The 461,373-nt window shown below is 47.3% G+C and carries 408 protein-coding genes, 4 tRNA genes, 1 other RNA gene, 1 pseudogene and 3 riboswitches (2 of these 417 running past the window's edge); of the genes and pseudogenes, 173 read left to right on the top strand and 241 right to left on the bottom strand.

Annotated elements, in window-relative coordinates:
• The 10 genes from GM173_RS16175 to GM173_RS04655 all read left to right on the top strand — a co-directional run.
• On the top strand, positions 1–1,183 hold the 3' portion of the coding sequence (locus GM173_RS16175) for a flagellin N-terminal helical domain-containing protein (RefSeq protein ID WP_203570149.1). Its footprint begins 296 nt before the window's first position; only the last 1,183 of its 1,479 coding nucleotides appear in the window; the start codon falls outside the window, past its left edge; the stop codon is at positions 1,181–1,183.
• Between the two features lie 74 nt (positions 1,184–1,257).
• Positions 1,258–1,641: a flagellar protein FlaG gene (locus tag GM173_RS04695; protein WP_203570148.1), complete on the top strand. Its 384-nt coding sequence runs from the start codon at positions 1,258–1,260 to the stop codon at positions 1,639–1,641.
• A 117-nt stretch (positions 1,642–1,758) separates the two neighbouring features.
• The gene (gene fliD, locus GM173_RS04690; RefSeq protein ID WP_203570147.1) at positions 1,759–3,741 is read left to right on the top strand and encodes a flagellar filament capping protein FliD; all 1,983 of its coding nucleotides are present in this window, start codon (positions 1,759–1,761) and stop codon (positions 3,739–3,741) included.
• A complete protein-coding gene (fliS, locus tag GM173_RS04685; RefSeq protein ID WP_239078246.1) occupies positions 3,741–4,193 on the top strand; it encodes a flagellar export chaperone FliS in 453 nt (150 codons plus the stop codon). Before fliD ends, fliS begins: the two co-directional genes overlap by 1 nt.
• The gene (locus tag GM173_RS04680; RefSeq protein WP_203570146.1) at positions 4,186–4,506 is read left to right on the top strand and encodes a flagellar protein FliT; all 321 of its coding nucleotides are present in this window, start codon (positions 4,186–4,188) and stop codon (positions 4,504–4,506) included. The genes fliS and GM173_RS04680 overlap by 8 nt, the downstream gene beginning before the upstream one ends.
• A gap of 29 nt (positions 4,507–4,535) precedes the next feature.
• A complete protein-coding gene (locus GM173_RS16285) occupies positions 4,536–4,982 on the top strand; it encodes a DUF2802 domain-containing protein (RefSeq protein ID WP_203570145.1) in 447 nt (148 codons plus the stop codon).
• A gap of 17 nt (positions 4,983–4,999) precedes the next feature.
• The gene (gene fliK / locus GM173_RS04670; RefSeq protein WP_203570144.1) at positions 5,000–6,055 is read left to right on the top strand and encodes a flagellar hook-length control protein FliK; all 1,056 of its coding nucleotides are present in this window, start codon (positions 5,000–5,002) and stop codon (positions 6,053–6,055) included.
• The gene (locus GM173_RS04665) at positions 6,039–6,392 is read left to right on the top strand and encodes an EscU/YscU/HrcU family type III secretion system export apparatus switch protein (protein WP_203570143.1); all 354 of its coding nucleotides are present in this window, start codon (positions 6,039–6,041) and stop codon (positions 6,390–6,392) included. Before fliK ends, GM173_RS04665 begins: the two co-directional genes overlap by 17 nt.
• Positions 6,389–7,528: an MFS transporter gene (locus tag GM173_RS04660; protein ID WP_203570142.1), complete on the top strand. Its 1,140-nt coding sequence runs from the start codon at positions 6,389–6,391 to the stop codon at positions 7,526–7,528. Before GM173_RS04665 ends, GM173_RS04660 begins: the two co-directional genes overlap by 4 nt.
• 159 nt (positions 7,529–7,687) lie before the next feature.
• The gene (locus tag GM173_RS04655) at positions 7,688–9,694 is read left to right on the top strand and encodes an NADPH-dependent 2,4-dienoyl-CoA reductase (RefSeq protein WP_203570141.1); all 2,007 of its coding nucleotides are present in this window, start codon (positions 7,688–7,690) and stop codon (positions 9,692–9,694) included.
• A gap of 129 nt (positions 9,695–9,823) precedes the next feature.
• Here the strand turns inward: GM173_RS04655 and GM173_RS04650 are convergent, their stop codons facing one another.
• Positions 9,824–10,729, bottom strand: a complete 906-nt coding sequence (locus GM173_RS04650; protein WP_203570140.1) for a recombination-associated protein RdgC — start codon at positions 10,727–10,729, stop codon at positions 9,824–9,826.
• A gap of 160 nt (positions 10,730–10,889) precedes the next feature.
• Between GM173_RS04650 and GM173_RS04645 the strand changes: the two genes are divergently transcribed.
• The 4 genes from GM173_RS04645 to GM173_RS04630 all read left to right on the top strand — a co-directional run bounded on the left by GM173_RS04645 (position 10,890) and on the right by GM173_RS04630 (position 16,768).
• On the top strand, positions 10,890–11,882 hold the full coding sequence (locus tag GM173_RS04645; protein WP_203570139.1) for an extracellular solute-binding protein: 993 nt from the start codon (positions 10,890–10,892) through the stop codon (positions 11,880–11,882).
• Positions 11,883–11,975: 93 nt separating this feature from the next.
• Positions 11,976–13,577: an ABC transporter permease gene (locus GM173_RS04640; protein ID WP_203570138.1), complete on the top strand. Its 1,602-nt coding sequence runs from the start codon at positions 11,976–11,978 to the stop codon at positions 13,575–13,577.
• Positions 13,577–14,605 carry an ABC transporter ATP-binding protein gene (locus GM173_RS04635; RefSeq protein ID WP_203570137.1) on the top strand — a complete coding sequence of 343 codons (1,029 nt, stop codon included), beginning with the start codon at positions 13,577–13,579 and terminating at the stop codon, positions 14,603–14,605. Before GM173_RS04640 ends, GM173_RS04635 begins: the two co-directional genes overlap by 1 nt.
• Positions 14,606–14,695: 90 nt before the next feature.
• Positions 14,696–16,768 carry a methyl-accepting chemotaxis protein gene (locus GM173_RS04630; protein WP_203570136.1) on the top strand — a complete coding sequence of 691 codons (2,073 nt, stop codon included), beginning with the start codon at positions 14,696–14,698 and terminating at the stop codon, positions 16,766–16,768.
• A gap of 53 nt (positions 16,769–16,821) precedes the next feature.
• Here GM173_RS04630 and GM173_RS04625 read toward each other — a convergent pair whose 3' ends face one another.
• Genes GM173_RS04625 through GM173_RS04610 form a run of 4 tightly spaced genes read right to left on the bottom strand, consistent with a single transcriptional unit; the run spans position 16,822 to position 19,720 of the window.
• Positions 16,822–18,537, bottom strand: coding sequence for a SulP family inorganic anion transporter (locus tag GM173_RS04625; protein WP_203570135.1), 1,716 nt, complete (start codon positions 18,535–18,537; stop codon positions 16,822–16,824).
• Entirely contained in the window at positions 18,534–18,950 is a 417-nt protein-coding gene (locus tag GM173_RS04620) for a DUF6691 family protein (RefSeq protein ID WP_239078244.1), read from the bottom strand. The genes GM173_RS04625 and GM173_RS04620 overlap by 4 nt, the downstream gene beginning before the upstream one ends.
• Positions 18,951–18,960: 10 nt before the next feature.
• Positions 18,961–19,386 (bottom strand): YeeE/YedE family protein, encoded by a 426-nt coding sequence (locus tag GM173_RS04615; RefSeq protein ID WP_203570134.1) that lies wholly within the window; start codon positions 19,384–19,386, stop codon positions 18,961–18,963.
• A complete protein-coding gene (locus GM173_RS04610) occupies positions 19,376–19,720 on the bottom strand; it encodes an ArsR/SmtB family transcription factor (protein ID WP_203570133.1) in 345 nt (114 codons plus the stop codon). The genes GM173_RS04615 and GM173_RS04610 overlap by 11 nt, the downstream gene beginning before the upstream one ends.
• Positions 19,721–19,801: 81 nt before the next feature.
• Between GM173_RS04610 and GM173_RS04605 the strand changes: the two genes are divergently transcribed.
• Genes GM173_RS04605 through GM173_RS04595 form a run of 3 tightly spaced genes read left to right on the top strand, consistent with a single transcriptional unit; the run spans position 19,802 to position 21,323 of the window.
• Entirely contained in the window at positions 19,802–20,674 is an 873-nt protein-coding gene (locus GM173_RS04605; protein WP_203570132.1) for an MBL fold metallo-hydrolase, read from the top strand.
• Between the two features lie 9 nt (positions 20,675–20,683).
• Positions 20,684–21,112 carry a thioredoxin TrxC gene (gene trxC / locus GM173_RS04600; RefSeq protein ID WP_203570131.1) on the top strand — a complete coding sequence of 143 codons (429 nt, stop codon included), beginning with the start codon at positions 20,684–20,686 and terminating at the stop codon, positions 21,110–21,112.
• 16 nt (positions 21,113–21,128) lie between these two features.
• Positions 21,129–21,323 (top strand): YgaP family membrane protein, encoded by a 195-nt coding sequence (locus tag GM173_RS04595; protein ID WP_203570130.1) that lies wholly within the window; start codon positions 21,129–21,131, stop codon positions 21,321–21,323.
• 90 nt (positions 21,324–21,413) lie between these two features.
• Here the strand turns inward: GM173_RS04595 and GM173_RS04590 are convergent, their stop codons facing one another.
• Together GM173_RS04590 and GM173_RS04585 are read right to left on the bottom strand one after the other, a co-directional pair.
• Positions 21,414–22,883, bottom strand: coding sequence for an inorganic phosphate transporter (locus GM173_RS04590; RefSeq protein ID WP_203570129.1), 1,470 nt, complete (start codon positions 22,881–22,883; stop codon positions 21,414–21,416).
• Between the two features lie 112 nt (positions 22,884–22,995).
• Complete coding sequence (locus tag GM173_RS04585) at positions 22,996–24,459, bottom strand: protein adenylyltransferase SelO (protein ID WP_239078243.1); 1,464 nt, start codon at positions 24,457–24,459, stop codon at positions 22,996–22,998.
• A gap of 63 nt (positions 24,460–24,522) precedes the next feature.
• On the opposite strand from GM173_RS04585, the gene ybaK reads away from it, so the two are divergent.
• Positions 24,523–25,014, top strand: a complete 492-nt coding sequence (ybaK, locus tag GM173_RS04580) for a Cys-tRNA(Pro) deacylase (protein ID WP_203570128.1) — start codon at positions 24,523–24,525, stop codon at positions 25,012–25,014.
• Between the two features lie 9 nt (positions 25,015–25,023).
• On the opposite strand, the gene GM173_RS04575 is transcribed toward ybaK, so the two are convergent.
• The 8 genes and pseudogenes from GM173_RS04575 to GM173_RS04545 form a co-directional block, all read right to left on the bottom strand.
• Positions 25,024–26,643 (bottom strand): response regulator, encoded by a 1,620-nt coding sequence (locus GM173_RS04575; protein ID WP_203570127.1) that lies wholly within the window; start codon positions 26,641–26,643, stop codon positions 25,024–25,026.
• A gap of 125 nt (positions 26,644–26,768) precedes the next feature.
• Positions 26,769–27,722: a DUF4434 domain-containing protein gene (locus GM173_RS04570; protein WP_203570126.1), complete on the bottom strand. Its 954-nt coding sequence runs from the start codon at positions 27,720–27,722 to the stop codon at positions 26,769–26,771.
• Entirely contained in the window at positions 27,719–29,941 is a 2,223-nt protein-coding gene (locus tag GM173_RS04565) for an NfrA family protein (RefSeq protein WP_239078241.1), read from the bottom strand. The genes GM173_RS04570 and GM173_RS04565 overlap by 4 nt, the downstream gene beginning before the upstream one ends.
• Before the next feature lie 75 nt (positions 29,942–30,016).
• Positions 30,017–30,298 (bottom strand): annotated as a pseudogene (locus tag GM173_RS16360) (tetratricopeptide repeat protein); the annotation flags it as partial.
• Positions 30,258–31,715: a glycosyl transferase family protein gene (locus GM173_RS04560; protein ID WP_203570124.1), complete on the bottom strand. Its 1,458-nt coding sequence runs from the start codon at positions 31,713–31,715 to the stop codon at positions 30,258–30,260. The pseudogene GM173_RS16360 and the gene GM173_RS04560, both read right to left, overlap by 41 nt.
• Entirely contained in the window at positions 31,712–32,854 is a 1,143-nt protein-coding gene (wecB, locus tag GM173_RS04555) for a non-hydrolyzing UDP-N-acetylglucosamine 2-epimerase (RefSeq protein WP_203570123.1), read from the bottom strand. The genes GM173_RS04560 and wecB overlap by 4 nt, the downstream gene beginning before the upstream one ends.
• 248 nt (positions 32,855–33,102) lie before the next feature.
• Positions 33,103–33,189, bottom strand: a tRNA-Leu gene (locus GM173_RS04550).
• A 31-nt stretch (positions 33,190–33,220) separates the two neighbouring features.
• A tRNA-Leu gene (locus GM173_RS04545) sits at positions 33,221–33,307 on the bottom strand.
• Positions 33,308–33,466: 159 nt separating this feature from the next.
• Here GM173_RS04545 and rnr point away from each other — a divergent pair.
• The gene (gene rnr / locus GM173_RS04540; protein WP_203570122.1) at positions 33,467–35,866 is read left to right on the top strand and encodes a ribonuclease R; all 2,400 of its coding nucleotides are present in this window, start codon (positions 33,467–33,469) and stop codon (positions 35,864–35,866) included.
• A 109-nt stretch (positions 35,867–35,975) separates the two neighbouring features.
• Here rnr and GM173_RS04535 read toward each other — a convergent pair whose 3' ends face one another.
• Positions 35,976–36,326, bottom strand: a complete 351-nt coding sequence (locus GM173_RS04535) for a hypothetical protein (RefSeq protein WP_203570121.1) — start codon at positions 36,324–36,326, stop codon at positions 35,976–35,978.
• 118 nt (positions 36,327–36,444) lie between these two features.
• Here GM173_RS04535 and GM173_RS04530 point away from each other — a divergent pair, with 118 nt between their 5' ends.
• The 3 genes from GM173_RS04530 to GM173_RS04520 all read left to right on the top strand — a co-directional run bounded on the left by GM173_RS04530 (position 36,445) and on the right by GM173_RS04520 (position 38,036).
• Positions 36,445–36,804: a hypothetical protein gene (locus tag GM173_RS04530; protein ID WP_203570120.1), complete on the top strand. Its 360-nt coding sequence runs from the start codon at positions 36,445–36,447 to the stop codon at positions 36,802–36,804.
• A gap of 111 nt (positions 36,805–36,915) precedes the next feature.
• Positions 36,916–37,614: an SIMPL domain-containing protein gene (locus GM173_RS04525; protein ID WP_203570119.1), complete on the top strand. Its 699-nt coding sequence runs from the start codon at positions 36,916–36,918 to the stop codon at positions 37,612–37,614.
• On the top strand, positions 37,614–38,036 hold the full coding sequence (locus tag GM173_RS04520; RefSeq protein WP_203570118.1) for a protein YgfX: 423 nt from the start codon (positions 37,614–37,616) through the stop codon (positions 38,034–38,036). The genes GM173_RS04525 and GM173_RS04520 overlap by 1 nt, the downstream gene beginning before the upstream one ends.
• Here GM173_RS04520 and GM173_RS04515 read toward each other — a convergent pair.
• Positions 38,033–38,521, bottom strand: coding sequence for a GNAT family N-acetyltransferase (locus GM173_RS04515; RefSeq protein ID WP_203570117.1), 489 nt, complete (start codon positions 38,519–38,521; stop codon positions 38,033–38,035). The genes GM173_RS04520 and GM173_RS04515 overlap by 4 nt on opposite strands.
• A gap of 17 nt (positions 38,522–38,538) precedes the next feature.
• Here GM173_RS04515 and GM173_RS04510 point away from each other — a divergent pair, with 17 nt between their 5' ends.
• The gene (locus GM173_RS04510) at positions 38,539–38,868 is read left to right on the top strand and encodes a YkgJ family cysteine cluster protein (protein ID WP_203570116.1); all 330 of its coding nucleotides are present in this window, start codon (positions 38,539–38,541) and stop codon (positions 38,866–38,868) included.
• Between the two features lie 119 nt (positions 38,869–38,987).
• Here GM173_RS04510 and GM173_RS04505 read toward each other — a convergent pair whose 3' ends face one another.
• The 4 genes from GM173_RS04505 to GM173_RS04490 form a co-directional block, all read right to left on the bottom strand.
• Complete coding sequence (locus tag GM173_RS04505; protein ID WP_203570115.1) at positions 38,988–40,733, bottom strand: DEAD/DEAH box helicase; 1,746 nt, start codon at positions 40,731–40,733, stop codon at positions 38,988–38,990.
• A 325-nt stretch (positions 40,734–41,058) separates the two neighbouring features.
• Positions 41,059–41,928 carry a mechanosensitive ion channel domain-containing protein gene (locus GM173_RS04500; RefSeq protein WP_203570114.1) on the bottom strand — a complete coding sequence of 290 codons (870 nt, stop codon included), beginning with the start codon at positions 41,926–41,928 and terminating at the stop codon, positions 41,059–41,061.
• Between the two features lie 124 nt (positions 41,929–42,052).
• Positions 42,053–42,397 (bottom strand): VanZ family protein, encoded by a 345-nt coding sequence (locus GM173_RS04495; RefSeq protein WP_203570113.1) that lies wholly within the window; start codon positions 42,395–42,397, stop codon positions 42,053–42,055.
• The gene (locus GM173_RS04490; RefSeq protein ID WP_203570112.1) at positions 42,394–43,023 is read right to left on the bottom strand and encodes a Smr/MutS family protein; all 630 of its coding nucleotides are present in this window, start codon (positions 43,021–43,023) and stop codon (positions 42,394–42,396) included. Before GM173_RS04490 ends, GM173_RS04495 begins: the two co-directional genes overlap by 4 nt.
• Before the next feature lie 57 nt (positions 43,024–43,080).
• Here GM173_RS04490 and GM173_RS04485 point away from each other — a divergent pair, with 57 nt between their 5' ends.
• Positions 43,081–43,479, top strand: coding sequence for an RNA-binding S4 domain-containing protein (locus tag GM173_RS04485; RefSeq protein ID WP_203570111.1), 399 nt, complete (start codon positions 43,081–43,083; stop codon positions 43,477–43,479).
• 96 nt (positions 43,480–43,575) lie between these two features.
• Here the strand turns inward: GM173_RS04485 and GM173_RS04480 are convergent, their stop codons facing one another.
• The 4 genes from GM173_RS04480 to GM173_RS04465 all read right to left on the bottom strand — a co-directional run bounded on the left by GM173_RS04480 (position 43,576) and on the right by GM173_RS04465 (position 46,964).
• Complete coding sequence (locus tag GM173_RS04480) at positions 43,576–44,418, bottom strand: HDOD domain-containing protein (RefSeq protein WP_203570110.1); 843 nt, start codon at positions 44,416–44,418, stop codon at positions 43,576–43,578.
• A gap of 83 nt (positions 44,419–44,501) precedes the next feature.
• Positions 44,502–45,242 carry a basic amino acid ABC transporter substrate-binding protein gene (locus tag GM173_RS04475; protein ID WP_203570109.1) on the bottom strand — a complete coding sequence of 247 codons (741 nt, stop codon included), beginning with the start codon at positions 45,240–45,242 and terminating at the stop codon, positions 44,502–44,504.
• 84 nt (positions 45,243–45,326) lie between these two features.
• Positions 45,327–45,755, bottom strand: coding sequence for a SufE family protein (locus tag GM173_RS04470; RefSeq protein WP_203570108.1), 429 nt, complete (start codon positions 45,753–45,755; stop codon positions 45,327–45,329).
• A gap of 3 nt (positions 45,756–45,758) precedes the next feature.
• Positions 45,759–46,964, bottom strand: a complete 1,206-nt coding sequence (locus GM173_RS04465; protein WP_203570107.1) for a cysteine desulfurase — start codon at positions 46,962–46,964, stop codon at positions 45,759–45,761.
• A 54-nt stretch (positions 46,965–47,018) separates the two neighbouring features.
• On the opposite strand from GM173_RS04465, the gene nudB reads away from it, so the two are divergent.
• Positions 47,019–47,462 (top strand): dihydroneopterin triphosphate diphosphatase, encoded by a 444-nt coding sequence (nudB, locus tag GM173_RS04460; RefSeq protein WP_203570106.1) that lies wholly within the window; start codon positions 47,019–47,021, stop codon positions 47,460–47,462.
• 162 nt (positions 47,463–47,624) lie between these two features.
• On the opposite strand, the gene GM173_RS04455 is transcribed toward nudB, so the two are convergent.
• The gene (locus tag GM173_RS04455; protein ID WP_203570105.1) at positions 47,625–49,316 is read right to left on the bottom strand and encodes an FAD-dependent oxidoreductase; all 1,692 of its coding nucleotides are present in this window, start codon (positions 49,314–49,316) and stop codon (positions 47,625–47,627) included.
• Positions 49,316–50,827 carry a polyamine aminopropyltransferase gene (locus GM173_RS04450; RefSeq protein ID WP_203570104.1) on the bottom strand — a complete coding sequence of 504 codons (1,512 nt, stop codon included), beginning with the start codon at positions 50,825–50,827 and terminating at the stop codon, positions 49,316–49,318. Before GM173_RS04450 ends, GM173_RS04455 begins: the two co-directional genes overlap by 1 nt.
• 64 nt (positions 50,828–50,891) lie before the next feature.
• Between GM173_RS04450 and GM173_RS04445 the strand changes: the two genes are divergently transcribed.
• From GM173_RS04445 to GM173_RS04385, 14 genes are all read left to right on the top strand, one after another.
• Complete coding sequence (locus tag GM173_RS04445; RefSeq protein ID WP_203570103.1) at positions 50,892–51,293, top strand: DUF350 domain-containing protein; 402 nt, start codon at positions 50,892–50,894, stop codon at positions 51,291–51,293.
• A 21-nt stretch (positions 51,294–51,314) separates the two neighbouring features.
• Complete coding sequence (locus GM173_RS16170; protein ID WP_275412321.1) at positions 51,315–51,437, top strand: hypothetical protein; 123 nt, start codon at positions 51,315–51,317, stop codon at positions 51,435–51,437.
• 37 nt (positions 51,438–51,474) lie between these two features.
• Positions 51,475–52,599 (top strand): SPFH domain-containing protein, encoded by a 1,125-nt coding sequence (locus GM173_RS04440; RefSeq protein WP_203570102.1) that lies wholly within the window; start codon positions 51,475–51,477, stop codon positions 52,597–52,599.
• Between the two features lie 13 nt (positions 52,600–52,612).
• Positions 52,613–53,017: a GFA family protein gene (locus GM173_RS04435; RefSeq protein ID WP_203570101.1), complete on the top strand. Its 405-nt coding sequence runs from the start codon at positions 52,613–52,615 to the stop codon at positions 53,015–53,017.
• Positions 53,017–53,379 (top strand): DUF6404 family protein, encoded by a 363-nt coding sequence (locus GM173_RS04430; protein WP_203570100.1) that lies wholly within the window; start codon positions 53,017–53,019, stop codon positions 53,377–53,379. Before GM173_RS04435 ends, GM173_RS04430 begins: the two co-directional genes overlap by 1 nt.
• Positions 53,379–54,863 carry a DUF4178 domain-containing protein gene (locus GM173_RS04425; RefSeq protein ID WP_203570099.1) on the top strand — a complete coding sequence of 495 codons (1,485 nt, stop codon included), beginning with the start codon at positions 53,379–53,381 and terminating at the stop codon, positions 54,861–54,863. Before GM173_RS04430 ends, GM173_RS04425 begins: the two co-directional genes overlap by 1 nt.
• Complete coding sequence (locus tag GM173_RS04420) at positions 54,860–55,021, top strand: hypothetical protein (RefSeq protein WP_203570098.1); 162 nt, start codon at positions 54,860–54,862, stop codon at positions 55,019–55,021. The genes GM173_RS04425 and GM173_RS04420 overlap by 4 nt, the downstream gene beginning before the upstream one ends.
• Positions 55,021–55,383 carry an adenosylmethionine decarboxylase gene (speD, locus tag GM173_RS04415; protein ID WP_203570097.1) on the top strand — a complete coding sequence of 121 codons (363 nt, stop codon included), beginning with the start codon at positions 55,021–55,023 and terminating at the stop codon, positions 55,381–55,383. The genes GM173_RS04420 and speD overlap by 1 nt, the downstream gene beginning before the upstream one ends.
• Positions 55,384–55,470: 87 nt before the next feature.
• Positions 55,471–56,241: an endonuclease/exonuclease/phosphatase family protein gene (locus GM173_RS04410; protein ID WP_203570096.1), complete on the top strand. Its 771-nt coding sequence runs from the start codon at positions 55,471–55,473 to the stop codon at positions 56,239–56,241.
• Positions 56,238–57,407: a cardiolipin synthase ClsB gene (gene clsB / locus GM173_RS04405; RefSeq protein WP_203570095.1), complete on the top strand. Its 1,170-nt coding sequence runs from the start codon at positions 56,238–56,240 to the stop codon at positions 57,405–57,407. The genes GM173_RS04410 and clsB overlap by 4 nt, the downstream gene beginning before the upstream one ends.
• A 155-nt stretch (positions 57,408–57,562) precedes the next feature.
• Complete coding sequence (cysS, locus tag GM173_RS04400) at positions 57,563–58,954, top strand: cysteine--tRNA ligase (protein WP_203570094.1); 1,392 nt, start codon at positions 57,563–57,565, stop codon at positions 58,952–58,954.
• A 142-nt stretch (positions 58,955–59,096) separates the two neighbouring features.
• Entirely contained in the window at positions 59,097–60,356 is a 1,260-nt protein-coding gene (locus GM173_RS04395) for a diguanylate cyclase (RefSeq protein WP_203570093.1), read from the top strand.
• Positions 60,289–62,160, top strand: a complete 1,872-nt coding sequence (locus tag GM173_RS04390; protein WP_239078239.1) for a M61 family metallopeptidase — start codon at positions 60,289–60,291, stop codon at positions 62,158–62,160. The genes GM173_RS04395 and GM173_RS04390 overlap by 68 nt, the downstream gene beginning before the upstream one ends.
• Before the next feature lie 238 nt (positions 62,161–62,398).
• On the top strand, positions 62,399–64,405 hold the full coding sequence (locus GM173_RS04385) for a putative bifunctional diguanylate cyclase/phosphodiesterase (RefSeq protein WP_203570092.1): 2,007 nt from the start codon (positions 62,399–62,401) through the stop codon (positions 64,403–64,405).
• Here GM173_RS04385 and GM173_RS04380 read toward each other — a convergent pair.
• The gene (locus GM173_RS04380) at positions 64,395–65,324 is read right to left on the bottom strand and encodes an NUDIX hydrolase (RefSeq protein ID WP_203570091.1); all 930 of its coding nucleotides are present in this window, start codon (positions 65,322–65,324) and stop codon (positions 64,395–64,397) included. The genes GM173_RS04385 and GM173_RS04380 overlap by 11 nt on opposite strands.
• Here GM173_RS04380 and GM173_RS04375 point away from each other — a divergent pair.
• The 12 genes from GM173_RS04375 (at position 65,317) to GM173_RS04320 (ending at position 77,079) form a co-directional block, all read left to right on the top strand.
• A complete protein-coding gene (locus tag GM173_RS04375) occupies positions 65,317–66,837 on the top strand; it encodes a fumarate hydratase (RefSeq protein WP_203570090.1) in 1,521 nt (506 codons plus the stop codon). The genes GM173_RS04380 and GM173_RS04375 overlap by 8 nt on opposite strands.
• Positions 66,838–66,927: 90 nt before the next feature.
• Positions 66,928–67,018: transfer RNA gene (locus GM173_RS04370), tRNA-Ser, on the top strand.
• A 393-nt stretch (positions 67,019–67,411) separates the two neighbouring features.
• The gene (aroC, locus tag GM173_RS04365) at positions 67,412–68,512 is read left to right on the top strand and encodes a chorismate synthase (protein ID WP_203570089.1); all 1,101 of its coding nucleotides are present in this window, start codon (positions 67,412–67,414) and stop codon (positions 68,510–68,512) included.
• Positions 68,512–69,216, top strand: coding sequence for a DUF4136 domain-containing protein (locus GM173_RS04360; protein ID WP_203570088.1), 705 nt, complete (start codon positions 68,512–68,514; stop codon positions 69,214–69,216). The genes aroC and GM173_RS04360 overlap by 1 nt, the downstream gene beginning before the upstream one ends.
• Positions 69,217–69,230: 14 nt before the next feature.
• Positions 69,231–70,067, top strand: coding sequence for a presqualene diphosphate synthase HpnD (hpnD, locus tag GM173_RS04355; protein ID WP_203570087.1), 837 nt, complete (start codon positions 69,231–69,233; stop codon positions 70,065–70,067).
• A gap of 62 nt (positions 70,068–70,129) precedes the next feature.
• Positions 70,130–70,202, top strand: a non-coding RNA gene (locus tag GM173_RS04350) — sX9 sRNA.
• Between the two features lie 34 nt (positions 70,203–70,236).
• Positions 70,237–71,574, top strand: coding sequence for a hydroxysqualene dehydroxylase HpnE (gene hpnE, locus GM173_RS04345; protein ID WP_203570086.1), 1,338 nt, complete (start codon positions 70,237–70,239; stop codon positions 71,572–71,574).
• Positions 71,575–71,628: 54 nt separating this feature from the next.
• Positions 71,629–72,384, top strand: a complete 756-nt coding sequence (locus GM173_RS04340; RefSeq protein ID WP_203570085.1) for an SDR family NAD(P)-dependent oxidoreductase — start codon at positions 71,629–71,631, stop codon at positions 72,382–72,384.
• 279 nt (positions 72,385–72,663) lie between these two features.
• Positions 72,664–74,652: a DNA repair helicase YoaA gene (gene yoaA / locus GM173_RS04335; protein WP_203570084.1), complete on the top strand. Its 1,989-nt coding sequence runs from the start codon at positions 72,664–72,666 to the stop codon at positions 74,650–74,652.
• On the top strand, positions 74,642–75,655 hold the full coding sequence (gene mltG / locus GM173_RS04330; RefSeq protein ID WP_239078238.1) for an endolytic transglycosylase MltG: 1,014 nt from the start codon (positions 74,642–74,644) through the stop codon (positions 75,653–75,655). The genes yoaA and mltG overlap by 11 nt, the downstream gene beginning before the upstream one ends.
• Positions 75,656–75,666: 11 nt before the next feature.
• A complete protein-coding gene (locus GM173_RS04325; RefSeq protein ID WP_203570083.1) occupies positions 75,667–76,563 on the top strand; it encodes a DMT family transporter in 897 nt (298 codons plus the stop codon).
• A gap of 6 nt (positions 76,564–76,569) precedes the next feature.
• Positions 76,570–77,079 (top strand): bifunctional adenosylcobinamide kinase/adenosylcobinamide-phosphate guanylyltransferase, encoded by a 510-nt coding sequence (locus GM173_RS04320; RefSeq protein ID WP_203570082.1) that lies wholly within the window; start codon positions 76,570–76,572, stop codon positions 77,077–77,079.
• Positions 77,080–77,101: 22 nt separating this feature from the next.
• Here the strand turns inward: GM173_RS04320 and GM173_RS04315 are convergent, their stop codons facing one another.
• From GM173_RS04315 to hisC, 3 genes are all read right to left on the bottom strand, one after another.
• Entirely contained in the window at positions 77,102–77,755 is a 654-nt protein-coding gene (locus GM173_RS04315) for a hypothetical protein (RefSeq protein WP_203570081.1), read from the bottom strand.
• A 92-nt stretch (positions 77,756–77,847) separates the two neighbouring features.
• Complete coding sequence (locus GM173_RS04310) at positions 77,848–78,426, bottom strand: TMEM175 family protein (RefSeq protein ID WP_203570080.1); 579 nt, start codon at positions 78,424–78,426, stop codon at positions 77,848–77,850.
• A gap of 94 nt (positions 78,427–78,520) precedes the next feature.
• Positions 78,521–79,585, bottom strand: a complete 1,065-nt coding sequence (gene hisC, locus GM173_RS04305) for a histidinol-phosphate transaminase (RefSeq protein WP_203570079.1) — start codon at positions 79,583–79,585, stop codon at positions 78,521–78,523.
• Between the two features lie 303 nt (positions 79,586–79,888).
• Between hisC and GM173_RS04300 the strand changes: the two genes are divergently transcribed.
• From GM173_RS04300 to GM173_RS04285, 4 genes are all read left to right on the top strand, one after another.
• Complete coding sequence (locus GM173_RS04300; RefSeq protein WP_239078236.1) at positions 79,889–80,851, top strand: TDT family transporter; 963 nt, start codon at positions 79,889–79,891, stop codon at positions 80,849–80,851.
• A gap of 12 nt (positions 80,852–80,863) precedes the next feature.
• Positions 80,864–81,565, top strand: coding sequence for a Crp/Fnr family transcriptional regulator (locus GM173_RS04295; protein ID WP_203570077.1), 702 nt, complete (start codon positions 80,864–80,866; stop codon positions 81,563–81,565).
• Positions 81,566–81,669: 104 nt separating this feature from the next.
• Positions 81,670–81,999: a hypothetical protein gene (locus tag GM173_RS04290; protein ID WP_203570076.1), complete on the top strand. Its 330-nt coding sequence runs from the start codon at positions 81,670–81,672 to the stop codon at positions 81,997–81,999.
• A gap of 24 nt (positions 82,000–82,023) precedes the next feature.
• Positions 82,024–82,362, top strand: a complete 339-nt coding sequence (locus GM173_RS04285) for a hypothetical protein (protein WP_203570075.1) — start codon at positions 82,024–82,026, stop codon at positions 82,360–82,362.
• 222 nt (positions 82,363–82,584) lie between these two features.
• On the opposite strand, the gene GM173_RS04280 is transcribed toward GM173_RS04285, so the two are convergent.
• The 5 genes from GM173_RS04280 to GM173_RS04260 form a co-directional block, all read right to left on the bottom strand.
• Entirely contained in the window at positions 82,585–83,316 is a 732-nt protein-coding gene (locus GM173_RS04280; protein ID WP_203570074.1) for a DNA-3-methyladenine glycosylase I, read from the bottom strand.
• Positions 83,317–83,627: 311 nt separating this feature from the next.
• Entirely contained in the window at positions 83,628–85,013 is a 1,386-nt protein-coding gene (locus tag GM173_RS04275; RefSeq protein WP_203570073.1) for an efflux transporter outer membrane subunit, read from the bottom strand.
• On the bottom strand, positions 85,006–88,143 hold the full coding sequence (locus GM173_RS04270) for an efflux RND transporter permease subunit (protein ID WP_203570072.1): 3,138 nt from the start codon (positions 88,141–88,143) through the stop codon (positions 85,006–85,008). The genes GM173_RS04275 and GM173_RS04270 overlap by 8 nt, the downstream gene beginning before the upstream one ends.
• A gap of 12 nt (positions 88,144–88,155) precedes the next feature.
• Entirely contained in the window at positions 88,156–89,310 is a 1,155-nt protein-coding gene (locus GM173_RS04265; protein ID WP_203570071.1) for an efflux RND transporter periplasmic adaptor subunit, read from the bottom strand.
• Between the two features lie 323 nt (positions 89,311–89,633).
• Positions 89,634–90,368 (bottom strand): beta-ketoacyl-ACP reductase, encoded by a 735-nt coding sequence (locus tag GM173_RS04260; RefSeq protein ID WP_203570070.1) that lies wholly within the window; start codon positions 90,366–90,368, stop codon positions 89,634–89,636.
• 126 nt (positions 90,369–90,494) lie between these two features.
• Between GM173_RS04260 and GM173_RS04255 the strand changes: the two genes are divergently transcribed.
• The 6 genes from GM173_RS04255 to GM173_RS04230 all read left to right on the top strand — a co-directional run bounded on the left by GM173_RS04255 (position 90,495) and on the right by GM173_RS04230 (position 97,504).
• Positions 90,495–91,397: an SDR family NAD(P)-dependent oxidoreductase gene (locus GM173_RS04255; RefSeq protein WP_203570069.1), complete on the top strand. Its 903-nt coding sequence runs from the start codon at positions 90,495–90,497 to the stop codon at positions 91,395–91,397.
• Positions 91,398–91,480: 83 nt separating this feature from the next.
• Positions 91,481–93,133 carry a CTP synthase gene (gene pyrG / locus GM173_RS04250; RefSeq protein WP_203570068.1) on the top strand — a complete coding sequence of 551 codons (1,653 nt, stop codon included), beginning with the start codon at positions 91,481–91,483 and terminating at the stop codon, positions 93,131–93,133.
• Between the two features lie 69 nt (positions 93,134–93,202).
• Positions 93,203–94,042 carry a 3-deoxy-8-phosphooctulonate synthase gene (gene kdsA / locus GM173_RS04245; protein ID WP_203570067.1) on the top strand — a complete coding sequence of 280 codons (840 nt, stop codon included), beginning with the start codon at positions 93,203–93,205 and terminating at the stop codon, positions 94,040–94,042.
• A gap of 129 nt (positions 94,043–94,171) precedes the next feature.
• Complete coding sequence (gene eno / locus GM173_RS04240; protein WP_203570066.1) at positions 94,172–95,467, top strand: phosphopyruvate hydratase; 1,296 nt, start codon at positions 94,172–94,174, stop codon at positions 95,465–95,467.
• A 108-nt stretch (positions 95,468–95,575) separates the two neighbouring features.
• Positions 95,576–95,911: a cell division protein FtsB gene (gene ftsB / locus GM173_RS04235; protein WP_203570065.1), complete on the top strand. Its 336-nt coding sequence runs from the start codon at positions 95,576–95,578 to the stop codon at positions 95,909–95,911.
• A 102-nt stretch (positions 95,912–96,013) separates the two neighbouring features.
• Positions 96,014–97,504 (top strand): aminotransferase-like domain-containing protein, encoded by a 1,491-nt coding sequence (locus GM173_RS04230; protein WP_203570064.1) that lies wholly within the window; start codon positions 96,014–96,016, stop codon positions 97,502–97,504.
• Here the strand turns inward: GM173_RS04230 and GM173_RS04225 are convergent.
• From GM173_RS04225 to GM173_RS04210, 4 genes are all read right to left on the bottom strand, one after another.
• Positions 97,497–97,796: a hypothetical protein gene (locus GM173_RS04225; RefSeq protein WP_203570063.1), complete on the bottom strand. Its 300-nt coding sequence runs from the start codon at positions 97,794–97,796 to the stop codon at positions 97,497–97,499. The two genes, GM173_RS04230 and GM173_RS04225, sit on opposite strands and share 8 nt — an antisense overlap.
• Positions 97,797–97,938: 142 nt before the next feature.
• On the bottom strand, positions 97,939–98,202 hold the full coding sequence (locus GM173_RS04220) for a DUF2917 domain-containing protein (protein ID WP_203570062.1): 264 nt from the start codon (positions 98,200–98,202) through the stop codon (positions 97,939–97,941).
• A 131-nt stretch (positions 98,203–98,333) separates the two neighbouring features.
• Complete coding sequence (mnmC1, locus tag GM173_RS04215) at positions 98,334–100,133, bottom strand: FAD-dependent 5-carboxymethylaminomethyl-2-thiouridine(34) oxidoreductase MnmC1 (protein WP_203570061.1); 1,800 nt, start codon at positions 100,131–100,133, stop codon at positions 98,334–98,336.
• 48 nt (positions 100,134–100,181) lie between these two features.
• Positions 100,182–101,408: an MFS transporter gene (locus GM173_RS04210; protein WP_203570060.1), complete on the bottom strand. Its 1,227-nt coding sequence runs from the start codon at positions 101,406–101,408 to the stop codon at positions 100,182–100,184.
• 170 nt (positions 101,409–101,578) lie between these two features.
• Between GM173_RS04210 and GM173_RS04205 the strand changes: the two genes are divergently transcribed.
• Positions 101,579–101,893, top strand: a complete 315-nt coding sequence (locus tag GM173_RS04205; RefSeq protein ID WP_203570059.1) for an HU family DNA-binding protein — start codon at positions 101,579–101,581, stop codon at positions 101,891–101,893.
• Between the two features lie 98 nt (positions 101,894–101,991).
• On the opposite strand, the gene lysS is transcribed toward GM173_RS04205, so the two are convergent.
• The 3 genes from lysS to GM173_RS04190 form a co-directional block, all read right to left on the bottom strand.
• Positions 101,992–103,506: a lysine--tRNA ligase gene (gene lysS, locus GM173_RS04200; RefSeq protein WP_203570058.1), complete on the bottom strand. Its 1,515-nt coding sequence runs from the start codon at positions 103,504–103,506 to the stop codon at positions 101,992–101,994.
• 61 nt (positions 103,507–103,567) lie between these two features.
• The gene (gene prfB, locus GM173_RS04195) at positions 103,568–104,671 is read right to left on the bottom strand and encodes a peptide chain release factor 2 (RefSeq protein WP_203570057.1); all 1,104 of its coding nucleotides are present in this window, start codon (positions 104,669–104,671) and stop codon (positions 103,568–103,570) included.
• A 187-nt stretch (positions 104,672–104,858) separates the two neighbouring features.
• Complete coding sequence (locus GM173_RS04190) at positions 104,859–105,791, bottom strand: cation diffusion facilitator family transporter (protein WP_203570056.1); 933 nt, start codon at positions 105,789–105,791, stop codon at positions 104,859–104,861.
• A 209-nt stretch (positions 105,792–106,000) separates the two neighbouring features.
• On the opposite strand from GM173_RS04190, the gene GM173_RS04185 reads away from it, so the two are divergent.
• Complete coding sequence (locus GM173_RS04185) at positions 106,001–107,221, top strand: DEAD/DEAH box helicase (RefSeq protein WP_203570055.1); 1,221 nt, start codon at positions 106,001–106,003, stop codon at positions 107,219–107,221.
• A gap of 33 nt (positions 107,222–107,254) precedes the next feature.
• On the top strand, positions 107,255–107,854 hold the full coding sequence (locus tag GM173_RS04180; protein ID WP_203570054.1) for a histidine phosphatase family protein: 600 nt from the start codon (positions 107,255–107,257) through the stop codon (positions 107,852–107,854).
• 143 nt (positions 107,855–107,997) lie between these two features.
• Here the strand turns inward: GM173_RS04180 and GM173_RS04175 are convergent, their stop codons facing one another.
• From GM173_RS04175 to GM173_RS04165, 3 genes are all read right to left on the bottom strand, one after another.
• Complete coding sequence (locus GM173_RS04175) at positions 107,998–108,735, bottom strand: alpha/beta fold hydrolase (RefSeq protein ID WP_203570053.1); 738 nt, start codon at positions 108,733–108,735, stop codon at positions 107,998–108,000.
• Positions 108,732–109,745: a DUF2817 domain-containing protein gene (locus GM173_RS04170; protein WP_239078234.1), complete on the bottom strand. Its 1,014-nt coding sequence runs from the start codon at positions 109,743–109,745 to the stop codon at positions 108,732–108,734. The genes GM173_RS04175 and GM173_RS04170 overlap by 4 nt, the downstream gene beginning before the upstream one ends.
• Before the next feature lie 399 nt (positions 109,746–110,144).
• Positions 110,145–114,842, bottom strand: coding sequence for an NAD-glutamate dehydrogenase (locus tag GM173_RS04165; protein WP_203570052.1), 4,698 nt, complete (start codon positions 114,840–114,842; stop codon positions 110,145–110,147).
• Between the two features lie 238 nt (positions 114,843–115,080).
• Between GM173_RS04165 and GM173_RS04160 the strand changes: the two genes are divergently transcribed.
• From GM173_RS04160 to GM173_RS04150, 3 genes are all read left to right on the top strand, one after another.
• Positions 115,081–117,258, top strand: coding sequence for a DUF1631 family protein (locus tag GM173_RS04160; RefSeq protein ID WP_203570051.1), 2,178 nt, complete (start codon positions 115,081–115,083; stop codon positions 117,256–117,258).
• A 143-nt stretch (positions 117,259–117,401) separates the two neighbouring features.
• Positions 117,402–119,324, top strand: a complete 1,923-nt coding sequence (locus GM173_RS04155) for an ATP-binding cassette domain-containing protein (protein WP_203570050.1) — start codon at positions 117,402–117,404, stop codon at positions 119,322–119,324.
• Positions 119,325–119,384: 60 nt separating this feature from the next.
• Positions 119,385–119,873, top strand: a complete 489-nt coding sequence (locus tag GM173_RS04150) for a retropepsin-like aspartic protease family protein (protein ID WP_203570049.1) — start codon at positions 119,385–119,387, stop codon at positions 119,871–119,873.
• Between the two features lie 37 nt (positions 119,874–119,910).
• Here GM173_RS04150 and GM173_RS04145 read toward each other — a convergent pair whose 3' ends face one another.
• The 11 genes from GM173_RS04145 to pnuC form a co-directional block, all read right to left on the bottom strand.
• A complete protein-coding gene (locus tag GM173_RS04145; protein WP_203570048.1) occupies positions 119,911–121,791 on the bottom strand; it encodes an MFS transporter in 1,881 nt (626 codons plus the stop codon).
• A gap of 98 nt (positions 121,792–121,889) precedes the next feature.
• Positions 121,890–122,651: a flagellar brake protein gene (locus tag GM173_RS04140; RefSeq protein ID WP_203570047.1), complete on the bottom strand. Its 762-nt coding sequence runs from the start codon at positions 122,649–122,651 to the stop codon at positions 121,890–121,892.
• 17 nt (positions 122,652–122,668) lie between these two features.
• The gene (locus GM173_RS04135) at positions 122,669–123,268 is read right to left on the bottom strand and encodes an SCO family protein (protein WP_203570046.1); all 600 of its coding nucleotides are present in this window, start codon (positions 123,266–123,268) and stop codon (positions 122,669–122,671) included.
• Positions 123,265–123,984, bottom strand: coding sequence for a dethiobiotin synthase (gene bioD / locus GM173_RS04130; RefSeq protein ID WP_203570045.1), 720 nt, complete (start codon positions 123,982–123,984; stop codon positions 123,265–123,267). Before bioD ends, GM173_RS04135 begins: the two co-directional genes overlap by 4 nt.
• On the bottom strand, positions 123,984–124,877 hold the full coding sequence (bioC, locus tag GM173_RS04125) for a malonyl-ACP O-methyltransferase BioC (RefSeq protein WP_203570044.1): 894 nt from the start codon (positions 124,875–124,877) through the stop codon (positions 123,984–123,986). The genes bioD and bioC overlap by 1 nt, the downstream gene beginning before the upstream one ends.
• Positions 124,874–125,515, bottom strand: a complete 642-nt coding sequence (locus GM173_RS04120) for a DedA family protein (protein WP_373309342.1) — start codon at positions 125,513–125,515, stop codon at positions 124,874–124,876. Before GM173_RS04120 ends, bioC begins: the two co-directional genes overlap by 4 nt.
• A gap of 71 nt (positions 125,516–125,586) precedes the next feature.
• Positions 125,587–126,522 carry a protein translocase subunit SecF gene (secF, locus tag GM173_RS04115; protein ID WP_203570372.1) on the bottom strand — a complete coding sequence of 312 codons (936 nt, stop codon included), beginning with the start codon at positions 126,520–126,522 and terminating at the stop codon, positions 125,587–125,589.
• A gap of 16 nt (positions 126,523–126,538) precedes the next feature.
• Positions 126,539–128,362: a protein translocase subunit SecD gene (gene secD / locus GM173_RS04110; RefSeq protein WP_203570042.1), complete on the bottom strand. Its 1,824-nt coding sequence runs from the start codon at positions 128,360–128,362 to the stop codon at positions 126,539–126,541.
• A gap of 46 nt (positions 128,363–128,408) precedes the next feature.
• The gene (gene yajC / locus GM173_RS04105) at positions 128,409–128,732 is read right to left on the bottom strand and encodes a preprotein translocase subunit YajC (protein ID WP_203570041.1); all 324 of its coding nucleotides are present in this window, start codon (positions 128,730–128,732) and stop codon (positions 128,409–128,411) included.
• Positions 128,733–129,003: 271 nt separating this feature from the next.
• Positions 129,004–129,537, bottom strand: coding sequence for an AAA family ATPase (locus tag GM173_RS04100; protein WP_203570040.1), 534 nt, complete (start codon positions 129,535–129,537; stop codon positions 129,004–129,006).
• A complete protein-coding gene (pnuC, locus tag GM173_RS04095) occupies positions 129,516–130,070 on the bottom strand; it encodes a nicotinamide riboside transporter PnuC (protein WP_203570039.1) in 555 nt (184 codons plus the stop codon). Before pnuC ends, GM173_RS04100 begins: the two co-directional genes overlap by 22 nt.
• Positions 130,071–130,134: 64 nt before the next feature.
• Here pnuC and GM173_RS04090 point away from each other — a divergent pair, with 64 nt between their 5' ends.
• Together GM173_RS04090 and GM173_RS04085 are read left to right on the top strand one after the other, a co-directional pair.
• A complete protein-coding gene (locus GM173_RS04090) occupies positions 130,135–132,480 on the top strand; it encodes a serine/threonine protein kinase (RefSeq protein ID WP_203570038.1) in 2,346 nt (781 codons plus the stop codon).
• 34 nt (positions 132,481–132,514) lie between these two features.
• A complete protein-coding gene (locus tag GM173_RS04085; RefSeq protein WP_203570037.1) occupies positions 132,515–133,114 on the top strand; it encodes a phasin family protein in 600 nt (199 codons plus the stop codon).
• A 104-nt stretch (positions 133,115–133,218) separates the two neighbouring features.
• Here GM173_RS04085 and bamC read toward each other — a convergent pair whose 3' ends face one another.
• The gene (bamC, locus tag GM173_RS04080) at positions 133,219–134,355 is read right to left on the bottom strand and encodes an NlpB/DapX family lipoprotein (protein ID WP_203570036.1); all 1,137 of its coding nucleotides are present in this window, start codon (positions 134,353–134,355) and stop codon (positions 133,219–133,221) included.
• A 38-nt stretch (positions 134,356–134,393) separates the two neighbouring features.
• Positions 134,394–135,269 (bottom strand): 4-hydroxy-tetrahydrodipicolinate synthase, encoded by an 876-nt coding sequence (gene dapA / locus GM173_RS04075; protein ID WP_203570035.1) that lies wholly within the window; start codon positions 135,267–135,269, stop codon positions 134,394–134,396.
• Between the two features lie 524 nt (positions 135,270–135,793).
• Between dapA and nagE the strand changes: the two genes are divergently transcribed.
• From nagE to GM173_RS04060, 3 genes are all read left to right on the top strand, one after another.
• Positions 135,794–137,281, top strand: a complete 1,488-nt coding sequence (gene nagE / locus GM173_RS04070) for an N-acetylglucosamine-specific PTS transporter subunit IIBC (RefSeq protein WP_203570034.1) — start codon at positions 135,794–135,796, stop codon at positions 137,279–137,281.
• Positions 137,282–137,346: 65 nt separating this feature from the next.
• A complete protein-coding gene (locus tag GM173_RS04065; protein ID WP_203570033.1) occupies positions 137,347–137,799 on the top strand; it encodes a PTS sugar transporter subunit IIA in 453 nt (150 codons plus the stop codon).
• Between the two features lie 107 nt (positions 137,800–137,906).
• Entirely contained in the window at positions 137,907–139,943 is a 2,037-nt protein-coding gene (locus tag GM173_RS04060; protein ID WP_203570032.1) for a prolyl oligopeptidase family serine peptidase, read from the top strand.
• Between the two features lie 62 nt (positions 139,944–140,005).
• Here GM173_RS04060 and GM173_RS04055 read toward each other — a convergent pair whose 3' ends face one another.
• From GM173_RS04055 to GM173_RS04045, 3 genes are read right to left on the bottom strand one after another with little or no spacing between them, the layout of a single operon-like run.
• Positions 140,006–140,263: a DUF2164 domain-containing protein gene (locus GM173_RS04055; protein ID WP_203570031.1), complete on the bottom strand. Its 258-nt coding sequence runs from the start codon at positions 140,261–140,263 to the stop codon at positions 140,006–140,008.
• Positions 140,264–140,272: 9 nt separating this feature from the next.
• Complete coding sequence (locus tag GM173_RS04050; protein WP_203570030.1) at positions 140,273–141,373, bottom strand: anhydro-N-acetylmuramic acid kinase; 1,101 nt, start codon at positions 141,371–141,373, stop codon at positions 140,273–140,275.
• 16 nt (positions 141,374–141,389) lie between these two features.
• Positions 141,390–142,724: a M23 family metallopeptidase gene (locus tag GM173_RS04045; protein ID WP_203570029.1), complete on the bottom strand. Its 1,335-nt coding sequence runs from the start codon at positions 142,722–142,724 to the stop codon at positions 141,390–141,392.
• Between the two features lie 347 nt (positions 142,725–143,071).
• Between GM173_RS04045 and GM173_RS04040 the strand changes: the two genes are divergently transcribed.
• Positions 143,072–143,896, top strand: a complete 825-nt coding sequence (locus GM173_RS04040) for a class I SAM-dependent methyltransferase (RefSeq protein ID WP_203570028.1) — start codon at positions 143,072–143,074, stop codon at positions 143,894–143,896.
• 95 nt (positions 143,897–143,991) lie between these two features.
• Here the strand turns inward: GM173_RS04040 and GM173_RS04035 are convergent, their stop codons facing one another.
• The 5 genes from GM173_RS04035 to adhE all read right to left on the bottom strand — a co-directional run bounded on the left by GM173_RS04035 (position 143,992) and on the right by adhE (position 150,484).
• Positions 143,992–144,321, bottom strand: a complete 330-nt coding sequence (locus GM173_RS04035; protein WP_203570027.1) for an SMI1/KNR4 family protein — start codon at positions 144,319–144,321, stop codon at positions 143,992–143,994.
• Positions 144,322–144,487: 166 nt separating this feature from the next.
• Positions 144,488–145,765, bottom strand: coding sequence for a tyrosine--tRNA ligase (gene tyrS / locus GM173_RS04030; RefSeq protein WP_203570371.1), 1,278 nt, complete (start codon positions 145,763–145,765; stop codon positions 144,488–144,490).
• A gap of 73 nt (positions 145,766–145,838) precedes the next feature.
• Positions 145,839–146,513, bottom strand: a complete 675-nt coding sequence (gene lolD / locus GM173_RS04025) for a lipoprotein-releasing ABC transporter ATP-binding protein LolD (protein ID WP_203570026.1) — start codon at positions 146,511–146,513, stop codon at positions 145,839–145,841.
• The gene (locus tag GM173_RS04020) at positions 146,506–147,741 is read right to left on the bottom strand and encodes a lipoprotein-releasing ABC transporter permease subunit (protein ID WP_203570025.1); all 1,236 of its coding nucleotides are present in this window, start codon (positions 147,739–147,741) and stop codon (positions 146,506–146,508) included. The genes lolD and GM173_RS04020 overlap by 8 nt, the downstream gene beginning before the upstream one ends.
• 109 nt (positions 147,742–147,850) lie before the next feature.
• Positions 147,851–150,484, bottom strand: coding sequence for a bifunctional acetaldehyde-CoA/alcohol dehydrogenase (gene adhE / locus GM173_RS04015; protein WP_203570024.1), 2,634 nt, complete (start codon positions 150,482–150,484; stop codon positions 147,851–147,853).
• Positions 150,485–150,861: 377 nt separating this feature from the next.
• On the opposite strand from adhE, the gene GM173_RS04010 reads away from it, so the two are divergent.
• From GM173_RS04010 to GM173_RS16355, 5 genes are read left to right on the top strand one after another with little or no spacing between them, the layout of a single operon-like run.
• On the top strand, positions 150,862–152,094 hold the full coding sequence (locus GM173_RS04010; protein ID WP_203570023.1) for a tyrosine-type recombinase/integrase: 1,233 nt from the start codon (positions 150,862–150,864) through the stop codon (positions 152,092–152,094).
• Positions 152,095–152,113: 19 nt separating this feature from the next.
• Complete coding sequence (locus tag GM173_RS04005) at positions 152,114–153,640, top strand: tyrosine-type recombinase/integrase (protein WP_203570022.1); 1,527 nt, start codon at positions 152,114–152,116, stop codon at positions 153,638–153,640.
• A complete protein-coding gene (locus GM173_RS04000; RefSeq protein ID WP_203570021.1) occupies positions 153,641–155,734 on the top strand; it encodes a hypothetical protein in 2,094 nt (697 codons plus the stop codon).
• On the top strand, positions 155,727–156,119 hold the full coding sequence (locus GM173_RS03995) for a hypothetical protein (protein ID WP_203570020.1): 393 nt from the start codon (positions 155,727–155,729) through the stop codon (positions 156,117–156,119). Before GM173_RS04000 ends, GM173_RS03995 begins: the two co-directional genes overlap by 8 nt.
• A gap of 60 nt (positions 156,120–156,179) precedes the next feature.
• Positions 156,180–156,581 (top strand): Xre family toxin-antitoxin system antitoxin, encoded by a 402-nt coding sequence (locus GM173_RS16355; protein ID WP_203570019.1) that lies wholly within the window; start codon positions 156,180–156,182, stop codon positions 156,579–156,581.
• Positions 156,582–156,670: 89 nt separating this feature from the next.
• Here GM173_RS16355 and GM173_RS03985 read toward each other — a convergent pair whose 3' ends face one another.
• Positions 156,671–157,015, bottom strand: a complete 345-nt coding sequence (locus GM173_RS03985; RefSeq protein ID WP_203570018.1) for a helix-turn-helix domain-containing protein — start codon at positions 157,013–157,015, stop codon at positions 156,671–156,673.
• A gap of 272 nt (positions 157,016–157,287) precedes the next feature.
• Here GM173_RS03985 and GM173_RS03980 point away from each other — a divergent pair, with 272 nt between their 5' ends.
• The 8 genes from GM173_RS03980 to GM173_RS03945 all read left to right on the top strand — a co-directional run bounded on the left by GM173_RS03980 (position 157,288) and on the right by GM173_RS03945 (position 168,641).
• Complete coding sequence (locus GM173_RS03980) at positions 157,288–158,184, top strand: thioredoxin domain-containing protein (protein WP_203570017.1); 897 nt, start codon at positions 157,288–157,290, stop codon at positions 158,182–158,184.
• 8 nt (positions 158,185–158,192) lie between these two features.
• Positions 158,193–158,627, top strand: a complete 435-nt coding sequence (locus GM173_RS03975; protein WP_203570016.1) for a hypothetical protein — start codon at positions 158,193–158,195, stop codon at positions 158,625–158,627.
• Between the two features lie 79 nt (positions 158,628–158,706).
• Positions 158,707–159,201 carry a 3'-5' exoribonuclease gene (locus tag GM173_RS03970; RefSeq protein WP_203570015.1) on the top strand — a complete coding sequence of 165 codons (495 nt, stop codon included), beginning with the start codon at positions 158,707–158,709 and terminating at the stop codon, positions 159,199–159,201.
• Positions 159,202–159,332: 131 nt separating this feature from the next.
• Positions 159,333–159,752: a hypothetical protein gene (locus GM173_RS03965; protein ID WP_203570014.1), complete on the top strand. Its 420-nt coding sequence runs from the start codon at positions 159,333–159,335 to the stop codon at positions 159,750–159,752.
• Positions 159,753–159,889: 137 nt separating this feature from the next.
• Positions 159,890–161,134: an exonuclease SbcCD subunit D C-terminal domain-containing protein gene (locus GM173_RS03960; RefSeq protein WP_203570013.1), complete on the top strand. Its 1,245-nt coding sequence runs from the start codon at positions 159,890–159,892 to the stop codon at positions 161,132–161,134.
• Entirely contained in the window at positions 161,131–164,952 is a 3,822-nt protein-coding gene (locus tag GM173_RS03955; protein ID WP_203570012.1) for an AAA family ATPase, read from the top strand. Before GM173_RS03960 ends, GM173_RS03955 begins: the two co-directional genes overlap by 4 nt.
• A gap of 42 nt (positions 164,953–164,994) precedes the next feature.
• Positions 164,995–167,649, top strand: a complete 2,655-nt coding sequence (locus GM173_RS03950; protein ID WP_203570011.1) for a TrlF family AAA-like ATPase — start codon at positions 164,995–164,997, stop codon at positions 167,647–167,649.
• A gap of 260 nt (positions 167,650–167,909) precedes the next feature.
• Positions 167,910–168,641: a DNA-3-methyladenine glycosylase I gene (locus GM173_RS03945; protein WP_203570010.1), complete on the top strand. Its 732-nt coding sequence runs from the start codon at positions 167,910–167,912 to the stop codon at positions 168,639–168,641.
• 202 nt (positions 168,642–168,843) lie between these two features.
• On the opposite strand, the gene GM173_RS03940 is transcribed toward GM173_RS03945, so the two are convergent.
• The 3 genes from GM173_RS03940 to GM173_RS03930 are packed head-to-tail and all read right to left on the bottom strand — an operon-like array spanning position 168,844 to position 175,696.
• Positions 168,844–170,136 (bottom strand): SH3 domain-containing protein, encoded by a 1,293-nt coding sequence (locus GM173_RS03940; protein WP_203570009.1) that lies wholly within the window; start codon positions 170,134–170,136, stop codon positions 168,844–168,846.
• A 19-nt stretch (positions 170,137–170,155) separates the two neighbouring features.
• Entirely contained in the window at positions 170,156–175,105 is a 4,950-nt protein-coding gene (locus GM173_RS03935; protein ID WP_203570008.1) for a DEAD/DEAH box helicase, read from the bottom strand.
• Between the two features lie 3 nt (positions 175,106–175,108).
• Positions 175,109–175,696, bottom strand: coding sequence for a recombinase family protein (locus GM173_RS03930; protein WP_203570007.1), 588 nt, complete (start codon positions 175,694–175,696; stop codon positions 175,109–175,111).
• A 287-nt stretch (positions 175,697–175,983) separates the two neighbouring features.
• Here GM173_RS03930 and GM173_RS03925 point away from each other — a divergent pair, with 287 nt between their 5' ends.
• From GM173_RS03925 to GM173_RS03915, 3 genes are all read left to right on the top strand, one after another.
• Complete coding sequence (locus GM173_RS03925; protein WP_203570006.1) at positions 175,984–176,589, top strand: P-loop NTPase family protein; 606 nt, start codon at positions 175,984–175,986, stop codon at positions 176,587–176,589.
• 447 nt (positions 176,590–177,036) lie between these two features.
• Positions 177,037–178,626, top strand: coding sequence for a hypothetical protein (locus tag GM173_RS03920; RefSeq protein WP_203570005.1), 1,590 nt, complete (start codon positions 177,037–177,039; stop codon positions 178,624–178,626).
• A gap of 259 nt (positions 178,627–178,885) precedes the next feature.
• On the top strand, positions 178,886–184,951 hold the full coding sequence (locus tag GM173_RS03915) for a P-loop NTPase family protein (protein WP_203570004.1): 6,066 nt from the start codon (positions 178,886–178,888) through the stop codon (positions 184,949–184,951).
• Between the two features lie 1,064 nt (positions 184,952–186,015).
• Here GM173_RS03915 and GM173_RS16350 read toward each other — a convergent pair.
• The 6 genes from GM173_RS16350 to GM173_RS03885 all read right to left on the bottom strand — a co-directional run bounded on the left by GM173_RS16350 (position 186,016) and on the right by GM173_RS03885 (position 192,380).
• The gene (locus GM173_RS16350) at positions 186,016–186,414 is read right to left on the bottom strand and encodes a hypothetical protein (protein WP_373309341.1); all 399 of its coding nucleotides are present in this window, start codon (positions 186,412–186,414) and stop codon (positions 186,016–186,018) included.
• 135 nt (positions 186,415–186,549) lie between these two features.
• Positions 186,550–187,197 (bottom strand): hypothetical protein, encoded by a 648-nt coding sequence (locus GM173_RS03905; protein ID WP_203570003.1) that lies wholly within the window; start codon positions 187,195–187,197, stop codon positions 186,550–186,552.
• A 10-nt stretch (positions 187,198–187,207) separates the two neighbouring features.
• Positions 187,208–188,161, bottom strand: a complete 954-nt coding sequence (locus GM173_RS03900) for a S8 family serine peptidase (RefSeq protein WP_203570002.1) — start codon at positions 188,159–188,161, stop codon at positions 187,208–187,210.
• A gap of 348 nt (positions 188,162–188,509) precedes the next feature.
• Positions 188,510–190,192 (bottom strand): sensor domain-containing diguanylate cyclase, encoded by a 1,683-nt coding sequence (locus GM173_RS03895; protein WP_203570001.1) that lies wholly within the window; start codon positions 190,190–190,192, stop codon positions 188,510–188,512.
• A 77-nt stretch (positions 190,193–190,269) separates the two neighbouring features.
• A complete protein-coding gene (locus GM173_RS03890) occupies positions 190,270–191,112 on the bottom strand; it encodes a transporter substrate-binding domain-containing protein (protein WP_203570000.1) in 843 nt (280 codons plus the stop codon).
• A 134-nt stretch (positions 191,113–191,246) separates the two neighbouring features.
• Positions 191,247–192,380, bottom strand: coding sequence for a MalY/PatB family protein (locus tag GM173_RS03885; RefSeq protein ID WP_203569999.1), 1,134 nt, complete (start codon positions 192,378–192,380; stop codon positions 191,247–191,249).
• A 237-nt stretch (positions 192,381–192,617) separates the two neighbouring features.
• On the opposite strand from GM173_RS03885, the gene GM173_RS03880 reads away from it, so the two are divergent.
• Both GM173_RS03880 and GM173_RS03875 read left to right on the top strand, forming a co-directional pair.
• A complete protein-coding gene (locus GM173_RS03880) occupies positions 192,618–193,682 on the top strand; it encodes a class I SAM-dependent methyltransferase (protein ID WP_203569998.1) in 1,065 nt (354 codons plus the stop codon).
• Positions 193,683–193,818: 136 nt separating this feature from the next.
• Entirely contained in the window at positions 193,819–194,067 is a 249-nt protein-coding gene (locus tag GM173_RS03875; protein WP_203569997.1) for a RepB family protein, read from the top strand.
• Here GM173_RS03875 and GM173_RS03870 read toward each other — a convergent pair.
• Positions 194,064–195,002 (bottom strand): tRNA dihydrouridine synthase, encoded by a 939-nt coding sequence (locus tag GM173_RS03870; protein WP_203569996.1) that lies wholly within the window; start codon positions 195,000–195,002, stop codon positions 194,064–194,066. The genes GM173_RS03875 and GM173_RS03870 overlap by 4 nt on opposite strands.
• A gap of 134 nt (positions 195,003–195,136) precedes the next feature.
• Between GM173_RS03870 and GM173_RS03865 the strand changes: the two genes are divergently transcribed.
• From GM173_RS03865 to dapD, 5 genes are all read left to right on the top strand, one after another.
• Positions 195,137–195,724, top strand: coding sequence for a LexA family protein (locus tag GM173_RS03865; RefSeq protein ID WP_203569995.1), 588 nt, complete (start codon positions 195,137–195,139; stop codon positions 195,722–195,724).
• A 15-nt stretch (positions 195,725–195,739) separates the two neighbouring features.
• Positions 195,740–196,567 carry an NADPH-dependent 7-cyano-7-deazaguanine reductase QueF gene (queF, locus tag GM173_RS03860; RefSeq protein WP_203569994.1) on the top strand — a complete coding sequence of 276 codons (828 nt, stop codon included), beginning with the start codon at positions 195,740–195,742 and terminating at the stop codon, positions 196,565–196,567.
• 8 nt (positions 196,568–196,575) lie between these two features.
• Entirely contained in the window at positions 196,576–197,100 is a 525-nt protein-coding gene (gene msrA, locus GM173_RS03855; RefSeq protein ID WP_203569993.1) for a peptide-methionine (S)-S-oxide reductase MsrA, read from the top strand.
• Positions 197,101–197,185: 85 nt separating this feature from the next.
• Positions 197,186–198,376 carry a succinyldiaminopimelate transaminase gene (gene dapC / locus GM173_RS03850; RefSeq protein WP_203569992.1) on the top strand — a complete coding sequence of 397 codons (1,191 nt, stop codon included), beginning with the start codon at positions 197,186–197,188 and terminating at the stop codon, positions 198,374–198,376.
• 40 nt (positions 198,377–198,416) lie between these two features.
• The gene (gene dapD / locus GM173_RS03845) at positions 198,417–199,238 is read left to right on the top strand and encodes a 2,3,4,5-tetrahydropyridine-2,6-dicarboxylate N-succinyltransferase (protein ID WP_203569991.1); all 822 of its coding nucleotides are present in this window, start codon (positions 198,417–198,419) and stop codon (positions 199,236–199,238) included.
• Between the two features lie 105 nt (positions 199,239–199,343).
• On the opposite strand, the gene rpoS is transcribed toward dapD, so the two are convergent.
• The 7 genes from rpoS to GM173_RS03810 form a co-directional block, all read right to left on the bottom strand.
• Positions 199,344–200,300, bottom strand: coding sequence for an RNA polymerase sigma factor RpoS (gene rpoS / locus GM173_RS03840; RefSeq protein ID WP_203569990.1), 957 nt, complete (start codon positions 200,298–200,300; stop codon positions 199,344–199,346).
• A gap of 9 nt (positions 200,301–200,309) precedes the next feature.
• On the bottom strand, positions 200,310–201,329 hold the full coding sequence (locus GM173_RS03835; protein ID WP_203569989.1) for a peptidoglycan DD-metalloendopeptidase family protein: 1,020 nt from the start codon (positions 201,327–201,329) through the stop codon (positions 200,310–200,312).
• A gap of 59 nt (positions 201,330–201,388) precedes the next feature.
• Complete coding sequence (locus GM173_RS03830) at positions 201,389–202,018, bottom strand: protein-L-isoaspartate(D-aspartate) O-methyltransferase (protein WP_203569988.1); 630 nt, start codon at positions 202,016–202,018, stop codon at positions 201,389–201,391.
• A 20-nt stretch (positions 202,019–202,038) separates the two neighbouring features.
• Positions 202,039–202,782 (bottom strand): 5'/3'-nucleotidase SurE, encoded by a 744-nt coding sequence (gene surE / locus GM173_RS03825; protein WP_203569987.1) that lies wholly within the window; start codon positions 202,780–202,782, stop codon positions 202,039–202,041.
• Positions 202,783–203,070: 288 nt separating this feature from the next.
• Positions 203,071–204,186 (bottom strand): aromatic ring-hydroxylating oxygenase subunit alpha, encoded by a 1,116-nt coding sequence (locus GM173_RS03820; RefSeq protein WP_203569986.1) that lies wholly within the window; start codon positions 204,184–204,186, stop codon positions 203,071–203,073.
• 245 nt (positions 204,187–204,431) lie between these two features.
• The gene (acnB, locus tag GM173_RS03815; protein ID WP_203569985.1) at positions 204,432–207,017 is read right to left on the bottom strand and encodes a bifunctional aconitate hydratase 2/2-methylisocitrate dehydratase; all 2,586 of its coding nucleotides are present in this window, start codon (positions 207,015–207,017) and stop codon (positions 204,432–204,434) included.
• A 302-nt stretch (positions 207,018–207,319) separates the two neighbouring features.
• A complete protein-coding gene (locus GM173_RS03810; RefSeq protein WP_203569984.1) occupies positions 207,320–208,801 on the bottom strand; it encodes a DNA recombination protein RmuC in 1,482 nt (493 codons plus the stop codon).
• A 143-nt stretch (positions 208,802–208,944) separates the two neighbouring features.
• Here GM173_RS03810 and flgA point away from each other — a divergent pair, with 143 nt between their 5' ends.
• From flgA to GM173_RS03780, 6 genes are all read left to right on the top strand, one after another.
• Positions 208,945–209,571 (top strand): flagellar basal body P-ring formation chaperone FlgA, encoded by a 627-nt coding sequence (gene flgA, locus GM173_RS03805; protein ID WP_275412320.1) that lies wholly within the window; start codon positions 208,945–208,947, stop codon positions 209,569–209,571.
• An 89-nt stretch (positions 209,572–209,660) separates the two neighbouring features.
• The gene (locus GM173_RS03800; RefSeq protein WP_203569982.1) at positions 209,661–210,578 is read left to right on the top strand and encodes a bifunctional riboflavin kinase/FAD synthetase; all 918 of its coding nucleotides are present in this window, start codon (positions 209,661–209,663) and stop codon (positions 210,576–210,578) included.
• 32 nt (positions 210,579–210,610) lie between these two features.
• Positions 210,611–213,490 (top strand): isoleucine--tRNA ligase, encoded by a 2,880-nt coding sequence (gene ileS, locus GM173_RS03795; protein WP_203569981.1) that lies wholly within the window; start codon positions 210,611–210,613, stop codon positions 213,488–213,490.
• The gene (gene lspA / locus GM173_RS03790) at positions 213,459–213,968 is read left to right on the top strand and encodes a signal peptidase II (protein WP_239078230.1); all 510 of its coding nucleotides are present in this window, start codon (positions 213,459–213,461) and stop codon (positions 213,966–213,968) included. Before ileS ends, lspA begins: the two co-directional genes overlap by 32 nt.
• Positions 213,965–214,900, top strand: a complete 936-nt coding sequence (gene ispH, locus GM173_RS03785; protein WP_203569980.1) for a 4-hydroxy-3-methylbut-2-enyl diphosphate reductase — start codon at positions 213,965–213,967, stop codon at positions 214,898–214,900. Before lspA ends, ispH begins: the two co-directional genes overlap by 4 nt.
• A 117-nt stretch (positions 214,901–215,017) precedes the next feature.
• Positions 215,018–216,796, top strand: coding sequence for a GGDEF domain-containing protein (locus tag GM173_RS03780; RefSeq protein WP_203569979.1), 1,779 nt, complete (start codon positions 215,018–215,020; stop codon positions 216,794–216,796).
• A gap of 53 nt (positions 216,797–216,849) precedes the next feature.
• On the opposite strand, the gene rfaE1 is transcribed toward GM173_RS03780, so the two are convergent.
• The 33 genes from rfaE1 to apaG all read right to left on the bottom strand — a co-directional run bounded on the left by rfaE1 (position 216,850) and on the right by apaG (position 247,973).
• Entirely contained in the window at positions 216,850–217,779 is a 930-nt protein-coding gene (gene rfaE1 / locus GM173_RS03775) for a D-glycero-beta-D-manno-heptose-7-phosphate kinase (RefSeq protein ID WP_203569978.1), read from the bottom strand.
• A gap of 2 nt (positions 217,780–217,781) precedes the next feature.
• Positions 217,782–218,477, bottom strand: coding sequence for an orotidine-5'-phosphate decarboxylase (gene pyrF, locus GM173_RS03770; RefSeq protein WP_203569977.1), 696 nt, complete (start codon positions 218,475–218,477; stop codon positions 217,782–217,784).
• Between the two features lie 53 nt (positions 218,478–218,530).
• A complete protein-coding gene (gene lapB / locus GM173_RS03765) occupies positions 218,531–219,703 on the bottom strand; it encodes a lipopolysaccharide assembly protein LapB (protein ID WP_203569976.1) in 1,173 nt (390 codons plus the stop codon).
• A 17-nt stretch (positions 219,704–219,720) separates the two neighbouring features.
• Positions 219,721–220,023, bottom strand: a complete 303-nt coding sequence (locus GM173_RS03760) for a LapA family protein (protein WP_203569975.1) — start codon at positions 220,021–220,023, stop codon at positions 219,721–219,723.
• A gap of 116 nt (positions 220,024–220,139) precedes the next feature.
• Complete coding sequence (locus GM173_RS03755; protein ID WP_203569974.1) at positions 220,140–220,424, bottom strand: integration host factor subunit beta; 285 nt, start codon at positions 220,422–220,424, stop codon at positions 220,140–220,142.
• Between the two features lie 13 nt (positions 220,425–220,437).
• Positions 220,438–222,129 (bottom strand): 30S ribosomal protein S1, encoded by a 1,692-nt coding sequence (rpsA, locus tag GM173_RS03750; RefSeq protein ID WP_239078228.1) that lies wholly within the window; start codon positions 222,127–222,129, stop codon positions 220,438–220,440.
• A gap of 156 nt (positions 222,130–222,285) precedes the next feature.
• Entirely contained in the window at positions 222,286–222,945 is a 660-nt protein-coding gene (gene cmk, locus GM173_RS03745; RefSeq protein WP_203569973.1) for a (d)CMP kinase, read from the bottom strand.
• Positions 222,946–223,012: 67 nt separating this feature from the next.
• Positions 223,013–224,002, bottom strand: a complete 990-nt coding sequence (gene mgrA, locus GM173_RS03740) for an L-glyceraldehyde 3-phosphate reductase (protein ID WP_203569972.1) — start codon at positions 224,000–224,002, stop codon at positions 223,013–223,015.
• 3 nt (positions 224,003–224,005) lie between these two features.
• The gene (locus GM173_RS03735; RefSeq protein ID WP_203569971.1) at positions 224,006–224,881 is read right to left on the bottom strand and encodes a prephenate dehydrogenase; all 876 of its coding nucleotides are present in this window, start codon (positions 224,879–224,881) and stop codon (positions 224,006–224,008) included.
• A gap of 17 nt (positions 224,882–224,898) precedes the next feature.
• Positions 224,899–225,894, bottom strand: coding sequence for an N-acetylneuraminate synthase family protein (locus GM173_RS03730; RefSeq protein WP_203569970.1), 996 nt, complete (start codon positions 225,892–225,894; stop codon positions 224,899–224,901).
• Between the two features lie 61 nt (positions 225,895–225,955).
• Entirely contained in the window at positions 225,956–227,098 is a 1,143-nt protein-coding gene (locus GM173_RS03725; protein WP_203569969.1) for an MFS transporter, read from the bottom strand.
• A gap of 78 nt (positions 227,099–227,176) precedes the next feature.
• Entirely contained in the window at positions 227,177–227,752 is a 576-nt protein-coding gene (gene pgsA / locus GM173_RS03720; protein WP_203569968.1) for a CDP-diacylglycerol--glycerol-3-phosphate 3-phosphatidyltransferase, read from the bottom strand.
• A 104-nt stretch (positions 227,753–227,856) separates the two neighbouring features.
• Entirely contained in the window at positions 227,857–229,740 is a 1,884-nt protein-coding gene (gene uvrC / locus GM173_RS03715) for an excinuclease ABC subunit UvrC (protein WP_203569967.1), read from the bottom strand.
• 7 nt (positions 229,741–229,747) lie between these two features.
• A complete protein-coding gene (locus GM173_RS03710) occupies positions 229,748–230,242 on the bottom strand; it encodes a phosphatidylglycerophosphatase A family protein (protein WP_203569966.1) in 495 nt (164 codons plus the stop codon).
• Positions 230,239–231,201, bottom strand: a complete 963-nt coding sequence (gene thiL / locus GM173_RS03705) for a thiamine-phosphate kinase (protein WP_203569965.1) — start codon at positions 231,199–231,201, stop codon at positions 230,239–230,241. The genes GM173_RS03710 and thiL overlap by 4 nt, the downstream gene beginning before the upstream one ends.
• Before the next feature lie 51 nt (positions 231,202–231,252).
• Positions 231,253–231,741 (bottom strand): transcription antitermination factor NusB, encoded by a 489-nt coding sequence (nusB, locus tag GM173_RS03700; protein WP_203569964.1) that lies wholly within the window; start codon positions 231,739–231,741, stop codon positions 231,253–231,255.
• Positions 231,738–232,205 (bottom strand): 6,7-dimethyl-8-ribityllumazine synthase, encoded by a 468-nt coding sequence (ribH, locus tag GM173_RS03695; protein ID WP_203569963.1) that lies wholly within the window; start codon positions 232,203–232,205, stop codon positions 231,738–231,740. The genes nusB and ribH overlap by 4 nt, the downstream gene beginning before the upstream one ends.
• A gap of 1 nt (position 232,206) precedes the next feature.
• Positions 232,207–233,310: a bifunctional 3,4-dihydroxy-2-butanone-4-phosphate synthase/GTP cyclohydrolase II gene (ribBA, locus tag GM173_RS03690; RefSeq protein WP_203569962.1), complete on the bottom strand. Its 1,104-nt coding sequence runs from the start codon at positions 233,308–233,310 to the stop codon at positions 232,207–232,209.
• A gap of 1 nt (position 233,311) precedes the next feature.
• Positions 233,312–234,016: a riboflavin synthase subunit alpha gene (locus GM173_RS03685; RefSeq protein ID WP_203569961.1), complete on the bottom strand. Its 705-nt coding sequence runs from the start codon at positions 234,014–234,016 to the stop codon at positions 233,312–233,314.
• A complete protein-coding gene (locus GM173_RS15900) occupies positions 234,016–234,177 on the bottom strand; it encodes a YfgJ family double zinc ribbon protein (protein WP_203569960.1) in 162 nt (53 codons plus the stop codon). The genes GM173_RS03685 and GM173_RS15900 overlap by 1 nt, the downstream gene beginning before the upstream one ends.
• The gene (ribD, locus tag GM173_RS03675; protein WP_373309330.1) at positions 234,177–235,286 is read right to left on the bottom strand and encodes a bifunctional diaminohydroxyphosphoribosylaminopyrimidine deaminase/5-amino-6-(5-phosphoribosylamino)uracil reductase RibD; all 1,110 of its coding nucleotides are present in this window, start codon (positions 235,284–235,286) and stop codon (positions 234,177–234,179) included. The genes GM173_RS15900 and ribD overlap by 1 nt, the downstream gene beginning before the upstream one ends.
• A 2-nt stretch (positions 235,287–235,288) precedes the next feature.
• Positions 235,289–235,741 (bottom strand): transcriptional regulator NrdR, encoded by a 453-nt coding sequence (gene nrdR / locus GM173_RS03670; RefSeq protein WP_203569959.1) that lies wholly within the window; start codon positions 235,739–235,741, stop codon positions 235,289–235,291.
• 191 nt (positions 235,742–235,932) lie between these two features.
• Entirely contained in the window at positions 235,933–237,180 is a 1,248-nt protein-coding gene (gene glyA, locus GM173_RS03665; protein ID WP_203569958.1) for a serine hydroxymethyltransferase, read from the bottom strand.
• Between the two features lie 97 nt (positions 237,181–237,277).
• On the bottom strand, positions 237,278–238,936 hold the full coding sequence (locus tag GM173_RS03660; RefSeq protein ID WP_203569957.1) for a CorA family divalent cation transporter: 1,659 nt from the start codon (positions 238,934–238,936) through the stop codon (positions 237,278–237,280).
• A gap of 37 nt (positions 238,937–238,973) precedes the next feature.
• Positions 238,974–239,522 (bottom strand): hypoxanthine-guanine phosphoribosyltransferase, encoded by a 549-nt coding sequence (locus tag GM173_RS03655; protein ID WP_203570366.1) that lies wholly within the window; start codon positions 239,520–239,522, stop codon positions 238,974–238,976.
• A 43-nt stretch (positions 239,523–239,565) separates the two neighbouring features.
• Positions 239,566–240,129 carry an adenine phosphoribosyltransferase gene (locus GM173_RS03650; RefSeq protein WP_203569956.1) on the bottom strand — a complete coding sequence of 188 codons (564 nt, stop codon included), beginning with the start codon at positions 240,127–240,129 and terminating at the stop codon, positions 239,566–239,568.
• A 12-nt stretch (positions 240,130–240,141) separates the two neighbouring features.
• Positions 240,142–241,434 carry an NCS2 family permease gene (locus tag GM173_RS03645; protein WP_203569955.1) on the bottom strand — a complete coding sequence of 431 codons (1,293 nt, stop codon included), beginning with the start codon at positions 241,432–241,434 and terminating at the stop codon, positions 240,142–240,144.
• 81 nt (positions 241,435–241,515) lie between these two features.
• Positions 241,516–242,085, bottom strand: a complete 570-nt coding sequence (locus GM173_RS03640; protein WP_203569954.1) for a TMEM165/GDT1 family protein — start codon at positions 242,083–242,085, stop codon at positions 241,516–241,518.
• An 80-nt stretch (positions 242,086–242,165) separates the two neighbouring features.
• Positions 242,166–242,280: riboswitch (yybP-ykoY riboswitch) on the bottom strand.
• Positions 242,281–242,329: 49 nt separating this feature from the next.
• A complete protein-coding gene (locus tag GM173_RS03635; protein ID WP_239078226.1) occupies positions 242,330–242,800 on the bottom strand; it encodes a low molecular weight protein-tyrosine-phosphatase in 471 nt (156 codons plus the stop codon).
• A gap of 33 nt (positions 242,801–242,833) precedes the next feature.
• A complete protein-coding gene (locus GM173_RS03630; RefSeq protein WP_203569953.1) occupies positions 242,834–244,195 on the bottom strand; it encodes an L-serine ammonia-lyase in 1,362 nt (453 codons plus the stop codon).
• A 75-nt stretch (positions 244,196–244,270) separates the two neighbouring features.
• Positions 244,271–245,506, bottom strand: a complete 1,236-nt coding sequence (locus GM173_RS03625; protein WP_203569952.1) for an amino acid permease — start codon at positions 245,504–245,506, stop codon at positions 244,271–244,273.
• 308 nt (positions 245,507–245,814) lie between these two features.
• A complete protein-coding gene (locus GM173_RS03620; protein ID WP_203569951.1) occupies positions 245,815–247,596 on the bottom strand; it encodes an ABCB family ABC transporter ATP-binding protein/permease in 1,782 nt (593 codons plus the stop codon).
• Complete coding sequence (apaG, locus tag GM173_RS03615; protein WP_203569950.1) at positions 247,596–247,973, bottom strand: Co2+/Mg2+ efflux facilitator ApaG/CorD; 378 nt, start codon at positions 247,971–247,973, stop codon at positions 247,596–247,598. The genes GM173_RS03620 and apaG overlap by 1 nt, the downstream gene beginning before the upstream one ends.
• Positions 247,974–248,106: 133 nt before the next feature.
• Here apaG and rpe point away from each other — a divergent pair, with 133 nt between their 5' ends.
• The 9 genes from rpe (at position 248,107) to trpC (ending at position 255,270) form a co-directional block, all read left to right on the top strand.
• Positions 248,107–248,796 carry a ribulose-phosphate 3-epimerase gene (gene rpe, locus GM173_RS03610; protein ID WP_203569949.1) on the top strand — a complete coding sequence of 230 codons (690 nt, stop codon included), beginning with the start codon at positions 248,107–248,109 and terminating at the stop codon, positions 248,794–248,796.
• Positions 248,793–249,134 carry an arsenate reductase (glutaredoxin) gene (gene arsC / locus GM173_RS03605; RefSeq protein WP_308439573.1) on the top strand — a complete coding sequence of 114 codons (342 nt, stop codon included), beginning with the start codon at positions 248,793–248,795 and terminating at the stop codon, positions 249,132–249,134. Before rpe ends, arsC begins: the two co-directional genes overlap by 4 nt.
• A gap of 66 nt (positions 249,135–249,200) precedes the next feature.
• On the top strand, positions 249,201–249,866 hold the full coding sequence (locus GM173_RS03600; protein WP_203569948.1) for a phosphoglycolate phosphatase: 666 nt from the start codon (positions 249,201–249,203) through the stop codon (positions 249,864–249,866).
• A gap of 352 nt (positions 249,867–250,218) precedes the next feature.
• The gene (gene trpE, locus GM173_RS03595; protein ID WP_203569947.1) at positions 250,219–251,688 is read left to right on the top strand and encodes an anthranilate synthase component I; all 1,470 of its coding nucleotides are present in this window, start codon (positions 250,219–250,221) and stop codon (positions 251,686–251,688) included.
• Between the two features lie 31 nt (positions 251,689–251,719).
• Positions 251,720–252,289, top strand: a complete 570-nt coding sequence (locus tag GM173_RS03590; protein WP_203569946.1) for an anthranilate synthase component II — start codon at positions 251,720–251,722, stop codon at positions 252,287–252,289.
• Positions 252,290–252,351: 62 nt separating this feature from the next.
• Positions 252,352–253,380, top strand: coding sequence for an anthranilate phosphoribosyltransferase (gene trpD, locus GM173_RS03585; RefSeq protein ID WP_203569945.1), 1,029 nt, complete (start codon positions 252,352–252,354; stop codon positions 253,378–253,380).
• Positions 253,380–253,742 carry a GFA family protein gene (locus tag GM173_RS03580; protein WP_275412319.1) on the top strand — a complete coding sequence of 121 codons (363 nt, stop codon included), beginning with the start codon at positions 253,380–253,382 and terminating at the stop codon, positions 253,740–253,742. The genes trpD and GM173_RS03580 overlap by 1 nt, the downstream gene beginning before the upstream one ends.
• Before the next feature lie 318 nt (positions 253,743–254,060).
• Entirely contained in the window at positions 254,061–254,351 is a 291-nt protein-coding gene (locus tag GM173_RS03575) for a hypothetical protein (RefSeq protein WP_203569943.1), read from the top strand.
• 109 nt (positions 254,352–254,460) lie between these two features.
• Positions 254,461–255,270, top strand: a complete 810-nt coding sequence (gene trpC / locus GM173_RS03570) for an indole-3-glycerol phosphate synthase TrpC (protein WP_203569942.1) — start codon at positions 254,461–254,463, stop codon at positions 255,268–255,270.
• Positions 255,271–255,328: 58 nt separating this feature from the next.
• Here trpC and GM173_RS03565 read toward each other — a convergent pair whose 3' ends face one another.
• The 5 genes from GM173_RS03565 to GM173_RS03545 all read right to left on the bottom strand — a co-directional run bounded on the left by GM173_RS03565 (position 255,329) and on the right by GM173_RS03545 (position 260,857).
• The gene (locus tag GM173_RS03565; protein WP_203569941.1) at positions 255,329–256,237 is read right to left on the bottom strand and encodes a hypothetical protein; all 909 of its coding nucleotides are present in this window, start codon (positions 256,235–256,237) and stop codon (positions 255,329–255,331) included.
• Positions 256,238–256,350: 113 nt separating this feature from the next.
• A complete protein-coding gene (tadA, locus tag GM173_RS03560; protein ID WP_203569940.1) occupies positions 256,351–257,625 on the bottom strand; it encodes a tRNA adenosine(34) deaminase TadA in 1,275 nt (424 codons plus the stop codon).
• Positions 257,622–258,080: a hypothetical protein gene (locus GM173_RS03555; protein ID WP_203569939.1), complete on the bottom strand. Its 459-nt coding sequence runs from the start codon at positions 258,078–258,080 to the stop codon at positions 257,622–257,624. The genes tadA and GM173_RS03555 overlap by 4 nt, the downstream gene beginning before the upstream one ends.
• 44 nt (positions 258,081–258,124) lie before the next feature.
• On the bottom strand, positions 258,125–259,777 hold the full coding sequence (gene recN / locus GM173_RS03550) for a DNA repair protein RecN (protein WP_203569938.1): 1,653 nt from the start codon (positions 259,775–259,777) through the stop codon (positions 258,125–258,127).
• A gap of 204 nt (positions 259,778–259,981) precedes the next feature.
• Positions 259,982–260,857: an NAD kinase gene (locus tag GM173_RS03545; RefSeq protein WP_203570363.1), complete on the bottom strand. Its 876-nt coding sequence runs from the start codon at positions 260,855–260,857 to the stop codon at positions 259,982–259,984.
• Positions 260,858–260,933: 76 nt separating this feature from the next.
• Here GM173_RS03545 and hrcA point away from each other — a divergent pair, with 76 nt between their 5' ends.
• Positions 260,934–261,947 (top strand): heat-inducible transcriptional repressor HrcA, encoded by a 1,014-nt coding sequence (hrcA, locus tag GM173_RS03540; protein WP_203569937.1) that lies wholly within the window; start codon positions 260,934–260,936, stop codon positions 261,945–261,947.
• An 8-nt stretch (positions 261,948–261,955) separates the two neighbouring features.
• Entirely contained in the window at positions 261,956–262,975 is a 1,020-nt protein-coding gene (gene mltB / locus GM173_RS03535; RefSeq protein WP_203569936.1) for a lytic murein transglycosylase B, read from the top strand.
• Between the two features lie 64 nt (positions 262,976–263,039).
• Here mltB and GM173_RS03530 read toward each other — a convergent pair whose 3' ends face one another.
• From GM173_RS03530 to GM173_RS03410, 25 genes are all read right to left on the bottom strand, one after another.
• The gene (locus GM173_RS03530) at positions 263,040–265,565 is read right to left on the bottom strand and encodes a bifunctional diguanylate cyclase/phosphodiesterase (RefSeq protein WP_203569935.1); all 2,526 of its coding nucleotides are present in this window, start codon (positions 265,563–265,565) and stop codon (positions 263,040–263,042) included.
• 147 nt (positions 265,566–265,712) lie between these two features.
• Positions 265,713–266,249 (bottom strand): SMC-Scp complex subunit ScpB, encoded by a 537-nt coding sequence (gene scpB / locus GM173_RS03525; protein WP_203569934.1) that lies wholly within the window; start codon positions 266,247–266,249, stop codon positions 265,713–265,715.
• A complete protein-coding gene (locus tag GM173_RS03520; protein ID WP_308439572.1) occupies positions 266,246–267,127 on the bottom strand; it encodes a segregation and condensation protein A in 882 nt (293 codons plus the stop codon). The genes scpB and GM173_RS03520 overlap by 4 nt, the downstream gene beginning before the upstream one ends.
• Positions 267,088–267,447, bottom strand: a complete 360-nt coding sequence (locus GM173_RS03515) for a hypothetical protein (protein WP_203569933.1) — start codon at positions 267,445–267,447, stop codon at positions 267,088–267,090. Before GM173_RS03515 ends, GM173_RS03520 begins: the two co-directional genes overlap by 40 nt.
• A gap of 9 nt (positions 267,448–267,456) precedes the next feature.
• Entirely contained in the window at positions 267,457–268,101 is a 645-nt protein-coding gene (locus GM173_RS03510; protein WP_203569932.1) for a site-2 protease family protein, read from the bottom strand.
• A gap of 19 nt (positions 268,102–268,120) precedes the next feature.
• Positions 268,121–268,747, bottom strand: coding sequence for an L-threonylcarbamoyladenylate synthase (locus GM173_RS03505; RefSeq protein WP_203569931.1), 627 nt, complete (start codon positions 268,745–268,747; stop codon positions 268,121–268,123).
• Positions 268,748–268,790: 43 nt separating this feature from the next.
• Positions 268,791–269,663 carry a 3',5'-nucleoside bisphosphate phosphatase gene (locus GM173_RS03500; protein WP_203569930.1) on the bottom strand — a complete coding sequence of 291 codons (873 nt, stop codon included), beginning with the start codon at positions 269,661–269,663 and terminating at the stop codon, positions 268,791–268,793.
• Positions 269,660–269,935 (bottom strand): SemiSWEET transporter, encoded by a 276-nt coding sequence (locus GM173_RS03495; protein ID WP_203569929.1) that lies wholly within the window; start codon positions 269,933–269,935, stop codon positions 269,660–269,662. The genes GM173_RS03500 and GM173_RS03495 overlap by 4 nt, the downstream gene beginning before the upstream one ends.
• Positions 269,932–270,810 carry a cysteine synthase CysM gene (gene cysM, locus GM173_RS03490; protein WP_203569928.1) on the bottom strand — a complete coding sequence of 293 codons (879 nt, stop codon included), beginning with the start codon at positions 270,808–270,810 and terminating at the stop codon, positions 269,932–269,934. Before cysM ends, GM173_RS03495 begins: the two co-directional genes overlap by 4 nt.
• Before the next feature lie 122 nt (positions 270,811–270,932).
• Positions 270,933–271,199, bottom strand: coding sequence for a hypothetical protein (locus tag GM173_RS03485; RefSeq protein ID WP_203569927.1), 267 nt, complete (start codon positions 271,197–271,199; stop codon positions 270,933–270,935).
• Positions 271,199–271,576, bottom strand: coding sequence for a phage holin family protein (locus tag GM173_RS03480; RefSeq protein WP_203569926.1), 378 nt, complete (start codon positions 271,574–271,576; stop codon positions 271,199–271,201). Before GM173_RS03480 ends, GM173_RS03485 begins: the two co-directional genes overlap by 1 nt.
• Positions 271,577–271,876, bottom strand: a complete 300-nt coding sequence (locus tag GM173_RS03475) for an ElaB/YgaM/YqjD family protein (RefSeq protein ID WP_203569925.1) — start codon at positions 271,874–271,876, stop codon at positions 271,577–271,579.
• Between the two features lie 108 nt (positions 271,877–271,984).
• The gene (locus tag GM173_RS03470) at positions 271,985–272,755 is read right to left on the bottom strand and encodes a substrate-binding periplasmic protein (protein ID WP_203569924.1); all 771 of its coding nucleotides are present in this window, start codon (positions 272,753–272,755) and stop codon (positions 271,985–271,987) included.
• A gap of 128 nt (positions 272,756–272,883) precedes the next feature.
• Positions 272,884–273,768, bottom strand: a complete 885-nt coding sequence (sucD, locus tag GM173_RS03465) for a succinate--CoA ligase subunit alpha (RefSeq protein ID WP_203569923.1) — start codon at positions 273,766–273,768, stop codon at positions 272,884–272,886.
• Between the two features lie 21 nt (positions 273,769–273,789).
• Positions 273,790–274,959, bottom strand: a complete 1,170-nt coding sequence (sucC, locus tag GM173_RS03460; protein WP_203569922.1) for an ADP-forming succinate--CoA ligase subunit beta — start codon at positions 274,957–274,959, stop codon at positions 273,790–273,792.
• 198 nt (positions 274,960–275,157) lie between these two features.
• Positions 275,158–276,591 (bottom strand): dihydrolipoyl dehydrogenase, encoded by a 1,434-nt coding sequence (gene lpdA / locus GM173_RS03455; protein WP_203569921.1) that lies wholly within the window; start codon positions 276,589–276,591, stop codon positions 275,158–275,160.
• Positions 276,592–276,674: 83 nt separating this feature from the next.
• Positions 276,675–277,868, bottom strand: a complete 1,194-nt coding sequence (odhB, locus tag GM173_RS03450; protein ID WP_203569920.1) for a 2-oxoglutarate dehydrogenase complex dihydrolipoyllysine-residue succinyltransferase — start codon at positions 277,866–277,868, stop codon at positions 276,675–276,677.
• Positions 277,869–277,955: 87 nt separating this feature from the next.
• Positions 277,956–280,763, bottom strand: a complete 2,808-nt coding sequence (locus GM173_RS03445; protein WP_203569919.1) for a 2-oxoglutarate dehydrogenase E1 component — start codon at positions 280,761–280,763, stop codon at positions 277,956–277,958.
• Between the two features lie 120 nt (positions 280,764–280,883).
• Positions 280,884–282,170, bottom strand: coding sequence for a citrate synthase (gene gltA / locus GM173_RS03440; protein ID WP_203569918.1), 1,287 nt, complete (start codon positions 282,168–282,170; stop codon positions 280,884–280,886).
• A gap of 36 nt (positions 282,171–282,206) precedes the next feature.
• Complete coding sequence (locus tag GM173_RS03435; RefSeq protein ID WP_203569917.1) at positions 282,207–282,455, bottom strand: FAD assembly factor SdhE; 249 nt, start codon at positions 282,453–282,455, stop codon at positions 282,207–282,209.
• Positions 282,456–282,519: 64 nt separating this feature from the next.
• Positions 282,520–283,233 carry a succinate dehydrogenase iron-sulfur subunit gene (locus tag GM173_RS03430; protein WP_203569916.1) on the bottom strand — a complete coding sequence of 238 codons (714 nt, stop codon included), beginning with the start codon at positions 283,231–283,233 and terminating at the stop codon, positions 282,520–282,522.
• 10 nt (positions 283,234–283,243) lie between these two features.
• Positions 283,244–285,037, bottom strand: a complete 1,794-nt coding sequence (gene sdhA / locus GM173_RS03425; protein WP_203569915.1) for a succinate dehydrogenase flavoprotein subunit — start codon at positions 285,035–285,037, stop codon at positions 283,244–283,246.
• The gene (gene sdhD, locus GM173_RS03420; protein WP_203569914.1) at positions 285,034–285,384 is read right to left on the bottom strand and encodes a succinate dehydrogenase, hydrophobic membrane anchor protein; all 351 of its coding nucleotides are present in this window, start codon (positions 285,382–285,384) and stop codon (positions 285,034–285,036) included. Before sdhD ends, sdhA begins: the two co-directional genes overlap by 4 nt.
• Entirely contained in the window at positions 285,378–285,752 is a 375-nt protein-coding gene (gene sdhC, locus GM173_RS03415; protein ID WP_203569913.1) for a succinate dehydrogenase, cytochrome b556 subunit, read from the bottom strand. The genes sdhD and sdhC overlap by 7 nt, the downstream gene beginning before the upstream one ends.
• Before the next feature lie 95 nt (positions 285,753–285,847).
• Positions 285,848–286,567, bottom strand: a complete 720-nt coding sequence (locus GM173_RS03410) for a GntR family transcriptional regulator (protein ID WP_203569912.1) — start codon at positions 286,565–286,567, stop codon at positions 285,848–285,850.
• A gap of 231 nt (positions 286,568–286,798) precedes the next feature.
• Here GM173_RS03410 and GM173_RS03405 point away from each other — a divergent pair, with 231 nt between their 5' ends.
• On the top strand, positions 286,799–287,779 hold the full coding sequence (locus tag GM173_RS03405) for a malate dehydrogenase (RefSeq protein ID WP_203569911.1): 981 nt from the start codon (positions 286,799–286,801) through the stop codon (positions 287,777–287,779).
• 91 nt (positions 287,780–287,870) lie between these two features.
• Here the strand turns inward: GM173_RS03405 and GM173_RS03400 are convergent, their stop codons facing one another.
• From GM173_RS03400 to GM173_RS03385, 4 genes are all read right to left on the bottom strand, one after another.
• Positions 287,871–288,296, bottom strand: a complete 426-nt coding sequence (locus GM173_RS03400) for a ProQ/FINO family protein (RefSeq protein ID WP_203569910.1) — start codon at positions 288,294–288,296, stop codon at positions 287,871–287,873.
• Positions 288,297–288,499: 203 nt separating this feature from the next.
• On the bottom strand, positions 288,500–290,170 hold the full coding sequence (locus GM173_RS03395) for an FAD-dependent oxidoreductase (protein WP_203569909.1): 1,671 nt from the start codon (positions 290,168–290,170) through the stop codon (positions 288,500–288,502).
• Positions 290,171–290,353: 183 nt separating this feature from the next.
• Positions 290,354–291,961, bottom strand: coding sequence for a dipeptide ABC transporter ATP-binding protein (locus GM173_RS03390; protein ID WP_203569908.1), 1,608 nt, complete (start codon positions 291,959–291,961; stop codon positions 290,354–290,356).
• Positions 291,958–293,151, bottom strand: coding sequence for a GGDEF domain-containing protein (locus tag GM173_RS03385; protein WP_203569907.1), 1,194 nt, complete (start codon positions 293,149–293,151; stop codon positions 291,958–291,960). The genes GM173_RS03390 and GM173_RS03385 overlap by 4 nt, the downstream gene beginning before the upstream one ends.
• Positions 293,152–293,263: 112 nt before the next feature.
• On the opposite strand from GM173_RS03385, the gene GM173_RS03380 reads away from it, so the two are divergent.
• The 3 genes from GM173_RS03380 (at position 293,264) to GM173_RS03370 (ending at position 295,922) form a co-directional block, all read left to right on the top strand.
• Complete coding sequence (locus GM173_RS03380; protein ID WP_203570361.1) at positions 293,264–294,301, top strand: serine/threonine protein kinase; 1,038 nt, start codon at positions 293,264–293,266, stop codon at positions 294,299–294,301.
• Between the two features lie 164 nt (positions 294,302–294,465).
• Positions 294,466–295,233 (top strand): exodeoxyribonuclease III, encoded by a 768-nt coding sequence (gene xth / locus GM173_RS03375; protein WP_203569906.1) that lies wholly within the window; start codon positions 294,466–294,468, stop codon positions 295,231–295,233.
• 17 nt (positions 295,234–295,250) lie between these two features.
• Complete coding sequence (locus GM173_RS03370) at positions 295,251–295,922, top strand: Crp/Fnr family transcriptional regulator (protein ID WP_203569905.1); 672 nt, start codon at positions 295,251–295,253, stop codon at positions 295,920–295,922.
• A gap of 82 nt (positions 295,923–296,004) precedes the next feature.
• Here the strand turns inward: GM173_RS03370 and gcvP are convergent, their stop codons facing one another.
• The 7 genes from gcvP to GM173_RS03335 all read right to left on the bottom strand — a co-directional run bounded on the left by gcvP (position 296,005) and on the right by GM173_RS03335 (position 305,380).
• Positions 296,005–298,872, bottom strand: coding sequence for an aminomethyl-transferring glycine dehydrogenase (gene gcvP / locus GM173_RS03365; RefSeq protein WP_203569904.1), 2,868 nt, complete (start codon positions 298,870–298,872; stop codon positions 296,005–296,007).
• Between the two features lie 95 nt (positions 298,873–298,967).
• Positions 298,968–299,357 carry a glycine cleavage system protein GcvH gene (gene gcvH / locus GM173_RS03360; RefSeq protein WP_203570360.1) on the bottom strand — a complete coding sequence of 130 codons (390 nt, stop codon included), beginning with the start codon at positions 299,355–299,357 and terminating at the stop codon, positions 298,968–298,970.
• A gap of 131 nt (positions 299,358–299,488) precedes the next feature.
• A complete protein-coding gene (gene gcvT / locus GM173_RS03355) occupies positions 299,489–300,592 on the bottom strand; it encodes a glycine cleavage system aminomethyltransferase GcvT (RefSeq protein ID WP_203569903.1) in 1,104 nt (367 codons plus the stop codon).
• A gap of 51 nt (positions 300,593–300,643) precedes the next feature.
• Positions 300,644–300,748, bottom strand: a riboswitch (glycine riboswitch).
• 41 nt (positions 300,749–300,789) lie between these two features.
• A riboswitch (glycine riboswitch) is annotated at positions 300,790–300,898 on the bottom strand.
• A gap of 109 nt (positions 300,899–301,007) precedes the next feature.
• On the bottom strand, positions 301,008–302,123 hold the full coding sequence (locus GM173_RS03350; RefSeq protein WP_239078222.1) for an alkene reductase: 1,116 nt from the start codon (positions 302,121–302,123) through the stop codon (positions 301,008–301,010).
• Positions 302,124–302,220: 97 nt separating this feature from the next.
• Positions 302,221–303,504 carry a DUF445 domain-containing protein gene (locus GM173_RS03345; protein WP_203569902.1) on the bottom strand — a complete coding sequence of 428 codons (1,284 nt, stop codon included), beginning with the start codon at positions 303,502–303,504 and terminating at the stop codon, positions 302,221–302,223.
• Between the two features lie 233 nt (positions 303,505–303,737).
• The gene (gene dbpA, locus GM173_RS03340) at positions 303,738–305,129 is read right to left on the bottom strand and encodes an ATP-dependent RNA helicase DbpA (RefSeq protein WP_203569901.1); all 1,392 of its coding nucleotides are present in this window, start codon (positions 305,127–305,129) and stop codon (positions 303,738–303,740) included.
• Between the two features lie 174 nt (positions 305,130–305,303).
• Positions 305,304–305,380: transfer RNA gene (locus GM173_RS03335), tRNA-Pro, on the bottom strand.
• Between the two features lie 324 nt (positions 305,381–305,704).
• Between GM173_RS03335 and argJ the strand changes: the two genes are divergently transcribed.
• From argJ to GM173_RS03300, 6 genes are all read left to right on the top strand, one after another.
• A complete protein-coding gene (argJ, locus tag GM173_RS03330; RefSeq protein WP_203569900.1) occupies positions 305,705–306,934 on the top strand; it encodes a bifunctional glutamate N-acetyltransferase/amino-acid acetyltransferase ArgJ in 1,230 nt (409 codons plus the stop codon).
• 192 nt (positions 306,935–307,126) lie between these two features.
• Entirely contained in the window at positions 307,127–308,455 is a 1,329-nt protein-coding gene (locus GM173_RS03325; protein WP_203569899.1) for a tyrosine-type recombinase/integrase, read from the top strand.
• A 470-nt stretch (positions 308,456–308,925) separates the two neighbouring features.
• A complete protein-coding gene (locus GM173_RS03315; RefSeq protein ID WP_203569897.1) occupies positions 308,926–309,477 on the top strand; it encodes a hypothetical protein in 552 nt (183 codons plus the stop codon).
• On the top strand, positions 309,464–311,392 hold the full coding sequence (locus GM173_RS03310; protein WP_203569896.1) for a phage/plasmid primase, P4 family: 1,929 nt from the start codon (positions 309,464–309,466) through the stop codon (positions 311,390–311,392). Before GM173_RS03315 ends, GM173_RS03310 begins: the two co-directional genes overlap by 14 nt.
• Before the next feature lie 195 nt (positions 311,393–311,587).
• Complete coding sequence (locus GM173_RS03305; protein WP_203569895.1) at positions 311,588–312,067, top strand: hypothetical protein; 480 nt, start codon at positions 311,588–311,590, stop codon at positions 312,065–312,067.
• A gap of 2 nt (positions 312,068–312,069) precedes the next feature.
• Complete coding sequence (locus GM173_RS03300; protein WP_203569894.1) at positions 312,070–312,624, top strand: hypothetical protein; 555 nt, start codon at positions 312,070–312,072, stop codon at positions 312,622–312,624.
• A 56-nt stretch (positions 312,625–312,680) separates the two neighbouring features.
• Here GM173_RS03300 and GM173_RS03295 read toward each other — a convergent pair whose 3' ends face one another.
• The 3 genes from GM173_RS03295 to GM173_RS03285 all read right to left on the bottom strand — a co-directional run bounded on the left by GM173_RS03295 (position 312,681) and on the right by GM173_RS03285 (position 315,522).
• Complete coding sequence (locus tag GM173_RS03295; protein WP_203569893.1) at positions 312,681–313,541, bottom strand: hypothetical protein; 861 nt, start codon at positions 313,539–313,541, stop codon at positions 312,681–312,683.
• Between the two features lie 675 nt (positions 313,542–314,216).
• Positions 314,217–315,101: an arginase family protein gene (locus GM173_RS03290; RefSeq protein ID WP_203569892.1), complete on the bottom strand. Its 885-nt coding sequence runs from the start codon at positions 315,099–315,101 to the stop codon at positions 314,217–314,219.
• A gap of 205 nt (positions 315,102–315,306) precedes the next feature.
• Positions 315,307–315,522, bottom strand: coding sequence for a hypothetical protein (locus tag GM173_RS03285; protein ID WP_203569891.1), 216 nt, complete (start codon positions 315,520–315,522; stop codon positions 315,307–315,309).
• A 274-nt stretch (positions 315,523–315,796) separates the two neighbouring features.
• On the opposite strand from GM173_RS03285, the gene GM173_RS03280 reads away from it, so the two are divergent.
• Positions 315,797–316,081, top strand: a complete 285-nt coding sequence (locus GM173_RS03280; protein WP_203569890.1) for a hypothetical protein — start codon at positions 315,797–315,799, stop codon at positions 316,079–316,081.
• Positions 316,082–316,202: 121 nt separating this feature from the next.
• On the top strand, positions 316,203–318,617 hold the full coding sequence (locus GM173_RS03275) for a GAF domain-containing sensor histidine kinase (RefSeq protein WP_203569889.1): 2,415 nt from the start codon (positions 316,203–316,205) through the stop codon (positions 318,615–318,617).
• Here GM173_RS03275 and GM173_RS03270 read toward each other — a convergent pair.
• Positions 318,614–319,048 (bottom strand): hypothetical protein, encoded by a 435-nt coding sequence (locus GM173_RS03270; protein ID WP_203569888.1) that lies wholly within the window; start codon positions 319,046–319,048, stop codon positions 318,614–318,616. The two genes, GM173_RS03275 and GM173_RS03270, sit on opposite strands and share 4 nt — an antisense overlap.
• 79 nt (positions 319,049–319,127) lie before the next feature.
• Between GM173_RS03270 and GM173_RS03265 the strand changes: the two genes are divergently transcribed.
• From GM173_RS03265 to GM173_RS03225, 9 genes are all read left to right on the top strand, one after another.
• Complete coding sequence (locus GM173_RS03265) at positions 319,128–320,096, top strand: Nudix family hydrolase (RefSeq protein WP_203569887.1); 969 nt, start codon at positions 319,128–319,130, stop codon at positions 320,094–320,096.
• Complete coding sequence (locus GM173_RS03260; RefSeq protein ID WP_203569886.1) at positions 320,093–320,545, top strand: hypothetical protein; 453 nt, start codon at positions 320,093–320,095, stop codon at positions 320,543–320,545. Before GM173_RS03265 ends, GM173_RS03260 begins: the two co-directional genes overlap by 4 nt.
• A gap of 61 nt (positions 320,546–320,606) precedes the next feature.
• A complete protein-coding gene (locus tag GM173_RS03255) occupies positions 320,607–321,089 on the top strand; it encodes a DUF4124 domain-containing protein (RefSeq protein WP_203569885.1) in 483 nt (160 codons plus the stop codon).
• Between the two features lie 121 nt (positions 321,090–321,210).
• Positions 321,211–322,533 (top strand): sodium-dependent transporter, encoded by a 1,323-nt coding sequence (locus tag GM173_RS03250; protein WP_203569884.1) that lies wholly within the window; start codon positions 321,211–321,213, stop codon positions 322,531–322,533.
• A 25-nt stretch (positions 322,534–322,558) separates the two neighbouring features.
• Positions 322,559–323,284, top strand: a complete 726-nt coding sequence (tsaA, locus tag GM173_RS03245; RefSeq protein ID WP_203569883.1) for a tRNA (N6-threonylcarbamoyladenosine(37)-N6)-methyltransferase TrmO — start codon at positions 322,559–322,561, stop codon at positions 323,282–323,284.
• A gap of 2 nt (positions 323,285–323,286) precedes the next feature.
• Positions 323,287–324,198, top strand: a complete 912-nt coding sequence (locus tag GM173_RS03240; protein WP_239078221.1) for a patatin-like phospholipase family protein — start codon at positions 323,287–323,289, stop codon at positions 324,196–324,198.
• Between the two features lie 33 nt (positions 324,199–324,231).
• Positions 324,232–324,711 (top strand): YaiI/YqxD family protein, encoded by a 480-nt coding sequence (locus tag GM173_RS03235; protein WP_239078219.1) that lies wholly within the window; start codon positions 324,232–324,234, stop codon positions 324,709–324,711.
• Positions 324,712–324,964: 253 nt separating this feature from the next.
• The gene (recG, locus tag GM173_RS03230; RefSeq protein ID WP_308439570.1) at positions 324,965–326,995 is read left to right on the top strand and encodes an ATP-dependent DNA helicase RecG; all 2,031 of its coding nucleotides are present in this window, start codon (positions 324,965–324,967) and stop codon (positions 326,993–326,995) included.
• Between the two features lie 114 nt (positions 326,996–327,109).
• The gene (locus tag GM173_RS03225; protein ID WP_203569881.1) at positions 327,110–329,257 is read left to right on the top strand and encodes a hybrid sensor histidine kinase/response regulator; all 2,148 of its coding nucleotides are present in this window, start codon (positions 327,110–327,112) and stop codon (positions 329,255–329,257) included.
• 40 nt (positions 329,258–329,297) lie between these two features.
• On the opposite strand, the gene msrQ is transcribed toward GM173_RS03225, so the two are convergent.
• The 3 genes from msrQ to GM173_RS03210 all read right to left on the bottom strand — a co-directional run bounded on the left by msrQ (position 329,298) and on the right by GM173_RS03210 (position 331,278).
• Positions 329,298–329,921 carry a protein-methionine-sulfoxide reductase heme-binding subunit MsrQ gene (msrQ, locus tag GM173_RS03220; protein ID WP_239078217.1) on the bottom strand — a complete coding sequence of 208 codons (624 nt, stop codon included), beginning with the start codon at positions 329,919–329,921 and terminating at the stop codon, positions 329,298–329,300.
• A 21-nt stretch (positions 329,922–329,942) separates the two neighbouring features.
• Positions 329,943–330,857 carry a protein-methionine-sulfoxide reductase catalytic subunit MsrP gene (msrP, locus tag GM173_RS03215; protein WP_203569880.1) on the bottom strand — a complete coding sequence of 305 codons (915 nt, stop codon included), beginning with the start codon at positions 330,855–330,857 and terminating at the stop codon, positions 329,943–329,945.
• Between the two features lie 112 nt (positions 330,858–330,969).
• A complete protein-coding gene (locus GM173_RS03210) occupies positions 330,970–331,278 on the bottom strand; it encodes a c-type cytochrome (protein WP_203569879.1) in 309 nt (102 codons plus the stop codon).
• Between the two features lie 157 nt (positions 331,279–331,435).
• On the opposite strand from GM173_RS03210, the gene cysG reads away from it, so the two are divergent.
• Positions 331,436–332,839: a siroheme synthase CysG gene (gene cysG, locus GM173_RS03205; RefSeq protein WP_275412318.1), complete on the top strand. Its 1,404-nt coding sequence runs from the start codon at positions 331,436–331,438 to the stop codon at positions 332,837–332,839.
• On the opposite strand, the gene GM173_RS03200 is transcribed toward cysG, so the two are convergent.
• From GM173_RS03200 to GM173_RS03185, 4 genes are all read right to left on the bottom strand, one after another.
• Positions 332,836–333,153: a PQ-loop domain-containing transporter gene (locus tag GM173_RS03200; protein ID WP_203569878.1), complete on the bottom strand. Its 318-nt coding sequence runs from the start codon at positions 333,151–333,153 to the stop codon at positions 332,836–332,838. The genes cysG and GM173_RS03200 overlap by 4 nt on opposite strands.
• A 38-nt stretch (positions 333,154–333,191) precedes the next feature.
• Positions 333,192–334,454, bottom strand: coding sequence for a voltage-gated chloride channel family protein (locus GM173_RS03195; protein WP_203569877.1), 1,263 nt, complete (start codon positions 334,452–334,454; stop codon positions 333,192–333,194).
• 71 nt (positions 334,455–334,525) lie between these two features.
• Entirely contained in the window at positions 334,526–335,245 is a 720-nt protein-coding gene (locus GM173_RS03190) for an LrgB family protein (protein ID WP_203569876.1), read from the bottom strand.
• Positions 335,242–335,607, bottom strand: coding sequence for a CidA/LrgA family protein (locus tag GM173_RS03185; RefSeq protein ID WP_203569875.1), 366 nt, complete (start codon positions 335,605–335,607; stop codon positions 335,242–335,244). Before GM173_RS03185 ends, GM173_RS03190 begins: the two co-directional genes overlap by 4 nt.
• A 219-nt stretch (positions 335,608–335,826) precedes the next feature.
• Between GM173_RS03185 and GM173_RS03180 the strand changes: the two genes are divergently transcribed.
• The 17 genes from GM173_RS03180 to GM173_RS03100 all read left to right on the top strand — a co-directional run bounded on the left by GM173_RS03180 (position 335,827) and on the right by GM173_RS03100 (position 356,824).
• A complete protein-coding gene (locus GM173_RS03180; RefSeq protein WP_203569874.1) occupies positions 335,827–338,271 on the top strand; it encodes a heavy metal translocating P-type ATPase in 2,445 nt (814 codons plus the stop codon).
• 1 nt (position 338,272) lies between these two features.
• Positions 338,273–338,467, top strand: coding sequence for a cbb3-type cytochrome oxidase assembly protein CcoS (gene ccoS, locus GM173_RS03175; RefSeq protein ID WP_203569873.1), 195 nt, complete (start codon positions 338,273–338,275; stop codon positions 338,465–338,467).
• A 236-nt stretch (positions 338,468–338,703) separates the two neighbouring features.
• Positions 338,704–340,128: a cytochrome-c oxidase, cbb3-type subunit I gene (gene ccoN / locus GM173_RS03170; RefSeq protein ID WP_203569872.1), complete on the top strand. Its 1,425-nt coding sequence runs from the start codon at positions 338,704–338,706 to the stop codon at positions 340,126–340,128.
• A 19-nt stretch (positions 340,129–340,147) separates the two neighbouring features.
• The gene (gene ccoO / locus GM173_RS03165) at positions 340,148–340,762 is read left to right on the top strand and encodes a cytochrome-c oxidase, cbb3-type subunit II (RefSeq protein WP_203569871.1); all 615 of its coding nucleotides are present in this window, start codon (positions 340,148–340,150) and stop codon (positions 340,760–340,762) included.
• A 5-nt stretch (positions 340,763–340,767) separates the two neighbouring features.
• Complete coding sequence (locus GM173_RS03160) at positions 340,768–340,935, top strand: cbb3-type cytochrome oxidase subunit 3 (protein ID WP_203569870.1); 168 nt, start codon at positions 340,768–340,770, stop codon at positions 340,933–340,935.
• An 18-nt stretch (positions 340,936–340,953) separates the two neighbouring features.
• The gene (gene ccoP / locus GM173_RS03155; protein WP_203569869.1) at positions 340,954–341,865 is read left to right on the top strand and encodes a cytochrome-c oxidase, cbb3-type subunit III; all 912 of its coding nucleotides are present in this window, start codon (positions 340,954–340,956) and stop codon (positions 341,863–341,865) included.
• 213 nt (positions 341,866–342,078) lie between these two features.
• Positions 342,079–343,515: a cytochrome c oxidase accessory protein CcoG gene (ccoG, locus tag GM173_RS03150; RefSeq protein WP_203569868.1), complete on the top strand. Its 1,437-nt coding sequence runs from the start codon at positions 342,079–342,081 to the stop codon at positions 343,513–343,515.
• Position 343,516: 1 nt separating this feature from the next.
• On the top strand, positions 343,517–344,008 hold the full coding sequence (locus GM173_RS03145; protein WP_203569867.1) for a FixH family protein: 492 nt from the start codon (positions 343,517–343,519) through the stop codon (positions 344,006–344,008).
• Between the two features lie 117 nt (positions 344,009–344,125).
• Complete coding sequence (gene mfd, locus GM173_RS03140) at positions 344,126–347,536, top strand: transcription-repair coupling factor (RefSeq protein WP_203569866.1); 3,411 nt, start codon at positions 344,126–344,128, stop codon at positions 347,534–347,536.
• 1 nt (position 347,537) lies between these two features.
• Positions 347,538–351,635, top strand: a complete 4,098-nt coding sequence (locus GM173_RS03135; RefSeq protein ID WP_203569865.1) for a DEAD/DEAH box helicase — start codon at positions 347,538–347,540, stop codon at positions 351,633–351,635.
• A gap of 10 nt (positions 351,636–351,645) precedes the next feature.
• On the top strand, positions 351,646–352,107 hold the full coding sequence (locus tag GM173_RS03130) for a GNAT family N-acetyltransferase (RefSeq protein WP_203569864.1): 462 nt from the start codon (positions 351,646–351,648) through the stop codon (positions 352,105–352,107).
• 15 nt (positions 352,108–352,122) lie between these two features.
• On the top strand, positions 352,123–352,860 hold the full coding sequence (locus tag GM173_RS03125; RefSeq protein WP_203569863.1) for a UPF0149 family protein: 738 nt from the start codon (positions 352,123–352,125) through the stop codon (positions 352,858–352,860).
• 3 nt (positions 352,861–352,863) lie between these two features.
• Positions 352,864–353,883, top strand: a complete 1,020-nt coding sequence (locus GM173_RS16280; protein WP_203569862.1) for an FUSC family protein — start codon at positions 352,864–352,866, stop codon at positions 353,881–353,883.
• Positions 353,884–353,888: 5 nt separating this feature from the next.
• The gene (gene serB, locus GM173_RS03115; RefSeq protein ID WP_203569861.1) at positions 353,889–354,728 is read left to right on the top strand and encodes a phosphoserine phosphatase SerB; all 840 of its coding nucleotides are present in this window, start codon (positions 353,889–353,891) and stop codon (positions 354,726–354,728) included.
• 241 nt (positions 354,729–354,969) lie between these two features.
• Positions 354,970–355,218 carry a BufA1 family periplasmic bufferin-type metallophore gene (locus GM173_RS03110; protein ID WP_203569860.1) on the top strand — a complete coding sequence of 83 codons (249 nt, stop codon included), beginning with the start codon at positions 354,970–354,972 and terminating at the stop codon, positions 355,216–355,218.
• Positions 355,218–356,102 (top strand): MNIO family bufferin maturase, encoded by an 885-nt coding sequence (gene bufB, locus GM173_RS03105; protein ID WP_203569859.1) that lies wholly within the window; start codon positions 355,218–355,220, stop codon positions 356,100–356,102. The genes GM173_RS03110 and bufB overlap by 1 nt, the downstream gene beginning before the upstream one ends.
• A complete protein-coding gene (locus GM173_RS03100) occupies positions 356,099–356,824 on the top strand; it encodes an HvfC/BufC N-terminal domain-containing protein (protein WP_203569858.1) in 726 nt (241 codons plus the stop codon). The genes bufB and GM173_RS03100 overlap by 4 nt, the downstream gene beginning before the upstream one ends.
• A 28-nt stretch (positions 356,825–356,852) precedes the next feature.
• Here the strand turns inward: GM173_RS03100 and GM173_RS03095 are convergent, their stop codons facing one another.
• The 3 genes from GM173_RS03095 to GM173_RS03085 are packed head-to-tail and all read right to left on the bottom strand — an operon-like array spanning position 356,853 to position 360,811.
• Positions 356,853–358,097 (bottom strand): chitinase N-terminal domain-containing protein, encoded by a 1,245-nt coding sequence (locus GM173_RS03095; protein WP_203569857.1) that lies wholly within the window; start codon positions 358,095–358,097, stop codon positions 356,853–356,855.
• Positions 358,098–358,119: 22 nt separating this feature from the next.
• The gene (gene recJ / locus GM173_RS03090; protein ID WP_203569856.1) at positions 358,120–359,811 is read right to left on the bottom strand and encodes a single-stranded-DNA-specific exonuclease RecJ; all 1,692 of its coding nucleotides are present in this window, start codon (positions 359,809–359,811) and stop codon (positions 358,120–358,122) included.
• A gap of 13 nt (positions 359,812–359,824) precedes the next feature.
• Positions 359,825–360,811: a hypothetical protein gene (locus GM173_RS03085; protein WP_203569855.1), complete on the bottom strand. Its 987-nt coding sequence runs from the start codon at positions 360,809–360,811 to the stop codon at positions 359,825–359,827.
• Between the two features lie 65 nt (positions 360,812–360,876).
• On the opposite strand from GM173_RS03085, the gene GM173_RS03080 reads away from it, so the two are divergent.
• Positions 360,877–361,290: a M48 family metallopeptidase gene (locus GM173_RS03080; RefSeq protein WP_203569854.1), complete on the top strand. Its 414-nt coding sequence runs from the start codon at positions 360,877–360,879 to the stop codon at positions 361,288–361,290.
• Between the two features lie 282 nt (positions 361,291–361,572).
• Here the strand turns inward: GM173_RS03080 and GM173_RS03075 are convergent, their stop codons facing one another.
• The 4 genes from GM173_RS03075 to GM173_RS03060 all read right to left on the bottom strand — a co-directional run bounded on the left by GM173_RS03075 (position 361,573) and on the right by GM173_RS03060 (position 365,600).
• Positions 361,573–362,235 (bottom strand): hypothetical protein, encoded by a 663-nt coding sequence (locus GM173_RS03075; protein WP_203569853.1) that lies wholly within the window; start codon positions 362,233–362,235, stop codon positions 361,573–361,575.
• A 43-nt stretch (positions 362,236–362,278) separates the two neighbouring features.
• The gene (locus tag GM173_RS03070; protein WP_203569852.1) at positions 362,279–363,172 is read right to left on the bottom strand and encodes an arginase family protein; all 894 of its coding nucleotides are present in this window, start codon (positions 363,170–363,172) and stop codon (positions 362,279–362,281) included.
• The gene (locus GM173_RS03065; RefSeq protein ID WP_203569851.1) at positions 363,169–363,624 is read right to left on the bottom strand and encodes a hypothetical protein; all 456 of its coding nucleotides are present in this window, start codon (positions 363,622–363,624) and stop codon (positions 363,169–363,171) included. Before GM173_RS03065 ends, GM173_RS03070 begins: the two co-directional genes overlap by 4 nt.
• Before the next feature lie 122 nt (positions 363,625–363,746).
• A complete protein-coding gene (locus GM173_RS03060) occupies positions 363,747–365,600 on the bottom strand; it encodes a Sir2 family NAD-dependent protein deacetylase (RefSeq protein WP_203569850.1) in 1,854 nt (617 codons plus the stop codon).
• A 620-nt stretch (positions 365,601–366,220) separates the two neighbouring features.
• Between GM173_RS03060 and GM173_RS03055 the strand changes: the two genes are divergently transcribed.
• Positions 366,221–367,396 (top strand): hypothetical protein, encoded by a 1,176-nt coding sequence (locus GM173_RS03055; RefSeq protein ID WP_203569849.1) that lies wholly within the window; start codon positions 366,221–366,223, stop codon positions 367,394–367,396.
• Between the two features lie 81 nt (positions 367,397–367,477).
• Here GM173_RS03055 and GM173_RS03050 read toward each other — a convergent pair whose 3' ends face one another.
• Genes GM173_RS03050 through GM173_RS03035 form a run of 4 tightly spaced genes read right to left on the bottom strand, consistent with a single transcriptional unit; the run spans position 367,478 to position 373,062 of the window.
• On the bottom strand, positions 367,478–367,879 hold the full coding sequence (locus GM173_RS03050) for a hypothetical protein (protein ID WP_203569848.1): 402 nt from the start codon (positions 367,877–367,879) through the stop codon (positions 367,478–367,480).
• An 11-nt stretch (positions 367,880–367,890) separates the two neighbouring features.
• On the bottom strand, positions 367,891–369,825 hold the full coding sequence (locus GM173_RS03045; RefSeq protein WP_203569847.1) for a hypothetical protein: 1,935 nt from the start codon (positions 369,823–369,825) through the stop codon (positions 367,891–367,893).
• Between the two features lies 1 nt (position 369,826).
• Entirely contained in the window at positions 369,827–371,665 is a 1,839-nt protein-coding gene (locus tag GM173_RS03040) for a hypothetical protein (RefSeq protein ID WP_203569846.1), read from the bottom strand.
• Complete coding sequence (locus GM173_RS03035; RefSeq protein ID WP_203569845.1) at positions 371,662–373,062, bottom strand: tyrosine-type recombinase/integrase; 1,401 nt, start codon at positions 373,060–373,062, stop codon at positions 371,662–371,664. The genes GM173_RS03040 and GM173_RS03035 overlap by 4 nt, the downstream gene beginning before the upstream one ends.
• A gap of 814 nt (positions 373,063–373,876) precedes the next feature.
• Here GM173_RS03035 and GM173_RS03030 point away from each other — a divergent pair.
• Positions 373,877–374,536 (top strand): hypothetical protein, encoded by a 660-nt coding sequence (locus GM173_RS03030; protein WP_203569844.1) that lies wholly within the window; start codon positions 373,877–373,879, stop codon positions 374,534–374,536.
• A 192-nt stretch (positions 374,537–374,728) separates the two neighbouring features.
• On the opposite strand, the gene GM173_RS03025 is transcribed toward GM173_RS03030, so the two are convergent.
• The 14 genes from GM173_RS03025 to GM173_RS02960 all read right to left on the bottom strand — a co-directional run bounded on the left by GM173_RS03025 (position 374,729) and on the right by GM173_RS02960 (position 396,159).
• Entirely contained in the window at positions 374,729–375,223 is a 495-nt protein-coding gene (locus GM173_RS03025; protein ID WP_203569843.1) for a M48 metallopeptidase family protein, read from the bottom strand.
• Between the two features lie 104 nt (positions 375,224–375,327).
• Positions 375,328–377,373, bottom strand: coding sequence for a BREX system Lon protease-like protein BrxL (gene brxL, locus GM173_RS03020; protein ID WP_203569842.1), 2,046 nt, complete (start codon positions 377,371–377,373; stop codon positions 375,328–375,330).
• A gap of 3 nt (positions 377,374–377,376) precedes the next feature.
• The gene (pglZ, locus tag GM173_RS03015; RefSeq protein WP_203569841.1) at positions 377,377–379,704 is read right to left on the bottom strand and encodes a BREX-1 system phosphatase PglZ type B; all 2,328 of its coding nucleotides are present in this window, start codon (positions 379,702–379,704) and stop codon (positions 377,377–377,379) included.
• Complete coding sequence (locus GM173_RS03010) at positions 379,704–381,479, bottom strand: Hsp70 family protein (protein ID WP_203569840.1); 1,776 nt, start codon at positions 381,477–381,479, stop codon at positions 379,704–379,706. Before GM173_RS03010 ends, pglZ begins: the two co-directional genes overlap by 1 nt.
• Before the next feature lie 4 nt (positions 381,480–381,483).
• Positions 381,484–382,803: a hypothetical protein gene (locus GM173_RS03005; protein WP_203569839.1), complete on the bottom strand. Its 1,320-nt coding sequence runs from the start codon at positions 382,801–382,803 to the stop codon at positions 381,484–381,486.
• On the bottom strand, positions 382,787–383,929 hold the full coding sequence (locus GM173_RS03000) for a hypothetical protein (RefSeq protein ID WP_203569838.1): 1,143 nt from the start codon (positions 383,927–383,929) through the stop codon (positions 382,787–382,789). Before GM173_RS03000 ends, GM173_RS03005 begins: the two co-directional genes overlap by 17 nt.
• 10 nt (positions 383,930–383,939) lie before the next feature.
• Positions 383,940–387,257: an N-6 DNA methylase gene (locus GM173_RS02995; RefSeq protein WP_203569837.1), complete on the bottom strand. Its 3,318-nt coding sequence runs from the start codon at positions 387,255–387,257 to the stop codon at positions 383,940–383,942.
• A gap of 15 nt (positions 387,258–387,272) precedes the next feature.
• The gene (locus GM173_RS02990; protein WP_203569836.1) at positions 387,273–388,199 is read right to left on the bottom strand and encodes an Abi family protein; all 927 of its coding nucleotides are present in this window, start codon (positions 388,197–388,199) and stop codon (positions 387,273–387,275) included.
• Between the two features lie 118 nt (positions 388,200–388,317).
• A complete protein-coding gene (gene brxC, locus GM173_RS02985) occupies positions 388,318–391,788 on the bottom strand; it encodes a BREX system P-loop protein BrxC (RefSeq protein ID WP_203569835.1) in 3,471 nt (1,156 codons plus the stop codon).
• A 10-nt stretch (positions 391,789–391,798) separates the two neighbouring features.
• A complete protein-coding gene (locus GM173_RS02980; RefSeq protein WP_203569834.1) occupies positions 391,799–392,359 on the bottom strand; it encodes a BREX protein BrxB domain-containing protein in 561 nt (186 codons plus the stop codon).
• Positions 392,352–393,128 carry a hypothetical protein gene (locus GM173_RS02975; protein WP_203569833.1) on the bottom strand — a complete coding sequence of 259 codons (777 nt, stop codon included), beginning with the start codon at positions 393,126–393,128 and terminating at the stop codon, positions 392,352–392,354. Before GM173_RS02975 ends, GM173_RS02980 begins: the two co-directional genes overlap by 8 nt.
• Positions 393,125–394,033: a WYL domain-containing transcriptional regulator gene (locus GM173_RS02970; protein WP_203569832.1), complete on the bottom strand. Its 909-nt coding sequence runs from the start codon at positions 394,031–394,033 to the stop codon at positions 393,125–393,127. The genes GM173_RS02975 and GM173_RS02970 overlap by 4 nt, the downstream gene beginning before the upstream one ends.
• Positions 394,034–394,286: 253 nt before the next feature.
• A protein-coding gene (locus GM173_RS02965) for an IS3 family transposase (RefSeq protein ID WP_373309326.1) occupies positions 394,287–395,461 on the bottom strand; the annotation gives its coding sequence in 2 pieces (ribosomal slippage) (positions 394,287–395,194 and positions 395,194–395,461; 1,176 coding nt in all).
• Between the two features lie 293 nt (positions 395,462–395,754).
• Complete coding sequence (locus GM173_RS02960) at positions 395,755–396,159, bottom strand: hypothetical protein (protein WP_203569830.1); 405 nt, start codon at positions 396,157–396,159, stop codon at positions 395,755–395,757.
• 135 nt (positions 396,160–396,294) lie between these two features.
• Between GM173_RS02960 and GM173_RS02955 the strand changes: the two genes are divergently transcribed.
• Positions 396,295–396,921, top strand: coding sequence for an HAD family hydrolase (locus tag GM173_RS02955; RefSeq protein WP_203569829.1), 627 nt, complete (start codon positions 396,295–396,297; stop codon positions 396,919–396,921).
• A gap of 485 nt (positions 396,922–397,406) precedes the next feature.
• Here the strand turns inward: GM173_RS02955 and GM173_RS02945 are convergent, their stop codons facing one another.
• The 8 genes from GM173_RS02945 to GM173_RS02910 form a co-directional block, all read right to left on the bottom strand.
• The gene (locus GM173_RS02945) at positions 397,407–397,598 is read right to left on the bottom strand and encodes a hypothetical protein (protein WP_203569827.1); all 192 of its coding nucleotides are present in this window, start codon (positions 397,596–397,598) and stop codon (positions 397,407–397,409) included.
• Between the two features lie 26 nt (positions 397,599–397,624).
• Entirely contained in the window at positions 397,625–397,780 is a 156-nt protein-coding gene (locus GM173_RS02940; protein WP_203569826.1) for a hypothetical protein, read from the bottom strand.
• Between the two features lie 45 nt (positions 397,781–397,825).
• Entirely contained in the window at positions 397,826–398,242 is a 417-nt protein-coding gene (locus tag GM173_RS02935) for a DUF4124 domain-containing protein (protein WP_203569825.1), read from the bottom strand.
• A gap of 75 nt (positions 398,243–398,317) precedes the next feature.
• Positions 398,318–399,319, bottom strand: a complete 1,002-nt coding sequence (gene rfaD / locus GM173_RS02930) for an ADP-glyceromanno-heptose 6-epimerase (protein WP_203569824.1) — start codon at positions 399,317–399,319, stop codon at positions 398,318–398,320.
• Between the two features lie 18 nt (positions 399,320–399,337).
• On the bottom strand, positions 399,338–401,029 hold the full coding sequence (locus GM173_RS02925; RefSeq protein WP_203569823.1) for a glycoside hydrolase family 9 protein: 1,692 nt from the start codon (positions 401,027–401,029) through the stop codon (positions 399,338–399,340).
• A gap of 32 nt (positions 401,030–401,061) precedes the next feature.
• Positions 401,062–401,940 carry an ROK family protein gene (locus GM173_RS02920; protein WP_203569822.1) on the bottom strand — a complete coding sequence of 293 codons (879 nt, stop codon included), beginning with the start codon at positions 401,938–401,940 and terminating at the stop codon, positions 401,062–401,064.
• Positions 401,937–402,614: a uracil-DNA glycosylase gene (locus GM173_RS02915; protein ID WP_203569821.1), complete on the bottom strand. Its 678-nt coding sequence runs from the start codon at positions 402,612–402,614 to the stop codon at positions 401,937–401,939. The genes GM173_RS02920 and GM173_RS02915 overlap by 4 nt, the downstream gene beginning before the upstream one ends.
• Positions 402,611–403,120, bottom strand: a complete 510-nt coding sequence (locus GM173_RS02910) for a PilZ domain-containing protein (RefSeq protein ID WP_203569820.1) — start codon at positions 403,118–403,120, stop codon at positions 402,611–402,613. Before GM173_RS02910 ends, GM173_RS02915 begins: the two co-directional genes overlap by 4 nt.
• 134 nt (positions 403,121–403,254) lie before the next feature.
• On the opposite strand from GM173_RS02910, the gene GM173_RS02905 reads away from it, so the two are divergent.
• Positions 403,255–404,040, top strand: coding sequence for a carbonic anhydrase (locus GM173_RS02905; protein WP_203569819.1), 786 nt, complete (start codon positions 403,255–403,257; stop codon positions 404,038–404,040).
• Between the two features lie 47 nt (positions 404,041–404,087).
• On the opposite strand, the gene GM173_RS02900 is transcribed toward GM173_RS02905, so the two are convergent.
• The 24 genes from GM173_RS02900 to GM173_RS02785 all read right to left on the bottom strand — a co-directional run bounded on the left by GM173_RS02900 (position 404,088) and on the right by GM173_RS02785 (position 426,254).
• Positions 404,088–404,861 carry a TrmH family RNA methyltransferase gene (locus tag GM173_RS02900; protein WP_203569818.1) on the bottom strand — a complete coding sequence of 258 codons (774 nt, stop codon included), beginning with the start codon at positions 404,859–404,861 and terminating at the stop codon, positions 404,088–404,090.
• 5 nt (positions 404,862–404,866) lie between these two features.
• On the bottom strand, positions 404,867–406,267 hold the full coding sequence (locus tag GM173_RS02895; RefSeq protein ID WP_203569817.1) for an HDOD domain-containing protein: 1,401 nt from the start codon (positions 406,265–406,267) through the stop codon (positions 404,867–404,869).
• Positions 406,255–406,983, bottom strand: a complete 729-nt coding sequence (locus tag GM173_RS02890) for a class I SAM-dependent methyltransferase (RefSeq protein ID WP_203569816.1) — start codon at positions 406,981–406,983, stop codon at positions 406,255–406,257. The genes GM173_RS02895 and GM173_RS02890 overlap by 13 nt, the downstream gene beginning before the upstream one ends.
• Entirely contained in the window at positions 406,983–407,900 is a 918-nt protein-coding gene (gene motB, locus GM173_RS02885; RefSeq protein WP_203569815.1) for a flagellar motor protein MotB, read from the bottom strand. Before motB ends, GM173_RS02890 begins: the two co-directional genes overlap by 1 nt.
• A 27-nt stretch (positions 407,901–407,927) precedes the next feature.
• Positions 407,928–408,788 (bottom strand): flagellar motor stator protein MotA, encoded by an 861-nt coding sequence (gene motA / locus GM173_RS02880; RefSeq protein WP_203569814.1) that lies wholly within the window; start codon positions 408,786–408,788, stop codon positions 407,928–407,930.
• 88 nt (positions 408,789–408,876) lie between these two features.
• A complete protein-coding gene (gene rnhB / locus GM173_RS02875) occupies positions 408,877–409,455 on the bottom strand; it encodes a ribonuclease HII (RefSeq protein ID WP_203569813.1) in 579 nt (192 codons plus the stop codon).
• Positions 409,449–410,636 (bottom strand): lipid-A-disaccharide synthase, encoded by a 1,188-nt coding sequence (lpxB, locus tag GM173_RS02870; protein ID WP_203569812.1) that lies wholly within the window; start codon positions 410,634–410,636, stop codon positions 409,449–409,451. The genes rnhB and lpxB overlap by 7 nt, the downstream gene beginning before the upstream one ends.
• Positions 410,637–410,641: 5 nt before the next feature.
• On the bottom strand, positions 410,642–411,418 hold the full coding sequence (gene lpxA, locus GM173_RS02865; RefSeq protein ID WP_203569811.1) for an acyl-ACP--UDP-N-acetylglucosamine O-acyltransferase: 777 nt from the start codon (positions 411,416–411,418) through the stop codon (positions 410,642–410,644).
• A gap of 17 nt (positions 411,419–411,435) precedes the next feature.
• The gene (gene fabZ, locus GM173_RS02860) at positions 411,436–411,882 is read right to left on the bottom strand and encodes a 3-hydroxyacyl-ACP dehydratase FabZ (RefSeq protein ID WP_203569810.1); all 447 of its coding nucleotides are present in this window, start codon (positions 411,880–411,882) and stop codon (positions 411,436–411,438) included.
• Positions 411,869–412,936 carry a UDP-3-O-(3-hydroxymyristoyl)glucosamine N-acyltransferase gene (gene lpxD / locus GM173_RS02855; protein WP_203569809.1) on the bottom strand — a complete coding sequence of 356 codons (1,068 nt, stop codon included), beginning with the start codon at positions 412,934–412,936 and terminating at the stop codon, positions 411,869–411,871. The genes fabZ and lpxD overlap by 14 nt, the downstream gene beginning before the upstream one ends.
• Positions 412,933–413,418 (bottom strand): OmpH/Skp family outer membrane protein, encoded by a 486-nt coding sequence (locus GM173_RS02850; RefSeq protein WP_203569808.1) that lies wholly within the window; start codon positions 413,416–413,418, stop codon positions 412,933–412,935. The genes lpxD and GM173_RS02850 overlap by 4 nt, the downstream gene beginning before the upstream one ends.
• Before the next feature lie 16 nt (positions 413,419–413,434).
• On the bottom strand, positions 413,435–415,729 hold the full coding sequence (bamA, locus tag GM173_RS02845) for an outer membrane protein assembly factor BamA (protein ID WP_203569807.1): 2,295 nt from the start codon (positions 415,727–415,729) through the stop codon (positions 413,435–413,437).
• 26 nt (positions 415,730–415,755) lie between these two features.
• Positions 415,756–417,102 (bottom strand): RIP metalloprotease RseP, encoded by a 1,347-nt coding sequence (rseP, locus tag GM173_RS02840; RefSeq protein WP_203569806.1) that lies wholly within the window; start codon positions 417,100–417,102, stop codon positions 415,756–415,758.
• On the bottom strand, positions 417,096–418,304 hold the full coding sequence (gene ispC / locus GM173_RS02835; protein ID WP_203569805.1) for a 1-deoxy-D-xylulose-5-phosphate reductoisomerase: 1,209 nt from the start codon (positions 418,302–418,304) through the stop codon (positions 417,096–417,098). Before ispC ends, rseP begins: the two co-directional genes overlap by 7 nt.
• 16 nt (positions 418,305–418,320) lie before the next feature.
• Positions 418,321–419,148: a phosphatidate cytidylyltransferase gene (locus tag GM173_RS02830; RefSeq protein WP_203569804.1), complete on the bottom strand. Its 828-nt coding sequence runs from the start codon at positions 419,146–419,148 to the stop codon at positions 418,321–418,323.
• A gap of 3 nt (positions 419,149–419,151) precedes the next feature.
• Positions 419,152–419,835: a polyprenyl diphosphate synthase gene (uppS, locus tag GM173_RS02825; protein ID WP_373309339.1), complete on the bottom strand. Its 684-nt coding sequence runs from the start codon at positions 419,833–419,835 to the stop codon at positions 419,152–419,154.
• 104 nt (positions 419,836–419,939) lie between these two features.
• Positions 419,940–420,497: a ribosome recycling factor gene (gene frr / locus GM173_RS02820; RefSeq protein ID WP_203570354.1), complete on the bottom strand. Its 558-nt coding sequence runs from the start codon at positions 420,495–420,497 to the stop codon at positions 419,940–419,942.
• A gap of 71 nt (positions 420,498–420,568) precedes the next feature.
• Positions 420,569–421,288 carry a UMP kinase gene (gene pyrH, locus GM173_RS02815; RefSeq protein ID WP_203569802.1) on the bottom strand — a complete coding sequence of 240 codons (720 nt, stop codon included), beginning with the start codon at positions 421,286–421,288 and terminating at the stop codon, positions 420,569–420,571.
• Positions 421,289–421,374: 86 nt separating this feature from the next.
• On the bottom strand, positions 421,375–422,253 hold the full coding sequence (gene tsf / locus GM173_RS02810) for a translation elongation factor Ts (RefSeq protein WP_203569801.1): 879 nt from the start codon (positions 422,251–422,253) through the stop codon (positions 421,375–421,377).
• 97 nt (positions 422,254–422,350) lie between these two features.
• Positions 422,351–423,076, bottom strand: coding sequence for a 30S ribosomal protein S2 (rpsB, locus tag GM173_RS02805; RefSeq protein ID WP_203569800.1), 726 nt, complete (start codon positions 423,074–423,076; stop codon positions 422,351–422,353).
• Positions 423,077–423,245: 169 nt separating this feature from the next.
• The gene (locus GM173_RS02800; protein WP_203569799.1) at positions 423,246–424,037 is read right to left on the bottom strand and encodes a tetratricopeptide repeat protein; all 792 of its coding nucleotides are present in this window, start codon (positions 424,035–424,037) and stop codon (positions 423,246–423,248) included.
• Positions 424,034–425,011, bottom strand: a complete 978-nt coding sequence (locus tag GM173_RS02795; protein ID WP_203569798.1) for an MlaD family protein — start codon at positions 425,009–425,011, stop codon at positions 424,034–424,036. Before GM173_RS02795 ends, GM173_RS02800 begins: the two co-directional genes overlap by 4 nt.
• The gene (locus GM173_RS02790) at positions 425,008–425,571 is read right to left on the bottom strand and encodes a hypothetical protein (RefSeq protein ID WP_203569797.1); all 564 of its coding nucleotides are present in this window, start codon (positions 425,569–425,571) and stop codon (positions 425,008–425,010) included. The genes GM173_RS02795 and GM173_RS02790 overlap by 4 nt, the downstream gene beginning before the upstream one ends.
• Positions 425,568–426,254, bottom strand: coding sequence for an ABC transporter permease (locus GM173_RS02785; RefSeq protein ID WP_239078328.1), 687 nt, complete (start codon positions 426,252–426,254; stop codon positions 425,568–425,570). The genes GM173_RS02790 and GM173_RS02785 overlap by 4 nt, the downstream gene beginning before the upstream one ends.
• A gap of 283 nt (positions 426,255–426,537) precedes the next feature.
• Here GM173_RS02785 and trxB point away from each other — a divergent pair, with 283 nt between their 5' ends.
• On the top strand, positions 426,538–427,491 hold the full coding sequence (gene trxB, locus GM173_RS02780) for a thioredoxin-disulfide reductase (protein WP_203569795.1): 954 nt from the start codon (positions 426,538–426,540) through the stop codon (positions 427,489–427,491).
• 207 nt (positions 427,492–427,698) lie between these two features.
• Here the strand turns inward: trxB and typA are convergent, their stop codons facing one another.
• The 4 genes from typA to GM173_RS02760 form a co-directional block, all read right to left on the bottom strand.
• Positions 427,699–429,507, bottom strand: coding sequence for a translational GTPase TypA (typA, locus tag GM173_RS02775; protein ID WP_203569794.1), 1,809 nt, complete (start codon positions 429,505–429,507; stop codon positions 427,699–427,701).
• A 214-nt stretch (positions 429,508–429,721) separates the two neighbouring features.
• Complete coding sequence (locus GM173_RS02770; RefSeq protein WP_203569793.1) at positions 429,722–430,339, bottom strand: CoA pyrophosphatase; 618 nt, start codon at positions 430,337–430,339, stop codon at positions 429,722–429,724.
• The gene (locus GM173_RS02765) at positions 430,339–430,959 is read right to left on the bottom strand and encodes a trimeric intracellular cation channel family protein (protein ID WP_308439569.1); all 621 of its coding nucleotides are present in this window, start codon (positions 430,957–430,959) and stop codon (positions 430,339–430,341) included. The genes GM173_RS02770 and GM173_RS02765 overlap by 1 nt, the downstream gene beginning before the upstream one ends.
• Before the next feature lie 48 nt (positions 430,960–431,007).
• Positions 431,008–435,294: a PAS domain-containing hybrid sensor histidine kinase/response regulator gene (locus tag GM173_RS02760; RefSeq protein WP_203569791.1), complete on the bottom strand. Its 4,287-nt coding sequence runs from the start codon at positions 435,292–435,294 to the stop codon at positions 431,008–431,010.
• Between the two features lie 140 nt (positions 435,295–435,434).
• Here GM173_RS02760 and metG point away from each other — a divergent pair, with 140 nt between their 5' ends.
• Together metG and yccX are read left to right on the top strand one after the other, a co-directional pair.
• Entirely contained in the window at positions 435,435–437,489 is a 2,055-nt protein-coding gene (gene metG, locus GM173_RS02755; protein WP_203569790.1) for a methionine--tRNA ligase, read from the top strand.
• 166 nt (positions 437,490–437,655) lie between these two features.
• The gene (yccX, locus tag GM173_RS02750) at positions 437,656–437,934 is read left to right on the top strand and encodes an acylphosphatase (RefSeq protein ID WP_203569789.1); all 279 of its coding nucleotides are present in this window, start codon (positions 437,656–437,658) and stop codon (positions 437,932–437,934) included.
• 49 nt (positions 437,935–437,983) lie between these two features.
• On the opposite strand, the gene GM173_RS02745 is transcribed toward yccX, so the two are convergent.
• Positions 437,984–438,457 carry a WbuC family cupin fold metalloprotein gene (locus tag GM173_RS02745; RefSeq protein ID WP_203569788.1) on the bottom strand — a complete coding sequence of 158 codons (474 nt, stop codon included), beginning with the start codon at positions 438,455–438,457 and terminating at the stop codon, positions 437,984–437,986.
• Positions 438,458–438,591: 134 nt separating this feature from the next.
• Here GM173_RS02745 and GM173_RS02740 point away from each other — a divergent pair, with 134 nt between their 5' ends.
• From GM173_RS02740 to mscL, 7 genes are all read left to right on the top strand, one after another.
• Positions 438,592–439,680, top strand: a complete 1,089-nt coding sequence (locus tag GM173_RS02740; RefSeq protein ID WP_203569787.1) for a hypothetical protein — start codon at positions 438,592–438,594, stop codon at positions 439,678–439,680.
• A gap of 9 nt (positions 439,681–439,689) precedes the next feature.
• Positions 439,690–440,022 carry a (2Fe-2S) ferredoxin domain-containing protein gene (locus GM173_RS02735; RefSeq protein WP_203569786.1) on the top strand — a complete coding sequence of 111 codons (333 nt, stop codon included), beginning with the start codon at positions 439,690–439,692 and terminating at the stop codon, positions 440,020–440,022.
• Between the two features lie 81 nt (positions 440,023–440,103).
• Complete coding sequence (locus GM173_RS02730) at positions 440,104–440,739, top strand: alpha/beta hydrolase (RefSeq protein ID WP_203569785.1); 636 nt, start codon at positions 440,104–440,106, stop codon at positions 440,737–440,739.
• A gap of 2 nt (positions 440,740–440,741) precedes the next feature.
• On the top strand, positions 440,742–441,404 hold the full coding sequence (locus GM173_RS02725; RefSeq protein ID WP_203569784.1) for an energy-coupling factor ABC transporter permease: 663 nt from the start codon (positions 440,742–440,744) through the stop codon (positions 441,402–441,404).
• A gap of 47 nt (positions 441,405–441,451) precedes the next feature.
• Positions 441,452–443,014, top strand: a complete 1,563-nt coding sequence (locus GM173_RS02720; RefSeq protein WP_203569783.1) for a sensor histidine kinase — start codon at positions 441,452–441,454, stop codon at positions 443,012–443,014.
• 87 nt (positions 443,015–443,101) lie between these two features.
• Positions 443,102–444,157 (top strand): 23S rRNA (cytidine(2498)-2'-O)-methyltransferase RlmM, encoded by a 1,056-nt coding sequence (gene rlmM, locus GM173_RS02715; RefSeq protein WP_203569782.1) that lies wholly within the window; start codon positions 443,102–443,104, stop codon positions 444,155–444,157.
• A gap of 34 nt (positions 444,158–444,191) precedes the next feature.
• Positions 444,192–444,623, top strand: a complete 432-nt coding sequence (gene mscL / locus GM173_RS02710; protein ID WP_203569781.1) for a large conductance mechanosensitive channel protein MscL — start codon at positions 444,192–444,194, stop codon at positions 444,621–444,623.
• Positions 444,624–444,753: 130 nt separating this feature from the next.
• On the opposite strand, the gene GM173_RS02705 is transcribed toward mscL, so the two are convergent.
• Together GM173_RS02705 and GM173_RS02700 are read right to left on the bottom strand one after the other, a co-directional pair.
• The gene (locus GM173_RS02705; RefSeq protein ID WP_203569780.1) at positions 444,754–445,932 is read right to left on the bottom strand and encodes an acetyl-CoA C-acetyltransferase; all 1,179 of its coding nucleotides are present in this window, start codon (positions 445,930–445,932) and stop codon (positions 444,754–444,756) included.
• A gap of 99 nt (positions 445,933–446,031) precedes the next feature.
• The gene (locus GM173_RS02700; RefSeq protein ID WP_203569779.1) at positions 446,032–447,732 is read right to left on the bottom strand and encodes a PHA/PHB synthase family protein; all 1,701 of its coding nucleotides are present in this window, start codon (positions 447,730–447,732) and stop codon (positions 446,032–446,034) included.
• Between the two features lie 240 nt (positions 447,733–447,972).
• Between GM173_RS02700 and pbpG the strand changes: the two genes are divergently transcribed.
• Positions 447,973–449,061 carry a D-alanyl-D-alanine endopeptidase gene (gene pbpG / locus GM173_RS02695; protein WP_239078216.1) on the top strand — a complete coding sequence of 363 codons (1,089 nt, stop codon included), beginning with the start codon at positions 447,973–447,975 and terminating at the stop codon, positions 449,059–449,061.
• Positions 449,062–449,176: 115 nt separating this feature from the next.
• Here the strand turns inward: pbpG and GM173_RS02690 are convergent, their stop codons facing one another.
• The 3 genes from GM173_RS02690 to GM173_RS02680 all read right to left on the bottom strand — a co-directional run bounded on the left by GM173_RS02690 (position 449,177) and on the right by GM173_RS02680 (position 452,060).
• Positions 449,177–449,794 carry a lytic transglycosylase domain-containing protein gene (locus GM173_RS02690; RefSeq protein WP_308439568.1) on the bottom strand — a complete coding sequence of 206 codons (618 nt, stop codon included), beginning with the start codon at positions 449,792–449,794 and terminating at the stop codon, positions 449,177–449,179.
• An 81-nt stretch (positions 449,795–449,875) separates the two neighbouring features.
• Positions 449,876–451,594: a proline--tRNA ligase gene (locus tag GM173_RS02685; protein WP_203569778.1), complete on the bottom strand. Its 1,719-nt coding sequence runs from the start codon at positions 451,592–451,594 to the stop codon at positions 449,876–449,878.
• A gap of 97 nt (positions 451,595–451,691) precedes the next feature.
• Positions 451,692–452,060: a hypothetical protein gene (locus GM173_RS02680; RefSeq protein ID WP_203569777.1), complete on the bottom strand. Its 369-nt coding sequence runs from the start codon at positions 452,058–452,060 to the stop codon at positions 451,692–451,694.
• A 134-nt stretch (positions 452,061–452,194) separates the two neighbouring features.
• Between GM173_RS02680 and GM173_RS02675 the strand changes: the two genes are divergently transcribed.
• A complete protein-coding gene (locus GM173_RS02675) occupies positions 452,195–453,223 on the top strand; it encodes an imelysin family protein (protein WP_203569776.1) in 1,029 nt (342 codons plus the stop codon).
• 57 nt (positions 453,224–453,280) lie between these two features.
• On the opposite strand, the gene GM173_RS02670 is transcribed toward GM173_RS02675, so the two are convergent.
• The 4 genes from GM173_RS02670 to dnaB all read right to left on the bottom strand — a co-directional run bounded on the left by GM173_RS02670 (position 453,281) and on the right by dnaB (position 458,238).
• Complete coding sequence (locus tag GM173_RS02670; RefSeq protein ID WP_203569775.1) at positions 453,281–453,607, bottom strand: DUF805 domain-containing protein; 327 nt, start codon at positions 453,605–453,607, stop codon at positions 453,281–453,283.
• A gap of 68 nt (positions 453,608–453,675) precedes the next feature.
• Complete coding sequence (locus GM173_RS02665) at positions 453,676–456,411, bottom strand: DNA translocase FtsK (protein WP_239078215.1); 2,736 nt, start codon at positions 456,409–456,411, stop codon at positions 453,676–453,678.
• Positions 456,408–456,779, bottom strand: a complete 372-nt coding sequence (locus GM173_RS02660; protein ID WP_203569774.1) for a cupin domain-containing protein — start codon at positions 456,777–456,779, stop codon at positions 456,408–456,410. Before GM173_RS02660 ends, GM173_RS02665 begins: the two co-directional genes overlap by 4 nt.
• Before the next feature lie 13 nt (positions 456,780–456,792).
• Complete coding sequence (dnaB, locus tag GM173_RS02655; RefSeq protein ID WP_373309324.1) at positions 456,793–458,238, bottom strand: replicative DNA helicase; 1,446 nt, start codon at positions 458,236–458,238, stop codon at positions 456,793–456,795.
• Between the two features lie 48 nt (positions 458,239–458,286).
• Here dnaB and GM173_RS02650 point away from each other — a divergent pair, with 48 nt between their 5' ends.
• From GM173_RS02650 to GM173_RS02635, 4 genes are all read left to right on the top strand, one after another.
• Entirely contained in the window at positions 458,287–458,715 is a 429-nt protein-coding gene (locus GM173_RS02650; RefSeq protein WP_203569773.1) for a type II toxin-antitoxin system RatA family toxin, read from the top strand.
• A gap of 84 nt (positions 458,716–458,799) precedes the next feature.
• Positions 458,800–459,111, top strand: coding sequence for an RnfH family protein (locus tag GM173_RS02645; RefSeq protein ID WP_203569772.1), 312 nt, complete (start codon positions 458,800–458,802; stop codon positions 459,109–459,111).
• Between the two features lie 460 nt (positions 459,112–459,571).
• Positions 459,572–460,348 (top strand): Tll0287-like domain-containing protein, encoded by a 777-nt coding sequence (locus GM173_RS02640; protein ID WP_203569771.1) that lies wholly within the window; start codon positions 459,572–459,574, stop codon positions 460,346–460,348.
• Positions 460,349–460,444: 96 nt separating this feature from the next.
• A protein-coding gene (locus tag GM173_RS02635) for a heavy metal translocating P-type ATPase (RefSeq protein WP_203569770.1) crosses the window boundary here: on the top strand, positions 460,445–461,373 show its 5' portion. The gene runs 1,429 nt beyond the window's last position; the window shows 929 of its 2,358 coding nt (coding positions 1–929); its start codon is at positions 460,445–460,447; the stop codon falls past the right edge of the window.

Below are 461,373 nucleotides of genomic sequence, written 5' to 3'. Positions count from 1 at the left end.
AGCTAATGCTACAAATTCATCGTCAGATCGTACTGCTTTGCAGCAAGAGGTTAGTCAGCTTGCATCGGAGCTAGATCGTATTGCTCAAACTACAGAGTTTAACGGTCAGCAACTGCTCAACGGAACAAATAGCTCTGTTTATCAAGTAGGGGCGAACGCTAACCAGACAATTACATCAACAACAGCAAACTTCCGTACATCTGCTTACGGAAATTACCGAATTGGCTCTCTGGTTGCCACTGCTACAGATTCAAGAGGTGACTTGACTGCAGGAAGTACAGCAGGGGCTTTAGGTTCAACTGCTACAGCTACTAGTTCGCGTGTTGCGGGTGGAACGTTATCGATTGCTGGTGGATCAGGTTCCGCATCGGTTACGATTGCTACTGGTGATTCAGCTAAGACCGCTGCGGGTTTAGTGAATGCACAAACAGGTAACACAGGTGTAACAGCGAGTGCTCGGACAGAGCTAGACTTAACACTGGTGGCTGGTAGTATTTCATTGGATATTACTTCTAATAATACTTCTGCTCAGCGTGTTTCATTTACGGTGTCTGCAGCAACAAGTGATGGATTATCTGGTGCGATTAATGCAATTAATGAACAGTCAGGGAAAACTGGTGTCACAGCTAAATTAGACTCAACAAATACTAAAATTACGCTTGTTAATGACTCAGGGCAAAATATTACAGTAGCTGGTGTTGCTGGTAATGCTGTATCTGCTACTTTGGGTACTGTAGCGGTTGCTTCTAATGGTTCGGCTGTAGCAACTGGACAACTGACATTTGATTCTGATCGATCTTTTAGTGTGACTGGCTCAAATGCAACGGATTTTATGGCTGCAACAGGTGGAACCGCGTCACAACTACAAAAAGTTGAGCAAGTGGATGTTTCAACTGTAGCCGGTGCAAATCGTACGATTGCAATTGTTGATGGTGCTCTGCAGGCCACCAATGGTCAACGTGCAAAATTTGGTGCCTTGCAAAGTCGTTTTGAAAACACGATTTCAAACTTGCAAACTGCGGGTGAGAATATGTCGGCATCGCGTAGCCGGATTCGTGATGCTGACTTTGCTTCAGAAACGTCGAATCTGACTAAGGCACAGGTATTGCAACAAGCTGGCACTGCGATGTTGGCTCAAGCAAATGCCTTGCCACAGCAAGTATTAAGTTTGCTGCGTGGTTAATAGGAAGTAGTGGTGTAAACTAGAATTGCCTCGGCACTTCGGTGTCGAGGCTTCTCCACAATAAGAGGTGCATCATGCAAATCTCATCTGTGAATGTTTCATCTGCAATTTCGCCTCAGTTGCGACAAGATGAGGCGAGTTCTACGGTTAATAAAAAGGCTGAATCTGCTGTTGTGGCAACGCCAACGTTGACTGAGGAAGCAGTAAGCGCATTGGATCCTAAAGAGCAAGCTAGCCAAGTAGAAGATGCTGTAAAGAAAATCAACGAAACGATTAAAATGTTAAATCAAGGAATTGGTTTAGAGTTTGGCGTCGATGAAGATACGAATATTCGCTTGGTTAAATTAATCGACACTCAATCAAAAGAAATTTTGCGGCAGTTTCCATCTGAGGAAGTGATTAATATTGCGAAGGCGTTAGATAAATTGCAAGGACTTTTAGTTCGCGACAAGGCTTAGTTCCATTTTTAACAAAATTGAATTAAATGAATTTTGGAGTTTTTGATCAAACTTTGGCTTGTTTATATTAAAACTAATTTGATATAGCAGCATGGTTTGAGTATAGAGGGGAAAATCATGGCTAGTATCGACGTTAATGCAATTGTTACTCAATTAATGGAGGTCGAGCGGCAGCCCCTGAAGAAATTTGATGTTAAAAATATTGGAATTCAGGCAAGAATTAGTGCCTATGGTTCTATAAAGAGTGCCTTGTCGTCTTTTCAAACTGCAGCGCAGAAGTTATCAAACGCAGATAATTTTAATGTGATTACTGCCTCGTCGTCATCTAGTGAATATGTAAGTATTAGCGCAGCTAAAACCGCTGCCGATAGTAAGTTTTCAATCGAAGTCTCTCAACTCGCGCAAAATCAAAAATTAGCATCGACTGCATTTACCTCAACAACTGCTGAGGTTGGTGTTGGTACAATTAAACTAGACTTTGGTAAATATACCACAGCAGCTGGAGTAACTAGTTTTACTTCAAATCCAGAAAAAACATCAAAAACGATTACTATTGATGCGAGTAACAATACATTAACTGGAGTGCGCGATGCCATTAATAATGCAAAAGCAGGTGTGACTGCCAGTATTATTAATGATGGTAGTGGTTACAAACTCACGATTGTGTCTAATGATACTGGTGAATCAAATGCTTTAAAAATCACCACAACAGACACCGGGGATGGCGTTGATACCGATGCCGCTGGGTTGTCTCGGCTTGCTTACAATGCCGCAACGGGTGGCGCGGCAAATTTAACTCAAAATCAAGCTGCACAAAATGCCAAATTCAAAATCGATGGGATCGATATTAGCAAAGGTGCGAATGTCGTTTCTGATGTAGTCGATGGTGTAACATTAACTTTAAATAAAATAACGACTACTGCGGTTAATTTAAGTGTAGGTAAAAATACCAGCGGAATTAGCAAGAGCGTCCAAGATTTTGTTAAAGCATATAACGATTTATCAAAGGCCTTGACTGACTCTACTGCCTACAATAAAGACACTAAGCAAGGTGCTATTTTGAATGGCGAAGGAACTATTCGTTCTATTCAAGTTTCATTGCGTAACGCAATTAATCAAACGATTTCTGGAACGGGTGGAGATTTTAAATCGTTAGCTCAGATTGGCGTTAAATTGGATCAAAATGGCGTAATGTCGTTAGATTCAACAAAATTTAATGCAGCAATGGACAAAGATGCGCAAGGCGTAATTAGCTTGTTTGCCAGTAATGGTCGAGCAAGTGATTCATTAATAAGAATTGATAGTTTTGATAAAAATACCAATACAGTTGCTGATTTAGGGGTTTCTGTGATTCGTAATGCGGCACAGGCAACGTATACAACCTCAGCTTTAACATTTGGCGGCCCTGGAGGTACATTTAATGTTGGCGCTGGTAATAAAACGTTTGGCATTACTGTTAATGGTACCGTAGCTTCTGTCACTTTGACTGAGGGTGATTACACGCCTGCGCAATTGGCGGCAGAGCTGCAAACACGGATTAATTCTAACTCTGCACTGCAAACAGCGGGTGCAAAAGTTGGAGTGGCTATCGGGGCTGATAATAAAATTGTTATTAATAATACAAAGTATGGCAGTGAGAGTACGCTCAGTGTGACGAGCGATCTTTTGGGCACAGGAACTTCCGGTTCAATTATCGGCACTGATGTTCAAGTCAAAGTTGGTAATGATCTAAAAACCGGAGTGGGACAGCAGGTTTCATTAGATAGTGGTTTGAAATTTTCAGTATTAGGGGGCGCTGCCAGCTCACCCGATGGTGCAAGTCGCGGGACGATTAGTTTTTCACGTGGCTTTGGTTATCAGTTTGATTCAATGCTGGAGAAGATGCTCTCGAGCAAAGGTGAAGTCGCTACTCGAGTGGATGGCATGAATCGTGAGGCAAAAAATATAGCAAAACGTACTGAAGAATTTAATCGAAGGTTGGTAGATATTGAGCAGCGCTATCGTGCACAATATACTGCTTTAGATTTGGCAGTGACAAAAATGCAAAGTACGAGCACTTGGTTGTCACAGCAATTGGCAAGTTTACCTGGGGTTGGATAATGTTAGCCAATAAAAGAGCTTTGAGCGCTTACGGAAGCGAAAGTCTTGATCATCAGGTTGAATCTGCATCGCCACATCGTTTAGTTGTGATGTTATTTGATGGTGTAATTAAGGCGATTAATTTAGCTAAATTTCATTTACAGCAGGGCAATATTGCTGAAAAAGGCAAAGCCATCACGAAAGCGATTGCAATTGTAGAAGAAGGTTTACGAATCTCATTAGATAAAAACGTTGGCGGTGAATTAGCCGAGAATTTAGATTCACTGTACGAGTACGCCGCGCATCAATTATTAATGGCCAATTTACGCAACGATGAAACACTGCTGGATCAGGTTTTACAATTACTGAATGAGCTTAAGTCGGCTTGGGCTAGTATTGATCCTGCCGCGCAAGCCAATACTGGCGATGCCGCTGATGTGGCAAAAAGTATCTTGAGTTATGGTCGTGTGTAGTTATTTTGAGTTAATGCAAAAGCTAGCTGATTTTTTTGCTCTAGTAAGGCAATTTAATCAGTTAGCCGAGCAAGAGCTGTGGGATGATTTGCTTGTGCTGTGGCCTAAATATGAGCTGTTGAGCCAAAATTTGCCGCAAATTGAATGGTCGCAGTATTCAAGCGCCGAGCAGCAGTTGATACAGCAACAGATGCTTAAAATTGATGCAGTTCATTCGAATTTAATGGCTTCGACAATCGCTTGGCGTAGTGAATTACAGGATATGCTGCAAACCTCGATGCAGTCTCGGAAGCTAAACGACCATTATCGTTAACACAAATACAGAATTCATTAGGGGGTATGGTGAGTAATTCAGCTATTTATATTACTTGGCCGCAATTACTCTATGTGGGTATTCTGGTGTTGTCATTTTATATTGCCGAGTTAATTTTTTTTTGGCTACGTCATGGCCGCAAGCAAAATTCGTCGATTGATGCCAATGCATTGCAGGCACAAATTGATGACATACGCCAAGAATTAGCTTCGTCCAAAGTCAAAATCGCTGCGTTGGCAGCACAGCTGCAAGATACCCATTCGATAGATAAGGCGGCTATGTCGCTGGATCAGTGGTCAAGCCAGACTGGCTCGATAGATGATCCAGTCCTATCTGTTAATACGCCTTATGCGATGGCAATTCGTTTGGCGCAAAAGGGGGCTGATGCGCCTGAACTTGCCGTGACTTGTGGCATTTCGCGTGGCGAAGCCGATTTGATTGTGGCTATCTATCGCACTAGCTCGGATCGAGGCTAATCATGCTGGCCGGCAATATGTCTTCGACCCTGCTTTCGCAGTATTTGCGAGGTCAGCAGGGTGTGGTGGAGGCGGTCAAGCTTTCTCCTGATGACATTCGCCTCACTGTCGGTGAGAAAGTCCAGGCGACGGTGACCAATCAATTGCCTAATGGGCGCTTTGCAGTATTAATCAAAGATCAATTATTGGATCTAAACTTACCGCGCAACACGCAGCCCGGTGAGAAACTTGATCTTACCGTTGTTGCTAAATCGCCAACCTTAACGTTTAGCCTAGCCACTCAACCGCCGGTTTTGCCGCAAGCACCTAATGTAGAGCTCAGCAAAGGTGCCGCCTTGCTCAACGAAGTATTAACTAAGTCAGCGGACGGCAAAGTCGCAGTATTACAGCAAACATTGCCACTGTTTTCTGGCAAGCCTGATACGACGCAGCTGGCTGGGCAATTAGCAGGGCGCTTAGCTGAAAGTGGCTTGTTTTATGAATCACATCAAGCAGAATGGGTGACCGGACAGCGCCCCTTGCAAACCTTACTCCGTGAACCACAAGCTAGTTTCAATCTGTCGAACGCGCATTTAGAAAGCAAAACTTCTACAGAGTCGCCGCCGACGGAGTTTAAAGACCTAGTTACGAATCTTGCCAGTAAAACTCAAGATATTGCGCTGCAAGCAGCACTCAAAAAAGCCGATGATTTACCCCCTGAGCAAGCAATGCGGCAATTAGTGCGGCAACAAGTTGATTTATTAGAGCAACGCCCCTTAGTTTGGCAGGGGAATGCTTGGCCTGGTCAGCCCTTGAAGTGGGAGCTGGAGTTGCAAAATGAACAAGAACATCAGGCTGAGTTCAATGCTGAGCAGCGCCAGTGGCAAACTAGTTTGGACTTGGCTTTGCCGAAATTAGGTGCAGTTGGGGTGGTCGCCACGATGGTGCAGGGGCAATTTTCCCTAAATTTTAAGGCTGCTGATGAGCAAACGGCAGCGTTAATTAAAACGCATCAAGCTGATTTAATGCAACGCTTTGAAGCCGCAGGGCTTAGCTTAATCAAGTCACAGGTGGATCATGAAGGCACGCAGTAATTCATCCCGTGCCGTAGCATTGGCGTATCGAGAAGGAAGCGCTGCGCCACGAGTGGTCGCCAAAGGGCAAGGATTGCTCGCTGAGCGAATTATTGAAAAAGCTAAAGAAGCTGGCGTTTTTGTGCACGATTCGCCAGAAATGGTTGCCTTGCTGATGCAAGTGGATTTAGATAGCCACATTCCTCCGCAACTGTATCGTGCTGTGGCAGAATTACTGGCGTTTATTTACATGCTTGAGCGCGGTGACGATGTATTTGCTCCTGACTTTAGCCATTTGCCACCACCCGACGAGCCGCAAACGTCGCCTCTTCAAAATCAATTAACGGACTCCAAGTGATCAATTCAGACGTTTCATTGCGCCGCAGCCAGCTTGCGGTGGCCTCGCTTTTTTTAGTTTTGGGCTTTAACTTCGGTACTTGGGCCTCACGCATTCCCGCTTTAAAAACTCAGTTGGGCTTGAGTGCGGCTGAGGTCGGGATTTTATTGCTGGCCAGCGGTTTGGGCGCTGTGTTTTCTTTCCCTGTAACGGCTACTTTGCTGCATAAACTCGGCTCACGAAAAATGTGCATTTTGGCGGGGCTGACATTGCCATGTGTGCTGATTGGGCTGGCGCTGGCACCGACGTTTCCGTTGGCGATTGTCGTGATGGCATTGGAAGGCGTAACTGTTGCGTGTTTAAATGTCGCGATGAATTCGCAAGGCGTAGAGGTCGAATTGGCAGGCAAGCAAGCGATTATGTCGCGTTTACATGCCGTGTTTAGCTTAGGCGGCTTATTGGCGGCATTGTTCGCCTCGGCATTAACGACATCGACTGACTCGGTATTGATTCATTTTGTCGCTGGTGCAGCGGTGCTGTGGGCGGGCGTGCTCTATGCGATTCCTGGTTTGTTGCATGAACAAATCAAAGAAGGTGGCGCTAGCAACGGCAAGCGTTTTGTGATTCCAACAGGGGTTGCCTTATGGTTGGGTATGATTGCGCTGTGCGGCACGATCGTAGAGGGCTCGATGTCGGACTGGTCGGCACTGTATTTGAAGGATGTCGTCGGTGCCTCAGCACAGCTCGCTCCACTGGGCATTGCTTGCGTATCGGGAACGATGCTGATTGCGCGTTGGTTTGGTGATGGTTGGCGGACGCGCTTTGGCGCAGAGCGAATGTTAACGGTCGGTGGTGTGTTAGCAGGTGGTGGTTTGGCTTTAGCCTTATTGCTCGGTGGTTTGGTGCCAGCTTTGTTGGGTTTTGCTTTGGTCGGTTTAGGTGTCGCAGCGGTTTCGCCTTGTGTGTATGCGGCAGCAGCCAAGCATGGCGCGGTGGCTTTAGCGGCGGTGACGACGATGGGGTCAATTGGCGCTTTGATGGGGCCGCCGGTGATTGGCTTTATTGCGCATGCAAGTAATTTGGCGTGGGGTATGGCGGTGATTGCCTTGGCGGCGGCTTTGATATCAGTGTGTACCAAAAAAGTGAATTGGGATTGATTGGGTATATTCGCCTAGCTTATTTTTAACAAGGTTTAGGTATGTATACCGTATGCAATATTTGTCGTGATATGTTTTTCTTTGCTTAGGTGATTAACCCTAATCGTCTTTTGCTGCGATATAGGCTAAGGTGATTCAAACGATCGTTTGGAGTGGCCCATGTCGCAGTATCCGCACTTATTTGCTCCTTTAGATTTAGGCTTTACCACACTGAAAAATCGCGCCTTGATGGGCTCGATGCATACCGGTTTGGAAGAACATGCCGACGCGCCCGAGCGCCTTGCTGCGTTTTATGCAGAACGCGCGGCGGGCGGCGTTGGATTGATTGTGACTGGCGGTATTGCGCCTAATGCAGCGGGCTGTACGTTTGCTGGCGCAGCGTTATTTAATGACGCTGCGCAAATTGCGCGGCATACCCCCGTTACGCAAGCCGTACACGCCGCAGGCGGAAAAATTGCACTGCAGATTTTGCACACGGGCCGTTATGCCTATCACACTGAATCGGTTGCCCCATCACCGATCACCGCACCGATTTCACCGTTTACACCACGCGAACTGACTTCGGCTGAGATTGAGCAAACGATTGCTGATTTTGCGCATACCGCAAGTCTGGCGCAACGTGCTGGTTACGATGGCGTTGAAATCATGGGGTCGGAAGGTTATTTGATCAATCAGTTCTTGGTTGAGCGTACCAATCAGCGGCAGGATCATTGGGGCGGTAGTGTGGTCAATCGTCAGCGTTTTGCGCTGGAAATCGCCAAAGCAGTGCGGGCGGCGCTTGGCCCCGATTCCATTATAATTTTTCGAATTTCTTTGCTTGATTTAGTCGAGCAAGGTGGCACTTTGGCTGAGGCGATTGAGCTGGCGCAAGCGCTTGAATTGGCCGGCGTAACACTACTTAATACCGGTATTGGTTGGCATGAGGCGCGAATTCCAACGATTGCTGCGACTGTGCCGCGCGGCGCATATAGCTGGGTGACACGTGCACTCAAACCGCATGTCGGTGTGCCGTTGATTGCAGTTAATCGAATCAGTACGCCCGAAATTGCCGAAGCCATTCTAGTGCGCGGCGATGCTGATATGGTGTCGTTGGCGCGACCACTATTAGCAGACCCTGAGTATTTGCTTAAAGCCAAAGAAGATCGAGCGCTAGAGATTAATACCTGTATTGCTTGCAATCAGGCTTGCCTTGATCATGTGTTTGAAGGCAAGCCCGCGACGTGCTTGGTGAATCCGCGTGCAGCGCGAGAAACTGAGCTGACTATTACTGCTGTGGCTAAACCCAAAACTGTCGCTGTCGTCGGTGCTGGTCCGGCGGGCTTGTCTGCTGCGCTTACCGCAGCCCAAGCGGGACATAGTGTGACTTTGTTTGAGGCCGACGCCAAAATTGGCGGCCAATTCGGTTTAGCACAAAACATCCCTGCCAAGGCGGAGTTTACTGAAACGCTGCGCTATTTTTCGGTGATGTTGGCCAAATTCAAGGTCGGTATCCAATTGAATCAGCGCGTTTCGGCGGCGAGCTTGGCAGGCCAGTTTGATGAGGTCATTGTTGCCACCGGTGTGAGGCCACGGATTGCTCAGATCGCTGGAGTTGATCACCCCAGCGTGGTGGCGTATCCCGATTTAATTGCTGGCAAAGTGCAACCCAAACACAAAATCGCGATTATTGGTGCGGGGGGTATTGGTGTCGATGTCGCAGACTATTTAGTCAATGGTCTTCATACTCACAGGGAGTATTTGGCTGAGTGGGGTGTGGATACCACCCTACAAAGTCATGGCGGTTTATGTGCGCCAGAAATTCATGCGCCAGAGCGTGAAGTGTGGCTGCTTAAACGCAGTAAAGGCAAACCCGGTGCCGGGCCAGGGCGAACGACAGGCTGGATTCACCGTATTGGTTTGCAACGTAGCGGGGTGCATTTATGGGGTTCAGTTGAATACTTGAAAATCGACGATGCGGGGCTGCATTTGCGCCACGAAGGGGTTGAGAAGTGCTTGCCTGTTGAGCAGATTATCCTTTGTGCGGGGCAGGAATCGGTGAATTCACTGTACGCCGAGTTGTTGGCACTGAAGCAGTCGGCGCATTTGATTGGTGGTGCTCTAGAAGCTGGCGAGTTGGATGCAAAGCGGGCGATTGAGCAGGGGTTTATGACGGCGCTGTCTATATAAAAATAAGGGCGGCTTATAAAACCGCCCTTGTTTTAGGGTATTTCGCTCTGGTCATTGAATTTTATTGGCTAGGCCGATATACCCATTATTGTATGTTTTGTCTTATTTAACCTTTTTCCGCGCCAGTTTTTAGGCGGTTTCCCCACCCAAAGCCTCGATCAAGGCTGGAATAAAGCCGCGCAATTCGCCAATCAGGAGTGCCATTTGCGATTCAAATAGCGCGTCTTGGGTTTCGGCATCCATGTCTTTGACCTCGTCTTTCAGTACATCCAGCATTGCTAGTGACTTGATTTCTAGCGCTTCAGTCAGCGTAAAGGTCAGTCGTTCACCAAAGGCGAGCGACAAGCGCGTTGCGATTTTACCTGCATCAAGATGCTGGCGTACTTCATCACAATCCATCACTTGACGCTTAAAGCGAGCGATTGAGCCTTCATCGCCTGGAACTTTGAGCTCGGCATCTTGGCCGATTGAGAACGCGTCAGGTGCTTCGGTGGTTAGCCAATCGGTCATCGCCATCGCAGGGCTAGTTTCGGTGTCGATGAGCTTGGTCGGCAGACTGCCCAGTGTTTCGCGCAAGGTGGATAGCAAATATTCTGCTTTCGCGGCAGAAGCGGCATCGACAATCACTAAGCGATTGGCAAGGTCGATTAAGGCGCGATTGGTACGGCGGCGCGTAAAGGCGCGCGGGAGCAATTCATCGGTGATGCGATCTTTGAGTTCTTTCTGTTCTTTGCGACCGACTTTACGGTTTTCTTCCGCTTCGATGTGTTGCACGCGAACGTCAAGCTCGTCTTTAATCACTGCGGCAGGTAATACTTTTTCTTCGGTTTTGAGGCTGACTAAGACGGCGTCTTGGCGGGTGAAGGCAAATTCCTCCGGGGCATGACGCGCGGGGGGGATCCAACCACAGCTTTCCATGTCCATCGCGCCACAAGGCACGAAGGGGCGTTTGGCTAATTCGCTGGCGATACTATCAGCGCTCAGCGCGTGATCTGGATTGAGGCGATAAATTTGTAGATTGCGAAACCAGAGCATGCTGCATTCCTTGTTGTGGGTGGACGATTGTAGCGTTGACTGCGGATGAAGCAAAATGATTGTGAAAAATTGCGTAGCAGACTTGTTTTATGATATTGAGAATGATTGCTATTGGTGCTAAAGTGCCGTAGTATACTTTTTTACTACGGAAATTTTGACAATGAAACGGTTCGGACTGACAGTAATTGCACTTTCTATGATGGCGGGTTTAGCGCAAGCAGAAACAGTGACGGTTTATAGCGCACGTAATGAGCAACTTATTAAGCCTCTGTTTGATGCCTACACCAAAGAAACAGGCGTTGAAGTTAAAGTTCTGACCGACAAAGAAGGTCCGTTGATGGCGCGCTTGCAAGCGGAGAGTAGTAATACCCCCGCCGACCTATTGATTACTGTCGATGCTGGTAATTTGTGGCAAGCGGCGAATTTGGGTTTGTTGAAAACCGTTAAGTCTGAAACATTAAATAAAAATGTACCAGCCCATCTGCGCGACGACAAAGGCCAGTGGTACGGTTTGTCAGTACGTGCGCGGACTATGTTCTTTAACCCAGACCTTGTCAAAGCAGAAGATTTATCAACGTATGAAGATTTGGCCGATCCAAAGTGGAAGGGCAAATTGTGCTTACGTACCAGCAAAAAAGTTTATAACCAGTCTTTGGTTGCGATGATGATTGCCCAGCACGGCGAAGCGAAAACTGAAAAAATCGTTCGTGGTTGGGTGGCCAATTTAGCGACTGATGTGTTTGCCGATGACACAAAATTGTTGCAAGCCATTGCGGCGGGTCAATGTGCGGTGGGGATTGCGAATACGTATTACTTTGGTCGCTTGATCGATAAAGATCCTAAGTTTAACGCGCGTATTTTCTGGGCGAATCAAAAAACGGATGGCGTACACGTGAATGTTTCTGGTGCAGGCGTGACTCGTTACGCGAAAAATGAAGCCGGTGCGGTTAAGCTGATGGAGTGGTTGTCGTCAAGCAAAGCACAAAACATCTATGCCGATAAAGATATGGAGTTTCCAGTGAATCCGGCAGTGAAGCCAGATCAGTTGGTTGCTTCATGGGGCCCATTCAAATCAAACGTAATCAATATGAGTAAGGCTGGCGAGTTGCAATCACAAGCGGTGAAATTGATGGATCGCGCAGGTTATAAATAATCGTGTAACAAGTGTGGCTTTGTAAGTCAGCTCCGTTACAATTGATGGGCAGCTCGAAACTCGAGACTGCCCATTTTAATTTTCTGGATGTGTATGCGTTTTCTTTCTCCGCGCGGTGCGATTCTGCTGGCGCCGATTGCTTTATTGACCATTATCCCATTGTTGGTGGTGATGGCTTCGTTCCTTCACCCGGAACCTGAGATTTGGCAGCATTTATTTGAATATGTGTTGCCGGATGTATTAAAAAATACGGTCATCTTAATTTTGGGGGTGTCTATTGGGGTATTGCTGCTAGGCGTACCGCTGGCATGGCTTACCGCCGTATGCCAGTTCCCGGGGCGTCGATTTTTTGCGTGGGCTTTGATGTTGCCATTGGCGATGCCGGCGTATGTATTGGCGTTTGTGATGGTTGGTTTTCTAGACTTTACTGGCCCAGTGCAAACTTTACTGCGTGAATGGACTGGCTCATCAGCGTGGTTTCCGCGTATTCGTAGTACGGGCGGCGTAGTCATGGTGATGTCGCTGGCGTTTTATCCTTATGTTTATTTGTTGGCGCGCAACGCCTTTTTAACGCAAGGCAAGCGGGCGCTAGAAGCGGCTCAGATGTTAGGCATGTCGCGCCCGCAAGCGTTCTGGAAAGTTGCGCTACCGATGGCGAGGCCTTGGTTGATTGGTGGTCTGATCTTGGCTCTGATGGAAACTTTGGCCGATTTTGGGACGGTATCAATTTTTAATTTTGATACTTTTACCACGGCCATTTATAAATCCTGGTTTTCGTTGTTTAATTTGACCGCTGCATCTCAATTGGCCTCGCTATTGGTGTTGTTGGTGGTGATAATTTTAGCTGTCGAGCGCTGGGCGCGTGGTGCGCGCCGTTATCATGGGCGAATTGTGGCAGCGGAACGAATTGTTTTGTCGCGAGGGCAAGGACTTTGGGCGACCGCTGTATGCAGTTTGGTATTGGCGATTGCCTTTGTGATTCCGATGCTGCAATTGATCTTCTGGACGCTGCAGATATGGCGCGTTGATTTTGACGCTCGGTATATTGGTTTTATTGTGCGCTCAGTGGGCATTTCTTTATTGGCTGGTTTGCTTGTGACCAGCTTGGTCTTATTGCTGGTTTATATTCAGCGCCGTTATCCGGCAAAAATTACATCTTTATTAGTACGCTTAGCGACTGTTGGCTATGCAGTGCCTGGCACGGTGCTGGCAGTGGGCGTGTTTATTCCGATTGCTTGGCTGGATAATCAACTGCTACCGATCGCGCATGCTTTGGGTGTGGATACATTTCAAATTCTCAAAGGTTCAGTCGCGGTGATGTTACTGGCTTTGGCGGCGCGCTTTATGGCGGTGGGATTTCAGCCAATTGATGGGGCGATGCAAAGGATTAGTCATAATCAAGAAGATGCCGCGCGCACGTTGGGGGTGAGTGAGCGTGGATTGTTGTGGCGTTTGCATATTCCGCTGTTGCGTGGCGGTGTATTTACTGCCGTGCTGATGGTGTTTGTCGATGTGATGAAGGAAATGCCGATTACCTTGATGACGCGCCCGTTTGGTTGGGATACTTTGGCGGTGCGGGTGTTTGAAATGACCTCAGAGGGCATGTGGGAAAGTGCTGCTTTACCGAGTTTATTGATTGTTTTGGCTGGTTTATTGCCAGTTATATTATTAGTTAGAAAATCTGAGGGTAAGTAATGGCTTTGCTTAAGGTCGAAGGATTAGCTGTTTCGTTTGCTGGTCGTAAAGTCGTTGAGAATTTATCGTTTGATTTGGCTGAGGGCGAAATCGGCTGCTTATTGGGCGCATCGGGTTGCGGTAAAACAACGGTTTTGCGCGCCATTGCTGGATTTGAGCCCTTAGCTGGCGGACGTATTGTGCTGGCAGATCGTGAGGTTAGCTCAACGCAAGGTCAAACGCCGGTGCAAGAGCGTGGCATTGGGATGGTTTTTCAGGATTATGCGCTATTTCCTCATTTGACGGTGGCAGCCAATATTGCTTTTGGCTTGATTGATAAAGACCCGAAAGTCGTGCGTGAGCTACTCGATTTAGTGGGGCTTAATCATGTGGAAGCGCGCTACCCACATGAGTTGTCGGGTGGGCAGCAACAGCGGGTGGCCTTAGCCCGCGCATTAGCACCTAAGCCACGGCTGTTATTGCTGGATGAGCCATTTTCAAATTTGGATGTGGAATTACGCGAACGATTAGGTCAGGAAGTTCGCTCCATTTTGAAGGCTAGCGGTACGACTGCGATTTTAGTGACGCATGATCAGCGTGAAGCGTTTGCAATGGCTGATCGCGTAGGCGTGATGACCGAAGGTGCGCTACGCCAATGGGCTGCACCGTATGAGTTGTATCATGAACCCAGTGATCGATTTGTCGCCAATTTTATTGGTGAAGGTGTGTTGTTGCCCGCAAAATTAACCGGTCCTAACTGCATTGAGTTCGAATTGGGTGAGGTGTGCCGAACTGTGGCGATTGATTGTTGCATAGGCTGCGATATGGAGGTGTTGATTCGTCCTGATGATATCGTCCATGTTGATAGCAGTCCGCTCAAAGCAGAGGTTATTGCCAAGGTATTTCGCGGCGCGCATTTTTTATACACCCTTGGTTTGCCATCAGGGCAACGCGTTTTGTCATTAGTGCCTAGTCACCATAACCATGCGATCGGTGAAGCAATTGGCATTGAAGTCGAATGTGATCATGTGATTGCATTTAAGGCATAATATTTTATGCAAGAAATAAAGCTTTCTTTTTCCATTCATTAAATCCATAAAGACTCATCTATCGCAAAAATGTATGAGTTCGGAGGTTCTATGCTGCGCTTGAGTCATTGGAGTTTACGAACCAAGATTTTACTGTTCACGACAGTTTCAATTGCGGCTGGTTTTGCTGTCATGATCAGTATTATTGCGAGTCATGCTTATCAGGCGGCAAAGCAGCAGGGATTACTGCGCTTACAGGAGCAGACTCAGGCTTACGCGAATCAGGTTGAAGGCCAATTTAATGCGGCCTATCAGGTGCCGCTGAATTTGTCATTGGCTGTGCAGGGGATGAAAGGTCAATCGCTACCTGAGCGCAAGGTGCTTGATGCTTTAATTATGCGAATGTTGGAGGCGCAGCCGTTGGCTTCTGGTTTGTGGATGATTTGGGAGCCTAATGCTTTGGATGGCAAAGATGATGCGTATCGGGCTGACTGGCCTAGGCACGATCCATCTGGGCGCTATACCCCTTATATTGTACGTAGCGAAGGTAAAATTATCCAAGACACGATGCTTGGCGCCACGCAGCAAAAAGAAGCGGAACCATTTCGCGTAAAGCCTAGTGAATATAAAGTGCCTTACGAGTCATCTGGATGGGGTGATTTTTATTTCGTACCAAAACAACGACAGCAAGATACGGTGACTGAACCATTTCCATATGATGTGGGTGGTGTGAAAACCTTAATGTCGACTTTAACTGTGGCGATTAAAGATGCCTCTGGAAAATTGCTTGGTTTTTCTGGTTTAGATTTGCCGCTAGCTTCTTTGCAGGCCAGCATCGGCAAAGAAAAGCCTTATGGCGTTGGTACGGTAACCTTGATTTCAAATGCTGGGATGTATGTGGTGACCCCTGATAGCAGCAAAGCCGGCAAGAATGTCAGCGATGCGGACTATCCCACTGGATTTATGGCTGATGTAAAGGCTGGTAAGGCAAATCGGTTTGAGCGTGATGGGATTTTGTATGAATTTCAGCCGATTAAAATGGGAAATAGTAATCAGCCGTGGTCGATTGGGGTTGCTGTGCCAGAATCAGTTATTCTGGCCGATGCGATCTCTGCAAGAAATTGGGCCATTGTGGTTGGTGTGATTGCCTTGCTGGTTATTGTGGCGATTTTGAGCATTATGCTGAACATCTTGATTGCGCCACTGCAGCGTCTTGCCGTAGCGATGGAAGAAGTTTCGACCGGTGAGGGGGATTTGACCCGTCAATTGCAAATTCATGGTCAAGATGAAATCGGTCGGACTGCACAAGCTTTCAATCAGTTTGTGGTTACGTTACGAAAAATGTTTATCGAGGTGCGTGCGCAAAGTGAGGCGGTTAGTCAAGCGAGCCAGCAATTGGCGGGGCCTGCGCAAACTGTTAGCTCGTCATCAATGCATCAGGCTGAGGCTGCGACTTCTACAGCTGCCAGCGTGGAAGAGGTAACCGTTAGTATCCAGCATATTGCCGACTCTGCGCGTGATTTTGAGCATACGGCCCGTGAAACGGGTAAAGAAACAATGGCGAGCCAAGTCAAGGTAGATGAAGTTGCGAAGGAGATTACGCAAATTCATGAAACGATGTCTCGGTTGGTGGCGTCAATGCAAAGCCTGAATTCGCAGTCTTTGCAAGTTAATCAAATCGTGCAGACAATCAAAGAAATTGCCGATCAAACTAATCTACTGGCGCTCAATGCTGCGATTGAAGCCGCGCGGGCAGGTGATATGGGGCGCGGTTTTGCGGTGGTTGCTGATGAGGTGAGGAAGCTGGCTGGGCGTTCTGGTGAGGCGACCATTGAAATTTCATCGATTGTCGGGGCGATTCAGCAAGAAATCCATAAAGCCGGCGAGCATATGCAGCTAACGCAAGACCAAGTTGGGGTTAGTGTGGAAATGTCGCAGCAGGCCGCCGAGTCAATGAATAGCGTCCGCCAAGGCACTGAGTTGTTGTTGGCCAGTATTGGTGATATTGCGAACGCAACCCGCGAGCAAGCCGCAGCAAGTACGGATATTGCACAAAATATTGAAACGATTAGCACGATGTCGCAGCGTAATAGTGACGCGATGGCAGGGGTTGGTGCTTCTGTAGACGATTTGGAAAAAATGGCCGCCAGATTAAGGGCTGTAGTTGGTGGCTTTAGACTGTAGTTAATGGGTATTGCTCTGTAGCCATTGCAATTAATTGACTATAGAGCAATACATTAAATACTAAAATCTTCGTTTTTTGTTGAAAGCGTCTGAACTGCGGCATGGGTTGATAAAAAGATTGGGCTGCTGAGTTCGCGAATGAAGTCGCTGTGCTGTAATGTTTCGTGCACCGGACCTTTTACTTCGGCTAAATGCAAGGTGATGCCGATTGTTTCGAGTCGCTGGCGAAATTCTTTCAGTGCTGCAATCGCACTGACATCGATAGAGTTGACGGCTGATAAAACCAAAATTAAGTGTTTAGCCTGTGAGTGGCTGAGTAAATGTTTTTGACATTGTTCGATCACTTGGGCGCAATTGCCGAAATATAAGCTTTCATCAATGCGAATGGCCAATATCTCACTGGGCATCTCCACTTTAAAATGCAGTGCATTTCGGAAGTGCTCCGATCCCGGTACGCGCCCAATGACTGCAATATGGGGCTTGCTGCTGCGTAGCATAAAAAGTAGTAAAGATACGCCAACGCCGACCGCAATGCCGTTAATTGGGCCAATCAGCAAAACGGCTACAAATGTAAGTAACCACGCAGCACCATCACGTTGATCAATGCGCCAAGCGATCCAAAATGACTGTGGGTTGAGCATGCGGGTGGTGGCTAAAATAATTGTTGCAGCCAGCAAAGGTAGCGGCAAAAGTCCAATTACATCAGCAAAAAACAGAACGCCAATGCACATCCAGCCTGCGGTCAACACGCCCGCGATCGGGGTTCTTGCGCCACTGCTCGCGTTGACTGCTGTCCGTGAAAATCCGCCGCTCACCGCAACGCCACCAACAAAAGCCGCAGCGATATTGCTGCCGCCAAGTGCAATTAATTCTTGGTTGGTATCGATGGTTTCTTTTCGCTCTGAGGCGATCGTTTGGGCTATCGTAATGCTTTGTAAAAATCCGGCTAAGCCAATTAATAGGGCAGGTAGCCAGAGTAGCGCTAAGTCCTTGATGTTTATATTTGGCGTCGTGAAGGCAAAGTTTGATGATGGGAGTGATCCAATGCTGTGAATGGTTGAATTATCGATCACGCCAGTTTTCAAAACCCAAGCGCCCAACAGTAATACTGTGATAGGTAGTATGCGGCTCACTAGCCGCGCATGTGTTAATGAAAGCTGGAGTTTGGTGAGTAGTTGAATGGCGGGGTTGCCAGTTAAGGCTAGGAGTGTGACTCCGATCAGGCCAAACCCAGCCGAGTTGAGTGTCAGTTGCTGAGCCGCATTAGGTATATTCAACAGCCAGTTTAATGCGGTGCTGCCTTGCCATTGAATGCTGAGTAAGGGGCCGGTCTGACTCAGTGCAATTAAAAGTGCGGTGCCTGCGCTGAAGCCTTGTATGACGGGTATGGATAAAATTCGAGTTAGCTTGCCGAGTTTAAGGGCGCCAAAACCCAGCATGAACACCCCGGATAATAAAGTGAGTGTGCTAGCGAGTGCGATGTAATGCGCGGTAGTGTTTGGCGACAGTGGCGCTAATGCGGCAGCCATCATCGCGGAAGTGATCGCCATCGGTCCTACGGATTGGGTCATACTGCTGCCTAGTAGCGCATAAATCAATACCGGCACTATGCTGGCATAGAGACCATGAAGGGCGGGTAGTCCGGCGAGTTGTGCGTAGGCCAAGCTTTGGGGGATCAGAAGGAGTGCAACAATAATACTGGCTCCTAAGTCGCCGGTAGCATGTTCTTGGCGATAGTTTGGGAGCCAGTTCAGAATGGGGAGTTTCATTTGCGTTGCAGTCGCTCAAAAATAAACATTCCTACTAGCATGGCCGCTACAAAGACTGCTGCACCCGTTGATCCCGTTCCTAGTGCGACTAAAGCGGGGCCCGGGCAGATGCCAGCGATTCCCCAGCCGATGCCAAAAGCAATGCTGCCTAGTATGAGTCGACGATCAATGATATTGCTAGTTGGCAATTTCATCGGTTCTTGCGTGAGTAGTGTCGTGCTGCGTTTTTTTGCGGCGCTAAAAAAAACCAGCGCGACGCCAATCCCGCCGCCCATTACAAAGGCAAGACTAGGATCCCAGACGCCTGCTAGATCTAAAAATCCTTGTACTTTACTGGGACTTGCCATCCCAGCAAGAAGTAAGCCTAGACCAAAAAGCAGACCCGTCAATAGGCCGATTAGATTCATTTTCATTGTGTGCCTTTTACAGTATGTGTTTAATCATCAAGACGGTCAGAAAACCTGCGCCCATAAATGCGACAACTGCTGCAAGTGAGCGAACTGATAGTCGTGATAGTCCGCAAATTCCGTGCCCGCTGGTGCAACCATTCGCGTAGCGGGTGCCGATGCCAACGAGTAAGCCGGCAATGATCAACCAAGGGGTGGAGGCAACCATGGTTAAGTCAGGTAGTGGTGCAAAATATTGCCAAGCCCAGGGCGCTGCGAGTAATCCGATTACAAATAAAACGCGCCATGTTCGGTCGTTGGCACTGTTTACGAGCCCACCCACAATCCCTGCAATCCCCGCGATTTTTCCGGCTAATAAAATAAGTAGTCCTGCTGAGAGTCCAATTAAAGCGCCGCCGGCAAAACTGGCTAGAGGCGTGAAGTGAGTGTAATCAATTTGCATTGAGGTGCTCCGTGTTGTCCGTTTTGAAGTCACGAGGGCAGTAAAGTGCGTACAAAAGCTGCAGTAGTTGTAAAACTTCATCGCTAGCCAAAGAATAATAGATGCGTTTACCGTCGCGCCGTGTGTTGACTAAACCTGCATTACGTAGCACGCCTAGTTGCTGTGATAGGGTGGGTTGGCGAATGTCGAGTAATTCTTCGAAATCGGACACGCATTTTTCACCATCGACCATTTGGCACAGCAATAATAGTCGATCTTCGTTGCTCATCATTTTTAAAGTGTGTGTCGCCGTGGTGGCGGCAACTCGCATTGCATTGATTGCTTCTGGGTTCATTTTTGCCTGCTGGATAATATTGTTTGACTTTATAATATATAAAATTATAGTATATGTAAATTGTTATTTAGAGGTCGCATCATGAGTCACTCAACTGCCAATGTTATGCCGTTTTTCGATGCCGCTACTTTTACGGTGAGCTATTTAGTGTATGACTGTGTCGGTGGGCGAGCGGCGATTATTGATCCTGTGTTGGATTACGATGCTAAATCAGGCCGCACTAGCACGAAAAATGCGCAAAAAATACTAGAAGCGGTGCGGGAGCTAAATTTGACGGTTGATTGGATTTTGGAAACCCATGCCCATGCCGATCATGTGTCTGCAGCAGCTTGGTTACAGATGCAAATCGGTGGAAAGATTGCGATCGGGCAGGGGATTGATCAGGTGCAACAGATATTCAAGCCGATGTTTGGCTTAGAGCCTGATTTTGCAACGGACGGCCGCCAATTTGATCACTTGTTTGTGGCGGGAGAGCGGTTTAGTATCGGGCTGTTAAGCGCAGAAATACTGTTTGTTCCGGGGCATACCCCTGCTGATGTGGCATATTTGATTGGCGATGCCCTATTTGTTGGTGATACGATTTTTATGCCGGACGTCGGAACTGCTCGTTGTGATTTTCCCGGAGGCGATGCCGGTACTTTATTCGATTCAGTTCAGCAGCTGTATGCTTTACCTGATCGAACTCGGGTATTTGTTTGTCATGACTACTTGCCTGAAAATCGAGTTCAGTATCAGTGGGAAACAACCATTGCCGCACAAAAGCAGCATAATGTTCACATTCGAATTGATACCCTGCGCGATGACTTTATTGCGCTTCGCCAAGCACGTGACAAAACACTGGCAGTGCCAGCATTAATTCTGCCATCAATTCAGATCAATATTCGTGCAGGACATTTGCCACCCGCAGATGTAAACGGAAAACAGTTTTTAAAAATACCCCTAAATGTATTGTAAGGAAAGTAAATGAGCCTCTTGATTGAATGCCCACATTGCCACGTAACAAATCGTTTAGAAGCGAATCGATTGGCAGAGTCACCAAATTGCGGGGGCTGTCATCGCCCCTTGTTTCTGGGGGCGCCAGTACCAGCAAACTCAGACAATCTTGCAGCAATTTTAAAATGGAGCAAATTGCCTGTTGTGGTTGATTTCTGGGCGCCTTGGTGCGGTCCTTGTCAGTCATTTGCTCCTACATTTACGGCTGCTGCCGAGTCAATGGCAGGAAAGGTGCTATTTATTAAGGCCGATACTGAGGCTCAGCCAGCCTTGGGGCAACAATATCGTGTTCGTAGTATTCCCACATTAGCGGTATTTGATGGTGGTGTTGAACTAGAGCGTGTTTCAGGTGCGTTATCAGCTGGGCAGTTTAAGGCGTGGTTGATGCAATTCTTATGACCCAAGGAGGTGTGAGATGAACAATGTGGGTGGTTTTGATCGTATTCTCAGAGTGGTTTTGGGGGTGTTGTTGATCCTTGCGACAGCCTTGGGCTTTATCGGGGCTTGGGGCTGGGTTGGCGTGGTGCCGTTGGTGACTGGTTTGTTGAGAAGTTGCCCGTTGTATAAGTTATTTGGCTTTAATACTTGTCCAGTTAAGAAGGTAGATTGAAAAAATACCCCTCAATTTCATGGATTAAAATTCAATCGATTGAGGGGGCTGTTTTCGCTACGTTAAGAATGGATTTGATCGGCAGTTAAATTAGACAAATAATTTGCTGGCTATCCAGAATAGCCCGCCTGACATTACGACAGTGACAGGTAGTGTGAGTACCCACGCAATCGCAATATTCTTAATGGTGCTGGCTTGAAGCCCGCTTTTGTTGGCAACCATCGTGCCGGCTACCGCGGATGATAAAATATGTGTCGTTGATACTGGCATTCCCGTCCAGCTCGCAATCCCAATGGCAGCCGCTGCAGTGATTTGTGCGGCATTACCTTGCGCATAAGTCATACCTTTATTGCCAATCTTTTCCCCTACTGTGTACACAATCCGACGCCAACCTACCATGGTGCCAAGGCCTAGCGCCAATGCAACAGCAATAATCACCCATTGCGGCGCGTATTCAGTCGTGGCCGTAAGATCTTTGCGGAACTTATCGAGGCTGTGTTTTTCGTGGGAGGCCCAAATAGGTAATTTGGATATTTTTTTAGCCGTATCGTCCACGCACAGTAAGATGCGGCGCGCTGCAATACGCTCATCGGTGCTTAATTGATTATAGCTACTGATATTGCCGAGCATCGTATCGAGTTTATTGATGGCCGCTAATGTAATTTCAGATTTACATTCAAATTGAGCCGGCAAGGTGTGATTAGCAGAGCCCAGTGGAATGTTAGGGTTGATTTTGTCAGCGTTTTGCGTGTAAAAATCTCTGATATGAATTGCGGCATCACGGGTGCGTTCGATGTCATAAATACTGCTGCTGCGATCGAGGACGAAATTGCCAGGTGCTAAGCCAACCAGAACTAGCATAACTAAGCCAATCCCTTTTTGGCCATCATTGGAGCCATGTGCAAAGCTCAACCCCATTGCCGAGGCGATGAGTGTTACACGGGTCCAGAATGGTGGGTGTTTTTTACCGTCAATGTTTTTACGTTCTTCTGGCGTAAGGTGCATATGTGATTGGCTGAAGTACTTTTTGAGGGCAATCAGTAAAATGCCCGCCAAGATCATCCCCATTGCCGGTGAAATGAGTAAAGAGAGTAGGATATCGATTGCTTTTTGCGTGTTGATGCCGTGCAACCAGTGATGACCAGTGAGGATCGCATGCATGATCCCTACGCCTAAAATCGAACCGATTAGAGTATGAGAGCTTGATGCTGGAATCCCCAGGTACCATGTGCCTAAATTCCATACAATCGCGGCTGTTAATAGCGAAAAGACCATGATAAGGCCGTGGCTACTATTGACATTCAGCAGTAAATCAACGGGAAGTAAATGAATGATGGCATACGCGACACCTAACCCCCCCAGAATCACGCCTAAAAAATTGAAGCAACCAGAGGCAAATACCGCGACATGTGCTGGCATTGCCTTGGTGTAGATGACGGTAGCAACTGCGTTGGCAGTATCATGAAAGCCATTAATAAATTCGTAAGCTAAAACAAAAAGGATGGCCAGTGCGAGGCTAATTGCGGCGAAGGTGTCTAAACCACTGAATATTTCAGGCATGTGTTATTTGTGTTACAAAACAAAGAAGGTGCCGATTATCGCAGAATAAACACTCCTTCGTAGCCTCGTTTATGGTTTTAAATCAGATTTCTGTTAAATAAATATCAAAGTGCTAGGATGAGCAACTTACAGAGAGTGTGCTAGCCCAGTCTGGTGGTAGTTGAGCGTATGACTCATATTCGTTTTGCTCACGGTATGGATTGCTCAGGCAGTGTCGTAGTCGCTCAATTTCCGAAAAATCGTGTTCATTTTCAGCTTTGCGAATGGCTATTTCTGCCAAATGATTGCGCAAAATGTACTTAGGATTGCTATTGAGCATCAAGCTACTGCGTTGCTTCGGTTCCTGAGCATCGATAGTCAAGCGTTTGCGATATTGTTGCAGCCAGTTTTGTAAACCTTCGCGATGCAGAATTAAGTCGCTGAGCCGAGTGTCGTTTTGCTCGGTAATCCAGTGCGACAAGGTACGCCAGAAGATGGTCCAGTCAGTCTGTGCGGCTTGCATTAATTCAAATAATTCAGTCGCTAAGCTCCAGTCTGATTCGTACCAATTTGAAAAACCTAGTTTCTTCCGCAGTTCTTCAGCAAATGCGCTTTCAAACAGATCTTGGTAATTGGCGAGTGCTGCGAGTAAGTCATCTTTGGAAACCAGCGGCATCAGTGCTTGTGCAAGACAATGCAAATTCCATAAGCCGATTTGTGGTTGCTGCTGATAAGCATAGCGACCCGTATCGTCAGAGTGATTACAAATGTGTGCTGGATTAAAGCCATCTAAAAAACCGAATGGTCCATAGTCTAGTGTTAATCCTAAAATAGACATATTGTCTGAATTCATCACCCCATGGCAAAAACCAACTGCCTGCCATTGCGCAATGAGCTTGGCGGTTCGGTAAATCACAGCGTTGAGCAGCGCTAGATAGGGGTTGGTATTGGATTGGCATTCTGGATAGTGGTGCGAAATTACCCAGTCAGCGAGTTTCTGTAGTGCTTGAGGTTGACCGTGGTAATAGAAATGCTCGAAATGGCCAAAACGGACGAACGTGGGCGCTAGCCGAGTCAGAACAGCAGCACGCTCACGTGTTTCTCGCCACACTGTATGTTGCGCACTGCCGATCGCTAAGGCGCGTGTAGTTGGTATACCTAACCCATGCATCGCTTCGGAGCATAAGTATTCACGGATGGTTGAGCGCAATACCGCTCTTCCATCGCCACGTCGCGAGTACGGGGTTGGTCCGGCCCCTTTAAGTTGAATTTCCCATCGAGTAGCTTCTGGATCGGTTAATTCTGCGATTAATAAAGCACGGCCATCACCTAGTTGACCTGCGTTGATACCAAATTGATGCCCTGAGTACACGGTTGCCAAAGGGGTCTGGCCTTGCGGGGTTTGATTGCCAATTAGATAATCTGCGATTTGGTGTTGCTGAGTCAGTTCGGCTAAACCGAGTGCTTGCGCGAATTCTGCATTCCATGCCACGGTGTGAGCCTGTGCCATTGGGGTGCTTGGGCAGGCTTGGTAAAATTCGGTGCCGAGTTCTTGCCAACGCAGTGCAGGTGGCAGTTGAGCAAATTGTAAAGGCATAGTTTTAATAATTCTTGAGTAATTTACTCGGATATTATGCCGTAAATGAACACAGTGGGGATGATGGTGAGTGAAAAAATTCCGGTGACCACCGCAATACGCATGCTGCGGGCTAATAAAATTCAGTACACGGAGCATCTATACGATTATGAAGAGCGCGGTGGTACTGCCGTATCGGCACGAGAACTGGGGGTACCAGAGCGAATCGTGATTAAAACGCTGATTATGGAAAATGAGAAAAAACAGCCGATGGTGGTTTTAATGCATGGCGATTGTGAAGTGTCCACGAAAAATTTGGCACGGATTATTGCTTGTAAAACGATTAACCCTTGTGCGCCGGAGATTGCAAATAAGCACAGTGGTTTCGTCGTCGGTGGAACATCACCGTTTGGGACGAAAAAAATCATGCCAGTATATATGCAGGCTTCGATTGCTGAGTTAGAGAAAATCTACATCAATGGTGGCCGAAGAGGTTTTTTGGTCGGAATGAGTCCTGCGGCCTGTATTCAAGTATTAAAGCCAATCTTGGTGGATGTGGCCATTTACCCCACTTGAATTGCTGCATCAACGCTGAAAGAGTTGTTGCAGGTCTTGGTTTAGGCTGTGATGGGTGCCCGCATCGATCATGCCGCTAAGTCGGTCGATAAAACCACTGGCAATCGTAATTAGGGCGTTTCGTTCTTTGGTTTCTAGTGTATCAACGTTTTTTATGTATTTAACTATGGCATGACTGGCCGATAGCATAAGCCGATTATTGCAAGTGCTTTGCGCGTTTGGCAGTAGCAGGTCAATCGCCTCGGTATATTCGGATCGCAGCATGTGCTGCACACCACTGTTATTTAAATCATTTATTTCTTGTCCAATTTGCTGGATGTAGTCTTTCCAAATTGGGCGCATCGTCGCCGCACTTTCTAATAAGCCTGAAACATGACGAGTGGTAATAAAGCGCTGCGCAATGTGCTTGAGCCATTTATAGGGGGGCGTTTCACCGCTAGGCTCTTCGCCTTCAATCGTGGCGGGGCAGATTAGATCGGCTGCCATAATAAAGCTGGTTGCCATTTCCTGGGTCATTTCTGCGTGACTAAAATAAACCTCGAGTTCGTTAAGTAATTGCGGTTTTCCTTCGTAAATGGCTGTAGCAATAATGTCGATGATTTTGTTTTTAACTGTATTGTCTTTGCGGGCAATTTCTTTTACTAGGCGAAGGTATTTTTCTGAGTCTGATGAGTTGTTTTCTCTGCGAGCTGCTAGCGCCAGCTGCAGTACGGTGTCTGCACTGAGTGCAGACGAATTGCCGCCACATTTTACGGCTTGTTCTAGTAACGATTTAGCTTTGGCTGAGTCGCCTAGCATATTCGCTAGATTGCCGGCTTTTTGTAAGCGGCTGACATTATTCGGGGTCATCGCGAGGCATTTTTCAAAAACCGCCATCGCTTGGTCAACGCGACCATCGGCCATATACATTGATGCTAATTCCTCATAGGCATCGACATATTGCGCATGTTCTACAATGGCTGCTTGCAGTGTGCTTTCGGCAAGATTTTTTTTACCTAGACGTATAAGCGCCTTGGCTAATCCAAGCTTGGCCCAGGGGATCATACGTTGCGAAAGAATTTCCTCAAATAGCAGTCGTGCTTGTTCAACTTGTCCTGCTTCGAGCAATAGGCTGCTGAGCAAACGCATTAAATCACCACGAAAACCTTCGGCTTTGGGAATTAATGACTTAGCTTCCGCGATTGCCCCACTGATGTCATCTTCGTTGATTTTGTCATAGATTGGTTTTAAGAAACGTTTGCGTCTCCAAGCGAGCGTGAGTCGTTGCGTCAGTAGGGCACTCGTAAAGGGTTTGATCAGATAATCATCGGGGCCAATTTCAGCGACGGCAACAACTTTTTCGTAGGCCGATTCGGCTGTAATCATGATCCAAATGGTGTAGAGTGGCAATTCACCACTTTGGCGAAGTTCTTCAAGTAGTTCTTGGCCATTCATGCCTTCACCAAAGTGATAGTCACATAAAACGGCGTCATACTGTGCGTTTCGCAACCGACGACGCGTCTCTCCGATGCTGCTGGCGGCATCGACTCGATTGATGCCACATTGCGCGAGCGTCATTCGCAGCGATTGTCTGACAGTTGGTGCATCATCCGCTATAAGCACATGTGCTTGTGATAATTCATCTGCCATGAACAGCCTTATTAATTAAACGTTTATGATTTAATATTGACTATTTATTGCCAAGCTCAAGTACGAATTGAATTTCTGTGTTGGGGTGTAGTTTTTGGTCTAAATATATGTCGTATAGAAATGCATTAATTGGGGGCGATATGACCTCTTCGCGTCGTACATTTGCTATTTTGATGACCTAGTAACTGATTGTTGAGTTGATTTAGCGAAAAATAGACGTCAGGCTCACGTCCTGTCGCCGCGCACCATAGTTTTTGTCTTTCTTTTATTTCAGTTGTGCTCGCAGGGCAAAACCTGTTTTCGCTGGTTTGATTTAATTCGGTAAAATTTTCTAACAGTCCTAGCCATGCGTTGGAAGGTAAGGTCTTATTAACGGCACTTAAATATCGTAGTGTATTGGGTCGAGGTGATCGGAAGACGCCTTGACCATCTTGGACCATCCAAATAATCCCAGTTTCTAAGTGGATTTTGTTGAGAAAGTTTGCGTAGTCTTGTGGCGTTGTGTGCCCACCAAAAAAAGTGGAGGCATAGACTGGGGTATCAGGGTGGAGCTTTCGTAAGGCACTGACCAAAATTTTGAAATGATTGCTTAGTATCCGTTGGCGGGTTTCACTACGCCAATTTAAATCATCGATTTCTTCGGGTAAGTACCATCCACGAATGCGGTGTGTAGTTCTGAGTGATAAATATTTAGCTTCATCAAAGCTCTTTTTTCGTAATTTTGATAAATACGAATCTAATTCGGCATCTGATAATTTTAATGCACTAAAAAACTGAGGGTCTGCATACAAACCCTCTATGATTTTGTTTTTTTTATTTGAGATATCATGAATCCAATAGCTTTGATGGTCACTAGTGTAGCTGTGTTCTCCATAACGATTCCATTGCAGCAGTAAGTGTGTATAGCCAGAATTGTTTAACGTTTTTCCGATTGAATTGAGTTGGGCGCTTGTTAAATTAGCATGTGAAGCCCAAGGTTGGTAAATGATGATTTTATCTTTTGCTGGCGTGCAAACGGGGTTGGCGAAGACCCAGTTTGAACTAAGCAATAAAATCAACAGCAAACCTTTTAATTTCAATGAAATAGCCCCCAACGCAAGAGTACCGCAAAGTCGTCATCTGTATTGCCACCAATAGCTTGTCTCACTTCAAGTGAAAGGCGTTGACGTAAGTCGGGGGCGCGCCAAGGATCTGCGCCATGCCAAGTTTGCAATGCCAGCCCTACGCCCACATCGACTCTGCTAACGATAGTATGCGTGGGGTTGTCGTTGTTGGCAGTGGCGATACTACTTATAAAAGGCATTAAAGTTGATTTGCCGTCGAGCCACGGTAAGCGGTATTGTTGACCAGCTTCAACTGAGGTAGTCAGGTAATAGCTTTCAGCACGGACGAGCCAGGCGGCATCACCGTACAGATTGAATGTGAGCCAATTGTTTCCAGTAGGTTGCCAGTCCGTGTTGATTGAATGCGAGCCAGATAAGCGTACCATCATGTCATTTTTGTAGGTTGCTTCGGTGCGGTATAGCCATTCTGCTGAGCCAATCACCATATAGTCTTTTAATAAGCGCTGTGTCACACCAAGGCCAAGTGTTTTATCGGGCGTAAAGCTGAGTGACTGATCGTTCAGGCCTTGATTGGCTCGTACAAAAATCCAAGTTGGGCGTGCGGCATCCCGAATTGGATCGAGTCGATAGGTGAGGGCCGTATTAATGTAGCCATTGTATTGCCCATATTGAACAGGGCTGGTTGCGCTACTCGTATCGGGGGCTGTGTTGAGTCGGATTTGAGTGTTAACTAGCCAATTCCAACGATCTTCAAGTGTTTGTACATTACGTTGCCAATTAAAGAGTTGTTGGGTGGCGGCATCGCCACTGATACCCATTTTTGCTTGTATTGCGGCGTGTTGATCAATGCTGGCGCGTAAATCGATGATTGCTGCTTCGCGATTACCTTGTTGCATGTGTAAAAAGGCAATTTGGGGTTGTAGTTCAATGCGTGTTGGCTCGAGACGGATGGCTTCTTGTAAATTTTCGAGTGCGGCGACGTTGTCTTGCGCATTGATGAGCCAGAAACCATATTCCGCGTGAAATAATGCGTTTTGGGGGGCGAGTTTGATCGCCATTGCCAGCGCTTCACCCTGCTTAGCGGACTGTTGATTTTTTTTGTGGAGTAGGGAGAGTTCATACCAGATGTCCGCATCTGGGTTTTCCGTTAGGGATCGGGAAAATAATTGCACGGCATTGTTGTAATCGCCATTATTAACCGCATGCCGAGCTTGTTGAAGTGCTAATGAGCCCGCAGGAAAATACTGAGGAAAGCGATTAGCGATCGAGTGGCTAATTGTAAATTGTGGATTATGTAGGGCGTAAGCAGCTAAAGTTTCCCCGAGCTGAGCTTGCGGTTCAATCTGCAGTAATTGGTACCAACGCTGCATGGCCTGCTCGGTTTGTCCATCTGCCATGAGTGCGTCGCCTTCCCCACGCAGAGCGATCAGATCGGGTGACTGATTATTTTGCGAGCGAAGTTGATTGACGGCGGCAAAATGCCCTGCCGCACGGCGCGGATTGTTTTTGCTGCAAAACGCAGCAGCCATTTGGCTGTATGGGGTTGTGAGTTTCGCGTTGGTTTCAATTGGCGTGATAGCCAAAAGCAGGTCACAGTGCTGTGTTTGTAGTCCTCTAGCTAGAGAGGCTTGTAACGCTGGATTGAATAAATGATCCGACTGTAAGCGCGATACCTTATTTAAAAAGACTGCGTTTTGCTGTTGCTCAGCCAACGCAATAAGGTGGACGGAAAGTTGATTGTTTCGCTCTGCTTGATTCAATTCTGCATAAGGAAACTGGGGTATTGGCTCTTTAGTTTTTGCTGGTAATGACTGTGGTGATATACCCTTGCTTTTTGTGTAAGTGCTTTGCGCTGGATTTCTATTTTGTCTTGCCGCTTGCGTTGCCACCTGTTTACTTAGTTCAGATGGTGCTGTACCGGTTTTGTCTTCGCCTTCCTGTTGAAATTGTTTCGTGATGGGTTGCTTGCCTTGGCTTGCCTGTTGCGCCGATTGACGATGTTGTTCCCATTGCACTAGCTTGTCGCCAGCGATACTAATTTTTTGGGTCTTGAGGAGTTGCTCTGCCTGTTTGATTGCCGTTGCATCATCACTGTTTATTAAAGCGGCAACCCAAGCTTCTGCTAAGGAGCTGCGAAAGGTTTCAGGCGCACCGGGGCGCTGCAGAGCAAGCGGGGCGTATTTAATGATTTGTGATTCATTCTTTGTTAAGTATCCAATGTAGCCTTTTAGCATGTACCCGGTTGCATCCTCGGGTTGGCGAGATATCCATTTTTGAGCTATCGCGTCAATGCAAGCAATATCCGCTTGACGAGCGCAAATTCTGGCTAGTTCGAAGCTAATGTCTTTGCGTTTGGGATTTATTTGATAAACTTGCTCAAAAAGATTGCGTGCGCCAGCTAAATCACCTTTTTTTAATAGTGCATAAGCTCGCTCTGTCCGGGGATAGGTGCGAAAATTTCGCCATTCCTCGCTTATTTTATAAGCATGAGCATGTGTGTTCACTGCGCACAAAACCAGTGCGAGTGGTAGTAATTGAGATTTGAGGCGTTTAGTTATGATCTTCTCCCGTGTGTAGGTCTGGGAAATCATGGCTGGTTTTGTCCCATTTTACGGCGCGACCGGTTTTATTACTGTTTCGAACCTGTGAGAATGCGCGAAAAAACGCAAAAATATTCACAATGTTGCCAATCAGCATGCGTGGAATTGATTGCACGCCTTGCCAAAAACCAAAATAGCGGCGGGTAAAAACAAAGCGCTGCAGCAAGCGATTGCACATAAAAAAGAAATTGCAAGCGACTAAAATCCATAGCCAACTATCAATCGGAATCAATACGGGGAACGTCCACCAATCGGGATTGAACTGGTGGTGAACCCACGCTTGTCCTACTGTAAGCACGATTAAATAGCCCATCAACACCGATGGAAACGCAATAATGCTTTTTCGATCGCGTATTAGCATGTATTTCATCAAGGGTTTGCCGCGCCAGCCTAGATTTTTCCAGCCCTGGAAGACGATACCCACAATCCAACGTGATTTTTGTCGGATGGCTTGCCATAGATGGTTGGGAAAGTACTCTTGCACGCAAATCATGTCATGGACGCCGCGTCGGCCAAACCATGCGGGCGGCGTATTTTTAAATTGCACATGATAATGCAGCATCATTTCACGAGCGCCGACCTCGTGCAGGCAAAAACCAATCTCATAATCTTCGGTTAACGTACCCGTATCAAATACGACGCCGCCATTCATTTCTGACAGTAAGCCGATGGCTTTCCGGCTAAATGCGGTACCAACGCCGGCGCTAGGTACTTGGCCGGTTAGAAGTTGTCGTACCAAAATATCTTTGCCGTGCCATTCAGCGAATTCATCAATATAGTGATTGCCAACAAAATTAGTCCAAGGTCGAGCCAGTGGCATTACTGGTAGTTGAACTAAATCAAACGTAGGTACTAAACGATTAAAGGCACGTAATTCAAGAGGGTGAATGATGTCTTCGGCGTCGTGGTAGGCGATGCAGCTAAAGTGGATACCATCTTGCTCTTCCATTGCGAAAATATAGGCAATGATGTTGTTGAGACAATCCGCTTTAGTCGTCGGGCCCGGATCACGCGTTACGACCTTGTGGACATTGGGGTATTTGGCTGCGACCTTATCAACTTCGGCTTGGGTTTCTGGGTCGTTTGGATAAGTGCCGACAAAGATATGGTAATTGTCGTAGTCAAAGGTCTTGGCAGCGTAGTCAGCCATACGCTGAATAACTGGCGCTTCATGCCATGCTGGAATCATGATGGCGATGGCTTGCTGCTCATCATGATAGAGTTCATCTGCATATTCAGGTAGGTATGTGCTTCTGCGCCATATTTTGTGGTTCTTAAGGCGCCATACCCAGTAGCGACAATCAATTAAAAAATCATCGAGTGAACTGATGAAAATAACAACAATCCCTAGCCGCAATAAGATGGCGATAAAAAACCAATATGCCGCAAGCAAGTCGAGCCAACTCATGATTTTGGCGTCCATTGGCGAATGATCTCAACGATCTGCTGCGCAGATTGACCGCTTCCATACGGATTGCTTGCTTGCGCCATGGTTTGATAAGCAGCATCGTTTTCTAATAAATGAGTTACTTCTTTGATGATGATGTTTGCATCTGTGCCGACGAGCTTGGCTGTGCCAGCGGCAACCGCTTCAGGGCGTTCTGTCGTTTCGCGCATTACTAAAACAGGTTTGCCTAAAGTAGGAGCTTCTTCTTGAATGCCGCCGCTGTCAGTCAAAACGAGGTATGCGCGTTTGAGTAGGTAGACAAATGGCAAGTAATCTTGCGGTGCAATTAAATGAACGTTGCGTAGGTCTTGTAATAGCGAATTGACTGGTTTTTGAACTTGCGGGTTAAGATGAACAGGGTAAATGATTTGCACATCAGGGCGAAGAGCTAGCTCAGCCAGTGCACGACATATTTGTAAGAAACCATCGCCAAAATTTTCACGACGATGCCCGGTGACTAAAATGATTTTTTTGTTGCTGTCAATAAACGGAAATTGAGCGGCTAAGTTTGTTGCGAGGGCTTTGTCCGCATCAATTTTTTCGCTCACTTCAAGTAGCGCATCGAGCACCGTATTTCCAGTAATAAAGACCTGCGATGAATCACGTCCAGCCCGAAGTAGGTTGTTGGCTGATTGGCTGGTGGGCGCAAAATTGAGTTCGGCAAATAAACCAACCACCGATCGGTTAAGCTCTTCTGGCCAAGGCGCTTGCAAATTCCCCGTGCGTAAACCTGCTTCAACGTGCCCAACAGGGGTACGTTGATAAAATGCAGCTAAGCCAGCCGCTAGTGTGGTCGAAGTGTCGCCATGAACCAGTACTAGGTCAGGTTGGCAATCCACAATCACATCACGAACACCTTGTAGGACGCGAGCAGTAAGATCAGTTAAGTTTTGACCGGGCTGCATTAAATCGAGGTCGTAGTCGGCGGTTAAACCAAATAGGCTCATGACTTGATCGAGCATTTCTCTGTGTTGTGCCGTTACGCAGACTTTGCAAATTAAATCGGGGTCTGATTGTAAGGCAAGTACCAAAGGCGCCATTTTAATCGCTTCTGGGCGAGTGCCAAATACACAAAGAATTATTTTTTTAGTCTGAGTCATGGATGGCTTTCCAAGCAAAGATGATTGAATGTGAAAATTTACGTGAGCGAATTTTAATCAATTTAATCATTGAATCAATTAATCTAATCGTATTTGTATTTATTTGAGATTGAATGAGGCAAGTCTTTAGAATAAGTGAATCAAATATGAATTTTCTATGAAATAATTGGCTTTGGGTATTTTTTGTGGACAACAAAAAACCCCAGCAACTTAACGTTGTATGGGGTTGTTGTCTGACTGAGTCAATTTGGTGCCCAAGAGAAGACTCGAACTTCCACACCCTTGCGGGCGCTAGGACCTGAACCTAGTGCGTCTACCAATTCCGCCACCTGGGCAATATCTGCTACAGTTCACAAGTTAAAGAGTTGGTGCCCAAGAGAAGACTCGAACTTCCACACCCTTGCGGGCGCTAGGACCTGAACCTAGTGCGTCTACCAATTCCGCCACCTGGGCTCTTTAACTGCGCTACAATGATGCAGCGCCTTTCATGCGAGGGCGCAATAATATTCAAACCTAGAAATGGTGTCAATAAAAAATATGAAAAAAACGGTTGCTAAGGATCAATTTCAAAACGAGAAATCCCCAGCGAAGAAACCAGCGCGAGCTAAAAAAATGAAGGGATTGCGTGCGCAAGATCCTTATTTAGCACGTGAACAACAACGATATGAAAATCCGCTACCATCACGCGAATTTATTTTGCAGGTATTAGAACAAAGCGGCGCGCCCATGACGGCGCATGATTTAGCAAAACAACTCGGAATTTTGCATGCAGAAGATGTTGCGTTTGAGCGTCGTCTGCAAGCAATGGGCCGTGAAGGTCAATTATTAATTAATCGAATTGGCGCTCTGTGTTTGCCAGAAAAAGTCGATTTGATAGCAGGTAAAGTACAGGGTCATCCAGATGGCTTTGGTTTTTTAGTGCCAGATGATGGTAGTGCAGATTTATTTCTTGGCCCCAAAGAGATGGATAAAGTATTGCACGGTGATCGGGTGTTGGGTCGAAAAATTGGTCTTGATCGCCGCGGTCGCCCAGAAGGAGCCATTGCAGAAGTATTACAACACGTTAATCAGCGTTTGGTTGGGCGTTTGCATGCAGAGCGGGGGGTGTTTTTTGTTACCGCCGAAGATAAACGAATTAGTCGTGACATTCAGGTTGCTGCTGGTGATTGTGGTAGTGCCAAGCCCGGCCAAGTGGTGATGGTGGAAATGCTGACACAGCCGTCGCGCTATTCTCCACCGGTGGCACGTGTAACCGAGGTGCTCGGTAATTACGACGATCCGGGCATGGAAATTGAGATTGCGCTGCGTAAGCACAATTTGCCGCATGAATTTTCTGCTGAAGCGCAAAAGCTAGCGGAAAAAATGCCGAAAAAAGTCCGCAAAATTGATTGGAAGCCAGAGAATGGCGTCGAGCGAATTGATTTACGCGAGATGCCCTTGGTGACCATTGATGGCGAAACGGCCAAAGACTTTGATGACGCGGTTTACGCCGAGCCAAGTGGCAAGGGCTGGCGTCTGGTCGTGGCAATTGCTGATGTAAGCCATTATGTTCGCCCTGATGATGCTTTGGATTTGACCGCGATTGAGCGAGGCAACTCGATTTACTTCCCGCGGCGCGTGATTCCAATGCTGCCAGAGCAAATTTCGAACGGCCTGTGTTCATTAAACCCAAATGTTGAACGGCTCTGCATGGTTTGCGACATGAAGGTAAGCGCTAAGGGTGCGATCAAGGGCTATAAATTCTACCCTGCGGTCATGTTGTCAAAGGCTCGTCTGACCTATACCAAGGTATGGGATATTCTGCAAAACCCTGCTGGTGAAGTCGCGCAGCCATATACCCCGCAAATTAAGCATTTACAGACTTTGTACGCGTTGTTTCAAGTCTTTGCTCAAGCACGTGCTGAGCGCGGCGCAATTGACTTTGAAACCACTGAAACTGAAATGCGTTTTGATGATAAAGGCAAAATTAGTGAAATCGTTCCGGTGGTGCGCAATGACGCGCATAAATTGATCGAAGAATGCATGCTGGCAGCCAATGTGTGTGCGGCAGATATTTTGCTGAAGAAAGGACATCCGGCTCTATATCGGGTGCATGAAGGTCCAAGTCCAGAAAAACTTAAGAATTTGCGTGAATACTTGCGAACGGTCGGTTTGAGTTTGGGGGGCGATGAAGATCCAACGGCGAGTGATTATGCTGCTTTGCTCAATTCATTCAAAGATCGTCTCGATGCGCCGCTTTTGCAAACAATGTTACTGCGTAGTTTATCGCAAGCGGTGTATAGCCCAGACAATGCAGGTCACTTTGGTTTGAGTTACGAGGCGTACGCGCATTTTACGTCGCCAATTCGTCGTTACCCTGATCTGCTGGTGCACCGTGCTATTAAGGCGATTTTGGCGGGTAAAAAGTACAAACCTGCAACTAAGTGGGAGGCATTGGGTGTGCAATGCTCAATGACTGAGCGCCGTGCGGATGAGGCGAGCCGTGATGTGCAAAACTGGCTGAAATGTTACTTTATGCAAGATAAAGTGGGTGAAGAATTTGAAGGCTCGATTTCAGCGGTTACCGGCTTTGGCATGTTTGTATTGTTGGACAAGGTTTTTGTCGAAGGCTTGGTGCATGTCTCTGAGTTGGGAACCGACTATTTCCATTACGATGAGAAACGAAAAGAATTGAAAGGGGAGCACAGCGGAAAAGTGTATCGCCTGACTGATCGCGTGAAGGTTAAAGTTGCTCGGGTGGATTTAGAAACGAGCAAGATTGACTTCGTATTGGTGTTGGATGCTAAAGAGGTGCGACTGACGAATAAGCCGATAGCGGCGCGAGGTGAGTCTAGCCGCGGTCAACGGGTGACTGCCAAGCCAGCTGGTCGTGGTGCGCTCGCTAGCGGTGAAAGAAAACCCCGCAGCACTCGGGTTAAAACGGCAGTTAAAACTGGGGCGGGGAGTGCACGAACGACGGCTGGCGAGGCTGGGGCTGCAGCTAAACCAACGGGGCGTCGCCGTCGGCGTTAAAAGTTTGAGGTAAAAGTGCTTGTGCTTGCTGGTCTTGCTTGGTGTGTTTTTTACTGCATTACTTTGATTGTTGAGGCCAATATCGCGCTGAGTGTGGTGCGATATTGGCTTATGCTGTTAGTTTTTTTAGCAGCTCTAATTGTGTGTAATTGGGTTTGTGTAATTGAATTTGATGGCGAAATAAACTGATATGGCCAATTAGGGCGTTATCAATTACTTTGCCATTTAAATCAAGGGTGTTTCGATTGCAAGTGGCGCCTTCGTATTCAAATACTTCTAACATAAAACGCGCTTCGCTACCGGGTTTTAGTGCGGTGGCAGAGAGCATGACAAGCACATCTGAATTGGCTTCAATGATTTTGCCTTCAATTGGGTTGTGCTGATGTTTTGGTATAATTGCAGCGCGCCAGCGAACGAATTTGCGTCTAGAATTGTCGTGGTTAAATGCATTTTGCGACATGGTCTTTTATAATGCCGATGGTATATCGACTCTGCTGATTTGATTGCTTTATTTTAAAGGCAATTTAAATATGATGTTGGTAAATAGTTTGGCTTGAATTTTATTTTTTGGGGTTTTTATGTTTATTGTTGATCGCTCTGCGGCAATTATTCGGCCAAAAGTCGAGTTTTTAAATTGGCTGAATCAATTGCCGGGTAATGATGTTGTCTTAACGCTGGAGGATATTCGTACTGATTGTACGGTACTGATGGTGCCAGAAGCAGCGGAGCCTGAAGATGCGATTGCCTATATTGATGAGATTTCTGAAAAGATATTCTCGATGGAGTTGGCTTCTTGGGTTGCGGATGATACTTTGTGGCCACAAAAACGTAATTTAAAAATGTTTTGGGATTGGTTTGATGTAGAAATTCATTTGGGTGTGATGGATTCGGTATCTGATGAAATTCACAATACGCCGACTGATCATGGTTATCATTGATTGAATTGGCTTGGCTAGGGTAAATAGTTGACTGCTTACTTGGCTGGCTTCATCGTACATTTGCGTCTTTAATGATGTTGTCCAACGACAAACTAGCATGAGGTTTTAGAAATGCGTCATTTTTTAGTATTAGCGACTCTGTTGACTGGCACGGCGATGGCGGCTGATGTCGCTCCACCGCGTAATATAGTGAACTTTGAATCGCAGGCGACTCGTGAGGTGCCGAATGATCTGGCGTTGGCGACTTTGTTTGTCGAATTTACAGATGCTGATCCTGCGCGCTTGGCTGAAAAGGTGAATTTAGCCTTGGCTGGCGGCTTAAAGTTGCTCAAGCAGTATCCGACGGTGCAATCAGGCGGAACCAGTTTTGCGACTTACCCGCTGTATTCAAGTAAAAATAATAAACAGGAGGGCTGGCGCAGTCGCGGTGAGTTGCGGGTGTCATCAAAAGACTTTGCTGCGCTGTCGAAATTGGTCGGTGAACTGCAAAAATCAACTGGTACTAGCCCAATGCAATTGGCCGAGGTGCGTTATGCCGTTTCTGATGAGGCGCGTAGCAAGGCAGAAGAAGGCTTGATCGAAGAAGGGATTGCCCAGTTTAAGCGCCGTGCTGGGGTGATTCAAAAAAGTATGTCGGCTAGCAACTGGAAAATGATGTCGATGAACGTGAATACTTCAGGTTTCCGGCCTGAAATGCGCCCGATGATGATGAAAAGCGCCGCGATGATGGATGCTGCGCCGGCGCCGATTGAGGGGGGTGAAAGCCGCCTGCAAGTGAATGTGAGTGGCAGTATTCAGTTGGCGGACTAATGCGTCCCGCGACCTTACTGATTAACCCCGTGCCGATATGGCGACGGGGTTTTTTATTGTTGGTATTTTCTGTGGCTATTGCGGGGTGTATAGCGCTCAATGGCTTGCTTAGCATTGTCTTGCTGGCAATACTGGTGAGTTCTCTGGTTTTTTATTGGCGCAAGCGAGAGCCTGTTACGCTGCTGCAACTGCATGAGTCCGGCGAGATTGAGGTCGGTAGAGCGCAAGGGCAGTTGGAATTAATGCGTTTGCTGCCTAGTAGCGTGGTGACGAGTGTCGGTATGGTGCTGCATTTGCAAGGTGCAGAGCGGCGCATTGCCGTGGTGCTGTGGCCTGATAGCGCGCCCGCTGAGGTTTTACGACAGTGGCGGGTGTATCTGCGGTGGATTTGGTCTGATCGTAACGGGCAAGCTGAGGATTAAAGAGGGCGTGACATGCAAACTGCCTTGTCGCCGTAGCCGCTAAATTCTACGGCAGCTTGAGTGGTAAATTGGTGTTTTCGCCAAAAACTGTCGGCTCCCAATACCGCCACGAGCATTGCTTGGCTAAATTGTGACTGCTTGGCCCATTCGAGCGCATGTTGAATTAATCGATCGGCGAGTTGCTGGCCGCGTGCGGTCGGTAAAATGGCGAGGTCGTGAATATAAAATCGATCTGCGTGGGCGGGTAATTCTGCCAGTTTTTGGCCGAGTGCAGGCGGCGTATTGCCGTGCCATGGGTGGCAAAATAGATAACCTAGTGTTTGGCCTTCAATTTCAATAAGCCATGAGCATTTAGGGGCGAGCGCTTGTTTGCGCTGCAACGTCGCGGCCGATTCGATAAAATCGGCAGGATAGCAAGCTGCTTGGATTTCAAGTATCGCCTGAATGTCATTCGCGGTTTGGGTGCGTATGCTGATTGATTGCATTTTAGGAATAAGTCGTGATGAAGAATGAGTGTTTAAGTTGTGGTGCTTGCTGTGCTGCGTTTCGAGTGTCATTTGATCGCTCGGAGTTAAGTAGCGAGGGTGGTCAAGTGCCTGACGGATTGGCTGACTACGAAACTCAGCAAACCATGCGTTTGCGCGGTACTGATTATGCTCAGCCTCGTTGTATTGCGCTGGTCGGCGTCATTGGTCAGCAAGTGTCGTGCGGTATTTATGCTGAACGACCGTCGCCGTGTCAAGAATTTGCACCGATGTCCTCAGTGGGTGTTTTTATCGAGGCCTGTAATCGGGCGCGAGCTCGACATGGATTGCCTGCGTTGCCGATATAAATAATGTGTAAGGGGTATTGTCTGCAAGTTAATATTAGGCAAAGAGTTTGGTTGCATACCTCAGCAACAAATAAAGGCAGCCAAGGCTGCCTTTATTGTTTAAATCTCACGCGTTGTGATTATTCGAAGCGGCCGCCACCGCGGTTACCGCTGGGCTTGCCTTGATAGCCGCCAGAGCTACGACGTTGACCATCGCCACCGCGACCTGCGTAGCCGCCGTCGCGATTGCCACCACCGAAGCCGCCAGTGCGTGGAGCAGCATCACGACCGCCGTAGCTGCCGCGGTTGCCTTGGTAGCCATTGTCACGACCGCCGCCATAGCCGCCGCGGTTACCTTCATAGCCACCATCACGATTGCCGTTACCGTAGCCGCCAGTACGGCCACCATCGCGATCACGGCTTTGACCTGTGCCAAAACTGCGGTCACGATTTTGACCTTGATAACCGTTGTCGCGAGAGCTACTTGGGCGATGATGGCTTTGGTAGCCTGCTTCGCCGCGTGGATGCGTGCCTTCGCTACGACCACCGTTATAGCTTTCGCTGCGACCTGCATCGCGGTCGCGATTGCCTTGGTAGCCGCCATCACGGTTGCCTTGATAGCCACGACCACCGCCATTGCCTGCAGGGCGGCCACGGCCACCACCCGGACGACCGCGATCATGGCCACCTGTGCCTGCACGACCTGGTTGGAAGCGAGCTTCCAAACCTTCAATGACTTGAACACTAAAGTTCAAATTGTATTGACGGCGAATGCGTGTCAATAAAGTGAAGTCGTTTTTAGTAACCAATGATACGGCTTCACCAGAGCGACCTGCGCGGCCGGTACGACCAATCCGGTGAATATAGTCTTCACTAAAACGTGGCAAGTCAAAGTTCAATACTAGTGTAATGCCCGCCACGTCGATGCCGCGGGCTGCAACATCAGTCGCAACCAACACATCGATATCGCCTCTGCGCAAGCGATCTAAGGTGCGGCGGCGATCACGTTGTGCCAAGTCGCCGTGCATTGCAGCAGAGCGGAAGCCTTCCATTTTGAGCCATTCAGACAATTCATCTGCGCTGATTTTAGTTGCGGTAAAAATAATCGTTTGCTGGCCTTCGTTTTTCTTTAGTAAAGCTGCGGTTAATTTTTGTTTGTGCTCGTAGCCGTCTGCGTAATGCACTGATTGCTCAATCTGTGCTTGCATGGTCGCTTGCGGTGCCATTTCCACGAGTTTTGGCGCTTTGAGCATTGGCACAGCAAAGCGTTGCACTGATTCAGTCAATGTTGCAGAGAAGAGGGCAGTTTGGCGCTCTTTTGGTAATGCATCCACAATGGCTTCGACTTCATCGATAAAACCCATGTCGAGCATGCGGTCTGCTTCGTCGAGTACCAGCATTTCCAAGCGTTTGAAGTCAATGCGGCCACTGCGCATCAAATCAGTGAGGCGGCCTGGGGTTGCAACCAAAACTTCGTAAGGTTGCGACAGTAGTTTATTTTGTACTGGGTAAGGTACGCCGCCGACTACGCTAACAACTTTGCAGCGGTGGATGTTGCGGCACAAATCGGTGGCTACTTTTGAAACTTGCTCAGCGAGTTCGCGAGTCGGAGTCAAAACCAGGATACGTGGGCCACGCGCGAAGTGTTTCGCTTCTTTGGTGAGGCGGTGTAACGCAGGTAGCAAGAACGCGGCTGTTTTGCCCGTTCCTGTTTGCGCCGAAGCCATGATGTCGTTGCCAGCTAGCAATTCAGGGATTGATGCTGCTTGAATTGGTGTTGGCGTATTGAAGCCTTGGGCGGCCAAAATGTCAGTCAGTTGTGGTGCTAAACCTAATTCTACAAAAGCGTTAGGCGTAGCTGATTCAGGCGCAGTAGTGTGCGGCATAGGTGTTGTCCTTGTAAGGTATCGGGCTGGAAAACCAGCGCAGCATCGACGCCAACCAGGAACAACCGCTTTATCAATTAGCACGCGGGAATAAGGTTAGAGGCGATGATGGGGGTGCGTATAAACGTGCGAAAAATAATGGGGCACGGATGAAGGAGGCGAATTATGCCGACCTATTGCCAATTATGCAACATATTTATTACGTTTGTTTGAAGAGTTACTGATTTGCTGTTAGGGCGGTTGTTGCGTGCTGGCGCGATTTAGCAGCGAGTTAGTGTATTTGCGGTAACGGATTCACCTATGACTAGACTGTTAAACACCGGTATTACTGGTCAATGTCGTGTTGATTGGCCTGGCGCTGCTTAAATTCACGCAAAAATTGTCGTAAGATACGTTGCTCTATTTTGGCGCGCAAGCCCAACGGCGCGGGCAGTTGCAGTTGCAAGGCGATGCTATCAATATCGTCCAGAATAATCCGCACGCGCGGTTCTTGCAGCGGCGTATCAATAATGTAGTCACTGGCAATTTCTTTGGCGTGGCTAACCAACTCCTTGCAGTACTCCGCAATCGTCTCGCGGCCACATTCAAGGAGAATTGTTTCGGCAAGCTCCCAATCGGCATCACGCTCAATGTGGATGTGGATGGTTTGAATTGCAAAATGCCCCATCATGGTTTCATTGTAAACTGGGTTGGTAAATAGCATTGAATTGGGGATTTTGATGCCTCGGCCAACCGTGCCTTTGTGGTGTTCAGCGCGACTGGATTCAATTAATGTGGTTGATATTAAATTCACATCAATGACTTGACCTTTAATGCCCGCGATTTCAATTCGATCTCCAAGCTCATACAGGCGAGTGCTGGTGCGGTAAATTGATCCGAGCATACACAGAATTACTTCTTTGGTGGCCAAAACGAAAGCGGCGGCCACTGCGACCAAAGAAACCGCAAAGGTTTGAATTTCTTGCCCCCAAATCAGTACCGCGCCCAGTACAGTTGTAATTAATATGCTGTTGCGCAGCGTTACTAACCAGCGTCGCTTGGTTTCTAGGCTGAAATCTTCGCGGAGCAAAATGGCTTTACGCATTCCCGCGCGTAAAGTCAGCATCGCGATAATGAGTAAAATGCTTAGTGCCAAATCTCGCAATAAGCCGCGATCAAGTAAAAAAGGAAATTGTTGGCTAAGGTTTTCTAGCATGGGTATATTCTTCTGTACTTTGTTTAATAAGGTCTATCTGGCTATACATACTTATAATTAATGCTCACTCAATCCATAGGCTGGTTGGCAAATCGGTTTTAAAATCTTGAGCGTGCATTTTGACTTATTGTCGCTTCAGCCATGCGCAGGCGAGTAATAAACCAAAGACTGCGCCAATACTATTGGCGAGCATATCGTGCGTATCGAAACTGCGATACGGCGTGAGTGCTTGAGCAAATTCAACGGCAACCCCCATCAGTGTTGCGCCTAACCAGATTTTGCGAGGTTGGTGCCAAATCAGTTGTGCAAGCAAGGCCAATACTCCGTAGCCAATAAAATGCTGAATTTTGTCGCCGTTTTCTATGCTGGGGCCGCTCATTGGCATTAAGGAGCCAATCCAGATGCCCAGTGTCCAAAGCCAAAACAGGGTAAGTAGGATGCGTTTAGATTGGGTAGGTAAAAGTTTCATGGTTTTGCTGACTTAAGAAGCACCAATACTGCGCCGCCGCAGCCTTGGAATGGATTGGCTTGGGCAAACGCAAGGACTTCGGGCATTTGCGCTAACCAGTTTTTTAATTTGAGTTTCAATACCGGGATACCCGATGCTGAGCTTAATCCTTTGCCATGGATAATCCGGACACAGCGAAATTGACGTTGTTGGCAATGGTATAAAAATTGCGCGACTTGTGCGCGGGCCGAATCAACGTTTTCACCGTGCAAATCAAGCTCAGCTTCAGCTTGCCAGTCACCACGTTTCAGTTTGCGTAGTGTATCGAGTTTCTGGCCGGGCTTCATATGCATTAATTGCTCACCCGCTTCTAGTTCATCCCAAGGCCAAAAATCGCTCATTGCGTGATTGATGATAGGGCTTTCGACCCGCATTCCTTTGGGCCAGGGGCTGGGTGAAGTAGGCGGATGGTTGAATTTTGCTGTAGTTTTGAGCGGTACAACATCTTTCATAGCTGCCAGAAATAGAGCATGTGGATCTGGCTCGGCCGGCTTTTCGGCAACAATGGCCTTAAAGCGCTGCTCCTGCTGTGCTTCACGTAGCTGCTTGCGTAGTTTTTTAAGTTGTTGTGTGGTGTTTTTATCCATACTCGGCAGGTCTGATCGTCGTAGAATGCCATTTTAACAGTGGAATGCGTCGCATATATGCAAGATAAAGTGCGCTTAGATAAATGGCTTTGGGCTGCGCGATTTTTTAAAACCCGTTCTTGTGCGGCCAAAGCCATCGATGCTGGGCATGTTCATCATCACGGGCAACGGGCAAAATGCGCTAGTGCACCTAAAGTGGGGGATGTGCTTAAAATTCAAACGCCCCATGGCTTATTTGAGGTGCAAGTCTTGCAGTTGGCGGGTCAGCGTGGCTCTGCCGAAGTAGCAAAAAATTTGTATCAGGAAACGGCAGAAAGTGTTATGCGCCGAGAGCGGGATTTATTTGCACAAAAAATGCAGCCCAAGTTTGATCATCCTGATATTAAAGGGCGGCCAACTAAAAAATGGCGCCGCCAATTAAATCAAGCGGTTGCAGATGGCTATGGTGACAATTGATATTAAGGAAAAATCTTGTGCTGCTTGGCTTGCTTACTATTGCTGTGTCGTAAGTGGTAGAAGGGTGTCTTGATCGCAAGCGCATGGCGGCAGAAATTAAAGCAATAGCCCGATGTGATCGACAATGTCTTCAAATTCTTCGAGTTTGAATGCGAGATGATTGAGTAAAACCGGTTCAATGCTGCGCCATTCAATGTGCTCAAACTGTTTGATATTCATTTTTAAAATGTGCTCGGCCAGGCTGGCAATCGCGATGAGCGTGCAGATGTGATGCCACTCTGCTTCTTCTCCATGCTCAAATAAGCTGTAATCATGGTGATTTAAAATTGCCAATTGAGCGTCTTCGGGCAGGTACCAGGTACGCGCCAGCAAATAGCCAACTACATTATGGCTCGTTTGATGGCGCCGATTTTCCAGCTCGATAAATTCTTGTCGCGACATCCGCTCGCCACGCTCTAAGGTTTCCATATAGTTTGGGAAACGCCCAGACATGAGTACTTGCCCACAATTATGAAATAAACCAAAGGTGTAGGCTTCGGCGCTGTCTATGCCATGCACGTTTTCGCTCAGTGCCGCGGCGATCATTGCCATGCGGTTAGCGCTATCCCAGAAATAATCCATTTGGCGGTTGTCGCCACTTAATACTTGTCGTAGTACCACGCCTTCAGTGATATTGCAGATATTGCGCAAGCCTAGCAATTTTAAGGCTTCGTCGACTGAGTTGACCCGCTTGTTGAGCTGATAGAACGGTGAGTTAACCGTTTTGAGCATGGTTGCAGATAAAGTGAGGTCGCTATTAATTAGGCGGGCGATTTCATCAAAGTCGGGGTCGTCCGCCTCTTGGGCGGTTTTAATTGCGGTTAAAACATCAGGGCGAGTCGGAATCACCATGCTTTTAAAGATTGACTCAGATTCGGCGGGAGGGATGTCGCGCAACATAGTAATCAGACTTTGTTCTGGGAATAAGCTCAGTGTAGGCGATAGCAAAAAAAATACGGCGAAATCGCCGTATTTTTCTGGTTTTATTTGTTGCCAAAGTACTGGGTGTGGATTTTTTGATAGCTACCATCGGCTTTGATGCCCGCAAGGCCGGCGTTGATCTCGTCTAAGAGCTTTTTATTGCCTTTGCGCACTGCAATTCCGTATTGCTCGACCGCAAAGCTTGAGTCGTCAATCAGGCGAAATTTTTGCCCAGGATTGTTAATTAAATAATTTTTGACTACCGCATTGTCGGCAACAACCGCACTGACGCCGCTATTGGCTAGCTCTGCTAGTGCAAGAGTAATGTTCTCGAAGCGGCGAATGTCGGGGCTGGTTTTGCCAAATTGTTTTTGAACGACGGTGTCGCCGGTCGTGCCGTTTTGTACGCCGATTTTCTTGCCTTTCAAGTCGCTAAGCTGTTTAACAGGGCTGCCTTCTTTTACTACGATCAGTTGCTTGGCATCGAAATAAGGCGCAGAAAAATCCATGCTTTTTTGGCGCTCAGGTGTGATGGTGACCGCCGCAATAACAATATCGCGCTCGCCATTATTGAGACTAGCAAATAAGCCTTCCCATGGTGTGTTGTGCAATTTAATTTTGAAGCCTTGTTTTTTGGCAATCGCGTTGATGATATCGGCGTCAAAACCAACAATTTCTTTGTTCTTGTTGAGGGACTCAAACGGCGCGAAGGTTGCGTCGGTTGCTGCAGTGTAGGTTTTCTCTGCCATTGCCGAGCAAGAAATAAAACCAATTGCAAGGCTGAGGGCTAGTTTTTTGAACATAAAGAACTCCGGTTGACTGAGTGGATGTCAGTCAGAATGCGCCACCGTCATTCACTCGGTCAATGCGAGAAAACCGCAATCGGCTTACAAATTGGCTTGGTTTTTGATGTGGTTCACAATTGCTTTAAGACCATTGCCGCGGCTCGCAGATAAAAATCGCTGCAAGCCAAGCTCGTTGAGCCATGCGGTAAAGTCAAATTGGCTGATTTCTTCAGCGGTTTTGCCGTGATAGGCCGCCAAGACGAGTGCTAATAAGCCCTTGATGATTTTGGAGTCGCCGTCGGCCGCGATCTGAATCTGCACGTCATTTTTGTATAGCCAGAGCCAGACTTGGCTTTCGCAACCACTGATGCGGTGTGCGTCATCCCGCATTTCAATCGGGAACTCAGGCAGTTCACGCGCTAGTTGGACTAAAAGTCGGTTCTTTGCCTCCCAGCCTTGTGCGTGCGAAAGTCGCTCGCTCAAATTATTTAGGCTGATTTCAGTGCCAAAGGGGTGAGTGGGCAGAATCATAATTTAACTCAGTATTTCAAGCGTATCGGTAAGAACCGCCAAAAAGTATTCAACGTCTTGGCTCGTATTGTAGGCAGCAAATGAAGCACGCAAAGTGCCTGAGATACCTAGGGTATGTAATAGTGGCTGAGCACAGTGGTGTCCTACTCGTACGGCAATACCCCTGTGATCTAGAAATTGTGCCACGTCGTATGGATGTGCGGTGGTAAATGTCATCGACGTCAACGCAGCTTTGTTCGGGCTTTGGCCGTGGATGGTGATGCCGGCAATCTGAGCCAATCCCGTTTCCAGTTGTTGCCGTAATTGATGCTCGTGCGCGAGAAGCGCGGAGCGATCAAGGCCACTCAGCCAAGTGAGTGCAGCGCCCAAGCCGACGGCTTGTGCAATCGCAGGTGTGCCCGCTTCAAAGCGATACGGTGCCGCGGCGTAAGTGCTGCCGCTAAACGAAACCGAAGCAATCATCTCGCCACCACCTTGCCATGGTGGCATTTTCTGAAGCGTATTATTCTCTACCCAAAGTACACCAATGCCCGTCGGTGCATACGCCTTATGACCGGAAAAGACATAAAAATCTATGCCAAGTGCTTGTACGTCGATTTCCAGATGAGCCACCGCTTGCGCGCCATCGACCAGCACTTTTGCGCCTGCGTGATGTGCTGCATTACACATCCATGCAATCGGCTGAATGCTACCAATCGCATTAGACACATGGCTGATCGCAACCAGCTTGGTCTTGTCCGAAAGTAAACTGGAAAAATGCTCTAAATCGACAGTGCCGTATTGATCGAGTTGAATGATTTTCAACACCGCGCCAGTTCGCTGCGCCAGCATTTGCCACGGCACGATATTGGCATGGTGTTCCAGCGCCGACAGAATGATTTCATCGCCGGCGCTCAGTGTGCTGCCCCAAGTATTGGCGACTAAATTGATGGCTTCGGTGGTGCCTCGCGTGAAAATGATTTCTTCGTGACTTGGTGCATTAATAAAATTCGCAACAATTTGCCGTGCGCCTTCATATGCGTCGGTGGCTGCGGAGGCTAAACGATGCGCGCCGCGATGGACATTGGCGTTATGATTTTCGTAAAAAAATCGCTCCGCATCGAGTACGCAGCGCGGTTTTTGCATCGTGGCGGCGTTATCCAGATAAGTCAGATCAGGATGATTACTGAAAATGGGGAACTGTTTTTTGAGTTCTAGGGCGTCAAACATCGAATTCACGTCAAGAAGAGCTGGCGGCTTGGACTTGCAATTGTATAATGCGCCATGCCCTATAAACAGCCTATTTCAATATTACTCGTCATTCATACGCCCGATTTGCAAGTTCTATTGCTGGAGCGCTGTGATTTTGCAGGTGCTTGGCAGTCGGTAACTGGCAGTTGCGAAGCGGGAGAAACACTGATTGATACCGCTCGCCGAGAATTGTTTGAAGAAACCGGTTTGGTGGTGAGCGCTGCGCAAATTGTCGATTGGCAGTATTCCTCTGATTTTGAGATTTTCGAACGCTGGCGGCATCGTTATGCGCCGGGTGTTACGCACAACACCGAGCACGTGTTTAGTGTCCAAGTGCCTGCCAATAGCGTTATCACGATTGCACCGCGCGAACACACGCAGTATTGCTGGGCCAGCATCGATGAAGCGGTGACGAAAGTGTTTTCACCGTCGAATGCCGATGCTTTGCGACAACTTGCTGGAAAATTCAAAGGCTAGAGTCCACGAAAGACACGAAAAGCACGAAAATTTAAAGTTAAAAGCTTTGGGTAATATGCGCGTTTTTCTTAATACTTTGCTCTGGTGGTCACAGTAGAGTAAGAGCGTGGAAAATCACTCAGCTGTCGGGTCTTTTTCCGTGTCTTTCGTGTTGTTCGTGGACTAGATTTCTAATTTTTGTAGCACTCGCCGCGCGGCCACATCGCCCCACCAAGCTGCCTCTTCAAAAATCGACAAACCACTTAAATCGCTGTGCGCGAATTGGATTCGGCTGTTTTGTTGAATCAGATTTTGAATGCCTGCGTTGGTCAAAAAGCCGGGGGTAGGGCTGCTCATGGCGTGACCACGCAATGTGATTTCCACTTGCTGCACATATTGCTGTGCTTTGAATCGATTGCCCCAACCATAGGCTGCGTCTAAATCTTGCGCTGCAATCGCGTATAGCTCGTCTCCCGTTGCCTGTTGCAGTCGCTGTCGCACTTGCTTGGGGTGTTCGCCTGCGTAGGCATGATAGGCTGTCATGACGCTGTGCTGCGGCTTGGCGGTGCGAATCAATTGATGTGTACTATTGACGAACCCTAAGCTGTCACTGCCGTAGATGACATTGTCCCAGGCCAGTGGGTGATGGTCGGGCTCGTCGGGAAATCGATGGATAAGGAAATTGCTGACTTGCCACGGCGCGTGGTGTGCACCGTGTTGTTTGAGATCGAAACCTAAGGACTTGATATGAGTGACGACGTGTGCCGCAACGTGCAATGGCATCGCACAGATGACGTGATCGGCTATCAGGCGGCTGGCGGTTTTATTTTTACTATCGACTACATCGACGGCGACGGTGTTACCTTGCTCGTGCACCCGAGTTGCCATGCCGTGCAGGCGTTGCGAGGCATTTAGTTTGCTCGCCATATGTCGAATCAGTGGATTGAGACCATCAGGCCACGTTAGCACGGCCGCTTCGTGTGCGTTGTTGGCTTGCCCACCGCGACTTGAAAAATAATGCAGTCCTGCCCATGCCGAGGTTTGCGCTAGATTGATGCCGTAATCATCACGGCAAGCGTAGTCCAAATACCATAGCAAACTAGGTGCGGTGTAATGATTGCGTTTGAGCCATTCGGCAAAACTGATTTGATCGAGTGCGCGCCAGGCCGGATCTTGGCTTGATTGGGCTAGCGGCACGCAAAATGGACGTTTGCCATCGTTGCCGATGTGTTGTTTGATGTGTTCTATGTATTGAAAAAAGCGTTTTTGTTCGGCGATTTCTGCGGCGGGAACGCCGTGCTGTGGGATGAGTCCTTCTTGCCATTGACCGTGAATCAATAAACGGTCTTCGGGGGCGTGCACTAGCACTCGCTCATCAAAAGTCGGCGTTGGGCTAAATGGGTTGGCCTCAATCACGCCCATGTCGAGCAAGAGTTCGCGGATGTGGGTTGATTCCATCGACGGTAACGGTAGGTAGTGCGCGCCACGCGGATAATTAACTTTTGTATGGTCTATTGGGCTACGGCGTAGTCTTGAAAGCAAATCGGCTTGTGGTGTGAATTGGCCAGCGGCGCAATTGCCGCCAAATTCCGGCCCTTCGATCAAGGAAAAATCAGTAAAGCCACTTTTTGCTAAACGCCACGCAGCAAAGAGTCCTGCCGCGCCAGCCCCCAAAATGGCGACTTTGACGCGTTGTTCACTGCTTGGCGTAATTGAGTGGGTATTGCCACGTAGGCTATGACCCGCATCCATTCCCGGTAGATACACCGTAATAGGTAAGCCCCAAGACGTAATTTTTGTACAAGCGGGCAGCGCTGCGGCTAGGCCAAGTGCAGCGCTGCTTTGTAAAAATTGTCTGCGATTCAGTGACCACATCAGCGAATTACCTTCGCCCAGTCTTGCTCGAAATAATTGACCAGAGATTGATTGTTCAGTTGGTTAACTTCAACTTTGACCGGCTGCATGTCGGGCGGAAAAAAGAACATTTGCCGAGTGGTTTCAGCATCGAGAAATTTCATCGGCACGCGATAACTCGTCGGTGGCGCATAGCCGGTTTTTTTGCTGGCAAGGATAAAACCCCATTCCCCAAAAGACGGTACAAAAGCGTGATAAGGGTGGGTATGGAGCCCTACGCTTTGTAAAGTAGCATTTATACACCAATACGAGTAGGGTGCATGCAGTGGTGAGGTCGATTGCACTACCATCAGGCCATTTTCACTTAAGTGTTTCATCACTAAACGATACATCGGCACCGAATACAGTTTACCGAGTGCAAAATTAGATGGGTCAGGAAAATCAATGATAATCGCGTCAAACATGCCTTGTTCGCTTTCTAGCCATTGCCCGGCATCAGCGTTAATGACTTTGACTTTGGGGTTGCTCAGTGAGTTTTGATTAAATCCAGTGAGTTTGGCGTTGTGGGTAAATAAGTCGGTCATCGCAGGGTCAAGGTCGACCAGGGTGATCTGTTCGATATTGGGGTATTTCAATATTTCGCGTACCGCCAAACCATCGCCGCCACCTAGCACTAGCACGCGCCGCGCATGGGGTAGTTTTTCTAAAACAGGGTGGACAAGGGCTTCGTGGTAGCGATATTCATCGCGGCTGGAAAATTGTAAATTGCCGTTGATATACAGCCGTGTGTCGTTCTTCCATTGCGTAATCAATAGACGCTGATACGGCGTGGTTTGCGCATGGATGATCTCATCACCGTACAGTGTTTTTTCACTCCAGCGGGTCAGGTGCTCAGAGGTGAACATCGCGCCGATTAAAACCATGACCGCTACGCCGCCGCGCATCAGTTGCGTCGTCGGTGACGCGAGGTGCTGGCGAAAAATTTGCGTGGTCATCAGTGCAATACCGACATTGATTAGACCAAACAAGATGGCGGAGCGCGCTAAGCCTAAATGTGGCGCCAGCACCAGCGGAAACAGCAGCGACACGGCGAGTGCGCCCATGTAATCAAAGGTTAAAACGCGGCTCACAATGTCGTTAAAAGCAGTCTTACGTTGGTTTAAGACGCGCATCACCAAGGGAATCTCCATCCCAACAAAAAAACCGGTGATAAATACGAGTGCATACAGCACCGAACGGAACGGTGCGCTGGCCCATGCGAATACGACAAACAATAGCGTGGCTGATAAGCCGCCAATCAGGCCGACCAGCAACTCGATTTCGATGAAGGTATCAAGCGTACGTTCTTCTTTGACGTATTTCGAGCAATGTGAACCAATCCCCATTGCAAAAAGATAACAACCAATGATCGAAGAAAACTGCAGGATGGAGTCGCCCATCAAGTAGCTGGCGAGTGCCGCAGCAATCAATTCGTAAGCGAGTCCGCAGCTAGCTACAACAAAAACCGAAAGGATTAGCAGTTTATCTCGCATGGATATTTCGTTCGATATAAGTCAGAATGACAGCATTATGCCTGAGCAGAGTAAGGAATGAATGATGTTAGCCACTTATTTGCCGCCTTTGATTGCGTATTTGAGCTACCTCGCTTGCGGTATCGCGATGCTGATTGTGTTTGCTGTGTTGTATATCAAAGTCACGCCTTACGATGAATTGGCCTTGGTGCGTGATGGTTGCACCGCGGCAGCCTTGTCGTTTGGCGGTGCGTTGATTGGTTTCTCATTGGCGCTGGCCTCGAGTGCCTTGCACGTAAATCGTTTGGAATATTTCATTATCTGGGGCGCATTGGCGGGGCTGATACAGATCGTGGTTTATGTGTGTTTAACGCGCTGTATCAAAGAAATGCCGCAGGAGATTATGGAAAACAACGTCGCCGTCGGTGCGTTGGCGGGCAGTGTTTCCTTGGCGGTCGGCGTGATTAATGCGGGGTGTTTGTCTTAATCAAAAAGTGCGGAGGCAGCAATGGATCAGCACGATAAAGAAAGTAGACAGTCCAATTTGCTAGAAGAAGTGCTCGAATGGGGTTTAGAGAGTCTAGAGTTTGGAATCGATGTGATTTTGGATGTTTTAAACGGTTTGTTTTGATTGTTTGATTTTTTCTGCCTTGCAGATGGAGTTCATCATGAGTCTCGGTTCATTTATTAAAAAGCAATTTATCGACATTCTGCAGTGGAATGAAGACAGCGACGGTGTGTTGGCTTATCGCTATCCGATGGCTGATTTTGAAATTCAATACGGCGGCAGCCTGACGGTGCGTGAATCGCAAATGGCGCTGTTTTTGAATGAAGGCCAAGTCGCCGACGTATTCGGTGCGGGCATGTACAAACTCACCACGCAAACGCTGCCGGTACTGACTTATCTGAAAAACTGGGACAAGCTGTTTGAATCGCCGTTTAAATCGGACGTGTATTTCTTTAGCACCCGCCTGCAGCTTGGCCGTAAATGGGGTACCCCGCAGCCGATTACGATTCGTGATACCGATTTCGGTATGGTGCGGATGCGCGCGTTCGGTGTGTATTCGTACAAACTGGTCGATCCCAAATTATTTTTTACCGAAATTAGCGGTACGCGTGAAGTGTATACGCGCGACGATTTAGAGCTGCAATTGCGTAATTTAGTCATCTCAACGATGACGAGCGCATTGGGTGGTGCAGGCGTGCCGTTTCTGGATATGGCAGGTAATCAAGGCTTGATGGGGCAAAAAATCAGCGAAGCGCTGGTGCCTGTGTTTGCCAAGTATGGTTTGGAGTTGGACAACTTCGCTGTTGAGAATATATCTCTGCCCGAAGAGCTGCAAAAAGCCATCGATACGCGGATTTCGATGGGCATGATCGGCGATATGGGCAAATTCACTCAGTACCAAGCTGCGCAGGCTATTCCTCTCGCGGCGCAAAACGAAGGCGGTATGGCGGGAGTCGGCGCAAGTATGGCGGCGGGGATTGGTATGGGGCAAATGATGGCCAATGCGATGGGAAATGCGCTTAATCCAAACGTACAAGCCGCGCCGCAAGTTGGAATGGGTGTAGGTGTTGCGACTGATGGCGGTATGGGTGTAGGGTTATTTGCGAATGCTGGCCAGCAGGCAATACCTGCGGCAAACGCGCCTGTATCGCAAGCCGCATCTGTTGATCCAAACAGCCCGCAGGCCAAGCTTGGTCAACTGAAAGGTCTGCTTGATCAAGGACTGATTTCAGTAGCAGATTATGATGCTGCCAAAGCTGAAGTGTTGAAAAAACTGATTGGTTAATCAAGGATTGGCAATGAGTTTTCAAGGTGCCTGCGCCTGTGGTCAGGTGCAATATGAGGTTGACGAGTTTTTTACGCCAGTGATTCACTGTAATTGCGATACCTGCCGCCGCGTGCTCGGTACGCCGTTTAATAGCGTGGCGGGGGCAAAGCGTGAGGATTTTCGCGTAGTTGTGGGGCAAGATAAGCTCAAGTTTTTTGAATCTTCAGCGGGGAAGTCACGCTATTTTTGCGGTGAGTGTGGCACGCATTTGTATGGCGAAAAAGCGGGGCAAGAAAATTTGATCGTGCGCGTCGGTACTTTGCAAACCGACCCAGAAATTCGCCCAGCGATGCATATCTGGACGTCGCATCGCAAACCGTGGTTGGCGTATGAAAATTTGGCTGAACATGAAGAATGGCAGCCGGGGAGAGGGTGATGAGGGCGCAAAATGCAGAGTTTGAGCGAAAAAAAGCTATAGCGCTGACCATATTGGTGGAGAAAAGCATATTCAAAAATGCACGCTGGCCTTGGCAATTAAAGGCTTTGTGGGCTCTGGGTTTGAAAAAGAGACCTCCGTTGTTTGCTTCATTTATCTCGAACGCAGTTTTTTTTGGTGTGCAATGGGGTGGGGTGTACGGTTTTTTTATGTGGTTCACGATTTGGAAATCACAGGGAATTCCGTTCGAACGTGCTGTTGGCCTATGTGCTTTAGGCGGACTGTTTTTCGGGTGTGCTATGGCTGGACTTTCTTATTTTCAGGCTCGCAAAAAACAATTACCTAGCTGGGAAAGTCTTTAATGTTCCGTACCGCCTGTCCCTCATGTGGCGCTGAGGTTTTATTTCGTTCGACCATTTCGGCGCTTGCTGTTTGCGAGTATTGCCAGTCCACCGTGTTGCGTAATGCCGATGAGGTGAAAGACTTTGGCAAAATCGGCAAGGTGCTGGAAGACTATTCGCCAATCCAGATCGGCACGTCGGGTGTGTTTTCCGGCCGCGCGTTTACGGTGATTGGCCGTATCCAGTTGCGTTATGAGGCTGGCTTGTGGAATGAGTGGTATGTCTCGTTTGACGATGGAAAACAAGGCTGGTTGGCCGATACATCGGGGCAGTATATGTTTACGCTGCCGTTGCCAGAAACCAGGACGGCAACAAGCCAGCAGGCATTTGATACTTTCGAGCCTGAGATGCGCTATGAGCACGGCGGCCGTGTATATGTTGTGACTGATGTGCGAATAGCGCAATGCGTTGGTGGGCAAGGCGAGTTGCCATTTGCGCTGGGCCAGGGCTACGAGGCGAAAGTGGTCGATTGTCGTAGTGGGGATCGCTTTCTGACTCTGGATTTTTCCGATGTCACACTGTTTAAGCCTAATCCGACTTTGTATGTGGGTGAAGCGGTTGAGTTGAGTAGTTTGCAGTTGCAGCTGTTGCGCGATGGCGAAACCATTTTAGCGAGTGCCGGGCGGCTGAAAGGCACGAGCGCGGTGCTCGATTGCCCGAGTTGTGGCAGTGCGTTGCAATACCAAGCGGGTGTGGCCACTCAGATCGTGTGTAAAGCCTGCGGTTCTAGCGTGGATTGCTCGGGTGATAAGGCGCTGGTGCTGGAAAAGCACACCGCGGCTGCGTTGTATCACGCTACGCTGGATGTGGGTGATGCTGCGACAATCGATGGCGTGAATTGGAAAATCATTGGCCTTATTGAAATGGAAGAAACCCATGATGCAGATTCAAGCTGGACTGAATATCTACTGTACAACGCGCAGCAAGGGTTTTTCTGGTTGGTTGAATCCAATGATGGTTGGTTCCGGGTGAACGTACTTAATCGTTTACCAGATAGCTGGAGCAGTGAGTCTGCTGTGCTCGATGGTGTGCGTTATCGGCGGCCTTTTGAGTTGTACAGCGCCAAAGTGAGCTACGCGGCGGGGGCGTTTAATTGGCGAGTGAGTGTGGGTGATCAAGTGAGTTGTGCCGAGTATGAGCACAATGGAGAGCGGCTTTGTAAAGAAAAAAGTAATACTGAAATCGTTTGGTCAAAATCAAAAAGAATTCCGAACCAGTTAGTCCAGCAATGGTTTGGTAAAGAGACCGTGATTACGCCTGCATCGAGTGCTACAACGGAGTCGGGTGATAATCAACACTTGGCCATGTTGTTTATCATCGCCTTGCTGGTGCTGAATGTGCCGTTGGCCTTTCTGGGGTCAAATGTGATTGGGGGTTTGTTTTGGACTGGTTTGGCGGTTTGGCTAATTCGCTTGCCACTCAAATTGGGTGGGGATGAAGAATGAATCGCAGTTTATATCGCTGGTACTGTATCGCCATTGTTACTATTTGCAGCTTAATTAATTTGTCGTCCTGCGGCACGCCAAAATCAGGCAGTTCGCGTGGTTGGAGTAGTGGTTATTCTTCGTCGGGTGGCGGTTACTCGGGGAGTGGACATAAATAATGCAACTTCCAATTTTCCCTCCTGCAGGGCAGCATGTATTGGCCGATTTGTATGGCTGTGATGCGCAGCAGTTGGCAGACCCTGTACAAATTGCGGATTGCTTGCTCGCCGCGGCCAATGCAGCGGGGGCGACGGTGCTCAATTCGCATTTTCACCATTTTGGCGAGCAGCAAGGAGTGACAGGCGTGTTGCTGTTGATGGAATCGCACATGAGTATTCATACTTGGCCGGAGCATGGTTATGCGGCGATTGATTTGTTTATGTGCGGGCAAGCGCAGGTTGAGGTCGCGCTGGCGTCGATTCGAGCTAGCATCAGTAGTTCTGAGCAAAAGGTTCAATTAATTGCTCGAGGTTTTAATTAGGTATATTGACCTAGCCATTGTTAAATAATGGATGCATTCATATACATCATGCTTATATTGATTCGCGAAAATGCATAGAGGCCAAGAATGAGTCAAATTCTGAAAATTGCCTCCTACAATATTCATAAAGGCATGTCGCCACTGAATCAGCATTTTGTGTTGCACGGGGTGCGGCAGGCGCTGAAAACATTAGATCCTGATTTGGTTTTTTTGCAAGAAGTGCAAGGGGCGCATCTTCGGTTGGCAAAAACAATTCCCACTTGGCCGAGTGACGCGCAGCATGAGTATTTGGCTGGCGATATGTTGTTCTCGGCCTATGGCAGTAATGCGCATTACCAGCTTGGGCATCACGGCAATGCCTTGTTGTCACGCTTTCCGATTCTTCATCGCAGTAACCATGATTTAACCTTGCATCGCTTTGAGCAGCGCGGTTTATTGTATTGTCAGTTGGATTTGCCGAGCTGGGATCAGCCTTTGCATGCGTTCTGTGTGCATCTGAATCTGCGTGCGACAGATCGTCGCAAGCAATTGCAATTGATGGTGAAGGCGATTGCTGAGCAAGTGCCAAGCAATGCTCCATTGGTTTTGGCTGGCGATTTTAATGACTGGCGTGGCGAAGTGAGTGCGGTTTTGTACAGTGAGCTTGGTGTGAGTGAAGCATTTCAAGCTTTGCACGGAACGCATGCGCGGAGTTTTCCGGCGCGATTGCCGTTTTTCTCGCTCGACCGAATTTATACACGGGGCTTTGAAATTCAAACGGCTGAAGTATTAATGGGCGCACCGTGGCGTAATTTGTCTGACCATGCACCGCTGTATGCAACGATGGCGCGTGATTTATCAGGGTTGTTGAATCAGTGACTCGTCGGGCCGATTGGACAGCAGGGAATCAGCTGCAGCTTTTGCGAAATGGCGCTGAGTTTTTTCCCGCATTGTTAAGCGCGATTGAGTGCGCCAAGTATGAAATACGCTTGGAAAGCTATATTTTTGAAGTCGATGAAGTGGGTTTGTCGGTTGCTAATGCACTGCTTCGTGCCGCTCAACGCGGTGTTACTGTTGGTTTGTTGCTCGACGGCTTTGGGGCTAAAAATTTCCCCGAAAATTTAAGGACGCAATTGCAGTCTGCGGGTGTGCATTTTTTGTTCTTTCGACCAGAAATTAGTCCTTTCACATTTAAAAAAACACGGCTTCGTCGTTTGCATCGTAAATTGTCGTGTTTTGATGGTCGCCTAGCGTTTATTGGTGGAATAAATATTCTGTCTGATGATGACGGTGAGGGTTTAGCTCCGCGTTACGACTATGCGGTGCAAGTCGTGGGGCCGGTGGTTGCTGATATTCAGCAAGCGCTAGCAAGGCAGTGGCGCTATACCTCATGGATACAGCTCAAAAAACAGTTGTTTAGGTCGCATCTGCATGTTCAATCGAGTGTGGTGGGAGATGCATTGGCACGCTTGCTGGTGAGGGATAATGCCCGAAATCGCCGGACGATAGAAAAGTGGTATATCGAGGCCATTCAAGCGGCAAAGAGCGAGGTGGTTATCGCAAATGCCTATTTTTTACCCGCACGACGTATTCGTCAGGCGTTGATGCAAGCTGCCCGGCGCGGTGTGAATGTTATTCTGCTTTTGCAAGATGAGCGAGACCACGCTTTGCTGCAATACGCTAGCTGGGCTTATTACCAGCAGTTGCTGGGGGCTGGGGTTGAGATTTTTCAGTATAAAAGCGGTTTTATGCATGCCAAAGTGGCTGTGATTGATGGTCGTTTGGCGACGGTAGGGTCTAGTAATATTGATCCATTTAGTTTGTTGCTTGCGCGCGAAGCCAACTTATTGGTGCAGGATGAGCCATTTGCGCGGGAGCTGCGGCAGGATATTCAGCTGCATCTACAGCAAGACGCGATTCAAGTCCTGCCAGAGCACATTAAAAATGCCGGTTTTGCTTTGCGTTGGCTGGTTTGGGCGTGTTATGGTTTAGTGCGTTTGCTGCTAGGAATTACTGGTTATGGTGGACGTAAGTACTTGGAATAGTCCGTATTGACCACACCTAAGGCACTGCTTCTCTCGTGATGCGACTGCGGCATCGCCACAATTTTTATGCGCAATCTTGTCTGGTTGCTATATTGAGCCAATTTTTTAGCATTTGGTTTGACTAAATAACTACTTTATTTTGAAACGAGCTTTTTATGATTACTTTGTACAATACCCTCGCCCGCGAAAAGCAGGAATTTAAACCCATCACACCGGGTGTGGTGAATATGTATGTTTGCGGGATGACGGTGTACGACTATTGCCATATTGGTCATGCGCGGATGGTGGTGGTGTTTGATGTAATCGCTCGTTGGTTTCGTGAGTCAAATTATAAAGTGAATTACGTGCGCAATATCACCGATATTGACGACAAGATTATCAAGCGTGCGACTGAAAATGGTGAGTTAATTTCTGCATTGACCGAGCGTTTTATTGCGGCCATGAATGAGGATTTTGATGCGTTAGGGGTTATTCGTCCCGATCATGAGCCGCGCGCAACTGAGCATGTTGGTGGCATGCAGTCGATTATTAGCAAGTTATTTGATCGTGGATTAGCTTATTCAGCTCCAAATGGCGATGTGTATTATGCTGTGCGCCAATTTCAAGGTTACGGCAAATTATCGCGTAAAAATTTAGCTGATCAAAGAGCTGGTGAGCGGGTAGAAGTGGATGCTAATAAGCAAGATGCAGCTGATTTTGTGCTCTGGAAAAGCGCAAAAGCAGATGAGCCCGCTGAGGTGAAGTGGCCTTCGCCTTGGGGGCTAGGTCGCCCTGGCTGGCATATCGAGTGCTCGGCGATGAGTTGCCATCATCTAGGAGAGCATTTTGATATTCATGGTGGAGGTGAAGATTTGCAATTTCCGCATCATGAAAATGAAATCGCCCAATCTGAAGGTGCGCATGGCCAGCAGTATGTAAATTACTGGCTGCATAATGGTTTTATTAATGTAGATAATGAAAAAATGTCGAAAAGCCTTGGCAATTTTTTCATTATTCGGGAAGTTTTAGCGAAATACGATGCTGAAGTTTTGCGGTTTTTTATTTTGCGCGCGCATTATCGCAGTCCGCTCAATTACAGTGACGTGCATTTGGATGATGCTAAAAACGCGTTAAATCGCTTGTATACAACGCTGAAGTCTGTGCCACCTGTTGATGTAGAAATTGATTGGGCTGAGCCATACGCAGCGCGTTTTAAAGCGGCTATGGATGATGATTTTTCTACTACAGAGGCCGTTGCTGTGCTGTTTGAATTGGCATTGTATGCCAATAAGCACGCTGGAATGAGTGAAGGCTCGCAAGCTAGTGGTCTACTTAAAGCCTTGGCTAAAATCCTTGGTTTATTACAGCGTGATCCATCGGCGTATTTACAAGCAGGTACGACCGATAGTGAGTGGACGAATGAGAAAATTGAGTCCGCCATTGTTGCTCGTAAAGAAGCGCGTGCGGCTAAAAATTGGGCGGAGTCAGATCGTATACGTAACGAGCTTTCTGCAGCGGGGATTGTGCTAGAAGATACACCGCAGGGCACTAGCTGGCGGCGAGAATAAAAGTTGATTGTGTTTAAAAAGCCATCTTTAGATGGCTTTTTTAGCTTTTCATGATTGCGTTTGATCTGATGCCTTTAATTCATAGGGTTTAAGCTCTATGCTGTGTAAATCTATTTCATATTGACTTGTTGTTGAGATCTCAATGAATTCATCCGTCATGCCTATGGTTTATTTCGTTGCCCCGAATGCAGAGCATTTTGATGATATTCAAGCGCAATTGCGTTTATTTAGTTTTGATTGTCAGGTTTTTACACGTAATAGCGCAATTTTGGCCGCGATGCATACAACACCGCCATTTGCTGTGGTGATTGATGAGCAAGGTTTATCGGATGTTAGTGCCAAAATGTGTGTGCCCTTGATCAGTAAATTGTCTAAAGGCCCAGTTATCTTTTTGTCGAATGCGCATACTATTGCGGAGCAAATTGATTTAATGCGCGATGGCGTGACAGACTTCTTGCCCAAGCCATTTAATTCTCAGCAACTAATTGATCGCTTGGATTCTTTGCAAGAGTTAGCTCGCCCAGATCCATATCGAGTTTTGGTGGTTGATGATTCAGAAGCCGTTGCACGCTGGACGTGTGGGGTGTTGACCGATGCGGGCATGCATGCCAAACACATACAAAATCCGTTTGAGGTGATTTTGCAGATTGAGCGAATGAAGCCCGATATTATCTTGATGGATGTGTATATGCCTGAGTGTTCGGGTGATGAAATCGCTAAGATAATTCGTCAAAATAAGTTATATGACTCAATACCAATAGTCTTTCTGTCGACTGAAACGCATCGTGGCAAACAACTTATGGCACGCAGTATGGGGGGCGATGATTTTCTGGTGAAGAACATGGAGCCAGAAGAGTTGGTTGCTTCAATTTCGATTACGGCGGAGCGTTACCGCCAGTTGCGGCGCTGGATGACGCGAGATAGGCTTACTGCCTTGTTAAATCACACCAATATTATTGAAGAGCTAAGTCGAGAAGTGGATCGAGCTCATAAAGAGTGTCGATTATTAGCGTATGCTATGGTTGATATTGATCATTTTAAGATGGTCAATGATCGCCATGGGCATATGGTTGGAGATCGAGTGATTAAATCGCTGTCACGTTTATTACGTGGCGGAATGGGTAAGCCAAATTCGGTTGGACGCTATGGGGGTGAAGAATTTGCCGTCATTTTGTCTGATCATACTTTAATGCGAGCCGCGCAAAAATTAGATGAGTTGCGGCATAGTTTTTCGCAATTGATTCAGATTAGTTCTGATGCGGGTGAGTTTCATTCAACAGTGAGCATCGGTGTGGCGCAATTACAAGATGGAATGACGGCTCAGCAGCTCATTGATGCCGCTGATCGCGCCCTATATCAAGCCAAGGCCGCTGGCCGAAATCAAGTCGGCTTGGCGACATAACTTATTATCTGTAGAAAAATTTATGATGATTTATTACAAAATCTCTCCGTGCAACCCGGCGGCACATCTATTTTCGATTGAATTAACGATTGATTCTCCTGATCCAAATGGGCAAGAGCTGTATTTGCCTACTTGGATTCCAGGAAGTTATTTGATTCGTGAGTTTGCCAAAAACATAGTCTCGATTGCGGCTAAGTCGAGTGCTGGGGCTGTTTTATTGCGGAAGTTGGATAAAGCGCGTTGGCAAGCGGAAGCTGTTGCTGGGGCTTTGACGGTTACTTATACGGTATACGCTTATGATTTATCCGTGCGTGGTGCTTACCTTGATACTGAGCGCGGATTTTTTAATGGCACAAGTGTTTTTTTAGCTGTGGCTGGCTATGAAGAATGTCCTTGCCGTGTGCAGATTGTTGCTCCAGCCGATACTCGATGGCGGGTAGCGACGACATTAAAGCCTGCGCAGGTTGATGTAGCCGCTTTTGGTGAGTATCAAGCGGAAAATTACGATGAGTTAATTGATCATCCTGTGGAAATGGCCGATTTCTCGGTCATTCGTTTCGAAGCGTGTGGTGTGCCACATCGCTTGGTGGTTTCTGGCCGCCATCAAGCTGATTTGACTCGCGTTGCGAATGATTTACGTCGAATTTGTGAGTATCAAATTCAGTTTTTTGGCTCGCCTGCGCCTTTCAAAGAATATGTTTTTCTTACCCTTGTGGTGGGCGATGGTTATGGCGGTTTAGAGCATCGTGCTTCAACTGCGTTGATTTGTAAACGTAGTGATTTGCCATTGCCGCATGAGGTAGAAATTAAACCCGGATATTTGCAATTTTTGGGTTTGTGTAGTCATGAGTACTTTCATAGTTGGAATGTGAAACGCATCAAGCCTGCTGTTTATGCGCCATATGATTTGCAGCAAGAGAATTATTCCCGCTTACTTTGGGCGTTTGAGGGGATTACCTCCTACTATGACGATTTGACTTTAGTGCGCTCAGGCTTGATCAATCAACAGACTTATTTGGACTTATTGTCGCAAACTATCACTAGCGTTGAACGAGGGCAGGGGCGCTTAGTCCAGACGCTTGAAGATGCGAGTTTTGATGCTTGGGTGAAGTATTATCGGCAGGATGAAAATAGCCCGAATGCCTTGGTGAGTTATTACACCAAAGGGGCGTTATTTGCGTTGTGCTTAGATTTGACGATACGCCAAAAAACAGGTGGAGAAAAATCTCTGGATGATGTGATGCGAGCACTTTGGTTGCGATTTGGTTTGTCTTTTGAGCAAGCGAAATTAGGTGTTGCTGAAGATGAGTGGGAAAAAATTGCACAGCAGGTTACAGGGCTTGATTTATCCTGCTTGTTTGACTTGGGTTTGCGTTCAACGACTGAGCTGCCTTTACGATCACTTTTGCTTGAGTTAGGTATTGAGTGGCAGCAGCGTGCCGCATCGTCGAGTGCTGATAAAGGCGGTTGGCAAGAGGGTTTGAAAAGTAGTAACAGCAGCTTGGGTGTCAAAACGGTCGCAGAAACTAGTGGTGTTAAGCTAACGCATGTCTTTACGAATGGGGCGGCACAGTTGGCCGGACTTGCGGCGGGTGATGTATTGCTAGCATGGAATGGTCTGCGTTTGACCAACGCAAATTTGGAGCAATTTATCAGTTCAAGTTTAGTCGGCGAGCGAGTCGAGATTCATGCCTTTCGTCGGGATGAATTAATGCAATTTGAATTGTTTGTTCAAGCTGCACCTTTAGATACAGTGGGTTTAAAGGCGCCTGCTACGCTTGAGGTTGGTTTTTTGAAAGCTTAATAGTTGTTTTCTCGTCAATACAGCGTAAATTCTTTCTTGGCGCAGTGCAGCAATTCAGGCTATGAATGAATTGCTTTAGCATTTGGATCTAGAGAGGTTTCGATTGCGCTGGCCTAAACAGTTCATCAGCAAATTTCAAGGCGCGAGGGCTAAAGTTCTTTTAGTCCTCACTATCTTGAATGCGTTGGTGTCCGTCGCTTTATCAATCAGCTTGTATTATGTTTTAAGCGCTGCATTGATGTCTGAACTCGATGGCCGTTTACATACGGCTGCACGAGCTATTCCGTTTGTGTTGCCTGAAAAATATGTGACGCAAGCACTGCAAGCGCAGTTTATTAAACAGGAAGATTACTTAAAACACTCAAAGGCACTCAATCAGTCGGCAAAGCAAATGGGTGTTGAGCATCTATATGTTTTAAGTTTGCGTGGTGCTGATGTGATTTTTATCGCGAATAGCGCTCTGCTTGCAGGAATGAATATTGAGCGGGATGGAGATTATTTGCCGTCGCATAGCGAGCGTTTTACGCTAGTGCGTTCAGCTATTGCAGCTGGCCAGCCTATATTTGGCAATATTCACGATCAGTATGGTCGGTATCGTTCGATTGCGATGCCTGTGTTGGGCGGTGATGGCGTCGTTTATGTTTTGGGTGCAGATATTGCAGTCGATAAACTGCTTGCGCGGCAGAGTGAGGCGCGCATTCGTGCATTTCTAATTGGTTTATTGATGTTTGGGTTTGGTGTGCTGATCTCGTGGTTGCTAGCTAGTCAAATGACTGCACCTTTGCGGCGTTTTTCCTCGGCAGTACATCGATTTGCTGCAGGTGAATTTGATGTTCGTATGCCGATGCATCGGCATGATGAATTAGGGAATTTAGCCTCAGCTTTTAATGCAATGGGTGATGCTATCTCTGCGCGTGAGCATTTGATGCGCCAGCTTGCGTTTTCTGATCGTTTAACAGGATTGCCGAACCGAGTTAAATTTGCTGAATTGTTATCTGCGTATCTTATTAAAACGCCTTCGTGGTTGGCGGTGGTGATGATTGATTTGGCTGACTTTCGCTATATCAACGATGCTTTCGGTTTTGATGCCGGTGATCGAGTGCTTTGTACGATGTCTGATCGGCTCAGCCAAATGCAGCCAGAGCATTTGAAAATTGTTAGTCGTATTTCGGGTAATTCATTTGTTTTGTTGTTGAGTGCCGATAATGAGACACAAACCCATGCGCAAATTCAAATGATTGAGGCTGCTTTATCGGAGTCGCTATTTCTTGGCGAGCAAAAAGTAAATGTTGCTATACGTTCTGGCATTGCGATTTACCCGCTGCATGCAGATACTGCGGAAGGTTTGTTACGACACGCAGAAGTAGCGATGTTTTTTGCTAAACGTGACCGGGAAAGCTCGGTGATTTACGACCCTAGTCGTGAAGAAGACCGCTTAAACCAATTTACGTTATTGGGTGATTTGCGCGAAGCGTTGAGTGAAAATCATTTGGTTGTTTATTATCAGCCCAAAATCAATGTATCAACTGGTTTGGTGGGTGCTGCAGAAGCATTGGTGCGTTGGCAGCATCCGAGTCGCGGGTGGATTTCCCCAGGGTTATTTATCCCGTTTGCGGAAAAAACAGGCAAGTTGCGCGGTATTACGGAGTGGGTATTGTGCGAGGTATTGCGCCAACAAGTTGAATGGCAAAGAAACCACGTCAATTTACTGATTTCAGTTAATGTCGGTGTGAGTGATGTTGAAGATATTCAATTTGTTGATTTTGTGGAAGAACAGCTGAATAAAGCAGGCTCGGCAGCGAATTTATGCCTAGAGATTACTGAAACTGGAGTGATGCATAAACCCGATGCAATGCTGCAAAATTTAGCTCGCTTACGGCGTTTGGGTGTGCAATTGTCGATTGATGATTTTGGTACGGGTTACTCTTCATTTGCCTATTTAGCCAAAATGCCTGTGAATGAGCTAAAAATTGATCAGGTATTTGTCATGTCGATGAATAGCACGTTCGAAAGTGTTTCGATTGTGCGCTCCATGATTGAAATTGGCCATATTCTTGGTTTGAAGGTGGTCGCTGAAGGGGTAGAAACCATTGGTATTTGGCAGGCATTAGCGGTGATGGGGTGTGATGAAGTTCAGGGGTATTTGATTGCGAAGCCCATGGCTGCGAATGAGTTGTTGGATTGGTTAAGTGAGGGGCCGCATCAGCCTGTTGAGTTGACCCCGCCGAGTATGTCTAATTTTTAAGCGTTGCCGCGGCTGATCCGTTCCGTAATATAAATGAGGAAGTTACTGCCCCGGCATCCCAAGTCATGCTGTTGAGCTGTTTGATGACTTCGCTTGGTCTTAAACGATGAAATTCAGCGACTTCTCCATCCTGATTGTGCGGAACAAAATCGTCTGGTAACGCCAAATCGTAGCAGTAGAGTATTTCGTTGTGTGTGCCATCCGATTCATTGCGCCTAGTATGAATGATTTCGGCAAATTGAATGAATTTGGCAATTTGTAAAGGAGCACCTGCTTCTTCTGCCAGTTCACGAATTGCGCAGTCATAAATAGACTCACCAAGGGGTATGCCGCCAGCGGCCATATTATCTAATTTGTTTGGATCAATACTCTTATTATTTGCTCGTACGCCCAGACAGAGTGTGCCATCAGGATAGTAGGCGTTGATATGTACGGCTCGGCTTAAAAAGCCAAAACGTCTGAAACTGGCACGTTCAAGTGCACAGAGTGCGTGCTTGAAGTCGGACTCTTCACGAGCATCTTCGCTATAAACACCATAATTTTCATTGCGCCATCCGAGAATGAAACCTTGCTGGTGCAGGTATTGCGCGGCGGCTTGTAGTTGTTCGGCTGGGTGTTTATCGCGTAACTCAACCTGCCCATTAGAAAAGTGCCACAGATCAGAAAATTGTTGTAAGGCTTGAATCGTTTCACGTTCAAGCCAGCCGTATTGACGAGCATTAATCAGGAATGGGCTGAGGCCTTCAGGCGTAAATCGGGGTTGACTGGCAAGATAGCCTTCGATTTGTAATTGTGTATAGAAATCAATCGGTGTTTGGACGGAGGTTTTTTTCATGTTGATGCTTGTCTGTAGTTGTGTAGGATGCGCTACAATTCGGCCGGTCAAATTTTGATTTGCGGAGAACACAAGAATGAGCAAAATTCGCCAAGACGATCTCATCGCCAGCATTGCCGATAGTCTGCAGTATATTAGTTATTATCATCCGAAAGATTACATTCAAGCTTTGGGAAAAGCTTACGATTTGGAAGAAAGCCCAGCAGCCAAAGATGCGATTGCGCAGATTTTAACCAATAGCCGGATGTGTGCTGAAGGCCATCGCCCGATTTGCCAAGATACCGGCATTGTAACCGTGTTTGTCCGGGTCGGGATGGACGTGCAATGGGACGGGGCGACGATGAGCGTGAGCGATATGATTAATGAAGGTGTTCGCCGTGCTTATTTGCATCCAGATAATAAATTGCGCGCCTCCATTTTGATGGATCCTGCTGGTGGCCGTAAAAACACCAAAGACAATACGCCTGCAGTGATTCATTACGAAATCGTGCCGGGCTGTACCGTTGATATCGATATTGCCGCGAAAGGTGGTGGTTCGGAAAACAAAACTAAGTTTGTTATGCTCAATCCTTCGGATTCAATTGTTGATTGGGTGCTCAAAACGGTGCCGTTGATGGGCGCGGGTTGGTGTCCGCCGGGAATGCTGGGTATTGGTATCGGTGGTACGGCTGAGAAAGCGATGGTGATGGCCAAAGAGGCGCTCATGGAAGAGATTGATATCCATGATTTGATTGCACGTGGCCCACAAAATCGTGTCGAAGAATTACGTATCGAGTTGTATGAAAAAGTGAATGCACTCGGTATTGGTGCGCAAGGCTTGGGTGGTTTGGCGACCGTTTTGGATGTCAAAATCAAAGACTATCCTACGCACGCCGCTAGTTTGCCTGTGGCGATGATTCCGAATTGTGCGGCAACCCGTCATGTTCATTTTACGCTAGATGGCTCAGGCCCAGCAGTTTTAGAGGCACCAAAGTTAGAAGATTGGCCGGATGTAACTTGGACTCCATCAACTGCGGCGACGCGCGTTGACCTAAATTCGGTAACGCGCGAAGATGTCTCAAGCTGGAAACCAGGTCAAACTTTATTATTGAATGGCAAAATGTTGACTGGTCGTGATGCTGCACATAAGCGCATAGTTGAAATGCTTAATAAAGGTGAAGCGTTGCCTGTTGATTTTAATGGTCGCTTTATTTATTACGTGGGCCCAGTTGACCCAGTACGTGAAGAAGTTGTCGGTCCAGCAGGCCCAACAACCGCGACACGGATGGATAAATTTACTGACCAGGTTTTAGAGCAAACAGGGCTGCTAGGAATGATTGGTAAAGCTGAGCGAGGTCCTGCAGCCTGTGAATCAATCAAAAAACATCAATCAGTGTATCTGATGGCTGTTGGTGGCGCAGCATACCTCGTTTCCAAAGCGATTAAGGGAAGCCGCGTTGTTGGCTTTGCAGACTTGGGGATGGAGGCGATCTACGAGTTTGATGTGGTCGATATGCCAGTGACTGTTGCTGTTGATTCAAGTGGAACGTCTGTGCATGCAATTGCACCTAAAGAATGGCAGGCAAAAATAGGCAAAATCCCAGTTACGAATCTTTGAGAATCTGAGCGCGCCGGCTTTGGGGCTCATCGTTGGTGGGTATTGCTTGCCATAGAGAGGGGGCTTCGGTATGATTCGGCGCTCTTATGCGGAGAGATGGATGAGTGGTTTAAGTCGCACGCCTGGAAAGCGTGTATAGGTTAATAGCCTATCGGGGGTTCGAATCCCCCTCTCTCCGCCAGCTAATTTAATTAAGCCCTTTATTTTAAAGGGCTTTTTTGTTGGGCTTTGCTTTTGTTTATGTGCTTGCGCCGTACCTTTGTTTTGAATGTATCTTGGGTTTGACAGTGAATTCGATTGAGGCTTAATGCATTTTGCCGCGGTAGTTGTTCAATTTTTAAAATACTGAATCGGATTAGTATTTTTCTTGCACTACTTTGCAAATCAATGTTGATAAATTGAAGTGGTTTGGCAGTATTGTGACCTTGGAACTAAATTTGTTGTCTTAGTTTGTTTTTGTAGTTTATCTATTTCTATCAGTAAATGCGGGCGATTCCTTGGTTAGTACCCCTTTGCTCGGCGTGCCCGTGGTAAAATTAAGCAAATTAAATCAACTTTGAGCTAGAGGCAGGCAATGTCAGGCAATTCCTTGGGTTTGTTATTTACAGTTACTTCGTTTGGCGAAAGCCATGGTGCAGGAATTGGTTGTATTGTTGATGGTTGCCCTCCGGGATTAGATATTTCGGTTGAAGATATTCAATTGGAACTCGATCGCCGCAAACCGGGTACCAGCCGCCATGTAACTCAGCGTAAAGAGCCTGATTCGGTGGAAATTTTGTCTGGCATTTATGAGGGCAAAACAACGGGTACGCCGATTGCACTCTTGATTCGCAATCAAGATCAGCGCAGCCAAGATTACGGCAAAATCGTAGATACCTTCCGCCCTGGTCACGCTGATTATACTTACTGGCACAAATACGGCATTCGCGATCCACGTGGTGGTGGTCGCTCATCGGCACGCGAAACGGCAGTGCGTGTTGCGGCGGGGGCGATTGCGAAAAAATGGCTGAAAGAAAAATTCGGCATCGTTATTCGTGGTTATATGAGCAAATTGGGCGAAATCGATATTCCATTCCAAAGCTGGGATCACGTCTCTGAAAACGCATTTTTCGCGCCAAATTTAGAAATCGTGCCGCAACTCGAAGACTATATGGACGCGATTCGTAAAGAGCGCGATTCAGTCGGCGCACAAATTTCCGTTGTGGCGGAAAACGTGCCGGTGGGTTGGGGCGAGCCAGTGTATGATCGCCTTGATGCCGAAATCGCCTACGCAATGATGAATATTAATGCGGTGAAAGGTGTTGAGATCGGCGCTGGCTTTGACAGTATCGCGCAACGCGGCTCGGTGCATTGCGATGAACTCACTCCAAAAGGCTTTGCAACGAATCACGCTGGCGGCATTTTAGGGGGTATATCGACAGGGCAGGATATTACTGTGAACTTGGCGGTTAAACCTACCTCTAGTATCGCGCAAGAGCGTGCGTCGATTGATAAAGACGGTAATCCAGTGATGATGGCGACCACGGGTCGTCATGATCCTTGCGTTGGCATTCGTGCAACACCGATTGCTGAAGCGATGTTGGCGCTGGTGCTGATCGATCACGCACTGCGCCATCGTGCGCAATGCGGTGATGTGGTGGTGAATACGCCGCGTATTCCGGGCAAGATTGCCTAATGTCGCGCTTTGCTAGCTTGTTGTTTGTCGTCTTGCTGGCAGGTTGCGCTGCGCCTTCATTTGTCGCGACGGTATCGGTACGGCATCAATTGCCTGCTACCGCGTTGAAAGCATCTGCACCAGTTGCTTCTGGCTCGGCCGCAGCGGTACAAGCCGCTATGGCCACACCAAAGGCGTTTGCGATTGAGCGCAATGCCTCACAAATGCAAAGTCTTGCTTATAAACAGTTTGAGACTGATTTGGCGAATCGTTTGGTGCAGCAAGGTTTGATTTGGCAAAAAGACATCAACAAAGCCGATTGGCTCGTTCGCTTTGATTACCAAGTGGATGACGGTAAAGAAAAATCCTACCAGCAGCCGATTTGGGGTACGGTTGGTTACTCAGTGAGTTATCAACGTGTATTTACGAATGGCGGCAGCGTGATGTTTATCCCGCGCTATTATCCTGAAACGGGAATTGTTGGCTCGCAAACAGTGAGTGAAACGATTTTTACTCGCGAAGTTTTTGTCGATATTTTAGATCGGAAAACTTTGGATAAAGGCGAGTTTGCCAAACTGTACGAAGGCCGCGCGCGCAATCGCAGTCACAGTGACGAGCTAGATAGCGCGGTACCCTTGCTGATCCAGAGTTTATTCTTACCTTTTCCTGGTCCGTCTGGTGTGAGTCGCGAAGTGCGAATTCCTTTGACGACGCCTAAACCTTAAATTCGAGACGTCCTGTGACTCCTGATCAATATTGTGAAGACAAAGCCGCCAAAAGTGGTTCGAGCTTTTATTATAGTTTTCGTTTTTTAAGCCCAGAAAAGCGCGTTGCGATTACTGCCTTGTATGCGTTTTGCCGCGAAGTTGACGATGTGGTCGATGAAATCAGCGATGAAGGTGTAGCGCGCACGACGCTGGCTTGGTGGCGCAATGAAGTTGACCAAATGTACGCGGGCAGCCCGCAGCATCCGGTAACGCAATCCTTGCTGCCAGCAGTGAAGTCTTATGATTTGCCGCGCGAATTGTTTCTAGAAATTATCGACGGCATGGAGATGGATCTGGATCAGGCGCGCTACAACACCTTTAAAGATTTGCATCTGTATTGCTATCGCGTTGCCAGCGTTGTGGGACAATTGGCGGCGACAATTTTTGGTTATACCGACCGCAAAACACTGAAGTACGCGCATGATTTGGGTATTGCATTTCAACTAACCAATATCATTCGCGATGTCGGCGAAGACGCGCGTCGTGGCCGGATTTATTTGCCTGTCGATGAGTTGCAGCGCTTTAACGTGCCTGCTGCCGACATTCAGAATTACCGTGAAACCGCTGAATTTAAAGCCTTAATGAATTTCCAGATCGATCGCGCCGAGCAGTATTACGATCAAGCGATGGCTTTGCTGCCTGAGGTGGATAAGAAAAACCAACGAACTGGTTTGGTGATGGCGGCGATTTATCGCGCCACGCTGGCTGAAATTCGTTTGGACGGCGCACAGAAAGTGCTCAATCAACGCACTTCACTAACCCCAATTCGCAAGCTGTGGTTGGCGTGGAAAACGTGGTGGTTTGCTTGAGCGCATCCTTCAAAAGTGCTGCGCATCCCGTGATAACGGGTCGGGCGGTGCGCGGAATCCTCATGTACAACGTGTGCATTCCGGTTCCTGTGCTCCGGCCTCGCCGTTCTGACGGGTGCTCGCTACTTTTTAAAAATACGCTCAGATTCAAGCTACCTAGGGTGGGATCATGAAAAGAGTCGCCATTATCGGTGGCGGCTACGCGGGTATGGCGGCGGGTGTTGAGTTGGCTGCGGCGGGCGTGTCGGTCACGGTGTTTGAAGCGGGCAAAGTGCTTGGCGGTCGAGCGCGGCGCGTTGATCGCTCGAACCGTGCCGTGATGAACGAGTCGCCGCTGGATAATGGTCAGCATCTGGTGATCGGCGCTTATTCTGAGTTATTACGTTTAATGCAGTGCTGCGGTGTTGATTTGGATGCTGCATTTTTGCGTCAGCCGATGCGTTTGCAGGTTGAACCCGATTTTTTGCTGGCTTGTCCAAAATTACCTGCGCCGCTGCATTTGGCGCTTGGTTTAATTCGCGCCAAAGGTTTGTCGTGGGTTGAGCGTTGGGCTTTGATACGCGCCATTGAAGTGAGTAAATGGCGGTGCTGGCGTTTAAAAAACGATGTGACTGTAGCGCAGTGGTTGCTCGAGCAGCGGCAACCTGAGAGCCTGATTGCCAAGTTTTGGGCGCCGCTGACCTTGGCAGCACTGAATACCCCACTTGAGTTAGCGAGCGCGCAAGTATTACTCAATGTATTGCGCGATAGTTTGGGTGGCCAACGCGCGGCTTCTGATTTACTAATGCCAAAAGTGGATTTTAGCCAGTTGTTTCCTGAGTCGGCCGCCCAGATGATTCAAACTTCGGGTGGGTATGTGCAGCTAGGCTATCGTGTAAAATCGATAGCGAGCAATACCCATGGTTTTGTGCTGGGTGACGACGGTCAGGTTTTTGACGCGGTGATTTGCGCAACGCCACCGCATCAGGCGGCAGGTCTCATCAGCTCTTTTGATCAATTACTGAGTGCACAATTAACCGATTGGCAGTATCAGCCGATTGTCACGGTGTATTTGCAGTATGCGACCGATGTGCAATTGTCGACGCCGATGTTGGGTTTGGCCGATGCCTATTCGCAGTGGGTGTTTGATCGCGGCGTGACGCATGGGCAACATGGCTTGATTGCCGTCGTGATCTCAGCGCAGGGCGTGCATAGCGGCTTGAGTCACGATGAATTGGCTGAGACCGTGCAGGCTGAATTGCATCAACGATTGGGCTTGCCTGATTTGGTACTGCGCCAGCAAGTGATTACCGAAAAGCGCGCGACCTTTGCGTGCACTCCAAATCTAGAGCGGCCGAGCAATACTACTTTGCAAGTAGGGTTGTTTTTGGCAGGAGATTTTACTGAAGGTTTAGCTGGGCATGGGCGAGGCGAGTATCCGGCAACGCTCGAAGGTGCTGTGCGTAGTGGTGTGAATGCCGCTCAACTCACATTAGAATATTTGGGTTATTTGAAAACGCTGTCATAGAGACAGAATAAAGTCACTCAGCCTTTGTTAAGCGGTAAGGAGAGGAAAAATAAAATGGCAGATTGGAAAACAGCAACACCGAGCGCAGATGCATTCAAAGACCGCGTCATTCTCGTAACGGGGGCAGGGCAGGGCATTGGCGCTGCGGCAGCGGTGGAGTTGGCCAAGTTTGGTGCAACGGTAATTTTACTTGGCCGCAACGAGAAAAAACTCAGTCGCACTTACGATGCCATCGAAGCGGTGGGTGGTGCGCAACCGGCAGCGATTCCGATGGATTTGGCCAAAATCGGCGAGGCTGAATTGAATCAACTTGGGGTGTTGATTCAAAAAGAGTTTGGTCGTTTGGATGGTATTTTGCATTGCGCGAATGGATTTAATCATCTTTCACCGCTTTCAAATCAAAAACTGGATGAATGGGTGGAGATGTTCCGCGTGAACGTGGCGGCACCATTTGCGATGACGCGCGCCTTGTTTCCATTGCTGGAAAAATCGCCTGATGCGGCGGTCTTGGTGCTGGGTGAAACTCATGCGTTTGAACCGAATGCCTATTGGGGCGGTTTTAGCGTGACCAAATCCGCGCAAAAAAACTGGATTGAGATTGCTGCGTCTGAATGGGATAAGTTGGCCAATGTGCGGATTAATTTATTGGTGCCAGGCCCGATTCAGTCGCCGTTCCGCTTGGCGACGCACCCTGCTGAATTGAAAGACACATTGCCAGTGACTGAGGCTATTTTGCCTGCGATTTTGTATTGGTTAGGTGGTGCGAGCGTGGGTCAAAGTGGTCAGACTTTATTTTTTCAAGAAAAATAAAAAAAATTGAAAAAAGGCTGAACTTTATTGAATACACACCCTCATACACCCTGTAAATGAACCGTTGGTTCATTTCGCTGGGCGCTAGCTCAGATGTGTATTGTGTTTTCATCTCTCCCTGTATTGATTGGCCCCGCCTCGTGCGGGGTTTTTTTTCGTAAAATGCTGCGCATTCTGTGAACACTATTTTTTGCATTTAAAGTATTTTTTCTGAATGAGGTCTGCTATAGCCTTGCCGCCGATACGGTACAATCCTTCATCCGAAGTATTGAGCTTTCCATGACACTCGAAGAAGTTTTTGCAGATACCGGGCCGTTTGGCGATGCATTTCCCGGCTACAAGTTGCGCCAGCCGCAGTTAGAAATGGCACTGGCGGTTGAGCGGGCGATCGCGTCTTGCGGGCAATTGATTGCCGAGGCGGGTACGGGGACGGGCAAAACGTTTGCCTATTTAGTACCGGCGCTGCTGTCTGGTGGCAAGGTGATTGTGTCGACCGGTACCAAAACACTGCAAGATCAGTTATTTAATCGCGATGTGCCGAGCGTGCGCGATGTACTGAAGGTGCCGGTGGTGATTGCACTACTGAAAGGCCGTTCGAATTACGTCTGCCATTATCATCTAGCACGCGCCGAGCACGAAGGGCGCTTTATGCGTCGTGAAGACGTGGCAGATTTGCAAAAAATTAAACGTTACGTCAACACCACGAATTCGGGCGATAAAGCAGCCTGTCCCGGCGTGCCGGAGGACGCACCGATTTGGGCACATGTGACTAGCACCCGCGATAATTGCCTGGGTCAAGATTGCCCCAATCACAAAGACTGCTTTGTTTTAAAAGCACGCAAAGACGCGCAAGAAGCCGATGTGGTGGTGGTCAATCATCATCTGTTTTTTGCTGATGTGTGGCTCAAAGACGAAGGCGCGGGCGAGCTGCTTCCTGCGTGTAATACGGTGATTTTCGACGAGGCGCATCAACTGCCTGAAGTTGCCAGCCTGTTTTTTGGTGATACGCTTACCAGTGGTCAAGTGGTTGAGCTAGCGCGGGATGCGCGTGCCGAAGCGCTGGTCGTCGCTAAAGACTATGTTTTGTTGCCCAATGCTGCCGAAGCGCTGGAAAAGTCAGCAAAAGATGTACGGTTGGTGTTTAAAGACATACAGCGGCTGCCACAGCATGAGTTAAAAGAAAAATTCCCAGCTTTTTTTACCCAGCTCAATGTAATGACGGGTGATTTGCAACATTTGGCTGAACTCTTGGCCAAGCAAGCCGAGCGCGGTGAGAGTTTAGAAAAATGTCATCAGCGCGCGGCTGAAATGCTCGAATTGCTGGAAAAATGGCAGAAATCAGATTCTACGGAGACCGTGCATTGGATTGATGTTACGCAGCATGGCTTTTTGTTGCATATTACGCCGCTAAATATCGCTGATTTATTCCAAAAACAAGTCAATATGAATCCACGCGCGTGGATTTTTGCTTCGGCAACCTTGGCGGTGAACAATCAGTTTACGCATTTTCAGCATGAACTGGGCTTATGGAAAGCCGAAACTGCAACGTGGGATAGTCCCTTCGATTACAAGCAGCAAGCCGTGCTGTATGTGCCGCAAGACATGCCGCAACCTAATACACCGGAATATACCCGTACTGTCATTGAAAAAGCATGGCCATTATTGCACACCACGCAAGGACATGCGTTTTTGCTATTTACCAGCTTGCGTGCGATGCGCGAAGCGCATGAGTTATTGCTTGAAAAGCTTAAAGATGCTGGGCTAGATTGGCCGGTGTATCTCCAAGGCACCGGCTCGCGCACTGAATTGCTTGATCAATTTCGCAAAGAGCCGAACGCGATTTTGGTCGCCAGCCAGACATTCTGGGAAGGTATTGACGTGCGTGGAGATCAGTTGTCGCTCGTGGTGATCGACAAGCTGCCATTTTCTCCGCCGGATGATCCTGTGTTATCGGCACGGATGGAGCAAATCACCAAGGCGGGGCGTAGCCCGTTTATGGATTATCAATTGCCCAATGCGACGATCACGCTTAAACAAGGCGCGGGGCGCTTGATTCGGGATGAGACCGATATTGGCATATTGATGATTGCCGATACGCGTCTGGTTGAAAAGCAATACGGCAAAATGATTTGGAAAAGCCTGCCGCCGATGTTCCGTTCGCGTGAATTGGCGAATGTGCAGAAATTTTACGAGGTAAAACGCAGTGGCCGCACCATCAGCGAAGAAGAAAGCAAATCCGAAACCTCAACCGAAAAAAATGCCGAATAAGCCGACCCCGATGTGGGGACGATTGTTGGGGTTGTTGCTATTTTGTGTTTTAGCGGCAACGCTCGCAGGCAGCGTGTGGTTTTATAGTTGGGCAGTGACCGAGCAGCCGAGTCCGCCTTCGCATTCAGTGCAGATCGAACCAGGCGGCGTTAACGCTGTTGCGCAGCAGTTGGTGCGACAAGGCGCGGTTGATTCGGCGCCTTTATTTGTGTTGCTGGCGCGGATTTCGGGTAAAGATGCTGAGCTGAAGGCTGGTAGTTATTCGCTGAAAGCGCCGATCTCACCGTGGATGTTGCTGAAAAAACTTGGCAAGGGTGAAGTCGATTTGCAGATGTTCAGCATTATTGAAGGCTGGAATTGGCGGCAATTACGGCAAGCACTTAATACGCACCCCTATTTAAAACACGACACCGCCAAAATGAGCGATGAAGAAATTCTCGCCGCTTTGGGCATCAGTGCCTTGTCGCCCGAAGGACTGTTTTTTCCAGAGAGTTATCGCATTGACAAAGGCAGCTCCGACCTCAAACTATTGGCGCGCGCGCATCGTTTGATGCAAGAAAAACTCGATGAGGCATGGGCGAGTCGTAAACCTGATTTGCCATTGAAATCGGCGTATGAGGCGCTGATTTTGGCGTCGATTGTCGAGAAAGAAACCGGCAAAGCGGCGGATCGCCCTTTAATTGCAGGGGTATTCACTAATCGACTCCGTCAAGGAATGCGTTTACAAACAGATCCAACCGTCATTTATGGCGTTGGTGAGGCCTTTAAGGGCGATATTACCAAAGCGCATTTGCGTACTGATACACCGTACAACACCTACACCCGTGCCGGACTGCCGCCAACGCCGATTGCGATGGTTGGAGAGGCGGCATTGACTGCCGCCACGCAACCCGCTGTGACCAAGGCAGTCTATTTTGTGGCCAAGGGCGATGGCAGTTCGGTTTTTTCAGAAACGCTTGATCAGCATAATGCGGCAGTGCGCAAGTACTTACGGAATAACTAATTAGGATAAGCATGAAGCCGGAATTGAAAGGCCATTTAATGGTGCTGTTTTGTATTGTGGTGTGGGGAATTACGTTTGTCTCGACCAAAATCCTGCTGCAATGGCGAACTCCGGTTGAAATCGCGCTCGATCGATTTGTTTTAGCGTACGGCCTCTTATTTTTATTGCATCCGGTGATCAAAAAGCCGCAATGGCGCGAAGAATTATTCTTTTGCGGTTTAGGGCTATTTGGTATCACCTTGTATTTCTTGACCGAAAACATCGCATTGCAATACACGCAAGCCTCTAGTGTTGGCTTGTTGGTGTCGTCCGCACCGCTGCTCACTGCGTTTTTCGCGCATTTCACCACACATGATGAAAAGCTTAGCCCGCGCTTGATTGTTGGTTCGCTGGTTGCGTTATTTGGTGTCGCCTTGGTGATGTTTAATGGTAGTGTGATTTTGAAACTTAATCCGCTCGGCGATATTTTGGCGCTGTCGGCGGGCGCAGCATGGGCGGTGTATTGCTTATTGCTTAAGCGAGCAGGGCAGCGTTATGGCTATCTTTATCTGACACGGCAAGTGTTTTTCTACGGCATCGTCACGCTACTGCCCGCCGCGTGGTGGATGAACTATCGCGTCGACTTCGCGCTGTGGCTTGATCCGCTACAAGGCGGCAATATGTTGTTCTTGGGCGTAGTCGCCTCGGCACTTTGCTTTGTCGCGTGGAACAAAGCGCTGGGCATTATCGGTGCCGTGAAAGCCAGTAATTATATCTATTTGATTCCATTGATTACGATGTTGACTGCGGTATTGCTCTTGGGTGAGCGCATTACCGTCGTTGGCGCACTAGGTGCCGCGCTGATTTTGCTGGGGGTATATTACGCTGAGCATGGTTTAAAAATGCCTGTATCTAAACACAGTGGGTAGGTATATATGCGTTTGATTTTAGTTACGGGGGCGCAAAAAAGCGGCAAAAGTCGCTACGCCGAGCAGCGTGCTTTAGCGCTCTCAGATCGCCCTGCGTATTTGGCGACGTCACGCGTGTGGGATGATGATTTCGCCGAGCGTATACGCCAACATCAAGCCCAGCGCGATTCGCGCTGGGTGAATCTAGAGCAAGAAACCGATCTGGCTGCGCATGGTTTTGCTGGAGACGTGATCGTGCTCGATTGCATTACGCTCTGGTTGACTAATCTCTTCACCGATTGCGAGTACGATAAAGCGGCAACGCTGATTGAAGCGAAAGCTCGTTGGGAGGAATTCGTCTTGGCCACGGCACAAACGGTCATCGCAGTTGGCAATGAAATCGGTTGGAGCCTACACGCCGAAACGCAAATGGGCCGCCATTTTGTCGATCTACACGGCAGCTTTATGCAATTTGCCGCCGCGCAGGCTGAGGAAGTTGTATTAGTAGTGGCGGGTTTGCCTATAAAGGTGAAATAAGTTGGGTAGTGGGTGTCAAACTTTAGCGTTGGGTAAATCTTGTTGCGAGTTCATTTGGCTTGCCTAAAAGCTCTTTGGCCAAGTCTTCGAATAATTCGGTGCTGCATTGCTCGGGCGTTAACACTTGCCAGTCGTCTTCAAATTTATTTAGATTACGAATATTGAGGCGAATTGTTCCAGATTTATAGTCATTTTCAAAACGAAGACGAGTAGGGAATTCGGGTAGGATGGAAACAATGGTTTTGACTAACTTCCCATCTGAATTTTTAATCAATTTCTCTTCGACCTTGCAGCCTAAATTCCAAAGCCGATCTTTGAGGTATTTCACTTCGTTGTTTGAAGTGTAACTCGCTTGCAGCGGTGAACGAGCCAGCCAATTGATTGAAAACTCAATGTATTCATAATAATTTTTGTCTTCAACTTGAAAGCTGCGTGCGCGTGTCATGCAATCCTTCATTGCAACGTGGCTAAATTCTCCAATGCCAAAAATAAGGTAGGTGTGTGGGCTAGGTGGTTTTAGAATTTGAAGCTGCTCGGCCAAACTACGGAAATATTCAAAAATTTGTGTCATTTGCGCTTGGATTAGCAGCAGATTTTTTGCATCTTTTTCACGCACTGCCGCATTATCTTGTTGCAGCGCTTCGGCGTTTTGCTTCAGTTCGTTGAGTAAATCCATTGTTACTTTCGCCCAAAAATGTATTTATTTATTTTATATTGGATTTATCATCAATGCCGAGTAAGAAATTGTTTGGCTCTAGTCGATAGTATTTACTTTTGTGCCAATACGGTTTCAATCCTCCGATCTGGCACCAGCCACATCAGCGCGACAATGACGTATAAAACCCCCGACAGCCACGGCGTGTAAAAAGAGAGCGCGATGCCGATGGCGTAGAGCAACGGTGAAATTTTACCTTTCCGATCGCGACCAACTGCAGTGAGTAGTTTTGAACTTGCACAATCCGTGCTGATAATCGCCTGTTGCAATAACCAATACGCCAATGAAGCCATCAGTAGCACAAGCCCGTAAACGGCCATGGTTGCTGCTGAGAAATGGTTTTCCCCCGCCCAAGCGGTAGCAAATGGGAATAGCGATAACCAAAATAGAAAGTGCAGATTTGCCCATAGCACGCGCCCTGTGACGTGGGGTGTGGCGTGCAGCATGTGATGGTGGTTGTTCCAATAAATGCCGACGTAGGTAAAGCTAAGTAAATAGCTGAAAAACACCGGAATTAAAGGGCGTAAGGCACTAAACTCAGCGCCGTGTGGTATTTTGAGCTCCAAAACCATGATGGTGATAATAATGGCGATTACGCCATCGCTGAATGCTTCTAAGCGATTTTTATTCATCGTTGCTTTGCTCGTAAAAAGGGTTTTGGGGCGCAGATTTGGATTTGCGCTGACAAAGCCCCGCCGAAACAGGGCTTCGCATCATGCAGATGATTTATTGCAAAATAGCTGTCAACGCCGCCACCAATGCCTCACATTCCGCATCGGTACCAATCGAAATCCGCAAAAATTGTTCAATCCGCGGCAATTTGAAATGGCGAACTAGAATCGCGCGTTCGCGCAATGCTTGTGCGAGTTGTGCTGCATCCCGTTCAGGATGACGTGCAAAAACGAAATTGGCATGTGAGGGTAATACGTCAAAACCCAATTGCCGCAATTCTTTGCTTAGGGTATCTCGGCTCGCATTAATTGCTGCACAGGTTTGATTAAAATACCCTGTGTCTTCGATTGCCGCTACCGCACCAGCCAGCGCAACGCGATCAAGTGGGTAAGAATTAAAACTATTTTTAACGCGTTCCAAGCCCGCAATTAAATCCGCATGGCCAACGGCAAAACCAACACGTGCACCCGCTAATGAGCGCGATTTTGACAATGTTTGCACCACGAGCAAATTGTCGTAACGATTCACTAAGCTAATTGCGCTGACCCCGCCAAAATCAACGTAGGCTTCATCAACGACCAGTATTTGGTCTGGATAGGTTTGTAGCAGCGTTTCGATGTGCGCAAGTGGTAGCAAAATCCCCGTTGGGGCGTTGGGATTCGGGAAGATAATCGCGCCGCCGCCGCTGTAGTCTGCCGTGTTGATTTCAAATTCAGCAGTCAATGGCACGGTACGATATTCAATACCGTACAGGCCGCAATACACGGGATAAAAGCTGTAACTGATGTCGGGGAACAGCAGTGGTTTGTCGTGTTTAAGTAGCGCTTGAAAAGTGTGTGCCAGCACTTCGTCTGAGCTATTACCGACAAACACATTCGCACGCGTGATGCCATCAGCTTGGTGAAATGCTGCCACTGCGTCTTTCAGTACGTCGCCATTCGGATCCGGATACAGCCGCAAATGATCATTCACCGCAGCTTGCATCGCGGCAATCGCTTTGGGCGATGGGCCGTATGGATTTTCGTTGGTATTGAGTTTGATCAGATTGGTGATCTTTGGTTGCTCACCCGGTGTATAGGGCGTGAGGGTGTGGACAACAGGGCTCCAGAATCGGCTCATGACATTGACTTTTGGCGTGGGCAAATGTCAATTTTACCAAGAACCTGCTAAATGGGAATGCCGCAATGCGAGGCGGAATGAAATTAAATTCAGAATCTTGTGTGCTGGACGATGCAGGTACACAAATCATGGTTAACAATCGGTTTGTTTCTAGGCTGGTACTTATGCCGAGCGTTTATGAGTGCGCTTGTTTATAATTAAATCATATATAAAAAGTAGATGATGTTATATGCGGGCTAGTACATGGTTTATTAAGTTGCCTAATGCAACTGATGGCGAAAGATCTGTTTCTGGAGCATGCTAATGCCACGTGCGTTAATTGGAAAAATCCGCGGTTTGCCAACCCCCGTTGCTGGTTTAGCTTTAGGGATTGGTGGCTTGGGAATGTGTTTGGATATGGCTTTTGCTGCGCAAGGGCGGATAGAAACGGTAACCGCGAGTTTAGCGCTGCTATTGTTGTTGGCACTTTGCACTCGCGTGGCCTTACATCCCGATACCCTCAAAGCGGATTTGAAGCATCCTGTGGTGGGGAGTGTCGCGCCGACGTTTGCGATGGCGCTGATGGTAGTGAGCCATGGGGTGGCGCAGTATTGGGCGGCGGCTGGTACTGCGCTATGGTTGCTTGCAGTGGCGATACATGTGTATTTTCTGGTGGCATTTATTCGCTATCGCCGCCAAGATTTCTCATTACACCATATGGTGCCTAGTTGGTTTGTGCCGCCTGTGGGCATTGCGGTTGCTGCGGTGGCATGGACGGGTGACGTGGGAAGCCCGACCTATTTGCTTGCGTGGGGGTGCATGGCGTTTGCGCTCGCTTGTTATGCAGTCATGATGCCGATGATGTTTTATCGAATTATGTTTCGTGAGTCGATTCCGGTTGGTGCGCAGCCAACAATTGCTATTTTAGCAGCGCCTGCTAGCTTGACCTTGGCTGCGTATTTAAAAGTGGCGATTACGCCGTATCCTTTGTTAGTGATTATTATGTTGGGTCTGGCAATCACGATGACGCTGATTGTATATGGTGCGTTTATTCATTTATTAAGACTGCCGTTTTCACCTGGCTACGCTGCGTTTACTTTTCCAATGGCAATTGGTGCGACGGCTTTGTATAAAGTTGAAGCGATTTTTGTGCAATGGAAAGTCCCAGCCGAAATGATTCAGCAAATCGATGTTTTGGCGCGTATTGAGCTGGGCATCGCTACGCTGGTGATTAGCTATGTGGCGACTCGTTTTGTGATGTTCTTGTTTAGTCAACACCATGGCTAGGTCGGCAAAATCATGAGTGAGCAAAGCGTGAGCGAGAAGATGTCAACGATTGATCCAATGTTGCCTTTGCTATTTCCGCTGTTGCACGCCTTTCCAGCGGCTAATCGCCAAGCGTTGTTGGCTTTAGGAGTAGAACACGACGCTCCGGCTGGAACGGTACTGTGGGAAGAGGGGCAGTTGATACCGGATTTATTGCTGATCTCATCTGGGATTGTCGTCGCTACTTCGAATGGAGAAGTCAGCCATCGCCCCTTTTTGTACGGTCACATGTCGGCAGGCTCGGTCGCCGGTTTACACGCATTGTTTACTAGCGAAGCTGCACAAGTGCAGCTTACGGTTCAAGCCGATGCGCATTATTTACAATTGCCGCGCGCGGCATTGGTCGACGCATTACGAGATTACCCCGCCGCATGGGAAGCTGTAGCAAACGAGCTGGCACAGGGTGTTTTTCATCTAGTCAATACTATTAATTTGCTCGCGCAAAGCAATGGCTACCATCGCTTGCGCCGCCTCTTGATTCAGCTGGATCGTCGCGCTCGTAACGAGTATCAGCAAAGTGGCTTGATGCTTAGCCAGCAAGAGCTCGCCGCTCGGATTGGTTTGTCGCGGGAGATGGTCAACCGTATGTTGGCGCAACTGCGCAATGGCGGCTACATCGAGCAAGATGAGCGTGGTGTGTTCAAGATTTTACAAACTTTACCTCACGAATTTTAAGCCCTGCAAGTCGCTGTGCGAAATCGCACAGTCTGTTCATTGTTGTTCCTTTCTTCCTTAACATGAATTCCATTGCCTGACGGCTCAGCTTTTTGGGGTTCATCATGTCTCGTTTATTTTTATTACTGGTTGCAGCAATGATTGCCTCTGCAACTTTCTCTAGTTACGCCGGGGTGCGTGAGGCTTATCGCGACGGTGTGCGTGAAGTGAGTCAAGCAAAAATCGATGGTGCTCGCGAAGTGGCCGCCGAACGCCGTGAAGCCGCCCGTGATTTTTATCAAGCAGACAACGCTTGGGAGCGCGGGCAAGCGATTCGCGAAGGCGCTCGGGAAGTCCGCGCAGCCAAACGCAAGGCCCAGCGAGAAGTGCGGAGCGAACGTCGCGAAGCCAAGCGTGAAATTCGCCGCGAAATTCGTAAAGACCGCTGGAATTAATATTTGTTAAATTGGAGTTAAGCTATGAAGTTGCTTCAAATCGCTGCATTTATGATCGCGGCGCTATTAGTGATGGCGGCACCAACTTGGGCCGATAGTCGGCAAGATGCTCATCGCATCGGTGCTTTTGCTGGTGCGATGAAATACTGTGTTGAGATTGATGATGGCCGTGAAGGTCGCTATAAAATGGCACGTCTGCGCGCCTTTAAAGAAGTCGATGATATGTCGTCTAAGCGCAAAGTTGATGCGATTATCGCCCGTGATATCGCCTATGATCGAGGCCGTTATTTAGGTCGCAAACTAGATCGTAATCACTGTCGGCAACTGGTGAAAGCCTCTGAGTGGCGTCGATTTTTCAATTAAATGGCCAGAGCCTGTTGACGTTTGGGTTTTCCACCGCGCTGGAGCGATTTTGGTCTGAATTTGCGATGAAAAATGCTGATAGAGCTAAGCTATGTCATGTCTTTTCGTCTTGTTTCAGACCAATATCAGCACAAACGCGATATGCAAATTTAGCTTCGTTAGACCCTTATGATGAAGCGGGCTTGCCATAACGCCATCTAATCAGCGTGTTGTGGCTCGCGCTTACGCCAAAACAGCTTTAAATTTGCTGCTTTCAACTTGAATTGATTGGTTTTCATAATTGACTCCCACTGAGTAGGCTGCAATTTTGCTCAGGTGCGTGTAGGGGAGTCCGGTTTCTGCGGCCCAGTCATTGAATAGTTGCTGAATCTTGTTTAAATCTCGCTTGCTTGTTGGTTGGTCTGGAATGTCTAAGCCCGCCAGCTGTAGCGCTAGTACTACATCTTGCGTTAATACAAACGCATCTTTGCCGATGTAACGCAGCAGCCATTGCCCAGTTTGCCCGCCCAAACGGCTGCCGTGGCTTTTTAGAAGTGCCAACAACTCTACTTGATTTGATGCAGGGTATGTATTCAAAAATCTAGCAAAACTACCATATTCTTGGCTATACACCCGTACAAAATTGACGTTTTCCATCAGCGCTTTAATCTTCGGCCAATGTCGTACCACACGAGTGTCGCTGCAATACGCTTCCCATTGCTCAGCGGAGAGTATGGCGAGTTTATCGATATCAAAACCGAAAAAAGCCTCTTCAAACTGTGGCCACTTATTGCTAATCACTGTCCAGTTAAAACTCGCCTGATTAATCGCTTTACACATCATTGCCAAAATCCGGTGGTCGGGTAGCGCGGCAAACTGATCTTCGCTCGGTACGCTGGGTAGCAAATCTTGCAAGGCCTGCGCTCCCCCTTTGCGCGAGATGGCGCGCGCTTGAATTTCAACCATTTTTTGCATGCTGCATTCCTCGTTGTTTGACTTTGATTGTAGCGATTAATTTGCCTATTTTTTGATCTTTGATAATGGGTATATCTCAGAAAGCTAATATTTTCAATATCTAAAGTGAAATACATGTCCAAGATAGGGCTTGGATTGAGAGTGCATGGGACGAACCAATTGGGTCGCTGTATGTCTGAATGAGATTGGACAATAAAACGTAGTCTGTCAATCGCACAGGCATTGGTAACATCAAAATAAAAAGCCCTGAATCAATCAGGGCTTTAAAAGTGTTCAGTCAGGTGCGAATAATAGGGCGCTGCTATGCCAAATTATACTGCTGGTTTATTCCAGCCACCGCCAATTGACTTGATGAATTCAACCTGTGCTTTGAGTTGATTTCTTTGTGCCGCCACCAAGCTCAGTTGGGTGTTAAACAAACTTCTTTGTGCATCTAACACCTCTAGATAACTTGAGTAGCCATTGTCATAGCGGAGTGTGGCGAGCCTGAGTTGTACTTTCAATGCGTTTACTTGTACCAATTCATAATCGATCTTTTTTTGAATCGTTTGGTTGGCAATTAAGGACGCGCGCGTTTCGGCGAAGGCTTTTTGAATGGTTTCTTGGTATTGTGCTACCGCTTGTTTCTCTTGCGCTTTCGCTTGATCCACTTGAGCAGCGGTTAAGCCGCTATTAAATAATGGCATCGCTAAATCGCCAGCAAAAGACCAAATATTGGAGTTAGCCGAGAATAAATTATCAAGGTTGCCGCTTTGTACGCCAAGTACGCCAGTTAAAGAAATGCGGGGGAAGTACGCCGCCCTTGCCACTTGAATTCGCGCCCGGGCAGCAAGTAAATTCGCTTCCGCTTGTGCGATATCGGGTCGTTGCAGCAATAGCTCTGAGCTAAGTTGGGCAGGGATCATCATATTGACTTGTAGGTCAGAGATCGATTTGCCGCGCTCAATGTTTTCAGTCATCAGTGTCCGTGGCGATTGCCCCAGTAATACGCTTAATGCACTTTCTTGTCGTGCGATCGATTCTTGAAAATCGGGGATGTTACTTTGCGCATTACCTAGTTCCACTTCGGATTGTTTAACATCAAGCTCCGACGTCACGCCTCCCTTGAAGCGTTTTTGCTGCAGTTCGTTTGATTCAATCCGTGATTTAACCGTGTTTTGTGTGATTTCAAGCTGCGCATCCAGTGCCCGCAAATTAAAGTAACTTTGCACCACTTCGGTGGTTAGCGTCAGAATAACTGCATCTCGGTTGTATTGAACCGCCATTAAATCTTGCTTGGCTGCTGCGGTTGAATTACGCACACGCCCCCATAAATCCACTTCCCACGAGGCTTGCGCTGCTAATTTGTAGTCGCTGCTGATTTGCGACTCTTTACCCGTTTGATTTTTTGATACCTCTGCACGACGACCACCACCGCCTAGATCAATTCTAGGCAGCGCTTCAGCCGAGGTAATGCCGAGTTTAGCGCGCGATTCATCGACTTTTGCCGTGACTAAAGCGAGATTTTGATTGTTGGCGAGCGCCGTATCGACCAGTTGGTTCAAGATTGGGTCGTTAAAATACTGCCACCAATCTTTTTGTACGGTGACCTTAGTTTCTGCCGTTGGGAGTTGCGTAGTCGGTAAGGTTTGGTCAGGCGTAAACGCGCAGCCAGTAAATACTAACGCAACACTGAGTGAAAGAACGGTCTTAAGCATGGTTCTCTCCTTGTGTATTTTTTGTTTCAGTTTTCTTTTCCGACATTTTCATAATGAGGCGGAAGAATAATGGGATAAAGAAAATCGCAATAAAGGTTGCGGCCAACATCCCGCCAATCACAGGAACGCCCAGCGCAAAACGGCTGCCGGAACCTGCGCCACTGGACAATACTAGTGGTACACAACCGAGAATAAAGGCCAGTGAAGTCATGACAATCGGACGGAAACGTAGACGAGCAGCATCTAGCGCCGAGTCGAGCAGTGTTTCGCCTTCTTCGTATTTCATAATGGCAAACTCGACAATCAAAATCGCGTTTTTGGCTGCCAAACCAACCAGCGTAATCAAGCCGACTTGGAAGTACACGTTATTGGTGAGTCCTGTCACAAAAACTGCAAGCAAAGCGCCAAACAACGCAAACGGTACTGCAGTAATCACCGCAAACGGTAAACTCCAGCGTTCGTACTGAGCTGCCAAGATCAAGAACACCATCAAAATACCCAAAAAGAAAGCCAGTGCCGCGGAGTTTCCCGCTGCTTTTTCTTGGTAGGCTGAGCCTGTCCATTGCAGTTTGTAGTCTTTCAGGTTCATTTCTTTTTCAACGGCTTCCAGTGCCGCAATCGCCTGACCCGAGCTCACGCCCGCAGCAGGAGTGGCCATGATTTTTGCTGCTTGGAAGATGTTGAAACGCTCGACAAACTCTGGTCCTACGGAGTTTTTAATTGTGACCACACTGGTTAATGGAATCATCGAGCCATTGTTTGAGCGCACATACACATTACGAATGTCTTCCGGTTTGGCGCGATAATCCGCTTCCGATTGCAATTGAACACGGTAAGTGCGGCCAAACTGATTAAAGTCGTTGACGTACATTTGACCAAACGTTGCCGACATTGCATCAAATACTTGGTTTACGTTAACTCCCAGTGCTTTGGCTTTTTCACGGTCAAGATCCAAGTAAATCTGTGGAATATTGGCGCGGAATGTCGTTGAAACACTCGCAAATTCTGGGCGTTTTTTCGCCTCTTCAACAAATGCATTGACTGCTTTTGCAAAGTCGGCGGTTGAACCCGTGCCACGATTTTGGTAGTAACCTTCAATACCACCTGTAGTCGACATGCCGCTGATTGGAGGTGGGTTGAACGTTGCCGCAAAGCCGTCTTTAAGGCCCATAAAGGCCATGCCTTGGAACGTGCCAGCCAAGTCGTATGAACTATCTCCTTTGCCCTGACGCTCTTTCCAATCTTTGAGTGTGACAAAAGAAATGCCGCTATTGCTAATCACTGCGCCCGACAACAAATCGAAGCCAGTAAAAGACACGACATTTTCCACGCTCTTGTTGGCCATCAGCATTTTATCGAATTGATCACTAGTGACTTCAGTTCGATTTAATGACGCGGCATCAGGCAACATCACTGCGCTTAATAGATAGCCTTGGTCTTCTTCGGGTACTAGTGTAGAAGGAACATGCTTAAGCAAAAGAACTGTGGATACCAAAATGGCGCCAAAAATCATGAACGCAATGCCAACTCGTCGATTGAGGAAAGCAACGCCACCAACGTAGCGATTGGTTAGCTTATCGAAACCGCGGTTAAATGCTTTGAAAAAACGATTGGGTTCGTGATGACCTGGTTTTAACAAAATGGCGCACAAAGCGGGCGTTAAGGTCAGTGCGACAATACCGGAAATAATCACCGAAATCGCAATGGTCACCGCAAATTGTTGATACATCACCCCCGTCATGCCGCCCATGAATGCGACCGGTAAGAATACCGCGCAAAGCACTAGCACAATGGCTACTACAGGACCGGAAACTTCCTCCATCGCCTTGATTGCTGCGTCTTTTGCTGAGCACTTCGTTTCGCTCATAATCCGTTCAACGTTTTCAAGCACCACAATCGCATCGTCAACCACAATACCAATTGCGAGTACCAAACCGAATAGAGTTAAGAGGTTAATCGAGAAGCCAAATGCCAGCATCCCCGCAAAAGTACCAATCAGTGAAATAGGTACTGCGATACAAGGAATCAGTGTTGCTCTGAAATTTTGTAAGAACAGATAAACCACCAAGAAAACCAAAACAATCGCTTCAAGCAGGGTGTGAACAACTTCTTCGATTGAAATTTTTACAAACGTGGTTGTGTCGTATGGGATTGAGTACTCAATGTCCTGCGGGAAGCGTGTTTTAAGCTCTTCCATTTTGGCAGTAATTGCATCAGCAACACCAATCGCATTTGCACCGGGTTGCAGGTAGATACCCATGGCGACTGCGGCTTTGCCATTGATTTTGGCTTTGATGTCGTAATCTTTACCGCCAATTTCTACTCGAGCCACATCACGAAGACGAATCTTGGCGCCTTCAGGGGTTGAGCGAACAATGATGTTGTTAAACTCCTCGACAGTATGCAAACGACCTTGGGCATTCACGGTGTAGGTAAAATCGATTTTCTCTTTAGTGGGTTGTGCGCCAATTTTACCGGCGGAAAACTGTGCGTTTTGTTCACGGATAGCGTTAATGACATCACTTGGTGTTAGGCCTAGTTGAGCCAAGCGATCAGGACGAAGCCAGACGCGCATTGCGTAATCCGTGCCTCCGAACATGGTTAAATCGCCAACGCCAGGAATGCGCTTGAGCTCATCGACAATGTTTAGTAGTGCGTAGTTAGATAGGTAGGTGGTGTCGTAGCGGCCATTCGGTGAATTGATGGCAATTACGTTAAGAATGGAGGTCGATTTCTTTTTTACCGTAACCCCTTGGCGTTTTACTTCTTCAGGAAGTTGAGACATCGCGGCTGAAACGCGATTGTTCACATTAATCGTGGCCTGATCTGGATCGGTGCCGATGGCAAAATAAACGTTCATCGTCATTTGGCCGTTGGATGCGGAGCCAGACTGCACGTAAAGCATGTCTTCTACACCGTTGATTTGCTGTTCGAGCGGCGCTGCTACGGTCTGTGCGATTACTTCAGGTGTTGCCCCCGGAAAGAAGGCGGTTACTGAAACAACCGGTGGCGTAATGCCCGGGTATTGCTCAACGGGCAAAGATTTGAGCCCCGCCAAGCCAAGTATCACGATAATAATCGAGATAACGCTGGCAAAAATTGGGCGTTCAATAAAGAATTTTGAAAACATATGGGCTCCCGGTTATTTGCTTGCAGCAGGTGCGCTAGCAATCATTGGCTTCACAGTTGAGCCAGGAGGGGCTTTCATTTGACCTTCGGTGATAACCTTGTCGCCAGCGCTGAGTCCTTTGCTGATGATGACTTGGCCATCTGTGCTTGGACGAATGGTGACCGGTTTAGGTACGACTTTATTATCTTTGTCTACGGTCATAACCAAAAAGTCGGCTTGAGACTGAACGACGGCTCTGGCAGGAATAGAAATCGCGTTTTTAAGCGTGCCTAAATCCAGTGTGATACGAACAAATTGACCCGGCAGTAGTTCACCTTTTTCGTTCTTGAAAATGGCGCGCGCACGAATTGTGCCGGTAGTGGTGTCGACTCGATTGTCTGAAAAGTTGACTTGCCCGGTTACAGGGTAAACGCTGCCGTCTGCAAGTTTTAATTTTGCGGGGAAATTGCCAGAGGCATTAAGCGCGACACTGCCACTGCGTTGTGCAGATTCGAGCTCTTGGCGATCTTGCTCAGAATAGGAAAAATTAACGTAGAGCGGATTGTATTGCGTGATGGTCGTGAGCTTGCCGGACTCGCCGTTTGCTGAAATCAAGCTACCTTCCGATTGTGCAAGTTTACTGGTCATACCGGAAATTGGTGCGGTGACTTTGGTGTATTCAAGATTGAGTGCAGCTTGTCTTACGCTGGCTTGCGCAGCGTCATGGCTAGCGACGGCCGCGTTATAAGCGGCATTAGCATCGTCAAAGTCTTTTCTACTGACGGCATTTTCTTTAAATAGCGGGGTAATCCGGTCTTTGTCGGCGCGTGCTTTGTCAAGATTTGATGCCGCTTGAGAAAGAACACCTTTAGCTTGGTCTAGAATTGCTTTGTAAGGCTCAGGATCAATTTCAAACAGAACTTGTCCTGCTTGTACGTTTTGCCCTTCAACATAAGTGCGTTTGAGTAAAATACCATTGACTCGGGAACGCACTTCAACATCGCGATAACCAGCGGTCTCTCCAATCATTTCTTTAGAAAAAGGAACGTCAGTTGGTTTGATTTCAATTACAGTGACTGGTGCTGGTGGACGCTCTTTTTTTTCTGGTGCTTTATTGCATGCCGCTAAAGTCGTTAAAACGAAGAGGCTAGCAGTTATTGAACATATGGTTTTAGTTGTATTTTGCATGCAGTTGGCTCCAGATGGATTTAGCAAAGTATTTTAAAAGTAGCCCGTTGCAACGGAATTAATAAGCTTGGCTGCTTGTGCGAAAAAGCCATTGAGCGATTGGTAAGCGAATAATAGAGTGTATTTATACGCTTTAGCTTAAATCTTACGTATGCACATTGAGTATTAGCATTATTTGGGGCGTAGTGTAGCAGCTTAGGCGAAGCTGGCTAAGGCTTAATCAATTGTAATAATGCACACTGGTTTTTTTACCTGATTCATCACGACTCAATGAACGAAAAAAAACCGACCTAAATGGTCGGTTTTTTTGCTAAGTCGATCTTTTAGCAGGTGTGTTGCCCGCCATTGATAGCAAGATTGGCGCCAGTCATAAATCCGGCTAAATCCGATGCTAGATAGCTGATTAGGCCTGCGATCTCTTCTGGTTTGCCAAGCCGTGCAACAGGGATGTGTGAAATAATTTTATTACGAACATCTTCGGGAACTGCCATGACCATATCCGTTGCAATATAACCTGGAGAAACCGTATTCACCGTTACCCCTTTCTTGGCAACCTCTTGGGCAAGAGCCATGCTAAATCCGTGCATGCCAGCTTTTGCCGCAGAGTAGTTGGTTTGACCAAACTGACCTTTTTGGCCGTTGATCGAGGAAATATTAATTACACGCCCCCATCCACGCTCAGTCATTCCGTCTACAAATTGCTTAGAGACATTAAACACGGAGTTCAGATTGGTGCCGATAACAACATCCCAGTCCGTTTTGTTTAATTTTTTGAAAGAGGCATCACGTGTAATACCAGCATTGTTGACCAGTACATCCACAGGGCCAACTTCGCTGGTGATTTTTTCGGCGAGGCTGACGCATGCCTCAAAATTAGTAACGTCGCATTCATAAGCGTAAAAACTATAGCCCGCCTCTTTGTTGTCTTCTAGCCAAGCCAATTCTTTGCCTGGTTTTGAGTAGGTGGTGACAACACGGAAACCATCGTCTGCAAGTTTGCGGCAAATTGCCGTTCCAATACCGCCCATACCACCTGTTACTAATGCAACTTTAGCCATGCTGAATGTAATCCTAATGAGATAATAAATTGGAGCGCTAATTCAAATTAGCTGTGCTTTTTATGTCGAGGATACTAACACTTGAAATATATTGGCGTAAGCAAGTGTTATTGTAAAGGGTGAAAAATGACGATTTTGAGACAAAAACTAGGGTTATCACCTATTGCATTGGTGACTGGCTGCTCTAGCGGTATTGGTTTGTGTGTTGCTAAAGGTTTGCGAGAGTCTGGGTGGCGAGTTTTTGCTACGGCGAGGTCTGTCGCTTCTGTAAGCGAACTTGTGGAGCAGGGTTTTGAGGCTTTGCAGTTAGATGTTGCTGATTCGGACTCAATTCGTCGCTGTGTTGCAGAAATTTTATTACTTACCGGCGGGCGTTTGGATGCATTGTTTAATAATGCTGGATTTGGTGTGCCGGGGGCGGTAGAAGATTTAACTCGTGAGGCCATGCGTTATCAATTTGAGACCAATGTTTTTGGTGCAATTGAATTGACCAATGCTGTTTTGCCGGTAATGCGGCAGCAAGGCTACGGCACGATTTTGTTTAATAGTTCGGTGTTGGGTTTTGCAGCGATGCCGTATCGAGGTGCATATAATGCGAGCAAATTTGCCTTGGAGGGTTTTGTTGATACATTAAGGCAAGAATTATATGGAACCAAAATTGATGTTTGCTTAATTGAACCAGGCCCTATTGTTAGCGAATTTAGAGCTAATGCGGCAAAGCAATTTAGTCAATGGGTCGATCCTAGTCGTAGTTTTCATGCGAAATCTTACTATCAAATGAGTTTGCGGCTTGAAAAGCAAGGGAGCGTTGCGCCGTTTACACTACCAGCGGAGGCTGTATTTAAGGTTGTAGGCAGAGCCCTTGCAGCGAAAAAACCGAAGGTGCGCTATCGTGTGACTATCCCGACTCAAGTGTTTTGGTATCTAAAAAGGCTTTTGCCATCAAAGTGTTTGGATAGGGTGCTGTTGCTTGCTTCAGGAGATGAGCCTGGGGTGAGTTATGGTCGAAATCCGGCACGGCGCAGTTGATTCATGTTTTTTTCTTGCTGTCCAGAATTGAGGATATGCTGTTGTTCAGATAGAATAGGGGATTCAAACTTGTGCCTACTAACATGACCAAGTACATATTCGTAACCGGCGGCGTTGTTTCTTCTTTGGGTAAGGGCATTGCTGCTGCGTCTCTCGCGTCGATTTTAGAATCACGCGGTCTTAAAGTTACCATGATGAAATTGGATCCTTACATTAATGTGGATCCGGGTACAATGAGCCCGATGCAGCATGGTGAGGTGTTTGTCACTGAAGATGGTGCCGAAACCGACCTTGACTTAGGGCACTATGAGCGCTTCATTACTGCCAAGATGAAGAAATGCAACAACTTCACGACTGGGCAAATTTACGATTCAGTAATTAAAAAAGAGCGCCGTGGTGAATACCTAGGTAAAACTGTTCAAGTTATTCCTCATATTACCGACGAAATTCGTAATTTTATTGCTTTGGGTGGCGGTGAGGCTGATGTTGCCGTAGTTGAAGTTGGGGGAACGGTCGGTGATATTGAGTCGCTGCCTTTTCTTGAAGCCATTCGTCAAATGGGCGTTTTATTAGGGCCAGAAAGAACTTGCTTTGTGCATCTATCGTATGTGCCATATATTGCTGCTGCTGGTGAAATCAAAACCAAGCCTACTCAACATAGCGTAAAAGAATTGCGCCAAATCGGGATTATGCCTGATGTGTTGATTTGTCGTGGTGACCGCGTATTGCCAGAAGATGAGCGTCGTAAAATCGCACTCTTTACCAATGTGGCTGAGCAAGCAGTGATCTCGTGCCCTGATTTAGATTCAATTTACAAAATTCCACGCGTTCTGTCTGAGCAAGGGATTGACGATATTATCTGTAAACAATTTGCTTTGGATTTACCTAAGGCAGATTTGTCGGTGTGGGATAAGATTGTTGAAGCGTCTCAAAATCCACAGCAAACTGTCAATATTGCAATGGTCGGCAAGTATGTTGACTTGACCGAGTCCTACAAATCTTTGATTGAAGCTTTGCGTCACGCAGGGATTCATACTCGGTCGGAAGTGAAAATTCACTTTGTTGATTCTGAGTCACTGGAAACCGAAGGCGCTGAGTGTCTGCGTGATATGGATGCGATTTTAGTGCCGGGTGGCTTTGGTAAGCGCGGCGTTGAAGGCAAAATTGTTGCAGTACGTTTTGCACGTGAAAACAATATTCCATACATGGGAATTTGTTTGGGTATGCAAATCGCTTTGATTGAATATGCACGCGACATGGCGGGCATGGCGGGCGCCAATTCAACTGAATTTGATTTGGATACGGAGTATCCAGTCGTGGCCTTGATTGATGAGTGGGTGAATCATGACGGTAAAGTTGAAAAACGCGACGAAAACTCAGATATGGGTGGCACAATGCGCCTTGGCGCTCAAGAGTGCCGTCTGGAGCCTAATTCATTGGCAGCGAAAATTTATGGTGGTGAATCAGCAACTGAACGTCATCGCCATCGCTATGAAGTAAATAATTACTATTTGGATCGATTACAAACTGCCGGTTTGAAAATTAGTGGAAAATCAATGGGTGCGGAAGCGCTGGTAGAAACGATTGAGCTGCCTGAGCACCGTTGGTTCTTTGCGTGTCAATTCCATCCGGAGTTTACGTCTACACCGCGTGATGGGCATCCATTGTTTATTTCATATATTCAAGCTGCAATTGCTTACGCAAAAGAAAACGGTCGCGAAGGCTTAAGCTGCTAATTGAGTAGGTATGGGTCTAAAGCCCATACCTATCAATGGTTACATTCATATACGTAAAAGGGGATTGGTGTGAAGTTATGTGGTTTTGATGTGGGCATTGATCAACCGTTTTTCCTCATTGCTGGGCCTTGCGTAATTGAAAGTGAGCAGTTGGCGATTGATACCGCAGGTTTTCTGAAAGAAGTAACGACCGAACTTAATATCCCATTTATTTATAAATCTAGTTTTGACAAGGCTAATCGCTCCTCTGGCAAATCCTTTCGTGGTCTTGGGATTGATAAAGGTTTGGCGATTTTGGCTGAGGTGCGTCGTCAAATCGGTGTGCCGGTGCTGACTGATATTCATACCGAAGCTGAAGCTGCCATTGCCGCGCAAGTGGTGGATGTGCTGCAAACCCCTGCGTTCTTGGCGCGACAAACTGATTTTATCCATGCAGTGTGTGCAACGGGCAAGCCAGTGAATATCAAGAAGGGTCAGTTTATGGCGCCTTGGGATATGAAAAATGTGGTTGAGAAAGCCAAAGAAGCCAATGGTGGGATCGACAATATTATGGTTTGTGACCGCGGCACGTCGTTTGGTTATAACACCTTAGTGAGCGATATGCGTGGTCTTGCGATTATGCGTGAAACTCATTGCCCAGTTGTCTTTGATGCCACGCATTCGGTGCAACAACCGGGTGGTCTAGGCGATAAATCCGGCGGTCAACGTGAATTTGTACCCGTGCTGGCGCGGGCGGCGATTGCTTCGGGAGTGGCAGGCGTATTTATGGAAACGCACCCCAATCCGTGTGAAGCGATGTCAGATGGCCCCAATGTGATGCCAATTGCGCGAATGAAAGAATTGCTGACCGTCCTCAAAGACATTGACCGTGCAGTTAAGGCACACTCCTTTATTGAACATTCATTGTAATGAATCTCGTGTAAAACTAAGGCAAGAATTTTTAGTGTATGCATCTTGTGCTTGACTATAAAACTCTTGCACGAAGTCATAATTTTTTATCGCAGTACTAATTCAACCGTTTTAAGGGGTATAGAACCGATGAGCGCAATCGTTGAAGTGATCGCACGTGAAATTTTAGATTCACGTGGCAATCCAACTGTAGAAGCAGATGTACTTTTAGAATCAGGTGTAATGGGTCGTGCTGCTGTGCCATCTGGCGCATCGACTGGTGAGCGTGAAGCACTTGAATTGCGTGATGGCGATAAATCTCGCTATTTAGGCAAAGGCGTTTTGAAAGCCGTAGAAAACATCAATACAGAAATCTGCGAAGCCATCATTGGTCTTGATGCTGCCGATCAGTCGTTTATCGATAAAACCATGCTGGATCTAGATGGTACTGAAGATAAATCTAAATTGGGTGCCAATGCGATCTTGGCCGTATCTATGGCCGTTGCAAAAGCTGCCGCTGAAGAAGCTGGCTTGCCTTTGTATCGCTACGTGGGTGGCTCAGGCCCTATGTCTCTTCCAGTGCCAATGATGAACGTCATCAACGGCGGTGAGCACGCTTCAAATAGCTTGGATTTCCAAGAGATTATGATTGTTCCAGTTGGTGCACCTACTTTCCGTGAGGCGCTGCGCTATGGCGCGGAAGTATTCCACAATCTGAAAAAAATCTTGCACGACAAGCACATGCCAACTCAAGTGGGTGACGAAGGTGGTTTTGCGCCAGACGTTGCCGGTCCAGAAGAAGCACTTGATTTGATCATGGCTGCGATTGAAAAAGCAGGTTACAAAGCGGGTACTGATTTCCGCATCGCCTTGGACTGCGCTGCGTCTGAGTACTACGACAAAGCAACTGGCAATTACGTATTTAAGAAATCTGGCGGTCGTACTTTCACTTCAACTGAGATGGTTGACTACCTTGAAAGCCTTGTGAACAAATACCCAATCGTGTCGATCGAAGATGGTATGGGTGAGCGTGATTGGGATGGTTGGAAAGTATTGACTGATCGTTTGGGTAAAAAAGTTCAGTTAGTCGGCGACGATCTATTTGTTACCAATACCAAAATCTTGGCTGAAGGTATCAAAAAAGGTATTTGCAACTCAATCTTGATCAAAGTTAACCAAATCGGTTCATTGACTGAGACTTTAGCTGCCGTAGAGTTGGCTAAACGTAGTGGTTACACATCAGTGATGAGCCACCGCTCAGGTGAAACTGAAGATGCAACGATTGCTGATTTGGCAGTAGCAACAAACTGCATGCAAATCAAAACAGGTTCATTGAGCCGTTCTGACCGTATTGCTAAATACAACCAAATCTTGCGTATCGAAGAAGAATTAGGTGATGCAGCGGTGTACCCAGGTATCGAAGCGTTTTACCAATTGAAAGGCTAATGTTGTTTTCTACGTCGCAGCTATTTACCGGCATGCAACCTAGTTAACGTCTGTAGTAAGATAGAAAACCGGAGCTTGCTCCGGTTTTGTTTTATTGTTTGGAATGGTATGCGAATACTAGCGATATTTTTAGCTGCTGTGATTGTTGCTTTGCAGTGGCCACTATGGGTTGGCAAAGGAAGCTGGCTTCGTGTTTGGCAATTGGATACGCAGTTGAGCGAGCATCGAGCGGCCAATGCGAAACTAAAAGAGCGCAATGATGCGCTCGAGGCCGAGGTTCGTGATTTAAAAACGGGTACGGATGCAATTGAGGAACGTGCTAGAAATGAGCTCGGTATGATTCGCCAAGACGAGGTGTTTTTTCAAGTTCTGGACCGCAAGCCTTTGATGGCAAGTCAATCTGCATCTGTTGCCAGTACAGTTTTGGGGAAAGAAAAAAAATAAGAAAATTGATTCGGTACAATTTAATTTAAATATTTTATTTTCAAATCTGTTTATTTATGTCGGACTCGGCTATAGTTTTCACTTGGCATAGAGGTGCTAGCAATGACAGATTTAGTTAATGCAGAGAATCTGCGTAAAAAAACCGATACCCTGTACTATCAACTGGCCGAAGAGCTTGCGCAGGCTATTCAAGCGGGATTGTTGCGTTCCGGTGAGAAACTGCCTTCGATTCGCAAGCTTTCTTCTGAGCGGCAGCTCAGTCTATCCACGATTATGGAGGCTTACCGTGAACTTGAGGATCGTGGTTTGGTTGAGGCAAGACCACAATCTGGTTTTTATGTTCGCGCTATCCGCTCCTTGGCTTCGCCAGAACTGACTAAGCCGCCGCAACGCCCCTCACACGTAGTGATTGATCCACTGTTGACGCCAAGCGCTCTATCGCACATCAACGATGTTAAGGTGGATTTCGGATTAGCAATTTTATCGCCCAAGCTATTTCCAAATCAGCAAATTCAAAGAATCCTATCGCAAATCACACGAAATGACCCCGATATTATTGCCAACTATGGTGAGTCGCACGGAGACATTGAGCTGCGTCGGCAAATCGCACGACGCTCATTAACGTGGGGTGGGCAGGTCGAGGCCGATGACGTGTTAATCACCCATGGAGCAATCGAGGGGCTTAATCTATGTCTACGAGCGGTTACCAAACCAGGTGATGTTGTAGCGATCGAATCGCCCGCTTATTTTGGCTTGCTGCAGATATTGGAGAGCTTTAAATTAAAGGCGCTCGAATTACCAACACACCCTAAAACCGGCATTTCTATTGAGGCCTTAGAGCTGGCTTCGCGTAATGGGGATATTAAGGCCTGTGTGTTATTGCCTAATTATTCCAATCCATGCGGTAGCTTGATGCCTGATGAGAATAAGCGGCGTTTGGTGCAATTGCTGGATCAACGCAATATTCCGCTGATTGAAGATGATATCTATGGTGAATTCTATTACCAAGGTGATCGTCCAAGACCTGCTAAAGCTTACGATCAAACGGGCAATGTGATGCTGATCGCATCCTTTACTAAATTATTAGCACCAGCCTTTCGAATTGGTTGGGTGCTTGGTGGTCGTTGGCAAAAAGAAATTGAGCAACTTAAATTTATTAATACATTTTCTACTTCTTTGGTGCTTCAGCGCACTATTGCGCATTTTTTGGAGAGTGGTGGCTACGATCATCATTTACGCCGACTGAGAAAGAACTGCGCCGAGCAAGTAAATGATGCAATTGATGCTATTCAGCGCTTTTTTCCTGCAGATACCCGGCTGACTGTGCCGCAAGGAGGGTATGTGCTGTGGGTTGAGCTCAATTCGCAAATTGAGACGCTACAGCTATTACAATTGGCTTTGGCTGAAGGAATTAGCTTTACCCCAGGCGTGATGTTTTCACCCAGCAAAAGTTACCATAATTGCTTGCGTGTCTGCTGTGGTGAGCCATGGACTGTTCGCCACGAGCGGGCGATTGAGCGGCTGGGGCAGCTGGCGCAGCAATTATTACAGCAAGCACAATCAACAGCAGAGCATCCCGCCAAAGTTATTTAGCACTCAGCGCATTGCTTGGGTGTAATTGACTCGAGTCGATTTGCAGCGATTGCAATTGCTGTACACAGCTGTGCGCGACATCGCTTTGCGCTTCTACGCAACCGGCTGAGTAGGCCATCACACAAGGTGCTATTTGCTCGGTTTCGTCGACCCAAAGTACAACCATGCGTTGGCCGCATAAGCTACCAAGAATGTCGTTAACGTTGAGTAAGGCATCGATGATTTCGGCGTGAACAAGGATGGGGCTAAGACATCCAGCGACAAAAAGGCTTACTAGGGATTTTCGGAGCATGATGCCCTCCCTTGGCGGGGCGGGGCACTTCGAATGAAATGCAAACTGCCTGCCGTATGTTTACTATCGGCAGGCTAAGGCTTGAACTGCAACGCCTGTTTGCTTTGGCGTCGAATTTGACTGATGAACGGTAAACTGCAATTTAATGTGCTGTCGCCAACTGATCTAGGCGAAGCGATTGCTTGTTTGCAGAATTTGTCGTGCTGGCCGTTGTGCTAAATTGACTGTCTTGCAAGGCTTCAATCACCACTAAATCATTACCGCTAATCAAGCACTTTTCCCCGCGAGCCAAAATAATATCTTCGCCATCATGACTAATCCATAATTGCCCTGATTCGCAACGAATCCACGCCGGCTCAGAAATAAATGAATGAATTGCAGCGGTTTTTAGTTGAGTGGTTTGCATGATGTTCTCCCATTCATTTGGCGACTGATATGAACTATACGGGAGTGGTAGCAGTGTGGTTAGATGCAAACTGTATGGTTATTTGTCATTCAATTGGTCTTAATTTATAACTGTAACCCTCAAAATATTGACTATCTGCTTTTCATAATTTTTTGTGCACTTAATTTGCGGAGGCGGCGCAGCATAAATCGGCTAGGGTCAATTGCGTCAATCAGACTGCGTTCTATACCTTGAGGTTCCTTATTGAGTTGGCAAGCCAGCACCTCGGCCGCCAAAACATGCCAACTGAGCCCACGAGCACCAAAGCCTAGCACGGTGTAAATTCCTGTAGATTTAGGAATGTGAAAGAGTTGGTGCACCGAGTGAGAGATGGGGGCTGTGGCTGGCACCGCACCCACTAAAGGAAGTCGATCGGCGGAGTTGGGGCGCATGCATTGACGTGTTTGGGTGTTGCTGGTTTGGAGTAAGGCAGCAGGGCCGATTAGATTTGCTAAGTCGCGTAAATTATTAGCCTGTACTTCGGATTCGCTCATGTCCTCGTTGACGAGTGCGGCGCCAGCGCAGCGAAAGCCGCCAAACTCGGCGGTGAGATAGCTCTGACCAGAGACACCGATATTCGTTGTATTCAATTGATTGGCGGGGATTTTTGTGACGCTGCGAAGGCTACTGCTCAGCGCCAGTTCGGTGTGCGGCAATAGCCTTGCTGCGTCGTGGGCGTTGGCAAGTATTAATGTATCGGTGCTGGCAATCAATGTGTTGTTCGAGCTGAATAAGCACCATTGCTTATCTAGGTACTCAATACGATCTACGTATGTATTTAGTGATAAATCAATATATTCAATGCTTTCGTTGATATACCCATTGCAGGCGCTAGCAGGGTTGATCCACATTCCTCGTGGGAACCACCATCCCCCAAATTGGCATTCAATCGCCAGCTGCGATTTTGCTTGCTCGGCATTGAGCCATTCGATGAAAAAGGCGGCAGCTTGCTGTTGCTTGAGGATGGCTTGCATCAGTTCGGCTGCGCCACTGCTGGTGGCGATTTGGAAGTGTTCGTCAGCGCCAAAATGCACTGTCGCTATGGGTTGCTGGTTGAGTGCATTCAGTTTTTGTTGTGTGAGCAAAAAGCCTGCCCGTGATAGACGAGCTTGGAAATTATCATCCAAACTAAAAGTTGGGTGGCAGAGCCCAATATGATTACCCGATGCCTGACTGGCGATCTCGGCGGCAGAATCAATCAGTTGAATTTTCCAGTTGCGCAGCGCAAGACTATTTGCCACTGCGCAACCTGCGATTCCCGCGCCGATCACAATGGCTGCTTTTTGCTCGGGTGCAGGGCACAGCGGCTTGGGTGAGCGTAAACAGGATGCGGTTAGAAATCGCGTTGAGTCGTGTAGCTGTGGCGAAAATCCGGCTTTTATTAACTGGGCTTGGCTGTTTTTGTCAGTCGCGTTAGTCAGAATCTGGCTGTTAGCTTGGCTGAGGCGCCAAATTTGTTTTAGCGAAATCAAGTCTAGATTTTCACATGAGTGATTGAGTAGAAAAACATCAAATGACCCGCTTACTTCACTAAGTTGAGCCTCAAATTGACCGTACACCACGGTCAGAATCACGCTGTGCTGATTGAGAAAGACTCGATGAAATCCCGCGACAGGTGGTGGCCATTTTTGTTTTAACTCGTCGACAATTGATCGCAGCGAGTCATTGCCGTGAATTGAGCCATTCAAAGCTAGTGGTAGGGCCGCATCAATTTCTTGAATAAATGCGAAGCAATGCAGTCGTTGGCTGCGACCTGCGTCGTGTAGCCAGTGCTGAACAATGTCTAAGAAAAAATAGCCTTCTGCAAAGTCGCTGAGCAAAATGGCCGCGCTATCTTGGTTTTTCCATTGTTGAGACAGTATGGGTTTAAATAAATCAAACGCTTTATCCAAGGTGGGGCTCTCTCAGTGGGTAAGCATGTCTCAATTCTCGATGGTCGCTTATTGTGCGTCTTCACCAAATTGGCCGCGCAGAAAACGTCGCCGCGCAGTGACGGCGGTCAGTGCGCCAGCAATACATACCATTACAAAACCTGCATTGCCAGCATACTCGTGCGCCAATTTGGCGAGCTCAATACCAAGTGAGAAAATAATCATAATAATAATCCCCAGTGCGGCAGAGACAGTGCCTTTGCTTTGATCGCTGGCAAAAAGGGCGAGTCGGAATTGTGCGGCATTGATAATGCCGATACCCACAGCACTGATTGATAATGAGGCGACCAGCCAAATCCATGCGGTGGGCGCATAAATTAAATGTAAGCTTAAGACAAAGCCAAGTAGGAAGGGTATTGAACCCAGCTTAATAATTCGATAAATCGGCACGCTACCAACAACTTTAGCCAGAATGATATTGCCTAAGATCAGTCCTGCGAAGACGGGAATTTGCCAGTAACCATAGTCAATTGTCGATAAGCCCGCATCATTCATGAGAATCAGTGGCGCTAATGCAATCCACGCCAGTAGTGGCATTGAAGTAAAGCCAATTGAAATCGCCCCCGCTAAAAAGCGTCGATTGCGAAGGACGGCCATATAGTCATTTTTTAAACTGCTGACTTTGAGTGGCGAGCTGATTTTGGGCGAGGTTTCTGGCATAAAGCGCCATAAGCCTAGGGCTGAAATCGTGGCAATAATCGCAACGAAAATGAAAATCCACTCCCAATCGCTTGCTTGCAAAAGCATGGCGCCAGCCAAAGGGCCAATCAAGGGGGCAATTAAAGCCACATTCGCCATTAAGGCAGTAACACGAATCGCTGTGGCCTCGGTAAAGCTTTCTTGGATGGCTGCATAACCCACTGCGCCAATGAAACACATGCCGGTGCCTTGTAAGAAGCGAAAGAATAGAAACCACGAATAAGAGTGAACAAAAATAATCGCGATACAAGCAAAGATAAACAGCAATACCCCCGCCAGCATGATGGGTTTGCGTCCTTTGCGATCCGATAGGGGGCCGAGTAACCATTGCAAGCTGGCGCCGCCTAAGAGGCAAAGCGACATGGCGGATGGAATATGGCTGGGATCTACGCCAAACAAGTGCACAATAGTCGGCATAGCGGGCAGGATCATATCGTTTGAAATGTAAGTCGCAAATTCAAACAGTACTAGTGCCAGAGGGAATAATAAAGTCAGTGGGCTGAGCTGGCTAATTGGGCGGGGGTGATGGTTTGGCATTCAGTGTCTCTTATCAATTCGCTATTTTCCGTCCTTTAAGTATGAAAAGCGAGGTAATAGTGCCGTTGGCATAAATCGCTTTGTGTGCGCAAAGCGCAAGCTTATTTTGCTGGTCTGCGGCATAATGGGTGTAGTCACATTTTTTTTGCGGCCAATTAAAGGTCTTTTATATGAATAAAACTGAATTGATCTCTATCGTGCACAACTTAGTTGCGATTGATCATCCCGAAGTCTCTAAAAAAGCGGTTGCAGCCACTTTGGAAACCTTGTCTGATGTTATTTTGGCGACAGTGAGTGGCGGCGGTGAAGTGGTTTTGCCTAATGTTGCAAAAATAGCCTTGAAATCTCGTGATGCGCGAGTCGGGCGTAATCCACGTACCGGTGAGGCGGTGCAAATTCCCGCTAAGCGTGTTTTGAAATTTACCCCGACGAAAGCGTTAAAAGACGCAGTTGCAGAGCAAGACGCAAGCCAAACTAAAGCATGAAGATTCGATTGAGGCAAAAAAACCGGCGAAAGCCGGTTTTTTTGCGGGGTATTTGCCACTAGCCATTGTTTGGCAATGGCTGGCAATTGATACTGCGCTTATTCTTCGCGGCGCATTTGTGGGAACAAGATGACGTCACGAATGCTTGGCGAATCGGTTAACAGCATCACTAAGCGGTCGATACCAATACCGCAGCCGCCTGTCGGTGCCATGCCGTGCTCAAGCGCGCGCACATAGTCTGCATCATAGTGCATCGCTTCATCATCACCTTTGTCTTTCAAATCAACTTGCGCTTGGAAGCGTGCAGCTTGATCTTCTGGGTCGTTCAACTCAGAGTAGCCGTTGGCGTGTTCGCGACCAACGATAAACAATTCGAAGCGCTCTGTGAGGCCGGCTTGTGTGTCTGATGCGCGAGCCAGTGGCGATACTTCCGCTGGGTAATCAATAATGAACGTTGGTTCCCACAACTTACCTTCGGTGTTTTCTTCAAACAAACTGAGTTGTAATCCGCCAATCCCGTCCGTTAGTACTGGTTTGCCGCCAAGACGGGCGATTTCGGCTTTCAAGAAAGCGCGGTCATTCAATTGTTCGTCAGTGTATTCTGGGTTGTAATGCTTGATGGCGCCTGCAATCGTAAAGCGTGCGAATGGCTTGGATAAATCAACCACTTTACCTTGATAAGTTACAACCGCGTGGCCAGTCGCTTCAATCGCGCAGGCGCGGATGATACCTTCTGACATGTCCATCATGCGTTGGTAGTCGGCGTACGCTTCGTAGAATTCGATCATCGTGAATTCCGGATTGTGGCGTGTGCTCATGCCTTCATTGCGGAAAGAACGATTGATTTCAAAAACACGCTCGAGGCCGCCAACAATCAGGCGCTTTAGATACAGCTCAGGTGCTATACGCAAATACAGCGGCATATCAAGCGCATTGTGGTGTGTTACAAATGGCTTGGCAGTTGCGCCACCTGGGATGCTGTGCATCATCGGTGTTTCAACTTCAAGATAGTTTTCACCGACCATGAATTCACGCAAGCGTTGAATGATTTTGGAGCGCTTGATAAAGGTATTGCGGCTCACTTCATTGGTAATCAAATCCAAATGGCGTTGGCGATAAATTTGCTCTTGATCGGCCATGCCGTGGTGTTTGTCCGGCAATGGGCGTAGTGATTTAGTCAGTAGGCGCAATTCAGTCACGTGAATTGATAATTCACCAGTTTTGGTTTTCATCAAGGTGCCGCGCGCAGCCACGATGTCACCCAAGTCCCACGTTTTGAAGTCGTCATAAACTGCTTCACCAACGCTATTGCCACTGATGTAAAACTGGATGCGACCAGTATTGTCTTGAATCGTTGCGAAGCTGGCTTTGCCCATCACGCGTTTGAGCATCATACGGCCAGCGACCGAAACGGGGATGGCTTTGGCTTCCAGCTCTTCTTTTTCAAGTGTGTTGTACTGTTCGTGTAGGGCGCCAGACAAATGCTCGCGTTTAAAATCATTTGGGAAAGCAACGCCTTTGCTACGAATCGCTGCCAATTTGGCACGACGTTCGGCGATGATTTGATTTTCGTCGACTTGAACTTCAACTTCTTGGCTTTTCACTTCACTCATGATTTTTCCACTCAATACATTCAAAACAACGGGGAGTTTGAGACTCCCCGCGATTAAAAAATTACACGCCTTGTTTCAGGCTGGCCGCAATAAAGTTATCTAAGTCACCATCCATAACGCCTTTGATGTTGCCCACTTCATAGCTGGTACGCAGATCTTTAATTCGGCTTTGATCAAATACATAAGAGCGAATTTGATGTCCCCAGCCGATATCGGATTTGGTTGCTTCCAGCGACTGCTGTGCTTCCATGCGCTTGCGTAGTTCTAGCTCGTACAGCTTGGCGCGGAGCATTTTCCAGGCCTCGTCACGATTTTTGTGCTGTGAGCGATCGTTTTGGCACTGCACGACGGTATTGGTCGGAATATGTGTCAAACGAACCGCAGAGTCGGTTTTGTTAATATGCTGACCACCCGCGCCTGATGCACGATAGGTATCGGTACGAACATCCGATGGGTTGATGTCAATTTCAAAGCTGTCGTCAACTTCAGGGTAAACAAAAACCGAAGCAAATGAGGTATGGCGGCGATTGTTTGAATCGTATGGCGAGCAGCGAACGAGACGATGAACGCCCGTTTCTGTGCGCAAAAAGCCGTAAGCATAGTCGCCAGTCAGTTTAATGGTGGCTTGGCTAATGCCGACGATGTCACCGTCTGATTGCTCCATCACTTCAACGGCAAAACCTTTGCGCTCGCCATAACGAACGTACATGCGCAGCAGCATGCCCGCCCAGTCTTGCGCTTCAGTACCACCCGCGCCGGATTGAATGTCGATAAAGCAGGGCATTGGATCCATCGGATTATTAAACATCCTGCGGAATTCCAGCTTGGAAATTTCTGCTTCTAGTGCTGCGTAATCTTCAGCGATGACTTCGGCGGTGCCGTAATCTGCTTCGGCTTTGGCCATTTCAAATAGTTCAAGCGAATCGGTGACGCCATCGGTAACACGATCTAGCACGAGAACGATGTCCTCAAGTGCTTTGCGTTCACGGCCGACTTCTTGCGCTTTTTTCGGGTCGTTCCATGTTTCTGGTGCTTCAGACAAGCGAACGACTTCTTCGAGTCGATCCACTTTGCCTGGGTAGTCGAGGTAGCGCTTGAGTTCGTCTGCGCGTGCACCTAGCTCTTTGAGCTGGTTTTCAATCTGATTAAGCTGTTCCGCTTCCATGCGATGAATCCGCGTCTGCAACTACCAAGCTAAAAATTAGTATAAATTTATAATAATCAATGCTTTAGGTGTAATTGCTGTTGTTTGTAAAAGACGACGATTGTAGCATCAATCACAGGTTTTTGGATAGTTCGCCGATTTTGGCCACCAAATCGGCGTTTAATGCGGGATGAAGCTGTGTTGGGCATTAAAGCCAGCGTGCATGAGCGGTAAATGAGATGCCTAGCCAAGCATCGTCAAGCGGTAAGCCAATTTCACTCCAAATTCTTGTTCTGAGTGCGTCTAGTTCGGGTACGCCTTTTAATTTGAAGTCAGGTCCGACCATGATATTGATTTCAATGACGTATATACGCCCGGTTTTTACGATGTGCGTACTAAAATCGGCGATATCGTGTTCGTTTTCAACTTTACTCATGACTTGAGCGACGCGCAGTGTAACTTCATCTTCTGGATTGGTGATGATGAGTACTTCGCGCATATTGCTATAAAAAGTCTTCATCGGCACCGGAACTAAACAGAGCGCCAATATAGCCAAAACCGCGCTGTCGGCATAATTGGCCCACCAAGTTCGAGATGGCTCAGGTAGCACCCAAATCATCGCAAAACTTATCCCCGTCACGACGCTGAAGCTCATGCTGACCATCCATTCACGCGCATCATTGCGGATTAAGTTTGAATCACAGCGTTTGGCCATCCGGTGCTCATAAATCCAGACCGCAGCACAAACTACAGCACTTAAAAAGCTATACGCAACAACTTCGGTAGCGTCGACCGGATTGCCTTCGCTCACCAGACCACGAACACCATTAAAAAACGCATAAATACACACAATTATCAAAATCAAGCTATTAAAGCTATTGACGAGTGGCTCGATATGCGCATAGCCATATTGAAAATGGCGGTCTGCTGGCTTTTCAACCACTTTGGCGGCCAGCAAATATAGTCCCGACCCCATCAAGCTGGTTAGAGCATAAAAACCATCGAGCATCACCGCATCAGAACCGATATATAAGCCATAACCGATACCCGCAATGGCTAAACCTATAATCGTATAGATCGAGATACTCAGTGTGCGTTGCTCGAGTCGATTAACCTGCTTTTTGGTGAGCTTGCCATACATGGTGTTGTTCCTGATCGTGCGGTGAGTGTGCGCTGTCTATTTTATTGCATCGCTTGCTTGCTGTCTCAGTATGTTATTTTGCTGTTTCAATTCAGCATATAGGCAACTTAGACAGCCTCCGCTGAGCGTAGGTAAATGGATCTTTATCGTCGTTAAGCGATCAGGCTTGGTATCATGCGGAACTTGGTTTTATTCAAATAAGGCTTTTCATGCCCTTTAATGCTTTGGGTTTATCGCCCACCGTCGTCATCGCCGCAAATAAAAAACTGTATTTACAACCTACGCCAATTCAAATTGCGGCAATTCCCGTTGTTTTACGTGGTGGCGACGTGCTTGCGCAAGCAGCAACCGGATCAGGAAAGACTGCGGCCTATGCTTTACCTTTACTGCAATTGGTGCAGGAGAAACAGCGGAAAGTGCTTGTTTTGGTGCCGACTCGCGAGCTGGCCGTACAGGTTGGCGAAGAAATTCAAGGTGTAGTGAAATATTTGCCGACACCAATCAAAGTGGTCAGCGTGTATGGTGGTGTATCTATCAATCCGCAGATGATGGCATTACGTGGCTACGCTGATGTGCTGGTTGCGACCCCAGGTCGTTTGCTTGATCTGATTGGCCAAAATGCAATCAAACCCGATCATTTTAATACCTTGGTGTTGGATGAGGCAGATCGTCTGCTCGACATGGGGTTTAGTGATGAAATTAATCGGATTTTGGCTCTGCTACCGACGCAGCGGCAGAACCTGTTCTTTTCTGCCACCTTTCCTGAAGACGTTAATGCTTTAGCCGCTGGAATGTTAACGACGCCAACACGGCTAGTTATGGAAGTTAGCGAGGCAAATACACCGAATATTCTTGAGCGGGCGATTGTGGTGGATGATGCTCGACGAGCTGAGTTATTAGCGCAATTGATCTTTGATAGTGGCGAAGAGCGCGCCTTAGTCTTTGTCGCTTCAAAAGTAAGTGCCGAACAATTGGCACGCTATTTATGCGCAGCGGGTATTCAAGCAGCTGCATTTCATGGTGAATTCAGTCAAGGTCGGCGAAGTCAAGTGTTGGCTGAGTTTAAAGCCTCAAATTTACAAATTGTCGTGGCGACTGATTTGGCGGGGCGTGGGATTGATATCGATCACTTGCCATGCGTAATTAATTTTGATTTACCTCGTTCACCCGCTGATTACACGCATCGAATTGGGCGCACTGCACGTGCAGGGGGTAGTGGGGTGGCGATTAGCTTTGTAAGTGCCGCAACTGAATCGCATTTTAGATTGTTAGAAAACCGTTTAAAAAAGCGGATTGCGCGCGAAATCATCATTGGCTTTGAACCTACTGAACAGGCAAGAACAGAAAAAGGCGCAGGCGGAATCAAAGGCCATCGAATGAGTAAAAAAGATAAATTGCGCGCAGCTGCAGCGAAAAAATCGGCTGATTAAAGGGCGCATCTTGGCGCAGCAAGGATGGATTAAATGTCTCGAATCATTTATTTATTACGTCACGGGCAAACGGAATTTAATCTTGAGCGCCGCATGCAAGGGCATTGTGATTCGCCGCTGACCGAGCTGGGTAAATCGCAAGCGCGTGCGATGGGCGCTACACTCAGTGCACTCTTGAGTGAGCCGCAGCGTTGGCATGTGTTGGCTAGTCCGTTGGGGCGTGCACAGCACACCGCAAAACTGGTATTGAGTGAATTGGGCTTGCCGGAGCAGCATTTGCAAATTGATCATCGTTTAATTGAGGTGGCATTTGGCGAATGGGAACAGCAGCAGGTTTTGGCTTTGTTTGATCAATATCCTGAGTTAGCTACTCAAGCCGATTGGTATTTTCAGGCGCCGGCTTGCGAACCTTTGGCTGCGGTTACGACTAGGCTCAAGGCTTGGCTGAATGATCCTGCATTGCCTCAATATGTGGTCGTGGTGGCGCACGGTTTATTGGGGCGCATTTTGCGTGGCATCTACGCGAGATTAACTGCCGAACAAATGTGGCAACAGGATATGCCGCAAGACGCGTTGTTTCGTTTGCAAGATGGACAGATTACTCGAATTGAGTGTCGGCAACTCGTGGAGTAGGCTCTGGCTTGAGGTTTAATTCAGTGCACGTTTAGATGCCGAACGTTGCTGTGCTTTGTATTTTGGTGAAACCGCATTGAATCTATGGGGTATATTGTTTTGATTTATTAAAATAAAAGACCTTAGCTATATACCTAGTGTTTTTATTGATTAATAAAGTTAAATAGCTGCTGAATAACCCATTCAGGTGCATCCAGCGTTAAATCATGCCCCGCGCTAGGGTGGACTGCATGTGGTTGATGCCATGCGCGGGCGAGGGTATGACTGCATTGATTGTTAACCAGCTGATCCTGCTCGCTCGATAAAAATTGCAATCGTATTGGTGGGGCGACTGGAGGCGCGCGATACGTGGCGGCAGCCCATAGTTGCCGCAAAATATTTGCCCGACTAATTGGGTATTGTTGCTGATATTCAATCCAGCGCATTAGCGTTGCTTTTGCTGGCTGATTGCTGGTGAATTTTAAGATGAGACGCTCTTGCTCTTCGGGCGTACTATTCATTAGTTGAAAGAGGGCCGGGTAATTACGTGGCCTTAGCCGCTGATAAAATGGGTTGTACGGGCGTAAACTGGTGTTGATCAGAGTGGCACTTGCAATTTGCTGCGGCGCGAGCTTAGCCCATTCAATCGCGACCATCGCCCCCAGCGAGAGCGCGACTAGATGATAAGGCGCATTCGCTTGGCATTGTTTGAGTTCGGTTTGTAAGTGCGTCACCATGTCAATAATTCGGTGCGGGCTTCTTCGCTGGTGCCACTCTCCATTACCTAAACCGTCAATGGTTAAAATACGATCGTGCGGGAATTGTAGCTGTAACAGCCCAACAAAATCTCCCCAGTGTCGTTTTTCTCGCATTAAACCTCGTAGTAATACCCAATTACTCATGGTCTGTCCTTGCGATACCAGAGTTCAATAGCCGCATGATGTTGCTCCATTTTTTGAATGGGGCGTGTTGGTCGCCACCTCGCGTGATCATGGGTGGCGCGAATCAAAAACTCCAGTAATGGCAAATGGCTGCGCAACACGCGTTGTTGTCGGTGCGGCACCATAGGGTGAAACAAACCAAGAATCGATAATAATTGGCGTGGATTTTTCTTAATCCACAACCAAGAGCCCAATTCAAGCGTTAGTGGTAAAAAGAGCTGTTGGCTTGTTTGCTGCCGATGCAGGTAGTCCCAAACGTCACCATGGGTGCGGTAATGCTTGGCTTGTGGCTCGATGACGTAAGGGTGGTGCGGATGACTGTGATCGAATAATTGCTTGAGGGCGTGTAACTCGGCTAATTGAGGTATGGGCTGCAGGGTGTAGGCGTAGGGAAACCAGATACGGTCGCGCAAACCAAATCCGGAATGACAATCCAGCGCAAGGCTAATGCTACTGCACAACATAAAATCTTGTACCACCGTGCACAATGCTTGGTTTTCTAGCTCCATTTCCGCATTTAACTGTCCACGAAACCAGGGCAAGACTGGATTAATGCGATGTCCACCTACCAAGAAAGCGGTTTTCCCGTCGGCATCAATCGGTGCGTTGCGCATCAAATCAATCCGGTTGCCGTTAGAGCGCCGTCTTAATGCCATCCCAACGGGATTAATGATGGGCATAAATACAATTCGAATTGTTTGCAGTTGATACTGCAAAGTGCGATCCCAGCTTAAGCGAAACAGCAAGCTTTGCAAAAAAGCGAGCAGAATTTGGCTGCCGATTCGCTCGAGGCCATGCACGCCGGCAAAAAAGCCTATGGTGGGCGCGCTAGCGGCTTGGCTGCCTAAGCAAAGGCTATATAACGGAAAATGTTGTCCTTGGTGTGTAACATTGCCGTGATGTTGGCAGCGAATCAATGCCCCTGCGTGCGCAATTATTTTTTGCAAAGCAACCATTTCTGGAAGATACAAGGTGATTTCTCTAGCATTATGTTGCTTCTGCTGTACAGACCCGCTTCACGGCGAGTTTAGTCAACGGTAGCGCAACATCGTCTGTTAATGAAGTTGGCCCAGCTAAGCTGTCATTTAAAGCCATGGCGTCGGAGTTAGCATCGCGCTAAGTACTTCTCGGCCTACTGGTAACCGCAACTTGCCCAATCTGCTAGCAAGGCCAAATTGCAATCGACCTTTGCTCATTTATTGCAGCTAGTGTAGTTGTTGAAAAATAAAATGCGAATAATTTATTTGGGTATGTCGATGTGGATTAACAAAAATAATGCCTTGGCAAATATACTTGTCATTAAAATTTAACAAGCTGGCTTAGGCATAATTTAAGCCAGCTTGTAATCGCACGATCAATTGATAGCCGCTTTAGAGAATTAGCCGTTGCCGTAGCTCGCGCAACACGGCTGAAATCATCGCCAAATCAGGCGTTGCGGCACTTAATTCAGCGAACATTGCGGCCACGCGTGCTCTAGCTGCCTGATTGTGCGCCAACCAAAGAGAGAGTTCGGCCTGATATTGTCCCCAGACTTGTCGAAATAGCTCCATGTGTAGACGCTGTAAATCATCGCGTGCCGCTAGTCGAGCCAAAGTTTGCCAGCGATTGTCGCGCGGTAATTGTTCGATGGCGTGCGCCAACCATTTCAATTCAAGCGCCTCGCCCAGCGCAAGATAAATGCGCATGTGTTCCGCAAGCTGCCCTGAGTCATTATTAAATTGACAGAGTTCGAGTAAAGACTGCGATTCTTGCACCGCCATGACTTTCATTGCGAGTGCGGTGCTAATTCCTGCTGCTTGCCATTCTTGTGCTTGTGCCGCATGCGTAGAGCTAGTGCTTAATTGTTGTGGCAGTTGGGGCAAGGTGAGGGCGGCACAAGTGCGCATGTGTTCAAGTTGAGTGGTGGCTAAATTTTGCTGCAATAGCCAGCGCGCTACACGTTCGGTTTGTCGCCTAATCGTCAGTAGCAATTGTGTTTGCCCTGCTATGGCGATGTCGCTCTGTTCAATCTCAAGGAACAGCGATTCGCTGTCGAGTAATGATTCTGCGCTAATCAGTGCATCAACGATGTCACTGCACGATTTCTCGGTTTCTTCCTGTAAGCGATAAATGCAGCTAATTCCATACCGATTCACCAGATGATTGGTCAGTTGCGTTGCTACAATTTCACGGCGCAGTGGATGTTGGGCAATTTGCGCACTAAATTTCTCGACCAAACGCACTGGGAAATAGCGCTGTAATAATGAATGCCACTTGGCATCATCGACTAAGTTTTCGGCGAGCAAGTCTTGTTTGATGACGATTTTGGCGTAAGCCAACAAAACCGAAAGCTCTGGGCGGCTTAAGCCGATGCGGTTGTGTTGCCGTTCAGCCAACTGACTGTTGCTAGGCAAATATTCGATACGCCGAGAGAGTTTGCCAGTTTGCTCTAAGGTTTGCATCAATCGTGTATGCACAGGCAGCAAGGATAAGGATTGAGTAAACTCTAAAGACACCGCTTGCGTTTGTAATTCGTTGTCGCGCAAAACCAAAAGACCCACTTCATCGGTCATGCTCGCCAGCAATTCGTTGCGCTGTTTTAAGGTTAAATCACCGTCATTGACAATTTTGCTGAGTAGAATTTTGATGTTGACTTCATGATCCGAGCAATCAACACCGGCCGAGTTATCAATTGCATCCGTATGAATGCGCCCACCGTGCAGGGCATATTCGATCCGACCTAATTGGGTAAAGCCAAGATTCCCCCCTTCAGCAATCACTTTGCAGCGTAAATCTTTGCCATCAACACGAACTGCATCATTGCCACGGTCATTGGCTTCAGCGTGCGTTTGAGCACTGGATTTTACATAGGTGCCGATGCCGCCGTTATACAGTAGATCAACGGGGGCTTTTAAGATGGCTTGAATTAATTGATCTGGCTCGAGTTCAAACGCTTCAATCTCTAATATCCTGCGCATCTCGTCGCTTAGTTTGATTTTTTTAAGGTTACGAGCAAATACCCCGCCGCCAGTCGAAATTAAAGTAGGGTTGTAATCAGCCCAAGACGAGCGTGGCAACTGAAACAGTCGCTCCCGTTCCGCATACGCTGTTTCTGCTTGCGGATTGGGGTCGATAAAAATATGCCGATGATCAAAAGCCGCCAATAGGCGTATCGTTTTAGTACGCAACAGACCATTGCCAAAAACATCGCCAGACATATCGCCAATCCCGACAGCGGTAAAGGGGTCGGTATTGGTATTTAGACCCATTTCTCGAAAGCTGCGCTCCACTGATATCCAAGCACCACGCGCGGTAATCCCCATTTTTTTATGGTCATAACCCACCGAGCCGCCTGAGGCAAATGCGTCATCGAGCCAGAAATTGTATTCTTGTGAAATGGCGTTGGCGATATCGGAAAAAGTAGCCGTGCCTTTATCGGCTGCGACGACCAGATACGGGTCGTCGCCATCGCGCCGCAATACATCGGCAGGAGGAACGATGTGACCATTTAAGAAATTATCAGTTAAATCGAGCAGGCCACGAATAAACATTTGATAGCATGCGATTCCACTCGCGAGGTAAGCTTCTCGGTCTAAAGGAGGATTTTTAACCACAAAACCACCTTTTGAGCCGACCGGGACAATGACGGTGTTTTTTACCATTTGCGCTTTGACTAGACCCAACACTTCGGTGCGGAAGTCTTCCCGGCGATCCGACCAACGTAAACCGCCGCGAGCCACTTTACCGCCTCGCAAGTGAACGCCTTCCATTTGTGGTGAATAGACAAAAATTTCACACATCGGCACCGGTTGTGGCATCAGTGGAATTTCGGCTGAGGCGATTTTGAGCGCTAGGTAGTTTTTGCTGCCTTGGCTTTGGTAAAAATTAGTCCGCAACGTCGCGCGAATCGCCGCCATGAGCGAGGTTAAAATCCGCTCGTCATCAATATTGGGCATGGCTTTCGCGGCCTGAGTAATCTCTTCGAGCACGATCTCTGCAACTGCAGGCTCAGCTTGCGAGGGGTGGTGAAGCAATTGAAACGCTTGCGCTAGTAGTTGAGTTTGTCTGCCGTGCATGAGCAGGCAGTCTGCAATCATTTCAATGCTGTATTTAAGTGCAACTTGCTTTAGGTATCGTGCGTAAGCCCGAAGGACAAAGACTTCACGCCAAGCGAGGCTGTGATATAGCACCAGTTGATTGAGTTTGTCGTTTTCAGCTAGTCCTTTGCTTTGCGCAACAAATGCGGCGAGTAAGCGCTGTCGTTGCTCGGGGTGCTCGAGTGATGTGCCCGCAGGTAGGCGAACACCAATATCAACGAGCCATGCTGATTCTGTATTCAATTGCAAAATATAAGGGCGTTCATCGACAATTCTCAACCCTAAACTTTCCAACAAGGGCAGGCAGTCAGAGAGTTCAATAGGGTGGTGTTGATAGAGTTTTAAGCGCCAAATTCCCGCATCGAGTGCGCTACCTGGCGTTAGGGTGGCAACGATACTTTGTTGGCTCAGGGCGGTTTCTAATGATTCGATATCATAAATCGCTGCTCGAGCAGAAAAATCAGCGCAATACGCAGCAGGGAAAGCGTGCAGATACTTTTGGTGTAATGCGGAGCCGCGCTCTTCGCCACAGCTTTGAATGAGTTGTTGTTTTAAATCGTCTTGCCAGCGTTGTGCGACTTGTGCAATTTCAGCCTCGATCACTTTGCTGTCGTAGCCGCTTGAGTAGGTTGCGGTGCGTCGAATAATGTAATGAATGCGAGCCAAAGGATTGTCGCCCAGAAAAACCGTGAATTCAGAGGAGCTGCCCGCTAAATGCTGTAGTAATAAGGCTTCAATCTTCATTCGGACGTCGGTGCTGTAATTGTCGCGCGGTACAAACACCATCACCGAGACATAGCGCCGGTAAATGTCATCACGGAAAAATGCGCGTACCCGTTGCCGTTCGTGCAGGCTAACGATACCGTCAGCAATTCGCGCTAACTCAGGAATTTCAATTTCAATCAGTTCATCGCGCGGGTAGGTGTCTAGTACATTCAACAACGCTTTGCCACGGTAGCCTGTTAGTTCGGCGTTGCAGTAGCTGAGTGCTTGATCAATTTTTTGTCGCAAAATCGGAATCTGGCGAGGTGGCGTGGTGTAAGCACTGGCGGAATAGAGCCCCACGATACGCAGCTCGCCCAGTAGCTCGCCTGTTGCGCTGATATTGCGTAAAAGTACGGTGTCTAAATAAACCGAGCGATGAATCAGTGAGCGTCGATCTGATTTGGTTAGCATTAGTAAGCGCGTTGGCGCATACGCTACTGCGCGTAAATCGGGGCTTAAACTGGCCCAAACATGTGATGGTGACGGCAAACCCGCATCGCGTAATAGTCCCATGCCGGAATGGGGAACGATATTGAGTGCATTTGCATCAAATTGGTAATCGCGTAAGCCAAGAAAAACAAAGTGGCCAGCTAGTAGCCACTCTAAAAATGCAATCACTTCTTTGGTATTCGCAGCGGATTTCTCAGCTTTGTTGGCTTTTAATTGCTCAAGGGCACTCGAAACACGCTCTGTCATATTGGGCCAGTCAGCGACTGCGATGGCAATGCTATCAAGCGCTTGATCGATCTCGTTGGTAATTAGTGCAATTTGATTAGGATCGCTAATTCGATTGATTTCAAAGTGCATCCAAGATTCTTTGCATGCAATTCCCGTAGAGCTAACTAGTTGGCCGGCTTCATCGCGCTGGATATTCAGTACGGGGTGTATTACACGGTAAACATTGCATTTCATGTTGTTTAGAGCAATACCTACAGAGTCAACCAAAAAAGGCATGTCATCTTGCACAATTTCAATTACGGTGTGAGGAGATTGCCAGCCGTGTTCGCTGAGTGTGGGGTTGTAAATACGAATTAAACGCTGTTGCTTGCTGCGCTTGCTGGCCATTCGTCGTTGCGCTAACACCGCAGCCGCTAAATCCTCGATCGACTTTTCTTGTAAATCTTCTTCGGGCACGTTGGCATAGAAATGCTGAATCATGGTGGTCATTGCTGGCTCATTACCTTCTGACCATGTTTGCAATGCTTGCATTGTCAGGTTCTGTGTCATTTTAACCACCTGTATCTGTAAATGTTTTGCTAACTTTAGTCTGTGTTTTCTACTTATCCAACAAGGGTTACCACCTATCTGCTCAACTATCCAGCCATGCGCGAAGCCATTAAGGTGTTGAAATAAAATATTGTTACGTCGTTTGGCAGGATATGGGTGACCAACGGGCGATATTTGTATATCATTAAATGCTAATATATGTATCAATCAGCCAACGTACTCAGAAAGAGGGCACGCTATGAGCCAGCCACTACCACATTCCACGCCTAAGCAAGTGCAGCGTGCCGCGGCAATGGATCCTATGCTGATGGCGTGCAGAGATCTTGCTCTAAAGATGCTTAGCCAATCTTTAGAAGGTTTTTTTTCGCGCTTGGAAGAAACCTATTTCGAGCTGGCCGATAAAACGTTTGATCGTAAATTACGCGATGATTATTTTGCTGCTCGGGTCGAAACACATAACAAACGTGAGTTCTTGGCGGAGCAATTTCGTCAGAACTTTCTTGCCGCGTTTAATGAAAGTCTGCAGGCTACTCATACCGGAACAACGCAAAAATCCGAAGGCTCTTTCTTTAAGGTAAGCGCTAAACCAGATCAATTGAGTCTGGTAGCGAATGATGAATATGAAGAAAATTTATCCGCCGATTTAATTATCAAATCGTTTAAAGATACTGGGGGTGAAGAGCTCACCGAGCTTGAACAGCGATTTGCGGGCTTGTTACCTGAGCAAGAAGATGGTGCTGTTAATCCAATGTCGCCAGAATCAATTTGTGAGGCTTTTTTACAAGCATGCAAACAACTTGAAACTGGTCTTGATGCGCGTCTGGTGGCATTAAAAGCGTTTGAAAACGAGTTGGCTAATCAAGTCGCCGACGTATATCGGCATGTAAACCAATATTTGATTGCGCAAAATGTGCAGCGCGTTGTACCGCAACATCAAATTAAACGTAATCAAAATTCGCCAACTTCTACTGCGGCGACCGCCCAAACGGCTCAAATCTCGTCTAATTTACCTGAATCACAAACAGCGACTCGCGCCGAAACCAGCCCGCCTTTGGGCGCACATTTAGATGCGTTGGCAGCAGGTAACACAAACTACTCGTCGTCGCCGGTAGAACACACACCGGGTTGGCTCTCATTTTTGGATGTGTTACAGCATAAAGCGCCGCGTTTGGAAGGCTTGAGTGATGAGAATGGCGCGGCTATTTTTCAGCACAATATGCTAGGTATGCTGCGTAGCTCAGGCTGGGCAAAAAACTTACCACCGATGGATGCAATGACTTTAGAGCTCATTGCGATGTTGTTTGAGCATATCTTTGACGATATGCGTTTGTCTGATTCGGTCAAAGGTCTGATTGGACGTTTGCAAATTCCGGTATTAAAAGTTGCGATGCTTGATGCCGGTTTTTTTGCAAATAAGCATCACTGTGCTCGATTGTTGCTTGATCGCTTGGCTGAGGCCTCGCTTGACGCCCCGGAAATGGAGCAAGGTGAATATCGCTACGATAAGTTAGCAACTATTGTTGCTGCAGTTTGCAGTCAGTTTGTCGACGATGTTGTGGTGTTTCAACAAGCCCTCGCAGAATTAGAGGACTTTCTGGCGCATGAAGCGCAGCAGGCTGAGGTCGCGGCGCAACAAGAGGCACAAGAGCTGGTTCAGCACGAAATTGCTGAGCTAGGTTTGATTACAGCCCAAGAGCTTGTGAGTGAACGCTTGGCGCGCGAAGATGTGCCAGATCTCGTGCGTTCATTTATTGCCCAATACTGGCCCAAGGTTTTGGCCAAATGCTTTGGGGCGCAAGGTGAGTCTGGCGCTGAGTTTGTACACAAGCTCAAGGCGATGGACGATTTAATCTGGAGCGTGCAAGCTAAACAAGGTGCGGAAGAACGCTTCGAGCTGGTGAATTTGCTGCCAGAAATGCTTAAAACATTAGAAGACGCCGCTCGTGCAGAGGGGATGACTGCCGAAGAGTCAAAATCCTTCTTTGCTCAATTAGTGCATTGCCATGCTGCGGCCATTCGAAATGGTTTGCGTAGTAGCGCTGAAACTAAAGCGCCAGCGCCTTTGGTCACACCAATTCATTCCGAGCCTGTCATTGAGCCCACGCAAAGTGAGCCAGATGAGAATTTAGTTTTTGTTACTGAGGCAAGCCCCTCGCATCCGCATCATTCATTGCCAATCCGCGGTGAGTGGGTAGAGTGGATTAGTGAGCAAGATGATGTGCTGCGTTTGCGCTTGTCTTGGATTAGTCCGCAACAGACACGTTATTTGTTTACAAATCGTCTTGGCGGGAATGGCAAAGCATTCCTCAAACAAGAACTGATTGAGGCATTAACATCAGGGCGGATTCGACGCTTGGCATTGGAAGGAAGTTTAACGGATCGGGCGCTCAATGAACTGCGCAGTAATTTAAGCTAGTCTTGCTGTATTTGGTTGCAGGTCATAATAATCAATGCTTTTTGACGGATACCTAACTCAGGTATCCGTTTTTGTTACCGATAAACTGATTTTGCTTAGTTCTAGCTCGGTCAACAGGCAGAGCTCTGTTAGAATCACGCCCTATGATACGACTTAAATCCCTCACTCTCCGTCGCGGCACCAAGGTGCTTCTTAATCGCGTTGAACTCACGCTGCAGCCCGGCTCGAAAACCGGGATTGTTGGTGCAAATGGCGCGGGTAAATCCAGTTTTTTTGCCTTGTTGCGTGATGAAATTCACGCCGATGAAGGTGATTTAGAAATGCCACCTCGGGTTGCTATTGCCCATGTAGCACAGGAAACACCGGCTTTGCCCTGTTCAGCGCTGGATTATGTGCTCGATGGCGACGTTGAATTACGCAAAATCGAAGCTGAAATTAATGCAATTGGCGCTGATGATCATGATGGCATGACACACGGCGAGCTTTACGCCCGCTTAGATGCCATTGATGGCTATACCGCACCAGCACGCGCGGCAAAATTATTAGCGGGTTTAGGGTTTTCTCTTGAAGAAAATACAAAACCGGTCTCAAGTTTTTCTGGGGGTTGGCGCATGCGGCTCAATTTGGCACAAGCATTAATGTGCCGCTCCGATCTTTTGCTGCTTGACGAACCAACCAATCACTTGGATTTGGAGACGGTGGTTTGGCTGGAAGAGTGGTTGAAAAGCTATCAAGGAATGTTATTGATCATTTCTCATGATCGCGATTTTCTTAATAGTACTGTGAAACAAATTTTACACGTCGATAATGCGCAACTCACCGTTTATACCGGCACTTACGAAGACTTTGAAAATCAATGCGCTGAGCGCTTAGCACAACAAGCACAGGCTTTTGATAAACAACAACGGCAAATTGCCCATTTAGAGAGTTTCATTACACGTTTCAAGGCCAAGGCCAGTAAAGCCAAACAAGCACAAAGTCGGGTTAAAACGCTGGAAAAAATGGAAAAAATTGCCGCGGCGCACGTCGATTCTCCATTTAGTTTTTCTTTTCGTGAGCCTGACTCAAGCCCAAATCCGCTGGTGCACTTAGAAAAGGCCGCGGCGGGCTACAGCATCGATAAACCGATTTTGACGCAAATGAATTTAAGCATCGATAACTCGGCGCGACTTGGCTTGCTTGGCGTTAATGGTGCTGGCAAATCAACCTTTATCCGTGCGTTGGCTGGTGAGCAAGCTTTGTTATCAGGTATTCGAACCGAAGGTAAAGGGCTAAAAATTGGTTATTTCGCCCAGCACCAACTTGAATATCTGCGAATTGATGAGTCGCCGCTTTGGCATATGCAAAAAATCGACCCGACGGCACGTGAGCAAGAACTGCGTAATTTCTTGGGCGGTTTTAATTTTCAAGGTCCGATGGCGCTAAGTCCAATTGCCCCGTTCTCTGGTGGAGAAAAAGCACGCTTAGCTTTGGCGCTGTTGATTTGGCAAAAGCCTAATTTACTATTACTGGATGAGCCTACCAATCATTTGGATATTGAAATGCGCGAGGCACTGACTTTTGCTTTGCAAGATTTCAATGGCGCTTTAATTGTTGTTTCGCATGATAGGCACATCTTGCGCGCAACCGTAGATGATTTTTGGCTAATCGAAGATGGCAGGATTGCGCCATTTGATGGGGATTTGGATGACTATGCGCGTTATAGTCAGGAAAAACGCAGCGTGGATAAGTCGGCTGCCAATGCGATGCAAGCGGTAAATCAAGTCGCGACGAGCATCAATCGCAAAGAGCAAAAACGCCTTGAGGCCGACGCTCGCCAGAAACTTGCAAATGCCCGTAAGCCATTAGAAAAACAACTAGCGCGCATTGAGGCTGAGATGGCGCGTATTTCGCTTGAGCAAAACGCGATTACGGCAAGTTTAGCGGAGGAAAGCTTGTACAGTCCCGCGCGCAAGGAAGATTTACAGAAAATTCTTGCCAATGAGCTGCAATTAAAGGAAAAAATGGCAGAGCAGGAAACGGCCTGGATGATATTGAGCAACGAGATTGAAAATTTAGTTTTTTAATAAGTATTTCCTTCTAGGTATTGCTAAATATAGCCTAGAAGACAATACTGTAAGGAGCCTATGCGATCTACTTGGTCTATCGCCTTGGTCTGGGGCTTGGTTTTACTGCTAATCTATTTTGGATTTACGCAGTTCATTGCTCATCAGTACCACCCTCAAATGCAAATTAGTCAATCGGGTCAGCAGCGCGAAATCACACTGACAAGAGCTAAGGATGGGCATTATCGATTAGCGGCTCAAATGAACGGCGAGCCCGTGGTGTTGTTACTTGATACCGGCGCCACGGCGATGACCATAAACCAAGCACTGGCTGAACGAATTGGTTTGGTCAAAGGTGAGCAATTTATTGCCAACACCGCGAATGGGCCGGTGCAAGGCTATCAATCCGTATTAGATAGCCTGATTTTCGGTCCATTTGAATTTAAAAATGTACCGATTGGTGTCGTTCCCAATTTGGGGGACGAAGTATTGCTGGGGATGAATATAATTAAACATTTTGATATTCGCACTCAAAATAATCAAATGCATATGAAATTGATAGAGAAATAAAAAAACGACGAATTCAGACGCTATTTTATTTATATATTTATTTCCAATCACCTCGTAACTGTCGAATGGTGTTTTCTAAGTCTTGACGGTTGACGTTTGACGCTGCAATCGGCTCACCAACCACAATCCCAATCTTAGAGAAAATACCGCGTGGCATTTTCATCATGGCCGCACCGTCTTTACGACTAAAGAAGCTACCCCATAACCCTTGCAATGCCATCGGAACAACAGGGACTGGCGTCGTTCTGATGATTCTTTCAATTCCCGGCATAAAGCGATTTATTTCTCCGGTGCGGGTGATTCGTCCTTCAGGAAAAATGGCGACGACTTCACCATTCTCTAGCGCTTGGGCAATTGCGGCAAACGCGGAGTCTTTCATTTCTGCGCTTTCTTTAGTGGGCGCAATTGGTATCGCATTTGCTGTGCGGCAAATGAAATTCATCACGGGCAGATTATAAATTTGATGATCCATGACAAAACGTATCGGGCGGCGAATTGCGCCAGCCAATACCATAGCATCCATAAAGCTAACGTGATTACAGGCTAAAACAACCGCACCTTGTTCTGGAATATGTTCAAATCCAGTTTTTTGAATACGATAGAGTGTATGGGTTAAAATCCAGACGATAAATCGCATTAAAAATTCAGGGATTAAAGTGTAAATATAAATAGCCACAAAAATATTTAAAATACCTGCAACTAATAACAGCTCTCTTACTGTTAACCCAGCATTAAGCAAAACAATACTCATGCCAGCTGCAATCACCATAAAGAATGAGTTTAGAATATTATTTGCAGCAATTGCACGAGAGGTAAATTCACGCTCAGTTCGAATTTGAATTAAGGCATAGAGTGGTACAATAAAAATACCACCAAACACACCAATTAAAAATAAGTCAATAATAATTCGCCAGTGTGAAGCTGCCATCAGGAATGATTGAGCAGTTTGCAATGTGCCGGCTAGGTTTGCAGAGGCAAAAAACAAATCAATCGCAAAAATAGAGAGCCCAATTGAGCCAAATGGTACTAAACCCAACTCGACTTTAGAGTCTGATAGTTTTTCACACAGAACAGAGCCAATCCCCACGCCCAATGAAAAAATAGTCATTAGCAAAGTGTAAACCGTGGCATCACCATGGAGAGTGTCTTTGGCAAAATTTGGAAATTGTGTGAGATAAATCGAGCCAAAAAACCAAAACCATGAAATACCAAGTAGACTATTAAAAACGGTTTTATTTTTTCTAACATGGGATAATATTTTGCTGGTTTCAGAAAAAATATTCCAACCGATTTTCAAGTCAGGCGCAGTCGGTGGTGCCGATGGCATTGCACGACTAAAGCAATAGCCTAAGATCGCGACCGCAACACAAGCCCAAACCACCAAAGTTTCTCCGTGCGGTTGATGTTGTACTAGTAGCGTACCTGCGATTTGGCCTAATAAAATGGCAATAAATGTTCCCATTTCAATGAGCCCATTGCCACCTAAGATTTCATTTTCTTGTAAATATTGGGGTAATACTGAATATTTTAGCGGACCAAAGAGTGCTGAATGAACGCCCATTAGAAATAAGCAACTCATTAAGAGTGCGGCACTGTGCCAAATAAAGCCAATGCCCGCAACAATCATAATTGCAATTTCAAGTAATTTGATCCATTGAGCGAGCGTGGCCTTATCGTATTTTTCTGCAAGCTGTCCAGCTAGCGTTGAGAATAAAAAAAACGGCAAGATAAAAACGCCTGCGGCCATATTTACTAAAGTAGCTGCATTTAAGCCCGCGGTCGATAAACCATGAAATGCGATTAACACTAAAAAAGCATTTTTAAATAAATTATCGTTAAATGCCCCTGAAAATTGGGTTAGAAATAAAGGCAAAAATCTTTGTTGACGAAAAAGATCAAATTGATTAGGTTTGTGCATGAGCTCATTCGCCTCAGAATTAAACAGTCATCAAAATTTTTGCGATTAACGGCACGCACGATATGTTCGTGGGCATATTGCCATCCGTTATAGAAAAACTAACCAATTAAGGCTTTACGCTCACGCTCTAAATGAGTCATTAATTTTTGCAAACTAGCTTCAATATTGCGTGGTAAATCAATATAGCGAACGCCAGCTAGCCAACGTACTTTACCATGCGCCATTGTGATCGGATGAGTTGAGCGTATTTCAATATTCAGCTTAGCTGTACCTGCGGCAGCAAAGTCGAAAAATGCGTTTTGAATCACTGTGCCAGCTGGCAATTGATTATGCTGCTCATCTTTAAGCCAAATGCCAGCACCACCTAAAGAGATGTCGTGTAACTCGAGTTGAGTTTTCTCGCCGTTAGGTAGTGTTAAATCACAAGTTAATGGGTTAGTAATGGGGGTAAGGAGTCGAAAGAATTCACGGCGCTGAAGTTTAATTAAATCATCGGGGAATGGAATAATAAATGCTGGCTTGCCTTCAAATTTACTCAAGACAGCACGGGTGACCGAAAATTGCACCTTTACGCCATCTAGTGCGGTGACAAATAAAATTCGGTTAGCCTCAGTAATCGCATGGTTAGTTGGCGCATGTCCACCAACATCAATAATGAACTCTTTAGTTTTGCTATCAACATTTAACACTCGAGACAGCATCATATCGCGCCCAGCATTGAAATAAATGCCCAAGTTGACATTATTTTGAGCAAGGCTACGTAAGACGAATGCAATTTCCATGTGCGCTGTAATGCGGTAGGGCGCAATATCTTCATTTTCACTAATTGGAGCGACGCCGCCATTTGTTTCTGCTGACATTTTTTATTCCAAACTTATTATTCGGCAAGTAAAAGTTTAATATCGTGCGTAAATACAGAAGATCCAGCTCCGTAATTTACCATGACCCGAGTTTTACCCGTTTTATCTATTAAATAACTTGCAGCACTATGATCCATGGTATAGCTATCACCTTGCGCTTGCTTTTGGTAAATGATACGAAATTTTTTAGTAATTTGCTCAAGTTGTTCTGGGTTTCCATTCAATCCTAAAAAATTAGGATGAAACGCCGGAACATATTCTGACAAGATTTCTTTGGTGTCTCTCTCTGGATCTACTGAAACAAAGAGCACCTGTACATTTTTCGCTTGCTCGCCTAATTGTTCCATTGTGGATTTTAGTTCCGACATTGTCGTTGGGCATACGTCGGGGCATTGGGTAAAACCAAAAAAGAGCACCACCACTTTGCCTTTAAAATCGTCACTATGACGTAATTTTCCGTGGTGGTCAGTCAAAGTAAATGAACCACCGATAGGACCATTGCTGATATCAGCGCCTTGAAAAGCAGGTCGGCTGCAAGCAAACAGTGAAATACAGGTGACGAATAATAAAATGACTTTAATGATCGATTTTGACGATTTAGATATAAAGAAAATCATATATGAGACTCTGCGATGATTGGTTGATTAATGGCTAAATTTGCAGTTAACAACTCAATCGCAGATGCATTTAATGCAAAATTGACTGCGCCTTCATCGTAAGCTAATTCGGCCAATAATGGTGCACTAATATGCTTTTTCAAATAGGCCAGGTTGTCTTCGTAGCGATCAAAAGCGGGGTCAATGCAGTTTGCAATCCAACCTGCCACAATCAAGCCGCGTTGTTCAATCGCATCGATCGTTAATTGCGCGTGATTCAAACATCCTAAGCGCATCCCGACCACCATAATCACGGGGGCTGCTAGCGCGGTAGCGAGGTCTGCAATGGTGTTTTGATCTGAAATGGGCGCATACCAGCCTCCTGCGCCCTCAATGATAACTACCTCGGCTAAATTGCTAAGTTGCTCGGCGCAGTCAACTAGGTGTGAAATATGAATTTCAACGTTGGCATCGCGAGCGGCCAAATGCGGCGAAATCGCAGGGACAAAACGGTAAGGATTGATTAAGTCCAACGGCGCACTAATATTACTTGCACGACAATGCGATGCGACATCGACGTTAAGCAGTATATCGTTAGAGCGCTCGCAGCCTGAGGCTACTGGCTTCATACCTATCGTTTTGTAACCCATTTGCGCAAAACCGCGAATTAGCTGTGCGCTGGCGACGGTTTTACCAATATCGGTATCTGTACCTGTGATAAAGAAACGCAGCGCCATTATGAACGCTCTCTAGGACGAAATTCGATAATTTGGCGACCGTCGGCAAGCGCAGCAGGCTTGTTGGCTGGTTTCCAAGCATGCCCATATACGACTTCGTAGGTGCACGGTAGTACACCGTTATGGCGAAAGTTCTCATATTGGGATTGAATTTTTTGCCAAGCCGATTTTCCGAGCAAGCTATTGCGACGACCATTCATTTTATTACTGGCACCAATGTGCTTGAGGTCATGCATCACCGCTTTGACGCTAGGATAGGTCATTGTGATGTATTCCATATCCATTACAGGCATCGTTAAGCCGTGCGCGACTAAGGCGTCCCCCAGATCATGCATATCAATGAACTGGTTAACATGCTCGTGTTCATCAACACCTTTAAATGCAGCACGTAATTCTTTGAGGGTGTCTGGCCCCAAGGAAGAAAAAATAACCACGCCACCGGGTTTTAAAATCCGAGCAAATTCTTTAAACGCAGCATCTGGGGTATTGCACCATTGAATAGTGAGGCTAGACCATATTAAATCGACCGACTCATTGGCGAGTGGAATGTGTTCAATATCAGCACATACCGCAGCGGACTTATTACTATCCAAAAATGACAGCCATTTTTTAAGCCCGCTGGTTTTGGCCTGCGCTGTTTTTAGCATATTGAACGCTAAGTCGAGTTCAATAAATTGTGCGTTACGATAGCGTTCTTTTAGAAGCTGACTTGCTGCGCCGGTACCGCTGCCGGCATCGAGTATGACTTGAGGTTGTAAATTGATTAATGTGAGGCGTTCAAACAAGCGTTCAACGACTTCTTTTTGTAGCACGGCAGCCGCGTCGTATGTTGCTGCGGCACGGTCAAACGACTCTCGAATTAGTTCTTTCTCGTTGTAAAACGGTTCAATCATGCTTTGACCTTGCTTAATTTATGTTTTGCAACTTCAATAATGCCAGGCAAAATCGAGATAAAGATAATACCAAGAATGATTGCAGTCAGATTTTTTTGGATGAAGGTAATACCACCTAATAAATAACCTGCATACAGTAGCGATCCAACCCAAAGTAGTGCACCTGTTACATTGTAAAAAGCGAATTTTCTATACGTCATTGCTGCCATACCGGCAACGAAAGGGGCAAATGTACGCACGATTGGAACAAAACGGGCAATAATAATTGTTTTTCCACCATATTTTTCAAAGAAATCATGTGTTTTGGTGAGGTATTCTGGGCGGAATATTTTCGACTCTTTATTAGCAAATAATTTATGTCCGAAATATTTGCCAATTGTGTAATTGATAGCATCCCCTAGAACAGCGGCAACCAATAAAATTAGAAATAACAGATGTACATTTAATGCGCCTGATGCAGCAATCATCCCTGCCACGAAGAGCAATGAATCCCCAGGTAAAAAAGGAGTTACAACTAGTCCCGTTTCACAAAAAATCACGAGAAATAAGATGACATAAATCCAAATACCATAGGTTGTCACCATATCTTTTAGTACAACATCAAGATGCAAAAATAGATCTAGAAATTCCATAATCAGTTTCTCAGTGAATTAGCAAAAAAACGCCGACGGCGGTGCGTCGGCGCTCATTTAAAGTGGATGACATTAACTTAAACGACTGCTTCTTCTTTAATCTTCACCGGCTTCACCATATTGTCACGCGTTACGCCAAACATCAGCAATAACGGAGAAGCGACTAAAACAGAAGAGTAAATCCCGAAAACAATACCAATGGTCAGTGCCATTGCAAAGCCGTGTAATGCCGCGCCACCAAATACCAGCATCGATAGCACCATCAGCTCAGTTGAGCCGTGGGTGATAATGGTACGGCTCATCGTTGTTGTGATTGCGTTATCAATCACTTCAGGCACGCTTTTACCGCGTAAATTGGGCTTGCGAAAGTTTTCACGGATACGGTCAAAAACCACCACAGATTCATTCACCGAATAGCCGAGCACCGCCAAAATGCCTGCCAATACAGTGAGGTTAAATTCCCATTGGAACAAGGCAAAGCAACCCAAAATAATGACCACATCATGCATGTTCGCAATCACCGCAGATACCGCAAAGCGCCACTCAAAGCGAATCGCTAGATAGGCAATAATCCCTAAGCAGACCAAGGCCAGTGCAGTTAAACCGTGGCTAAATAATTCATCGCCAACAGACGGTCCAATAAATTCAACTTTACGCAATTCAACATCATTACGGTCAAGTTTGAGCGCTTCAAGCACTAAATTAGATAATTGAGCGCTGTTTTTGTCTTTGATATTTGGTAGGCGCAACATAACGTCAACCGTGGTACCCATTGACTGAACTTGAGTTTCCCCTAGTTTTAAACTGTCGACCCGAGTACGAATTTGAGTTAAGTCGGCAGGCTTTTGGTAACGCAATTCCATGACTGTGCCGCCAGTGAATTCAATCCCAAAATTTAAGCCTTTCGCCGCCAAGAAAAAGACCGCCAAAATGAAGGTCAGCAAAGAAATCGCCGTTGTGAGCTTGCCATAGCTCATAAACGGGATGTCACGTTTTACATGAAAAAATTCAATCATTTTGAGCAGCGCCTTAAACGGATAGCGTGGTTACACGACGGTTGCCGTAAATTAGATTAATCAATGCGCGGGATACAAATACCGCGCTATACATTGACGTTAAAATACCAAGGCAATGCACCCAAGCAAAACCACGCACCGCACCTGAACCGAAAATTAACAAAGCAAGACCCGCAATCAGCGTCGTGATATTTGAGTCGAGAATGGTTGCAAAAGCGTGATCGTAACCATTTTTAATCGCCATCTGCGCTGATGCACCTTCACGAATTTCTTCACGAACCCGCTCATTGATCAACACGTTTGAGTCAATCGCCATACCCAGTGTCAATGCAATCGCTGCAATCCCAGGCAATGTCAATGTGACACCAAGCAGAGAGAGCAGGGCGATTAGAAATACCAAGTTTGCGCCTAGGGCAATGGTTGAAACAACACCAAATATGCGGTAATAAATCATCATAAAGACGGCAACCGCAAGAAAGCCGTACAGTGTTGAATTAAAACCTTTGCTGATATTTTCTTTACCCAGTGAAGGGCCAATGGTGCGCTCTTCAATAATATTCATCGGTGCGGCTAATGAACCAGCGCGAAGTAACAGGGCTGTGTCATTAGCTTCGGCAACGCCCATTGAGCCGGAAATTTGCACTCGACCGCCGCCAATTTCGCCACGAACAACAGGCGCAGTGACGACTTCACCCTTACCTTTTTCAACTAAAATCATCGCAATTCGTTTGCCAACATTATCACGAGTGAGCGTTTTAAAGATTGCTGCGCCGGTTGAATCTAGCCCCAAATGTACTGCTGGTTCGTTTTTGTCATCGAAACCTGCGGTGGCGTCATTGATATTTTCGCCTGTTAGTTCGACTTCTTTGCGTAGCAAGATTGGTGCATTGCGACCATCACTGCGGCGCTCGCTCATTAGCTCAAATCCGGCAGGAACATTGCCATTAATTGCTTCAGTGAGCTTGGCTTGATCATCCTCAACGAGACGAACCTCAAGTGTCGCAGTGCGGCCTAAAATATCTTTAGCTTTAGCGGTGTCTTGCACGCCAGGCAACTGCACAACAATACGGCCTTCGCCTTGTTGTTGAATCACTGGCTCAGAAACACCTAGCTCATTAATACGATTGTGCAAGGTGGTAATGTTTTGGCTTACGGCATCATTTTTAAGTTTCAAAATCGCCGCATCTGGAAAGGTCACTACCAGTTTATAGTTACCATTTTCAGCCACTGTTTGCACTTTCAAAGTGTTCAGAATGTTGCTAACCGCTTTATTGGCAGCAGCTAACGTTTCGGCATCGCGTAATTGAACTTCAACGCGATCACGTTCGCGGGTCACTTTACCGTAGCGAATTTTCTTATCTTTCAATTCGCGGCGAATGTCGCCTGCTGTTCGTTCTAGCGCTTTATCGACAGCGGCTTTCATGTCCACTTCAAACAGAAAATGCACACCGCCGCGTAAATCAAGACCTAAAACCATAGGCTTAGCATGTAAACGAGTGAGCCAAACGGGAGTGTCGGAGATTAAATTCAAGGCAACGATATAGTCGTCACCTAATGCAGCTTGAATCGCATCTTTGGCTTTGATCTGGCTGTCGGTATCGTTAAAACGAATTTTGACCGAGCCATTTTCAAAAAAACTATCAATCGGCGTCAGTCCTGCCGCTTTCGCAATAGTGTTGGCGCGTTCGACCATGTCTGGAAGAACTTTGACAGTCGCTCGGCCACTTGAAATTTGCAGTGCGGGGCTTTCACCAAAGAAGTTAGGGAGGGTGTAAATCATTGCAACTAGTAAAGAGGCAATAATTAAGATGTATTTCCAAAGAGGATAGCGATTCATGCTTGGGATCCCAATAAATACGGCAGCAAAGCCGCCGTATTATTGATTATTTATTGTTTTTAAGAGTGCCTTTTTCTAGGCGTTGGGAGATTGCGACGCGCTGAATCAAAATTTCAACATTGTCTGACAATTCAAGCGTGACAAATTGCTCGTTTAATTTCACAACCTTACCGATAACGCCACCCGTAGTGATGACTTCATCATTTTTTTGCAAGGCATCGAGCATAGCACGCAGCTCTTTGGCTTTTTTCTGCTGAGGACGAATCATCAAAAACCAGAAAATTGCAAAAATTGCGATCATTGGCAAAAACGACATAAAGCTTGCTTCTGCACTTGCAGCAGTATTGGCGAAGGCGGGTGCTATCAACATATAGGGTTCCAGTGTGTAAGCCAAACAAAGGCGGACTATTTTAGCGGGTGTAGCGTTTAAAATCCACCGCATTACACCCAAGCGGATGCTTTCATCATGACAAGAGTCGTTGTAGAAAGTTCTGCGCTAAGTCAGCTGAAGCTCAATTGCTTTAAATAGAGTGATAATTCGTTGATCTGAGGTGGGTTTTATGTGAGGCATCTGCTTGTTTAAAGAGGGTTTTCTATGTGGATGTAGCGGGTATATCCATTAGGCCAATAGATAGCAAAGGCTAGATAGATATACCTTGACTTTTTAATATAGACAAGGCGCTATCTAGTCGCGCGGATCCGTTGCCTTTGATGATGTGATATGGCTCAGCATTCAAATGTAAATAATGCGCATATCGTGTAAATAGTTGTTCGCGATTGTGAGGGCTTTCACGTAATGGGTCTGCTTGCCACGGAATGTCGGGCGCGCACAGCAGTGTATGTGTGTATTGAGACTGCATCTCTAGTGTTGTAATTTCAGCAGGGCAGTAACCAAAACGCACTTCTGCCCAAATTCGACAGACCAGCGGGCTAGTGTCGCAAATAAGTAATGGGTGCTGGGCTGACATCGAATGTTCAGTGTCATATTGCAGTTTTGCAATCGCAATCACATCGTCAATGCTGTAATTCGTATGCGGATGCTGGGCAAAATATGATCGAGCCATCTCGGGCACGTACTGCGCATTAAGCCGCGACGCAAGATATTGCGCCAGCGTTGACTTTCCGCAGGATTCCGGACCAACAATCGCGATTTTTACAACTTGATGGTTCGCCATTGCCGCCAACCCCAAACCGCCATGCAAGTTAAAATTAAATAGAGTAGTGCCGTTAAATGCAGGTCTTTGTACCAGTAAATTCCAGCCGAAATGAAGTCGAGCACAATCCAATACAGCCAATTTTCGATTTTTTTCTTCGCTTGCATCCATTGCGCAAGCAAGCCAAATATAAACACGCCCGAGTCAAGATAAGGCACATCAGTGGGTAAAAATTGAACCTGTAATTGCGCCACGCAAATTAAAAGTAACACCCCGATACTATTCAACACCAGACCTTCTTTGAGGCTAAGCGAGGAAATGGGCGGCGTGCTATTGGGGGTTTTTAATTTACGCCAATTTAACCAGCCATAACCCGCAATGACTGCATAAATGAGTTGCAGGGCGCTTTCACCGAATAAATTGACACGAAAAAACAGATACACATACAGCAGACTAGCGGCGATTTGCAATGGCCAAGTGAGAATGTTGCCACGGGTTGCCAAGCCAATTGCCAATAAGGTCAACGCAAACCCAATCACTTCCACTGCACTCATTATATTGCCCTTCGTTTTTAGAAGCTGCAGCCTATATTGAAAGGAGAAAAAAAGGAAGACGGAAATGAAAAGCTTCGCGCAGGGTCGTTTTGTTGTTGAAAGAAAAATTGGCCAAGGCGGACAAGGTATCGTTTATCTTGCCAAAGACACACAGTTAAATCGACACGTCGCGATTAAAGTTTTGCATAGCCAGCCTTTGCAGACCGTGAATGAAGCTCAGGTAGTGAGTCGATTACAGCACCCAAATATTGTCACTTTATTTGACGCTTTTGCGGACTATGGACATCCCTGCTTAGTATTTGAGTTTGTTGAAGGAAAAACTTTAGCAGAACAACTCAAGCAAAACGGGCTTTTTACTCCGGTTGCCGCGGTTAAATTATTAATCACGATTTTAGAAGGTGTATATGCCGCGCATCAAATTGGTGTAGTTCATCGGGATATCAAACCGCAAAACATCATTATCGATACAACTGGCCGTGCTCGAATTATGGATTTTGGTGCGGCGGCTTGCGCAGGCTCGGTGAGCGAAGAGATGATTGGCACTGCGGGGTATATGGCACCAGAAGTCATTGCCAATATGCCCGTAGGGACACAGGCCGACGTGTTTGCTTGTGGGGTTTTACTCTATCAATTACTGACCGGAAAATTGAGTGCAGAAGGTGATTCGATCTATACCATTTTGCATCGAACCGCGAATGAGTCGGTAGCGGCGCCCTCCCTGAGCAATAGTGCAATTGATGCTCAGCTTGATCATTTAGTGTTGGTGTCACTATTTAAAAATCCGCTTGAGCGCTATGTAGATGCCGGAGCAATGCGGTCTGCCTTACTGGGTTGGCTGGAGCAGAGCGGGGGGCATTTAACCGACTCAGTGGACTCACAAAACAAGAATAGCACCTTGGATTTTTTGCTTCGTCGCATGCGACACTCGGCAGATTTTCCCTCTTTATCACAAACGATTAGCGCGATTAATAAGTTAAGTGATGTAGAAGGCGAGCGATTGCAAAATTTATCAGGGGTGATTTTACAAGATTTCTCATTAACGAATAAATTGCTAAAGATGGTCAATTCCGCCAGTTATGGCCAGTTTGGCGGCTCGATAAGCACGGTATCACGTGCGATAGTCATCTTGGGTTTTGATACTGTGCGCAATCTGGCAATTACTTTGTTATTGTTTGAGCACATGCAAAATAGGGGGCAGGCGGAGCGTTTGCGCGAGGCGGTACTACAAGGTTTTTTCTGTGGTGTTCTATCGCGCGAGCTAGGCCTTAAATGCGGCTGGAAGGACGTGGAAGAGGCATTGATCTGCGGGATGTTTCAACAAATGGGACGATTGCTGACGCTGTACTACTTCCATGAAGAAAGCATAGAAATCAATAAGCGACAAGAGCAAACGCAAGAAGCGGAGCACATCGCCGCCGAAGCAGTCTTGGGTATTTCATACCGAGAACTTGGTATTTCAGTGGTGCAAAGCTGGAACTTCCCCGAGCGTATTGTCACGAGCATGCGTGAATTACCCACGACTGTCCGTGCGCCGCAGTCGCAAGGAGAGCGGCTGCGAGTCTTTTCTAACTTGGCCGCAGATCTACTGCCGATTGTGTCGATGCCTGCTAGTGCGGGGCACCATACGCTGCAAAAAATAATCCAACGCTATAACTCTGCTTTGCCTTGGAAGGAGCGGGCTTATCACGATCTGTTGGCTGATGCTGCAAAAAACTATTTATCGTATTTATCCATTTTGGGCATCAGCACGCGTGGCAGCGTTTTTGCCAAAGGCTTGCTGAGCCTTGCGGGCGTGAAAGAGTCACCTGTTGCAAATATAGTTGATGAAGACGGGTTACATGACGCACGACGAGCTGCGAGCATCTCGCCAGAACAGGTTGCCGCGGCCAGCCCTGCGGCAATGTTAGCTGCGGGTGTGCAAGATATAACTAACACCTTAGTGGGGGAATTTAAGCTTAATGACTTGCTGCGAATGATTCTGGAAACAATGTTTCGCAGCATTGGATTTGACCATGTCTTATTTTGTACGCGCGATGCTAAGTCAGCATGTATGAGTGCTCGATTTGGTTTTGGTGAAGATATTGACAAAATACTGCCTAAATTTCAGTTCAAACTTGAGCCAGTTTCCGATGTTTTTCAATTGGTGATGGCAAAACAGGCGGACGTATTCGTTGAAGATATAAATGCAGAAAGCATCTCTCAGCGTATACCCACCTGGTACCGTGAGCTTGTACCGGCTCAAACACTCGTTGTATTTCCTTTGTTGATTGATAAGAAACCAGTGGGCCTGTTCTACGGCGACAAAAAAAATGCACACGAGCTGGTAATCCCTCATGATCAGCTCAATCAGCTAAAAACGCTGAGGAATCAAGCCATTCTAGCAATACGACATAAGCAATCTGGAGGGTAATGGTGCGGTGCACAAATAATGCTTGACTTTGTATGTGGGCGGTATAAAAATAGCAATTGATGCGGTGCACAACATTAATCCATGGAGAATTCAAATGTTTAACTCTCAACAACAATTCACTGAACTAGGCCAAGCTAATCTAGAAAAATCATTGCGCCTTACAAATATCGCCTTAGCGGGTGTTGAGCGCCTATTTCAGTTGCAAATGGGTATTGCTCGTGACCTAATGACCGAAAACGCTGAAACAGCCAAAGCCTTGTCTAGCGCTAAAAATATTCAAGACTTGGTTGAATTGCAAAAAGGTCTAACCCAACCTAACGTTGAGAAAACCATCGCAGTTGCGCGCACTGTTTATGAAGCTGCAAGCTCTACACAAGCAGAATTGAATAAATTGATCGAAGAACAAGTGCTGGAGTTCAATAAAAACTTGGTGACAACACTTGATAAAGCAGTTGCTCAAGCACCAGCATCAAGTGCAGCGGTTAATGTTTTGAAGAACGCAGTAGAAAGCGCGAACAATGCTTATGATGCAATTAATAAAACAGGTCAACGCATTGCAGGTAATATTGCTGAAGCGACCGTTGCTGCTGTTGAAACCGGCGCAAAAACAGTTGCACGCGCCACAGCTAAATAATACAAGCACAGCTCGTAAGCCATAAAAAATCGACCTTAGGGTCGATTTTTTATGGCCTAAAATAAGCGCCCCTATACATGGGGCGCTATTTGGTATTTGATGCTTTATTTTAATTGCATTAACAAATCTTGCAGGATTTTCTTGCTGGTTGCTTGGTCGCCACCGTTGACTGCCTGTACGGAAATCACTGTGCGATCTAACTCGGGCTTCAATTTTACCTGATATTGCTGCATTGATGTTTGGGCGTTAGTTTCTTTACTACGCCAGAAGGCAAGGCTACTAAAGTACTCAGTTGATTGCTCTTTTCCGATATTGGCCGCAGCTCTTTGCACAGTAAATGTGCCTTCGGTACGGTTACGATCCTCAACTGTGTAACCAATACGATCAAATGCCAATCCCACGCGACGCCATGCCCGGTCAAAGGTGTCTTTAACTTCTAAGGTATTGCCCGATGCTGACAAATTGGCACGACTAACTTGTGATACCGGTGCTTTCACTGTTGCACTTGCTTGTTCTTTGCTCATGCCAAATTGCTGCAGCATCAGCTTAAGCATTTCAACTTCAAGCTCAGGGTCAGAAGGGCGAGGAGTCCAAATTGTTTTCTGAACACCTTGGCTTGAACCACCTGTTGATTCCTGAGATCCATCTGCAAATACTTCGCGCATACCACGATGAGTGACATAAATCTCAAACGTACCAGGTTCAGTTCCACGCTCAATTCGGGTGCGGAATTTATCGAGTTCACCAGTAGAAATGACACTATCGGCTACTTTTCGAATCAGGTTAGTGACAAAATCAGTCGGCAGTGCCGCACGATTTTCTAGCCAGTCAGTTTCCATTACCCCTGTTGTTTCATTATCTTGGGTCAAGATAAAACCATGACTCAGCCAAAATTCGCGAATCTCTGGCCAAGTTTTGGCCGGGTCGCCTTTGACTACGAGCCAGCGCGCGCCATCTGCTTGCACAAGCCTTGCATTTTGATATTCAGGTAGTACCGTGCCTGTGCTCTTTTGTTGTTGCGCTTCATTAGCGAGGACAGCACTTTTAGGGATTGAATAATTTGAGTTAGTGGTAACTGCAGACAGATCGGGCGGGACTTCAAGAGGGTTTCTTGAAACGTTATCACTTCCTCCGCGGTAGTCAACCTTACTTTGCAATAGCATTTGATCTGAAGAGCAGCCGACTAAACTGGCTGCAACGAACAGACTAGAGAGATAGAACGCTAATTTCTTTTGCTGCATGTTTGTATCCGTAGATTGAAAAGCGACAAAAATTAAATTTATAAAACGCCTGCTTGTTGTATTGCTTGGCGAACGGTCGCCTGAGCACCATCCGCGAGACGAGTTAAAGGAAGACGAATGCCTGCGGGTATCATTCCCATTTCTTCAAGTGCCCATTTCACTGGAATTGGATTGGCTTCAATAAACAAATGTTTATGTAGCGCTTGTAGACGGTCATTAATTGATTTTGCGGTCGCAATATCTCCGCTTAATGCGGCCTTACACATTTCATGCATTGATTTGGGGGCGATATTCGCTGTCACAGAAATCGTGCCGTGGCCGCCTAATAAAATAAATGGCAGCGTAGATGCATCGTCACCACTGTAAAACGCAAAATCTTTTGGTGCACGCAGCATCATATCTGCCGCACGCTCCATATTGCCCGTGGCGTCTTTAATACCGACGATATTTGGCAACTCCGCTAATTTTAAAGCAGTATCGTTCGCTAAGTCACATACGGTGCGCCCTGGCACGTTATACAGGATGGTAGGTAGCTTAGAGTTTTCAGCAATCGCTTTGAAATGCAAATAAAGCCCTTGCTGCGAGGGTTTGTTGTAGTAGGGAACAACGCTCAAGCCAAAATTTGCGCCAACTGCGAGCGCACGTTCTGACAAAATAATCGCTTCGCGAGTTGAATTTGCACCCGTACCCGCAATAACTGGAACGCGTCCGGCGGCCTGTTCGACAACAGTTTTCACAATTTCAATGTGCTCATCAACTGAAACTGTGGGTGATTCACCCGTTGTGCCAACGGCAACAAGTCCGTCCGTGCCCTGTTCAATATGCCAATCAACGAGCTTTCGAAGTGCTGAATAATTGATTTGACCATCCGCATCCATCGGAGTGACTAACGCAACTAGGCTACCTGTAAGCATGAGCAAACTTTACCAGTGAACAAAAAGAAATCATTCTAACTGAAGCCATTCACTCACGAAACCGACTTTGCGCATTGTTTATGTGAAAAATGCTGTTTTTCATGCGTGAGGCATTTTTTTACGTTGATAGTCATCGATTTTGTAAAGATTTATTGCAAATGTTTAAGAAGCAGTTAGATCCATTGAGCTTCTTGAGCAAACTCAACAATATGGCAAACCTTGTAGCAGAGAATGGCCGCAGGTCTTAGGCGAGCAGAGAAGAGCATCGACATAGATCGAACACTTATAGTGGCTTGGTAATGACGGCGTAGGCTTAGGTTTTTTGTTGCTAAAAATCATGTAAGTCATCGGCAAAGGCAAGAAACCTTGCTAATGTGATTTTGTCAGCGAATAATCGCAACAGGCTATTGTCTTGATTGACCGTAGTCATTAATAAGTTCAGTTGTTTCTTCTACGAGCAATAAACACTACATGTAACTAATGTAGCCACCATTTTGGTGAACATGTAAAAAAGGGGATGCGTCGTGAATATCTTAGGTTATCTACAAAAAATTGGGCGTTCGCTCATGGTGCCAGTGGCAGTTTTGCCTGCCGCGGCGATTTTAATGGGTATTGGTTACTGGATTGATCCAGATGGTTGGGGTGCAAGTAATGCACTTGCAGCGTTCCTGATCCAAGCAGGCGCCGCAATTATCGATCAAATGCCAATTTTGTTCGCTGTGGGCGTGGCTTACGGTATGTCAAAAGACAAAGACGGCGCAGCTGCACTGGCCGGTTTGGTTGGCTTTTTGGTGGTAACAACCTTGCTCAAGCCAAATGTGGTAGCACAAATTCAAGGCATTCCTTTGGATCAAGTGCCTGCTGCATTTAAGAAAATCAACAATCAATTTGTTGGTATCTTGTGCGGTGTAATTGCTGCTGAACTTTACAATCGCTTTAGCGGTGTAGAGCTACATAAAGCGCTGGCCTTTTTCTCAGGTCGCCGCTTAGTGCCTATCGTTACCTCTGTGGTAATGATTTTCGTGTCTTTCGTTCTGATGGCAGTTTGGCCACACATTTACGGCGGCTTGGTTCATTTCGGTGAATCTATTGTTGGCCTTAAATCTGTGGGCGCAGGTATCTATGCGTTCTTCAATCGCTTGCTGATCCCTGTTGGTTTGCATCACGCACTGAACTCAGTGTTCTGGTTTGACGTTGCCGGCATCAACGATATTCCTAACTTCTTGGGTGGCGCAAAATCACTCGCAGAAGGTAAGGCAATTCAAGGTGTAACTGGTATGTACCAAGCAGGCTTCTTCCCAATCATGATGTTTGGTTTGCCAGGCGCTGCATTGGCGATCTACCACACTGCCAAACCAGCTAACAAAGCAATGATTGGCTCAATCATGGGCGCGGCTGCCTTGACATCATTCTTTACTGGTGTGACTGAGCCGCTTGAATTTTCATTCATGTTTGTAGCTCCGTTGCTCTATGTGATTCACGCTGTATTGACTGGTATTTCAGTGTTTATTGCTGCTGAAATGCAATGGATTGCGGGCTTTGGCTTCTCTGCTGGTTTAGTTGACCTTGTATTGTCTAGCCGTAATCCGCTAGCACAAAACATGATCATGCTGATTCTGCAAGGCTTGGTTTTCTTTGGTATTTACTACTTCGTATTCCGCGCAGTGATCACTGCAATGAACTTGAAAACACCAGGTCGTGAAGATGAAGTAATCGACACTGCCGCCGCTGCAGCTCCAGTTGCCGCAACAGGTAGCACAGCAGAATTGGCGCAAGCCTATGTCGCAGTTGTTGGTGGTGCGACTAACGTGACTAACGTCGATGCGTGCATCACTCGCTTACGTTTATCAGTCAACGACGCAGACTTAGTTGATGAAGCTGCTGCAAAACGTCTTGGCGCAAGTGGCGTGATTAAATTGAACAAGCAAAGCGTTCAAATCATCGTTGGACCAAAAGCTGAGTTGATCGCGGATTCATTGCGTACTCAATTGGGTGCAGCACCAAAAAAGTAGCGGAAGTTACGCCTGCCGCTACTCCGGCGGCGAGCGTAGCACCCGTAGCAAATAGTAATGAGACTGTGCTACTTGCTCCTGTATCAGGTGAAGTTGTCGCAATCGAAGATGTACCCGATGCTGCATTTGCTAGCAAAGCCGTGGGTGAAGGGGTCGCGATTCGCCCAACTGGCAAGTTAGTAGTTGCACCGTGCGATGGTGAGTTGGTGAAGATTTTTAATACCAACCATGCTTTTGCTTTGGTGACGGACTCTGGTGCTGAATTGATTGTGCACATTGGCATTGAAACAGTTAAGTTAGGTGGACAAGGCTTTACCCGCTTGGCGCAACAAGGCAGTCGGGTCAAAGCCGGTGAACCTGTTCTTGAGCTGGACTTGGACTATTTGGCGGCTAATGCAGCATCAACAATTAGCCCAGTTATTCTGAGCAATGCAGATGACTTTACCGCGCCAGAAGCTGTGGCAAGCGGTTCGGTTGAGGCAGGGAAAACAGTGCTGTATCGTTTCAAAACGAAATAAACAGCTTGCAACCTTTAAAAAAGCCACGAGTTTTCTCGTGGCTTTTTGTTTGGTACACCCAAATCCGCGTATATTTCCAACACTTTAAAGATCATCGCTAGACTCAGATGCAAGATACACCATTGGATTCATTTTTATTTCTCGAAAATTACCAACAAGCAACAAAATGGATTGCGAAGCACAATCAACATTGCCGCATCGCTTTAGAGCGAGATCCTCGCTTTGACCGCATGCGGATTGCGATTGCTAACTATGCACAAAATAACCAGCAAATTCCTTATTTTGCGCAATATGGCGAATGGCTTTATCATTTTTTTCAAAGCGAATCCCAACCGCGCGGCGTGTATCGACGAACAACGTATGAATCTTATTGTTCAGCAGAAACAGAATGGTTTGTTGTTTTTGATCTAGATGCACTGGCCCTACAGGAAGAAGTTGATTGGTATTTGGCTGGGATTTCGCACTGCATTCTAGCGCCAGAGCGCTGCCTGATTAGCTTAAATATCTCCGGCTCGGATGCGAGTGTGTGCCGCGAGTTCGACGTTGAAACGCAGCGATTTGTAAACGACAGCTTTCAATTTCCATTAGGTAAAAATCAAATCCACTGGCGTGACTACGATAGCGTTTTTGTTTGCCCCGCGTGGGACGAGAGCCAATTAAGTCAAGCGGGCTACTCCTGTGAAGTGTGGCTATTGCAACGCGGTCAAACTTGGGAAGAAGCGTTTTCAATTGCCGTACTGCCAGAAACCATTTTAAAAACCTTAGCATGGAGGTTTCTTGATGGCCCAAGCGCGCATCTAGACATCGTTGAAGTGGCGCTGAGCTTTTATAAGAAGGTCTATTATTGCGTTGATGCTCAATTAGCGTTGCAGCAAATTAAGCTACCGCTGCGTTGTGATGTGTATGCGTTTACGCACGGTGATTTAATCATCAAGCTGGGTATGGATTGGCGCTACCAAGAATCGCAATATCAGGCAGGTAGCTTGCTCGCGATTGAGTGCAATCCACAAACCGCGCAGCTTGGTCGCATTCAAACCTTAATTGCACCGACTCCAACACAGACCATCCAAGGGGTCGATGCGACCAAGAGTGGTTTAGTCGTTCACGTGTTAGACAATGTCAAAAGTCAAATCCAAACCTTTGTTTGGCAAGCAAAGCAATGGAATCAGATCGCCAACGCAATGCCCACCACAGGGGCAATTGAGTTCGTCGATCAGCCGTGGGCGACGGAGACCTTGTATTACAACTACAGTGATTTTTTACAGCCTGCAGCGCTTTATCGCTACGATTTGTTGAGCGCAGCGCCACCCGAGTTATTGCGTCAACAAATTGCGGCCTTTGCTGGCGGCGATTACGAATACCAACAATACTTTGCCACATCGAAAGATGGCACTGCTGTTCCATATTTTGTGGTGTGCGCAAAAGAGCTAGAGTTGAATGCACAAGCCCCGACCTTGCTGTATGGCTACGGTGGGTTCCAAGTGTCGATGCTGCCGTATTATGTTGATAATTTGGGGCCGCACTGGCTGGCGAAAGGTGGCGTTTTTGTCGTCGCCAATATCCGCGGCGGCGGTGAGTTTGGCCCCAAATGGCACCAAGCCGTGCAGGGTATCCATCGTCAGCGCAGCTTTGATGATTTTATTGCCGTGGCTGAGGACTTAATCGCGCGTGGCGTTACTTCGCCGCTCCGCTTAGGCATTCAAGGTGGCAGCCACGGCGGTTTATTGGTTGGCGCTTGTTTAACGCAGCGCCCTGATTTATTTAATGCGGTTGTGTGTGAAGTGCCTTTGCTCGATATGTTGCGTTACACACTGCTCCACGCAGGCGCGAGCTGGATGGACGAATATGGCGACCCCAATCAGAATGAGGCACGGGCAGCACTGGCAGCGTATTCGCCGTATCACCAGATCAAGCCTGCAACTGAGCAGCGCTACCCCAAAATATTGCTAACAAGCAATCGGCAAGACGACCGCGTTCATCCGGCGCACGCCAGAAAAATGGCGGCAAAATTAGCTGAACTGGGGCACGAAGTGTTGTTTTATGAAAATGACAAAGGAGGGCATCGCGGCAATGTAGGGGTTAGCGAAATGGCTACTGACTTGGCACGCGTGCTAACGTTTTTACATCAGCAATTGATGGATTAATCTACTAGGTATTGCCGTGTAGCCATTAACATTTAATGTACACATGGCAATACCTTGTTGCTTTATCGTTTTTTCTTTGACCAATACGTGCCTGTCAATTCAAAACAGCTTTCAGGCAAAGCTTCGGCTTGCTGAATGATATGAGCTTGCGCATCACTAATCGCTTGATTGTAAATATGCGGCCCAATCTCTCGGACAATATAATCTAATAAAAACCCAGCTTGCAGTTCACCAATCTCAAGATCAAGCTCGTCACTGCAATAGCGTTGAATTGACGCGTGTAATTGTGGGTGTAGCGCTTTATCCAGTTGAATTGTCATCATCATTCTCTATGCAGGCCAAATCGCACCCAAAACTCGCTCCCCGCGCGCCCCTGTCACCGCGGGAAGGTTCGCAGTTTGCCCGGCTAAGCAACGCTGCGCCAGCCACGCAAAAGCAAATGCTTCGACCCAGTCCGGGTCAACGCCTAGCGCTGCTGTACTTTGAATTGGGCAAGGCAAATGGGCGGCGAGTCTTTGAATTAAATGCGTGTTATGTACACCGCCACCACACACATACACTTCATCAGGCGCGCCTTGTTGCGTAATCGCTGTCGCAATGCTCCATGCACTTAATTCGCACAAAGTTGCTTGCACGTCAGCGGGTGAGTCGTTACGCGTAGCTAGGTGGTGATTAAGCCAATCCAGATGAAATAGATCGCGACCTGTGCTTTTCGGGGCGGGGAGGGTAAAAAAGGGCTCGGACTGCATTTGCGCTAACAAATCAGGCAAGACCTTTCCCGATGCAGCCCATTCGCCATTGGCGTCGTAATGACGATCCAGATGTTGCAAAATCCACGCGTCGAGCAACACATTACCGGGGCCGCTATCAAAGCCAATCACTTCGCCTTTGGCCGATAGCCAGCTCAAATTGGCAATGCCGCCAATATTGAGCAAAACACGATTGGAGTTCGGCTTGGCAAACAAGGCCTGGTGAAACGCAGGCACCAACGGCGCGCCTTGTCCACCAGCGGCGACATCGCGCGAACGAAAATCACCAACCACAGTAATGCCACTATATTCAGCAAGCAAAGCATGATTGCCGATTTGCAGTGTATACCTATATTCAGGTCGATGCCTTATCGTTTGCCCGTGATTGCCGACGGCAACGATATCCGCTGCTGTTAGATCAGCCTGCTTAAGTAAAGCCAGCACGACTTCCGCACAAGCACGGCTATGCGCATTGGCAGCAAGTTGCGCCAGATGAATTTCATCGTGACTAGGTGCTTGCAGCTGAAATAGCTGCTGGCGCAATTCGGCGGGGAGGGGGGCACCTAAACTGGCGACCAATTGCGGCGTATCGCCCGCCAAATCAACGACAACGGCGTCGATACCATCTAGGCTAGTGCCCGTCATTAAGCCAACAAACAATTGCGAGCTGCTATTTGCCATACATCTGCACTCAACACTAATCAATTTGCGCTAATTCTACCCTGTTGAGCAGCGCCAGTTGTTGTTTAATGCTGTTGGCGAACGGCTTAAATGCCGCCATTTGCGTCGCATTCAGCGGTTTACTATTGGGTAATTTTACCGTCAGCGGGTCGACCTGCTTGCCATTTGTCTTGAACTCGTAATGCAAATGCGGCCCAGTCGCGCGCCCAGTTTGGCCGACTGCGCCAAGCGTATCACCTTGCTTAACGGCTTGCCCTACTTTGAGATCTTTAGCATAAGCAGAGAGGTGGCCATACAAAGTACTATATTGATCGCCGTGTTTCACCTCAACAAACTTACCGTAACCACTATCTTGTTCAACCCGCGTGACTACACCATCGGCGGTACTAAGAACAGGAGTGCCCGTTGGTGCGGCGTAATCGATACCTTTGTGTGATTTCCAAGTAAACAAGACCGGATGAAAGCGCATCGAAAATCCAGAGCTAATCCGAGAAAACTTAACAGGCGAAGCCAAAAAGCTTTGCGCCGTACTATTACCGGCTGCGTCGTAGTACGCCCCTGTTGCGCCATTGCCTTCAAACCAGATGACTTCGTGGGTTTGACCCTTATTGATAAATTGCGCTGCCAGAATTTTACCGGTGCGAATCACCTCGCCACCACTGCGTTCGGTCTCATAAATCACCGAAAATTGATCGCCTTTTTTAAGGCTATGGTGAAAGTCGATTTTTCCTTCAAATGCGTCGATGAGCTGCTGCGCAATCGCATCAGGTAGGCCAACGGCATCGGTTGCAGCGTAAAACGAAGAATGAATCGTCCCGGTTTTGTATTCAGTTTTTTTCTCGGCAATCGCTGGTGCAATGTGCGTCCGCAATTGCTCGCCTTCACGCACAATTTGAATCAAATCACCTGCACGATTTAGGTAACTCAGCTCAAGCAAGCGCCCATCGGGCGTTGTTTTGGCCTGAATCGCGCGCCCCGCAGAGAGTTCGTACAACGCTCGGGCAGCGGGGTCGGTACGGACAAAATCCCATGCCTGCAAATCATTGATCGCCAATTTGCTAAACAATTTGCCCAGCCCGTCACCCGTTTGGATGATTTCTTCGCGCCAGAATGGCGCATTACTGCTAGCACTTGCAAGGATGGGTGTGGCTAGTTCTTGCGTGACTTGGCTAACTTGCACTGTTTCGCGCGGACCGTACTCAACAACGCCATAGGCGGTCATAGTTGCAGTGATCGGTAGCGCCAATGCGGCGGCGAGCCACGCAATATGTTTTTGCTGCCATGAAGCTTTGTTACTTACTACTGTGTTTTCACGCCCGTCCACATGGGTTTGCGGTAAAATCTGGCTCATAAATCATATATCCGTAAAACGAAGTGGTGTAGCGAAGCACTTGGGCGAAGTGCTTGGGCAAAATTTTTGCGTGTTTGCATAGGAGGAAGCGAGGATTAAAAAGTTCCTATCCTCAGGTGCAGCTACCGACAGATTGCGCAATCAGGTCACAATATGACTATCACGTTGACTGCATCAATCTGGCTCAAAGGCAAAACGGGTGAAACTTTAGCATCAAATTTAGTCAGCAATACAGCAGCGTAATTATTTACCGCCTGCAAAAATCAAAATCCGCAGGGTATTGTGCTGTAGCACTTGATTTTCAATGCCTTTAAATCAATACCACACATCATTATTAGGAATGCAATATGAATGCCATCCCAGAAATCCGCGAAGGTCAGTCGATCGAGCTACTCAAAGCGCTCCACATCCTGACTCGCGATGGCAAACTCAACCAAGACAGCCGCCGCAAACTCAAGCAGGTTTACCATTTGTTCAACTTTATCGAGCCATTGCTTGTCTCTACGCTGGCCGATCACGAGCACGTCACCTTGGTCGATCATGGTGCCGGCAAGTCATACTTGGGATTTATTATTTACGACTTGTTTTTCAAAGATAAACAAGCTGGCCATATCTACGGCACCGAGTTCCGCTCTGAGCTCGTGCAAAAATCCCGCGAATTGGCTGAGCGCTGTGGTTTTGAGCGAATGACCTTCTTGGATATGTTGGTCGAACAAGCGGCCGCTGCGAAAGAAATGCCAGCGCAAATCGACATTGTCACCGCGCTACACGCCTGCGACACGGCAACCGACGATGCGATTAAGTTTGGCTTAGAAAAAAACGCTCGCCACATGGTTTTGGTGCCATGTTGTCAAGCCGAAGTCGCCAGCGTATTGCGCAAGCACAAAGCCAAATCGCTGGGTAAAACACCACTCGCCGAAATGTGGCGCCACCCAATTCATACGCGCGAATTTGGCAGTCAATTGACGAATGTGTTGCGCTGCCTTCAATTGCAAGCCAATGGCTATCAAGTGACGGTAACTGAGCTGGTCGGGTGGGAGCATTCAATGAAAAACGAACTCATCATCGCCAGCCAAAGCAAAGACGCTCCACGCAAACAAGCCAAAGAGAAAATTGCGCAGATTTTAGAAGAAACGAATTTGGGTGATATGGCAGGGCGGTTTTTGTACTAATTAATCAATTAGATTTGCTGCTGCCATGAGTGCTAGTGGCAGCATTCGACCAAAAGCGGACGAAGCAAATCAACATGCGAGGAGCCAGGTTTTTATTAAGATTTAAGCTTAATTCCTAGTGAGGCTGCAAAGTCGGGGTCAATCCAAGCTGAATTAACTTGATTAGGTCTTAAATCAATCTCAGATGGCTCTACACAGCCTGAAATAAAATCACTAATCGAATTTGCAATAACTGATAGGTCACTATTTTCGTGATTCCAAAAAAAAACTTCTCCAGCTTTCAAGATGAAATAATTTCCGCATTCATCTTCCGCAACAACTTCTGTGCTTAATAGTTCATCAGGGAATGGCTCAGATGCAGGACGTATGATGCCGAACTCGTTTCCGTCACTTGCTCTAAAAACCTGCCCATAAATTTTATTCATTACACAACCTCAGTCCAGACTACGTCTAACTTATAAACCACCACCAAAGAAATAAAGGATATGTGCAGATGTCTGCTATTGGCCGATAGCTGCCATCCAATTTAAATTAGCATGTATTACCATGTAGACTTTATAAATCATTGCCTACATGGCAATACTCATGCAATTACTTCCAAGCCACCAAAGCATGGTTTTTCTTGCCGCGGCGCAATAGCGTGTAGCGGCCGTATTTGTAATCGGCTTCGGTAATCGTTGCCGTCAAATCAGTGACTTTCGCGCCATTCACAATCGCTGCGCCGCTTTCGATAAAGCCACGGGCTTGGCTTTTTGAGGTGGCAAGTTCAGTGGCGGCCAAGACGTCGATCAGCCCATTGGCATCGCGCGCCAATTCAAACGTTGGCAACCCATCAAGCGCGAGTTGTTCGAAGTCTTGTTCAGTTAAGCCGTTTTGATCTTCAGCAAACAGTGATTGGCTGATGCGCTCGGCGGCGATGACCGCATCCTTGCCATGTACGAGCTCGGTCACTTGTTCGGCCAAAATGCGTTGGGCTTCTGGTTTTTTGCCGGAAGCCAAATCAGCCGCTTCAATCGCGGCGATTTCAGCCACGCTCAGGAAAGTAAAGTAGCGCAGGAATTTATACACATCGGCATCGGCCGTCGAGAGCCAGAATTGGTAGAACTTGTACGGCGAGGTTTTTTTGCGATCCAGCCAAATGGTGCCGCTCTCAGTCTTGCCAAATTTAGTGCCGTCAGACTTGGTGACCAAAGGCATCGTTAGGCCGTGCACTGATTGCTGGCGCATCCGGCGGGTTAAATCGGTACCCGCAGTGATATTGCCCCATTGATCTGAGCCGCCGATTTGCAATTGGCAGCCGTATTGCTCGTTCAGTACGACAAAATCGTAACCTTGCAACAGGCTGTAAGTAAATTCAGTAAACGAAATACCGTCGCCTTCGCGGTTAATTCGTTGCTTCACAGATTCTTTGTTAATCATATTGTTAACAGAGAAGTGCTTACCGATATCACGCAAGAAAGCCAAAATATCCATTTTGGCGTACCAGTCATGGTTATTGGCCATAATAGCGGCGTTGTCGCCTTCAAAGCTTAAAAATGGCGAAACTTGAGAGCGGATTTTGCCGACCCAGCCTTCGATGACGTCCAGCGTATTGAGTTTGCGCTCGGCCGCTTTAAATGACGGATCGCCAATCATGCCCGTCGCGCCGCCGACCAAAGCAATCGGCTTGTGACCCGCTTGCTGAAAGCGTTTTAAGACCAAAATCGGCACCAAACTACCGATGTGTAAGCTGTCTGCCGTTGGGTCAAAGCCGCAATACAGCGTAATCGCTTGTTCGCTCATCAATTTGCTGAGTGCGGCAGCGTCGGTTTGTTGTGCAATCAAGCCACGTTGTTCTAAGTCGGCTAGCAAATCAAATTTTGAGTCCATAGTAGTCATGTTGTATTCCAGTACTTGATTAATTCAATAGGTATATTAATTCAGGCATTGAGCAGTAATTTGTTTAGCTCAATACCCCTAAGTCTAGTCTTAGCGAGCGATCACAGCGCGCTGCGAGATCGGTGTCGTGCGTAACAATCACAAAGCCGGTACCGCTGTCTCTGGCCAATTCCAGCATTAAATCAAACACCACCGTAGCATTGCTGCGGTCCAAATTGCCGGTTGGTTCGTCAGCCAATACACAAGCAGGACGAGTCACTAAAGCGCGAGCAATCGCGGCGCGCTGTCGCTCACCGCCCGATAACTCGCTCGGTTTGTGATGGCTGCGCGCACCAAGGCCGACTTTGTCTAGCATGGCCTCAGCGGTCTTCAATGCTTCGGCTTTAGGCGTACGGCGAATCAGCAAGGGCATTGCTACATTTTCGGCGGCAGTAAATTCGGGGAGCAAATGGTGAAACTGATAGACAAAGCCCAAGTGTTGATTGCGTAATTGCCCTCGTGCCTGCTCGTTCAGCGCAAATGGGTTTTGCCCCAGTAAACTCACTTCGCCTGAGCTCGGTGTGTCGAGCGCACCAAGGCAGTGGAGCAGGGTGGATTTGCCTGAGCCGGAGGCACCGACAATCGCGACAACTTCCCCTTTGCTCAATGCAAAATCAACCGCAGTTAGTACGGGGGTTGCTAGCTTGCCCGATACATAAGTTTTGCCCAACTGCTTGGCGGTTAAGATGAAATTACTCATAGCGCAACGCCTCCGCAGGATTGACGCGCGAGGCACGCCAACTTGGGTACAGCGTCGCAAGCAATGACAGTAATAGTGAAATAACGCCAATACTGATGACGTCAGCCGGTATGATTTTGGACGGCAATTCAGTAATCAAGTACACATCCGCCGATAAAATTTGCGCTCCAATCACGCGCTCGATAAATGGCACAATCGTGTCGATATTCGCCGCCACCAAGACCCCGCCCAATACGCCAGCCCCCGTACCAATCACGCCAGAAATCGCGCCATTGACTAGGAATATTTTCATAATTGAACCGGGTGACGCGCCCAGAGTACGCAAGATGGCAATATCGGCCTGTTTATCCGTCACAATCATCACTAAAGTCGAAACGAGATTAAACGCAGCAACAGCCACAATCAACGTCAAGATAATAAACATCATGCGTTTTTCGATTTCTACCGCACGGAAGTAAGTCGGGTTTTCTTGGCTCCAGTCGGCGACAATCAGGTCGGGTAGGGTGCGGTTAATTTCGCGTGCTACTTCTCGGGCCTTAAATAAGTCATCTATTTTTAGACGTACGCCCGTTACTGCTTCGCCAGTGCGATACAGTTTTTGCGCGTCAGTCATATGTATTAGCGCTAGATTTGCGTCGTAAGGGAAGTAATCTGCCTTAAAAATCCCAGCGATCGTAAATTGTCGTAATCGAGGAATCAATCCAGCTGGAGTTACCTGACCTTGTGGGGTGATGAGGGTGACTTTATCGCCCGTAGTAACTCCCAACTCTTGCGCCAGCGCCCAGCCCAGAATGACTGAAAACTCTCCCGGACGTAGTGCATTGAGTTTCCCGTTGATCATTTTGTCGGCGAGTTCACTCACTTTGGGTTCTTGCGCTGGATCAATCCCTCGCACCAGCACGCCTTTGACTTGGCTGCCATTGGTAAACAAGCCTTGCCCCATCACATAGGGCGCAGCGCCGCGAACATGTTGGTTTTTTGTGCTCGTCGCTATGGTAGACGGCCAGTCGTATAGTGCATTATCAGGACTAGTCACGGTAATATGTGAGGCCATACCCAGAATGCGGTTTCTGACTTCCTCTTGAAAGCCATTCATCACAGACAAAACGATAATCAGTGCGGCAACGCCCAGCGCAATGCCAGCAATTGAAACAAGCGAAATAAACGAAATAAAGCCATTTCGCTTCTTGGCGCGGGTGTAGCGCAGGCCAATCAGTAATTCATACATAGGAGCGCAATAAAGTCAGGGAGGGCGCAGTTTACCATGCCACGCCGTATCGTTAAAAAGCAAAAAAGCCCGCAAGCTGCGGGCTTTGGTGTTCAAACGGGAAGTTTGATTATTTCGCTGGCTTGTCTTGTGCAGTCATACCATAAGTTTCATGATAAGGACGGCCATAATAGCTATCGAGCAAGACTTGTTTCAGTTCGCTAATGAGTGGGAAGCGTGGGTTGGCACCAGTACATTGGTCATCAAACGCTTCTTCGGCAATGCGATCCAATTTAGCCAAAAAGTCTGCTTCGTTCACGCCCGCATCTTTGATAGATGCAGGAATGTTCAGCACTTGTTTAAGTTCATCAACCCAAGCAATTAGACTCGCAACTTTTTGGTCGTCGTTTTTGCCAGCCAAGCCCAAGTGTTCAGCGATGTCTGCGTAGCGGCATTTTGCTTGCGGACGGTCGTATTGGCTAAACGCAGTTTGTTTCGTTGGAATATCAACCGCGTTGTAACGAATTACGTTGCTGATCAGTAGGGCATTCGCCAAACCGTGCGCCAAGTGGAACTCAGCACCAATTTTGTGAGCCATTGAGTGACAAACACCCAGGAAAGCATTGGCAAATGACATCCCGGCAATGGTCGCTGCGTTGTGAACTTGCTCACGCGCTTTTGGATCGTTGGCACCATTGGTGTAAGACGATGGCAGGTATTGCTTCAACAGTTTCAATGATTGCAGAGCGTGCGGATCAGAGAACTCATTAGCCAACACAGATACATAAGCTTCAAGCGCATGAGTTACCGCATCAATACCACCAAAGGCGGTCAACGATTTTGGCATATTCATCACCAAGTTTGAATCGATGATGGCCATATTTGGCGTCAATTCGTAATCGGCGATTGGGTATTTCATGCCAGTGACTTCGTCAGTCACCACGGCGAATGGTGTTACCTCTGAACCGGTACCGGAAGTCGTTGGGATTGCGATCAACTCAGCTTTAACACCCATTTTCGGGAAAGTATAAATCCGTTTGCGAATATCCATAAAGCGCAATGCAAGGTCTTCGAAGTGCACATCTGGATGCTCGTACATGACCCACATGATTTTTGCCGCATCCATTGGCGAGCCGCCACCGAGCGCCACAATCACATCCGGTTTAAAGCTATTGAGCATCGCCACACCTTTGCGAACCACAGCCAGCGTTGGATCGGCTTCGACTTCGTAGAATACTTCAACTTCAAGACCTTGCTGTTTTAATACACGGATAGTTTCATCGCACATGCCGTTATTAAATAAGAAACGGTCAGTAACAATCGCTGCGCGTTGTTTGCCAGCGAGCTCTTTCAGTGCAATCGACAAGCTGCCACGACGGAAGTAAATGCTTTTTGGTAGTTTGTGCCACAACATGTTTTCTGCTCGCTTCGCAACGGTTTTTTTGTTGAGCAAGTGTTTCGGACCCACGTTTTCCGAAATTGAATTGCCACCCCATGAGCCACAACCTAGAGTCAGGGATGGCGCTAGTTTGAAGTTGTACAAATCACCAATACCACCTTGTGACGAAGGGGTGTTGATCAAAATACGGGCTGTTTTCATTTTGTCGCCAAAGTAGGCGATACGTTCGGCTTGCAAATCTTGATCGGTGTAAAGCGATGAAGTATGACCGATCCCGCCTAAAGCAACTAAAGCCTCTGCTTTAGCCACAGCATCGAAGAAATCTTTGGCACGGTACATCGCTAGAGTAGGAGAGAGCTTCTCATGTGCGAATTCTTCTTCTTCGCCAACTGATGTTACTTCGCCGATCAGTACTTTGGTATATGGTGGTACTTTGATACCCGCCATTTCAGCGATTTTTAGTGCAGATTGACCCACGATGGCTGCATTTAGGCCACCATTAACCAAAATTACTTTACGAACTGCTTCAGTTTCTTTCTTGTTAAGGATGTAGCCGCCGTTGGCGTTAAAGCGCTCTTTAACTTGCTCGTAAATGCTGTCAACTACGATGACAGATTGTTCTGATGCGCAGACCACACCATTATCGAAGGTTTTTGACATCAGAATCGAAGCTACGGCACGTTTAATATCAGCCGTTTCATCAATCACAACAGGGGTATTGCCAGCACCAACACCAATTGCAGGCTTGCCAGAGCTATACGCCGCCTTCACCATACCTGGGCCACCAGTAGCCAAGATTAGGTTCAGATCTGGGTGTTTCATTAGGTGATTTGACAGCTCTACAGTAGGCTCATCAATCCAACCGATAATGTCGCGCGGTGCGCCTGCAGAAATTGCAGCTTCAAGCACTAAGCGTGCCGCTGCGCAAGTTGAGTTTTTGGCGCGTGGGTGTGGACTAAACACAATACCATTGCGCGTTTTCAGTGAAATCAAGGCTTTAAAAATTGCGGTCGATGTTGGGTTGGTTGTCGGTACGATGCCGCAAATAATGCCGATTGGTTCTGCAATAGTCATGGTGCCAAAAGCATCATCAGTCGACAAAATGCCACATGTTTTTTCATCTTTGTAAGCGTTATAAATATACTCAGATGCAAAATGATTTTTAATCACTTTATCTTCAACAATCCCCATGCCGGTTTCGGCTACAGCCATTTTTGACAAAGGAAGGCGTGCATCTGCTGCCGCCAAGGCTGCAACACGGAAAATCTCGTCAACTTGTTCTTGTGAATAAGTGGCAAACAGTTGTTGCGCTTTCTTTACTCGAGCTACTAAGGCATCAAGTTCTTGTACGTTAGTTACTGTCATTGTTTTCTCCAGAGATTTCACCAGCTGTTAGTGTTGTGTTTGATTATGCCATTAGAATTGCGACAAATCTGTACAGTATTAACACAAAATATTGAAATATTCCCCAAATTAATCACGTAGCAAAAGTATGTCTGCGCCTTCGTGCTTTGGTGAGTTAAGTACATGTTAAACGACCTTCGGTTGCACTTGTTTGACAAATGTCATTTGCCTCTGATTTTTCCTATTATGATTCTTATAATGTATATTATGTTAAGCGGTGAGCTATGTTGGTTTTGTTCATGAATAGATAAGTGACTTGCAACACACCGCCCTACAAGGCTGGGTGTTTCATGTCTAATGTTGTTCATGGATCCAACTAAACTAGGTTTATAACGCTAATGCCAATTATTCATTGCAAGTTTTCATCTGGACAACGAGTACCCTTTATCGTATCCAAGTCTAAAGATCGTGCATCACTACCATTGTTAATTCCGTTGTTGTACGTTCAATTTAAGCTCAAATATCGCGCATACAACACGGCCTCACGATGCCTCCGAACCATTGAGGCTTTTTATGACTACGCCTTACTCCGGAATATTGATCTTGAAAAAGAGATATTTGCGGGTCGCTTCGAAAACGTTTTGTCATTAATCAGTGGATTCTCAGCGTGGCTAACAGTTGGTCGTCAGGCAACTAACGTGGTCGCTGCTGTTGGAGTTGAGACTTCTGTGCCAATGAATAGTCGAACAAGAGATCAACATCTATCAGCACTGAAGGCATTCCTTTCGTGGTGTGCTGAGCGATTTATCCCGCGTCCCCAATCAACTCGGGAATCAGGAATCTCAATTGCATTTTCTAACGCTGCTTTAGCCATAGATCGCAGGTTTAGTAGCCACATACTGAATTTGAAGCAATCTAGGTCCCGTGAACGTAGCCTTACTGATGAACATATTCAACTTATACGGACATATGCAACACCATACGCGGAACTCAATCCATTTCCTGAGCGTGTTCAGCTAAGAAACTGGCTAATTATTGAGCTTTTTCTTGAGACGGGAATGCGTCGTGGTGAACTGTTAAAGTTATACAGTTCAGATATAAATCAAGGCTCATTAAATGCTTATGTGAGCATAAGTAATCGTGAGAACGACCCTGAAGATATAAGGGCTGATGAACCTGCGTTGAAAACATATGAGCGAGTTATTGGTATATCGAATCAACTTTATGAAATTTATGAAGAGTATTTACGTGAATGGCGCAGGCCATTTAGAAAAGGGATAAGAAAAAAAGTACCCTTTCAATACTTATTTATTTCCGATCGTGGTCGGCCGTTGTCGCTTCGTGCACTATCTAATATTTTTGATCTGCTTTTTTACTGCATCGATAAGGATTGTCCTGGTGTAATAAGTAGTCTTTCCCCTCATGATTTACGCCACACATTCGCAACTAATTTTTTGAAATATTTAATCGAAGAATGTGATTTAGACATGGAACAAGCAAAAGATCAACTTAAAAGAATATGCGGTTGGAGTGCTAATTCGTCAATGCCCTCTCTTTATGCCTCCCGCTACGTGGCGGAGAGTGCAAATATATTCAATAGCAAGAGAGTATGTCTCACTAGAAATAAGTAAATAATGGAACATATATAGTATGAATAAAAACAAAAGTATGAAAAAAAACAACGCCGAAATAGTTTTGATTGATAATTATATTAACCATGAGGTGTATCAGTTCAGTGGACGTCAGCTAGTACCAATACGAACTCGAACGAATGACCAGCCTCGCTATGTTGACACCCGTAATGATCATTGGGAGTGGTTCGACGGAGGTATAAAGTTTTCTATAGACTGGACTGCGTTAAATCTGTCTCCAGGATTTATACCAATCGCAAAAGGGTATTTAAGTTATTCTCTTGAAAAAAATGCTCCACGTACATCAGTAGCTATTGTGCAGTTCTTAAAGAGGTTTTCTACGCTACCGTTATCGAAAATATTTCCATGGTCAGAAAATGAAATTTTAAATCAATTATCTTTATGGTTTGATGATCGCCAAATGGTAATTGTATTCAGGCGTTTATATGATTGGGGGTTAGGTCAAGGTATATATGGATTCAACACTAGGGTTAATTTACTAATTGCTGAAGTAAAAACAATAAAAGTACAAGCTAATTCTAGGGTTTTTTTGGGGCAAATAGGGCTAAGTGAGTTCGAAGAAATTAACTTGATTCAGAGAATAAGTACTGGTTACAACCTAGCTTCCAATTCATGGCGCGACAATTTACCTAACATAATACTTCATTTAGGTTTTGAATTAGGCTTACGATCTATTCAATACCATGCACTTGACGTGGCTGATTTTGAAGAAGTAAAGCCTAATGATATTTCATTTTTTACTATATGGTTGCCGATGGCAAAAAAAATAGGGGAACAACGACCACAACGTAGACCAAGGAAAATATCAAATGATCTTGGATTAAAGTTGAAGCTATATATTCTGAAATTACAGGAGGCATTTGGCGAAACAATTGAGCCACTTTTTGTAGATAGAAGAGGAAATAGGTTGAGTGTCGAAAGGATTGCGACAATATTAAAAGGAGAGCATGTCGCTGCGAATATTCGGCATGAGGGCCAAGTATCAATGTTGTTACGGCATCATCTGGGCCAAGGTTTGGCTGATCAAGGGGCTCCTGCTGAAATGATTGCAGAGCTTTTGGGTCATAACAGTACTATAGCTGCGCAAGCTTATGTAGCAGCAACTCCAAATATAGCGAAAATTAAATCTAAAGCATTGGGAAAAAGCGAACCATATAAAAGAATTATGGCGGCATTATTGACTGGCGATGTTGTCAAAAAAGATGATGTCAATAAAAATAGTCATGTGCATGGTATTGTCAATATGACATACATTGGTGGAATCGGTTCTTGTGCCCTGCCCTCACCTACCTGCTGTCCTTATAACCCTGTTTACTCTTGTTATACGTGCAAAAAATTTCATCCATTCGTTGATGGTCCTCATGGCGAGGTTAAATTGGCGCTTCAAGATGAAGCTCAATATTTCTTAGACGCTGCAGAACAAGTTGAAGGCTCACTGGAATACAATCGTGCAGTTACACAGCATGAAAGAACGATATTTGCTGTTAATGCAACAATTGATTATTGCAAAAAAGAGGTGCTTTAAATGGCTGAAGAATATGTGTCTTCTGATTTGCTTGATGAATTTATTAATAATGAGCGAATATATTTCTCTGGATTGAGGCTGGGAATTAATTGGAGTGATGTTGAGTGGAATACTAAAGATTGGCTGCCGCATCGTGGCAAACATCAGCCCTTAATCTTTAAGCCGCATACTTCTATTTCAAAAATATATAATCCACAAAAAGCATTGCCTGAAATTTTACCACAGCCTTTCCAAGATTTCTGCAAAGCAATGTTAGTTTACCTACAAAGAACACGTACGCTCAAATTTGCGATGGTTCACGCTTATTCCATTGCGCTTCGTCGACTATACAATCTACTATATCTACGTGAACAATCGTCACCTCTTTCACTTAAATGTAATGATTTTGAATCGATTTTGCGGCAAATGCAGGATGATGGGTACAAAAATATATCAGATGCAGCTACACACTTTAAAGTTATAGCGGATTCAATTGATAGAAAACAATTATTGCCTGTATCGATTGGTTTTGAGCATTCTTATAAAGCTGTTTCAACTAGGCATGGATACTCAACTATCCATGATTCTGATGCAATGGAGAAATTTCGCAGGCAAGATGAAAAACTACCTTCGCGTGAAGCACTAGAAGCTTATGCTTTATGCACAAATTCGCCAATTTCAGATGGCGAGGAAATTTTATTGAGAGTAATTGATCTTCTTATTGCAACTGGGCAACGTGGAAATGAAATTTCAGTGCTTCCATTGGATTGTTGGGTTGAACGGCCTATTAAAAATAGTGAAGGCGATATCATTCTAGATGCAAATGGCAATGTCGTGATTGAATGTGGCATCCGATACTACGCAGAAAAACAATTTCAATCTAGAATCCACTGGTTTGCAAGTCAAGATATTCCATTTGCTAGAAGAGCTGTTGAACGACTGATAGTCCTAACAAAAGATGCAAGAGCAATTGCAAAGTGGCAAGAGAGTAATCCTGGGCGATTATGGCCAATAAACCCAGAGAAAAAAATTACTGAAAGTGAGGTTCTAAACTGGTTGGGTTTTGCTAAAGGAAAAGATCAGAAAAGAAATTTATTTATTTTTTTGAATAGAAAAGGTGTTGCACGACATAAAGATGAATTTAATTATTACAATGCTGGTGAAATTGAAAAGGCATTAATAGGTAAGGTTTCAGACCATGTAGCCCTCAAAGAAGGCATTGGTCTTCGTGCAAAAATAATTTTAAGGACGAGTGAAATACTAGCAATTGCATTTGATGGTCAATTTAGATTTGGCTTGAGAGATGGAAATGTCCATCGTGTTTTTCCGCGACGAGTGACTATTGCAGATATAAACCGAGCTTTGGGTTCTGAAGCTATATATCCTTCAATATTTGATCGGCGGAATAAAACAGAGAATGATGGCTCACCAATACGAATGACTAGCCACCAACCTAGGCATTGGCGAAATACTATTTATCATCTAGCTGGTCTGTCTGATGTGCAACAAGCGCTTGCTATGGGTAGAAAAAAACTTGAGCAAAATTCAACATACCAGCATACAACAATTAAAGAAGATACACAGCAGCACCATAATTATTTGTCATTCAATTCTCACTATGAAAGGATTAATTTTTTTCATGAAAAAATACGAAGCAATAAAATTCAGGGGGACTTAGTAAGTAGTTATAATTCTTTGAAAAAAACTCATGGTGCCGCTAAAGCCGAAGATTTTCTTAAAATTCATGCGACTGCATTTCATCTCACTCCATTTGGAGGTTGTACTCATGATTTTTCTCAAGCACCCTGCCCTAAACATTTGCAGTGTTGGAATGGCTGCTCTCACTTACATCTCACAGGGTCTCAAGTTGAGCGATCAAGAATTGAATCGCAAATAATGCAATTGGAAAAGAGTATAGAACAATTAAGAACTGAAGGAGCAGGTGAAGGAGGTTCTAATAAATGGATTGAAGATCAAGAGCGAAAATTGGATAACATGAAGCGCGCATTGGAGCGAGTAAATATTAGCTCCGCTGTAATTCAAGTATTTCCAATGGGTACACCTAAATTTGTACCTGAAAACAAAAGAAAAAGGAGTTCTGTTTCAGATGAATAGCCCATATAAACTACGAGGAAAAGCTCTTGATGCGGCGATTGATAATTTACTCGCAGAAATGATCAGTGCTGGATTTGGCAAAGACCCCATCTCTCGAACTTCTGTGCAAATAAGACTTGGCTTAACTAGCAGAGCGACCCTAGTAGGACCGCGTGGTGAGCGAATAGATAACGCTTTAAATATTCAGCGAAAGGAGGCTGGACACACCTCTGTAGATACCATTAAAAGACGGACACTTGAAGAGCGAATTGTTCATCTCGAAAAGACTAACCTAATTCTTATCAATGAACGCGATCAGTTGTATGAGGCACTATGTTCAATAATAAATCAGTGTGAAATTCATGGCCTTGATTTGAAGGTAGTCTTGTCCCCACTTAAAATATAACATTTAGAAATTAAATGACTGCGCTACTCATCTTCCATTTCAATTTTCACAGGTTCTTTTATGTTAAAAATGCACGAGTTACTTAACGCAGCCCCATTATCTCAGATATCTTATATTAGACTAGGACTGCTGGCCCAAGAGGCAGTTAGCATTTCCGTCCAATATCAGATTAGCTTATCGGACATTGCAAGAGTGCTTCACATACCACTGAGATCGTTACAATATCTAGTTCGGCAGGAGCAAGAACTTAGCGCAGTAACAAGTGAGCGTTTATTTCGCTTGGCCAGAGTTGCGAGCTACGCTTCATGCATTTATGGTGATTTAATCACAACAGGAAACTGGCTTACGCGTCCTAACTCAGTATTGAATCAGATGACGCCACTTTCTTTGCTCGATACGGCTTATGGAGGACAGGAGGTTGAGCGGATTTTGCGATCTATTGAATATGGATTACCTGTTTAGCCCTCATCAAATAAACGCTGAGTTTGCTAGTCTTAGTGAGGCTTGATTTGCTTCGAGCCTGATATTTGGGTCGCACATTCGTTTTACCTTTAACCCACGGCTTTATTTGCGGCTGTTAGCCAAACACAAAATTTCAATAACGTTGTGCGTTGCTCATCAGAAAGTTGCCGGAATCCATTTAACAACTCTTGTTCTGCTGAATCATGCCACTCCGTCAAGTTACTTGGCCCTGCTTCATCCAGCAGTGCTGCGAATTGGTAAAGATGCATATCAAAAGCGCTTGCCAAGCCCTTAAGCAAATCTAGGCTCGGTGTTTGTTTGTCTTTTTCAAGACGAGAAATAGTCGCGGCCGAGGTGTTTGCCCTGAAGGCTAAATCATCCTGAGACCATCCGCGTTCTTCACGCAAACGATTAATGAGGTAGCTGATTTCCATGGTGGGTAGTATCCACGCCATACCAGCACTTCAAAAACCGCATCCGTAATTTTTACAAATACATACATATATGTATAATTGTGCAGTTCTTACATATAAGTGACGAGCAAAAACTGTTCACCAAATCATGGTTGCAGCATTAAAGCCGTCAATAACAAGACAGGGATGGGTTTGTTATGCACGCTGGAAACAAAGGGAAATTTCTTCTCACTCTGCTTTTACCTTCAGTACTTCTGTCTCAATTAGCTGTTGCAGGTACACCAGACGACGCAATGATGGCTTTTACAGCCACATTGCCCAGCTCAAAACGGGCGATGACCAAAAATGCAACAGCCACGGAAACCTTAGTTAAAGGGATTTACGCAATTTGGACTCGATTAGATGATGAACGAGATGTCATTCTAGTAAACGAAAATGCCACTATTTTTAGCCTGACGTTAGGCAAAGATTGGCGCTATACGCGTACTGGCGCACCAACAATCGAAAACCCAGATGAGTTGCGTAATGCTTTACGCGCCAACATTCGCTTTGATGAGCTGGTCGCAAAAAGAATCGGCGCGGGCCAACGCAAAGTAGTGTACTTCGGAGCATATGATTGCCCCTGGTGCAAGGTATTCCAAAGTCAGCTTAAGAATACCAAAGGTTTGAATACCACTACGTATTTAGTTCCAACGAGTCTCGACGTAATGATACCAAACGCCATGAGTCGACAAATCGTCCGATCACTTTGGTGTGATACACGCGGTTGGAGTAATTGGGATGCGTTTATGCAAACCCGACAGCCTAGTTTATTGCAGCAACCATCTGTTTCATGCTCCCCACTCAAAACCGCGGCACAAGCCCATATTTTGATGGGAATGACGGCCACTACATTCACATTTCCACGTTTAGTTGATGATACTGGTTGGGCTGGCAATCTGCCTCTGAAGCCCGGCCCCAGCCCTGCAGATTGGGCCAGAGTCATGGGTTCAAACAATAAATCAGCAGTTACCGACACGGTTTTTACACAACAGGTTGATTTAAGTAATTGGGGTAAAACGCCATCTACGTCGCAATCGGGCTCAAGTACTTATCAGATTGGTGAAGGCGCTGGTCAAGAGTCGAAAGCAGACGGCGAGACGCTCAATCTCGGCGGCATCAAGATCAAATTACCATCGATCAAATACTAGGAACAACCATGCTTTTAACCACCAAACAAATGGGCATCATTGCTGTTTCAGCGTGCGCGTTACTCAGCGCGTGTCAAAGCCAACCCAAAAGTGTTAGCACCAACTGGCTTACCACCGTAAATATCAATAATCGACCCACTCAAGCCAATTTGACCTTTGTGCAAACCGGTAACACCGTTGTTGCCAAGGTCACTGAGGGTAACAACACCAATTATTGGGTGCAGATCGTCGGTGAAATGAATGGCAATGTTCTGACGGGTAAATACATGGATCATCGCTCTGACCATGGCCGCTGCAATACGCTACTCACCTTTGATAAAGCCGCAACAGGTTATTACTGGGGATCGGTTCGTCTGGTGTTTGATGGCAATAAATTCACCGGTAAGCGGAGCAACTGCGAAGGTGCATTCGACACAACTTGGAATGGGGTATTGGCTAAGTAGTTGCGGCACAGAGTCCGGACCAACTTCGCGCGCTTGTAGTAGGATCTAAAGTCATGATCACTGTTTGAAAGGCCTACTGATGCGCGTATTTGTCGATACTGAATTTACTGATTTCGTGCAAATCGATCTGATCAGTATTGCGCTGGTGAGTGAAGATGGTCGGGAGTTCTATGCCGAGCGCAATGACTACCGTGCAGAAGACTGCAGCGACTTTGTACGCGAAGCGGTGCTACCGTTGCTTGGGCGCATTGAAGGCGCAACATGCAATCGAACAGAGCTCACGCATCGGCTTCGGGCTTGGTTTGAAGAGCTCCCTGAGCCGGCCACGCTGATGTTCGATTATTTTGCCGATTGGGAACTGCTGGCCGATGCTTTTTTGGGGGATGAATATGATCAGCCCCCAAAAAACGTTGGCGAGAAGCAGATGCTCACCAGTGAATTCATCGGCAATCCGATTTTTCAGCGAGCACTATACAAATCATTCACACCTGAATGGCCAGCACATCATGCGCTCGGTGATGCGCGTGCATTCCGACATGCGTTTGATGTTTTGAATAGCAGTGGTCAATTCTAACCACAGGTACTGTGCCAATGCCATGCAAACCCAAAGTGGGATTGCATTTTCCAGAAACGCGCTAATTGCTTAAACGAGTACCATCCTTAGCCCAACAATAAACATATCGGCAGCAAGTAAAGGATTTAGAGATGTTTTTAGTAAAAGAAGCTGAATATGATCAGCTAGGTACATTGATTGCAAGTGAGGGGTATCTTTGCTTCAAAAAGATCTACTTGAAACCAATTATCCCTATATTTCTAGTGAATCTACCCATTACTTACAATAATGGAACACAGTCGACTAGACCTACTCTTATTCCAGGTGTGCATGATCTGATCACGGCGATTGAACCATCAACGTTCAGCAATTCAAATCTTGTTGTGAATGTCATGTTTACCCGTCAACCAGAAGAAAACAATGTTTGGACTTTTAACACGGTAAGTCAGCTTTGGAGCTCGGCAACCAAAGGGTATCGCCAATATAAAATTGAGCTATGCAACAACCAAATAACGTATTGGCCAGAAATGCCATCTGAGGAAGATGCTGATTTTGAATGGATTCCACTTTAAAAGTAGCCCTTATTGATTTCCATCGAAAAAGATCGACAGTTACTTACTGCTAATAAAGATTGCCGATATTACTTCGATATATTGCTGTCTGATCATGTAAAATCTAGCACTAAAACCGCAGATTATCGGACAACGGCATGCGCCTTATACACACCTCAGATTGGCACCTCGGCCAGACTCTGCATTCTTTCGAGCGCGATTACGAGCATCAGTGTTTTTTAGATTGGTTGCTCTACACCTTGGTGGCTGAACAAGCCAATGCGCTGCTGATTCCCGGTGATATTTTCGATAATGCCAATCCATCGGCGGCATCGCAAAAGCAGTTTTACCGCTTTTTGCAACAGGCCAAAACGCGCGTTCCGCACCTGAATATCGTCATCATCGCGGGCAATCATGATTCGCCCGGCCGCCTTGAAGCGCCTGCGCCGTTTTTAGAGGCGATGGATGCCTGTGTGATCGGCTTTGTGCCGCGCTTGAGCGATGGCAGTATTGATTTAAGCCGCCTCGTCGTACCACTTAAAAATCAACACGGCGAAATTGCTGCGTGGTGTTTGGCGATTCCGTTTTTACGCCCCGGCGATGTGCCACGTACCGAAGATCTTCCAGAAGGCAGCGACCCATATATGGCGGGCATCACCCTGCTGTACCAACAAGCATTTCAACACGCGCTCAACCTTCGGCAGGCAGGCCAAGCGATTATTGCGCTCGGCCATTGCCATATGGTCGGCGGCGAAATTTCGCAGGACTCGGAGCGGCCGATTGTGATTGGTGGTACTGAGCCACTCTCAGCTGCAATGTTTGACGCGAATATCGCCTACGCTGCGCTCGGCCATCTTCATCTAGCCCAAGCCGTCGGCAAACAACCTCACATTCGCTACTGCGGCAGCCCTATTCCAATGTCGTTTGCCGAAGTGGCCTATCCGCACCAAGTGCTGCGCATTGACCTTGATGGAGAGAACGCTAGCCAGATTACCCCGCTATCGATTCCGCGCGCGGTGGAGCTGCTGCGGATTCCTGCAAAGCCAGCGCCACTGGCTGCAGTGCTGAGCGAACTTGCCGCTTTAGAACTAGCAGACGACTTAGCCCCGCAGCAATACCCCTATTTAGAAGTACGGGTTCGGCTCGATGAGCCTGAGCCGGGATTGCGCGCGCAAATCGAAGCCGCGCTCGATGGTAAACCCGTGCGCCTAGCCAAAATTGAAACAAGCTTTAGCATCAACAAAAACGCACCAACAGAGACAGAAGCCTTGGCCGAACTAGAGCAATTGCAACCCGATGCCATTTTTGCGCGGCTGTATCAGCAAAAATTCGCCGCCGATGCACCAAGCGAGCTAATGGCGGCCTTTGCCGAGTTGATGCTGGATACGGAGGATGCACCATGAAAATCCTCGCTATTCGCGGTAAAAATCTGGCTTCGCTAGCCGGAGATTTTGGAGTCGATTTTGAGCAAGAGCCGCTCAAATCTGCCGGGCTGTTTGCCATTAGTGGCCCGACTGGCGCGGGCAAAAGCACCCTGCTCGATGCGCTGTGTATGGCGCTGTACGAGAGCACACCGCGCCTGCTGAAAGCCGGTGGCGGCAAAACGCTGCCCGATGGCACGGACCTGATCACGCACCAAGACGCGGCCAATCTTTTGCGGCGCGGTTGCGCCGATGGCTTTGCTGAAGTCGATTTTGTCGGCAACGATGGCGCAAGGTATCGCTCACGCTGGAGCGTGCGCCGCGCGCGCGGCAGCGTGAAAGGCAGCCTGCAAGCCAGCAAAATGACCTTGCACCAATTGCCGGAACTGCAGCCGATTGGCGGCACCAATCGCGAGGTGAAGGCTGAGATCATTCAGCGCATTGGGCTAAGTTTTGAGCAATTCACCCGCGCCGTATTGCTGGCGCAAAATGAGTTTTCCAGCTTTTTAAAAGCCGACGATAACGAACGCGGCGAGCTGCTCGAAACGCTGACGGGCAGCACGATTTACAGTGTACTGTCGCAACGCGCTTTTGCCCGCGCCAAACTCGAATTGCAAGCTTTGCAGCGCATTAACGACCGCCTTGCCGATCAAAAACCACTCGACAGTGAAACACGCGCGGCGCTGGATACCGAGAGCCAAGCGGCGCAGCAACAACTGGCGGCGCTTGATCAACAATTGGCGCAACTCAATAGCACCATCCGTTGGCACAAAGATGCCGAAAAAATCGCTCAAAGTATTCAAGCCGCGCAAACCACGCTGAATGAGCAACGCACAGCCCACGAACAGGCCGCGCCTCGGCGCGACAAGCTACAGCAACTCGATGCGGTGCAATCGGCCAGACCGCTGATCACCGAGCTAGACCGCAGCAGCAATACGGCAACGCAATCGGTAGCCACAATTGCGACCTGCCAAACCCAGCTCGATGTGGCTAACGCCGCCAACGCCACGGCCAATGCCGCGCTGCTGCTTGCTCAAGCTAAACACGCCGCTGCCGAGCAGGCGCAAAGCGCCGCTGCGCCGCAACTGGACGCAGCGAAAAAGCTCGACGCCAGCATTGAAGCGCGCTTACCTGCGCTCAATGCGCTGCAAGCGGCCACCGAGCAAGCCAATATCGCCCTCGCCGCCAGTACTCAGCAGTGTGAGCAAAAGCAGAACGAGCTTAATCAAGCGTATACGCAGCTAGCCATTGCACAGCAATGGCTACAAGACAATACCCACAGTAAAGATCTGGCCGAAAATTGGCCCGCGTATGAAGTGCTATTGCAGCAAGCCTCAGATGCATATGCCGCCGCCAAGCTGGCGGGTGACCAACAGGCACAGCTGGCTCTAGAATGCGGCGCACTCAGCGAGCGCATTGCAACAGCAACAACAGACCTTGCGGCAACAGAATTAGCTGCACAAAACGCCGAACAACACCGGCAAGCGGCCAACCAGCAATTGGCCAGCATCGACATCAGCACATTAGCCGCAGAAAAAGCCCACTGCGCCAATCGGCGCGAACATCTAAGCAGCGCCGAGTCTTTGTTACAGCGACTGAATGAGCACACAACGCAAGTTGCCAAACTCACGACTCAGCAAGCCGACAATCTCGCCAGTCGCCAACATTCTGAGCACGCATTGGCGCAGACCACCGCGCAATTGCCGATCTTGGCAGCCACACTGACGCAGGCGGAGCGCGCACTCAAGCTGGCTGAAGCCGCGTGCAATGCCAATGTTGAAACGCTGCGCGAAAGCTTGCTCGACGATGCGCCCTGCCCCGTTTGCGGCGCTTTGGATCACCCTTACGTCAGTGACAATCCTCAATTGCATGCGCTATTAACTGGCCTGCAAACCGAAGTTGCTAAATGTCGTGGGCAGTATCAAGAGCAATTCAGTCTGCAGGCCACGTTGACCGCCGAGCTAAGCAATCTGCAACGCGCCGCGCAGCTACTTGAAGCCGACCTCGCAACAATCAATAGCAGTCTTGCCGCATTGCAAAGCCAATGGGCGGCGCACCCGCTGTATGCCGAAATCGCCAGTTTGCAAGATACGGTATCGGAGACGAATTGGTTTGCCGCGCAAGCCGTGACCATTCAAACGCAGCTTGCCGCCATCGCCAGCAAAGAGCAGGCTTGGCAGCTCGCGCTACAGGCCAAAGAAGCCGCGCAAGCCGCTTTTGAGCAGGCCAGCCAAGCGCATCAAGCGCAAAAAGACGTCGTGCAAACCCAGCAAGCGGCGCTAGTGCAAATCAGCGCCCAGCTCACCGCCGCGCAAGCCACGCAGCAACAAGAAAGTCAGCGCGTTGAACGCAACTGGGCGCAACTCGCCCCCGCGCTGCAACACTTTCCCGACTGGGCCGATTGTCGAAGAAACTGGAGCAATAACCCAGCCGCGATGCAGGCCGAGTGGCAACAGGCCGCACATAAGTGGCTGGCGCAAAGCGCGGCGCATCGGCAAGGCCAGCAAGACACCGAGCTGCTGGCGCAAGCCCACGCGGCCCTGATTACAGCCAACGAAAAAGCCGCTCAGGAGTTGCTGCGCCTACGCGAGCAGCTTAAAGCCGAGCAAGCCGCCATTGATACGCTGCGCCTAGAGCGCAATGCCTTATTTGCCGGGCAAGCCGTGCAACTCGTCGAAGCGGCTTTGGCGCAGGCAATCAATGAAGCCAAATCAGCCCACACCCAAGCCCAACACGCCGCGCACGAGGCAACGCAACAAGCCACCCGCGCACAAGAAGCCTTGACGCAGGCGCAGCTAGCCCAAGCACAGCTACAGCAACAATATCAGTCCGCACAGCAGCAGCTCGAACAATGGCTAGAGCTGTGGATCAGCACCTCGCCAGTCCCAGCTCAGGATTTCACCGAGGCCACGTTGCGGAAATGGCTAAGCTATGATGCGGCATGGCTGGTGCAAGAGCGTGCGGCCTTGCTGGCGATTGATTCCGCGCTCGCCCAAGCCCACACTATCCTGCAAGAGCGCATCGCGCAGCAGCAACAACACACCGCACAGCGCCCTGCTGCTGCCAGCGATGCAGACCGCCCCGCGACAGACCTAATTACAGAAGCCCCATCTGCAGCGTCGCAATCCGGCGAGGCAGCAAGCTTGGCGCAGCTAGAGCAACAGGCGGCCCAAACCAGCGCAGCGCAACAAGCCGCACAGACGGTGGCCACCGCACTGCAATTGCAAATCGCACAAGACGAAGCACGCCGCGCTACGGCGGCAGGCTTGCTCACCGAGATCGCCGCGCAAGAAACCCAGCAACGCCGCTGGGCGCAACTCAATGACTTAATCGGATCAAGCGACGGCAAAAAATTCAGAAACTACGCGCAGCAATACACGCTCGACGTACTGCTCGCCTACACCAACCGCCATTTACAACAACTCTCGCGCCGCTACCGCCTGCAACGCATTAACGACACGCTGGCAATGATGGTCATCGACCAAGACATGGGCGACGAAGCGCGCTCGGTGCATTCACTCTCGGGCGGCGAATCCTTCCTTGTCTCGCTGGCGCTGGCCTTGGGTCTGGCCTCGCTATCATCCAACCGCGTGAGTGTTGAATCGCTATTCATCGACGAAGGCTTCGGCAGCCTCGACGCCGACACGCTGCGCGTCGCAATGGATGCACTGGATGGATTGCAAGCCATGGGTAGAAAAGTCGGCGTGATTTCTCATGTGCAGGAAATGACGGAACGGATTGCGACGAAGATTTTGGTGCAGAAGACTGCGGGTGGGCGGAGTTTGCTGTCTGCAAATTAATTTGAAACTATATTATTTATCATTACAAAGGTGAAATATAAAATGAAGGGATCAGTATGGAATAAATGGGAGTTACATATCCACTCCCCTTACACGCACCAGAACAATCAGTTTGCAGGCAATTTAGAACTTTACGCACAAAAAATAATCAACTCCAACATAAAACTAATAGGGGTGACAAATTACTTTTATTTTGAAGATAACGAGTTGGAAAACATTAAAAATGCCATCAAATCTCAAAATGGAGAGGTCACGGTATTGGGCAATCTGGAATTTAGAATTTCACAAAAAAACAAAGATGGCGAGTGGATAAATATCCATTGTATTTTTTCTGAAAAACTAAAAACCGGAGAGATCAACAGAGTAATTTCCACTCTCCCACTGGTAAACACAACACCTGACGAAAAAACAATATACTGCTCAAAAGATTCACTTTCTGCTGCTAGTACAAAGCTAGAGCATGTTGTTATTGATTTTACAGCCTTGATAAAGCATTTAAATTCTCACTTAAAATTTGGTGTGGATTATTTAATTGCTGGCTGCCCAAATGGATATGGAGGTTTCAGACCTAATACCGGCGAAGGTAGATCTTTGGCTATAGCAAATGAGATTGAGCGTAAATGCCAAATTTTACTTGCAAGACCACAAGATCGTGAATATTTTCTAAATACGAATCGATATGAAAAAGCAATAGCCAAACCTGTTTTTTATTGTTCAGACGCACACAAAATTGAAGACATTGGGAAGAGTTATAGCTGGGTTAAAGCAAAGCCGACCTTTGAAGGTTTGCGACAAGCTATTATTGAACCAGATCTGCGCGTTCAACAGAATGATTTCTTCATAGAAAACACATACATAAAACCAAAATTCAAAACTATAAAACTAGGTGGAAGAATTTTTGATGGGGAAGATTTACGATTTGACGATCAGGCGATCGAATTAAATCCAAATCTTATTGCGATTATTGGTGGACGTGGCACAGGAAAAAGTCTTTTCCTTAATGCAATGAATTCACATTTCAACCATTCGAACACAGCTAAAAAAACATCCGTCGCAAACGTCCAAATCGAACTTGACAAGGGCAACGGTGACATTGTGGAGTTCAACTCTAGGGAAAATGAATATTCATACCTTCATGTCTCCCAAGGAGACGTACAAAAATTCAGTGAAAACTCAAATGGCCTAAGCAATGAAATTAAGAAAATGCTTAGAATCAGTGAAAGCGACATTGACCTTATTACTTCACAAGAAATATCAAGCAACATTGGAAAATACCGAGATTTTGTAAATTTCCAGGAAGAGGTCGACCATAATTCAAACAGAATTAACAAACCAGAATATCAAGAAGCAATAATTGAAGCAAATAAAAAACTTATTGAAACACTCACCAACCCGCAAAACAAAACATTAATTGAGCAATATCAAGAAAACCAACAAAAAATAAACAAAAAGACAGAATACATCGAACTTGCAAAACAAATTGTATTTGCAATAAACAAAAGCATCAGCGACATAAACGCACAAATATTGAATTTAAATAGCAACAGCGAGACAAAGCAAAAAGCAGAATCAATTAATGGGAATGCAACACTAGAAACAATCGAAAAAAATATAGCCCTATGCATTGGCGAGCTGGATATATTAAGAAAAACAAACGACGAGATAACTAGTGAATTCATAAAACAAGGCATCAACCAAGACGTATCTTCTTTGTTAAGCAAAATTGAAGAACACCAACAACTTATTGATCGAGCACAAACCAAGCTGAGTGAGATAAAGCAAAAAGACGAGAAATACAGGAGAAATGTAAATGATAGAAATGAATTCGCTCACGCTTATCATCGGCACATAAAAAAACAAAAAGAAATTATTGATAGCGCCTTTTTAAAATTAAAAGAAGAAAAAGAAACCTGGAGTGCTGAGCAAAATCAATTGGTTAGAGAAATACTGACGGACATTCACATTGAAGGCAAGATAAGTTTTGACTTGGTGAAATTTTACTCGGGGCTAGAGGATTGCCTAAATAAAGGTAAGTTTCGGAGCACCATCGACAAATCAACACGACAGCGCCTTGAAGAGCTTTTTGCAGTCAGCAACTTTGATAGCTATATAAATCTACTATCCGGCCATAAGCAAATAACGATTGATGGGAAAGAAATAACCCTTGAAGATTTTTTGTGGAAAGGTGAATTTTTTAACAAAGGTGGGAGGTTTGAACTGTTGAATTACTTGTACTCGCCTTTGTCCGTTAAAAGTTACCTACAAGCAAATGCCAACTTCAAATATAAAGATAAAACAGTTGATAAACTTTCGGCAGGGCAACGGGGCACATTCTATGTTTGTTTGAAGTTAGCAACAGATCCATTTGGAAGCCCTTTTGTTTTTGATCAGCCGGAGGACGATTTAGATAATGAATTTATTATGAAACAGTTAGTACCTTTGTTTAGGAAGATTAAAAAATATCGTCAAGTTATTATTGTTACCCACAATGCTAATTTGGTTGTAAATACCGATGCAGAACAAGTGATCGTTGCAAATAATACGGGCGATAAAATTAAATACACTTCAGGCGCGGTCGAAGATGGTGATATTAGAACAAACACAGGGATTAGAGCGCAAATCTGCAATATTCTCGAAGGTGGAAGCCATGCATTCGAGAAAAGGGAGCGAAAATATGGCATTCAAGAATTGACCTAAATCGTAACCATGCTAATGCAGTCGTCTAGGGAGGGTTGCGACCCGCGCTACACTGCATTCGTGATGGGGAAAACTTGTGTCGGGTTACGCCTTCGGCCAATCCGATATACCCTATTGGTGTATTTAACTATAGCCATTATCAAACAAGGCTTAGCGAAAAATACATCCACCACTCTTTCTGTTTATCAGTAATAATCTGAAACTAGTGATACCAAGCCAACGAAGTCTCTACCATCCAAAATCAAACTCCCGAGGTCAACGTGCAAAAATTCGCCGAAATCCAAGCCCGCGCCATCGCGCGTAAAGGTAGCGCGCAGGCTTTGCAGGATTTATTGCCCTCGGTGGCGAGTGAGGCGCAGTTTTTGGCGCTGCCCGATCACCGCATTCTGGCGATGATGTGCAAAGCCATTAATCAGGCGGGCTTTAACTGGACGGTGATTAGTAATAAATGGCCGCAGTTTGAAGATGCTTTTTTCGGCTTTGATGTTGAAACGCTGGCTATGCTGTCCGCCGAGCAGTGGGAAGCGTATTGCAATGACACGCGCGTGGTGCGGCATTGGCAGAAGATTAAAGCCGTCATGGAGAACGTCAGCTTTGTGCGAACGTACAGCCATGAAAACGGCAGCTTTGCAAGCTTTCTGAATACATACCCTGCTTCACGACAAGTCGAGTTGATGGCGTTTCTCAAAAGCCATGGCAGCCGTTTGGGCGGCCAAACGGGGCAATGGTTGCTGCGCTACATCGGCAAAGATGCGTTTGTATTAACGCAAGACGTGGTGCTAGCGCTGCAGTTGGCGGGCTTGGATATTCCCGATCAACCAACGAGCAAACGCGATTTAAACAAAATCCAGCAGCTTTTTAATGATTGGGCTGATGAGACTGGCCTGCCCTACACGCATCTTGGCAAAATTGCGGCTTATTCAGTGGGTATCAATTATGAAAGCGAGTTGATTCAACATGAAAGCAGCAAGTTCAAAGCAGTCATTGAATGAGCGTGCACTAGACTGCTTTAATACTGTTACCCAGGTCTTGCACAACAATAGTGATTTATGATTCGGCCCGCCAAAAGCTAATTAGCCGGATGCTATCCTTAGCTAACCCCCTCACCGAGGACAGACGATAGAAGTAAAGAATCCCGCCATCCCGCGAGTTTCTTTACTTCTAACGCAATTGCAAAAACTACACAAAGTCAAACTATAGCTGGTTTGGCTTGCTTAAATATCTTGAGAAAACCCACCCCTGAATATTGATCTTGCCCGTACTATCTGTCCACGAAACCAAAGACCAATCTTTGCGCGTCTCCTGCACTATTACTGAATCCCAACATCTCAAATGGCTAAGCACTTTGGCATTAGCTGATGTACTAGCTCGAACAGCAATCCCATTTTTTGTAACCAGCTTGCGTACATTAAAGCAATCAATTCTCATAACATCTGAGACTAATTTACGAGCTTCCTTTTTGGTTGCCATAGGCTCTACCGAGTTGGAAAAATGCTTCCAAGCGTCTTCAACGATTGGATTAATAATGGACGATATCAACGCTATAAATATACCGACCACCCAAGGGTTGAGCCAGAAACTTGGATTGACTTGACCTTGGTTGATGAAAACATTCATTACCTTGATACAATCTTTGTAATCACCACTCTTGGTAAATGCATTGAGTGCAATTTCTTCTTCGGTAGACGGGCGAATTTCAATTTCACCAGCAGCGAATGAATCTATGCCTTCCAATCCAATGCGATTATTTACGAAAGCATACTGCGCAGCAGCACTTCTTTTATGCAGTTCCTGAAGCGCGCTCATTTGCTCGGAAAACTTACGCGCAGGCTCGTTCAGGGCAGCAAGCACTTCACTCATATAACTTGGCGATGACTGAGAAATTGAAGCGATATTCTCGCTCATTCTCATAGATGGGGCTCGCAATGCCTCCATTACATGCCTCATTGAGTTTGCAGGAGCAGCAGCGTTCATGGCCTCAATTTGTTTCGTGAAGCTTGATAAGGGTTCCCCCAGTAAATGCTTCACATCGCTCAAAATACCAAGTGACATGGTTTTTGGTGCTAATTCAATTTGCTTAACCATCGAATTTTGCGATTTCAAGGCATTTATAGCTGCATTGATTCCACTATTTTGTAGATTTATCGCCTGTATTGTTTTGACATATGAGTCAGGTATTTTTGAAGCAAAACTACTTAGCAAAGCGCTTGGTCGATCAGCAAACATCGCTCTCGCTTGTTCCACTGCCCGCAGTGACGGCGAATTGATTGCGGCTACATTTGCAGCAAGCCCATTGATCTGCTTACTCAATTTTGCTGCTGCACTTGATTCAAGCCCTCCAAAAAGCGCGGCCCTTTGCTGAGCTTGCTGTTGCATTGCAGCTAAACCCACTGTTGCGGCTGTTGATCTGTAGGAACTCACGAGTGAGTCTGATTCTAAGATGCGCTTGGCAACTGAACTTGCTGTTTCTTCAATGCTTGAACCCATATCTTCTACCCCGAATATCTTAGCCAATCTGCAACGCTGGTAAAGCTTTGACAATCTTCATCGTTTCCAGCGATACCGTTACCACGCGCAGGAAGAGTTCTAGCGGGTATTTTGGGTTTTGCATGGTTTCGATTGCCCAGTCGTTGGCGTCGTTGATGATGCCGCTGTCTTTGTGGGTGCTGACGCATTGACGCTCGACGACCCAATCAATAGCAGGCTTACCGTTGACCACGTATTCATACGCGTCCAGCGGAATGCCTGTGACGGTGATTTTGTCGTTGTAGATCAGTGTGGTGAGGTCTTTTTCTTTACCCTTCTTGCCATACTTCATTTTCTCAACGCGATAATCACTGTCACTCAATAGCAAACCGCCACCAACGATAGACGCAGGGTACATTTCGATGGTTTCGTAGTTCAGGTGCAGTTCGGCCAAATCGCGACCAGCTTGGCTAAAGATTTGGAAATCGGCGTAGGTTTTTACGCAAGGAATACGAGGCAATTCTTTGCTCAGATTATCAGCATAACGCTCGCGGTAATCTGGTGAATGCAGCAAGCCATAGACGTAATAAAACACGTCTTCCTTGGTTATGATTTGGTTTGGATAAGCAGCATGGAAGTGCGCCAAGCCTTCATCGGTGATCGCATCTTTCCTTGTGTATCCTTGGGTATTCTCTTCTATGCCTGAATCATCAATACCTGCAAGCATATCCCCTTGATGTGTATTTTCTTTTTCCATGTTATCGGCATTGGGTTCATAAAGATAAAAAGGAAAACATTGCGAACCATCAATATCAACCATATGCAGACTAGGTGGGATATTAGAGATCAAGCTACTAAATGCAACTTTGTCACCGCAACCAGACACACAAATCACTAAATTATCAGCACAAATTTCTGGCGGATAAAACCTAGTCATTTGACCAGTTCTATGAATCAGCTGATTGCAATAGTAAACATTCTGTTTGAAAAAAGGCCGATAAAGCGATGCCGTTATTTTTTTGCGATTAAAGCAAATATCCGAATTGCGAACAAGATGCTGCTTTAATGATGCGGTCCAACTGATTTTCTTTGGGTCGCTTTCAATTTTATCGTCTATTTGGCTAGAAGCGGACTTCTGCACTCCGTGAATACGATTGCGATCGGTGTTATACACCCCAATCATTTTACGTAAATTATTTTCCAACTCCGTGACCGAAGAATTAAAGCACCATGCATCTCTTCCCGTTTCCAAACCCCGCGAGAAATTTTCAAACAGCATTACCGCTGATGACTTTTTCCCTTTGTCGCCAAGAACAATAAATTCAGCAAAGCTGTCATCGCGCTGATTAAGCCAATCTCCATGTTCATCAGGAATAATACGAGCCCAAGCATCGTTGGCAGTAATTCCAGCAACACTGCGCAAAGAGCTTATTCGCTCCAGTTTTTGTTCGCGACTGAGATAATCTCCAATGTCGTGGAAATAAATATTTCCATATTCGCTAGCCTGCGGATTTTTTACTAACAATGTAATCGCAATCGCAGCAGCACTGCCCATGCCAAAAATTTGCCCCCCTTCTTTTTTAGCACGCTCTCCTGCTGTTTTTTGCCCACGCAAACCACGAAGATGAAAAACGTAAATATCAGAAAATTCATCCGACAAAGCTTTTCTCAGACCCTCTGAAGACCTTGAATCAACAAACCCCGCATTGGTGACAAAACCCATAATTCCGCAATCACCAATACGGTCGGATGCCCAACGTATCGAGCGAATATAGCTATCGTACAAAGCATTTTTATTTGTAGCCGTTGTTCTAGCGGCATAAGTGACACGAATGCGTTCATCCAAATGCGGGTAGGCGATGTTCTGGTTATTATCGTTGCCGCTATCCTGACCCACCGAATATGGTGGATTACCCATAATGACTCGAATATCCAGTGCTTTCTGCTTTTTACGCCGTGCGCTGTTGTGCTCAAGCAATTGGTCTACCAAATCTTCCTTCTCGTACATCTGGAAGGTGTCGGTCAGGCAGATGCCTTCAAATGGCACATAGTCGCCGCCGACGATGCTGTGGTATACCGCTTCGATATTGATGGCCGCAATGTAGTAGGCCAGCAGTACGATTTCATTGGCATGGATTTGGCCTTTATATTTGGCTTGCAGTTGCTCTTTGGAAATCAGACCGCTTTGCAGCAAGCGGGTAATGAATGTACCCGTGCCGGTAAATGGATCGATGATATGCACACCATCGCTGCCCAAACTTTGGTCGAACTCGGTTTTGAGAATATGGTCAATGCTGTGGATGATGAAATCCACCACCTCAACTGGCGTATAGACAATCCCTAGTCGCTCGGTCATGCGTGGGAAGGCATTGCGGAAGAATTTATCGTATAGCTCGACGATGATTTTCTGTTTACCTTCGGCGTTGTCGATACCCTCGGCACGCATTTTTACGCTGGCATAGAATCGCTCTAGCGTATCGGCTTCTTTATCCAACCTATGCTCTTGCAGGATGTCCAGCACGTTTTGCATCGCGCATGACATCGGGTTATGTGAAGCAAAACTGTAGTCGCTGAATAGCGCGTCAAATACCGGCTTGGTGATGAGATGTTGCGCCAGCATTTCGATCACTTCGGCATCGGTTATGCTGTCGTTTAGATCATCTTTCAGCTCTTTTACAAAAGCAAAAAACGCCTCACGCTCTACCGTGTTGCCTTCATCGGCGATGATGGCCGTAATGCGGCTGATATGGGTCCGTGCAATCTTGGCAATATCATTTGCCCAGTCTGCCCAATGATGACGATTACCGCACTTCTGCACCACTTTGGCGTAAATGGCGCGCTCGATTTCACCAATGTGAAATTGCAGCTCAGCTTGGTCATCTTTGCTTGGCCGTTTTACGGCTTCGCCAATGCTGTAATTCCCTTTGCCTGCATCTTGGTTGCTGGCTTTGCCGGTCTTGCCTTTGGTGGCTTTTTTCTGGATTTTGTCTGAAATGGCGATGACTTCCATTTTGGACTTATCACCATTACTAAATTCAAGCTTGTTGATCATGGCATCAAAGCGATCATCGTGCGAACGCAAGGCTTGCAGCACTTGCCACACCACTTTGTAGGTCACATTGTCATCAAGGGCTTCGTGCGCTTCCATGCCAGACGGAATCACCACGGGCAGAATGACATAGCCACGTTTTTTACCCTCGGCACGGCGCATGACACGCCCAACGGATTGCACCACATCTACTTGTGAATTACGTGGCGTGAGGAACAAAACCGCATCCAGCGCCGGGACATCAACACCTTCGGACAAACAGCGAACATTGCTCAAAATACGGCAGGTATTTTCAGGCGTTTCTTCTTTCAGCCAAGAGAGTTTTTCTTCTTTCTGGCTGGCATTCATGCCGCCATCAACGTGCTCAGCTTCGCATTGCAGCGTCACCGATGGTAGGTCTTCGCCAAATTCTTGCTCTTTGTAGGCTTCAACCACTTTTGAAAACATGCCTGCAATATTGACTGAGCTGACTTTATGCGTTTTGCTCTTGCCGGTATTTTCGATGACTTGGCAGAACGCTACAGCACGGCGCATTGGCTCGTTGTCATCAACTAAATCTTCTTGAGTATCCTGCTTAGACAAGCCTTTCCAGCAGCCAATGATCTTGGCCGCGTCATCCACTTTAAGCTGATTATCATCTTGCCTAAGTAGTTCTTGCATGCGTTCACTGACGTGATCTTGTGAAACCGCCAAAACGAGGACTTTATAATCGACCAGCAATTCACGGCGAACGGCTTCTGAAAAATTGATGACGTATAGCTCTTTGCCGTACAAAGCTTCGTCATCCATTGAGCACAGAGCCACATCATCCGAATCTGCCTTTGCTTTGGCATTCTCGCCATAAATCCGCGGTGTTGCGGTCATGTAGAGGCGTTTGGCCGATTTGATAAAGTCCGCATCATGGACTTTCACGAAATTGGATTCGTCGTCATCACCAAAGGTTGCGCCAGTCGTGCGGTGTGCCTCGTCACAGATGATCAGATCGAAATCGGCCAAGGAAAACTCTTTTTGCGCCTTGCTGATGACATCAATCGAGTGATAGGTGCTGAATACAACGCTCATGTGGTGAGCATCGTGCCGTTTGGTCATTTCTTCAGCTAACCGGGCGGGGTTGGTCGTTGCCGGGTAGCGCAATTCGTGCGCGAAAGTCTGCACCACGTCATCATCTTTTTTGCGCTTTTTGCCTACATCACCATCCGAACACACCGCAAAGCTATGCAGCGGCGTGGTGCTTTCTTGCGTCCATTCGGTGAGTGTTTGCGACAGCAAAGATAAACTTGGCACAAGGAACAAAACTCGCTTGCCTGCACCTGCGAGCTTTTCCGAAATTTTCAAACTGGTAAAGGTTTTACCCGTACCACACGCCATGATGAGCTTGCCACGCTCGGCATTGGCCAAGCCACTCTCCGTCGCTTCCAAGGCGCTGATCTGATGCGGGCGTAGCGTTTTTTTGGCCTTAATCTCTGGCGCATGCTTAGGCTGATACTTTTCCCAGTCAATTTGGCTGTTTTCCAGATCATGAAAATCGATTTTACTCACTGGCGGCTGTTGGTTTTGCAGCGCATCGTTGGCGTGCTCGCTCCAGTTGTTCGTCGTCGTCACAATCACCCGATGGGTGAATGGCTTTTTGCCTGATGCCGTGAAAAAGCTATCAATATCTGATTTCGTTACCCGATGATCTTCAGCATAAAATTTGCATTGGATGGCATGGTACTCACCCGTGCCTTGAGTTTGCGCCACCAAGTCGATGCCGGTATCACGCGCATCCAGACCTTGCTCTTTAGCCCAATCGGCATAGGTCCAAACCGAACTGTACAGATCGGCATAGGTCGCTTCATTCCGCAGGTAGCAGACAATCAGCTCTTCAAAGTAAGTGCCTTTCTCGCGCTCACTGACCGCTGCATTACGAAATGTTGTTAGCAGTTTTGCTAAAGCAGACATACCCTATGATCCTTTATTTTCTGGTAACGCCAGGTTTTCTATCTCGACGTTTCTGTAAATTGTTGTTCGACTGACGCCATAGCGTTTTGCAACTTCGGTGATGGATATATCCGGATCACGCAAAAGCGCTTTGATTTCTTTTTTTTGCTGCTCATCGAGCTTTTTTCGTCTACCACCAACACGGCCTCTGGCTCGTGCAGCGATTAACCCAGCTTGCGTGCGCTCCCGGATCAAATTGCGCTCAAACTCGGCCATAGCGGCAAACACATGAAACATCAGCTTGCCAGTAGCGCTACTGGTCTCTATTTTTTCGGTAAGGCTTTCAAAACCGACACCACGCGCTTCCAAGTCGGCAATGGTTTTTACCAAGTCCGATAGTGAACGCCCCAGCCTATCCATACGCCAAACCACAAGCGTATCACCAGACCGTAAAGCCTTCAGGCACTGCATCAGCTCCGGGCGCTCGGTATCTTTACCGCTGGCTTTTTCCTGATACACCGTTAAGCATCCGGCAACCGACAGTGCATCAAGCTGCAATGCGAGTTCTTGATCATCCGTGCTAACACGGGCGTAGCCAATGCGATGCGTCATGGTTTGTGCAACATTGATTATGAGATGAGTTTTGCAGCACTTTACCGACAAACACCGCAACTATAAAGTGCAGAAATGGTTGTGTTACACAAACCACCGTTTAATGAACAACGATTTGCCTTATATCTGCCGCTTGCTTTAAAATTTCATCTGGCCGGTCGAGGCCAGCTGCCCACCTTGGCAAACCCGGACGGGACGATGCACTACCTCTTCTTATGCTAATTTCCCCTTGATGCGGAATTAATGGCAGTGGGCACCATTTTTATCGTTTTACTCAAGGTGTGATCATGAATAGTTCCAATCAAATTACCTTCATTATTCCTGCAAATAATGTTGAACAACTCAAACAAGCCGCCAGAAAACTAAAACGCGATCAGTCCATTCCTCATCATCAGGCACTTGATTTAATCGCCCAGCGTTATGGCCGGGGCAATTTCCAAAACTGGCATCACTTGATTGAGGCCGCCAAAATCACCGCACAATCAGAAGCGGCTTTTCAGTTTGGGCTGATGATTGCTTTTGACATGAAAGATGGCATGTCGTTTGACTATGATCTGACTGGCTTTGTACCCGATGAACAAGCGCCGTACTTTGTTTACGATGATGTCTTGGACATGCTACGCCATGAACTCGACGAAGATGGGGTTCCGTATCATGAACTGCAATCCGATGAAATCATCAAGCAAGAAGCGCATGATTTCCTTGGCGACATTATGTTTTTCCGTTGTATTACCGATATTCCGAGCGATATTCAGGCTGCATTGAAGCAGGTCGCGAAAGGTTCATTCTGGCCACCACAGCATGTTTGGCTGAATGGTGCCTTCTACGATGCGTCCGAATTGCCTGCACTGGATGAACAAGGCAATGTGGTTGGCATACGGTTTCATTGCTGATTGGTTTTGTCCTCCGACTGCGAGCTAAACTGAAATCACCCCATTCCTTACCTCCATCACGGACGATGACATTTTAACCGAAGCGACCGCCGGTCAAGGTAGTGCGGGCGTTACCTGCACTACTTCACTCCCCCACATGAATGGTAAAAATCGCCAGCCATCGCCAGCCAACAAGTTACTTAATTGAGGAGTGAACCGGGTAAATTACATCTTAATTCAGGCACATCTTGTTTGATCTTAGTGGTCACTCACGTATTGCTTACACTACATCGTTCATCTTTTCTTTGTGTTGGCAATAGGGTCGGCTGATAATATGCCGTCAGCTGACGGTCGACGTCAAGAGTTAAGCGCAGATCGCGCGTCGAGTTATTGCGATATCTGCTGTCAATTTATAAGAATCAACTAAAAAGATATTAAATATAAATATTTTTATTTAAAGTACATGACATGGAATACCCAAAAAGACTAGAAGAAATTGAACGCGAAATCGATAAGGTATATGAATGTAGCCCTTTGACTAAATTGCCATTTCCACAAATTGCCTGGTCAATGCTATCTTTGGTGGAGCAGCTTTACTATCAAAATAGCGTAATTTCCCCAATGAGTGACGAGCAGCTTGAAGTGTTTGGAGATAGCATAATTAATTCATTGTGCTACCCGCTGAGGGTTGGTTATAAGAATAATCTAAAAAATAATTTCGCTCGAGTTTACGATGACAATCAGGTGAGCCAGAGCATTACTTGGCTTGACAAATCGGCTAATTACAAACACTTTTGTTATATTTTTCCTCTTAGTAGAAAAGGATGGCTGAATTTAAATGTTAATGAAGAGCAGAAAATACTAGAACATGATGGCTTGGAAAAAGAAAGTATTGAATACGAAGCATACTATCGATTAACTCAGAAACGTGATCCTAAATTTGAAAGCAGCTTGGATTCTAATAACGTGGCTGAGCTACTTAAGAAAAAATCGAAGCTTGACAAAGGGGTGGTCAAAGTTGATTTTGATGCTGATCTTCTATTTTTGCTGCTCAAAAATTATGGCCCTCATTTTGAGAAACGACACTTATTGCCGAGTGATTGGAATTTTTCCGCATTCTCTTTGCTGCAATTTAGGAAAGTATTCACCCTGCTACAGGTGATGTCATTTGGGTGGCATATCGCGATTAGACATTTTAATTACGACAGAAGCCCCCAATTTGTATATTTGAACTCCATATGGGTGGCAAAGAAAAAACCATTAATTGATCAAATAGCATTTAATACGAAAATTGGTAAAGGCACCGTACAGCGCATCCTAGATTACATTACATTTGGCAACCAAGGAATCAACAATCCAGATATAGCCATTCAGCCTCTCGTGGATACTAAGCAAGGAACCTATCTAATCTCGCCATTCTTAATTATGAATGTAAACGCGGAACGTAATTTTTGTGTTCTAGCAAATCAAATACAAAATGAGAAAAATATTTATGCGAGCTTAGTAAACCAAAAAGAGGAAAACATAAGGAGCTATATGATTTCGGAATTGAATGGCATGCAGTTTGATTTTAAGCATGGAAAAATTGATGGCACGGATGTGGATTTGGCGATTATTGATCGAAATATTAAAAAGTGCTTGATCGCAGAAATAAAGTGGTTCATTGAACCGGCAGAAATAAGAGAAATAGTTGACCGAACCTGCGAACTTCAGAAAGGAGTAACTCAAGCTCAGAAGATAGAGTTGCAGTTCAACAATAAGAACAAGAGGTTGTTCGATTTGTTGAATATTGACGATAGCTACGAACTAATGGCCATAGTATGCTCGGAAAACTTTACAGGCCACCACGAGTTACAACGCAGCAACGTTCCAATCATTAAGGTCTGGCATCTTTTATCAGAAATAAGAAGCAAGAACGGACTATTAGGAATCTTTGAGTGGTTAAAAGAAGGGGCGTATCTCAAAACTTCGACGAAATATAACGTTCAACATTTCGACATCCAAGTAGGCTCATGGAAAAGCAAATGGTATGGACTGAAAGTGCAAATTGAATCATGACGTTACTTAGAATTGTGTGTAGTAGTGAGGCCAACCTTCAGGCTGCAGCCTTAATTATTTCTAGTTCAACCCACTTAAATTAGGTCGAACAATCCCCCTGTAGCAACCATGGAAGAACGCTACTTAAGGGTTTAGCCAGTTTTTGTTGCAGAACTACATTCCTTGAGACAGTAAGCTGTATAGTACTGATTCCAGTAGCATTGGGCGATGTTGAAGCAAAACCTTTGGCCTCAGTTGGCATAAACTACGGACCATCTTCATGACTCCAAAACCACCCCAAATACCGAGTCCTTCCACCGAAACAGCTCCTGCAACTGCGCCGGCGGAAGGCGAACGTAGAGCACTACGTGGATATATCGGTCAGTATGAGCGGGCTGGAGCGGCCATCTACGCCGCGCTGGAGCGTGATGAGCTGCTTTGGGTCGGAGTGGCTGATCGCAACGCAGGAATCGCCGATGACTTAGTGCTCGGCTTCAATGGATTAGTGGTGGGCCACCAGTTCAAAACGTCCAAATTTCCGAGTACCTTCAGCATTAAGACGTTGTTAACTGGCGCAAAGGGTCTCTTGAAGCCACTGGTTCACGCTTGGCAGTGCTTACGCAATGACAATCCGAGAAGCGGCATCGAGATTCGCCTTGTCGTCAACGACTTCCCTTCGATAAACGACAAACTAGGTGGTGGTACACCGGCTCACAGCGCGGCCTTTTTAGAGGAGTTCCGGCGGCATCCGAGTCGCCCATTCGAAGTTTGGCGTACGTCCGAATGGAGTCGGCTAGTTAAGCACCTACATCTTGAAGCTGGACTGAGCGATGGCGACTTCGAGCAGTTTTTGCACAGCCTTCGGGTGGTGTGCGGTGCCGCGGCCGATTTCATCCAATTTCATAAGCTGAACACCGAGCAGGCACGACAGGCATCCGAGATCGCCTGTCTGCTACCCAAGTTGGTCGCCGATGTGCGTGACAAGGACAGATGGACTCGTGACGAGCTGCTTCGTGAGCTTGGCTGGAGAGACCCGGCCAAGACGCTCCTCATTCACCGGTTTCCGATCGGAGCTTACGTACAGCGCAACCGCGATACCGAGCACAAACTGCTGGCCGCGCTACATGCCGCCGACAAAGGCTACGTCTCACTCATAGGCCCACCTGGCTCCGGCAAATCTACCCTCTTGCAAGTCGCGCTTTCCACTGAAGCAAATATTCGGCTTGTCCGTTACCTTGCGTACGTGCCTGGAGCGGCTCAAGGAGTGGGTCGCGGTGAGGCCGACAACTTCCTGGCAGACATCGGAACACAGCTACGAAACAGCGGCTTGATTGGGCTGAGGCTTCGCGATGAATCGCTGCACGAGAGACGCGAACAGTTCGGCGTCCTAATGCGCCAGGCTGGTGAACGCTTCGACCACGACGGTATCAAGACAATTATTGTCGTTGACGGGCTCGACCATGTGCCCCGCGAAGAGCTGCCGACCAACTCACTGCTGGCCGAACTACCTCTTCCCGCGGCCATCCCGGAAGGGGTTGTGTTTGTCCTAGGTACTCAGCGATTGGATCTTGTCAATCTAAAACCCGCCGTCAAGGAACAGGCCGAGAAAAACGATCGGCTGGTTCTCGTCGGCCCCCTTGGCCGCGAGGATGTCGCTCGAATGGCAGACGCGCTTGGTCTGCCTGCCGAGATTCCGCGATTGGACCTGAGCAATCTCACGCATGGACATCCGTTGGCGACCCGCTACTTGATTCAGGCGCTGCTGCACGCCGACGAAGTCGGTCGCAAGCACCTGCTTAGTGGCGGGATGCCGTTCGACGGCGACATTGAGACCGTGTACGCCGCAGCCTGGCGCGAGATTGCAAGCGATAACGATACCATGGACGTGCTGGGTCTCATCGCACGGGCCGAGGCCCCCATGGATCTGCAGCTATTGGCCTCCGTAGTCAAGGAAGCTGCGATTGAGCGCGCCCTTGTTGTCGCACGTCACCTGCTTCGCAGTTCACCCCAAGGGTGGAGCATCTTCCACAACAGCTTCAGGCTGTTTATCATCGCCCAACCGCGAGTTCGCCTCGGGAGCGTGGATACTGGCTACTCCCAGCGCGTATATCGCTCCCTCGCCCAGCTGTCGACGAACGCGCCGCCCGAGTCACCGCAACGATGGCTCGAACTGCGCTACCGCGCCCGCGCCGGCGACAGTGCCGATGTACTATCACTGGCGATGCCTCCTCGTTTCAGGCAACAATTGGCTGATGGGCGGTCCATTACTGACATCAACGCTGACATCCACCTAGCTCTACTAGCAGTGCGTGAAACACTCGACGCGACCACCTTCGCACGGCTCTTGCTATGCCGTGACGAACTTGGGCGTCGAGAAAGTACCCTCGAGTATGCCGATCAACTGCTGCTTGCCATGCTGGCCGTTGGCGACATTAATGCCGCTACCTCTTTCGTGCAGGACTTCCCTAGCCAGGGCTACGAGGTTGTCGATGCCCTGTTGGCGCGAGGCGACTTCGAGCGTGCGAAAGAGCTGTTTGAAAGACTTGAACCACTTTCGCAGCTCCATACGTCCAAGTTCCAGAACCATGGGAACGACTACAACATCGAGGAGTTCAAGAAGTGGGCAAAGCGCGTCATCCACTTCCGAGACACCGAGCAGATTCAGGCAGCGATTGACCTCCTCGCCACAGAGGGGCTACGCCAGCCCGAAAAGGTGGATCAGGAAACTGTCGCTGCGCTTCGCCAGCATCTGAGGATGGAAGCAGCTGAGGCGACGCTTCTTCAGAAGGTTGGTGCTGATCCACAAAAACTCTGCTGCGATCTCGGCGTTACCGATGAAGACAAGCCGTATGCAATGATTCAAGCTGGGATTATGGCAAATCGGCAAGGTGACATTGCGCAGGCGTTGATCTTATTTGATACCGCGGCCACCCTTCCTGGCTTCGGTGATGTGCCAAACGGCTACCGCCGCCGTATGGCACTGATAGCATTCGAAGCTGGCCGTAGAGACCTAACCGAGGCCCTGTTTGACAAGTTGGCTCCCCCGATGATCTCTATTTGCGATGACGAGATGGACTTGGCAGGGATAGGTAATTTGGTCGGTGCTGTGATGCATCACGCGAGACTTTGCACGCTGCTCAATAAGCCGCTACCAAGCGCCACACTGTCGAAGCACTCTTTCCTTCAACCGTTTCAACAGCATGCCTCTACGATAGGCAGGCTTCTTGGTCAAGTCGCCGTCGACAAAGCGTCGGTGCCTGCCGGCAGCATCCAGAACGAAGCGCGCGTTGCACTCGGGTACATCCTACGTCTGAAATCAGAAGGTGGCAGTAGCGAGTCATATCGTATCCAGCAGGCCTTCAGAGCTGTCCCTGTCCTCGTAAAAGCGCTATTGACGCTCGGGGCCAAGTGTGGAGAGGATGAATATCGCGCCGTACTACGAGAAGTAGACGCCGCTATCGGCTCATCGACACTGCAGGGTACAACTTATTTGCGACGCAGATTGGCCGTCGATGCGTATCGGATTGACGGTGACCGTGCGGGAGCCGTCGGACGGATAAACGCCCTTGTGGCGGAGCTTAAAGCGAGCACGCCAAGCGAGCAGATCGACGGGTTAGCGGATTTGGCCATTGCGTTGGCTGCGGTCGGTGACATGGAACGGGCGAAGCAGTTGTTGGCGACAGTCCCCGAACAATGCCTTGGCTACGCACTGGCCCCAAAAAAAGACCCACAATACGCAATCTGGCGGGACATACTGATCCTTGCGAACGCTGCTGACCCGGAGAACCGTACCAAACGGGTCTCAAATTTGATGCGCCAGGTCAGTGGCATGACTGAAACGGAAGGGGCGTCAGCCGCCCATCGCCTGACGATGTCGCTCATTCAGGAAGCGATGCAAGTCGGACCTCGCTTCGGCTTCGAAGTGTCAATGACACTGGCTGATTGGCATCTGATTGGCTGGCCGAACCGCGTCGACCTACTCATGACAGGTATGGTCCGGCGAAGCCCTGAACTCGTCTTGGTTTGCGCTACGGTCTGGTGCGGACTGTGCCTGCCGTTTTACATGGAGCCGTACTACCGGGATCCACATCATGTCGGCGACTTCATCGACATCGCCGTTGACGCTACAAGCCCCGGCCAGATTAAACCTCTCACGCAGATGCTAATGGGGGCAATAGAGGTAGCCAGCAGAGCGCACGAGAGGGTCGAACTGCTCCGGCGCCTTTGCAGCGCTGCAGGAAAACATGGAGTCTCATCCGCCGAGCTCGACGCCGCTGTCGCTCGGTGGCAATCAGAGGCGCCGGAACCTCGGCACTCATCGACACCTAGCAAATACGACTCGGAAAGCTCTCTCGAGGAACTTGAACTAGCGTTTGAAGCAGACGGCGACGAACTGAACTACAACGCCCCAAACCGGTTCAGATATCTGGCCGAGACAGCTCCGCTTCATCTGGTACAGAGGATGTTTGAGCGCTGGCAGGTCTTGCAGGACGACACACGCTGCCGCTTCCTATTAGTGAGGCGGCTGGCTGCTGCGGGTGAGGTCAATTACGCCAAGAATCTGATGCAAAGCTACCAGACAAGCAAGGCTCCCTGGAGCTCCTGGAGCCAGTGGATGGGAGGCAGCAAGTTCTTTTACTTTGAAGCAAAGAAGCATTTGGAGGGGCCATCCACGTCCCTTGCCGCCTTCGAGAACATCGTCGATTCTGTGATAGCAGGACAAGAGAACACCCAGTCGCTACTAACAGAGCTCGATTCGATATTGCCAGTAATTAGCACGACGCCAGACTGGCCGGCCATTTGGTCGCTATTTGAAGAGCAGATGGCCTGCACACGCGAGTTCCAACTGGGTCAGCCCTTCCAGCCGAGTGAGCTACCACTCAGCGACATCGACCTATTGGAGGACTTGCTTCACTTTGCGTATCGGTTGCCCGTCACAGAAGTTCAGCGACATGCACGTAATTGCACGCTGTGCTTGGCAGGGCAAGCCGGACACGGGCAAGCTTTGTTCAAGTCACTTATGCGGAGACTTCTAACCGGCGAATCCGATGCCCCTTTGAAGGCGCTCGAAACGCTACTGGTAGCAGAAAGCGCGGACCTTGCACCCGAGTTGAGTGCTGCCGTAGTTGCGTTGGTCGGCCATCGCGACATTGCGGTGGCTGAGTCAGCCGCGCTCTTGTCGCATCAGTATGGGCTGCCTGCCTCCATGGATGCGACGCCACTGCCGCTCTTTTATAGCCTTGAACTCGAGCCTCCTTCAGAGTGCGACCCTGCGTTTAGGGACGAGAGAACAGGTGCAATGCGTATCGAGTCCCCGCTTGGCTGGACCCAGATGTTGAGCTCGACGGCACAGTATATTGCGAATGTGGCAAGTATTGACGAGATGACTGTCCGCCGGCGTGCGGCAATGTTCATCCAAGATTGGGGTGGACTTGCAGCATTCGGCTCCTCTGGCGTCAATAAGCTTGAGGCTCTGCTTCGCTCCCTTAATATGCAGATCACTTATCTGAAGCCCCATGCATACATTGCTATCTTAGCCCTTCGCCACGTCGCGGGAGAGCTGCGGCTGGCCGGTAAGCTGCCCGCCCGAGACAGGCAAACACTGCTGGAGCGTTTGGGTTGCCCTCTCCCCCCTCGTCCCCTGAAGCTCCCGAGAGTGCGTCCTAAGTGGATTCGAATGCCGCTGATTGAGCGAAGTGCTAGTTGGGCAGAGCGAGAGAAGAAGTGGGTTGACGAGGTCGACAGCGACATTGCGCCTTTCCCTGCACACCACGATGAACAAGTCGTGGCCGAGGTGACGTACTTCAAAATTACTAGGCCGCACTTGTCGGAGCACCGTTTCTACCGCTTTAGAGCGCCCACGGCACAGACTGACGGAAAAGACTTTGACGACGGCTATACCAAGCTGCCATTGGCTGTTTGGCTAGGCCAGTACGTTCCCCTAGACAATGAATTGGCTCCAACGCTGGTAAGACGCGTTATTTGCTCTGTCGACATGGGCTTCGACGAAGCCGCATATCCATATCCATTTGCGTTGTGCCCGAATTGGGCAATGAGGCTTCGCTGGCGCGCGCATAGCAACGAACCGAACGTCTTTCTTGACGCGAGTGGCGCTGTGGTCGCGAAGCTCCATTGGTGGCGTGATGCGGGTCCGGTTGATATCGATGCGGAGTCGCTTTGGGGCGAGGGTTGCTACCTCGTTCTGACGCCGACAGGCCTCAAACAGGTTACAACTACTTATGGGAAGGATCTAGATGTCAACGTGTTCGCAAGCAGGAAAATCAAGCAACCAGGCAGCAACGGAATATCTTTCTTGAAGACGGCGACAAACGAATATTCGCTCTAAACCATGCTTATTTATTGCGATGTTATCCAGAGCCAAATGCTCCAAAGGCCGTAAAGAGTAAGGAACCAACCTGATAATTGAAAGAGTGCCAAACCTCGCCGCTCACGAAACCTAAGGCCAGTGTACTCGCGGACGGTTGGAGCGACTCTCTCGTACGCCCATAGGGGTCCAAGTGTAAGCAAAATGGAATAACACCCAATTGCTACTGCTGGAACAGCCCCATCACTGCCATAAGTGAAAACATGCATCACGCAGGCAGCCAAACCCCAACCAGCTACGGCTCCGGATATAGCCGAAAAGCTTTTGAAGGCCCAGCTCTCAATTCTCTCAACTAATGTGCGAATGACTGTTGGATGTGGAGTTGTTGCGGTAAGAACGAGCCCAAGAAAGACTGTGAACGCTAATACCGCTGGCTCGAACGCCTCGGGGTTAATGATTTGATCGTACAGAAACATGGCGCGAGGCATGTTGTTTGCGCGAAGTGCTGTTACAGAACCAGCGAGGACTGCTGCACCGAGGTACGGCCGTAGTGTGATGGCGCTAATCATAACTCAAGTGAAGTATGTTCCACTTGAATTCTAAATTTTCAAAAATTCAAGTGTCAATATAGTTTTATAGGCTGACGAATGTATTAATTCGTAGGATCTGCGTTTAATAACAACGCTAAGACACAGCGGGGGCTAATCTTGAGGTGCGCCAAATATGTCAAGTTGTCGTTCAATTTATTCGCACTAACCTATCTGAAGTCTGCCTCTTCCTTATACTGTTTGCAAACGTAAATTTCTAAATTATGTGAACTCAAACCATTTTGCAACACCCTACCTTAGCCAATTTTAACGCTGTCGACTATCTTACTGCGCTGCCTTTAGTGCGATAAATTTAACGGTAGGGATCTATGCTAGAACAACTATGCAATAAAATAATTCTAATTCTTCAGTTAATAACTAGACTACAATTCAGCCCTAGAAGATAAGATTGTAAGTGTTTTGTTCGCTCACTTTCATGAACAGTATTTCATGAACATATTTTCAATCAAGATGCGATAACAGTTTAATCTATTAGCATTAAACGACATTATGAACATAACACATCGCCCACTCGTAAAGAAGAAGTCGTTTTAGAGCTGTTGCAGCAACTAGTAATATTTCAATCTTCGACATTCTCAGTACCAACAAGTCCCGTGATTGGATTCTTTCTGACCACATACTCAGGCCTAGATTCTGGTCAACCAGTTGGTCTGATGCCATCAAAAGCATCCGCCCGTTGGGTAAAGTAAAGCACGCATCCGGATCTGGTTTCGCTAGATCGGTATCGACACCTTCGTAGATTACCTGGATTTTATCGTGGTAGGCGGCTGGAAATGGCGACTTTTGCCAGTGGGTCGACACAATGCCGACATCACACAGTTCGAGCGCCAATAGTTGGTGTGCGTTTTTAGTGAGAATACGAGCACGGTCATCAATTTGTTTTATCGTTCTCGTGCACTTTTTGAAACATTCGCCATCAATAGCGACAAAACTCTAATCTATTTGCATAAATGGTTTCATGAATAAAAACATCGACCACTTGTAAAGTTAAGCAGATATTATGTCGCCTTATTAATTAAAGCTCAGATTATAAGATATCGATATAAATTGCTCATATCTTGGTTTCTTATTCAGCAAATATTTTAAAGTATCTGAAGGCTTTAAAGTGCTTCCCGCTAAGCGACAATTTACCGTTTGAACCCCTCCGATTTCACCGTAGTCTCCTTGGCACGTCTTTTCTCTCAGCATTCCACCTAAATAACTGGTTGCATAAATACTTAATTTAGAGCTCTTTGATAGCCACGTCTGGTAAATAAATCCGAATTTAAACTTGGGATATATTTTATACTTCTCACCATACTCCCCAGTACTGCCACCCCATATTAAACCCAAGCCATCATCTAATTTTGTCACCCATGTTAAACTAAAATCTGTCCAGTTTGTTTTATAAAATTTATCAAGATTTATCGCATCACCCAATGCACTCTCATAGGGCACGCCTCTAAATCCATATACTTCATCCGACAGCTCCGAGCCTTGCCTTATGTCATACAAATATGTAGCCTGAAAAAAATCTTGATCACGCTCCATTAAATTCCCATAACTTATATAACTTTCAGCCCTAGAAAAATCCAACAAGGAACAAAGACCAGCTGCCAGCATAATATACGCTACTATTCCATTCTCATTTTTTGACCCAATTGTTGAATTTTTAAACATAACACTAACTTTACTTTAAAGACACTGGTGACAAAGCTCTAGATAAACTCGCTTCACCTTTTCCGTGTATTGCTGGATTATATCCTTGTATTGTGTCTGTTCTTGCAGTTGTTAGTAGTTGCTTAGTTATTTGCGCTGCATTTGCATTAGTGAATTTACTACCTAATATTTGAGAATATCCAGATATAATTGGTGCGGCAAAAGATGTACCATAGAGATTAGTTTTATTACCCTCCACCCCAACCATCAAAAATTGGTTCTGCACTCTGATATCGTTTCCGGCATAGTTTGAATAACTTGCAATTGCGGCCTTGGATGTTACACTGCCATTAGAATTTAAAGCACCGACAAAGATTGCAGTCGGCGCCCCAATTAAAGCCAAATTAAGATAATCACTATTCCCAGCATAAGACCCATTTACAGCAACCGAATTATTGCCTGCGGCTTTTACAACTATTGCAGCGCCATTTTTTGCTGCACTTATCAAGCTTCCGTGTAAATTACCAAAACCTAGCTGATTGACGCTATATCCGCTTCGTGCATACAAGCCATAGCTAGCATTAATTACGTTTAATCCAGTCTTTGATAGCGCCACTGCGTTATTTGTATTAAAGTCTACCCTCGTCATATTACCTGACGGGGCAATCGCATTTATTTCCGCGCTTGTCCACTCTCCGTGCCTTTGAGTTTGATTCGCCCCAATCAAATTTCCAGAAAATTTATTTGCACTACTAAAATCATCAACCACATAAACATTCGTCCCCTGCCCTTTATAGCCTTTATCCCAAGCTGCTTTTACGTCTGTATGCATCCAAGTCCTTAAGACTGGCGCTGGAGGTGCTGCATTTTTTACTACTGATGCGGCCGATGTTTCTAAATTAAAATCATCAATAGCCGTCTCTGCATTGGCATTTAACGTAATAAAATTTGCAGTCATCAATAATGTTAACATTTCGGTTTTCATTATTACTCTCCAAAGATGTTTTTAAAGTTAACCATAAATTAGTATTTGCTAATATATGTGTCAAGACTAAAATACACCGTTCGTCTCCATTTCATTTTCTGTAATGATTGATTTTAAATTTATTCTAGGCATAGGAACTCTCGCCCTAATTAAGATACTTTGCGGGGGAATAATGCTTTAAGCGTTCTAGATAGCAGCTTAGACACCAATACCCTTCGGCAAGGCTCGCTAAATTTGACCAAACCACAAGGACTCGTACCGAAGTGAAAGCAAGAAATCAGCCGCCAAGCGGCAGTCTCATCATGCACTTAACCTTTGAACACAGACTTTTGAGGCAACCCTAGAAAACTACCCACTTCCGATTCGAAAGCAATTACGACCCGCATTTTTAGCTCGGTACATTGCTCGATCCGCATGGCGAAGCAAGCCAACCTCATCCAGCCCATCCTGCGGGTAGTACGCAAAACCAATGCTGGCAGAAATCTCAACCCGCAGCGCCGAACTAAGTTGATAAGGCTGCGCAATACTCTGCAAAATACTACAACCGATTTGCTCGGACTCCACACCTGGCGACACCCCTCGTAGAAGCAGCACAAATTCATCCCCACCTAAACGAGCTACGGTATCACTCGCGCGAACCAACGCTTGCAGACGGCGCGCCACCTCACTTAGCAACAAGTCACCTGCTTCATGACCATAAAGATCATTCACCTCTTTAAAATGATCCAGATCGAGAAATAACAGTGCAAAACCATCACCGGAACGCGCACTTTGCTGGCAGGCCGTAGCCAGACGATCGGCAAACAACAAGCGATTCGGCAGGTGAGTCAGCGCATCGCGATAAGCTAAATTCTGCGCGCGCACTCGCTCACTGATATCGAGCTGCACAACAAGCACGCGATTAAATTCGCTGATTCGATCTTGCTCCAACACCGCAGACATTAAAACATCGATTAACTCGCCATTTTTAGTCACCAACTGCTGCCGAACATTCTGGCAACTACCCGATTCAAGCAGCTTTGGAAATTCCTCATTCAGCTGGCGTTCGGCAGAATCTGGCTCTAAAAAATCGGCTGCAGCATGACCAATCACCTCTAGACATGTATAACCCATGGCATTGAGCCAAACGTCGTTGACCGTCAATATTCGCCCACTTTCATCACATGAATACATCATGGCCGGAGTATTTTGATATAAAGAGCGGTAACGGCGCTCACTTTGCTGTAAGGCAATCGATGCCGAACGGTTCATATCCATTGCTACGGCCAGCAACAGCGGAGGAATCAGAGTAGCCAGTATTGGCAAATAAAATAATGCATTACCCCAGCTATACAAAGTTGGTGGCGGCAACAAAAGCCCAAATGAGATCAGTACGCACAACACCATCGAGACCAGCATATTTGCCAGCACCGTCCCTGCCACGCCACTTTTGTAGGCAATATAAAATAGCGGAACGGTAATATAGACAAATGGGAATGGCAAAGTGAGCGGCACAATAATTGTAACTGCCAAAGTCAGTAGCACTAATGCCGGTAAATAAGCATTAAGCAAGGACCGTTTTAAACCACTCAATTTATTAACACTAATCCAATAGGCTGCGGGCAACACACTAACGCTACCAATGGCAGCTCCTTCGGCCCAACGTACAAAGACCCCCACAGCCGAAACATCGTCGACCGCAAAAAACAATATCGCTGATATCAGGGCTCCAACCAAGACAGGTAGAATCCCTCCCAGCCAAATTAGACGAATCAAGCCGACAACATTAAAGAACACCCCTGTATCGCGAATATAACGACGAAGCAAATAGGAACCCAGTACGATTTCGCTTAGATTGCCGGGAATAAACATGAATGATTGCGACAGCGGCGTCCCCATGACGCCATTTGCCAACACAATCATGGCTAGCAATAATCCAATACGAGGGAGCCACTTAGAAAAATCTAACTGGCTTAGATAGGCAACGCCAATTGCATTAGCAAACCAAATGATCGCCATTCCTGAGCCGACCCGAAAAATCGCGATCGACATAACTGCCACAGAAAAGTAAATGATGGCAATGAAAACACTCAACCTGAATTCTTCATTACACAGCGGATTTAGCTTACTCACGCCGAAGACCCCCTTCGTCGCCATAGCCAGCATGCGCACATTAGCGCCAAAATGACAAATACACCTGCTGAGTACTTTAATAATGCCGAGTATGGAATCGCACTTTTGATTTGCTCAGGGTTTAACCAGCGCGCAAGCAATGCTTCTCTTTGCGCTAGCGGCATATTTAACAAAGCCTGATTTATACGCTGACCAATCTCAATTCGCGCCTTTGGGTAGGCAAAACTCAGCTGATACTGAAAACCTAGATTCTGCACAACCCGCCACTGCTGATATTGCTCCGATTTGGCAATAAAAATTACACTGGCAATATCTGCCACCAAGGCATCAACCTTGCCTTGTTTCAACAGCAACAACGCTTGTCGATCATCATTCACCGCCAACCATTCAATTGCAGGAAATTTTTCCCGCACATAAGATTCAACGGCATAACCCTTACCAACCGCAACCGACTTACCTTTTAGCGAGATTAAATCAACAATTGCACCATCATTACGAGCAATTAATACGGCGGGCACTGCCACATAGGGATGGGTAAAACTCAAATACTCTGCACGCTCGGCCGTGGGGCGCAATGATGAGATAAGATCAATTTGGCCTTGCTTGGCTTGTTCTAAAATAATGGCCAGCGTGTTAGCAGGCAAAGTTTGAATTTGCAGCGCGGCAGGCTCGGCGATTGCCTGCAGTATGTCCCATGAAAGCCCGCGGATTTGCCCCCGCTCATCTTGATAGATAAACGGGCCGTAGTCTTTTTCAGGCGCAAAACGCACTTGCAACGGAGCCTGCGCCCCAGCCAATGACACCCAAAAGGCAATACTTAGCAAAAAAAGCTTAGACATAGACTGAATAATCTGAATCCTAATTATCCAACTATAGTTAGGCCTCTTATCTTTTTAAATCCTTTTGCAAAAATTTCTAAATTAGTAATTAATTCAATTCTAACCATCAATTTCCAAATTTAACCTCTCACCCTTTAAGCACATAGCAGTGGCGATAGGCGTTTAAACGCTTCACGCACCGTATCACTTGGGCAGCCAAAATTAATTCGTAGCCAACCAGGAAAGCCAAAATCACGGCCATCAGACAACCCCACCCCGAGCGATTCAAACGCAGGAAGTGGGTTCATTGGATCAATGCTTCGTGCGTCGATCCAAGCCAGATAAGTCGCTTGTGGAAAAGTAATCCGCAATGGGCTCCCCGCAAAAGCATCTGCTAAAAGCTGTCGATTCGTGCGCAAGACATCGATCAAGCCTTGATGCCATTGCCCATCATCACGATAAGCGGCTTCCGCGCCGATATAGCCCAAAGCATTCACTGAAGGCACCAAGCCGGCCATTTCACGTCGGAAGCGTGCGCGAAGCGCTGGATCAGGAATTACGGCAAAAGCACAGCCCAAGCCTGGGATATTCCACGTCTTCGACGGCGCAAGCAATGTGATAGTTCGCGCCGCAAAGTCAGGATCGAGTGTAGCAAATGGTGTATGCACTAAACCAACATCCAACAATAAATCGCAATGTATCTCGTCAGAGCACACAATTAGATTATGCTGCCGCACAATACTCAGCAGTTGATCCAATTCAGCTCGATTCCAAACTCGCCCAACAGGATTGTGCGGATGACAAAGTAATAGCAGTCGCGTGCGTGGTGTTATGGCGGCTTCTAATGCAGCAAAATCCCAAATCCACACCCCATCCTCACGCTCCATTAAAGGAACAGCAATCAATTCTCGATCAGACAATCCCGGTGCACGTAAAAATGGCGGATAAATTGGGGTGGCCGTTACTACGGCATCACCAGATTCACCGACGGCGCGGCAGGCCAAATTTAATCCTTGCACGAGACCGGGGAGCCAAACGATCCAATCGGCATCAATCTGCCAATCGTAATGTGCCGCCGCATAACTTTGCACCGCGTCAAATAAGCTCGTAGGTGGATTGGTATAACCCAATACGCCATGCGCAATGCGTGCTTGTAACGCGGCAATGACTGAAGGCGGAGCGGGGAAATCCATATCAGCCACCCACATTGGCAAGATATCTTGATTTTTGTATTTATCCCACTTCATGCTATCGGTCGCACGCCGATCGATTATTTTCGTAAAACTCATTACCTAGCTCCATCCGGTTCGAATGCCCGAGCCAAATCCGCAATCACATCAGCAACGCCACCACGGCAAGCCCCAGCAACGTATCGCCAACGCCCAACTAAGCACACCTTTCAGCGATTAGATTTTAATTATTCTTTTAGGCTATGCAAAATCAGCAACCGTTGGTTTTCCAACCGTGCCGCATACCAAAGACTGTTAAAATTACAGTCATCCAAATAAATCATCAAAAAAATCAAAATGACGTCTTTTAATTTCGCGACAGCTCAATTGAGCCGATACCCAGTCAAACACAGCAAAGATTTACAGGCTTGGGATGCTGCTGATGAATATTTGTCGCGATTTATTACGTCAGATTCGAACGTACTGATTTTAAACGATGGTTTTGGTGCAATCGACTGCGCGGTACGTGCCGCCCGCGCTACGCCACTGCATTTGAATGATTCTTGGTGCTCACTTCGAGCGATTGAGCTAAATACTCTGCAGACTCCAGCACTATTTAAGGCGCAAGCGATTGATCGAGGTTTGGTGAAGTTGCCTAAATCAATCTCAATGCTTGAGTCGCAGTTGACTTATGTTTCGAATCAATTGCAGCAACCACTCGAAATCTACTTTTCAGGGATGCAAAAGCACGTGAGCTCGGGGCATTTAGATTTGTTAAAACAGATTTGCACTCGCCTGGAATACTTACCCACCGAGCGTAAAGCACGAATGTACAAAGGAGTGCTTCAGCCTTGCGCCCACCAAACCCAAATTACTAACCTTGCTGTACCCGAATTGGGCTTGACGCTGCAAAACGCCGCAGGAGTTTTTGCTGAACAAAAACTGGATATTGGCTCAAGATTTTTTATTGAACATTTTCATTTATTGCCTAGCGCACAAAAAGTGGCTGATGTGGGCTGCGGAAATGGACTACTATCGTTGGCGTATCACCGCTTGCACCCGCCCGCCGAACTCATGCTATTTGATGAGTCTTTTGCGGCGACAGAATCAGCCCGTTTGAGTTTTGCCCTCAATTTCCCTGGGGCGCACTATCATATCCAGCACAACGATGGCTTATCTGGTGTTGAGCAAATTTTTGATTTAATTATGATTAATCCACCGTTTCATCAGCAAAACACGGTTACTACAGATATTGCCAACAGCATGTTTCAGCAAGCGAAGCAGTGCATGGCAGCATCTAGCGAGCTTTGGATTGTTGCAAATCGCCACTTAAATTATCCCTTGAGTTTAAAACGCGGGTTCCGTAGCGTATCGGTTATGGCTGAAAATGCGAAGTTCGTCATTATTCGAGCAAAGCTGTAATTCTAGTAGCGCAGTGCTGTTGCGTTACGCCGGACTTGCTCAAATACGGCGCTTGCGTGATAATAAAACGCCACTAATTGCGACATGTCACACAATGAAGCACCCTTGCGATCAGCACACTCTTGAACTTCCAGAAATGCCAACCCCAAAAAAACGAGGTAGACCCGCAATTAATGGCCGGGCAATGAGCGCTGCGGAGAGAAAACGTCGCTCGCGCGCGCTTCAAGTTGGGCGCGCTACTCGCGATCATAATCAACGCCTACCTAAAGCGCTCTCAGTCGAAATTGACGCCAGCCTGCACCAGAAACTGAAACGCTACTGCGAAGCGCATGGAAAAACCCAAATTGAAGCGCTAGAACAATTGATTCAGACCCTGCCCGACTAGCGCAACCCCAATAGCTCTGGACAAAAAGCCTCGATTTGCTCGGGTTGATTGAGGGTTTTAATTTGTTGAAAAAGCACTTCCGCTTCAGGATGGTGTTTACGCAGGTAATTCAGCCATTGTTTTAAGCGCCCGGCTTGATACTTGGGGTAGCAATGAATGAGTACTTGCTGCCAGAATGTGACAAACAGCGGTTGCAATTGCTGCCAAGCTATCGCCCTACCTTGTTTTGCTTCGAGGGCTAGGCCAGGGTTAGCCACAATCCCTCGTCCCAGCATGATGTCGTCGCAATTAGAGATGAGTTGGCAACGTTTTAGTTCTTCCAAAGTCCAGATCTCACCATTGGCAACCACTGAAATACCGATTTGCTCCTTAATGAGTGCAATCCACTCCCAGTAAGCAGGTGGTTTATAGCCGTCTGTTTTGGTTCTTGCGTGCACCACCACTTCACAGGCACCAGCTTGCTCGATCGCTTGAGCGCATGCAATAGCTTGAGAGGCATCTTCATAACCCAAACGCATTTTGGCGGTTACAGGGATATACCCAGGCACTGCATCACGAACGGCTTTGACAATTTGATAAATCGTTTCGGGCTCTTTGAGCAATACAGCACCACCTCGATGACGATTAACCGTTTTGGCCGGGCAGCCAAAATTTAAATCAATCCCGTGTGGCTTTAACTCGGCCAGTCGGGCCGCATTTTCGGCCAAACAGACCGGATCTGACCCTAGTAACTGCACCCGAACAGGCACACCGCTAGGTGTGTGACTTTGTTGTTTTAATTCCGGAGCAATGCGCTCAAACGTTTTGTAAGGTAATAAGCTACCACTCACTCGAATGAACTCGGTTACGCATAAATCGATTCCGCCAGCTTGAGTAATAACATCACGCAAAACACAATCGAGCAAGCCTTCCATTGGTGCTAATAAAATACGCACAGCACTTCCAATTCACGTTTAAATAGTTGGCGAGATTGTAATCGAGGGCGCTCATTGTGGCTAAACAAAACGGCACTTGACGAAAGAACGAACGTTCAATACGCTATGCATATAGATCAATCAAGAGGTGCGCCATGGCCAATCCTAATCGTGACAATGAATATCTCGGCAAATTACAGGACTACTACGCAGACTATCGTAATATTCCCTCCTATTCTGCGATTGGAGAGTTGCTCGGCATGGCCTCAAAATCTGCCGTCTCGGCGCTAGTTAAACGACTTACGCTTGCTGGATTTATTGAAGTAACGCCCGATAAACGCCTCGCCCCAACGAAGCGTTTTTTTGAACGAGAACTGGCAGATTTTAACTTGCCCGCCGGCTTGCCGGCGGCGGCGAACGACGCCATGAGTGAGGCAATTTCGCTAGATGAATATTTAATGCCCCGCCCCTCCTCTTCTATTTTGGTCAAGATTCGAGGCGATTCGATGATTGATGCGGGCATTTTTGATGGCGATATTGCCGTGGTTGAGAAGCGTCATGCAGCTCTTGTCGGTGATATTGTGGTCGCAATCATCGACAATGAGTACACACTCAAAGAATTGGGCAAGGATAAACAAGGTTACTTCCTGATACCGCACAATGCTGATTTTTCTATTGTTCGTCCCGAGTCAAGCTTGGAAATTTTTGGGGTTATGGTAGGCTTGATTCGAAAATATCGATAATTTTTGAGAGATCTAATGAGCGACGTTCTACTATCCCCACTGGGTAAAACCAGTGATTACATTACCAATTACTCCCCTGAGCTGTTATTTCCCATCTCTCGCCAGCCCAAACGCCAAGAGATTGGAATTAACGCTGATTTGCCTTTTTTTGGTGTGGATATTTGGAACGGTTATGAATTGTCATGGCTAAATAGTAAAGGCAAACCACAAGTAGCAATCGCTAGCTTTCATATTCCTGCTAACAGCCCCAACATCATTGAATCAAAATCGTTCAAGTTGTATTTGAATAGTTTTAATCAAACCAAGATTGAAACCTTCGAGCAACTGCAACACATTTTAGAGACCGATATTTCAAATGGCGCAGGTGCGCCTGTGCGCGTGAAATTGACGCCACCATCGTTGTTTAATCAATTTAAATTTGGCGAACTAGATGGCTACAATATCGACAATCTGGATATCGAAGTTGATCGATACGCGCCACACGAGGGTATTTTGCGCTGCGACCCAAGCGACAGCACTCAGAGCGAAATACTCACCTCCAATTTACTCAAATCTAATTGCTTGGTGACTGGTCAACCCGACTGGGCCAGCGTTCAAATCCAGTACACAGGCAGCGCAATCAATCGAGAAAGCCTCTTACGGTATTTGATCTCTTTTCGAAATCACAACGAATTTCATGAGCAATGCGTTGAGCGTATTTTTGTTGACATCATGCGTGATTGCGCGCCACTTAAGCTGGCGGTTTATGCACGCTACACTCGACGAGGTGGTTTAGATATCAACCCTTTTCGAGCTAATTTCAACGCCGAGCAACCCAGTAATTTGCGCGGCGCTCGGCAATAAGGAGAAGCATGCTTGATACAATCACTTTAGGCGGGGGCTGTTTTTGGTGTCTCGAAGCTGTATTTCAGCAGGTTAGAGGTATTCAAAAAGTGAGTTCTGGGTATATGGGTGGTCACACCCTCTCGCCTACTTATCAGCAAATCTGCCAAGGCGACACAGGCCACGCCGAAGTCGTCCAACTTCAGTTCGATTCAGCCGAAGTTAGTTTGGTAGAGATATTAGATGTATTTTTTGCCATTCACGACCCGACTACACTGAATCGACAAGGCCATGATGTCGGTACTCAGTATCGCTCAGCCATCTTTGCCAGTCATACAACGCAACTTGAAGCAGTCAAGAGTAAGTTGCTTGAGTTGCAACGAGAGTTTGTTAACCCCATCGTGACGGAGCTTTTGCTTGCAAGTACGTTTTGGCCAGCCGAGATGGAGCACCATAATTACTATAACAATTACCCATTACAACCCTATTGTCGTGCAGTGGTCGCACCCAAACTGCAAAAACTGATGACTCATTTCCCAAACATGACAAAGTAGGTATTTTTTGTTGCTTCTTGCGTGGCGCAGTGCGCTCGCAAGAGGCTATAATTGCCGTCTTCCCTAATTTCCAAAGAGCCGCGCCATGTCGCCGCGACTAAAACTACTGCAACCTTATCCATTCCAAAAACTTCGCCAGTTATTTGCTGGCATTACCACGAATCCCGCGCTAACCCATATTAACTTGTCGATTGGCGAGCCTAAGCACCCTGCGCCAAACTTAGTTAAAGAAGCTTTAAATCAAAACATGGCGGGCCTATCAAGCTACCCGGCGACTCTAGGTTCGGATGCATTACGCCAGAGTATTAGCGACTGGGCGACGCGCCGTTATGAAATCCCTGCGCTTGATCCAGCAACGCAAATTTTACCCGTCAATGGGAGTCGCGAAGCTTTGTTTGCTTTTGCGCAAGCCGTGATTGATTCAAGTGCGGAGCGCCCGATTGTTCTTTCCCCCAATCCGTTTTACCAAATTTATGAAGGTGCAGCGCTACTATCTGGTGCCGAGCCGTGGTTTGTGAATTGCACTGCTGAGAATCGTTTTCAGCCTGATTGGGATAGTGTTCCAGAAGAAGTTTGGGCGCACACTCAGCTTGTGTTTGTGTGTTCCCCTGGCAATCCAACTGGCGCAGTTGCCTCATTAAGCGATTGGGAGCGATTGTTTGAGCTCTCTGATCGGTACGGTTTTGTGATTGCTTCGGATGAGTGTTATTCGGAAATTTATTTTGGCGAGAACAAACCACTAGGCGGTCTGGAAGCAGCGCACAAGCTCGGGCGCGACTATCGACGTCTAGTCATGTTTTCATCGCTTTCTAAGCGCTCAAATGTACCAGGCATGCGCTCTGGCTTTGTGGCGGGCGACGCAGAAATTATCGCGCAATTTTTACTCTATCGAACCTATCATGGCTGCGCAATGAGCCCGATGGTGATGGCTGCGAGTGCTGCGGCTTGGAGTGACGAAACGCACGTCATTGAAAATCGAAAGTTGTATGCCGAAAAGTTTGCCGCGGTCACTGCTATTTTACAATCCGTGCTCGAAGTCTCTTTACCCGACGCGGCTTTTTATCTATGGGCCAAAGTTCCGATTGAAGATGAAGCATTCGCCGCTGGCTTATTTGCACAGCAGCATGTTACTGTGTTGCCGGGATCTTATTTGGCAAGAGCTGCGCACGGAGTCAATCCGGGCTTAGGCTATATTCGGATCGCTTTAGTAGCCCCACTTGATGAATGTGTGGCCGCAGCAGAGCGCATCGTTCAGTATTGTCATTCAATCAAATAGCTAGATTCATAACGATTTATACACCTTAAGGAATATAAACATGAGTAATTTACAAGCCATTATCGAAACCGCCTTTGAAAATCGTGCCGACATTACACCAAGCAATGTTTCTGCTGATTTACGTGCAGCGGTGAATGAAGTTATTTCGGCGCTTGATCAAGGCCAATTACGCGTTGCTGAGAAGATAAATGGCGATTGGTTTACTCATCAATGGATTAAAAAAGCAGTTCTACTGTCGTTTCGCATTAACGATAATGTGGTCATGGATGGTGGTTGCACTCAATTCTTTGACAAAGTACCTAGCAAATTTGCCGATTACAGCGAAGAAGACTTCCGTGCGGGTGGCTTCCGTGTTGTGCCGAATGCAATTGCGCGTAAAGGTTCTTTTATCGGTAAAAACGTTGTTTTAATGCCTTCGTACGTCAACATTGGTGCTCACGTTGATGAAGGCACCATGGTGGATACTTGGGCTACCGTTGGCTCATGCGCACAAATCGGTAAAAATGTTCATTTATCCGGTGGGGTTGGTATTGGCGGTGTTTTGGAACCTTTGCAAGCTGGTCCAACCATTATTGAAGATAATTGCTTTATCGGTGCGCGCTCAGAAGTCGTGGAAGGCGTCATTGTGGAAGAAGGCTCGGTGATCTCAATGGGGGTATACATTGGTCAATCAACGCGAATTTACGACCGCGAAACTGGCGAAGTGACTTACGGCCGGATTCCTGCTGGCTCGGTCGTTGTTTCCGGTAATTTGCCTTCTGCTGACGGCAAATACAGTCTGTACTGCGCAGTGATTGTTAAAAAAGTGGATGCTAAAACACGATCTAAAGTTGGCATCAACGAATTACTTCGTGGTATCTAAACCGTATTAATTTATAGTCCTTATCAAATAAATCTTATAGCGATATACCCAATAAAAAATCCAGTCTAATGACTGGATTTTTTATTGGGTAAAATAAATACGCGCTTACAAAACAACGTCACGATTAACGCCGTAACGGCGCAAAATGCGTCGCAACTGATCTAAAGCCTCAATTTGGATTTGTCTGACACGCTCACGAGTGAGACTTAAATTCGCAGCCAAATCCTCCAGCGTACAGATCTCATACCCATTTAAGCCATAGCGGCGCTCAATCACCATGCGCTGCTTGTCGTTGAGCTGCTTGAGCCATTCTTTAACGTATTTTTCCACTTCGCTGTTTTGCAAAATAGTTTCTGGACCATCATGCTGATCATCTGGAATCGATTCGCCAATCGAGAGCATCGGATCAATATCAAGCGGCGCATCAAGAGATGCTACGCGCTCATTCAGACTCATTACGCGGCGCACCTCCTCAACATCCTTGCCAACCAAGTGCGCAATATCTTCGATGACCGGCTCATGCCCTAGACTGGCTTCTAGATGGCGTTGCGCACGTAAATAAACGTTTAATTCTTTGATGACATGCACCGGTAAGCGAATAGTTCGCGATTGATTCATAATCGCACGCTCAATGCTTTGGCGAATCCACCAAGTGGCATAAGTTGAAAACCGAAACCCGCGCTCGGGATCAAATTTTTCCAGGGCATGCATCAGACCAATATTGCCCTCTTCAATCAGATCAAGCAAAGTCATGCCACGATTGATATAGTGCTTGGCAATATTCACGACCAATCGCAAATTATGCTCAATCATTTTTTGCCTGGCAGTGAAATCGCCCTGAACCACGCGTCGCGACAAGGCGCGCTCTTCTTCGGGGGTTAGTAATTTACTCTGACCAATTTCATTCAAATAAATCTGCGTTACATCACCCGTACTTTCTGCGGTGTAGCGATCGGCATCTTCTTTGCCATCGACCTCTGCTTCCGCGTCGTCAGTTTCGATCTCTGCAAGCTCTTCCTCTTCAACAAGGTCTTCTTCTAATATGTCCAGTTGATCGCTCATGATGTATCTCTAGTTTAGTTTTATATAGTTACTAGGATCGACAGGTTTACCAAACTTACGAAGCTCAAAGTGCAGCTTGACCTGATCGCTATCTGTATTTCCCATCTCGGCAATTTTTTCGCCTTTTTTTACCACATCATTTTCTTTGACAATCAGTTTGCTGTTATGTGCGTACGCAGATAAAAATCCGTCCGCATGCTGAATAATGATCATTTTGCCATAGCCCCTGAGACCAGTTCCGGCGTAAACGACCTTACCACTCCCTGACGCAACTATAGATTGCCCCATTTGTCCTGCAATATCAATGCCTTTACGTTCGATTGTAAATGGGGCAATCACTTTACCTGCCGTCGGCGCCCCCCAGTTTGTTGCAGTGGTATTACCAGAAGTTGAGGTAGATACCTCTGCAGAGCTTGTTTTATCAGTGTTTTCTACTTTAGGCGCCGATCCTGCCTGTTGAATCGGCTTGGTACTTAATGCCGCTGAACTGGCATTGGTACTCTGTTGCTTAACAGCAACTTTTTCTCCTTCCGCCTGGCTTGCAATTGCAGATGCTGTTTGCTGCGCGAAACTTTCCTTAACAGCTTTAGGGTATTTTTGTGTTGTTGCGATGTTAGGAGCGGCACTTTCTTTTTTAAGCGTAGCTCCGCCACCTGATGTGGTGGCACTATCAACTAGAGGGCGAATTTCTACACCTGAGTTTTGCTCTGCAGCTACGGGTGACAAACGCAAAACTTGCCCCACTTTAAGTGAGTTAACGTCAGTAATGCCATTCCAAGCAGCTAAATCTTTATATGCCAAACCGTGATCAAGTGCGATGCGATACAAGCCCTCACCGGCTTTGACAATATACGTTTCCGCAGTATTCGTGCCTGCTATTGGAGTGGGGGTTTTGTTGATTACAGGACTACTAGTAGGAGGGGTATTGACTGAGGTTTTATCAATGATCGGGGCTGGCGCGTGGGGGGTGTTGCTACAAGCACATAAAAACAGTGCAGATACGATGATGCCGAGACGATTTGCACTCATGCATATGCTCCTTGAAACTAAATTAAGTAAATATATTTTGCTGGGTTGACCCTAAAAGATTAAGCAAGGCCGGGCAATAGGGGAACAAACTTAACCTTCTCGAGCCGAGTTTCTACAAAGCCGTCCTCTAGCCGCTCAATCATGCGTAGTTCTTGCTCTGACTCACCAACAGGAAACACGAGTCGTCCGCCAATCGCAAGCTGGTCAATTAGGTTTTCAGGAACGATGGGAGCTGCAGCGGTGATCAGTATGGCATCAAACGGAGCCAGCTCAGGCAATCCTTTGCTGCCATCTGCATGCCTTAATCTTGTGTTATGAATTTGTAATGCACTGAGTCTATCGCGAGTAGTTCGCACTAGCCCGCCAATACGCTCAATACTATGCACCGTTTTAAATAGCTTAGCCAAAATACTGGTTTGATATCCGCAGCCAGTACCTATTTCTAATATGTTTCGGTGCTGTGGCACAGCGTAAACGAGCTCTGACATTCTGGCTACGATATAAGGCTGCGATATAGTTTGAGCAAAACCAATCGGCAAAGAGACATCGTCATAGGCTTTATGTGCTAAGGCTTCATCAACAAAAGCATGACGTGGAATTTGCCCCATTACAGCCAAAATAGTCTCGTCACGAATTCCTTGTGAGCGTAGCCGCTCTAGCATGCGCGTTCTAGTGCGCACAGAGGTCATTCCACTACCCTGCACCAACATTACACACCAACCCATTCAGCAATAAACTCAAGCTGCTGATGTGCAGTGAGATCAATTGACAGCGGTGTGATTGAGACGAACCCATTTGCAATCGCATCAAAATCAGTTCCGGTAGTCGCGTCTGCAATCTTGCCAATCGGTCCAACCCACCAAATGGTGTCGCCGCGCGGGTTTGCCGAGCGAATGACGGGGGCTGACTTATGTCGCCGCCCCAGTCGAGTGACTTTAATGCCCTTTAAAGATTCATAGGGAACATCAGGAACATTTACATTCAACAACACGGCTCCGCGAAATGGATCCTGCTGAAAGCGTTTGACCAAATCAGAGGCGACCCGAGCGGCTGTTTCGAAATGAACAGGGTTATGTGAAGCGAGTGAAATAGCGATTGCAGGGATACCAAGCAAAAAACCTTCAGTGGCGGCCGCAACCGTACCTGAATAGATAGTGTCATCCCCCATGTTCGGTCCGTGATTAATACCAGAGACGACCATATCAGGTAAATCTGACATTAAGCCCGTGGCAGCTAAATGAATACAGTCAGTTGGCGTACCATCAACATAAAAAAAACCGGAGGGTGCTTCGCGAACAGATAATGGGCGATCTAGTGTCAAAGAGTTACTAGCGCCGCTGCGGTCGCGCTCTGGAGCGCAAACCAAAGTTTCACCCAAATCTCCAAGTGACATGGCCAAAGCGGCAAGCCCTGGTGAAAAATATCCATCATCATTACTAAGCAATAAACGCATAAGCACTCCCTGAGGTGCTCTATTCTATCTGCTTGTCGTGGCAACGCAAACCGTGGCTCTCTGGTCGTTGTGAAGACGCTATGTGCGCGTGCCTCTTGCAGAGAAATCCGTCCCTGCGCCACTCAACAATACCGCCAAATCTAAACCAACCATTTCACATCACGAGTCAAGTCGTAAAAAACCTGATGTATATAATTAGACGCTATAATTAACTTTGGATAGATGTATATACCCAATAGCATCAATAAAAAAGCGGCCTTAGCCGCTTTTGATTGAACAACAGACTCATTAACCCCTCGGAATCGCATCACCCAATTCACGACGCAAGAATTGATGAAAATGCCTCATCCCGTCTTCCATCGGGCTTTGATATGGCCCAACCTCATTGCGCCCTTCAGCGAACAAGGCTACACGACCGGCCTCCATGCGATTAATGATTTCTACATCTTCCACCGCGGTTTCAGCATAAGCCGCCTGCTCAGCCGCCACAAAATCGGGCTCAAAATAAGCGATATCTTCTGGGTAATAAAACTCAACGACGTTTTTATAACTGCGTGGCCCCGTTGGGATAATCGTAGAGATCACCAATGTGTGCGGATACCACTCGACAGTGATATTGGGATAATACGTCAACCAAATTGCGCCATATTTAGGCGTTTTTCCGTGATCATACCGCTTTACTTGCTCATGCCAATCCCGATACACCTTAGAGCCGGGCCGTGCCAATTGATGATGTACCCCAACGGTTTGTACCGAGTACCAGTCGCCAAACTCCCATTTTAGCTCGTTGCAATCGACAAACTTGCCCAGCCCAGGATGAAATGGCACGACATGGTAGTCTTCCAGATAAACTTCAATAAACGTTTTCCAGTTGCCCTCGTATTCGTCGACAGTTACGCTGTGGAACACATACTTAGAAAAATCCAAATCCTCACGAACGCCTAGATTTTTCAGGTCACGCTCAATATCGCGGCCAGATTCAAAGAGCAGGCCATTCCAATTTTGCAATGCGGTCTCTGGTAAATGTAGGCAAGGCTTGTTAGCAAAGTGCGGAGCACCCAATAGTTGCCCGTGCTGATCGTAAGTCCAGCGATGGAGTGGACATACCGTATGCGTCGCATTGCCACGACCATCCAGCATTTTGGCTTGACGGTGACGGCAAATATTAGAGAATAGCTTCACACCTTCATCGGTGCGCTTTAAATAACGCGCACCGTTGCCGGCTTCTAAAACGTGATAATCCCCTGCCTCGGGCACCATCAGTTCATGACCGACATAGCGAGGACCGTGAGCAAATAATTGGGCTAGTTCTTGCTGGAAAAGTGCTTCGTCAAAATACGCAGCAACAGGTAGTGGTGTTGAAAGATCCAGCTGCAGAGCCGCAGCTGTAGCCAGATTGGACATCGCCAATACCTCCTGGGCTAGAAGGTCTTGCCACTTTGTTCGCCGATTAAACCAGCGCCCGATGGGTGGGCAAGCCATCAAATTAGTTAAAAATCAAACCAATTGGTTTGATACGAAAAAGGCGGCAATTTTGCCTCAAGTTAGCAGCAAGGGCAAGAGAAAAATCGTTTTGCAATGAAGTGCTTACGCATGAATTAACAAAAAAAAGACCCGCTCATGCGGGTCTTTTTGGGGGCTTTGTTAAATTAAGCCTGCACTGAATCTGCTTCAGCTTGATAAGACTCGATTTGGTTAAAGTTTAGATATTTATAAACCTCAGCCGATTTACTATCGAGCACACCAGCATCAGCCATGTATTCTTCAACCGTTGGAATGCGACCCAAGCGTGAAGCAATCGCAGCCAATTCAGCTGAGCTCAAGAACACATTGGTGTTTTTACCCAAACGGTTCGGGAAATTACGCGTCGACGTTGAAACCACAGTCGCGCCTTCACGTACTTGCGCTTGGTTACCCATACACAATGAGCAACCTGGCATTTCAGTACGCGCACCCGCTGCGCCGAATGTGCCGTAATAGCCTTCTTCGGTTAATTGCTGTGCATCCATCTTCGTTGGTGGTGCGATCCACAATTTAGTTGGGAGATCACGCTTACCTTCGAGCAATTTACCTGCTGCACGGAAGTGACCGATATTGGTCATGCAAGAGCCGATAAACACTTCATCGATCTTGGTGCCGGCCACCTCAGATAATACTTTCACATCATCTGGATCGTTCGGGCAAGCCAAGATTGGCTCTTTTACATCCGCCAAGTCGATCTCGATCACTGCTGCGTATTCTGCATCAGCATCTGGTTCAATCAGCGTTGGATTAGCCAACCACGCTTCCATGCTCTTCACTCGGCGCGCTAGTGTTTTCGCATCACCATAACCGTTAGCGATCATTGATTTGAGCAAGACGATATTTGATTGCAGGTATTCAATGATTGGCTCTTTGTTCAGGCGAACAGAACAACCAGCAGCAGAGCGTTCAGCAGAAGCGTCAGTCAATTCAAACGCTTGCTCAACCTTCAGATCTGGCAGACCTTCGATTTCAAGGATGCGGCCAGAGAAAATGTTTTTCTTACCGGCTTTAGCAACAGTCAACAAGCCTTGTTTGATGGCGTACAAAGGAATCGCGTTTACCAAGTCACGCAAAGTGATACCTGGCTGCAATTGGCCTTTGAAGCGAACCAAAACTGATTCAGGCATATCGAGTGGCATTACACCCGTTGCAGCAGCAAACGCCACCAAGCCAGAACCGGCTGGGAAAGAAATACCGATTGGGAAACGAGTGTGCGAATCGCCACCAGTACCTACAGTATCAGGCATCAGCATGCGATTCAGCCATGAGTGAATAACGCCGTCGCCAGGGCGTAGCGAAACGCCGCCGCGGTTGCGGATAAATTCGGGCAGCGTGTGATGTGTTTGCACGTCAACTGGCTTTGGATATGCCGCAGTGTGGCAGAACGATTGCATTACCAAGTCAGCCGAGAAGCCCAAGCAAGCCAAATCTTTCAGTTCGTCACGAGTCATCGGGCCAGTGGTATCTTGTGAACCAACTGAAGTCATTTTCGGTTCGCAATAAGTGCCTGGGCGTACGCCTTGGCCTTCTGGCAAGCCGCATGCACGACCCACCATTTTTTGTGCTTGCGTAAAGCCTTTGCCAGAATCAGCAGGGTCTTGCGGCAGACGGAATACAGTTGATGGCGCCAAGCCCAGAGCCTCACGCGCTTTAGACGTCAAGCCACGACCAATAATCAAGTTAATACGGCCACCGGCACGCACTTCGTCCAGCAATACGTCGGTTTTCAGACTAAAAGTCGTTACAACTTGGCCGTCTTTTTCTACCTTGCCATCATATGGGTAAATCGTAATCACATCGCCCATGTGCAGGTTAGTGACATCAAATTCGATTGGCAATGCGCCAGCATCTTCCATAGTATTGAAGAAGATCGGAGCGATTTTGCCACCAACACAGTAGCCGCCAAAGCGTTTGTTTGGCACGAATGGGATGTCTTCACCTGTCCACCACAGCACTGAATTGGTTGCAGATTTACGAGAAGAACCAGTACCTACCACGTCACCTACATAAGCGATTGGGTGGCCTTTTTGCTGCAATTCCACGATTTGCTTGATTGGACCCACTGATCCTGGTACGTCAGCATTGATACCTTCGCGTGGGTTTTTCAACATTGCCAAGGCGTGCAATGGAATATCTGGACGTGACCAAGCATCTGGCGCTGGCGACAAATCGTCAGTATTGGTTTCGCCAGTGACCTTAAACACCGTCACAGTCACTTGTTTTGGTACTTCTGGACGGCTGGTGAACCACTCTGCATCGGCCCAAGATTGCAGAACCGCTTTGGCGTTCGCATTACCAGCATCAGCCAATTCTTTAACATCATGGAAATAGTCAAACATCAACAATGTTTTTTTCAAGCCTTCTGCTGCAATACCACCCACTTCAGCATCGCCTAGCAAGTCAATTTGTGGCTTGATGTTAAAGCCGCCGAGCATCGTACCCAATAATTCAGTCGCTTTAGCACGTGAAATCAACGCACAGGTATCAGTGCCAGCAGCAACAGCAGCGAGGAAGGCGGCTTTTACTTTGGCAGCATCATCCACGCCAGCAGGAACGCGGTGCGTGAGTAACTCAACCAAGAAAGCTTCTTCGCCTGCTGGTGGGTTTTGCAATAAAGCGATTAGATCAGCGGTTTGTTGCGCAGTTAATGGCAATGGAGAGATGCCTTGCGCAGCGCGCTCAGCGACATGTTGACGGTAGGCTACTAACACGGCGATACCTTTATAAGTATGAAAGGGGATAAAAACTTGATCAAAAGCAAATCAAAGACATTTTACCTGTAGATGCCTTTGCTGTGAACCAAACAGTAGGCGTTTTTTTGCGACTACATGCCGTTGTCTCGAGCTTTGCCAACACAAAGCTGCGAGCAGCAATGCATCAAACAAAAGCCGAGTCAATCAATCAACACAACTCCAGCTCGTTTAAATACAGATTAAGATTAAGTACATCACATAAAAAAACAGCAGGTATTAGCAGCTAGGTGTTTTCACTCATTGGTTAAACAGCAATACCCTTATGTAGTGCCCGCCGCAATCAATACAGGTTCTTCGCCCTCTAGCCGAACTTGCTCAATATTGATAAATTGCTTAGAAATTTTTTCACTCGTCACACTCACCTCCATCGCATCTTCGTGTGCTTGGCGAATATGCGTTGCAAGATTCTTCATTCGCTTGTCAAAACGACCAAACTCCTGCCCTAGCTTACCTAGCGCGTCTTTGATGATGTGAACTTGCTTGCGTGTTTCAACATCTTTAATCACGGCGCGGGCGGTATTGAGCACCGCCATTAATGTGGTTGGCGAAACGATCCATACTCGCTTACCCATAGCGTATTGCACCAATTCAGGATGATAGGCATGAATTTCAGCAAACACTGCCTCCGCAGGGACAAACATCACCGCACCATCGGCGGTTACATTCGGAATAATGTATTTGTTTGCAATATCATCGACATGCTTTTTCACATCGGCTTTAAACAATCGTGTTGCAGTGAGCTTATCCATTTCGCCAGCAAACATGCGATGGTAGTTTTCAAGCGGAAATTTTGAATCTACGGCAACCGTTCCGGTCGGCTCTGGCAGTTTGAGTAAGCAGTCGACGCGCACGCCCCCCGCTAGCGCTGCTTGCAACTCATACGTTTGCGCCGGCAGCACATTGCTAATCAAATGCTCTAACTGCACCTCACCAAACGCACCACGCGAGCGCTTATCGCCCAACAGCTCTTGCAGACTCACCACATTGGTGGTCAGCCCATCAATTTTCTTTTGTGCTTCATCGATTGTCGCCAGTCTCGCCATCACGCTGGCAAAAGTCTCATTGGTTTTTTTAAACCCTTCATCCAAGCGCTCGGTCACCTTACCTGAAATCTCGGCCAATCGATTGTCGGTTGCCTTAGTCAGCTCAGCAACGCTACCAGCAAGCGAAGCAGCAGATTGCTGCAGCGCCGCTTGCAGCTGCTCCATTTCACGCTTTGACTGCTCGGCCAGCATTGTAGATAGCTTAAGCAACATATCTTCGCGCAAGGTGTCTTGCTTATTTTGCAGAGCCGCTGAGATATCACCTAACTGCTTGAGCATTTGCTCGCGCGACTCGCCCAAACTAGCGACCAAGGTGAGGCGTAGCGTTGAAAGCGCCTCACTTTGAACCGTTTGCAAGCGAGAAATTGTTTCGCGGCTTTCTTTCATTTCATTACCGACGCTGGCGCGCAAACGCTCAAATGATTCACTCATGCTGTCGCGCAAGCGATCACTGTTGCGATTGACCGCATCGTTCAGTAAACCGCCATGCTGCACCAAGCCCTGTTGCATTGCCTCACTTTGCTTGCTCATGCCTTGATGTAGATCGTTGAGCATTTCACGGTGTTTGGTTTCTAAATCTTGCGTGAGCGTTTCAAGGACTTCTCGCTGTGCCGTCGACAATTGATGCAGTCGACTCACCACGAGTACACCAGCCAATAAAACCACTAGCGTTGTGACGCCAAAGAGCATTTCTAGCATGATCCAAACCAATGCAAAGCGAAGAAAAAACACGATTGTAGGCTAAGGCGCGTGATGCGACTATAATTTGCGCTATGCGAAAATTATTCCTCAGCTTGTATACGGTATGCGGTGCCCTAAGTGTTCACACTCAAGCTGCGCCCATGCCCTCTACTCACGCCACCATTACCCAAGAGGTGAATGATTGGCTAAACACAGCTCTCAGCAACAGCCCGGGCGCTTATTCATTTGAGGTGCGCCCGATTGATCATCGCCTAAAGCTAGATGGCTGCAACCAACGTGAAATTAGCCTGCCACCTGGCAATCGTTTGGTAGGCAATACGATGTTACGCGTCAAATGTGTCGATGGCGCAAGTTGGGGCTTTAATTTGCCAGTCAAAATCAGCATTCAAGTTCAATACGCTGTAGCAGCAAGGCCGCTCGCCGCCAACCAAGAACTCAACGCTAGCGACATCGCCATGCAACAAGGTGACTTGGGCGCTTTATCCGGCTCCGTTATTTTAGATCCAGCCAGCATTATTGGCCGAGCTTTGAATAGCCCCGTGGCAGCAGGACAAACTTTGCGGCATGAGCAATTGCGCGCTGCGATGGCTATCACGCAAAATCAAAAAGTAAAAATCGTTTTTCGACAAGACGGAATCGAGATTAGCAACGAGGGTATTGCTATGAATGCAGCAGCAGAAGGTCAACCGGTAAGGGTACGTCTTGATAAAGGGAAAATCATCACCGGAACAGCTCAGCAAGGCGGCATCGTCGACGTCGGACAATAAGGCAAGGTTATTCTGACTTTTTTTAAGCAAGGCGTTAGAATCACAGGCTTGAATTCACAATATCGCACTTTTTGGTCAAGACACACTCAATGCATGTAATTCGCGGCACGCCGCAGCACCCTCTTCCTCGCTCTGCTTTAACGATTGGCAATTTTGATGGCCTGCACCGTGGTCACATTGCCATGCTTGATCGGCTTAAGGCCGAGGCGCAATCACGACAATTGGTGAGCGTAGTAATGACGTTCGAGCCTCACCCCCGTGAATTGTTTACACCCGATTCGGCGCCTGCCCGCTTAACCAGTTTGCGAGAAAAAATCGAGCTTTTACGCGAGGCACAAATTGACTACCTGGTCGTGCATCGATTTAGCAAGGCATTTGCCGCTATTGATGCGCTAACGTTTCGCGATCAAATCGTCGCACAACAACTGAATGCTGGGTTCGTTTTAGTGGGTGATGACTTTCAGTTTGGCGCTAAACGTAGCGGTGATTTTAATTTACTTGCAGCGTCAAACGATTTTGTAAGCTGCAGCTTACCAACATTACAGCATGACGCAGAACGAGTGTCTTCAACTGCGGTGCGCAACGCCTTGGCACTCGGCAATATGGCGCAAGCTGCCGCTTTACTCAACCGCCCTTATTCGATAGCTGGCCGCGTCGTTGGCGGAGATCAGCTCGGAAGAACCTTTGGTTTTCCTACCGCCAACATCCAACTCAAACACAATAAACCACCATTGTTTGGTATCTTTGTTGTTGAAGTTGAAGGACTCGAACGCACCTATCAAGGTGTAGCTAGCTTGGGATTTCGCCCGACCATTCATGGCGGCGATTTACAGCCCAAATTAGAAGTCCATATTTTTGATTTTGACCGTGATATTTACCGATCACACTTGCGGATTAATTTTCTTGCCAAATTACGAGACGAAGAAAAATACCCAGATTTTGATAGCTTGATCGCCCAAATTCAGAAAGATTGCGATCAAGCCCGCGCTTGGTTTGCTGCGCGCTAACCCATTTAATATTGAAGATACAAGAGACCATAATGAGCGATAAACCTGCGAACAAATACCCAGTTAACCTATTAGATACGCCATTTCCAATGCGTGGCGATCTCGCTAAACGTGAGCCTGGGTTTTTAAAGCAATGGCAAAACGGCAAAATTTATCAGCAACTACGCCAAGTCGCCAAAGAACAAAATCGCCCTAAATTCATTCTGCACGATGGCCCTCCGTACGCCAACGGTGACATCCATATCGGCCACGCGATGAATAAAGTGCTCAAAGACATTATCTTAAAATCCAAATCGCTCGCCGGTTTTGATGCGCCGTATGTGCCGGGTTGGGACTGTCACGGCATGCCGATTGAACACCAAATTGAAAAACTGGTGAAATCAGACAAAGACGCCATCAAAGCGAATCCAGGCATCCATGCGCGGATTGTTGAATACCGCAAAACCAATGGCCTAGACGAGAAGGAAACTCATTTGCCAAGTGGCTTTATCCGTGAATTGTGCCGCGAATACGCGGCGATTCAAGTCGAGCGCCAGAAGGTCGACTTCATCCGTCTAGGCGTATTAGGCGACTGGGATAACCCTTATCTGACAATGAATTTCAAAACCGAAGCTGACATTGTACGTACGCTGGGCAAAATTCATGACAACGGCTATTTGGTGAAAGGCCAAAAGCCAGTGCACTGGTGCGTAGACTGTGGTTCTGCCCTAGCGGAAGCGGAAGTTGAATACGAAGACAAAGTCTCTGCCGCGATTGATGTGGGCTTTCAAGTGCTAGATATGGCCGCACTGTCAGCGGCCTTTGGCGGAGTGAATGTGGGCGATCAAGCTGCATTTGCAGTGATCTGGACGACGACACCATGGACTTTGCCTGCCAACCAAGCAGTTTCGGTTAATCCAGAATTTACTTACGATTTAATCGCCACTGAAAAAGGCTTGTTAATTTTAGTTCGCGAATTGGCTGAGGCCGCACTCAAACGTTACAACATCGACGCCAATGAAGTGATCGCTCAAGCCAAGGGCTCTGCGCTCAATGGTTTGCTACTACAACACCCATTCATTAACCGCCAAGTCCCAGTCATCTGCGGCGAACATGTAACAGCCGAAGCTGGCACAGGCTTGGTCCATACTGCGCCAGCGCACGGATTGGAAGACTACCAAGTTGGTTTGAAATACAAACTACCTGTAGATAATCCAGTCGCCAACGATGGTCGTTACATTTCAAGCACCGAGTTTTTTGCTGGCGAAACGGTATGGAAAGCCAACCCCAAAGTAGTTGCACTACTGGAGGAACGTGGAGCACTCCTTGCCAACAAAAAATTAGAGCATAGCTACCCGCACTGCTGGCGTCATAAAACCCCGCTGATTTTCCGTGCAACCACGCAATGGTTTATTGGCATGGATAAAGTCGTTGGCTGCGAAACCTTGCGCGACAAAGCCAACCGCGCCGTCGATGCGACGGAGTTTTTCCCTGCTTGGGGTCGTGCGCGCCTAGAAGCGATGATCAAAAACAGCCCCGATTGGTGTGTATCCCGCCAGCGCACGTGGGGGGTGCCGATGACTTTCTTTATCCATAAAGAAACAGCTGAACTGCACCCACGCTCAGTCGAGTTGCTAGAACAAGTCGCACAGCGCATAGAAAAAGAAGGTATTGAAGCGTGGTTTAAGCTCGATGCCGCCGAATTGCTCGGTGCAGAGGCAGCGCATTACGAAAAACTCAAAGACACCATCGACGTTTGGTTTGACTCGGGCTCAACGCACTTTGCGGTATTAAAACAGCGCGCCGAGCTCAATCATGGCGATGACAATCGCCCTGCTGCTGATTTGTATCTGGAAGGCTCAGATCAACATCGCGGCTGGTTTCAGTCGTCTCTCAAAACCGCGTGTGCCACCTTGGGCCAAGCGCCGTACAAGCAATTATTGACGCACGGCTTTGTGGTGGATGGTAAGGGTATGAAAATGTCCAAATCCAAAGGCAACGTCGTTTCGCCACAAGACGTGATCAATAAAATGGGGGCTGATATGCTGCGCCTGTGGACGGCCAGCACTGACTATTCAGGTGAAGTATCGATTTCTGATGAAATTCTGAAACGCACCACCGATTCGTATCGTCGTGTTCGTAATACGCTGCGTTTCTTGCTGGCTAATTTGTCAGACTTCAGCGCGGCCGATGTATTACCAGTCAATCAATTATTAACTTTAGATCGTTATGCTTTGGTTGAGTTAGCAAACTTCCAAAAGAATCTAACCTCGTTTTATGCCAAGTATGAATTTCACTTGGGTGTGCAAGAAATTCATCGCTATTGTGCCGACGAGTTGGGTGCATTTTATCTAGATATCATTAAAGATCGACTGTATACGATGGCAGCCGAATCTCATGGCCGCCGCTCAGCACAAACCACCCTATGGTATATCACGCAAGCTTTGGTGCGATTGCTATCGCCGATTTTGTCGTTCACGGCACATGAAGCGTGGGAGACGCTTAACAACGACGGCAATGTGTTTGTCGATCAATGGCTAGATATCCCAGCAGTTCAAGATGCAGCTGCATTGCAAACGGCATTTGCCTTGGTGCGAGAAGTTCGCGCCAACGCACAAAAAGATATTGAACTGCAGCGCGCAGCGGGTGCATTAGGCTCGAGCCTGCAAGCTGAAATTACAATCACAGCGCAAGGCGATGCATATCACGCGTTAGCGTCTTTAGGTGATGAATTGAAATTCATCATGATCACATCGCAAGCCGTACTACACGAAGGCGAGGCGGCGATTGCCGTTGCGGCATCTAGCGCGGAGAAATGCGAACGTTGCTGGCATTATCATCCGACTGTCGGCACGATTGCAGCGCACCCAACGCTTTGTGTACGCTGCGATAGCAATTTGCATGGCTCCGGAGAAACACGTCAACATGCCTAAGCGCTTTATTCATTTTTTGTTATTAGCGTTCATGGTATTGATTTTAGATCAAGCAACCAAACACGGCATTGAGGCACTTTTTGAGTACGCCGAAGTCAGAACCGTCATCCCAGGCTTTTTTGACCTGACTTTACGCTACAACCCCGGCGCAGCGTTTTCATTTCTGGCCGATGCAGGTGGCTGGCAGCGCTATTTCTTTACCGGCCTTGCACTCGTTGTGTCGGTAGTGTTGGTGTTTTTAATCAAAAAGCATCAGGCCGAAACACGCTATGCCATTGCGCTGTCTTTAATTTTGGGGGGAGCCTTGGGCAACGCGATTGATCGGATGGTATTTGGTCATGTGATTGATTTTCTATTATTTCACTGGAATCATCGCTGGTATTACCCCGCATTTAATATTGCTGATTCGGCCATTTGCATCGGGGCGGTCTTGATGGTGATTGATAGCTTTAAGAAACCGGAGTTTGTTTCTAAATGAATAAACCAATGAATATTATTCTGGCGCAACCACGCGGCTTTTGCGCGGGCGTTGATCGTGCGATTGCGATTGTTGAAAAGGCGCTAGAAAAGTACGGTGCACCAATTTATGTTCGGCATGAAGTGGTGCACAATAAATTTGTGATTGAAGATCTGAAAAACAAAGGCGCCATTTTTATTGAAGATTTATGTGACGTGCCTGCTGGCAATACGCTCATTTTTTCCGCGCATGGCGTATCACAAGCGGTACGCGCCGAGGCAGCTGAACGCGGTTTGAATATTTTTGATGCCACCTGCCCGCTCGTAACGAAGGTTCATCTTGAAGTAAAACGTTTGCGTGAGCAAGGATTTGAAATCATCATGATTGGCCACAAAGGCCACCCCGAAGTCGAAGGCACAATGGGACAGGCACAGGCCGGAATGCATTTGGTTGAAGAGCCGCAAGATGTTGATACCTTAAACGTCGCCGATGCGAGCAAATTGGCATATGTCACGCAAACCACGCTCTCAGTCGATGATGCACAAATTGTCATCGAAGCGTTGCGCGCCCGCTTCCCTGATATTGTCGGCCCCAAAAAAGACGACATCTGCTACGCCACGCAAAACCGCCAAGATGCGGTGAAGCAGCTCGCACGCGATGTGGATATTTTAGTCGTAGTTGGCTCGCCGAATAGCTCAAACTCCAACCGTCTACGTGAAGTTGGCAGCAGCCTCGGGATCGATGCTTATATGGTCGACAACGAAACCGAGCTGAACCCAGCTTGGTTTGCCAGCAAGGGCAAAGTAGGAATCACTGCCGGAGCATCTGCTCCCGATGTATTGGTGCAAAGAGTGATTTCCAAAATTCAAGAATTTGGCGCTAACTCGGTCACAGCTATGGACGGCATTGAAGAAAATGTGATTTTTTCTTTGCCGAAAGGCTTGCTGTCTTAAGTGTCTAACTAAGCACAAAGCGCCACGTTCATCGTGGCGTTTTTTTTATGGATAAGACTGATTTGTGCCAAACCTTCCCTATAATGATTTCATCCAGTAAATCCAAGAATGCGCATTATGAACAAACTGAGTAATCCTACCGAAATCGCTCGAGAAACGCTCAAGCAACTAGCGATGAGGCGTATGGTCCCTTCACCTGATCATTATGAGGCAATCTATCACGAGATCGCCCAAACACCAGAATTAGAGCGTATTCACCCTGGTTTAAAAGAACTCATTGAGGCGCTCAGCCTTTTACCACAACAATCGCCAGCGACAGCACGGCAAATTGAACAAATACGACAGGCCATCCAGCAAGAAAAATGGTCAGAAATTCCAGAATCTATTTTTCGCATCATTAGTAGTCAAGCAGATCAAGCAAGTCTGACTAAAAACTGGTCTGAGTTAATCCGCGATCTAATTTTGCAATGGGATTTACGCAATCCAAGCTATCCACCAAGCCGAAAAAAAGAAGCACTAGATCGTGTCTTACTCAATTTTAAGCAAGATAGCACTGTACTTAATGAGAAATTAAATGGACTCATTAATGCCTGGGCCGAAACAGGGGTAGCGTCGGCGACTGTTGTTGATGGCATTAGCAATGCAGATGAACTTAGTGCCCCCTTACCGGACACATCCACGTCAAACGAAGTCGTTAATTGGCGTGAATGGCGCGATGCATTTGCGCAGGCATTAGAGTTCGGCCTAGCCACTAAGTTATTACACAATCCAGATTTAAAGGCTGAAACTTTGGCCATGACTTTGGAAGCGAAAGCCGTTGACAGCGTAGCAATGATGGAAAAATGGTTGCCGCGACTAAGAAAATTCTGGCTCAAGCTGGAATTAGAAAATGACAATGAGCAGCGCCTTTGTGATGGCCTAATGGGCTTGTTGCGCTTACTGACTGATAATATGGCGGCAATTGTTGTTGATGACGAATGGGTGCGCGGGCAAATCGCTGTAGTGCAACACATCATGGCGCAACCATTAGATATGCGAGTCATTTATGATGCGGAAGTCGGTTTAAAAGAAGTTTTATTTAAACAAAGCCAAGTGAAGCATAGTCTTGTTGAGGCACAGACCGTACTCAAAAACATGCTCACCTCATTCATTGATCGACTTGGGTATATGTCTGAAAGTACTGATAAATATCACGACAAGATCAATACCTATGCAGAAAAAATTGACTCCGCCAACGACCTAACAAGCATTCGTCATGTAATGGAAGACCTATTACAAGACACGCGCAGCATGCAACTGGATGTTCGTCGCTCCAGAGATGATCTACTCGAAGCCCGCCAACAAGCCGACGAAGCGCATCGCCGCGTCACTGAGCTGGAGGCTGAGTTAAGTAGATTAAGCGACAAAGTTAGAGAGGATCAGCTAACTGGCGCCTTAAATCGACGTGGACTAGAGGACGCCTATGAGGTTGAATCGGCTCGAGCCATGCGCGCCTCGTCACCACTGGCCATCGCTTTGTTAGATATCGACAACTTTAAAAAACTCAACGACAGCCAAGGCCACGCAGCAGGCGACAGCGCTCTGGTGCATTTGGTGAAAGTCGTGAAAGATTTGGTGCGACCAACGGATACAGTTGCTCGATATGGTGGCGAAGAATTTGTGGTTTTGATGCCAGACACCGATCTCGATAGTGCCGTGCAAGTTATGCTGCGCGTACAACGTGAGCTAACAAAGCGTTTTTTTATGCACAATAATGAAAAAATGCTTATTACTTTCAGTGCTGGCGTCACACTGTATCGAGCAGGTGAAACCCGAGATGCCAGCATAGAACGAGCAGATCAGGCCATGTACCAAGCCAAAAAAACAGGTAAAAATCGAGTAATTACATTGGATTAGTATACGTATTGCTCTAAAAGCCAATTTTTAAAATAGCTTTAGAGCAATACCTTCTATGCAAACAACTCAGATGCACTGACTACTGCAGTACCCAGTTTCGCCACCACAATACCAGCAGCACGATTTGACCAGTCCATTGCTTCGGGCAAATCCAATCCGGCTGCCAGCATCAGCCCCAAGGTCGCAATCACTGTATCGCCAGCACCCGAAACATCATAAACTTCACGGGCATGTGTTGGCTTGTGCACCACTTGCTGTTTTCTAAAGAGCGTCATCCCTTCTTCGCTACGCGTCACCAAGAGCGCATCCAAATCAAAATCAGTCCGCAGTTGATTTGCCTTTTGAATTAACTCCGCTTCGCTTTGCCAGTGGCCAGCCACTTGGCTAAACTCACTGCGATTGGGCGTCAATAAGGTCGCACCGCGATAGCATTCATATTCGCTTCCTTTCGGGTCAACCAATACCGGCTTGCCAGCAGCGCGGGCAGCTAGAATCATTTGCTGCACATGTACCAAGCCGCCTTTACCATAGTCAGACAAGATCACGACATCACAATCGAGTAAGGATTGCTTAAATTCATCCAATTTCGCAGCGAGGACTTCATGACTCGGTTTATTTTCAAAATCAATTCGTAGCAATTGTTGTTGGCGTGCGAGAACGCGCAACTTCACCGTCGTTGAAATCTCATTATCACGATGCAGTAGCGCATCTACGCCTTGCGCCACCAGTAAGCGCTCTAGGCTTAATCCCGCTTCATCATCACCCACGACGGCAAGCAACCTAACTTGACCGCCAAGTGCGGCAATATTACGCGCTACATTCGCTGCGCCCCCTGCTCGCTCGTCGGTTTTGGTGATACGGGCAACTGGTACAGGTGCCTCAGGTGAAATCCGCTCAACGTCTCCAAACCAATAACGATCAAGCATGACGTCGCCAACGACCAGTACTTTGGCACTTTTTAATTTTTGTTCAAGAATATGCATGCTTAGGCAGCCAGTTCAGCATTAATTTGTTGCAAGGTCAAAACAGGATTATCACTCTGGGTAATCGGACGACCGATCACCAAGTAATCCGAGCCTGCCAGCAGAGCTGCTTTAGGGGTCATGATGCGGGTTTGGTCATTGACCGCCGCACCTGCCGGGCGAATACCTGGGGTTACCAGTTTAAATTCACTACCGCAAACCTGCTTCAAGTGCGCAGCCTCTTGAGCGGAGCAAACAACACCATCTAAACCGCAGGATTGAGTTAATTTTGCCAAGCGTTCAACTTGCTGTGCTGCAGTAGGCAAACCAAGTTCTAATAGTTCATCATTTCCCATGCTTGTTAGCACTGTGACGGCGATCAGCAAAGGGCGATGCGACATGCCCTCCAGCGCCTCGCGAGTGGTTTCAAGCATTTTTCTGCCGCCCGATGCATGCACATTCACCATCCACACACCCAAGTTTGCTGCGACTTTACACGCTTGTGCGACGGTATTAGGGATATCGTGAAATTTTAAATCCAAAAACACATCAAAATCGCGCTTCACAAGTTGCTCAACCAAGGTTGGACCACTCGCGGTAAATAGTTCTTTGCCCACTTTTAATTTGCACAGGCTAGGATTTACCGTATCAGCAAATGCAAGAGCATCTGGCACCGATGCAAAATCGAGGGCCACGACAATGCGCGAATCAACTTTCATAAGTTATTCCTGAAATACATTAAGCATTAAGACTAATTAAAACTTTATTACGCTCAAACAGCTGCTCGACTTTTACCTCGAATGGGTGCATAACTTTCCCACTGGTTACAGCCTGGACAGTGCCAAAAATACTGCCGGGTTTTAAATCCACATTCATTGCAATAATACATACTGTAAGTACGGGTATTGTCATGCAATAATTTACTAATAATTTCCAATTCAACCTTTTGCTCATCGGGCGCAACTAAAAGATGAGCTTCTAATAATTTTCGCAATCCGGGCATACTCGGATTTTCGCGTAAGCGTTCACGCACAAAGTCATAAGCAGCATCGACACCAGAGTTAGCTAACAACTGTTCGTAAATTAAATCAACAGCATCCAACTCAGGGTTTTGTTGAACAAATCGAATCAGTAAATTAATACCTTCGTTTAGCTGCCCTTTTTCGCGGTAGGCATTTAAAATAAAACGCGCAGCTAAGGCTAAATAGTGTACATCATGGGTAGCTATCTTTAGCCAATGCTCAATTGCTAAATCATAATCCGCTTTCTCAAATGCAATTTCACCCAGCATTAAACGCGCTCGTGCGCATTGCCGATGTTCTTTTAGAGCGAGCTCTAATTCATTGCTCGCTTTGTCGTGGTGCCCACGAATTAAGCTTTCTGCCGCTAATTCACAATAAAACTGCGCAATTTCTAATTGATAACTATGAGATTCATCCCTTAATAATTCTGCCGTTGCAATCGCTTTTTGCCACTCATGCTCTTGTTGATAAATTGCAAGCAGCTCTTTGCGCGCCAATCGTGCAGAGTCCGTATTGGCTAAATCGTGCAAAATGGTTTCTGCACGATCAAACAGACCCGCTTTAATAAAATCAATTGCCAACTCAAGTTGGATTTGTTGTTTTTGATTTGCATCTAATTCTCGACGGGATAAAATTTTCTGGTGCATACGGATTGCACGCTCCAGCTCACCTCTACGCCGAAATAATTGCCCAAGTGTTGCTTGTAATTCAATCGTTTCTGAGTGTTTTTTTGCGATATCAATATAAAGATCGATCGCTTTATTAGTATCGCCAGCCAAGAGGTGGTTTACTGCTTTAAAATAAGACAGCGGAAGTGAGTGACTCTCTGCAATAACATGCTTTATGTCGACTCGTGCAGCCAACCAGCCTAAACCGAAAAAAACGGGAAGAATGGCAAGCCACCAAAATTGAATTTCTATCATATCAATAACTTCGGAATTTAAATCGCATCAAGTGGAGGAGTAAGAATTTCCGCTTCTTTGCTTGTCTTTTCGCTTGCCGACTGCCGCTTTTCCTTGCGCAACATCAGAACTTCACGGCGAAGCCGCACAACCTGTCCCAAATTAGCTAGCAAACCAATTGCTGCACCAAGCACCAAAAATACCAACAAAATAAGAGCTAAAGGAGCTTCCCAGGAGTGACCCAAGTAAAAATTCAAGCGAACCGTGTTTGCATTGTGCATTGCGAAACCGAATAGCAGAATAAATCCAATAAATTTAATGAGCCAAAATAAATAACGCATAAGATCTCCAAGATTCATTAATATTGTAACGTAAATCGAAGGTAATCGTATTTTTAGTATGCAACAAAAAGGCGACACTGCAAAGTGTCGCCTTTTTTATGCAAATTGCTTAATGATTACGAGTCTAAATCGACACGCTCTCGCAGCTCTTTACCCGCCTTGAAATGAGGCACAAACTTCTCTGGTACAGCTACTTTTGTGCCAGATTTTGGATTGCGCCCAGTTCTTGGTGGGCGGTAATTCAAGTCAAAGCTGCCAAATCCGCGAATTTCGATACGTTGGCCTTGCGAAAGGCTACGTGCCATCGCATCAAGTATCGTTTTTACGGCTAACTCTGCGTCTTTTGCTACCAACTGCGGATAACGTGCAGCAAGTTTCGCGATGAGTTCTGATTTGGTCATTCTAACTAATACCTTATTCAGCAGAGCCAGACAATTTTGCTTTTAGCAATGCGCCGAGGTTAGTTGTACCAGCATTCTCATCATTCGCAGTGATCTTGCTCATCGCCTCAGTTTGCTCGGCTTGATCTTTAGCTTTGATTGACAGATTGATAGAGCGGTTTTTGCGGTCAACATTGATGATGACTGCTTCAACTTCGTCGCCTTCTTTCAATACTGTGCGGATATCTTCAACGCGATCGCGAGAAACTTCAGTCGAGCGTAGATAACCTTCAACATCATCAGCTAGAGCGATTGTTGCACCCTTAGCGTCAAGTGACTTAACAGTACCCTTAACGATCGCACCTTTGTCTGATGTAGATACGTAGTTATTGAATGGATCACCTTCCATTTGTTTGATGCCGAGGCTAATACGCTCTTTTTCAACATCAATAGAAAGAACAACCGCTTCAACTTCGTCACCTTTCTTGAAGTTGCGCACAGCTTCTTCGCCAGCAACGTGCCAAGACAAGTCAGACAAATGAACCAAGCCGTCAATACCACCAGCCAAGCCAACAAACACACCGAAGTCAGTGATCGATTTGATCGCGCCTTTCAGTTTGTCGCCTTTCTTGAAGTTTTCAGCAAAATCATCCCATGGATTAGCCATGCATTGTTTCATGCCAAGGCTGATACGACGTTTGTCTTCGTCGATATCCAAGATCATCACTTCAACTTCGTCACCTAAAGACACAACTTTAGATGGGTGAACGTTCTTGTTAGTCCAATCCATTTCAGAAACGTGAACCAAACCTTCGATGCCTTGTTCGATTTCAACGAATGAACCGTAGTCAGTCAAGTTAGTTACTTTACCGAACATGCGAGTGCCCGATGGGTAACGACGTGATAGACCCACCCATGGATCTTCGCCCAATTGTTTCAAGCCAAGAGATACACGGTTTTTGTCTTGATCGAACTTGAGAACTTTAGCTTCAAGCTCGTCACCCACTGCCAATACTTCAGATGGGTGTTTAACACGGCGCCATGCCAAGTCAGTAATGTGGAGCAAGCCATCAATACCGCCAAGATCAACGAATGCACCGTAGTCAGTGATATTTTTAACGATACCCTTAACGATAGAACCTTCTTTCAAGGTTTCTAACAATTTAGAGCGTTCTTCACCCAGTGAATCTTCGAGGACTGCACGACGTGAAACAACAACGTTATTGCGCTTACGATCAAGTTTAATGACTTTAAACTCAACCATTTTGCCTTCGTACGGAGTGGTATCTTTAACCGGACGAATATCTACCAATGAACCTGGCAAGAAAGCACGCAAGCCATTGACCATAACAGTCAAGCCGCCTTTTACTTTGCCAGAAATAACACCAGACATGATCTCGCCGCGTTCGAGGCAGTCTTCCAACTCGATCCAAGACGCGAGGCGCTTTGCCTTTTCGCGAGAAAGCTTAGTTTCGCCGTAACCATTTTCAAGGCTATCGATCGCAACAGGTACGAAATCACCGATCTTAACGTCAACTTCACCGTTGTCGTTTTTGAATTCTTCAAGAGGGATCAGAGATTCAGACTTCAAACCAGCATTTACGGTTACGAAGTTGTTGTCGATACCAACCACTTCTGCAGTAATCACTTCACCCGAACGCATTTCTTGACGGGTTAGGCTTTCCTCAAATAGGGCGGCAAAGCTTTCCATAGTATCAATAGTCATTTAGTGGAAAATTCCATTAGCCAATGCAGGATGCACCGACAGGTTAGTTAATAAACCTCAAAAAGCGGGCGCTTTTTAAGTCTTCGCTCTTCTCTACCAAAAACGAATCTGGCAATTGTACGGAAAAATTCTTGCTCTATCAAGCGTTTAGCGCAATTATCTTTTTAATTGCCACCAATCCAGAATTTGAGCCACTGCCGTCTCAACATTCATATTCGACGTTTCCAACAAAAAAGCATCAGCCGACTGCGCTAGTGGCGCCACTGCGCGCTGACGATCCCGATCATCGCGCGATTGCAAATCAGCCGTAATCAAAGCCAAATCTGCTTCTTCACCCCGCCCAATTAATTGCTTATAACGCCGCTCGGCCCTTACTTGAGCACTCGCCGAGAGAAATACTTTCAATTTTGCAGATGGGAACACCACTGAGCCCATATCGCGCCCGTCCGCCACCAAGCCTTGAGCAGTCAAAAACTCACGCTGACGCTGAAGCAAAGCAGCTCGCACCATAGGTAGCGCCGCCACCTGAGACGCACCAGAACCAATCTCCTCCGCCCTGATCGCCAGTGCAACATCCGCACTAGCAAGCAAAATTCGTTCACCAACAAAGGCAACATCCAATTCAGTCGCCACTTGAGCGACCGCCACCTCATCCGTCCATGCCACACCTTGCTGCAACGCCGCCAGCGCCGTTAATCGATACAAAGCACCCGAATCCAAATAAGCAAACCCGAGACGCTCCGCAACAAGCTGAGCCACAGTCCCTTTACCCGAGGCCGACGGCCCGTCAATCGCAATCACCAAGTCTTGATTCACTCTACTTCTCCAGCAATAAAAAAGGCCAACGAATGCTCGCCGACCCTTCAAATCCAAATCACCAAAATCACATCGAAGCCAAAACAGCTTCAATCTCGAGCAACTCGGCGGCCGAAAAATTCATATTAGCCACAGCACCAACATTCTCCTCCAGCTGCGACACCCGACTTGCACCGACAATAACTGAAGTCACAGTAAGTAGAGCCCACGCCAGCGCCATCTGCGCCAAAGTCTGACCGCGCTGCTGCGCAAGTTGATTCAACCGCTGCGCGCGCGACAAATACAAAGCAACACCTTGCTCATCTAAAAAATGATTATCCAAGGCGGCAGCACGAGAATCCTGCGGTATTCCAGCCAAATATCGGCCTGTCAACAAACCTTGCGCCAACGGACAAAAAGCAATACTACCAATACCGTTTTCAGCCAAAACATCCAGCAAACCACGCTCAATATCACGTTCGAACATTGAATATTTAGGTTGATGAATTAGACAAGGCGTTCCTAGCTCTTTTAAGATTCGAGCAGCCTCTACCGTTTGCGCCGGAGAATAAGAGGATATCCCCACATATAGCGCCTTACCTTGGCGCACCATCGCATCAAGCGCCGACATAGTTTCTTCCATCGGCGTTTCTGGATCAGGTCGATGCGAATAAAAAATATCGACATAATCCAAACCCAAGCGACTCAAACTCTGATCCAGACTCGCCATCAAGTACTTGCGGCTCCCCCACTCACCGTAGGGGCCGGGCCACATTTCCCAGCCAGCCTTAGTACTCACAATCATCTCATCACGATAGGCGCGCAAATCTTGCTTTAAAACTCGACCGAAAGTTTCTTCTGCCGCACCAGGGCGAGGACCGTAATTATTTGCTAAATCAAAATGCGTAATACCCAAATCAAACGCACGAAGCAGCATAGCACGGCTATTTTCATAAGGCTTATTATCGCCAAAGTTGTGCCACAAACCCAAAGAGATCGCTGGCAATTTAAGCCCGCTACGACCACAACGACGATAAGGCATTACCTCATAACGATTTGCCGCCGCTCGATAACTCATACCTTACTCCTTTTTAGGCTGCCCCCACTCGATTCGAGCTTGGCTAGCACGTTGAATATATTCAGTCAGCGCCAGAGCCTGATCTTGCTCAATGAGCTGAACAAGATGATTTAGCTGAGCAATATTAGCTTTTAAGTCACTTAAAACAGCACTGCGATTGGCCAGCGCAATATCGCGCCACATATCCGGATGCGAGCCCGCAATGCGCGTAAAATCCCGAAAACCACTGGCTGCAAAGTCAAGACACTGCTTAGCATTGTAACGATCTAGCACTGAATTCATATACGCAAAAGACAGTAAATGCGGCGCATGGCTCACCGCCGAGAAAATACCATCATGCTGCTCAGCTGACATCTCGTACACGGTTGCACCACATGCCTGCCACAACTGCCGTACACGCTCGATAGCTTCAACGTTATTTTCAGACAACGGCGTCAAGACTACGCGCCGTCCCTCGTACAAACCAAATTGAGCCGCCGACGCCCCCGACAAATCAGAACCCGCAATTGGATGCCCTGGCACGCAGCTAGCTAATTGCTGAGGCAAGTGCTCACGAAACAAAGCACAAACATCCTGCTTGGTTGACCCCCCATCAGTCACTACACAATTCGGCGACAAATGAGGCGCTATTTGCTGCATCAACCGTCCCATCTGGCCGACTGGCGTGCCGAGCAAGACCAAATCTGCGCCGCGCACCGCAGCAGCTGCGTCGGTTAGATACGCATCAACCACCCCTAATTCCAGCGCACGGGTCAAATTTTCTATGCTACGCCCAACGCCAACCACCTGCTTCACAAGGCGAGCGCGCTTTAGCGCCAGCGCAAATGAACCGGAAATCAACCCAGTCCCCAATAAAACCAATCGCTCAACTGACTGCATTCAGACGTCCAAAAAAATTAAATTTTCCGACCCAGCGCTGGCGCAATAGCGCGCAAACCAATCATGATTTGCTCGAGCTGCGCAACTTCAACTGATTGATCGCCAAAATCAACTGCAGGCACCCGCGCAGTATGAACATCAATCATCAGGCCATCTGCGCCTGCCGCCACCGCCGCCATAGTCAAATGAGGCGTCATCCAAGCTCTAGTACTTGCGTGACTAACATCAACAAACACCGGCAGATAAGTCTCCCGTTTTAACAGCGCAATCGTTGCTACGTCGAGCGAGCCCCTGACACCAGGTTCACACAAAATAATATGGTGATTACCTCCCGCGGCAATCGCCTCCGCCGCCAAGAGCCAATCGGCAACCGATGAAGCCAATCCTCGGCGCAAAATAACAGGCTTATTAAGTCGGCCCAATTCTCGCAATAAGCCGCGATGCGACATGCTTTGCGCCCCAAGTTGAATGATATCAACGTCATACGCCAGCAACGCCTCTAGCGCCTGCACATCGTTCACTTCAACCACAAACGGCAAGCTACTTTGCCGAGCCAGCGCCCGCAATGCTGACGCATTCTCCAGTGAAGCCCCATAAAACTCATAAGGTGAATGCGCAGGCCGCTCCAGTCTTGACCATAGCAAGCGGCAACCCGCCGCCTGCACTGCATCCGCAGTAACTTGTGCGACTTGCGTAGCAAACCAAGAGTGAACTCCAGCGCAGACTTGTATTTGCTCACCACCGATCTCAACGCCGCGCACCTTAAATAACGCGCCTGCCGGCTGAGTCGCGCGCGACACCATCTTGTACTGTTTTGTTACCCGCGTCACCCGCTCAACGCCCGCAAGCATTTCAAAGGCAAGTGGATTCAGCCTATCTTCGTCGCCAATTGCACCAATAATCACCAGCTCAGCACCCCGAGAAACATGCTCTTTGAGTCCTGCTGCGCGGATTTGCTCAATTACCGCTGAAATTTGCTGCTCTTGGGCATTTAACTGCATCACAATTATCATAAGCGATCCAATAGGTATATCATTACAAGATAAGCAAATTAATGGCTAGATTAAAATACATCTACTTATCGACCCTTAAGTACGCCAGCAAAAAACCAAGCAGCGCAATTAAACCGGACAAAGCAAATAGATAAGCGCCGCCCAATCGCTCCCAAGCCAGCCCCGTCAATATACCACCCAAGCTACCACCTAAACCAAAAGACACCGCAATATACAAAGCCTGCCCGCGCGCTTGATGAGCGCCGGCAAAATATCGATGAATATAGTTCATGGTGACCGCATGATGACTACCAAATGTAAATGCATGCGCCAACTGCGCCAGCATTAACAGAACCAAGGAGCCCGCGCCAAACGCAATCAAGTTAAAACGCAACGTAGCAACCGCCAAGCCAAACAAGAACAAAGTGCGTAAAGCAAACCGGCGCGTAAGCTTTGGCATTAGCGCAAACACCGCAATCTCGGCCAACACGCCGATTGACCATAATCCGCCGATCAGGCTTTGACCATAACCTTGTTCGGCAATATAAATTGAATAAAAACTATAATAGGCGCCATGCGCAAAAGCCATCAGAAAGCACACAAGCAACAGCGCACGAACTTCAATTTTTGCCAATACGGCGTTAAAACTACTCTGCGCCATTTGGAGCTGGCCAGCAGCGGGCGGACTAGGCACTTGCCACGAGTAAACGGCTAGGCTCGCCATAATCGCGATAACCGCCCACGGCAAAATACCAATACCTCGCGCCTCAATCAAATAACCCGCCCCCAAAGTCGCACAGACAAACCCAACCGAACCCCAGAGCCGCAAGCGTGAGTAAGCCCCGCTATCGCCCTTGAGCAAGCTCATGGTAGTTGCTTCCACCAACGGCAGCGCAGCGCTCCAAAAAAAGCTGCCAATAAACACCGCAACAAACAAGTAAGCAAAAGATTGCGTCAACAACAGTGGAATAAAAAAGACCAAACCACCTAGGCCAGCAATACGCAAAATGGTTTGTCGTCGCCCGGTGCGATCAGAGAGCCAGCCCCACAAGGTCGGAGCATAAATTCGATTGATTTGAGTTAACGAGGTCAAGATCCCGATTTGCCAAGCAGGAAACGTCAAGCTGGCCAAATACAAACCCCAGTAAGGGGAAAACAAGCCATTAAAAGCGAAATAGCAAAAGTAAAAGCCAGCAATCGCCAGCAGCGGTTTCGATCTCAACACACTCAATCAAACCACTCGACGTATTGCGCGAAAAGCCTTGATAAATATTGCTTGTATTAACATACATCAGGCATTTAATTAGACCGCGCCATCTTTAAATTGCTCAGCAGCTACGCGAAGGTAATAAAACATCGACCAAATAGTTAGTATTGCCGCCAGATACATCGCCACCGTACCCACCAATTGGGTCGAAACACCCGGAATGATGGGCTCGGACCAAACCAATAAAAAAATCGCCACCATTTGCGCGGTAGTTTTAAGCTTGCCAATAAAACTGACCGCCACGCTTTTTGCCTTCCCTAACTGCGCCATCCATTCGCGCAGCGCCGAAATGGTAATTTCACGACCAATAATAATGACTGCCAGCCAACTGGCGGTGCGGTCTAGCTCAACCAACAAAATCAACGCCGCAGCCACCATTAATTTATCGGCAACTGGATCTAAAAAAGCGCCAAATTGCGAGGTTTGATTCCAGCGTCGAGCCAGAAAACCATCAAACCAATCCGTAATAGCAGCTAATAAAAATAAGCTTGCTCCGACCATGTTTTGCCACGCCACAGGGTATTCCGCATGCGGCAAAGAAAAAACGCCGACAAACACCGGAATCAGCGCAACACGCAACCAAGTCAATAAAATGGGTAAATTTAGTGGCATTGAGATACTTTAAATGGATAGCAATATTGCGCGCTAATTCCTGCGACTAAGTCAACGACTCATCAAGCAAGAACGCGATGCAAGTTAACTTTTCTAAGGTTAAATCAACCTCGTAATGCAGCATGAATTTTGGTCGCCAGTGCTTGATTAATGCCCTCTACTTGCATCAATTCATCAACACTGGCCGCCTTGACCCCCTGCAAACCACCGAAACGGGCCAATAATTTCTGTCTGCGCTTAGGACCAACGCCTTCAAGCTCTTCCAAGCTGGAACTCACTCGGGCTTTAGCTCGACGCGCCCGATGACCTGTGATTGCAAAACGGTGCGCCTCATCACGAATCTGCTGAATTAAATGCAGACCCGGATGGTCGCGGCGTAATTGTACCGTGTTTCCTGTGCGCGGCACGATCAATTGCTCCAAACCTGCCTTGCGTGTCTCGCCTTTAGCTACGCCCAGCAACCATGGTGCAGTCAAACCAATTTCATTCATCACCTCAATTGCAATCCCCAGCTGCCCTTTGCCACCGTCAATCACAATTACATCGGGTACCACACCCTCACCCGCGGCGACCTTCTCATAACGACGCGTTAATACTTGCCGCATCGCCGCATAGTCATCACCTGATGTAATCGGTAAAAAACCTTCTTTTGCTACACCAGAAGAATCGGTGGCGATATTGTAGCGACGATATTCTTTGGGTTGCATGTCTTGCCTGTCATATACCACACAGGATGCCACGGTGGCTTCACCCATTGTGTGAGAAATATCAAAGCACTCCAACCGTTGCGTCTCTTCGGGCAAGCCCAGCGCCTCGATTAAAGCATTGAGTCGCCCAACTTGACTGGCTTGTTGGCCGATTCTTTGCAGTATTGCCTGCTGAGCATTGCGCTTTGACATCTCCAGCCAGATACGTCGCTCACCATTTGGATTGGTATTGATTAGGACTTTGCGCTGCGCCTGCTCAGACAATAATTCTGCAAGATTGGCCGTATCTTCGGGCGCGGGCGAGCACAAAATGACACCCGGCGCGCTGCGTTCTAAATAATGCTGCGCCAAAAACGCATGTATTACCGCTGCGGGTGTGTAATCATCAGCGTGACTTGGGAAAATGTTTTTATCCCCAACATGCCGCCCACCTCGCACCATCGCCAAATTGACGCACAAAATACCTTCGCTTTCTACGCAAGCGACAATATCAGCGTCCATTTCGCTAGTAGTGGATGAGACAAACTGCCGCTCTTGTACTTGTGTCAAAGCTTGAATTTGATCACGTACAACAGCCGCCGCTTCAAACTGCCAATCTGCAGCGAGCGCCTTCATTTTTGATTCAAGCTGAGCAATCACTTCGGTTTCTTTGCCAGTCAGAAACAAGGTCGCATTGGCGACATCTTGTCGATATGCCTCAGGTGAAATTAAATCCACACAAGGCGCAGAGCAGCGTTTGATTTGATGTAATAGACAAGGTCGTGAACGATTGGCAAACACCGAATCTTCGCAAGTTCTAAGTAAAAAAACCTTTTGCAGCAACTGAATACTTTCTTTGACAACATAACCATTTGGAAACGGGCCAAAATAGGTATTTTTTTTGTCTAAAGCACCACGATAATAGGCAAGCCGAGGACTACGATGCCCGCTCAGCATCACATAAGGATAAGACTTATCATCTCGAAACAAGATGTTATAGCGAGGACTTAAAGCTTTAATTAAATTATTTTCAAGCACCAACGCTTCAGCTTCAGAGCGAACTACGGTGGTCTCAATACTCGCAACTTGCGCCAACATCAAGCGAATGCGTGGACTTTGATCGTTTTTCTGGAAATATGAACTAACGCGTTTTTTTAAGCTTTTTGCCTTGCCTACGTACAGCACAGTGCCATCGCTCGCTAAATAGCGATACACCCCAGGCAAATCTGGTAGATTTTTTACGACGAGCAATAGAGCTGCGCGTTGCGCCTCGACATGATCAAGTGGAGTAGAGTCCGCCATCCCCAACTCACAGATACGGCGCTAGCAACAAAATGGGGACGATTGCAAAGCCTGCCGCCAAGATATCATCAATCATCACGCCAAATCCGCCTTTGACATATTGATCCAGCCAGCGAATCGGCCAAGGCTTAAGGATGTCAAAAAATCGAAACAGTACAAATGCGAGCAACCAAGCGGCCCACGTTGGCGGCGTAACACACAAAACTAAGCACATTGCGATAATTTCATCGATGACAATCCCTCCGTAGTCGCCCACCCCCAAGGCTCGGCCAGTTACATCGGAAGCCCAAACACCCAATACAAATAAGGGCACGCACAGTAAAGCAATTTCAATATTTGAAAAGAGCAACTGCAGCAACGCAAACAAAGGTAAGGCCGCCAGCGTCCCCCACGTGCCAGGGGCGCGCTTGGCCAAACCGCTCCCAAAACCTAGCGCGATAAAATGCGCTGGATGCATGAATAGAAAGCGCAGATCAACGATTTGAAGAGGTGCTTGTTTCATTTAAAATGATCAAACCCAGTAAACGGTAAAGCCATCAATTGACCCGCTTCATCAAACACTTGCACCAAAGGGGTGTTTGCATTTGGGCAAGTTATAGTGCCGACTCGAAATAGTGGTGTATTTAACGCCCCCCCCAAACGCTCGATTGCCTCACGATTTACCACGGGCGCGGTAAAGCACAGCTCGTAATCATCGCCACCCGCCAATACTGCCTCGCAGATCAACTCAGAACTTAACCCATTTAATTCAATGGCTTGCGGAACATTTTTAAAGTCAATTATAGCCGCGCACCCTGCCTGCTCACAAATATGCGCCAAGTCACCAATTAGACCATCGGAAATATCTAGCGCCGAATGCGCCAAGTCTCGCAAAGCCAAACCCAATTTAACGCGAGGCTGCGGTAAATCCAGGCGTAAATCACAACGCTGAGCCAGCGTCGCATCAAGCACCACCCGACCAGTTCGATGCATCACCGCTGCTGCTGCTGCACCTAACGGCCCTGAAACCCAAACATCGTCACCCAATTGCGCGCCACGGCGAAGCAAAGCCCGTCCTTTTGGCACTTCACCCGCAATTTGAATCGAAATAGACAAAGGGCCACGAGTGGTGTCGCCACCGATCAGTGGCAGATTAAATTGATCAGCCAGTGCAAACATGCCGCGGCTAAATGACGATAACCAAACTTCATTCATTTCAGGCAAAGCCAGCGACAATGTAAACCACGTTGGTTTCGCCCCCATCGCAGCCATGTCCGACAAATTGACCGCCAAACATTTATGACCTAGCCGCTCAGGATCCGCATCAGCAAAAAAATGCCGCCCAGCGACCAGCATATCGACCGAGATAGCAAGCTGATGATCAGGACTGATGGAAACTAAGGCAGCATCATCACCAACACCCAGATCAATTCCCGGCGCTGGGCGCGTGAAGTATTTAGCTATTAGATCGAATTCATTCACAGCAGACACCCTGCCCGATTACTCGGGCAGTTATTGGAATTGAAATGGCGGTTAGCCGTTACGACGTTTTGCGGCAGCGGCGGCAAATTCATCCGCTCGCACCAATGCCGCCAATTTATCCAGCACACCATTTACGAAACGATGGCCATCAGCCCCACCAAACGACTTGGTGAGCTCAATTGCTTCGTTAATAATGACCGGATACGGTGTTTCTGGCATCGAGACAATTTCAAATGCAGCAACATACAAAACAGCCATCTCAACAACACTAACTTCATCCAAGGGCCGCTCAACATGGGGCTCAAGCGCTTTCGTCAACGATCCAATATCTTTAATCACACCGAACAACACAGCGCGAAATAAGATTTCATCGCACTTTGCAAAATAAGGCGTGCTATCGCGCAAGAAACGATCAATGCTGCTGCCACTATCATTGCTCATTAACCATTGATAAACCCCCTGCATCGCAAATTCACGAGCACGACGGCGCGCAGACTTTGGCTTTGGGCGGGGTACTACTGGAGTGCTTGCTTCGGTCATGCTTGTAATGCCTTAATTAAATTAGCCGTTTCAACGACAGTACGGGCCGCATCGCGTCCCTTTTCAGAAATTCGCACTTCCGCTTGCTCATCGGTATCGGTCGTCAAAATCGCATTAGCAATTGCGATTCCCCAATCTAAACCGACCCGGGTAACGCCAGCCCCAGATTCATTCGCCACCAATTCAAAATGATAAGTGTCACCACGAATCACCGCGCCCAATGCAATCAATGCATCAAAACGATCGCTCTCAGCCATTGTTTGTAGCACTACCGGAATTTCTAATGCGCCAGCTACGCTGACTAGTAAAATATCTTGCTCAGCAACGCCTAGTGCCACCAGTTCAGCCAAGCAAACATCGCGCAACCCTTCGCATACGGGCGTATTAAAGCGGCTCATCACAACACCAACCCGCAAACCCGCACCTGACAAATTACTCGCTATGGTAGGGATATTCTTCAACATACTATTTTCCTTTTGGTGCCTCAAAGGCGGTAATTTCGAGCCCAAAGCCCATCATGCTTGGGATTTTCCTTTCCGGTGACATCAGACGCATACGTCCAACACCTAGATCTTTCAACATCTGCGCGCCGATACCATAGGTACGCATATCCCATTTCTGCACTTGATTTAATTTCAGTTCAGGTAAAGCCCGACTTAACACATCGGCACCCAGCTCTGTTCGGTGCAATAAAATCACCACCCCTTTACCTGCAGTATTGATCGCGGACAGCGTCGCCTCGATATTCCAAGAATGAGAGCGAGAATCAAGGTCAATCCAATCCATCACCGACAATGGCTCATGTACTCGAACCAAAATTTCTTCATCAGGACTTGGCTGCCCTTTAATCAGTGCCAAATGCGTGGCAGAAGTTAACTTGTCTTGATAAACCGCCAAATCAAACTCACCAGCAAATGTGCGTACTTTACGCCGCCCCACACACTCGACCAACGATTCCGTTTCACTACGGTAGTGAATCAGATCGGCAATCGTACCGATTTTTAGCTGATGCTCTTTGGCAAAAACCAGCAATTCAGGCAAACGCGCCATCGTGCCGTCTTCATTCATGATTTCACAGATCACCGAAGCTGGCGTTAGGCCCGCCATCATGGCTAAATCACAGCCTGCTTCAGTGTGACCGGCGCGAACGAGCACCCCACCAGGCTGGGCCATAATCGGAAAAACATGCCCTGGCGAAACTAAATCGCTGGCTTTTGCACTGAATGCGACCGCTTTTTTAATCGTTAATGCACGATCATGCGCGGAGATTCCCGTTGTGACACCCTCAGCTGCTTCGATGGAAGCGGTAAAATTAGTACCAAACGATGAACCATTGTTCTTAACCATCGTAGGCAAATTCAATAATTGGCAGCGTTCTTGATTGAGAGTGAGGCAGATCAGACCACGACCATATTTCGCCATAAAATTAATTGCTTCTGGCGTCACAAAATCGGCAGCAAGCACTAAATCACCTTCATTTTCACGATCTTCTTCGTCAACCAAAATCACCATGCGACCCGCACGCAATTCGGCAACGATTTCTTGAACGGGAGAAATATTAACGGTCATCTTACATATCCTTATTGGTCGGCAACGTCAGTGTATTAATATCGACCCCTTGCTGAGCCAATAAGGCTTCCAGTGCTGGCAATAGTGTGCCCAAACGATCCTCAAGGCATTCACGCACCGTATCCACAACGACTTGCGTAGCACGCTCGATTTCAATATTTAACTGATCGCCAACTGTTTTATATTCAAAAACCGTCATGCGGCGAGTTTCTGGAATGAGCCAGACCTCAAACCAGCCTTCGCTTTTATTTACCTCAGAAACCGTTAAGCTAGCACCGTTAACTGCAATATATCCTTTCGCAAATACATAGCGAAGCGCTTCTTTTGGTACGGCAATCCGCATGCAATAGTTATTTGCATCTTGACGCACCTGCATCACGGAGGCGGTAAAGTCGACATGTCCAGACAGTGGATGACCACCAATCTCTGCACCATCTTTAGCCGCTCGCTCTGCATTGACGCAATCCTCAACGGCATACTGCGCCAGCGTGGTGATTTTTAAGCTCTGCAGCATCACATCAAAAAAGAGCCGATTGTCCGGCTCGATTTGTGTCACGGTAAGACAGACTCCGTCAATTGCAACGCTAGCCCCAATTTGAATATCGGCACAAAATCCCTCGGGAAAAGCAATCTCAAAAGTACGAATGCCTTCACGATCAAGCACCGACTTAATCCGGGCAACGCCCTGCACAATACCGGTAAACATTATTGTTTTTCCTCGAAAACTTCAGGATTGGCGGCTTTTACCCGTTGCGAGGACTTCAATTCATTACAATGATTGCAAAAATAGCTCTTCGCACCACAAGCCATCAAAACCTCAATAGACTTACCGCAGTCTGGGCACAAAATGGGTTGCTGTTCGGTCACTAGCTCACTCCTTGCAAAACAGATTGGACATTAGTAAATCGCAAAGTGATACGTTGATCAACGCCAACCATACGTCGCTCATAGACTTGTGGCTGATATTGATCGGCTAAATTCACTAAATTAAAACTCGCCAAAGGACGCCCTTCGCCAAGTAGTATGGGGGCCTGATAAAGAACTAACTCATCAACCAAACCGGCCTGTAAGAACGCGCCACTCAAAGTGCCGCCAGCCTCAATGGTAACTTCATTAAATCCTCTCTGTGCCAACAGGGAAACCACTGCGGGTAAATCAACGCGCTCGCCTGACTCATCAGAAAGGACATGCACTTCAGCGCCATTGGCTTCAAGCAAAATCCTGCGTTCAGAATCTTTAGCGGTGATAATCATCACCTTACTCTGCTGCAAAATTTTTGCATCGCAAGGCGTACGCAGCTGGCTATCTAAAATCACCCGCCACGGTTGGCGCAGCACTGTAAATTCACGCACATTCAATTGCGGATCATCAGCAAGAACTGTTTCAATGCTCGTTATCATCGCACAACTGCGTGCTCGCAAACGCTGCACATCGGAACGCGACGCTGAACCAGTAATCCATTTCGATTGTCCATCTTTTAATGCAATACGACCATCCAGACTTGCCGCAGTTTTAATACGAACCCAAGGCCGCTTTAAAATCATCCGAGTGAAGAAGCCTTTATGATGCTCCAGTGCTACGTCGCTCAAGACGCCAACATCAACTGTAATTCCGTGCTGCCTGAGTCGATCAATACCTTGACCCGACACGAGGGGATTGGGATCGCGCAGCGCGACGACGACCCGAGATACTTGCGCTTGAATTAAGGCATCAGCGCACGGAGGGGTTTTACCAAAATGGCTACAAGGTTCAAGTGTTACATACGCCGTTGCCCCCTGCGCAGCATCACCCGCCATCGCCAACGCCATCACTTCTGCGTGCGCGCCACCTGCGACTTGACTATGACCGTAACCAACAACTTGCCCTTCTTTCACAATAACACAGCCAACGCAAGGATTAGGCGAGCTATTGCACTCACCCTCAGCCGCATAACGTAGTGCGGTCGCCATCATCGCAAAATCAACGGTCTGCACCACGCTTATTCCTTGCTCACTTCACGGATCACATCGCGAAAATCTTCCACATCTTGAAATGAGCGGTAAACCGATGCAAAGCGGATATAAGCCACCTTATCTAGTTTAGCGAGCTCCGCAATGACCATTTCTCCGATTTGGCGCGACATAATTTCACGCTCACCGACAGTAAGAACTTTTTGAATAATGCGAGAAATCGCTTCATCAACCAAGGGGGTAGGTACGGGACGTTTGTGTAAGGCACGTAAAAAGCTAGTGCGAACTTTTTCGCGATCAAATTCGACGCGTTGGCCGTTTTGTTTGACAACCTGTGGCATGCGAACTTCTGCCGTTTCAAAGGTGGTAAAGCGCTTGTCGCAAATAGTGCAACGACGACGACGACGCACCACATCGCCCTCATCAGAAACTCGTGAGTCAACCACCTGTGTATCAGGCGAGCCGCAAAATGGACATTTCATAGCACTAAACCCACAAAGAACGAATAAAGAACATCTTAAACTGTTTACCTAAAAACAAACAGCCAAGCCAGAGCAAAGGTTAATTTTTACCATATGTATATCGATAAAAGCTTTGATTGAAAAGGCTTTGATTGATATACATACAAATAAAGGCGGGGCAGACGCCCCACCTTTTAATTCAAACAGATAACTTAAGCAACATACACAGGGAAGCGCGCTGTCAGTGCTTTTACCTTCGCTGCAACCGCATCAATATTGGCTTGATCTTCAGGATTATCCAATACATCAGCAATCAAATGCGCCACTTGGATCGCTTCAGCCTCTTTAAAACCACGCGTTGTGATTGCAGGCGCACCGATACGAATACCAGAAGTCACAAACGGGCTTTCTGGGTCGTTCGGGATTGCGTTTTTATTAACGGTAATGTGTGCTTTACCCAAGTACGCATCAGCAGCTTTACCAGTTAAACCTTTAGGACGCAAATCTACCAAGAAGACGTGTGATTCGGTGCGGCCAGAGATAATGCGCAAGCCGCGTTCAGCCAAAGTAGCGGCCATTGCTTGTGCGTTTTTAATCACTTGAGCTTGATAAGCTTTGAACTCTTCAGTCGCTGCTTCTTTAAATGCAACCGCTTTGCCTGCGATCACATGCATCAATGGACCTCCTTGCAGCGTTGGGAACACGTTTGAGTTCAAAGACTTTTCAAACTCCGCTTTAGCCAAAATGATACCGCCACGTGGGCCACGCAAAGTTTTATGCGTAGTCGACGTTACGAAGTGCGCGTGTGGCACTGGATTTGGATACACGCCAGCTGCGATTAAACCTGCGTAGTGCGCCATATCAACCATGAAGTAAGCGCCTACTTTATCGGCGATTTCACGCATACGTGCCCAGTCAAAACGAAGCGCATAAGCCGAGGCTCCGCCAATCAAGAGCTTAGGCTTGGTTTCCATCGCGACGCGTTCCATATCGTCGTAATCGATTTCTTCGTTTTCGTTTAAACCATAAGCAACAATATTAAACAACTTGCCAGACAAATTGGCTGGTGAGCCATGCGTCAAGTGACCGCCGTGCCCCAAGTTCATACCCATTACGGTATCACCCGGTTTCAGGATCGAGAAGTAAACCGCTTGATTAGCTTGTGAGCCGGAGTGTGGCTGTACGTTGGCATACTCAGCGCCAAACAAAGCTTTTACACGGTCAATCGCCAATTGCTCAATCACGTCAACGTGTTCACAGCCGCCGTAAAAACGCTTACCAGGATAACCTTCTGCGTATTTATTAGTCAGTTGTGAGCCTTGTGCTTCCATGACAGCTGGGCTGGTATAGTTTTCAGAAGCGATCAATTCGATGTGTTCGTGCTGGCGAACAACTTCGGCAGCCATGGCTGCTGCGAGATCTGGATCGTAAGAGGCAATAGTTTGTGACTTCGAGAACATAAGCGAATCGCTTCCGATGGCCGTTAAAAGATGTGCGATTCTACCACGTTCAGCACAAATTTGAGATGCACAATCATCACTTCTTCATGCAGCATTTTCATACTTTCTTTCGTCGCCAAATTTTCAGGAAGACGGAAAACTTAGCTGCCCACGACATCCGCTCATCAGCAATCGCATCCAGCAACTCAGAAAACACCTTAGACTTAGCCACAGTAAAGAAAGTTAAAAGTAGCATTACAACAAAAACCAATACAAAATACAGCATACGATTCACGCTAGACTCTTCGGCTAACGAAAATAAATTCATACCCAAAAAACCCGTGACCGTTGTGCCAATCAGCCCCAAAATTGTCACCACAGTCAATCTCACCACGGTATCTGCTTGGCGGCGCAAATCATCATTTTCTAAATATTGACTCATGCTTTGGATTGAATCACGAACATCCTGATGCAGCCGACTTACTGCTAAATGACGATGCAACATTTGATAAATTTGGTCTGAAACAATTTGATTTGAAACCTCGCGAAACCAGTAGCGCTGATTAAAGCGTAAAAAAGCCTCCTGCAAGTGCCGAGTTTCGCGCTTAAATTGCCGAATTGACTGCGTATCTTGCAAATTAAGATTAGCCAAAGCAACTGCCAGCCGATCCGAAAACATCAATAACGCTGCCTTATGAAAATGCGCAATCAATGCCAACAGAAAATACTGATGCCGAAATTGCCCTAGCGCTCCAGTATATGGGTCGGCAAAAAACTCACTACCATGCGCACCAACCAAAACAAACGCATGACCATTGCACATCATTCGCGTCGAAGCCGAAATATGTTTGCGCTCGGGAATCCAAAACCGATCAAAGCAACAGTTTTGTTCAAACTCCTCAAACACCTTACGCGTATACGGCAAAGCATCACCATCACCGGGCTTAGTGACCATCCCGAGACGATAGAAATCTTCTTCGGCAAGAGCAAAAGGATCATCAACCGCTACATAGGCCATAATTGGCATCCGGTGATATTCAATTTGTCGATAACGAATTGCGCCCACCGCTGCAGAATGGTGAAGCACCAAGGGACTAAGCAAATACTCCCAATGCTCCGCCATTTTAGGCGCACGATGGGCACCAAGGTGCGATAAGTATCCTGCACGATTTTCATAATCAGACGCAGCCAGCACCTCGCCACGCTCATCGAGCCAAGCTACTTTTCTTAAACAACTAGCCGCCGTATGATCCTCATCCCATTGAGCGGGAAAAGCACGACCAAAGCGAAACAAGGCATCCTGAACCCGTTTTAATGGCAAGTTTTCGCCTTGAATCTCAAACGCCAGAATAACAACATCAATATCGTAAAAAAAATACAAGTCTATGTGCGCAACCGAAAAATGGTGCACTGCACCATCTTTAAACATCATGACAATTTTACGGATATCATTACGACGAAACACATGCAAAGGAGATTGACCGAATTGATCAGTTTTTTGATTGCTTAAGCGCCCTTCCCCATAAAGAAAGCGCTGAACATAAGGCAGAAAGGTGACAAATTCGCGGTAATGTCGTTCTTCAAAATCAGCCGGATCACCGTCAAACTCAGTAGGGCGCGGCTGCCAAGGCGAGCCCGCCTCAGCAAAATCCAACATTTGCAGCCAATGGCGACCCATTGTGCGCCCCTGCCCCTTCACCTCACAAGGCATCAGTTGCAAGGGCCAAATTAGAATCTGGCGAAAATGCTTAACAATAATATCTGCGCTGGTTGCCATTTCACCCTCCGTGATTGCAAACAGCGCAGCCGACTGATTACAATCCTTTTACGGCATAGACTGCCATGGTATTACGCCAATAACCTTGGTAATCCATTCCGCAGCCAAACAAGAATCGATCTTCAACTTCCATTCCAACAAAATCAGCCTTAATCCCAGGCGCTTTACGATTGTGTTTTTTATCAATCAATACCGCCACATGCACTGCGCTCGCCCCTTGCTGCTTGCAATATTCAACAATAGCCGCCAAGGTATGGCCTTCGTCTAAAATATCATCAACTATCACTACCGTGCGGCCTCGCAAATCTTCGCGCGGCTTCACTTTCCAATCCAGCTCGCCACCGCTGGTTTCATTGCGATATCGCGTGGCATGCATGTAAGAAATTTCAAGCGGAAAACGCAGACGCGGCAACAAATGACCAGAGACAATCAAACCGCCATTCAAAACGGTATAGACCACAGGATTGGTGTGTGCCAAGGCGGCGCACATCGCTTCACCCATTTTATCGAGCGCAGCATTAACTTGAGCTTCATCATGAAGACAGTCAGCGTTATCAAGAATAGTTCTAGCCTCAGGCAATTGCATCGTCACGATAAATCCTTTTAATAAAATTCAATACTTTGCTGACTTAGTGCCCAGCAAAATCACACACAGTAAACAGAGGAATGCCTTCTTGCTTGACCAATTTTGAGCCGCCTAACTCGGGCAAATCTACAATTGCCGCAGCCTCCACAACTTCAGCACCAATTCGTCTTAACAAATTAGCAGCCGCAATCATCGTTCCACCCGTGGCCACCAAATCATCAATAAGCAGCACACGATCACCAGACTTGCAGGCGTCGGCATGCAACTCAACCGTCGCCGAGCCATATTCCAACTCGTACTCTTCTGAAATAGTATCAAAAGGCAGCTTGCCTTTTTTCCGAATCGGCACAAAACCCAAATTTAACTCGTATGCAACCACCGCACCCAAAATAAAGCCACGGGCATCGACACCAGCAACCACGTCTAACTTTTGATCCATGTAACGGTGAACAAAAATATCGACCAAAACACGAAAAGTTTTCTTATCCTGCAATAGCGGCGTAATGTCGCGAAACATCACCCCAGCTTGCGGCCAGTGAGGAACAGTACGAATCCGCGCGCGAATATATTCTGCGTACGGTGGCTCATCTAAGCTGGGATTTATCATTTTTAGACTCTCTTAGTGGAAAAAGGCGAATTTAACAATCCACAAAGCAGTGATCACCAAAACGGCCACGCTCAAATCTTTATAACGACCAGCAAGGAGCTTGATTACGGTATAGCTAATAAAACCAAAAGCGATACCATCCGCAATCGAAAACGTAAATGGCATTGCAAAAGCGGTCATTACTGCAGGCGCCGATTCGGTCAAATCATCCCACTCGATCTCCGCTAAGCCGCGCGCCATTAAAACCGCCACATAGCACAAAGCTGGTGCAGTCGCATAAGCTGGCACAGTTGCTGCCAATGGCGAAAACCACAATGCAGCCAAGAACAATAACGACACCACTAAGGCAGTCAAACCCGTACGGCCACCAACGGCAGTGCCTGCAGCTGACTCAATGTAAGCGGTAGTTGATGAAGTCCCCATCGCAGCACCAGCAGTAATGGCTACCGAATCAGCGAGCAGTGCTTTTTTCAAGCGGGGCAACTTACCGTCTTTGTCTAGTAAACCGGCGCGATGAGAAACACCGACCAAAGTACCCGTGGTATCAAACAAATCAACAAAGAAAAATACAAAAATAACCCCAAGCAATCCTGCGTTTAGCGCACCAGCTAAATCCATTTGCATCAAAGTCGGTGCCATTGAAGGCGGCATTGAGAATACGCCTTTAAACTCGCTCAAACCCAACACGATAGATAATACAGTCACCGCCAAAATCGAAATAATGATAGAGCCATGAATTTTGCGATATTCCATTGCCACAATCATGAAAAATCCCAAAATTGCCAACAGGGTCTGTGGTGCATGAATATTCCCCAAAGTCACTAAAGTTGCTGGCGACCCAACAACTACGCCGGCATTTTTTAGCGCAATAATCGCCAAAAACATACCGACACCAGCAGAAATTGCTAACTTCAATGAATGTGGAATAGCATTGACAATCGCCTCACGAACTTTAAACAAGCTCACAACCAAGAAAATAATCCCGGAGATAAACACTGCACCCAGCGCCGTTTGCCATGGTACGCCCATGCCTTGCACCACAGTAAAAGTAAAATAGGCATTCAAACCCATGCCAGGAGCCAAAGCGATTGGATAATTGGCAACGAGCGCCATAATGGCCGTCCCCATTGCAGCGGCCAAGCAAGTCGCAACAAAGACTGCATTAAAATCCATGCCGGTCAAAGCTAAAATCGACGGATTAACAAATACGATGTAAGCCATAGTCAAGAAGGTTGTAAAACCCGCTATCACTTCCGTTTTTACATTTGTTCCGCTCTCTTTGAGCTTAAAAAAAGACTCCAACATAGCCAACTCTCCGTACTATTTGTTGTTTTACCATCAAAATAAAAAACGAGCCCTTCGGCTCGTTCTTATGCCTTATTTTTTTTAGCCTGCAACGCCCAGCAAAGCCATTACGCCTATCGCAGCAAAAATAGCCGCCGCAACAAATCGCACCATTCTAAGAATATGCATGCGCGATGAAATCCAGTTGCCCAAATAGACCGCAGGCACATTAGCCAACATCATGCCAACCGTAGTTCCCAACACAACTTGCCACAGCGGGGTGTATTTTAAAGCAAGTGCAACGGTTGCAACTTGCGTTTTGTCACCCATTTCAGCCAAAAAGAAGGCAATGGTGGTCGCCACAAAAGCACCATATGGTTTAAGCTGCGATTCTTCTTCTGAGATCGTATCGGGCACCAAGGCCCATGCAGCAATCGCCAAAAAGCCCAAGCCGACAATCCAGCGCAAAATATCAGCAGAAACCAATCCCGCTACCTGTTGGCCAATCCACGCAGCAGCAAAATGATTTAGTACTGTAGCAACAAAAATGCCCGCAACAATCGGCAATGGCCGACGAAAACGGGCAGCAAGAATCAGAGAAAGCAATTGAGTTTTGTCGCCCATTTCGGCAATAGCAACAACACCCGTAGAAATCAAAAATGCATCAAACATAACAGCGCTCCGGATGGGCAGGACATGAAGCTACCGCCGCGGCCCATCCATGAGCACGGTCAATAGCTTCAGGTCTCGTCAGGCGAAACTCAATCCGTTTCACTGCCAGTGCCATGCGCATAAGCGCAAATATGTTGACACTGGCCTTGTATTGATTGGATAAACAATCAACGCAAGCGACTACTCCCCCGAAGGGTAAGGCGGCATTTTATCCCCAATTTTGCTTCAGGCGCAAATAAGGGATTTACCTTGCTTGCAAAAAAGGTTGCAAAATACCTTGGCAAGCATCTTCAACTAAATCAAGGACATACTCAAATCCTTGCTCGCCACCATAATACGGATCAGGCACTTCTTGCTCGGTGGTTTGCGATGCAAATGATAAAAATAATTTGATTTTCTGTTGATACGCCGCAGGACAATGCTGGGTGAGGTAATTTAAATGACTACGATCCATCGCCAAAATTAAATCATACTCTGCGTAATCAGCCTGCTGAACTTGCCGCGCGCGCAATTTCGACAAATCATAACCACGTTGCTTCGCGTGCTTTTGTGAACGGCGATCAGGGGCTTCACCGACGTGATAGCTTTGAGTTCCAGCTGAATCGACCTCGATCCGCCCCTCTAACCGATGCTGTGCAATCAAATGCCGTAACACGCCATCCGCAGTTGGACTACGACAAATATTTCCGGTGCAGACCATAAGTACTTTCTGCATAAACCCAATCCTATTCTTTCAAAAGCCAATATTCTAACAAGCAGGCACGCCAACAGTGAGCGCCAAACCACCTAAGGAGGTTTCCTTATAGGTGTTGTGCATATCCATCCCTGTGCGATACATGGTTTCGATGACTTTATCGAGACTCACTTTGTGCTCGCCACTTTCCAACAAAGCTAGCTGAGCGATTTTAATGGCTTTTTCTGCCGCCACGCCATTGCGCTCGACGCATGGAATTTGCACCAAGCCACCGACCGGATCACACGTCAGCCCCAAATGATGCTCCATACCGATTTCAGCGGCATTCTCAACTTGCTCTAAAGTACCGCCCAATACAGCGCAATACGCCCCCGCAGCCATTGAGCAGGCCACGCCCACCTCGCCTTGGCAACCGACCTCAGCCCCCGAAATCGAAGCGTTCATTTTGTACAGCATACCAATCGCCGCGGCAGTCAGCAGAAAATCAACAATCCCCGCTTCACTCGCAGTCGGCGTGAAATTGCGAAAATACTGCAGCACTGCAGGAACAATACCTGCCGCGCCATTCGTTGGCGCAGTCACAATTCGCCCCCCACTGGCGTTTTCTTCGGACACGGCAAACGCATACACCATAGGCCATAACATAAAATCAGCGCGCCCCGTTAACTGCATTCCCACCATTTTGCGAAAAATCGCAGGCGCGCGACGCTTGACGTGATAAGCACCAGGCAATTCGCCCTCGCGGGTACAGCCATGATGTATGGATTGGTGCATTACATTAGCGATTTCTAACAATTTGATTCGCACCTCAGCTTCCGAACGGATCACCAACTCATTCGCCAGAACGATTTGCGCAATGGTTTTATTTTCGGCACGACAATGCGCCAACAGATCAGCGGCCGTGCGAAACGGAAATGGCACGACATGCTCGTTTACAGGCAGATTTAACTGAGCCTCGGTACTGACAAAACCACCGCCAACCGAAAAATACGTTTCTTTCGCCAGCTCATTACCGTCAAAATCAAACGCACGAAACCGCATTCCATTGGCGTGCTGCTTAAGAAATAAATGCTTATGCAATTGCAAATCTTGCGAGTAACTAAACGCAATGTCATGCACGCCAGACAATCTCAATTTCGCGTCAGGCTGCATCAACTGTGCTAGACGAATCGGCACTAGATCAGGATTAATTTCTTTGGGTGTATTGCCCTCTAGCCCAAGCAATGTAGCGCCTACCGTACCATGCCCCTCACCTGTTAACGCTAGAGAGCCATATAGGTCAACAACAACCCTGCTGACCAATGGTAATTGCTCCGCCAATTGATCAACAAAGCTTTTCGCTGCCACCATCGGCCCCACTGTATGCGAGCTCGATGGTCCAATTCCAATTTTGAATAAATCAAACACACTTAACATCGACCACTCCCCGAGCAGCGGAATCACTGTTCGCAATTAGATAGGTCGTGTTGTGCACCACCCATCCCAAACGTTTTACAAGTAACTACCAACAAAGTCGCCAACAATCCCCACCAAGCCCATCACAAATATAAAACCTGCCGTTCTTGATTGATAAATCGTCAAGCGCGGAATGCGTTTCATCAGCATCACCGGCATCAAATAAGCATAGATGGCAATCACGGGCGCAGATAAAGCACCAATAATTTTTAAGATCGGCGGATTGTAAACAGCCAGAAACCAAAGCCCGACCATCATCACGAGCGTCACCACAAGATTGATTTTCTTGCGATTAAGTTTTACCTCGGCAGCAGGGTTATTCCACGTCATTACTCTGGTCGTAATCCCCACCAAACCTTCACGCGTTCCAACAAAGTGACCGAAATACGAGCTAGCAATCGCCAAAAACGCAATAACCGGAATCAAATAACGCAAAAATGGCTGCGATACGATCAGTGACATCGTGGTCAAAATATCAATATTCTGCGCTTGTGATGCGGCTAAAACTTCTGGCGAAGTGGCAAGCACCATAGAAAACACAAAAAACATCACAAACACCAGCAAAATCAGTGATGTCCATTTAATAATCCCGTCAGTGCGAGCCACCGCTTCACGCGCACTGTATTGCGCACGATATGATGCGGCGAGGGTTGAGCAAACCGGAGAAAAATTCATCGCAAACACGAGCACAGGAAATAGCAGCAATAAATTTTTAAGCACATCAGCCGATGCAAACGGCACATGCAAAACGGATAAATTCCATTGCGGAATCATATAAATCGATAACGCCGCCAGCATAATGATCAATGGGAAAGTCATCAGCGACGTCACACGCACCATGAATTTCTCGCCCGCCAAAATCACCCCCGTCAAACCAGCCAGCAGCAAGAACGTCAGCAAAGTGCGCGAGAACCCTTCAATACCCAACTGATTGTGCAAAAAAGACGCCACGATATTGGTGACACCGGTAGCGTAACCCACACAAATGGTCACAATGGATAGGAAGTAGAGTATCGATACGGCAAAACCAACATTACGCCCCAAATCGTGCTCAACTGCACCGACGATGTCAGTGGGTTTCGGGCAGGAAGCCACCACTCGCGTAATGCCGCGATGCGCAATATAGGTCACCGGAAAAATAATCAGGGTCAAAATGAGCATCGGCCAAATCCCCCCCATCCCGGCGCGAATCGGCAGATACAAAATACCAGCTCCCACTGCCGTACCAAAACAGGTTAAAACCCATTCCCAGTCCTTCCGATCTAAACTCATTGCCTCATCCCCGATAGTAAGCGCTCGCACTCGACCACTAATGTAGTCGCCTTGCACACAATTACACGTGAATAGCCCCAAAAAAACTGTGCATTATTCACGCAACGGCACGACGATCTAACTTAGGCTTGATTTTAAACAGATAATTTGAACGAACTAGGAGATTGCTGTATTTCAGCAAGATTGAATTTATGTTCTTCGTATATCGCCGCAACAATACCGAAGAGCGAATCAAATTAAATCAAATGCAGATGTATATAAAGCCAGATCAATTTCATCAATGTCTAGCTTTATATACCCATACCTAATTACTCTTCAGAATTGAGCTGCAAGGCCCACATTTGCGCATATACGCCATTTTGCTCTAGCAATTCACGATGATGGCCGCGCTCGACAATTTGCCCTTCGCGCATCACCAAGATTTGATCGGCGTCGCTAATCGTCGACAAACGATGCGCCACAATCAATGTAGTGCGATTGGCAGAAATGGCTTTGAGCTCAGCTTGAATTGCCTTTTCGGTATGCGAATCAAGCGCGCTAGTCGCTTCGTCAAAAATCAAAATCGGTGGATTTTTCAAAATCGTGCGCGCAATGGCTACGCGTTGTTTTTCGCCACCGGACAATTTCAAGCCACGCTCACCGACAGTTGTATCAAAGCCATCGGGCAAACTTTGGATAAAGTCGTAAATATGTGCCGATTTTGCCGCCTCGATGACTTCTTCTTTACTCGCCGTAGGTCGACCGTAGGCAATATTGTAAAAAATCGTGTCATTAAACAGCACCGTATCTTGCGGCACAATCCCAATATGGGCGCGCAAGCTAGCTTGAGTAAGGTCACGCAGATCGATGCCATTGATACTAATGCTACCGCCTGCCACATCGTAAAAACGATACAGCAAGCGCGATAAAGTCGATTTACCGGCGCCACTTGCGCCGACCACGGCCACGGTTTTTCCGGCTGGAATGCTAAAACTCACATCCTGCAAGATTTGCCGATTGTCTTCGTAGCCAAAGTTTATATGACTAAATTCGACGGCAGCTTGTTGCGTTTGCAAGGTTTTCGCAGTGGGTTTGTCTTGAATTTCCGCACCTTTACCCAGCAAGCCAAACATTTTTTCCATATCGGCGAGCGAGTTTTTGATTTCGCGGTATACAAAACCCAAGAAATTCAGCGGCCCATACAATTGCAGCAGGAAGGCATTCACCAGGACTAAATCGCCCAAGGTCATCGTTCCGTGCACCACGCCATCTGCAGCCATCGCCACCAACAGCGTAATCCCGACTGCAATAATACTGGCTTGGACTGCATTCAAAAACGACAGCGAAACTTGATTATTGACCGCCGCGCGTTCCCATTTTTGCATGCTGCGATCATAGCGCTCAGCTTCCCAACGCTCGTTGCCAAAGTATTTGACCGTTTCATAGTTAATCAAACTATCAATCGCACGGGTATTGGCTTTGGAATCCATTTCATTCATATCGCGGCGAAAGCGCATCCGCCATTCAGTAATGCCCAAGGTAAACGCGATATAAACTGCCACAGTACCAAACGTCACCGCAGCAAATGTCCAATGGTATTTTTTGAGCAAAATAATCGCGACCAGACTGATCTCGACCAAGGTCGGCAAAATATTAAACAACATAAAGTTGAGTAAAAACGAAATGCCTTTAGTCCCGCGATCAATATCACGGCTCATGCCGCCCGTTTGCCGCTCTAAATGAAAACGCAGCGACAAGCGATGTAAGTGCTCAAAAACCTGCAAAGCGACTTTGCGAATCGCACCTTGCGTGACTTTGGCAAACACCGCATCGCGCAGCTCGCCCAAAATCGCCGTACTGAGGCGCAAAGCGCCGTAAGCCAAAATCAACGATAGCGGGAACAACAGCGTCGCATTTTTAGCGTCTAGACTATCGACAATGTCTTTGAGCACCAAGGGCACGGCGACACTGGCAAATTTGGCCAAAAATAATAAGGTCAGCGCCAACGCCACGCGGAATTTGTACTGCCATAAATACGGCAGCAAGGTTGAAATTGTTTTCCAGTCGTTACGCGGCTGAGGGTTAGAGCTAGAATGACTTGATGGTGGCATTAATGCAGTGTCCGTGGCATAGAAAGTACAAATTGATCGATAGCTGCTTCAAACTCAGTGCCATCGGCTGCAATCATTTGATAACTACCGCGCATCGTGCCGACTGGCGAATTGAGGGTAACGCCACTGGTGTATTCAAAGCTTTGCCCCGGTGCTAATTCTGGGTGTTCGCCAATCACGCCCTCGCCACGCACTTCCTGAGTTCGTCCTTGCGCGTCTTCAATAATCCAGTGCCGCGTCAATAGCTTGGCGGCAATCGATCCTTCATTGGTGATGGTGATTTGATACGCAAACGTATATTGCTCACTGCTTTCATCAGACTGCTCAGCCAAATAAAATGGCCGCGCTTGCACGCTCACTTTATAGGTGTGTTCCATATATTCCTCGTCGCAACTTAATACTTCGATGCCGCAGTTTACCAGCCTACGTGCTGCATATTGAGCAAAGTCATCTTGTTTTCGCGATAAACTGGCAAACTATCACGATTGATTGATCAACAAGGAGCCCGTTATGACTTTTCGTATCGCCCCTAGCATTTTGTCTGCCGACTTTGCCCGCTTGGGTGAAGAAGTTAAAAACGTCATCACGGCTGGCGCCGACATTATTCACTTTGATGTAATGGACAATCATTACGTACCGAATCTAACAATAGGCCCCTTGGTGTGCGATGCGATCCGCCCATGGACTGACGCACCGATTGATGTGCATTTGATGGTCAAACCTGTTGATCGCATCATTCCTGATTTTGCCAAGGCAGGTGCCAATATCATCACTTTTCATCCTGAAGCCTCAGAACACATCGACCGCTCGCTCGGTCTGATTAAAGAGTGTGGCTGCAAAGCGGGCTTAGTGTTCAATCCAGCAACCCCGCTGCATTACCTCGATTATGTAATGGATAAGATTGACATGATTTTGCTGATGTCAGTCAATCCGGGTTACGGTGGCCAATCTTTTATTCCGGCTACGCTGGCCAAAGCGCGCCAAGCCCGCGCGCTGATTGATGCCTACACCGCCAAGACAGGCCGTGAAATTTGGCTGGAAATCGACGGCGGCGTTAAAGTCGACAATATTGCCGAAATTGCTGCTGCTGGCGTCGATACTTTTGTTGCAGGTTCAGCGATTTACAGCCAGCCCGACTACAAAGCGGTAATTGATCAAATGCGAGCCGAATTAGCAACAGTGCAGCAGGTGCAATCGTGATTTTGCTTCACAACCCGCGCTGCAGCAAAAGCCGTGAGGCTTTAGCTGCACTCGAGGAGCGCGGTCACACGCCAACGATACGTCGCTATCTCGACGAACCTTTGTCTGAAGCGGAAGTGATTGAGTTACTCAAACAACTTAACCTCTCGCCACTGGGCTTGGTGCGACAAAAAGAAGATTTATGGCGCGAGCTTAGCGCAGGCAAAATTCTAACTGATGCCGACATCATCGATTTGTTAGTCCAACACCCCAAACTGATTGAACGACCGATTTTGATTTATCAAAATCAAGCGGCGATTGGTCGCCCCTTAGAAAATCTGCTCGAGCTATTAAATTAATAACAGGTATATTGCCGTAGGCTTTATTTGAAAATACCTACAAACAAATACCCAGCAAGGAAAATAATGAGCATTCAAGCAATTGCCTTTGATTTGGATGGTACCCTAGTCGACTCTATTCACGATCTAGCCCGCGCCGCCAATTTGGCGCGGGCGGATTTAGGTTTTGCTGCGCTGAGCAGCGATCGAGTTGCCAGCTTTGTCGGCGACGGGGCGGCCAGCTTAGTCGCACGGGTATTAGCTGATAGCCATAGTGCAGAATATACCGGCACACCGATACAGCAAGAGGGTATGAGCCGATTTAATGAGCATTATCGTGCTGGACTTTCTATCGCCACGCAGTTCTACCCCAAAGTGCAAGAAACGCTACACATGCTGCACGAGCGCGGGATGCCGCTAGCCATTGTGACCAATAAACCCGAACGTTTCACTATTCCTTTACTACGTGAAATGGGGGTGTTTGAACACTTTGATGTGATCGTTGCGGGCGACAGCTTGCCCAAAAAGAAGCCCGCTCCAGAGCCACTGCAATTTGCGGCCCTGCAATTAAATGTGGAGCTAGCCGATATGCTGATGGTGGGCGATTCAGTAAACGACATTCTCGCCGCGCGGGCTGCAGGTTGCCCCGTGATTGCAGTGAGCTATGGCTACGGCACAGACATTGAATCGCTCGGTGCCGATGCGGTGATTCATCGCTTCGACGAATTACGCGATTATTTAGACCTCAATTAAATTCTAATAATTGGCTAAATTATGCAGCGATGCATGCGAATCTGACGGAAACGGCGGCGAGTTTGACGATATGCCTTAGTTCCCGCACAATTGCAGCTCAATCCTCGGTTTTCATAGAAATCAATCAACATGGCTTTTTACTCCACCCCGCGCTTGAGCAAAGAAGAACTTGAAGGCCGCAATTGGCGATGGCGTCGCTGATATCGCGAACATAAGTACCCGCGCAAAAATTTGATAGCAAGACGTTGGCAGCGCAGTAAGTACATGAAGTACGACTAGGCAAGACAACGCGGCAAGCAAATTTTTGCTTAATGACTTACGCCTTTCTGCTATTGATTTGGAGTAGAACCCCATGATTTCCCGTTTTGAATTTGACGCCTTGGCCAGTCAAGGCTACAACCGCATTCCATTAATCCAAGAATTATTTGCCGATTTAGATACCCCGCTTTCGGTGTATCTTAAATTGGCTAATCGCCCTTATTCTTATCTACTTGAGTCCGTTGTCGGCGGCGAGCGCTTTGGGCGCTATTCATTTATCGGTTTACCAGCACGCACACGAATCAAAGTCAGCGGCCAGCACACTGAGCTGATTCACAACGATCACGTCATTGAAACGTTTGACGGTAACCCGCTCGACTTTATCGAAAATTACCAAGCACGATTTAACGCGCCACCGACCACAGGATTGCCGCGTTTTATGGGGGGCTTGGTTGGTTATTTTGGTTATGAGACGATACGCTATATCGAGCGCAAACTCGCACACTGCGACAAACCCGATCCAATCGGCGCACCCGACATTCAATTGCTACTATCTGAAGAAATCGTTGTCGTCGACAATTTGAGCGGTAAATTATTCTTGGTCGTCTACGCCGACCCGAATAATGAAATGGCATACGACAAGGCCGAAGCGCGGATTCATGATTTACGGATGAAATTACGCGAACCTGCCAATATTCCACTATCACTCGAAACACAACAAAAAAGCACACCGATTTCAGAATTTGGCGAAGACGCGTTCAAAACCGCCGTTTTAACAGCCAAAGACTATATCAAAGACGGCGACGTGATGCAGGTCGTGCTCGCGCAACGCATGAGTACGCCATTTGCGGCATCGGCAATGTCGCTGTATCGCTCATTACGCAGCATCAATCCATCGCCGTATATGTTTTATTACGACTTTGGCGACATGCAAATCGTTGGCGCGTCGCCAGAAATTTTAGTTCGACTTGAGGATGAAACGGTCACGGTGCGCCCAATTGCCGGCACCCGCCCACGCGGCAAAGATCGCGCAGAAGATCTCGCGCTCGAAACGGAGCTGTTAGCAGATGAAAAAGAAATTGCCGAGCACGTGATGCTCATCGACCTAGGCCGCAATGACGCTGGGCGCGTCGCTGAAACGGGCTCGGTCAAGTTAGTCGACAAAATGGTGGTCGAACGCTACTCACACGTCATGCATATAGTTTCCAGCGTTGAAGCGACACTGAAGCCCAAACTCAGCGCGATTGATGTGCTCAAAGCCACCTTCCCTGCGGGCACCGTTTCTGGTGCGCCTAAAGTACGCGCAATGGAAATCATCGACGAACTAGAACCCACCAAGCGCGGCGTTTACTCTGGCGCAGTAGGCTACCTTGGCTTTAATGGCGACATGGACGTCGCAATTGCATTACGTACCGCCGTAGTCAAAAACGAAACGCTATACATGCAAGCCGGCGCAGGAATCGTAGCCGACTCTGTACCACAAAGCGAATGGCAAGAAACACTCAATAAAGCGCGCGCGGTACTACGCGCCGCAGAGCTGGCTGAACAAGGACTGGACGCTTAAGCGCCTACATATTGAGACAAAGGAAACCGCCATGCTATTGATGATCGATAACTACGACAGCTTCACTTACAACCTCGTGCAATATTTTGGTGAATTAGGTCAAGACGTACAAGTTCACCGCAACGATGAAATCACCATTGAAGAAATTGAAGCACTCAAACCGAAATATTTAGTCATTTCACCCGGCCCCTGCTCGCCTGCCGAGGCCGGCATTTCAATTGCAGCGATCAAACACTTCGCTGGCAAACTGCCAATTATGGGTGTTTGCTTAGGGCATCAAGCGATTGGTGAAGCTTTTGGCGGCGTGGTATTGCATGCCAAAACGCTGATGCATGGCAAGGTATCACCCGTAACCCATAACGATATCGGGATGTTCAAAGATATACCCTCACCCGTTACCGTCACGCGCTATCACTCGCTCGCCATTGAACGCGAAACATTGCCTGATTGCCTTGCAGTCACTGCATGGACTGAAGACGGTGAAATCATGGGCGTACGCCACAAAACCTTAGCGATTGAAGGCGTGCAATTTCATCCCGAATCAATCCTGACCGAACACGGGCATAAAATGCTCGATAACTTCCTCAAAGAATGGGCGTAACGCCAATACAGCCGACCCTAGGTCGGCTTCTTTACGCCGATCCACAATAAATGAGTTGAACCATGATTACCGTACAAGCTGCCCTGAATCGCCTTATTGATAATAACGAGCTGTTTTATGACGAAATGCTGCATCTAATGCGGCAAATCATGTCTGGCGAACTGACGCCAGCGCAAATCGCTGCGCTACTGATTGGTCTTCGCACCAAAGTAGAAAGCGTTTCAGAAATCGCCGCTGCAGCAACGGTGATGCGTGAGTTTTCAACCAAAGTCGCCGTGCAAGATCGTCGCCATTTGGTTGATACCTGCGGCACTGGCGGCGATGGCGCACATACCTTTAATATTTCAACCTGTGCCTCTTTTGTCGCAGCGGCAGCAGGTGCCAAAGTCGCCAAACACGGCGGCCGCTCGGTGTCATCAAGCTCAGGCTCAGCCGATGTGCTAGAAAGCTTTGGCGTGAATTTGAACCTTACCGCCGAACAAGTCGGTCAGTGCATCGATGAAGTGGGTCTTGGCTTTATGTTTGCACCGAATCATCACAGCGCGATGAAATACGTCGCGCCAGTACGTAAAGAACTCGGTGTACGGACGATTTTCAACATTCTTGGGCCACTGACCAACCCCGCTGGTGCTGACAATCAAGTGATGGGGGTATTCCACCCCGACCTCGTAGGTATCCAAGCGCGTGTATTAAAGCAATTAGGCTCTAAGCATATACTCATCGTGCACGGTAAAGATGGCATGGATGAAATCTCGATCAGCACACCAACAATGATTGCCGAACTCAAAGACGGTGAAATTATCGAATACGAACTCGACCCGCGTGATTTTGGTTTTGAATTGGCCGACATTAAAGCACTACATGCCAGCAATGCCGCTGAATCGAAAGCGATTATCGAAGGCATTCTGAACGGTGCGACTGGTCCTTGCCGCGACATCGTGCTACTCAATGCTGGTGCTGCGATTTACGCCGCCAATTTAGCCGTGACGCTAGAAGATGGGATTAATGCTGCGCATGAAGTGATTGCGAGCGGCGCGGCGAAGGCAAAACTCGATGCACTGGTGGCGTTTACACAAGGCCTGGCCAAGTAATGGAAAACCTGCGCACTTACCACGGCAGCTGCCACTGTGGCGCAGTCAAATTTCGTATAAGCTCGCCTGAGATCACCTCGGGAGTGCGCTGCAATTGCTCGATCTGCGAGCGTAAAGGTGCGCTAATGACACCGCATATTTATTCACCGGAAGAATTGGTGGTCGAGTCGGGCGCGGATCAATTGAGCGTGTATCAATTTGGTAGCGGCGTGGCGAAACATTATTTCTGCAAGGTGTGCGGAATTTACCCATTTCACCAGACGATGCGCAAAGCGGGATATTATCGTGTGAATGTAGGCTGTGTGAATGGCCTTGAGCCGCTAGTTATGCCAGTTGAAGTTTTCGACGGCAAATCACTGTGACAATTACGGATATAAACAACTCATGACAGAGTTAAATACGTTTGCAAGTGTTTTGTGTACCGCTGTGGGCTTAATGATTGCATTTGCAACAATGATGATTGCATCATCCGCACTCAGCACATGGCGCCATTCATTAAATGCGGAATCAAATCTAAAGCTACGAAATGATATTCTTGACACCATTTCTGACTGGTATGTATGTGCAATGGACGTTGCCGTTGCGACTCAGAGAAATCGTAGGATCACAGAAGATCAAGAGATAAACGCAATTCTAGAAGGAAAAGAACTATTAAATAAGATGACTTCTAGGCTAAAAAAATGCACATCCTAGTAGAAAACACTGCGACACACCAAGAATTACCTAGTGCAGAGCAAAAAAATAAAAAGGAGCTGCTTAAGTACATTCAAGACGCAATGAATATCCAAGGCGAAATTAGAGAATATATTTCCCAAAAAACTGGAATATATGGCGAAGCGGCAGAAGCGTTCAATGCAGTTACTACACCGAATCATGCAATATTCGAGAAAGAACCCTATTCCAAAGTCCAAGTCTGTATTAAAGCAATATCAAAAGCATCTGAATATTTACTCATTAACAAAAACCTATAGCCGCATAGGGTGGGTTAATCGAGAAGCGGTGTAACCCACCATTAACTAAAATCTGATTCAAAATCGGTGGGTTACGCCTGCGGCTAACCCACCCTACGAGTGAAATAAAATGTCCGACATCTTAAAAAAAATCTGGGCGACGAAGTTTGAAGAAGTCGCTGCTGCTAAAAAACTCATCCCACTCGCCGAAATTCGTGCGCAGGCCGAAGCCAATCAAGATCACCGTGATTTTGTTGCGGCTATTCGCGCGAAACATGCCGCGGGTAAAGCGGGCGTGATTGCCGAAATCAAAAAGGCCAGCCCTTCTAAAGGCGTAATGCGCGATCCATTTGTTCCGGCCGAGATTGCGCCAGATTACGAAGCCCATGGTGCGGCTTGCTTGTCGGTGTTAACTGACGTGCAGTATTTCCAAGGCCACGCCGATTACCTAAAAGCGGCGCGCGCAGCCTGCACTATTCCTGCGCTGCGTAAAGACTTTATGGTCGATGAATATCAGTTTTATGAAGCGCGTGCATGGGGTGCAGATTGCATTTTATTGATCGCAGCCGAACTCGATTTACCACAGATGCGCGACTTTGAAGCGCTGGCGCATCAATTGGGCATGGCTGTCTTGGTCGAAGTGCATAACGGTGAAGAGCTCGACGCCGCTTTGCAGTTGACTACGCCGCTGGTAGGCGTGAACAACCGCAATTTGCGTACATTTGAAGTGAGTTTGCAAACCACCATCGATTTGCTACCGCGTATTGTTGATGCTGGCGGCAATCGAATTGCGGTTTGTGAAAGCGGCATCCACACACCAAGCGATGTACAACTGATGAAAGACCACAATGTTCACACCTATCTGGTCGGTGAGGCATTTATGCGTCAAGCCTCGCCGGGGCAAGGATTGAGCGAACTCTTTAAAGCCATCTACCAATAATCTAACGTATACGGCGCCAATCATTTATGGAGCTTGATTAGCGCCGTATACATACTGATTATTTTTTACCACCACCTTCACCGCCCTTGCCGCCACCTTTACCGCCGCCTTCTCCACCTTTACCACTGCTACCCCCACCACTGCTGCTACCGCCACTACTTCCACCGCTACCACTGCTACCCCCACCACTGCTGCTACCGCCACTACTTCCACCGCTACTACTGCTACCACCGCTACTGCCTTTCCCGCTATCGCCACCGGACTTGCCACTTCCGCTGCTGCCACTATTGCTAGCAGACTTAGCACCTGAGCTACTTGACTGCCCACCCGAATCATCCGACCCACTCGATGAACGCCCAGATTTACCTGCAACATCATCCGATTGGCGACTCCGGCTAGACTGCCGCTGATCGTCTAGCCCTTCTTTATGCGCGGTCTCTCGGCCATGCTCAGTTTCAATTTTTTCGGCTTTTTCAACCCGTTCCGACTGACCTAGATGCCCCAAGGAGCGATGCGCCTCGTGGCTTTTTGCTACCACCGCACCCATATTCAATCCCAATGAATTCGAGATTTCCCCCCACCCCATCCCTGAACTTCGCTGAGCGGTGACGGTAGCCAAGGCTTGCTGCAAGCTCATACCTGGATTTTTTTGCATCATGGCGCCACTCAAGGCCAGTGTGTTATTCACCCCGCCCCAACCCATTGACTGATTTGACGCATTGAGCACCGTTGCGGCCCCCGCCACATTAATCGTCACGCCTTGCCCAGTACGAAGCGCATTGGCCAGTTGCAATGCATTTTCTTTCGACCCCGCTAATCCGGAATACGTCGTCGCCAATACATTAGCGACTTGTTTTGATTCTTGCTGGCTACTGAGCTGATTGGTTTTCTGTGCACTATCGTCCAGACCATCAGCCCAAACCGGCAGACTTAGCATCAATGATGCAGCAATCATAGGCAACTTCATTGCGAGCCTCTTTTCAGTAAGAACTGATTGTTATTGTGGGCTCGATCAATCAAAGCAAGCTAAAAAAGCGATTTTTTTACCGCCCAAAGGTCATCTTACGAAAATAATTATTTTTATTTTACTGCTTTAAAATCAAGTAGATGCAATCTGATTTTTTGCTGACAATCAGCATCTATACCAAGATTTTTTTCGATATAAAGATGTAAGCTGCCAGCTAATTTTTTAACCTCATGCAAGGCGGCTTTGAGGTATTCCGCTCGCGCCCCAAAAATTGCCTTCAAAATACTTTCGTCAGCACCACGGGCAAGTCCATGCTCTATCACGGTCTGAAATTTCAACAAGACATTTTCGTGACTTGTTAAATAATCACGCAAAATTCGCTCGTGCGGCACGCCCAAAATCGTCAACAGTAAAACCGCCGCCCATCCGGTACGATCTTTACCCGCAGTACAATGAAACAACACAGGGTATTGCTCTGCAGACTTTAATGAGCTTAGCCAATCAGCCATTACCCGCTGAGAAGATGGGTTTCGCACCATATCACGATACAATTCCATCATCATGTTTTCCGCTTGACCCCGCCCTAAATGCAACTCCAACAAAGCTGGATCGGCTAACAACTGCTCCAGATGAAGCGCCGATTGTTGCTCCGAATCCGCCAAGACATCACCAGACTGCATCCGCACCCCTGGCAAGTCTGGATCGGGATGACGAATGACTTCTTGCTGCGCTCGAAAATCCCAAATTTGTCGCAAACCCAACAGAGATAACTGCTGGATAGCCGACTCACCTAAACCAGCCAAATGCTCCGAGCGATACACCATGCCAGATTTGATGACAGCACCAGCGGCGGTCTTCATCCCGCCCAAGTCTCGAAAATTAAGCAAACCATCGATTTGCAAGGTTGGTTTATTGGCTTGCTGCTGTCGCTGCAGCGCAAAAAACCGCTGCAGCAATTGGCGGGACTCGTCAGCGCAAGGGCCTTGCTCGATTTGGGTATGGTGATTCAGTTGCGGCTCAAGATAAGGATTGCAAACGCTGCCCGCTGCGCCCGTTTTGGGCTCTTTCGCGGCGTAGACCACGCGGGCGATACGCGACTGCAAAATCGCGCCACTACACATCAGGCAAGGCTCCAGCGTGATAAATAGCTCGCACTCTGGCAGACGATAATTACCCAGATGCAGCGCCGCCTGACGAATCGCCACCATCTCAGCATGCGCGCTCGGATCGTGACTACTGATCGGCTGATTATGGCCGCGACCAATGATTTCACCGCGATACACGACCACCGCACCGACGGGTACTTCACCAATATCAGCTGCCTTTTTCGCCTCAAAGAGCGCTGCCTGCATAAAAATGAAGTCAGAAGGCTCTGATTCCACCATCATTTTTTACGCCACTCACAAATTGACATACAAAGAAAAATCAAAAAGAACCCAAAAAATATCACTTTGTATATTTTAAAGTCGTCTGCAAAAGCAGCAATTTTTGTACGTTGCACAGACTCTGCCACATAGAGTTGATTCGTTTGCAGATCTCGTACCGAAATAATGTAGCCAACATTCATAGTAGGAACGTGAACCCATTTTAACTCAACATTTTTCCCAACTTCGATATTGCCTAAACCGCACACCCCCACAATGCCATAAGGAGCTGTAAACCCTGTCGTGTATTGTCGCCATTTCATTATGTGCATCGGATTTGATTTTGATCCCACGGCGCAACTCAAAACACCTTGCTCTTCAAAAATCTCTCCATGAACGTCTGGAACAGGTGTTTTTACCCAAAGTAGCCCTGCCCATAAAAATAATATGGAAAAACCAAGATAAAAATATTTCAACATCGCAGTCCTTCACACGGACAACCTTACTAATTACAACCATCACCTCAAGCCAGCATTTCAGCTGCGTGCTGGCGAGTTGTTTCAGTAATGTCCAAGCCACCAAGCATCCGCGCAATTTCTCCAATCCGCGCTTCATGACTCAGCATTTCAATCGAACTAACAACGCCGTCTTTACCTTGCTGCTTCGCCACTTGCAAATGCTGTGCGCCGCAAGCGGCTACTTGCGGCAAATGGGTAATACATAACACCTGACGATTTTGCCCTAGCTCAGACAATAAGCGCCCGACAATCTCGGCGACCCGACCACCAATACCGACATCCACTTCATCAAAAATCAGAGTCGGCACATTCGCCACTTGGCTGGTTACGACTTGCAGCGCCAAACTAATCCGCGACAATTCGCCGCCGGACGCGACTTTGGCCATCGGCCGCAGTGGCGAAGCAGGATGATTCGCAGTTTGCAGCTCGATTTGTTCCAAGCCATACGCCGCTGGATGCGCCAGTTCTTGCAGCACGACCTCACAACGGCTGCCCGACAGGGCCAATAGCTGCATTTGTTCGGTCACCAAACTGGACAGCTTCTTGGCTGCCACGGCACGCTGCTTGGACACCGTCGTCGCCAATTTACGGTACGCAGCCTCGGCGCTAGTGACTTGCTTACGCAAGGCATCAAGGCCTTCTGCCCCGCCCAATTCAGCCAAACGAGCTTGCCATTCGTGCAATTGTTCGAGCAATTGCGAAGGATCAACCCGATACTTACGCCCCATTTTATACATTGCATCGAGGCGCGCTTCGACTTCGGCCAAACGCTCCGGATCCAACTCAAGGCGATCAGCATACAGTCGCAAGGCGCTAACCGATTCAGCCAATTGCGCTTCAGCACCAGCAATCAGCTCTAAAGTCTCATTAATCGATGGGTCAAAATCAGCCAATTGACTCAGGCGATGCGCCACAGTAGCCAGCCAGCTTTGGCAGTTATCATCACCATCGCTCAATGCCAGCAAGCCGTCTTGCACGCCGTCAATCAATCCCGCGGCGTGATGCAGGCGCTTGTGATCGGCTTGCAACTCAGGCCATTCGCCCGCTTGCATATTGAGCGCAGCCACTTCGTCGATTTGCCATTGCAAGCGCTCGCGCTCGGCCTCGAAACGCTCGGCATTTTGTTCCGCATCATTGAGCTGCTGCGCCAAAGTTTGCCAAACATGATATTTTTTGGCGAGATCGCGCGCTTGCTGCGTAGTGCCGGCATAGGCGTCGAGCAAATCACGCTGCGCATCGTGGCGCAACAACGATTGATGCGCGTGCTGGCCGTGGATATCAACCAGAAATTCACCCACGCCTTTAAGCTGAGCTAACGTGACGGGGCTGCCATTAATAAATGAACGTGATTTACCACTCGCATCGATAATCCGGCGAATAATCAACGGCTCGCCTTCATCAGACAAGCCTTGCTCGGCCAGCCAAGCCGCCACAGCGGGGATTTTGTCGCAATTAAACTCAGCCGACAGCTCGGCTCGCTCTGCACCATGCCGCACCACGCCAGCATCAGCGCGATCACCCAGTAGCAAACCCAGTGCATCAATCAAAATCGATTTTCCCGCACCCGTTTCGCCGGTCAACACGGTTAAACCTTGCGAGAAATCCAAATCCAATTCACGAACAATCACAAAATCACGTAAATGCAGCGCAGAAAGCATGGACTCACCCAGTAAAAACGCAGAATAAGTAGCAAAGTGTACAATCGTTCTATCAAAATGGCGAGTAGCTGAATCGAAAATCAATTTTTAGTCCACGTAGAAAGGTGCGAAAAGTACGAACACAAAGCCATTTTGCAAATTTTGCTCTAGTGCTGTGAGTTGATTTCGTAGCTTTCGTGTTCTCGTGGGCTATTGCCGTTGAATTTAAAGCAGCTTCTCACCCCAACGCAGTTTGGCGCGCAGCATATCGTAGTAGCTATAACCATGCGGATGCAGGATGCGTAGCGAATTGGTATAGCGGCGGATGAGCACTTTATCCATTTCCTGCAATTCAAAATCAGATTGATTATCGAAATACACGCGCGCGTCTTGGCCGCGAGTCAGCAGAAACTCAACTTGTGCGTTTTCGGAGACGACAATCGGGCGATTAGATAGCGATTGTGGGCAGATGGGTACCAAAGTAATCGCCGGTAGCGATGGATGCAAAATCGGGCCACCCGATGCCAAGGCGTAGGCTGTTGAACCTGTCGGCGTTGAAACAACCAGACCGTCGGAACGCTGACTGTAAACAAACTGGCTATCAACAAAAATTTCAAATTCGATCATCGAGCCAATCGAACCACGGCTAAACACCACATCGTTAAACGCCAGCGAGGTGTTAATCGTTTTACCTTCACGCAGCACACTGGCCTCAAGCAATATCCGCTCTTCCGGCACAAACTGCCCCGCCAAAATATTGGGCACCGACTTTTCCATTTCATGCAATGGAATATCGGTCATAAACCCCAAGCGCCCCTGATTGATACCCATAAGCGGTATGCGATAGGGAGCCAGTAAACGCGCCACCGACAGCATGGTACCATCCCCGCCGAGCACAATCACCAAGTCGGCCAGCTTGCCAATATGGTCACGTTCCACGCGTTGAAACGCATTGATTTCATGCTCCTGCGCGATTTTTCCTTCAATCAGTACTTTGACGTCACAAGCTTCTAGCAAGGCGGCCAAGCGGCGTATCGGATCGCCAAGTGAAGGGGTATTGAGGCGTCCAACAAGGGCGATGGTTTTGAATAGGCTATGCATGACGTGTGGTTTTACACCAAAATAAATCACAGAACGCATTAATAACACGTCAGACAGGTTAAAATCCAGCGCTATGATGCTCAATGATCGATCCCATATCCTGCTTAAGACACTGGTAGAGCGTTACATCGCTGACGGCCACCCCGTTGGCTCGAAAGCGCTATCGCAATACGCTGGACTTGATGTCAGCTCCGCAACGATTCGCAATGTGATGGCTGACCTTGAAAACCTCGGTTTAATCGCCAGCCCACACACCTCGGCGGGGCGAATTCCGACTGCGCAAGGCTATCGTTTATTTGTCGATCATCTACTCACTGCGCCCGACTTGCCACAGCATGTCAATGAATTGCAAAACACCGAATTACCGAGCGACAATCCACAGCACAGCATTGCTGCGGCCTCGCAACTTTTGTCGCAACTCACTCAATTTGCTGGCGTCGTTATTACACCCAAACGCAAAGAGATCGTCTTAAAGCAAATTGAATTTTTACCGCTATCCGAAAAACGCGTCCTGCTCATTCTCGTCACTGCCGATGGCGAAGTGCAAAATCGCATTGTGCAAACCGAGCATCATTTAACACACGCCGCCCTGATCGAAGCCGCTAGCTTTCTGAACAATCACTGCGCAGGCAAAACAATCAGTAATTTAATGAGCTTGCTGCACGGCGACTTAGGCCGTGTGAAGAGTGATTTATACGATTTAATGAATGCCGCCGCACATATCGGTAGCGACTTAAGCCATGACAATATGATTATTGCTGGCGAACATCAATTGCTTGGCCTCAATGATTTCGGCAGCGATATGGCAAGGATGCGGCAACTATTTGAACTTTTTGAGCAAAAAAGCACCTTACTCAAACTGATGCAACTGGGGCAAAACGCTGAAGGCATCCAAATTTACATCGGCAGCGAATCGGGCATTGCTCCGCTCGATGAATGCTCAGTGATTGCCGCCCCGTATCGCGTCAACAATGAGATTGTTGGCACGCTGGGCGTCATCGGCCCAACCCGGATGGCATACGACCGAGTGATTCCGATCGTCAACATTACCGCACAACTGCTTTCTAGCGCACTGACTCAATCCAACTGAAAAACTACATGAAAAAACTAACTTTAGCTCTACTAACCAGCCTTTCTACACTGGCCATCGCCGATGACGAACTCATTAGCCGCCCTGACGTACAAGAATACATTCGCAGCACTGCGGCTGCACATGGCTTTAGCGAAGATTTGCTCACTTACGCGCTACAAAACGCCCAAACTAAAAGCAATATCATTACCATTTTAGACAAACCTTCGACCAGCCGACCATGGCACGAATTTCAAGCTAATTTTGTCAACAAAACCCGCATTAACAATGGCGCTAAATTTTGGCGAAATAACGCAGAGTTAGTCGATGCGGTCAGCAAGAAATACCAAGTTTCCCCTGCTGTGATGCTGGCGATCTTGGGAGCAGAAACCAATTATGGCGCTTATACCGGATCATTTCGTATTGTTGATGCACTCAGCACCATCGCCTTTAATTACCCGCGCCGCGCCGAGTATTTCCAAAAAGAACTGACCGAGTTTTTCTTATTAGCGCGCGAAGAAAAACAAGACTTTACGACCTTCAAAGGCAGCTACGCGGGCGCGATGGGTTGGCCACAATTTATGCCGTCTTCGTTTCGCAAATACGCGCAAGACTGGGATGGCGATGGCAAACATGACATCTGGAATAATCCGGGCGACGCGCTGGCCTCGGTCGCCAATTATCTGAATCAACACGGCTGGATTGATGGCGGCGACACCTTTACCCCCGTCAACATCAATACCGATCCTGCCGAATTACTGGCCGATAAGTTCAACCTACACTATACCGTCGATGAATTGATCGCCAAAGGCGTCGCGCCAATTTCAGAAATCAACACCAAACAAGCTGCCGTGCTATTTGCTTTAGAAACTGAGCCTGGTTTCACTCAGCATTTTCTGGGCTTTAATAATTTCTATGTGATTACGCGTTACAACAAAAGCACTTTATACGCGACGGCTGTTTTGCAATTGGCTGATGAAATCCAAGCCGCTTTTGAGCGCGGTGATGATTTAATCAAACCGGTCACTAGCAAAGCAAAAAAGAAATAAACACAGAGGTATTGAGCTATAGGCAAATAAATGAATAGCTTATAGCTCAATACCCAGAAAATAGTTAAGTTTCAATCACCTCATCACTAAGTGCTGGCTTGAGCAAGCCTTGCATTTCCAGCGCCGGCAATGGTCGACTAAAGAAATAGCCCTGCCCGACATCACAGCCCATTTTCTGTAATAGCTGCATTTGCTTGGCGGTTTCAACGCCTTCGGCCACTACGCTCATTCCCATTTTGCGCGCCAAAATCATAATGGTCTCTGCGATTACCACATCATCTTGGTCGCTAGGAATTCCCTCAATAAAAGAGCGATCGATTTTCAGTACATCCAAGGGCAATACTTTGAACTGCGACAGCGAGGAATAGCCAGTACCAAAATCATCAATCGCCAGCTTAACGCCCAGTAATTTAAGTTCGCGCAAAATTTCCACCGCCTCATGCACGCGCTTCATAATGACGCTCTCCGTCACTTCCAGCTCGAGTAAATGGGCAGGCAAGCCACTGGAACTCAACGCCAACTTGATTTGATTCACCAATAGCAGCGGCTTAAATTGCCGCACCGACAAATTGACCGCAATCCGTGGCACTTCCAGCCCAGCCAAGCGCCATTGCTGCGCCGTATGGCAAGCTTCATTAAGTACCCAATCGCCCATCGCCACGATTAAACCATTTTCCTCGGCAATCGGAATAAATTGCGCTGGGGAAATTAAACCTAATTCAGGATGATGCCAACGAATCAAGCATTCCATCCCCGCCAATTGCCCAGTCAATAGATCGTATTGCGGTTGATACACCAACTGTAGCTGCTTGCGCTCCATCGCAAAGCGCAGCGCATTTTCCAAGCTTAAATGCGAAACATGGTGCGCCACATTCATCTCAGTGGCGTAAAACTGATAAGTATTTTTGCCAAGCTCTTTGGCGCGATACATCGCAATATCGGCATTTTTCATCAATTGTGCTGCCGCGCCACCATCATGCGGATACAGGCTAACGCCAATCGAGCCAGTCACAAACAACTCATGACCGCCAACTTGATGCACCTCACCCAAAGATGCCAAGATCCGCTCGACGACTTGAATAATTTGCTCATGATGAATGATATGTTCCAGCAAAACGGTAAATTCGTCGCCACCGAGCCGGGCGACAATATCATGCTGTTTCAGATGACCGCGTAAACGATTAGCAACCACCTTAAGCAATTCATCGCCAACATCGTGCCCAAGCGTGTCATTAATGGTTTTAAACCGATCTAAATCAATAAACAGCAAGGCAAACGAGCGGCATTTCGTCCCGGAGCGAATCAAGATGGCATTGAGTGCCTCTTGCAAGCCGTTGCGATTAAGCAAGCCTGTCAGCGCATCATGCTGCGCCAAATGCCGCATACGCTGCTCAGATTCTTTGCGGGCGGTATAGTCAGAAAACACGCCAACAAAGTTGGTGATATAGCCCTGCTCATCACGTACCGCACTCATCGACAGCCAAGCAGGATAAAACTCGCCATTTTTACGCCGATCCTGAATTTCACCTTCCCACTGCCCCGTCGCCCGCAAACTGGCTAATTGCACCGACTGCAACTCAGACAATCGCCCTTGGTGTTCGCCAAAAATTCGCGACGTTTTACCAATCGCATCCTCTCGAGTAAACCCCGTAATCTTCTCAAATGCTGGATTAGTTGCGATGATTTTTGCGTCAGCATCGGTGAGCAAAATACCCTCGCTGGCGTAATCGAAAATCTTAGCCGAAAGCCGCGCAGCATTCACTGCGCGTCGATTTTCTCGATGCGATGCCGTTAGAAAAATCCCCGTCTGCAATGCAATCGCCAGCAAAAACAAGGCGCTATTGATATAGTCACTTGAACTTAAGCCCATCACATATTGCGCGCTCAGCAAAAGCCAAATCAAAAGCGCCACAATCCCATTCCCCATTTGCCCCAATCGCAACGACGACCAGATCAATAAAGGAAACATCAAATAAGCCACTTCCAAGGTCAGTGCTTCGCGCCCCGTCAATAGCAACATCCCGCCGGATGCTGCTATTGAAACCAGCAAAGTAAGCTCAATCAACCAATTAGCACGCACCAAGCTGCGATCCGTCAGAATCGCATACCCCGTTGGCACCACAATCAGCACACTTAACGAGTGCCCTAACCACAACATAAGCCACGAAGCGGACACATCCGCCTGCGGCATAAAAAATTGCTGCAGCGAAATCAATAGACTCACAAACAATAAATTGCCGGTGACAGGCCCCGCCATCAACAGGCGATGACTGTCAATGATTCTGATTTGTCGCTCAGGCGCAAACAGCGGTAGCAGACTAAAAATGCATAAGGCTTGCCCAAGATGCAATAGCGCAAGCAATACGGTGAGCACAGGAGAAGTCGCCTGCAATAAACCAAAAAGCAAAGCACCAGGAATAAGATAGGGTATTGCACCAAGACCCAGCAAAAGCAAGCCAATTACAGCAATACCAAGCTGAAAATTAAAAGGGCCAAATAAAGCACCATCGGAAATAAAACCGTGATCTAACACTACGGCAAGCGCATAAGCCAGCGCTAAGAACCAGTGATTTTTATTCTGCAAAGCCATGAAATCGCGCATATCACTGAGAGAAGACGTCGATCAAAATAAGGCTTTTCCAGTGCCGATGTCTAGTGAATGTAGTCAAATGCAGCACACTACCAACATTTGCCACACTCTTGGCACCCCACCGACACCAAGCATCGCCGTCTCGACTTAATTAACAGTGGCCAGCAACTCAGTCAGTTGCGACAATGCAGGCAATTCGGCCAAACTTTTTAAGCCCAAATCCGATAAAAAAGTGCGATTAGTGGCCAGCAACTCAGGTCGCCCCGGCACTTCTTTATGTCCGACCACATCCAACCAACCACGCTCTTTTAAAGTTTGAATAATTTGACTAGACACCGCTACTCCGCGGATTTCTTCAATCTCACCGCGCGTCACTGGTTGCTTATAAGCGATAATGGCCAGCGTTTCCATCACCGCACGGCTATAGCGCGGTGGTTTTTCTGGATTGAGCTGCGCCAAATAGATTTGCATTTCTGGCTTAGCACGAAAGCGCCAGCCATTGGCTAGCTCAATCAATTCAACGCCTTTCCCCTGCCAACTCTGCCCAATCTCCAGCAAGCACTGCAATACCTGCGCGTGACTCAAATTATCGTTTAGTATTTTTCTGAGCTGAGTGACAGTCAACGCTTCTTGGCTCACCAAGAGCAGCGTTTCAATAATCGTATTGTAGTTAGTGGAATTCATCGCAATTCACCCCCTAGCTCCTCAATACCAAGCGAACCACCTATGAGTTGCACATAAATCGGGGCCAGGGGTTCAAACTGTGTGACCGTAATTGCGCGCTCTTTGACGAGTTCCAGCAAGGCAATAAAGGTAACGACCAATAAAGGAACGCCTTGCAAGCCATCAAATAATTCATCAAACTCGTAATAACGACCATTGGCAATAACGCGCAAAATATGTGCCATTTGCGCGCGCACCGACAATTGCTCATTGGCCACCACATGATGCTGAGTGTTTTTATTCCTAGCCAACAAAGCCAGCCATGCGGTTTTTAAATCCAAAACTGAAACATCCGGCAATCTAGCTACGGTTTCTGCGGCAAACATGACCTGCACCCAAGAAAAATCACGTTCCGCTTGTGGCAAGGCATCTAAAGCTCTAGCGGCCAGCTTGATTTGTTCATACTCAAGCAATCGACGCATCAGCTCAGTACGAGGGTCTTCTACTTCTTCAGCAAAATCCATCGGATCAGCAGGCTTAGGCACCAGCAATCGCGACTTAATTTCAATCAGCATGGCGGCCATAAGGAGGTATTCAGCGGCAAGCTCGATGCGGCTTGCCTCCATAGCCTGTACATAGGCCATGTATTGTGCAGTCACTTGCGCCATCGGGATGTCGAGGATATCGATGTTTTGCTTACGAATGAGATAAAGCAGCAAGTCAAGCGGCCCTTCAAACTCGTCCAGCAAAACACGCAACGCTTCCGGCGGAATATACAAATCGTGCGGCAGATGCAGCACGGGCTCGCCAAACACATGGGCGAGCGCCAGTTCAATTGGCGCGTCTAGCTCAGTGACGCTCATTCCTGCCGCGATGAGGAAGTAGGCAGTTTTTCCCACGGCTTAGGTGGCGCAGGACGAATCAAATTTGATCGAGCCAATAACATCAAGCAACCGCACAAGATCAACAAGACTGGCAACTGCACCGACAAACCCAAGCCAAATTGTTGGCGTAAAAATGTCGTCACGGCACCAGCAATCAACATCGGCCCCAGCACGATCGTCGATTTATTGATGCCATCCACCGCCAAAACCGCAATACCGGCCACGAATAAACCCAAAATAATAATCCAGCTCACGCTGGGAAAGTAATTCATTTCATTGAGCAACCAGCCTGCGCCAATGACGATCAACACTACTGGAAAAACAATTCCACGCATCCGCTCCCCCTACAACACGATTTGAATTACACGCATCACCATCGCCATCAACGGTGTCATAATCGTCGCCAACAAACCTGTGACCAATAAGCCGATCAAAATAAATAATCCGTACGGTTCTACTTTCATCAAGGCACGCGCTTGATGAGGCGGCAACAGCGACACCGCAATTCTGCCGCCATCCAGCGGAGGAATCGGCAGCAAATTCAATACCATCAACACCACATTAATTTGAATTCCAGCTTGCGACATCAATCCCAACGGCAATTGGAATGAATTTCCCTCCAACGAAGTCGTCGCAAACCGAAATAGTAAAGCCCAGAAAAACGCCATCACGAAATTTGCTAATGGACCCGCAGCAGCAACCCAGCGCATATCCCGCTTCGGATTTTTAAGCCGATTAAAATCAACAGGAACTGGTTTGGCATAGCCAAACAAGAAACCGCCCGGCAGCAGCACACAAATCAACGGCAGCAAAATAGTCCCCACCGGGTCTATATGCTTAATCGGATTAAATGTCATCCGCCCCAACATAAACGCCGTAGGATCGCCCAGTTTTTTCGCCGCAAATGCATGCGCCGCTTCGTGCGCAGTAATGGCAAACAGCACTGGCAAAGCCCACACTGCAATCATTTGTATCGTATTGAGTTCCATAACACCTTCAGTGATTACATTAATTAAAGCTAAATAAATCCAGAGCGCCTTTGCCTTCGCGAATCAGCTGCGGCATATCGCCTGACAAATCAACCACCGTAGTCGGATCGATACCGCAATAACCGCCTTCGATAACTAAATCCACATCATGCTCCAATCGATCACGAATTTCCCATGCATCGGTCATTGGGAATTCTTCATTCGGTAACAATAATGAACTCGACAATAAAGGCTCGCCCAATTCTTCCAGCAAAGCCAGCGCCACCGGATGATCGGGAACGCGCAGGCCAATCGTGAGTTTTTTTGGGTGTGACACGCGACGCGGCACTTCTTTGGTCGCCAACAAGATGAATGTATAGCTACCCGGCGTCGCCGCTTTTAGTAAACGAAACGCTTGATTATCCACCCGCGCGTAATTGCCTAATTGCGACAAGTCACGACAAGCTAACGTAAAGTGATGTTTATCGTCCAATTGGCGAATTTTACGAATCCGCTCTACGCCACTCTTATTATCTAATGAGCAACCAATCGCGTAGCATGAGTCAGTGGGATAAACCACCAAACCGCCTTTGCGAATAATATCTGCTGCTTGTTTAATTAAACGCGCCTGTGGATTTTCCGCGTGAATTGAGAAAAATTGTGACATGATTATCCAAAAAAATATCTAGGTATAACTCTATAGTCATTTATTAATTTAGCTTAGCAGGCAATACATCCACCAAGGGTACTTTTAACCAGCGTTCCCACACCGGCACACAGCCCGTCGGCAAATTGGAATTCAAACCCGGCTCCCGCGAGCCCTCACCTGTTGCGTGGTAATCTGTACCACTGGAGCAAAGGTAGCCAAATTCCTGCGCCAAACGCCCAAAGCGTGCTACATCAGCAATACTGTGTGTGCCAGAAACCACTTCGATCGCCTCACCGCCCATCCGTTGAAATTCAATCAACAACACACGCAGCGTTTCATTACCCAACTCATAACGACTCGGATGCGCCAACACCGCCACGCCACCGGCACCACGAATCCAGTCAATCGCATCGTGCAAACGCGCCCATTCGTGCTCAACATAACCGGGCTTGCCGCGAACAAGATATTTTTTAAACACTGATTTAGTGTCTTTGCAACGACCCGATTCAACTAAAAAACGCGCAAAATGGGTTCGGCTAATCATCTCGGGGTTATCGGCAAACTTTTGCGAACCAGCCAACACGCCCGTCATACCCAACTTTTCCAAACTCAGCGCCATACGCTCGGCGCGCTCGGCGCGGCCAGCGCGAACGCTTGCTAAACCAGCCAGCAACTCAGGATTAGTATCGTCAAAACCAAGCCCCACCACATGCAATGTATGCTTGCCCCAGCTCACAGAGATCTCGACGCCATTAATAAACTGTAGCCCCAGTTCTGCTGCGGTTTTACGCGCCAGCGGCAAGCCACGCACATCATCATGGTCAGTTAAGGCGAGCAGCTGGCAACCACGTGCATGCGCTTTACGCACGACTTCATCCGGCGGCAAGAGCCCATCGGATACATTCGAATGGCAGTGCAAATCAACAGGGGTCATTGTTTATCCTTGGCGTCAAAAACAACCTTCATGATTAAGACTGCGCCAGCCAAAATTAATGTAATGGTATTGGCTACAACAACAGGTAAGGCATTGGCCAGCAAGCCATACCCAAGCCACAAGGCCACACCCAGTACAAATAGACTGTACATCCCCAAGGAAATATCTTTAGCCGACTTTGTTTTCCAAACCTGCCAAACTTGTGGCACAAACGCAGTAGTCGTTAAGGCGCCAGCGAGTAAGCCTAGCCATTCAATATGACTGGCGTTCATGTGGGAAAGACGCCTGTCGATAAATATCGATCGCCACGATCACACACAATACTTACAATCACCGCATTTTCGACATTTTGTGACAAAGTCAGCGCAGCGCACAACGCACCGCCCGATGAAATTCCAGCAAAAATACCTTCCTCACGCGCCAGGCGGCGCGTCATTGCCTCAGCCTCTAGTTGATTCACTTCCATCATTTGATCGATTAAATCAAAGTTGCAAATCGCAGGAACATAATCCGGCGTCCACTTGCGAATGCCCGGAATTTGCGCGCCGTCACTCGGCTGTACGCCAATGATTTGGACATTGGGATTTTGCTCTTTTAAATAACGGCGGGTCCCCATAATCGTACCGGTGGTGCCCATGCTGGAAACAAAATGCGTAATCGTGCCAGCAGTATCGCGCCAAATTTCAGGCCCCGTGGTTTCAAAGTGAGCAAGAGGATTATCCGGATTGGCAAATTGATCAAGAATCAATCCCTGCCCGGCTTTGACCATTGATTCCGCTTGGTCACGCGCGGCCTCCATGCCCTCGGTCAATATGACTTCCGCACCATAGGCCTTCATCGTTTGTACGCGTTCAATGCTGGAATTTTTGGGTAACAGCAAAACCATGCGATAACCCATCATCGCGGCGGCCATTGCAAGCGCGATGCCCGTGTTGCCACTTGTGGCTTCAATCAGGGTGTCGCCCGGCTTAATGTCACCACGCAGTTGGGCGTGCCGAATCATAGACAACGCTGGACGGTCTTTGACAGAACCAGCAGGATTATTGCCTTCCAGCTTTACAAGAATCGTATTGCTGGTTGCACCGGGAATACGTTTGAGTTTGACTAGCGGTGTATTGCCAACAAAATCTTCTAAATACTTAAACATGCGTTCACTCCATGGGTCGCACGATTATACGCAAGCCCGTGGCATTAAGTTTAAGTCCTTTAGCAAAAGTTTTGCTTCAATTGATACCGCATCGCACCGCGAGCTAAACCACGCAAGTATATTTACTTATTACGCAGCAAACGCGCCACCGCAATCAGCACACTGACGACTTTTGCGCCCTGCGCCAATCGCCCCAGCGCGGGATGAACTTGCGCCAAACCAGTAGCGATCCGATTAAGAAAGCCCCACGATGCAATACCACCCATAAAAGAACTCGCCACACTCAAAGGGCGCCGAGATTCTAATAATTTGGCTTCCAACTGCAAGCGATGTAGCTGAGATCGAAACACCAACTGCTGTTTTTTTTGTTCACGGATTGGATTGGCCATTAGTCTGCCTCTGGATCAGATCGGGGCGTAGCGAAAGCGGCATTGATTAACTTTTTATCCTGAGCGAACTCCTCACTTGTCAACGGAAATGGCGCACTTAAACACGTCATTAACGCGTTCAACTTCCACCAAGCAAACAAGCCCAAACCAGTAAATAGCCCAGCAAAAATTGAGCTAATTAAAATTCGATATTCCCAAAAGCCGAACAATACCGCTAACCCCAAAAACCCCAAAGCCATGACCAATAAAAATGCCGCCGCAATCGCATACGCGACCATAATCGCCAATCGGTCTAACTCATCGCGCAGCTCAAGACCGAACAAGGAAAACCGGGCGGCAATCAGGCCGCCCAGTGCAGAACGAATCGAAGAACTCATTTAACGACGCGCAACCAAGAAACCAATCAACAGGCCTACTGCGGCGCCTACCCCAACAGCCTGCCATGGGTGATCGTGAACGTATTCATCGGTTTTTTTCGCCGCCACCTTGGCTTTTTCAACCGCGGCAGACTCAATTTCAACCAAGCGATGCTTGGCACTTTTCAAATTCTCGGCAATTTTTGCATAAATCTTTTTAGACTCTTCTGGACTGGCATTGGCTGCAGCTTCAATCAGTTCTGCGGTTTCACGCAAAACATCTTTGGCATCATCAATCAACATCGATTCAACTTGCGACATAAGAAACTCCAAGTAAGAATTTAAGCAGAGACCTCATACTAACAGGTGCTGTCAGGCTTGCACAGGTAATATAAACACGATTTAAAATTGACTATAAATCACATCAGTTCACTGGTCACTCTGAGGCAACAAACCAAGCCGTTGCTTAAAATCATTCTGAATTCGGGCGTAGACACCATTCGATTGGATTGCTTTAAAACCGGTTTCAAACGCTGCCAACAGCCTTGGTGCATCGGCATGCTTTTTAGAAAAATTAAGATATAAAAGACTCATTTCAACTTCACCGACGATTTTAACTTTACCGCGCATGGCTGGATCGGCATTAATCATCATTTGGGCTGGCGTCGTATTAATGACGGCATATTCAATACGCCGACTCAGCAGCTTTTTTAGCTGAACAGCGTCAGTACGAGACAAGTCTTTATTTATTTTTTTGTTTTTCATAAACCATGTTGGATATGTATACCCATTTGTTACCCCAACCAAATGACCTTCCAAATCTTTTGGGCTGATCTTTTTAGTGGCAAACTCACTCAATGCCAAGATCGACAAACCCTCGCTCAATAACGGCTGACTAGGCCAATTAAATTTTTCTCTATTTTCATCCGTAATTGATGTATTAAAACAAGCAACAACTTGCCCGTGTTCAACTTCAAACAAACAGCGCGCAAAAGGCACCGGAACAAAGCGCACATCGATGCCTTGCGATGCGTATGCCGCACGAACCAACTCCACTGATAGACCCACGGCAGTTTTCTTATCCGCGCTAATTGAAGAAAATGGTGCCCAATCATCTTCGGCATTAATGGTAATCGTTTCTGCTTGCGCCGTCGGCAGCAGTAAAAAAACCAGCAATAGACATCGAACCAATGTAGCCATCTAAGCGGACTCCCCCAGACTGAGTTAAGCTGTTATAGCTCAAGCCTGTAAGCTTTTCCAGCTTGTTGGACGCACAAAAAAACCACCCCGTAGGGTGGTTTCAAGGTAGTGATTTAATGTTAATCCAATTAAATCATGCCTTTTGATTTCAGCAATTCAAACATAGTTTTGCCGATTTCTGCTGGGCTTCGTGTGTACGCGATGCCTGCGTTTTCGAAGGCTTTGAATTTCTCTTCTGCAGTACCTTTACCGCCAGAGATAATCGCGCCAGCATGACCCATACGTTTACCTTTCGGTGCAGTTACACCAGCGATGTAACCGACTACTGGTTTAGTCACGTATGATTTAGCAAATTCAGCCGCTTCTTCTTCGGCAGAACCACCGATCTCACCGATCATTACGATCGCGTCAGTATCAGGATCGTCTTGGAACAGTTTCAATGCGTCGATGTGGCTAGTACCTGGGATTGGGTCGCCGCCGATACCGATACAAGTTGATTGACCCAGACCCAAAGCAGTCGTTTGTGCAACTGCTTCGTAAGTCAATGTACCAGAACGTGAAACGATACCGATACGACCTGGGTTGTGGATGTGCCACGGCATGATACCGATTTTGCACTCGCCCGGAGTGATAATACCTGGGCAGTTAGGGCCGATCAGACGGATACCGGCTTCATCAACCGCTTTTTTCACGTACAACATATCGACTGTAGGCACGCCTTCAGTGATACATACGATCAATTTAATGCCCGCATCAACCGCTTCCAAGATTGAATCTTTGGCGAAAGCTGCAGGTACGTAGATCACAGATGCGTCAGCTTGAGTTTGCGCTACTGCATCACGCATGGTGTTAAATACTGGCAGGCCGAGGTGCTCTGAGCCGCCTTTACCTGGTGTAACACCACCCACGACTTGAGTACCTACTTTCAACGCTTGTTCAGCGTGAAAAGTACCGTTTTTGCCAGTGAAACCTTGCACCAGCACCTTGGTGTTTTTATTTACTAAAACGCTCATTTTTATTCCTTTGTGCTGAGATTACAAAGCGGCAACTGCAGCAACGATTTTCTCGGCTGCGTCGTTCAGGCCTTGGGCTGAAGTCAATTTCAGACCAGATTCGTCAAGGATTTTAGCGCCCAATTCAGCGTTATTACCTTCGAGACGAACTACCACTGGTACTGTGACGTTCACTTCTTTTACCGCAGCGATAATTGCTTCAGCGATCATATCGCAACGAACGATACCACCGAAGATATTGATCAACACGCCTTGTACTGATGAATCAGCCAAGATCAGTTTGAATGCTTCGATTACGCGTTCTTTAGTCGCGCCGCCACCAACGTCCAAGAAATTAGCGGGTTGGCCACCTTTCAACTTGATGATGTCCATCGTCGCCATCGCCAAGCCAGCGCCGTTCACCATACAACCGATATTGCCTTCCAATGCGACGTAATTCAGTTCGAACTCAGAAGCTTTCACTTCACGCTCGTTCTCTTGTGATTTATCGCGTTGCGCCAACAATTCTGGGTGACGGAACAAAGCATTTGAGTCAAGGTTGATTTTGCCGTCAACGCAAGCTAATTCGCCGTTTTCACGCAAAGCCAATGGGTTTACTTCAAACAACGCGAAGTCGTTTTCAACGAATGCTTTGTAAGAGCCCAAGATCAGGTTAGTGAACGCAGCAACTTGTTTGCCTTCCAGACCCAAAGCGAAAGCCGCTTGACGGCCTTGGAATGGCTGCATGCCTACCAAAGGATCAACTTCGATTTTGATGATTTTTTCTGGGGTTTCTTCAGCAACTTTTTCGATCTCAACACCACCTTCAGTTGAAACCATGAATACGATGCGTTGTGAGCTGCGATCTACAACCGCGCCAAGGTACAACTCGCGCGTTACTGGGTACATGTCTTCACATACCAATACGCTGTGTACTGGCTGGCCAGCGGCATCAGTTTGGTAAGTAACCAGATTAGTACCGATCAAGCGAGCTGCTTCTGCAGCAGCTTCTTCGCGGCTTTTTACCACTTTAACGCCGCCCGCTTTACCGCGACCGCCAGCGTGAACTTGGGCTTTAACTACAGCAAATTTGCCGCCCAAAGTATCGTAAGCAGCAGCAGCCTCTTCACCAGATGCAGCCAAAATGCCGCGTTGTACTGGCAAACCGTACTTTGCCAATAATTCCTTGGCTTGGTATTCGTGCAGATTCATCTCTATTATTCCTTTTTGAGGAGAGTGTTATAGCGAGGGTTGACGCCCTCTGTAGGTACCACTAGTGGATGTCAAACAACATCCACCAACAAATTTAAGTGCCTATGCAAAAGTTTTATGGCAAAGCATCAAAGTCGCAGACAGTACATCACAAACGACACGGCGAAATTACGATGCCAAAAAATTTTGCATATTTTCTTATGAATGCAAACCGCGCTTATCAACGCCAAGAGCAGCCTCATGCAATGCTTCAGATAATGAAGGATGCGCATGAACAATACGTGCGATGTCCTCACTTGAAGCATTAAATTCCATCGCCACCACGGCCTCAGTAATCAATTCTGACGCAAATGGACCAATAATGTGCACGCCCAAAATACGGTCAGTTTTAGCGCAAGCCAGCATTTTTACAAAACCAGCGGTCTCACCCAAGCCCAGCGCTCGACCATTCGGGCCGAACGGGAACTGGCCTTTCCGGTATTCAACGCCTTCTGCTTTCAATGCTTGCTCGGTTTTACCTACCCAAGCCATTTCAGGGCTGGTGTAGATCACCCAAGGTACATTGTTAAAGTCGATGTGTGGGTGCTGGCCCGCGATACGCTCAGCTACCGCAACACCTTCTTCCGAAGCTTTATGCGCCAACATTGGTCCACGTACAACGTCGCCTATCGCCCAAACATTGGGCAAGCTAGTGCGGCAGTCACCATCCACAATCACGTAACCACGCTCATCAACTGGTAAACCTACTGACTCTGCCGCCAGATTCCAGGTATTAGGCAAACGACCAATCGACACGATCAATTTATCGAATACTTCAGTGAAGGCATTGCCTTCACCATCGGTATATTCAACGGTAACGTCGTTTTCACCTTTGGTGATATTGCCGATTTTCAAACTGGTTTTAATAATCAAACCCAAGTCTTTGGTGAATATTTTGTGTGCTTCTTTGGCAATCGCTTCGTCAGCCGCCAACAAGAAACCAGGCGCACCTTCGAGGATGGTAACTTCTGCGCCCAAGCGTTTCCACACTGAGCCCATTTCCAAACCAATCACGCCAGCGCCAATCACGCCCAGACGTTTTGGTACAGCTGGAATTGACAGTGCACCGTCATTATCCAATACCAAGACATTATCCACTGGAGCCTGTGGCAATTGACGTGGCGTAGAGCCTGTTGCGATGATCACATGCGTGGTTTCAACGACTTCTACTTGCTCGCCATCAGTCACTTCAAGCTGCCATTTGTCACCAACACGACCAACGATTTTGCCGTGACCATGCAAGCTATCAACTTTGTTCTTTTTGAACAAATAGCCGATACCTTGCGTTAATTTGCTGACAATCCCGTTCTTACGTTCGAGCATTTTGCTCACGTCAAACTTCATGCCTTCTACAGTAATGCCATGCGCAGCAAATTTATGCTCAACACGCTCTACATTTTCTGAAGATTCGAGCAGCGCTTTTGAAGGAATGCAACCCACATTCAAGCAAGTACCGCCTAGCGATGCCTTGCCTTCTTTATTCTTAAATTCATCGATACAAGCGGTATTAAAGCCCAATTGCGCAGCACGAATTGCAGCGATATACCCGCCTGGGCCTGCACCGATTACGACAACGTCAAAAGATTTCGACATGTTTAAATTCCATTATTAACCCAGCAGGGTATTTTAATGCAGACATTAGGGTATATCAGCCACGCCAATATACCCATTCAATATTACAAATCAAGCAACAAACGTGTAGGATCTTCGATCGCGTCTTTAATCGCCACCAGCGCCAACACCGCTTCACGACCATCAATAATGCGGTGATCGTAAGATTGAGCAAGGTACATCATTGGCAAGGCAACAATTTGACCATTGACCACCATCGCACGTTCTTTAGTTGCATGCATGCCAAGAATCGCTGATTGTGGTGGGTTGATAATTGGTGTCGACATCATTGAGCCAAACGTACCGCCGTTAGAGATGGTGTAAGTACCGCCAGTCAACTCTTCTACACCCAATTTGCCTTCTTGAGCACGCTTGCCGAAGTCAGCGATAGTTTTTTCAATATCAGCCAATGACAATTGATCCGCATTACGGATAATTGGCACCACCAAACCACGTGGACTACCCACTGCCACGCCGATATCAAAGTACCCGTGGTACACGATATCTTTACCATCTACCGACGCGTTGATGATTGGGTATTTTTTCAGTGCAGCAACCACGGCTTTGACAAAGAACCCCATAAAACCGAGTTTAACGCCGTGCTCTTTTTCGAATTTCTCTTTGTATTTATTACGCAAGTCCATCACTGGCTTCATGTTCACTTCATTGAATGTAGTCAGGATGGCATTGGTTTGTTGTGACTCGATCAGGCGCTCAGCAACACGAGCGCGCAAACGGCTCATTGGCACACGTTGCTCTGGACGGTCGCCCGTTGGCGTTGCCACTGGAGCAGCCGCAGCGACACTTGGTTTACTCAGATGATTTTGTACATCTTCTTTCAACACACGACCATCACGCCCCGTGCCAGCCACATCAGCCAAATTAACACCGGCATCAGCAGCTAGTTTTTTCGCGGCAGGCATACCGACAGTTCCCGCAGCGGCAGGCGCAGATGCTGCAGGCGCTGCGGCTTGAACCACTGGCGCGGCGGCCACGGCAGCAGGAGCAGCTTGTGCAACCGCGGTCGTATCGATTTTTGCAATGACTTGCAAGCTACCAACCGTTGCGCCATCTTGCTCAACGATTTCAACCAATACACCTGCTTGTTGCGCAGGGATTTCTAACACGACTTTATCAGTTTCAAGGTCAATCAGATTTTCATCACGGGCAACGGCCTCACCCACTTTTTTCTTCCATGACACCAAAGTGGCTTCGGAAACTGACTCTGGCAATTGAGGAACGAGAACTTCTACAATCATTTTTAACTCCAGTGATCTTGGCTAAGACGCTTTATGTTGAGTATTCGACAAGACGCGGCGAGCACCATCGTGAACGCCGCGTTGGATTTACAATTTCATCGCTTCTTCGACCAAGGCTTTGAGCTGCGCATTGTGCTTGCTCATATAACCCACTGCCGGTGAGGCGGATGATGGACGACCTGCGTATTGCAATGTTTGTTTGCTTTCAAGCACATCTTCCAAGCGATGACGTAATTGATGCCATGCGCCTTGATTACGTGGTTCTTCTTGTGCCCACATAATTTCTTTCGCATTCGGGAATTTACTCAATTCCGCTTTCAATTCATCCGCTGGGAATGGGTAAAGCTGCTCAATACGCACAATTGCGATGTCTTTGATGTCACGTTCTTCACGACCAGCCACTAGATCGTAATACACCTGACCCGAGCAGCAGATCACGCGTTTTACTTTCTTCGCATCTAATTCTTGCGCTTCGCCAATCACCGAGCGGAACTCGCCGCTGGTGAAATGCTCAATCGGGCTCGCTGCATTTTTTGCCTTCAAGAGTTTTTTACTCATGATGACAATCAATGGTTTGCGATAAGGACGCAGTACTTGACGCCGTAGCACATGGTACATTTGCGCGGCTTCAGACAACATCACCACTTGAATATTGTGCTCGGCGCACAATTGCAAGTAGCGCTCAACACGTGCTGATGAATGCTCAGGACCTTGACCATCATAGCCGTGCGGCAACACCATCGTCAGGCCACACAAGCGACCCCATTTCGTCTCACCTGAAGTAATAAACTGGTCGATCACGACTTGAGCGCCATTAGCAAAGTCACCAAATTGGGCTTCCCAAATCACCAATTCATTTGGCTCAGAGCAGGCATAACCATACTCAAACGCCAACACCGCTTCTTCATTCAAAATCGAATCAATCACGCGGAATGGGGCTTGATTGTCAGACAGGTTTTGCAATGGGGTGTGAACACCATGATCCCATTTTTCGCGATTTTGATCGTGCAATACTGCATGACGGTGATTGAACGTGCCACGCCCTGAATCTTCACCCGATAAACGAACGCCATGACCTTCAGTGAGCAAGGTTGCGTACGCCAAATGCTCCGCCATACCAAAGTCGACCGGGATTTCACCTGCGACCATCGCTTTGCGTTCATTGATGATTTTTTCTACGTTGGCACGCAGTTTGAAACCTTCTGGAATAGTCGTAAACTTGTCGGTCAGGCGGATCAGATCCGCTTGTGCAACCGCAGTTACCACGGGTTGACGCCAGTGCGTACCCATGTATTTAGTCCAATCAATTGCGTGAGAACGCTTGTAATCTGTTAGCGTTGTTTTCTCAACATGCTCACCACGATCTAGTGCATCGCGATACGCTTGGATCATGCCATCCGCCTCTGCGGCTGTAACTACGCCCTCAGCAATCAAACGTTCCGCATATTTACGGCGTACGCCTGGATGTTGCGATACTTTGCGATACATCATCGGCTGCGTTACAAACGGATCATCTGCTTCGTTATGGCCGTGTTTACGGTAGCAAACCAAATCAATCACCACGTCTTTCTTAAACAATTGACGGTATTGCAACGCAGCGTCAGTCACCAAGCAAACCGCTTCTGGATCATCACCGTTAACGTGGAAAATTGGTGCTTCAACCATCTTCGCAATATCAGTACTAAATAAGGTCGAACGATTGTCGCGAATATCAGAAGTTGTAAAGCCCACTTGGTTATTGATTACCAAATGTACGGTGCCGCCAGTGCCGTAACCACGGGTTTGCGACATATTGAACGTACCTTGGTTGGTACCCAAGCCTATAAATGCCGAATCACCGTGAATCAATAGTGGCAGCACTTGTGCGCCAGTCAAATCTTTGCGGCGATGCTGACGGGCACGAACCGAACCTTCTACCACCGGATTAACAATCTCCAGATGGGATGGGTTAAACGCCAACGTCAAATGCAATGGCCCACCGGCAGTTGGGATATCCGAGCTAAAGCCCATATGATATTTCACGTCGCCGGATGCCAAAGAAGTATCGTAACGCCCTTCAAACTCGCCGAACAAATCGCGCGGTTGTTTGCCAAGGATGTTCACCAACATATTCAAACGACCACGGTGAGCCATACCGATAACGATTTCTTGCACGCCAGCAGCACCTGCTGCTTGTGCTAGATAATCCACCGCAGGGATCATTGAATCGCCGCCTTCGAGCGAGAAGCGCTTTTGACCGACGTATTTTTTGTGCAAGTACTGCTCAAGCGTTTCTGCTGCAGTCACTTGCTTCAAAATGCGTTTTTTCTGCTCGACGTTAAAGCTCGGTTGCGAACGACGTGACTCAAAAAATTCTTGCACCCATGCACGCTCTTCTGCGTTAGTCACATGCATGTATTCCAAGCCAATATTGCCGCAATACGTTTGCTTCAAAAAGCTCAATACTTCAGCCGGTGTTGCACGCTCAAGACCGACAATATTAGTACCCAGTTTCACCGCCATATCGCTATCAGATAGGTTGTGCGTTTTTGGATCCAATTGCGGCATTGGCGCCTTATCCATTCTTTCCAATGGATCAAGCTGTGCGCCACGGCTACCCATAATACGATATGCCGAAATCAAACGGAGCAAGTTTACTTGACGTTCAATCGCGACTTCATCGATTACACCAGCCGCACGAATAGGTTGTTTAGCCAATTGGCGGAATGACTCTTCGATAGGCGCACGAGCGATATCACGAATGGCCGAGCCCGGCGTCATTTGCAGCTTATCAAAATAAGCACGCCACTCAGCGTCAACCGAAGTTGGATCAAATAGATATTGCTCGTAGAGATCCTCTACGAATGGAGCATTCCCGCCAAATAGCTGAGAATTTGTTTCGAGTTCTTTCATCATTGCCGTGTATCCAGTTTTTATCCGCCCTACTTGCAAGCTGATGCAAGTACTTTGCAATTAGCAGTAAGGCCGGTCAATGCAGCTACGCCCCGATCATCATCAGGGCGCAGGAACGGGGTCTTAGCCGCGTTGGTTCATTGGTACGTAATCGCGTTTTTCTGCGCCAGTGTATTGCTGACGAGGACGGCCGATTTTCATGCCAGGATCAGAAATCATTTCGTTCCAATGACTAATCCAGCCTACAGTGCGTGCCAAGGCAAAGATTACTGTGAACATCGGAACTGGAATGCCCAAGGCTGACTGAACGATACCAGAGTAAAAGTCGACATTTGGATACAGTTTGCGTGAAACGAAGTATTCATCTTCCAGTGCAATTTTTTCCAACTCCATAGCCAACTTGAATTTTGGATCATCTTGCAAGCCAAGCTCAGTCAACACCTCATGGCAAATACGGCGCATTACATTAGCGCGTGGGTCCATGTTTTTATAAACGCGGTGACCAAAGCCCATTAATTTATGGGTTTTTGCTTTCACGCCTTCCATAAATGGCGCTACGTTTTCAACTGAACCAATTTCATCCAGCATCAACAATACGGCTTCATTGGCGCCACCGTGCGATGGCCCCCATAGGCAAGCGATACCTGCAGCGATACATGCAAATGGATTTGCGCCAGACGAGCCAGCCAAACGTACTGTTGAAGTCGACGCGTTTTGCTCGTGGTCAGCATGTAGCGTGAAAATCACGTCAAGTGCACGTACCAGAACTGGATTCGGTTTGTATTCTTCGCAAGGCGTCGAGAACATCATATGCATGAAGTTCGCGGTGTAGCCCAAATCGTTGCGTGGATAAACGAATGGCAAGCCTTGGTTATAGCGGTAGCACATTGCTGCAATCGTAGGGATTTTCGAAATCAAACGGAAAATCGCCACTTTGCGGTGTTCTGGATCGTTGATATCTAGGCTGTCTTGGTAGAACGCAGACAAAGCACCAACAACCCCCACCATCATCGCCATTGGATGCGCATCACGGCGGAAGCCGTTGAAAAAGCGCGTCAATTGGTCGTGAATCATGGTATGACTCATGACAGTCTTTTCAAACTCAGCTTTTTCTGCTGCAGTTGGCAACTCGCCATTGATTAGCAGGTAACAGACTTCGAGGTAATCGGACTCTTCAGCTAATTGCTCGATTGGATAGCCACGGTAGTACAACTGGCCTAAGTCACCATCAATAAAAGTGATTTTTGATTCACAGCTTGATGTCGCCAAAAAGCCAGGGTCAAAAGTAAACATCCCTGTTTGTGAAAACTTACGGATATCTACAACATCAGGACCCAAAGTGCTCTCTAAAATTGGGAAATCGAGCGTATTTTGTCCGTCGTTGTACGTCAGCGTGACTTTCTTATCCATCTATAGACTCCTGTTAAACAATGTGGCGTAAAGCCTTTATTGATTGTTTGCGGCGCTAATGCGCTCAATCATCACGGCCAGTTGTGCGTCAGGACACACTGACTTACCGTTGACATACTCTAAAAAATCCCAGTCTGGCAGCATTAAAACTTGCTCATACACTGCCAGCTCAGATTCAGATAAAGTAGGTAGAACATCGGTAACAAAACGCTCTAGCTGCAAATCTAATTCCAACAAACCACGACGAGAGCGCCAAATAATCCGTTTGAGTTCTACTTCATTCATCTACCAACCCCTAAGGGTATCCCCACCCAACCATTCATTAATAATGATTAGGTGGCAATACCCATCAACTAATACGTTTTACCATCAAGTCTTTGATCTTACCAATCGCTTTGGTCGGATTCAGTTCTTTCGGGCAAACGTCAACACAATTCATGATGCTATGACAGCGGAACAAACGATATGGATCTTCTAAATTGTCCAAACGCGCGTTCGTTGCTTCATCACGGGTATCGGCAATAAACCGGTACGCTGCCAACAAACCAGCTGGACCGACGAACTTATCCGGATTCCACCAGAACGAAGGGCAAGACGTTGAACAGCAAGCGCACAGAATACACTCATATAGACCATCAAGCTCTTTCCGATCTTCTTGGCTTTGTAGGCGCTCACGATCCGGTGCTGGGCTGTCGTTAATCACATACGGCTTGATCGAATGATATTGCTTGAAAAACTGTGTCATATCGACGATCAAGTCACGAATCACTGGCAAGCCTGGCAATGGGCGCACCTCGATTGGCTGCTTGAGCGTATCGATATCAGTAATACAGGCCAAGCCATTTTTGCCATTGATATTCATCGCGTCGGAACCACACACACCTTCGCGGCATGAGCGGCGGAACGATAGCGATTCATCAACGACTTTCAGTTTTACCAAAGCATCAAGCAATTTGCGCTCGGTCGTGGTATCCACATCCACGCTAATGTCTTGCATATACGGTTTCGCATCTTTATCCGGATCGTAACGGTAAACACGGAATTTGACAGTTTGAGTAGTCATAGCGAACCTCTTAGTACGAGCGGGTCTTCAGCGCAACTGACGGAGCGGTCAGTGGCTGCAGATTGACAGGTTTGTATTCAAGACGATTACCTTCACGGTGCCACAAGGTGTGTTTCAACCAGTTAGCATCGTCACGGCCATTCGGTGTTTCTGGCACATCCAAAGCATCGTCGCGGACGTGAGCGCCGCGAGATTCTTTACGCGCTTCAGCGGAAATCATGGTGGCTTTAGCCACTTCAATCAGATTTTCTAATTCAAGTGCTTCCAAACGTGCGGTATTAAACGTTTTTGACTTGTCAGCGATCATCGTGGTTTTCACCATTTGTTCCACTTCCAAGATCTTCTTCACGCCTTCTTTAAGCATGTCGTTGAAGCGGAATACGCCAGCGTGCGCTTGCATCGTGCGTTGCATTGCAAGGCGTGCTTCGTTCACATTGGTGCCGTTGGTTTGGTTATCCAAACGCGCCACACGCGCTACTGAACGCTCCACATCTTTCATTGAAATCTCAGGGAACGACTCATGATGCGATTTGATGTAATCGATCATTGAATTGCCTGATGACTTCCCAAACACCAGCAAATCGAGCAGCGAGTTCGTACCCAAGCGATTAGCGCCATGCACCGAAGCGCAAGCACATTCACCAGCAGCATAAAAGCCCGGAATGACTTGGTCGCCAACCACAACTTCACCTTTGTAATTGGTCGGAATACCACCCATTTGATAATGACAAGTAGGCACGACAGGAATTGGCGCTTTAATCGGATCAACACCAGCAAATTTAATCGAAATCTCGCGAATACCTGGCAGCTTCGACATAATCACGTTTGGATCTAAATGCGTAATATCCAGCAAAACATGATCTTTATTCGGGCCACAGCCACGGCCTTCGTTAATCTCGGTTACCATCGCACGAGACACCACGTCGCGCGAAGCCAAATCTTTGGCATTGGGTGCGTAGCGTTCCATAAAACGCTCACCATCGGCATTACGCAAAATACCGCCCTCACCACGCACGCCTTCAGTAATCAACACACCCGCACCGGCAACGCCAGTTGGGTGGAATTGCCAGAATTCCATATCTTCAAGTGGAATACCGGCACGAGCCGCCATCCCTAAACCGTCGCCAGTATTGATAAAGGCATTAGTTGAAGACGAATAAATACGACCTGCACCACCGGTGGCGAACAAGGTTGCTTTAGCTTGGAAAATAACAATTTCAGATGTTTCCATCTCCATTGCCACCACGCCCTGAACCTGACCATTTTCATCACGAATCAAGTCAAGCGCCATCCATTCAACGAAAAATTGCGTGTTGGCGCGAACATTACGCTGGTACAAAGCATGCAGCATTGCATGACCAGTACGATCAGCGGCAGCACAGGCACGGCGAACAGGCTTCTCGCCAAAATTACTCATATGACCGCCAAATGGACGCTGGTAAATCGTGCCATCGCTATTTCGGTCAAACGGCATACCGAAATGCTCGAGTTCAATCACCACTTTCGGTGCTTCACGGCACATAAACTCAATCGCGTCTTGATCGCCCAACCAGTCTGAGCCTTTTACAGTGTCATACATGTGCCAGGTCCAATGATCTGGCTCTGAATTACCCAAAGAAGCTGAAACACCACCTTGCGCCGCTACGGTATGAGAGCGTGTAGGGAACACTTTAGATAGAACGGCGGTTTTTACGCCAGCCTCAGATAATTGCAATGCAGCGCGTAAACCAGCACCACCAGCACCTACGATGACCGCATCAAATTTACGAACCGGGATCGGACGTTGAGTAGAATCTTGGCTCATAAAACACCCCATACAACTTTAACCATATAAATCAAGCTACCTAGCAGCCACAAAATTGTTAGCACATGCATAGTAAGTTTGACGCCAATGTGCTGAATGTAATCCATCCAAATATCACGCACCCCCACCCATGCATGCCAAAGCAGCGCAATAAAAGTAATCGTCGTAACAATTTTCACCCAAGTACAGGCGAACAAAGCTTGCCAAGCCTCAAAAGAAGCACCATTGGCAAACAGGATAAAAGCAAGCACGCCGATGGTGTAAGTCAACATAATGACCGCAGTCACACGCTGCACCAACCAATCGCGCAAACCGTAGTGTGCACCTACTACATGACGATTTACCATGTGATCGCTCCAATAATCGCAGTCAAGGTCAAGCTAACTGCCAATACTACGTAAGCAGTCAAGCGTGCCGTTTTCAAATCTAAGCCTTTATGGATATCCAAAAACAGGAAACGTATACCGGCACAGGCGTGATGCAAATAAGCCCATAAAACAGCCAATAAAAACAACTTCACCAGTGGATTGCCGATGCAGTCTTTAAATGCAGCAAAACGCTCAGCCGACCCTAAAGAGCCTTCAAGCGCATACAACATAAATGGAATGGCTGCGAACATCAAAATACCGCTAATGCGGTGCAAGATGGACACAATCCCCGGCAATGGCAAACGAATCTGCCAAAGCGCAAGGTGTTTTGGGCGTGTTTTTTGCATACGCTCTTTCCTCTCTAAGTGACCAAAATAAAACCCCAAGGGATTTCGGTTTATTTGATTAATGCCAAATGCCATTAATCGGTTTTGTAATATTCTTATGCGTACTGTGCCGGCTCAAACGCCAGCGTATCTGTTTTAAGCCAAGCCACACTCCAAACCTGCGGCTTACCTTCAAAGTCTCTGGCCAATCTAACTAATTGCAATAATGGCTCATTCAGTTCAACCGCGAGTAACCTTGCCTCGCTTTGGCTGGCGGCCACTGCGCGGTATCTTACTTCACCATCACGCAAACGAATCCCAAAATCTCGCCAGCATAATTCGCGTAAATTACCTTTCAGCTCTCGAATCCGGCGGATATCCAAATTCGGAAAGCCGGCTTCAGGTAGCAGCATTTCTTCTAAGCCAACCACGCTTCCTGCAATTCTGAGCAAACGCCTCACTTGCCACAAGGTTGCGCCACGGCGCAAACCTAAAATATCAGCCAGTTGCTCGCCAGCATGAATACGCACACAACCAAGCAACTCTATCCGAGGCACCAAGCCATCATCACCTGATAATAATAAAAACTGGCCACGGGCAAGAAAGTCGTTCATCCCCGCAACAAAAGTCCCCACTCCTTGGCGGCGATACAAAATCCCTTCGCTCACCAGCGCATCCAGCGCCTTGCGAACCGTACCTTGACTCACCCCAAAGCGCACGCCCAACTCGATTTCACTGGGCAAACTCTCTTCATCATGCCATTCACCCGCTTCGACGGCAGCCATCACTTCGCGGATTACTTGCTTATAAAGAGGTTGCGCTGCTAGCTTTTTCATTTAACCTTGTCTTTTTAACATGTTGTCGACGCAGAGTCTACTACAGTCTTATATAAGACAAAAGATATAATTCTAATTTTATGATTTTGACACTCAGGCTACGCACCTCATGCGCCATCGTGTTAAAATCAATTTGCTTAGCATCAAAAACAGTGCTTTGCGAGTCAATCGCACAGCAAAAAAGACTATTGCTTGATGGCGATCAATCGCCACTAACTTGGAGTGTGCTCGATGAAACAACCTATTCGCGTTGCTGTTACTGGCGCTGCTGGTCAAATTGGCTACAGCCTGTTATTCCGTATTGCCTCTGGCGCAATGCTTGGTGCAGACCAACCGGTCATTCTGCAATTACTTGACATCACCCCATCACTACCAGCTCTAAACGGTGTAGTTATGGAACTTGATGACTGCGCATTCCCTCTATTGCATGGCATCATCCAAAGTGACGATCCAAAAGTCGCATTTAAAGACGCAGACATCGCTTTATTAGTTGGTGCACGCCCACGCGGCCCAGGCATGGAACGCAAAGACTTACTCGAAGCCAACGGCGCCATCTTCACTGCGCAAGGCCGCGCCTTGAACGAAGTAGCTAGTCGCGACGTAAAAGTGTTAGTAGTCGGCAATCCAGCCAACACCAACGCTTACATTGCGATGAAAAACGCTCCAGATCTGAATCCAGCTAACTTCACAGCAATGATGCGCCTTGATCACAACCGCGCCATGACGCAAGTAGCACAAAAAACTGGCACTACGATCAATGACGTGAAAAAAATGATCATCTGGGGTAATCACTCTGCGACTCAATATCCAGATGTATTCCACGCTGAAGTGAAAGGCACCAATGCAGCCACTTTGATCAATGATCAAAAATGGCTTGAAACCGAATTCATTCCTACCGTGCAACAACGTGGTGCCGCCATCATCAAAGCACGTGGCTTATCATCTGCTGCGTCAGCAGCAAATGCCGCAATTGACCATATCCGCAACTGGGTACTTGGCACACCAGAAGGTGACTGGGTAACTATGGGCGTTCCAGCAAATGGCGAATACGGCTACAGCGATTTGATTTACGGCTACCCTGTAACTTGCAAAGACGGCAAATATAGCATTGTCAATGGCTTGGAAATCAGCGAATTTAGCCGTGCACGCATGGATGCAACAGCAAAAGAATTGTCTGAAGAACGCGACGCAGTGAAACACCTGCTCGCCTAATTCAAATCAAACTTACGTAAAAAAGCCCACTACAAATGTAGTGGGCTTTTTATTCATGACCATTCAAAAATCAAAACCTCTCGGTGGATAATTATCCTCGCGAAAATTTTGCTGCCAATTGATTTAATTTCTCTTGTTTTTGCTCTTCAGCAAGTCGCGCAGCTTCAGCAGCTTCTTTTTCTTTACGTTGCTGAGCGGCCTTTTTAAAATGCTCATGTAAACTACTTGCAGCAAAAGCGCGCTGCTCTTCAGTTACTTCATCCGCTTGACTACCATCTAAGTTGTAACGCACCTTTGCAACCTGCATTGCCTTCAAATAGCGCAGTGAACGTGTATGCATTGCCAATGCTTGTCGCAATACGCGATGGCTCAGTTCTGGTCGCGCAGCAAATAGCTGCTTATCAATACCGATAGCCAAGGGCAAGCAATCCCGAAATACAGGGCTATTCTTTTGTAACTCTCTTAACAATGCTGGGGCACTAATCGGTGAAGCAGGCTGTAAATCAGCGGTAGTCATCAAACATCCTTAATACGATATAAAATACTGTGCGTGGATTTTATCAGACCCACACCCATTCTTGCTGATATAAGTCCATCAACTAGTGATTTTACCGAAAATTCAACGAATTCCAAACACAACTAGACTATTCAATCACGAAGAATAGCGTATTTCGCGCTGTCATTTTATGAAATTACATCTTGCTGCACCCCATAGTCGACTTATCTCTGCGATTTTCGTGCTGCTTGATACATTGACCAAGTTAGATAGCCACCATTTAAGTTCTTTACTTGATAACCATTTTGCAGCAAGAATCGTTGCGCAATATAACCGCGCAAACCAGCCTGACAATAAACAAGTATCGGCCGCTCTTTTGAAATTGTTAATGCACCACTGCGCAACAATGATAATGGATGGCTTTGCGAGCCAGGAATCATCCCACCCCCCAGTTCTTCGCTCTCGCGCACATCAATTACCTGAGCGCCACCTGCAATAGCTTGCTCTAAATCCTCTACATAAATCGATTCTAGCAGACCTGATTGCATATTTTGCCCAGCCATACCGAGCAAATTCACCGGATCTTTCGCAGATCCATAAGGAGGTGCATAGGCCAACTCCATCTCGGCCAAATCATCTACAGACATTTTTGCCTGTATGGCCACTGCTAACACATCAATTCGTTTATCTACGCCTTTTTCACCAATCGCTTGCGCACCTAAGATTTGCCCACTCTCCGGAGCAAATAATAATTTCAAGCTAATCAAGCTCGCACCCGGATAATAACCAGCATGATCACCAGCATGAATATAAAGCTTACGGTAGTCCAATCCTGAAGCCTGCAAGGTTTTTTCATTCAACCCTGTGCTTGCAGCCGTTAAGCCAAACAACTTACAGACTGAAGTGCCTTGGCTACCACGATAGGTAGATTTCCGGCCAAATATCACATCAGCCGCAATTCGCCCTTGTCGATTTGCTGGGCCAGCAAGTGGTAATAAAATTGATTTACCATTCACAACATGCTTCACCTCAATCGCATCACCTACAGCGTATATGCTTGAATCGCTTGTTTTTTGCTGATTATCAACCAATACCCCACCAGTTGAGCCAATCACCAAACCAGCCTCTTTCGCCAGCTGATTTTCAGGTTTTACGCCAATCGCCAAAACGACTAAATCAGTCTGTACCAGACGGCCTGACTCCATATGCAGTGTCAAATGTTTCGCGGATTCAATCTTTGCCAAGCTCTCACCCAGCAATACATCAACGCCATGAACTGTTAATTCTTGCTTCAATGGCGCCGCCATCTCCGAATCCAGTGGTGCTAAAACTTGCTCACTGCGCTCAATCAATGACACCGCCAATCCACGGTGGCGCAATGCCTCAACGGTTTCTAAGCCAATAAATCCTGCCCCCACCACACTGACATGCTTAATTTCAGCGGTCATCGCCGCCATTAAGCGATCCAAGTCAGGCAAAGTGCGCATAGTAAACACACGCACATCATCCAAACCAGGCAGCAAGGGTAGAATCGGTGCCGCACCGGGCGCCAAAATTAAGGAGTCATAACTTTCAGAGTACATTTCACCAGTCAGGCGGTTTCTGATACTCACTAATTTGGCAGCGCGGTCAATTGACACAACCTCATGATTCACACGCACATTCAAGCCAAATCGCGCCATTAAGCTTTCAGGGCTGTGTAGTAACAAAGCATCGCGCTCTACAATCTCCCCTCCCAAATGATAAGGGAGTCCGCAATTAGCAAACGACACGTAAGGGCCACGCTCAAGCACTATAATTTCAGCCGTTTCACTCAAGCGACGCACCCGTGCCGCAGCTGAAGCACCACCTGCAACACCACCAACGATCACTATTTTTTGTTTAACTTGATTCATTGCAACCTCATAAATTATATAAATATATACTATATAATTTAACATAATAAATAATGTAAAAGTGTCACACCGAATCTAAAACACAAGAAAGTTGATTTAAGTCAAACATCCAAAAGTACAATCAGCGGCATAAAACGCCTTTAAAGCCGCTTCAACGTTGGGAAAAGACAGAGAATGAGAAACTCAGGCGCATGCGAGCAATAACTGCTGAGTGTATGCGTGCTGGGCAGCAATAAAAATAGTATCAACATCACCCATTTCTACCAATTTGCCATGTCGCAACACCAGCACTTGATGCGCCAACGCGCGTACTACCGCCAAATCATGGCTAATTAAAATGTAAGTAATGCCAAATTTTTGCTGCAATTGTGCCAATAACTGCAAAATTTGCTGCTGCACCGTCGCATCCAAGGCAGAGGTCGGCTCATCCAAAACCATCACTTGCGGCTGCATAATCAGCGCACGAGCAATAGCAATACGCTGACGCTGCCCACCAGAAAACTCATGCGGGTAACGCTCTAAAATATCGGCAGCTAAGCCAACCTCTTGCAAAACTTCAATAACACGTTCGCGCCGCTCAGACGGACTGATTCCAGCGTGATGTACTTGCAAACCTTCACCGACAATCTCAAAAATGGTTTGTCTCGGCGACAACGCAGCAAATGGATCTTGAAACACAATTTGAATAGATCGTCTGGCTTGGCGCAAAGCCGCCCCCTTGAGCTGATCAAAAGCAGAAAGCACCGCTGCTTGATTAGCCAACAGCACCGTGCCTTCGCTACGCCCAGCCGCTAATAAGCGCAACATCGCCAAAGCCAAAGTGGTTTTACCACTACCGGATTCGCCAACCACGGCCATGGTTTCACCCACTCGCAAACTAAAATCCAGCGGCTCAAGTGCCGTTTTTAAACAAGAACAAAACCAATTTTTCTTAATCGGATAAGCATGACTTAGCTGCTTTACCTGCAAAGCCAGCGGCGCTGATGGATGAATTGGCTCTGCCATACGGTGAGGGCGAGCTGCCAATAAGCTTTGGGTATAGGCATGCTGCGGAGAAGAAAACAACGATTCAGTCGTCGCAACTTCTACAATCTGGCCGCTTTGCATTACAGCCACCCGATCAGCAAAACGGCGCACCAAATTCAAATCATGGGTAATAAATAATAAGCCCATGCCCAGTTTTGCTTGCAACTGCGCTAACAACTGCAGAATCTGCGCCTGTACGGTGACATCCAGTGCGGTAGTTGGCTCATCAGCAATTAAAATATCGGGTTCCCCCGCCAAAGCCATTGCAATCATCACCCGCTGCCGCTGACCACCAGACAACTGATGTGGAAATGCGGCCATTTTCTCACTCGCGTCAGCAATACCAGTACTGAGTAATAACTCACATGCCTTACTGTGCGCCGCTTTCGTGGTATACCCTAACTGTAAAACCAAAACCTCAACAATTTGCTGACCTACCGTTTGCAAAGGATTCAGCGCCGTCATAGGTTCCTGAAAAATCATCGCAATCTTGCGGCCTCGCACTTTCCGCAATTCATGCGTCGGCAGCGACAATAAATTCTGTCCACGAAAGACAATTTCGCCACCTAATTGCACCCCAGTATCCAATTGCAAAATACTGCGCGCCAATACACTTTTTCCTGAGCCTGATTCACCGACCAGCGCCAGCTTTTCACCCGCCAATAATGACAACGACACATCACGAACCACCGCCTGACTGTGTCCGGCAAACTGAATCGATACTTGCTGCATCGCCAATAACGGCAGATTGCTTACTTGGCTCATCGCTCAACTCTTGAAATATAAAACTGATTTCGACCCGCAGTTTTTGCTTGATACATCGCCGCATCGGCTTCGCTCAACCAAACTTCGGCGGTATTGATTGCAGTATGCCACTGAGCCACGCCAATACTGCCCCCCAAAGGCATGACAATGCCTTCAAACCACAAAGGATCAGTCAATTTTTGCAATATCTTTTGCGCCACCGCTTGCGCCTGAACAATCCCGACCAAATCATGCACCACAATAACAAACTCATCGCCGCCTAAGCGGCATACAACATCGCCACGTCGTACTACCGATTTAAATCGCTGTCCACACTCAATCAATACTGCATCACCCGCCGCATGACCAAATTGATCATTCACCGTTTTAAAAAAATCTAAATCAATCAGATACAACACCGCACGCGACGCGCGCTCGGGCTCAGTTAAGACGCGTTGCAACTTATTCATCAAGCTCAATCGATTCGCCAAGCCAGTCAGCCCATCGGTCAACGCTAAACGGCGCATTTTTTCCGCGCGCACCGCCATTTTTTCCGAATCTTTGCGGACGTGCTGGCCAATCGCTCCCAAGCGCACATGCTGATGAAAGAGGCGTTGTGCAACCAAAAGCAATAAGGCCACCGCAATCGCAAGCAGAAAAATCGCCGCCACTTGCTCTAGTGTTTTACCACTCGACGTAAGCACACACCACAAAGCCAGCAGCACAGACAAACTCAACGCCGACATCAATACGCGTGACCGCAATGGCAGCACAAGCAACAACATCATTTGCAACACAAACGGGAACGCCACACTCATCGGAGAAAAACTAGACCACGCTAAGCACGCAAACAAGACAATAGGCAGCACAAGCACATTGACGGTGACCAAAAACGTAGAGACCAAGGGCTGCACACGCATCAGCTGCCAAGCGCATACAGCAAACACCAAGGCCAATACAATCAACGCAACCATCGGCCACAATGCTTGCACCCCAATAAAATGCAACACCATGGGCATCAATAGCGCCAGAACACACTGCAATAGCGCTAATAATTGCAATAGCCCTCGACGTTCTTCCGACACTCGCTGTTGAATTCGGCTGTTTAAACGAGTTGTCGGCGAAAACACGGTAGCAAAACTAGTATCCAACGCTGTGTTTGTAGCAGTTGGAGCTGACGAAGCACGGTGCTGCCAAAAACGCCAGGTCATTTGCATCCTTTAATTTCTCAGTCTTGCAAATCATAAACCAAACCGTCACTCACCATAATAACAATCCAAACAAAGCAATTCGATTGCATTAAAAACGGCGTAAAATGTGGCGATGAATACAGCTCCCTACTTCGCGCTAACGCCTGACTTGATATTAGACTCACTTGAGTCATTGGATTTACCTTGCTCAGGACACCTGCTAGCACTCAATAGCTATGAAAATCGCGTTTACCAAATTGGTATCGACGATGGCGCACCGCTGATAGCCAAATTTTATCGCCCAGAGCGCTGGAGCGATGCCGCTATTTTAGAAGAGCACGCCTTTACGCAGGATTTGGCTGAGCGAGAAATTCCAGTAGTCGCGCCCTTAATCGTTAATGGAAAAACCCTGCACACTCACGCAGGATTTCGTTTCACCCTTTTTCCCCGTCGCGGCGGACGCGCGCCCGAACTTGACCAAGCACAGACCCGTGAATGGATTGGCCGTTTTTTAGGACGTATCCATGCCGTAGGCCAATTGAATGAATTTAAGCATCGCGCACATTTAAACCAGCGTACTTTTGGTCGCGATTCATTGGACTTTCTACTCAACAACGACGTTATTCCACTCGATATTGCCGCCAGCTATCAAGCGATTGCCGAGCAAGCCCTAGAAGGTATTGCCAGCTGCTACAACAAAGCCGGAGCCTATCAAGCAATACGTCTACATGGCGACTGCCATCCTAGTAATATTCTATGGACAGAAGCCGGCCCGCACTTTGTTGATTTTGACGATGCACGTACTGGCCCCGCCATTCAAGACTTATGGATGCTGCTGTCGGGTAATCGTAATGAGCAACAAGATCAATTGGCAGATATTTTAGCGGGCTATGAAGATTTCTGTGAATTTGATCATCGCCAATTGCATTTAATCGAAGCACTGCGTACCTTACGCCTACTGCACTATAGTGCGTGGCTGGCGAGGCGCTGGTCTGACCCCGCGTTCCCAGCGGCGTTTCCTTGGTTTAACACCTCAACCTATTGGCAAGATCGAATTGCAGAATTGCGCGAACAAATTGAAATCATGCAAAAGCCGCCATTATGGAGTCAAGAGTCGACGGGATACATGCAAATCACCGATGAAATTGACCCACCGTATTGGGATATGTAAGCTATTTCAAATTGGAATGAAAAAGCAATCATTGCGATCACCTGCTGTGAACTCAAGCACTATGATGCTTACATATTTAATCTAAGCAAGATAAACTCATGCTCCTGACACGATTTTATGTAAGATTTGATTGAAGAATTAAATAAATTGGAAACTGCTTCAACATGAAATTTGCCACTTGGAACGTCAACTCCCTTAAAGTACGCCTACCCCAAGTACTTGATTGGCTTGCAGAACACAGCGACATCACCGCACTATGTTTGCAAGAAACCAAAATGGACGATCCAACCTTTCCGCAAGCAGAAATTGAAGCCGCCGGCTTTCATGTGGTTTTTGCTGGACAAAAGACCTATAACGGCGTCGCGATTATTGCTCGCGCACCGATTGAAGACGTCATTATTAATATCCCGGGTTTTGCAGACCCACAAAAACGCGTACTTGCCGCCACCATCAACGGCATTCGTTTAGTCGATGTGTATATTCCGAATGGACAGTCACTTGACTCAGAGAAATTCCCTTACAAACTAGCTTGGTTAGCGGCGCTGAAAGAGTTTATCGCGCAAGAATTACAGCAACACCCCAAACTCGCACTCTTAGGCGACTACAATATTGCCCCCGAAGATCGCGATGTACACGACATAAAAAAATGGGAAGGTGGCGTTTTAGTCTCACCCGCAGAGCGCAACTTTTTTAATGAATTCATCCAATTGGGCCTCGTTGATAGTTTTAGATTGTTTGAGCAGGCGGAAAAATCATTTAGCTGGTGGGATTATCGTGGTTTTTCATTCAAGAAAAACGCAGGCTTAAGGATTGACCATATCCTGCTATCATCAGCGCTTGCCGCTCAGTGCAGCGCTTGCGAAATTGACGTTGAGCCCAGAAAACATGAACGTCCCTCGGATCACACCCCTGTCATTGCAACCATTCTGTAATCCCGAAAGGCAGCCCAATGGATAAAGCGAAGTTACTTTCCGGCAGCAGTTTGTTTTGCCAACTGACGCCCTCAGAGCTAGAAACACTCGCCAAACACGCGCATGTGCGGCATTTTGTAGCGAAGCAAATCATCATCGAACAAGGCAGCCGCGGTGATGAAATGTATGCCGTCGTGCACGGTCGACTCAAAGTGACACGCAGCAATAATGATGGTCGTGAAATTAATCTGGCGATACTGGAAGGCGGAGAAATTTTTGGCGAACTCGCCATGCTAGATGGCGCGCCCCGCAACGCCAGTGTGGAAGCTCTTGAAGATGGTGAGTTACTGGTTTTACACCGCAGCGCAGTAGATCAATATCTGGCGCACCATCCACACGTTATGCGCTCACTCATAACCAGCCTATGCGAACGACTACGCAGTGCGAATGATTTGGTGCAAGACACGCTATTTTTGCCGCTACCTCAACGACTCGCCAAAGTTCTGCGCCAGCTCGCACGCAACCACGGCGAAACCAATCAGGATGGCGTTAGAATCGACCTAAAAATGACTCAGCAAGATCTGGCCAATTTCGTCGGTGCGTCCAGAGAAAGCGTCAACAAACAGCTCAGTCAATGGGAAGACAATGGCTACTTAAAAATGAAAAGTGGCTATATTCAAATCATCCAAATCACCGAATTACCCGGTTAATTTGTTATATAAAAAAACACCCCAACAGTAAGCGCTTAACGCTGAGTGTTGGGGTATTTTTTAGATTACAAAAACGAAACGCTTAATTATATTCATCCATACTCGGGCATGAACAAATCAAATTACGGTCGCCGTACACATCATCGATGCGATTGACTGATGGCCAGAATTTATTTTCCAGTACGTACGGCAGCGGGAAGAACGCCTCTTCACGCGTGTAAGCACGATCCCAATCGCCTGCGATGTCGTTTTTGCTATGTGGTGCGTTTTTCAATGGATTGTTATCCGCTGGCCAAACACCACTTTCTACCTTGGCAACTTCTTGACGAATACTCACCATCGCCGCGATAAAGCGATCCAGCTCCGCTTTTGACTCTGATTCAGTTGGCTCAATCATCAAAGTGCCAGCCACAGGGAAGCTCATCGTTGGCGCGTGGAAGCCATAGTCCATCAGGCGTTTTGCAATATCGACTTCGGTAATGCCGCTCGCTGCTTTGAGTGGGCGAATATCGATAATGCATTCATGCGCGACACGGCCATTTACGCCGGTATAGAGCACCGGATAATGCGCTGAAAGTTTCTTCATCACATAGTTAGCATTGAGCAAAGCGATCTCAGTAGAGTGCTTCACGCCTGCTGCTCCCATCATCGTGATATACATCCACGAAATCGGCAAAATCGATGCAGAGCCAAATGGCGCAGCCGATACCGCCGACTGCCCTTGTGCAACGCTCGCGTCACCTTGATCAATATTCGCTACCGCATGGTTAGACATAAATGGCGCTAAATGCGCTTTCATGCCAATCGGCCCCATACCCGGGCCGCCGCCGCCGTGTGGAATGCAGAAGGTTTTGTGCAGATTCATATGGCTCACGTCGGCACCGATCTCTGCTGGGCGCGTTAAGCCCACTTGTGCATTCAAATTCGCACCATCCATATACACTTGGCCACCGAACTGATGCACCGTCGCGCAGATTTCCTTGACCGCAGTTTCAAACACGCCATGCGTCGATGGATAAGTCAGCATCAGCGCAGCTAAATTCGCACCATGCAACTGAGCTTTCGCTTTCAAGTCAGCTAAATCAACATTCCCGCTTTCATCGCAATCAACGACGACCACTTTCATATTCATCATTTGCGCGGTAGCTGGATTGGTACCGTGCGCTGATTTTGGAATCAAGCAGATATCACGATGCACATCGCCACGGCTGTCGTGGAAGCGACGAATCGCGAGCAAACCAGCGTACTCGCCCTGAGCGCCTGAGTTTGGCTGCATGCAAATCGCGTCAAATCCAGTAATCGCTTTAAGTTGATCGGCCAAGCCATTGATCATCTCAAAATAACCTTGGGTTTGATCTTTGGGTGCAAACGGATGGATATTGCCAAACTCAGCCCATGTCACCGGAATCATTTCACTGGTGGCGTTCAGCTTCATCGTGCAGCTACCCAAAGAAATCATCGAATGATTCATCGCCAAATCACGATTTTCGAGGCGTTTGAGGTAACGCAGCATTTCGTGTTCGGTGTGGTAGCTATTAAATACCGGATGCGTCAAATACGCCGACGTACGTTGCAATACTGCTGGAATCACCGCTGAAGTTGCAGCATCAAGCGCCGCCAAATCAGGCGATTTGCCAGTAAACAATTGCAACAGAGTCGCCAAATCAACTTCCGTTGCCGCCTCATGGAATGCCACGCTGAGAACAGAATCTGATACTTGCAACAAGTTGTAGCCCGCTGCCAGTGCAGCGGCATAGATTGCCGCGGTTTGCGCGCCCGTATTCACTTGCACCGTATCAAAGAAGGTATCGTGAACAATTTTTCCACCGGAAGCACGAACGCCTTGCGCGAAAATACTCGCCAAGCGATGCGTACGTTCAGCAATGCGTTTAATACCTGCTGGGCCGTGATAAACCGCATACATACCCGCCATATTGGCCAGCAAGACCTGAGAAGTACAAATATTTGAATTGGCTTTTTCGCGGCGAATATGTTGCTCACGCGTTTGCAGAGCCATACGGAGTGCCGTTTTGCCTTTGGCATCAATCGACACGCCGATAATCCGGCCCGGTGCCGAGCGCTTCATATCATCTTTAAATGCAAAATACGCAGCGTGTGGGCCGCCAAAGCCCATTGGAATACCAAAACGTTGTGTCGTACCAATCGCCACATCCGCACCGAGTTCAGCCGGTGATTTGAGCAAAGCGAGCGACAAGAGATCTGCAGCCACAATCGCCACACCACCACGTGCCTTCAGCGCTGCAATCGGCGCACTCAAATCAATGATCGCGCCATCCGCGCCCGGATATTGCAACAAGGCACCAAAATAATCATCATCGCCTGCTGCTGTCGCCGCGCCAATTACCAACTCAAAACCGAAGTATTTCGCTCGGGTCTTTACTACATCAAGGGTCTGTGGCAATACCTGTGCATCAACAAAGAATTTCTCAGTCTTCACCTTAGAAATCCGGCGCGCCATCGCCATTGCTTCCGCAGCGGCAGTCGCTTCATCCAGTAGCGAGGCATTGGCCAAATCAAGGCCAGTGAGGTCGATGACCATTTGCTGGTAGTTCAGCAATGCTTGCAATCGACCTTGGGCGATTTCAGCTTGGTATGGCGTGTAGGCCGTATACCAGCCTGGATTTTCCAGCACATTACGCAAAATCACGCCCGGCGTGATGTTGGGGTAGTAACCCAAGCCAATAAAACTTTTCTTGATAATGTTCTTATCCGCGATTTGGCGCAATTTCGCCAAGGCCTCAACTTCGCTGACCGCGGCAGGCAAGGGCAAGGGCTGTTTGAAACGAATATTGTCAGGAATAGTTTGGGCAACTAAATCTTCGATTGAATTTGCACCAATTTCAGCCAACATTGCAGCTTGATCTGCTGCGTTCGGGCCGATATGACGAGCAACAAATTCGTCGTGATTAAACAGAGTATGCAGAGACATAATTAAATCCAATCAGAGGCGGCAATCGCCTAAACAAGATAAGGGCGGCTTAGCCGCCCCTATCCATGCAACGCTCAATGTAATTGAAGCAACGCTTATACGCCGATTTCTTTCGCGTATTGCTCAGCGCTCAACAAACCTTCGAGCACTGATACATCAGCAGGCTTCACGCGGAAGAACCACGCCGCGCCGTACGGATCAGAATTGGCCAATTCTGGCGCGCTAGTCAGTTCATCATTGATCGCCACCACTTCACCAGCGATCGGCGCGTACACATCTGATGCTGCTTTTACAGACTCAACCACACCTGCAGTCGCTTCGGCGGCCAACTCGTCGCCCACTTGCGGCAATTCAACAAAAACGATGTCACCGAGCAATTCTTGGGCGTGATCAGTAATACCGATGGTTACCGTGCCGTCGGCTTCTAAGCGCAACCATTCATGGCTGTTAACATATTTGAGTTCTGCTGGAATATTGCTCATGATTTTGATTCCTGTAAGGTGTTAGGGGTGAGGTGTGAGGGGTAAAAACTCAGCACCGACCAATTTAAATTTAGAGAGGAAGCATTTGCGTGAGCAAAGCGAGGTGCTACACCTCACTCCTCACGCCTCACTCCTCACTGAAACACTTTTTTACCGTTGCGTACAAATGGCATTTTCACGACGCGAACATCGGTCAAGGTACCGCGCAAATCTACTTGAGCAGTGTCTCCGGTCGCCGCCGGAACCCGAGCGATCGCGACAGAATGTTTGAGTGTAGGCGAAAAAGTGCCACTGGTAATGACGCCTTGACCCACACCGGCCACCTCAACAATTTGACCTTCGCGTAACACGCCCCGACCTTCGAGCACCAAGCCAACTTGCTTCATTGCTACGCCGGCCGCGCGTTGCACCTCAAGTGCTTTGCGGCCGATGAAATCGCGATCCACTGGCTCCCACGCAATAGTCCAACCCATGCCAGCTTCCAACGGCGAAATGCTTTCATCCATGTCGTGGCCGTACAAATTCATACCCGCTTCAAGACGCAATGTATCGCGCGCGCCCAAGCCGATTGGTGCAACACCAACACTAAGCAAGGCTTTCCAGAACAACGGCGCTTCTTCGGCGGGCAACATAATTTCTAGCCCATCTTCACCGGTGTAACCCGTGCGAGCAATAAACCAGCCGTCTTCAATCGCGCCAAATGGAAAACCTTGGAATACTTTCAGCGCTTTCACGGTGGCTTCCCACTCTTCGTGAATCACTTTGCACGCTTTTTCAATCGCGTTCGGGCCTTGCACCGCAATCATCGCTAATTCGCGGCGCACATGGATTTGTACATCTTGACCTTGCGCTTGCTTAAGCATCCAAGCGATGTCTTTATCCGCTGTACCCGCATTCACCACGACACGGTAGCCGTAATGGGTCAAGTAAACGATCAAATCATCGATGACGGTACCTTCAGGTGTCAACATACCCGAATACAGCGCTTTACCTTCAAACGCCAGACGTTCAACGTCGTTCGCAATCAGGCCACGCAAAAAGGATTTGGCATCCGCGCCCGTAATATCGAGCACGCACATATGCGATACGTCGAACATGCCAGCGTCGGCACGGACGATTTCGTGTTCTTTGAGTTGTGAGCCGTAATGAATCGGCATAGACCAGCCAGCAAAATCAACGATTTTAGCGTTGGCGGCAAGGTGGCATTCGTATAATGGTGTGGTTTTTGGCGAAGTCATGGGGCTCTCAAGGTATATCCCTCTAAGACCGCTAGCTTGTGGCTTAGCGGGCAACACCCCTCTGTCCTGACACCTGAGATTTTCCAATCACGCCGTGATTGTTGAGCCCTTCGGTGGATGTCTCAAGATGAAACACCGCTCTCCAGAGTTTGTGAATTCAACAAATAGCACCAATAACACAGTGCAATTTTGTCGCATCCTTGCAAGCAGTCCCTGATACCTGAGCGATTTGCGGGTGCATTTGCGCCTTCGGTGGTGATTTAAATCAACAAAATGGTAAAAATCACACTCTCCTGCTGTACGTGCGGGATTATCGTTATAAGTCCCAAGAATGGCAAGCAAGAAAATCGCTTTTTTATCAGTGCCAAGTAAAAAAGCCAATCCACAGATTGGCTTTTTGAAAGGTTGAGTCAAATCATGCCGCAGCAGGATAATCGGTATAACCAACTGGGCCTGGCGTATAGAACGTATTCGCATCGGGCTCAGCTAAAGGTAGTCCATTTTGCAAGCGGCGCGGCAAGTCCGGATTACTGATAAACGGACGACCAAACGCAATTAAATCACCTTGCCCAGCTGCAAGCGCTGCCTCTGCCGTTGTCGCATCAAAACCACCTGATGCAATAAATAATCCAGTGAATGCCGCACGTAAATCGGCTTTAAACGCGGCAGGCACAATCGGCGCGCCCATTGCCGAATGATCGACTAAATGTAAATACACTAAACCGATATCTGAAAAACCGCGTACTAAGTCAAGGTATTGCTCTGCAATTCCTTCAAACTCTCCAGTAGCATTAAATACCCCGTATGGCGAAATACGAATACCAACCTTGTCTGCGCCAATTGCAGCAACGCAAGCCTGCGCCGTTTCGAGCACGATACGATTTCGTGCTGCCGCGCTGCCGCCATAACCATCAGTACGCGTATTGACGTTGGCATTTAAAAATTGCTCCAGCAAATAACCATTTGCCGCGTGCAATTCAATTCCATCAAAACCCGCCTCAATCGCTAATTTTGCCGCATTCACATACTCAGCAATCACAGCAGGGATTTCCGCCTCGTTTAAAGCATGTGGAACGACATGCGGCTGCATACCGGCCACATCGGTATAGATTTCCCCCTCTAGCGCTTTGGCCACCGGGCCAACCGCGCGAGCGCCCGCAGGTAAATTTGCCGCGCCAGTGACTCGTCCACAATGCATTAATTGAACGAAAATCTTCGCGCCACCGCGATGCACTGCATCCGTGACCAACTTCCAGCCTGCGACTTGCTCAGCATTAAAAATTCCGGGGATACGGGCATAACCTAAACCATCGGGTGATGTCGAGGTGCCCTCGGTAATGATTAAACCCGCTCCAGCACGTTGACCGTAGTAATCCGCCATGATTGGGTTGGGGATATTGTCTATCGCACGACTGCGCGTGAGCGGAGCCATCACGATACGATTTTGCAAGGCCAAACGGGGGTGTTTTAAAGGCTCAAACAACATACGAAGTTCTCCAGTGGATTGAATCAAAGGGGATTTTCTACTCATCATTCACCTTTGCTTAGATGGAGATAGCACTCAAATTCACAAGAACTCAATATGCCCAATCAATAAAATTGCTCTTAAAAAAGAAGATCGATAAGCACTACAGCATGATAATTTGGTGCAAGCTATACAAGCAAAGGCCAATCAAGCCGCCCACCAGCGTGCCATTGAGCCGCACAAATTGCAGATCGACCCCAACATTGACCTCAAGCCGCTCAACCATCACCGCGTCATCCCACGCTTTAAGCTGCTCGGCGATAAATTGACCAATCTGGCGGCGATATTTTTTGACCAATTGCCCTGCTGCCACTCGAGCATGACGATTAAGCCAGTCGGCCAATACCGCGTCATTCGCTAAACGCAAACCAAAATGCTGCAAGCTATTGGCTAATTTGCTACGCAGCACCGAGTCTTGTGTCGCCAGATCATCGGCCAGCCATGCCACCACCCGAGCCCACATGCCATCGATGGCATTCAACAAAGTCGGCTGTGCCAACAAATGGGCTTGTGTCGTTTTAAGTTGCTGTTGCAATGTTTCGTCATGAACAAGACGCTGCTGCAAATCGGCCAAAGCGACATCAAAATGAGCGCGCAGTGGGTGATCCGCCATTTCACGCATTTGCTGCACTTCGCGCCCTGCTGCGTGCACTAATTTACGCGCCATATAACGGCCGCCTGCTTCATCGAGCGAGATCCAGCGCAAATAATCAAATTCGGCAGCAATAATACTGGCGACATGCTGCTGCAACGCGGGTTTTTGCAGCTCGGCATCTAGATGCGCTAACACGGCGTCGAGCAAGGCTTGGTGCTGACCACTTTGACGGATCACCGCAAAAATTTCACCGGCAGGCTTAACTAAATCGATCTGGCTCAATTGTTGGCGCATTAATTCGCGCAAACGCTGCACCATGGCTGGCTCAGTTAAGCTTTGCAGCACAAAATCAAGCAAACGCGCCACTTGATCCGCTGCCGCCTTACTGTTATCTGACTGTTGCAGCCACAGCCCCAAACGCAGCGCGGGATTGAATTCGCGAACCTTAGCCATGATGCGCTCACTCGATAAAAAATGCGTTTCTATAAATTCACCGAGGCTATCAGCAATGCGATGTTTGTTTTTGGGAATAATCGCCGTGTGCGGGATCGGTAAATTGAGTGGATGGCGAAATAATGCAGTCACGGCAAACCAATCGGCCAAGCCACCAACCAGTGCGGCCTCGGCAAATGCAACAACATAGCCAAGCAGCGGAAACTCCCGCCGATAGTAACCCGCCACCAGCATAATGATCAGCATCAATACCAACAGCGCTGTGGCGCGGCGCTTATGCTGATTTAAACGCTGCAGTTTGAGATCATAGGGGCGGATGAGGGGCGAATTACTTGACATTGAATTCCTCAATACCAAATGACGATCTAGTTATGTATATAACGATAAGCTTTATTCTTCAAAACTTAGCGTCACATACATCAGCAAAAAGCCTAAAACCCACAAAAAAACACGAGCAAAAGCCAAAATAACTTGGCAAAGCCGCCTGAAGTGCATTTTGCGATTGAATTCAACAAATCCAACTTGTTTTTCTTGCCATTCGTGAATTCAAGCTGTTGCTTTTAAAAAGTAAGTTAATCAACTTTTTGTACTTTAACCGGTTTGCCTTTGAGCCTGCCTTTGTCATTACCAAGTCGCGTTAAAACTTGCGCGGTGTATTGCAATTGAACCGCGACATAAGTCCTAAATTCAAACAAATCAATCTTACCAATCGCCTCATTCGGAATACCGCCATCCCCCGTTAAAGCGCCAACGACATCACCCGGACGAATTTTATGTTTTCGCCCCGCATCAAAACACAGTGTCGCCATTTTGGCTGGCAAGGCAAAATCACCGTTCACTCTCAATTCAGCCTCTTTACCCGTAGGAATCGGCTGTTCAAGGTATTCTTCAATCGTACGTTGGCGCTTGACTTGCGACGGCGACACCAAGCTAAACGCCAAGCCTTTTTTACCCGCGCGGCCGGTACGACCAATCCGGTGCACGTAAACTTCAGGATCGTAGGGCAATTCGTAATTCACGACTGCAGCCAAGTCTTTAATATCCAAACCACGCGCCGCCATATCGGTTGCCACTAAAATTGGGCAACTACCGTTGGCGAATTTCACCAAGGTTAAATCGCGGTCACGCTGTTCGAGTTCACCATGCAATTCAATCGCATCAAAACCATCGTCTTGCAAACTACGCGCCAACTCCATGCAATCTTGGCGCGTATTACAAAACACCACGCTCGATGCGGGTTGATGATGCGCGAAAATGCGTTTGAGCAAATCCGCTTTTTCGCCATTGTCTTTGACTAAAAAGAGCTGCTGCTCGATATACACTTGATCGTGCAAAGATTCGACGGTCACTTCAGTCGGTGAGCGTTGAATTGATGCCGATAATTTGCGAATCCCTTCTGGATACGTTGCCGAAAAAAGCATGGTTTGTCGCCATTTTGGCAAGAAATCAATCACATCCTGCACTTCGCCACCAAAGCCCATATCAAGCATTCGATCAGCCTCGTCCAGCACCAAGGTACTGACCTGCTTCACAATCAGCGTGTTCTTATGCAAATGATCCTGAATTCGCCCCGGCGTACCGACGACCACGTGCGCACCATGCGCGAGCGATGCAGCTTGCGGGGTTAGCGGCGTACCACCGCATAAAGTCAGGATTTTCAAATTCGGCAAATGGCGACCAAGGCGACGCAAGTCTTTACTAACCTGATCGGCCAATTCGCGGGTCGGGCACAGCACTAAAGCCTGCACGCGGTGCAAATTAATATTGAGTTTTTGCAGCAAAGGAATACCAAACGCTGCCGTTTTGCCACTGCCCGTTTTGGCCTTGGCAATAATATCGCCCCCTTCGAGCAAAATCGGCAAACTTGCCGCTTGAATCGGGGTCATCGCTTCAAAACCGAGCGATGCGAGATTGTCGAGCATTTCGGCTGGCAAATTTAAAGCAGAAAATGGCGTTTTAGTCATAGCAAACCCAAAGAAAGCAAAGCCGATTTAAAATAAATGGCAAAGCAGAACGATTAAGCAGAGCCGCTTAAATCAACTCATTGCACTACAAGCATTCTAAGGGATTTGAAACTAAAAGACTGAGTTAGATTGGTAATGCAGAGGTAAAACTGAGATGAAGCAAGGCAAGAAGTCTGGTCGGGGCGGTGGGATTCGAACTCACGACCACCTGGTCCCAAACCAGGTGCGCTACCGGGCTGCGCTACGCCCCGAACAGAGCCCGAATATTATAGACCAAAGCAGCACAGGTCAAGCGAAAACCACACAAAAACCAGACCACCGGACATCAAAAATAAATAAAGTATTGTTCTTAAATGAAAATAATTTTACAAAATCAAGCTACGCCAAACTGTTTTTGTAAGTAGCAATTTCAATAGCACACCAAATCCCACCACATCGACGCGCCGCCCGCCCCTCTAGAACTCAACACGCCTCACTTATCTACTCACAAATGTCACCGACAATTGCTTTCACGAAGCAACATACGCACGCTACAATTGCCACACTCAATACTTTCACCGCTACATGGAGCCCTTATGCCTGTTAATCTCGCGCCGATTGATCCGTCACTCTTGTTTCCTGTTGCCGGAGTTGAAATTGGTATCGCTTCCGCTGGCATCAAAAAAGTGGGCCGTCGTGACACCACCATTTTCACCATCGCCGCCGGTGCTCGCGTGGCAGGTGTCTTCACACTCAATCGCTTTTGCGCCGCGCCAGTGCGCTTATGTCAGGAGTATCTAGCTGCAAACAATGAAATCCGTGCGTTAGTCATCAATACCGGGAATGCTAATGCAGGAACAGGGCTTGATGGTTTAGCGCGCGCCGAAAAAATTTGTGCAGCAGCGGCGGAACAATTAGGCATCAACACACAACAAGTACTCCCCTTCTCGACCGGTGTGATTTTAGAGCCGCTGCCATTTGAAAAAATCATCGACGCACTACCTGCCGCTAAAGCCGATTTATCGCCAGCCAATTGGGCACAAGCTGCCGAAGCGATCATGACCACCGATATCGCACCCAAAGCCACCAGCAAACAAATCAGCATTGCTGGAAAAACGGTCACGGTAACGGGGATTGCCAAAGGCTCGGGCATGATTCATCCGAACATGGCAACCATGCTTGGCTTTGTCGCAACAGATGCAGCCATCAGCCAAGAATTACTGCAAACCATGCTCAAACGCGCCGCCGATTTGTCATTTAATAGCATTACTGTCGACGGAGACACCAGCACCAACGATAGCTACATCGCAATTGCCACGGGGCAAGCTGGCAACCCTGAAATTACTAACGCAAACAACGCTGACTATCTCGCACTGCAAGCGGCCATCGAAGAAGTATCGCACTTTCTCGCCCAAGCGATTGTACGTGACGGCGAAGGCGCAACCAAATTCATGACGATCAAAGTCGAAGGCGGCGCAAGTTATGAGGAATGCAAAGCGGTCGGCTACGCAATTGGCCGCTCACCATTGGTAAAAACCGCGTTTTTTGCTTCCGACCCTAACTTGGGCCGCATCTTGGCAGCAATCGGTTACGCGGGCATTTTGGATTTGGATGTCGACAACATCGAAGTGTGGCTCGATGATGTATTAGTTGCCATCAACGGTGGCCGCAACCCAGACTATCAAGAGAGCCAAGGCCAAGCGGTAATGAATCAAGCGGAAATTTGCATCACCGTGAAGCTCAATCGCGGCGCACAGCAAGCAACAGTGTGGACCTGCGATTTTTCTTATGACTACGTCAAAATCAACGCCGACTATCGTAGCTAATCATTTGTGATGTTTCCTACTGTTTCGCAGCGTCATGCGAACACCCATCAAGCCAGCGTAAATGCTGGCTTTTTTGTTTCCTGTTGTTCTTTCTTGTCTGCTGGTGTATCGTTTTAATGAGGGTATCAAAGCGGGTATCTGTAAAAAATACCCGCACACTAAAGCGGGTACACAGTTTAGAAGGTGGCAACCATGAAAAAAAGCGGCGAAGGCAACAAGACAAAGAACCTTGACGGTGTGGTGTACGAGGTGGGCGAGAGCGGCGCGCTGACCAATGCGGGTATTGGCAAGCTCACTAGCGCGAATATCGGCAAGCATACTGACGGGTTCGGCCTATACCTTGAAGTCACTAAGGCAGGGGCGAAGCTGTTCAGGTATCGCTATCGGCTCGACGGGAAGGAAAACACCTACGCCCTAGGGCGCTGGGTTGCGAACAGCACCAGCGCGGATGCAGACACGCGCAAGGCTGCGGGGTTGTTCACACTCAAAGAGGCACGCGCTGAGGTTGTGACGCTGCGTGCATTGGTGGCACAAGGCACGCACCCGTCACACGCTAAGGGCGATGCGAAGCGAAGCGCCGCCGCGCTGCGTGCCAACACCTTCGAGGCCGTGGCTACGCACTGGATGGAATCCAACGTGAAGAAGTGGTCGCAGAATTATGCGCGACAAGTGCGGCAGCGTTTGACCGGTGATGTATTCCCCGCCATAGGCAAGCGCCCCCTATCCAGCATCAGCACGGCAGCAGTTGAAGAAGTGCTGCGGACTGTGCAGCAACGCAGCGAAGCGCAAGCCAAGCTGGTGCGGATATGGATTACAGGCGCAATCAATCACGGGCGGCGTGTGTTGAAGGTGCAAAGCAGCGCTATGACTGATGATCTAGTACAGGCGTTCACATACAAAACAGCGAACTCACATAGCCACCTTGAGGGTTCAGCGATTGCCCGTATATTCCCCGCGCTCGACACAGTGCAACACCAGCACCCGCTTGGTGTGATCGCGGTCAAGCTATTGGCGATGACGGTACTGCGCGGGGTTGAGTTGTTGGATGCAAGATGGAGCGAGGTTGACTTTGATGCTGCGCTGTTGCGCGTACCCGCCGAGCGCATGAAGGCACGCAAGCCGCACATTGTACCGCTGAGTAGTCAGGCCATTGCACTACTGACCACGTTGCGCGGTGTGACTTATAGCGGTGACGATAGCTTTGTATTCGTGGGGCGCTCAGGACGCAAGCCGCTGACAGGTTCGACCTTGCGCAATGTGCTACGGCAAGCAGGGTTTAGCAATGACGAGCTAACCCCGCACGGCTTGCGCGGTACGTTCTCTACTTGGGCTAATGAGTGCGGCTTGAACTTCGCAGTGATTGAAACTTGCCTAGCTCACACCGTAGGCAGTGCGACCAGTGGCGCGTATAACCACGCGAGTTATATCAGGGAACGGCGCGAAGTTTTGCAGACTTGGGCGGACTACTTGCAATGCGGCGCGGCCAATGTGGTGCCGTTGTTTGGTGGCAAGGCTGCATAAATTTACTACCGTTCGTCACCTACTACCCCTTTTCTACGCAGAATGAGAGCCACCCGCCCATTCTGCGTTTTTTATTTTAACTTCAAATACTTAGCACAGAAAATGACTTACACAAAACTGTCGCACGATATCGCATGACATTGCGTTTTGTCGCACTAAGTCATTGTTTTATATACACTTTACATTGATTCAAGACGCCCAGTTACACTATGCTCCGCCTATGTTCTAACCAACACACGAGGCAGCACAGTGAGAAACTACTCAGACCTTCAAAGCGGTAACAACACAGCACCAGCATCACCGTGGCTCACGATGGGCGAGCTTACCCAACGATTCAAAGTTACCCGCGCGAGTGTGTACCGTTGGATTGCGAACGAATCATTCCCTGCCCCCGTTAAGTTCGGCAGAGCCGCACGGTTTGAAGTTGCCGCCGTCACCGCTTGGGAGGCAAAGAAGATCGGGGGTGCACAATGAGCGCCGCATTTGCCGCTTCAATTCGTGGGGTGCGTTACCTGCGACTAGCTGACACTGTTGGGCGTTATGTGGTGGGAGCTGTGCCAGCACTGATTGGAAAGCACACCACACCGAGCAGCAAGGAAGGTGCGCAGCTAATCGGGTTCTATATCAAAGAAGGTAAGCGGTGCAATGACAACGTGCGCGGCGTATCTTGCATGGTATACGACGTCGACAACAAGGAGGAAGGCCGGCACTTCACCATTGAGGCTGCGCTTGAACTGCTTGACGCTGCGGATGCAGAGTACACGGTGCACACCACGTACAACCACAGCCCCGAGCTGCATAAGTTCCGCATCATTCTGCCGTTCGACAGTGTGATTACCCCCGAGGAATACCCGCAATTATGGGCAGACGTTGCCCAATACTTCGGGTTCTATGCCGATGTAGATGCAAGCTGCAAGGACATAAGCCGCGCGTATTACCTGCCAAGCTGCCCTGCTGATATGTTGCAACATGCGCGGCTAATCCACTGCTACGGCGGGGAGGTGAACCATGGCGCTTCTTAATCGGGCAAGTATTCCAAGGGCAGCACCAGCGACACAGCGCAAGGCCACGGTGCACGAGGTTGAACAGGCATTCATGGCAGCAAACGAGAGCAGCTTGGGCGCTGTGCCTGACCATGTACGGCTGCTTGGTGTTGCGAGCAATGACTTGGTTGGTGAGGCTAGAGCGCGGCAGCGTGTGACGATTGAGTTACTTGCAAGCGTGCTAGGCGACCCCAACGAAACACGCGCCCAATGGATGAAGCGTTTATATGCTGGTGCCGATGCTGTGGCGCGGGGCGAATTAAAAGAGTCCGAAGTCTACGACACGCTGCGTGCATGGTCGGCTGAGTCCGAAAAGTTCAACCCCACAGAGTTCGATAAACAGTGGCACTCCGTATTAGACCGTGCCCGTTCTGGCTCAGTTAAAAACCCCATCACTATTGCCACGTTAATAAAGGAAGCTGGCGGCGTGCCTGCGCTACAAGTGCGCGGGGCTGTTCTGGCTGCTGCGGGTGCAGGTGTCGTCGGGGAGTCGTTCGCTGTGTCAGGCTTCGTGAGTCACGCCCATATTGCTGGCTGGCTTTCTGTGGAACTGGCTGAGTGCATGCACTATCACGCGGCGAGTGATACTTGGTACAGATACGACGCAGTGAGTGGACTTCACATTGCGGGGCGCGATGGTGTTATGGAGCTGGTCACAAGCGTACTGCAGGCCGAGCACGATAAGTTGATTGACGCCATGAAGACTGCTAAGAGTGGAGAGTTCAAGCGCCTAAATAGCTTGATAACTAAGGTGCGGAAAGAGGTGCTAAGCGCCAATAGTCTCGAACAGATTTGCGGCTTGCTAAGGTACCAGAGGGCGCTGCGATTCACGGGCAAGCATAACCACAACCTTGAGCTAGTGCTCGACTCTGCTGGTATGGCCATCGACCTGCGAACAGGGACGACCAGACCCGCTGTGTACAGGGACTACTTCACGCAGTCACTAGGCGCGGCGCTTGGTGACGTTGATTGCGGTGATGGGTTCGACCCTGCGAAGGCGTGCCCTATGGCGTATGCGTTCGCTAAGCAAATCATGAAAGACCCTGATGACTTAGCTGCGTTGATGCGCTGGTTTGGCTACTGCCTTGGTGGCAGTGTGGTTGAAGAAGTTCTAGCCATCATGGTAGGCGGAGGCTCCAACGGTAAAACGGTTGCACTGAACCTGATGATGGCGGTGATGGGTGGCTGCGCTACGGTGGCCGATGCCTCAGTGCTTGTAGGCGGTGGCAAAAGCGCGGCTGGTGGCGCTCGTTCAGACTTGGTTGCCCTAGCGGGTAGGAACATGGCAGTGATAAGCGAGACAGACGAAGGCGGTGTCCTGCAGGTAGGCCAGATGAAAAGCCTAGTGCAGGTGGGTAGCTATGTAGCACGCGAGGTTTTCAAGCCGACGTGTGTGTACGACAACAGAGCGAAGATTAACCTAGTTACTAACCACCTACCTATCGTCAACTCAAATGACGCAGGCACATGGCGCAGGCTCTTAGTATTCAACTTCAAAGAAACGTTCAGCGTTGAGCAACGAGACACAGGGCTAGCCGCTAAGCTCGACAAAGAGAGGGCTGGTGTGTTGGCTTGGCTGGTACATGAGGCGGGTATGTATCTGCGTGAGGGCTTGCTGCGTTCGCCCAACATGATAGCTGCAGCCACAGCGTACCGAACTGACAGCGATGTGTTCGGTGGATTCCTCAGTGAGTGCTGCATGTTCGACAGCAGTGCGGAGGTGGACTTTGCCATACTCTATTCAACGTACCAGTATTGGGCAGAGAAGTCAGGGCTTAGGGTAGCCAGTAAGATTGGTGTGTCCAAACAACTGCGTGAACGTGGTTACTCGACGGTCACAAGGCGGGTAGAAAACAAGACAAGCAAGTGCATTGTGGGTATCGCAATCTACTAAATTGTGGGGCGACTTGTTACTGGTGTTACCCAATTCGTCGAAAAAAATTAGGTTTGGTTTTTTCATATATACACGGGAACCTTTTGGAAATCGCTGAAATGGGTAACACCAGTAACAAACCACCTTTTTGCACAAAAATTGTGCAATAGGCGGTCAGCAGACTGGATATATAGTGATCATTAGAAAGGTGAAGCCATGTCTATCACAGGCAACATTGGCCGCGCAGTACAAAGCGCAGCCGCGAACAAATCGAACAAGAGTTACTACGAAATAAAGCAAGAGCAGGCAGAGGCAAAGCGCCAAGCAAGAGAGGCACGCGAGGCAGAGGATATACAGCGCCGAATCAAAGACAGGCGCATCAAGTCGGGCAAGTGGTGCGGCGTACCGAGGGCAGCTACCCCGTATAACGCAAACTGGCAGCCGCTCGATATTCAGATTGGCAACTGGCTACAAACGATGCCGCACAGCGAGCGTGGGCAGCGCCGCCGCGTGAAGGACTTAGTAGGCATATTGCATGGGCTATATCGACCACACCCCAGAGCGTCGGACGTTGCGGCAGCACTGCGGCGTATGGGGTGGAGTTCCTGCCGCCCCTATCAAGGCCGAGGCGTAGCACGCGGTATATGGTGGACTCCACCAAGCACACTATTTGAATTTGAAATCCAAGGAGTTTGAAAATGTTACATGCAAAACAAACAGGTCACCAGTTGCACGGGATATTGTGGAATGCCCAAGGTTACCCCCCATCAGAGCGAGACTTGGTTTCAGATATGGTACGGCAAGAGTTACAGCGGCGAGGTGTGCGCGGTGGTTATGCAGACGAGGTGATCGCAGAAGCACGCGACTGCTATGCGTACAAAAGCCCCGAAGAGTGCAAAGGTATGCGCAGCCAGTGGGGAGCGGCACAGGTGCAAGTCCTCGCGCGTATACGCGGCGAGCCTAGCGGTGGCGTTTCTATAACTGCTGCTGATGCACTTGAGTACCGCGACGAGTTAGATGATGATGCGCGCGCCGAGTTAGATTGGGACGACTACCACCAGTACAGGCGCTCAGGGTTGGACGTGACGCTTGGCGACTCACAGCATTATTACTGGGACGGTATGCAAGGCGCATGGTCGTCCGTGTGGCTGCGTTGTGTGACTAGCGCAAAAGCTTCGCGGGTTGTTGCCAAAGGCAAAGCAACGGTATCAGTTGACGACTCGCGGGTTTGCATCACGAATAGCAGGGTTTGAAGACTGGTACTGACCCCGCCTAGAGGCGGGGCTTTTTAAAGCGGCTTGCAACGCACCTAAAAAAAGTTGCACACAAATTGTTGATTTGCTTCTGCGACGCTGCCGGGGACTACGGCACCCCATTCGCCTGCGCGGGTACTGTTGCCCCCTGCAACTAGGAGTACGCGTGATTTGTTTTTTGCACAGTCAGCCTCGTACATGACCCTCTCCAGCGGTCGGGAGTTAAGCGGGCGCGAGGGATATTTGATTAGCTGTACCCCTTCGGGCAGGGGAAACTCTGCCGGATAGCATACGTAGTCACTAGCCAAGGCACACGTCACCGTAGAACCGTCAGCTACTTTAGTCGGCCCCCATCTAGGTTCGAAAAGTACGGGATTTTCAAAAGCCCAGTACTCGACTTTATCACCACTACGCTTAATGGACTTCGCCACGATATCATACACAGTCTCGCCAGCATTAGGCACCCCCACTGGGACGTAGACGTCGGCGTCTTTGCCCTGCTTACACCCGAGTGCCTGCCCTTTTTTAATAGCATCGACAACGATTTTACGCTTAGCTAAGAACATATCGACGGGGATAAACTCAGACTCAGACGCGGGGCGGCGAGAAACTCCACGATCATCAACGAAGTCTTGTAGTAGCACTGTGTAGTTCATATTTGTACAAGAAGCGTAAACCTGTAAAAAAGAATCACTAAATTTTTGCCCTTCTGCGGTAACAACTTTTTCTAACTTTAGGTATATCAGCACTCCGGGGCCGGACTTTTTGGCATTGACCGTTTTGACTGACTGCGCCCACTGCAAACTGTGAAACTCTAACTGCGACTCTGTAAAGTCCTGCGCAAATACCATTGCGCTGACTAACGAAAAGACCAACGCTCCGCATATTGAGCGTTGTGTTCGTTGTACATCATTCATAGTGCGCCTCACTACTTATTTATCTCAAGAGCAAGCATACCGCATGTGGATTTGGCGAGTCGCTACTGCAAGGGCTAAGTGTTGTATGCTTTAGCGCTATCCACCCTGATCGACTACGGAGGTTTTGCCGCTCGACATGTTGATGCGCAAGGTGCGAGGTGCGGCGGTGCAAGTCACGACACAAGGGATTAAATACTTGATGCCGAGCTAGACCGAATACTGGCGGAGTTTAAGGACTGATTGAGTTCGCCCCCCCCCCCGCTGGCTGTTAGCGAGGGGCGCAGCGTAGCGCTATGTTTATTTGCGCCGCCGCCCATTCCCGGACGCCCCTCCGCCCTGCACAAAAGTGATGCCAGCGCACCGAGCTGCGTGGGGTACTGGCACACCACTAATCCAAGCTTCCTCTTTGTGCCAGTTCCACCAGTGATGAGCCTTAGCGGCGCGCAGTTCATCCGCGTACACTAGTTTTCCGCACAGCTCACAATCGTACCTGTACAGATGCGAGTTGTGCTGTGGATTACACGAGGGGCACGTGTCATCGCGACCGTCCACATACCACACCGCACAACACTTACGACATTGCCATGCGTATCTGCGTTTGTGCATAGAGCAGCACCATCAAAAAAGCTAGCTCTCATCAGGCCAGCCAATAGTTATCATAAACGAACCAAGCATTTATACAGCAGCGTCTAAGTACGTGAACCCACACGCCACTAGCGTATTGTCGTGAAGCTCAAGCACAGGTCGTATTCCACCGTCGTCATCACGTTGATAGCCACCCGCTAAATTCCACGCAACGGGGATGCCAAATTTCTTGCAATGCTCAAATACAATTTCATCCCTTCGGAGGAGTTGCTCTGTAGTTAGAAACCCACCAAATGGGTCATAAATATGCGGGTCTGCCCCAGCTTGGTACAAGACTAAATCGCAATTTGACATACCTGCGAGCACCATAGGAAGCGAGTCTAGAAACGCTTCGGCATTTTCAGGCTGCGCAGCCCAACGGCCGCCAAGTGAATAATGGTATATCCAATCGCCTAGATTTAATCTATCCATGATTGCGGCTGTGCCGTCACCGTAGTGCACATCTAAGTCAAGTATTGCAATCCGTTGTACTTGCCCCGCTTCATATAGCGCGCGGGCAGTAATGACCAGACCATTGAAAGTGCAGTAACCAAAGGCATCTTCGTAACCAGCATGATGAAATCCAGACACAGGCGCAACGGCAACCTGCTTATTAAGAAGGGCTTCTTTAGCAGCGGCAAGCATTGCGCCGACTGTGTAGCGGCAAGTCTCAGCCAGTTGGGGGTCTTTGGTTTTAAAGCCGTTGATAACCGTGCCTGCAAAAATACCTTCGATATACGCAGGGTCATGCGCCAAGGCTAACTGCTCATTGGTTACGGGTTCAACATCGCTCACAGCCAACGGAACCCCCAAGGCCAGCCATGATTCAAGCACCGCTTTGGGTTTAGCCGCACTCGGTGAAAAGCTGGCGACCTGCCCTATCATTCTTTCACTGTAAAATACAGGCAATGCAGTTAGTTTTGGTAATGAATTCATGCTGTATTTCAGCCGTTAAAATTTCCACAAGATTACTTATTTATTTATTTATTTAATGTAAATATACTACTGCTTGATCTGTCATTGAGCCAAGAAAACGCAAAGTAATGCGCCAATGCTGTTTGGGGAGAGTGTGTTACTGGTATCTGCGTCGGTGAGTGAATAGATGTGTTTTATCAACGGCCTAAGTTCTACTCGCCGTTGATTACCATTCAGTCAAACCCTTGAGGCTCTTACCCGCCGCATTGCGTTCTTCGATACGTTTTGCCAGTGAGTCCCGTACTTTCTTCCGCTCGTACTCCAGTCCCGCTGCGTGGCGCTGTGCCCGCATCCGCGCTCGACTGGCTTCGATCATTCCCTCGGAAGGTGTCCCTTGAGAGTTCTCCGTTTTGGATGAAGCTATCAGACCCAGTTGTTTCATGGTTGACCCCTGCTTTGCTTTACCTATTAAGCATAGCATGTAAAGTCGATTCATTTAGGGCGGGGAAAATATGCGGGCGAGTCTGGAGGAGATGGGCGGGGTACTTGCTTTTTTTAGGGGGTGTACCCCCCTAGGTATATTGACAGACAGCTAACGGGTGGGTGTTAGCTGGTGCTGATTCAGCACAGTATTGGAGTGTAGCACAGGGGGGCTTGCGCAAGCCCCCTTGCAGTGCTTTAAGCTGCGACTTCATTCTATTAATGAGGTGGGTTATATGTCTGCAATTATCTTTGCTGGTGCTGATGACTTGGCGAACCGATTGGAAAACGTAGCGGCGTTACTGCGTAACATGGCAGAGCCGCGTAGCGATGACGAGTACGCAGGTGCGCTGATTGCTTTGGAAGATTCAGCCAGCATTTTAATTGATCGGTGGGAGCGACATATTGACACCCCTGTTTTATCTAAAGCGGGTATCTCTGCGGGTATAAATAGCAATTGCAATTGGCAATTACTTTTTAATTCAATTACTTACCCCATTTATTTCGACTATCGTAGCTAATTTTTAAATTTAACCAACAAATTAAACCCGCAATGGCGATGCCAATGCGGGTTTTTATTTTATGAACCCCAAAATTAGCGTCTATATTTAAGCAACACTTCATTTCGCGGCTGTAGATTTGATGAAAATCGGACCTATTTCAACACAACTACAAGCGGCAGTCGCCCAAATTCACGAGCAAACGCACAGTCGAAAAGCTGATGCTTACCTGCTATGCGAAGCAACGCTCAATTTGGCACGCGAGCTGCACGACGATGCGGCATTCATCGCCGTCGCAATTGATTACGCGCTCGTCATTGATCAACAAGGCTACCCAGACCGCAGTATTAATATTTTGTACGAAGCACTGCAACTCGCGCAAAGTTACCACTTATTTAAAGAAGAAGGCCGCCTACTGATTGTAATTGGCCGTTCGGTTTATACTCGGGCCGAATACTCACTCGCCATTCAAGCTTGGGCACACGCCCTCGAAGTCTCTGAACTAGCCAATGATGACAACACATGGGTGTGGGCCAAATTCGGTGTCGGGCAAGTTTATGATGCGATGGAAGATCACGCCACCGCAATTACTGTTTTGACAGAAGCAAAAAAACGCGCCGATGAATTAGGTGATCACGAATTGCTCATGCACGTTATTTTCAATCTAGGCGTGAATTTATACCGAGAACAACACTACGCGCTCGCACTCGAAAACTATCAAATCGCCCAAACCTATGCGATCAATTTAAAATTTGATGATGAAATCGGCGAGCTTTTCTTTCGAATGGCTGAAGTTAATTTAGCGGAAGATCGCATTGAATTAGCATGGCAGCAACTCGACCAAGCAGAAGCAATTTGCACCAGAACACATCACATCTGGGCATTAGCAAATATCTATATGACGCGTGGGATTATCTACGCAAAAAAAGGTCAATTCAGAGACGCTCATTTAGAACTAGAGAAAGCGACAGCAGCAGCAATTAAATCAGGCGCCAAACATGTATTAATGCGCATTTATTTGACTCAATCTAATATTGCAGAACAAGAAGGAGACGCAACAACTTGCCTGAACACATATAAGCAAGCTAATCAAATACGCGCCCAAATTTATCCTAGTGACAAAAAACAGCAAATTGCCGCCCTAGAAGAAATAGCTGGAATCTCTGAAAGCCCAGGAAGAATCTTACTCGACCTTGCAAATAGCGCACAACTTAGCAATGCAAACTTACTCGAGCTCTCTGAGTTAATTTGTAAAAATGCAATAAAAATACTCAAAGTTGACCAAGCTAGCTACTGGAATTACAGCAACCAACAATTTATCAAATTATTTAGATTCCCTCCTCAAGAAGAAGTTTCACAGGACGAATCAATAAGTACCGACCAACACCCATCTTTTTCAAAAAGCATATTAAATGGTGACTTAATTATTGCTCATAGCGTCAGACACCATCAAATGACTTGGCCACTTTATGCTGAACATTTTTTAGCTCAAAATATATTTTCGGTTTTAATGATACCGATCAGAGTCGGCAATGAATCCCGTGGCTTTTTATGCTTCGAAAACTGTAATAGTCAACACAATTGGACCAGCAACGAAGTTCAATACGCAAGCCAATTAGCCTTAGTAGCCGCACGTGCAATTAGCAATATCGACTTAAGCAATTTCCTACATGAAATTGCGACACTTAATGCCAAATTAGTACAAAACAATGAAATTCTAGAGCAACGCGTAGCAGAAAGAACCCAAGAGCTAGCTTCAGCCATGGATCATTTAATTCAATCAGAGAAACTTGCCTCACTAGGCAATTTAGTTGCAGGATTTGCTCATGAGCTCAACACCCCACTAGGCAACACCTTGACGGCGTCAAGCACCCTTCTCGAAAAAAACAATGAATTAATTGAGCAAATTAATATAGGAAAATTAAAAAAATCAACACTCGATCAATATTTAGCAGAAAGTTCAATGACTGCTCAACTAATAGAAAGAAATGCACGCAAAGCCAGCAATTTAATCTCAAACCTTAAACAAGTTGCCGTAGACACCGCTTCAAGCAAAATCCGCTATTTTAATTTAAATCAAACAGTAAATGAAACCCTAATTACTTTAAGTCCATCATTAAAACATAAGAATATAACGATTGAAAACACAATACCACCCGACATTCATCTTAATAGTTACCCCGGGTCGCTAGAGCAGATTATTACCAATTTGGTAAACAATGCTGTCATCCACGCATTCACAGAACAAAAAAATCCTACCATAAAAATAAACGCCTCATTACTTGATTTAGATTTTACTCAAATCACCATTAGCGACAATGGTTGTGGGATGTCAGACTCAATCAAAAGCAAAGTATTTGACCCTTTTTTTACCACCAAATTTGGACAAGGCGGCAGCGGCCTAGGGCTTTACCTTGCCTACTCACTGGTGATTGGCACGCTCGGAGGTCAGTTGCAACTGGAAACAACAGAAGGAATTGGCAGTACATTTATTATTACACTACCCAATCAAGCCCCACAGGAACAAGACCAGGGCAACAACCTACACCGCCATTAATGAACAAAAAATGGCTCAGCAAGTCGAATAGCTTCACCTGTATTGGGCGTTGCTACCGCCTTCAAACGCGCCATATTATGAGTTGTTAGCAAGCAAGGCTGTACATTTATCAAGTATTCAGCAGCATCACTCACTGATAAGTGCTTAATAAAATTAATTTTATCCGCAATATAAAAAAATCGTTTGTGCTCAACCACCAAAGGCAAGAAGTCATCCAGCAGACTGCGATTCGCTTCACGCAGCAAGTACCATGCCCTATCCTGTACAATAAGCACATTAAGCATTGCACCCCAGTAAAGTGGCCCGACTACTTTTTGCGGTGAAATCGCGATAATGGTACACAAGGTTTCAGGCGCACAAGCAAGCGTAGATAATTGAGCAGAGGTACGCCCATGACTCGCCAATTGAATCTCAATAATTTCTTTGTCCATAAGACCTCACCATAACTTACAAAAATCACATTAATAATGGTTTAGCAGTGTAAAAATTGCAAATTAAAGCTAAAAATCAATGACTTCACAAACACGAAAAGTAACTCATGTCGCCGCGGGTATCCTGATCAATGCTGACGGCCAATTTTTATTAGGTAGCCGACCTGCCGGTAAGCCATATGCGGGCTACTGGGAATTCCCTGGCGGAAAACTTGAGCAAGGGGAAAGCGCTCAAGACGCCCTATGCCGCGAACTCAATGAAGAAATGGGAATTCAAGTCAAACAAGCGACACCATGGCTCACACAGCGCTTTAATTATCCGCATGCCGATGTGGAAATACACTTTTTTAAAGTGACTGCATGGGATGGCGACATACATGGTCAAGAAGGACAAGCACTGAGTTGGCAAACAGTTGGTCGGCTAAATACTTCCCCTATTCTTCCCGCAAATGGTCCAATCTTGCGCAGTCTTGCGTTACCAACACAGATTAGCATTTCAAACGTTGCAGAATTAGGTCTAGATAATTTTCTGAAACAATTAAGCGAAAAATGGGCCAATGAAGCAGCCTGGGTACTGATCCGAGAACCACAATTACCAGCAAACGAATACGCCCACTTGGTTCAATCCGTACAAAAAATTGCCCGCCCACACGGCGGAAAAATCATCATCCATCGGGATATTGAATTAGCCCGCCAACTGCTAATCGACAGCATACATTTAACCAGCAACCAGTTAGCCACGTTATCGGAGCGGCCATCAGGGATGGACTGGGTTAGCGCATCAACTCATCACCTCGCCGATTTACAACAAGTTGATCGATTAGGACTCGATTTTGCATTTTTAGGCCACGTCAATTCGAGTCAAAGCCACCCAACCGAAACACCATTAGGCTGGAATGCGTTTGCAGCACTGTGCCAGCATGGCTGGCGCTTTCCAATCTTTGCTATTGGCGGACAAAATCAAACCACCTTAAGCACAGCGCAACAACACGGCGGCCATGGCGTGGCCATTTTGCGTGCCGCTTGGCAAGCGGGGCTAGCAGCATGATCTCTAAACGCGCCAAACTCATCGTCAGCCTAATCATACTAATTGGGATGGGGCTATTTTTTTCTACGCAACAAGGCGCACTAAAGCGATGGTTTGCCAAAAAACCAAACCAGATCATTCACCTCAGCTGCCCTAACCTCAGCTCAGGCTGCAATTTCCAAATTGATCAGCAGACGTTTAACATTCGAAGCAAGCAACCGATTAACGCTAATAAACCAGTCAATCTGGTAGTCGCTGGCCCGGCAAAATCGATCCGCCTCAGCTGGCAAATGCAGGGCATGGATATGGGTAGCAATTACTACAAAATGCTGAGCGACGATCAGCAATCGTGGCGCGCTGAGACTATGCTTCCACTATGCAGCCAACAGCGACTAGACTGGATACTGACCCTTGAAATAGACCAAGCACAAATTTTAATTCAAACACAGTCGATCGCTAGCTCACAGTAAATTGCGCCGTCTATCATCGCCATATTTTTTAGCTCAATCCATTTAATCGGTTATTCACATTATGATGCGCAAACTTTTTGTACTGCTCATACTCAGCCTCTCAACAAGCAGCTTTGCCGCCAAGGTCTACCAATGGCGCGACAGCAGCGGCAACGTCTTTTACTCCGATCAACCGCCGCCGAACGCCCCAGCAAAAGAGCGTACCATCCGCCCGAACACGGTCAGCAAAGCCAGTGAAACAAGCCAGCAAAAAGAGAGCACACTCAACACACCCCAAGTTGTGCTGTGGATTACGCCACAATGCGGGATTGCCTGCGACGAGGCTGTGGCTTTACTCGATAGCCGTAAAATCCTCTACGACGTTAAAACAGCGGATCCTGCTAAAGAAGCAACAATGATCGAATTTTTCAGCGTTGTAGGCACCTTACAGCAACGCCCACCCGTATTGGTCATTGGTAAAGAAGTCATCAAAGAGTGGAATAGCGCCGCATGGCATGCCGCAATTAGCAAGGCCGGCTTTGCTCGCCCCAAAAGCAACAATTAATCGACAGTCCACCAAAACCAACTATTTGCCAACAATTACCACGCCATACTAGGGCTTACGCCACTTGTGGCCAGCATTTGAATCTGGACAATACTCTATATGACAATCAAAAGAGTACAACATGTCCAATCGTGCTAATTGGGGTTCAAAACTAGGCTTAATTCTCGCCGCCTCAGGCTCTGCCGTCGGCTTAGGCGCCATCTGGAAATTTCCTTACGTTGCAGGCCAAAACGGTGGCGGTGTTTTTCTCATCATTTATTTAGCCTGCGTGCTCAGTATTGGCATTGCCATGGTGCTGGCTGAAATGAGCATCGGTCACATGGCAAAACAATCCGCCACGACGGCTTACCGCACACTCAAAGGTGGGCTATGGCCCTGGGCTGGACGCCTTTCTGTGGTTTGTGTATTTATTATTTTATCTTTCTATTGTGTCGTCGGAGGCTGGAGCCTAGCCTATTTATGGCGTTCCATCACCGGTGAAATTCTGACTCAAGACACTACCGCACTTGGCAACTTGTTTAATTCATTTATTGGCGACCCGATTCAAAGCATTGCCTACACCGGTGCTTTTCTGGCTGCCACCGTAGCGATTGTAATGGGGGGCGTACAAAAAGGAATTGAGCGCACCAGTAAAATATTAATGCCTGCGCTGTTTTTCCTGATGTTGATTATTATTGCCCGTGTTCTGACCTTGCCGCACGCGATGGATGGCGTCATGTATTTCATTACGCCTGATTTTTCCAAAATCAATGGTGCCATGTTAATCGAAGCCACTGGCTTAGCCATGTTCTCGCTCTCGATTGGTTGCGGCACAATGATCGCTTATGGCTCCTACGTCAGCACCGAAACAAAACTACCAGGCGCCACGCTTTGGATTTCGCTACTGGCCGTTTTAGCGTGCATTTTGGCGGGCTTAATGGTGCTACCGGCAGTATTTGCTTTTGGCATTAATCCATCCGCAGGCCCAGGATTGACGTTTATTACGATGCCAGCCATTTTCTCGCAAATGCCTGCTGGGCAATTTTTCGCGATTGCTTTCTTTTTATTGCTGCTGTTTGCCGCAGTGACATCATCAGTCTCATTACTCGAACCAATTGTGGCATTTTTAATGGATGAATTTGGTGTTGAGCGCAATAAGGCCACTTATTCGATTTTTGCCGCTGTGTTCGTGATGAGTGTGCCTGCTGCGCTATCGTTTGGCACACTGTCTGACTTTAAATTCTTTGGCAAAACCCCGTTCGATTTAATGGACTATGTAGCCTCAAATATCATGATGCCAGCGGGTGGGCTATTAGCCGCTTTATTTGTCGGCTGGGCAATTTGGCCGCGGATTCAACAATCACTAACCGCGCAAGGCTCAGCCAACATTCTGCCAGCATTCCGCACCATTTGCGCGATTATTGCCCCCGTCATCATTAGTATTGTCTGGATCCACAATCTGTAACAGCCGTTCAAAAGCAGCGAGTGCTATGATAGGCATTCGCTGTTCAAATACTGCTCTTGTGACGTCAAACAACTATACCATCCAGCCCATAGGATTTATCCGCAGCCCATTTGTCGATAAATTTGGCATCCCGCGGCAACCTAGCTTAGCGCCGCATGCGCTTGGCAGCTTGAAACTCATTGCGCCCTACAATCATGCAGACTGCGTCCGCGGTCTGGCTGATTTTTCTCATGTTTGGTTAAGTTTTATCTTTCACGAAGTGGCTGGCCAATGGTCGCCCACCGTGCGCCCGCCCCGCCTTGGCGGCAATGAAAAAATCGGTGTATTTGCTAGTCGTAGCCCATTTCGCCCTAATTCACTGGGATTGTCTCTAGTCAAACTACTCAACATTGATACCGAGCATGGTGTGACTTTGCATTTTGCCGGGCTTGATTTAGTCGATCAAACACCGATTATTGATATCAAGCCTTACATTCCTTTTGTTGAATCTCAAGCGGATGCCCAAAGCGGATTTGTCAATGGCGCGCCGCCTCAACTTAAAGTGGAATTTAGCCCATTAGCGCTACAGCAAATTGCGAGCGCCCAACAAGCCCATTTGCTCGAACTAATTACCGAGGTATTGGCACAAGACCCTAGACCAGCCTACGCTAGCGACCCATACCGGATATACGGAATTCGTCTTTACCAATTTAACATTCAATGGCGCTGCGATGGAAATTGCGCCTACGTCATCACCATGGAAAACAGATAACTATGCATTCAGCGATTCGATTTGCTCGAAAAATCAGCAGCGCGCTTGCCGTCATCAGTCTGATGACGGCCTGCAATAGCAACCCGCCAGCACAAACCATAACCACTCCCCCCCCAAGCAAACCGCCGATCAAGGTCAAGGTAGGTCTCGCGCTCGGCGGCGGCGCCGCCAAAGGATTTGCCCACATCGGCGTCATTAAAATGCTAGAAGCCAACGGCATTAAAGTTGACGTTGTCTCTGGCACCAGCGCAGGTAGTGTCGTTGGCGCGATGTACGCCAGCGGCATGGATGCGTTTGCCCTGCAGGAGCGCGCCTTTAGCTTGGACGAAAGCCAGATTCGTGACGTCAATTTAATTGGCGGCGGCCTAGTCAAAGGGCAAAAACTGCAAGACTATGTCAATCAATTGGTCGGCAACAAAACCATTCAGCAGTTTCCAAAACCGTTTTCTGCCGTTGCAACCGAGCTAGAAACCGGCAATCGAGTGGCATTTAACCGCGGCAATGTCGGCCAAGCGGTGCGCGCATCAAGCAGTATTCCCGGCATTTTTATGCCAGTGCAAATTGGCAATAAGAAATTCGTCGATGGTGGCGTCGTTAGCCCAGTACCAGTCGACGCGGCACGTGAGCTTGGCGCGAATTTTGTGATTGCAGTTGATATTTCTAGTAAAGCCACTGGTACCGCTGCAACCAGCACCTTGGGCGTCATGAATCAAGCCATCGTCATCATGGGGCAAAAACTCGGCGAACAAGAGCTTGCCCGCGCTGATATCGTGATCCGTCCGAAAGTAGGCAAAATTGGCGCGGCCGATTTTGATATGAAAAATATCGCCATTTTAGAAGGTGAAAAAGCAGCGCTCGCTATGCTCCCCTTGATTCGGCAAAAAATGGCCGACAAAGCCAATCCTGATAAATAATTTAGGTATATTCTTCAAAAGGATTATGATCAATTGCTAGAGATCAATACCCCTAGAAAATTGCATTTATGGGTCGATGCTGATGCGTGCCCAGTGGTTATCAAAGAAATGATGTTTCGTGCAGCAGATCGGCTGCAGTTGCCATTAACTCTGGTGGCCAATCAACTGATACGCGTACCGCCATCAGCCCACATTCGCGCCATTCAAGTAGCGCATGGTTTTGACGAAGCCGACCATTGGATTGTAGAGCAAGTCCACGCAGGAGATTTGGTGGTTACCGCCGACATTCCGCTGGCGGCTCGCGTGATTGAAAAAGCCGCTTTTGCACTCAATCCGCGCGGCGAATTCTACAGCCCAGAAAATATCCGTGAACGACTCAATATGCGAGATTTTATGGAGGAACTACGCGGCGCAGGACTACAATCGGGTGGCCCTGCAGCATTTAGCCAAAGCGACCGCCTCGCATTTGGCAAAGCGCTTGATCGCTTTTTGGCTAAAAATGCCAAACGCTAAAGATCGGCGTCTTTTGCTTTATTATCAAACAGTATATCGAGCCAAACCTTATTTTTAAAAGGCTACCTTCATATACATGCAAAAAAAATCTACTGCACGCAGTTTTTAAGATTTTTTGCTCACGCAATACACGAAAGAAAAGCAATACATCTCAACACCTCTTGTTCGTGTTTTCATGACTTCGTACCTCCCCTTGCCTAGCCCAAACCCAGCAAATACGCTACAGTACGCCCAATAGAACGATTGTTCGAGCTTGCCAATCATGCAAATCAGTCAACTCCCTACCGCCCAGCAACAACGCCTACTCAAACTCGGCATTCGCTCCGCGTTTGACTTGATTTTGCATTTACCACTACGCTACGAAGACGAAACACATTTATACGCCATCGCCGATGCACCGCTTGGGAGCCCTGTGCTCGTTGAAGGCGAGGTTTTGTCTTGCGAAGTTCACTACAAACCACGCAAACAATTGAACGCTCGCGTCAAAGATGCCAGCGGCTCGTTAGTGGTGCGCTTAATGAATTTCTACCCTAGTCAAGCGCAGCAACTGGCCGTCGGCAAACGCGTTCGGTTGTACGGCGACATCAAACACGGCTATTTTGGCACCGAGATGGTTCACCCCAAAATTCGTGTCGGCGGCGAAGTGAGCCTGCAAGAAGCGCTCAGCCCGATTTACCCCACAACGGCCGGTATGTCGCAAGCGCAAATTGCCAGTTTCATAAGCAAAGCACTGCGCAGCACCCCGCTACCCGACACCTTACCCGAGTCCATTCTGGCCCCGCTGAATCTGCCCGACTTTGCCAGTAGCGTGCAACTCCTACACGCCCCCACGCCGGACATCCCAACGGTTTCACTCACGGCACGCACGCACCCAGCGTGGCAACGCCTAAAATTTGACGAACTCTTGGCGCAACAACTCTCACTGCGCCTTGCCCGTGCCGTGCGCCGCGAAAAAACCGCCCCCAAAATCAAACCCGATGGCCGTCTCGCAGCGCAACTGATCACTAACTTGCCCTTTGGATTAACGGGCGCACAAAAACGCGTACTACTCGAAATCACCAAAGATTTAGCACAAAAACACCCGATGCAACGTCTGCTACAAGGTGACGTTGGTGCAGGCAAAACGATTGTTGCCGCCGTGGCAGCCTGCCATGCGATTGAAGCAGGATTTCAAGTCAGCATGCTGGCACCGACAGAAATTTTAGCGGAACAGCATTATCAAAAATTATCCAGTTGGCTAACACCGCTGGGCGTCAATGTGGTTTGGCTCACTGGCAGCCTAAAAACCAAAGCCAAGCGTGAAGCAATCGCTGCAGCGGCCGATGGCAGCGCACAATTACTCGTCGGTACCCATGCGATTTTTCAAAACAGCGTTGAACTCAAAAATTTAGGACTGGCAATTGTCGATGAGCAACATCGCTTTGGCGTCGCGCAGCGACTCGCTTTACGCGAAAAGGGCTGCAGCCCGCATCAATTGATGATGAGCGCGACACCGATTCCACGCACGCTGGCGATGAGTTTTTATGCCGACTTAGACGTCAGCATCATCGATGAATTACCCCCTGGCCGCACACCGATTGTGACCAAACTCATTTCCGACGCCCGCCGTGATGAAGTGATTGAGCGTATCGCCGCCAAAGTACTCGAAGGTCGGCAAGTGTATTGGGTTTGCCCACTGATTGAAGAATCGGAAACGCTGCAATTACAAACGGCAGTCGATACCCATGCGCAACTGGCAGAAGAACTCGAAGGTATCAATGTCGGCCTATTACACGGACGAATGAAGCCTGAAGAAAAAGCGGCGACAATGGCGGCTTTTCAGCGCAATGAAATCCAAGTTTTAATCGCCACCACGGTAATCGAAGTGGGTGTCGACGTACCGAATGCCAGCCTGATGGTCATTGAGCATGCCGAGCGCATGGGATTATCACAATTACACCAGCTGCGCGGTCGCGTGGGACGTGGCGCGCACGCGAGTTTGTGTATTTTGCTCTACACCACGCCGTTGGGCGACACGGCAAAAGCGCGCTTGAAAGTCATTTATGAACATACCGATGGCTTTGAAATCGCGCGGCAAGATTTACATATCCGCGGCCCTGGTGATTTAGCAGGCGTCAAGCAATCAGGCGTCCCCATGCTGCGCTTTGCCGACATTGAAAACGATGCAGAGTTACTTGAAATCGCTCGCGACGTCGCCGAAGAAATTTTGAAACATCAGCCACAATTAGCTCAGCCTCATCTAGATCGCTGGCTCCCGGGGCGAGAAAGTCTACTTAAAGTCTAAAGCAAACCAATACCACTTAAACAACACAAGCCAGCAATTTGACGTAAGGCACTGCAAAGTTTTTAGCAAACAGCATAAAATGCGATTTCCTATTGCTGCGATTAGCGTGAGATTTTGTATAACTTTAAATACCGCACCCTGTGTATTGCAACAGTAGCAATTTTGGCTGCTGCTTTTGCTTTAATTCTCAGCTATGAACTTAAAGCTCAAGCAATCCTGAAAGAATTCAACACCCCTGAGCAACAAAAAAAGCTCCGTGACGCTCGCTCGGCCAATAAAGAATATAGCTTTTTTGAGCGCGCCCTCACCGACTACCAAGACAATCCCAGCGATGAAAATCGCGCAAAAGTTCAATCCAGCTATGCGATTTTTGCCAGCCGGATCAACGATTATCAATCAGGCGCATTTCCTTCGCTGAGCAACAACAATCCACAAGTAGCCAAACATCTCCCCCCGATTGTGAAATGGCTAGAGCTAACCACGCCCAAAATCAACAAGCTATCGCCAGAACAAATTGATGCAATTACGACATCCGCCGATCGGATGTCACCGAATCTACGCCAAGTCGTCAACGCCCTTGATGCACGTTACTCGCAGATTTTAGATGCCAAAAAAAACAAGGTTATGGGTTTATTAAAAGACCGAACAGCCTTAAATGTGGTTTTACTTGGTGTCATGCTGATTTTTTCTTTTGTGACATTGCGAACACTATGGCGCAATCAAAAAACACTGCTTCAACTTAAAGAAGCAGAACAAAAGGCACAAACCGCCAACCAAGCCAAAAGCCATTTTCTGGCGTCAATTAGCCACGAAATGCGAACTCCGCTGACTACCATTTTGGGCTACGCCGAGTTGATGAAAAAAATGGACCATCAACCGCAAATCGAACAGAAATACTTAGAGCACATTATCCACGCCAGCCATCATCTGCAAACTTTACTCGGCAATGTGCTAGACATGAGCAAAATTGAAGCGGGACACTTTGTTCTGAATGAATCCACACTCGACACCAGCTTATTCATCAATGAACTTCAAGGGATGTTTGGCCCATTAGCCGAAAAGAAAGGACTAACGCTAATTATTGCCGCCGACCCACAACTACCAGCCCTAGTCGCTTTAGATGCCGTGAAATGGCGGCAAATTTTGCTCAACCTGCTTTCGAACGCGATTAAATTTTCCGATGCGGGTGAAGTACGTTGTACTTTATCTTGCAAGCCACGGCAGAATAATCAGGTCGAATTAATCGCCATCGTGAGTGACCAAGGGCTAGGAATTAGCCCTGCTGAAGCACCAATGGTGTTCAGTCCATTCGAGCAAACACAGAGTGGGCTTTTCAAAGGCGGAACAGGACTAGGCTTGGCTCTCAGCAAAGAATTCGCTCAAAAAATGGGCGGCAATCTCAGCTTTACCAGCCAAGTGTTTGCAGGCAGCACCTTCACTGCAACCGCATTAGCAACGATTCAAACACACGCGCAAATTGAACCCCGTATTAATAGCCAACTCAACGGACTCGTGATTTTGCTCGTCGAAGATCAAGACATCAATCGCGAACTGATGCGCCAAATATTATGCAACGCCAATGCAACGGTACTAGAAGCTGAGCACGGTAAAAAAGCACTGGATATCCTAGCCCAAAACCCCCAAGTCAATGCGATGGTGATCGACCGCAATATGCCAGAACTTGACGGCATCGCCACCATCGAAGCCATGCGTCTGCAAGGGCATTTTTTACCTACGCTGATGGTCAGCGCAGGATTACAACCAAGCAGTGAAGAAATTCAACGGATTGGCCTCAATGGCTGGCTAGGCAAACCATTTACCGAGAGTGAATTAATTGATAGCGTGGCGCGAATCACGCAATCAGTGCACAGCCAATACCAAGCGATCACCCACGATGAAATTGCAGCAGATGAATTTGAAAGCTCACGCTATTTTAATCCTGAAGCGCCGCACCGATTAGGCTTTAGTGCCGAGCGCTTTGCGGCGCTTAGCCAAAAAGGACTCCATCGAATCGATGAAATTTTGTCGCAACTCGCACAGCGTCCTGATGCGGCTGAATGTTGCCGCCTTGCTCACAGCGGCAAAGGGATTGCTTTACAAATTGGTGCCGATCGAATTGCCCAACTACTCGAACAAATCGAAATAGCGGAAGGACAATTTCACACCGAACAACTCAGTGAGTTAGTCGCTGAGATGAAAATCACGCATTTGGCTGTTCAAGACTTTGGGCAACACTCTCAATTTTTACCACCCAGTCGCTAAACGACCACTTGGCCGAGCTATTACATCGGCGAAAACGCCATCAACGAGAATAGCGTCGCCACACACGCCAGATCAGCAGCACACACAGCACGGCGGCATACAACACTGGCTGAGTTAAATCCTTTTTAACCAACCAAAAATAATGAATCACCGCTAGCGGCGCAATCAAATAGATTAAGCGATGAATTCGCCCCCAATTGCGTTTCAATCGACGCATCCAGCCGTTAGTTGATGTCAGCGCCAGCGGAATGAGCAGTACAAATGCCGCAAATCCAATGGTAATAAACGGGCGCTTGATGATGTCTTGCACAATCGCCGAAAAATCAAAAAACTGATCCAGCCAAATATAAGTCGCAAAATGCACAAGGGCATAAAAAAACGCAAACAATCCCAACATGCGCCGCAGTGATTGCAACCAACTCCAGCCCGTGATTTGCCGCAGCGGTGTAATCGCTAATGTGACAAGTAGCCCAACCAAAGCCCACGTTCCACTTGAACGAGTGAGAAATTCAATCGGATTCACCGCTTGATTCAACAACACGCCAACACGCAGCAAGGGCAACATGCACAATACAAAGACCACTGGCTTAATCAGCTTGATCCATTTTTGTCGTGCACCAATAGCAATACCCGAAGGTATTGCCACCTGATTATTATTTTTCAAAAGCCTCACAAAAATACCCACCTAAAAATTCTTACGTAAATCCATACCCTTATACAATCCAGCAACTTGATCTGCATAACCATTAAAAGGCAAAGTCGGCCGTTTTAAGATTTCACCAATCCGCCGCTCACGGGCTTGGCTCCAGCGGGGATGGTCGACATTCGGATTCACATTAGAGTAAAAACCATATTCATTAGGCGCAGCCAAATTCCAACTCGTCGCAGGCTGCGTCTCTTGCAAACGAATTTTGACCACAGCCTTAATGCTTTTGAAGCCATACTTCCACGGCACCACCAATCTAACTGGCGCGCCATTTTGATTGGGCAACACTTCACCATATAAGCCGACCGCCAAAATAGTCAGCGGATGCATGGCCTCATCGATTCGTAAGCCTTCACGGTAAGGCCAATCTAAGACCCGACTAAGTTGCCCGGGCATTTGCTTAGGATCGTGCAAAGTTTCGAAAGCCACAAACTTAGCCTTGGAATTCGGTTCAACTTGCTTAAGCAAACTCGCCAATGGAATACCCACCCACGGTATCACCATGGACCATCCTTCCACACAGCGCAGGCGATAGATACGCTCTTCAAGCGCGGCAACCTTCAACAAATCATCTAGACCATAGGTACGCGGCTTGCCGGCCTCACCTTCAACAACAATTTGCCACGGCTTGGTTTTAAATTTTCCAGCATTGGCAGCAGGATCAGCCTTATCGGTACCAAATTCATAGTAATTATTGTAGGTCGTAATTTCTTTCAGGCTATTGGGTGTGTCTTTGGTCGACAAGGCACTTGGGGCTCCTTTGAGTGCCGCCGATGCCTCACCTGCCAGCAGCAATGCGCCAGCGGAGGCAGCCATAAATTCACGGCGATTGAGAAAAACAGATTTGGGCGTAATTTCAGACGGCGCAATATCGCTGGGATGACGGATCAACATGGCTTTCTCCTAAGTTTATTTATTAGTCGCCACCAAGCCGACATTCTTTCATTGGAACATAAAAAAACCGCAAAGTTGCACGCTTTGCGGTTTAATTTGGGCGATAGAAAAATTACTTTTGCGACAAAACCCACGTCGCCAATAATTTTGCCTCTGCCGCAGTAACGGCATTCGGTGGCATCGGAACTGCCCCCCAAACTCCCGCGCCGCCCTTCTGAATTTTGCCAGCCAACAACGCCACCGCATCTTTATTGCCCTTGTATTTTGCAGCAACATCTTTATAAGCAGGGCCGACAACTTTTTTATCAACTGCATGACAGGCCAAACAATTTTTGGCCTTCAGTAAATCATCAACTGGTGCCGCAAACACACTACCACTCACTAAACCGCCCATCACCAACAACGCAGCAATTTTCTTCATTTTTAAACTCCATCAAAAGCAATCATTTCCGAATTTTTAGCATGGCACAAAAACCACAACGACGACACTGAGAAGTATCAAGCGATGGCAATTTTGCAAAAATAATTACAGCTCAAATCCGCAGAAAGCGCGACAATACGCCTTTACCGCGTACGACATGAGTTGGTCCATGGATTACTTCCCACTTTTTTTAAATTTAAAACAGCAAGCATGCATGATTGTCGGCGGCGGCGAAATTGCCGTGCGTAAATTGCGTCTTTTGCGTTCAGCAGGCGCCGATGTCACCGTCGTTGCGCCAGAGCTATGCGATGAAATGCTAGGGCTAGTCAAAGCAGGAGAAGTCCGTTGGCAACCGGCAGAATTTTCGCTTGCGCAAATCGCTGGGCAACGCCTCGTGATCGCGGCCACCGATCACCCCAGCGTCAACCAAGCCGTCTTCACTGCCTGTGAAGCGGCTGGCATTTTGGTCAACTCAGTTGATGACCCTGCACATAGCCGCTTTATTACCCCGGCGATTGTCGACCGCGCGCCACTCACCATTGCCATTTCAACCGGTGGCGGCGTCCCCGTTTTAGCGCGACATTTACGCGCACAACTTGAAGCGCTGATTCCCCACGGCTGGGGTGACTTGGCCAAACTGGGCAGCGAATTGCGCGATCTGTGCAAAGAAAAAATGCCCGACACCGCCAGCCGCCGTGCTTTTTGGGAAAATGTGCTCGCCGGTCCCATCCCCGATCAAATTTTTGCAGGGCAAGTCGCTGCCGCACACGCACAGCTGATCGATGCCATCGAAAATCGCGCCACACAATCGCCCAATTTGGGTGCGGTGTATTTAGTGGGTAGTGGCCCGGGCAACCCTGATTTACTCACCTTCCGAGCACTGCGCCTGATGCAGCAAGCTGATGTAGTGCTGTACGATAATTTAGTATCTGACGCGATTATGGATATGGTACGCCGCGATGCTGAGCGAATTTATGTCGGCAAGAAATCCAATAATCACGCACTACCGCAAGAAGAAATCAATCAACTTCTAGTTCGACTAGCACTTGAAGGCAAAAAAGTGCTGCGCTTAAAAGGCGGCGACCCGTTTATTTTTGGCCGTGGCGGCGAAGAAATTGAAGAATTGGCCGAGCATGGGATTACCTTTGAAGTGGTGCCGGGAATTACTTCTGCGGCTGGTGCATCGTGTTATGCCGGCATTCCTCTGACGCATCGCGACTACGCGCAATCGGTTACTTTTGTGACCGGTCACCGCAGAGCAGGAGAAAGCGATCTCGACTGGCCTCGCTTAGTCAATCCAACAGAAACAGTCGTGGTGTATATGGGCGTCGCTCAATCAGGGTATATTGCAGAACAACTTATTCAGCATGGCAGAGCAAGCAATACTCCAGTTGCTATTGTAGAACGTGCCACTACGCAAGCACAACGGGTCATCACCGGCGAGCTGGCTAACCTAGCACAACTGATAAAAGACCAGCACATCAAACCGCCGGCACTTTTGATCATCGGCGACGTGGTTAAATTACATAAAAAACTCAATTGGCGAACGAGCAGTCATTAGGTCATGACAAAAGGAGCGGGTGATTTCGGCGTCCGATATTTAGCAATCAGACACAGCGTGACAATTACAAACAGCAAATTGGAACTCGCCGAAAACACCAAAGCCCAACCGCGACCATTCGCAACGACTTGCACTAAAGCATAAAAAGTCGCAATCAACGATGAAATACTCCAAATCGCCCACGAACCCAGCGACACATTTCGACTCGATTTAGTGCTATACATTAATTTCCATTGCGGGATATACGCCAACAAAGACAGTAATCCAACGCAAAATTGTAAATAGCTTGCACCCTCTAATACCAATCGATTCATAAAATAAAAACCCCGTATTGAATTATTGTATGGCTCTATTAATTCAAATCCGATAAACGTGTCGTCGCTTGCTCATCATGGATAGGGCGGCCTTTTCCCGCTCCCAAACGTTGCGCAACATAAATGCTGCTATGCCCAGAGAATAAAAAAGCGACCACACAAGCTAATAACGCATAGGGTGCAATTGCCGCACCAAATAACTCAATCGCCATCAAGCTAGATGCTAATGGCGTATTAGCTGCACCCGCAAATACCGCCACAAATCCTAAACCAGCCAATAATGGGTACGGCATATCCAATAACGGAGCCAAGGCATTGCCCAAAGTTGCGCCAATATAAAACAGCGGGGTAACTTCGCCACCTTTAAATCCTGCACCCAATGAAAAAGTAGTAAATAGAAATTTTAATGGCGCATCAAATAATGATAAGGGCTGAGAAAAAGATTCAACAATACTCGGTATCCCCAGGCCAATGTAACGATAAGCGCCCGTCATATACACCACTACAGACAATACCAATCCACCAATAAATGGCCGTAATGGTTGATATTTAATACGCTTAAATTGACGCGCAAACCAATGAGTCGTTTCTGCAAATAACTTTCCTGCCAAGCCAAAGACAATCCCGGCAATCAATACTGCAGCAAGCCCTTTCAACGTTACCACCGGAATAGATGCAATTGCGTAATGGGTATGATGCACTCCAATGGCTCGCACTAAGCCATCACTACTTAAGCTCGCGATCAAGCAAGGAAACAAAGCGTTATTGCGCATCTTCCCCAGCGCCAACACCTCCAAGCCAAACACGGCCCCCGCTATAGGGGTACCAAACACACCGGCGAAACCTGCGCTCATTCCTGCCATTAAGATCGCTCTACGCACCTCTGGAGTCCGCTTGGTCCAAAGTGCAATTTGATCAGCAAATGTTCCCGCCATCTGAACCGCCGTTCCCTCCCGGCCAACCGATGCGCCAAAAAGATGGGACAAAACAGTGCCAAGCAAGACTAAAGGTGCCATTCGTAAAGGAATGACTGCCTTAGGATTATGAACCTCGTCAATCAGTAGGTTACTGCCCGACTCAATACTGCGACCAAAACGATGATACAAATACCCGACAGCAAACCCACCCAACGGCAAAAGCCAGATAATTTGCGGATTAGCCACACGCGTTTGTGTAGCCCACTCCAGCGACACCAACAAAACAGCCGACGCCAAGCCCCCTAGCAAACCGATTGCTAGCGCTAAAGGAATCCAGAGCAAGAGATCACGAAATATTTGTCGATAAAAAGCATAACCAGACATAAATGCGATCAGCCCACGTAATTGATGTATAAGCCTGAACGCCTTCTTATGCAGCGCTCACAAGACCATACCTATAGATAATATAAATACGCCCAGACACTAAGCACCAAGGGTAGCAACAAGGCTGTCACAACCCCATTAAAACCCATCGCCAAGCCCGAAAAAGCACCGGCGGTTTCAGAAATCTGAAAAGCACGCGCCGTTCCAACACCATGCGAAGCCAAACCTAAGGCAAACCCTTGAGCGACTTCATGCTTGATATTTAGCCAATGATACAAAGGCACAGCCAAGGCCGCCCCCCCCACCCCAGCAATAATCACTGCATTAGCAGTCAACGATGAAATACCACCATGCTCTTTAGCTAAAGCCATCGCAATTGGCGTTGTGCATGATTTAGGTACGAATGATAGTATCGTATGCCAATCCAACCCTAACACCGACCCAATAATCAGCACAGACACCATACCTACCACGGAGCCAATCAGCAAAGCGATGCATAAAGGCCAAAAATACTGTTTCATTTTGGCTAAGTTGGTATACAAAGGAATCGCTAGAGCCACCGTTGCAGGCCCTAGTAACAAATGAATCGGCTGTGCCCCATAAAAATAAACGGTATAGGACGTTTTAGTTAACTTTAATAATCCAATAATCATTAGCACCGAGACCAAAACTGGATTAAGCAAAGGAAAACAATGGGCACGTTTATACAGCGCATTGGCAAGCAAATAAGCCACGCCAGTTACAGCAATCCAAGTCGCAGGGAACTGCGCAAGATGAATGGAAACACTCATCGGCTAGACTCCGCTTCTTTATTTTGCCGGCGTACCAGCAAAAAATTCAGAATCCAAGCCGTTGTTAGTAATGTTAGGAGTGTTGACAGCATAATTGTGACCATCATCGCCAAACCCTGTGCCTCTAATCGATCACCAAGCTCTATCAAGCCTACTCCTGCTGGCACAAACAAAATACCCAAGTAGCGCAGTAAACCCTCGGAAGCCAGCGCCACTCTTAATTCCGCCTTACCACGTACCACACACCAAAGTGTGAGTAACAACATACCCAACACCACACTGGGAACAGGCAAATCAAATAATTGACGAACAAACTCGCCCCCAACTAGCGCCAGAAAAATAATTGATAAGCCGTACAACATGGCAAACCCTAATTTAATATCATCAATAAAGTGCCACTGTACTGCTTCAAGGTGGCAATGCCTAGAGTAAGAAATAACATTCAAAGCAATGTGCCGCGCGAGGCAAGGGAAATTGCGCCGTGCAAAACGAAATTGCTCACCTTATGATGTTCGTCCTCGGGGATCAACGCGGCAAGAAATGCTTCCCCACGCGGGAATGCTTTTCGCTAAAATAGTCAAATGAAAATCGACACCACCCCTTGCTTTCACTGTGCAGAGCCATGCCCGCCCGATAGTGAGTTGCATATCCGCTATCACAATGTGAGTTACCCTGTTTGCTGTATCGGCTGCAAAGCAGTCGCTGAAACTATTATTAGCAGCGGTTTAGATCAATATTACGCGCAGCGTGAGAAACCAGCCGATCGCAAAGAGCCACTCCCCACCGAGCTGCTTGAACAATTATCTTTGTACGACGACACACAACTACAAGCTGATTTTGTTCACCAAACTGGTACACATACCAAAGAAGCGGCGCTGATTTTAGAGGGCATTAGCTGCGCCGCCTGTATTTGGCTCAATGAGCAACACATCGCCCAACTCAAAGGTGTGCAATCCGTTTCAATTAATTATTCAAGCTATCGAGCACGAATTTGCTGGGATGACAGCCAGATTCAACTATCGACTATTTTGGAACACATCGCCGCGATCGGCTACCGCGCCGTACCGTATGATCACGCCAGAGACGAGGTCAATTGGCAAAAACAAAGAAAATCCGCGCTGTTTCGCCTTTGGGTTGCTGGCCTCTCCATGATGCAGGTCATGATGTTTGTCGTGCCAATTTATTTATCGGCAGATGGTGAAATTGAAGATCTGTGGTTAACCATGATGCACTGGGGCAGTGCCCTACTCACACTCCCGGTGGTACTCTATTCTTGCTGGCCCTTTTACCGTAATAGCTGGCGCGATTTACGCCACGGCCGCGCCGGAATGGATTTGCCAGTCAGCCTTGGCGTATTGATTGCCTTTTTTGCCAGCGTTTATTCCTTAATCACCCAACATGGCGAAATCTATTTTGATTCGGTATCCATGTTCGTCTTTTTACTACTAAGCGGACGCTATCTTGAACTCAAAGCTCGCCGCAATGCAGGCGCAGCCGCCGAAAAACTCGTTAAATTAGTCCCGACCTTTGCCCATCAATTACATAGCGATCAAAGCCTGCATGAAACCGCCGTAGCACGACTCAAGGTCGGCGATCAAATCGTGGTCAAAGCAGGGGAAATCATCCCCATTGATGGAATCGTTCTCGATGGAAATAGCGACGTTAACGAAGCCATGCTAACAGGTGAATCACACCCGATTCAGAAAACATCGGGCTCAAATGTCACTGCAGGAACATCCAATCTGCTGTCCCCACTCACAATCGAAGTTAAGCTCACCGGTGCCAATACCCGTATTGCGGGCATGGTACGAATCTTGGATCAAGCCCTCGAGCAAAAACCACGCCTAGCGGCGATAGCAGACCGAATTTCAGGCTGGTTTGTCCTTGGTTTACTCTTGGCAGCAACACTGACCTTTTGGTACTGGCGTGTACACGATCCCGTTCATGCACTACCGATCACCGTTGCCTTGCTGGTCATTTCCTGCCCTTGTGCGCTCTCACTCGCAACCCCCACCGCATTAACGGCGGCAACCGGCCATTTGGCTCAACTGGGTTTATTGGTAACGCGTGCCAACTTATTAGAAACCATGGCCGGCGTCACCGACATCGTTTTAGATAAAACCGGCACTTTGACCTATGGCGAACCACGCATCGTTCGTGCAATACCATTAGCGCTCGAAGCTCAGCCGGCACTACAGATTGCACAAATTTTAGAAAGCCAATCAGAGCATCCAATTGCCAAGGCCTTTGCCCACGAAGGCAAGCCATCAGCAACAGTAGCGGTTACACAGGTACAAAAACATGCGCAGGGTGGGCTATCTGGGATTATCGATGGGCAGCAATACTGGATCGGCTCGTTAACATTTATCGCTAATTTATTGAACCAAGCCATTCCACATACACTAGAACAGTATGAGGCTGAAGGCTCTATTATTGCTTTATCTGACGGAAATACCTGGCTTGCCGCCTTTGTGCTAGCTGACTCCTTACGCCCAGAAGCCGCTGAACTGATTCATAAACTACATCAGTCCGGCTTTCAACTACACCTTGTTTCAGGCGATCAGCTGCACCCCGTCAATCATATTGCTGAACAACTTCAGATCAATAATGTGCGCGCGCAAGCGACACCCGAGGCCAAAGTCGCCTACATTCAAGCATTGCAAAGTAGTGGAAAAATCGTGCTAATGATCGGCGATGGCGTCAATGATGCCCCTGTACTGGCACTCGCAAACGTTTCGATTGCAATGGGAGCTGGCGTTGACATAGCTCACGCGGCTGGCGATATGGTCTTGCTGAATAATAATTTAGCCTGTTTACCTGCGGCATTTAAGCTAGCTAAGAAAACTCAACACATCATCAAGCAAAATTTACTGTGGGCACTACTTTACAATATTGCCGCATTGCCTTTGGCGGCAGCGGGCTTTGTCACACCATGGCTGGCCAGCATTGGCATGGCGATGAGCTCGCTGTTAGTTGTGCTGAATGCGCTACGCCTTATTCCATCTTCACGCAAAAAGAACCTATAAAATGGAAAGCCTCTATCTACTGATTCCACTCTCGATTGTGATTGCTTTTGTAATTGGCTTTGTTTTCTGGTGGACGATACGCAGCGGCCAGCTCGACGATTTAGAAGGACCAAGCTGGCGAATTTTGCATGACAATGACAACTACGATTCAAAAGAAGCAGACTCAAGCGAAGAAAAACAAAAATTTCCTGACTGAAAGCCGCTCAACAAGGTAAAATCAGCCGGTTTGTAACTATGCACACTTGATCCAAATCAAGTTTGCTGGTTTTTTAGTTGCGTATAGTTCAGAGGGTATCAATTTCATATTCAATGAGATTGATATCTAACTAGGTTGCTAAATAATTTGGCACAGACCAAAACAAACTTATCGTAAACAAATAAAAAAGTTATTAACTCAATTCCAAGCAGTTGGAGATCAATCGGAGCGCTCTAATGGAAAACCAAGCCACATACAATTACAAAGTGGTTCGGCAGTTTGCCATCATGACGGTCGTTTGGGGTATTGTCGGAATGTTGGTCGGCGTAATTATCGCCGCGCAAATGTTCTGGCCAGAGCTCAATGTCGGCCCTTATTTTCATTTTGGCCGTTTACGCCCTCTTCACACGAATGCAGTTATTTTCGCATTTGGTGGATGCGGCTTATTCGCAACGTCGTACTACGTAGTCCAACGCACCTGTAACGTTCGCCTTATTAGCGACAAACTCGCCGCCTTCCACTTTTGGGGATGGCAGCTAGTGATTGTGTTAGCAGCAATTACCCTACCTTTGGGTTACACCCAGGGTAAAGAGTATGCTGAATTGGCTTGGCCGATTGATCTTTTGATTACTGTAATTTGGGTTTGCTATGCCATTGTCTTTTTTGGCACGATTGCAACACGCAAAGTGAAGCACATCTATGTTGCCAACTGGTTCTATGGTGCATTTATCCTAGCCGTTGCGTTGCTACACATTGTCAATAGCATGGCATTGCCAATCTTGGGTACGATGCAATCGTATTCAATTTACTCTGGCGCAGTCGATGCAATGGTGCAATGGTGGTACGGTCACAACGCCGTGGGTTTCTTCTTGACCGCAGGCTTCCTAGGGATGATGTATTACTTCGTTCCAAAACAAGCAGGTCGCCCTGTTTACTCATATCGTCTGTCTGTGGTGCACTTCTGGGCACTTGCATTCACCTATATGTGGGCCGGTCCACACCACTTACATTACACCGCATTACCTGACTGGACCCAATCTTTGGGTATGGTGTTCTCACTGATTCTACTGGCACCAAGCTGGGGCGGTATGATCAACGGGATTATGACGCTGTCTGGTGCATGGCATAAACTGCGTACCGATCCAATTCTGAAATTCCTCGTTACTGCGCTGTCGTTCTACGGCATGTCAACGTTCGAAGGTCCAATGATGGCAATCAAATCGGTGAACGCCTTGAGCCATTACACCGACTGGACAGTAGGCCATGTTCACTCAGGTGCTTTGGGCTGGGTAGCGATGATTACTATCGGTGCAACTTACTACCTGATCCCACGCTTGTTCAATCGCGAACAAATGTACTCAGTAAAACTGATTGAAGTTCACTTCTGGATGGCTACTTTGGGCACAGTGTTGTACATCGCCTCAATGTGGATCGCCGGTGTAACACAAGGCTTGATGTGGAGCGCGGTGAATCCAGACGGCACTTTGACTTACGCCTTTATTGAGTCTGTAAAAGCCACTTACCCGTACTACTTTATTCGTTTCTTGGGTGGTGCTTGCTTCTTATCAGGCATGTTTTTAATGCTTTACAACGTTCTGCGCACCGTTTCAATTGGCAAAGCCGTTGATGCGAAAATCCCAGCCGTTGCAGCGCACGCCTGATTGCAGAAGGAAAAATAATATGAATAAGCTGCAAAAGATTGTTGAAGAAAATGTTTTCTACTTAATCATCCTGACTTTGTTCACGCTGAGCGTAGCGATGTTTGTAGAAATCTTACCGCTCATGTTTAGCAAATCAGTAACAAAGCCAATTGACGGAGTTAAGCCCTATAGCGCACTACAACTGGCAGGTAGGGATGTATACATTCGTGAAGGCTGCTACGCATGTCACTCACAAATGATTCGTCCTTTCCGCTCGGAAACGGAGCGCTATGGTCACTTCTCTGTCGCTGGCGAGTCTGTTTATGATAGGCCATTCCAATGGGGCTCTAAACGGACCGGGCCTGATCTGGCTCGTGTAGGTGGACGTTACTCGGATGAATGGCACCGCACTCATTTGATGAACCCACGTGACGTAGTGCCCGAATCAAATATGCCTGCATTCGCATTTTTAGCAGCTCGCCCTGTCGATGCTGAAATGCTGCCAAAGAAAATGACTGCACTGCGCCAATTGGGTGATCCATACACGGATGCAGACATTGCAAATGCAGCTAAAGCAGTGGAAGGCAAAACAGAGATGGATGCCGTGATTGCCTACCTGCAAGGCTTGGGTCTTGTTCTGAAAAACAAAAGGTAAGCGCGATGGATCTGCAGAACGAAATACGAGTCATCGTTACCGTTGTGGGTTTTGTTTTGTTCGTGGGAATTTGCTTTTGGGCCTTCAGCAAACGAAACAAAGCCGCCTTTGACGAGGAAGCACAGCGCGTGTTCCTAGACGACGATCTACCACCGTCAGACAAGCAGACCTAAAGCGTTCGGAGAGTAAATATGGATGATTTTTCAAGTAGTTTTTGGGGCTACTTTATTGCCGCAGTTTCGCTAGGTGGCATTTTCTATTGCGCCTACATTCTTGTAACGCAAATGAAAGTAAAGCTTAAAAAAGGCGAAAAAGCAGAAGTAACTGGCCACGTTTGGGATGGCAACCTAGAAGAATATAACAACCCATTACCAGGCTGGTGGGTTGGTATGTTTGTGCTGACCCTCATTTTTGGCTTAGTTTACTTGACGCTTTATCCTGGTTTAGTTGCTTTTGGCAACTTAAAGAACTGGAGCTCAGTCGGCCAATACAAAGCTGAAGTCGCCAAATCTGATCAAAGAACCGACAGCATGTATGCGTCGTTCCTGAACATGCCATTGACAGAAGTGATTAAATCGCCTGAGGCGGTTTCCATGGGTAAGAACTTGTTTCAAACCTACTGTATTCAATGTCATGGTTCTGATGCGCGCGGGGCCAAAGGTTTTCCAAATCTTACCGATGGAGATTGGCTCTACGGTGGCTCACCTGAAAAAATTAAAGAAACACTTAATTTAGGTCGCCACGGCCAAATGCCAGCATTTGGCGCAGCTTTTGGTGAAGAAAAAGTGCGTGACGTAGCCAACTACGTGATGAAATTATCAGGTAATGCCGCTCACAACAACGTTCGCGCAGAACGCGGCGCGGTTACTTTTGCGCAAGTGTGTGTTGCTTGCCATGGTACAGAAGGTAAAGGCAATCAAGATATTGGTGCACCGAACCTAACTGACAATGTTTGGCTGTACGGCGGCTCCGAAAACACCATCGTAGAAACCATTACCAATGGTCGTGACAATGTCATGCCAGCATGGAAAGAGTTCCTCGGCGATGGAAAAGTTCACTTGTTGGCCGCTTATGTATTTAGCCTACGCCAAGAGCAAAAATAAAATCTAGCTTTACTTTATATGCGGGCGGTTTTTCCGCCCGTTTTTCATTAACCGAAGAACAATGCTTAAAGTTAAGTAACTGAGTCACAGCTTTTCCCCAAAACGGGCAAGCCAAAAACAGTACATTTGTACAGTAAAGCGCCCCGACGAAATGCGGATTTTTTGCCGGACTACTTACAAAACTTTCACCATCGTTTTTGCCAAGGAGCCATCATGAGCAAAAAATTAAAAGACATTCCAGTCAACGTCATTAATGTAAAAGATGACGGAGAACTCGAAGAAGTCATGCTGTACGCGGCTCACAAAAAAATCTATCCACGCTGGATTACTGGCTTTTGGAATAACTGGCGTATTTTTTTCGTAATCGCGACCCAATTGTTTTTTTATTGTGTGCCTTGGTTAGAAATCAATGATCGGCAGGCACTGCTGTTTGATTTAGCAAATCGTAAATTCTATATTTTTAGCCTCGTTTTTCTGCCGCAAGATTTTATCTATTTAACCGCCCTACTCTTACTATCCGCCTTTGGTCTTTTTGCATGGACCACAATTGGTGGTCGCCTATGGTGTGGCTATGCCTGCCCACAAACGGTGTACACCGAGATTTTTCTCTGGATAGAAAAATGGGTCGAGGGTGATCGTGGCGCTCGGATCAAACTCGACAACGCCCCTTTAAGCGCACGAAAAATACGCCTTAAAGCAACAAAACATGCAATATGGGTACTCTTTGCCCTCTGGACAGGTTTTACCTTTGTTGGTTTTTTCACGCCGATCCGCGAGCTATGGGGCAATCTGATTGTTTTTGCTCTTTCTGGCTATGAAATATTCTGGATACTGTTCTATGGTTTTGCCACTTATGGCAACGCAGGCTGGATGCGAGAGCAAGTTTGTAAATACATGTGTCCATACGCCCGTTTTCAAAGCGCAATGTTTGATGCTGATACACTCATCATCAGCTACGACAAAGAGCGCGGTGAAAACCGCGGCAGCCGTAAAAAAGGGAGTGACTACAAAGCGGATGGTCTAGGTGACTGCATAGATTGCTCAATGTGTGTACAAGTTTGCCCAGTCGGGATCGACATTCGCAATGGTTTGCAATATGAATGCATAGGCTGTGCCGCCTGCATCGACGCCTGTGATGAAATCATGGATAAAATGAATTATCCACGTGGGCTCGTACGCTACACCACAGAAAACGCACTTGAGCACAAATATCCCGAAAGCGACATCATCAAAAAAATCAAACGCCCACGCGTGATCATGTACGCAGTCGTGATCAGCATTGTGCTGACTGTGACAATCAGCTCTTTACTAATGCGTCAGCCAATTAAATTAAATATTGAACGCGACCGTGTAGCACTAGTTCGAGAAGCCGAAGATGGTAACCTTGAAAATACATTCCGCTTACTCATTCAAAACGCCAGCGAAAAAGACCATGTTTATCTGATTCGAGTTGAAGGTCTGCCAGAGGTGAAACTTATTGGCAAAGATTCTATCGAACTGCCGTCAACGGTCATCGACAATCTCTCAGTTCGAGTGCAGGTTCCACCGGAACACGCCAAAGCGGGCAGCCATGAAATTAGATTTATTGTGACGGCAAAAGACGACCCTAGCCAAACCGTCACTGAAAAAGCCACCTTCATTGGAAAATAAGATGAGTACACACGACGAACAAAAACCATGGTACAAACACGCCCATGTCTGGCTGTTAATTACCTTCCCTGTGCTCGCCATCATGGGGGGGGCACACATGCTATATCTAGCCGCCACCTCTAAAGACAGCTTAGTGAGCGACAACTATTACAAAGAAGGCAACAACATCAACCAACGTCTGCAGCTAGAAAAAAATGCCGCCGCAAAAGGGATTACGGCACAAGTAATTCTTGGCGACAACCAACAATCGATTCGAGTTTTATTCAATCAAAACAACCTTGGCCCAATCAAGCTCAAATTGGTTCACCCCACTTTAAACGGACTCGATCAAGAAATCACACTCAGTCAGCCCGCAGGCAGCATGTACACTGGTCAACTCAAGCAAGCCTTAGCAGCAGGCAATTGGTATCTCGAATTAAGCGACAACAGTTCAACGTGGAGCCTACGCAAACCGTGGGCCACCCAACGCAGCGAAAGCGTCGCATTACCTTAATACGCACCACCTTAAAACACAAAAGGGCCGATTGATTCAGCCCTTTTGCCATATTGAGTCCATCCTAGGACTGGTATAATCGCTAGTTCCCCAGTCTTTACGGTGCGTACTCGTCTTATGTCGCTTCCAGAAATTCCTCGTACTAACGAACGTCTACAGATTGCGCAACCGCACGGTTCGGCCGATGCCATGTTATTGGCGAGTTACGCTCAAGCTACACGGCCACTGGTCATTTTCACAGCCAACGCCCAAGAAGCCGCCAGACTCAAAGATGAACTCGGTTTTTTTCTGCCTGAAAAAGTCGTGCTACAGCTCCCCGACTGGGAAACGCTCCCTTATGATCATTTCTCCCCCCACTCCGATTTAATTAGCGAACGACTCGCAACACTGTGGCAAGTACGGCAAAACACAGTGGATATTTTGATCGTCCCGCTGCAAACGGCAATGGGAATTTTGCCGCCCGTTGAATTTTTAACTGCAACGACTTTTTTCATCAAAAAAGGTGACCCATTCGACGCAGAAAAACTGCGTGCCGATATGGCTTTTGCGGGTTACAACCACGTCACCCAAGTTTACAGCCCTGGTGAGTTTTCCATTCGTGGCGGTCTGATTGACTTATTCCCAATGGGCAGCAGCTTGCCATTCCGAATTGATTTGTTCGATAACGAAATCGAATCGATCCGCACTTTTGATGTTGATACACAACGTAGCCTGTACCCAGTACCCGAAATTCGCCTGCTTCCGGCGCGAGAATTTCCAACCGATGAAGAAGGCCGCAAAAAATTTCGCCAAAACTTCCGCGAAGCATTTGAAGGTGATCCTTCTAAAGCCAGACTCTACAAAGATATCTCAAATGGTGTCATCCCTGCGGGGATTGAATACTACCTGCCGCTGTTTTTTGATCACACCGCCACTGTATTTGATTACCTACCCAAAGATGCAGTATTGGCCTTGCATGGAGATTTATTAACGGGTGCAGGGCAATACTGGCAAGATATTGCCGAGCGACACAAGCTTAGCTACGGTGAAAAAGATAGACCCCTACTGCCACCACGACAATTGTTTGTCGAACCCGATGTATTGTTTGCCAACATCAAAAAATACCGGCGCATTGATCTGATTCAGGGCGAGACCAGCCTCACCCAAGCTTTACCAACGCTAGACGTAGATCGACGTAATGAAAACCCAATCCGTCGCCTCAACGATTTCATTAGCCAGTACCGCGGGAAAGTCATTCTCAGTGCAGAAAGTCTCGGTCGCCGCGAAACGATGGCGCAATTTTTTGCCGAATATGGTTTCACACCCGCACTAGTCGACAGCTGGGCGGATGCGCTCGCCAGCAGTGAACATGCTGTGCTTTTGGCTTCCCCACTATTTAGAGGCTTTGAATGGAAACGGCTTGCGCAACAAAACCAATCGATTGCGGTGATTACCGAAGCCGACCTCTACCCTTCAGTCATCCAAAGCCGCGGCAAGAAGCAACAAAAACGCAGTAATACCGATGCAATGTTGCGCGATTTGTCCGAACTCAAAATCGGCGACCCCGTCGTGCACGAAGCGCACGGCATTGGCCGCTATATGGGCCTGACGTCAATGGATTTAGGCGACGGCGCGACAGAGCTATTGCTGATTGAATATTCTGGCAATGACAAGCTTTATGTGCCGGTGAGTCAATTACATGTGATTTCGCGCTACTCGGGCGGCGCCTCCGAAACCGCACCGATGCACAAACTCGGCTCTGGCTCTTGGGAAAAAACCAAACGCAAAGCCGCCGAGCAAGTCCGCGACACCGCAGCCGAATTACTCAATTTATACGCCCGCCGTGCAGCACGAGAAGGCCATGCCTTTGAATGGAATCCGCACGACTATGAAGCCTTTGCTGCTGGCTTTGGCTTTGAAGAAACGGCCGATCAAGCTGGCGCGATTGAAGCCGTCTTGGTTGACATGCGCGTGAAGCAACCGATGGATCGCCTCGTTTGCGGCGACGTCGGCTTTGGTAAAACAGAAGTGGCGCTCCGCGCTGCGTTTGCCGCGGTAGCGGGCGGGAAGCAAGTCGCCGTCCTTGTACCCACGACCTTGCTCGCCGAACAACATTATCAAACTTTTGCTGACAGATTTTCTGATTGGCCGATCAAAATTGCCGAATTGTCACGATTCCGTTCTGGTAAAGAAACCGCTGCCGCGATTGCAGGCCTTGCCGATGGCAGCGTCGATATCGTCATCGGCACTCACAAATTAGTTCAGCCCGACGTGGTGTTCAAACATCTTGGCTTGGTGATTATCGATGAAGAACATCGCTTTGGCGTTCGGCAAAAAGAACAACTCAAAGCCCTACGCGCGAATGTAGACGTCCTCACACTAACCGCAACGCCGATTCCACGTACCTTGGCAATGAGCTTGGAAGGCCTGCGCGATTTTTCGGTCATTGCCACAGCACCGAACAAACGCCTTGCTGTTAAAACTTTTGTTGCGAAATTTTCTGACGGCATTATCCGCGAAGCGGTATTACGTGAACTCAAACGTGGCGGGCAGGTGTTCTTCTTACACAATGAAGTCGACACCATCGAAAACATGCGCGAGAAGCTAACCGCCCTGCTGCCTGAAGCACGCATCGGCGTGGCACATGGTCAAATGCGCGGCCGTGAGCTCGAACACGTGATGCGCGATTTTACGCAGCAACGATTTAATTTACTGCTCTGCTCAACCATTATCGAAAATGGTATCGACATCCCGAATGCCAATACGATTTTGATGAATCGCGCCGACAAATTTGGCCTGGCGCAATTACACCAGATGCGTGGTCGCGTTGGTCGCTCGCACCATCAAGCCTACGCCTACTTACTTGTTCCCGACCTAGAAGGTATTAGCAAAGACGCGAAAAAACGACTTGAGGCGATTCAGCAAATGGAAGAACTCGGCAGCGGCTTCTACTTAGCGATGCATGACTTGGAAATTCGCGGTGCCGGCGAAGTGTTGGGTGATTCGCAATCGGGTGAGATGCAAGAAATCGGCTTTGCGCTGTACTCACAGATGCTCAAAGAAGCCGTTAAAGCCCTCAAATCCGGCAAAGAACCCGATCTATCACAACCGCTGGGCGTCACCACCGAAATCAATCTGCATTCACCCGCGCTATTGCCAGAAGACTACTGCCCCGATATCAACGAGCGTTTATCACTGTATAAACGCCTTGCCAGCGTCGATGAAAAAGACGAGCTCAACGACATTCACCAAGAACTCGTTGATCGATTTGGTCTCTTACCAGAGCCCGCCAAAGTGCTGCTCGACTGCCATCGCTTGCGGATGCTCGCAAAACCGCTGGGCATCAGCAAAATTGATGCTGCCGACACGGCAATCATCGTGCATTTCGCACAAAACACCATTGTAGAGCCGATGAAAATCATCACCCTGATTCAAAGTAAAAAACATTACAAACTACAAGGCCAAGATAAATTACGCATCGAGGGCGACTGGCCATCCAGCGCACTGCGTGCAGCGCGAATTAATGAATTACTGCGAGAGCTGACTTAATATGGGCAGTATCAACTCAGGATCATTGATTAACAATGCGCTTAGCCACATACCCAAAGACCATCTACCCTATTTATGCGCCTTCGCAGTATATGGTCATGGACTTGGTCAAACGCGGCTGATTGAATTACTCAAGCGGCAACACGTGAGCCAGCCGTTTCCCGAGCAACTTGCCCTTGATGTTTTGTCGGTCAAAGCTAAGCTCGGCCAGTTGATGGTCGCCAAACTGATTCAAGCTGAAACAGTCGGCTTTGAGCTCAAACCTGAATTGCAATGGCCACTCTTAGCTTACCTCGCTCATGAGGGACAGCTCAGCAGCTGGGTCAAAAACGCACTGCAAGTCAAACCCACCGTGCAATACTGGGAAAGCACTTCGCGACAAAGCTATGCGCAACTTTGTATTTACTCAGTCATGCTCAACGACAGTGACACACTGATCACTGACCTGCAATCATTTAGCGCCAGCAGCATGACCCACGTCGCACTGGAGCACCATCCGGTTCATTTTTTCTTTCGGCATGAACTTGGATTGCATTTTTTTGCGCAAGTTGAAGCAAAAACACAAGCCGCGCTTTTAGGCCACTTTTTGTTTTTCGCCACGCAATTACTCGCCCCCGCGACGGCACAATATCAATATGCGCTCAGCAACATTTCGCAACTGAGTACGCCAATGTTGTTGCAAACCTTGGCTTGGCAGGCGCAACTGCGTGGCGACATGGCCAGCTATGCATTCCTGACTGAGCGCATTAATCCCAATTTAATTACCGAAGCCGATCTGTTGATGCGACTTAGCAAGCGCGATCTGCAAGCTGTCATCGAGCGCGGTGCGGCGATTATTGCCCACGAAAAACAGCAAACCAACAAACGAAAAATCGCCATTCACGGTCACCTTGGTGTCATCTATAGCTTGGCCTTGCTCGGCACTCGGCAAGAGGCTGATCTCAAGCTATTAGTCACACAATTTGAAGTCGGCAAAAAAGAAAAACTCAACGGTCTGTATGCCGACCACATCGACTGGGTGTATTACCTCGCCACAGGTTTGTCGTGCCAGAATAATGCGCAAACGCCGATTTCAGCCAATTACGGCATCATGGGCTTATTTGAATTGATGATCTTGTACTGGCGTGATTATCCATTTGACGCCAACTGGCGCACTCAGTGCGAAAAACTGCATCACGCGTGGCAAGAATACACTTGGGTCATCCACGAACTTGATGTGTTGATGGGCAAAGCCTTTGGTGATGATGTATTACAGCCCAACTGGCATGCCGAGCGCGAACTGACGCCACTGATCGACTTATTCCCGCGCGAAGAAGCATGGTCACGCGCCCTAACCGCACTGAGTTTACTCAACACCAAACCGAATGACGTCAACACCAACGATATGCGCTTGGCATGGTTTATCAATCTGCATCACGGTTCGGTTTCAATTGAGCCCAAAGAGCAAAAAGCCAACGCCAAAGGCATTTGGAGCAAAGGCCGTACCGTTGCGCTCAAACGACTTAGTATTGGCAACGACCCCGCACTGAATTACCTGAGCGAACAAGATCAACGTATCGTGAGGCATGCGCGTGCAGAGCATAATTACTATGGCGAATCAGGCTATACTCTCAATCACGAAGCTGCACTGGTTGACTTGATTGGTCATCCACAAGTCTACTGGGCCGACGCGCCAGATGTCCGTATCGATTTGGTCGCTGGCGAGGTGGCGCTACAACTGAAAGAAATCAAAGGGCAGATTTCGCTCAAACTAAACCCCAGTATTACCGCAGGCGAAGACGTGGTATGGCGCAAAGAAACGCCCACACGCTTAGTCGTTTACCAAATCAACCCCGACATCCGGCAGATTGCCGGCATTATTGGGGCCGGCTTATTAGTGCCCTCCGCAGCAAAACCACAGTTGGTTGGTGCGATCACTTCAATTGCACCGCATATCGCGATTCATTCAGATTTACCCGAATTAGCGGCACATATCGATGCCATTGCTGCCAACTCGATGATTTATGCGCATTTATTGCCACTGAATGAAGGCTTGCGATTGCAATTTCTGGTGCGACCACTTCAAGATGGCGGCTGGTTTATACCTGGAAAAGGCACAAGTAATATTTTGGGCGAAGTTGATGGTAAGACCGTCCAAGCAGAACGTGATTTAAAAGCCGAAAAAGCCAATCTTAGCTACATCATTAACTATTGCACCGCACTCGCCCACGGAGAAAGTGACGGTCAAGAATGGCAAATCGACGCGCCCGAAGATTGCCTTGAATTATTGATGCAGCTACGCCGCCTTCCGAGCGATCAAATCGAACTGGTGTGGCCAGAGGGCGAGCGCTTCCGCCTCAAAGCGACTAAATCACTAGCCAATATGAAATTAGGCTTAAAACAGCAAGGCGATTGGTTTGTCGTCAATGGCGAAGTCAAACTCGACGATGGCAAAGTGCTGCAACTACGCCAATTACTGGAATTACTCGACGCATCACCCGGCCGCTTCTTAAAACTCGGCGACAACGATTATCTGGCGCTGACCGATTCATTTCGTAAACGACTCGAAGAACTCTACGCCGTTGCCGAACCGAGCGGTGCCGACGGTTTTAAAGTCAATCTACTTGCCAGCGGCGCGCTGACTGAACTCGCCAACGAAGTCGGTGAACTCGAAGCCGACGCAGCATGGCGTAATCACATCGCCAAACTCGACAGCCTCGCTCAGCATCAGCCCAAAGTCCCATCGACACTACAAGCCACCTTGCGTGAATACCAGCACGAAGGCTTCCAGTGGCTATCACGTTTGGCACACTGGGGCGTTGGCGCCTGTTTGGCCGACGATATGGGCTTGGGCAAAACGGTGCAAACCTTAGCGTTGCTGCTCGAGCGTGCGCCAAATGGGCCGTGTTTGGTCGTTGCGCCAACCTCAGTCGCTTTGAACTGGGAAGCCGAGACGCGCAAATTTGCACCTACGCTTAAGATCCAAGCCTACGGTCAAAATCGTAAATTAGACGAATTAGGCGCGTTTGATGTGATTGTGACCAGCTACGGCCTACTGCAACAAGACGCCGAACAATTCGCTGCCGTACATTGGCATACCGTCGTACTTGATGAAGCGCAAGCAATTAAAAACGCCACCACCAAGCGCAGCCAAGCGGCGATGGCATTGCAAGCTGATTTTCGAATGATTGCCACGGGTACGCCGATGGAAAATCATTTGGGCGAACTGTGGAATTTGTTCCGTTTTATCAATCCGGCGCTCTTGGGATCAAAAGAGAAATTTACTGCCAAGTACGCCAACCCGATTGAAAACGGTGACAAGGCCGCCAAGCAAGCGCTGAAGAAAATCATTCAGCCTTTTATGCTGCGCCGAACCAAAACCCAAGTGCTCGAAGAATTACCAGCGCGCACTGAAATCACGCTGCGCGTACCGCTCACCTCTGACGAAATGCATCTGTACGAAGCACTGCGTCAACAAGCCGTCGAACGCCTCGACAGCATAGACGAAGCCGCGAAAAAACCGATGCAAGTACTGGCCGAAATCACCAAACTACGCCGTTTTTGCTGCAACCCCAAGTTGGTAATGAAAGACAGTCAACTCATCGGCAGCAAGCTCACCGCGTTTACCGAAATCACCACCGAGCTACTCGAAAACCAACATAAAGCGCTGGTGTTCAGCCAATTTGTTGATCATCTAGCCATCGTGCGCGAATGGCTCGAGAACCAAGGGATTGCTTACCAATACCTAGATGGCAGCACACCACCAAAAAAACGCCAAGAAGCAGTGAATGCGTTTCAAGCTGGCGATGGTGATATTTTCTTGATTAGCCTTAAAGCCGGTGGTTCAGGCCTCAATCTCACCGCCGCCGATTATGTGATTCATCTTGATCCGTGGTGGAATCCAGCCGTCGAAGATCAAGCCTCTGACCGCGCTCATCGGATGGGACAACAACGCCCAGTAACAATTTATCGCCTCGTTGCCGAAGGCACCATCGAAGAGCAAATCGTGGCACTACATCACAATAAGCGTGATTTGGCCGATAGCCTGCTCGAAGGTGGCGATAATAACGGCAAGCTCAATGCTGATGCCCTGCTCGAATTACTCAAATCAGCCGCATAGATTTAAAACCATGAAAAAATCACTTACTTTGCGCCCAGCAACGCTTGAAGATGCCGAAGGCATCGCCGAATTGATCAGAAAATCAATTACGGTTTTATGCGATCTTGATCATCAGCACGAGCCCAATCAATTAGCCGATTGGCTCAGCGACATTAATACAGCCCGCATTGCTGAATGCATTGATGAGAACTGCATTCAAGTTTTAGCACTACTGGGTAAAAAACGCGTTGGGTTTGCGGCAATGAATTGGCAAGGTGAAATCCAGTTTTTTTATGTCGCCCCAAAACAAATTGGGCAAGGTATCGGCAGTGCGCTGCTGGCGGAGCTGGAATTGGCTGCCCGTGAGCATGGCTTAAACCCTATAATGCTGGCAACGACTCACAGCGCACGCGGATTTTTCCGCCTACGCGGTTTTATTCCCACTCGCCCCGATTATGCGGAATGGTTAGAAAAACCACTCCAACACCATTAATTTATTGGAAACACAATGAACACAAAACTATTAAGCGACGCACAACTGGAACAACTCGATGCATTTTTAATGTCACCACGTACGCCAGCAGAGACAATGGACATCGAAATGCTCGATGGCTTTTTAGTCGCGCTGGCGATTGGCCCTGAAGAAGTGCCAGAGGACGAATGGCTCCCCGCTATTTTTGCCGGTACGCCGCCCGAGTTTGACGATCACGCCGAGGCGGAAGAAATTTTTGGCCTGATTCGCCAGCATGCGGCCAGCATCAAAGCCGCTTTTTCAGTGAATCGCCGCGACAATCCAGGCGAAAATCCACTGTATGTGCCGGTGATTTTGTCGGATGAAGAGCAAGACGAAAATTGGCAAGAGACCTCTGGCGTGTATTGGGCCTCTGGATTTTACGCCGGCATTGAGGCACGCGCCGACGCATGGGATGCACTACTCGAAGCAAACGAAGCACTCGATACCGCCGTAGAAAGCGTTTTGGCCTTGGCCGCAGCCGCTGAAGGTGACTTAGCCGACACCAGCCCAAGTGACGAAGTCGGCGCCGAGCCGCTCAAATTGCTCACTATCAAAGAGCGCCAAGAGCGTGTCGCAGAAATCCCATGGCATATTGAAGATATTATGTATTACGTGCTTGAAGAGAAATTTGGCAAAGTCGAGCAAGTGGTTCGCGAAGAGCCCAAAGTCGGTCGTAATGATCCTTGCCACTGCGGTTCAGGCAAAAAATTCAAAAAGTGCCACGGAGCCTAATGAGTGCCCAATTGGTTATCCATCTTGCGCCCTAGCGGCGGCCCATTTCATCGCTCGCGCATGCTGCTTGGTGCACTGGTGTTTGGCTTGACGATGGGTTACCAAGTGTTTAACCAACAGCACTTCGCCGCGGGCATGATGGGCTTTGGCATTTTGGCCACCATCATGATGGATGTGGGGGGTAATCGCCGAGAGCGTTTAGGAAGCATGGTCTTTGGCAATATACTCATCATCACCGCGGCCAGTATCAGCTTAACTATTAATCACAATTTATGGTTCTGGTTCGCGGGAATTATTTTCTTATTTAGCGTCATCGGCGCCAGCCTAAGCGCAGGTTTTGCGCTTGATTTGTTGCTGCGAATGATTGCCTCGGCCTATTTAATTGGCTATCCGGGTACTTTTATCTCGCATTCAATGCTTGCCCCTTTTTTAGCCGGCGCAATCATTACCATCGCGTTCGCACTCTGTGTCGCACCGCGAGTGAACAATCCAATCAGTTTAAGCACACCACCGCACTGGCATCGCGATTATAAGCAACTGCGCCAAGGTCAATTTGCCGGAGCCACATTTGGCCTGCTACTGGCGATTGCCTGCGCCTTTAGTTTTTTTTTCGCGCAACAACTGCATTTTTCAGCGCCGAATGTCGCCGCAATTTGTACTTTGATGGTGTTTCGGCCAGAGCCAAATCGTACTTCAACGACGATTTGGCAGCGTTTAATTGGCGTATTATTTGCATCACTACTTGCATGGGGCTGTGTGTTTAACCTCCAGTCGTATGGGGTACTGGTCGGGCTAGCCGCCATTTCTGGGGCTTTAGTACCGGTCGCTTTTGCCAATGGCTTGATGTACGTTGCCGCGGTCACCACCTTCATCGTGTATTTAATTTTAGCGCTGCTAGGCATACACGGGCATGCCGCCGTGCTTTCCGCAGAACACCGAATTTTTGAAACTTTATTAGGCGCTGCGATCGCATTCATCTTTGCAAAAATCTTTCGCAGTTTAAAACCAGCAACAGGACCTTAGTCACCATGTATCGTTTAGTTATCCAAGCGCCAGAAGTGGCCACACAAAACCTCAAACAACTGGCGCGACTTTCTGGCGCACACAGCATTGAAGCCATCAACCAGCAGGCGTTTAAATTGCACGGTGCAGAAATCGAGAATGACGAGGCCGTGGCCGATTTTTGCGAGTCGAATCAATACGACTACGCGTTTATCCCCGAAGATCACAGCGTGCGCGATATTGGCTTAGTCGTGATGGACATGGATTCAACTTTGATTACCATCGAATGCATCGATGAAATCGCCGATATGTTTGACATCAAACCGCAAGTCGCCGCCATCACCGCGGCAGCCATGCGCGGTGAGCTCGATTTTAATGAGAGCCTCACGCAGCGTGTTGCCCTACTCGCGGGTTTAGACGAAGCAGCTTTAGAACGCGTCTACGCGGAGCGTTTGCAACTGATGGCGGGCGCAGAAACCATGCTCAAAGGCTTTCACGATGCAGGCGCCAAAACACTGCTGATTTCGGGTGGCTTTACGTTTTTCACGGAAAAGCTGCAAACCCGCCTCGGCCTCACGCGCACGATAGCGAATGTGCTCGAAGTCGAAAACGGAAAACTCACTGGCCGCGTGATTGGCGATATTGTCAATGCCGAACGCAAACGCACCGAACTGATCAAAATGCGTGATGAACTTGGTCTACGTGCGGATCAAGTGGTCGCGATGGGCGATGGCGCCAATGATTTGCCGATGTTGCATGCGGCTGGATTTGGTGTGGCTTGTCACGCAAAGCCTAAAGTTCAAGCTGAAGCGCCGTTCAAAATCAATTTTGTTGGCCTTGACGGTGTTTTAAACTACTTTAAATAAGCCAGGTATTACCCTGCAAGCTTTTATTTGATTAAATTAAAAATCAATACCCAGCAAAAAACTTATACCCGAATCTTTTTTGATGGATTTGGGTATTTTTTTATCCGAACTGTGTAATAACTATGAGCAGAGCACGACTATGCTAATGTCGAGTCGTGCTCACAAAAGCCGAATGACAAAACGAGATAACAACACAAGCCCACTTTTGCTTTATAAAATTCACCCCCACTGGAGAACAACAATGAGCAATAAATCAATCATGCTAGCCTCTGCGATCGCCGCTGTTTTAGCTACCGCTGCACAACCAGCGCTGGCAGCAGATGCCGCTAAAGAAAAATGCTACGGCATCGCTAAAGCCAGCGCCAACGACTGCGCTGCCAATCGGCATTCTTGCGCAGGGCAAGCCAAAAAAGATAACGATCCTAAAGAATGGAAATATGTTGCCAAGGGCACATGTATCGAAATGAAAGGCACGTTAAAAGCGATGTAATGTTCCCATCGGCACAGCCTGCTGTGCCGATTCCACTGAAAATACGGTTTATGCTCACCACACTCCCCCCTACTGCTGGTCTTGGTTTACGCAGCCCCCACATTCAGCAGGTGTTATCCGAACAGCCCGATGTCGCTTGGTGGGAAGTTCACAGCGAGAATTACTTTGGTGGCGGTGCAGCAATCGCTAATTTAGAGAAAATTCGCCAAGACTATCCGATTAGTCTGCATGGCGTTGGCATGGGTTTAGGTAGCCCAGATCAGCTCGATGCGGCACATTTAGCGGCGCTAAAAACACTGGTAGCGCGGATTAAACCACATGCAATTTCAGAGCATCTATCATGGAATCGCTTCAATGGCAGGGTTTATGCCGATTTACTGCCAGTTCCACGCGTCGAAGGCGCAATTGCGCTACTGGCTGAGCGGATTCAAATCGTACAGGATCAGCTACAAAGGCCCATCTTGATCGAAAATGTATCTAGCTATATTCAATTTAAAGATGAGCAATATTTAGAAAGCGAAATTCTAGCTGAGCTTGTAGCTCAAACTGGGTGTGGATTACTGCTAGACGTTAATAATTTTTATGTGAGTCAAATCAATCTTGGCACAAATGCGATGCACGAGATTTCGCAGTTGCCCCTTCATGCCGTCGGAGAGATTCACATTGCTGGATTTGAAGTCTTTGATGGCGTAGCAATCGATACCCATGGCGCGGCGCCAGTAGAAGCAGTCTGGCAAATATTAGACTCGGTATTGGCACAAACGGGGCCGATTCCTGTACTGCTGGAGCGCGATCAAAACATCCCTGAATTGAGTCACTTCTTACAAGAGTACGCTGCCCTCAAAGCACGCTGTGAAGATCAATGGAAGCAGAGTCTGTCATGACCACTTACTCACAACTTATTGCGCAATTTGCAGCGGCACTCGATCAAGCCGAGCAAACTAATCCATCGCTCAGCGATGACAGCCAAAGTAACTTCGATATTTACCGCAACAATATTCAGCTCAATCGAATCAATGCGCTACGGATTGCTTACCCTTCTATTGATAAGTTACTAGGAAGTGAATTTTTTGATGCGATGGCATTGATTTATGTGCAGCAAAGCCCGTTAAGCCAAAGCAATTTACATGCGGCAGGCGCTGATTTTCCAGAATTTATCCATCAATTTCCTCATGTGGCAGCCTACCCCTATCTAAGCGATGTCGCACGGTTAGATTGGGCAATTCATCACGCGCACTATGCCCCAGACAAAACTAGCTATACAGCACAACAACTTGCTGAACAGGCCACACAGCTTGCAAGTCTGCGCTTTGAATTACACCCTGCGCTAACGCTACTGCAATCCCCTTACCCGATTGTGAGCATTTTAGAAATGCAGCAAGGTGGGGCAGCGCCGGATGATTTAAATCAGCCAGAGTACGCCGCCATCTGGCGGGATCAATACCTGAGAATCAGTGCCGCGGATTATTGCTTTTTGGCGGTCTTACAAAATGGGGACAAGCTGATGAGCGCAATCGATCAAGTTGCACAATACGATGCGGAATTTAACCCTGCGTTTGCGCTCAACTTGATTCTTGAACAAGGTCTGCTCATTTCAATCGGGTAGTTATTGGAAAGTTTCTATCGTTGACTGATTACTCAGTCGGAACTTCAAACATCTCACTATCCACACACTGTTTGGCTCGGCACAGTTTAACCTGCCAATTTGCCGGACGTGTAGCAGGTACGCCTTGCCAACTACCACACCAAACGCCAGCACTGCATGCACGAGTAATTTTTTGACTTAAAATCACTTGCCGTTTATTCACATCAATCAACAACCAACGATCAGGTGCAACCGATGGCGCTGTAGTTTGCCAACTGAGCAACACTTTCCCCATCGGTAAGCCCACGCCCAATTCAGGATCATTTGCGGTATGAACTTGCACCAGCGGTGCAGCCGGCGCGATCTCCGGACCAAGCATAGCTTCTACGGTGACCTTGTCAGATTCACTGCACAAGGTTTCCGCGCACAGACGAACCGACAATTGATGCGTACCATTCAGCAGCGGTAACTCAACTTGCCCTTCTTGGCTTTTCTCGGTTTCATCGGTAAATTTGGCCGAGCGATATATTGCTTTGCCATGATTTAATACTTCCCAAACTTTACCGGTATTGCCCCAATAAATATTCCAGCGTATCAACGCAAGCCCTTCGGTGGTCACGGGCGGAGTCCACGCCAACACGGGAATATCCGGCCGCTCGACCTTCGCTTGATTTGCATCGACAGGCCCCAGATCAACCCAAGTTTCCGCGCTAGACTCACTGCATTTTGGCTGCTCTAAAGTACCATTACACAAACGCACAACCCATTTGTGCAAACCTGGCTCAATCTGTGCAATGGTAAATTCACCGCCTTGCACTGCTTCAATCACTGTTTCAGCAGTAGTATGGTCGCCCCTAGCAGTCAATTGCTTCACTGGATCGACCTTGCCGTTTAAGCGACGAGGAACGAAATCCTTGCCACGATAACGCAATTGATTATTGTCCCAGAGCTCCCACCACAGGCCTGCGTCGCCAAAGCCAATATTCCACGCAATCGTAAATGGCCCCGTTTTTGCCCGTGCCGGCACGGGATCTAAAAATGGTTGAATGGGTGTAGAGTCGATTTTGGCGCCCATATCCACACCCGAGTTCGGCACAAATTCAGCTGGCCGAATGGCTGGGTCATTCCCTTTAGGCTGAGCTGGCGTGGGCAATGATTCACACTCCATCATGCCCAAAATCATCGAAGGACGACAAGCGAGTTGCTCACGCTTTTCAGCGTCACTACTGGATATTAAGAATCCAGCTTGCGCGGTAGCACTCAATAGCAAAAAAATTGACCCGATGACTTTCATGGAAATCCTCGCCAGACTACATTCAAGCTGCTTCAGAATGATCTAATTGTAATTGCAACATTCTTTCGCCACGAAACTCATTGACACTTACTTTATAAACCGCCAAGCAGTCTCTAGGTATAGGCTCACACCAATTAAATTTCATTGCCTCTACGACAATACCCTGCTTGGTTGCCAGTTTTAACTTGCTATGCTTTTCCCCCACAATCCGCTGCTCCACAACGCGAAAAACCCCCTGAAACACCGGAGCAGGAAAGCCTTGCCCCCAAACTTGTTTATCAAGAGCTTCTGCAGTTTCTAGCACAAACGCGTCTTCGGGTAATTCGCCGTCGGTTTCTATCACACGTGTTAACGCAGACTCATCAAGCAACTCTCGACACACTGTTTCAAATGCCGACTTAAACTCGACAAAGTCATTCACATGCAGCGACAAGCCCGCCGCCATCGCATGACCACCAAATTTACGAATTAAATGCGGAAAGCGCTTCGACACCAAATCCAGCGCATCGCGCAAATGCAAGCCAGCAATTGAGCGGCCCGAACCTTTAATTTCACCCTCGTTGCCATCGGCAAACACAATCGTCGGCCGATTAAAGCGGTCTTTCATTCGTGAAGCAACAATTCCAACGACGCCCTGATGCCATTCGGTATTGTAGAGACAAATGCTATAGCTATCTTCAACGGCAACCGAGGCCAAAGCGAGTTCGGCTTCTTCACGCATGCCATGTTCAATTTCGCGACGCGCACGATTGAGCTGATCTAACTCTTTGGCCAGCGGTAATGCAGCCTCTTCTGTCGCAGCCAATAGCGTATTAATGCCAAAGCTCATATCATCGAGTCGCCCCGCCGCATTCAGGCGCGGCCCCAAGGCAAACCCCAAGTCAAAACAGCTCGCGCGGCCATAGTAGCGGCCAGCGGCGCTAAACAGCGCCATAATGCCGGGGCAGGCTCGACCGGAACGCATTCGCTTCAAGCCCTGCTCAACTAAAATCCGGTTATTTGCATCAAGCTTGACCACATCCGCAACCGTACCCAAAGCCACAATATCAAGCCATTGCGCTAAATTTGGTTCTGACTTTTCTGCAAACGCGCCACGCGATCTCAGTTCAGCTCGAAGCGCCATCAGGACGTAAAACATCACGCCAACGCCAGCCAAATTTTTACTCGGAAATTCACAATCGGGCTGATTGGGGTTGACGATTAAAGCATTTGGTAAGGTATCCGCTGGCAGATGGTGATCGGTAATTAAAACCTCGATTCCCAACTTACGAGCAGCCTCAACGCCAGCATGGCTGGCAATCCCATTATCAACCGTAATAATAATATCGGGCTGGCGCTCTGCTGCGAGCGCAACAATCTCTGGCGTTAAACCGTAACCGTATTCAAAACGATTCGGTACGATAAAGTCGATTTTCGCGCCAAAGGCCGCCAAACCCTTCATCCCCAGTGTAGTCGCTGTGGCACCATCACAATCGTAATCACCAACAATCAACATCCGCTGACCTGCCGTGATGGCATCAGCCAAACGCGCGCCCATCTCGGCCGCGTTTTTTAACAGACTAAACGGTAGTAAGTTTTTCAGCTCATGCTCTAATTCTTTAGCAGAGGCAATCCCACGCGCGGCGTACAATTTGGCATGCAATTGAGAAAAACCTGCACCACGCAGCGCAATTTCGAGTTCAACAGGAACCTGGCGAGAGCGAATAGTAAGCACTTGAACCTTCACATTAAAATGGCAAAGCCGCAGATTGCCAAAAACGATATAAATCACGCCGAGTGACTTTAACTTGAGAGGCAGAGCTAGGAAAGGTCAATGTGAGCTGAGTCACCTGCCCAGCCTTGAGCATCGCCAACAGCGGTGCGAACCAGTTCTGCTCCAGTTGCACCCACTGCGCGCGCCACTCATAAGCATTGCCATAGATCGCATCAAAACTAAGCTGATCAAGCACCACAATCGCATCTTGATTTGGCAGATCAGCGGCACGATTCAATGCGGGCTGCCAAGCACGACCAGCCATCGCCTGTACGATTTCATTTCCACCAAAAATAGCTACGTTTGACGGCGCAATCGGCATTGTAGGATCAAAAACACCGCCGCCCCACAACCAAACGCTATTAATCATCGGTAAACCTAGCGCGTCACGCTCATCATTCACAGTATGACCATACAAGGCCATCTGAATTTCATTGATCACCGCATGAAACTTGAGCGCACTCTCGCCTTGCGGTAAGTAATCATGCATATTGCCGCCCAATGCAACATCAAGCGCAGTAAAATTCAATCGGGGGTCCGCTGGTAGTCGTAAATACCACCGTGTTGGCGTGGCGGCGATAAAGGTAAAGCGATCTTCAGCGAATAAAGTGTTGAGCGCCGCGACAAAAGTATCCGCTTCCTGTTGGCTTATTTGAAAAAATGGCACACCCAATACCGTGAGCCGATCACGATCAATCCGTAAATGCACGGGGTCGGCGCGCAACCAAAAGCCTGCTGCGGCATGCGGACAGTCCATCGACAAAGTCAGTGGTGCGACGGCATCAGACGACAAGCCCAATCGCTTGGCGATCAAATCAGTCAGATGAGTCGGTGTAGATACGTTGCGCCGACCTTTGCCGTAAAGGCGCGCCAAAGCCGGCAAAGCTAAATCTTTATTGATATGGCTGCGTAGTTCTTCATCACGCCATAGCGAATCGGGGATAATCAGTTCATAGTTCATGCGGCTGATTTTACACTGAACACAAAGATACACCGCAAAAAAAGCGCCTTCAGTATAATCACACCATGAATGCAAAAGCCAATCCGACGCCCGTACTTAAATATCTCAGCGCCTATCCTGAACATATTCAAGCCAAAGTACTTCAATTAATCGAGCGCAATGAGCTCGGAACTCTACTTGCAGAGCGCTATCCGCTGCGCCACACTGTGCAAACGGACAAAGCTTTGTACGACTATGTCATGGAAATCAAACAAGATTATTTCAGAAACTCACAAGCGCTAGCTAAAGTTGCGTTTGATAGCAAAATCAAAGTCATTCAACACGCACTAGGTACACACACCCAAATTTCACGTGTGCAAGGCGGCAAGTTAAAAAGCAAAAACGAAATTCGGATCGCGAGTTTATTTAGAGAAACGCCACCCGAATTTCTTAAAATGATCGTAACCCATGAGCTGGTACTCGCAAGTTATTATCAGTAAAACTGTACGTACAAGTTATTTGGTATATGACTTATTGTGGACTTGAAATGTTTCTTGCACTCGAGGCGGTCTGACGCTGGGGTCTGCCCGTTTTTCCCATCGCTAAAAAAACAAAAGGCCACAACCTGAACGTTCGCGGCCTTAGCAGTCGTGGATACTTTCAAATAGCACCAACTTTAAACTACTCAAAAGACCCGACTTGACAATCTAATTTACTGTGAATTCTGATTGAGAAGATTCGCAATTTGAACCGCTAAGTTGTAGCTTACGTAGCCTGCCAAATTACCTCCGTTTACCTAGAGTAGGTAAACCTCCTTGCAATGTTCGAACAGACGATGAAATTTCAGTATCATCCAAAAATTTGTTTTCATTAGCTGATTTGTTTGAGTGCGTATCTAGCTGGTGAGTAAATGCTGCTTTGAGTGCACTTATGGCGGCGGCTTCGCTGATCCCGTTTTCAAGGAAATGCTTGGCTACTGTGTAGGCATAAGTTTTGCAGTCGAATTCTTTTGGTTTAGGTTTAGTTTTTTTTGCAACATATCCTTTCCAACTCATAGGGTTAGGGTAGTCGGCTGCAAATTTGTCGGCTGCTACTAAGTCGAACCCGTTAGCTCGAAATTCGGCCAATGCATCTGCCGACACTTTGGTCAAGAACGTGCCTAATTTGTCCGGATTCTCCTTGCGGGATAGAGGGCTAGCTCCTTCTTTTAGTCCTAAGCCTGCACTTGCGTAGGCATTCGCCCAAGCCATTGCACGATCCTGCTGGGCACTTGTGTCATCTATCTGCTCGATGATCATGCCTAGATGCCTGCCGCTATTTTGCTCGATGACAAATAATATTGCGGATTGTAATAAAGACATAACTGTCTCATTCATTTCTTTTGTGTTTGTCGTAAAACGACGTTTATCTAACATCTTTTCAAATTCTTTATCAGTCATCGCCATGTTTGAAAAATCTCCCAAGTTGCCGCAACGGAACTGGCTGGGGTTAAGTGCTTAGCGGCTTCAAATTATAAGCGACTGCGCATTCGCGTAAAGTTTGATCGTGCAGATCAAGTACTGGTCTAATGGAACCCAACTCGTCTCTTTGATAACCTCCTGCGAGATTCCACGCCACCGGCAACTGAAAGCGCCGACAGTATTCAAATACAATACGATCTCGTCTTTGCATTTGCTCACTCGTTAAAAAGCCGCCTAGTGGATCATCGATGTGTGGGTCTGCCCCAGCCTGATACAGTAGCAAAGTACAGTCGGTGAAGCTGTGCATTACCTTGGGCAAATCGGCTAGAAAGCCTTCGGCATATTCGGGAAGCGTAGTCCAGCGTGCCCCCATGCTGATGTGCTCGATCCAAGCCTCAAGCTTAAGTCGATCAATAATGGCCTGACTACCGTCACCATAATGCACATCACAGTCCAGAATACCTATTTTGTGAACTAGGCCTGCTTGCTTGAGTGCGATGGCGGTTACTAACAAACCGTTAAACGTGCAATAGCCAAATGCATCGCTATAGCCTGCATGGTGAAATCCTGATACGGGAGCAATGGCAACTTGCTGGTTTTTTAGTGCCTCATGGGCAGCTGCCAGCATTGCGCCAACGGTATAGCGACAGCTTTCCGCAAGTATGGGGTCTTTTGTCCGAAACCCATTCACCCGCGTACCTGCAAAAATACCGTCTACATAGTCTGAATCATGCGCTAGTTTCAGTAATTCATTACTGGCAGGCTCGATATCATGAATAGAAATTGAAATATCCAAGGCTTGCCATGAAGCTAAAACGGCCCTCGGCTTTGCTGCACTAGGCGAGAAACTGGCCACATTGCCAATCATCTTTTCCGAATAAAAGACGGGTATGGCAGTCATTGGAGGCAAAGGAAGCATCATGATAAGCCTCCATTCGCAAGATGATGACCCCAGTGGCTGCCTTCCACATTCATTTCGAGTAAAAGCTTCTGGGTTTGCTGCACCCGTTCTAACAAAAAGGCAAAATGATCTTTGGCGCGGCCATTCAGTTCAGCGACAAGCGCCTCGTGATCAGCCTTTAACTTGCTCACTTCTAGGCTGTGTAGGTACTCCGGCACACTCATGTCCGTGGGCCGCATCACATGACCTTCTGGGGCCTGAAGAGAATCGTCACTTAACAAAATCGGTAGAGTAGTCTCATCTGCCTCCTCGATTGGAACTAATTGGATGATCTCTAGCAAATATTGCATGTCTGCCCAATTACGGATCAGCATGAGCTGAACCACCTTGTCGACTGTATGTGGCCCTTCTAATAAAGAAAAGATAGCTGCAGGATCAAAAGCGATATGGGTGCCACTAGGTAGAGCGGGCATGATGATTTCCTATGCAGCATGAGGGCTGCCGAATGATTCATACCCATATCATGCTACTTGCGCAGGCTCACCTAATGACCGTATTAATTCATTGACTGGCTCAGAGTTGATGAGCCAGTAACTTACCAACTCAGAGTTTCTGCAATTGCCTCAATGCCGATCAGGGCATTGCAGGCTAAACTGAGTGAACCAGTGGGGCCTTCAGATTCTGTAGGATTGATGCGGATCAGCGATGTGTTTTCTGCATTTTCACGGTGTAGCAAGCGTTCACCGGCTCGACGTACTGTGGCAATTGTAGTGCCTGCGCCGAGCTCGATAATGACCAGTCGTTGCGGCTTTTCCAGCCAGCGATTCAGTCGCTGCCGCTGTTCATCGCTACGTTGACCAAGCCATTCCCAGTCGCCAAACATCAGGATGTTGGGCCGCAGTAGTGCGCCACATTGTTGGCAGGCAGGCAATTTGCCTATCCACCTACAATTGTCGGTATCAATTTCGGGTACCAGCCAATCAGCAGATTCGATGTGAGTGCTACATGCATCCAAGCATTGCAAATGATGAATGGAACCGTGGCACTCAGATATTCGCTGTTCTGAAAAGCCAGCTTTCTGGAATTGCCCATCAACATTACTCGTAAAAATCGATGCCCCATGGAGTAAACGCTCTCCCCAGCGGTTAAGCAACTTAAAGCCATTATGGGGTTGTGTTTCTCGATATAGTTTTAACCGATGACCATAAAATCCCCACGCTAGTGCGGGATCAGTGCGAAAGGTTTGCGGACAGGCGACATCCATGAAACTAAGATTGGCTTTGCCCAACGCTGGATATGCCTCCCAGAATCCATTATCACCACGAAAATCAGGTAAGCCAGAATCAACCCCCATTCCTGCGCCAGCGGTAATTAGGAGACCATCAGCATGACGAATTCGATCAGCAGCCTTTCTTGCGCTTGAATGTAGTGGGCTGAGATTGAGCGAGGGCGCATTAATAGGCTTTGGTGCGAGCAATTCGGCACCATACTGAGTCACCGCTGCTTGCAGTTGATCGGCCACTGTTTTGCGTAATTCTGGTGGGTCTAGTACTTCCACGTCGGCACCGTGCCGTAAGATATCCATCACTAATTCACGATCTCCGCGATACGGTAGATCTAGCAAATAGGTTTCAACATCTTGCCATTCGCCATGCTGCTCAGCGTGCCAGGTTTCTCGGCTCACATAATGCGCGGCTTTACCGCTGAATTTTAATCGTGCCCATTGGCGGTCATTCCCACTAAAAATGCCATAACCGCCATCCTGTGCTTGTTGCAATTCTTCATCAGGGATATCAAGGGCGGTTTCTGGAAGCAGACTCACACATTCGATGCTATCTAAAGCAAACGAGCGAATGGCATTCCGCAAGTGGCACCATGCTTCCAAATACCAAGCGTTGCGGTAATGTGTCAGGCGCTGTGGTGAAACTGTACGTTCGGTAGCTACTGCGGCTCCGGCTGGCCGATAACTTAAAGCAAGGCGTTGCCGCTGCATGACTGCATGAGCAATGGCCTCGAAATGGGCAGCTTCAATTGGGCGATGTTGCGATGGCAACAAACGAATGCGCCGTGATACTGCATCTGGATCCAGACCCTCATCCGCTAACAGCGTACGCAAACGCGTCTGAAATGGACCAACATGGCCTGATAGTAAACTAGGCTCAAGTTGTGATAATACATGCTGCATCGACAAAAGTGCGATCGCTTCCTTCGCTGAAAACCACAGCCCAGGCAATTCAAACTGACCTGCTGCTTGAGCTGATTCAAAACGATATCCGCGTACTTCTCGATCCCAAATAATGGGCGCACGCAATCGGTCGCGTAGGTAATCCATATCTCGCTTGAAAGTTGCTCGGGAAATTTCTAGCTCATCGAGGAACATCGAGATCGGCACTACCCGCCGTTCATGAAGTAACTGGTTGATGCGGAATAGACGTTCGGACTGACTCATTGCAGCTCCAAATATAGGGGGTGCTACACATTGTATTGCCTATTTAGGTCAAACAAGAAAGTGGGAATCGCCTCTGTGGCGCTCATGCTATGAGCCACTAGAATAGCTATACTGGGTTTAATTCATCCAGCTGAAAGCACTATGAGCTGAGCATGGCCCGTGAAAACGCCAGAGAGGTCTAATACTGATGAAAGCACGTTACCACCAATTGAATCTGAATTCAGGCTTTAATCCACTGGATCCGCGACATGTTTCGAACCCCGAGTGTTGGCTAACTGGCGATGAGAAAACTCTTTTTGAGATGACGCTTATCGATCGAATGCGCTTGCAAGAACGCGCAAAAGGCTCGTGGAATGAAGCGGAGATAGGAGTTTGGAACCTCACAATCACAAAAGTTTTATAGCTGAACAATTAGTGCTGCTGGCCAAACAGCTAAGAGAATTCGGATCCCATTGAGTAAATTCAAACAAGATTTAATTACACTAGCACCACATATCTGATAGAGGCTCACTCTATAAGCCACACCACAGCGCATACTAGACAAACACCGAATCAACTGTATGTGTTTTCTAAAGATACGAAATTTCGTTCTTTTTTAGAAAATAGCTAAAGGAAACCCAGTGAATAACATGAAGTGTGAGAAATTAAATCAATTGATTGCATCGTTGTTAGCAGAGATAGCGCAGGGTCGCTCGGCGATCCTTATACACATGGGAAGTAGGGATGCATTAGAGGTGAAGATCAAAGAAATTGAATCGGTAATGAGCCTTTGTAAAGAAAATGAAATAATTGCATATCTGAATGGATGTCATGCCCGTCTATCTAAATTGCCTTTGAAAGATGTTGCTACACCTGTAAATATTGTTGATGTAAAATTAGAAAAAAAACCATCCAAAGTTAAAAAATCTATACCAAATCAAAAATTAGCTTTGCGCGCAAATAACATTGTAAAAAATAAGACCAATTCTAAATACAAGCAGAAATCTACCCGAGTTACCAAATCAATAGGTCGGAACCCAGTTACGTCGTTCGCAACAGCCGTTGACGTAACATGCTCACAGAGAAGCCCAGATCTAAAAAGATTATATGGACTAAAAAAAACAGCACAAGAATGGTTAAAAATGCAGCCTTACGACAACGTTGGTCATTTAGCGCGTTTAATGAGAAAGACTGAAGCTAAATTGTTACAACTTAGTCATTCAGGCGGTCTGCGGCACCATTCGGCAAAACCTATTGTAGATTGCTGCCCTATTTGTGGTGAGCGAATTCCCCAGACAATGATAACTAAGCACATTGAATTTAGTCATCCTTCAGGCACTAGCAAAGTTGAAACCGCCCGAACTATGCAATTGTTGAGCGATGATAAAAAACATGAGTTTGCTAGATATGCCAATCACTCTTACGCAACAAAGCCAATCGAATCAAAAAACGATTTATTAGGACAACGAACTCACGTTCCCATTACCCAACGCCCGCCTTCCAATCCGGACGCGCATAAATTGCCGCCTCCACAAAAGAAACCAAAGGCTAAATCAAATATACCGAAGGCATCTACTGCTAATACTACAACCCCAAATGTGAGTTTGTGTATCTGCGGGGGTGGGAATCCAGAATGTAGCCAATGTGGCGGCACGGGTGTTGTAAACATATATCAAATTGGTTCTCAACAAAGACAACTTACTGCCATAAAAAGATCTGAAAAAGATGCTGGAATTACTAAAGGTAATTTTCGAGACGTCATTCATGGACAATTCGGAAGCATGCCATCTTACGAAGGTGATGGTAAAAAGCATTAATGTTAAAACCAATCAATTTTCTTTGGGCACATACCCCATTAACAATGCAGATAAAATATGCCACCCCAAATAAAGGTCACACTATTCCTTTGGCAAAAACAAAGGAATTACGTTACCCCCTCTAAACTGAGCCAATTCTTTTTTCAACTCAGCAATTACCACCAACATTTTAATATTTTCCGAAACCAAATATTCATATTGCTCTCTTAGCTGACCATACTCCTCCTTAATTTTTTTATTTCTTTCTTTCAAAACGTCACCAGGACTTTTTTGAACGCAGCAATTTTGATTAGTTGCGGCCTGATCAATAGCACTAATTAAAACGGAAAACATAGCGCGACTACGCTTGATACTGCCACGTTTTCGCCCCGCCTCAATTGCAACAGAATCATTAGATATTTTTGTGTTTTTCGGAACTACTCTAGGTGCATTCTTAATCAACCGTTCTAATGCATCAAAATATTCCAAAATACTCTGCGACATAATCTTCCTCACTAACTTAATTTTTTATAGGCTTCGTACATGACATTCAAAGCTGAAATCTCAATTTTATGTTCAATTGAATCAACCTCAAGCTGATTCACAAATGACTCTTGACACTTAATCAATCTACTAAGTTTCGAAGAGGTGCAGACCATGTTCTTGCAATTGCTTTTCAAACAATCTAGACTCAGCCAATTTATGGCTGGTTGATGACAACCTACAGTGGAAGTACAACCCCCAATCGGAGTTTCTTTATAGCTAATGTCTCCTCTTTGAAACATCTTCACGATGGTTTCACGGCTTTGAGTGAGAAGCTGGGCATCAGATTTAATCCGTAATTCAACCCAGCTGCCATGCCCACCAGAAATTGAATCATCTGTTTCAAGAACATTTTTTATATAGCCAATTGCTGAAGAAGAAGAAGAAGCATTCTGCCACTCAAAAACAAAGTGATCAGTATTCCATGGTGAAATAAAATCTAAAGCAAATAATGCACCACGTGCATAATATTTTGTCATCGCATTAGTCAAATGCTGCAATTGTCGCCGTAAACTCGGTAAAGAAACAATACCTGATCTGTGCGCGTACACAGCAAGCGAGCGCCGCAATTGATGAGATGAAAAATGCCAAGCAGAGCCTACTTTAAAATTACTTTCAGCGCTCCACGCGCGATGAAGATCAATTTGTTGGAGCTCTTTAATATCATCAATTTCAATTTTTGGCTGAATCCACTTTCTAAATTTTTTCATGGTTGCTAAATTCAAAACACCTGGCTGTAAGCGCTGCGACTCAGGACGAAGCCCCCACAAATACCCAACAGACACAAATAGTGGTGTGTTTTTTGTTTCGTCCTTATAATCAAAATCTATTAAATCTGAAATAAAAACAGCGATCTCTTGTGCGATTTTAACAGCATCAACTGCAGTGGAATTGGTAATCCAAGAAGCCGCAGCAGGTTGGCCATTATTCATCTTCGTTGAAAAACCATCAATCCAAAAAACCTCATCATCAGCAAATTTCTTTGAATGGTCACAATACAATGGGAGGGTCGATGCTTCGTCGTCTCGCATCCCGGTATATGCTTGCACAGTCAATTTAACAGCCAATTGCACATCACCAATCAAAGAAGTCAATCCACGAACACTGTATAAATACCCATTCTTTATTAAATAATTAGCAAGATTCTCTGAACATACATCCTCGAATTTCGGATAGATAACACCGGCAACTGGTTTGTTCTTTCTGTATAATTTTGACTCCTTTGTTCGCCCCCATAGTTTATCTAAATAGGAATGGGAAACCAGATGCATCACCTCGGTCTTGATTTCCTGCCATTCAATAATTTTCTCAGATAAACGAGTCAAAATAATTGAGTAAATTCTCGTCGGTAGGGGTGGGTGCTGCTTCAGTTTTTCTCTGTATACTCTATCAACCCCCTTTAATTTAAACATTTTTTCACAATCAACAATCTTAAATCCAGTTTCACTAAAATCTAGCTTGGACAATGCGGCAAATATAGAGCCAGCAGTTTCTTTTTGCCACCCCGACGCACCAGAAAAGAACTCCTTAATCAATTCTTGATTAGAAAAAAACAAAAAATAATCACATTTTCTATCAAAAATAAATTTCGCAATAACACCAACAACACCACTATAATTGATCAACGTCCGATCACTCAGCCTTCGACCTTTTTTTCTAAACATTAACAAATATGTTATATATTTCACAAAAATTTTCGCCTCCAAATCACACTCACTCAAAAAAAATATAGTACCGCTTTTTGCCCTCAACTCATTACTATTTAACACCCATGAATCATCTGAGAATCGTGATTTAACACTTCCATCACTCGCATACGATATAATTGTATTATTTTCTGGCAAGAACCCAGGTGGAGCACTAACAATTAAGCCATCTATTACATCATTCAAAACACTAAGACCCATTTCAAAACCCCATATTTACTAATAAGTTTAGTTTGTTCATCCAATAATTATCTAGCAGTTGCTCTCCCTCGACTTGCATCTCAATTTTTTTCACTAAAATTTCATTTTTATTTCTTACACTTTCTAGCAACTCATCAATACGATTTACCATCTTTGATAATGCTTCTGAATGCGCAGTCCCAACTTTTGAATCAGTCATTTGTAACTTCAAACAAAAACGCGCACTTAGGATTTTTCGGACATCAAGCTCATCAATAACCAGCCGATATTTATTACAGGAGAAGCACCCAAATAAATCATTACAATTTGGGTTGATAGCGGCAGAGTCGTGGCACGTACCAGATGGATTTCCGTAATCCGCACATGAGCCAACAGGACTTTTTAATTCTTTATCATCTCGTTTATCTTTAACAAAGCCATCAAGCGCCGCGAAGAAACTACCCAATTCTTTCTGCTGAACTTCTTCTCCACCTTGGCTGTAATGTTTTTTAATTGTGTCTATAGAATTGTTTAAAATAGAACTTACTGCAGGCAGATCATTTTTAGTTTGTAACTTTGTTGACATTGATGCGCGCCACTGTCGAGCACGCACGCCAACAACATCAAGATCCGGATCTAATCTTGATAGTACTTTAAAGATTTTACTCATACTTGACCCGATTTTCTTTGCCTTATTGCTTTTACTAAAACGCACCCCAAAATCAAAGAAAAGCAGACCAAAGTAATTTCCATTTAGCAAGTACCTCCTTAATTCCAAATACTTCTTAAAAAGAGGCATAAAACCAAGTGGTAGTTCAAAATATACCTCTTTGTTATTTGCGCGATACTTAATACTTCGAAATCCTTGCCGTTGACTTTTAATATCATACTGATCATTTTCTGACCACACCAAGTCTCTCAATTGAGCCCAGTTAATTCCCGTCGCAGCAACAAAAAGCACGATGTAAGCGGCCATAGCATGCTGGGCAATCCGTCTGCGCTGCGCATGCTGCATATCTAAATTTGCACTTTCAATTTGATCATTTGCACTTTTAACTGATGCCCGAAGTGATGACTTTGATTTCTGTGAGCCAAACAATTTACTCAGCTCGTTAAAATCTCGAACAGTTCCATTGGAATAGTTATTTGCAATTGAAAATCCTCTATTACATTTCCCATCATGCAGCGGACCATCATTTTCGTTATACGCCCAAACAGTTGTTGGGAATATCCATAATTCATTATTTTTCCATTTAAGATAGCTAGGCAACTTAATGCAAAATGGATATTTTTTCTCATTTATGATATGATCATGAATACACTGGAAAAATAAATTGCAAATACCTAATGTTCTTTTTTGGGCGAAATCGCTAGGAACCACTGTTTCCTTTACTTTATCGATACCAACAATCAATCTGTCTTTAATCACATAATCAACTTCAAAAACAAATGATAGAATTTCATTAACGATCTCAAGATGCCTCGTTGCAGTTTTGAAATTAATCTCGCGTTTCTGAGCTCGGAGGGTGAGATACTTCTTAAATTTCTCAAGTGTATCTTTCGACTTTTCCAATCCGACAATTGCATCGCTTTCAATATTTCCCTCACACCAGTAAAAGAAACTAAAAAATCTTCTTAACGCATCTCGAATTGTGATCGGCCTAATTCCTTGCTTGTACTTATCATTCGAATATTCGATCAACCTATTTATCACACTCCTTGTCAAATTCTTGCTGTTATGCATTTTATGAAGGTGAATACATCCATCCACCCCTGAAATCATCAATAATTTTGGTGTATCAAACGGAATATTCCCCGCCCCATCAAAAGGAACTTTGATCATCTCATATTTATCTCTCATTCATTTTCCTCCGCTTGATCCATCAATATTTGTAGATCATTATAAAATTCGTCTCGAATAAATCGCTCATGCGTTATTTTCTTTTTGTAGTTCAAGTAATGATCTGTCTGCTGTGCACTCGCATGCCCCATTCTGTGTTGCACATATGTCCTAGCGTCGCTTAAAGTAATTAAACCTTTTTCAACCAACCCAATTTGATATTCAGTTAAATTCATACCAAATGTCGCCCTTAAATCATGAAATTTAAATGAAAAATCTTTCTTATATCTTTTCCTAATCCAAGGCAACATTTGTTCAGACAAATACTGACGGACCGCTTGGCCATTATTAAAATACCTTTTGCCATCACTGGAAACTGAACCTAGCACTTTTTTCTCATAAAATGGCTGCCCCGTTTTACTTAGAAAAACATTGTTATTATATTCAGGACTAGCTAGCGCTCTTCTCTTTGATGCTCTTTCACTTTTAATATACCGATATAATTTCATAGCAAACCATGCCGGCATGATAATTACCAGTTTCTTATTTTTTTTAGTGTCTATGCCAGTTGCAGGCCCAGCAGGAATTCTAATTTCTTCAGGAACAATTCCTTCACACACATTAATTATTGCCTCCACATTCATTGTTAATATTGTTTGAATACGAGCACCAGTAATCAATGCAAAAACAAATATTAGCCTCATCTCAACATTCTTATTTTGCATTAAGAAGTCGCAAATATATTTTTGCTCATCACTTGGAATTGGTTTTAAATTTCCACCATCAATAATTGTTTCACCATATTGATAGCCATCTCGAGAAGAACTAAAACTTAAGTCCGTCTTTTTTTTGATAATTCTATATTCTTTTCCAATCGTATCAACTGCAAACCGCACCACTTCTCTCTCCCCCCACGGGTCATATTTAGGCTTAAACAATTTATTTACGATTAACCATCGGTAGAATCCAATTACTGACTTCATAATTCTGGAGGCTGTATTTTCAGAAATCTCTCCTGACTGCACTCGTATTTTTAACTCTCCATACATGCGATAAGTAGGCCTTCGAATCTTAATGCAATCAAAATCTAGCCAATTTAAATTATTATCTTCTAGGAAGTTTTTATAAGCCACCAGACCCTCCGCAATACTAGAGACAGTCTCAATTCTCATTCCATTTTCAACAATCTGACAAAAAACATACAGAGCAGCTTCTTTCCATATATCCCCACGCAACGAAACAATTACTGGCATTTTATTTATGCCAATCGCACCAGTAGATATCAAACTATAAATACTTTGATCGCTTCTGCTAACCATATTTTCGACACATTGATTTTTATCTTTGTTATCCAAATACCTATCATCAGATAGTTCCCAATTAAAATCAGGCAATAATATTTTTTTCCATTTATTCATATCACCACCACAATCAAAATCTATCTAATTTAAAAGTTCACTACAAATTGAAAAAATTATCATATCTTTCATCAAGTTCAGTTTACTTATTACTTTGAGGTCACCCTTGGAAAAAGCGAACGATTATCATTTGTGTCGAGCTGTTTTAATACAAACAATGCGTACTCTTTCCACTGGCACACCTCCAATCGGAGTGTATTTTTTACACTGTATAATCTACACTGTAGCAGTTGCGCCGTGGCATGTAAAATTTTCGTCGAGCACAATTTAGCAAGCTGTCCGGGCTGAACTTGAGAAACAGCCCGAAATCACAAATCCGAGCCGACATAGATGGGCATGGGGCTCCGCTTAAAAGAGCCTCCAGCCCTCACAAAGATGTCGCTGTAATATATTGATTTTTAAAGGGTATATCTTTAAACGATCCGACTTTTAAGAAGCTCAGGTGTGTTGGCTGTTTAAAAAGGGGATGCAAAAGAGGCACGGAGACAGCAGAGGTAATGCTTGAAAATTCAAGAGCAAGAACGACAACAAATTCGATTGTGTTCTTGAGTAGTAAACAGCAACAAAAGCCGAAAGTACGTCGGACACTAGATGTACTACAAAAATTCTGGTTTAAAATACAAGGCGGACCGACACATTCACGTTTGAGTACGCGGCTAAAATCACATCACTAAGTAGTGTTGCGTAACCAAATGGAAATTTCTAAACCCCTTCTGCCTGGAAGTCCCTTGTTTATTGGGGTTGCCATGGCATAAGGTGCGGAGTTTTTACATTTGGTTGTAACGAACTACTTAACACCACTACAGTTGAGAGTATGCGTAACGACATTGCCTACAGAGTAAAAGCAATCATCAGTTCAGAGGTCGATGAAAATCGAAGAAGTAAAGCGCTGGAAGAAGAAACCGGGATACCTGCTACAAATTGGAAAAATTTTTGGACAGGTAAGCAAAAACCAACCATTGACATGATTGAAGCCATTGCCCGCCGTTGGCCTGAATATGCATTTTGGCTAGCAACAGGAATCACGGATCAGGAAAATGGCCATACTGCACCACAGCGCGCTTGGACTTGCGGACAATTAAAATCAACGAAAGAGGTGGCAGACACCGCTAGGGATTATTTTAATTTGAATATTCTCATTCAAAACTCGAAATACGGCTTTGAAACAGCATCAATACTGCAAGAGGAAGATTGCGATATCGAAAATCCGACAATCGGAAAAAGCACAGAAGAGGGAAAATATTTCATATCAACAAAAAAGCCAAAAGAGCTTGATTCTGCTATAGCTGAAATTGCTTTTAATAAACGACAAGATGAGCTAATAAAATATTACTTTAGTCAAAATTGCTTACCAGACTCATCCGTAGCCTACAAGCGCCTTTTTAATTTACTTCAATTGGCTAGAGTAGATGAAAAGGCAAGAAAATTGGCAAGTGAGATGCTACAAGCAAATAGAAAAGAAACTAATTTATAACGCAGAAAGGCCAACTAATCACGCCTTCGACAGAAAGCATTCAATATCATGCATTTTCTCAATCGGCATTACAGATAAATTAGCACGTTATTCTAGAAAAATAAATAATACATCCACACACATTATTAATGCGTTCATTCCGCGAGAGCCTATTATTTGTTGCCAAGAGCAATTTTTAACTGACTCCATCCACTAAACTTGAAGATCTTGATAAATCAAATACAATCTAAGATCAAATTCAAGTTGCATATATTCAGGCTCCATATGCAGGCATAGCTGATAAAATGATTTGCTATGTTCTTTAATCTTAAAATGAGCAAGCTCATGAACTACAATCATTCTTAAGAACTCAGGTGGGGTCATCTTAAATAAAGATGCAATCCGAATTTCATTTTTACTTTTTAGATTACTACCTTGAACCCTAGTAATATGCGTATGAGTGCCTAGTGCATGTTGCACAACTTTGATCTTACTATCAAAAACCGCCTTGGATAAAGCTGGGGTATTCTTCAAGTAATCGGCCTTGATTTCTGATATGTATTCAAATAGTTGTTTATCTGTTGTTATATTGTGACGATTTGGATAGCGCTTTGCCAAATGCGTTCCAAGCTGATTGCTAGCAATCATTGCCAGAACCCGGCTTTGTATTTGCTCTGGGTATGCGCTTAGATATTTCAATGTTGTCATTTTTTCAAGGCTAGCTGATTGCTTCAAAACCGATAAAAGGGAATGAGTGAGGAACCCAAAAGAGGTAAACCAAAGCCCTCACTTTCAATAATACCATCCCTAGCTCAATCACCTATCGCCTTTAAAAGCGCATCCCTAGCATCTTGATAGAACTGAATATCGACCTTCGTCGCCATATCATCACTTAATTCATAGAGTTGGCGACGGCAGCTGACTGGCATTAACAATGCCACCGCACCTTTTTCTACTGCGATTTCAGCTAGCGTAACGGGGTTATGAATCGGCTCGATACTGCCACCTAGATTCAACTCTCCCACCACAATCAAACCGCCTCGTACTGATTTTTTCAGCAGCGCACCGCACAAGCTGATCAGTGTCCCCATACCCAATTTTGCGCCGGACTTTGCGGCATCGAATGAGCGCAGCTGCAGTGAAAACTCATGGCTACGTGGGTCTCGATCTCCAACCAATTGCATTGCTCTTGTGTATAAGTTTTGCTCGGCAAATCGCACTGACTCTTGAAAGGCCGCAGGCTTGGGATTGTTTAAAATCTTCACGCCAGAGCCTGGCCCCTCGGTTGCTTCGATTCGATATAAACCAGGGTTATCATCCTGCCCACCTGGTCCGATGGCCCAAACCTGGCCTGGCTCTAGTGGATCGTTGCCGATGCTGTTATCACTCTGCAGCTCGGGTGTCGTTACAAATTTCTCGACCCCTTCTTCGCCCAGCGTATAGCTAAAGTGCGTATTCCTAAACTCTGCTGCGCCAATACGTTTTTGCTGCTCTTTCACACGCCGACGTACTTCAAGTGCCAAGCGAATTGCCCATTCCAAATCCGCCTCAAGTACTTCTACACCAAGTTTTGGGTAGAGTAATTTAAGCAAGCCGCTCACTGTTTTTTGCACCGCAGTAATATCACGCCCGCTCAGCGCGCCGCCCCAATGCACTTTACCCTGCAGCATGGACACGCGACTTTGATTACGCAGCTGTGTGAAGCATTCTGATAAGAAATCGCTCACCAAACCAAAATGCGATGTAAATAGCGTTGGCCCCATTTTTGGGACATCCCAACCTGGCAAGAAACAATGAATCCGATCCATAAATGCAGTGTCATCGCGCATTTCGGGTGGCATGGGACCAAATAGATGGCCAATGCGCTGTTGATGCTCCACATCCACATCAAAGTTACCCACTAATACGATACTGCCATCAGCACGGATACTTTCTTTACCACGGCTAAACTCGCCGGATTCCATATACCCTTTCATGATGTTCACGCCGTCTTTCTGATCAAAGCTCACACCAGAAACTTCATCAAAGCAGACCACATCATATTGGCAGACCAAGCCACGTTGACCGTTAGCATTGTTGACAAACATCCTAGCCACGGTTGCCTTGCCGCCAGAAATCAAATGCGCATAAGGGGAAATTTGTTGAAACAAATGGCTTTTACCCGTGCCGCGTGGACCAAGTTCGACCAAGTTATAATTACGTTCAACAAACGGCACCATACGCAAAAGCATCGCGTCTTTAGATCGATCATTCAGCCCATCAGGCTCAATACCGATGCTGCGCAGTAAAAGATTTTTCCACTCTTCGGTTGTAAAGTGCGAACGGGCATCGCCCAATACATCCAGAACTTCGCGTTTTGAAAGTTGAATTGCACGCAGCGCATCAATACCAAAAGCACGCCCACCTTTTTCTTGCGCAATACCGCTGTCGTAACCCAATGTCACTTCGGCATAAAAACCGCCAGTCAACATGCGCTCATGCTCTTTGAGCATTTCTGGCGCAATACGCACATCGTTCAAACGCAAGCTAGGCAGGCTGGCAACGTATGAATCAGTTTTAGCATCCAAACGCGCAGTAATGATGTCGATGATTTTGACCTGGCCTTGTTCTTTGGCACGTGCCTTAAATAGCTCTTCTTCACCTGCCTTGACCGTGCGCGATTCAAGTTGGCGCTGAACAATGCCCAAGCCTTCCTGAATTTCCGCTTCATCAGTTGTGGCGCAATAGCGCCCCAATAAAAACTCAACCACATACGTGGGAACAGGAAATTGGCGACTAAAAGTACGCACCAAATCCTTGCGAACGATATACCCAGGAAAATGCTCGGCCAGCTGCCGATCTAGCAAATCAAGTTCCATCGTTTATTCCCCAATGGTGGTGGTTTGTTTTTGTAATAATTCGCCGCTAGTCGATAGCACCACAATCACTGCCGCAGCACCTTCAAGTTCATCATCAGCAACAACCAAAGACGCCTTACCCGAAGCATCCAAAGCTTTGCTACTACTTAAGCTACTTGCAGCATCTTGCGGCTTGGTTCTTAAATCAACTAAAGCATCCGCAGGTGCACCACTCACTTCAATTCTGCAGCGTAATCCAGTCCATTTCACACTATTAATCTTTACCGCCGACATTGCAGCTGCTTTTGCATTCGGATTAATCACACTCAGTTGCGGAATAAGGCTTTCTTGCAAGCTAATACCGCCATGCTCATATTCTCGGCCAGCAATAAAGCTGCCAATGCCAGGGGCCATCGCAATCATCGTTTGTGCGCACCAATCCCACGGCAGAGTGAGTAGAGTTGCTTTGGACGAATCCTTTAATACGGCGCAACGCCCCCAGCGGGTTTCGGTTTGCGATTTATCCAGCTCAACTTTAGGCAAGCCGCCTGGCACCAATAACCAACCATGATCGGTCACAACACGGATTTTTTGCCAACCGGCATCAAATAGCTCGGTAATACGCTCTGCAATACTTTTGAGCTGATCATCAATATCACGCGCCAAGCGCAGACCATGCGCATGGCCGTAATGATCCAGATTGCCTGATTCAGTCCAAGCGCAACCCGTCGCAGTACCGATTTCGCTTTCGCTCAAAACTTGCCATTGCTGCTCTTGAAGTACTTTACGCAAATTGGTCGTTGATGCCATACGGCCATCAGCACTAACAATCGGCTCAAACTCTTTGTCGTCTGGCGTACCTTTTAACAAATGCGCCACAGGGCTAACCCATGTTTTTCCGGAAGCCGTCACACTCGGCACCGTGGTCCATGCGCTATCCATTTGCACGCTGAATGCTTGATCCAGCAGCATTTGTTTTAAGCGTTGCGCCACATCGAAGCGTAAACCATCGACAAAAACATAACATTCGCTCGCGCTATAATTTGCAGCCTGTGGCTCTCTCACCACGCCACCTGCAAAACCATGCGCTTGCCGTACCAAAGTTTGGAAGCGCTGATTGGTGTCTTCCAGCCACGGCACATAAATCGCTTTCAGTGCAGCCTGCACCGCTTCTTGATCCGCGCTAGTACGTACAGCAGCCATCGCCCGTAAGGCCAAATCATCCACCTGCCAAAAACGCTGACGATACGCATCGGCCATCGCATCTATCGTTGTGCCGCCAAAAGGCTCACCGATTAGCTTGCAAAGCTGGGCCAAATTTTCCAGCGCACAAGCCAGGGGGGATTGCCCCAATTCGCCCCAAAGCCAGTGTCGACGAATACCGTGGGTGGATTCGCAGGTTTCAATCACCTGCCTAGCCTCTTGCTGTGGCTTATTGCTTAAGCCTTGCAAGCTATCGCGCAGATCGTTTTCTTCTTTGATATTGGCGGCGGGATAACGTGATCGGTCGGCAAACAGATCACCACTAGGTTGCAGACGCCCTAGCAACTCTGCCACACGCGGATAGCGAGCATGTGCATCGGTGAACAACGCCCAAACAGGCTCCCATGCCGGATGACCACTGGCCAGACGCTCAGCAGCAGTCAATTCACCATCACCATCGGGGTCAAATGCGAAATCTTGTTTGCAATGTTTGCTAAACACGGCCCAGCGGCCTTCACCCCATTCGCGTTTTGACTCTTGCGAGCGATTCATCCAAACCAGCAAATCGCGGGTTTGATCTGGCACCATCAAGCCATCAAAGAATCCAGTATCTAGCGTGCGCCCCTGCAAATCAGCCAGCCGACGATCCAAAAGCTCGCCAGCCCGTAATGCACGTAACAAGGCATCTTGCGTCGCGCTATCTTGCGCAACGGTCAAACCCAAACCACCGTTGCTTGAGCACAAAAATGCATTGATAGTCCAATCTTTGGCGCTGGCCTGACTCCAGTACACACCTCGGTATTGCAACTCGGCCAGTGGTTGCAGCTCGCGAGAGCACGACTCAACGGCGCGCAATTCAGAACGGCTCACACCGGGTAAATAGATCACCGGAACACCATTAAACTGAAACTCAGGCAGGCTACCTGCAATCACGCACTTCAACCAAATAGCCGGGCCTTGCCCCAAAGCAGGTTGATAGTCCCCCAAGGTAAACAAGGGCAAACCAGCTGCACGCAAAGCGGGAATCGCCGCCCGCCATTGCTCGTCTTTATCAGTCCAAAGTACGGCAGCAGGCGCGATTTGTACGCCTTTGTGAAAACGGGCGGCAGATACAAGGGCTTCAACTAATTTGCTTAAAATCGTGGTCATTAACTTGCACACTTACATTCAGGGTGGTGGGTGGGGCGTCGGCAAATAGAGCATGGCTGGTAATACAAATGCTCAGCAATTTGCAGATCGGTGGCCCTGTCCCAGGCTTCACGATCAAAAAGACGTGGTTTTATTTGGTATAAAAAATCACCGGGAACTACTTTTTCACTTTCAACAGGCGCAACATTGGATCTCAAACAGACTTGTTGCGCCTTATCGATTTCAGGCTGTGGCCACTCGATCAAATCGGCCATGTCCTTTTTTTTTTCGGCTTGCGTATCCGGCAAACTCAAACCGAACTCCAAATTATGCACTTCCGCAAAATCACGATCGCCGTTTAAGGATGCCGTAGCCTCTGCATGTAATATCAAATTTTCATCAATTGATAATTTGAGTTCGACGCGCTCAAACAACTTGCGTGACTTGCTATCTACTTTTACTGACAGATTTTCCAGAATACTTCTCGTATCTGTGCCCTGAACGGTACGACCTGGGCGCTCTGGGCTTGTGAGCTGGATTTTAGCTTTACCATCGCGCGGATCAGTACAATACAAATTGATTGTTTCATTGCCGCTGACTTCGCCTTCACGAGGCATATCGACATTCGCTTTGATCACTGGGAAATGTGTTTGCCCAGCTACCAAAACCTCAATGTTTTTGGCCAACTTCAAATTAGCGCGATCATGCGCAATCCAAGCTGCGCCTTCAGAAATCACCGTTGCGCCACGCTCAGATACATGCAAACACTGCGGACCGAATAACTCCAGCAAGCGTGATTGGATCATCGGCATATTGACCATGCCGCCAGTGGCTAAGCAGAGCGAAATCTGGGAAGGGTTGATTCTTAAGCCATTCAGCAAATTATGAATGCGCTGAATGCCGGACTCAATTTTACTGCTGACCATTGCCTCAAAATCAGCCCGTTTTAGTGTGAACTCCAAATCGGGATCATCCATCGAGTCCGAATCGAAATAGCTCGGTACATAGACCAAAGCTTCACTTCGATCAGACAAGCTAATTTTTGCAGCTTCGGCACGTGCCAACAATTTTTGGCGAGCACCTGACCGAGGTAAAACTTCATCGGTGATATTGCGCTCAGCTAAAGAGCGCCTTACCACTTCATTTACAATCATTTCGTCGAGAACATCACCACCGACATCACTGCAACCATCATTTTTGATCTGCAGTAGCATGCCATCCATGATTTTGCACAACGTTAAATCTAAAGTGCCGCCACCCCAATCAAAAACCAAAACCAATTCACGATTGAGCTCGCGAATTTTTTGCTCAAAGTTGTCTTGATTGCGTAGGTGTCCATATAAAGCAGCGAGGGGCTCATGCACAAACTGGACGATGCTCATTCCTGCCATACGAAACGCATCACGTAACTCGGCGCGCCGATGTCCTTGCATATCAACAGGAATAGTCACAACGGCATGGTCATACTGTCCTGGTTGCTGTTCTTGCGCAGCGTTTTTCACATAACGCACTAAATCCGCAACAATTTCTTTAGGATTTCTGGCTACATCATCAACCCAAATTTTGGGTTCCCCAAGTCGGGTTTTAGGTGAGCGAACGATATTGCCAATTACACCTAGTTGCATGTTCGCCAAACGTTCTTTAGCTTTGCGCCCAACAATAATCTGATCACCCTGATAGCACACCACCGATGGATGCGGCATATTACCGTCGAGCAATGAGATTACCCGATCACCAACAATAATCGAAATCAAACTGTTCGTCGTGCCAAAGTCAAAACCAATCGCATGCTTCATTGCATTAATCCTTTAATTTCTTGAGTTCATCATTCAGATGATCAATGACATCAGGTAAATACATCTGCACAACTTGAATCTTCGGTGGATTACGCTGCAAAGCAGTCACGCAATCATTCAGTACGCCAACTTCATGCTCAAGCACTTGATAGGTACGCCCACGGTTTTTTTCGAGATCATCTTTTAAATGCACACCCGTAACATGGGATGCCTCTACCGTCGACTTCAACTTCAAGCGTAAAGCTTCAATTTCTGCCTGTAGCAAGGCATTTTGTTGCTGCGCTTGCTCGCACTCTGCACGAGCTTGATCACGTTCTGTGTGTGCGCGCACGACATCTTGTTGCAAATTCTGCTGGGCATGGATTAAGGCATTTTCTTGCTTAGAAAACCAATGCACTAATGACGCTAGCTTGTTCGATTCTTTGGTAGAGACCAGGAATGTAATTGCCTCATGTTCAAGCTCGCGACCATCGAGCGCAAATTCTAAATGTGAGTTTTTAAGCTCAGCCATTAGCCGTGAAAAGCTAGTCACTTCCCAACTAAAACGCCAAATCAGGCTGCAGTAAAATGCATTAATCCTTGCCTCTTGCATTTCTTTGAGTCCGACTTTCTTCTTGCCTTCAGCAACGTCAGTCGGAGCCTCAGCATCTTCTGCATTCGATGAATCACTCGGCGGAGTCGGAATAATATGCTTGAACGACTTCCACAAATCGCTCAGCGTAAAGGTTTCGGTGTAATCCTTGCGTGGAAACACGTGTGATGGCTCGGCAGAGCGCATGCAGTGATGGCGCAAAACCACATCACGGGCGAATGAGCGTAATGTTTCAGCCAAACTCGGATAACCGCGATCATCCAAGCTCAGTAGCAATAATTTCTTGCTAAGCTCCAAAGTCGGATCATTGTCGGCTGCCAAATCAAACAAGTCTGACCGAAGTTCAGGCTGAATTTGTGCTGAAAATTTAATTTTATTAAAGATGGGCTCAGGCAGGCTCTTCAATCGTTTGGTATAAAACGCCTGTAAATATTCAGTGACATTCTCTGGCGCAGGCTCTTTCTTGGTTTCTTTATCCGCATCAACATCGGATTTTTTTTGATTCTTTTTCTTGCTAGCTGGTTCACTCTTTGCGTCTGCCGTCACATTCACCGAGCTCGTCACCACAGCATCAGCCACAGGCAATACCTCGGCGGCATTCATAGCCGGGTCTTGAACAGACTCAAGCTGCTCGATGAATGCTCGCTCTTGGATTGGAGCCGGCTGGGCAACACGAGACTCACCAGTCTTTTTATTAATAACCGTAGGGATTTTTTTAGGTTTGTTTTTCATTCATGGTCTCACATTGATCCAATACAGCCTGTGCCCAAGCACCAAATGCAGGGTCGTTCATTGAACCACGCGCCTGATGTTTCGCTGGCGCGTAATCATGCATAAATAAGTAAATTTGGCTCAGTAGCATGGAGAGCTTCAATTTGTCTTCATCGAAATGTGCGGAGTCACGCTTGCTTTGAACAATTAAATCCAGTTGTTCGGCTTGGCGTTCGAGGGGCATTAACACCCAATTCAAGATTGAATCTGTAAACCGATCTAAAGGCAGTTTGAGCCCTTGGTCTATAACGCCAATACCTGTTGGTTTTGCAAGATTTGGTACTTGGGTCTGCAAATGATGAAACCATTGCATCGCCTGCTGCAGTTTGGGTGCGTGCTCCAGCGTGCTACCGGCAGAAAAACAATTCAAATTAAAATTGATCACGCCACAAATGGCCCGAGCCAGCGGGGTATCAAAGCGTTTGAGCACCTCTAATGCGCGGCTCATGCGACCTTTGGCTTGATCGCGCCTCAATTGCGTGCCGCCAGTTTGATCTTTAGCCAAAATGGCATAAATGTAATGGCTCAAGCCATCTACATACGCCAACACCGTATTAAATTTACGGCACGCCTTAACAAACTGATCGACCGCCAATACCGACAAATTCACTTGATCCAGCAAGGTGAAAAATAGCTCGTCGACTTGTGCCAACTCCGCCAAATCGGCCACATGAATCTTTAATTCATATTCACTACTCAGCCCTTCGTTGACCAGCCGAATTTTCACGATCTTTTGCCGCTGCTGCGTTAGAAAATGCCGCAATACCGCTTCGCTCACCCGCTCACCTTCAAGCTCCAGCCAATCGGCCTGCTTAAAATCAAAGTCATCCGCTGCAATAACGTGGTAAATATCTTCACGCGGATTATTCAGCTCACGTCCCTGATAAAACAGCACAGGACGGCGATAAGGGTGTTCGTTAAAACGATGTTCAAACAGCTCATCTTTCGTCGCAAACTGCGCTTGGCAATGCAGACAAGCAAACTTTTCGGGAACAATCACATGCCCAGTCCATGGGGAATCCGGCGTTGGCACACTCCCGCCTGAATTACCTGGATCTATCGTATCCCATAGCACTAGATACCCCATGATGGTGGCCTTATTTTTTAGCGGCTAATTTCTCAGCCAGCGTTAAGTGGTGATTATTGATCCGTTCGCCTTTGAAGACGTGAAACCATGGCGCGGATTCGACGTCGGTGCCGCGATCTTTTTCCCATTTCACGTTCAGTTTAGGGGCTTTGTTGTGGCGCAGGACTTCGGCGGTCATCCAGGGGCGGATATTCATGCGTACGCCGTCGTTCAGGTCTGGGTTCCAGCCGATGGCTTGCTCGGCCAGCGGTTTCCAGCGCACGAAAATATCGTAGGGCGCTTCGCCTGCGAGGATTTTTTCTAGCTTGGATTTAAGCTCCAGCGCAGCATTCAAACGGCGTTGTGCATCTGTATCGCCCGCTTTGTCAGCTGTATCAAGGCCTGCAATCCAATCCCCCAGGTAGGTATGGATTAAACGCTCCAGCGTTTTCTGGTTTAGCTGGTGGTAGTTCAACAAGACAGAGAAACCGTCTTTGAGCCCGTCCCACACCTGCCAGACAAAGGGGCGATGGCCGAAGCGTTTGCAGTGCTGCTCGAAGAAATAATCACGCAGCCACACTTCCAGGCCTTTGCCTTCGCAATTGGCTTCTTTCAGCAGTTTATTGAGCACATCCGGATGCCAAGCATCGCCCCAGGCGGCGATCAGCAAATCAAGCAAGCGATCTGCCGCTGATTTTTCACCCCGCACCGCAGGCAAGCAGACAATCCCATCGTCATCGGCGAATGCATTAAGGAGCTTGCTTTCGGCTATCCAAGCGTGAGCCTCGTCGGATAAGTCCATTTGCGCATCGGTTTCGGCAGGCCATTGATAACCAAGCAGGCGAGCAACAGCGACTTGTAGCGGATCGGTAGACGGCTTTGGGTGGCCGTGGAAAATCCACTGGGTTGGGTCGTCGGAATAGGGTTTTGGCAATCCTAATGGATATATTTCATCCGCTACTTTCAACCAATAATCTAAATCAAACGGAACTTTAACAAAAGTAGCATTTGTTACATTTCGTTTCTGATCTATTTTTTCCAATTCTTCAAAAAAATCAATTGATTGACAAAATAAATAAATAGCCGCCAGATGCGATGGATCTTTTGGAATTATGGCGGCACTACTCTGATCATAAAGATTGCCGGAGTAAACAGCACTTGGGCATGGTTTAGTCAAACGAACTAAAATTCCTTGTTTATTCCATGCCTCACACCCCTGAATTCTCGCTTGAGTAGATGCCTGCAAACTTCCATTACCATTTTCCCATCGAAGTATTCCATAGCGTCCCTGATATAAAGTGGCATCTTCACATGGCATTTGAAAAAATACCCAATCAGATTTTTTACTTGAAGAAAACTCAACTTCCCAAAAAGAAAATAAATATTGTGGTGTATCTCCATTCTGGAGGCCGACAAAAGATCCAGCATAATTATTTAATAATTTATGCCCTGCTATTTTATCAAGTACAATTCGTTGATCTGGATGCTTCATTTGCTGTATTTGACTATGTTTTTTCATAGCTTGATTAGTCAATTCAAACGCTTTTTCTAGTGGGGTAATGGCTTGTGATGTATCAACACTAAAAAATCGACCGTCATTCGAAGGCTCTGTTTTAGTGAGCATCAAAAGAATTGCTTTTACCACTTCTCCTGAAATTGTCTCAAATGCGCCGGGACCCAATCGAGCAAGAAAATCCCATTTTTGTTTTAGGAGTAGTTTTGATCGTTGAACTTTATAACTAGTTAGAAACAACCAATTTTGTGGCATTACCACATGAACAGAACAAGATGATTTCGTTAACTCTATACAGCGTTCAAGAAACACATTTGCCAAATCCCCTTTCACTTCTGGGTACATTTTTGCACAAAAAATCCGTAAATCATCACACAATTCGTTTAGATTTTTATATGGAACATTAGTAATGACCAAGTGGTAACGAGACTCCAGTAAACGTGCTGCCTGCAACAAACCTTGCGCGCTCAATGCTAACTCTCGATACTCTTCATCCTCATTTACGAAAGCAGCATTCTCCGATGCCAAAGCCTGCGCCAGTAAATCACTGAGCTGATGGTAATTCGCCGCAAACAGATCGCCTTTATTCACTTTGGCTGGATCAAGCAAACTCCCAAGTAGTGGCGCCTGGGCAAAAGTGGCGTGCAAATGCGCCAAACCTTGGCGTAAATGCTCAGCATTCGGTGCATCAACTGGCACCAGCGCTTGCCAAGCCTCGACTTTGGCTGCAACTTTTAATCCGCAGCAGGCGATATTAGGCGCAGGCATGCTGGCGCGTGCGCCAAGTGGGTTGCCACTTTCATCACTAAAGCGCCACGCTGTCAGCGCCAGTGCAAACACGGCGATTTCCACGCAACGGGCATCGAGCTCCAGGCCGTGCAGATTGTCGGCCAGCACCGCATCTACCGCTTGAGCGGCACTCAGACCTTCGCTGGCCATACGCATGGGCACTAGCATTAAAAACGCCGCGACCAAGAAATGGCCGGAGCCACAACACGGGTCCAGCAGGGTGAAATCTTTTAACGATTGCGGCCAGCCTTCGTATTCGCCAGCGGCAGGTTTACCGTCGTCCAAGGTGCGCAAGTAGGTGAGCGGCACCGGGCTAGGCAGCTCGGGATGCCGCGTTACCCACCATGCGCCGAGCGAGTTATGCAGCAAAAAATCCACCATGTACGGCTCGGTAAACAGCTGCGTGACGGCGGGGAGTTCATCGGCACCGATTTTAACGCCCGAGGCGTTCACATCGTCTTTGCGTTTGGCTTGCCAGAATTGGTACACCCAGCCCAGGCTATCGCTAGCTTGGAATACCTCGCTGGATAGCGCTGCAAGCAGCTTTTCTAACTCTCGCTGTTGCTCGGGGGCGAAGACCAAATCAAACACGGGTGAAGCGGGTTTAAACACTTGCGGCAACATGCGCGCCGCCAAAATACCGGCCAATTCCCAGCCGGATTTAGCGCCCAAGCTGGTATCGGGGTCTTGGACTAATTCTTCACATTCGGCGAGCGACACAGGTGCGCCGACCTCGTACATCAACATATTGCTTTCGGCCAAAAAGCGCGCAAACAGCATACGATGCCAATGCTCGTAGGCGGTTTCCCAAACCAAATGCTGGATTTCTTGCGTATCGTCGCCGTGCTTCACATCACCCAAGGCGCGACCATGCGCCCGCAATTTACGCCGTAACACTTTTTGCACGTCGTTTAAATGCGCAGGCAATGCGCCTTCACCGACACCCAAATGCTCCAAAGCCGCCTGTGCTGCGCGCTCGGCGACTTCACGCGCCTGTTTTACTGTGGCTTCGAGTTTGTTGCGTAATTCTTTTGATAGCGTGGTCATTTTGATCCTGAATACTTAAAGCCAAAGTGCATCGGCTTGCCATTGCACAGGAAAGCCCATGTCGGCGGGATTTATGCCGGGATAGCTGGCGAGAATATTTTGTAATGTTCGTGGCCAATCACTATTCGGATTGATGGCTCGCGATAAGAGGCGAATCACCACGGCGTAAGAGTAGAAGCTTTGCGGGTCGGTGAAATGCTTGGCCTGCTGAGTAAATACCTTGGGGCGCATACTGAAGCGGCGATTCCATACTCGCCCATGATGCGCGCAGATGTTGCGCAAGACAGTGAGCGCGTGCAGCCAAGACTCCAGCACTTCCATTTGCAGCTGAAACACCTTGGCAATGGCTTTTTTCGGATGCGGTTTGCTGGCATCAGCCTTTTGCAAATGCTGGTAAATTTTCGACCATTTGCCAAAAGTGACGCATTCAGCCATTAGCCAACTGGGCGGTAAAGCGGGATCGGTATATTTACTGTAAAAATGCTGAGCAAAGGCGTCTTTGCTGCGACGGGTTTCACTATCAACTTCGGCCAAGAAGGTTTGCAGTGGAAACGCTTCTAAACTGCCATCGCGCTTTTTGATGTCGCCAAAAATCACGGCAGGCTGATTGAAATACCAAAACGGACCATAGTCATCACTCATCGTATTGCTGATGACGGTACGGATGCCCACTTCGATGGTTTCCAATTCACGCAATATCGCACCGCGCAATTCATGATCTAACCGGTATGCATCGGTAATCATTGATAGCGTTGTGCCAGGGTTAAATACCCTACCATTTGCAGTGGAATGCATCCACGGCAGCGCATAACCACGCAAGCGGAAATAGCCGATAAAAGTCAGCGCTTGTGTCGCGGCTGCAAGATCAGGGATTTGCAGGCCTTTGGCTTGCCAGTGTGCAATTTGATCGGGGATAGATAGGGGCGACTTGGCATATTTCATAATGCGACCCCAGAAACGAGAAACCCGCCATGGGAGCACTGTACGCCTTGCGGCGCCTGAAGTGTGGCGGGTGTTGTTGCAATCATTATCACGAATCTCCGAGCTCTGGTCAAGGTTATTAAGCAGGAATCACTGGGCCGTTAGCCAATTTGGCCAACAGCGTTTTTTCTGCTTCTTGCAACCATGCGGCCACATCGGCTTCGGTGTGCAAAGTACGGCGCGGCAGCTGAGCTTGAATCACTTTGGGCTCCAGCAATTTCGCCGCAGCCAAGCGCAGTGCTTCAAAGCGACTCGTCAAGCCATGGCGGCGCTCATTCCAATATGCAATACCGCATTCATCAAGGGCATCTTCTAGCTCTTGCGGGCTTGCCAATTTCAGCGGCACTGGTGCCTTGATACTGTGTTGTGCCAACAATGCGGCACGGTTGCTCTCATCCAATTTTTGCCAATTGCTATCCGCATCCAGCTGGGTCATTTCTCTCTCATAGCTATCGGCATAATCTTGCCAGTTCGCATTGAGGGCTTGGCGCAAAAGCTCTGAAACTTGTGTGAGCAAAGGGCGAACCGGATCAGGCTCGGCCAGTAGGCTACGCTGCGCGATAATGGCCTGCTGCTCTGCACGAATGGCTTCGTGCCCTGGTAATGGCTTAGCATGATCAAGTAAACCGAGCAGTTGATCCCAAATCGGCATGCGCAGCGCAATTGCCTCTGCGGCAGCAACCCAGGCTTTGCTGTGATTTACGATGTTTTCTGATTGGCTCAAGACCTCAAGCAATAAGGCATTGCCTGATTGCAGCTCAAGGTTACGCAACCAATCGGGTAAGCTGTTTTCAGGGCGTGGCGCTGCGCCACCTGCGGCCTGAGCCTGCTCGCGCAACTTCGCCAAAAGGCCTGGTACTCGTTGAGTTTCTTCGCCCGAATTACAAGACGGCAATCCCAGCTCGGGAAATAATTTGCGCAATTTAATCAGCTGAACCGTGCTAACCGTCACGGTTTCTGGTTTGAAGGTCGCTTGCGTTAGCTTCTGACGATCAAGGCTTTTCGCATCGACGTTTTGCCCGCTCACATCGGTGGCGCGCAAAATGCCTGCGGCGAGCAAGGCATACAACACGGCATCGACCGCGTCTTGCGGCCAGCCGTATGGAGCCTCAATAAAGTTAGCACGTACATCTGCGCCTTTTTTCTGCGCTCCGATAAAGCTAAGCACTTTTGCAGATACCGGGTGTTTCTCTGGCTCGGTGTTATGGCCGATTTTTTTGAATGCATCGGCACTACCTTTGCGAGCTTCAGTGAGCACATTGCCCCACTCCGCAAAGTCAGCCACATCAAATTCCCGATACAAACGGATAACCGATGATTTGGCCGCCGAAGTTACACGCTCCGCTAAGGTGTTACCCGCGCTAACTTCTTGCCCACCCGCTTGGAATACTTTCACTCCCGCCATGATCTCGCCGATCAGTTTTTTGACTTCTTTTTCTGCGTGAGATTGGCGAGACTCCATCGCTCGGCGTGCTTCTTGCCCCTCAGCGCCGACCGGAGTGCCTTTGCGCTCTAAGGTTTTTGATGCAGCTTCGAGCGAAACAATGGCATTACTTAAATCGCCTTTGTTTTGATCTGGGATGTAAACAAAAATCGTTGGGTTATCAGCGCCTTTGTTGCGTGCATCGGCAATCACACCTTTCTCTTCGGTGGACCAACCATCTTGCACCCAAATGTAGAGATTTTTGTCGTGATCTTTTGGCAAGTCGCGGTCGAAACACAGCTCAAAACTGCGCGGAACGCCGGATTTACCGTGATTTTCAGTACGTGCTTTGGAGAGCTGCGTACGGATTTCTTTTGTGAAAAGGTCAACTCGAATCGTTTCCACTTTGCCCGTGGAGTTTTTAATTTCAGTTTCCTGAGCGCGGTATTCTTCATACCAGCCGCTACTTTCACGGGTTTGCAGGCGGTACTCTGTACCGCTTGCGCCTTCCAAAGCCATGATCAAACGATCATCGTTTTGCAGCGAATTGAGCACTGTCGGCAAAGCTGCGCGAAGCTCGTTCGACCCTTGCTGAAGATTAGTGACCAATAAATCGGCCAAAGTCGTGAGCGTGGCACGCAATCCGATTTCTTCAGCCACTTCATTGGGCAATTTATTAATCAGGTATACCAGCTTGAGCACTTTAGATTTCAGTAGGTCAGTGGCATCACCTTCGGCAAAACGGCGAATTTGCTCGTAGATTTCGAGTGGCATAGCCGCTGTCGAAAGTAGATCGCTAGAAATTTGATCGTAGAGAAAATCCCCCGCAACCACATTGCCCAGTTCTTCTTCGCTACTGGCCTGCACCGCTTCATGCACGATACGGAGTTGATTGCGAAGTTGAGACACGGTGCCAGTCGCATCAATGTGGCGCAAGCTGCGCTCCCAAAAACGACGACGAACAGGCAGGATTGGGTAATCGGCCACCATATCATTTTCATCATCACGGCTGTGCTCAAGCTTTGTACCGCGTAAGTGGCTACAAATTTCACCCAGGTTTTGTTTTAAAACCTGATCGACTTGTGGCGACACGCTGGTTTTTTTAGCCAGGATAATTTGGCGAATCACCGTATCAACGTCGTTGTCACCCAACAAAATCGAGACAGGGAAACGGCCTTGGATTTTAGACAGCAGTGGAGTACCCGACATTGCGGTTTGGCCTGTCGCTACAAATAGCAGCTTGCCGCTAAAATGATTGCAGCACGCTTCGGTCACTTCTTGCACCTTGTAGGCTTTGTCGGTGTCAGTGCCAATGTATTGCTGCATTTCATCAAGAACGATCAAAGTCAGCGGGAATTTGCCGTCGATAGACAGCGCTTCTTTGATCGCCAACACCATATCATCGTTACTGATGTCGGTGACTTGGGGGAAATTTGATTTCAATAACTGACGTGCTTCAGCCTCTGAATTTGCAAAGCCTGGGTATGCCTTTAATAGGCCTTTGGCGATGTACGGCGAAACATACATATTTGGCAATTCTTGCTCAAGCGTTCGGCCATGAGACTCTACTTCTGACTGCACCTGCGCCAGATAGCCTTCTTGCTTGAGCCACATGACAAAACTGGCTTGCGAATATGACTCGGGTAGCCCTTTCGATTTAAATACAATGCGTAGCAAGGCCAAACGCACGTTATTACCCGCACCGGCTCCCAGCTTACCTGCTGCTGCATGCAGACCACCCAGCCGTTTTCCAGCCGTAGATAGCTCCAGCAATGGCTCTTTAACATCATCTGGCAAATGCGCCAAGCTACGTGCTGTAGCACCATCAGCAAACGTAAAGTCAGTCCATAAATTGCGCAGCATCTTGGCCAAATGCGACTTACCGCTACCAAAGAAGCCAGAAATCCATACGCCTGGCTGAGCGGCATTATTTCCAAGATTGGTCAAAAAGGTATCCAGCACCTTTTTAACCCCAGAGCGGTATTGACCATCACAAACGAAGGTTTCTAACTCGTAACGCAAAATACTAACGGCACCATCCGAATAATCTTCGGCAACTTCTGCAACACCGTTGTTGACTAAGCGATTGGCTTTAGGTGGTTTTTGGTAGATTTCAAAATTTTTCATGGTCAATCGCTTATTCGTTTGTTGTTAGTGGCACGGCTTGGTAATTCCAGCCATCTCGCGCATCAAGCAGGCGGTATGAGTAGGATTCAGCAATAAATTCACCCGGAAAAAACACCAGTAAACGTCCAGGAATATGGTCTTTTAAACCCTCGACAATCGTGGATGCCCGGCACAGACCAAACAAACTGCCGACCCCCATAATTGCCACAACCATGTTACTGCTTACTTTTGCATCGATTTCGGTGCGCAACTTGGTTATTAGCGCTTCATAGAATCCATCTAATTCACCAAGGTGGTAACCCGCCAAATCATCAGGACACTCAAAATAGCTCTCACGGTATTCTTGCTGCGCCATCCATTCTGGGAACGCATTGGTAACATCAAGCAATAACCATTCATGCCCTGTTTCATGAGTGGCAAGCTCAAAGGCATCGATATGCGCACGCATTCGCAGTTCATCTGTTTTGTCGTAGACGGCAAAAATCACGCGCTGTACTGCCGCTAGGCCAGCCGCCCAAGGAATGCCAATATGGCTTTGATATTTGCTTACTAGCCGAGCTACTTTACTCATGACGCCAGCCTTCTTCTTCAGATGTTAAATATTCAGGGAACCGTACTTCCAATAGCCCGCCTGCATTCATAAATACAATCAAACCCCGATTGGCCGCGCCAACCGCTAGATCATTCAACTGGTCTTGATTTTTACCGAGCAAGGCAACCCAATGGCTCAAAAACAAGCGCTGTGCTGTGGCCCCTTCCAGATAGGCAAGGAATAGGCAAAAGGTCAGATTTGCCACACCAACGGCGGGTTCTGATCGATATTTTTTAGCTTTGCCGATGAGATAACCTGCACGCGTCCAGCTGCCATTGATATTTTGCGCAATGGACTTCAAAGAGGCAGGGCTATAACGCCCTTCTTCGGTTGCTGCCAAAATGGTTTCAATTTCTTCTCGAACGACAGCATCACCTAATTTCTTTTCTTGAATAAACTCGGTGCTTAATCGCAAGATGGGGTCACGAGCAAGGGCAATAGTGAGTGCCAAAACTGGCCGAGCATCAGGATAGCCATCCCATAATTTGCGGAATATACGAAACACCGCGAATTCAGGATTGAGTCCATACAAGTCAACCAAATGCCGATACGTTAGCTGCCTGGATTTAACCGTGCTTTTTGCTAGGCCATTTTGTTCCACAACAAATGCTTGGTAGTCGCCTGGCGTTGAGTCGGCTGAGCAATAGTCAAACAATATTTCCAGCTCATCGAGCATGATTGTTCTTGCTGAGTGCGCGCCGTTTTTACCAAATTTGAAGCCAAATTTAGTGAGTTGGTATTGATTCATGCTGCAGTGCCTTGTTTCAAATAGCTGGCGATCAGCGATGAACTTTCTACGCCATTGAGGATTTCTGAATTACTGAGCCACAAGTGATATTGCTGCGATGGTTGCGAGTGATCATGGGAGCAATCAACTCGCCAGCTCTGTAATGCGTATCCTGCCAATGCTGCGCGGACATTGATATTGAGCTTAGCGTTTTGCATTTCATAATCTGCTTCAATCGCAATCGGATTTTTCAGATTTGGATGTGGCACTAAAACCAAATTAATCACTTGGTTCCATTGATTGTCATTTGCCAAAAGCTCATGCTCTGCTGGCGATTGAGATGCAGGCTCGATATGCTTCAGCCGATTAACGACAAAATCTCCAAAACGACCATTCTTGCGGTCATAGCAACGCACATGCCAGCGCACCGCGTTATCGACAAGGGCAACAGGAACGATCTCACGCACTGAAGCACCTGAGTTCAAAGATAAATACGTGACTTTCAGTGCTTCTCTTTGATGGATGGCACGTGAGAGAACCGCTAATTTTTCAATATTCGGGGGAGAAAGTGCCAGTGCGGCATCAGCATGAACGGGCAAGCTTGCAACATGACTAATGCCATCGCCAATACCCTGCCTTAACCAAGCTAGAGCTCGTTCGGGCTGAATTGGTAGTAAAGGTTTAAAGCTGTCAGAGAACTGATAAATCTTCGCACGTGGGTTGTAACTGATATTGGCAGGGGCTAGCTCGCGGTAACAGGATATATCGCGTGTCGCGGCTGCGGCTGCGATACCAAACCGCTCTTCTAGGTCGGCGCGCCGAAGCTCACCAACAAAAATCAGTCGGTAGTCGATGAAGCTCAAGCGCTCAAGTTGCCCCTGAGAAAGCGTGCCCAAAGGGCTTAGCTCGAAAGAGTCTTGTGACATAAGTGCACGAAAACTTAAGACAGAAGTAAACAAAAGTCAGTGTACCGCAGTTACGAACAAATTGTCATCATAATGATGACAATTTGTTCGTCCTAGCTAAACTCAGAACCTTATCTACCTTAGCAATCCAACTAAGGTTCCTGCTTTTCAAGTTGGATACATATGCCCCAAGAATGATTCATGGAATAGGTGACTGACCTCCGGTCAAAAATTCGTGTCGGATTGCACAAATTGTGCACGCATAATGTAGTGGTCAACTAATTTTGGCCACATCGTTATAGCCAAGCCAATAATTACGCTCGGCCTCGTTGGGCGCCAACCCACCGTTATGGTGGTGTGGCCTCAGCTGGCTGTAGTAGCCCAGCATGTAATCCAGTATTTCCCGCTCAGCTTGCACAAATGAGCTGTAACCAACCTCAGGAACCCATTCCGTTTTCAAGCTTCGGAAGAAGCGCTCCATAGGACTGTTGTCCCAGCAATTACCTCGCCGGCTCATGCTTTGCTGAATTTGGTATCGCCATAATAATTGCCTGAACTTGACGCTGGTGTAATGGCTACCTTGGTCAGAATGGAACATCAATCCTCTAGGTTGACCTCTGCTTTCAAACGCATGACTGAGTGCCTTGCAGGTTAAATCACTGTCCGGCGAGAGTGACATTGCCCAGCCAATGGGTTTTCTGGCGAACAAATCCATCACAACAGCCAGATACGCCCACCGATTGCTAACCCAGATATAGGTCACATCACCGCACCACACTTGATTGGGTTTTGCTACGGCAAACTGTCGTGCCAACAAATTCGGTACTTCAATGTGCTCACGCCCCGTCTTTTTGTACGCATGACTAGGCTGCTGGCAACTGGTAAATCCAAGCTTCTTCATGCACTTGGCCGCCAGATAACGACTCATCTGGACACCTTGTGTACTGGCCATAGTGGCAATACTGCGCGAGCCTGCAGAGCCATTGCTGGCGTTAAACAACTCACGTACTTTGCTTAAGCGCTGAACCTGCTCTGGCCTAATTGGCTTGTGGCGTTTCCAGGCTTTAAAGCTACTGCGATGGACTTCAAACGTACGGCACAACTGTGCCACAGCGTAGCTCTGCTTGAGCTGAGCAATTATCGTGAATTGTTCAGCGAGTCCGACATCAAGAGAGCGGTAGCCTTTTTTAATATTTCCTTCTCAAGCTCGACCTGCTTCAGGCGCTTTTCTAATTCACGGATTCTGAGTTGGTCAGGCGTCATTGGTGTCGCCTTGGGTGCCATACCAGCGCGTTCTTCGCGTAATTGCCGAACCCATTTATCCATGGTCGATTTACCCACGTTCATTGCTTGGGCGGCTTGTCGAACGGAATAGCCTTTGTCGAGCACGAGCTGCGCGCATTCTAGGCGAAATTCAGGCGTGAATGTGGGTCTGGTTTTGTTGTTCATTGAGTCACCTAATTGCTTACGAGGTGCAGCATAACACCTCTAATTAGGTGGCCAAATTCAGTGTGCCACTACAATTAAATATACTTGGACCTTCGTATTTCCTGCCAGCATCGACTGACCTTTCATATCATATAATTTAAATACCGAGCGGATTCTAAATCCATAGCCCCTTACAACGCTGGGATAGCAGCAAGCACATATCAATCATACTGCGTCCAGATATTGTGTCGCAATCGAGAATACGCAGGACCAAGTGACTTAACCCTGCTGCAATCCGCTTGATCGATATCTATTTAGTTGCTTCGCTCTGGGCAATTGACCTTTTTACCGGTAACTGCACTAATGCAGAGAATCTCGCTGTCCTCCGCTGTTATATCAAAGACATGGATTTTCCCGCCAACAAATGAGTAATCAGGAAAAGAGCCAGCAAAATACTGATCTTGTATTTTTTTTGATGGCGTTATATCACGACCATTTAGATCAAAAAGCTTAAATAACTTGCCCTTTTGGAAGAGCTTGTCGTCGTTTTTAGAGTCTGCCGACATCGTTATCAGCTTGAAACCATTGGAGTTCAAGCATCGAACTTGCTCAGAGAAATCGCCCTTTTCACAGAACTTGCTATAGTTACCGACATCAGCGCTCACAAGATTAGTGAACAACAAGGCTGGAACCAAAGTCAAAATCTTACGAATAACCATTGATCTACTTCCAAAATAATTAATTTTTATGGTACTGACAACTAAGAGCGGATGCAAATAAGCGCTATGCCGTGTCGTAATCTGCATAATAAGTACGCATTCCAGATAGTTTAATGCAGGATACAGCACGTCGACATGAATCAAATCCTCACTGAACCCGCCTATAATTACCCCCAAGCCGTTGTTTTTGATGTATTTGGCACTCTTTTGGAAATAGGCAAGCAGCATCATCCATATTTATCTCTGATGAAGTATTTGAGAGCTCATGGGCGCCCACCCCAAACGGATGATTCACGCTTCATATTAACGTTTGACGGAAGCATCGCTGAGCTAGCGGCTCACTTTGATGCGACCGTCCCTGCTGATCAGCTGGCAGAATACGATACCGCCTTAGAAGCAGACTTAAACAACATCAGCTGCTTTAGCGACGTTGCCGCGACTTTTACAGCTCTTCGCTTGCGGGGTTGCCGTATCGCAATCTGCTCAAATCTTGCCCAGCCTTACGGGAGCAAGGTGATGGAGTTGCTACCAAGCGCGGACGTTTATGCAATGAGCTACGAGCTTGGATGCATCAAACCCGAGCCCCAAATTTACCAATACGTATTAGACAAGCTAAACCTGCCTGCCAATGAATGCATTTTTATTGGGGACTCTGAGTATGCCGATCAGGATGGTCCCATAGCGATGGGCATGGATGGACGATTGGTATCTCGGCAGCGAGGCCAGAAACTCATGGATGCACTAGCCGATATTTTGGTGTAACTCATCGTTATCAGCTTGGCTAGATGCACATAAATTTTGTTTAAATCCCCCCAGCGCACCACTACCATCGCGCTTACATTTTAGCTCGAGGATACCCAAAAGATTTCTCTCTGGAACACCGGCGCGCCGCCTGCTTTGGGTTCAGCCACAAAATAATAGCCATAGTGTCAAGAATCAAAATACACATCACTTTCTAAAATTGTTAAACTCAAAATGGATAAATAGGGTATGGACAAACTTCAAGCGATCGTCCATACGAAAACGCATCGGAGATGGACAAACAGAAAATAACAAGAGCATTGATTTAAAAAGACTATTTCATGTCCACATCTAAAGAACTTGCTAGTAAATTAGCGCATCTAAAAGAAAAAGACCATAACAAAGCTTTTTATCAGCTTTGCCAGCATATAGAGCCTAACTACATTCAACTAGAGTTCGATCTAAGGCTTTATCTAACGCATCAAGAATTAACAGACTGCTAAAAATCACTTTATTTTTTGCGCCGCTTCCATTAATTCTTCGATCGAAATACCGGCATCTTTTAACTGCAATTGCAACCCTTCACATAGTTCACGCTTTTTTCTTTGCCTTGCAATGCGTTCGCTATTTGCACGCTCTTGCTCTTGCTTCAAAAGATGCCAAGTTTCAGTATTAAATAAATCTGCTGCTGAATTCAATTTTTCAACGCTCTCCAAAAAGAAGATTAATAGCCACGTTTCTGTTTACGGCGTTTCACTTTAGCATTCGGCATATTCAGCTCAACCGATCTTGCGGCTTTTACTTCTGCTGTTGCTGCAGCCCCAGTACCGCTCTTACTTTTTTTACCAAATAAATTTGAGATACTCTTGATTAAATTCATATTACACTCAACAAAACCTAGTTAATTAAATACTTAACAACCGAATTAACGGCAGTTCTTCTCAATAAATGCAGTTCTCTCAACAATTTCTTGCTCACGCTGCTTTGCAGGCAAAAATTCGACTTTGCCTTGGTCGTTGCTCACTTGCTTGAACAAATTAGCATTTTTCAAAAAAGAAAGGCGCTTTTCTGCTGCGGCACAAGCAGCTTCATCACGAGGCGGTTTAGTGGGGGGAGCAGAGGGCTGAACTTGTGCCTGCACCGACGATGCTTGCGATGCAGCAGCACGGGCAGACACAGTAGTCACTCGACTTTCATTTAAATTCATGCGCTGCGCTTTACCTTGCGAGGCAGGTGGCGGCTGATCCGAAAATTGTACCCGCCCCGATGAATCAATCCATTTATACACTTCAGCTTGTGCACCAAACGCCAAAAAACACAGCAATATAGTCAGGCTACGCATCATCTACTCCACCCAATTAATTCAATATTCCGATCACTTAGTATATGCAAACTTCAACCCGCTTTGAAGCTTAACTTATTGCGCTAATAACGCTTGCACATAGCGACGAACACCGTCTTGTACCGTTAAAAATTTCTCGCTGTACCCAGCTTCGCGCAGCAAAGTTAAATCTGCCTCCGTAAAGCACTGATACTTGCCTTTGAGTGCATCAGGGAATTCAATATATTCCAAAATACCTTCTGCCAGCATTTCATCAAGCGATAAAGTCGCTAAACCCGCAGCCTCACGGCAGGTATTGACCGCAGTGATCGCAATATCATTGAATGGCTGCGAATGCCCCGTACCCACATTGTAAATACCACAGACTTCTGGATTATCTAAAAACCAAAGATTCACTTTCACGACATCTTCAACCGAAACGAAGTCACGAGTATGACCACCTGCTGGATAGCCACCATACTCGCCAAACAACTTCACCTTACCCGTTGCTTGGTATTGATTGAAATGATGGAAGGCAACCGAGGCCATGCGTTCTTTATGCCATTCACGCGGACCATACACATTAAAATAGCGAAAGCCTGCTACTTGCGCTGTAATTTCGCCATTGGCGATTCGGGTACGCAAAACTTGATCAAACAATAGCTTTGAATAGCCGTACACATTCAACGGCTGCTCACAATCAGGAGACTCAATAAAGCCATTCTCGCCATTGCCGTAGGTCGCAGCAGATGAGGCGTACAAGAACTGCACTTCCTCCGCTTGGCACCATTCAAACAAGGTCAGCGTATATTGATAGTTGTTATCCATCATATACTTGCCGTTGTGCTCCATCGTATCTGAGCACGCGCCTTGGTGAATGATGGCGCTAATCGCACCATCAAAGGCTCCCGCAGCAAGCTCTTCGATAAAATCCGTTTTATCTAAATAATGCGCGATTTTTAAATCGGCTAAATTGCGAAATTGATCGCCTTTGCTTAAATCATCAACGGCCAGAATATCGGTTTCACCGCGCTCATTGAGCGCTTTGATAATATTTGAGCCAATAAAACCAGCAGCACCCGTAACTACAATAGTCATACTCAAACCTCGTTGCGATTAGTGTTGAATGCGATGGCATAGCGCCAAGAATAACCAAGCGCCGTGTGGCATCCATTGCTCAGTCCAACGCCAGCTATTGGCCATCGTCGCCACCTCAGCCGTTTTAAAATCGATATCGTCTTCATCGTCAAAGCCACTGGTAATACCGTTGCAAACCCCACCTGGCGCATTATAAAAGCCAGGTTCATAACGCGGGTTGTTACGGCCCCAACCTTGCAACATGCACGCATCATAAGGGTTAGCACCCAAAATCCAATCGAGTGATGCTTGCTCGTAGCGCGCAAGGTCTGCCACGAACTTTGCGTCATCAGCAAACAAATGACGAGCCTGCGCGGCAGCAGCCACAATCGAACCTAAGCGCGCATTTTCACCTTGCCACCAATAGCCCGATTCATTTTGATGCGGAATAAAGAACTGGGTATTACCAGCTAAGCCATTATGCTTAACGTATTGACGCGGATACCCAAAAGGATTATTTACATCAGCAAATGTAATTTTCAATTCAAACTGATATGCCTTACGTAATGCGGTACGAATTGCGCCTACCAGATTGGACTCTGGCCACACCTCAATAAAACGCATCAGCGAAATGTAAAGCAAACCCGCTTCGGCGGCATGAAAATAACTACGCTCACCTTTATCGTCGGCGCGGAACCAACCTTCTGCATCTTGCCGAGCCAAGATATTGTTGACGCGAACTTCAGCTGCCGTAGCATAAACGGCGTCTTCGCTAACATTCAATAATTCAATCGCCGCCAACAAAGCGCAATAGTCATCAATAATGTTTTCGGTTTGATCACCAAGGTACTCAATATTGTGTTGCTCTAAATGGGCAAAACCACGACTTGCTGCGAGTAGATAATCAGCGCGAGTAAAACCTTCGCCATCACGCGATAATTGCGAAGCACGAGCTAATGCAGCAATCGCCATCCCACCGCCCTGACGATATGCGGCTTGATACGTAGCGTATTTATCGCCTTTTTGCGTTTTGTATTCGCAAATATCACGGCGATTCTCGTCTTTACTCCATTGATCAAATACAGTCATATAGAAATAGCCGGCAGGGTCTTGCATCCGCACCAAGAAATCCGCGCCATGCAGGGCTTCATCAATCATCCGCTCGTCAAACCACTTTAATTGCTGCGGCAAGCGTGAATGCCCATCAATCAAATTCCACACCACTTGTGGTGTTTGTTGCGGATTCATGTATTGCGAAAATGCCAGATGCGATAAATATTTTGAGCAATCGCCCGATGCATCGTACCAGCCACCACTGACATCGCGACGCTCATCCGAATTCCATTTCGGACGCGATAAATCTGCGATGTTATAAATACCAGTACAACGTTGACCTTTAATGTAATGCACGATATCGGACAGCATTTGCCCAGCAAATAAATCATCGCCAATCGCAAAACGATGAGAAACCAATGGTGGATGCATCTCATCGATCACAATGAAATATTCGCCAACTTGAGTGAACTCGCTGAAGTCAGCAGCCCAAAAATGCCAATTCTTCCATTTAGCAACCATGCCGCGGGCATGAATTGCGCCACGAAACACCGCATGTCGGGTATTCGCATCAAATACAGTGAAGGTTTTGCCTTCGAGCTGATCTACTGGCGCCTCAATCAGCGCTACTTTATTCGCTGATGGCGCAAAACCAATGTGGTTAAATAAGAAATTCACTAGACTATCCTTAGGCGAAATTTAATTTATTCTTAATATTTATTCGATTGCAACCAATTACGCACAGCACCAATCATGCCGGCATGATTACCAGCACTTGCGAGCACGATGTCAGTCATACCTTGAAAATCAGGCAATAATTCAGCATTAATTGCCATATTTAATTCACGCAAAAAAGCAGTACCGCGCGCACTAATGCCGCCACCAATCACAACCCGTTCGGGATTAAATGCGTAAATTAAATTTGCAATCCCTGTTGCCAATAATTTAAACCAATCTTTAACAACCGCACTAACTACTGGATCTTGTGCATCATAGGCAGCAAACACCTCACGACCATTGGCAAATTGATTTTGCATTTTTACATTCGCCGCCGCCAATAAACCGCGCATTGATGCATGATCTTCCCAAATCACACCGGCGATCTTCATATAACCCCATTCGCCAGCCGCTGCGCGCGAACCTCGGTAAATTTGATGATTTAACACAATCCCACCACCGATGCCCGTGCCAATAGCAATGGCAATATAATGCGCAGCCCCCTGTGCCGCACCTAACCATCCTTCAGCCAAGGCCACACAGTTAACATCATTATCAATACTCACAGGCAAGCCAAATTCTTTTTCTAAGGCGGCCTTCGGTGAAGTACCTGCATAGCCTTCCACAGCCTCTGCTGCGCCTAAAATCAGGCCACTATAGGCATCAACGAGACCAAAAGTACTAATCGCAATACCCGCAATCACATGCTGAGACATCATCGTACGGGTTAATTCGCGTAGGAGCTCAATCACAGCCTCACCACCTGCGTACTTTGGGGTATCTACGACAGTTGCTGATAAAACCTCGCCCGCATTGCTCACAATTCCGTACTTAATTTGTGTGCCGCCAATATCAAAGGCTAATAAATTCATACCCTACCCCAATCAATTTCTTTTTTACCTTGCTGCAACAAATAGGTATTTGCCGCCGAAAAATGACCACAACCAATAAATCCACGATAGGCGGACAACGGTGATGGATGTACCGAGTGCAACACGCAGTGCTGAGTACCAATCAGGGGCACTTTCTTTTGTGCATGCGCACCCCATAACATAAACACCAGCCCAGATTGAGATTGTGAAAGATGCAAAATAATGGCATCCGTCAACACTTCCCAGCCTTTTTTAGCGTGAGAAGCTGCTTTATCAGCCTCAACCGTGAGCGACGTATTGAGCAATAATACGCCTTGCTCGGCCCATCCTGTTAGATTGCCATGCTGCGGGGGATTAATACCTAAATCTCGCGCAAGTTCTTGCCAAATATTTCGTAAAGAGGGAGGAATTTTTACGCCATCAGGCACAGAAAATGATAAGCCATTAGCTTCACCAACCCCATGATAAGGGTCTTGCCCCAAAATCACGACTTTGACTTGTTCAGGCGCAACCAACTCTAACGCTCGAAACCAATACTCTTGCGGGGGATAGATCCGCTTGCCGGCATGAAACTCATGCTGCAAAAAATCAGCCAACTGCATGAGGGCATGACTTTGACATACCTCACTCAACGGCGCCTGCCATGCCATCGGAATACTTGACCACCAACTCATGGTTTCCGCTCACGAAGTTGATGAATATGCCGCCGATGGTAACGGAAAATTGTTTTTTCAAAACTATCTTGCAATATTGGACTCATAGTCTGCCACGCAGCAGTCACCTCAAAACCGGCTTCGCTTGCCATACACGACACTATTTTGGCAGGAAACTGCAATAAAAAAGGAAACTGCGCGGACAAACAAAATGCCACAACGCCCTCTTGCGCAATCGGCAATCGATGCGGCGACTGCCAAATGACGTGCTCCAAACCAAAGACTGCCGAAGTCTGCGTTGGTAGAGCTTGATTCAACGAGCGCGCCAACCAAAGCAGCATCAAATCAGTTTTGGCATTCTGTGAATGCGGTAGATCATCGACATAATCGTGAACTTGCTCAAAATCAGCGAGTACGTGCAAATAACGGCTCATTTCCCAGTCATTCGCAAGCGCAACACCTTGCTGCCAAGCGAATGGGATTGTATCGCGAAAGAAAGCAGGCCCATCAATTTTTGCGAGCGTCATTGTTCAATTTAAGAATTTCAATAATGTGACGATTATAACGTGTGACAAAAAAATAAATCTAAATCAAAGCAAATCGATGCTGCTTTTTCTATGCTGAACTCACTCGGCAATTCAATTCAAATCGGAGTTCTGTGATGCACCCTACCAGCCGCGCTTTAATCATCTCTTTATCTCTAATGGCCGCGACCAGCTTCACTATCGCGAGCGAAAAATCCCACAGCAAAAAAACCGCTCATGATCCAAGTCATTGGAGTTATGAAGGAGAAACAGGGCCGAGTAATTGGGGCTCAATGAAGGCGGAATTCGGCTTATGCAGCACAGGCAAACAACAATCACCAGTCAACATTACCGAAGCCTACGCTCAAGATTTAGACCCATTGCAATTTCAATATCAAGAATCTAAAACCAGCATTCAAAACAACGGGCACACCATTCAGCTCAATTACGACCCAGGCAGCTACCTCATCGTTGGCACAGACCGCTATCAATTACTACAATTTCATTTCCACACGCCCAGCGAAGAAGCCATTGGCGGACAGCGTTACCCAATGGTCGCTCATTTAGTACATAAAAATGACGCCGGACAATTAGCCGTGGTCGCCTTATTAATCAATCAAGGCAGTAGCGACAACGAAATCATCCAAAAATTCTGGGAAAAAATGCCAAGCAATCACAATGAAACGCGAGGATATGATCAAATCAAATATAACGTTAGCGATTTATTACCTAATAACCGTAGTTACTGGACACTCATGGGCTCCCTCACTACCCCACCTTGCAGCGAAGGGGTACGCTGGCTCATCCTCAAAAACCCACTGCAGATTTCTGCCAAACAGATCGCTCGCTTCAAGAAAGAATTTCCAATGAATGCCCGCCCGATCCAGTCCCTACAACAACGTGCAGTACTGGATAGCAACTAACCGTATTCGTCTGTAGTCATTGAAAAACAAGAATTACAGACAAATACCTACATCATCCTCTGTCGTTTTATTTCATACAGACAAATAGCAGCGGCATGGCCTACGTTCAAAGACTCAATCCCTTCGGTCATTGGAATTTTGATACGTAGGCTTGCCTTTGCCGCCAGCGCTGCAGAAACCCCCGCGCCCTCCGAGCCCATGACTAAAGCGAGCGAAGCTGCAAACTGTGCCGCATATAAATCAACAGCACCATCTAAAATCGTGGCTGCCACCTCCCCCTCAAATTGATCGGCAAAAGCGACTAAGTCAACACGCTCGACAATCGGCATCACCATTTGCGCCCCCATTCCGGCACGTAGCACTTTAGGCGACCAGACGTCCGCGCAATCGACAGACAAGAGCACCTGTTCAACACCCGCAGCTTGAGCGGTACGCAAAATAGCCCCGACATTGCCAGGATCTTGCACGCCATCGAGTAACAAAACCAAGCCACTGTGTTTTGGAGGATTCGGCTCAGGGATATCAATCAGCGCAAGCACACCGCTGGCACTAGTCAACTCCGACAACTGAGCATATAAAGCTGGCGATAAATAGCTAATTGGGCACTGACTGCGGGCCAGTAAAGACTGAATTTCATCACGATAAACGCTATCCTCCCCCACAAACAAACGAACTGGCTGCCGCCCAGCATCAAGCCATGCGGCCAATAAATGACTGCCATCTAGCACTGTTTGTTTGGTTTTGATTCGTTCACGACGATTTTGAAGTAACTTGAATGCCTGCTTAAAACCGGCATTTTGAGTAGAGGTGATAATTTCCATTGATGTCACACTGAAGTTCGACGTGCATTGTGCGCTAATGCTTTACTTGCCAAAAGACATATCTGTTTAAAATGCTGATAGTGAAATTCACTCACCTCACCCGATAAGCCGCAATCTGCATAAATCAGGCCGACGGGTTTGTCGCCAACAAAAATCGACATAGCGCAAAAGCTTTTCGCCCCAATTTGTTCAACCAACTCAACGGGTAAATGTGGCGCAAACTGCGCATAATTTGCAGCATTCAACCAAAAGCTCTGTGGCTTTTGCAACAATTTGGTTAAAACATGCTGCTTCTCGAGCGAAATTTTTAGCGTTTGCAAAGAATCCGTCGGTGCAACGCCCTGTACATACCGTGCACGCAAAGCATTTTCAGCAGCCATCAACAAAGTAAAGGCAATTCGCTGCATTGCCAGCCCCTCAGACAAAGCACGCACGGCGAGTGTCATCACTTGATTTGTCGGAGCCCCTTGTATACCAGCCAAATGCAATGCCTGCATCCGTTCTGCAAGCACATCTTTCACAATCACATTAGCGTCAAACTGCGAACTAGCTTTAGCAATAGTGGGTTTAGGCCATTCACCTGGCAACATCGCAAGCCAACGCGCTGGAGAATACAGCTGATTGCTACGGCCTTCTTTTCTGGTGAACGCAAGCAACTGCTTCGTGAGGAAAGACCAAACTTCTTCAAACGGCAAATTAAGCACCGCAGCTGTTGTCGTTAGCTTCTGTTGCACATCATCTTGCCACCACCCCTTTGCCAGCAAACGCGCCAAAGGCACCACCGCATGTTGCAACACGCTGCGGGTTGAAGGTTCCGCATCTGTGCGCACCAATGCCTGAATCGGCTCTGGAATTTGCCACAAAGACAATAACTCCGGTACATCAGCAGCGACTTGCGGGGCTTTCTCCTCCAAAAAAGGAGATACAATCAACAATAAATCTGCAATATGACTCAGCATTGCAGCCGCTTGAATTTCACCCAATTTAGCGTCAAATCGTTTGTTAGCGTAAAAACTCGCTAAACGACGAGCCAATCTAGCTTCAAAGACTAAGCGTAACAAATTGCCATATTCATGTTGGTGTGCAGGCAGCATTAAGCTCTCAACCGTTTGGGCGCGAGCAAATCGTTCCAAAAACGGTGCAACACCAATTAACATAATCGCCGCTTCAATCGCAACGACATCAGATGACAAGCTAGTACGTTCACGCTGATTAATCATGCGCAAAATTTGTGCGGTCAGCAAAGGATCGCGCGCCACGACATCCGCAACCTCTGCAGGCCGGATGATTTCGGCACGTCGCATCATCCCCATCAGCTGATTACGAGACTCCTGCAAGATAGGAATTGCGCGTCGCTCCCAAAACTGGAGCCAAGCATGATGAGCAGTTGATTTTACATTCGCCATAACAGAAGCTTGCCGCTTTTCCAGTCGTTCAATTCAATCACTTGATCCGGAGCAACCCCAGGAACAACGAAAGTATTACTAATAAAAAGACTACCTGGCCTCATTTGAGAGCGAACTTGTGACCAGATATCAGACATAACCACTGGTGACAAAAAAGCATAAATGCAGTCATAGTTTGCAAAATCGATTGTTTGATAATCCTTGTGCAGCCAGCGAACTGAAGCAGGTAGCCTGAGTTTACCCCACAGCCATGGAATACTCGCGTGCTCTACTCCGGACAAAGACAAATCTGCCCTTGCTGCCGCTAAGTAGCGCAAAACCTTCCCAGTACCTGCGCCAACATCTAGAAATTGTACGCCGTGAGGAATACTCTCTGCCAATTGGAATAGCGCCTTCTGATTGCTGAGATACAAAGGAACACGCGAAACCATGACTTTGCCAAAAATCAACCAAGACAAAACAAGGATTAGCAAATACCAATTAGGTGAAATATCAAACTGCAAGAAAAATACAACTAATGGCATAAAAGCCAAGTGTATCCATCTCCACCATGCTCCGTCATGTAAATAAACAGCCAAAAGAAATGCGCCAAATGCAACAATTGAGACAGCAATCAATCCATTTAAAAATGAATTAAAAACAAACAATGCCAACAGGGAAGCAAAAGAAATAACACCAAAAATCAGCCACTGTGGCATAGTACTGAAAACACGCATCACTGTGTTGGCTGCTGAATTGGATTAACAAAACCATCAGCAGGCCCAGTTACCGAAAGTCCTTCAGTCTGCCCTGCCAGCTTGCGAATATCAGACTCCGCCTCTTTATTCAATACAACAATACTAATTCTGCGGTTAATCGGGTTATAAACATTGTTTTTATCCAATGGAATTACATCACCGAAACCGTTAACACGAAGTACTTTTCCAGGAACAAAACCACCAAGGATTAATTCTCTTCTTAATGAGTTAGCCCGCTCAGAAGATAATTCCCAATTAGTAAATCCCGCTGCACCGCCAGCAAATTGAGTGCCATCGGTATGACCTGCCAATGAAACAGCATTAGGTACTTCATTTAATAATTGAGCTATTTCTTGTAAAACAGCATGGGCATGGTTTTCTAATTCAGAACTACCAGACTTAAACATGGGGCGATTCTGCTCATCCACAATTTGAATCCGCAACCCCTCAGCTACCATATCTAATTTAATTTGCTCTTTGTACTGCCCTAATTTTGAATTATCACGAATTTTATCATTCATTAACGCTTCAAATTTTTGCTTTAATTCGCTTAATCTTTTTTTATCTTGAGCCGCTTCGGTTTGAACTGGAGGATCGCCTTTTTTGACTTGTCCCGCTTGCTTAGTAATATCATTACCTCCCCCCTGAATGACTGAATTAGAATCACCAGAGCCAGAACCGCCAGCATTTGCAACTTTAAGCGGATTATTAAAAAAATCAGAGATACCTTTTAAATTACCTTTAGAGACTGAGCCCAATAGCCACATCAGTAAGAAAAAAGCCATCATCGCCGTCACAAAATCCGCATAGGCGATTTTCCAAGCGCCACCATGGTGACCATGGCCGCCTTTTTTTATTTTTTTGACTACAATTGGTCTTTGAGAATCATCGCTCATTTTGATTTAGCCTATTCTTCAAAAAATCTACTTACCTTTGGCATTTTTTACAAATTCTTCTAATTCTTTAAACGAAGGTCGCTCTGAGGAATCTAAGGCCTTACGTCCGAATTCAACGGCAACTTGAGGCGCATAGCCATTAAGACTAGCAATTAATGTGACTTTAATCGTCAAAAAAACTTGATGACCTTCCGCCATTTTGGTCTCTAATACGTTCGCTAATGGTCCAATAAAACCATAAGCCAACCAAATCCCCATAAAAGTACCAACCAGTGCGGCGCCAATTAATTTACCGAGTTCGGAAGGAGGTAAATGCAATGAACCCATCACGTGAACCACCCCCATTACCGCAGCAACAATACCAAATGCAGGCAAGCCGTCACCTAATTTCGCCATCATGCCCGCTGCAATATGCGCCTCATTGTGATGAGCTTCAATTTCAATATCCATTAAATTTTCTATTTCAAAAGCATTCAAATTACCGCCTACCATTAAGCGCAGATAGTCGCAAATAAAATCGGTAATATGATGATCGTGGGAGATTTTAGGATACTTTGAGAAAATTGGACTAGCATGTGGATCTTCCACATCCCCCTCAATTGACATCAAGCCTTCTTTGCGCACTTTTGCCAATAATTCAAACAAACATGCAAACAAATCCATATAGAAAGCTTTATTGAATGCAGATGCTTTGAAGATTGCCGGTAATGCTTTACCAAATAACTTCAAGCTTTTTGGACTCGCCCCTGCAATCATGCCACCGATCGCACCACCAAAAATAATAATAATTTCTGAAGGCTGCCAAAAAACGGCTAAATGCCCACCATGCCAGACATATGCGCCTAAAATACAGACGCACATAAAGATGTAGCCAATTATTACAAACATAAGCTAGCTTCCTAGTTAGCGGTCTTACATCAATAAATTAAATATAGATAATTTCTACATCATAGAAGCAGCGTAGCTGCGTCACAAGCTATTCAAACAATCGACGTTGTGCAAATGCAGCACGAACCGGTGCAAAAGACACTCTATGCTCGGGTATCGGCCCAAACTCCTTAAGCGCCTTCAGATGCAGAGCTGTACCATACCCTTTGTGCTGATCAAAACCATACTCCGGATAGCGCAAATTCAGTGCATATGCCTCAGCATCTCGATTCACCTTCGCCAGAATAGATGCGGCAGAAATACACTGTTCCGTTGCATCACCCTTGATAATTGCGCGGCATGGAATATCAATCACAGGGGTACGATTACCATCAATTAAAATTTCATCTGGCCTAATTGCCAGCAAAGAAATCGCTCTCGACATCGCCAACATCGTGGCTTGCAAAATATTCAATTGATCAATTTCATCTGCAGTTGCGAATGCAACCGACCAAGCAATAGATTGCGACATAATTTGTTCAGCAAGCTCATTACGTCGCTTTTCAGATATTTTTTTGGAATCCGCTAAACCAATAATGGTGTGATCACTTGGTAGTACAACTGCGGCAGCAAAAACAGAACCAACTAAAGGGCCTCTACCCGCCTCATCGACGCCGCAAATTAACATACTAGAGCTTTCTTAATTAGTTTAGTGACAGCTTCAGCCGCACGTTCAGCACCATCACATTGTAAACTTCGATGATGCTCTTCAAACACCCCAGATAAATTGGCCGATAGTGCCTTATCAGCCAAATAATTACTTAGTGCTAAAGCTAAATTTTCCGGCGTAGCCTCATCTTGCAAAAACTCTGGAACGATAAATCTGCCTGCAATAATGTTTGGCAAACTAACATACGGCAGCAAAAATTTCCGTTTTACCATTCTGTAGGTAAATGGACTAATCTTATATGCAACTACAACAGGTTTTTTTGCCAGCATCGCTTCTAAAGCAGCCGTTCCAGAAGCTAATAGAACCGCGTCCGATGCCGTCATCGCTTCGTGAGCATGGCCAAACATTAAACGCCAATTTAAATGTTGCGCATTAAGACGCCAAATTTCATTCTCAAAAATATTGCGCGTTTCTCTACTAATAAATGGAATGAGTAAAACAATTTTTGAATATTGTTGCGCAAGTAATAATGCAGTTTTAATGAAAATTTCTGCCATTACCAATACTTCACGCTGGCGACTTCCTGGCAACATCGCAACCACGACCTCTTTGCTAGAAAGATTTAAAATCTCTCGAACTTGAATTTGGTTGACTGTGACGGGCATTAAATCAGCCAAAGGATGACCAACATAAGTTGCCGGTATACCTTGCTCTTGGTAAATTTTTTCTTCGAACGGGAGAATCAATAATATGTGTGAAACCGCTTTCCGAATTTGCTTTATTCGTTCAGGACGCCAAGCCCAGATCGAAGGGCTAACATAATGTAAAGTCGGAATACCTATGCGTTTTATACGTTTTGCCAAACCGATATTGAAATCTGGCGCATCAATCGTAATTAACAAATCAGGGCGTTCACTGCTAATTGCTTTAACTAAGCGTTTTCTTAACTTTAGCAATTTTGGTAGATGCTTGACGACTTCAACAATGCCACCGACAGCCAGCGTCTCCATCGGTTCAATAGTGCGAGCACCTGCTGCTAGCATTTTATGCCCCGCTACGCCTGAAAATTGAGCATTAGGAAACCGCTGCAGTAATGCTTGAATTAACGCCGCCCCTAATAAATCTCCAGACGCTTCACCGGCAATAATCGCAATTTTTGGGCCATTGTCATGACCATCAATAAACAACTGATCATTCATAAACTTTATCGAACTATTCCACGTTTTGAATGATCAAAAAAATCTACAAAAGCTTGTAGAATCGGCTGATTTTGTGATTGCTCACGAATAGATTGAACCGCAATATCGTACGAAACCCCTTCACGGTATAAGGTTTTGTATGCTTTTTTAACAGAAGCAATCTCTTCAGTAGTAAAGCCGCGACGCTTTAATCCTTCGATATTAATGCTTCTGGCTGTCGCCCGATTCCCTTCGCACATAACAAATGGTGGCAAATCTTGCACAATAATAGAACCACCACCTGCCATGGCATGCTCACCAATCACACAAAATTGATGTACTGCAGTCAAGCCACCTAAAATTGCATAATTACCCACCACAACATGCCCAGCCAATGTTGCGTTATTCGCAAGAATCACATGGTTACCAACAACACAATCGTGCGCGATATGGGCATAGGCCATGACCCAGCAGTCATTACCAATACTTGTTTCACCCCGATCTTGTGATGTGCCCACAGAAATCGTCACATTTTGAAAAAATGTATTGCCATCGCCAATCAATAAGCGAGTGGGCTCACCTGCATACTTTTTATCTTGAGGAACACAACCTACCGAGCAAAAAGAATGAAAGACATTATTTTTACCAATCTGCGTCTGCCCCTCAATAACGCAATGCGACTCTATCACCGTACCAGATGCGATTGTTACATCAGGTCCAATCATTGAATACGCCCCCACTTTGACATTTTCTGCTAACGTAGCACGTGGATCAATCAGGGCTGTAGGATGAATAGTTGGCATTAAATTGATCTATAAAATTAGAGAACTTCACGCTGGGCGCACATCAAATCAGCTTCACAAGCTAATTCATCGCCCACATAAGCTTGAGCAATATATTTCCAAATTCCACGTTTCGAGGCAATAATTTCAGCCTTTAAAATTAATTGGTCACCAGGCACAACTTGGCGCTTAAAGCGAGCATTATCAATACCAGCATAAAATAAAATTGTATTCTCTGATGGTGCAGGAACAATACTTTTAAACGTTAAAATACCTGCAGCCTGAGCCAAAGCTTCTAAAATTAACACACCAGGCATTACAGGATATTTAGGAAAATGACCTTGAAAAAAAGGCTCATTCATCGATACATTCTTAAGTGCCACAACTGACTTATTCGGTTCCAGCTCTAAAACACGATCAACTAGCAAAAACGGATAGCGATGTGGTAGATGCTGCATTATTTCATTAATATCAATCTGTTGCATTTTCCTCTCCTGACTGCTGCAAGTCATTAATTCGGCAGCTTTTTTCTAATTTCTTTATTCGTTTAGCCATTTCATCTAAACGACGATATTGCAAACCACTACGTGCCCAAACAGCATAAGGCATCGTTGGCACTCCACTCGCATAGACGCCAGGCTCAGTCAAAGAAGCGGGAGTACCCGAACCAGATAACAAAGTAACGCCACTCGCAATTTCAATATGCCCAGCAATTAAAACTCCACCGCCAATTAGGCAGTTAGCACCAACCGTAGTAGACCCCGCAATACCAGAACATGCGGCAATCGCAGTATGTGCGCCGACTTTTACGTTATGTGCAATTTGAATTAAATTATCTAGACGAACCCCATCCGAAATTACTGTGTCATCCAACGCGCCACGGTCTATCGTTGTATTGGCTCCTATTTCAACATTCGACCCTATAATCACTTTACCAATTTGCGGAATTTTCTCCCACGCCTTCCCATTCCAAGCATTGCCAAAGCCATCAGAACCGACCACAGCGCCACTATGTATTTCTGTCGAATCACCAATCAAACAATCGGAATAAACAACTACTCTTGGGTGAACCCAGCAATTTTTTCCTATATGAACATTTGCCCCAATATAGCAATGGGAATCAATTATTGTATTTGCACCAATATGGGCGCCAGATTCAATCGTAACGAACGAGCCAATTTCAGCAGAACTATCGATCACCACATCATTTGCAATCACCGCTGTTGAATGGATACTAGCTGATGATTTTTTTACCGGAAATAATAACTTTAATACTCGAGCCACAAAAAGCTGAGGATCTTTAATTACAATCTGTGGTAATTGATATTCTGCAGAAAACTGCTTCACAACCAAAGCCGAAGCTCGACATGTCGCAACCTTTTCTGCGTATTTTACTCCGGTATAAAAAGATAAATCCCCAGCTTGCGCAGACTCTAAAGATGCGACATTGCTAATTTCAACATCTAATCCGAAAAGTTCACCACCAAACTCTTCTATTAACTGAGACAGTTTGTAAGCTTTTTTATGACGAGTCATCATTTATCAGCCAATAGCTTAAGTACTTTCTCTGTCACATCAATTTTTGGATTACGGTATACCGCATCTTGAATCACAATATCCAATTTATCAGTTTCAGCAACAGAGCGAATCGCAAAATTAACGCGCTCCTGCAAGCCAGCCATTTCTTCATTGCGGCGTGCATTTAAATCTTCATTAATTTCACGCTGCATACGTTGGAAATCTTGATTTAATTTAACCAACTCACGTTCTTTAACCCTACGATCAGCTTCAGTCAAAGTATTTTTATCAAGCAGTTGCTGCAAGCTTTTTCCTTGTGCCGAAAAACGTTGTAACTCTAATCTCTTAGGTTCGAATTCTTTTTCCAATTTCTTCGAGGCACGTACAGCAGGGGCGGCTTCACGCAAGATTCTTTGAATATCGACCACTGCAATCTTAGTATCAGCAAAAACAACAGTTGATATGAAAGCAAATAGAACTGGAAAGAAATAAAAAGTCTTCATTTTTCAACTCTCTAAATTAGAAGATTTGCCCAATTTGGAACTGAACACTCTGTTTTTTAGCGTCCGGCGCTGCATTGATCGGATAAGCATAAATTAACTTAAGCGGCCCAATCGGAGAAATCCAAGTAAATCCAACACCTGCTGATTGCTGTAGCGATGTAAAGTCAATATTTTGGTCATAAGTCCAAATATTACCCGCATCATAAAATGCACTTAAGCGCATCGACTTATCATCCTTCATTCCCGGCACGGGAACATAAACTTCAAAGTTGTTCACAAACCGAGTCGAGCCACCCATACTATTACCCGCATTATCACGCGGACCTAAACTCCCCGATTTATAACCTCGAACCGAATTGACACCACCCGCATAGAAGTTTTTGTAAAACGGATAATCTTCACTTCCTGAATAAACACCACCATAGCCAAGCTCAATATTCCACATAAAGGTATACGGCTTTTTCGTAGGCAGCGAATAAAAATATTGGCTTTGGAAATTCAACTTATAGTAATTAATATCTGATGGAGGAACTCCAATTTCTGCAGATGTTTTTAATAAAAGTCCTTTGGTTGGGAAAGTAGCAGAGTCACGTGAATCAGTTCCCCAGTTAGCACCAAGGGAATAAATCATCGTTGAATCACCAAACTCTTTAATGTAATCAAGAACGTACGTTGGTGAATCTTTAGTTGTATCAAACTGCATGTTTTCAACATTGACACTCAAGCCTAGCGAATTATATTCAGTAGTTGGCATGCCAAAATTAAATCCGACACCTTTGGATGATATTTTATACTGACCTAAATCCATTTCACCCGGGTCGGTATCGCGCAAATAAGCAGTCCAACCAAACGATACACCATCCGGTGTTGCATATGGATTATTCATGCTTAAAGAAAACGTTTTAGATACTTGGCTTGTATTTATATCTGCAGCGAAACGTTTACCCGTACCTAAGAAATTGGCCTGAGAAACAGACGCTTGAAAAATAGCACCCTCGCCTTGTCCGTACCCAACACCAAAATTCAAGTTACCCGTTTTTTTCTCAACCACATTAATATTGACATCAACTTGATCCACACTCTCAGGCACAACAGGAGTGTCAATATTAACTTCACTGAAAAAATCTAATTGCTGCAAACGCTCTTTGCTGCGCTTAATTTTTGCCAAATCGTAAGGAGCAGATTCCATTTGCCGAACTTCTCGGCGCAAAACCTGATCTTTAGTTAAATTATTACCGTAAATATTAATTCTTCTTACCGAAGTTGTTTTACCGGGATCAATATAAAAAGTAAACGCGACTGTTTTATGCTCTTCATCAATCGTAGGAACTGCGTTGACATTTGGAAACGCATAACCTTCAACACCAAGCCTTTCAATAATCGCAGCCGTTGACTTATTAATATTTTCTCGAGAAAAAACTTCCCCCTTTTCTGCGGTAACTAATTTTTCTAACTCCGCAGTCGGTAGTGAAAAGTTACCTGCAAAAGTAACCTCACCAACTTTGTATAAATCACCTTCGCGCAAATTGATGGTAAGAAACATATCAGCCTTATCTTCAGACAAAGCCACTTGGGTTGATTCAATAGCAAAATTTAAATATCCGCTATCTAAGTAAAGCGATTTAATTGCCTCTAAATCACCACTAAATTTTTGTTTGGAATATTGATCTGATTTGGTATACCAAGTCATCCATGTCGGTGTAGTCAGAGACATCCGTGCGACTAAGTCAGACTGCGAAAAGACTTTATTGCCGACAAAATTAATCGCTTTAATCTTTGCAACATCACCCTCGGTGATATCAATTTGAATACCAACTCGATTTCGATCTAATTTTGTTACTGTAGTTTTCACATCGACCGAATAGCGACCACGAGCAAAGTATTGCTGCTTTAACTCATTTACCGCGGCTTCTAATACCTCTTGCTGAAAGATACGTCCTTCCGCGAGATTTTGCCCTTTAAATGCCGCTTTGACTTGGTCTTTTTCCAGCATTTTCGCCCCATTCACATTAATTTGTGCAACGGTGGGGCGTTCCTCAACAGTAATAACGAGAATATTCCCGTCTACTTCAATGCGAACATCGTCAAAAAAACCAGTCGTAAACAAAGAACGTATTGCCTCGCTAGCCTGAGCTTGATCAAAGCGATCGCCCACTTTGACATTCAAATAATTAAAAACAGTGCCAGGATCGGTTCGTTGCAGCCCCTCTACTCGGATATCTTGAACAGTAATCGGATCAAAAGCTTGTGCAGCTAAACTGAGGCTGGCAAATGCTGCGGCAAGCAGCACATACATTGATTTAAATTTCATTGGTCCATTCGTCAACAGGTTAGAGATTAGCCGAGGCCAAACAAGAAGCGATTAGCATCATTAAAGAGTGCTAAAGCCATTAACAAGAGCAGTAAAGTAATGCCTACTTTTTGCAAACTTAATGCGAGCCATTCTGGAATCGTACGCCCAGTTACTAATTCGTAGCCATGATACATTAAATGACCACCATCCAAAATTGGTATCGGCATCAAATTCAACACGCCAAGGCTTAAACTAATCAGTGCCAATGCATTAAGATAACTCACCCACCCCATTGCAGCACTTTGCCCAGCAAAGTCAGCGATCCCTATCGGTCCACTAATTTGTTTCGGCGACAAAGCACCGACAAGCATCTTACCAAACATCTTGACCGTTAATATCGAAAGATCGTATGTCTTCGCAATACCAGCCAACACAGCATCAACAGGTGATAGCCTTATTGTTTGCTGCATCGCCTGATACAAACGCTCATCATTACTAGGACTCACACCAATTCGCCCGATTTTTTGCCCATTATGCTCAACAACATCAGGAGTCACGCTGAGCTGAACGAGATCTTGACCACGGCGAACAGTAATAGGCACGACCGAAGCCGGAAGTTGAGCAATAACAGTTTGAAACTCTGACCAAGTTTTCATTTCTTCATGATTTATTGCCACAAGCCAGTCGCCAACTTTGATGCCTGCACGCTCTGCAGGGCTGTTTGCTTGTACATAAGCAATTTGATTCGTAACAGCAAATGGAGACAAGCCCAATCGGGCCAAAATTTTTTGATCAAATTCAGCAGCACTGATTCGATCTAAATCTAATGTAAAATGCCTTAAACTACCTTCTTTGGTTTTAGCTTCAATTGACAATTCAGGCTGACCGGCAGCAGCAAATAATCCCATCTGCACCTGCTCCCAATTCGAGACCTGTTCAGCGTTTACAGCAGTAATCATATCGCCTGAACGCAAACCCGCTTTTGCAGCAACGCTTTCAGCAACGACCGAGCCAACAATTGGTTTCAAACTCACCACCCCATATGCAAACAAACCTGCATAAACTAAGGCAGCAAATAATAAATTAATGAATGGCCCAGCAAATGCAATCGCCATTTTTTTTGCCGGATGCTGAGTATTAAATGCACATTGACGCAACTCAGCCGCAACAGGCTCGTCTGCTTCACCAACCATTTTAACAAAGCCACCCAGCGGAATTGCGGCAATTTGCCACGTAGTCTGGCCGCGCTGCCATTGATAGATTGGCTTGCCAAAACCAATTGAAAATGTGAGTACGCCAACACCACACCGTCTCGCGACCCAGTAGTGCCCAAACTCGTGAATAAACACGAGTAAACCAATTGCAAATATAAATGCAAAAAAAGTCAGCATGACGATAACTTGCTTTGAATAAACTGCGTGGCAAAAACGCGCGATTGAGCGTCCGCTTCAAGTAACTGCTCAATACTCATAGAGGGAAGCGTAGCGAGTTGGCTTAAGGCTGCATCAATCACCTGCGGTATTTCAATGAACTTGATTCGTTCATTCAAAAAAGCCTCTACAGCAATCTCATTCGCCGCATTAAGTACTGCAGGTGCCGCACCACCTTGCTTTAACGCAGAAAAGGCCAAACCCAAACAAGGAAAACGTGTCGTATCTGGCGGACTAAAATCTAAGCGCCCTACCGCAAACAAATCCAAGGGCTGAACCCCAGCATCAATACGCTCTGGGTATGCCAGACCATAGGCAATTGGCGTACGCATATCAGGCGAACCTAATTGGGCCAACACTGAGCCGTCACGATACTGCACCATGGAATGGATGACACTTTGCGGATGAACTACAACTTGAATCTGATCTGCGAGAGCATTAAACAACCAACGGGCTTCGATTACCTCCAAACCCTTATTCATCATACTGGCAGAATCTACCGATATTTTTCTACCCATAGACCAATTGGGATGCTTAACCGCTTCAGCAACTGTAATGTCCGCAAAGGTCGCTAATTCACGAGTACGAAATGGGCCACCCGATGCAGTCAATAAAATTCGCTCAATACCAACTTCAGCCAACGAAGATTGATATGGGTTTTCACGATATGCCGCCGGTAAAGCTTGAAAAATGGCGTTGTGCTCACTATCAATCGGCAGCAACACAGAAGCAGAATGTGACGCAGCATCCATAAAAAGCTGCCCTGCCAAAACCAGCGTCTCTTTATTTGCAAGCAGTACTCGCTTAGAAGCCTTTGCAGCAGCCAGTGTTGCAGACATACCTGCGGCCCCCACAATTGCGGCCATTACTGTTGTCACTTCTGGTGCAGTTGAAATTTCAATTAATGCTTGTGAGCCAAAACTCACCTGCGTTTCAAGACCGCGTAAACGTAAGCCACGGCTAAGTTGTTCCGCACTGACCTCATCTAATACCACGGCATGTTTTGGTCTGTGCTTTTCGCACGCGGCAATGAGCTTTTCAATTTGCGTTGCAGCACTGAGCGCATAAACTTGATAACGCTCAGGGTGTCGCTCAATCACATCCAAAGTATTCGTGCCAATACTGCCGGTTGCACCCAATACGGTCACAATTTGTTGCTGCATGATTTTATATCGCTTTTTACAGAGGCATTAGATGTAACAGATAAATCGCTGCTGAAACGGGTAATATTGCCAGCAAGCTATCGATGCGATCCAAAATGCCACCATGTCCAGGCAACATATGGCTACTGTCTTTAATGCCGCGTTGACGCTTGAGCATAGACTCCAGCAAATCCCCCATCACACTCACAGCAGTAATCACCACCGCGAAGATAGCCCATAACAGCACTTGGCCTTTGGTATTTTGTAATGACGAAATGAAAGGCAAAAAAGAAAAAGGTTTAGGTATAACCATAAAATAACAGACTACTGCAAAGGTACCGCCATATACCCCCTCCCAACTCTTACCAGGACTAATCGTTGGCGCTAATTTTCTTTTCCCAAATGCCTTGCCCGAAAAATAGGCAAAGCTGTCGGCAATCCATGCAACAGCCATAATCATCAGCAAAGGCCATCCATCACCGCGCAATATCACCATGGCCAAACCAGCAGGAATCAATAAAGCCCAACCACTGAACACATTTAAATTACCAGCATTAAGCAAAGGCCATTTAAATCGCAGCCAGCACGGCACAAACACTAACCAAAAACCCAAAGAGGCTAACAGCAAACCATACTGAAAATAAGCTGGGGCAAAATTAACGCAGAGTAAAAATATGCCTGCAGTTAAAACAGGATATATTTTGGCAACAATACCACTCATGCCAGCGATATCTTTCCACTCCCACGCTCCTAGCGCCATTAGCAATGCACAAAAAAACATCCAAGCGGCAGAAGAAAAATAAAATAAGGCAATAACAATGATGGGCAGCAGCAGCAACGCTGTGAGAACACGGGTTTTTAGCATAATTTACTTTGTCGCATCGAGTTGTTCACTAATTCGCCCAAAGCGTCGCTCACGCCCTTGGTACCACAAAATGGCATCACCCAAAGCGGCACGACCAAAATCAGGCCAAGGCAAATCAGTGAAGTACAATTCGGTATAAGCTAACTGCCACAGCAAAAAATTACTAATGCGTTGCTCACCACCTGTGCGTATGAATAAATCGGGATCGGGCGCGTAGGCCATCGAAAGATAGGGTTGTAGGTCAGACTCTGTAAAACACGCCAACAACTCAGGACTCGCTTGCAACAAGCGCTGAGTAGCCTGCATCACATCCCAATGCCCACCATAATCAGCAGCGATGGTTAAGACCAAACCGGTATTTTCGGCTGTTTTTAATTCTGCCGCTTCAATCATCTGTAACAATTCAGCGGAAAAGTGACTGCGATTACCAATCACTTTAAGCTGAATATTATTTCGATACATTCGCTCGACTTCGGACTGCAAAACTTGCAGAAACAGTCCCATCAAAAACGTGACTTCATCAGCGGGTCTGCGCCAGTTTTCGCTTGAGAACGCAAACACCGTTAGGTATTGAACCCCCCATTCTTTGCAAGTCGTAATCACTTCGCGCAAGGAATCAACGCCTTTCTTATGACCAAACACACGCGGCATCAGCCGCTGTTTAGCCCAGCGGCCATTGCCATCCATAATCACTGCAATGTGCTGAGGAATTTTACCGTTCAATACATTCGGTTCTTCGCGCTCGCGAGAGAATAAAGCCACGTTTTTTTCCGCCTACCTAAATCGTTTTTTTAAACCGTCAACAGTTCTTTTTCTTTCTCTGCAAGTTGCTTGTCTAGCTCGGCGATATACTTATCAGTGAGTTTCTGAATTTCTTCCTGGCCTTTACGCTCATCGTCTTCAGAAATTTCTTTGTCCTTAATTGCTCGCTTCATCTGATCATTCGCATCTCGGCGCACATTACGCATCGCAACACGCGCTTCTTCAGTTTCAGCACGAACCACTTTAATCAAGTCTTTGCGGCGCTCTTCTGTCAACATCGGCATCGGAACACGAATCAAATCACCTTGTGAAGCCGGATTCAATCCCAAATCACAATCACGAATTGCTTTTTCCACTTTGGCCACCATTGGTTTTTCCCATGGCTGAACACCAATCGTGCGAGAGTCAATCAAGGTAATATTAGCCACTTGATTCACTGGCACCATGCTACCCCAGTAATCAACCTGTACATGATCCAACAAACCAGTATGTGCGCGACCGGTACGAACTTTAGCTAAATCAGTGCGCAGTTTCTCGGCCGTTTTTTGCATCTTGGCTTCGGTAGTTTTTTTTAAATCAGCAATCATCATTTAACCTCTAGCAGCAATAAAAAACAGGCGGAAAATTGCTCCGCCCGTCGCCTTGCGAATTAACAATATCAGCAGTGTACCAGTGTACCCTCGTCTTCCCCAAGTACCATACGCTTTAAAGCGCCAGCCTTGAAGATACTCAGCACACAAATATTCATTTTTTGATCACGACATAAGGCAAAAGCCGTTGCATCCATCACTTTGAGATTGCGGCTAATGACTTCATCAAACGTAACAGTCTGATAGCGAACCGCATCCGGATTTTTCTTAGGATCGTCAGTATATACACCATCAACCTTAGTTGCTTTAATGACGATATCAGCCCCCATCTCCATGCCGCGCAAGGCCGCTGCAGTATCCGTCGTAAAAAACGGATTACCAGTACCTGCACCAAAGATGACCACTTTATTTTCTTCGAGATATTGAATTGCTTTGCCACGAACATAAGGCTCAGCAACTTGAGCAATCGTTAATGCAGATTGAACACGGGCAATAATACCTGCGCGCTTCATTGCATCTTGCAGGGCAAGTGCATTCATCACGGTTGCTAGCATCCCCATGTAATCTGCCGTTGCGCGATCCATTCCTGATGCTGCAGGAGCAACACCACGGAAAATGTTTCCGCCACCAATCACTACGGCCACTTGGACACCCAAATCGACAACCTCTTTCACTTCCTGGACAATCCGATCGATGGTTGCACGATTAATACCGTAGCTATCGTCCCCCATCAACGCCTCACCGGAGAGTTTCAACAAAATTCGTTTGTATTTTGTGGCTTGACTCATATATTTATCCTTTTAATGTGCGTGATCGTGGTCGTACAAACGCCGCACGTTACCGTGCGGCGCTCATTCAAGTCTTTAGATTAGACTTAAAGTTGTGCAGCTGCAGCAACTTCCGCTGCGTAGTCTACTACTTTCTTTTCAATGCCTTCACCCACAACCAACATCGTAAATGCATTGACAGTTGCTGATTTAGATTTCAACAATTGTTCGATGGTGAGCTTGTCATCTTTAACAAATGATTGAGACAACAAAGTTACATCTTTAAGATACTTTTGAACTGTACCTTCTGCGATCTTTTCCAGCATTGCTTCTGGCTTGCCAGCTTCTTTAGCGCGCTCGATAGCAACGCGACGTTCGGTTTCAATTGCCTCTGGATCCACACCTGAGGCATCCAATGCCTTAGGTTTTGCTGCAGCAATGTGCATAGCAACATCTTTACCCAATTGCTCGTCACCACCAGCAAAATCAACCAACACACCTACTTTCGCACCGTGAATATAAGCAGCTAATTGACCTTCAGTTTCATAGCGTACAAAGCGACGTAGAGTCATGTTCTCGCCAAGCTTAGCAACGATTGCTTTACGCAAGTCTTCAACAGTTTCGCCAGAATCAGTAACAACGGCAGCTAACTCTTCAACATTCGCTGGATTACCAGCTACAACTGCTTTCGCGCAAGCAGCTGCAAATGCACCAAAGCCTTCATCTTTACCAACAAAGTCAGTCTCGCAATTTACTTCAATGATCGCACCAACTTTTTTATCATCAGAAATAAATGCCTTTACTACACCTTCTGCAGCTGTACGGCCAGCCATTTTAGAGGCTTTGTTACCCGATTTAATGCGGAGTAGCTCTTCAGCTTTTTTTACGTCACCTTCAGTCTCAACCAACGCTTTCTTGCACTCCATCATGCCAAGGCCGGTTAATTCACGTAGCTCAGCAACCATTTTTGCAGTAATAGCAGACATTTAATTTTCTCCAGAACGGGAATTTACATTTTATTAGACAAACATTACAAAAAAGGGGCAGATGCCCCTTTTTCTTGATATCGCTTTGCCGCTAGGCTTACTCAGCAGCAGCTTCAGCAACGGCAGCAACTAGTGCTTGAGTTGCTTGATTGCGGCCTTCAAGCACTGCATCTGCAGCAGCACGTGCGTACAAACGAATCGCACGAGAAGAGTCATCGTTACCTGGAATTACGAAATCGATACCATCTGGGCTATTGTTGGTATCAACCACACCGATCACAGGGATACCCAATTTGATGGCTTCAACGATCGCGCCTTTTTGGTAGCCAGTATCGATAACAAAGATTGCATCAGGCAAACCGCCCATATCTTTAATACCGCCCAATGAACGCTCTAGTTTTTCAACATCACGTTTCATCATCAATAATTCTTTCTTGCCGTAGCCACTGCCTTCGGCATTTTCCAGAACTGCTTTCATGTCTTGCAGGCGTTTGAGTGATTGCTTAACTGTTTTAAAGTTAGTCAACATACCACCCAACCAGCGGTGATCAACGAAAGGCGCACCTGCGCGAGCTGCTTCTTCAGCTACGATTTCGCGAGCAGCGCGTTTAGTACCAACGAACAATACGTTACCTTTGTTTGCAGACAATTGACGGATGTATTTCATCGCATCTTCAAACAATGGCAAAGTTTTTTCTAAGTTGATAATGTGGATTTTGTTGCGAGCACCGAAGATGTACTTGCCCATTTTTGGGTTCCAGTAACGGGTTTGGTGACCAAAATGGACGCCAGCTTCGAGCATATCGCGCATACTTACAGACATTTAATTCTCCAATGTGTCTCAGGGTTAGGTCTTCCGCCCACACGGGACACTTCAAACCATTTGAAGTGCACCCTTGAGAGGGTGGACGGGATTTTTACTACGAAACAACGCTAATTAATAACGCATTCCCACAGCAAGCGCAGGAGTATATAGCAAACACCCTGCCAACTCAAGGAGAACAAGCCATTGCTGCACACAAAGAAGACAAATGAACCTGTGCTCGTGCCAGCAACTGCTCATCGCCCGACTGGCGGGCAATTTCTTGCATCAAACGATAATTATCCAGCAACCATAAAGGCTCGGCACTTTGCCGATCGAGCACAATCGCCTGCTCTAGCCAAGTTAATGCAGCAGCATATTGCCGCTGCAATAAAGCCACTTCAGCCAAAATTCGCTGCGAAAAAGCAGCCTCCACTCGACTGGAGCCTGACAACGCTAAGGCTTGCTGCGCCGAACGAGCGGCAGCCTCTAAGCTGCCAGCCCGCAAATTAAGCTTTGCCTGCAAATTCAAGATTTGCACCTCAAATCGGCAAGGACTAGCGCACAGCGCTTGTGCCATGCGCAAATACTCAGCCGAACGAACCTCATCACCCAACTGCATTAGCTGCGCCATTTGTAATGCCGCCTGAGCTTGATGCTGAACACTAAAAGCCGCAGTTGCCAACATCGGAGCCAAGGTCAGCTCTGCAGCAGAACGATCACCTAAGCGAGATTGAATTTGCGCCAAACCCAAACGCGCCATACCTTGTCCTTGCCAATCATCAATCGACTGATAAGACAGCAATGCAGTTTGCCATTCAACGGCTGCACTCTCGATCCGACCATCACGTATTGCCTGCAAAGCATTACGATGCGCCAGCTCTGCCTGCATACGTGCAGGTGATTTCAAGTCCTGTGGTGCCGAACTACACGCGACCAATGCACTCAACAGCAGAAACAACCCCAAACGCCACACGCTCATCGTCGACTCTCCGGCGCAGGCACATCCAACGGAATCGGCGCTAGCATTGAGTTGAGCGGCCAGCTTTGCTGCAAACCATCCAGAGTTTGCCGCCCACCATAAATCAGCTCATCGGTATTACGCAGCAAACTCGGCACACGTGGTGCCGAGTGCTCCACCGTTTTACGAATCACCGACATCGTCGCACTAGCATCTTGCGCCGCAGAATCAGCACTCACCACAATCGACGCCGCCCCCATCAGCACTGGCGACAATTTTGCATTTACCTCCGCCGCCACACTATCAGCTCGCCGCAGCATTTGATCCGCACTACGCAAAGTACCACGAGCCTCGACATTAACTACGCCATCAACGCGCGCCAGCAACTGATCTAATTTCTCTCGCGTTTCATGTAAATCTGCCGTTAATTTCTGCACATTGGCAAACATTAAACGAAGATCGCCTTTAGGATCATTCATATAATCAAACGTCTGTTGCACTGAATCAATCATTGGCAACGTGCGATTACTCAAGTTTTGAGCAATATCTGCAATACCCAGCGCCGGCGCAAACATCAATACCCCGCCCTCTGACAAGCGTTTAGCTTTCGCGGTACCCCCAGCAATCTCGATATAGTGATCGCCAATCAACCCCTCTTGCTGCAAAATCGCGATCGAATCCTCTTTAATCCACTTCATATATTGCTGCTCGATCAGCAAAGTCACATCCACCTTAGCTTCTTCGTTCAACTCAACCCGATCCGCAACACCGATACGAAAACCAGACAAACGAACTTGCATCCCTGGCTTAAGACCACTACCGCTCTCTGCAACAAAATGAATTTTATCTTTACTACTAAACAAACCCTGCCGCTCTCCCAGCACCAACAACAATAGCAATATCACCACACTCAAAACACCGACAAACACACCCACTCGCCAACTTAACCACTTAAATCGTGGATCATTGTCCTTCAAAAAAACAACTTGCTTCATACCTGAGCATCCACCAATAAATTAATCGATTGAAATGTCTTTTGCGCCGCCCGCGTTGAGAGCACCACCACTGATGCGGGCAATACAATATGCGGATACATTTTCGCCAGCAGTGGATTACGCCCCCGCCCATCTGCCCACCAATCCAACCACTCTTCTTCAATGATCCAAGTAGAGGCACGCTGCATCACGACTCTGAGCAAAGCCACCACACGACGCTGCGCCAAATCCATCTGACTTGGCAATTTACTCATCAACAGCAACAGCTTATCAGCGTCCAACGCCATCAACTGCAATAGCTCAGCAAAATCCTGCTCATACTCATGCAATGATCCCGCTTGATGATACCAACGCGGCAAAATCAAGTTTTCCCAAGCACGCAAATTATTAATCAGCACCGGCTTCGCCTCTAACACCCCCAAACTACCCGGTTCAAGCTCGTTAGCCATCTTTGCTAAAGCATTAATCACCGCCGGCGCCTCTTCAGCCTCAGCAATCGTTAGCCAATAACGCCCCGGCACACGTAATACATCAACATCAAACAAGGCAACTTGAGTCATCGTATCACCGCCCAAGCCAAGTCTATCAAGAACAGAACCAACATACCCCTCAGTACAGCTCGAGAAGCTGCCTTGGGCACATCAGAAGCCTGTGCCTGCACCGAAAATCCAGCATGCACCGCCACCAAGCCAATCGCCAACCCCAAACTCATTGCTTTTAATATGCACACCAGCACTTCGTCCAAACGCAGCATGCGCTCCAAAGCAAAGATTTGGTAACTCGCATCCCAACCCGACGCAAACAATATTCCGCCCAGCACCGAAGACAGCGCCATCACCGCGGTCAAAGCCATTGCCGCGACAGTAATACCCAGCACGCGCGGCAACATTAAATACGATTTAATCGACAAGCCCATCCGTTTTAGCTCATTGACCTCACCGCTAATTCGCATCGAGGCCAACTCAATCGCCACCGCCGAAGACGAACGCGCCACCATCATTAAGCAAGCCAAAATCGGGGACAACTCAACAAAACTGAGCGAACCCAACAATCGCAACGCCGCATCACGACTCTGACCATATTCATCGTGCAATTGCACTACCACAATAGCGCCCAAAGCAAAACCTGTCGCCGCCGCCAACCACGCGGCCTCATTCGCAGTAAAATAAATTTGTTTCAGCAATACACGCCGCACAGGCGGGCGCGCCAAAGCACTAAAATGCACCAATACGCGCTGCAACATTGAAAACAATAGATCAACCCTTGTGAGATGAATGAGTCCTACACCAGCACGACACTCAAAAAGCGAATAAAGACATTAAAAATCAGTATCACCACGTCATAATTTCAGACCGAGCTACAGCTTGATTTTCAAGCCATCAACCCCAATCAATACACCATCCAGCATTTTAGCTATCAAGGCGATAAAAAAGCTAGATTAGAAGCTTTCTGATAAAAGCATTACACTAGCGAGCATCTGAGCATAAATTCAAAACCGCAAATCAATTCAAGCTAAGGAATTCAATATGGCGACCCAACACCATCGTTTACTCATCTTAGGCTCTGGTCCAGCAGGTTACACCGCAGCTGTGTATGCTGCACGCGCCAATTTAAAGCCAGTTCTGATCACTGGCCTAGCGCAAGGCGGCCAACTAATGACCACCACTGATGTTGACAACTGGCCAGCTGATGCCGATGGTGTACTCGGCCCAGAATTGATGAGCCGCTTCCAAAAACACGCCGAGCGCTTCGGCACTGAAATGATTTTTGATCATATTCACACCACACACCTCACTGAAAAACCAATGCGACTCGTGGGCGATTCGGGCGAATACACCTGCGACGCACTGATTATCGCGACCGGTGCCTCAGCACAATACCTTGGCCTGCCATCCGAAGAAGCCTTCTCCGGTCGTGGTGTATCAGCCTGCGCAACTTGTGACGGCTTCTTTTACCGCGGCCAAGATGTGGCGGTAGTCGGCGGAGGTAATACCGCAGTTGAAGAAGCGCTCTATCTTTCCAACATCGCCAAGCACGTTACATTGATTCACCGTCGCGACACATTCCGCGCCGAGAAAATCCTCGTTGACCATCTAATGGAAAAAGTTTCCGAAGGCAAAATCACCCTTGAAACCAATCAAACCCTTGATGAAGTTCTTGGCGATGCAACAGGCGTTACTGGCGCACGGTTAAAATGCACCACCGATGGCTCACAAAAAGAATTGGCTTTAATGGGCGTGTTTATTGCAATTGGCCACAAGCCCAATACCGACATCTTTAAAGGCCAACTCGAGATGGACGAAACAGGCTACATCATCACCAAAGGTGGCCGCAACGGCGGCGCAACCGCGACCAGCATCCCCGGCGTTTTTGCTGCTGGTGACGTGCAAGACCACATCTACCGTCAAGCGATTACTTCCGCCGCAACGGGCTGCCAAGCGGCGCTAGATGCGGACAAATACTTAGAAAGCCTGCGCTAACCATCAAGGGTATTTCATTACATACCTTTACAATAAAGAGCTGGATGGCAATACCCATTAAAACGCCAATCGATTGATTGGCGTTTTTTTCACTCCATCCAAAAACACTTCAAGCGGCAAAGCAAACTAGCAAATTAAAATCAACTAGCACACCAGGCATAAAAAAACGCCAATCAATCGATTGGCGTTTTTTCGTAACACGAGCAATTAAGCGACTTTATTACGGCGACGTTCGTTATCAGTCAAGAAACGCTTACGGATACGCACTGATTTTGGTGTGATTTCAACCAATTCATCATCATCGATAAACTCAACGGCTGATTCCAAGGTCAATTTAACTGGTGTAGTCAAACGAACTGCTTCATCAGTACCAGAAGCGCGAACGTTAGTCAGTTGTTTGCCTTTAACTGGGTTCACCACCAAATCGTTGTCACGGCTATGGATACCGATGACCATGCCCTCGTAGAGTTTATCGCCTGGGCTAACAAACATGCGACCGCGGTCTTCCAATTTCCACAAAGCATAAGCAACAGCTTCGCCGTTTTCTTGAGAAATCAACACGCCATTGTGACGACCTGGCATATCCGCTTTCGCAGGTGCGTAGTCATCAAATACGTGGCTCATCAAGCCAGTACCACGAGTCAAGGTCATGAAGTCACCTTGGAAACCGATCAAGCCACGCGCTGGAACATGGTATTCCAAACGTGTACGGCCTTGACCATCCGACACCATATTGGTCAACTCGCCACGGCGACGACCGAGTTCTTCCATTACGCCACCTTGGTGTTCATCTTCCAAGTCAATGGTCAAGTTTTCGTATGGTTCGCATTTCTCGCCATTGATTTCTTTGTAAACAACGCGTGGTTTTGCCACGGCCATTTCAAAGCCTTCACGGCGCATGTTTTCCAGCAAAATCGTCAAATGCAATTCGCCACGGCCTGAAACGCGGAAGATATCTGTATTGTCTGTGTCTTCAACGCGCAATGCCACGTTCACCAGCAATTCTTTGTGCAGACGGTCACGGATTTGACGACTGGTAACAAACTTGCCTTCAGTACCCGCGAGTGGTGATGTGTTCACCATAAAGTCCATCGTCAAGGTTGGTTCATCCACGCCCAACACTGGCAAACCAACTGGTGATTCTTTATCGCAAATTGTTACACCGATACCGATTTCTTCGAGACCGGAAATAATAATGATATCGCCAGCTTCAGCTTCTTCAACCGGAACGCGCTCAAGGCCTTTAAACCCAAGCACTTGGTTGATACGACCGCTAGAAACTTGGTCGTCATGGTTCATTACTACGACTTGTTGACCAGGCTTGATACGACCATTAATCACTTTACCTACGCCAAGGCGGCCGGTAAATGTCGAATAGTCCAGTGCAGAAATTTGTAATTGCAACGGTGCATCAGGATCGCCAGGAGGGCTAGGAACAGCCTCCACCAACAAATCGAGCAAGGGGCGCATATTGTCAGACTCAGCATCAAGGTCGAGCTTAGCAAAGCCATTCAAACCTGAAGCATAAATCATTTTAAAGTCGAGCTGCTCGTCAGTTGCGCCAAGCTTATCAAACAAATCGAACACTTGATCGTGCACCCAATCCGGACGTGCGCCAGGGCGGTCGATCTTATTAATGACAACAATTGGTTTCAAACCTAAAGCCAGCGCTTTCTTAGTTACGAAACGGGTTTGTGGCATTGGGCCTTCAACCGCATCAACGAGCAACAATACGCCGTCAACCATACCCAATACACGCTCAACTTCACCACCGAAGTCCGCGTGACCCGGAGTATCAACGATATTGATATGGGTGCCATCGTATTCGATGGCGGTATTTTTAGCCAAAATGGTAATACCACGCTCTTTTTCAAGATCGTTGGAATCCATTACACGCTCAACAATGGCTTGGTTGGCGCGGAAAGTACCGGCTTGTTGTAAAAGCTGGTCTACCAGCGTGGTTTTACCATGGTCGACGTGAGCGATAATGGCGACGTTACGAAGTGCACGGGTCATGTTTGAACTGTGGGTATTTGCGAAAACGCGGATTGTACCACGGCTTAATGAATTTTCAGTGAAGTCGCAAAGGACTTCTGCTCGCGAATGGGAGTTATATTGAAAATCAACTGACTAATGGCAGAAAGAAAAACGAAATCTGATTTAAGTGCTCGATGATTGAATCTAATATCAACACGACATCTATTTCACTCAAACAAGGACAGATGATTCTTCATCCATCAAGCGTCACATCTTTAGGTATACCTTCCAAATCAAGATCAAGAGTAAAGTTGAGCAATATACCTGCCGTCGCACCCCACACAACGCGCTCACCACACTCTAAAAAATGCGTTGTTCCACGAACACCCTTGCGAGATACCCTGCGCTTTTCATAGCGCGAACGATCCAGCAGCACCGACAAAGGCAATTCAAACACATCAGCAACTTCAGTTGGATCAGGCTGCAAAGAAAAGCCTGGCTGCACCAAACCAACAACCGGCGTAACACAATAACCACTAATCGTGTGATAGTCACCCAAACAAGCGAGCACTTCAACACATTCTGCCGGCAAACCTATTTCTTCTTCAGTTTCACGCAATGCGGTGGCAATGGCATTGCTATCTTGTGCTTCGCGAGCCCCACCAGGAAAGCTCACCTGCCCCGCGTGGGCATTTAAATGAGCAGCCCGCTCAGTCAACAAGACCGTCGCGCCGGTAGGATGCAAAACAATTGGAATCAGCACAGCAGCAGCACGCAGCGCGTTGAGTTGATAATCCCCCCCAGAGCTGCGAACTCCTTTCGCCAAACGTTCGGATAACCATAGCGGTAACTGAGCAACAGCAGGCAGCATTAACAATCTACCTTCGGTAAACTCAATTCGCTTTTGTGAGCCACCAAGCGCAAGGTCAAACCCAAACTAAACAAGACCCAAGTAACGGCAGCACCAGCAAAACCAAGCTGATAGGCTAATACCAACAACAAAGCCATCAAAATAGAAACCGTACCGTAAAAATCTTCATGCAAAATAAACGGCACATCATTGACCATCATATCGCGCACCAAGCCACCACCAATCGCAGTAATAAAGCTTAAAGCACACACGCCAAATAAGTTCAGCTGCAAATCAATCCCCAGCTGAGCTCCCGCCAGACTAAACGCCACCAGACCAATCGAATCTGCCACGATAAATAATTTAAACAGCACGCCTTTATTTTTGTGCTGCAATTTGATCAACCAGGCCAAACCAAGCGTTGCAAAGATCGTATAAAACGGACTGATATCAACAAAAACACGTGGTATTCGATTCACCAATACATCACGAATGACGCCCCCGCCTATTGCAGTCAACAAGGCCAAAATCATCACGCCCAGCAGATCAAACCGCTTGCGTGCACCAATCAAATAGCCAGAAATCGTAAATGAAGCAGTGCCAATCAGATACAAAACATCGAGGGAAAACCAAATATTCACACCGCACTCACCCATCTTTAATTGCTTTAGATTGATTTAAACCCAAAATTAGCCAACTCTTAATTGCTCGCTAATCTTTGCACCAAGAGCTTGTAAAGCTGCAAACTCAACCTTAGCCGCTTCCAGATCATTACTTTTCGCGGCCATTTCCACCGACTTGCTATAAGCAGCAAGTCGGGTAGCACCCAACTGCCCAGCCGCGCCTTTTAATTTATGCGCAAAGCTAATTACGTTGGTGACATCCGCAGCGGGTATAGCTTGCTGCAATCCCTCAACACACTCATCCAGCGTTGGGAAAAATAGCGCCAATAATTCATCCTTCATATCCATACCCACTGCCTGAGCCAGCTCGGCAAACATTTGAGTAATATCTTTTAACTCTAACTGCAAGACCAAATCCAAGTCGTTGACTTCAGTCATACCATCCCCTTTTTCAGAATTAGAATCCAATTGGATCAGCCGGCCAGATTGCAGCAAGCCGCGTTGCAAAGCTTGTGAAATTTCGTTCAAATAAATTGGCTTGGCAACAAAATCGCTCATTCCTGCTGCATAGCAATGATCTATGTCAGACTGAAAAGCATTTGCAGTAAGAGCCACAATATAGACGTTGGCCGCCGCGATTGGCAATTCACGAATTGCACGGCTCGCGGCAAAGCCATCCATCACGGGCATCTGACAATCCATAAGCACCACATCGTATTGATTTTGTTGCACAGCTTCCAAAGCCATCTGCCCGTTATGTGCAACATCGACGCGACAGCCTAATTTTTCCAACATCAAAACCGCGACTTTTTGATTAACTGGATTGTCTTCCGCTAATAAAATGTAAGGCTTAGTCGCAGCAATTTGTTCCGCTAAGCGATGCGCAGTCACCAAAGACTGGTCAGACTTAGGCAAGTGCTGCATTTTGAATGTCTCTTCAATCGCATAGATCAGTTGGCTCTGCCGTATCGGCTTAGTCAAAAATGCAGAATAACCCGCCAACTTAGCATCACTCGCCATGCCCGGCACTGCCATCGACGTCAGCAAAATAAGCGGCATTTTCGCGCATGCCTCTATTTTTTGAATTTCACGAGCAAGCGCTAAACCGTCCAACTCAGGCAACTGCATATCAATCAAAGCCAACACATATTCATCGGGCGTCGCTTGCAAACTAGACAATGCCAGCTCCGGCGAATCAAAGCATGAAGTCACCATACCAAAAGCATCTAATTGCAACTTAATCAATTCGCGATTTGCAGCAAAGTCATCCACCACCAGCACTTTTTTGCCTTGTAGATTTTGCGGCACCACCTGTTGCTGTGCACTCCCTTGTGCGATTGGCATCGTTACTTCAAACCAAAACTCAGCACCAGCACCAACTTCACTCTCAACACCGATTTGCCCTTGCATTGCATCAATCAGTCGCTTACAAATCGACAAGCCTAAACCAGTACCGCCAAAACGCCGAGTTGTTGAACTATCGGCCTGGGAAAACGGTTTAAATAATTTTTCTTTTGCCGCCGCCGACATACCAATCCCGCTGTCTTTAACCATAAACCGCACACAGCATTGATCAGTAGTTCGCTCAAGCAGCACCACTCGCGCCACCACTTCACCGTCAGCGGTAAATTTGATCGCATTATTTAATAGATTTAACAACACCTGACGTAAACGCCCGGGGTCACCAATCAATTTTTGTGGTAGCCGAGGATCCACAATACAAGCCAAATCCAAATTCTGCTTAGCCGCCTTCTCGGCCACAATATCCAAGGCACCTTCTAACAAATAACGAAGATCAAACTCGATGGCTTCCAACTCTAAATGGCCAGCCTCAATTTTTGAAAAATCCAAAATATCATTTATCAAACACAACAAAGCATCGCCCGATTGTTGGATCGAATTCACGAAGTCAAGCTGCGTTTCATTAAGCGGGGTATCCGAAAGCAAATTTGAGAACCCAATTACCGCATTCATTGGCGTGCGAATCTCATGACTCATATTGGCCAAGAAATCACTTTTTGCTCGATTCGCCTGCACCGCCTCTTCGGTGGCCGCTTCTAAAATGGCATTAATTCTCTTTTGCTCCGAAATATTCGTGGCCACTCCCAAATAACCCACGATATTTCCAACCTCATCATGCCGAGCAGTGACCATCAAGTTAACCGTTAAACGGCGACCATCCTTGCAGATATAAGTCCATTCCTTACTATCACTCATCCCCTGCTGAGCGTAATAAACAAACACCTCAAAACCAGAAACACGATCACCGGTCTGCTCAAAAATAGCCTCTGCGCGCGCCATGACTTCTGCGCCGTCATGAAGCACCGCAGGCGTTTGCAAGCCCACCATTTCAACAGCCTCATAGCCCAACATTTTTTCAGCACCAATATTGAACACTTCAATCAAGCCACAAACATCCGTCGCAATAATCGAAATTTCTGTGGCAGAGTTGATAATGCTACTGAGCTGCTGCTGCAATCGTCGCAACGATTGATCTTTTTCAATGACGACCAACTCATTGCGTTTACGCAAGTCAACGTCAAGATGAATGCCGGCCATTTTTAGCGCTTGCCCCTGCTCGTCACGCTCGTAAACCCGCCCCACGGTATGAACCCACTTCCAAGCGTTTTTAGCTGTTTTCATCCTTAATTCACAACTAAAAATCGGCGACAACCCCGCCAAATGAACATCTAATAGCTCGACCGCATACGGAAGGTCATCCGGATGAACTAACTCTCGCCAAGTCGAAACATTGGGTATTAACTCAGAGGTATTAAAACCCAACATCTCCCCATAAATACCCCCAAAATACGCCTCACCCGTCACCACACTAAAATCCCAGGTTCCTAAACCGGCCGATTCGACAATCATCGACAACTGGCGCTGACTAGCGCGAAGCGCGTCCTCACTTTTTAATCGCTGGCTAATATCACGAATTTGCGCGACCAGAAACACTGCACCATCTAATTCAAATTGATTTAAATTAACTTCAATCGGAATCGGATGACCGTCGGCATGCCGCCCCCACAACGCCCTATCTTTCCCCATTACAGAAGAACGGCCATGATGCTGATAACGTTCAAGATGATGATGGTGTGCAGCAGCATCAGTATCCCCCATCAACACAGATACATTTTTGCCAATTAACTCACCCGAGTCGTAACCAAATAAACGCTTCAGCGCTTGATTAGCACTGATAATCACCCCGAACCGATCCGCAGTCACAATCGCATCGGGCGTACTATCGAGCACCGCATCAAGCTGCACGCCACGCCGCCTCGCTTGCAAACTCATTTCTTGCGCCAACACTTGAGCACGATTTTTTAAACGAGCAGCACTAGCTAGAGCCGACGTCACCATCCCAGTCAACAATAAGCCCAGTACTAAAATCGACAATGGCAACCAATGATCTAGTTGCTGAATAAAATTCTCATTCGAGCTCAAAACCACCGTCCAAACTTGGCCGCCAAGCTCAATGCTTACCTCACGGGAAAACTGCCTTTGCGCTACAGAGGTTCGACCCGTTTTTGCCACATGCCCATCATCGTCATAAATTAATGCTGACCGCTCAATCTTGCGGCCAGAATAAATTTCAAAATCGATATGCTTCCCAAGCAGCTGGCTTAAACCCTCAACAAATTTACTCATTAAGACTGGCGCATAAACCCAACCAATCAGGCTTTCTTCACGCTCTTGCAACGCGCCATACTCAACCCCTTCAAGCGGACGCAAATAAAAAGGCAGCAAAATCAAAAAACCAGGCTCCGTTTTGCCCGCTTGCACTAGTTGAATCGGCGCAGTGATGGCCATTTCACCAGTTTTCATGGCCTGAAAAGCAGCCGCTTTACGCACCGGCTCACTCGCAATATCCAAGCCAATTGCTTTTCGATTCGCCGCCAATGGCTCGATGTATTGAATAATAAATTTCGCCCCCGGATTCTCCCCCAAGGTTTTGACTGAAAACTCAGGGCGATACACACGTTGTTCAGCAATGAAGGCATCCAAATCTTGCGGTGCAACACGTCGAATAAAGCCAAAGCCCAGCGCACCGGGAAATTCATCAGTCAACTTTCGGGTCGCCAGATAAGTACGAAAATGCTGTGGTTTGAGCTCGCCATTCACCATCAGCGGCACCACCCGTGCGCCACGCAAGCCCAAAGACAAACTTTTAACCCGCAGCTTGAGCTCATTGATTAATGGCTCAGATTGCCGCTCAAACTGCAACTGCGCCTGACGCTGCAATTCTTGCGAAGCAAAATACCAAGAGAGCACTGACAAAAAGACACCAACACTCGCAACCAACACTAATGTGAAGTTGATTTGTTGCAATACATTGTGTTTTTTTTCCAGCATTCGTATCCACAAATTGAATAACAAAACGACTTTATGACTATAGATGACGCCGTTGTTTTTTTCTGCACACGTTTCAGAGCCGACTAGTTGGCGCAGTCTGCGTTATAATCTCACAACTATTTCGCACATTTTGGCTGGCCATGACACGCAAAATCCTCGTTACTTCTGCCCTTCCTTACGCCAACGGCGCTATTCACCTTGGACATTTAGTCGAATACATCCAAACCGACATTTGGGTTCGTTTTCAAAAATCACGTGGACATCAATGCCACTACGTCTGCGCGGATGACACACACGGCACACCGATTATGTTGCGCGCCGAAAAAGAAGGCATCACCCCAGAGGCCCTGATCGAGCGAGTACACAATGAACATTCGCGAGACTTCGCGGGGTTTCACGTTGAGTTTGATAATTACTACAGCACCAACAGCCCTGAAAACAAGCAATTAGCGTACGATATTTACAGCAAACTCAAAGCCAATGGCAAAATCGCTCGCAAGACGATTTCGCAATTATTTGATCCAGAAAAAGAGATGTTTTTGCCGGATCGCTTCGTAAAAGGCGAATGCCCAAAATGTGGCGCCAAAGATCAATACGGCGATAATTGCGAGGTATGCAGCGCAACCTATTCACCGACCGAGCTGAAAAACCCATACTCCGCCGTATCAGGAGCAACACCGGTATTGCGTGACTCGGAGCATTACTTCTTTAAACTGGGCGAATGCGCAGACTTCCTCAAAACGTGGACAACCACTCCGGGCAAGTTGCAGACTGAGGCCAGCAATAAAATGCAGGAATGGTTCGAGTCGGGTCTCACTGATTGGGATATTTCGCGCGATGCACCGTATTTTGGTTTTGAAATCCCTGATGCGCCGGGCAAATACTTTTATGTGTGGCTCGATGCGCCCGTTGGCTATATGGCCAGCCACAAAAACCTCTGTGACCGCCTCGGTTTAGACTTTAACGAATATTGGAACAAAGACTCAAAAACCGAGTTGTATCATTTCATCGGTAAAGACATTCTGTATTTCCATTCATTATTCTGGCCAGCCATGCTCGAATACGCGGGCTACCGCACGCCAACAGCGATTTTCAGCCACGGTTTCTTGACCGTTGACGGCGCGAAAATGAGTAAATCTCGCGGTACGTTTATTACTGCCGAATCGTACCTCAGTCATCTGAACCCAGAATGGTTGCGCTACTACTATGCCGCCAAACTGTCGAACACCGCTGAAGATATCGATCTAAATCTGGAAGACTTCGCCGCGCGAGTGAATAGCGATTTAATTGGCAAATATGTCAATATTGCCAGCCGCGCGGCGGGATTTATCAGTAAACGTTTTGAAGGTAAATTGCACAACGGCGTTTTTGCCGCTGACGATTACGCGGTAATGCCGGCAATTGTTGAATTGCAAAAAAAATTGCAAGGCGCCAGCGACAGCATCGCTCAACACTATGAAGGCCGTGAATATGGCCGCGCCATTCGCGAAATCATGGCGTTGACCGACGATATCAATCAATACGTTGATACAGTTAAACCATGGGAGATGGCCAAGCATCCAGAGCAAAGCGCCAATCTGCATGCAGTCTGCAGCTTCCTGATTAATGCCTTCCGCATTTTGACGATCTATCTCAAACCCGTGCTGCCAAAATTGGCGAGCGATGTGGAAGCCTTCCTTAATGTAGCGCCAGTGCAATGGGAGGACGCGCAGCATTTATTGCTCGATCACACGATCAATACTTATAGCCACTTGATGGTGCGAATTGACCCAAAAAATATCGCGGCCATGATTGAGGAAAACAAGCAAACATTGGAGCCGATCAGCAATACACCCGCCGCAGCGCCCAGCTTCGACATTCCTGCAATCGCAGAAACCTGCAGCATTGATGACTTTATGAAAGTCGATTTACGCATCGCGCGCATTGCCAACGCCCAGCACGTCGAAGGCGCAGAAAAACTACTGCAACTCACGCTCGATTTGGGCAACGAAACGCGCAATGTATTTGCAGGGATTAAATCAGCCTACAAACCTGAAGATCTGATCGGCAAACACACCGTCATGGTCGCTAACCTCGCACCACGCAAGATGAAGTTTGGCATGTCAGAAGGGATGGTTTTAGCTGCCGGTGGTGACGGCGGCTTGTATATCTTGGAGCCACATGCAGGTGCCAAACCCGGGATGCGCGTGAAATAATTTCAGCCCGATTACCAACTGACTTTATCGACCTTGCTGTGCAGCTCATTGATCTGCAACTCGGTTTCGTGTCAAAACGGGAATGGGACAGAAATCATCTTCGGTTCGCTTTTCAAAAAAATGCCGCTATTCTATGGATTAGCGGCATTTTTTCTAGGGAACAGCGATGATCAAAGCAATGCACTTCTTAATCACCGGCTTGGTACAAGGCGTTGGTTTTCGCTATGCCACCCGTGAAAAAGCGCAGCAACTGGGCATCTGCGGCTGGGTCAAAAATCGTGCTGACGGTCGAGTCGAGCTATGGGCAGAGGGCAACGCTGTCGCACTGGATCAACTCACAATTTGGCTGCAACAAGGCCCACCCGCGGCGCGTGTTGACCATGTAACGATTGAGCGAGCCGACATCAAACAATACACCGAATTTCAAATCAAGGAATTAACCTAAAGGTATTGAGCCACAGGCAATCAATCAAAAGAACTTGAAGCAAATACCCCTAATCAAACAAAGATCGCATCCATTCCCGATAAATTGCAACCGACTCGTCGCCTTCACTTGGCGCCCAAGCTGCACGTTCATTTTCCGCCACCGGCACGTATGGCCCGGCTTTAACCTCAAAGAACACGGTTGGTTCCAAAGCCACTAAACTATGCATTACCCTAGGCGGGATATTGATACCAATACAGTCGGTTCCTGCAGCTAACACTTGCTGTTGAATAACGATCCCATCGCGATTAAAAATCAACACCCCCATGCGACCACTGAGCACCACCATCGTTTCTTCTTTATCGACGGAAAAATGACAGTGCGGTTGCACATAAGTATCGGGCTGCAAAGCATTGAGCAAACGATGACACACCGCATCATCGCTAGCATGAAAATTCCGATTTTTCCGTCGCCGCGGGCTTTGTGCCGCTTCGTCTAGTAAATCCGCCAGCAAATTTTGATCGATAAAAGCAACTTGACTCATTACGCACCCTGAGCGATTCATTTTTGGAATTGGCTGCATCATGCAATAAAAGCCTGCCTCTCGCCAGACTTGTTGCCGACAGAATAGGCACGGATAGGTATAATTACCTTTTCGCTTTTAATTTTGTGCCCACCATGACTCTGCCTGATCCACGCCTCTACCCCCGTGTAAATCCACAAAACCCAATCATTCGCCAAGTCATGTCTTTGATGACCGAGCGCGATGCCGATTTGATTGCACAAAAACGCGTGGGCTTGCAGCAACTCGTCGCCGAGCTACTGATGTCGAAAGACCATTACGCCTTAAATGGTGCGCTCACTCAAGCGCCGTCACAAGATGCATGGCTAACCATCTGGCACGCGCTACGCGTTGAAGTGGAAACCGCTAGTATGCATGATCAGCGTTCCGCCGTTTTATTCGCGATTCCTGTGGTCTTGGTGGCTGGTTGCAAAGGTGAAACGACATTGCCAAGCGAAATCGATGGCACTGCCGCATTAGCTATTTTGCGGGAACATGGCGTGGTCGCTGCGAACGCCGATGCATGGCTCTCTGGAGCACTACTCGGCCCCGATATTTTAGCCGCGATCAGCCCAGCGCAACTCGCTGAATGGCGCGCCACGATTAGCGAAGCTGCGCGCTTCCCGATTGATTCGGCGGGCAGCGCAATCAAAGTGAAAGACGAGGCCGTCGCCTTACGTTATCTGATTGGCGTCGCTATGCAAGAAAAAGGCGCTGAGCCCGCCATTCAATTGGGAGGCCAAGTCACCAGCTGGGGCATGCCTTTAGCGAATTTAATCGGCGAAACGCTAAAAACAGACGGCGTGACACTGTTCCCCATTCCACGCACACCGCTGCCTTGGCTAGCCGCACAAGACGTTGGCCGCGTGACGCAACTGGAAACTCGCCTGCAAGTGATGACCAGCAACGCACTACGTAGCATTCGCAGCAAAGGCCGCACACCAGTCGTCACCGTTGCCGCGCATGAAAACAATGAAATTCGAATTACATTTTCCAGCAAAGAAGATGCCGAGCGCTGGGAAGGCTTCGTATGGCCCTTATTGCCATCCGATCATGTCGAGTTGATCGCGCAATACGTGCGTGAATTAATGCAGGAATGTCGTTTGGATGATTTGGTGTTTATTGAAAACGTACAACCCACTTTAGATACCGATGGGCTACCCTTATTTGTGACTGCCCACATTAAACCCGTTGTGCTGCAATAAGGATCAATCATGAGCCATTATCAATACCATGTATTTTTTTGCTTAAACCAACGCGCGCCCGGCGAGCGCCAATCGTGCAATAGCTGTGGCGCAGATCAACTATGGGCTTATGCCAAAGACCGCGTAAAAGCGTTAGGCCTAAATGGCGATGGCAAAGTTCGCATCAACAAAGCTGGCTGTTTAGAACGCTGCGAAGAAGGGCCGGTGATTGTGGTTTACCCAGAAGAAACTTGGTACACCTACATCGACAAAGACGATATCGACGAGATCATCAACGAGCATTTGGTACATGGTCGGATTGTAGAGCGCTTACTCATTCCAGCTCAGTCCACTGCAAACTAACCCGAACTTTTATACCCAACAATGCGCCACACGGCGCATTGTTTACGTATATCACCACACCCATTAAAGAATAAGCCTCAAATGACAATACCCCGTAAAGCTGCCACATTTGAATTAATTGAAATCACCGGCCCAGCAGGCCGTCTTGAATGCCTACGCCTAGATGCGGCGACGGAGGCTCCGGTGGGTATCGTCTTAGTCGCACATCCAAATCCGACTGAGGGCGGCACGTTTAACAATAAAATTGTACACACACTCGCCAAAACACTCTCACGCCTCGGTTATATTGCGTACTGCCCCAATTTGCGCGGCGTTGGTAATTCTGAAGGTGAACATAGCCGCGGTGAATTTGAACCAGACGATATGGCGGCGGTACTGGCGTTTGCACGCGCCGCTCATCCAACGCTACAGCGCCTCACTTTAGCGGGCTTTTCTTTTGGCACCTTGGTGCAAAGCCGCTTACGTGAACGCCTTACAGATGCAGAAGTCGAAGGCATGATCTTGATTGGGCCTGCAGTGAGTCGGTACGCCTTTCCGAATGTTCCCAAAGGCACCCTAGTCATTCACGGCGAAGAAGATGAAGTCATTAGTCTATCGGCGGTGCTAAATTGGGCAAGGCCACAGCAATTACCCATCGTTGTTGCTCCAGGCGTTGGGCATTTTTTTCACGGTAGATTGACCCAACTAGCGGAACTCGTTCATGAGGCATGGCGCTAGTCATGAATTTACCTGCCGGATTATTCCCCAGTTGGCTACTGTTTTTTAGCGCTTTCAGTGCGCTGATGGCATGCATTTGGGCAATCAAGCAAGAGCACTGGCAGACACTTAGCCAAGCGCAAATAAGCAGTTGGTTATGCTGTTCAGTCATTTTACTACTGACTTGGCAGCTCAAAGCTCAAATCCACGCCGGACTGGCTTTTCATATTCTTGGCGGCACCGCACTGACACTAATTGCAGGCAGCTATCGCGCCTTACTGAGTTTGGCGGTATTGCTAGCGATCGATTTAGGATTTGGACACGCTGACATCGCGAGCTGGGGACTCTCTTTTTGGTTGATTGGCGTATTGCCCGTTTTAACAACGCAGTTAATTTTACGATTTGCCCAACGCTACTTCAGCCCTAATTTCTTCGTTTATATCTTTGTGAATTGCTTTGCCGCTGGCGCTGTCACGATGTGGATTTTTGGCTTGATCAACTGTAGCTTATTATTTTTGGTGAACGCTTATTCTGCTCAGTTTTTATTTGAGGAAATGTTACCGATCTATTTTCTAATGGGCTGGCCAGAGGCATTTATGACAGGGCTCAATTTAACACTTCTGGTGGTGTGGCGCCCGGAATGGGTTCACAGTTTCAATGACCGAGTTTATCTGCAAAAAAGATAATCCTCTGCTAGATTGGTTGCAAGCACTTCAAACGAAAGAACAAGTGTATGCGCCAGATTCGGACCGATCTAAATTTAATTTTTATTGCAATTGTCACAACCGTGCTCACTGTATCAGGAGCATTTTCCTATTATCGTACTCAAAAACAACTCAATATTGAGCTAGAAGAATTCAGCCGCTCACTGGATGCGCGCTTACAAAGCGTTTTACCCGGCATCATGTGGAATTTTGATGATCAGCAATTGGCTTTAGTCCTCGACGCAGAAATGCGCTCGCCTGATATCCGATCGCTAGAAGTCTCAAATATGGAAGTCATGCTGGCTGGGCGGCTACGTGAAAATGGCGCGGTCACTCCAATTACAACCCCTACCGGATTCTCTGGCCCAGAAACCCATACAACGACGATAAATTATCTACAAAACCAAGATAAACACCCACTCGGCACGGTGAAAATCACCATCACTCATGAGCGAATCAACGGTTTACTGCGCAAGATTATCATTGAAAAACTCATCGAAATTCTGCTACTAGACGCACTGTTACTGATCGCACTATCGGCCACATTGCAGCGAATGGTCATTTCACCGCTCTCATTGTTAGGTAAAAAATTAAGTCTAGCCGCTCAATCGAGCAAAAACCTCGAAGAAATCGAGCTCCCAAAGAACCCCTACAAAGAATTTACCGACCTAACCGATGGTTTTACCCGTATTGTTAACCGGCTCAGAGATGACGTCTCAATTCGCAGCCAAGCTGAAACAGAAATGCGCATCGCCAAAGACGCCGCCGAAACTGCACTGGGTCAATTAAAAGAAGCACAAAACAGCCTTGTTCAATCGGAAAAGATGGCATCACTAGGTAGCCTAGTCGCGGGGATCGCTCATGAAATCAACACGCCAGTTGGCATCATTCTCACCAGTGCCTCGGTGCTGCATGACGATTCTGTATTATTCCGCGAAAAAATCGAATCGGGTAATATGAAAAAATCCGAAGTCATTAGCTACAGCCAAACCGCAGAACAATCCTCGTCGCTAATTATTAGCAATGCAATGCGTGCAGCTGATTTAATCCAAAGTTTTAAACGAGTTGCAGTAGACCAAACCTCAGAAGCTAGGCGCGATTTTGAATTAGGTAAATATCTGCAAGAAATCATTACCAGCATTGGACCAACCTTAAAGCACTCTCAAATTACCATTAATATTATTTGCCCTGAAACCATCGAGCTCGAAGGTTACCCCGGTGCCATTTCACAAATTATCACTAATTTAATTAACAACGCCGTACTTCATGCATTTGCCGAAGATGTGCCTGCAAGTAAAAAACACGTCAATATTGTTGCAGAGCGATATTTTAATACCGTAACCCTGCACGTTTCGGACAACGGCAGCGGAATTGAAGAACAAGTGATTAGCAAAATCTTTGACCCGTTTTACACCACTAAACGTGCGAATGGCGGCAGTGGCTTGGGATTAAACATCGTTTTCAACCTAGTAACACAAACACTAGGTGGTCACATCCATGTTAAATCTACTGTCGGTAAAGGCACGTCATTTATTATGACCTTCCCCGCTGTGGCACCAAAGCCGAAAATTCAGCGCTCACTCAATCCCTAGTCCGCACAGCAAACATTCACTGAACGGCATTGGTGAAATAGCGTTTCTTGGGTATCCTTGCGTCTTTTTTGTAACGAGTCTCACACCATGACCACATTGCTCGCCGGTAAACCCTACGCTTTGCTCGCTTACTGCCGCCCCGGATTTGAGCCTGAATGCGCAGAAGAGATCGCAAACCACGCTCAAGGCGCGGGCAAATTTGAGCGCGGCGATGGCTGGGTTGTTTTTACTCCGAATGAACATCATGGTGCTCTATTACGTGAGCTGCTTACTAAGCAATTTATTTTTTCTCGCCAAACACTGCAAATTCACAGCCGCATTGAGCTCGGCAACAAAGATCGACTCACCCCCATCGTTGAATCGCTGACTATCATCAATGGTATTTACAGTGATGTTTGGCTAGAACACCCAGATACCAATCATGGCAAATCATTGTCTAGTTTTACGCGTAAATTTGGCGATTATGTCGCCAAAGCATTAGCACAAAACAATTGGCTGCAACCTCAACAATCGCGGCACCGGTTACATTTGTTTTTCCCAAAACAAAACGAAGTCATGATTTGTACCCGCCCCGTTCGCGCAACCGATTGGCTCAACGGAATTCCTCGCCTGCGGATGCCCTGCGACGCACCTAGTCGTTCAACATTAAAACTACTGGAAGCAATTTTGGTGCTGGTTGATGAGCCTGAAAAAAAATTTCGCGAAGGCATGACCGCAGTCGATTTAGGAGCGGCACCAGGAGGCTGGACTTATCAACTGGTTGCTCGGGGTCTCAAGGTATTTTCCGTCGATAATGGACCAATGAAAGGCAGTATGGATGGGCACCACCAGGTGAAGCACGTCCGCGATGATGGTTTTAAGTTCAAACCCAAGAATCCCGTCGATTGGCTTGTTTGTGATATGGTCGAGCAACCAATCCGTATTGCCGAGCTCATGGCGAAATGGCTGGCATCGGGTAATGCGCGTCGTGCTATTTTCAATTTAAAGCTACCAATGAAAAAACGGCACTTAGAAGTCGAAAAATGTTTTGACTTAATCGATCAAAAGCTCAAAAAGGCCAATATTTCATATAAAATTAGTGCTAAACAATTATTCCACGACCGTGAAGAAATCACCTGCTATATCAGCACAGTCAAAGATTAATTTAGATTATTAAGATCATTATTGGGAGCATCTAATGTTAAAAGAATTTCGCGAATTTGCCATGCGCGGCAACGTCGTTGATTTGGCTGTTGGTGTAGTCATTGGCGCGGCATTTGGCAAAATTGTCGATTCATTAGTAAAAGACATCATTATGCCGCCGCTTGGTTTTTTAATTGGTAAAATTGATTTTACCAATTTATTTGTAACCTTAGCCGATGGCAAAACAGCAGGCCCTTACAACACCTTGAAAGGTGCACAAGACGCAGGCGCTGTCACACTGAATCTAGGCATGTTTTTTAATTCATTAATTAGTTTCATTATTGTTGCTTTTGCCATTTTCATGGTGGTCAAGGCGATGAATAAACTCAATCGTAAACCAGAAACTGCGCCAGCAGAAGCCCCGGTTACGCCGGAAGAAGTAGTCTTACTACGTGAAATTCGTGACGCACTTAAAAACAAGGTATAAGCCTAAGGCTTTTTATTTTTAAAGGCTTCATGCAAATACCCAATAAAAAGCCCCGCTATTGCGGGGTTTTTTATTTTTAAACAGTCATGCAAAGACTCGCTTAATCACAGCCAGTCTAAGCATACAGCGATTAACGCTCAACACATAAAGCCACACCCATACCACCACCGATACACAATGTCGCCAAGCCACGTTTGGCATCGCGGCGTACCATTTCATGCAGCAAAGTCACCAATACACGGCAACCTGAAGCACCCACTGGATGGCCCAAGGCGATAGCACCGCCATTGACGTTCACTTTATTCATATCCCACTTCATTTCACGCGCCACACCCAAAGCTTGGGCTGCAAATGCTTCATTGGCTTCGATCAAATCAACAGAATCCAAATCCCAACCCGCACGTTTTAATGCTGTTTGGCTAGCCAACACAGGCCCCATGCCCATGATAGTTGGATCACAACCAGTACTCGCCGAAGCGCGAATGGTTGCCAATGGTTTCAAACCTAGCGCATCAGCACGCTCACGGCTCATCAACATCACCGCCGCTGCACCATCATTAATCCCCGATGCATTCCCTGCTGTCACAGTACCTTCTTTATCAAAAGCAGCACGCAATTTGCTCAAAGACTCAGCCGTCGTGTTTGGCTTAATAAATTCATCCTGATCAAAAATAATTGGGTCGCCTTTGCGCTGCGGAATACTTACAGGCACGATTTCATCAACAAAACGACCTGCTGCTTGTGCTGCCGCTGCACGCTGCTGCGATGTCAACGCCATTGCGTCTTGCTCTTCACGTGTGATCGAATATTTTTTAGCAATGTTTTCAGCCGTAACACCCATATGATAGTTATTGTAAACATCAGTCAAACCGTCATACACCATACTATCAACCAATGCGGCATTGCCCATACGGAAACCGTCGCGGCTACCATTGAGTAAATGCGGGGTAGCACTCATATTTTCTTGACCACCTGCAATCACAATTTCGCTATCTCCAGCCAAAATTGCTTGCATACCTAAAGCAACTGCCTTTAAACCAGAGCCACACACTTGGTTGATGGTCATCCCTGGCACGGCATCCGGCAAGCCAGCGCGGCGTACGGCTTGGCGAGCTGGATTTTGCCCCAAGCCCGCTGTCAACACATTACCTAAAATGACTTCTGAAACTTGCTCAGCAGCGACCCCAGTTTTAGCTAACAAGGCACGAATGACAGTGGCCCCCAACTCAGGCGCCGCCACTTTAGCCAACGAACCAGAAAAATTACCCAATGCGGTACGACAAGCGGCAACAATAACAACTTCAGTCATTCAAACTCTCCAAGTAAATAATATTCAACAGCGTAATTTGTAAGCTATTTACACAAAAAAAAGCAAGGCGTATCGCCTTGCTTCATTGAAAACACAAGTTTATACAACACGAGCCTTCACATAACGACCTGGTGCAGGCTCAATCATCTTGTATTTTGTACTGCCTAATTTCTTCGGTGCCAATACTTGCTCACCAGAGTGTGGTGCAAGCCAAGCAGACCAATCTTGCCACCAACTCCCGGGCCGAGATTCTGCCCCCTCAAACCACGCATCAGACTCAACAGAGGTATCTTCATTCACCCAATAATTACGTTTATTAGTCGTCACTGGATTAATTGCGCCCGCAATATGCCCTGAAGCGCCCAACACAAAACGAATTGGACCTTGCAAAATACGTGTCGAAAGATAAGCGGATTGCCAAGGCACGATATGATCTTCCCGAGCAGCGAAGATATAGGTTGGTACCTTAATCGTTGTCAAATCAATCGGGACACCACACAAGCTAAATGAATTTGGCTTGGTGAGATTGTTTTCTAAGTACATATTCCGCAAGAAGAAAGTATGCATCGGCAGCGACAAATTCGCCGAGTCTGAATTCCAATACAACAAATCAAATGGTGGTGGATTTTTACCTTTGAGGTAATTATTCACCACATAATTCCAAATTAAATCATTTGAGCGCAAAGCAGAAAAAGTTTTGGCTAATTCCTTGCCATCAATCACACCCTCAACCTGAGACTCACGTTGGCGAATCAAATTCCAGTCAATGAAATGTTTGATTTCACCTGGATCAGTGTGATCGAGCATCACCGTCATTAAAGTAATCGACTCGAACCAGTCCAACCCGCGTGCCTGCATCACTGGCATTGCCGTTGTCACTAATTCGCCACCAATGCAGAACGATAAAACATTAATTTTCTCGGCCTTACTGATTTCACGAACGATTTCTGCGGCTTTAATTACACCTAACTCAACATAATCATCCCACTTCAAAGTGCCTTGATGGGCTTCAATCGATTTCCATGACACCAAGAACGTCGTGTAGCCTTGACTCACGATATAGGCCATCATCGAATTCGCTGGCTGCAAATCCATGATGTAGTATTTGTTGACACACGGTGGAACTACAAGCAATGGGCGGCTATACACCTTAGGGGTACTTGGGCTGTATTGAATCAATTGAATGAGTTCATTTTCAAAAATAACCTCACCCGGCGTCATCGCCAAATTCGTACCGATGGCAAATTGGCTTTCATCGGTCATGGTAATGCTACCCTTTTGCATATCAGCCATGAGTTTTTTCATGCCTTCTTGCAAACTCTCCCCTTTAGTCTCCAAAGCCAGCTTCATGACTTCAGGATTGGTAAAGGCAAAATTGGTTGGGCTCATTGCATCGAGATATTGCTTAGTAAAAAATGCCGCTTTTTCTTTACTCGCTTCGTCGGTATTAGCTGATTCTACTAGCTGCATCAGCCACTTCGAAGTCACCAGATAATTCTGGCGGATATAATCAAACAGCGGCGCTTCCCACTCAGGTGCATTAAAACGACGATCCGATTTGTCTGCTTCAGCAACTTTAACCGATGGCTTAGCACCGATGAGTCCAAGCCACAAATCCATTTGCTGCTGATAAAATTGCGAGTGGTTACCCAACCAAGCCAAATTGGCAGGACTCATTTTTTGAACTAAATCGTGCATCACACTCATGTGTTGAGTGGGCTCAGCCTGCGGGTGCGCATTCACCCAGTTTTGAGTCCATTGACGATGCGCTTCCGTAATTTGCTGGAAAAATTGTTCCATAGTGGGGTTGTTTAGCACAGTCTACTGCTCCGATTTAGTCATTTTGATCAAAATTACACAAGCCATTGCTGCATCGCAACATTATCTTAATCTAACGAACTATGCAAGTCTGACAAAATTTAAGCAGAAGCATTGAAAAAACGCCACTACTACTTGATTTAACATGACATTTTATAATTCATTGCGTAAAATAAATCACCGATTACTAATACACAGCCGAAATAGGTTGGGGAATACTTGATGTCAAAACTGATCAATTCATTATGCATGCTAATCAGTGCCAGTGTAATCGCCTACACTCCGCTTTCATTTGCTGCATCAAGTAGCAAAGAAAACAAATCGACCAGCAGCGCTAAAAAGTCATCAAATAAAAAAAGCACCGCAACTGCAAAATCAAAAAAAACCAACAATTCAAATACAGCCAACACCACAAAAAACAACATCAGCAAAGCGAGCAAAGTTACCTACACTTCGCGCAATAAAAATATCTCTAAAGCCGCAATTGCTGATGCGCGTAAAGATGTTCAAGTAACGCGAGCTGTCGCAGCTCGCATTGACCCTGATAATCCTGGATTACAATCAACTGGCGTTTTAATTCTCAACGAACAAAACAGTGAAGTTTTGTACGAGAAAAATGCCGATAACATCATCCCGATCGCCTCAATCACCAAATTAATGACCGCCATGGTCGTGCTTGACGCTCGCTTACCACTCAATGAGCTCATTAGCATTACCGAAGCAGATGTCGACTCACTTAAAAATACCAGCTCGCGTCTGCAAGTAGGTACCACGCTCACGCGCGGCGAAATGCTCTTACTCGCCTTAATGTCATCCGAAAATCGAGCCGCTTCTGCGCTCGGACATCACTTTCCGGGCGGCAAAGACGCGTTTTTACGCAAAATGAACGAAAAAGCGGCGCAATTGGGGATGAGAAACACGCGCTTTTATGATTCAACCGGCTTAACGCCACAAAATGTGTCAACCCCGCGTGAATTGGCCTTGATGGTTAAAGCAGCACAACGCTACCCTGAAATTCACCAATTTAGCACCTCTAGCGAATACTCGTTTGCGTCTAATATACGAGGAAATATTCTGACTTACCGCAACACCAATCCACTAGTAAAAGATGCTGACTGGGATATTGGAATCTCAAAAACTGGTTTTATTAATGAAGCTGGGCGCTGCATCGTGATGCAAGCAACAATCAACAATAAACCTGTAGTGATTGTGTTAATGGACTCCAACGGAAAGTACACCCGAATTGGCGATGTGCAACGTGTACGCAAATGGATTGAATCCAATCAGTTCGCCAAGCTGAGAGCCGGTTAAAACACCCACTCATCTAAGTTAGTAAGTTAATATAAAAAAGCTGGTTTCTGCATATAACAGAAACCAGCTTTTTTTATTAAACACGCAAATTAAATTCAATGAATTGCACTACGCCCTAACGCTGCGCCACTCTTTGCTCAGCAGCTGGACTCCAGTCATACCAATTTTTCCAAGCGCCGTAAACTAAATTTGGATACTCAGCCTTACCCAAACTCCCATTGTAACGGCCTAAAGCGCGAAAATAATCGCCATTTTCAATATCTAAATAGTGCCGCAAAATCGTACAACCGTAGCGCAAGCCGGTATTGATATCAAAAAGATTATGCTCCGGACTACCAATACTGCGTTGCCAAAATGGCATCACTTGCATTAGGCCGCGCGCGCCTACCACACTCACAGCATAGCGATTAAAGCCGCTTTCTACATGAATTAAACCCAACACCAATTGTGGATCCAGCCCCGCACGCGTGGCTTCATAATGAATCGCCGTCAGCAGCTTACGACGTACAAACTCGTCAGGAACACGTTTTTTTAAACGCTCCGACATTTCGGACAACCAAGCCTCAGCCTGCGCTGGATTATCAAAAATCAAACGCGGCTCAGCACGGTCACTAATCGAGCGCTGCAAAGTCGTTTGCACTGATTGCGACAGCAGCTCTTCACGTTGCGCCCCCGCCAAAACCACAGAGGAGCACAAGAAGACAGCAACGCCGAGTAATTGTAATCGCTTCACTACCTAGCCCCCACTACCGAAAAAACACAGACGTATATGCTGCCAGCGATTACCCAACAAAGACTAACAGCAAATACCCCTTTAATTATTAATTACACCCTGCAAAAAAGACTTCGCCTGTGTCAAACTAATTTTCTGCATCTCACCACCACGACGAGCCACATATTCGACGATACCATCAGCCAAACCTTTATCGCCAATCGTCACGCGATGCGGAATACCGATCAATTCCATATCTGCAAACATCGAACCAGGTCGCTCATTGCGATCATCCAGCAAAACATCAACACCGGCCGCCATTAATTGCGCATATAAATCATCCGCAGCCGCTTTCACTGCCTCTGATTTATGATAACCAACCGCTACCACAGCCACGCTAAACGGTGCCATCGCCGCAGGCCAAACAATACCGCGCTCATCATGGTTTTGCTCAATTGCCGCACCGACAATCCGCGAAACACCAATCCCGTAGCAACCCATTTCCATTGCTTGCTGCGTATTTTGCTCGGTCACGAAAACGCAATTCATCGCTTCGGAATATTTGGTGCGCAATTGGAAGATATGACCCACTTCAATACCGCGACACAACTCTAACGTGCCGCCTTTGCCATCAGGGCAGACATCGCCACTCACCACATTACGAATATCTGCTACCACATTCGGCTCTGGCAAATCGCGACCAAAATTCACACCCGACAAATGGAATTTCGGCTTATTCGCACCACAAATAAAGTCACTCATTGCCGCCACAGTCAAATCAGCAATGACGCGTATATTCGCCGCAATACCAACCGGTCCAATAAAACCTGGAGGACACGCTAAATGACTGCGAATTTCTTCATCCGTAGCAAAACGAAAGTCCGCCATGCCATCAACCTTGCCCAACTTCACTTCATTTAAGCTATGGTCGCCACGCAACAGCGCTAACACAAAATCGCCTGCCGCTGAGATCAATGCAATCGCTTTAACAGTGCGCTCAACACCTACTCCGACCAAGGCAGCTACATCAGCACAAGCCGTTTGTTTTGGCGTATCGATGTCGCGCATCGATTCAGTAGCAGCAGCGCGCGGCACGGCGGGCGCAAATGCCTCGGCCAATTCAACATTAGCGGCATAATCAGATGTTGGGCAATACGCCAGCAAGTCTTCACCGGCATCAGCTAACACATGAAACTCATGAGAGCCAGAACCGCCAATAGCGCCAGTATCGGCCGCAACCGCGCGGAATTGAAGGCCTAGGCGCGTAAACACCTTAGAATACGCGCTATACATCACATCATATGTCTGTTGCAGCGACTCGAAACTGGCGTGGAATGAATACGCATCTTTCATCACAAATTCACGCGCACGCATTACACCAAAACGCGGACGAATTTCATCACGGAATTTAGTTTGTACTTGGTAGAAATTCGCAGGCAATTGTTTGTACGAGCGCAATTCGCTACGAGCAATATCGGTAATCACTTCTTCGTGCGTTGGGCCAAAACAGAATGAACGCTCGTGGCGATCAGTGATTTTCAACATTTGTGGGCCAAACACATCCCAACGACCCGTTTCTTGCCATAACTCAGCAGGTTGCACCGCAGGCATCAACAATTCTTGTGCGCCAGCGGCATTCATTTCTGAGCGAACGACACTTTCTACTTTGCGTAACACTCGCAAGCCTAGCGGCATCCACGTATACAAACCTGACCCCAAACGCTTGATCAAACCAGCGCGCAGCATCAGTTTATGTGACAACAATTCGGCCTCAGCAGGGGCTTCTTTTTTAGTGGAAATAAAGAGTTGCGAAGTACGCATGAGAAGGTAGTTCCAAATTAATTTTAAGAATTTTTAAATAGGCAGTTATTGTACGCCAACGCTAGCAATGTGGCAGCATTGCACATCACTTCAAACTTCACTCAGCGCTGGCTTGGGCACGTTCGGCTTCAAGCTTAGCGACTTCAGCCGCTTTCATTTCGGCACGCTTCACCGCAATTTTTGGGCGCAAGATATTCATCATCGCCACATCACGTACCCACATCAAGAACAACAACCACGCTACCAGAATACCCGCGTAAATCATGTTCTCAGCACGAATCTGCGGCGCAAAACGATCAATCAATGGATTGATGGCAAACTGTACACTACCCAATACCGCCAATAATAAAAACACCGTCGACATCGCACGTTCTTTGATGAAGGTGCCGCGCAACAACACTCGTTGGTCCCAGCGTGTCAAACCTTGTAGCTCGGGCACATCGTCGGGGCGAATATAAAAACTCATTTTACTTCCTAGTCAATAGAATCAAAAAATTGCGGGCAATTATACAAGCCGATTGACGTTTGGACTTGAATAAATTTACTGACACCACAAATGGGCTGTGGTATCAATTACGCATAATAATGAGGAGACCAACCATGCAACAAATAATTCCTTTTGCACTTTCAGCACTTTTATTGCAAGGCGTAGTTCACGCAGAAAATGCTTCCGCCCCTGCGACAGAACTCAAACGAGTCACGGCACCAGAATTGAGCATGGCAATCATGCGCGAAGTCGTTATTCCAAACGTTGCCGCATTGAAACAAGAAGCTGAAGCCTTAAAAACCAGCAGTGCTCAATTATGCAAACAACCCACTGAAGAGCACCTCACATCGGCCCAACAAGCCTACCTCAGCACCCAATTAGCATGGCGTAAAATTGAAATCGCGCCAATTGGCCCGACCAACAATGTCAATAATGGTCGTTTTTTTGAAGCGCCTCCCGCGCCACTAAAAGACATACTGGAACAAAGCAAGAAAACGCCTGACCGCACCATGGTCGATGGTGAGGCCTACCATTACGGCCGCGAGTTACCTGATGGCACCGTTGGCATGCCAGCCATTGCTGCACTCCTATTTAATGGCAAGCCCATTGAAACACTACAGCTCTTAAAACAAGATAAAAACTGCGCTTATTTACAATGGCAAACACAAGTTGTTTTACAACAAGTCACCACCCAGCAATACGAGTGGCATGGCTTAGTTCGCGGGGTAGAATATGATTTATCTTACCCAGGGCAGTTTGTCGTCGAGTACCTTAACCAAATCATCGCAGGAAGTAGCAGCATTCGCACCAGCAAACTCAACGGTGGCGTTGATGCGTGGCAAGATGCTAAAACGCAAACCACAGCGGCGGGAATTAAATCCAATATTGCTGGCTTAACGCTCTTACTCGAAGGCAAAAACGGCGGCCTCGGGCTAGATGATTACCTGATTTCCCGCGACAAAGCTGCAATTTGGCAAAAAGTGTCACGCCAACTGGCACAACTGCAGTCGGCTGGTGCCGCACTGGAAACTTCACTGAACCCCAAGACTGCCGCCAAAATCAACACAGCAGCAGATCAACTCGCGGCCACGCTCAAAACCGAAGTCGCCCCGGCACTTAATATTCGAATTGGTAAAAAGTAAATCATAATAAAAAAGACCAGCGTCTTAGCTGGTCTTTTTTATTGATAAACAATTGATTTAAAGTTCATTATCAAATCGATTCGGACCGTTTCCCTCTTGCGCCATCCAGATAATCAAAATGATCCAGCCAATCAGAGGCACAATCCCAATCAACTGCCACCACCCACTTCGATTGGTATCATGCAAACGCCGAGCACCAACGGCCAGCGATGGCAGCAGCGTTGCAATTGAAAAAAGCGCGGAGGCCGTTTCGCTTACCATAGACAAAGCCAGACTCGCCAAAGTCGTAAACAGTACAAACCACCAGAACTCAGGGCGCGTTGCGCGGCCTTTAAAATCTGCATACTTACTAAAACAAATCTTAATTGATTCTTCAAATTTCATCATTTGCCCCTACTTTAATTTAAGCCCCATCAAACCACCAAGCCCCACACAAGGCAAGCGTAAGTAATTTATTCTGCCAGCGGTGGCGCTAAAACGGTACGGTTGCCACTACTTTCCATAGGACTCACCAAGCCAGCAGCCTCCATTTGCTCAATCAAGCGTGCGGCGCGATTGTAGCCAATTCGCATCTGACGTTGCACCCCAGAAATCGAAGCGCGGCGGCTTTTTAACACCAAAGCCACGGCTTCATCATACAGCGGATCAGCCTCTTCACCGTCACTAGCTCCACTCGACCAGCCACTACCTGCCCCATCCTCGCCAACTACTGGATGCAAGACGCCTTCAACATAGTTCGGCTCACCCAATTGCTTGAGGTATTCAACGACACAGTGCACTTCAGCATCGTCAACAAAAGCACCATGAATCCGAGTTGGGTAGCCCGTTCCCGGCGGCAAGAACAACATATCGCCCTGCCCTAGCAAAGCTTCAGCGCCCATTTGATCCAGAATGGTTCGACTATCAATCTTGCTCGATACTTGGAACGCAAGACGCGTTGGAATATTCGCTTTAATCAAACCCGTAATCACATCCACCGACGGACGCTGCGTCGCTAAAATCAAATGAATCCCAGCCGCACGTGCTTTTTGTGCCAAACGCGCGATTAGCTCCTCAATTTTTTTACCCGCGACCATCATCAAATCAGCAAACTCATCGACCACCACCACAATCAGTGGCAAATGCTCGAGCGGTTCGGGGTCTTCTGGCGTCAACGTAAATGGGTTGGTTAACTTCCTACCTTTTGCCGCCGCATCGGCGATTTTTTGGTTAAAGCCCGCCAAATTACGCACGCCCAGCGCACTGAGCAAGCGGTAGCGCTTTTCCATTTCACCAACACACCAATTGAGCGCATTGGCAGCCAATTTCATATCAGTGACAACCGGGGCCAGTAAATGCGGAATGCCCTCGTAAATCGACAACTCCAACATTTTCGGGTCAATCATAATAAAGCGCACTTCATCAGGAGTCGCTTTAAATAAAATCGACAAAATCATCGCATTCACACCGACTGATTTACCCGAACCGGTCGTCCCCGCCACTAACATATGCGGCGTTTTCGCTAAATCCGTCGCCACTGGCAAGCCGGTAATGTCTTTGCCAAGTGCAATCGTAATCGGTGAAGTTTGCTGCTGATACTCCGGTGCCGACAATATCTCAGAGAGGCGAATCATTTGCCGCGTTGGATTGGGCAACTCTAAGCCCATGCAGGTTTTACCCGGAATGGTTTCAACAACCCGCACGGCAGCCACGCCCAATGAGCGCGCTAAATCTTTGGCAAGATTCACCACTTGCGCACCGCGAACACCCATTGCAGGCTCGACTTCAAAGCGAGTAATCACTGGCCCCGCGTACGCATCGAGCACACTAACTTTGACTTTAAACTCAGTGAGTTTTTCCTCGATCAAAATACTGCGTTCCAACAAGTCGTCTTGCGTGACTGTTTGCTTGGCTTGTAGTGGTGGTCGCAGTAAATCCAGCGGCAAGCACAAACCATTTTCACACTCACCCCAAGCTGAATGCGGCTTAGTCGCGGCGACTGAAGCACTAAGTTCATCCGGTCGCAAAAAATGCGTTGGCCGCGCTGGGGGCGGCGGCACGACTTGCACCTGCGGCACGGGTGGTAGTTGCTCTGGTACGGGATAAAAGACCGACTCTGATTCAACTAACTCAATCGATTCGACCACCGAACTGATATTAGATACTGGTACAAGCTCGGGAGCTTGAGATGGCGAGACTGGAATATGCGCGACCTCTTCCTGCACCTGCCCAGCAAAATCACCAGGTATACCTTCCAAAGCTTTGCTTGAAATTTGCTGTGAAGCCATACCCCCAAAAGAACCACGACGAATCGTCACCACTGGCGGTGCCAATGGCGGTTTTACTCCAATCGAAGCGTTTTTAAGCGGCGTAGTCGATGCTGCGGCTTGCGGTGGCATAATTTTTGTTTCTGGCAAAGCCGTTCTTTTGGGATATTCAATCGGTTTGGGCTTAGCGTGAATTTCTTGCAAACGACTGCGAATTTCTGAGGCATCAATAATCGGCAATTCAACGGGCGGCGCTTTACTGGGCATTTTTGCCCCTTCAGCCGCTAGTTTGCGCTGACTGATCGCGAGGTTCGCTTGAATTTGTTGCAAATCAATCGTCGGCAATTCACGCCGTTTAGGCATCGGAGAATATTCAGGAGCAGGCGCAGCTGCTTGCGCAGTAGTCGCTGATGCAGCCCCCCCCTCAAACTGAGCAGAGGATTTTGCCGCTGCTGAAGTTCGCGCATAGTCCACAGCGGATGTCGCTTGCTGAGTGATTGGCGCGGCTGCTGTAGCTGCTTGTTCTGACTTAGCCGGCTCTGACGTAGCTTGCGGCATAATAGCGTGTCGAGTTTGGCGTGGCTGAGTTGGCACGATACGTTCCGACGCCGCCACTGCTGTAGGCCGTGCGGTCTCGGCAGAACGCAAAATCGGATCGAGCTCTGGCTCGACCCGCGTCATTTCATACTCAAACCCATCAGCATCACGCGTGCCCAGCTCTTTCATTTTGCCCACTGCTTGTCGCAATGTTGCTAAGCCTTTATTCGCGGCATTGACTACCGGTGACAACGGCAACTCAAACAAGCGATCAATTGCGGGGCCAGACTCTTCGGGTGGAGTCGGAGGGCGATGCTGTTCAGTAAGCTGTCTCGCAGCATCGTCTGACAGATCGCCATCGAGTTTTTTATTTAATGTTTCAAATAGACTTTTAATTTTTTTCATTTTGACACAACAGCAGAACGATCCAGTACCACGAAATATTTGCGAACCGCTTCTTGAACCTCAAAGCGTCCACGAAAACCGGCGGGGATCACCGCAGCTTCACCCGCTTTCACCACCACACCATGCTCCGACTCATCCCACAAGCAAACCTGACCTTCAATCACGCAAAAAAATTCTTCCTTATCAGCGGCAAACTGAATCCGCCACGAGCCCACTTCACAAGCCCAAATCCCACACGATAATTGCCTATCATCGCTTTCATAGTGCGTCCACGTAGTACGCTGTGGATTGCCAGTCACTAGGCGATCAGGGCGTGGAAAATCAATACTAGCAGCAACATGCTGCTGAAAATGCGTAATTACCGACACAAGTACTGACCCTTTATTCCAAATCGCTCGACCAGCCTTCCGGTCGCATCAAAGCATTATCAAAACGTGAATGCATACCTTGGAATACCAGCGGAATCTTGCCCGTTGGGCCATTCCGGTGTTTACCTAAAATGCACTCGGCGATCCCTTTAAACGGACTATCTGGGTTGTAGTACTCGTCACGATATAAAAACATGATCAAGTCCGCGTCCTGCTCAATCGCCCCCGATTCACGCAAGTCGGACATCATTGGGCGTTTATCAGTACGCTGCTCAACCGAACGAGACAGCTGCGAGAGCGCAATAATCGGGCATTTCAACTCACGCGCCAGACCTTTCAACGAACGAGAAATTTCCCCGAGTTCAGTGGCGCGGTTTTGATCTTTTGCACCGGAACGTCCTGCCATCAATTGCAAGTAATCAATCACAATCAGGCCTAACTGACCACCGCATTGGCGCGCTAATCGGCGTGATTTGGTACGAATATCCAGCGCAGTCAAAGCCCCCGTTTCTTCAATAAAAATCGGCGCCTCCGAGAGTTTGCCCACTGCATGCGTCAGACGCAGCCAATCATCGTCTTCAAAACGGCCGGTTTTCAATTTATGCATATCGATCTTGCCGACCGAGCCGACCATCCGCATCCCCAATTGCGCCGCGCCCATCTCCATTGAGTAAATCGCCACCGGCAATTTACTGTCAATAGCAACGTTTTCAGCAATATTGATCGAGAACGCCGTTTTACCCATCGACGGACGGCCGGCGACGATAATCAAATCGCCGCCTTGCAAACCAGAAGTCATTTTATCGAGGTCAATAAAACCCGTTGGCGTGCCAGTAATTTCGGAAGGATTGTCTTGTTGATACAGATAATCGATGCGCTCCACGATTTCTTTCAAAATCGGCGGCATCGCAAAAAAGCCCTGACTACCTTTTTGGGATTGCTCGGCAATCATAAATACGCGTGATTCAGCTTCATCGAGCAATTGCTTGGCATCGCGCCCATCGGGGAAAAACGTAGCGTCAGCGATTTCGGTGGCAACGCTAGCCAATTGGCGCATCACTGATTTTTCGCGAACGATTTCGGCGTAGCGGCGAATATTAGCGGCCGAGGGGGTATTCTGTACTAAGGAGCCTAGATAGGCGAGTCCACCAACATACGCTAGATCATTGGTCGTATCGAGCGCTTCTTTAACGGTAATTACATCAGCCGGACGATTGTGCTCCACCAGTTTAATGATGGCTTGATAAATTCGCCGATGGTCTTCCCGATAAAAATCACCATCACCAATCACATCGGCAATTTTATCGAACGCGGCATTATCCAGCATTAAACCGCCCAACACCGACTGCTCGGCCTCAACTGAATGCGGCGGAATACGATAAACGGCAGTTTCGTCTTCACGCGAATTGACTTGATAGCTAGCTTGCATCTCGTTCACTTGGTCGGGATAATCAGTCATTTCTCAATCACAGGGTAGATTAGCTCGCTATTTTACCCCTTCATCGCCATGCAGTGTTTACGCAAATCAGTTCTAGTTTCCCATTCGGCCCAAGAAATGTTCGATTTAGTCGATCGCGTCGAAGATTACCCACGATTTTTACCTTGGTGTGGCGGCGTGGAAGTTCACGAACGCAGCGAGGAAATTTTGGATGTCACCATTAAAATTGAATTTTTAAAGGTAAGTACCTTTTTCCGCACCCGTGACACTAAAAGCAAAAATGAAATCGTCATGCACTTTGTCGATGGGCCGTTTAAAACATTAACGGGAATTTGGCGGTTTACACCACTGCTAGAAGACGCCTGCAAGATCGAGTTTGAACTCGATTACGAATTTTCAAGTCGCACGCTGGATGCGATTATCGGCCCGGTGTTTGGCAAAATCACCTCGACTTTTGTCGATGCTTTTGTCAAAGAAGCGGATCGTAAATACGGCTAAATAGCCAGAATCACTGCACGTATACCCTTTAAGGCAATGATTTTAAAGCCATAGCAAGCAATACCCAACAAAGGACACCTAAACATGAGCGAACTCATCACCGTTGAAGTGGTTTACGCCACGCATGGCAAACAAAAACTCTGCAGCATTAAAGTACCCGTCGGCACAACGGCGCAAGAAGCTATTCACAAATCCGGCATCTTGAACGAGTTTCCTGACATTGATCTGAACACGCAAAAAATTGGCATTTTTGCCAAAGCAGTCAAACTGGACACCGTTTTACGCGCCAAAGACCGCGTAGAAATTTACCGTCCACTAATCGCTGACCCGAAAGAGGTGCGCCGCCAACGCGCGGAAGCTGGCAAAGTGATGAAAAAAGGCGGTGGCGAAGCATAGCTTTTGCAAGCATCGCTAACCTACCCGCACAGGAATAATTGTTGTAGCAAATGGCGACGAACTAGCTCATGCGGGGCATTTCTAATATGCGCGCTTATCCCAGCGCAGTCTCCCCAAAAACAAGTAGTTAGATTAATCAAAAATGAGCCCGGTGTGATGGCTTTCACACTGGGATGGCGAGCACAGCGCCAACTGAACATGACTTGCAATATGTGTCATACCTTACTTCAAACCTAAAACTACCAAGCCAACTCCCCTCAGCAAACGAATAAAACCACAAAACCAGCAGCTAGACGTAAGTACTTTCCTTTACATTACTCAGTTTGATCACTAGAATTGCCAGCCGATTACTTACAACAATCGCATAAGCTCGTATTGCAGTGAGCGAATTTCAGCTGCCTGTTGACAACACGGGCAAATTTCAAGCCCCACCAGCGTCTAACAAAATGGAACCATAGTTATGGCAGAAAGAAGAATTTCGTTTTTTTCCATCGTCCTCATCATGGCCTTACTCTGCGTCACTATTTATGCGTCTGGCGAAGCGATTTATCGCAATCAAGCGGTTGCGCAAGCCAGAACCGTTGCCGACATGGTAGAGAATATTGGCAAATGGGCTTCAACATTCGGTGGCATGTGGATTAAGAACAATAAAGGCAAAGAGTTAGACTTAGGCTCGCATTTAGATACGATGATCGTCACGCCATCGATTGCCAACTCTAGCGAAATTAGCAGCAGCGAGGCCGATGAGATTATCCAATTTCATCTAAAAAACCCGGCTCTGATCCAGCGCGAAATTTCTGACTTTACTGAAAAGTCATCGTCTACCACCAAATTTAGAATTACTTCCGATAAGTTTATGAATCCGAAAAATGCACCGACCGGATTTGAAACAACGGCGATGAATGAAATTCGCAAAAATAATAGTAAAGAGTTTTATACCATCAGTGACGGGCAACTACGCTACGCTCGAGCACTCGTCGCCACGGAAGCCTGCATGCGCTGTCACGACACCCCGGCTAAAGCGCCCGCCTCTGTTCGCGACTTGTACCCAAATCAAGGCTATGGCTATGAAGTCGGTAAAGTTTCTGGCGTGATTTCAGTTACGGTGCCCTACACTTTTTCACTCATTGAATTGATTAAAGATCTTTCTCTTTGGTTTTGGCTGGCGGTAAGTGCACTCGTTGTCACGATTTTATCTCTGTCGCGCAAAAAAACGGCCGAACACCTCAACGATTAAGCCCCACGATAATGGAGCCAAAGCAGTAGCAAAAAGTTTGGCTCCATCGCAATATACCCCTTGCAGGTATATCCGAAGCAGCCTAAGATACCCTTCATGGGTATCAATCAGAACATTCCTTTTAATAGCGCCCCCATCGATATACCTATCGAGGGCATGACTTGCGCGGCGTGCGCGCAGCGAGTCGAAGCGGCGCTGAATCGAATGGATGGGGTGACAGCCTCCGTCAATTTCGCCAGCGAGTCGGCGCAAATCCAGAGGAACCTACAAAATCACCCCCTCAAACAGCTGATTGCAGCGATCGAGAAAACAGGCTACAGCGTACCAATGACAGAAGTAGCCATTTCCATTCAGGGCATGACATGTACAGCCTGCGCTGCGCGCCTAGAAAAAGTACTTAATCGCCTACCTTATATTGATGCGCAAGTGAATTTCGCCAATGAAACAGCACGTATTGTTGCACCAGAGGGTAATCTACAACTAGATGCGATTACCAATGCGATTCAAAAAGCAGGATTTAGCAGTGCTCCAATTGAAACGCAGACTACACAAAAAACAGCACAGCAAACTTGGAATCTGCTAATCGCTACCCTATTTACCTTCCCTTTTTTGCTTGAAATGAGTGGCATGTTGTTGGGACGCCACGCTTTTATTCCACTGCCACTACAATTTGTATTTGCCACTATCGTGCAATTTATCCCAGGATTGCGCTTTTATCGAGGTGCCTATTTTGCCCTCAAGGGCGGCGCAGCCAATATGGATGTCTTAGTTGCTCTGGGCACGACGATGGCATGGGCTTACAGCGTGTGGGCTTGGCAGCAAGGGCGCCACGACGTTTATTTTGAGTCCAGTGCCGCTATTATTACGCTGGTGATACTCGGTAAATGGCTAGAAAGCCGTGCCAAACAAAAAACCGCTAGCGCAATCAGTGAACTTTTAGCGCTCCAACCACAAACGGCTCGCGTTTATCGCGACGATCAATGGATTGAGCTCGCCATCAATCAAATCACTATCGGTGACACTTT

Origin of the sequence: Deefgea chitinilytica, from assembly GCF_016881405.1 — a bacterium.
GTDB classification, from domain to species: domain Bacteria; phylum Pseudomonadota; class Gammaproteobacteria; order Burkholderiales; family Chitinibacteraceae; genus Deefgea; species Deefgea chitinilytica.
Note: the sequence above shows the minus strand (reverse complement) of the source record. Positions and strands in the feature narration are given on the sequence as shown.

What these genes read in the sequence shown, in the direction of transcription:
- GM173_RS03950 (WP_203570011.1), top strand. Translation starts at nt 164,995, where the DNA reads ATGAAGGGATCAGTATGGAATAAATGGGAGTTACATATCCACTCCCCT.
- lspA (WP_239078230.1), top strand. Translation starts at nt 213,459, where the DNA reads ATGGCTCCGGAGAAACACGTCAACATGCCTAAGCGCTTTATTCATTTT.
- GM173_RS03295 (WP_203569893.1), bottom strand. Translation starts at nt 313,541, where the DNA reads ATGAATGATGTACAACGAACACAACGCTCAATATGCGGAGCGTTGGTC.
- GM173_RS03975 (WP_203570016.1), top strand. Translation starts at nt 158,193, where the DNA reads ATGCTTTTAACCACCAAACAAATGGGCATCATTGCTGTTTCAGCGTGC.
- ispC (WP_203569805.1), bottom strand. Translation starts at nt 418,304, where the DNA reads ATGCAGCAACAAATTGTGACCGTATTGGGTGCAACCGGCAGTATTGGC.
- GM173_RS04315 (WP_203570081.1), bottom strand. Translation starts at nt 77,755, where the DNA reads ATGGATTTACTCAACGAACTGAAGCAAAACGCCGAAGCGCTGCAACAA.
- flgA (WP_275412320.1), top strand. Translation starts at nt 208,945, where the DNA reads ATGCCCTCTACTCACGCCACCATTACCCAAGAGGTGAATGATTGGCTA.
- GM173_RS03640 (WP_203569954.1), bottom strand. Translation starts at nt 242,085, where the DNA reads ATGTTTGATGCATTTTTGATTTCTACGGGTGTTGTTGCTATTGCCGAA.
- GM173_RS04480 (WP_203570110.1), bottom strand. Translation starts at nt 44,418, where the DNA reads ATGTTGCGCGACATCCCTCCCGCCGAATCTGAGTCAATCTTTAAAAGC.
- tyrS (WP_203570371.1), bottom strand. Translation starts at nt 145,765, where the DNA reads ATGGACTCAAAATTTGATTTGCTAGCCGACTTAGAACAACGTGGCTTG.
- GM173_RS04150 (WP_203570049.1), top strand. Translation starts at nt 119,385, where the DNA reads ATGCGATCTACTTGGTCTATCGCCTTGGTCTGGGGCTTGGTTTTACTG.
- sdhD (WP_203569914.1), bottom strand. Translation starts at nt 285,384, where the DNA reads ATGGTAAATCGTCATGTAGTAGGTGCACACTACGGTTTGCGCGATTGG.
- GM173_RS03650 (WP_203569956.1), bottom strand. Translation starts at nt 240,129, where the DNA reads ATGATAAATCCCAGCTTAGATGAGCCACCGTACGCAGAATATATTCGC.
- GM173_RS04205 (WP_203570059.1), top strand. Translation starts at nt 101,579, where the DNA reads ATGAATAAAACTGAATTGATCTCTATCGTGCACAACTTAGTTGCGATT.
- GM173_RS02675 (WP_203569776.1), top strand. Translation starts at nt 452,195, where the DNA reads ATGCAACAAATAATTCCTTTTGCACTTTCAGCACTTTTATTGCAAGGC.
- GM173_RS03925 (WP_203570006.1), top strand. Translation starts at nt 175,984, where the DNA reads ATGAATAGTTCCAATCAAATTACCTTCATTATTCCTGCAAATAATGTT.
- GM173_RS03265 (WP_203569887.1), top strand. Translation starts at nt 319,128, where the DNA reads ATGACTTCACAAACACGAAAAGTAACTCATGTCGCCGCGGGTATCCTG.
- GM173_RS04515 (WP_203570117.1), bottom strand. Translation starts at nt 38,521, where the DNA reads ATGCAATCAATCAGCATACGCACCCAAACCGCGAATGACATTCAGGCG.
- dbpA (WP_203569901.1), bottom strand. Translation starts at nt 305,129, where the DNA reads ATGACTAAAACGCCATTTTCTGCTTTAAATTTGCCAGCCGAAATGCTC.
- GM173_RS04610 (WP_203570133.1), bottom strand. Translation starts at nt 19,720, where the DNA reads ATGAACCCAGAAGCAATCAATGCAATGCGAGTTGCCGCCACCACGGCG.
- GM173_RS03085 (WP_203569855.1), bottom strand. Translation starts at nt 360,811, where the DNA reads ATGAACTATGAACTGATTATCCCCGATTCGCTATGGCGTGATGAAGAA.
- GM173_RS03135 (WP_203569865.1), top strand. Translation starts at nt 347,538, where the DNA reads ATGGGCAGTATCAACTCAGGATCATTGATTAACAATGCGCTTAGCCAC.
- recN (WP_203569938.1), bottom strand. Translation starts at nt 259,777, where the DNA reads ATGCTTTCTGCGCTGCATTTACGTGATTTTGTGATTGTTCGTGAATTG.
- GM173_RS04325 (WP_203570083.1), top strand. Translation starts at nt 75,667, where the DNA reads ATGAAGCCGGAATTGAAAGGCCATTTAATGGTGCTGTTTTGTATTGTG.
- GM173_RS02640 (WP_203569771.1), top strand. Translation starts at nt 459,572, where the DNA reads ATGGCAGAAAGAAGAATTTCGTTTTTTTCCATCGTCCTCATCATGGCC.
- GM173_RS04435 (WP_203570101.1), top strand. Translation starts at nt 52,613, where the DNA reads ATGAGTTTTCAAGGTGCCTGCGCCTGTGGTCAGGTGCAATATGAGGTT.
- GM173_RS03405 (WP_203569911.1), top strand. Translation starts at nt 286,799, where the DNA reads ATGAAACAACCTATTCGCGTTGCTGTTACTGGCGCTGCTGGTCAAATT.
- GM173_RS04595 (WP_203570130.1), top strand. Translation starts at nt 21,129, where the DNA reads ATGAACAATGTGGGTGGTTTTGATCGTATTCTCAGAGTGGTTTTGGGG.
- GM173_RS03195 (WP_203569877.1), bottom strand. Translation starts at nt 334,454, where the DNA reads ATGTCTGGTTATGCTTTTTATCGACAAATATTTCGTGATCTCTTGCTC.
- GM173_RS04180 (WP_203570054.1), top strand. Translation starts at nt 107,255, where the DNA reads ATGTCTCGAATCATTTATTTATTACGTCACGGGCAAACGGAATTTAAT.
- GM173_RS02975 (WP_203569833.1), bottom strand. Translation starts at nt 393,128, where the DNA reads ATGAATCAATACCAACTCACTAAATTTGGCTTCAAATTTGGTAAAAAC.
- GM173_RS03515 (WP_203569933.1), bottom strand. Translation starts at nt 267,447, where the DNA reads ATGCGTGGAATTGTTTTTCCAGTAGTGTTGATCGTCATTGGCGCAGGC.
- brxC (WP_203569835.1), bottom strand. Translation starts at nt 391,788, where the DNA reads ATGAAAAATTTTGAAATCTACCAAAAACCACCTAAAGCCAATCGCTTA.
- GM173_RS04695 (WP_203570148.1), top strand. Translation starts at nt 1,258, where the DNA reads ATGCAAATCTCATCTGTGAATGTTTCATCTGCAATTTCGCCTCAGTTG.
- GM173_RS04175 (WP_203570053.1), bottom strand. Translation starts at nt 108,735, where the DNA reads ATGAGTAATTGGGTATTACTACGAGGTTTAATGCGAGAAAAACGACAC.
- GM173_RS03895 (WP_203570001.1), bottom strand. Translation starts at nt 190,192, where the DNA reads ATGTCGATCGCGATTTTTCGGGTCGGCTCAGGAATGGCGATCATTTGG.
- GM173_RS03285 (WP_203569891.1), bottom strand. Translation starts at nt 315,522, where the DNA reads ATGAAACAACTGGGTCTGATAGCTTCATCCAAAACGGAGAACTCTCAA.
- motB (WP_203569815.1), bottom strand. Translation starts at nt 407,900, where the DNA reads ATGAGCGATGATTCTCAAAGACCAATTGTAGTCAAAAAAATAAAAAAA.
- GM173_RS03100 (WP_203569858.1), top strand. Translation starts at nt 356,099, where the DNA reads ATGACCACTTACTCACAACTTATTGCGCAATTTGCAGCGGCACTCGAT.
- GM173_RS03200 (WP_203569878.1), bottom strand. Translation starts at nt 333,153, where the DNA reads ATGAATCGATTGGTATTAGAGGGTGCAAGCTATTTACAATTTTGCGTT.
- GM173_RS03865 (WP_203569995.1), top strand. Translation starts at nt 195,137, where the DNA reads ATGGCCAATCCTAATCGTGACAATGAATATCTCGGCAAATTACAGGAC.
- pyrH (WP_203569802.1), bottom strand. Translation starts at nt 421,288, where the DNA reads ATGAGTCAAGCCACAAAATACAAACGAATTTTGTTGAAACTCTCCGGT.
- GM173_RS03800 (WP_203569982.1), top strand. Translation starts at nt 209,661, where the DNA reads ATGCATGTAATTCGCGGCACGCCGCAGCACCCTCTTCCTCGCTCTGCT.
- GM173_RS04440 (WP_203570102.1), top strand. Translation starts at nt 51,475, where the DNA reads ATGAGTCTCGGTTCATTTATTAAAAAGCAATTTATCGACATTCTGCAG.
- yajC (WP_203570041.1), bottom strand. Translation starts at nt 128,732, where the DNA reads ATGTTGATAGCACCCGCCTTCGCCAATACTGCTGCAAGTGCAGAAGCA.
- GM173_RS03600 (WP_203569948.1), top strand. Translation starts at nt 249,201, where the DNA reads ATGAGCATTCAAGCAATTGCCTTTGATTTGGATGGTACCCTAGTCGAC.
- nusB (WP_203569964.1), bottom strand. Translation starts at nt 231,741, where the DNA reads ATGACCGAAGCAAGCACTCCAGTAGTACCCCGCCCAAAGCCAAAGTCT.
- GM173_RS03040 (WP_203569846.1), bottom strand. Translation starts at nt 371,665, where the DNA reads ATGAGAGATAAATATGAGATGATCAAAGTTCCTTTTGATGGGGCGGGG.
- GM173_RS02850 (WP_203569808.1), bottom strand. Translation starts at nt 413,418, where the DNA reads ATGAAGACTTTTTATTTCTTTCCAGTTCTATTTGCTTTCATATCAACT.
- GM173_RS03530 (WP_203569935.1), bottom strand. Translation starts at nt 265,565, where the DNA reads ATGGCTTTGCAGAATAAAAATCACTGGTTCTTAGCGCTGGCTTATGCG.
- serB (WP_203569861.1), top strand. Translation starts at nt 353,889, where the DNA reads ATGTATCGTTTAGTTATCCAAGCGCCAGAAGTGGCCACACAAAACCTC.
- GM173_RS04060 (WP_203570032.1), top strand. Translation starts at nt 137,907, where the DNA reads ATGCAAGATACACCATTGGATTCATTTTTATTTCTCGAAAATTACCAA.
- GM173_RS03435 (WP_203569917.1), bottom strand. Translation starts at nt 282,455, where the DNA reads ATGAATGAAGTAGAACTCAAACGGATTATTTGGCGCTCTCGTCGTGGT.
- cysM (WP_203569928.1), bottom strand. Translation starts at nt 270,810, where the DNA reads ATGTTTAAGTATTTAGAAGATTTTGTTGGCAATACACCGCTAGTCAAA.
- mgrA (WP_203569972.1), bottom strand. Translation starts at nt 224,002, where the DNA reads ATGAGTTATCGAGCGGCGGCAAATCGTTATGAGGTAATGCCTTATCGT.
- GM173_RS04455 (WP_203570105.1), bottom strand. Translation starts at nt 49,316, where the DNA reads ATGTGGTCACTGAATCGCAGACAATTTTTACAAAGCAGCGCTGCACTT.
- rpoS (WP_203569990.1), bottom strand. Translation starts at nt 200,300, where the DNA reads ATGAGCGATCAACTGGACATATTAGAAGAAGACCTTGTTGAAGAGGAA.
- GM173_RS02980 (WP_203569834.1), bottom strand. Translation starts at nt 392,359, where the DNA reads ATGAGTAAAGTAGCTCGGCTAGTAAGCAAATATCAAAGCCATATTGGC.
- GM173_RS03025 (WP_203569843.1), bottom strand. Translation starts at nt 375,223, where the DNA reads ATGACAACATTGAAATATCTAAGCGCATACCCAGAGCAAATACAAAGC.
- GM173_RS04510 (WP_203570116.1), top strand. Translation starts at nt 38,539, where the DNA reads ATGAAGAATGAGTGTTTAAGTTGTGGTGCTTGCTGTGCTGCGTTTCGA.
- GM173_RS03270 (WP_203569888.1), bottom strand. Translation starts at nt 319,048, where the DNA reads ATGGACAAAGAAATTATTGAGATTCAATTGGCGAGTCATGGGCGTACC.
- GM173_RS04535 (WP_203570121.1), bottom strand. Translation starts at nt 36,326, where the DNA reads ATGTCGCAAAATGCATTTAACCACGACAATTCTAGACGCAAATTCGTT.
- GM173_RS04605 (WP_203570132.1), top strand. Translation starts at nt 19,802, where the DNA reads ATGAGTCACTCAACTGCCAATGTTATGCCGTTTTTCGATGCCGCTACT.
- hpnE (WP_203570086.1), top strand. Translation starts at nt 70,237, where the DNA reads ATGAAAAGAGTCGCCATTATCGGTGGCGGCTACGCGGGTATGGCGGCG.
- GM173_RS04165 (WP_203570052.1), bottom strand. Translation starts at nt 114,842, where the DNA reads ATGACACAGAACCTGACAATGCAAGCATTGCAAACATGGTCAGAAGGT.
- fabZ (WP_203569810.1), bottom strand. Translation starts at nt 411,882, where the DNA reads ATGCAACAGATTGATATTAATGAAATAATGCAGCATCTACCACATCGC.
- GM173_RS04270 (WP_203570072.1), bottom strand. Translation starts at nt 88,143, where the DNA reads ATGTTTTCAAAATTCTTTATTGAACGCCCAATTTTTGCCAGCGTTATC.
- GM173_RS04505 (WP_203570115.1), bottom strand. Translation starts at nt 40,733, where the DNA reads ATGCCGCACACTACTGCGCCTGAATCAGCTACGCCTAACGCTTTTGTA.
- GM173_RS04275 (WP_203570073.1), bottom strand. Translation starts at nt 85,013, where the DNA reads ATGCTTAAGACCGTTCTTTCACTCAGTGTTGCGTTAGTATTTACTGGC.
- GM173_RS04650 (WP_203570140.1), bottom strand. Translation starts at nt 10,729, where the DNA reads ATGCTCTGGTTTCGCAATCTACAAATTTATCGCCTCAATCCAGATCAC.
- gcvT (WP_203569903.1), bottom strand. Translation starts at nt 300,592, where the DNA reads ATGACTTCGCCAAAAACCACACCATTATACGAATGCCACCTTGCCGCC.
- GM173_RS04530 (WP_203570120.1), top strand. Translation starts at nt 36,445, where the DNA reads ATGTTTATTGTTGATCGCTCTGCGGCAATTATTCGGCCAAAAGTCGAG.
- tsaA (WP_203569883.1), top strand. Translation starts at nt 322,559, where the DNA reads ATGATAGGCATTCGCTGTTCAAATACTGCTCTTGTGACGTCAAACAAC.
- GM173_RS02770 (WP_203569793.1), bottom strand. Translation starts at nt 430,339, where the DNA reads ATGCTGCCTGCTGTTGCTCAGTTACCGCTATGGTTATCCGAACGTTTG.
- GM173_RS03565 (WP_203569941.1), bottom strand. Translation starts at nt 256,237, where the DNA reads ATGAAGTTGCCTATGATTGCTGCATCATTGATGCTAAGTCTGCCGGTT.
- GM173_RS03305 (WP_203569895.1), top strand. Translation starts at nt 311,588, where the DNA reads ATGTCTATCACAGGCAACATTGGCCGCGCAGTACAAAGCGCAGCCGCG.
- GM173_RS03475 (WP_203569925.1), bottom strand. Translation starts at nt 271,876, where the DNA reads ATGTCGCAAGTTGAATCGATGTTGATTGATGATGCCAAAGATGTTTTG.
- xth (WP_203569906.1), top strand. Translation starts at nt 294,466, where the DNA reads ATGAAATTTGCCACTTGGAACGTCAACTCCCTTAAAGTACGCCTACCC.
- ispH (WP_203569980.1), top strand. Translation starts at nt 213,965, where the DNA reads ATGAATAAACCAATGAATATTATTCTGGCGCAACCACGCGGCTTTTGC.
- GM173_RS03145 (WP_203569867.1), top strand. Translation starts at nt 343,517, where the DNA reads ATGAGTACACACGACGAACAAAAACCATGGTACAAACACGCCCATGTC.
- GM173_RS04585 (WP_239078243.1), bottom strand. Translation starts at nt 24,459, where the DNA reads ATGCCTTTACAATTTGCTCAACTGCCACCTGCACTGCGTTGGCAAGAA.
- GM173_RS02720 (WP_203569783.1), top strand. Translation starts at nt 441,452, where the DNA reads ATGCGCCAGATTCGGACCGATCTAAATTTAATTTTTATTGCAATTGTC.
- trxB (WP_203569795.1), top strand. Translation starts at nt 426,538, where the DNA reads ATGGCGACCCAACACCATCGTTTACTCATCTTAGGCTCTGGTCCAGCA.
- lapB (WP_203569976.1), bottom strand. Translation starts at nt 219,703, where the DNA reads ATGATAGAAATTCAATTTTGGTGGCTTGCCATTCTTCCCGTTTTTTTC.
- GM173_RS03010 (WP_203569840.1), bottom strand. Translation starts at nt 381,479, where the DNA reads ATGAAGCATGCGATTGGTTTTGACTTTGGCACGACGAACAGTTTGATT.
- GM173_RS02735 (WP_203569786.1), top strand. Translation starts at nt 439,690, where the DNA reads ATGAGCCATTATCAATACCATGTATTTTTTTGCTTAAACCAACGCGCG.
- GM173_RS04495 (WP_203570113.1), bottom strand. Translation starts at nt 42,397, where the DNA reads ATGAAACTTTTACCTACCCAATCTAAACGCATCCTACTTACCCTGTTT.
- GM173_RS03960 (WP_203570013.1), top strand. Translation starts at nt 159,890, where the DNA reads ATGCGCCTTATACACACCTCAGATTGGCACCTCGGCCAGACTCTGCAT.
- ribBA (WP_203569962.1), bottom strand. Translation starts at nt 233,310, where the DNA reads ATGACCGTTAATATTTCTCCCGTTCAAGAAATCGTTGCCGAATTGCGT.
- GM173_RS04575 (WP_203570127.1), bottom strand. Translation starts at nt 26,643, where the DNA reads ATGGCAGATGAATTATCACAAGCACATGTGCTTATAGCGGATGATGCA.
- GM173_RS04430 (WP_203570100.1), top strand. Translation starts at nt 53,017, where the DNA reads ATGAGGGCGCAAAATGCAGAGTTTGAGCGAAAAAAAGCTATAGCGCTG.
- GM173_RS03180 (WP_203569874.1), top strand. Translation starts at nt 335,827, where the DNA reads ATGAAAATCGACACCACCCCTTGCTTTCACTGTGCAGAGCCATGCCCG.
- GM173_RS04290 (WP_203570076.1), top strand. Translation starts at nt 81,670, where the DNA reads ATGTCTCGTTTATTTTTATTACTGGTTGCAGCAATGATTGCCTCTGCA.
- glyA (WP_203569958.1), bottom strand. Translation starts at nt 237,180, where the DNA reads ATGTTCTCGAAGTCACAAACTATTGCCTCTTACGATCCAGATCTCGCA.
- GM173_RS02800 (WP_203569799.1), bottom strand. Translation starts at nt 424,037, where the DNA reads ATGAGCGTGTGGCGTTTGGGGTTGTTTCTGCTGTTGAGTGCATTGGTC.
- GM173_RS03350 (WP_239078222.1), bottom strand. Translation starts at nt 302,123, where the DNA reads ATGAGTAGAAAATCCCCTTTGATTCAATCCACTGGAGAACTTCGTATG.
- GM173_RS04390 (WP_239078239.1), top strand. Translation starts at nt 60,289, where the DNA reads ATGCCGCTGATCGCGCCCTATATCAAGCCAAGGCCGCTGGCCGAAATC.
- bioD (WP_203570045.1), bottom strand. Translation starts at nt 123,984, where the DNA reads ATGGCGCTGCGTTTCTTTATCACAGGTACAGATACCGATATTGGTAAA.
- GM173_RS03710 (WP_203569966.1), bottom strand. Translation starts at nt 230,242, where the DNA reads ATGAAACAAGCACCTCTTCAAATCGTTGATCTGCGCTTTCTATTCATG.
- GM173_RS03660 (WP_203569957.1), bottom strand. Translation starts at nt 238,936, where the DNA reads ATGGCAACCAGCGCAGATATTATTGTTAAGCATTTTCGCCAGATTCTA.
- apaG (WP_203569950.1), bottom strand. Translation starts at nt 247,973, where the DNA reads ATGGAACACACCTATAAAGTGAGCGTGCAAGCGCGGCCATTTTATTTG.
- GM173_RS03385 (WP_203569907.1), bottom strand. Translation starts at nt 293,151, where the DNA reads ATGACCTGGCGTTTTTGGCAGCACCGTGCTTCGTCAGCTCCAACTGCT.
- GM173_RS04340 (WP_203570085.1), top strand. Translation starts at nt 71,629, where the DNA reads ATGGCAGATTGGAAAACAGCAACACCGAGCGCAGATGCATTCAAAGAC.
- GM173_RS04280 (WP_203570074.1), bottom strand. Translation starts at nt 83,316, where the DNA reads ATGCAAAAAATGGTTGAAATTCAAGCGCGCGCCATCTCGCGCAAAGGG.
- mltG (WP_239078238.1), top strand. Translation starts at nt 74,642, where the DNA reads ATGCCGAATAAGCCGACCCCGATGTGGGGACGATTGTTGGGGTTGTTG.
- nudB (WP_203570106.1), top strand. Translation starts at nt 47,019, where the DNA reads ATGCCCTATAAACAGCCTATTTCAATATTACTCGTCATTCATACGCCC.
- GM173_RS02680 (WP_203569777.1), bottom strand. Translation starts at nt 452,060, where the DNA reads ATGAGTTTTTATATTCGCCCCGACGATGTGCCCGAGCTACAAGGTTTG.
- GM173_RS03310 (WP_203569896.1), top strand. Translation starts at nt 309,464, where the DNA reads ATGGCGCTTCTTAATCGGGCAAGTATTCCAAGGGCAGCACCAGCGACA.
- rfaE1 (WP_203569978.1), bottom strand. Translation starts at nt 217,779, where the DNA reads ATGCATATTCTTGAACAAAAATTAAAAAGTGCCAAAGTACTGGTCGTT.
- GM173_RS04520 (WP_203570118.1), top strand. Translation starts at nt 37,614, where the DNA reads ATGCGTCCCGCGACCTTACTGATTAACCCCGTGCCGATATGGCGACGG.
- GM173_RS04500 (WP_203570114.1), bottom strand. Translation starts at nt 41,928, where the DNA reads ATGCTAGAAAACCTTAGCCAACAATTTCCTTTTTTACTTGATCGCGGC.
- ribH (WP_203569963.1), bottom strand. Translation starts at nt 232,205, where the DNA reads ATGTTGAAGAATATCCCTACCATAGCGAGTAATTTGTCAGGTGCGGGT.
- GM173_RS03955 (WP_203570012.1), top strand. Translation starts at nt 161,131, where the DNA reads ATGAAAATCCTCGCTATTCGCGGTAAAAATCTGGCTTCGCTAGCCGGA.
- speD (WP_203570097.1), top strand. Translation starts at nt 55,021, where the DNA reads ATGCAACTTCCAATTTTCCCTCCTGCAGGGCAGCATGTATTGGCCGAT.
- mltB (WP_203569936.1), top strand. Translation starts at nt 261,956, where the DNA reads ATGAAAAAACTAACTTTAGCTCTACTAACCAGCCTTTCTACACTGGCC.
- GM173_RS04565 (WP_239078241.1), bottom strand. Translation starts at nt 29,941, where the DNA reads ATGCTAAAAGGCTACATTGGATACTTAACAAAGAATGAATCACAAATC.
- GM173_RS04185 (WP_203570055.1), top strand. Translation starts at nt 106,001, where the DNA reads ATGCCCTTTAATGCTTTGGGTTTATCGCCCACCGTCGTCATCGCCGCA.
- rpe (WP_203569949.1), top strand. Translation starts at nt 248,107, where the DNA reads ATGACTTTTCGTATCGCCCCTAGCATTTTGTCTGCCGACTTTGCCCGC.
- typA (WP_203569794.1), bottom strand. Translation starts at nt 429,507, where the DNA reads ATGACCCGTGCACTTCGTAACGTCGCCATTATCGCTCACGTCGACCAT.
- GM173_RS02700 (WP_203569779.1), bottom strand. Translation starts at nt 447,732, where the DNA reads ATGGAACAATTTTTCCAGCAAATTACGGAAGCGCATCGTCAATGGACT.
- trpD (WP_203569945.1), top strand. Translation starts at nt 252,352, where the DNA reads ATGATTACCGTACAAGCTGCCCTGAATCGCCTTATTGATAATAACGAG.
- cysG (WP_275412318.1), top strand. Translation starts at nt 331,436, where the DNA reads ATGAGTTGGTCCATGGATTACTTCCCACTTTTTTTAAATTTAAAACAG.
- GM173_RS03065 (WP_203569851.1), bottom strand. Translation starts at nt 363,624, where the DNA reads ATGCCCGCTCTACCTAGTGGCACCCATATCGCTTTTGATCCTGCAGCT.
- pyrG (WP_203570068.1), top strand. Translation starts at nt 91,481, where the DNA reads ATGACCAAGTACATATTCGTAACCGGCGGCGTTGTTTCTTCTTTGGGT.
- GM173_RS04420 (WP_203570098.1), top strand. Translation starts at nt 54,860, where the DNA reads ATGAATCGCAGTTTATATCGCTGGTACTGTATCGCCATTGTTACTATT.
- dapD (WP_203569991.1), top strand. Translation starts at nt 198,417, where the DNA reads ATGAGTAATTTACAAGCCATTATCGAAACCGCCTTTGAAAATCGTGCC.
- GM173_RS04645 (WP_203570139.1), top strand. Translation starts at nt 10,890, where the DNA reads ATGAAACGGTTCGGACTGACAGTAATTGCACTTTCTATGATGGCGGGT.
- GM173_RS04590 (WP_203570129.1), bottom strand. Translation starts at nt 22,883, where the DNA reads ATGCCTGAAATATTCAGTGGTTTAGACACCTTCGCCGCAATTAGCCTC.
- lpxB (WP_203569812.1), bottom strand. Translation starts at nt 410,636, where the DNA reads ATGAATGATCAGTTGTTTATTGATGGTCATGACAATGGCCCAAAAATT.
- trpC (WP_203569942.1), top strand. Translation starts at nt 254,461, where the DNA reads ATGTCCGACATCTTAAAAAAAATCTGGGCGACGAAGTTTGAAGAAGTC.
- GM173_RS03400 (WP_203569910.1), bottom strand. Translation starts at nt 288,296, where the DNA reads ATGACTACCGCTGATTTACAGCCTGCTTCACCGATTAGTGCCCCAGCA.
- GM173_RS03760 (WP_203569975.1), bottom strand. Translation starts at nt 220,023, where the DNA reads ATGCGTTATTTATTTTGGCTCATTAAATTTATTGGATTTATTCTGCTA.
- GM173_RS04395 (WP_203570093.1), top strand. Translation starts at nt 59,097, where the DNA reads ATGAATTCATCCGTCATGCCTATGGTTTATTTCGTTGCCCCGAATGCA.
- GM173_RS02895 (WP_203569817.1), bottom strand. Translation starts at nt 406,267, where the DNA reads ATGGCGAATGTAAAATCAACTGCTCATCATGCTTGGCTCCAGTTTTGG.
- GM173_RS03190 (WP_203569876.1), bottom strand. Translation starts at nt 335,245, where the DNA reads ATGAGTGTTTCCATTCATCTTGCGCAGTTCCCTGCGACTTGGATTGCT.
- hisC (WP_203570079.1), bottom strand. Translation starts at nt 79,585, where the DNA reads ATGAGCCGATTCTGGAGCCCTGTTGTCCACACCCTCACGCCCTATACA.
- GM173_RS03050 (WP_203569848.1), bottom strand. Translation starts at nt 367,879, where the DNA reads ATGTCGCAGAGTATTTTGGAATATTTTGATGCATTAGAACGGTTGATT.
- GM173_RS04450 (WP_203570104.1), bottom strand. Translation starts at nt 50,827, where the DNA reads ATGCGAGATAAACTGCTAATCCTTTCGGTTTTTGTTGTAGCTAGCTGC.
- GM173_RS03445 (WP_203569919.1), bottom strand. Translation starts at nt 280,763, where the DNA reads ATGATGAAAGAACTCGAAACAAATTCTCAGCTATTTGGCGGGAATGCT.
- GM173_RS04000 (WP_203570021.1), top strand. Translation starts at nt 153,641, where the DNA reads ATGGCTGAAGAATATGTGTCTTCTGATTTGCTTGATGAATTTATTAAT.
- GM173_RS03655 (WP_203570366.1), bottom strand. Translation starts at nt 239,522, where the DNA reads ATGCAATTGCCTGAGGCTAGAACTATTCTTGATAACGCTGACTGTCTT.
- cysS (WP_203570094.1), top strand. Translation starts at nt 57,563, where the DNA reads ATGATTACTTTGTACAATACCCTCGCCCGCGAAAAGCAGGAATTTAAA.
- GM173_RS03095 (WP_203569857.1), bottom strand. Translation starts at nt 358,097, where the DNA reads ATGAAAGTCATCGGGTCAATTTTTTTGCTATTGAGTGCTACCGCGCAA.
- GM173_RS03045 (WP_203569847.1), bottom strand. Translation starts at nt 369,825, where the DNA reads ATGGGTCTTAGTGTTTTGAATGATGTAATAGATGGCTTAATTGTTAGT.
- GM173_RS03495 (WP_203569929.1), bottom strand. Translation starts at nt 269,935, where the DNA reads ATGAACGCCAGTCATATTGAATGGCTAGGCTTACTCGCTGGCGCCTTA.
- GM173_RS03500 (WP_203569930.1), bottom strand. Translation starts at nt 269,663, where the DNA reads ATGACCCCTGTTGATTTGCACTGCCATTCGAATGTATCCGATGGGCTC.
- brxL (WP_203569842.1), bottom strand. Translation starts at nt 377,373, where the DNA reads ATGGAACTTGATTTGCTAGATCGGCAGCTGGCCGAGCATTTTCCTGGG.
- GM173_RS03290 (WP_203569892.1), bottom strand. Translation starts at nt 315,101, where the DNA reads ATGAATTCATTACCAAAACTAACTGCATTGCCTGTATTTTACAGTGAA.
- GM173_RS02665 (WP_239078215.1), bottom strand. Translation starts at nt 456,411, where the DNA reads ATGAAAAAAATTAAAAGTCTATTTGAAACATTAAATAAAAAACTCGAT.
- GM173_RS04630 (WP_203570136.1), top strand. Translation starts at nt 14,696, where the DNA reads ATGCTGCGCTTGAGTCATTGGAGTTTACGAACCAAGATTTTACTGTTC.
- GM173_RS03905 (WP_203570003.1), bottom strand. Translation starts at nt 187,197, where the DNA reads ATGTTTAAAAATTCAACAATTGGGTCAAAAAATGAGAATGGAATAGTA.
- sdhA (WP_203569915.1), bottom strand. Translation starts at nt 285,037, where the DNA reads ATGAGCCAAGATTCTACTCAACGTCCGATCCCGGTTCGTAAATTTGAT.
- GM173_RS03755 (WP_203569974.1), bottom strand. Translation starts at nt 220,424, where the DNA reads ATGACCAAATCAGAACTCATCGCGAAACTTGCTGCACGTTATCCGCAG.
- dnaB (WP_373309324.1), bottom strand. Translation starts at nt 458,238, where the DNA reads ATGACTGATTATCCCGACCAAGTGAACGAGATGCAAGCTAGCTATCAA.
- GM173_RS03635 (WP_239078226.1), bottom strand. Translation starts at nt 242,800, where the DNA reads ATGCAGAAAGTACTTATGGTCTGCACCGGAAATATTTGTCGTAGTCCA.
- yoaA (WP_203570084.1), top strand. Translation starts at nt 72,664, where the DNA reads ATGACACTCGAAGAAGTTTTTGCAGATACCGGGCCGTTTGGCGATGCA.
- GM173_RS04360 (WP_203570088.1), top strand. Translation starts at nt 68,512, where the DNA reads ATGTCGCGCTTTGCTAGCTTGTTGTTTGTCGTCTTGCTGGCAGGTTGC.
- GM173_RS03260 (WP_203569886.1), top strand. Translation starts at nt 320,093, where the DNA reads ATGATCTCTAAACGCGCCAAACTCATCGTCAGCCTAATCATACTAATT.
- GM173_RS04160 (WP_203570051.1), top strand. Translation starts at nt 115,081, where the DNA reads ATGAGCCAGCCACTACCACATTCCACGCCTAAGCAAGTGCAGCGTGCC.
- GM173_RS04490 (WP_203570112.1), bottom strand. Translation starts at nt 43,023, where the DNA reads ATGGATAAAAACACCACACAACAACTTAAAAAACTACGCAAGCAGCTA.
- GM173_RS04320 (WP_203570082.1), top strand. Translation starts at nt 76,570, where the DNA reads ATGCGTTTGATTTTAGTTACGGGGGCGCAAAAAAGCGGCAAAAGTCGC.
- ccoG (WP_203569868.1), top strand. Translation starts at nt 342,079, where the DNA reads ATGAGCAAAAAATTAAAAGACATTCCAGTCAACGTCATTAATGTAAAA.
- GM173_RS02685 (WP_203569778.1), bottom strand. Translation starts at nt 451,594, where the DNA reads ATGCGTACTTCGCAACTCTTTATTTCCACTAAAAAAGAAGCCCCTGCT.
- GM173_RS02940 (WP_203569826.1), bottom strand. Translation starts at nt 397,780, where the DNA reads ATGAATTTAATCAAGAGTATCTCAAATTTATTTGGTAAAAAAAGTAAG.
- GM173_RS04225 (WP_203570063.1), bottom strand. Translation starts at nt 97,796, where the DNA reads ATGCTCCGAAAATCCCTAGTAAGCCTTTTTGTCGCTGGATGTCTTAGC.
- GM173_RS04135 (WP_203570046.1), bottom strand. Translation starts at nt 123,268, where the DNA reads ATGATTTTCTTTATATCTAAATCGTCAAAATCGATCATTAAAGTCATT.
- GM173_RS04040 (WP_203570028.1), top strand. Translation starts at nt 143,072, where the DNA reads ATGAATGCCATCCCAGAAATCCGCGAAGGTCAGTCGATCGAGCTACTC.
- pgsA (WP_203569968.1), bottom strand. Translation starts at nt 227,752, where the DNA reads ATGCCACTAAATTTACCCATTTTATTGACTTGGTTGCGTGTTGCGCTG.
- GM173_RS04310 (WP_203570080.1), bottom strand. Translation starts at nt 78,426, where the DNA reads ATGAATAAAAATCGCTTAGAAGCATTCAGCGATGGCGTAATCGCCATT.
- GM173_RS02730 (WP_203569785.1), top strand. Translation starts at nt 440,104, where the DNA reads ATGACAATACCCCGTAAAGCTGCCACATTTGAATTAATTGAAATCACC.
- argJ (WP_203569900.1), top strand. Translation starts at nt 305,705, where the DNA reads ATGCCTGTTAATCTCGCGCCGATTGATCCGTCACTCTTGTTTCCTGTT.
- GM173_RS02790 (WP_203569797.1), bottom strand. Translation starts at nt 425,571, where the DNA reads ATGACTCAAGTTGCCTTGTTTGATGTTGATGTATTACGTGTGCCGGGG.
- GM173_RS02900 (WP_203569818.1), bottom strand. Translation starts at nt 404,861, where the DNA reads ATGGAAATTATCACCTCTACTCAAAATGCCGGTTTTAAGCAGGCATTC.
- GM173_RS03630 (WP_203569953.1), bottom strand. Translation starts at nt 244,195, where the DNA reads ATGTTAAGTGTGTTTGATTTATTCAAAATTGGAATTGGACCATCGAGC.
- lysS (WP_203570058.1), bottom strand. Translation starts at nt 103,506, where the DNA reads ATGAGTGAAGTGAAAAGCCAAGAAGTTGAAGTTCAAGTCGACGAAAAT.
- GM173_RS04190 (WP_203570056.1), bottom strand. Translation starts at nt 105,791, where the DNA reads ATGTATGGCAAGCTCACCAAAAAGCAGGTTAATCGACTCGAGCAACGC.
- GM173_RS04020 (WP_203570025.1), bottom strand. Translation starts at nt 147,741, where the DNA reads ATGTATGAATTACTGATTGGCCTGCGCTACACCCGCGCCAAGAAGCGA.
- aroC (WP_203570089.1), top strand. Translation starts at nt 67,412, where the DNA reads ATGTCAGGCAATTCCTTGGGTTTGTTATTTACAGTTACTTCGTTTGGC.
- GM173_RS03240 (WP_239078221.1), top strand. Translation starts at nt 323,287, where the DNA reads ATGCATTCAGCGATTCGATTTGCTCGAAAAATCAGCAGCGCGCTTGCC.
- tsf (WP_203569801.1), bottom strand. Translation starts at nt 422,253, where the DNA reads ATGTCTGCTATTACTGCAAAAATGGTTGCTGAGCTACGTGAATTAACC.
- GM173_RS03880 (WP_203569998.1), top strand. Translation starts at nt 192,618, where the DNA reads ATGACGTCTTTTAATTTCGCGACAGCTCAATTGAGCCGATACCCAGTC.
- GM173_RS03130 (WP_203569864.1), top strand. Translation starts at nt 351,646, where the DNA reads ATGAAAAAATCACTTACTTTGCGCCCAGCAACGCTTGAAGATGCCGAA.
- GM173_RS03370 (WP_203569905.1), top strand. Translation starts at nt 295,251, where the DNA reads ATGGATAAAGCGAAGTTACTTTCCGGCAGCAGTTTGTTTTGCCAACTG.
- GM173_RS03250 (WP_203569884.1), top strand. Translation starts at nt 321,211, where the DNA reads ATGTCCAATCGTGCTAATTGGGGTTCAAAACTAGGCTTAATTCTCGCC.
- GM173_RS03510 (WP_203569932.1), bottom strand. Translation starts at nt 268,101, where the DNA reads ATGGAACTCAATACGATACAAATGATTGCAGTGTGGGCTTTGCCAGTG.
- GM173_RS03315 (WP_203569897.1), top strand. Translation starts at nt 308,926, where the DNA reads ATGAGCGCCGCATTTGCCGCTTCAATTCGTGGGGTGCGTTACCTGCGA.
- GM173_RS04425 (WP_203570099.1), top strand. Translation starts at nt 53,379, where the DNA reads ATGTTCCGTACCGCCTGTCCCTCATGTGGCGCTGAGGTTTTATTTCGT.
- GM173_RS04100 (WP_203570040.1), bottom strand. Translation starts at nt 129,537, where the DNA reads ATGGCGAACCATCAAGTTGTAAAAATCGCGATTGTTGGTCCGGAATCC.
- GM173_RS03210 (WP_203569879.1), bottom strand. Translation starts at nt 331,278, where the DNA reads ATGAAGAAAATTGCTGCGTTGTTGGTGATGGGCGGTTTAGTGAGTGGT.
- ccoN (WP_203569872.1), top strand. Translation starts at nt 338,704, where the DNA reads ATGGAAAACCAAGCCACATACAATTACAAAGTGGTTCGGCAGTTTGCC.
- GM173_RS02795 (WP_203569798.1), bottom strand. Translation starts at nt 425,011, where the DNA reads ATGAAGCAAGTTGTTTTTTTGAAGGACAATGATCCACGATTTAAGTGG.
- lpxD (WP_203569809.1), bottom strand. Translation starts at nt 412,936, where the DNA reads ATGATGACTCGTCATAAAAAAGCTTACAAACTGTCTCAGTTAATAGAA.
- GM173_RS02990 (WP_203569836.1), bottom strand. Translation starts at nt 388,199, where the DNA reads ATGAAATATGCCAAGTCGCCCCTATCTATCCCCGATCAAATTGCACAC.
- GM173_RS03080 (WP_203569854.1), top strand. Translation starts at nt 360,877, where the DNA reads ATGAATGCAAAAGCCAATCCGACGCCCGTACTTAAATATCTCAGCGCC.
- GM173_RS04525 (WP_203570119.1), top strand. Translation starts at nt 36,916, where the DNA reads ATGCGTCATTTTTTAGTATTAGCGACTCTGTTGACTGGCACGGCGATG.
- GM173_RS03395 (WP_203569909.1), bottom strand. Translation starts at nt 290,170, where the DNA reads ATGAATCAAGTTAAACAAAAAATAGTGATCGTTGGTGGTGTTGCAGGT.
- GM173_RS03875 (WP_203569997.1), top strand. Translation starts at nt 193,819, where the DNA reads ATGCCAACCCCAAAAAAACGAGGTAGACCCGCAATTAATGGCCGGGCA.
- GM173_RS03620 (WP_203569951.1), bottom strand. Translation starts at nt 247,596, where the DNA reads ATGCCACCATCAAGTCATTCTAGCTCTAACCCTCAGCCGCGTAACGAC.
- GM173_RS03075 (WP_203569853.1), bottom strand. Translation starts at nt 362,235, where the DNA reads ATGGCGATGACTGATAAAGAATTTGAAAAGATGTTAGATAAACGTCGT.
- dapA (WP_203570035.1), bottom strand. Translation starts at nt 135,269, where the DNA reads ATGCTTACAGGTAGCCTAGTTGCGTTAGTCACTCCGATGGATGCGGAT.
- GM173_RS04140 (WP_203570047.1), bottom strand. Translation starts at nt 122,651, where the DNA reads ATGTCAGCAGAAACAAATGGCGGCGTCGCTCCAATTAGTGAAAATGAA.
- GM173_RS04005 (WP_203570022.1), top strand. Translation starts at nt 152,114, where the DNA reads ATGAATAAAAACAAAAGTATGAAAAAAAACAACGCCGAAATAGTTTTG.
- bufB (WP_203569859.1), top strand. Translation starts at nt 355,218, where the DNA reads ATGTTCCCATCGGCACAGCCTGCTGTGCCGATTCCACTGAAAATACGG.
- GM173_RS03935 (WP_203570008.1), bottom strand. Translation starts at nt 175,105, where the DNA reads ATGTCTGCTTTAGCAAAACTGCTAACAACATTTCGTAATGCAGCGGTC.
- GM173_RS02830 (WP_203569804.1), bottom strand. Translation starts at nt 419,148, where the DNA reads ATGCTAAAAACCCGTGTTCTCACAGCGTTGCTGCTGCTGCCCATCATT.
- motA (WP_203569814.1), bottom strand. Translation starts at nt 408,788, where the DNA reads ATGTTTGTAATAATTGGCTACATCTTTATGTGCGTCTGTATTTTAGGC.
- GM173_RS03820 (WP_203569986.1), bottom strand. Translation starts at nt 204,186, where the DNA reads ATGTCCAATCTGGCTACAGCTGCGGCTCTGCAGCTGGATCTTTCAACA.
- sucC (WP_203569922.1), bottom strand. Translation starts at nt 274,959, where the DNA reads ATGAATCTGCACGAATACCAAGCCAAGGAATTATTGGCAAAGTACGGT.
- ybaK (WP_203570128.1), top strand. Translation starts at nt 24,523, where the DNA reads ATGGTGAGTGAAAAAATTCCGGTGACCACCGCAATACGCATGCTGCGG.
- GM173_RS03965 (WP_203570014.1), top strand. Translation starts at nt 159,333, where the DNA reads ATGTTTTTAGTAAAAGAAGCTGAATATGATCAGCTAGGTACATTGATT.
- GM173_RS04640 (WP_203570138.1), top strand. Translation starts at nt 11,976, where the DNA reads ATGCGTTTTCTTTCTCCGCGCGGTGCGATTCTGCTGGCGCCGATTGCT.
- GM173_RS04295 (WP_203570077.1), top strand. Translation starts at nt 80,864, where the DNA reads ATGAGTGAGCAAAGCGTGAGCGAGAAGATGTCAACGATTGATCCAATG.
- GM173_RS04620 (WP_239078244.1), bottom strand. Translation starts at nt 18,950, where the DNA reads ATGAAAATGAATCTAATCGGCCTATTGACGGGTCTGCTTTTTGGTCTA.
- GM173_RS04230 (WP_203570064.1), top strand. Translation starts at nt 96,014, where the DNA reads ATGACAGATTTAGTTAATGCAGAGAATCTGCGTAAAAAAACCGATACC.
- trpE (WP_203569947.1), top strand. Translation starts at nt 250,219, where the DNA reads ATGATTTCCCGTTTTGAATTTGACGCCTTGGCCAGTCAAGGCTACAAC.
- fliD (WP_203570147.1), top strand. Translation starts at nt 1,759, where the DNA reads ATGGCTAGTATCGACGTTAATGCAATTGTTACTCAATTAATGGAGGTC.
- GM173_RS04655 (WP_203570141.1), top strand. Translation starts at nt 7,688, where the DNA reads ATGTCGCAGTATCCGCACTTATTTGCTCCTTTAGATTTAGGCTTTACC.
- GM173_RS03685 (WP_203569961.1), bottom strand. Translation starts at nt 234,016, where the DNA reads ATGTTTACCGGTATTGTGCAGGGCGTTGCCCGGATTAAGTCGGTGCTT.
- ileS (WP_203569981.1), top strand. Translation starts at nt 210,611, where the DNA reads ATGAGCGATAAACCTGCGAACAAATACCCAGTTAACCTATTAGATACG.
- ccoS (WP_203569873.1), top strand. Translation starts at nt 338,273, where the DNA reads ATGGAAAGCCTCTATCTACTGATTCCACTCTCGATTGTGATTGCTTTT.
- GM173_RS04055 (WP_203570031.1), bottom strand. Translation starts at nt 140,263, where the DNA reads ATGACAATTCAACTGGATAAAGCGCTACACCCACAATTACACGCGTCA.
- GM173_RS02650 (WP_203569773.1), top strand. Translation starts at nt 458,287, where the DNA reads ATGCAGTGTTTACGCAAATCAGTTCTAGTTTCCCATTCGGCCCAAGAA.
- GM173_RS03280 (WP_203569890.1), top strand. Translation starts at nt 315,797, where the DNA reads ATGTCTGCAATTATCTTTGCTGGTGCTGATGACTTGGCGAACCGATTG.
- GM173_RS03505 (WP_203569931.1), bottom strand. Translation starts at nt 268,747, where the DNA reads ATGTCACAATTTTTCTCAATTCACGCGGAAAATCCACAGGCGCGTTTA.
- ccoP (WP_203569869.1), top strand. Translation starts at nt 340,954, where the DNA reads ATGGATGATTTTTCAAGTAGTTTTTGGGGCTACTTTATTGCCGCAGTT.
- GM173_RS02740 (WP_203569787.1), top strand. Translation starts at nt 438,592, where the DNA reads ATGACTCTGCCTGATCCACGCCTCTACCCCCGTGTAAATCCACAAAAC.
- GM173_RS03325 (WP_203569899.1), top strand. Translation starts at nt 307,127, where the DNA reads ATGAAAAAAAGCGGCGAAGGCAACAAGACAAAGAACCTTGACGGTGTG.
- pnuC (WP_203570039.1), bottom strand. Translation starts at nt 130,070, where the DNA reads ATGAGTGCAGTGGAAGTGATTGGGTTTGCGTTGACCTTATTGGCAATT.
- GM173_RS03930 (WP_203570007.1), bottom strand. Translation starts at nt 175,696, where the DNA reads ATGACGCATCGCATTGGCTACGCCCGTGTTAGCACGGATGATCAAGAA.
- GM173_RS02760 (WP_203569791.1), bottom strand. Translation starts at nt 435,294, where the DNA reads ATGCTGGAAAAAAAACACAATGTATTGCAACAAATCAACTTCACATTA.
- GM173_RS03830 (WP_203569988.1), bottom strand. Translation starts at nt 202,018, where the DNA reads ATGACCTCTGTGCGCACTAGAACGCGCATGCTAGAGCGGCTACGCTCA.
- GM173_RS03980 (WP_203570017.1), top strand. Translation starts at nt 157,288, where the DNA reads ATGATGGCTTTTACAGCCACATTGCCCAGCTCAAAACGGGCGATGACC.
- GM173_RS02670 (WP_203569775.1), bottom strand. Translation starts at nt 453,607, where the DNA reads ATGAAATTTGAAGAATCAATTAAGATTTGTTTTAGTAAGTATGCAGAT.
- GM173_RS02705 (WP_203569780.1), bottom strand. Translation starts at nt 445,932, where the DNA reads ATGACTGAAGTTGTTATTGTTGCCGCTTGTCGTACCGCATTGGGTAAT.
- trxC (WP_203570131.1), top strand. Translation starts at nt 20,684, where the DNA reads ATGAGCCTCTTGATTGAATGCCCACATTGCCACGTAACAAATCGTTTA.
- GM173_RS03485 (WP_203569927.1), bottom strand. Translation starts at nt 271,199, where the DNA reads ATGGCCAATCCAATCCGTGAACAAAAAAAACAGCAGTTGGTGTTTCGA.
- pbpG (WP_239078216.1), top strand. Translation starts at nt 447,973, where the DNA reads ATGTCAAAACTGATCAATTCATTATGCATGCTAATCAGTGCCAGTGTA.
- rseP (WP_203569806.1), bottom strand. Translation starts at nt 417,102, where the DNA reads ATGCTGACTTTTTTTGCATTTATATTTGCAATTGGTTTACTCGTGTTT.
- GM173_RS03410 (WP_203569912.1), bottom strand. Translation starts at nt 286,567, where the DNA reads ATGAAAAAGCTAGCAGCGCAACCTCTTTATAAGCAAGTAATCCGCGAA.
- GM173_RS02935 (WP_203569825.1), bottom strand. Translation starts at nt 398,242, where the DNA reads ATGCGTAGCCTGACTATATTGCTGTGTTTTTTGGCGTTTGGTGCACAA.
- odhB (WP_203569920.1), bottom strand. Translation starts at nt 277,868, where the DNA reads ATGATTGTAGAAGTTCTCGTTCCTCAATTGCCAGAGTCAGTTTCCGAA.
- GM173_RS03730 (WP_203569970.1), bottom strand. Translation starts at nt 225,894, where the DNA reads ATGATAATTGTGATGCAGTTAAATGCCCAAGAGCAGCAAATTTCAGCG.
- GM173_RS04410 (WP_203570096.1), top strand. Translation starts at nt 55,471, where the DNA reads ATGAGTCAAATTCTGAAAATTGCCTCCTACAATATTCATAAAGGCATG.
- gltA (WP_203569918.1), bottom strand. Translation starts at nt 282,170, where the DNA reads ATGGATAAGAAAGTCACGCTGACGTACAACGACGGACAAAATACGCTC.
- adhE (WP_203570024.1), bottom strand. Translation starts at nt 150,484, where the DNA reads ATGACAGTAACTAACGTACAAGAACTTGATGCCTTAGTAGCTCGAGTA.
- yccX (WP_203569789.1), top strand. Translation starts at nt 437,656, where the DNA reads ATGATCAAAGCAATGCACTTCTTAATCACCGGCTTGGTACAAGGCGTT.
- GM173_RS04210 (WP_203570060.1), bottom strand. Translation starts at nt 101,408, where the DNA reads ATGCCAAACCATCACCCCCGCCCAATTAGCCAGCTCAGCCCACTGACT.
- fliS (WP_239078246.1), top strand. Translation starts at nt 3,741, where the DNA reads ATGTTAGCCAATAAAAGAGCTTTGAGCGCTTACGGAAGCGAAAGTCTT.
- GM173_RS04485 (WP_203570111.1), top strand. Translation starts at nt 43,081, where the DNA reads ATGCAAGATAAAGTGCGCTTAGATAAATGGCTTTGGGCTGCGCGATTT.
- GM173_RS03915 (WP_203570004.1), top strand. Translation starts at nt 178,886, where the DNA reads ATGACTCCAAAACCACCCCAAATACCGAGTCCTTCCACCGAAACAGCT.
- dapC (WP_203569992.1), top strand. Translation starts at nt 197,186, where the DNA reads ATGTCGCCGCGACTAAAACTACTGCAACCTTATCCATTCCAAAAACTT.
- GM173_RS03985 (WP_203570018.1), bottom strand. Translation starts at nt 157,015, where the DNA reads ATGGAAATCAGCTACCTCATTAATCGTTTGCGTGAAGAACGCGGATGG.
- GM173_RS03345 (WP_203569902.1), bottom strand. Translation starts at nt 303,504, where the DNA reads ATGTCAAGTAATTCGCCCCTCATCCGCCCCTATGATCTCAAACTGCAG.
- GM173_RS04045 (WP_203570029.1), bottom strand. Translation starts at nt 142,724, where the DNA reads ATGAGCCAGATTTTACCGCAAACCCATGTGGACGGGCGTGAAAACACA.
- GM173_RS03580 (WP_275412319.1), top strand. Translation starts at nt 253,380, where the DNA reads ATGGAAAACCTGCGCACTTACCACGGCAGCTGCCACTGTGGCGCAGTC.
- GM173_RS03255 (WP_203569885.1), top strand. Translation starts at nt 320,607, where the DNA reads ATGATGCGCAAACTTTTTGTACTGCTCATACTCAGCCTCTCAACAAGC.
- GM173_RS04470 (WP_203570108.1), bottom strand. Translation starts at nt 45,755, where the DNA reads ATGATTCTGCCCACTCACCCCTTTGGCACTGAAATCAGCCTAAATAAT.
- GM173_RS04260 (WP_203570070.1), bottom strand. Translation starts at nt 90,368, where the DNA reads ATGGCTAAAGTTGCATTAGTAACAGGTGGTATGGGCGGTATTGGAACG.
- GM173_RS04300 (WP_239078236.1), top strand. Translation starts at nt 79,889, where the DNA reads ATGCCACGTGCGTTAATTGGAAAAATCCGCGGTTTGCCAACCCCCGTT.
- GM173_RS03995 (WP_203570020.1), top strand. Translation starts at nt 155,727, where the DNA reads ATGAATAGCCCATATAAACTACGAGGAAAAGCTCTTGATGCGGCGATT.
- bamA (WP_203569807.1), bottom strand. Translation starts at nt 415,729, where the DNA reads ATGAAATTTAAATCAATGTATGTGCTGCTTGCCGCAGCATTTGCCAGC.
- fliK (WP_203570144.1), top strand. Translation starts at nt 5,000, where the DNA reads ATGTCTTCGACCCTGCTTTCGCAGTATTTGCGAGGTCAGCAGGGTGTG.
- GM173_RS04220 (WP_203570062.1), bottom strand. Translation starts at nt 98,202, where the DNA reads ATGCAAACCACTCAACTAAAAACCGCTGCAATTCATTCATTTATTTCT.
- frr (WP_203570354.1), bottom strand. Translation starts at nt 420,497, where the DNA reads ATGATTGCTGATTTAAAAAAAACTACCGAAGCCAAGATGCAAAAAACG.
- GM173_RS04090 (WP_203570038.1), top strand. Translation starts at nt 130,135, where the DNA reads ATGAAAAGCTTCGCGCAGGGTCGTTTTGTTGTTGAAAGAAAAATTGGC.
- ccoO (WP_203569871.1), top strand. Translation starts at nt 340,148, where the DNA reads ATGAATAAGCTGCAAAAGATTGTTGAAGAAAATGTTTTCTACTTAATC.
- mscL (WP_203569781.1), top strand. Translation starts at nt 444,192, where the DNA reads ATGTTAAAAGAATTTCGCGAATTTGCCATGCGCGGCAACGTCGTTGAT.
- rpsB (WP_203569800.1), bottom strand. Translation starts at nt 423,076, where the DNA reads ATGTCTGTAAGTATGCGCGATATGCTCGAAGCTGGCGTCCATTTTGGT.
- GM173_RS02745 (WP_203569788.1), bottom strand. Translation starts at nt 438,457, where the DNA reads ATGAGTCAAGTTGCTTTTATCGATCAAAATTTGCTGGCGGATTTACTA.
- lolD (WP_203570026.1), bottom strand. Translation starts at nt 146,513, where the DNA reads ATGAGTAATTTCATCTTAACCGCCAAGCAGTTGGGCAAAACTTATGTA.
- metG (WP_203569790.1), top strand. Translation starts at nt 435,435, where the DNA reads ATGACACGCAAAATCCTCGTTACTTCTGCCCTTCCTTACGCCAACGGC.
- GM173_RS03185 (WP_203569875.1), bottom strand. Translation starts at nt 335,607, where the DNA reads ATGTTGTACGGCTTATCAATTATTTTTCTGGCGCTAGTTGGGGGCGAG.
- GM173_RS03900 (WP_203570002.1), bottom strand. Translation starts at nt 188,161, where the DNA reads ATGAAAACCGAAATGTTAACATTATTGATGACTGCAAATTTTATTACG.
- GM173_RS02970 (WP_203569832.1), bottom strand. Translation starts at nt 394,033, where the DNA reads ATGTCACAAGACTCTTTCGAGCTAAGCCCTTTGGGCACGCTTTCTCAG.
- GM173_RS03160 (WP_203569870.1), top strand. Translation starts at nt 340,768, where the DNA reads ATGGATCTGCAGAACGAAATACGAGTCATCGTTACCGTTGTGGGTTTT.
- GM173_RS04255 (WP_203570069.1), top strand. Translation starts at nt 90,495, where the DNA reads ATGACGATTTTGAGACAAAAACTAGGGTTATCACCTATTGCATTGGTG.
- lpxA (WP_203569811.1), bottom strand. Translation starts at nt 411,418, where the DNA reads ATGCCAACTATTCATCCTACAGCCCTGATTGATCCACGTGCTACGTTA.
- GM173_RS02785 (WP_239078328.1), bottom strand. Translation starts at nt 426,254, where the DNA reads ATGTTGCAGCGCGTATTGGTGCATTTTAGTGCTTTGGCGCGCCCGCCT.
- GM173_RS03000 (WP_203569838.1), bottom strand. Translation starts at nt 383,929, where the DNA reads ATGGGGTATCTAGTGCTATGGGATACGATAGATCCAGGTAATTCAGGC.
- GM173_RS04265 (WP_203570071.1), bottom strand. Translation starts at nt 89,310, where the DNA reads ATGCAAAATACAACTAAAACCATATGTTCAATAACTGCTAGCCTCTTC.
- GM173_RS03735 (WP_203569971.1), bottom strand. Translation starts at nt 224,881, where the DNA reads ATGCAGTCAGTTGAGCGATTGGTTTTATTGGGGACTGGGTTGATTTCC.
- GM173_RS03590 (WP_203569946.1), top strand. Translation starts at nt 251,720, where the DNA reads ATGCTATTGATGATCGATAACTACGACAGCTTCACTTACAACCTCGTG.
- GM173_RS04625 (WP_203570135.1), bottom strand. Translation starts at nt 18,537, where the DNA reads ATGAAACTCCCCATTCTGAACTGGCTCCCAAACTATCGCCAAGAACAT.
- GM173_RS04445 (WP_203570103.1), top strand. Translation starts at nt 50,892, where the DNA reads ATGTTAGCCACTTATTTGCCGCCTTTGATTGCGTATTTGAGCTACCTC.
- GM173_RS04035 (WP_203570027.1), bottom strand. Translation starts at nt 144,321, where the DNA reads ATGAATAAAATTTATGGGCAGGTTTTTAGAGCAAGTGACGGAAACGAG.
- tadA (WP_203569940.1), bottom strand. Translation starts at nt 257,625, where the DNA reads ATGATGGTGGAATCAGAGCCTTCTGACTTCATTTTTATGCAGGCAGCG.
- GM173_RS03275 (WP_203569889.1), top strand. Translation starts at nt 316,203, where the DNA reads ATGAAAATCGGACCTATTTCAACACAACTACAAGCGGCAGTCGCCCAA.
- GM173_RS03835 (WP_203569989.1), bottom strand. Translation starts at nt 201,329, where the DNA reads ATGAGTGCAAATCGTCTCGGCATCATCGTATCTGCACTGTTTTTATGT.
- pyrF (WP_203569977.1), bottom strand. Translation starts at nt 218,477, where the DNA reads ATGAAAGTTGATTCGCGCATTGTCGTGGCCCTCGATTTTGCATCGGTG.
- bamC (WP_203570036.1), bottom strand. Translation starts at nt 134,355, where the DNA reads ATGCAGCAAAAGAAATTAGCGTTCTATCTCTCTAGTCTGTTCGTTGCA.
- GM173_RS02645 (WP_203569772.1), top strand. Translation starts at nt 458,800, where the DNA reads ATGAGCGAACTCATCACCGTTGAAGTGGTTTACGCCACGCATGGCAAA.
- GM173_RS03890 (WP_203570000.1), bottom strand. Translation starts at nt 191,112, where the DNA reads ATGTCTAAGCTTTTTTTGCTAAGTATTGCCTTTTGGGTGTCATTGGCT.
- GM173_RS03885 (WP_203569999.1), bottom strand. Translation starts at nt 192,380, where the DNA reads ATGAGTTTTACGAAAATAATCGATCGGCGTGCGACCGATAGCATGAAG.
- GM173_RS02960 (WP_203569830.1), bottom strand. Translation starts at nt 396,159, where the DNA reads ATGGTTATTCGTAAGATTTTGACTTTGGTTCCAGCCTTGTTGTTCACT.
- GM173_RS04560 (WP_203570124.1), bottom strand. Translation starts at nt 31,715, where the DNA reads ATGAGTTGGCTCGACTTGCTTGCGGCATATTGGTTTTTTATCGCCATC.
- GM173_RS03430 (WP_203569916.1), bottom strand. Translation starts at nt 283,233, where the DNA reads ATGACTACTCAAACTGTCAAATTCCGTGTTTACCGTTACGATCCGGAT.
- mfd (WP_203569866.1), top strand. Translation starts at nt 344,126, where the DNA reads ATGTCGCTTCCAGAAATTCCTCGTACTAACGAACGTCTACAGATTGCG.
- sucD (WP_203569923.1), bottom strand. Translation starts at nt 273,768, where the DNA reads ATGAGCGTTTTAGTAAATAAAAACACCAAGGTGCTGGTGCAAGGTTTC.
- GM173_RS03920 (WP_203570005.1), top strand. Translation starts at nt 177,037, where the DNA reads ATGGAATACCCAAAAAGACTAGAAGAAATTGAACGCGAAATCGATAAG.
- GM173_RS02890 (WP_203569816.1), bottom strand. Translation starts at nt 406,983, where the DNA reads ATGCGTGTTTTCAGTACTATGCCACAGTGGCTGATTTTTGGTGTTATT.
- GM173_RS03575 (WP_203569943.1), top strand. Translation starts at nt 254,061, where the DNA reads ATGCACATCCTAGTAGAAAACACTGCGACACACCAAGAATTACCTAGT.
- rpsA (WP_239078228.1), bottom strand. Translation starts at nt 222,129, where the DNA reads ATGACTATTGATACTATGGAAAGCTTTGCCGCCCTATTTGAGGAAAGC.
- rlmM (WP_203569782.1), top strand. Translation starts at nt 443,102, where the DNA reads ATGACCACATTGCTCGCCGGTAAACCCTACGCTTTGCTCGCTTACTGC.
- GM173_RS03480 (WP_203569926.1), bottom strand. Translation starts at nt 271,576, where the DNA reads ATGAGTTCTTCGATTCGTTCTGCACTGGGCGGCCTGATTGCCGCCCGG.
- GM173_RS04375 (WP_203570090.1), top strand. Translation starts at nt 65,317, where the DNA reads ATGAGCAAAATTCGCCAAGACGATCTCATCGCCAGCATTGCCGATAGT.
- GM173_RS02910 (WP_203569820.1), bottom strand. Translation starts at nt 403,120, where the DNA reads ATGACGCTCGCAAAAATTGATGGGCCTGCTTTCTTTCGCGATACAATC.
- ftsB (WP_203570065.1), top strand. Translation starts at nt 95,576, where the DNA reads ATGCGAATACTAGCGATATTTTTAGCTGCTGTGATTGTTGCTTTGCAG.
- sdhC (WP_203569913.1), bottom strand. Translation starts at nt 285,752, where the DNA reads ATGCAAAAAACACGCCCAAAACACCTTGCGCTTTGGCAGATTCGTTTG.
- GM173_RS03390 (WP_203569908.1), bottom strand. Translation starts at nt 291,961, where the DNA reads ATGAGCCAAGTAAGCAATCTGCCGTTATTGGCGATGCAGCAAGTATCG.
- rfaD (WP_203569824.1), bottom strand. Translation starts at nt 399,319, where the DNA reads ATGACTATTGTAGTTACGGGTGCTGCTGGTTTTATTGGCTCAAATATT.
- msrP (WP_203569880.1), bottom strand. Translation starts at nt 330,857, where the DNA reads ATGTTGATCCGTCATCCCAGCGATATTGCGCCGTCTGAAATTACGCCC.
- GM173_RS03060 (WP_203569850.1), bottom strand. Translation starts at nt 365,600, where the DNA reads ATGAGTCAGTCCGAACGTCTATTCCGCATCAACCAGTTACTTCATGAA.
- nrdR (WP_203569959.1), bottom strand. Translation starts at nt 235,741, where the DNA reads ATGAAATGTCCATTTTGCGGCTCGCCTGATACACAGGTGGTTGACTCA.
- secD (WP_203570042.1), bottom strand. Translation starts at nt 128,362, where the DNA reads ATGAATCGCTATCCTCTTTGGAAATACATCTTAATTATTGCCTCTTTA.
- lpdA (WP_203569921.1), bottom strand. Translation starts at nt 276,591, where the DNA reads ATGTCGAAATCTTTTGACGTTGTCGTAATCGGTGCAGGCCCAGGCGGG.
- GM173_RS04465 (WP_203570107.1), bottom strand. Translation starts at nt 46,964, where the DNA reads ATGTTTGACGCCCTAGAACTCAAAAAACAGTTCCCCATTTTCAGTAAT.
- GM173_RS03030 (WP_203569844.1), top strand. Translation starts at nt 373,877, where the DNA reads ATGCGTAACGACATTGCCTACAGAGTAAAAGCAATCATCAGTTCAGAG.
- queF (WP_203569994.1), top strand. Translation starts at nt 195,740, where the DNA reads ATGAGCGACGTTCTACTATCCCCACTGGGTAAAACCAGTGATTACATT.
- GM173_RS04615 (WP_203570134.1), bottom strand. Translation starts at nt 19,386, where the DNA reads ATGCAAATTGATTACACTCACTTCACGCCTCTAGCCAGTTTTGCCGGC.
- gcvP (WP_203569904.1), bottom strand. Translation starts at nt 298,872, where the DNA reads ATGTCTCTGCATACTCTGTTTAATCACGACGAATTTGTTGCTCGTCAT.
- wecB (WP_203570123.1), bottom strand. Translation starts at nt 32,854, where the DNA reads ATGACTCAGACTAAAAAAATAATTCTTTGTGTATTTGGCACTCGCCCA.
- GM173_RS02905 (WP_203569819.1), top strand. Translation starts at nt 403,255, where the DNA reads ATGCACCCTACCAGCCGCGCTTTAATCATCTCTTTATCTCTAATGGCC.
- GM173_RS03625 (WP_203569952.1), bottom strand. Translation starts at nt 245,506, where the DNA reads ATGAGTTTAGATCGGAAGGACTGGGAATGGGTTTTAACCTGTTTTGGT.
- GM173_RS02995 (WP_203569837.1), bottom strand. Translation starts at nt 387,257, where the DNA reads ATGACCACGCTATCAAAAGAATTACGCAACAAACTCGAAGCCACAGTA.
- GM173_RS03125 (WP_203569863.1), top strand. Translation starts at nt 352,123, where the DNA reads ATGAACACAAAACTATTAAGCGACGCACAACTGGAACAACTCGATGCA.
- GM173_RS03470 (WP_203569924.1), bottom strand. Translation starts at nt 272,755, where the DNA reads ATGGCTACATTGGTTCGATGTCTATTGCTGGTTTTTTTACTGCTGCCG.
- bioC (WP_203570044.1), bottom strand. Translation starts at nt 124,877, where the DNA reads ATGATTGAACCGTTTTACAACGAGAAAGAACTAATTCGAGAGTCGTTT.
- msrA (WP_203569993.1), top strand. Translation starts at nt 196,576, where the DNA reads ATGCTTGATACAATCACTTTAGGCGGGGGCTGTTTTTGGTGTCTCGAA.
- GM173_RS02725 (WP_203569784.1), top strand. Translation starts at nt 440,742, where the DNA reads ATGAATTTACCTGCCGGATTATTCCCCAGTTGGCTACTGTTTTTTAGC.
- uvrC (WP_203569967.1), bottom strand. Translation starts at nt 229,740, where the DNA reads ATGGCGGACTCTACTCCACTTGATCATGTCGAGGCGCAACGCGCAGCT.
- GM173_RS03035 (WP_203569845.1), bottom strand. Translation starts at nt 373,062, where the DNA reads ATGAATAAATGGAAAAAAATATTATTGCCTGATTTTAATTGGGAACTA.
- hrcA (WP_203569937.1), top strand. Translation starts at nt 260,934, where the DNA reads ATGCTCAATGATCGATCCCATATCCTGCTTAAGACACTGGTAGAGCGT.
- GM173_RS03300 (WP_203569894.1), top strand. Translation starts at nt 312,070, where the DNA reads ATGTTACATGCAAAACAAACAGGTCACCAGTTGCACGGGATATTGTGG.
- GM173_RS04635 (WP_203570137.1), top strand. Translation starts at nt 13,577, where the DNA reads ATGGCTTTGCTTAAGGTCGAAGGATTAGCTGTTTCGTTTGCTGGTCGT.
- GM173_RS04475 (WP_203570109.1), bottom strand. Translation starts at nt 45,242, where the DNA reads ATGTTCAAAAAACTAGCCCTCAGCCTTGCAATTGGTTTTATTTCTTGC.
- GM173_RS02915 (WP_203569821.1), bottom strand. Translation starts at nt 402,614, where the DNA reads ATGAGTTGGTGGTCAAGTATTCCGATGGCATGGCAGGCGCCGTTGAGT.
- GM173_RS04145 (WP_203570048.1), bottom strand. Translation starts at nt 121,791, where the DNA reads ATGCACAAACCTAATCAATTTGATCTTTTTCGTCAACAAAGATTTTTG.
- GM173_RS04385 (WP_203570092.1), top strand. Translation starts at nt 62,399, where the DNA reads ATGTCTGAACTCGATGGCCGTTTACATACGGCTGCACGAGCTATTCCG.
- GM173_RS03545 (WP_203570363.1), bottom strand. Translation starts at nt 260,857, where the DNA reads ATGCATAGCCTATTCAAAACCATCGCCCTTGTTGGACGCCTCAATACC.
- GM173_RS03940 (WP_203570009.1), bottom strand. Translation starts at nt 170,136, where the DNA reads ATGGGTTCAAGCATTGAAGAAACAGCAAGTTCAGTTGCCAAGCGCATC.
- GM173_RS03070 (WP_203569852.1), bottom strand. Translation starts at nt 363,172, where the DNA reads ATGATGCTTCCTTTGCCTCCAATGACTGCCATACCCGTCTTTTATTCG.
- GM173_RS16170 (WP_275412321.1), top strand. Translation starts at nt 51,315, where the DNA reads ATGGATCAGCACGATAAAGAAAGTAGACAGTCCAATTTGCTAGAAGAA.
- GM173_RS04010 (WP_203570023.1), top strand. Translation starts at nt 150,862, where the DNA reads ATGCCAATTATTCATTGCAAGTTTTCATCTGGACAACGAGTACCCTTT.
- eno (WP_203570066.1), top strand. Translation starts at nt 94,172, where the DNA reads ATGAGCGCAATCGTTGAAGTGATCGCACGTGAAATTTTAGATTCACGT.
- GM173_RS04285 (WP_203570075.1), top strand. Translation starts at nt 82,024, where the DNA reads ATGAAGTTGCTTCAAATCGCTGCATTTATGATCGCGGCGCTATTAGTG.
- GM173_RS03810 (WP_203569984.1), bottom strand. Translation starts at nt 208,801, where the DNA reads ATGCTAGAAATGCTCTTTGGCGTCACAACGCTAGTGGTTTTATTGGCT.
- pglZ (WP_203569841.1), bottom strand. Translation starts at nt 379,704, where the DNA reads ATGACCACGATTTTAAGCAAATTAGTTGAAGCCCTTGTATCTGCCGCC.
- rnhB (WP_203569813.1), bottom strand. Translation starts at nt 409,455, where the DNA reads ATGTTAATTTGCGGCGTCGATGAGGCGGGTAGAGGCCCTTTAGTTGGT.
- surE (WP_203569987.1), bottom strand. Translation starts at nt 202,782, where the DNA reads ATGCGTTTATTGCTTAGTAATGATGATGGATATTTTTCACCAGGGCTT.
- GM173_RS03380 (WP_203570361.1), top strand. Translation starts at nt 293,264, where the DNA reads ATGAATACAGCTCCCTACTTCGCGCTAACGCCTGACTTGATATTAGAC.
- GM173_RS02955 (WP_203569829.1), top strand. Translation starts at nt 396,295, where the DNA reads ATGAATCAAATCCTCACTGAACCCGCCTATAATTACCCCCAAGCCGTT.
- rnr (WP_203570122.1), top strand. Translation starts at nt 33,467, where the DNA reads ATGAAGGGATTGCGTGCGCAAGATCCTTATTTAGCACGTGAACAACAA.
- GM173_RS04050 (WP_203570030.1), bottom strand. Translation starts at nt 141,373, where the DNA reads ATGGCAAATAGCAGCTCGCAATTGTTTGTTGGCTTAATGACGGGCACT.
- GM173_RS04665 (WP_203570143.1), top strand. Translation starts at nt 6,039, where the DNA reads ATGAAGGCACGCAGTAATTCATCCCGTGCCGTAGCATTGGCGTATCGA.
- GM173_RS03005 (WP_203569839.1), bottom strand. Translation starts at nt 382,803, where the DNA reads ATGAAAAACAAACCTAAAAAAATCCCTACGGTTATTAATAAAAAGACT.
- scpB (WP_203569934.1), bottom strand. Translation starts at nt 266,249, where the DNA reads ATGAATTCCACTAACTACAATACGATTATTGAAACGCTGCTCTTGGTG.
- GM173_RS03110 (WP_203569860.1), top strand. Translation starts at nt 354,970, where the DNA reads ATGAGCAATAAATCAATCATGCTAGCCTCTGCGATCGCCGCTGTTTTA.
- GM173_RS03780 (WP_203569979.1), top strand. Translation starts at nt 215,018, where the DNA reads ATGAACAAACTGAGTAATCCTACCGAAATCGCTCGAGAAACGCTCAAG.
- GM173_RS03970 (WP_203570015.1), top strand. Translation starts at nt 158,707, where the DNA reads ATGCGCGTATTTGTCGATACTGAATTTACTGATTTCGTGCAAATCGAT.
- GM173_RS03555 (WP_203569939.1), bottom strand. Translation starts at nt 258,080, where the DNA reads ATGTTGAAATATTTTTATCTTGGTTTTTCCATATTATTTTTATGGGCA.
- GM173_RS02920 (WP_203569822.1), bottom strand. Translation starts at nt 401,940, where the DNA reads ATGAATTTATTAGCCTTTGATATTGGCGGCACACAAATTAAGTACGGA.
- GM173_RS16355 (WP_203570019.1), top strand. Translation starts at nt 156,180, where the DNA reads ATGTTAAAAATGCACGAGTTACTTAACGCAGCCCCATTATCTCAGATA.
- uppS (WP_373309339.1), bottom strand. Translation starts at nt 419,835, where the DNA reads ATGGATGGCAATGGCCGCTGGGCTAAACAGCGGCTGATGCCGCGTGTG.
- prfB (WP_203570057.1), bottom strand. Translation starts at nt 104,671, where the DNA reads ATGGAAGCGGAACAGCTTAATCAGATTGAAAACCAGCTCAAAGAGCTA.
- GM173_RS04155 (WP_203570050.1), top strand. Translation starts at nt 117,402, where the DNA reads ATGATACGACTTAAATCCCTCACTCTCCGTCGCGGCACCAAGGTGCTT.
- GM173_RS03645 (WP_203569955.1), bottom strand. Translation starts at nt 241,434, where the DNA reads ATGTTGGAGTCTTTTTTTAAGCTCAAAGAGAGCGGAACAAATGTAAAA.